This window comes from Ensifer sp. 38_S197, from assembly GCF_056924495.1.
This window is the reverse complement of record NZ_JBXOVZ010000001.1, coordinates 2,104,612-2,565,984: the sequence shown is the minus strand read 5'-3', so window position 1 is coordinate 2,565,984 and position 461,373 is coordinate 2,104,612. Positions and strand designations below refer to the sequence as shown.

The 461,373-nt window shown below is 61.5% G+C and carries 396 protein-coding genes and 6 pseudogenes (2 of these 402 cut by a window edge); 190 read left to right on the top strand and 212 right to left on the bottom strand.

The genetic code is table 11. The features are described from left to right. The 4 genes from AC1Z3V_RS11730 to AC1Z3V_RS11715 all read right to left on the bottom strand — a co-directional run. A protein-coding gene (locus tag AC1Z3V_RS11730) for a beta-N-acetylhexosaminidase (protein WP_483499049.1) crosses the window boundary here: on the bottom strand, positions 1-1,467 show its 5' portion. Its footprint begins 453 nt before the window's first position; 1,467 of the gene's 1,920 nt are visible here — the first part of the coding sequence; the start codon lies at positions 1,465-1,467; its stop codon lies beyond the left edge, outside the window. 22 nt (positions 1,468-1,489) lie between these two features. After that, positions 1,490-2,266, bottom strand: coding sequence for an SDR family oxidoreductase (locus AC1Z3V_RS11725; RefSeq protein ID WP_483499047.1), 777 nt, complete (start codon positions 2,264-2,266; stop codon positions 1,490-1,492). A gap of 21 nt (positions 2,267-2,287) precedes the next feature. Continuing rightward, entirely contained in the window at positions 2,288-3,151 is an 864-nt protein-coding gene (locus AC1Z3V_RS11720; protein WP_057249162.1) for a MurR/RpiR family transcriptional regulator, read from the bottom strand. 87 nt (positions 3,152-3,238) lie between these two features. Next, positions 3,239-3,628, bottom strand: coding sequence for a RidA family protein (locus tag AC1Z3V_RS11715; RefSeq protein WP_104665256.1), 390 nt, complete (start codon positions 3,626-3,628; stop codon positions 3,239-3,241). A gap of 114 nt (positions 3,629-3,742) precedes the next feature. On the opposite strand from AC1Z3V_RS11715, the gene AC1Z3V_RS11710 reads away from it, so the two are divergent. Next, positions 3,743-4,234, top strand: coding sequence for a hypothetical protein (locus tag AC1Z3V_RS11710; protein ID WP_483499646.1), 492 nt, complete (start codon positions 3,743-3,745; stop codon positions 4,232-4,234). 29 nt (positions 4,235-4,263) lie between these two features. Next, positions 4,264-5,739 (top strand): M81 family metallopeptidase, encoded by a 1,476-nt coding sequence (locus tag AC1Z3V_RS11705; RefSeq protein WP_483499044.1) that lies wholly within the window; start codon positions 4,264-4,266, stop codon positions 5,737-5,739. A 123-nt stretch (positions 5,740-5,862) separates the two neighbouring features. On the opposite strand, the gene AC1Z3V_RS11700 is transcribed toward AC1Z3V_RS11705, so the two are convergent. The 9 genes from AC1Z3V_RS11700 to osmF form a co-directional block, all read right to left on the bottom strand. After that, positions 5,863-6,996: an ABC transporter ATP-binding protein gene (locus AC1Z3V_RS11700; RefSeq protein WP_483499042.1), complete on the bottom strand. Its 1,134-nt coding sequence runs from the start codon at positions 6,994-6,996 to the stop codon at positions 5,863-5,865. A 102-nt stretch (positions 6,997-7,098) separates the two neighbouring features. Further along, positions 7,099-8,322, bottom strand: a complete 1,224-nt coding sequence (locus AC1Z3V_RS11695; protein ID WP_483499645.1) for an ABC transporter substrate-binding protein — start codon at positions 8,320-8,322, stop codon at positions 7,099-7,101. Positions 8,323-8,365: 43 nt separating this feature from the next. Further along, a complete protein-coding gene (locus AC1Z3V_RS11690) occupies positions 8,366-9,223 on the bottom strand; it encodes a carbohydrate ABC transporter permease (protein WP_429811425.1) in 858 nt (285 codons plus the stop codon). Next, a complete protein-coding gene (locus AC1Z3V_RS11685; RefSeq protein ID WP_334198151.1) occupies positions 9,220-10,104 on the bottom strand; it encodes a carbohydrate ABC transporter permease in 885 nt (294 codons plus the stop codon). The genes AC1Z3V_RS11690 and AC1Z3V_RS11685 overlap by 4 nt, the downstream gene beginning before the upstream one ends. Before the next feature lie 13 nt (positions 10,105-10,117). After that, positions 10,118-11,275: a Gfo/Idh/MocA family protein gene (locus AC1Z3V_RS11680; protein WP_334198150.1), complete on the bottom strand. Its 1,158-nt coding sequence runs from the start codon at positions 11,273-11,275 to the stop codon at positions 10,118-10,120. A gap of 296 nt (positions 11,276-11,571) precedes the next feature. After that, positions 11,572-12,309: an ABC transporter permease gene (locus tag AC1Z3V_RS11675; protein ID WP_483499040.1), complete on the bottom strand. Its 738-nt coding sequence runs from the start codon at positions 12,307-12,309 to the stop codon at positions 11,572-11,574. Next, entirely contained in the window at positions 12,309-13,247 is a 939-nt protein-coding gene (locus tag AC1Z3V_RS11670; RefSeq protein ID WP_483499038.1) for an ABC transporter ATP-binding protein, read from the bottom strand. The genes AC1Z3V_RS11675 and AC1Z3V_RS11670 overlap by 1 nt, the downstream gene beginning before the upstream one ends. Then, complete coding sequence (locus AC1Z3V_RS11665) at positions 13,244-14,413, bottom strand: ABC transporter permease (protein WP_483499037.1); 1,170 nt, start codon at positions 14,411-14,413, stop codon at positions 13,244-13,246. Before AC1Z3V_RS11665 ends, AC1Z3V_RS11670 begins: the two co-directional genes overlap by 4 nt. A gap of 97 nt (positions 14,414-14,510) precedes the next feature. Further along, on the bottom strand, positions 14,511-15,422 hold the full coding sequence (gene osmF, locus AC1Z3V_RS11660) for a glycine betaine ABC transporter substrate-binding protein OsmF (RefSeq protein ID WP_173518625.1): 912 nt from the start codon (positions 15,420-15,422) through the stop codon (positions 14,511-14,513). A gap of 329 nt (positions 15,423-15,751) precedes the next feature. Here osmF and AC1Z3V_RS11655 point away from each other — a divergent pair, with 329 nt between their 5' ends. Next, a complete protein-coding gene (locus AC1Z3V_RS11655) occupies positions 15,752-16,219 on the top strand; it encodes a DUF4126 domain-containing protein (protein WP_483499035.1) in 468 nt (155 codons plus the stop codon). Further along, positions 16,216-17,592: an FAD-containing oxidoreductase gene (locus AC1Z3V_RS11650; RefSeq protein WP_483499034.1), complete on the top strand. Its 1,377-nt coding sequence runs from the start codon at positions 16,216-16,218 to the stop codon at positions 17,590-17,592. The genes AC1Z3V_RS11655 and AC1Z3V_RS11650 overlap by 4 nt, the downstream gene beginning before the upstream one ends. A 20-nt stretch (positions 17,593-17,612) precedes the next feature. Here the strand turns inward: AC1Z3V_RS11650 and AC1Z3V_RS11645 are convergent, their stop codons facing one another. From AC1Z3V_RS11645 to AC1Z3V_RS11610, 8 genes are all read right to left on the bottom strand, one after another. Then, positions 17,613-18,764: a M20 aminoacylase family protein gene (locus AC1Z3V_RS11645; protein WP_483499032.1), complete on the bottom strand. Its 1,152-nt coding sequence runs from the start codon at positions 18,762-18,764 to the stop codon at positions 17,613-17,615. Between the two features lie 10 nt (positions 18,765-18,774). Further along, the gene (locus AC1Z3V_RS11640; RefSeq protein ID WP_429811408.1) at positions 18,775-19,539 is read right to left on the bottom strand and encodes an ABC transporter ATP-binding protein; all 765 of its coding nucleotides are present in this window, start codon (positions 19,537-19,539) and stop codon (positions 18,775-18,777) included. 36 nt (positions 19,540-19,575) lie between these two features. Beyond that, a complete protein-coding gene (locus AC1Z3V_RS11635; RefSeq protein ID WP_483499030.1) occupies positions 19,576-20,277 on the bottom strand; it encodes an ABC transporter permease in 702 nt (233 codons plus the stop codon). Continuing rightward, a complete protein-coding gene (locus tag AC1Z3V_RS11630) occupies positions 20,277-20,990 on the bottom strand; it encodes an ABC transporter permease (protein WP_483499028.1) in 714 nt (237 codons plus the stop codon). Before AC1Z3V_RS11630 ends, AC1Z3V_RS11635 begins: the two co-directional genes overlap by 1 nt. 274 nt (positions 20,991-21,264) lie before the next feature. Continuing rightward, positions 21,265-22,065: a transporter substrate-binding domain-containing protein gene (locus AC1Z3V_RS11625; RefSeq protein ID WP_483499026.1), complete on the bottom strand. Its 801-nt coding sequence runs from the start codon at positions 22,063-22,065 to the stop codon at positions 21,265-21,267. Between the two features lie 28 nt (positions 22,066-22,093). Then, complete coding sequence (locus AC1Z3V_RS11620) at positions 22,094-22,897, bottom strand: dimethylarginine dimethylaminohydrolase family protein (RefSeq protein WP_483499024.1); 804 nt, start codon at positions 22,895-22,897, stop codon at positions 22,094-22,096. A gap of 31 nt (positions 22,898-22,928) precedes the next feature. Then, entirely contained in the window at positions 22,929-23,900 is a 972-nt protein-coding gene (gene ctlX / locus AC1Z3V_RS11615) for a citrulline utilization hydrolase CtlX (RefSeq protein ID WP_429811400.1), read from the bottom strand. Position 23,901: 1 nt separating this feature from the next. Next, positions 23,902-24,975, bottom strand: a complete 1,074-nt coding sequence (locus AC1Z3V_RS11610; protein WP_483499644.1) for an ornithine cyclodeaminase — start codon at positions 24,973-24,975, stop codon at positions 23,902-23,904. 100 nt (positions 24,976-25,075) lie between these two features. On the opposite strand from AC1Z3V_RS11610, the gene AC1Z3V_RS11605 reads away from it, so the two are divergent. The 4 genes from AC1Z3V_RS11605 to AC1Z3V_RS11590 all read left to right on the top strand — a co-directional run bounded on the left by AC1Z3V_RS11605 (position 25,076) and on the right by AC1Z3V_RS11590 (position 28,103). After that, the gene (locus tag AC1Z3V_RS11605; RefSeq protein ID WP_429811398.1) at positions 25,076-25,501 is read left to right on the top strand and encodes an Lrp/AsnC family transcriptional regulator; all 426 of its coding nucleotides are present in this window, start codon (positions 25,076-25,078) and stop codon (positions 25,499-25,501) included. A 54-nt stretch (positions 25,502-25,555) separates the two neighbouring features. Then, positions 25,556-26,077: a carboxymuconolactone decarboxylase family protein gene (locus tag AC1Z3V_RS11600; RefSeq protein WP_483499022.1), complete on the top strand. Its 522-nt coding sequence runs from the start codon at positions 25,556-25,558 to the stop codon at positions 26,075-26,077. A 111-nt stretch (positions 26,078-26,188) separates the two neighbouring features. Continuing rightward, a complete protein-coding gene (locus AC1Z3V_RS11595) occupies positions 26,189-26,584 on the top strand; it encodes a MarR family winged helix-turn-helix transcriptional regulator (RefSeq protein ID WP_483499020.1) in 396 nt (131 codons plus the stop codon). A 223-nt stretch (positions 26,585-26,807) separates the two neighbouring features. Then, the gene (locus AC1Z3V_RS11590) at positions 26,808-28,103 is read left to right on the top strand and encodes an MFS transporter (RefSeq protein ID WP_483499018.1); all 1,296 of its coding nucleotides are present in this window, start codon (positions 26,808-26,810) and stop codon (positions 28,101-28,103) included. Between the two features lie 69 nt (positions 28,104-28,172). On the opposite strand, the gene AC1Z3V_RS11585 is transcribed toward AC1Z3V_RS11590, so the two are convergent. The 3 genes from AC1Z3V_RS11585 to AC1Z3V_RS11575 all read right to left on the bottom strand — a co-directional run bounded on the left by AC1Z3V_RS11585 (position 28,173) and on the right by AC1Z3V_RS11575 (position 31,015). Continuing rightward, positions 28,173-28,601, bottom strand: a complete 429-nt coding sequence (locus AC1Z3V_RS11585; protein ID WP_483499016.1) for an OsmC family protein — start codon at positions 28,599-28,601, stop codon at positions 28,173-28,175. A gap of 133 nt (positions 28,602-28,734) precedes the next feature. Next, on the bottom strand, positions 28,735-30,324 hold the full coding sequence (locus AC1Z3V_RS11580; protein ID WP_483499014.1) for an ABC transporter substrate-binding protein: 1,590 nt from the start codon (positions 30,322-30,324) through the stop codon (positions 28,735-28,737). 10 nt (positions 30,325-30,334) lie between these two features. Next, positions 30,335-31,015: a helix-turn-helix domain-containing protein gene (locus AC1Z3V_RS11575; RefSeq protein WP_429811386.1), complete on the bottom strand. Its 681-nt coding sequence runs from the start codon at positions 31,013-31,015 to the stop codon at positions 30,335-30,337. Positions 31,016-31,319: 304 nt separating this feature from the next. Here AC1Z3V_RS11575 and AC1Z3V_RS11570 point away from each other — a divergent pair, with 304 nt between their 5' ends. The 5 genes from AC1Z3V_RS11570 to AC1Z3V_RS11550 all read left to right on the top strand — a co-directional run bounded on the left by AC1Z3V_RS11570 (position 31,320) and on the right by AC1Z3V_RS11550 (position 35,380). Beyond that, positions 31,320-32,309, top strand: coding sequence for an ABC transporter permease (locus AC1Z3V_RS11570; RefSeq protein ID WP_429812018.1), 990 nt, complete (start codon positions 31,320-31,322; stop codon positions 32,307-32,309). Between the two features lie 12 nt (positions 32,310-32,321). After that, positions 32,322-33,227, top strand: coding sequence for an ABC transporter permease (locus tag AC1Z3V_RS11565; protein WP_334198132.1), 906 nt, complete (start codon positions 32,322-32,324; stop codon positions 33,225-33,227). Continuing rightward, positions 33,227-34,060: an ABC transporter ATP-binding protein gene (locus AC1Z3V_RS11560; protein WP_483499012.1), complete on the top strand. Its 834-nt coding sequence runs from the start codon at positions 33,227-33,229 to the stop codon at positions 34,058-34,060. The genes AC1Z3V_RS11565 and AC1Z3V_RS11560 overlap by 1 nt, the downstream gene beginning before the upstream one ends. Beyond that, the gene (locus tag AC1Z3V_RS11555; protein ID WP_483499010.1) at positions 34,057-34,797 is read left to right on the top strand and encodes an ABC transporter ATP-binding protein; all 741 of its coding nucleotides are present in this window, start codon (positions 34,057-34,059) and stop codon (positions 34,795-34,797) included. The genes AC1Z3V_RS11560 and AC1Z3V_RS11555 overlap by 4 nt, the downstream gene beginning before the upstream one ends. A 76-nt stretch (positions 34,798-34,873) precedes the next feature. Further along, positions 34,874-35,380 (top strand): GAF domain-containing protein, encoded by a 507-nt coding sequence (locus AC1Z3V_RS11550; protein ID WP_483499008.1) that lies wholly within the window; start codon positions 34,874-34,876, stop codon positions 35,378-35,380. A 44-nt stretch (positions 35,381-35,424) separates the two neighbouring features. Here the strand turns inward: AC1Z3V_RS11550 and AC1Z3V_RS11545 are convergent, their stop codons facing one another. The 15 genes from AC1Z3V_RS11545 to AC1Z3V_RS11475 all read right to left on the bottom strand — a co-directional run bounded on the left by AC1Z3V_RS11545 (position 35,425) and on the right by AC1Z3V_RS11475 (position 53,458). Continuing rightward, positions 35,425-36,516 carry an ABC transporter ATP-binding protein gene (locus AC1Z3V_RS11545; protein ID WP_483499007.1) on the bottom strand — a complete coding sequence of 364 codons (1,092 nt, stop codon included), beginning with the start codon at positions 36,514-36,516 and terminating at the stop codon, positions 35,425-35,427. Positions 36,517-36,603: 87 nt separating this feature from the next. Continuing rightward, positions 36,604-38,058, bottom strand: a complete 1,455-nt coding sequence (locus AC1Z3V_RS11540; RefSeq protein ID WP_483499006.1) for an ABC transporter substrate-binding protein — start codon at positions 38,056-38,058, stop codon at positions 36,604-36,606. Positions 38,059-38,097: 39 nt separating this feature from the next. Next, on the bottom strand, positions 38,098-39,126 hold the full coding sequence (locus tag AC1Z3V_RS11535; RefSeq protein WP_483499005.1) for a carbohydrate ABC transporter permease: 1,029 nt from the start codon (positions 39,124-39,126) through the stop codon (positions 38,098-38,100). Beyond that, entirely contained in the window at positions 39,123-39,998 is an 876-nt protein-coding gene (locus tag AC1Z3V_RS11530; protein ID WP_483499003.1) for a carbohydrate ABC transporter permease, read from the bottom strand. The genes AC1Z3V_RS11535 and AC1Z3V_RS11530 overlap by 4 nt, the downstream gene beginning before the upstream one ends. Further along, the gene (rbsK, locus tag AC1Z3V_RS11525; protein ID WP_483499001.1) at positions 39,995-40,927 is read right to left on the bottom strand and encodes a ribokinase; all 933 of its coding nucleotides are present in this window, start codon (positions 40,925-40,927) and stop codon (positions 39,995-39,997) included. The genes AC1Z3V_RS11530 and rbsK overlap by 4 nt, the downstream gene beginning before the upstream one ends. A gap of 106 nt (positions 40,928-41,033) precedes the next feature. Beyond that, entirely contained in the window at positions 41,034-41,489 is a 456-nt protein-coding gene (locus AC1Z3V_RS11520; RefSeq protein WP_483498999.1) for an RbsD/FucU family protein, read from the bottom strand. Positions 41,490-41,623: 134 nt separating this feature from the next. Next, positions 41,624-44,008 carry an aldehyde dehydrogenase family protein gene (locus tag AC1Z3V_RS11515; protein WP_483498997.1) on the bottom strand — a complete coding sequence of 795 codons (2,385 nt, stop codon included), beginning with the start codon at positions 44,006-44,008 and terminating at the stop codon, positions 41,624-41,626. 5 nt (positions 44,009-44,013) lie between these two features. Continuing rightward, complete coding sequence (deoC, locus tag AC1Z3V_RS11510) at positions 44,014-45,027, bottom strand: deoxyribose-phosphate aldolase (protein WP_483498996.1); 1,014 nt, start codon at positions 45,025-45,027, stop codon at positions 44,014-44,016. 170 nt (positions 45,028-45,197) lie between these two features. Beyond that, positions 45,198-45,929, bottom strand: a complete 732-nt coding sequence (locus tag AC1Z3V_RS11505; RefSeq protein WP_483499643.1) for a DeoR family transcriptional regulator — start codon at positions 45,927-45,929, stop codon at positions 45,198-45,200. Between the two features lie 230 nt (positions 45,930-46,159). Continuing rightward, complete coding sequence (locus tag AC1Z3V_RS11500) at positions 46,160-47,962, bottom strand: aminopeptidase P family protein (protein ID WP_483498995.1); 1,803 nt, start codon at positions 47,960-47,962, stop codon at positions 46,160-46,162. Positions 47,963-47,986: 24 nt separating this feature from the next. After that, positions 47,987-49,000, bottom strand: a complete 1,014-nt coding sequence (locus AC1Z3V_RS11495) for an ABC transporter ATP-binding protein (protein ID WP_483498993.1) — start codon at positions 48,998-49,000, stop codon at positions 47,987-47,989. Further along, positions 48,997-50,010: an ABC transporter ATP-binding protein gene (locus tag AC1Z3V_RS11490; RefSeq protein WP_483498991.1), complete on the bottom strand. Its 1,014-nt coding sequence runs from the start codon at positions 50,008-50,010 to the stop codon at positions 48,997-48,999. Before AC1Z3V_RS11490 ends, AC1Z3V_RS11495 begins: the two co-directional genes overlap by 4 nt. Position 50,011: 1 nt before the next feature. Continuing rightward, entirely contained in the window at positions 50,012-50,881 is an 870-nt protein-coding gene (locus AC1Z3V_RS11485) for an ABC transporter permease (protein ID WP_483498989.1), read from the bottom strand. Continuing rightward, a complete protein-coding gene (locus tag AC1Z3V_RS11480) occupies positions 50,878-51,819 on the bottom strand; it encodes an ABC transporter permease (RefSeq protein ID WP_483498987.1) in 942 nt (313 codons plus the stop codon). Before AC1Z3V_RS11480 ends, AC1Z3V_RS11485 begins: the two co-directional genes overlap by 4 nt. A gap of 61 nt (positions 51,820-51,880) precedes the next feature. Next, on the bottom strand, positions 51,881-53,458 hold the full coding sequence (locus AC1Z3V_RS11475) for an ABC transporter substrate-binding protein (RefSeq protein ID WP_483498985.1): 1,578 nt from the start codon (positions 53,456-53,458) through the stop codon (positions 51,881-51,883). A gap of 228 nt (positions 53,459-53,686) precedes the next feature. Here AC1Z3V_RS11475 and AC1Z3V_RS11470 point away from each other — a divergent pair, with 228 nt between their 5' ends. After that, on the top strand, positions 53,687-54,307 hold the full coding sequence (locus AC1Z3V_RS11470) for a helix-turn-helix domain-containing protein (RefSeq protein ID WP_483498983.1): 621 nt from the start codon (positions 53,687-53,689) through the stop codon (positions 54,305-54,307). A gap of 70 nt (positions 54,308-54,377) precedes the next feature. Here AC1Z3V_RS11470 and AC1Z3V_RS11465 read toward each other — a convergent pair whose 3' ends face one another. After that, positions 54,378-55,409 (bottom strand): trans-3-hydroxy-L-proline dehydratase, encoded by a 1,032-nt coding sequence (locus AC1Z3V_RS11465; RefSeq protein ID WP_483498981.1) that lies wholly within the window; start codon positions 55,407-55,409, stop codon positions 54,378-54,380. A 297-nt stretch (positions 55,410-55,706) separates the two neighbouring features. Between AC1Z3V_RS11465 and AC1Z3V_RS11460 the strand changes: the two genes are divergently transcribed. From AC1Z3V_RS11460 to pbpC, 3 genes are all read left to right on the top strand, one after another. Then, on the top strand, positions 55,707-56,372 hold the full coding sequence (locus tag AC1Z3V_RS11460; protein ID WP_429811344.1) for a GntR family transcriptional regulator: 666 nt from the start codon (positions 55,707-55,709) through the stop codon (positions 56,370-56,372). Positions 56,373-56,574: 202 nt separating this feature from the next. After that, positions 56,575-62,031, top strand: a complete 5,457-nt coding sequence (locus AC1Z3V_RS11455; RefSeq protein ID WP_483498979.1) for an alpha-2-macroglobulin family protein — start codon at positions 56,575-56,577, stop codon at positions 62,029-62,031. Between the two features lie 8 nt (positions 62,032-62,039). Further along, complete coding sequence (gene pbpC, locus AC1Z3V_RS11450) at positions 62,040-64,121, top strand: penicillin-binding protein 1C (protein ID WP_483498978.1); 2,082 nt, start codon at positions 62,040-62,042, stop codon at positions 64,119-64,121. A gap of 525 nt (positions 64,122-64,646) precedes the next feature. On the opposite strand, the gene AC1Z3V_RS11445 is transcribed toward pbpC, so the two are convergent. Beyond that, positions 64,647-69,614, bottom strand: a complete 4,968-nt coding sequence (locus tag AC1Z3V_RS11445) for a putative Ig domain-containing protein (protein WP_483498976.1) — start codon at positions 69,612-69,614, stop codon at positions 64,647-64,649. 272 nt (positions 69,615-69,886) lie between these two features. Between AC1Z3V_RS11445 and AC1Z3V_RS11440 the strand changes: the two genes are divergently transcribed. Genes AC1Z3V_RS11440 through AC1Z3V_RS11425 form a run of 4 tightly spaced genes read left to right on the top strand, consistent with a single transcriptional unit; the run spans position 69,887 to position 72,079 of the window. Next, complete coding sequence (locus AC1Z3V_RS11440; RefSeq protein ID WP_483498974.1) at positions 69,887-70,417, top strand: phage tail protein; 531 nt, start codon at positions 69,887-69,889, stop codon at positions 70,415-70,417. Between the two features lie 17 nt (positions 70,418-70,434). Next, positions 70,435-70,965, top strand: a complete 531-nt coding sequence (locus AC1Z3V_RS11435; protein ID WP_483498973.1) for a phage tail protein — start codon at positions 70,435-70,437, stop codon at positions 70,963-70,965. Between the two features lie 45 nt (positions 70,966-71,010). Beyond that, on the top strand, positions 71,011-71,541 hold the full coding sequence (locus AC1Z3V_RS11430; protein ID WP_483498971.1) for a phage tail protein: 531 nt from the start codon (positions 71,011-71,013) through the stop codon (positions 71,539-71,541). Continuing rightward, the gene (locus AC1Z3V_RS11425; protein WP_483498970.1) at positions 71,534-72,079 is read left to right on the top strand and encodes a GNAT family N-acetyltransferase; all 546 of its coding nucleotides are present in this window, start codon (positions 71,534-71,536) and stop codon (positions 72,077-72,079) included. The genes AC1Z3V_RS11430 and AC1Z3V_RS11425 overlap by 8 nt, the downstream gene beginning before the upstream one ends. Positions 72,080-72,085: 6 nt before the next feature. Here the strand turns inward: AC1Z3V_RS11425 and AC1Z3V_RS11420 are convergent, their stop codons facing one another. Further along, positions 72,086-72,379 carry a DUF6916 family protein gene (locus AC1Z3V_RS11420; protein ID WP_483498968.1) on the bottom strand — a complete coding sequence of 98 codons (294 nt, stop codon included), beginning with the start codon at positions 72,377-72,379 and terminating at the stop codon, positions 72,086-72,088. A 346-nt stretch (positions 72,380-72,725) separates the two neighbouring features. Here AC1Z3V_RS11420 and hpaH point away from each other — a divergent pair, with 346 nt between their 5' ends. Continuing rightward, positions 72,726-73,529 carry a 2-oxo-hept-4-ene-1,7-dioate hydratase gene (gene hpaH, locus AC1Z3V_RS11415; protein ID WP_483498967.1) on the top strand — a complete coding sequence of 268 codons (804 nt, stop codon included), beginning with the start codon at positions 72,726-72,728 and terminating at the stop codon, positions 73,527-73,529. Positions 73,530-73,570: 41 nt separating this feature from the next. On the opposite strand, the gene AC1Z3V_RS11410 is transcribed toward hpaH, so the two are convergent. The 4 genes from AC1Z3V_RS11410 to gcl all read right to left on the bottom strand — a co-directional run bounded on the left by AC1Z3V_RS11410 (position 73,571) and on the right by gcl (position 78,598). Next, complete coding sequence (locus AC1Z3V_RS11410) at positions 73,571-74,839, bottom strand: glycerate kinase type-2 family protein (protein WP_483498966.1); 1,269 nt, start codon at positions 74,837-74,839, stop codon at positions 73,571-73,573. A gap of 204 nt (positions 74,840-75,043) precedes the next feature. Beyond that, on the bottom strand, positions 75,044-75,928 hold the full coding sequence (locus tag AC1Z3V_RS11405) for a 2-hydroxy-3-oxopropionate reductase (protein WP_173518670.1): 885 nt from the start codon (positions 75,926-75,928) through the stop codon (positions 75,044-75,046). Positions 75,929-75,933: 5 nt separating this feature from the next. Further along, positions 75,934-76,749, bottom strand: coding sequence for a hydroxypyruvate isomerase (hyi, locus tag AC1Z3V_RS11400; protein WP_483498964.1), 816 nt, complete (start codon positions 76,747-76,749; stop codon positions 75,934-75,936). A gap of 64 nt (positions 76,750-76,813) precedes the next feature. Further along, positions 76,814-78,598 (bottom strand): glyoxylate carboligase, encoded by a 1,785-nt coding sequence (gene gcl, locus AC1Z3V_RS11395; RefSeq protein ID WP_483498963.1) that lies wholly within the window; start codon positions 78,596-78,598, stop codon positions 76,814-76,816. A 171-nt stretch (positions 78,599-78,769) separates the two neighbouring features. Between gcl and AC1Z3V_RS11390 the strand changes: the two genes are divergently transcribed. Continuing rightward, positions 78,770-79,591, top strand: a complete 822-nt coding sequence (locus AC1Z3V_RS11390) for an IclR family transcriptional regulator (RefSeq protein ID WP_483498961.1) — start codon at positions 78,770-78,772, stop codon at positions 79,589-79,591. Positions 79,592-79,662: 71 nt separating this feature from the next. Here the strand turns inward: AC1Z3V_RS11390 and guaD are convergent, their stop codons facing one another. Both guaD and AC1Z3V_RS11380 read right to left on the bottom strand, forming a co-directional pair. Beyond that, on the bottom strand, positions 79,663-81,015 hold the full coding sequence (gene guaD / locus AC1Z3V_RS11385) for a guanine deaminase (RefSeq protein ID WP_483498960.1): 1,353 nt from the start codon (positions 81,013-81,015) through the stop codon (positions 79,663-79,665). After that, positions 81,012-82,250: a urate hydroxylase PuuD gene (locus tag AC1Z3V_RS11380; protein WP_483498959.1), complete on the bottom strand. Its 1,239-nt coding sequence runs from the start codon at positions 82,248-82,250 to the stop codon at positions 81,012-81,014. Before AC1Z3V_RS11380 ends, guaD begins: the two co-directional genes overlap by 4 nt. A 147-nt stretch (positions 82,251-82,397) precedes the next feature. On the opposite strand from AC1Z3V_RS11380, the gene AC1Z3V_RS11375 reads away from it, so the two are divergent. Next, complete coding sequence (locus tag AC1Z3V_RS11375) at positions 82,398-83,312, top strand: LysR family transcriptional regulator (protein ID WP_483498958.1); 915 nt, start codon at positions 82,398-82,400, stop codon at positions 83,310-83,312. A gap of 18 nt (positions 83,313-83,330) precedes the next feature. Here the strand turns inward: AC1Z3V_RS11375 and AC1Z3V_RS11370 are convergent, their stop codons facing one another. Further along, on the bottom strand, positions 83,331-84,257 hold the full coding sequence (locus tag AC1Z3V_RS11370; protein WP_483498956.1) for a LysR family transcriptional regulator: 927 nt from the start codon (positions 84,255-84,257) through the stop codon (positions 83,331-83,333). 1,533 nt (positions 84,258-85,790) lie between these two features. Between AC1Z3V_RS11370 and AC1Z3V_RS11365 the strand changes: the two genes are divergently transcribed. The 3 genes from AC1Z3V_RS11365 to tnpC (AC1Z3V_RS11355) all read left to right on the top strand — a co-directional run bounded on the left by AC1Z3V_RS11365 (position 85,791) and on the right by tnpC (AC1Z3V_RS11355) (position 88,213). After that, positions 85,791-86,177 (top strand): transposase, encoded by a 387-nt coding sequence (locus tag AC1Z3V_RS11365; protein ID WP_483496668.1) that lies wholly within the window; start codon positions 85,791-85,793, stop codon positions 86,175-86,177. Further along, positions 86,174-86,518, top strand: a complete 345-nt coding sequence (gene tnpB, locus AC1Z3V_RS11360) for an IS66 family insertion sequence element accessory protein TnpB (protein ID WP_483496667.1) — start codon at positions 86,174-86,176, stop codon at positions 86,516-86,518. The genes AC1Z3V_RS11365 and tnpB (AC1Z3V_RS11360) overlap by 4 nt, the downstream gene beginning before the upstream one ends. A gap of 75 nt (positions 86,519-86,593) precedes the next feature. Then, the gene (tnpC, locus tag AC1Z3V_RS11355) at positions 86,594-88,213 is read left to right on the top strand and encodes an IS66 family transposase (protein ID WP_483499495.1); all 1,620 of its coding nucleotides are present in this window, start codon (positions 86,594-86,596) and stop codon (positions 88,211-88,213) included. An 87-nt stretch (positions 88,214-88,300) separates the two neighbouring features. On the opposite strand, the pseudogene AC1Z3V_RS11350 reads toward tnpC (AC1Z3V_RS11355), so the two are convergent. Beyond that, a pseudogene (locus AC1Z3V_RS11350) lies at positions 88,301-88,591 on the bottom strand (PIN domain-containing protein); the annotation flags it as partial. A gap of 115 nt (positions 88,592-88,706) precedes the next feature. Here AC1Z3V_RS11350 and AC1Z3V_RS11345 point away from each other — a divergent pair. Then, positions 88,707-88,913, top strand: coding sequence for a hypothetical protein (locus AC1Z3V_RS11345; RefSeq protein WP_483498954.1), 207 nt, complete (start codon positions 88,707-88,709; stop codon positions 88,911-88,913). Between the two features lie 272 nt (positions 88,914-89,185). Further along, positions 89,186-89,398: a hypothetical protein gene (locus tag AC1Z3V_RS11340; protein ID WP_483498952.1), complete on the top strand. Its 213-nt coding sequence runs from the start codon at positions 89,186-89,188 to the stop codon at positions 89,396-89,398. Between the two features lie 201 nt (positions 89,399-89,599). Here AC1Z3V_RS11340 and AC1Z3V_RS11335 read toward each other — a convergent pair whose 3' ends face one another. The 4 genes from AC1Z3V_RS11335 to AC1Z3V_RS11320 form a co-directional block, all read right to left on the bottom strand. Then, positions 89,600-90,058 carry an NUDIX hydrolase gene (locus tag AC1Z3V_RS11335; protein ID WP_483498950.1) on the bottom strand — a complete coding sequence of 153 codons (459 nt, stop codon included), beginning with the start codon at positions 90,056-90,058 and terminating at the stop codon, positions 89,600-89,602. Between the two features lie 225 nt (positions 90,059-90,283). Further along, a complete protein-coding gene (locus AC1Z3V_RS11330) occupies positions 90,284-91,309 on the bottom strand; it encodes an NAD-dependent epimerase/dehydratase family protein (RefSeq protein ID WP_483498949.1) in 1,026 nt (341 codons plus the stop codon). Positions 91,310-91,462: 153 nt separating this feature from the next. Continuing rightward, positions 91,463-91,741, bottom strand: coding sequence for a DUF1330 domain-containing protein (locus AC1Z3V_RS11325; protein ID WP_483498948.1), 279 nt, complete (start codon positions 91,739-91,741; stop codon positions 91,463-91,465). A 353-nt stretch (positions 91,742-92,094) separates the two neighbouring features. Continuing rightward, positions 92,095-93,018 carry a LysR family transcriptional regulator gene (locus AC1Z3V_RS11320; protein WP_483498946.1) on the bottom strand — a complete coding sequence of 308 codons (924 nt, stop codon included), beginning with the start codon at positions 93,016-93,018 and terminating at the stop codon, positions 92,095-92,097. A gap of 111 nt (positions 93,019-93,129) precedes the next feature. Between AC1Z3V_RS11320 and AC1Z3V_RS11315 the strand changes: the two genes are divergently transcribed. From AC1Z3V_RS11315 to AC1Z3V_RS11295, 5 genes and pseudogenes are all read left to right on the top strand, one after another. After that, a complete protein-coding gene (locus AC1Z3V_RS11315; RefSeq protein WP_483498945.1) occupies positions 93,130-94,092 on the top strand; it encodes an MBL fold metallo-hydrolase in 963 nt (320 codons plus the stop codon). Positions 94,093-94,587: 495 nt separating this feature from the next. After that, entirely contained in the window at positions 94,588-94,935 is a 348-nt protein-coding gene (gene tnpA / locus AC1Z3V_RS11310) for an IS66-like element accessory protein TnpA (protein WP_483496666.1), read from the top strand. Continuing rightward, on the top strand, positions 94,919-95,272 hold the full coding sequence (tnpB, locus tag AC1Z3V_RS11305) for an IS66 family insertion sequence element accessory protein TnpB (protein WP_483496665.1): 354 nt from the start codon (positions 94,919-94,921) through the stop codon (positions 95,270-95,272). Before tnpA (AC1Z3V_RS11310) ends, tnpB (AC1Z3V_RS11305) begins: the two co-directional genes overlap by 17 nt. A 44-nt stretch (positions 95,273-95,316) precedes the next feature. After that, a complete protein-coding gene (tnpC, locus tag AC1Z3V_RS11300) occupies positions 95,317-96,909 on the top strand; it encodes an IS66 family transposase (protein ID WP_483496664.1) in 1,593 nt (530 codons plus the stop codon). Positions 96,910-96,949: 40 nt separating this feature from the next. Next, positions 96,950-97,862 (top strand): annotated as a pseudogene (locus AC1Z3V_RS11295) (methyl-accepting chemotaxis protein); the annotation flags it as partial. Between the two features lie 160 nt (positions 97,863-98,022). On the opposite strand, the gene mazF reads toward AC1Z3V_RS11295, so the two are convergent. Further along, positions 98,023-98,382 (bottom strand): type II toxin-antitoxin system toxin MazF, encoded by a 360-nt coding sequence (gene mazF, locus AC1Z3V_RS11290; RefSeq protein WP_483498943.1) that lies wholly within the window; start codon positions 98,380-98,382, stop codon positions 98,023-98,025. Positions 98,383-98,723: 341 nt separating this feature from the next. Here mazF and AC1Z3V_RS11285 point away from each other — a divergent pair, with 341 nt between their 5' ends. Next, positions 98,724-98,921 (top strand): hypothetical protein, encoded by a 198-nt coding sequence (locus AC1Z3V_RS11285; RefSeq protein ID WP_483498941.1) that lies wholly within the window; start codon positions 98,724-98,726, stop codon positions 98,919-98,921. A gap of 94 nt (positions 98,922-99,015) precedes the next feature. Next, positions 99,016-99,147: a hypothetical protein gene (locus AC1Z3V_RS11280; protein WP_483498939.1), complete on the top strand. Its 132-nt coding sequence runs from the start codon at positions 99,016-99,018 to the stop codon at positions 99,145-99,147. Between the two features lie 70 nt (positions 99,148-99,217). Here the strand turns inward: AC1Z3V_RS11280 and AC1Z3V_RS11275 are convergent, their stop codons facing one another. The 11 genes from AC1Z3V_RS11275 to AC1Z3V_RS11225 all read right to left on the bottom strand — a co-directional run bounded on the left by AC1Z3V_RS11275 (position 99,218) and on the right by AC1Z3V_RS11225 (position 111,135). Beyond that, positions 99,218-99,397: a helix-turn-helix domain-containing protein gene (locus tag AC1Z3V_RS11275; protein WP_483498937.1), complete on the bottom strand. Its 180-nt coding sequence runs from the start codon at positions 99,395-99,397 to the stop codon at positions 99,218-99,220. 129 nt (positions 99,398-99,526) lie between these two features. Next, positions 99,527-100,369, bottom strand: coding sequence for an HTD2 family dehydratase (locus AC1Z3V_RS11270; RefSeq protein ID WP_483498935.1), 843 nt, complete (start codon positions 100,367-100,369; stop codon positions 99,527-99,529). 129 nt (positions 100,370-100,498) lie between these two features. Continuing rightward, positions 100,499-101,872, bottom strand: coding sequence for an MFS transporter (locus AC1Z3V_RS11265; protein WP_483498933.1), 1,374 nt, complete (start codon positions 101,870-101,872; stop codon positions 100,499-100,501). Positions 101,873-102,336: 464 nt separating this feature from the next. Continuing rightward, complete coding sequence (locus AC1Z3V_RS11260) at positions 102,337-102,870, bottom strand: NAD(P)H-dependent oxidoreductase (RefSeq protein WP_483498931.1); 534 nt, start codon at positions 102,868-102,870, stop codon at positions 102,337-102,339. A gap of 37 nt (positions 102,871-102,907) precedes the next feature. After that, positions 102,908-104,032 carry a flavin reductase gene (locus AC1Z3V_RS11255; protein WP_483498929.1) on the bottom strand — a complete coding sequence of 375 codons (1,125 nt, stop codon included), beginning with the start codon at positions 104,030-104,032 and terminating at the stop codon, positions 102,908-102,910. 79 nt (positions 104,033-104,111) lie between these two features. After that, complete coding sequence (locus tag AC1Z3V_RS11250) at positions 104,112-105,266, bottom strand: LLM class flavin-dependent oxidoreductase (RefSeq protein WP_483498927.1); 1,155 nt, start codon at positions 105,264-105,266, stop codon at positions 104,112-104,114. 83 nt (positions 105,267-105,349) lie between these two features. Continuing rightward, a complete protein-coding gene (locus tag AC1Z3V_RS11245) occupies positions 105,350-106,756 on the bottom strand; it encodes an aldehyde dehydrogenase family protein (protein WP_483498925.1) in 1,407 nt (468 codons plus the stop codon). Positions 106,757-106,854: 98 nt separating this feature from the next. Next, positions 106,855-107,460: a glutathione S-transferase family protein gene (locus AC1Z3V_RS11240; protein WP_483498923.1), complete on the bottom strand. Its 606-nt coding sequence runs from the start codon at positions 107,458-107,460 to the stop codon at positions 106,855-106,857. Between the two features lie 290 nt (positions 107,461-107,750). Beyond that, positions 107,751-108,737: a quinone oxidoreductase family protein gene (locus AC1Z3V_RS11235; protein WP_483498921.1), complete on the bottom strand. Its 987-nt coding sequence runs from the start codon at positions 108,735-108,737 to the stop codon at positions 107,751-107,753. A 397-nt stretch (positions 108,738-109,134) separates the two neighbouring features. Beyond that, positions 109,135-110,127 (bottom strand): zinc-dependent alcohol dehydrogenase family protein, encoded by a 993-nt coding sequence (locus AC1Z3V_RS11230; protein ID WP_483498919.1) that lies wholly within the window; start codon positions 110,125-110,127, stop codon positions 109,135-109,137. A 27-nt stretch (positions 110,128-110,154) separates the two neighbouring features. Continuing rightward, complete coding sequence (locus tag AC1Z3V_RS11225) at positions 110,155-111,135, bottom strand: LLM class oxidoreductase (RefSeq protein WP_483498917.1); 981 nt, start codon at positions 111,133-111,135, stop codon at positions 110,155-110,157. Positions 111,136-111,386: 251 nt separating this feature from the next. Between AC1Z3V_RS11225 and AC1Z3V_RS11220 the strand changes: the two genes are divergently transcribed. Further along, positions 111,387-112,298 carry a LysR family transcriptional regulator gene (locus AC1Z3V_RS11220; RefSeq protein ID WP_483498915.1) on the top strand — a complete coding sequence of 304 codons (912 nt, stop codon included), beginning with the start codon at positions 111,387-111,389 and terminating at the stop codon, positions 112,296-112,298. 331 nt (positions 112,299-112,629) lie between these two features. Continuing rightward, complete coding sequence (locus tag AC1Z3V_RS11215) at positions 112,630-113,844, top strand: adenylate/guanylate cyclase domain-containing protein (protein WP_483498913.1); 1,215 nt, start codon at positions 112,630-112,632, stop codon at positions 113,842-113,844. Positions 113,845-113,986: 142 nt separating this feature from the next. Here the strand turns inward: AC1Z3V_RS11215 and AC1Z3V_RS11210 are convergent, their stop codons facing one another. Then, the gene (locus tag AC1Z3V_RS11210; RefSeq protein ID WP_483498911.1) at positions 113,987-114,571 is read right to left on the bottom strand and encodes a TetR/AcrR family transcriptional regulator; all 585 of its coding nucleotides are present in this window, start codon (positions 114,569-114,571) and stop codon (positions 113,987-113,989) included. 194 nt (positions 114,572-114,765) lie between these two features. On the opposite strand from AC1Z3V_RS11210, the gene AC1Z3V_RS11205 reads away from it, so the two are divergent. Together AC1Z3V_RS11205 and AC1Z3V_RS11200 are read left to right on the top strand one after the other, a co-directional pair. Continuing rightward, positions 114,766-115,923 (top strand): NADH:flavin oxidoreductase/NADH oxidase, encoded by a 1,158-nt coding sequence (locus AC1Z3V_RS11205; protein ID WP_483498909.1) that lies wholly within the window; start codon positions 114,766-114,768, stop codon positions 115,921-115,923. 492 nt (positions 115,924-116,415) lie between these two features. Then, positions 116,416-117,399, top strand: a complete 984-nt coding sequence (locus tag AC1Z3V_RS11200) for an MBL fold metallo-hydrolase (RefSeq protein WP_483498907.1) — start codon at positions 116,416-116,418, stop codon at positions 117,397-117,399. 230 nt (positions 117,400-117,629) lie between these two features. Here the strand turns inward: AC1Z3V_RS11200 and AC1Z3V_RS11195 are convergent, their stop codons facing one another. From AC1Z3V_RS11195 to AC1Z3V_RS11185, 3 genes are all read right to left on the bottom strand, one after another. Beyond that, a complete protein-coding gene (locus tag AC1Z3V_RS11195) occupies positions 117,630-119,063 on the bottom strand; it encodes an NAD(P)(+) transhydrogenase (Re/Si-specific) subunit beta (RefSeq protein ID WP_483498905.1) in 1,434 nt (477 codons plus the stop codon). A 17-nt stretch (positions 119,064-119,080) separates the two neighbouring features. Further along, positions 119,081-120,691 carry a Re/Si-specific NAD(P)(+) transhydrogenase subunit alpha gene (locus tag AC1Z3V_RS11190; protein WP_483498903.1) on the bottom strand — a complete coding sequence of 537 codons (1,611 nt, stop codon included), beginning with the start codon at positions 120,689-120,691 and terminating at the stop codon, positions 119,081-119,083. Between the two features lie 64 nt (positions 120,692-120,755). Beyond that, the gene (locus AC1Z3V_RS11185; protein WP_483498901.1) at positions 120,756-121,523 is read right to left on the bottom strand and encodes an SDR family NAD(P)-dependent oxidoreductase; all 768 of its coding nucleotides are present in this window, start codon (positions 121,521-121,523) and stop codon (positions 120,756-120,758) included. A gap of 400 nt (positions 121,524-121,923) precedes the next feature. Between AC1Z3V_RS11185 and AC1Z3V_RS11180 the strand changes: the two genes are divergently transcribed. The 3 genes from AC1Z3V_RS11180 to AC1Z3V_RS11170 all read left to right on the top strand — a co-directional run bounded on the left by AC1Z3V_RS11180 (position 121,924) and on the right by AC1Z3V_RS11170 (position 126,454). Continuing rightward, a complete protein-coding gene (locus tag AC1Z3V_RS11180) occupies positions 121,924-123,177 on the top strand; it encodes a CaiB/BaiF CoA transferase family protein (RefSeq protein WP_483498899.1) in 1,254 nt (417 codons plus the stop codon). A gap of 113 nt (positions 123,178-123,290) precedes the next feature. Beyond that, on the top strand, positions 123,291-124,793 hold the full coding sequence (locus tag AC1Z3V_RS11175) for an aldehyde dehydrogenase (RefSeq protein ID WP_483498897.1): 1,503 nt from the start codon (positions 123,291-123,293) through the stop codon (positions 124,791-124,793). 14 nt (positions 124,794-124,807) lie between these two features. Further along, a complete protein-coding gene (locus tag AC1Z3V_RS11170) occupies positions 124,808-126,454 on the top strand; it encodes a GMC family oxidoreductase (RefSeq protein ID WP_483499641.1) in 1,647 nt (548 codons plus the stop codon). On the opposite strand, the gene AC1Z3V_RS11165 is transcribed toward AC1Z3V_RS11170, so the two are convergent. Then, positions 126,372-127,319 (bottom strand): LysR family transcriptional regulator, encoded by a 948-nt coding sequence (locus AC1Z3V_RS11165; protein ID WP_483498895.1) that lies wholly within the window; start codon positions 127,317-127,319, stop codon positions 126,372-126,374. The two genes, AC1Z3V_RS11170 and AC1Z3V_RS11165, sit on opposite strands and share 83 nt — an antisense overlap. 167 nt (positions 127,320-127,486) lie before the next feature. On the opposite strand from AC1Z3V_RS11165, the gene AC1Z3V_RS11160 reads away from it, so the two are divergent. Together AC1Z3V_RS11160 and AC1Z3V_RS11155 are read left to right on the top strand one after the other, a co-directional pair. Continuing rightward, positions 127,487-127,972, top strand: a complete 486-nt coding sequence (locus tag AC1Z3V_RS11160) for a MaoC family dehydratase (protein WP_483498893.1) — start codon at positions 127,487-127,489, stop codon at positions 127,970-127,972. A gap of 2 nt (positions 127,973-127,974) precedes the next feature. Further along, positions 127,975-129,210 carry a CoA transferase gene (locus AC1Z3V_RS11155; protein WP_483498891.1) on the top strand — a complete coding sequence of 412 codons (1,236 nt, stop codon included), beginning with the start codon at positions 127,975-127,977 and terminating at the stop codon, positions 129,208-129,210. Between the two features lie 376 nt (positions 129,211-129,586). Here AC1Z3V_RS11155 and AC1Z3V_RS11150 read toward each other — a convergent pair whose 3' ends face one another. Both AC1Z3V_RS11150 and AC1Z3V_RS11145 read right to left on the bottom strand, forming a co-directional pair. Next, positions 129,587-130,276, bottom strand: a complete 690-nt coding sequence (locus tag AC1Z3V_RS11150) for a helix-turn-helix transcriptional regulator (protein ID WP_483498889.1) — start codon at positions 130,274-130,276, stop codon at positions 129,587-129,589. A 13-nt stretch (positions 130,277-130,289) separates the two neighbouring features. Then, positions 130,290-130,796, bottom strand: coding sequence for an EVE domain-containing protein (locus AC1Z3V_RS11145; protein ID WP_483498887.1), 507 nt, complete (start codon positions 130,794-130,796; stop codon positions 130,290-130,292). Between the two features lie 33 nt (positions 130,797-130,829). On the opposite strand from AC1Z3V_RS11145, the gene AC1Z3V_RS11140 reads away from it, so the two are divergent. Then, positions 130,830-131,669, top strand: coding sequence for a nitroreductase family protein (locus tag AC1Z3V_RS11140; protein ID WP_483498885.1), 840 nt, complete (start codon positions 130,830-130,832; stop codon positions 131,667-131,669). A gap of 63 nt (positions 131,670-131,732) precedes the next feature. Here AC1Z3V_RS11140 and AC1Z3V_RS11135 read toward each other — a convergent pair. After that, positions 131,733-132,785 (bottom strand): annotated as a pseudogene (locus AC1Z3V_RS11135) (IS630 family transposase). 88 nt (positions 132,786-132,873) lie between these two features. Continuing rightward, positions 132,874-134,043 carry a sugar-binding transcriptional regulator gene (locus AC1Z3V_RS11130; protein ID WP_483498883.1) on the bottom strand — a complete coding sequence of 390 codons (1,170 nt, stop codon included), beginning with the start codon at positions 134,041-134,043 and terminating at the stop codon, positions 132,874-132,876. Between the two features lie 150 nt (positions 134,044-134,193). On the opposite strand from AC1Z3V_RS11130, the gene AC1Z3V_RS11125 reads away from it, so the two are divergent. The 7 genes from AC1Z3V_RS11125 to AC1Z3V_RS11095 all read left to right on the top strand — a co-directional run bounded on the left by AC1Z3V_RS11125 (position 134,194) and on the right by AC1Z3V_RS11095 (position 143,385). After that, positions 134,194-135,249, top strand: a complete 1,056-nt coding sequence (locus AC1Z3V_RS11125; protein ID WP_483498881.1) for a sugar ABC transporter substrate-binding protein — start codon at positions 134,194-134,196, stop codon at positions 135,247-135,249. Positions 135,250-135,419: 170 nt separating this feature from the next. After that, positions 135,420-136,973, top strand: a complete 1,554-nt coding sequence (locus AC1Z3V_RS11120) for a sugar ABC transporter ATP-binding protein (protein WP_483498879.1) — start codon at positions 135,420-135,422, stop codon at positions 136,971-136,973. Between the two features lie 95 nt (positions 136,974-137,068). Then, complete coding sequence (locus AC1Z3V_RS11115; protein ID WP_483498877.1) at positions 137,069-138,130, top strand: sugar ABC transporter permease; 1,062 nt, start codon at positions 137,069-137,071, stop codon at positions 138,128-138,130. A gap of 76 nt (positions 138,131-138,206) precedes the next feature. Then, positions 138,207-139,277 carry a substrate-binding domain-containing protein gene (locus AC1Z3V_RS11110; RefSeq protein WP_483498875.1) on the top strand — a complete coding sequence of 357 codons (1,071 nt, stop codon included), beginning with the start codon at positions 138,207-138,209 and terminating at the stop codon, positions 139,275-139,277. A 53-nt stretch (positions 139,278-139,330) separates the two neighbouring features. Then, positions 139,331-140,314 (top strand): carbohydrate kinase family protein, encoded by a 984-nt coding sequence (locus AC1Z3V_RS11105; protein ID WP_483498873.1) that lies wholly within the window; start codon positions 139,331-139,333, stop codon positions 140,312-140,314. Between the two features lie 41 nt (positions 140,315-140,355). Further along, positions 140,356-142,719, top strand: a complete 2,364-nt coding sequence (locus tag AC1Z3V_RS11100) for a glycoside hydrolase family 65 protein (RefSeq protein WP_483498871.1) — start codon at positions 140,356-140,358, stop codon at positions 142,717-142,719. Continuing rightward, positions 142,720-143,385 (top strand): HAD family hydrolase, encoded by a 666-nt coding sequence (locus tag AC1Z3V_RS11095; protein ID WP_483498869.1) that lies wholly within the window; start codon positions 142,720-142,722, stop codon positions 143,383-143,385. 351 nt (positions 143,386-143,736) lie between these two features. On the opposite strand, the gene AC1Z3V_RS11090 is transcribed toward AC1Z3V_RS11095, so the two are convergent. Then, positions 143,737-144,708: an adenosine deaminase gene (locus tag AC1Z3V_RS11090; protein ID WP_483498867.1), complete on the bottom strand. Its 972-nt coding sequence runs from the start codon at positions 144,706-144,708 to the stop codon at positions 143,737-143,739. A 371-nt stretch (positions 144,709-145,079) separates the two neighbouring features. Here AC1Z3V_RS11090 and AC1Z3V_RS11085 point away from each other — a divergent pair, with 371 nt between their 5' ends. From AC1Z3V_RS11085 to AC1Z3V_RS11035, 11 genes are all read left to right on the top strand, one after another. Beyond that, complete coding sequence (locus tag AC1Z3V_RS11085) at positions 145,080-145,394, top strand: EthD family reductase (RefSeq protein ID WP_483498866.1); 315 nt, start codon at positions 145,080-145,082, stop codon at positions 145,392-145,394. Between the two features lie 408 nt (positions 145,395-145,802). Then, positions 145,803-146,303 carry a hypothetical protein gene (locus tag AC1Z3V_RS11080; RefSeq protein ID WP_483498864.1) on the top strand — a complete coding sequence of 167 codons (501 nt, stop codon included), beginning with the start codon at positions 145,803-145,805 and terminating at the stop codon, positions 146,301-146,303. A gap of 18 nt (positions 146,304-146,321) precedes the next feature. After that, positions 146,322-147,206 (top strand): N-acyl homoserine lactonase family protein, encoded by an 885-nt coding sequence (locus tag AC1Z3V_RS11075; protein WP_483498862.1) that lies wholly within the window; start codon positions 146,322-146,324, stop codon positions 147,204-147,206. Between the two features lie 33 nt (positions 147,207-147,239). After that, positions 147,240-148,382: a sugar ABC transporter substrate-binding protein gene (locus AC1Z3V_RS11070; RefSeq protein WP_483498860.1), complete on the top strand. Its 1,143-nt coding sequence runs from the start codon at positions 147,240-147,242 to the stop codon at positions 148,380-148,382. 87 nt (positions 148,383-148,469) lie between these two features. Then, positions 148,470-150,029 (top strand): sugar ABC transporter ATP-binding protein, encoded by a 1,560-nt coding sequence (locus tag AC1Z3V_RS11065; protein ID WP_483498858.1) that lies wholly within the window; start codon positions 148,470-148,472, stop codon positions 150,027-150,029. Further along, positions 150,029-152,113 carry an ABC transporter permease gene (locus AC1Z3V_RS11060; protein ID WP_483499640.1) on the top strand — a complete coding sequence of 695 codons (2,085 nt, stop codon included), beginning with the start codon at positions 150,029-150,031 and terminating at the stop codon, positions 152,111-152,113. The genes AC1Z3V_RS11065 and AC1Z3V_RS11060 overlap by 1 nt, the downstream gene beginning before the upstream one ends. A gap of 44 nt (positions 152,114-152,157) precedes the next feature. Then, complete coding sequence (locus AC1Z3V_RS11055; RefSeq protein WP_483498856.1) at positions 152,158-152,904, top strand: SDR family NAD(P)-dependent oxidoreductase; 747 nt, start codon at positions 152,158-152,160, stop codon at positions 152,902-152,904. 191 nt (positions 152,905-153,095) lie between these two features. Further along, entirely contained in the window at positions 153,096-153,971 is an 876-nt protein-coding gene (locus tag AC1Z3V_RS11050; protein WP_483498854.1) for an MBL fold metallo-hydrolase, read from the top strand. Positions 153,972-154,364: 393 nt separating this feature from the next. After that, positions 154,365-154,676, top strand: a complete 312-nt coding sequence (locus AC1Z3V_RS11045; protein WP_483498852.1) for a sunset domain-containing protein — start codon at positions 154,365-154,367, stop codon at positions 154,674-154,676. A 241-nt stretch (positions 154,677-154,917) separates the two neighbouring features. After that, complete coding sequence (locus AC1Z3V_RS11040) at positions 154,918-155,301, top strand: hypothetical protein (RefSeq protein ID WP_483498850.1); 384 nt, start codon at positions 154,918-154,920, stop codon at positions 155,299-155,301. A gap of 50 nt (positions 155,302-155,351) precedes the next feature. Continuing rightward, a complete protein-coding gene (locus tag AC1Z3V_RS11035) occupies positions 155,352-155,744 on the top strand; it encodes a hypothetical protein (protein WP_483498848.1) in 393 nt (130 codons plus the stop codon). Positions 155,745-156,230: 486 nt separating this feature from the next. Here the strand turns inward: AC1Z3V_RS11035 and AC1Z3V_RS11030 are convergent, their stop codons facing one another. Continuing rightward, positions 156,231-157,103 (bottom strand): LysR family transcriptional regulator, encoded by an 873-nt coding sequence (locus tag AC1Z3V_RS11030; protein WP_483498846.1) that lies wholly within the window; start codon positions 157,101-157,103, stop codon positions 156,231-156,233. Positions 157,104-157,198: 95 nt separating this feature from the next. Here AC1Z3V_RS11030 and AC1Z3V_RS11025 point away from each other — a divergent pair, with 95 nt between their 5' ends. Beyond that, complete coding sequence (locus tag AC1Z3V_RS11025) at positions 157,199-158,476, top strand: MFS transporter (protein ID WP_483498844.1); 1,278 nt, start codon at positions 157,199-157,201, stop codon at positions 158,474-158,476. Positions 158,477-158,860: 384 nt separating this feature from the next. Here the strand turns inward: AC1Z3V_RS11025 and AC1Z3V_RS11020 are convergent, their stop codons facing one another. From AC1Z3V_RS11020 to AC1Z3V_RS10980, 9 genes are all read right to left on the bottom strand, one after another. Beyond that, entirely contained in the window at positions 158,861-160,132 is a 1,272-nt protein-coding gene (locus AC1Z3V_RS11020) for a phospholipase D-like domain-containing protein (RefSeq protein WP_483498842.1), read from the bottom strand. Positions 160,133-160,363: 231 nt separating this feature from the next. After that, positions 160,364-160,894, bottom strand: a complete 531-nt coding sequence (locus AC1Z3V_RS11015; protein ID WP_483498840.1) for a hypothetical protein — start codon at positions 160,892-160,894, stop codon at positions 160,364-160,366. Next, a complete protein-coding gene (locus AC1Z3V_RS11010; RefSeq protein ID WP_483498838.1) occupies positions 160,884-163,697 on the bottom strand; it encodes a TrlF family AAA-like ATPase in 2,814 nt (937 codons plus the stop codon). The genes AC1Z3V_RS11015 and AC1Z3V_RS11010 overlap by 11 nt, the downstream gene beginning before the upstream one ends. Before the next feature lie 278 nt (positions 163,698-163,975). Continuing rightward, entirely contained in the window at positions 163,976-164,929 is a 954-nt protein-coding gene (locus tag AC1Z3V_RS11005) for a hypothetical protein (protein ID WP_483498836.1), read from the bottom strand. Positions 164,930-165,484: 555 nt separating this feature from the next. Next, a complete protein-coding gene (locus AC1Z3V_RS11000) occupies positions 165,485-165,709 on the bottom strand; it encodes a helix-turn-helix domain-containing protein (RefSeq protein ID WP_483498834.1) in 225 nt (74 codons plus the stop codon). A 30-nt stretch (positions 165,710-165,739) separates the two neighbouring features. Continuing rightward, positions 165,740-169,195 (bottom strand): pyruvate carboxylase, encoded by a 3,456-nt coding sequence (gene pyc, locus AC1Z3V_RS10995; RefSeq protein ID WP_483498832.1) that lies wholly within the window; start codon positions 169,193-169,195, stop codon positions 165,740-165,742. Positions 169,196-169,204: 9 nt separating this feature from the next. Further along, positions 169,205-170,014, bottom strand: a complete 810-nt coding sequence (locus tag AC1Z3V_RS10990; protein ID WP_483498831.1) for an HpcH/HpaI aldolase/citrate lyase family protein — start codon at positions 170,012-170,014, stop codon at positions 169,205-169,207. 98 nt (positions 170,015-170,112) lie between these two features. Continuing rightward, positions 170,113-171,009 (bottom strand): amidohydrolase family protein, encoded by an 897-nt coding sequence (locus tag AC1Z3V_RS10985; protein ID WP_483498829.1) that lies wholly within the window; start codon positions 171,007-171,009, stop codon positions 170,113-170,115. A gap of 59 nt (positions 171,010-171,068) precedes the next feature. After that, a complete protein-coding gene (locus AC1Z3V_RS10980) occupies positions 171,069-171,830 on the bottom strand; it encodes an SDR family NAD(P)-dependent oxidoreductase (protein ID WP_483498827.1) in 762 nt (253 codons plus the stop codon). 331 nt (positions 171,831-172,161) lie between these two features. Here AC1Z3V_RS10980 and AC1Z3V_RS10975 point away from each other — a divergent pair, with 331 nt between their 5' ends. From AC1Z3V_RS10975 to AC1Z3V_RS10950, 6 genes are all read left to right on the top strand, one after another. After that, positions 172,162-173,148 (top strand): substrate-binding domain-containing protein, encoded by a 987-nt coding sequence (locus AC1Z3V_RS10975; protein ID WP_483498825.1) that lies wholly within the window; start codon positions 172,162-172,164, stop codon positions 173,146-173,148. 68 nt (positions 173,149-173,216) lie between these two features. Then, positions 173,217-174,737: a sugar ABC transporter ATP-binding protein gene (locus tag AC1Z3V_RS10970; RefSeq protein ID WP_483498823.1), complete on the top strand. Its 1,521-nt coding sequence runs from the start codon at positions 173,217-173,219 to the stop codon at positions 174,735-174,737. After that, positions 174,734-175,714, top strand: coding sequence for an ABC transporter permease (locus AC1Z3V_RS10965; protein WP_483498821.1), 981 nt, complete (start codon positions 174,734-174,736; stop codon positions 175,712-175,714). The genes AC1Z3V_RS10970 and AC1Z3V_RS10965 overlap by 4 nt, the downstream gene beginning before the upstream one ends. 182 nt (positions 175,715-175,896) lie before the next feature. Continuing rightward, complete coding sequence (locus AC1Z3V_RS10960; RefSeq protein ID WP_483498819.1) at positions 175,897-176,646, top strand: electron transfer flavoprotein subunit beta/FixA family protein; 750 nt, start codon at positions 175,897-175,899, stop codon at positions 176,644-176,646. Positions 176,647-176,670: 24 nt separating this feature from the next. Next, positions 176,671-177,600 (top strand): electron transfer flavoprotein subunit alpha/FixB family protein, encoded by a 930-nt coding sequence (locus tag AC1Z3V_RS10955; protein WP_483498817.1) that lies wholly within the window; start codon positions 176,671-176,673, stop codon positions 177,598-177,600. Between the two features lie 7 nt (positions 177,601-177,607). Continuing rightward, positions 177,608-179,272, top strand: a complete 1,665-nt coding sequence (locus tag AC1Z3V_RS10950) for an electron transfer flavoprotein-ubiquinone oxidoreductase (protein WP_483498815.1) — start codon at positions 177,608-177,610, stop codon at positions 179,270-179,272. 337 nt (positions 179,273-179,609) lie between these two features. Here AC1Z3V_RS10950 and AC1Z3V_RS10945 read toward each other — a convergent pair whose 3' ends face one another. Then, complete coding sequence (locus AC1Z3V_RS10945) at positions 179,610-180,602, bottom strand: DMT family transporter (protein ID WP_483498813.1); 993 nt, start codon at positions 180,600-180,602, stop codon at positions 179,610-179,612. Positions 180,603-180,689: 87 nt separating this feature from the next. On the opposite strand from AC1Z3V_RS10945, the gene AC1Z3V_RS10940 reads away from it, so the two are divergent. Beyond that, positions 180,690-181,169: an Lrp/AsnC family transcriptional regulator gene (locus AC1Z3V_RS10940; protein WP_483499639.1), complete on the top strand. Its 480-nt coding sequence runs from the start codon at positions 180,690-180,692 to the stop codon at positions 181,167-181,169. Here AC1Z3V_RS10940 and AC1Z3V_RS10935 read toward each other — a convergent pair. From AC1Z3V_RS10935 to AC1Z3V_RS10895, 9 genes are all read right to left on the bottom strand, one after another. After that, positions 181,144-181,362 (bottom strand): YunG family protein, encoded by a 219-nt coding sequence (locus AC1Z3V_RS10935; RefSeq protein ID WP_483498811.1) that lies wholly within the window; start codon positions 181,360-181,362, stop codon positions 181,144-181,146. The genes AC1Z3V_RS10940 and AC1Z3V_RS10935 overlap by 26 nt on opposite strands. A gap of 164 nt (positions 181,363-181,526) precedes the next feature. Continuing rightward, entirely contained in the window at positions 181,527-182,141 is a 615-nt protein-coding gene (locus AC1Z3V_RS10930; RefSeq protein ID WP_483498809.1) for a LysE family translocator, read from the bottom strand. A 468-nt stretch (positions 182,142-182,609) separates the two neighbouring features. After that, positions 182,610-183,023 (bottom strand): hypothetical protein, encoded by a 414-nt coding sequence (locus AC1Z3V_RS10925; protein ID WP_483498807.1) that lies wholly within the window; start codon positions 183,021-183,023, stop codon positions 182,610-182,612. A gap of 17 nt (positions 183,024-183,040) precedes the next feature. Next, positions 183,041-184,675, bottom strand: coding sequence for a GMC family oxidoreductase (locus AC1Z3V_RS10920; protein ID WP_483498805.1), 1,635 nt, complete (start codon positions 184,673-184,675; stop codon positions 183,041-183,043). A 1,271-nt stretch (positions 184,676-185,946) separates the two neighbouring features. Beyond that, positions 185,947-186,831, bottom strand: a complete 885-nt coding sequence (locus AC1Z3V_RS10915) for an NAD(P)-dependent oxidoreductase (protein WP_483498803.1) — start codon at positions 186,829-186,831, stop codon at positions 185,947-185,949. A 143-nt stretch (positions 186,832-186,974) separates the two neighbouring features. Continuing rightward, positions 186,975-188,015, bottom strand: coding sequence for a zinc-dependent alcohol dehydrogenase family protein (locus AC1Z3V_RS10910; RefSeq protein ID WP_483498801.1), 1,041 nt, complete (start codon positions 188,013-188,015; stop codon positions 186,975-186,977). A gap of 186 nt (positions 188,016-188,201) precedes the next feature. Further along, entirely contained in the window at positions 188,202-189,638 is a 1,437-nt protein-coding gene (locus AC1Z3V_RS10905) for an aldehyde dehydrogenase family protein (RefSeq protein ID WP_483498799.1), read from the bottom strand. Positions 189,639-189,733: 95 nt separating this feature from the next. Further along, entirely contained in the window at positions 189,734-190,705 is a 972-nt protein-coding gene (locus tag AC1Z3V_RS10900; RefSeq protein WP_483498797.1) for a LysR family transcriptional regulator, read from the bottom strand. Positions 190,706-190,789: 84 nt separating this feature from the next. Next, positions 190,790-191,137, bottom strand: coding sequence for an EthD family reductase (locus tag AC1Z3V_RS10895; RefSeq protein ID WP_483498795.1), 348 nt, complete (start codon positions 191,135-191,137; stop codon positions 190,790-190,792). 231 nt (positions 191,138-191,368) lie between these two features. On the opposite strand from AC1Z3V_RS10895, the gene AC1Z3V_RS10890 reads away from it, so the two are divergent. The 4 genes from AC1Z3V_RS10890 (at position 191,369) to AC1Z3V_RS10875 (ending at position 196,755) form a co-directional block, all read left to right on the top strand. Continuing rightward, positions 191,369-192,535, top strand: coding sequence for a CaiB/BaiF CoA transferase family protein (locus AC1Z3V_RS10890; RefSeq protein WP_483498793.1), 1,167 nt, complete (start codon positions 191,369-191,371; stop codon positions 192,533-192,535). Beyond that, on the top strand, positions 192,525-193,352 hold the full coding sequence (gene panB, locus AC1Z3V_RS10885; RefSeq protein ID WP_483499637.1) for a 3-methyl-2-oxobutanoate hydroxymethyltransferase: 828 nt from the start codon (positions 192,525-192,527) through the stop codon (positions 193,350-193,352). Before AC1Z3V_RS10890 ends, panB begins: the two co-directional genes overlap by 11 nt. A 39-nt stretch (positions 193,353-193,391) precedes the next feature. Next, positions 193,392-195,929 (top strand): methyl-accepting chemotaxis protein, encoded by a 2,538-nt coding sequence (locus tag AC1Z3V_RS10880; RefSeq protein ID WP_483498791.1) that lies wholly within the window; start codon positions 193,392-193,394, stop codon positions 195,927-195,929. A gap of 145 nt (positions 195,930-196,074) precedes the next feature. Further along, the gene (locus AC1Z3V_RS10875) at positions 196,075-196,755 is read left to right on the top strand and encodes a hypothetical protein (RefSeq protein ID WP_483498789.1); all 681 of its coding nucleotides are present in this window, start codon (positions 196,075-196,077) and stop codon (positions 196,753-196,755) included. 200 nt (positions 196,756-196,955) lie between these two features. Here the strand turns inward: AC1Z3V_RS10875 and AC1Z3V_RS10870 are convergent, their stop codons facing one another. Continuing rightward, positions 196,956-198,452: a fumarate hydratase gene (locus AC1Z3V_RS10870; protein WP_483498787.1), complete on the bottom strand. Its 1,497-nt coding sequence runs from the start codon at positions 198,450-198,452 to the stop codon at positions 196,956-196,958. 223 nt (positions 198,453-198,675) lie between these two features. Between AC1Z3V_RS10870 and AC1Z3V_RS10865 the strand changes: the two genes are divergently transcribed. Together AC1Z3V_RS10865 and AC1Z3V_RS10860 are read left to right on the top strand one after the other, a co-directional pair. Further along, entirely contained in the window at positions 198,676-200,208 is a 1,533-nt protein-coding gene (locus AC1Z3V_RS10865; protein ID WP_483498785.1) for a citrate lyase subunit alpha, read from the top strand. 239 nt (positions 200,209-200,447) lie between these two features. Next, positions 200,448-201,362 (top strand): S1 family peptidase, encoded by a 915-nt coding sequence (locus tag AC1Z3V_RS10860; protein WP_483498783.1) that lies wholly within the window; start codon positions 200,448-200,450, stop codon positions 201,360-201,362. 177 nt (positions 201,363-201,539) lie between these two features. Here the strand turns inward: AC1Z3V_RS10860 and AC1Z3V_RS10855 are convergent, their stop codons facing one another. The 7 genes from AC1Z3V_RS10855 to AC1Z3V_RS10825 form a co-directional block, all read right to left on the bottom strand. After that, on the bottom strand, positions 201,540-203,156 hold the full coding sequence (locus AC1Z3V_RS10855) for a hypothetical protein (RefSeq protein ID WP_483498781.1): 1,617 nt from the start codon (positions 203,154-203,156) through the stop codon (positions 201,540-201,542). A 75-nt stretch (positions 203,157-203,231) separates the two neighbouring features. Then, a complete protein-coding gene (locus AC1Z3V_RS10850) occupies positions 203,232-204,527 on the bottom strand; it encodes a carbon-nitrogen hydrolase family protein (protein WP_483498779.1) in 1,296 nt (431 codons plus the stop codon). A gap of 468 nt (positions 204,528-204,995) precedes the next feature. Beyond that, entirely contained in the window at positions 204,996-208,328 is a 3,333-nt protein-coding gene (locus AC1Z3V_RS10845; protein WP_483498777.1) for a UvrD-helicase domain-containing protein, read from the bottom strand. Further along, entirely contained in the window at positions 208,325-210,946 is a 2,622-nt protein-coding gene (locus AC1Z3V_RS10840) for a PD-(D/E)XK nuclease family protein (protein WP_483498775.1), read from the bottom strand. Before AC1Z3V_RS10840 ends, AC1Z3V_RS10845 begins: the two co-directional genes overlap by 4 nt. Positions 210,947-211,159: 213 nt before the next feature. After that, the gene (locus tag AC1Z3V_RS10835; RefSeq protein WP_483498773.1) at positions 211,160-211,477 is read right to left on the bottom strand and encodes a hypothetical protein; all 318 of its coding nucleotides are present in this window, start codon (positions 211,475-211,477) and stop codon (positions 211,160-211,162) included. Positions 211,478-211,479: 2 nt separating this feature from the next. Further along, complete coding sequence (locus AC1Z3V_RS10830; RefSeq protein WP_483498771.1) at positions 211,480-213,297, bottom strand: AAA family ATPase; 1,818 nt, start codon at positions 213,295-213,297, stop codon at positions 211,480-211,482. A gap of 80 nt (positions 213,298-213,377) precedes the next feature. Next, the gene (locus AC1Z3V_RS10825; protein ID WP_483498769.1) at positions 213,378-213,989 is read right to left on the bottom strand and encodes a hypothetical protein; all 612 of its coding nucleotides are present in this window, start codon (positions 213,987-213,989) and stop codon (positions 213,378-213,380) included. Between the two features lie 446 nt (positions 213,990-214,435). On the opposite strand from AC1Z3V_RS10825, the gene AC1Z3V_RS10820 reads away from it, so the two are divergent. After that, positions 214,436-215,320 carry a LysR family transcriptional regulator gene (locus tag AC1Z3V_RS10820; RefSeq protein ID WP_483498767.1) on the top strand — a complete coding sequence of 295 codons (885 nt, stop codon included), beginning with the start codon at positions 214,436-214,438 and terminating at the stop codon, positions 215,318-215,320. A 723-nt stretch (positions 215,321-216,043) separates the two neighbouring features. Here the strand turns inward: AC1Z3V_RS10820 and AC1Z3V_RS10815 are convergent. Together AC1Z3V_RS10815 and AC1Z3V_RS10810 are read right to left on the bottom strand one after the other, a co-directional pair. After that, complete coding sequence (locus tag AC1Z3V_RS10815; protein WP_483498765.1) at positions 216,044-216,574, bottom strand: gamma carbonic anhydrase family protein; 531 nt, start codon at positions 216,572-216,574, stop codon at positions 216,044-216,046. 684 nt (positions 216,575-217,258) lie between these two features. Continuing rightward, positions 217,259-217,912: an SDR family NAD(P)-dependent oxidoreductase gene (locus tag AC1Z3V_RS10810; protein WP_483498763.1), complete on the bottom strand. Its 654-nt coding sequence runs from the start codon at positions 217,910-217,912 to the stop codon at positions 217,259-217,261. A gap of 83 nt (positions 217,913-217,995) precedes the next feature. On the opposite strand from AC1Z3V_RS10810, the gene AC1Z3V_RS10805 reads away from it, so the two are divergent. The 5 genes from AC1Z3V_RS10805 (at position 217,996) to tnpC (AC1Z3V_RS10785) (ending at position 222,138) form a co-directional block, all read left to right on the top strand. Further along, a complete protein-coding gene (locus tag AC1Z3V_RS10805; protein WP_483498761.1) occupies positions 217,996-218,916 on the top strand; it encodes a LysR family transcriptional regulator in 921 nt (306 codons plus the stop codon). 333 nt (positions 218,917-219,249) lie between these two features. Next, positions 219,250-219,561: a hypothetical protein gene (locus AC1Z3V_RS10800; RefSeq protein ID WP_483498759.1), complete on the top strand. Its 312-nt coding sequence runs from the start codon at positions 219,250-219,252 to the stop codon at positions 219,559-219,561. Between the two features lie 57 nt (positions 219,562-219,618). Next, positions 219,619-220,074: an IS66-like element accessory protein TnpA gene (tnpA, locus tag AC1Z3V_RS10795; RefSeq protein ID WP_483497908.1), complete on the top strand. Its 456-nt coding sequence runs from the start codon at positions 219,619-219,621 to the stop codon at positions 220,072-220,074. Next, on the top strand, positions 220,071-220,424 hold the full coding sequence (tnpB, locus tag AC1Z3V_RS10790; protein ID WP_483497907.1) for an IS66 family insertion sequence element accessory protein TnpB: 354 nt from the start codon (positions 220,071-220,073) through the stop codon (positions 220,422-220,424). The genes tnpA (AC1Z3V_RS10795) and tnpB (AC1Z3V_RS10790) overlap by 4 nt, the downstream gene beginning before the upstream one ends. A gap of 64 nt (positions 220,425-220,488) precedes the next feature. Beyond that, on the top strand, positions 220,489-222,138 hold the full coding sequence (tnpC, locus tag AC1Z3V_RS10785) for an IS66 family transposase (RefSeq protein WP_483497905.1): 1,650 nt from the start codon (positions 220,489-220,491) through the stop codon (positions 222,136-222,138). Positions 222,139-222,451: 313 nt separating this feature from the next. Here the strand turns inward: tnpC (AC1Z3V_RS10785) and AC1Z3V_RS10780 are convergent, their stop codons facing one another. The 4 genes from AC1Z3V_RS10780 to AC1Z3V_RS10765 are packed head-to-tail and all read right to left on the bottom strand — an operon-like array spanning position 222,452 to position 227,666. Beyond that, complete coding sequence (locus tag AC1Z3V_RS10780) at positions 222,452-223,558, bottom strand: DNA cytosine methyltransferase (protein ID WP_483498757.1); 1,107 nt, start codon at positions 223,556-223,558, stop codon at positions 222,452-222,454. Beyond that, entirely contained in the window at positions 223,558-224,262 is a 705-nt protein-coding gene (locus AC1Z3V_RS10775) for a hypothetical protein (RefSeq protein ID WP_483498755.1), read from the bottom strand. The genes AC1Z3V_RS10780 and AC1Z3V_RS10775 overlap by 1 nt, the downstream gene beginning before the upstream one ends. Continuing rightward, positions 224,259-225,374 carry a hypothetical protein gene (locus AC1Z3V_RS10770; RefSeq protein ID WP_483498753.1) on the bottom strand — a complete coding sequence of 372 codons (1,116 nt, stop codon included), beginning with the start codon at positions 225,372-225,374 and terminating at the stop codon, positions 224,259-224,261. The genes AC1Z3V_RS10775 and AC1Z3V_RS10770 overlap by 4 nt, the downstream gene beginning before the upstream one ends. A gap of 6 nt (positions 225,375-225,380) precedes the next feature. Further along, positions 225,381-227,666, bottom strand: a complete 2,286-nt coding sequence (locus tag AC1Z3V_RS10765; RefSeq protein ID WP_483498751.1) for a sensor histidine kinase — start codon at positions 227,664-227,666, stop codon at positions 225,381-225,383. Positions 227,667-227,811: 145 nt separating this feature from the next. Here AC1Z3V_RS10765 and AC1Z3V_RS10760 point away from each other — a divergent pair, with 145 nt between their 5' ends. Together AC1Z3V_RS10760 and AC1Z3V_RS10755 are read left to right on the top strand one after the other, a co-directional pair. After that, complete coding sequence (locus AC1Z3V_RS10760) at positions 227,812-229,311, top strand: Eco57I restriction-modification methylase domain-containing protein (protein WP_483498749.1); 1,500 nt, start codon at positions 227,812-227,814, stop codon at positions 229,309-229,311. Then, positions 229,308-229,730, top strand: coding sequence for a very short patch repair endonuclease (locus tag AC1Z3V_RS10755; RefSeq protein WP_483498747.1), 423 nt, complete (start codon positions 229,308-229,310; stop codon positions 229,728-229,730). The genes AC1Z3V_RS10760 and AC1Z3V_RS10755 overlap by 4 nt, the downstream gene beginning before the upstream one ends. A 443-nt stretch (positions 229,731-230,173) precedes the next feature. Here the strand turns inward: AC1Z3V_RS10755 and AC1Z3V_RS10750 are convergent, their stop codons facing one another. The 4 genes from AC1Z3V_RS10750 to AC1Z3V_RS10735 all read right to left on the bottom strand — a co-directional run bounded on the left by AC1Z3V_RS10750 (position 230,174) and on the right by AC1Z3V_RS10735 (position 232,847). Then, positions 230,174-231,001, bottom strand: coding sequence for an aldo/keto reductase (locus AC1Z3V_RS10750; RefSeq protein WP_483498745.1), 828 nt, complete (start codon positions 230,999-231,001; stop codon positions 230,174-230,176). A gap of 162 nt (positions 231,002-231,163) precedes the next feature. Beyond that, positions 231,164-231,517, bottom strand: a complete 354-nt coding sequence (locus tag AC1Z3V_RS10745; protein ID WP_483498743.1) for a putative quinol monooxygenase — start codon at positions 231,515-231,517, stop codon at positions 231,164-231,166. A 64-nt stretch (positions 231,518-231,581) separates the two neighbouring features. Beyond that, positions 231,582-231,971, bottom strand: coding sequence for a putative quinol monooxygenase (locus tag AC1Z3V_RS10740; RefSeq protein ID WP_483498741.1), 390 nt, complete (start codon positions 231,969-231,971; stop codon positions 231,582-231,584). A 105-nt stretch (positions 231,972-232,076) separates the two neighbouring features. After that, complete coding sequence (locus AC1Z3V_RS10735) at positions 232,077-232,847, bottom strand: SDR family NAD(P)-dependent oxidoreductase (protein ID WP_483498739.1); 771 nt, start codon at positions 232,845-232,847, stop codon at positions 232,077-232,079. A 774-nt stretch (positions 232,848-233,621) separates the two neighbouring features. Between AC1Z3V_RS10735 and AC1Z3V_RS10730 the strand changes: the two genes are divergently transcribed. From AC1Z3V_RS10730 to AC1Z3V_RS10715, 4 genes are all read left to right on the top strand, one after another. Continuing rightward, positions 233,622-234,083, top strand: a complete 462-nt coding sequence (locus tag AC1Z3V_RS10730; RefSeq protein WP_483498737.1) for a putative quinol monooxygenase — start codon at positions 233,622-233,624, stop codon at positions 234,081-234,083. A 98-nt stretch (positions 234,084-234,181) separates the two neighbouring features. Further along, positions 234,182-235,150, top strand: coding sequence for an SMP-30/gluconolactonase/LRE family protein (locus tag AC1Z3V_RS10725; protein ID WP_483498735.1), 969 nt, complete (start codon positions 234,182-234,184; stop codon positions 235,148-235,150). 217 nt (positions 235,151-235,367) lie between these two features. Next, the gene (locus AC1Z3V_RS10720) at positions 235,368-236,951 is read left to right on the top strand and encodes a Na+/H+ antiporter (protein WP_483498733.1); all 1,584 of its coding nucleotides are present in this window, start codon (positions 235,368-235,370) and stop codon (positions 236,949-236,951) included. An 864-nt stretch (positions 236,952-237,815) separates the two neighbouring features. Further along, positions 237,816-238,316, top strand: coding sequence for a (2Fe-2S)-binding protein (locus tag AC1Z3V_RS10715; protein WP_483498731.1), 501 nt, complete (start codon positions 237,816-237,818; stop codon positions 238,314-238,316). A 46-nt stretch (positions 238,317-238,362) separates the two neighbouring features. Here the strand turns inward: AC1Z3V_RS10715 and istB are convergent, their stop codons facing one another. Continuing rightward, positions 238,363-239,139, bottom strand: coding sequence for an IS21-like element helper ATPase IstB (gene istB, locus AC1Z3V_RS10710; RefSeq protein WP_483497768.1), 777 nt, complete (start codon positions 239,137-239,139; stop codon positions 238,363-238,365). A 17-nt stretch (positions 239,140-239,156) separates the two neighbouring features. Further along, complete coding sequence (gene istA / locus AC1Z3V_RS10705) at positions 239,157-240,710, bottom strand: IS21 family transposase (RefSeq protein WP_483497769.1); 1,554 nt, start codon at positions 240,708-240,710, stop codon at positions 239,157-239,159. A gap of 221 nt (positions 240,711-240,931) precedes the next feature. Between istA and AC1Z3V_RS10700 the strand changes: the two genes are divergently transcribed. The 4 genes from AC1Z3V_RS10700 (at position 240,932) to AC1Z3V_RS10685 (ending at position 245,945) form a co-directional block, all read left to right on the top strand. Continuing rightward, entirely contained in the window at positions 240,932-243,226 is a 2,295-nt protein-coding gene (locus AC1Z3V_RS10700) for a xanthine dehydrogenase family protein molybdopterin-binding subunit (protein ID WP_483498729.1), read from the top strand. A 32-nt stretch (positions 243,227-243,258) separates the two neighbouring features. Continuing rightward, positions 243,259-243,636 (top strand): c-type cytochrome, encoded by a 378-nt coding sequence (locus AC1Z3V_RS10695; RefSeq protein ID WP_483498727.1) that lies wholly within the window; start codon positions 243,259-243,261, stop codon positions 243,634-243,636. Between the two features lie 456 nt (positions 243,637-244,092). After that, a complete protein-coding gene (locus AC1Z3V_RS10690) occupies positions 244,093-245,019 on the top strand; it encodes an XdhC family protein (protein WP_483498725.1) in 927 nt (308 codons plus the stop codon). Between the two features lie 185 nt (positions 245,020-245,204). Next, the gene (locus AC1Z3V_RS10685) at positions 245,205-245,945 is read left to right on the top strand and encodes an NAD(P)H-dependent oxidoreductase (RefSeq protein WP_483498723.1); all 741 of its coding nucleotides are present in this window, start codon (positions 245,205-245,207) and stop codon (positions 245,943-245,945) included. 186 nt (positions 245,946-246,131) lie between these two features. Here AC1Z3V_RS10685 and AC1Z3V_RS10680 read toward each other — a convergent pair. After that, positions 246,132-246,620, bottom strand: a pseudogene (locus AC1Z3V_RS10680) (MFS transporter); the annotation flags it as partial. 1,286 nt (positions 246,621-247,906) lie between these two features. Between AC1Z3V_RS10680 and AC1Z3V_RS10675 the strand changes: the two are divergent. Next, complete coding sequence (locus AC1Z3V_RS10675; protein WP_483498721.1) at positions 247,907-248,785, top strand: hypothetical protein; 879 nt, start codon at positions 247,907-247,909, stop codon at positions 248,783-248,785. A 93-nt stretch (positions 248,786-248,878) separates the two neighbouring features. Here the strand turns inward: AC1Z3V_RS10675 and AC1Z3V_RS10670 are convergent, their stop codons facing one another. The 9 genes and pseudogenes from AC1Z3V_RS10670 to AC1Z3V_RS10630 all read right to left on the bottom strand — a co-directional run bounded on the left by AC1Z3V_RS10670 (position 248,879) and on the right by AC1Z3V_RS10630 (position 258,269). Continuing rightward, on the bottom strand, positions 248,879-249,676 hold the full coding sequence (locus tag AC1Z3V_RS10670) for an NAD(P)H-dependent oxidoreductase (protein ID WP_483498719.1): 798 nt from the start codon (positions 249,674-249,676) through the stop codon (positions 248,879-248,881). Positions 249,677-250,062: 386 nt separating this feature from the next. Further along, a pseudogene (locus AC1Z3V_RS10665) lies at positions 250,063-250,406 on the bottom strand (IS5 family transposase); the annotation flags it as partial. A gap of 344 nt (positions 250,407-250,750) precedes the next feature. Then, on the bottom strand, positions 250,751-253,237 hold the full coding sequence (locus tag AC1Z3V_RS10660) for a hypothetical protein (protein ID WP_483498717.1): 2,487 nt from the start codon (positions 253,235-253,237) through the stop codon (positions 250,751-250,753). 206 nt (positions 253,238-253,443) lie between these two features. Continuing rightward, positions 253,444-254,013, bottom strand: a complete 570-nt coding sequence (locus AC1Z3V_RS10655; protein ID WP_483498715.1) for a hypothetical protein — start codon at positions 254,011-254,013, stop codon at positions 253,444-253,446. Positions 254,014-254,203: 190 nt separating this feature from the next. Then, positions 254,204-254,569, bottom strand: a complete 366-nt coding sequence (locus tag AC1Z3V_RS10650) for a protease inhibitor I42 family protein (protein ID WP_483499636.1) — start codon at positions 254,567-254,569, stop codon at positions 254,204-254,206. Between the two features lie 49 nt (positions 254,570-254,618). Then, positions 254,619-256,088 (bottom strand): C1 family peptidase, encoded by a 1,470-nt coding sequence (locus AC1Z3V_RS10645; protein ID WP_483498713.1) that lies wholly within the window; start codon positions 256,086-256,088, stop codon positions 254,619-254,621. An 8-nt stretch (positions 256,089-256,096) separates the two neighbouring features. Then, positions 256,097-256,408: a hypothetical protein gene (locus tag AC1Z3V_RS10640; RefSeq protein WP_483498711.1), complete on the bottom strand. Its 312-nt coding sequence runs from the start codon at positions 256,406-256,408 to the stop codon at positions 256,097-256,099. Between the two features lie 242 nt (positions 256,409-256,650). Further along, positions 256,651-257,622, bottom strand: a complete 972-nt coding sequence (locus tag AC1Z3V_RS10635) for a hypothetical protein (RefSeq protein ID WP_483498709.1) — start codon at positions 257,620-257,622, stop codon at positions 256,651-256,653. Positions 257,623-257,720: 98 nt separating this feature from the next. Next, complete coding sequence (locus AC1Z3V_RS10630; protein ID WP_483498707.1) at positions 257,721-258,269, bottom strand: N-acetylmuramoyl-L-alanine amidase CwlD; 549 nt, start codon at positions 258,267-258,269, stop codon at positions 257,721-257,723. A 332-nt stretch (positions 258,270-258,601) separates the two neighbouring features. On the opposite strand from AC1Z3V_RS10630, the gene AC1Z3V_RS10625 reads away from it, so the two are divergent. From AC1Z3V_RS10625 to AC1Z3V_RS10615, 3 genes are all read left to right on the top strand, one after another. Continuing rightward, positions 258,602-259,468 (top strand): PIN domain-containing protein, encoded by an 867-nt coding sequence (locus AC1Z3V_RS10625; RefSeq protein ID WP_483498705.1) that lies wholly within the window; start codon positions 258,602-258,604, stop codon positions 259,466-259,468. Positions 259,469-259,472: 4 nt separating this feature from the next. Continuing rightward, complete coding sequence (locus AC1Z3V_RS10620) at positions 259,473-259,976, top strand: hypothetical protein (RefSeq protein WP_483498703.1); 504 nt, start codon at positions 259,473-259,475, stop codon at positions 259,974-259,976. A 472-nt stretch (positions 259,977-260,448) separates the two neighbouring features. Next, positions 260,449-262,635, top strand: a complete 2,187-nt coding sequence (locus AC1Z3V_RS10615) for a DNA cytosine methyltransferase (protein WP_483498701.1) — start codon at positions 260,449-260,451, stop codon at positions 262,633-262,635. Between the two features lie 15 nt (positions 262,636-262,650). On the opposite strand, the gene AC1Z3V_RS10610 is transcribed toward AC1Z3V_RS10615, so the two are convergent. Beyond that, positions 262,651-263,322 carry a hypothetical protein gene (locus AC1Z3V_RS10610; protein WP_483498699.1) on the bottom strand — a complete coding sequence of 224 codons (672 nt, stop codon included), beginning with the start codon at positions 263,320-263,322 and terminating at the stop codon, positions 262,651-262,653. A gap of 554 nt (positions 263,323-263,876) precedes the next feature. Between AC1Z3V_RS10610 and AC1Z3V_RS10605 the strand changes: the two genes are divergently transcribed. The 4 genes from AC1Z3V_RS10605 to AC1Z3V_RS10590 all read left to right on the top strand — a co-directional run bounded on the left by AC1Z3V_RS10605 (position 263,877) and on the right by AC1Z3V_RS10590 (position 267,770). Beyond that, entirely contained in the window at positions 263,877-264,269 is a 393-nt protein-coding gene (locus AC1Z3V_RS10605) for a hypothetical protein (RefSeq protein ID WP_483498697.1), read from the top strand. A 187-nt stretch (positions 264,270-264,456) separates the two neighbouring features. Continuing rightward, complete coding sequence (locus AC1Z3V_RS10600; protein ID WP_483498696.1) at positions 264,457-264,663, top strand: hypothetical protein; 207 nt, start codon at positions 264,457-264,459, stop codon at positions 264,661-264,663. A gap of 235 nt (positions 264,664-264,898) precedes the next feature. Then, entirely contained in the window at positions 264,899-266,425 is a 1,527-nt protein-coding gene (locus tag AC1Z3V_RS10595; RefSeq protein WP_483498694.1) for a TniQ family protein, read from the top strand. A 544-nt stretch (positions 266,426-266,969) separates the two neighbouring features. Next, a complete protein-coding gene (locus AC1Z3V_RS10590) occupies positions 266,970-267,770 on the top strand; it encodes an NAD(P)H-dependent oxidoreductase (RefSeq protein ID WP_483499635.1) in 801 nt (266 codons plus the stop codon). A 387-nt stretch (positions 267,771-268,157) separates the two neighbouring features. Here AC1Z3V_RS10590 and AC1Z3V_RS10585 read toward each other — a convergent pair whose 3' ends face one another. The 5 genes from AC1Z3V_RS10585 to uraH all read right to left on the bottom strand — a co-directional run bounded on the left by AC1Z3V_RS10585 (position 268,158) and on the right by uraH (position 274,503). After that, a complete protein-coding gene (locus AC1Z3V_RS10585) occupies positions 268,158-269,273 on the bottom strand; it encodes an IS110 family RNA-guided transposase (protein WP_483498692.1) in 1,116 nt (371 codons plus the stop codon). A 138-nt stretch (positions 269,274-269,411) separates the two neighbouring features. Next, entirely contained in the window at positions 269,412-270,281 is an 870-nt protein-coding gene (xdhC, locus tag AC1Z3V_RS10580) for a xanthine dehydrogenase accessory protein XdhC (RefSeq protein ID WP_483498690.1), read from the bottom strand. Positions 270,282-270,298: 17 nt separating this feature from the next. Next, on the bottom strand, positions 270,299-272,638 hold the full coding sequence (gene xdhB, locus AC1Z3V_RS10575) for a xanthine dehydrogenase molybdopterin binding subunit (RefSeq protein WP_483498688.1): 2,340 nt from the start codon (positions 272,636-272,638) through the stop codon (positions 270,299-270,301). A gap of 11 nt (positions 272,639-272,649) precedes the next feature. Then, entirely contained in the window at positions 272,650-274,128 is a 1,479-nt protein-coding gene (xdhA, locus tag AC1Z3V_RS10570; protein ID WP_483498687.1) for a xanthine dehydrogenase small subunit, read from the bottom strand. Positions 274,129-274,131: 3 nt separating this feature from the next. Continuing rightward, positions 274,132-274,503, bottom strand: coding sequence for a hydroxyisourate hydrolase (gene uraH / locus AC1Z3V_RS10565; protein ID WP_173518682.1), 372 nt, complete (start codon positions 274,501-274,503; stop codon positions 274,132-274,134). Between the two features lie 173 nt (positions 274,504-274,676). Here uraH and puuE point away from each other — a divergent pair, with 173 nt between their 5' ends. From puuE to AC1Z3V_RS10550, 3 genes are all read left to right on the top strand, one after another. Then, positions 274,677-276,092, top strand: a complete 1,416-nt coding sequence (puuE, locus tag AC1Z3V_RS10560) for an allantoinase PuuE (protein ID WP_483498686.1) — start codon at positions 274,677-274,679, stop codon at positions 276,090-276,092. A gap of 10 nt (positions 276,093-276,102) precedes the next feature. Beyond that, on the top strand, positions 276,103-277,125 hold the full coding sequence (alc, locus tag AC1Z3V_RS10555) for an allantoicase (RefSeq protein ID WP_483498684.1): 1,023 nt from the start codon (positions 276,103-276,105) through the stop codon (positions 277,123-277,125). Positions 277,126-277,233: 108 nt separating this feature from the next. Further along, entirely contained in the window at positions 277,234-277,719 is a 486-nt protein-coding gene (locus tag AC1Z3V_RS10550) for an ureidoglycolate lyase (RefSeq protein WP_429811268.1), read from the top strand. An 87-nt stretch (positions 277,720-277,806) separates the two neighbouring features. On the opposite strand, the gene AC1Z3V_RS10545 is transcribed toward AC1Z3V_RS10550, so the two are convergent. Then, positions 277,807-278,655: a helix-turn-helix transcriptional regulator gene (locus AC1Z3V_RS10545; RefSeq protein ID WP_483498683.1), complete on the bottom strand. Its 849-nt coding sequence runs from the start codon at positions 278,653-278,655 to the stop codon at positions 277,807-277,809. Positions 278,656-278,767: 112 nt separating this feature from the next. Between AC1Z3V_RS10545 and AC1Z3V_RS10540 the strand changes: the two genes are divergently transcribed. After that, on the top strand, positions 278,768-280,021 hold the full coding sequence (locus tag AC1Z3V_RS10540; protein WP_483498681.1) for a cytochrome P450: 1,254 nt from the start codon (positions 278,768-278,770) through the stop codon (positions 280,019-280,021). 41 nt (positions 280,022-280,062) lie between these two features. Continuing rightward, positions 280,063-280,383 (top strand): 2Fe-2S iron-sulfur cluster-binding protein, encoded by a 321-nt coding sequence (locus AC1Z3V_RS10535; RefSeq protein WP_483498680.1) that lies wholly within the window; start codon positions 280,063-280,065, stop codon positions 280,381-280,383. A gap of 156 nt (positions 280,384-280,539) precedes the next feature. On the opposite strand, the gene AC1Z3V_RS10530 is transcribed toward AC1Z3V_RS10535, so the two are convergent. Continuing rightward, a complete protein-coding gene (locus tag AC1Z3V_RS10530; RefSeq protein ID WP_483498679.1) occupies positions 280,540-281,832 on the bottom strand; it encodes an NCS2 family permease in 1,293 nt (430 codons plus the stop codon). A gap of 428 nt (positions 281,833-282,260) precedes the next feature. On the opposite strand from AC1Z3V_RS10530, the gene AC1Z3V_RS10525 reads away from it, so the two are divergent. The 15 genes from AC1Z3V_RS10525 (at position 282,261) to AC1Z3V_RS10455 (ending at position 295,113) form a co-directional block, all read left to right on the top strand. Then, positions 282,261-282,458, top strand: coding sequence for a heavy-metal-associated domain-containing protein (locus tag AC1Z3V_RS10525; protein ID WP_429811260.1), 198 nt, complete (start codon positions 282,261-282,263; stop codon positions 282,456-282,458). 293 nt (positions 282,459-282,751) lie between these two features. Continuing rightward, positions 282,752-285,265 carry a heavy metal translocating P-type ATPase gene (locus AC1Z3V_RS10520; protein ID WP_483498677.1) on the top strand — a complete coding sequence of 838 codons (2,514 nt, stop codon included), beginning with the start codon at positions 282,752-282,754 and terminating at the stop codon, positions 285,263-285,265. A 99-nt stretch (positions 285,266-285,364) separates the two neighbouring features. Beyond that, positions 285,365-285,835 (top strand): Cu(I)-responsive transcriptional regulator, encoded by a 471-nt coding sequence (gene cueR, locus AC1Z3V_RS10515; RefSeq protein ID WP_483498676.1) that lies wholly within the window; start codon positions 285,365-285,367, stop codon positions 285,833-285,835. Positions 285,836-285,927: 92 nt separating this feature from the next. Beyond that, a complete protein-coding gene (locus AC1Z3V_RS10510) occupies positions 285,928-286,317 on the top strand; it encodes a hypothetical protein (protein ID WP_483498675.1) in 390 nt (129 codons plus the stop codon). Between the two features lie 202 nt (positions 286,318-286,519). Beyond that, positions 286,520-286,750 carry a hypothetical protein gene (locus AC1Z3V_RS10505; RefSeq protein ID WP_173518693.1) on the top strand — a complete coding sequence of 77 codons (231 nt, stop codon included), beginning with the start codon at positions 286,520-286,522 and terminating at the stop codon, positions 286,748-286,750. After that, positions 286,747-288,210 (top strand): TolC family protein, encoded by a 1,464-nt coding sequence (locus AC1Z3V_RS10500; RefSeq protein ID WP_483498673.1) that lies wholly within the window; start codon positions 286,747-286,749, stop codon positions 288,208-288,210. The genes AC1Z3V_RS10505 and AC1Z3V_RS10500 overlap by 4 nt, the downstream gene beginning before the upstream one ends. Before the next feature lie 13 nt (positions 288,211-288,223). After that, on the top strand, positions 288,224-289,561 hold the full coding sequence (locus AC1Z3V_RS10495; RefSeq protein ID WP_483498672.1) for a multicopper oxidase family protein: 1,338 nt from the start codon (positions 288,224-288,226) through the stop codon (positions 289,559-289,561). A gap of 50 nt (positions 289,562-289,611) precedes the next feature. Next, positions 289,612-290,097: a cupredoxin domain-containing protein gene (locus AC1Z3V_RS10490; RefSeq protein WP_483498670.1), complete on the top strand. Its 486-nt coding sequence runs from the start codon at positions 289,612-289,614 to the stop codon at positions 290,095-290,097. A 27-nt stretch (positions 290,098-290,124) separates the two neighbouring features. Further along, positions 290,125-290,415 carry a copper-binding protein gene (locus AC1Z3V_RS10485; RefSeq protein WP_483498669.1) on the top strand — a complete coding sequence of 97 codons (291 nt, stop codon included), beginning with the start codon at positions 290,125-290,127 and terminating at the stop codon, positions 290,413-290,415. Positions 290,416-290,498: 83 nt separating this feature from the next. Further along, positions 290,499-290,963, top strand: coding sequence for a DUF411 domain-containing protein (locus AC1Z3V_RS10480; RefSeq protein ID WP_483498667.1), 465 nt, complete (start codon positions 290,499-290,501; stop codon positions 290,961-290,963). A gap of 543 nt (positions 290,964-291,506) precedes the next feature. Then, a complete protein-coding gene (locus tag AC1Z3V_RS10475; RefSeq protein ID WP_429811240.1) occupies positions 291,507-291,761 on the top strand; it encodes a type II toxin-antitoxin system VapB family antitoxin in 255 nt (84 codons plus the stop codon). After that, the gene (locus tag AC1Z3V_RS10470; RefSeq protein ID WP_483498666.1) at positions 291,761-292,147 is read left to right on the top strand and encodes a type II toxin-antitoxin system VapC family toxin; all 387 of its coding nucleotides are present in this window, start codon (positions 291,761-291,763) and stop codon (positions 292,145-292,147) included. Before AC1Z3V_RS10475 ends, AC1Z3V_RS10470 begins: the two co-directional genes overlap by 1 nt. 352 nt (positions 292,148-292,499) lie before the next feature. Next, positions 292,500-293,033, top strand: a complete 534-nt coding sequence (locus tag AC1Z3V_RS10465) for a Spy/CpxP family protein refolding chaperone (protein ID WP_483498665.1) — start codon at positions 292,500-292,502, stop codon at positions 293,031-293,033. Positions 293,034-293,166: 133 nt separating this feature from the next. Next, positions 293,167-293,865 carry a response regulator gene (locus tag AC1Z3V_RS10460; RefSeq protein WP_483498663.1) on the top strand — a complete coding sequence of 233 codons (699 nt, stop codon included), beginning with the start codon at positions 293,167-293,169 and terminating at the stop codon, positions 293,863-293,865. A 3-nt stretch (positions 293,866-293,868) separates the two neighbouring features. Next, positions 293,869-295,113, top strand: a complete 1,245-nt coding sequence (locus AC1Z3V_RS10455; RefSeq protein ID WP_483498661.1) for a sensor histidine kinase — start codon at positions 293,869-293,871, stop codon at positions 295,111-295,113. 1 nt (position 295,114) lies between these two features. On the opposite strand, the gene AC1Z3V_RS10450 is transcribed toward AC1Z3V_RS10455, so the two are convergent. Continuing rightward, positions 295,115-295,816 carry a phosphoribosyltransferase gene (locus AC1Z3V_RS10450; protein ID WP_483498659.1) on the bottom strand — a complete coding sequence of 234 codons (702 nt, stop codon included), beginning with the start codon at positions 295,814-295,816 and terminating at the stop codon, positions 295,115-295,117. A gap of 171 nt (positions 295,817-295,987) precedes the next feature. Between AC1Z3V_RS10450 and AC1Z3V_RS10445 the strand changes: the two genes are divergently transcribed. Further along, complete coding sequence (locus tag AC1Z3V_RS10445; protein ID WP_483498657.1) at positions 295,988-297,163, top strand: M20 aminoacylase family protein; 1,176 nt, start codon at positions 295,988-295,990, stop codon at positions 297,161-297,163. A gap of 144 nt (positions 297,164-297,307) precedes the next feature. Here AC1Z3V_RS10445 and AC1Z3V_RS10440 read toward each other — a convergent pair whose 3' ends face one another. From AC1Z3V_RS10440 to AC1Z3V_RS10410, 7 genes are all read right to left on the bottom strand, one after another. Further along, positions 297,308-299,095 carry an adenine deaminase gene (locus AC1Z3V_RS10440; protein WP_483498655.1) on the bottom strand — a complete coding sequence of 596 codons (1,788 nt, stop codon included), beginning with the start codon at positions 299,093-299,095 and terminating at the stop codon, positions 297,308-297,310. Beyond that, on the bottom strand, positions 299,092-300,012 hold the full coding sequence (locus tag AC1Z3V_RS10435) for a nucleoside hydrolase (RefSeq protein ID WP_483498653.1): 921 nt from the start codon (positions 300,010-300,012) through the stop codon (positions 299,092-299,094). Before AC1Z3V_RS10435 ends, AC1Z3V_RS10440 begins: the two co-directional genes overlap by 4 nt. Before the next feature lie 5 nt (positions 300,013-300,017). Next, entirely contained in the window at positions 300,018-301,046 is a 1,029-nt protein-coding gene (locus tag AC1Z3V_RS10430; protein ID WP_483498651.1) for an ABC transporter ATP-binding protein, read from the bottom strand. Next, the gene (locus tag AC1Z3V_RS10425) at positions 301,039-301,818 is read right to left on the bottom strand and encodes an ABC transporter permease (protein WP_483498649.1); all 780 of its coding nucleotides are present in this window, start codon (positions 301,816-301,818) and stop codon (positions 301,039-301,041) included. The genes AC1Z3V_RS10430 and AC1Z3V_RS10425 overlap by 8 nt, the downstream gene beginning before the upstream one ends. Next, on the bottom strand, positions 301,815-302,642 hold the full coding sequence (locus tag AC1Z3V_RS10420) for an ABC transporter permease (RefSeq protein ID WP_173518711.1): 828 nt from the start codon (positions 302,640-302,642) through the stop codon (positions 301,815-301,817). The genes AC1Z3V_RS10425 and AC1Z3V_RS10420 overlap by 4 nt, the downstream gene beginning before the upstream one ends. A 104-nt stretch (positions 302,643-302,746) precedes the next feature. Continuing rightward, the gene (locus AC1Z3V_RS10415; protein WP_247959553.1) at positions 302,747-303,769 is read right to left on the bottom strand and encodes an ABC transporter substrate-binding protein; all 1,023 of its coding nucleotides are present in this window, start codon (positions 303,767-303,769) and stop codon (positions 302,747-302,749) included. Continuing rightward, positions 303,766-304,839, bottom strand: coding sequence for a LacI family DNA-binding transcriptional regulator (locus tag AC1Z3V_RS10410; protein WP_483498646.1), 1,074 nt, complete (start codon positions 304,837-304,839; stop codon positions 303,766-303,768). The genes AC1Z3V_RS10415 and AC1Z3V_RS10410 overlap by 4 nt, the downstream gene beginning before the upstream one ends. 468 nt (positions 304,840-305,307) lie before the next feature. Between AC1Z3V_RS10410 and AC1Z3V_RS10405 the strand changes: the two genes are divergently transcribed. From AC1Z3V_RS10405 to AC1Z3V_RS10380, 6 genes are all read left to right on the top strand, one after another. Beyond that, positions 305,308-306,852: an ABC transporter substrate-binding protein gene (locus AC1Z3V_RS10405; protein WP_483498645.1), complete on the top strand. Its 1,545-nt coding sequence runs from the start codon at positions 305,308-305,310 to the stop codon at positions 306,850-306,852. 217 nt (positions 306,853-307,069) lie between these two features. Further along, positions 307,070-308,035 carry an ABC transporter permease gene (locus AC1Z3V_RS10400; RefSeq protein ID WP_483499634.1) on the top strand — a complete coding sequence of 322 codons (966 nt, stop codon included), beginning with the start codon at positions 307,070-307,072 and terminating at the stop codon, positions 308,033-308,035. Then, positions 308,032-308,883: an ABC transporter permease gene (locus tag AC1Z3V_RS10395; protein WP_483498643.1), complete on the top strand. Its 852-nt coding sequence runs from the start codon at positions 308,032-308,034 to the stop codon at positions 308,881-308,883. Before AC1Z3V_RS10400 ends, AC1Z3V_RS10395 begins: the two co-directional genes overlap by 4 nt. Continuing rightward, positions 308,880-309,692 carry an ATP-binding cassette domain-containing protein gene (locus AC1Z3V_RS10390; RefSeq protein WP_483498641.1) on the top strand — a complete coding sequence of 271 codons (813 nt, stop codon included), beginning with the start codon at positions 308,880-308,882 and terminating at the stop codon, positions 309,690-309,692. Before AC1Z3V_RS10395 ends, AC1Z3V_RS10390 begins: the two co-directional genes overlap by 4 nt. Further along, positions 309,686-310,432, top strand: a complete 747-nt coding sequence (locus AC1Z3V_RS10385; protein WP_483499632.1) for an ABC transporter ATP-binding protein — start codon at positions 309,686-309,688, stop codon at positions 310,430-310,432. Before AC1Z3V_RS10390 ends, AC1Z3V_RS10385 begins: the two co-directional genes overlap by 7 nt. A 192-nt stretch (positions 310,433-310,624) precedes the next feature. Beyond that, positions 310,625-311,332 (top strand): OmpW/AlkL family protein, encoded by a 708-nt coding sequence (locus AC1Z3V_RS10380; RefSeq protein ID WP_483498639.1) that lies wholly within the window; start codon positions 310,625-310,627, stop codon positions 311,330-311,332. Positions 311,333-311,402: 70 nt separating this feature from the next. Here the strand turns inward: AC1Z3V_RS10380 and AC1Z3V_RS10375 are convergent, their stop codons facing one another. The 11 genes from AC1Z3V_RS10375 to AC1Z3V_RS10325 all read right to left on the bottom strand — a co-directional run bounded on the left by AC1Z3V_RS10375 (position 311,403) and on the right by AC1Z3V_RS10325 (position 324,632). Then, positions 311,403-311,822 (bottom strand): CBS domain-containing protein, encoded by a 420-nt coding sequence (locus AC1Z3V_RS10375; protein WP_483498637.1) that lies wholly within the window; start codon positions 311,820-311,822, stop codon positions 311,403-311,405. Between the two features lie 79 nt (positions 311,823-311,901). After that, complete coding sequence (locus tag AC1Z3V_RS10370) at positions 311,902-314,037, bottom strand: glycoside hydrolase (protein ID WP_483499631.1); 2,136 nt, start codon at positions 314,035-314,037, stop codon at positions 311,902-311,904. A 29-nt stretch (positions 314,038-314,066) separates the two neighbouring features. After that, positions 314,067-315,065 carry a glycosyltransferase family 2 protein gene (locus AC1Z3V_RS10365; RefSeq protein WP_483498635.1) on the bottom strand — a complete coding sequence of 333 codons (999 nt, stop codon included), beginning with the start codon at positions 315,063-315,065 and terminating at the stop codon, positions 314,067-314,069. Between the two features lie 54 nt (positions 315,066-315,119). After that, complete coding sequence (locus AC1Z3V_RS10360) at positions 315,120-315,509, bottom strand: VanZ family protein (protein WP_483498633.1); 390 nt, start codon at positions 315,507-315,509, stop codon at positions 315,120-315,122. Between the two features lie 136 nt (positions 315,510-315,645). Next, positions 315,646-316,806 (bottom strand): glycosyltransferase family 4 protein, encoded by a 1,161-nt coding sequence (locus tag AC1Z3V_RS10355; RefSeq protein ID WP_483499630.1) that lies wholly within the window; start codon positions 316,804-316,806, stop codon positions 315,646-315,648. 262 nt (positions 316,807-317,068) lie between these two features. Further along, on the bottom strand, positions 317,069-318,328 hold the full coding sequence (locus AC1Z3V_RS10350) for a glycosyltransferase family 4 protein (protein ID WP_483498631.1): 1,260 nt from the start codon (positions 318,326-318,328) through the stop codon (positions 317,069-317,071). 9 nt (positions 318,329-318,337) lie between these two features. After that, positions 318,338-319,099 (bottom strand): polysaccharide deacetylase family protein, encoded by a 762-nt coding sequence (locus tag AC1Z3V_RS10345; protein WP_483498629.1) that lies wholly within the window; start codon positions 319,097-319,099, stop codon positions 318,338-318,340. Beyond that, entirely contained in the window at positions 319,092-320,420 is a 1,329-nt protein-coding gene (locus AC1Z3V_RS10340) for an O-antigen ligase family protein (protein WP_483498627.1), read from the bottom strand. The genes AC1Z3V_RS10345 and AC1Z3V_RS10340 overlap by 8 nt, the downstream gene beginning before the upstream one ends. Positions 320,421-320,433: 13 nt before the next feature. Continuing rightward, positions 320,434-322,047: a GumC family protein gene (locus AC1Z3V_RS10335; RefSeq protein WP_483498625.1), complete on the bottom strand. Its 1,614-nt coding sequence runs from the start codon at positions 322,045-322,047 to the stop codon at positions 320,434-320,436. A 127-nt stretch (positions 322,048-322,174) separates the two neighbouring features. Next, a complete protein-coding gene (locus AC1Z3V_RS10330) occupies positions 322,175-323,323 on the bottom strand; it encodes a GNAT family N-acetyltransferase (protein WP_483498623.1) in 1,149 nt (382 codons plus the stop codon). After that, the gene (locus AC1Z3V_RS10325; RefSeq protein ID WP_483498621.1) at positions 323,313-324,632 is read right to left on the bottom strand and encodes a lipopolysaccharide biosynthesis protein; all 1,320 of its coding nucleotides are present in this window, start codon (positions 324,630-324,632) and stop codon (positions 323,313-323,315) included. Before AC1Z3V_RS10325 ends, AC1Z3V_RS10330 begins: the two co-directional genes overlap by 11 nt. A 269-nt stretch (positions 324,633-324,901) precedes the next feature. Between AC1Z3V_RS10325 and AC1Z3V_RS10320 the strand changes: the two genes are divergently transcribed. Both AC1Z3V_RS10320 and AC1Z3V_RS10315 read left to right on the top strand, forming a co-directional pair. After that, complete coding sequence (locus AC1Z3V_RS10320; protein WP_483499628.1) at positions 324,902-325,555, top strand: N5-glutamine methyltransferase family protein; 654 nt, start codon at positions 324,902-324,904, stop codon at positions 325,553-325,555. Further along, on the top strand, positions 325,552-326,667 hold the full coding sequence (locus tag AC1Z3V_RS10315) for a hypothetical protein (RefSeq protein WP_483498619.1): 1,116 nt from the start codon (positions 325,552-325,554) through the stop codon (positions 326,665-326,667). The genes AC1Z3V_RS10320 and AC1Z3V_RS10315 overlap by 4 nt, the downstream gene beginning before the upstream one ends. 169 nt (positions 326,668-326,836) lie before the next feature. Here the strand turns inward: AC1Z3V_RS10315 and nadE are convergent, their stop codons facing one another. The 8 genes from nadE to AC1Z3V_RS10275 all read right to left on the bottom strand — a co-directional run bounded on the left by nadE (position 326,837) and on the right by AC1Z3V_RS10275 (position 336,483). Continuing rightward, entirely contained in the window at positions 326,837-327,844 is a 1,008-nt protein-coding gene (nadE, locus tag AC1Z3V_RS10310) for an NAD(+) synthase (RefSeq protein WP_483498617.1), read from the bottom strand. Continuing rightward, positions 327,841-329,388: a class I adenylate-forming enzyme family protein gene (locus tag AC1Z3V_RS10305; protein ID WP_483498615.1), complete on the bottom strand. Its 1,548-nt coding sequence runs from the start codon at positions 329,386-329,388 to the stop codon at positions 327,841-327,843. The genes nadE and AC1Z3V_RS10305 overlap by 4 nt, the downstream gene beginning before the upstream one ends. Positions 329,389-329,409: 21 nt before the next feature. Further along, positions 329,410-329,676 (bottom strand): acyl carrier protein, encoded by a 267-nt coding sequence (locus AC1Z3V_RS10300; RefSeq protein WP_429811178.1) that lies wholly within the window; start codon positions 329,674-329,676, stop codon positions 329,410-329,412. Between the two features lie 22 nt (positions 329,677-329,698). After that, positions 329,699-331,636, bottom strand: a complete 1,938-nt coding sequence (gene asnB, locus AC1Z3V_RS10295; protein WP_483498613.1) for an asparagine synthase (glutamine-hydrolyzing) — start codon at positions 331,634-331,636, stop codon at positions 329,699-329,701. Positions 331,637-331,784: 148 nt separating this feature from the next. Next, positions 331,785-331,988 carry a hypothetical protein gene (locus AC1Z3V_RS10290; protein WP_429820076.1) on the bottom strand — a complete coding sequence of 68 codons (204 nt, stop codon included), beginning with the start codon at positions 331,986-331,988 and terminating at the stop codon, positions 331,785-331,787. 366 nt (positions 331,989-332,354) lie between these two features. Beyond that, positions 332,355-333,116, bottom strand: a complete 762-nt coding sequence (locus AC1Z3V_RS10285) for an FkbM family methyltransferase (RefSeq protein WP_483498611.1) — start codon at positions 333,114-333,116, stop codon at positions 332,355-332,357. A gap of 108 nt (positions 333,117-333,224) precedes the next feature. Further along, on the bottom strand, positions 333,225-333,689 hold the full coding sequence (locus tag AC1Z3V_RS10280) for a cyclic nucleotide-binding domain-containing protein (RefSeq protein ID WP_334198743.1): 465 nt from the start codon (positions 333,687-333,689) through the stop codon (positions 333,225-333,227). Between the two features lie 91 nt (positions 333,690-333,780). Further along, a complete protein-coding gene (locus AC1Z3V_RS10275) occupies positions 333,781-336,483 on the bottom strand; it encodes an ABC transporter transmembrane domain-containing protein (RefSeq protein WP_483498609.1) in 2,703 nt (900 codons plus the stop codon). A gap of 305 nt (positions 336,484-336,788) precedes the next feature. On the opposite strand from AC1Z3V_RS10275, the gene AC1Z3V_RS10270 reads away from it, so the two are divergent. Beyond that, a complete protein-coding gene (locus AC1Z3V_RS10270; protein WP_483499626.1) occupies positions 336,789-337,463 on the top strand; it encodes a class I SAM-dependent methyltransferase in 675 nt (224 codons plus the stop codon). 102 nt (positions 337,464-337,565) lie between these two features. On the opposite strand, the gene AC1Z3V_RS10265 is transcribed toward AC1Z3V_RS10270, so the two are convergent. The 9 genes from AC1Z3V_RS10265 to AC1Z3V_RS10225 all read right to left on the bottom strand — a co-directional run bounded on the left by AC1Z3V_RS10265 (position 337,566) and on the right by AC1Z3V_RS10225 (position 349,630). After that, the gene (locus tag AC1Z3V_RS10265; protein ID WP_483498608.1) at positions 337,566-338,702 is read right to left on the bottom strand and encodes a glycosyltransferase family protein; all 1,137 of its coding nucleotides are present in this window, start codon (positions 338,700-338,702) and stop codon (positions 337,566-337,568) included. Further along, entirely contained in the window at positions 338,702-339,946 is a 1,245-nt protein-coding gene (locus AC1Z3V_RS10260; RefSeq protein ID WP_483498606.1) for a glycosyltransferase family 4 protein, read from the bottom strand. Before AC1Z3V_RS10260 ends, AC1Z3V_RS10265 begins: the two co-directional genes overlap by 1 nt. Before the next feature lie 4 nt (positions 339,947-339,950). After that, positions 339,951-341,168: a glycosyltransferase family protein gene (locus AC1Z3V_RS10255; protein WP_483498605.1), complete on the bottom strand. Its 1,218-nt coding sequence runs from the start codon at positions 341,166-341,168 to the stop codon at positions 339,951-339,953. Positions 341,169-341,237: 69 nt separating this feature from the next. Next, the gene (locus AC1Z3V_RS10250) at positions 341,238-342,413 is read right to left on the bottom strand and encodes an ABC transporter permease (protein WP_429820088.1); all 1,176 of its coding nucleotides are present in this window, start codon (positions 342,411-342,413) and stop codon (positions 341,238-341,240) included. Then, complete coding sequence (locus AC1Z3V_RS10245; RefSeq protein WP_483498603.1) at positions 342,410-343,408, bottom strand: ABC transporter permease; 999 nt, start codon at positions 343,406-343,408, stop codon at positions 342,410-342,412. The genes AC1Z3V_RS10250 and AC1Z3V_RS10245 overlap by 4 nt, the downstream gene beginning before the upstream one ends. A 1-nt stretch (position 343,409) precedes the next feature. Next, positions 343,410-345,311 (bottom strand): ABC transporter substrate-binding protein, encoded by a 1,902-nt coding sequence (locus AC1Z3V_RS10240; protein WP_429820092.1) that lies wholly within the window; start codon positions 345,309-345,311, stop codon positions 343,410-343,412. Further along, positions 345,308-347,200: an ABC transporter ATP-binding protein gene (locus AC1Z3V_RS10235; protein WP_483498601.1), complete on the bottom strand. Its 1,893-nt coding sequence runs from the start codon at positions 347,198-347,200 to the stop codon at positions 345,308-345,310. Before AC1Z3V_RS10235 ends, AC1Z3V_RS10240 begins: the two co-directional genes overlap by 4 nt. Before the next feature lie 120 nt (positions 347,201-347,320). Beyond that, positions 347,321-348,271, bottom strand: a complete 951-nt coding sequence (locus AC1Z3V_RS10230) for a polysaccharide lyase family 20 protein (protein WP_483498599.1) — start codon at positions 348,269-348,271, stop codon at positions 347,321-347,323. Positions 348,272-348,280: 9 nt separating this feature from the next. Beyond that, a complete protein-coding gene (locus AC1Z3V_RS10225) occupies positions 348,281-349,630 on the bottom strand; it encodes an adenylate/guanylate cyclase domain-containing protein (protein WP_334198038.1) in 1,350 nt (449 codons plus the stop codon). Positions 349,631-350,005: 375 nt separating this feature from the next. Between AC1Z3V_RS10225 and AC1Z3V_RS10220 the strand changes: the two genes are divergently transcribed. Then, complete coding sequence (locus AC1Z3V_RS10220) at positions 350,006-351,343, top strand: nucleotide sugar dehydrogenase (RefSeq protein ID WP_483498598.1); 1,338 nt, start codon at positions 350,006-350,008, stop codon at positions 351,341-351,343. A gap of 39 nt (positions 351,344-351,382) precedes the next feature. On the opposite strand, the gene AC1Z3V_RS10215 is transcribed toward AC1Z3V_RS10220, so the two are convergent. Then, positions 351,383-352,552 (bottom strand): DUF3095 domain-containing protein, encoded by a 1,170-nt coding sequence (locus tag AC1Z3V_RS10215; RefSeq protein WP_483498597.1) that lies wholly within the window; start codon positions 352,550-352,552, stop codon positions 351,383-351,385. 278 nt (positions 352,553-352,830) lie between these two features. Between AC1Z3V_RS10215 and AC1Z3V_RS10210 the strand changes: the two genes are divergently transcribed. Next, on the top strand, positions 352,831-353,661 hold the full coding sequence (locus AC1Z3V_RS10210) for an MBL fold metallo-hydrolase (protein WP_429820106.1): 831 nt from the start codon (positions 352,831-352,833) through the stop codon (positions 353,659-353,661). Here the strand turns inward: AC1Z3V_RS10210 and AC1Z3V_RS10205 are convergent. From AC1Z3V_RS10205 to AC1Z3V_RS10180, 6 genes are all read right to left on the bottom strand, one after another. Further along, positions 353,648-354,418 carry a polysaccharide deacetylase family protein gene (locus AC1Z3V_RS10205; RefSeq protein ID WP_483498596.1) on the bottom strand — a complete coding sequence of 257 codons (771 nt, stop codon included), beginning with the start codon at positions 354,416-354,418 and terminating at the stop codon, positions 353,648-353,650. The two genes, AC1Z3V_RS10210 and AC1Z3V_RS10205, sit on opposite strands and share 14 nt — an antisense overlap. After that, positions 354,415-355,512: a glycosyltransferase family 4 protein gene (locus AC1Z3V_RS10200; RefSeq protein WP_483498595.1), complete on the bottom strand. Its 1,098-nt coding sequence runs from the start codon at positions 355,510-355,512 to the stop codon at positions 354,415-354,417. The genes AC1Z3V_RS10205 and AC1Z3V_RS10200 overlap by 4 nt, the downstream gene beginning before the upstream one ends. A gap of 69 nt (positions 355,513-355,581) precedes the next feature. Further along, positions 355,582-355,839, bottom strand: a complete 258-nt coding sequence (locus tag AC1Z3V_RS10195; RefSeq protein WP_483499624.1) for a hypothetical protein — start codon at positions 355,837-355,839, stop codon at positions 355,582-355,584. A gap of 65 nt (positions 355,840-355,904) precedes the next feature. Next, a complete protein-coding gene (locus tag AC1Z3V_RS10190; RefSeq protein WP_483498594.1) occupies positions 355,905-357,359 on the bottom strand; it encodes an MltF family protein in 1,455 nt (484 codons plus the stop codon). A 40-nt stretch (positions 357,360-357,399) separates the two neighbouring features. After that, positions 357,400-359,520: a mechanosensitive ion channel family protein gene (locus AC1Z3V_RS10185; RefSeq protein ID WP_483498593.1), complete on the bottom strand. Its 2,121-nt coding sequence runs from the start codon at positions 359,518-359,520 to the stop codon at positions 357,400-357,402. A 108-nt stretch (positions 359,521-359,628) separates the two neighbouring features. Next, positions 359,629-362,187, bottom strand: a complete 2,559-nt coding sequence (locus AC1Z3V_RS10180; RefSeq protein WP_483498592.1) for an SH3 domain-containing protein — start codon at positions 362,185-362,187, stop codon at positions 359,629-359,631. A 453-nt stretch (positions 362,188-362,640) separates the two neighbouring features. Here AC1Z3V_RS10180 and AC1Z3V_RS10175 point away from each other — a divergent pair, with 453 nt between their 5' ends. The 9 genes from AC1Z3V_RS10175 (at position 362,641) to AC1Z3V_RS10135 (ending at position 371,882) form a co-directional block, all read left to right on the top strand. Then, a complete protein-coding gene (locus tag AC1Z3V_RS10175) occupies positions 362,641-363,093 on the top strand; it encodes a helix-turn-helix domain-containing protein (protein WP_483498591.1) in 453 nt (150 codons plus the stop codon). A gap of 27 nt (positions 363,094-363,120) precedes the next feature. Continuing rightward, positions 363,121-364,992, top strand: a complete 1,872-nt coding sequence (locus tag AC1Z3V_RS10170) for an AfsR/SARP family transcriptional regulator (protein ID WP_483498590.1) — start codon at positions 363,121-363,123, stop codon at positions 364,990-364,992. Between the two features lie 32 nt (positions 364,993-365,024). Then, a complete protein-coding gene (locus AC1Z3V_RS10165; protein WP_483498589.1) occupies positions 365,025-365,246 on the top strand; it encodes a hypothetical protein in 222 nt (73 codons plus the stop codon). Between the two features lie 72 nt (positions 365,247-365,318). Beyond that, the gene (locus AC1Z3V_RS10160) at positions 365,319-366,506 is read left to right on the top strand and encodes a YcaO-like family protein (RefSeq protein WP_483498588.1); all 1,188 of its coding nucleotides are present in this window, start codon (positions 365,319-365,321) and stop codon (positions 366,504-366,506) included. Continuing rightward, positions 366,503-367,228: a TfuA-like protein gene (locus AC1Z3V_RS10155; protein WP_483498587.1), complete on the top strand. Its 726-nt coding sequence runs from the start codon at positions 366,503-366,505 to the stop codon at positions 367,226-367,228. The genes AC1Z3V_RS10160 and AC1Z3V_RS10155 overlap by 4 nt, the downstream gene beginning before the upstream one ends. Positions 367,229-367,344: 116 nt before the next feature. After that, positions 367,345-367,584, top strand: a complete 240-nt coding sequence (locus AC1Z3V_RS10150) for a hypothetical protein (protein WP_483498586.1) — start codon at positions 367,345-367,347, stop codon at positions 367,582-367,584. A gap of 598 nt (positions 367,585-368,182) precedes the next feature. Beyond that, positions 368,183-369,229 (top strand): isopenicillin N synthase family dioxygenase, encoded by a 1,047-nt coding sequence (locus AC1Z3V_RS10145; protein ID WP_483498585.1) that lies wholly within the window; start codon positions 368,183-368,185, stop codon positions 369,227-369,229. Between the two features lie 27 nt (positions 369,230-369,256). After that, positions 369,257-370,618, top strand: coding sequence for an O-acetylhomoserine aminocarboxypropyltransferase/cysteine synthase family protein (locus AC1Z3V_RS10140; protein ID WP_483498584.1), 1,362 nt, complete (start codon positions 369,257-369,259; stop codon positions 370,616-370,618). Positions 370,619-370,856: 238 nt separating this feature from the next. Next, the gene (locus AC1Z3V_RS10135) at positions 370,857-371,882 is read left to right on the top strand and encodes an NADP-dependent oxidoreductase (protein WP_483498583.1); all 1,026 of its coding nucleotides are present in this window, start codon (positions 370,857-370,859) and stop codon (positions 371,880-371,882) included. A 21-nt stretch (positions 371,883-371,903) separates the two neighbouring features. On the opposite strand, the gene AC1Z3V_RS10130 is transcribed toward AC1Z3V_RS10135, so the two are convergent. From AC1Z3V_RS10130 to AC1Z3V_RS10115, 4 genes are all read right to left on the bottom strand, one after another. Further along, positions 371,904-373,673, bottom strand: a complete 1,770-nt coding sequence (locus tag AC1Z3V_RS10130; protein ID WP_483498582.1) for a tetratricopeptide repeat protein — start codon at positions 373,671-373,673, stop codon at positions 371,904-371,906. A gap of 219 nt (positions 373,674-373,892) precedes the next feature. Then, on the bottom strand, positions 373,893-374,168 hold the full coding sequence (locus AC1Z3V_RS10125; protein WP_334198018.1) for a hypothetical protein: 276 nt from the start codon (positions 374,166-374,168) through the stop codon (positions 373,893-373,895). Positions 374,169-374,617: 449 nt separating this feature from the next. Next, on the bottom strand, positions 374,618-375,649 hold the full coding sequence (locus AC1Z3V_RS10120; RefSeq protein ID WP_483499622.1) for an HAD family hydrolase: 1,032 nt from the start codon (positions 375,647-375,649) through the stop codon (positions 374,618-374,620). Between the two features lie 58 nt (positions 375,650-375,707). Next, positions 375,708-376,673, bottom strand: coding sequence for a formylglycine-generating enzyme family protein (locus AC1Z3V_RS10115; protein WP_483498581.1), 966 nt, complete (start codon positions 376,671-376,673; stop codon positions 375,708-375,710). 264 nt (positions 376,674-376,937) lie between these two features. Here AC1Z3V_RS10115 and AC1Z3V_RS10110 point away from each other — a divergent pair, with 264 nt between their 5' ends. The 10 genes from AC1Z3V_RS10110 to AC1Z3V_RS10065 all read left to right on the top strand — a co-directional run bounded on the left by AC1Z3V_RS10110 (position 376,938) and on the right by AC1Z3V_RS10065 (position 389,760). Then, a complete protein-coding gene (locus AC1Z3V_RS10110) occupies positions 376,938-377,909 on the top strand; it encodes an AAA family ATPase (protein WP_483498580.1) in 972 nt (323 codons plus the stop codon). A 16-nt stretch (positions 377,910-377,925) separates the two neighbouring features. Next, positions 377,926-378,921 (top strand): DUF58 domain-containing protein, encoded by a 996-nt coding sequence (locus tag AC1Z3V_RS10105; protein ID WP_483498579.1) that lies wholly within the window; start codon positions 377,926-377,928, stop codon positions 378,919-378,921. Positions 378,922-378,923: 2 nt separating this feature from the next. Beyond that, positions 378,924-379,451 (top strand): DUF4381 domain-containing protein, encoded by a 528-nt coding sequence (locus AC1Z3V_RS10100; RefSeq protein WP_483498578.1) that lies wholly within the window; start codon positions 378,924-378,926, stop codon positions 379,449-379,451. After that, entirely contained in the window at positions 379,438-380,442 is a 1,005-nt protein-coding gene (locus AC1Z3V_RS10095) for a vWA domain-containing protein (protein ID WP_483498577.1), read from the top strand. The genes AC1Z3V_RS10100 and AC1Z3V_RS10095 overlap by 14 nt, the downstream gene beginning before the upstream one ends. Continuing rightward, positions 380,439-382,010: a vWA domain-containing protein gene (locus AC1Z3V_RS10090; RefSeq protein WP_483498576.1), complete on the top strand. Its 1,572-nt coding sequence runs from the start codon at positions 380,439-380,441 to the stop codon at positions 382,008-382,010. Before AC1Z3V_RS10095 ends, AC1Z3V_RS10090 begins: the two co-directional genes overlap by 4 nt. Next, positions 382,007-383,377 carry a BatD family protein gene (locus tag AC1Z3V_RS10085; protein WP_483498575.1) on the top strand — a complete coding sequence of 457 codons (1,371 nt, stop codon included), beginning with the start codon at positions 382,007-382,009 and terminating at the stop codon, positions 383,375-383,377. The genes AC1Z3V_RS10090 and AC1Z3V_RS10085 overlap by 4 nt, the downstream gene beginning before the upstream one ends. Positions 383,378-383,531: 154 nt before the next feature. Continuing rightward, complete coding sequence (locus tag AC1Z3V_RS10080) at positions 383,532-385,175, top strand: arylsulfatase (RefSeq protein ID WP_483498574.1); 1,644 nt, start codon at positions 383,532-383,534, stop codon at positions 385,173-385,175. A gap of 69 nt (positions 385,176-385,244) precedes the next feature. Further along, positions 385,245-387,794 carry a fused MFS/spermidine synthase gene (locus AC1Z3V_RS10075; RefSeq protein WP_483498573.1) on the top strand — a complete coding sequence of 850 codons (2,550 nt, stop codon included), beginning with the start codon at positions 385,245-385,247 and terminating at the stop codon, positions 387,792-387,794. A gap of 179 nt (positions 387,795-387,973) precedes the next feature. Then, a complete protein-coding gene (locus AC1Z3V_RS10070; RefSeq protein WP_429820163.1) occupies positions 387,974-388,510 on the top strand; it encodes an L-2-amino-thiazoline-4-carboxylic acid hydrolase in 537 nt (178 codons plus the stop codon). Beyond that, positions 388,507-389,760 (top strand): allantoate amidohydrolase, encoded by a 1,254-nt coding sequence (locus tag AC1Z3V_RS10065; RefSeq protein ID WP_483498572.1) that lies wholly within the window; start codon positions 388,507-388,509, stop codon positions 389,758-389,760. Before AC1Z3V_RS10070 ends, AC1Z3V_RS10065 begins: the two co-directional genes overlap by 4 nt. A 74-nt stretch (positions 389,761-389,834) precedes the next feature. Here the strand turns inward: AC1Z3V_RS10065 and AC1Z3V_RS10060 are convergent, their stop codons facing one another. Together AC1Z3V_RS10060 and AC1Z3V_RS10055 are read right to left on the bottom strand one after the other, a co-directional pair. After that, positions 389,835-390,512 carry an isochorismatase family protein gene (locus AC1Z3V_RS10060; RefSeq protein WP_483498571.1) on the bottom strand — a complete coding sequence of 226 codons (678 nt, stop codon included), beginning with the start codon at positions 390,510-390,512 and terminating at the stop codon, positions 389,835-389,837. Between the two features lie 151 nt (positions 390,513-390,663). After that, positions 390,664-391,533 carry a pirin family protein gene (locus tag AC1Z3V_RS10055; protein WP_483498570.1) on the bottom strand — a complete coding sequence of 290 codons (870 nt, stop codon included), beginning with the start codon at positions 391,531-391,533 and terminating at the stop codon, positions 390,664-390,666. 120 nt (positions 391,534-391,653) lie between these two features. Between AC1Z3V_RS10055 and AC1Z3V_RS10050 the strand changes: the two genes are divergently transcribed. Beyond that, the gene (locus AC1Z3V_RS10050) at positions 391,654-392,574 is read left to right on the top strand and encodes a LysR substrate-binding domain-containing protein (protein ID WP_483498569.1); all 921 of its coding nucleotides are present in this window, start codon (positions 391,654-391,656) and stop codon (positions 392,572-392,574) included. 17 nt (positions 392,575-392,591) lie between these two features. On the opposite strand, the gene AC1Z3V_RS10045 is transcribed toward AC1Z3V_RS10050, so the two are convergent. Further along, complete coding sequence (locus AC1Z3V_RS10045) at positions 392,592-393,821, bottom strand: ROK family protein (protein ID WP_483498568.1); 1,230 nt, start codon at positions 393,819-393,821, stop codon at positions 392,592-392,594. A gap of 232 nt (positions 393,822-394,053) precedes the next feature. Between AC1Z3V_RS10045 and AC1Z3V_RS10040 the strand changes: the two genes are divergently transcribed. From AC1Z3V_RS10040 to AC1Z3V_RS09985, 12 genes are all read left to right on the top strand, one after another. Further along, complete coding sequence (locus AC1Z3V_RS10040; protein WP_483498567.1) at positions 394,054-395,292, top strand: extracellular solute-binding protein; 1,239 nt, start codon at positions 394,054-394,056, stop codon at positions 395,290-395,292. 188 nt (positions 395,293-395,480) lie between these two features. Further along, complete coding sequence (locus AC1Z3V_RS10035; RefSeq protein ID WP_334198001.1) at positions 395,481-396,362, top strand: carbohydrate ABC transporter permease; 882 nt, start codon at positions 395,481-395,483, stop codon at positions 396,360-396,362. Continuing rightward, a complete protein-coding gene (locus AC1Z3V_RS10030; protein WP_429820181.1) occupies positions 396,362-397,207 on the top strand; it encodes a carbohydrate ABC transporter permease in 846 nt (281 codons plus the stop codon). Before AC1Z3V_RS10035 ends, AC1Z3V_RS10030 begins: the two co-directional genes overlap by 1 nt. Then, a complete protein-coding gene (locus AC1Z3V_RS10025) occupies positions 397,204-398,229 on the top strand; it encodes an SIS domain-containing protein (protein WP_483498566.1) in 1,026 nt (341 codons plus the stop codon). The genes AC1Z3V_RS10030 and AC1Z3V_RS10025 overlap by 4 nt, the downstream gene beginning before the upstream one ends. A gap of 3 nt (positions 398,230-398,232) precedes the next feature. After that, on the top strand, positions 398,233-399,168 hold the full coding sequence (locus AC1Z3V_RS10020; RefSeq protein ID WP_483498565.1) for a PfkB family carbohydrate kinase: 936 nt from the start codon (positions 398,233-398,235) through the stop codon (positions 399,166-399,168). After that, a complete protein-coding gene (locus AC1Z3V_RS10015; RefSeq protein WP_483498564.1) occupies positions 399,165-400,250 on the top strand; it encodes an ABC transporter ATP-binding protein in 1,086 nt (361 codons plus the stop codon). The genes AC1Z3V_RS10020 and AC1Z3V_RS10015 overlap by 4 nt, the downstream gene beginning before the upstream one ends. Before the next feature lie 103 nt (positions 400,251-400,353). Beyond that, positions 400,354-401,412 (top strand): D-TA family PLP-dependent enzyme, encoded by a 1,059-nt coding sequence (locus AC1Z3V_RS10010; RefSeq protein ID WP_483498563.1) that lies wholly within the window; start codon positions 400,354-400,356, stop codon positions 401,410-401,412. A gap of 277 nt (positions 401,413-401,689) precedes the next feature. Continuing rightward, a complete protein-coding gene (locus tag AC1Z3V_RS10005; protein ID WP_429820191.1) occupies positions 401,690-402,727 on the top strand; it encodes a sulfate ABC transporter substrate-binding protein in 1,038 nt (345 codons plus the stop codon). 117 nt (positions 402,728-402,844) lie between these two features. Beyond that, positions 402,845-403,705: a sulfate ABC transporter permease subunit CysT gene (gene cysT / locus AC1Z3V_RS10000; protein WP_483498562.1), complete on the top strand. Its 861-nt coding sequence runs from the start codon at positions 402,845-402,847 to the stop codon at positions 403,703-403,705. After that, the gene (gene cysW / locus AC1Z3V_RS09995) at positions 403,695-404,609 is read left to right on the top strand and encodes a sulfate ABC transporter permease subunit CysW (protein WP_483498561.1); all 915 of its coding nucleotides are present in this window, start codon (positions 403,695-403,697) and stop codon (positions 404,607-404,609) included. Before cysT ends, cysW begins: the two co-directional genes overlap by 11 nt. Before the next feature lie 31 nt (positions 404,610-404,640). Further along, positions 404,641-405,774 (top strand): sulfate/molybdate ABC transporter ATP-binding protein, encoded by a 1,134-nt coding sequence (locus AC1Z3V_RS09990; RefSeq protein ID WP_483498560.1) that lies wholly within the window; start codon positions 404,641-404,643, stop codon positions 405,772-405,774. A gap of 123 nt (positions 405,775-405,897) precedes the next feature. Beyond that, positions 405,898-407,262 (top strand): FAD-binding oxidoreductase, encoded by a 1,365-nt coding sequence (locus AC1Z3V_RS09985; RefSeq protein WP_483498559.1) that lies wholly within the window; start codon positions 405,898-405,900, stop codon positions 407,260-407,262. A gap of 46 nt (positions 407,263-407,308) precedes the next feature. Here AC1Z3V_RS09985 and AC1Z3V_RS09980 read toward each other — a convergent pair whose 3' ends face one another. The 16 genes from AC1Z3V_RS09980 to AC1Z3V_RS09905 all read right to left on the bottom strand — a co-directional run bounded on the left by AC1Z3V_RS09980 (position 407,309) and on the right by AC1Z3V_RS09905 (position 423,852). Further along, positions 407,309-407,818, bottom strand: coding sequence for an RES family NAD+ phosphorylase (locus AC1Z3V_RS09980; protein ID WP_483498558.1), 510 nt, complete (start codon positions 407,816-407,818; stop codon positions 407,309-407,311). Further along, positions 407,818-408,189 carry an antitoxin Xre/MbcA/ParS toxin-binding domain-containing protein gene (locus AC1Z3V_RS09975; RefSeq protein ID WP_483498557.1) on the bottom strand — a complete coding sequence of 124 codons (372 nt, stop codon included), beginning with the start codon at positions 408,187-408,189 and terminating at the stop codon, positions 407,818-407,820. Before AC1Z3V_RS09975 ends, AC1Z3V_RS09980 begins: the two co-directional genes overlap by 1 nt. Positions 408,190-408,261: 72 nt before the next feature. Next, on the bottom strand, positions 408,262-409,047 hold the full coding sequence (locus AC1Z3V_RS09970; protein ID WP_483498556.1) for a crotonase/enoyl-CoA hydratase family protein: 786 nt from the start codon (positions 409,045-409,047) through the stop codon (positions 408,262-408,264). Then, positions 409,044-409,913 (bottom strand): hydroxymethylglutaryl-CoA lyase, encoded by an 870-nt coding sequence (locus AC1Z3V_RS09965; protein ID WP_483498555.1) that lies wholly within the window; start codon positions 409,911-409,913, stop codon positions 409,044-409,046. Before AC1Z3V_RS09965 ends, AC1Z3V_RS09970 begins: the two co-directional genes overlap by 4 nt. Beyond that, complete coding sequence (locus AC1Z3V_RS09960; protein WP_483498554.1) at positions 409,910-411,898, bottom strand: acetyl/propionyl/methylcrotonyl-CoA carboxylase subunit alpha; 1,989 nt, start codon at positions 411,896-411,898, stop codon at positions 409,910-409,912. Before AC1Z3V_RS09960 ends, AC1Z3V_RS09965 begins: the two co-directional genes overlap by 4 nt. A 15-nt stretch (positions 411,899-411,913) precedes the next feature. After that, on the bottom strand, positions 411,914-412,297 hold the full coding sequence (locus AC1Z3V_RS09955) for a RidA family protein (protein ID WP_483498553.1): 384 nt from the start codon (positions 412,295-412,297) through the stop codon (positions 411,914-411,916). 10 nt (positions 412,298-412,307) lie between these two features. Then, on the bottom strand, positions 412,308-413,915 hold the full coding sequence (locus AC1Z3V_RS09950) for a carboxyl transferase domain-containing protein (protein ID WP_483498552.1): 1,608 nt from the start codon (positions 413,913-413,915) through the stop codon (positions 412,308-412,310). A 46-nt stretch (positions 413,916-413,961) separates the two neighbouring features. Beyond that, complete coding sequence (locus tag AC1Z3V_RS09945) at positions 413,962-415,125, bottom strand: isovaleryl-CoA dehydrogenase (RefSeq protein ID WP_483498551.1); 1,164 nt, start codon at positions 415,123-415,125, stop codon at positions 413,962-413,964. A gap of 321 nt (positions 415,126-415,446) precedes the next feature. Further along, positions 415,447-416,004 (bottom strand): gluconokinase, encoded by a 558-nt coding sequence (locus AC1Z3V_RS09940; RefSeq protein WP_483498550.1) that lies wholly within the window; start codon positions 416,002-416,004, stop codon positions 415,447-415,449. Positions 416,005-416,103: 99 nt separating this feature from the next. Continuing rightward, positions 416,104-416,799: a class II aldolase/adducin family protein gene (locus AC1Z3V_RS09935; protein WP_483498549.1), complete on the bottom strand. Its 696-nt coding sequence runs from the start codon at positions 416,797-416,799 to the stop codon at positions 416,104-416,106. Next, a complete protein-coding gene (locus AC1Z3V_RS09930; protein ID WP_483498548.1) occupies positions 416,796-418,265 on the bottom strand; it encodes an FGGY-family carbohydrate kinase in 1,470 nt (489 codons plus the stop codon). Before AC1Z3V_RS09930 ends, AC1Z3V_RS09935 begins: the two co-directional genes overlap by 4 nt. A 91-nt stretch (positions 418,266-418,356) precedes the next feature. Then, entirely contained in the window at positions 418,357-419,205 is an 849-nt protein-coding gene (locus AC1Z3V_RS09925; RefSeq protein WP_483498547.1) for a sugar phosphate isomerase/epimerase family protein, read from the bottom strand. A 2-nt stretch (positions 419,206-419,207) separates the two neighbouring features. Then, a complete protein-coding gene (locus AC1Z3V_RS09920) occupies positions 419,208-420,206 on the bottom strand; it encodes an ABC transporter permease (RefSeq protein WP_483498546.1) in 999 nt (332 codons plus the stop codon). After that, on the bottom strand, positions 420,203-421,204 hold the full coding sequence (locus tag AC1Z3V_RS09915; protein WP_483498545.1) for an ABC transporter permease: 1,002 nt from the start codon (positions 421,202-421,204) through the stop codon (positions 420,203-420,205). The genes AC1Z3V_RS09920 and AC1Z3V_RS09915 overlap by 4 nt, the downstream gene beginning before the upstream one ends. Further along, positions 421,197-422,711 (bottom strand): sugar ABC transporter ATP-binding protein, encoded by a 1,515-nt coding sequence (locus tag AC1Z3V_RS09910; protein WP_483498544.1) that lies wholly within the window; start codon positions 422,709-422,711, stop codon positions 421,197-421,199. Before AC1Z3V_RS09910 ends, AC1Z3V_RS09915 begins: the two co-directional genes overlap by 8 nt. Positions 422,712-422,859: 148 nt before the next feature. Next, positions 422,860-423,852 carry a substrate-binding domain-containing protein gene (locus tag AC1Z3V_RS09905; RefSeq protein WP_483498543.1) on the bottom strand — a complete coding sequence of 331 codons (993 nt, stop codon included), beginning with the start codon at positions 423,850-423,852 and terminating at the stop codon, positions 422,860-422,862. Positions 423,853-424,096: 244 nt separating this feature from the next. Between AC1Z3V_RS09905 and AC1Z3V_RS09900 the strand changes: the two genes are divergently transcribed. The 3 genes from AC1Z3V_RS09900 (at position 424,097) to AC1Z3V_RS09890 (ending at position 426,416) form a co-directional block, all read left to right on the top strand. Beyond that, positions 424,097-425,155 carry a LacI family DNA-binding transcriptional regulator gene (locus AC1Z3V_RS09900; RefSeq protein ID WP_483498542.1) on the top strand — a complete coding sequence of 353 codons (1,059 nt, stop codon included), beginning with the start codon at positions 424,097-424,099 and terminating at the stop codon, positions 425,153-425,155. An 88-nt stretch (positions 425,156-425,243) separates the two neighbouring features. Then, complete coding sequence (locus AC1Z3V_RS09895) at positions 425,244-425,696, top strand: Lrp/AsnC family transcriptional regulator (protein ID WP_483498541.1); 453 nt, start codon at positions 425,244-425,246, stop codon at positions 425,694-425,696. Between the two features lie 96 nt (positions 425,697-425,792). After that, positions 425,793-426,416, top strand: a complete 624-nt coding sequence (locus tag AC1Z3V_RS09890) for a LysE family translocator (protein ID WP_483498540.1) — start codon at positions 425,793-425,795, stop codon at positions 426,414-426,416. A gap of 37 nt (positions 426,417-426,453) precedes the next feature. On the opposite strand, the gene AC1Z3V_RS09885 is transcribed toward AC1Z3V_RS09890, so the two are convergent. From AC1Z3V_RS09885 to AC1Z3V_RS09865, 5 genes are all read right to left on the bottom strand, one after another. Beyond that, positions 426,454-427,452 (bottom strand): DUF535 family protein, encoded by a 999-nt coding sequence (locus AC1Z3V_RS09885; protein WP_483498539.1) that lies wholly within the window; start codon positions 427,450-427,452, stop codon positions 426,454-426,456. A 633-nt stretch (positions 427,453-428,085) separates the two neighbouring features. Further along, the gene (locus AC1Z3V_RS09880) at positions 428,086-428,367 is read right to left on the bottom strand and encodes a helix-turn-helix transcriptional regulator (RefSeq protein WP_429818309.1); all 282 of its coding nucleotides are present in this window, start codon (positions 428,365-428,367) and stop codon (positions 428,086-428,088) included. Between the two features lie 20 nt (positions 428,368-428,387). Continuing rightward, entirely contained in the window at positions 428,388-428,705 is a 318-nt protein-coding gene (locus tag AC1Z3V_RS09875; RefSeq protein ID WP_483498538.1) for a hypothetical protein, read from the bottom strand. Positions 428,706-428,996: 291 nt separating this feature from the next. After that, complete coding sequence (locus tag AC1Z3V_RS09870) at positions 428,997-430,163, bottom strand: ATP-binding protein (RefSeq protein WP_483498537.1); 1,167 nt, start codon at positions 430,161-430,163, stop codon at positions 428,997-428,999. Continuing rightward, positions 430,160-430,855 carry a response regulator gene (locus tag AC1Z3V_RS09865; protein ID WP_173518803.1) on the bottom strand — a complete coding sequence of 232 codons (696 nt, stop codon included), beginning with the start codon at positions 430,853-430,855 and terminating at the stop codon, positions 430,160-430,162. Before AC1Z3V_RS09865 ends, AC1Z3V_RS09870 begins: the two co-directional genes overlap by 4 nt. 412 nt (positions 430,856-431,267) lie before the next feature. Here AC1Z3V_RS09865 and AC1Z3V_RS09860 point away from each other — a divergent pair, with 412 nt between their 5' ends. Continuing rightward, a complete protein-coding gene (locus AC1Z3V_RS09860) occupies positions 431,268-431,969 on the top strand; it encodes a phosphatase PAP2 family protein (protein WP_483498536.1) in 702 nt (233 codons plus the stop codon). Positions 431,970-431,984: 15 nt separating this feature from the next. Here the strand turns inward: AC1Z3V_RS09860 and AC1Z3V_RS09855 are convergent, their stop codons facing one another. After that, positions 431,985-434,078: a two-component system sensor histidine kinase NtrB gene (locus tag AC1Z3V_RS09855; RefSeq protein WP_483498535.1), complete on the bottom strand. Its 2,094-nt coding sequence runs from the start codon at positions 434,076-434,078 to the stop codon at positions 431,985-431,987. Continuing rightward, the gene (locus AC1Z3V_RS09850) at positions 434,075-434,815 is read right to left on the bottom strand and encodes a response regulator transcription factor (protein WP_483498534.1); all 741 of its coding nucleotides are present in this window, start codon (positions 434,813-434,815) and stop codon (positions 434,075-434,077) included. Before AC1Z3V_RS09850 ends, AC1Z3V_RS09855 begins: the two co-directional genes overlap by 4 nt. 216 nt (positions 434,816-435,031) lie before the next feature. Here AC1Z3V_RS09850 and AC1Z3V_RS09845 point away from each other — a divergent pair, with 216 nt between their 5' ends. The 5 genes from AC1Z3V_RS09845 to AC1Z3V_RS09825 all read left to right on the top strand — a co-directional run bounded on the left by AC1Z3V_RS09845 (position 435,032) and on the right by AC1Z3V_RS09825 (position 441,467). After that, the gene (locus tag AC1Z3V_RS09845) at positions 435,032-436,054 is read left to right on the top strand and encodes an ABC transporter substrate-binding protein (protein WP_483498533.1); all 1,023 of its coding nucleotides are present in this window, start codon (positions 435,032-435,034) and stop codon (positions 436,052-436,054) included. Positions 436,055-436,170: 116 nt separating this feature from the next. After that, a complete protein-coding gene (locus tag AC1Z3V_RS09840) occupies positions 436,171-437,196 on the top strand; it encodes an ABC transporter substrate-binding protein (protein ID WP_483498532.1) in 1,026 nt (341 codons plus the stop codon). Between the two features lie 118 nt (positions 437,197-437,314). Then, a complete protein-coding gene (locus AC1Z3V_RS09835; protein WP_483498531.1) occupies positions 437,315-439,552 on the top strand; it encodes an ABC transporter permease in 2,238 nt (745 codons plus the stop codon). Between the two features lie 8 nt (positions 439,553-439,560). Beyond that, complete coding sequence (locus AC1Z3V_RS09830; RefSeq protein WP_483499620.1) at positions 439,561-440,622, top strand: ABC transporter ATP-binding protein; 1,062 nt, start codon at positions 439,561-439,563, stop codon at positions 440,620-440,622. Between the two features lie 32 nt (positions 440,623-440,654). Next, positions 440,655-441,467, top strand: a complete 813-nt coding sequence (locus AC1Z3V_RS09825; RefSeq protein ID WP_483498530.1) for an inositol monophosphatase family protein — start codon at positions 440,655-440,657, stop codon at positions 441,465-441,467. A 12-nt stretch (positions 441,468-441,479) separates the two neighbouring features. Here the strand turns inward: AC1Z3V_RS09825 and AC1Z3V_RS09820 are convergent, their stop codons facing one another. Next, positions 441,480-442,259 (bottom strand): slipin family protein, encoded by a 780-nt coding sequence (locus tag AC1Z3V_RS09820; RefSeq protein ID WP_483498529.1) that lies wholly within the window; start codon positions 442,257-442,259, stop codon positions 441,480-441,482. 50 nt (positions 442,260-442,309) lie between these two features. Continuing rightward, positions 442,310-443,662, bottom strand: coding sequence for an NfeD family protein (locus AC1Z3V_RS09815; protein WP_483498528.1), 1,353 nt, complete (start codon positions 443,660-443,662; stop codon positions 442,310-442,312). Positions 443,663-443,928: 266 nt separating this feature from the next. On the opposite strand from AC1Z3V_RS09815, the gene AC1Z3V_RS09810 reads away from it, so the two are divergent. The 9 genes from AC1Z3V_RS09810 to AC1Z3V_RS09770 all read left to right on the top strand — a co-directional run bounded on the left by AC1Z3V_RS09810 (position 443,929) and on the right by AC1Z3V_RS09770 (position 452,392). Beyond that, the gene (locus AC1Z3V_RS09810) at positions 443,929-444,618 is read left to right on the top strand and encodes a DUF2161 domain-containing phosphodiesterase (RefSeq protein WP_483498527.1); all 690 of its coding nucleotides are present in this window, start codon (positions 443,929-443,931) and stop codon (positions 444,616-444,618) included. Between the two features lie 19 nt (positions 444,619-444,637). Further along, the gene (locus tag AC1Z3V_RS09805; RefSeq protein ID WP_483498526.1) at positions 444,638-445,006 is read left to right on the top strand and encodes a YbaN family protein; all 369 of its coding nucleotides are present in this window, start codon (positions 444,638-444,640) and stop codon (positions 445,004-445,006) included. 433 nt (positions 445,007-445,439) lie between these two features. Continuing rightward, positions 445,440-445,919, top strand: coding sequence for a GNAT family N-acetyltransferase (locus AC1Z3V_RS09800; protein ID WP_483498525.1), 480 nt, complete (start codon positions 445,440-445,442; stop codon positions 445,917-445,919). 21 nt (positions 445,920-445,940) lie between these two features. Further along, on the top strand, positions 445,941-446,963 hold the full coding sequence (locus tag AC1Z3V_RS09795; protein ID WP_429818278.1) for a glycoside hydrolase family 3 N-terminal domain-containing protein: 1,023 nt from the start codon (positions 445,941-445,943) through the stop codon (positions 446,961-446,963). A 35-nt stretch (positions 446,964-446,998) separates the two neighbouring features. Continuing rightward, positions 446,999-448,648 (top strand): ABC transporter substrate-binding protein, encoded by a 1,650-nt coding sequence (locus AC1Z3V_RS09790; RefSeq protein ID WP_483498524.1) that lies wholly within the window; start codon positions 446,999-447,001, stop codon positions 448,646-448,648. Positions 448,649-448,817: 169 nt separating this feature from the next. Beyond that, the gene (locus AC1Z3V_RS09785; RefSeq protein ID WP_483498523.1) at positions 448,818-449,795 is read left to right on the top strand and encodes an ABC transporter permease; all 978 of its coding nucleotides are present in this window, start codon (positions 448,818-448,820) and stop codon (positions 449,793-449,795) included. 1 nt (position 449,796) lies between these two features. Continuing rightward, positions 449,797-450,687 (top strand): ABC transporter permease, encoded by an 891-nt coding sequence (locus tag AC1Z3V_RS09780; protein WP_483498522.1) that lies wholly within the window; start codon positions 449,797-449,799, stop codon positions 450,685-450,687. Next, positions 450,684-451,487: an ABC transporter ATP-binding protein gene (locus AC1Z3V_RS09775; protein WP_483498521.1), complete on the top strand. Its 804-nt coding sequence runs from the start codon at positions 450,684-450,686 to the stop codon at positions 451,485-451,487. The genes AC1Z3V_RS09780 and AC1Z3V_RS09775 overlap by 4 nt, the downstream gene beginning before the upstream one ends. Further along, positions 451,484-452,392, top strand: a complete 909-nt coding sequence (locus AC1Z3V_RS09770) for an ABC transporter ATP-binding protein (RefSeq protein WP_483498520.1) — start codon at positions 451,484-451,486, stop codon at positions 452,390-452,392. The genes AC1Z3V_RS09775 and AC1Z3V_RS09770 overlap by 4 nt, the downstream gene beginning before the upstream one ends. Before the next feature lie 128 nt (positions 452,393-452,520). On the opposite strand, the gene AC1Z3V_RS09765 is transcribed toward AC1Z3V_RS09770, so the two are convergent. The 3 genes from AC1Z3V_RS09765 to AC1Z3V_RS09755 all read right to left on the bottom strand — a co-directional run bounded on the left by AC1Z3V_RS09765 (position 452,521) and on the right by AC1Z3V_RS09755 (position 455,340). After that, entirely contained in the window at positions 452,521-453,561 is a 1,041-nt protein-coding gene (locus AC1Z3V_RS09765) for a glutamine synthetase beta-grasp domain-containing protein (RefSeq protein ID WP_429818266.1), read from the bottom strand. A gap of 9 nt (positions 453,562-453,570) precedes the next feature. Next, a complete protein-coding gene (locus AC1Z3V_RS09760) occupies positions 453,571-453,828 on the bottom strand; it encodes a hypothetical protein (protein ID WP_483498519.1) in 258 nt (85 codons plus the stop codon). 69 nt (positions 453,829-453,897) lie between these two features. Next, complete coding sequence (locus AC1Z3V_RS09755) at positions 453,898-455,340, bottom strand: aminotransferase-like domain-containing protein (RefSeq protein WP_483498518.1); 1,443 nt, start codon at positions 455,338-455,340, stop codon at positions 453,898-453,900. A gap of 80 nt (positions 455,341-455,420) precedes the next feature. Between AC1Z3V_RS09755 and AC1Z3V_RS09750 the strand changes: the two genes are divergently transcribed. From AC1Z3V_RS09750 to AC1Z3V_RS09725, 6 genes and pseudogenes are all read left to right on the top strand, one after another. Then, on the top strand, positions 455,421-456,284 hold the full coding sequence (locus AC1Z3V_RS09750; protein WP_483498517.1) for a DMT family transporter: 864 nt from the start codon (positions 455,421-455,423) through the stop codon (positions 456,282-456,284). 361 nt (positions 456,285-456,645) lie between these two features. Further along, a complete protein-coding gene (locus AC1Z3V_RS09745) occupies positions 456,646-457,341 on the top strand; it encodes a helix-turn-helix domain-containing protein (protein WP_483498516.1) in 696 nt (231 codons plus the stop codon). A gap of 170 nt (positions 457,342-457,511) precedes the next feature. Next, a complete protein-coding gene (locus tag AC1Z3V_RS09740; RefSeq protein ID WP_483498515.1) occupies positions 457,512-458,258 on the top strand; it encodes a GntR family transcriptional regulator in 747 nt (248 codons plus the stop codon). 139 nt (positions 458,259-458,397) lie between these two features. Continuing rightward, a pseudogene (locus AC1Z3V_RS09735) lies at positions 458,398-459,887 on the top strand (putative N-acetylmannosamine-6-phosphate 2-epimerase). Continuing rightward, positions 459,884-461,218, top strand: coding sequence for an extracellular solute-binding protein (locus AC1Z3V_RS09730; RefSeq protein WP_483498514.1), 1,335 nt, complete (start codon positions 459,884-459,886; stop codon positions 461,216-461,218). The pseudogene AC1Z3V_RS09735 and the gene AC1Z3V_RS09730 overlap by 4 nt, the downstream one beginning before the upstream one ends. Before the next feature lie 153 nt (positions 461,219-461,371). Then, positions 461,372-461,373, top strand: partial view of a carbohydrate ABC transporter permease gene (locus AC1Z3V_RS09725; protein WP_483498513.1) — a 2-nt sliver only. The gene runs 886 nt beyond the window's last position; just 2 of its 888 coding nucleotides fall inside the window; its start codon straddles the right edge of the window (only 2 of its three bases are visible, at positions 461,372-461,373); its stop codon lies off the right edge, out of view.

Genomic DNA, 461,373 nt, shown 5'->3' with positions numbered 1-461,373 from the left:
CGTCAGCATCTGTTTCACCCGATTCAGGAAATAGGACTGCAGCGCGAAGGTACCGGAAATGCCCTCCTGCTCCATCAACTTCTTGGCAAGGGGCGAAGCAAGCCACGAGCCGTTCGCCACTTCGTCGCCGCCGATATGGATATACGCGCTCGGGAAGAGCTCGACCATTTCGTCGAAGACCTTCTCGAGGAAATCGTAGGTGAAGGTGACGGCCGGATTGAGCGCATTGTTCGGGTAGCCCTGGACAGAGTGGTAACTCTCCGGCGCCTCCTGGCCATCGGTCAGATCCGGCAGCGCAACGAGCGTCGCCGTGCTGTGTCCGGGAATATCGATCTCCGGGATGACATCGATGTGAAGCGACGTTGCCTGTGCGACGATCGCCTTGACGTCCGCCTGGCTGTAGAAGCCGCCCACGGGCTCTGCACCATTGCCGAGCTGCGGCAAGAGCGGTTCATCGGGACCACGCAGAACGCCGAGCGTCGTCAGCTCCGGAAACGCCTTGATCTCCAGGCGCCAAGCCTCGTCATCCGTCAGATGCCAGTGGAAGATGTTGAGCTTGAACCAGGCGAGGATATCGATCAGCCGCGCCACGTCCGCAGTCGGGTAGAATTGTCGAGAGACATCGAGATGACAGCCGCGCCAGCCGTAGCGCGGTGCATCCGAGATCGTGCCGCTCGCCGGGAAGCAGAACTTGCCGGGATGATTGCGCGCGCCGTGCAGGAGCTGGGCAAGGCTCGTCAGGCCGTATTGGCGGCCGGCGCTGCCGCCGTAGCTCAGGCGAATGTCGGTTTCGGAGAAATCAAGGCGATAGGCCTCTGCCGCCAAACCGGCATCCGCGATGAAGACGATCGCCCGCCCATGCCGCGATGCAGCAAGGCTGAAGGGTGCATGGGCCTCGGGAAACAGCCGGTGGAAAAGCGACAGGACGGTATCGAGCGCTGCAATGTCATCTTGCCCGGCCCCAGCGGCCGGATAGAGAACGACCGGGAAACCTGTTCCGGCACGAAGCTCGAGCATCGCCGGCCAGGGCTGAAGCGCATAGGGTTGGTCGAGTTTGCCTTCCGGCAGCCGAACCGGCGGTGGCTCACTGACGGCGTTTTCAAGAAGCAAATCCGATACCGCGACCGGGACATGTCGGCCGTCGGCAAGCGTCAGGTAGGCGGACTTGGCGCCATCGGTGCAATGGCGCGCATTGCGATGCAGGCCGCTGACGGTGAAGGTCCAGCTTTCGCCGTCGTCGATCGTCAGCCCCTCAGGCGGCGCAAACTCATGAAAATTGGCATTGCGGCGCAGGAAGACGGCATTGTCGCAGGCCTCGGGATCGATGATGCGCGTCAGCGACGTATAGACGATCCTGAAGCCGGAAAGTGGCCCACCGGAGACATTGAACAGCCTGAAGGTGAACCGGCCGAACGGCCCGCCATCCGGCTGCCAGGACGCCTCGAGACGATAGGAAACCGGGTGCATCTTCTTCCTCCCAAATGCAATGTCAGTAATGGCTTGATTGCGAAAACGTGCGCGCCAGCTCCGCCTGACCGGCGGTAAGACCGCAATCCACAGGCAGGCAGACGCCTGTAATGGCTGCGGCGAGTGGTCCTGCCAGGAAATGAACGGCGTTGGCGACATCGTCGGGGTTGACGATGCGCTGCAGCGGATACCAGCGACGTGCCTCCTCGAAGACATCGGGGTTTGCCGCCGCCCTCGCCTCCCAGGCTTGGGTACGCACCGTGCCGGGGGCAACAGCGTTCGAGCGGATGCCAAACTTGCCGTATTCCACCGCGATCAGCCTCGTCAGATGCAGCAGGCCGGCTTTTGCGGCGCTGTAGGCCGGGTGACCGAAGACGTTCATGCCGTTGACCGAAGCGATGTTGACCACCGATCCGCCGGTCTCTTTCAACATGTCCTCGACGGCACGAAAGCACAGGAACGCGGCTTCGAGGTTCAGCGCGTTGTCCATGCGCCAGATCTCCGGCGTCGTATCATGCAGGCTGACGGCGCGGGCAGCACCCGCATTGTTGACGAGCGTGCGAACGGCTCCCCTCTCCGCTGCCGTCGCCGCCATCGCCGCAACGCTCGTCGTGTCGGTCACGTCGCAAGCCGCCGCCACGAAGCGTTTGTCATCGCCGAGCGCACGTGCAGCCCGTTCGGCAGCGCCTGCATCGATATCGACGAGCAGGATCACGTCGTGATCATAGGAAAGCTTGCGTGCGATAGCGCGGCCGATATCGCCGGCTGCGCCGGTTACGATCGCGAGGGACTGTGTCATGCGCTGACCTTTCGCGGCACGTCAGTCTCCGAGAAGCTGGCGATCGTCACCGTCGCGGTGCGTCACGAGCTGCTGCTTGATGCGCCGAAGTGTGGTCGTCGCCTGGGGCTGAACCCGATAGGCAACGAGGCTGGAGAGGATATCGAGCAGCGCCAGGTAGGCGATGCGGGTGGAGGTGGGACGGTAGATGTTGTTGCCCTCCGGCAGATCGACCGGAACGGTGATGCTGGCGGCGGCCGCGACCGGGCTGCCGCTCTGTGTCAGCGCGATGGTCGGCACTTTCAGCTCGCGTGCGAGCGTGAAGGCGCGCACGAGCTCGGCGTTGCGACCCGAGAAGGACGAACCGATGAGCACGTCGGTCGGCCGGGCGGCCGCCGTCATCATCAGTTGCATGCTGTGGTCTGAACTCGACGTGATGCGCAGGCCGTAGCGAAACAGCCTGTTTTGCAGCTCGCCGGCAATCATCGAGGAATTGCCGCCGGAACCAAAGGCGTAGATCATTTCCGCCGCGGCGATCCGCTCGACCGCCTGCTCGATCGCCGCAAGATCTAGCGAGCGATGCAGCAAAAACAGCGCGTTCTGCGACTTGGTGATGATGTCCTGGGCGACATCGCCAGTCTCGCGGCTCTTCGGCTCGGGCTTCAGGTAGCGCATGCCGATATAGGCTGTGCGGGCGAGCTGGACCTTGAAGTCTGAAAAGCTGTCGCAGCCGAGCCGGCGACAAAAGCGGGTAACGGTCGGCGGAGAGACGTCCGCCTTGCTCGCCAATTCGATGATGGAGGCGTTCACCGCGAACTCGAAGTCATTCAGGAGAATGTCCGCAATGCGGTTTTCCGATTGGGAGAGCCGCCCTTTTTCTTCCTGCAGTGTCGCGAAGATGTCCATCGCCCGCTTATGCCTTGCTTCGGATCACGAATGGGAGCGGGATGCGAGCGGAAAACCGCATGCACTTTTCCTCATCCCGCTCCAAGATCAGCCTTCTTTCGGCTTGTAGGCGACGCAGTCGATCTCGACCTTGCAATCGACCATCATCGACGACTGGACGCAGGCCCGTGCCGGCGGATGAGCACCGAAATACTCCTGGTAGATCTTGTTGAAAGTCCAGAAATCACGCGGGTCGTCGAGCCAGACGCCGCAACGAACCACATGTTCCGGACCGTAGCCGGCTTCGGTCAGGATGGCCAGCACGTTGGCGATCGTCTTGTGGGTTTGCGGGATAATCCCGCCCTCGATGATCTCGCCGTTTTCCATCGCAACCTGGCCGGATACATAAAGCCAGCCGTCCGCCTCCACCGCGCGTGCGAAGGGCAAGGGTTTACCGCCAGCGCCGACCTGTTCCGCACCATAGCGCTTGATCGTCATCATGAGCCTTCTTGCAAATTATTTTCTTTGATCGTTGACAAGTGACCATAGAAAGCTGAATTTGGCTAGTGAAAAACACCATTCATGAAAAGAATTTCAATCCAGGGCGCGAATATGCGGGATCCTTTCCTCAATCCATTCCCCTCCTCCGACACTGCACGCCATTCGATCTGGGAGATGCTCGTCTCTCGCGATATCGACGCCTTTCTCGCGGCCGACTGGGCGATGGTCGCGGACGACTTCGTCGAGGAAAGCTTCATCGGCATCGACGGCCGCCGGGAGACCAATCCCGACAATTGGCGGCTGACCTTCCCCTCGCTCGCCGCCTATCGCGATGAGTGGCTGCGCCAGGCGGAAGACTTCGCCGGCCAGAGCTTTGCCGAGGATCCGCGCACCGCCATTTTCACCACGACAACGCTCGAAGACATCGAGATCAACGGCGACCAGGCGCTGGCACGCAAGAAGTTCGACGGCCGCCTCACGAAGACCGACGGCAGCGTCGACATCCTGAAATGGCAGACGGTCTACTACTGCCGCCTGCATCAGGGACGCTGGAAGATCGCCGGTTTCACCGGCTACCTGCCGAACCCGATGGGTTCGGCCTAAACAGCGACGCGACAGAAAAGGCAAAGGCATTGCGGATCTTCACAGCGGCGCTTGCGACCGAGACCAACACCTTCTCCCCGATCTGCATCGACCGCCGGGCCTTCGAAGCCTCGCTCTATGCACCACCGGGTGAGCACCCGGAGACCCCAACGCTTTGCACCGCGCCGATCACGGTTGGCCGTCGCGTCGCCGCGGAAAAGGGCTGGGAACTGATCGAAGGCACCGCTACCTGGGCGGATCCGGCAGGCCTCGTCAACCGCGAAACCTATGAGGGCCTGCGCGACGAGATCCTCGGTCAACTGCGCGCGGCCATGCCGGTCGACGCCGTTGTACTCGGCCTGCACGGCGCGATGGTCGCTGCCGGATACGAGGACACCGAGGGCGACCTGCTGGCGCGTGTCCGCGCGATCGTCGGGCCCGACATTCTCGTTTGCGCCGAGCTTGATCCCCACAGCCACCTGACGGCCAAGCGCGCCGCAGCTTCGAACTTCTTCGTGTTCTTCAAGGAGTTTCCGCACACCGACTTCGTCGACCGCGCCGAGGACCTTTGGCGCATCGTGGTCGATACGCTCGAAGGCCGCGTCACGCCTGTCATGTCGGTGTTCGACTGCCGGATGATCGACGTCTACCCGACGTCGCGCGAGCCGATGCGGTCCTTCGTCGACAAGCTGATGCGGATCGAAAGAGAAGACGCGGATGTGCTCTCGCTCTCGGTCGTCCATGGCTTCATGGCGGGCGACGTTCCGGAGATGGGCACCAAGCTGATCGCCGTCACCAACGGCAAGGCGGAAAAGGGCGCAAGCATCGCGCGGGAGCTGGGGCTCGAGCTCTTCTCGAAGCGCGGCACCTTTATCATGCCGCAGATCGACGAGAAGCAGGCCGTCAGCCAGGCGCTTGCCGCGGCCGCGGGGCCAGTGGTGATCGCGGATGTCTGGGACAATCCGGGCGGCGGTACGGCTGGTGACGCGACGGTGTTGCTCGAAGAACTGCTGAGGCATGACGCAACCAACGTTGCGGTCGGAACGATCTGGGATCCGATGGCCGTACAGATCTGCATGGCGGCCGGCGAAGGCGCCGAGATCCCGTTGCGCTTTGGCGCCAAGTCAGCCCCCGGAACCGGCAATCCGGTCGACGGCACGGTCAAAGTGGTCAAACTGGTGCGGGACGCCGAGATGCGCTTCGGCGAGAGTTTCGCGCCGTTCGGCGACGCCGCTCATATCCTCTTCAACGGCATCGACATCATCCTCAACTCGACCCGAGCACAGAGTTTCGATCCAAGCCTCTTTTCGGTGATGGGCATCGATCCGACCACGAAGAAGATCCTGGTCATCAAGTCGACCAACCACTTCTACGCCTCGTTCTCGAAGATCGCCTCCGAGATCCTTTATTGTTCGGCCGGCACTCCCTATCCGAACAACCCGGCGCGCACCGACTACAAGCGCGCCCGCAAGGACATCTGGCCGAAGGTCGACAATCCGCACGCTGCGCAAAAGGGTGCAGCCTGAACCGCTCGACACGCGCCGCAGTCTCACCCGCACCGGCACTTTTCGGACGCGTTCAGCACATGGAAAAAGGGACCGCCGGCTTGCGAAAGCTGGCGGTCCCTTTCTTTGTTCCGAACATTGCGATCAAGCGGCCGCAGGATCGAGCACGCCCATGTCGATGTCGGTCAACTCGACGCGGCGTTCGAGTGCGATGCCCGCTTCATCGAAGAGATGGCAATCGGCAACCTGGATTCCGGTCTGGATCGTCTCCTCCGGCCGGATAGCCGCCGTGCCCGGCAACATGGCGCAGAAGTTTTCGCCTTCGCCACCAATCGCCGCATAGGCGACCGTATGGGCGCCGAGACGCTCGATTACCGTCGGCGTAACCTTGAGGGTCAGATCTCCAGACCCGAGCGTGATGTGTTCGGGGCGAACCCCGAGCGTCAGCGTTCGGCCGACGAGGCCGCCTTGCGGGGCGACGGGAATGACCACCGTCTGCCCCTTGTAGTCGACCTCGACGCCGGCATCGCTGACGCCTTTGCAGCTAACGGGAAGGAAGTTCATCTTCGGATTGCCGATGAAGCCGGCAACGAAGGTATTGGCAGGCTTGTGATAAAGCTCGAGCGGTGCGCCCGTCTGGGCGATCTGCCCGGCATTGAGAACGACGATCCGGTCCGCCATCGTCATCGCCTCGACCTGGTCGTGCGTGACGTAGATCATCGTTGCCTGCAACTGCCGGTGCAGTTTCGCCAGTTCGATGCGCATGTCCGCCCTAAGGGCTGCGTCGAGGTTCGACAACGGCTCGTCGAAGAGGAAGATCTTCGGCTCGCGCACGATCGCCCGTCCGATCGCGACACGCTGGCGCTGGCCGCCGGACAACATACCGGGCTTCTGTTGCAGTCGCTGGTCGAGGTGCAGGATGCGCGCGGCATGCTCCACCTTCGCCTTCAACTTCTCTTCGGCCATTTTTTCCACGCGAAGCGGAAAGGCGATGTTCTCGAAGACGGTCATATGCGGATAGAGCGCATAGGACTGGAAGACCATGGCGATTCCGCGCTTGACCGGCGGCAGGTCGTTGACGCGCTTGCCCTCGATCAGGATGTCCCCTGAGCTGGTCTCGTCGAGACCGGCTATCATCCTGAGCAAGGTCGACTTGCCGCAACCGGAAGGTCCGACGAAAACGACGAACTCACCGTTCTTGACTTCGAGATCGATGCCTTTCAGCACCTCGAAAGTCCCGTAGAATTTCTGAACCCGATTGAGATTGAGCTGTCCCAAGAAACTGTCTCCGGCCACCGGCGAGAAGCGGCTCATTTATAGCAGAAGGAAGTAAGGGCCGCGAACCCTGCAACAAGTAGCAGAGCCCGCGGCCCAATGGCCTTACTTGAACTCTTCGAGGTCGCCGGCCGCTTTCTTGAGCGCGTCGGCCGGTTCGGCCTTGCCGGTCACGACCGACTGGACCATCTCGATGATGACGTTCTGGAAGCCCTTGTAGTCGGTGAAGAGCGGCTCGGGTCCACCGTAGGTGATGCCGTCGATGAACGGCTTCCAATAAGGATCCTTCTTCACGAATTCATCGACCATCGGCGACGGACGCAGCGGCGTCAGGCCGGCGCCGCCCTGCAACTCATACTCACCCTGCGGACCGGGTGAGGTGATGAACTTGGCGAACTCGATCGCCTTTTCTTCGACGCCCGAACCCTTGAAGATCGCCAGGCTGTCGGTGATCAGCAGCGTGCCCTCGCCCTTGGCAGAAGGGCCGAGTGGCAGCGGTGCGACACCCCAGTTGACCTTGGTTTCCTTCAGGCGCGTCGCAGCACCCGAACCCGCCTGGATCATGCCGACCTTGCCGTCGAGGAAGATCGCGCGGATTTCGTTCTGTTCATAGGCGGTCGCGCCTTCGACAGAATAGGGCGTGATGTCCTTGTAGGCCTGGAGCGCTGCGAGCACTTCCGGGCTGTCGACGACGATCTTGTCGCCGTCGATCACCTTGCCGTTGTTGGTATACACCCAGTGCATGAACTGGTGCATGGTGTTGTCGAAGGTCTTGGCCGGAAGGCCATAGCCGGCGATGCCCGTCTTTTCCTTGATAGCCTTGGCGTATTCGATTTCTTCAGCCCAGGTTTTCGGCGGCTTTTCCGGATCGAGGCCGGCCTGCTTGAACAGGTCCTTGTTCCAATAGAGCGCCTTGGTCGAAAACGCGATCGGAACGCCCCACTGGTTGTTGTCGAAGGTGACGGTATCGACGATGTTCGGGTAGTAGGTCTTCTTCTCTTCGTCCGTCATCGGAACGGGAACGATGAGATCGTTCTGGGCGAATTCCTTCAGCGTGCGCGAGCCGACATAGGCCATGGCAACCGGCGTGCCGGCGGCAGCAAGCGTCGTGGCCTTGTCCTGGCACTGGGCCCAGCCGACGACTTCCGGCGTGACCTTCCAGCCCGGATTTTTCTCTTCCCACTGCTTAATGTATTTCTCGTGGACCTTATCCATGGTGTCGCCGCAGTAGATCCAGCTGATCTCCTGGTCGGCAGCCTTGGCGGTAACGGCGCCGAGCGCGGTCGAACCGAGCAGCGCCAGGGCGAGTACCCCTGTCTTGAATTGCATAGACACGTTTTATGCTCCCGTTCTCTGGTGGTTGACTTAAGTCTTATTGTTTCACCGCGCCCGCGGTCAGGCCGCTGACGAGATACCGTTGTAGGAGGAAGATCACGACCACCGCCGGCGCGATGCCGACGAAGCTCGCAGCCATGAGCTCGTTCCAGACCACCTCCTGACGACCGAAATAGGCGAAGAGCCCGACGGGCAGCGGCATGTATTCGGACTTGGAGTTGAAGGTCAGCGCATAGATGAATTGCTGGGCATAGGCTCCGATGAAGGTGGTGATCGCCACGACGGTGATGCCCGGCATCGCAATCGGCAGGATCACCCGCCGCAGCGTGTAGAAGTGGCTGGCGCCATCGACGAAGGCTGCTTCGTCCAGTTCGCGCGGGATGCGCATCATATAGGTGCGCAGGAGCCAGATCGCCGACGGGATCAGGAAGGCGACGCCCGGCACGATCATCGCCAGATAGGTATTGAGCACGCCGAAGGTGCGCATCAGCCGGAACAGCGGAATGAGCAGCACGGCGCCGGAAAACATGTTGACCGCGAGGAACGCACCCAGCAGCAGCCCGCTGCCGCGGAAATTGAAGCGGGCGAAGGCATAGGCCGCCGGGATCACCAGTACCAGCACGATCGCCGTCACGATGGTGGAGATGAAGAAGGAATTGAAGATGTAGCGGGCGAAGCCCGGCACGCTCTCCCACATGGTGACGTAGGCGGCAAACGAGCCATTTTCCGGCCAGAAGCGATAGGGCGACGAGAACAGCAGCCCAAGCGGCTTCAGCGATACCAAAAACCCTTCGAAGAACGGCGCCAGGATAAAGCACAGGAAGACGAAGATGCCGACATAGATGCCAACGAGCTCGTACCAGCGATAGCGGTTGATCATGGCAGGCTGGCTCATTTCTGTTCCCCCGCGGCAAGACGGCTGGTGACCCGGAAATAGGCGAAGCAGAAGATCGACAGGAAGATGCAGATCAGCACCGCGCGCGCCGCCCCTTCCCCGTATTTCTTCGATCCGATGGCGGTGCGGTAGGTATCGATGATCATCGTCGTCGTTTCACCGTTGGGGCCGCCCTGGGTGAGGATCCAGATGATGTCGAAGGAGTTGAAGGTCGCGATCAGCGACAGCATCGACATGGTGATGAGCGAGGGGACGAGTAGCGGCAGGGTGATGCGGCGGAAGCGGTAGAAGCGCCCCGCCCCGTCGGTCCATGCAGCCTCATAGAGGTCCTGCGGGATCGCCTGCATCGCCGCCAGCATGTAGAGCGTCACCAGCGGCACGCCGATCCATACGTCGGTTATGATCGTCGCCCAGAAGGCGGTCGACCCGTGTGCGAGGAAGGCAATCGGCCCGTTGCTCAAGCCCCAGTTCTGCAGGACACCGGAGATCATGCCGAACTGGCCGTTGTACATCCAGCCCCACATGAAGATGCCGATGGCCATCGGCACGATCCATGGCGGCATGGTGAGCAGGCGGAAGAGCGCACGTCCCGGCACGGCCGCGTTCAACATCGTCGCACCGAAGACGCCGATGATCATCTTGATCGAGACCGAGAAGAAGGTCCAGACGAAGGTGCGGAAGATGACCTCGGCAAAGGTCTCGTTGAAGATCTTGTCGTAGTTGGTCCAGCCGACCCAGTTCGTCGTCTTCTTCAGCGACGCGTCCGTGAACGACAGGATGAAGGTATCGACCAACGGATAGGCGACGATCACCGTGACGTAGAGAACAGCGGGAAGAAGCAGGATCCAGGCGAAGATGACCGTGCTGCGTTGAACACTCATCCCTCGCCTCCCCTTATGCCGCGCGGGAATGCAGGGCTTCGTCGAAACGGTCCCATATGGGCCGGAGGTCGATGACGCTCTTCTTGCGCCGCGCCTCGTCCATCGAAAGGGCCAGGATGCCGGCTTCAAGTGCATCGAGCGTCGAAACCGGCAGCGGTCGGCCGTCCCGGACGTGGCCGATGATATCGGTCGCCATTTGCTCGTCGGCACCGTAGTGCTGCGACAGTTCCGTGGCGGCGTATTTGTTCTCGATGACCTTCTTGCCGGTCAGCATCTCGTGGACGTCGAAATAGCCGCGGATGAAATCGCCCTCGGCCATGCCGCGCGATCCCATGATGCAGAACCGGCGGAACTGATCCGGAACGTTGAGATTGGTGTGGAAGTTCATGCCGACGCCATTGGCATATTCGACGATCGCCACCTGATAGTCGATGATGTCGCCGTCGCTGTCGAAGACCTTGTCGGAGCCCATCCAGCCGCTCGGTTTGCGATGGAAGAGTTCGAGATCGTTGATACCTTCGCGCGCCGGATCGTTGGCAGGAATGAAGCTCTTGCGGCCGCCGAAGCTCGCCACCCGCTCCGGCCGCGCGCCGACCACACCGTTGTAAAGATCAAGGTCGTGGCAGCATTTTTCCAGCATGAAGCTGCCGGAGTAGCGCTCGTAGCGGCGCCAGTCGCGCATGAAGAAGGCGCCGTGATAGGGCTCGATATGTTCGGCCGCCTCAATCGAAACGACCTGGCCGAGCTTGCCTTCGGCAAGCGCCGCCCGCAGGTCGCGATACATCGGCGCGTAGCGCAGAACGAGACCAACCATCAATCGCTCATGACCGAATTTCGCCATCAGCGCGGCAAGTTCCAGGCTCTCCTGGATCGTCGTCACGATCGGTTTTTCGCTGAAAACCTTGAGACCCGCTTCAAGCCCAATCCGGATATGGTCGAGATGCATGTGGTTGGGCGAACCGATCATCAACAGATCGAGTTTCTCATTGGCGATCAGCTCTTCAGGCGTCGCATAGGCCTTGCCGGCCGAGATGCCTTTTTCGGTGAGTGTGGACAAACCAGCCGGGTTCGGATCGACGTAGCCGGCGATCTCGAAGTTCTCGTCCATGGCCTTGAAGACATAGCCGAGATAACCCAAACGGAATCCGAGTCCGATGATGCCGACTTTCATACTCGTCCTGTTCCCCTGCCCTTTTGGCGTAATTTATTTTCGCAGACTGAGACAGTTTTTTCAGGGCGTCAACCCAAATCCGTATTTTTTGTAAAATTGTGAAATTCATTTTCATATTAGGGGCACATGCCGAGAAAGCAGGCATTTCACGGACAACCAAAAAGGGTGCGCAATCCGCAACTCTACGGCAGGACGAAAGCGGTCCAGACCACTGCACGTTGCGTGGTCGTCATGAGGGGCTTCGATTTTGATCGAGGCGGTCGCCGAGTACCTTGGCGACGGACAGGAGGGTGCCTTTAGCGGCCCATTCTAGCGGCGAGTTTTCTTTCGGCCGCCTGCAATCCGTCGTGCAACAAGACCGCAAGCGTCGCGACGATCAGGCCGCCCTGGACGACGAAAGCGAGATTGTTCGATTGCAGACCGGCAATGATCACTTCGCCGAGGGTTTTCGCCGCGACCGTCGAGCCGATCGTGGCCGTTGCCAGGCTGATGACCACCGAAAGCCGGATGCCGGCAAGGATCACGGGCATCGCCAGCGGCAGCTCGACTTTCATCAGCCGCTGGCCGCCTGTCATGCCGGCACCGCGCGCGGCCTCCATGACGGAGGGCGGCAGGGTCGTCAGCCCCGTCAGCGCGTTCTCGAAGATCGGCAGCAGGCCGTAGAGAAAGAGCGCGATGAACGTCGGCTTCTCACCGAAACCGAAGATGGGAACGGCGAGCGCCAGAACGGCCACCGGCGGAAAGGTCTGGCCGATATTCACCAGGCTGCGAGATAGCGGCAGGAACTCGGACCCGGATTCGCGCGTCACCAGTATTGCCAGGGCAAGCGCAATCACTGCCGCAGCGGCCACCGCGATGGCGACGGTGCGCAGATGCAGCAGCGTCAGTTGCAGCAGGCTGCCCTGATTGTAGATCACCGGCGCATTCTCCTGAACCAGCGGCCGCAGCAAGGGTTCGAACCATTGCGGTTGCAGCAGGAAGGCGACCAGCACCAGGAACGCCGACGCGCGAAAAAGCGTGGATAGGTTCAGCATCAGGCAGGCCCAGCTGCTCGTTTAACCAGCCCTTCGAGACTGACCTTGCCGATGATTGCACCCGCGGGATCAGCCACCGGCAGCGCGCTCCGTCCGGACCAGAGGAGTTCGGCAAGTGCCTCCCTTTGCGTGAGCGCACTCGATATGGCAGCGCCATCTGCCGAACCTGGTTCGACGGCGCTTGAGACCTGTTCGATCGCGAGCAACCGATAGGGCCGCTCGCTGACCCCGATCAGGCTTTCGACAAACGGGGTCGCGGGCGTGATCAGCATTTCGGCGGGCGTCGCATATTGAACCACCTTGCCTTTGTCCATGACGGCAATGCGGTCGGCAAGCTGGAAGGCCTCCTCCATGTCATGGGTTACGAGAATGACCGTCGTCTCGAAGTGCTTCTGAATGGCGAGCAGATCATCCTGCGCCTTGGCGCGAATGATCGGGTCGAGTGCGCCGAAGGGCTCGTCCATCAGCAGGACTTTCGGTTCGGCAGCCAACGCCCGCGCGACGCCGACACGCTGTTGCTGACCGCCGGAAAGCTCGTGCGGAAAGCGTGGACCAAAGGCGGCCGGATCGAGTTGGAACAGTTGGAGAAGCTCGTCCACCTTGGCATCGATGCGCGAGCGTTCCCAGCCGAGCAGGGTCGGCACGGTGGCAATGTTCTGCGCGACGGTTCGATGCGGGAACAGGCCGTGCCCCTGGATCGCGTAACCGATGCGCCGGCGCAGCTCATAACCTGGCAGCGAACGGTTGTCCTCACCATCGAGGCGGATCGTCCCCGCCGTCGGCTCCACCAGCCGGTTGATCATGCGCAGAAGCGTCGTCTTGCCGGAACCGGAGGTGCCGACCACCACGGTGACCGTGCGTGGCGCGATCGTAAGGCTGACGTCGTCGACGACGGCGGTCTCGCCATAGCGCTTGGTGATGTTCTCGATCTCGATCATGCGGCCTCTGCCTGTCTGTTGTTTGGTGTGGCCATCTCGATCATCGCGTCGAGGACGATCGCCGCGGCAAACGCCATCACGACGGTCGGAACGGCCCCGAGCAGCACGAGATCCATCGCTGTCTGCCCGACACCCTGGAAGACGAAGACACCGAAGCCGCCGCCGCCGATCAGCGCCGCAATGGTTGCCAGGCCGATATTCTGCACGAGCACGATGCGGATGCCGGTGAGGATCACCGGAAAGGCCAGCGGAAATTCGATGCCGACAAGCCGCTGCCAATCGGTCATGCCGATGCCGCGGGCGGCGTCATTCGCGTCCCTCGGAACACCAGCCAGCCCAACGACGGTGTTGGCGACGACCGGCAAGAGCGAATAGAGAAACAGTGCGACGAAGGCCGGCGCGACGCCGATACCGCGAATGCCGAACGTGGCGGCGCCCGGCACGTTGGCGGCGATCCAGCCAAGCGGCGCAATGAGAATGCCGAAAAGTGCGATCGACGGGATCGTCTGGATCGCGTTCAGAATTCCGAGCAAGCCGTCGCGCAGCCGCGTGACGCGATGGCAGAGGATGCCGAGTGGAATGCCGGCGATGGTTGCGGCCGCAAGCGAGCCGAGCGCCAAGGTCACATGCTTGCGGGCTTCCGCCCAGAAAGTATCGACCCGGCTTGAATATTCCTTGAGGATCGAGAGACCGTCCCAAGCACCGGAAAACAACAGCATCCCGATGAAGGCAAGCACGGCGACAAGCACGATAATGCGCACGAAAGGCGCCGGGCGCAATCGCGTCAGGGCATCGGCGGCCAGCAGCCCGAAGGCGAAGAGCATGACCCAGAAGCCGGAGGCAGGCGAAACGCGGGCATAGCTATTGCCTTCCGGCGCCAGGTGGCTGGCGGCGACACCTATGCCGAGCGCCAGCACGCCCAGCGCTGCGAAAGCTGCGACGAGGCGCAGAATGGCGGGCGAGCGCATGGCCGCCGCAAGCGCGCCCGCAAGGATCACCAAAAGCACTGCCACGCTCCAGGGCTGCGGCAGGGACTCGACGATCGTCTTCGCCTCACCAGCGACGATACGATTGGCGCGAAACGTTGCGAAGGGCGCGATCAAGGCGCCACCAAGCGCCAAAGTCGCGATGATCGCTCCGAGCTTGTCAAAGCGGAGTTCTCTCAAGCCACATCCCTCCCCGCCTGTGCCGGCGCGACTTCGGCACCTGCAGGCACGCCCCGGAACGCCGGCCATCGGACCAGCGCCCCGGTTATCGGTCAACTTATTTCAGAAAGCCGTTCTTCTTCAGGAAGTCTTCGGCGACGGTCTTGGCCGGCTCGCCGCCAACCTGCACGCGGCCGTTCAGGTCCTGAAGCGTCTGGAGATCGAGCTTCTCGAACACCGGCTTCAGCAGTTCCTCGATCTGCGGATTTTCCTTGAGCACCGCTTCGCGGATGATCGGCGTCGGCTGATAGACGGGCTGCACCGCCTTGTCGTCTTCGAGGACGACGAGGCCGGAAGGCGCGATGCCACCGTCGGTTCCGTAGACCATGGCCGCATTGGCGCCATTCGTCTGGTTCGCTGCAGCCGCAATCGTTGCCGCGGTATCACCGCCCGAGAGGGTGATGAGCTGGTCCTGCTTCAGGGTGAAGCCATAGGTCGTCTGGAAAGCCGGAAGGGCAGCGGCCGAATTCACGAACTCGGACGATGCGGCGAGCACGACCTTGCCGCCGCCCGAAACATATTTGCCGAAATCGCTCAGCGTCTTCAGCTTGTTCTCATCCGCCACTTCCTTGCGAAGACCGATCGCCCAGGTGTTGTTGGCCGGAGACGGTGTCAGCCAGACGATCTTGTTCGCGTCGTAATCGAGCTTCTTGGCGGTCTCGTAACCCTTGGCCGCGTCCTTCCACACCGGATCGTCAGCCTTTTCGAAGAAGAAGGCGGCGTTGCCGGTGTATTCCGGGTAGATGTCGATCTCGCCCGCGGTGATCGCCTTGCGCACGACCGGCGTCGCACCGAGCTGGACGCGGTCTACCGTCTTGATGTTGTTGGCGTTGAGCACGGCAAGGATGATGTTGCCGAGCACACCGCCCTCCGTGTCGATCTTCGAGGAAACGACCACGTCGGCGCTGGCCGCGGCTGCGGTCAACGTGAAGGCAAAGGCAGTTCCGATAAGCAGTCTGGTCAGGCGCATGGGATTCTCCTCGGATTTCGATCCCCAAGTTTGATCACGGAAAGTCCGCTGCGTCGGGGCAAGCCATTCCATATATGTCAGCCCCCGGCAAAAAATAGGGTTGCACGCTGAGACTGTGGCGGACGAAAAATTTCTTCCTCTACTAACACGATCGAAAGTCTGGATTATCGCATTCGGCGCGACCGAATAGTCGTTGCAATCGACGGCATTGTCGGCCACCTTGATCAAGGCCCGCCAGAACATCTGCGTTCACTCTTGGTTGCGATGCCGCTCGACCCAACCGCTCGGGGGCTGACGGAGGGTTCGCCCGGCGAAAGTTCGGGGATTTCATGTCGATCCATCTTCTCGCGCTGCTTATCGGCGTGGTTGCCGGCCTGCGAACCATGACTGCACCGGCGGCCGTCAGCATTGGCGCTGCGGCCGGTTGGTTACCACTTGACGGCACCTGGGCCGCCTTCATGGGCTTTCGGTTCACGCCCTACATCTTCGGCCTGCTGGCCCTCGTGGAATTCGTGGGCGATCAATTGCCGAGCACGCCGAGCCGAAAGGTTCCGCAGCAGTTCGGCGCCCGCATCGTCAGCGGTGGCTTCTGTGGTGCCGTGCTTGGGACCGCCGGAGGTGCTATGTTGGTCGGTCTGGTCGCCGGCGTCATCGGTGCAGTCATCGGAACGCTCGGCGGCTACGAAGCTCGCAAGCGCCTCGTTGCGGCCATCGGCGGCAAGGATCTGCCGATCGCCGTTGTCGAGGATGCTATCGCCGTTCTCCTCGCACTCTGGGTGGTGTCCTTAGTCTCATGACAAAACACTTCGACGCAATCATCATCGGCGCCGGCCAGGCCGGCCCTTCGCTCGCTGGCCGTCTGACAGCCGCGGGAAAGACCGTCGCCATCATCGAGCGCAAGTTCTTCGGCGGCACCTGCGTCAATACCGGCTGCATGCCGACCAAGGCGATGGTTGCAAGCGCCTATGCGGCCCATCTGGCACGGCGAGGTGCGGATTATGGGGTCAGCACAGGCCCCATCTCCATCGATTTCGCTCGTGTCATGGCACGCAAGGACACGGTGCGGTTCACCTCGCGCAAGAACGTTGAAAGCTGGCTGAAGGGCATGAAGAACTGCTCTGTCTTCGAGGGCCATGCCCGCTTCGAAGGCCCGCAGGAGGTCCGCCTGGGCGAAGACCTGCTTTCAGCCGATCAGATCTTCCTGAATGTCGGTGGGCGCGCCGCAACGCCGGATTTTCCTGGCGTCGAGGAGGTGCCCTATCTCAACAACGTCTCGATCATGGATATCGACACCCTGCCACGTCACTTGATTGTCGTCGGCGGCAGCTATATCGGGCTCGAATTCGCGCAGATGTTCCGCCGCTTCGGCTCGGAGGTGACCGTCATCGAGAAGGGGCCGCGGCTGATCAGCCGCGAGGACGCGGATGTTTCCGATGCCATTCTCGCGATCCTGGAAAAAGAAGGTATCGCGTTCCGGCTGAATGCCGAGTGCATCCGCTTCGCCAAACGGGGCGACGAGGTTGTCGCCGGAGTCGATTGCACGGCAGGCGCGCCTGAGATCGCGGGCTCCCATCTCTTGCTGGCGGCCGGACGTCGGCCGAACACCGACGATCTCGACCTGGATCGCGCCGGCGTCAAGACCGACACCCGCGGTTACATCGAAGTCGACGAGCGCCTCAGGACCAACGTGCCGCATATCTTCGCCATGGGCGACTGCAACGGCCGCGGCGCCTTCACCCACACCGCCTACAACGACTTCGAAATCGTCGCAGCAAACCTGCTCGATGGCGAGGCGCGAAAGGTCAGCGACCGGATCTCGACCTATGCTCTCTTCATCGATCCGCCGCTCGGCCGCGCCGGCATGACGGAAACCGAGGCGCGCAAGTCGGGGCGGAAATTGCTTATCGGCACCAGACCGATGAGCCGCGTCGGCCGCGCCGTCGAGAAGGGCGAAACCGAGGGTTTCATGAAGGTGATCGTCGATGCCGACACCAAGGAAATCCTCGGCGCCTCGATCCTCGGCACCGGTGGCGACGAGGCGGTGCAGAGCATTCTCGACGTGATGTACGCCGCCAAGCCCTACACGACGATCACCCACGCGGTGCATATCCATCCGACCGTCGCGGAACTGATCCCGACCGTCTTCGGCGACTTGCACTCAAACGCCTGAACGGTCGGCGCCGCCGCGTTTCAGACGAGCGCTGCGCGGGCGAGATGGTAGAAATACATCGCCCCGCGCTCGAGGATTTCGTCGTTGAAATCGTAGCGTGTGGTGTGCAGACCACTGCTTTGACCGTTGCCGATCAACACATAGGCGCCCGGGACCTTTTCCAGCAGGAAGGAAAAGTCCTCGCTGCCCATCAGCGGCTCGGGGAGGTCGACATAGGCGTCGGCGCCGAAGGTCTCGGCGATTACGGCGCGTGCGTCTTCGACCGCCTCCGCATCGTTGATCGTCGCGGGATAGCCGACCTGCCAATCGAAGGTCGCTTCGGCATTGTAGCTCTGCGCCTGGAAGCGGGCGATCTGCTCCACACGCTCCTGCAACTGCTTGCGCACGGCAGGATCGGTCGAGCGCATGCTGATCTCCAGCACCGCCGTATCGGGAATGATGTTCGAAGCGGAGCCCGACTGGAACGAACCGACCGTTACCACGGACGGCTGATGCGGCGAGACATTGCGCGAGACCAGCGTCTGCAGCGCCATCACCACGCTTGAGCCGACGACGACGGGATCAACCGTCAGTTCCGGCTGGGCGCCGTGGCCGCCCTTGCCCCGGATCGTCAGCGTCAGCACGTCGATCGACGCCGCCATCGCACCTGGGCGGCTTGAGAACTGGCCGACCGGCAGGCCCGGCCAGTTGTGCAGCGCATAGACCCGCTCGCAGGGGAAGCGCTCGAACAGGCCGTCCTCGATCATCAGCTTACCGCCGCCAAAGTTTTCCTCGGCCGGCTGGAAGATCAGGTGGACCGTGCCGTTGAAACTCTCGTCCCTCGACAGAGCCCAGGCGGCACCGAGCAACATGCTCGTGTGGCCGTCATGGCCGCAGGCATGCATCACGCCCGGGTGCTTGCTCTGATAGGCAAGGCCGGTTTCTTCCTGCATCGGCAGCGCATCCATGTCGGCCCGAAAGCCGATGGCGCGGTTGCTGTTGCCACGCTTCAACGTGGCGACGATGCCTGTCGTCGCCAGGCCGCGCGTCACCTCGAAGCTCCAGGATTGCAGCAATCCTGCGACAAACTCGGAGGTCTTCACCTCGGAAAGTCCGATCTCGGGCATCTCATGCAGCTTATGACGGATCTCGACAAGCTCGGGCAGGAACTCGGAAAAAGTGGCGTCGCGCATTTCGGCCTCCTCAAGCCATCTGCAGGAACTGGCGCAGCCGCGCCGATTGCGGATCGCGCATCACCTTTGATGGCGCGCCGCGTTCTTCCACCAGTCCCTTGTGCAGGAAGATCACCTCGCTGGAGATATCGCGGGCAAGTGACATCTCGTGCGTAACCATCACCATGGTGCGCCCCTCTTCGGCGAGCTTTTTGATCACCAGCAACACCTCGTTGACGAGTTCCGGGTCCAGCGCAGAGGTCGGCTCGTCGAAGAGCATAACCTCCGGCTTCATCGCCAATGCCCGGGCGATTGCCGCGCGCTGCTGCTGGCCGCCTGAGAGCTGGTTCGGGTAATGATCGCGCTTCGGGGTGATGCCGACCTTTTCCATCAGCAATTCGGCCTCGCCGATCGCATCCTTGCGCGCCATGCCGAGCACATGGATCGGCCCTTCGATGATGTTTTCGAGGATGGTCTTGTGGGACCAGAGATTGAAGCTCTGGAACACCATGCCAAGGCGGGTGCGGATATGTTCGAGCTGCCGCTTGTCGGCGGCGTGGAACTTGCCGTCCTTGCCCTTGACGGTGCGGATCACCTCGCCAGACACCGAAATCTCGCCCTCGTCCGGCGTCTCCAGATAGTTGATGCAGCGTAGCAACGTGCTCTTGCCCGAGCCGCTGCTGCCGATCAGCGAAATGACGTCGCCGGACTTTGCCTCGAAGGAGACGCCCTTGAGCACCTCGACGGACCCGAAGCTCTTGTGAATGTTCTTCACCGAAAGCGCTGTTGCGACCATGTGCGTTCCTCTTGCGCGCCGCGGCGCGCCTCCTCGTTATGCCTTCGCCGTGCGGTAGCGGGTGAGCCGCTTCTCGACGACGCCCATGACGCGCGTCAGGATGAAGACGACGGTGAAATAGATGATGCCGGCGGCGATCAGCGGTTCGAAGATCAACAGCGACTGGCGCTGCAGCATGCGGGCTGTGCCCATCACCTCGAGGATCGTGATCGTCGAGGCGAGTGACGTCGTCTTCAACAGGATGATCAGATCGCCCGTCAGCACCGGCAGGCAGGAGCGGAAGGCCTGCGGCAGGGTGATGCGGGTCAGGATCATCGACGAGCGCATGCCGATCGATTTTGCCGCTTCGATCTGTCCGCGCGAGACCGCCTTGATCGCGCCGCGGATGACCTCGGCATTGTAGGAAGCCTGGTTGAGGCTGAGCGCGAATATCGCGTACCACAGGCCATCACGCAGATAGGGCCAGAGGAAGCTGTGGCGCACCCAGGTGCCGGGCAGTACCTGCCCCAGGCCATAATAGATCAGATAGATCTGCACCAGGAGCGGCGTGCCGCGGAAGGCGAAGGTGAAAACATAGGCGGGAACCGAAAGCACGCGACGACCGGAAAGCCGGGCGAGCGCCACGAGCGTACCGATGACCAGTCCGAAGACGCCGGCGACCGCAGTCAAAAGCAGCGTCAGCGGGGTTGCCTTGATCAGCGCCGGCAGGAAACCGACGACGTTTGAGATCGTTTCCATCAGCGGTGCCCCCGGTTGAGGCGGCGCTCGATCTCGGCGATCGCCAGGACGGAAGCGAGCGTGATCGCAAGAAACAGGATGGCTGTCAGCCCATAGAAGAAGATGTACTGCTTGGTGCCGGCCGCCGCCCGGTACCCGGTGTAGAGCAACTCGCTGAAGGAGCCGAGCACGCTGATGATGGCGCTTTCCTTGGTGATCGACAGCCAGAGATTGCCCATGCCGGGCACGGCGTAGCGCATCATTTGCGGAAAGATGACGCGGGTGAAAACCTTGCGTCTCGGCATGCCGATCGAGACCGCTGCCTCGATCTGGCCAGGCGGCACGGAAAGAACGGCGGAGCGCAGCACCTCGGTCATGAAGGCGCCGGAAACGAAGGCAAGTGCGATGATAGCCGCCCAGAAGGAACTGAACTGGAAGGTCTCGGCCACGAGACCGAAGTGTTTCAACAGCCGCTCCGCGCCGCTGGCGACCGAGAAATAGAGAAGCAGGATGACCAGCAGTTCGGGAAGAGAGCGGACGACAGTCGTGTAGATCTCGGCAAGAACGCGCGGGACGCGGTGCTTCGACAATTTGCCGGCAGCCCCCAGGAAGCCGAAGAGAACCGCAACCGCATAGGCGACCACGGAAACCTGCAACGTCATTAGCAGGCCCCAGGCGAAATCGTCGCCCCAGCCCTCGCCGCCCCAGGCAAGCAATTGCCAGTAATAGTCCATCCGTCGTTACCTGTTCCCGATTTTCGTCAGCCCTACTGCATGTCTCCTTAAATCGACCTCGATTTAAGGACAAAGACATGCAGCAAATCAAAGTGCTACAGCGACCTTTGCGCGTCTCATAAGACGCGCGGCGCTGTAGAACGCCGCCCGTCCGGTCACGGCGGGCAAAGGTCGTCGTCACGGTGGCTGCAAGGATGCCCCGGCGCTGCGGCCGGTTTGGCGAGTAAGGGCGGCAACGGGCCGAAGCCGGGGCGCCGCCCTCAAGAACGTGCGCTTACTTCTTGCCGAAGATCCACTTGTCCACGAGCTTCTGCGTCGTGCCGTCCTTTTCGAGAACAGCAAGGGCGGCATTGACCTTGTCGAGGGTCGCAGCGTCACCCTTGCGCACGGCATAGGCGACGCCTTCGCCGAGCGTGACGTTCTTCGGCACCTCGACCTTGACCTCGTAGTCGGCGCCTTCCGGCGTCTTCAGGAAGGTCTGGATGTAGAGGTCAGGGATCAGCACGTAGTCGACGCGGCCGGCGATGAGGTCGGCAACCGAGTTGTCTGCCGTGTCGTAGCTCTTGGCTTCGGCACCGGTCAGGTACTTGGAGACATAGGCCGACTGCACGCTTGAGGTCTGCACGCCGATGATCTTGCCCTCGACACTCGCCGGATCGATGATCTTGCCGGAACCGTCTGCTGCGTCGACCGTCTTGATCTCGCTCGTGTCAGCCTTGGCGCCGACGAAGGACGTGCCTTCGGTGTAATAGGGCGCCGAGAAGTCGACGACCTGACGACGCTCGTCGGTGATCGAGAAGGCGCCGATGATGAAGTCGACCTTGTTTTCCTTCAGCGACGGGATCAGTCCGTCCCAGGCCATCTGGTTGATGTCGCACTTCACCGCCATCTTCTCGCACAGCGCACGGGAAAGGTCTGCTTCCAGGCCCTCCCATTCGCCGCCGGCATTGACCTGGGTGAAGGGCATGTAGGGCTCCGGCGTCATGCCGAGCCGCAGCGTGTCCTCGGCAAATGCGCCGCCGGCAGCCATGGAAAGGGCGATCCCTGCGAACAGGGCGGTCTTCAACGTCTTCATAATGTTCCTCCTCGGGGATTGTGTCGGATCAGAGCGTGTTGCTGAACCAGCGCAGCGACATGCAGGAGAGACCTGCATCGATCTTGCCGATCTCCGTCGTCTTCATGGGCACGACCTTATAGCCGAGCTTGTCGAGCATCTCGATCGTGCGCGGGAAATCGGAACCGACCATGACGACGTCGTTGACGCGCAGCGCGTTGGCAGCAGGCTCTTCGCCTTCCGGAATGATCACCTGCTTGAAGCGCTCGAAGACGCCGGACTTGGCGAGACGCCCGGTCGAAAGCACGGTCTCGTCGTCGAGCAGCGAGCAATCGGTCTTGAAGTGCAGCACCCCTTCCGGCGTCGCGACGATCTCGCTCTTGCGGCCGAGCTTTGCAAGGCAAGCCTGGAGAACCTCGGCGCCAACCTTGTTGGTGCGGGCGGAAAGGCCGATCATCACGCTTTCGCGGGTCGTCAGCACGTCGCCGCCATCAGCAAAGCCGTCACCCGGCAGGTCGAGCACCGTTTCGAACATTGCACGCAGCGTCGGTTCGATCTCCGGCGTCTCCTTGATGCGCGTTACGGCACCCGGGCGCAGGAGGATTGCGCCTTCGGTGAAGACCAGCGCCGGATCTTCGACGAAGATCGAATCCGGGAAGGCCTCGAGCGCCGGCAGAACCGTCACCTTCACGCCCGCGTCCTTCATCGCCGCGATATAGGCATCGTGCTCAGCCTTCACACCTTCGAAGGTGGGGTTGCCGCGATCATCGGCGCGCAGGCCGTTGACGACCGACTTCGACGGTGTGCGGACGATGATATTGTTAAACTGGTAGACGGGGCGGGATTGCGACATTTCTAGTACCTTTGGCTTGGATGAGGTGCTTCTATCGATCGGACATAGCTGCGTAAAGCGGTTGCTTGTTCACGTTTTCCCGACGGGACAAGTGAACCCCTGCAAGCATGCAGCGGACGGATCCGCCTGCAAGCTCGATGGTCGGCACGTCGAAGGCGAGAACACGAGCGGACGCTTCGAGCGCCTTGATCTGATCGGAGCGGAGAGAGGCGAGCGCGCGCGCCGACATGACGACGACGCGGCCGTCCGCGCCGTCGAGCTCGATGGCATTGCCGGCGAAATTCTCGATCTGGTCGATCGTGAGATCGATCACCTGACGCCCGGTTTCCTCGAGACGGGCACAGATTTCCTGGCGGCGGGCGACATCGGGGATCATCCCCGTGCCGATCAGTGCAAACTCCGTCCCGATGCACATCAAAACGTTGGTGTGGTAGATCGAATTACCGTGGCGATCGACCGCACCGAAGATCATCGGCTCGAAATTGAAGTGGGTGCAGAAGCGTTCCAGCGCCACTTCATTTGTGCGGTTGGAGCGGGCGGCGTAGGCAACGCGACCGATATGGTCGAGCACCATGGCGCCGGTGCCTTCGAGATAGACGCCGTCCTTTTCGAGACCGGAGTAGTCGATCACGTCCTGAACGCGGTACTCGTTCTTCAGCATCTCGATGATGTCGGAGCGGCGTTCGCTCTGACGGCTTTCCGAATACATCGGATAGATCGCGACGTGCCCGCCGGAATGGGTCGAGAACCAGTTGTTCGGAAAGACGGAGTCGGGCCGCGTCGTCGTCTCATCCTCGAAGAGGTGGACTGCAACGCCGGCACCGGCGAGCCCATCAGCCATGCGGCTGACTTCGTCGTAAGCTGCCTTGGCGATCGCCGAGGCCTGGCGCGCGGTGTCGGTCGCCTGAAAGGCGTTATCCTCTGCCGTCATCGGGTTCGGGCCGAAATGATGCGGACGGATCATCACGACGCCCTTCGGCGCCTGTACGGACGGTCTCTTCATTTCAGGCAACGCTCCGCTCGGCAAAAGCGGCCGGCTGCTGCTTGAACAGGCCGTAGAGATCACGCGGATGCTCCGGCTGCGTCGTCAGGTCAAGCTCAGTGTAGAAAGCGGTGCCCTGGATCTTGTCGCGCAGGAAGCGCAGTGCCGAAAAGTCTTCCGTCGCGAAACCGACGGAATCGAAGATGGTGATCTGGCCGTTGCTGCGCCGGCCTTCGGCCTCGCCGGCGATGACCTGCCAGAGTTCGGTGACCGGGAAATCCGGCGCCATCTGTTGAATCTCGCCCTCGATGCGGGTCTGCTCCGGATACTCGACGAAGACATCGGCACGGCGCAGGATGTCGCCCTGCAGTTCCGTCTTGCCGGGGCAATCGCCGCCAACGGCGTTGATATGCACGCCGGCGCCGACCATGTTGTCGGAAAGGATCGTGGCGTTGCGCTTGTCGGCCGTCACCGTCGTGATGATGTCGGCGCCGGCAACCGCCTCCTCCGCCGTCGACGCGACAACAATTTCGAAATCCATATCGGCGAGGTTGCTGCAGAACTTGTCAGCGGCTTCGGCATCGATGTCGAAGACCTGCAGGCGCTTTATGCCAAGCAAGGCGCGGAAGGCCAACGCCTGGAACTCGGATTGGGCGCCGAGGCCGATGATCGCCATCGAGCGGGCGTCCGGACGAGCGAGATACTTTGCGGCAAGCGCAGAGGTCGCGGCGGTCCTCAGGCCCGTCATGATCGTCATCTCGGAGACGAGGCAGGGATAACCAGTGCTGACGTCGGAAAGGACGCCGAAGGCGGTGACCGTCTGCAGGCCGACATTCGGGTTCTTCGGGTGACCGTTGACGTATTTGAAGCCGTAGTGCTCGCCATCCGAGGTCGGCATCAATTCGATGACGCCGGTCTTGGAATGGCTTGCGAGCCGCGGGGTTTTCTCGAATGCGTTCCATCGGCGGAAATCATCTTCGATATATTCCGCAAGACCCAAAAGGAACGTCTCGATGCCGATCGATTTGACCAGCTCGATTACGTTGCCGACACCGACATACTGAACCACGTTACCACTCCATCGGAGAAATTCGATGAAGTCAGCCTAGGCAGGCAAGAAGTGAGTTGAAATTTTAAACTTGCCCAAAATTGAGGAGCATATTGAGCAATTTGCACAATCGTAATATGCAATATTTATGCATATCTTCGACGACCTTGATCATCAGCTCATCTCGCTCTTGCGAGAAGATGGCCGTGCGCCTTACTCCAAGATCGCGGCGGTACTCGGCATCTCCAGGGCGACGGTGCAGACGCGGATCGACCGTCTGCTCGAAAGCGGTGCCGTGCTCGGCTTCACGCTGCGCGTGCGGCAGGATTACGACGATCGCGCCATCCGTGCGATCATGATGATCGAAGTTAGCGGCCGCAACACCACCAAGGTTATCAGGTACCTGCGCGGCCTGCCCGAGCTTTACGCACTCCATACGACCAATGGCGGCTGGGATCTGGTCGCCGAAATCCGCGCCAACAGCCTTAGCGATTTCGACCGTATCCTGCGCGAAGTGCGCGACGTCGACGGCGTGTCGAACAGCGAAACGAGCATTCTGCTCAGCACCGTCTGATCCCCCATCATCACAAGCGCACCAAGAATGCGCCCTTCAAAGACAGGCAAGCCCGTGAGCCATATCCCCCAGATCGACTACGAAACCGCCTCCGACGAGATCCGCGCCGCCCATGACGAAGAAATACGCGTGCGTGGACGCATGACCAACATGAAGCGCACGCTGCTGCACTCGCCGGTTGCGCACCGGATCTATGCGGAATGGTTCACTTTGCGCGAGGAGCTGCGCGCAGCGCTTGACGATCGGGCGATCTGGTTTCTTTCGCACGCGATTTCCGAGGCCATGCGCTCGCCGATCGCCATGGGCTTCTTCCGCCGCGCCTTCGCCAATGCCGGCATCGACTTCCACACCGTTATCCCCACGGAAGACGAACAGCGGTTGATCGCCTTCGGACGCGCGATCGTTGCCGATTCGAATACCGTCCCGGAGGAGATCTGGGCCGGGCTCAAGGCGCGCTACGATGCCAAGGCGCTCGTCGATCTCGTCGCCTTTTCAGGCATCATGGTGGCAACCGCGCTCTTCAACAATGTCGTCGACGTGGAGTTCGACAAGGAGCTCGAACCCTTCGTCGATTGAGCGACGCGGCCTGAACGAGCTCTGGGATCCCTTCATTGTCTGCCGCGCAATCGCGGCCCCCCTCGCCTCCACGCGCTTGACTCCATCACGTTGCGTGTATATACACACATTATGTCTCGTTGCTACTGTGCCCTCTTACGCAAAGCCACTCGGAGAGTGACATCGCTCTATGACGATGCACTCCAGCCGATCGGCATCAACGTCGCCCAGTTCAGTTTGCTTCGGCACATAGAGCGCGATGAACCGATCTCGATGACCGAACTTGGCCGCAAGATCGAACTCGAGCGCTCGACGATCAGCCGCAACGTCAAGGTGCTGGAGGGAATGGGGCTGGTCGAAACTGGGAGCGGAAAGGATCAGAGGGAGGCCGTGGTCGAACTCACCGAAAACGGCCGACGGATCCTCGAAGACGGTGCGCCGCTTTGGCAGGGCGCACAGGACCGGATCGAGGCGCAACTGGGGGCGGGCGCCGCCGCTCAACTGAAAGAACTGCTGCAAACGCTTTAAGCGACGCCACCCGTCAGGCGACAGCGGCAGACGGAGACCAGAGCATCCCGCTCTTTAGATTGGATCACTTGGAGCGGAAAGATGCTTTCGAATCAAAAAGCTAGAGCATCCTTTGTGCGTTCACCTGAACGCGCGGCGCTCTAATCCCAAAATGCGAGACGCGCTCTGTAAGCCCGCGCGCCGCTTTCGCAACCCGGAAAAAACGGACGAAAGGAAATCGACGATGCTCGGTCCGGCGCTCGCGCGTTACCTAGCCAAACGCAACATCCACTACGGCTGGGCGATGGCCGCCGTCACCTTCCTCGTCATGTTGTCGACCGCCGGCGCCATGGGCTCGGCGGGCGTGCTGATCAAACCGCTTGAGACCGAATTCGGCTGGTCCAATGCTGAGATTTCGATGGCGCTGGCGATCCGCCTCTGCCTCTTCGGCCTGCTTGGCCCCTTCGCCGCCTCGTTCATGAATCACTTCGGCGTCCGCCAGGTCGTCTCCGCGGCACTGGTCCTGATCCTCTCGGGCATCGCCGCCTCCTTCTACATGAGCGAACTCTGGCATCTCGTCGCGCTCTGGGGCGTGGTTCTGGGCATTGGCACCGGCATGACGGCGCTGGTTCTCGGCGCAACGGTCGCGACACGCTGGTTCGACAAGCGACGCGGCCTCGTCGTCGGGCTGATGACCGCGAGCAATGCCACTGGCCAGTTGGTGTTCCTGCCCCTGCTCGCATCGCTGACCGAAACGATCGGCTGGCGGTCAGCCTTGACGCTCGTCATCATCGTTCTCGCCGGCGCCTTCACCCTGGTGCTTTTGTTCATGCAGGACCGGCCAAGCGATCTTGGTCTCGCACCCTTCGGCGCCAAGCAGGTCGTCCCGGCCCCGCCCAAGGCAAAAAGCTTCGGTGCCCTGCTGATGGCGCCGATCAGGGCGCTCGCCGACGCCGCGAAGACCAACACCTTCTGGGTGCTGTTCGCGACCTTCTTCGTCTGTGGTTTCAGCACCAACGGCCTGATCCAGACCCATTGGGTTTCAATCTGCGGCGACGTCGGCATTGCCGCCGTGGGCGCTGCCGGCTTCCTGGCGCTGATTGGCGTATTCGATCTCATCGGCACTGTCGGTTCCGGCTGGCTTTCCGACCGCTACGACAATCGATGGCTGCTGTTCTGGTTCTACGGCCTGCGCGGCCTGTCGCTGATGTTCCTGCCGTTCAGCGGCTTCAACATCTACACGTTGTCGATCTTCGCGATTTTCTACGGCCTGGACTGGGTCGCCACGGTGCCACCGACCGTGAAACTCGCGGCTGAGCGCTTCGGCCCGGAACGGGCGGCACTGGTCTTCGGCTGGATCTTCGCCGGCCACCAGCTTGGTGCCGCAAGTGCCGCCTTCCTCGCCGGGGCAAGCCGGACGTCGCTCGAAACCTACACGCCGGCCTTGCTTGCCGCCGGGATGCTCTGCGCCGCCGCCGCCCTGCTGGTGCTGACCATCGGTCGGCGCCAGACGGAAGCACTGGCGCCGCAGCCTGCTTAGGCCGCACTTAAACCACTAATCTGTGGCCGGCTTTCGATGGCAGCCGGCCAGAGGCCCGAATAGCTCGCCTCAAGAACTGAAGCGCGTCACGAATTCCAGATTGCCGCGGATCGTGTTGCTGACGGTGCAGATCTCATTTTCGGCCGCCTCCGCGATCGCATGGCGGACCGCATCGTCGAAATCGCCCTTGATATCGAAGACGATGTTGAATGTTGCGACACGCGAAGGCTCGTCATGCGCCTTTTCGCCGGTCACTTTGGCGCTCACTTCCGTCAACCGGTCGAGTACGCCGTAGCGGCTGGCGGCGATGCGGGCGCTGAGCACCAGACAGCTCGCAAGCGACGCGTAGAGCAGATCGAGCGGGCCGTAGCCGGGCTGCGATGGGCCGGTAACGATATCGAGCTCACCCCCTGTCACCGAGGTCACGTGCGGAAAGCCTATCCTGCCGACGACAGCCGTTGCACCGGTTTCACGCGTTCTCACCTTCACATCCGCCATCGCTACTGACCTTCCCTTTGCTTCCTATTCGACCGGCGCTTACCGGTGCCGAAAAACATGTCGCCCCGGGCCGCTTCCGGTCCAGGGCGTTGATATGTGCGCCTTTGAAGATCGGCGCAAGAGCGGCGTCGGCTCAGTTCTTCTTCACCAGGCGGTAGAAGACGAAGTCCGAAGTGGCGCCGTTGACGTAGCCTTCGACCTTGTCCTTCATCGCGACCTGGGTCGCGGCCTGGAACATGATCACGATCGGCGACTTTTCCTGCACCTTATGCTGCAGGTCGACATAAAGCGCATCACGCTTGGCCGGATCGGCTTCCTTGAGCGCTGCCTTGGTCGCTTCGTTCAGCTCGGCCGGCACGGCCCAACCGTTGCGCCAGGTGGTCGTCGACTGATACTTATCGTCTGCGTTGTCCTCGTTATAGGCAAAGGCCTTGGCGTTCGAATGCGGGTCCATGAAGTCCGGGCCCCAGTAAAGCAGCATGGCTTCGTGGGTGCGCGCACGGTACTTGGTGATGACCTGGCTGCCGGTGCCCGGGATGATTTCGAAGTTGATGCCGGCTTCGGCGAAGGACGCCTGCAGCGACTGCGCCATGTCGGTGAACGGCGTCGAGTTGATGACGTCGAGCGTCACCTTGATCGGCGTCTTGATGCCGGCATCGGCGAGGATCTTCTTCGCCTTTTCAACGTCGTAGCTGTAGGGCGTCTCATCGAGCGAGCCGGGGAAGCCCTTTGGCCAGAAGGCCTGGTGAACTTCCATCTGGCCCTTGAGGAAGCTGTCAGTCATGCCCTTGTAATCGACGAGGTAGCGCGCGGCTTCCCAGACGGCTTCCGGCTGCAGCGCCGTGTTCTTCTGGTTGAACGACAGGAAGTGAACGGCCGCCTGCGGATAGGATTCGACCTTCATGCCGCCCTTGCCCTGAAGGCCCGACACCTGGTCGGGCGTCAGGTTCTTCGCCATGTCGACGTCGCCGGTCTCAAGCAGAAGCTGCTGGGTGGCGGCTTCGGCCACGTGGCGGATGATGACGCCCTTGATGGCCGGAGCGCCGCCGAAATAGCTCGGGTTGGCCTGGAGGTTCAGGAGTTCGCCGGCGCGGAACGCCTTCAGCACGAACGGACCGGTACCGGCCGAATTGGCCTTCAGCCAGGCATTGCCGAAGTCGCCGTTGGCTTCGTTGGCCTTGACGGTTTCCGCGTCGACGACCGAGGCCGGGCGGGCGGCGAGCACGTTGAGAACGAAGGCCGAGGAGAAGTCACCCTCGTACTTGATCGTGACCTTGTTGCCGTCGGCGGTCACCATCTTGTCGATATTGTCAGGCGTCCAGCCGAGCTGCGTCAGGATGAAGGCCGGGGCCTTGTTGAGAACGACGACGCGCTTGAAGGAATAGACGACGTCTTCGCCGCGCAACGGATTGCCGGAGGAGAAGGTAACGCCATCGCGCAGCGTGAAGGTGATCGTCTTGGCGGCATCGTCGGCGGTCCATTCCGATGCAAGGCCCGGCGCCAGCTTCTTCACGTCGGGCGCATCATATTGCACCAGGCGGTCATAGGTCTGCGTCACGTATTCGCCGGAGGAAAACTCATAGGCCTCGGCCGGGTCGATGCTGACGATGTCGTCGATATTCTGGGCAACGACCAGCACTTCCGCCGGCGTTTCGGCGAGCGCAGCCGGGGCCACGCTCAGCATCAGGGACGCCGCGAAGACCGCGGCCTTGAACATTCTCATCATCATTCTCCTATTTTCGATGAGGCTTGGTTTTTGTCATTGCCGGCTTCAGCGCCGATTTCGGCGCGCCGGTCTCGTTGGATTGGGATGCGCGCAAGCGGAATAGCGGCAAGGTGCCGGTCCAGATCAGCCGCACGGGCGTGTCGGTCCTGTTCCACCAGTAGTGAGGCTGGATGCCACGGAAATGCAGGCCGTCGCCGACGGACAGCGTCGTCTCGTCGCCATCGAGCCCGAACAGGATTTCCCCTTCGAGGATGTAGACGAGCTCCTCGCCCTCATGGCTGAAGACCTCGGAGCGGTGCCCGGGCGGTATCGTGATAACGAAGCTCGAAAGCTGATTGCCGGCGAAGTCCGCGCCAATGCGCTCGTAGGAAACCGGCGAACCGCCGACGGAAAACACCATGCGCCCTTCGGCGCGCGAAAGGCCGGTGTCAATGGCCGGCGCCAGGATGAAGTGGTTGAGCTCGGCGCCGAGCCCTTGCGCGATCTGAGCGAGCGTGCCGAGCGAGGGCATGGCGAGATCGCGTTCGATCTGGCTGAGATAGCCGACGGAAACGCCCGCCGCATCGCTCAGTTCCTGCAGCGTCATATGCATCTGTCGCCGACGCGCGCGCACCAGCGCGCCGATCTTCGGTTGTCCTGCCCCGGCACTTTTCCCGGACGTGGCTTCGTCATCCGACGGACCGCTCACGCTTCCCTCCCTGTTGCGATGACTGGGCCGGATCGACCCAGTCATAAACGCGCTCGCCTCTTATGCGCTGGAGCGACACGCGGGCGGAAAACCGCACACTCTTTCCTCATGTCGCTCCAGTAAAATTTTTTTGATTTAAGCAAACTTATTTATATACTCCAAGCGATTTTTTGCGCTATCGACAAGACAGACCGCAAGCGAAGAGGGATGGAATCGCCACGTGGCAAACGACAGCACGACACCAGCAGCGCCTGTACGCCGCGCCGCCCGGCCAGGCCGAGCACGGCAGCGCCTATTCTCGTTGATGGGCTTCCTGATCACGCTCGCGATAACCTTTCTCGGCCTGCTCGCGATCACCTTCTTCATCGGCCGGATCGTGCCGATCGACCCGGTTCTCGCCGTCGTTGGCGACCGCGCGCCGGTCGCCGTCTATGAACGTGTCCGCCAGGAAATGGGGCTCGATCAGCCGTTGACCGTCCAGTTCGTCAGCTATGTCGGCGACGTCCTGTCAGGCAATTTCGGCACCTCGGTTTCGACCGGCAAGCTGGTCATCGAGGATCTCGCCCGCGTCTTCCCGGCGACGCTCGAAATGGCGACGCTCGGCATCATTCTCGGCGTTCTGATCGGCGTGCCGCTCGGGGTTTTTGCCGCCGCCCGCCGCGGCTCGTGGCTCGACCAGGGCATTCGCGTCGTCGGCCTGCTCGGCTACTCCGTGCCCGCCTTCTGGCTCGGCCTTGTCGGCCTTGCCGTGTTCTATGCACGGCTGAAATGGGTCGGTGGTCCGGGCCGTGTCGATATCTTCTATGACGGCATGGTCACGCCGGTGACCGGCCTGATCCTCGTCGACAGCATCATCGCCGGGGAATGGGAGATCTTCCGCAATGCCGTCTGGCACCTGATCCTTCCGGCGTCCTGCCTTGGCTTCTTCTCGCTCGCCTATATCGCCCGCATGACGCGCTCCTTCATGCTCGACCAGTTGAGCCAGGAATATGTCACCACCGCGCGGGTCAAGGGCGTGCCGGAGCGCCTCGTCATCTGGCGTCATGCCTTCCGGCCGATCCGCGTGCCGCTGATCACCGTCATCGGCCTGTCCTATGCCGGCTTGCTCGAAGGCTCGGTCATGATCGAGACCATCTTCTCCTGGCCCGGCATCGGCAACTACCTGACCGTCGCTCTGCTCAACGCCGATATGTCGGCCGTGCTCGGCTCGACCCTGGTCATCGGCGCGGTCTTCATCGGCATCAACAAGATTTCGGACGTGCTCTACCGCGTGCTCGATCCGCGTGCACGCTAAGAGGAGGCGGACATGACCACACTTCGCGACTGGCTGATCGACGACAGCCCCGCCTCGCCGATGCAGGCGCGCCTCGGCCGTTTCTACCGCATCTTCGGCGCGCTGATGCGCAATCCGCTGGCCGTTGTCGGCGCAATCATCATCGCAGCACTGGTGCTGACGGCGCTCTTTGCCCCCTGGCTGGCGACGCATGATCCGCTGCGCCAGTCGCTCGGCGAACGCCTGCTGCCGCCGAGCGCTGCCCACTGGATGGGAACCGACGAACTCGGCCGCGACATCTGGTCCCGCGTCGTCTACGGCGCGCGCATCACGCTCGCCATCGTTACGCTGGTTGCCGTGCTCGCAGCACCCGCCGGTCTCGTGATCGGCGTTGCCGCCGGTTACTTCGGCGGCTGGGTCGATCGTATTCTGATGGGCATTACCGATATTTTCCTGTCGCTGCCGAAGCTCATCCTGGCGCTCGCCTTCGTCGCCGCATTGGGTCCGGGGATCGAAAACGCGATCATCGCCATCGCGATCACCTCCTGGCCGGGCTATGCCCGCGTCGCCCGCGCCGAAACGCTCACCTTCAAGAACTCCGAGTTCATCTCGGCGGTCCGCCTGCTCGGCGCGTCAAGCCTGCGTGTCAATCTCGGCCACGTACTGCCGCTCTGCACTTCGTCGATGATCATCCGCGTCACGCTCGACATGGCCGGCATCATCCTGACGGCCGCCGGCCTCGGCTTCATCGGCCTCGGCGCCCAGCCGCCGCTGCCCGAATGGGGCGCGATGATCTCGCGTGGCCGCTCCTTCATTCTCGACCAGTGGTGGGTTGCGACCATGCCCGGTTTTGCCATCATTCTCGTCAGCCTCGGCTTCTGCTTCCTCGGCGACGGCCTGCGCGACGTGCTCGATCCGAAGAGCGGGGAGCAGCGCTGATGACGAAACTTCTCGAAGTCGAAAACCTGCGCGTTACCTTCCCGACGCCCCGCGGCGACCTCGAGGTGGTGCGCGGCATCTCCTTCACGCTTGGCCGCGAGCGCCTCGGCATCGTCGGCGAGAGCGGTTCCGGCAAGTCGATGACAGGACGGTCGATCCTGCAGCTCATCCGGGCTCCCGGCCGGGTCACCGCAGACAAGCTCACTTTCGACGGCATCGACCTGCTGAAGCAGTCCGAGCGGCAGATGCGCGCCATCCGCGGCGCGCGCATTTCCATGGTGATGCAGGACCCGAAGTTCTCGCTGAACCCGGTCATGACCATCGGCGAGCAGATCGCCGAGGCGCTGCTGACGCACCAGAAGCTGCCGCGCCGCGAGGTCAACAGCCGCATGCTCGCCATGCTGGAATCGGTGCGTATCGCCGATCCGGAGCGTGTTGCCCGCCTCTACCCGCACGAAGTCTCCGGCGGCATGGGCCAGCGCGTGATGATCGCGATGATGCTGATCCCCGAGCCGGATCTTTTGATCGCCGACGAGCCCACCTCGGCGCTCGACGTCTCCGTCCAGGCCCAGGTGCTCGACATCATCGACGAACTGGTGAAGCGCAAGGGCATGGGGCTGATCTTCATCAGTCACGATCTGAACCTCGTCTCCAGCTATTGCGACCGCATCCTCGTCATGAACACCGGTGAGGTGGTCGAGGAATGCAAGGCCGGCGAGCTGATGGCGGCAAAACATCCCTATACGCGCGGGCTGATCGCCTCGATCCCGCGCCTCGATGAAACACGGGACGAGCTGCCGGTGCTCGACCGCAGCGCATGGGCTAAGGCATGACCGCGCTCTCTCTCAAAAACCTCGACATCTCCTATGGCGACGTGCAGATCACCCACGACGTCAATCTCGACATCGCCGACGGCGAGAGCTTTGCGCTCGTCGGCGAAAGCGGCTCGGGCAAGTCAACGGTGCTGAAGGCGATTGCCGGTCTCGCGCCGGAATGGACGGGCGCGATCACGGTGCTCGGTTCCCCCCGCGGTCACGGCATCGACCGCGCCTTCTCCCGCCAGTGCCAGATGGTGTTCCAGGATCCCTACGGCTCACTGCATCCGCGCAAGACGGTAGACGCGACACTCGGCGAAGCGCTGACGATCCATGGCATCGGCGACCGCAGCGCGCGGATCGAGGAAGTCATGACTTCGGTCGGTCTCGATCGCAAGTTCCGTTTCCGCTTTCCGCACCAGCTTTCGGGCGGCCAGCGCCAGCGCGTGGCGATCGCCCGCGCGCTGATGCTCAAACCGAAGGTGCTGTTGCTCGACGAGCCGACCTCGGCGCTCGACGTTTCGGTCCAGGCGGAAATCCTCAACCTGCTGAAGCGGCTCAGGCGCGAGCAGAACCTCACCTTCCTGATGGTCACCCACAACCTGGCCGTCGTCTCGTTCCTCTGCGATCGCCTCGCCGTCATGCGCCAGGGCCGCATCGTCGAAGTGGCCGACGTCGCCGATCTCAAGCGCGGCGACCTCAAGGATCCGTATTCGCGTGAGCTGATGCAGATCAGCGCCGCGCATGCCAACTAGGGCGGGGCAAGGGAAACGCGTGCGGTTCTCCGCCCGCGTCCCGCTCTACAACATCGAGTAACTCCAAGGACATAGCATGAACAGTGAACAGATCGCTGCCGCGCTGGCGGAATTCGACGCGGCCATCGCCAAGACCACCGATGCCGATGCGGTATGGACCGCATTGCAGACGCTTTGCCGCCAGGTGATCGGCGCCAAGCTCTTCACCATCATGACGGTCGACATGGTCAATGAAGTCGCCCGCCGCGCCTACACCTCGCACCCGCAAGAGTACCCGACCTCCGGCACCAAGCCGATCCGCTATGACAGCTGGTTCGACATCGTGCACAAGGCGCACCAGACCTTTGTCGCCAACACCATCGTCGACATTTCCAAGGTCTTCGGCGACCACGAAACCATCTGGTCGCTCGGCTGCGGTTCGGTCGCCAACATCCCGGTCGTGGTCGGCGGCGAGCTGCTCGGCACGGTCAATTGTCTCGACGTCGAGCACCACTATACGCCAGAGCGCGTGGCGCTCTCCAAGCATCTGGAAATGCCGGCGAAGCTCGCCTTCCTCGCCGCTGCGCGCGCCGAAACGAAGTAAGACGGCGGGCCGCAGGCGTCATCGCCTTTGGCCCCGACCGCCGGTCAGCGGCCGATAGCCACGCCGGTTTCCTTCAGGAAAAAGTGCATCTTCTCAGACTCAATCGGCACCTCGATCTCGTCATCCGGGCCGATGCGTGAGGCGGCATGAACCTGGGCGGTGAAAGCCGCCGGCCCTATTCTGCCGAGCGCGAGCGTATGGGGGCCGAGCGGTTCGATATCACGTACCGTCAATCTGACCGTCGGCGCACCTGCATCCGCCGCCATTGTATGTTCAGGCCGAATACCGAGCACGACGGTTTGACCGACAAAGGCGCCAAGCTTCTCGGCGCGGCTTTCCGGAATTTTGATCGCCACCCCGCCATCGGCCCTGAACTGCAGCCCACCGTCACCACGCTCGAGTTCCCCCTCGACGAAGTTCATGCTGGGCGCGCCGATGAAGGCGGCCACGAAGAGGTTGGCCGGCGCTTCGTAGAGCGTGATCGGATCGGCGGCCTGCTCGATGCGCCCCTGATTCATGACGACGACGCGATCGGCCATGGTCATCGCCTCCACCTGGTCGTGGGTGACGTAGACGGCAGTCGTCTGAAGGCGGCGATGCAAGAGCTTGATTTCCGTACGCATTTCGATGCGAAGCTTCGCGTCAAGGTTTGACAGCGGTTCATCAAAGAGAAACACGTCCGGCTGGCGCACGATCGCCCGGCCGATCGCAACGCGCTGGCGCTGGCCGCCGGAAAGCGCGCTCGGTTTGCGGGCAAGGTAGGCGCCGAGGTTGAGAATGCGCGCCGCATCCGCGACCGCCTTGTCGATCTCCGCCTTCGGCGTGCCGCGCACCTTCATGCCGTAACCGATGTTTTCGGCGACAGTCATATGCGGATAGAGCGCATAGTTCTGAAACACCATCGAGCAATTGCGCAGGCCCGGGCGCAGTTCGGTCACATCTCGAGCACCGATCCGGATCGACCCCGATGACGCTGTTTCGAGGCCGGCGATCATCCGCAATGTCGTCGTCTTGCCGCAGCCGGACGGCCCGACGAGCACGACGAACTCGCGATCCTCGATATGGAGATCGAGCGGCGGAATGACGGTAACGTTCCCGAAGGATTTGGTGATCTGCTCCAATCGGACCTGTGACATGCTGTAGCCTTTGCTGCTGTCGATGCCCGGACTGGCCGGGACGTTGGGACCCGCCCCGATCGCTTCGGGGCGGGCTCGTGCTTGTCGTTACTCCTGCGGCAAGCCCATCGATGCGCGATAGGCGGCAAGCTGCTTGTCGCGGCCGAATTCGTCGGTCAGCTTGTTCCACTGCTCGGCGACGCTATCGAGCGCCTGCTGTGGCGTCACCTCGCCGGCGAGCGCCTTGGAGAGCTCGATCTCCAGGACTTCCGTATAGGAGAAGTAGCCCGGCAGGCGCATGTCGAGCGCGATGTTCTTGGCGGTGACCGCCTCCTTCTGGGCGCCGAGATATTCCTTTGCCTCCCGCTCGGAGAAGATCTTCGACCAGAGATCGAGATTGGTCGTGTGCGAGATACGATAGGGGTTGACCCCGGTGCCACCGGTGATCGCCGCCTGGCCCGAGACGGCCGGGCTCGTCAGGTACTGGATATAGTTCCAGGCTGCTTCCTGCTTCGTCGAGGTAGCCGGGACCGCCGCCTGCCAGCCGCCGAAGGCCATGAAGGAGGTCTGGACGATGTGGTCGAACTTGTCCCACTTCTTGGTCTTATAGTTCCAGATCTCGTCCGATCCCGGCAATGGCGCCGAGCCGACATTGCCGGCGACCTTCGACTGCTTTGGATCGGCGCCGATGACGCCGGTATCGCCCCAGCCGATCGATTCCGCCACCTGGCCGCCAGCAAAGGCAGCGTTGACTTCGCCGAAGGAGAAGTTCAGCGCGTTTGGCGGCGCGAGCTTGGACGCGCGGATATATTCCTCAAGGCCACGAACCCAGCCAGGATTGTTGACCTGTGCGTCCATCGTCTCGGGGTTGAAGAACATGGCGCCGGGATTGTCCGGATGGCTGGTGTAGCCAGCGACATGGCTGAACAGGAACCAGAACTGCTGGCCGCCGCGACGGAAGGCTTCCGCCGTGCCCCAGAGGTTGTTGGCCGGCTGGTTAAAGTATTCGGCGATGTCGAGGTACTGCTTCCAGGTCTTCGGCGGAGCCAGATCGTAGCCGTACTTCGCCTTGAAAGCCTTCTGGTTGTCGGCGTTTTCGAAGAGATCGATGCGGTAGCTGTAGGTGTGGGCGTCACCATCCATCGTCTGCGACAGGACCTTGCCGTTCCAGACCATAAGCTGTTCGCGGTAGACAGGCGCGATATCTTCCCAATCGGCGCCCTTCTGCATTTCGGCCGGCATTTCCGACAGGAAGTCGGTGAAGTCGGGCGCCCAGGCCGGGGCGAAGGCGATGACATCGAAAGCGTCTTCGCCCGAGGTCAGCGACGTCACGATCTTCGGATAAAGTTCAGACCACGGAAACTCGACGACCTTGACCTTGCCGCAGGTCTTCTCTTCCCAGCCCTTGGCCGCAAGCTGCAGCGCCGAGGCGATGTAGGGACCGGTCTGTGTCGTCGCCGTCAATTCGACGCCGGTGTAATCCGGATCGCAGGCAAGCGCCGTTCCCGCGCTCCCCATCGCGAGAGCTGCGAGAGATCCGGATGCCAGTAGCAATTTCCTCATTCTATCCTCCTATGAATGAATGCATGCCAAAACGGGTGGTTACTTGATCGCTCCGAGAAGAAGGCCAGAGCGCATCAGCCGGCTTAAAAGCCCGGCCATGACCATCATCGGGATGATGGCAACGAGAGCGGCAGCCGAGATCGCCCACCATTCGTCGCCGCGCTGGCTGTTCTGGCCGGCAACGAGGATCGGCAGCGTCTGCCACTTGGAATTGGTCAGGAAGAGCGCGAACAGAAACTCGTTCCAGACGAAGGCGAGCGTGATCATGAAGGTGGCGATCAGTCCCGGCTTCGACATGGGCAGCACGATGCCGAAGAAGATCCGCCAGGACGGCACGTTGTCGACCATCGCCGCCTCCTCCACTTCGACCGGCAACGCCTCGAAGAAGTCACGCATCAGCCAGATGACGATCGGCAGCGAGAAGGCGATATAGGCGAAGGTGAGGCCAATGTAGCTGTCGACCAGCTTGAAGCCGAGTTTGCCCATCTCCGTGTACATCAGGTAGAGCGCGAAGGCGGCAACGATCGGCGGAAACATGCGCTGGCTGACGAACCAGAAAACGATGTCGTTGTTGCCGAGTTCCGGTCCGGGCAGACGGAAACGACTGGAAATGACAGCCAGGGCAAGCGCTGCGACAAAGGCATAGACCAGCGAGATGCCCTGGCCGTAGCCGAGCACGTGGCGCCCGACAATAAAGCCGCCGAAGGCGATCGCCACGAAGATCAACGCCGACAGAAGGCGGAAGCGGAAGGTAAAACGCACGAGCGCATAGGCAGCCATGGCGCCGATGCCGGTGGCCGCAACCGCTGCCGACAACCCGATGATCGTCGAGGCAAGGAACGTATTGAAGAACTCGCCGCGCTGGCCCGACAAGAGCTCGCTCCAGGCCGTCAGGCTTGGCTCGAAGTCGACGAAGGGCAGATAGGTTGGACCGCCGACGACGGCGATCGGCGTCTTGAACGAAGTGATCAGCACCCAGTAGAGCGGGAAGAAGGTAATGGCGAGCCAGACGAGGCAGCCGCCGAGCGCCAGCCAGCGCCGTTTCCCCTTGAGATTACGCACGCTCATTTGTGCTTCTCCAGATAGGGCTTGAGAACCGCGAGATAGACGAGGCCGATTACGGTGATGACGATCAGGAACAGGAAAGAAAGCGCCGAGGTGTAACCGAGGTTGAACTTCTTGAAGCCCTCCTGATAGGCAAAGAGGGTCAGCGTCTCGGTCGAGACCCCGGGCCCGCCGCCAGTCATGACGAAGACGGTATCGATGATCTTGTAGCTTTCGATCAGGCGGATGAAGACCACAGCGACCGAGATCGGCAGGAGCATCGGAAAGGTGATGTCCCGGAACTGCTGCCAGGGCGTGGCATTTTCGAGGGCCGCCGCCTCATAGACATCGTCCGGCAGGGTCTGAAGGCCGGCAAGCAGCATGAGGATGACGAAGGGCGTCCATTGCCAGACCTCGACGGCGATGATCGAGCCGAGCGCCCAGCGCGTCTGGGTGAGGAAAGGCAGATTGGCAAAGCCGAGCGCCGTCATCAGTTCGTTGAGCGGCCCCATTGTCGGGTTGAGCACCTGGCGGGCGATCAGTGCGACCGCGACCGGCGCGACCAGCATCGGCAGTAGGAAGCTGACACGAAAGATGCCTTCACCCGGTACCCGCGAGTTCAGCGCCAACGCCACCGAGAGACCGATCACATATTGCAGCCCGACGGAGATGAAGGCGATCAGCGTCGTCGTGCCCGCCACGTGCCAGAAGCGTGGGTTCTGCAAGAGATCGAGATAATTGCCGAAGCCGACGAAGCGCGCCGGTGTCGGCGGTACGAGCCGCATGCTCATGAAACTCGTCGTCAGCGAATAGACGAGCGGAAAGATCGAAATAAGCAGAACGATGATGAGGGCGGGCCAAATGAAGAAGTGCTTGATCGGGTCATTGCGCGTCATGCGGACACCCCTCGTGCCAGCAGCGCCTCGATCTCGGCGAGCGTCGGCATGGCGGGTGCGGTGCCGCGGCGGGTAACGGCGATGCCAGCGGTCGCGCAGCCGAAACGGACCGCATCGACCGGTGCCAGCCCGCGTGCCAGCGCTGCGGAAAAGCCGCCGACAAAGGCATCCCCTGCCCCGGTCGTGTCGATCACCGGTCCGTCGGCAATTGCGGGCACCAGCACCGATTGCTCGTGGTTGTGGTAGAGCACGCCGCGTTCCCCGAGCGTGATAAGCGCAGTCTTCGCGCCCTTCTTCAGGATCGCGTCGCCGGCGCAGCGGATGTCATCCTGCGAAGAAAGTGCGAAACCGACGATGGCTGCGGCCTCCGTCTCGTTCGGCACGAGGTAGTCGCAGAGCGGATAGATCGCATCCGGGAAGGCTTCAGCGGGCGCTGGATTGAAAACCGTAGTGACGCCCGCCGCATGGGCGATCTCGAGCGCGCGCCGTGCGGCCGCGACCGGCTGCTCCAGTTGGGTCACGAAGATGCGTGAACTTTCAATCGTCTCACGCGCTGCTTCGACGTCGTCGACGCCGATCGAGCCCGCCGCCCCGGGATAGACGATGATCGCATTCTCACCGTTCTGGTCGTTGACGTAGATAAAGGCCGCGCCCGTCGGCAGGTCGTCCATCTGGACGATCTTCGATGTCACGCCCGCTTCCGCATAGGTGCGTAATGCCATCTCCCCGAAGGTATCGCGACCAAGCTTGGAGATGAAGGAGACCGGACTGCCGGCACGTGCCGCGGCAACCGCCTGATTGGACCCCTTGCCGCCGGGACCGACCGAGAAGCCGCTGCCGGTAATCGTTTCACCGACGACCGGCATGCGCGGCGCCAGATAGGCCGTGTCGGCCACGAAGATACCAAGGATCGAAACACCAACCTTCATTCAAGCCTCCCCCCCGCGACCGCACCGCAGCAAACGGTGTGCCCAGGCAATCTCTCGCGATTTCATCTGTAGTCAGGCGCTGCGCGGCGACCGCGCAGGCAGTCAATCAGGCGGTCTTGGGCGGAATGACGCCCTTGGTGAACAGGAAGCAGCCGTAGAAGCGGGTCTCGCCGGTGGTGATGACGCAGTAGGCTTTTTTGGCTTCCTCGTAGAAAGCGAAGCGCTCGATGCCGTACATCGGCGCCGATTTGCCCTCGGCACGGTCGATCACAGCCTGCACTTCCTGCTGCACCGGCAGAATTTCATCGGGCGCGCCCATGACCTCCATGCGGCCGGCGGAAGGCTGCAGCGGCGTGTCGAGCGGTAGCACCGAAAGAACCGCCTCGACCGCGCGCGCGGCTGATACGTTGTCGATGCGCAGCAGCGTGCCGAGCGTGGTCTTTCGCGCAATGGCATCGGACGGAAAGTTGGTGTCGGAAATGACCAGCGTGTCGCCGTGTCCCATGGACCGCAGCGCGTGCAGCACGTCAGCGTTCAGCGCCGGATCGATATTCTTCAGCATTACAGTCCTCCTCCTGCGCGCGACGAGTGCCATCACGCTCCATGCGCTGCCCTTCGCGGGCGAACGCGTCTCCCTAACTGTTCATTTCCTCCATCGCGCTGACCGGCTCCCCCCGCCCGCGCAATAGCTGCCCCCTACTCGCCGTAGGGGATCCAGATGTTTTTCACGTCGGTGGCGCGGCGCAGATAGGCCGGCCCCTCCGCCGCGTCGCGATCCAGCCAGTTCGTCGCCTTGCCGTAGTCGACGAAGGTGCGCTTCAGGTTGCCGACCGAGAGCTTCTCGACCAGCGTCGAGAGCTCGGGCGAACCAAAGGCCCAGAGCGCATCCACATCGTTGTGGCTTGCAAGAGTCTTTGCCAGCTCGATCACCGAACCGGTAACGATGTTGACGACGCCGGCCGGAACGTCGGACGTTTCCAGCACCGTGTAGAAGTCGGTCGCTGCCAACGGATGCGGCTCGCTCGGCACCACGACGACGCGGTTGCCAGTGGCAATCAGCGGCGCGACGAGGCTAATCATGCCAAGAAGCGGCGCTTCTGGCGGGCAGACCACGCCGACGACGCCCATCGCCTCGGGCATGGCGAGCGCGACACCGCGCAGCGGCGGCTGGTGAATGGCACCCTCATACTTGTCCGCCCAGGCGCCGTAGGTGAAGAGACGCGCGATCGAGGCCTCGACCTCGACCTTGGCATTGGCGGTCGACGCGCCGGTCATGGCCGCGATGCGATCGGCGAACTCATCGGCGCGACCGCTCAGGTTTTCAGCGATGTAATAGAGGATCTGCGCGCGGTTATGCGTGGTTGCCGAAGACCAGGCGGAGGCGGCTTGCGCCGCGACGACGGCATTGCGGATATCCTTGCGGTTGCCTTCGCCGACTTCGCCGAGCACCTTGCCCTTGGGCGAAAGTACGTTGCGGTTATAATTTCCATCCGGCCGCGCCTGCTTGCCGCCGATGAAGAGCTTGGCGGTGCGATCGACCGTCGGCATGGCGAAATCGCCAACGACGGGTTTCAGCGCCGGTTCGGCGACGGCCGCCCTGAGCTTGCGGCCAAGCCAGGCCTTCGGCTTCAGATATTCGTAACAGCCTTCGCGACCACCTTCCCGGCCGAATCCGGACTCGCGCTTGCCACCGAAACCGGCGGAGGCATCGAAGAGATTGGTGGCATTGACCCAGACGACGCCGGCGGCGAGCTTGGCGGCAACATGAAGTGCGAGGCCGATGGTCTCGCTCCAGACGCTGGCAGCAAGGCCGTAGCGCGTGTGGTTGGCAAGCTGGATCGCCTCTTCCGGGGTGCGGAAGGTCATGGAGACGGCGACAGGGCCGAAGATCTCCTCCGTCGCGACGATCGAAGTCGGCTGCACACCGGTTAGCAGCGTCGGCGGATAGAAGCTGCCGCCCTTCGGCAGTTCGATCGATGGCTGATGCAAAGCAGCGCCTTCGGCAACGCCCTTGGCGACCAGGCTTTCGATCCGCTGCAACTGCACGGGAGCAACGATTGCCGCCATGTCGATCGCCTTGTCGAGCGGATGGCCGACGCGCAGCGTCTGCATGCGGCGCTTCAATCGCTCGTAGAAGAGCGGTGCCACGCCTTCCTGCACGAGAATACGCGAGCCAGCGCAGCAGACCTGGCCCTGGTTGAACCAGATGGCATCCACCACGCCTTCGACGGCGCCGTCGATGTCGGCATCGTCGAAGACGATAAAGGGCGATTTGCCGCCGAGTTCGAGCGTCAGAGACTTGCCGGTGCCGGCCGTGCGTTCGCGGATGAGGCGACCGACCTCTGTCGAACCCGTGAAAGCGATCTTGTCGATATCCGCATGCTCGACGATCAGCGCGCCGGTTTCGCCTTCGCCGGTGACAACGTTGAGCACACCGGCCGGCAGGCCGGCGGCGGAAGCGAGTTCTGCGAAGAGCAGCGCCGTCAGCGGTGTGAATTCCGCGGGCTTGAGGATGACGGTGTTGCCGAGTGCCAGCGCCGGCGCAACCTTCCAGGCGAGCATCAGGAACGGAAAGTTCCAGGGAATGACCTGGCCGACGACACCGACCGGCACCTGATCGGCAAACTCGGTTTCCTGAAGCTGCGCCCAGCCGGCATGGTGATAGAAGTGGCGGGCGGCGAGCGGAACGTCGATGTCGCGGGTTTCGCGGATCGGCTTGCCGTTGTCGATCGCCTCGACCACGGCGATCAGGCGCGCATGGCGCTGGATCATGCGGGCGAGCGCATAGAGATGGCGCGCGCGGGCATGGCCCGGCAGCTTCGCCCAGGCGCCTTGCGCCTTGCGGGCAGCAGCGACCGCGTCGTCCACGTCCTTGGCACCGCCAAGCGCGATCTTTGCAAGCAGCTTGCCGGTTGCCGGCTCGTTGGTCTCGAAGGTCTTGCCAGAAGCAGACGGGACGAAAGCGCCGTTGATGAAGTGGCCGAATTCGCCCTTGTGGCGCGCCAGCCACTGGCGGGCTTCCGTGTCGGCTTCCGGTGCTGGACCATAGGACATTTCGTCAAAATACCTTGCGACAGTCATCGGGATCATCCAATCGGGTGACGGTTGAGGGCCGAGTAGGCGCCGGTAACGTGGTGTTCGAGCTGGCGCTCGATATCAGCGAGCAGGCTCGATGCGCCGATGCGGAAGAGATCCGGCTCGAGCCATTCACGCCCGAGTTCATCCTTCATCAGGAACTGGTAGTTCAGGATGTCCTTGGCAGCCGAAATGCCGCCGGCCGGCTTGTATCCGACCTTGAGGCCGGTTTGCTCCTGGTAGGCGCGGATCATGCGCAGCATGATGAGCGTTACCAGAAGTGTGGCATTGACGCCTTCCTTGCCGGTCGAGGTCTTGATGAAATCGGCACCCGCCATCATGCAGACGAGTGAAGCGCGCGCGACGTTGCGCAGCGTCTTCAGATCGCCGGTGGCCAGGATTGCCTTCACATGGGCGTCACCGCAGGCGGCGCGGAAGTCGCGCATCTCGTCATAGAGCGCCTGCCAGTTGCCGGTCAGCACGTGCTCGCGGGTGATGACGATGTCGATTTCCTTGGCGCCATCGGCAACAGACGCCTCGATCTCCCGAAGTTTCACGTCATGGGGGATGAGGCCGGCCGGGAAGCCGGTGGAGACGGCAGCAACCGGGATGCCGGATCCGTCCAGCGCCTCGACGGCCGTCGAGACGAAGCGATGATAGACGCAGACCGCACCGGTGGTGATGCCACGGCCGCCCATGCCAAGCGCGTCGAGCAGATCCTGGCGCACCGGCTGGCGCGCCTTGGCGCAGAGGCGCTTGACGCGTTCCGTCGTATCATCGCCGTTAAGCGTGGTGAGATCGATGCAGGTAACGGCTTTCAGCAACCAGGCAGCCTGCGCATCCTTCTTGACGGTGCGGCGGCTAGGCAGCGTTGCGACGCGGCGTTCGGCGGCCGACAGGTTGACGCGCTGGTCCAGCACCCAGCCGAGGTCGAGATCGATGCCGTTGTTGCGCGGCCAGTTATGGCCTGCCGCCGGCGAATGCGCGACTTTCGACGCGCCGGTTTTCACAGCTAGGTCTTCCAAGCGATGGCTCCTTGAACTCCCCGTCACAGCCGGTCGCACGCAGGGCACGGCCGCCGAGATCTCGATTTTGTTATTTTTCTATCGAATTTTTGTGACTATTCCATCACAAACTGAGAGTGTCAAGCGGACCTCTCATGTTTTGACGATTTTGTAATATTTTTGCGCTGCCGCTAAAGGCCCGACAGTTGCGTCTCGCCCTCTTCCGTAATGATAGAGCGAAAAACGCGGATTGACGCGAAAAAAGCCGGCTTCAGCTTGCCGACCTTGCTGAGATCGACAACCAGATGGCTCTCGCGCGCCAGCGAGATGACCTTTTGCTTCACCGAGACTTCGTGAAAATGCACGCAGGTAGCGCCCCGGCCCGGATCAACACCAGCTGCCGACAGAAACGCAACGTTGATGCCGAGTGAATCGAGCGTCTCGAGCCCGGAATTGCCGGAAAAAGATGCCGAGGACGGATGATAGACACCGCCCAGCATGACAATCCGCACATTTGGCTTGTGTGTCAGCTTTTCAGCTACGTTCAGCGAATAACATACTGCCGTTATTGAATAGTTTTCCGGAATGAGATCAACCAGATATTCGAGCGTGGTGCCGCAATCGATGAAGATCGTCTCATCCGGACGAATGTGGCGGGCCGCGTGGACGCAGGCCTCGCGCTTGGCGGCCGCATGGCTGTCGGCTTCGCGCGCGAGCTCATAGGGCGGGTCGGGTTCGATCTCGCCCGCCGGCACGATATGCCCTCCGAGAAAGGCAAACTGGCCCGGATTGTCGGCGACATCGCGGCGGACTGTCATTTCCGAAACGCCGAGCAGGGCCGCAGCGTCGCGCAGATGCAGAACCCTGCGTCCGGACAACGCGTCGGTAAGTTGAATGATGCGGGCTGTTTTGCGACTAACCATGTGTTTTCGTGTGTTCGCAGCGTTCGGGACCAACGCAAGGCCCGAACAATATTTGTGAAAATTATCACAAACAGTCCCTGATAGGCAAGGGCGAGTCACATGATAATGAAAAGCGCGACACAATTACTGCGCGAAATTCCCCCATGAAATGCAAGACGGCGGCCCTGCCGGACCACCGTCTTGCCACCATCCTGGTTTGCTCGCGTCTTGACGAAGGCTGGTGTGCCAATTCAACCTGCGATCGGCGCAGTTCGTTCCGCAAGCCAGCGCCATGTCTCGGCATCGAGCAGGCCATCCATCTCGCGTGCAACGCGGTTGTGGTAGGCGTCGATCCATCGCCGTTCCGCTTGCGTCAGCAGACCGATGTCGGCCAGCCGCAAATCGATGGGTACGAGGGTCAGGCTGCGGAAGCTCCGGAAGCCATCGCCGTCATCCACCACCTCCACCTGGTTCTCGATGCGGATGCCATAGGCTCCGGCCTTGTAATAGCCAGGCTCGATGGTCGTCACCATGCCGGGCTTCAGCTCGATCTCATTGACGCGACGATCGAAGCGCTGCGGCTGCTCGTGAACCGAAAGAAAATGCCCGACGCCGTGGCCGGTGCCGTGATCATAATCGAGCCCCAGATCCCATAGCGGACGCCGGGCAAAGGCGTCGAGCTGGTGCCCGTAGGTTCCCTTCGGAAACTTCAGCGACACCATCGAAATCAGCCCTTTGAGGACGGCGGTATAGGCGCGCCGGATCTCCTCGTCAACCGCACCGATCGCCGTCGTCCGCGTGGCATCGGTGGTGCCCGTCAGATACTGTCCACCGGAATCGAGCAGGTAGACGCCGCCCTTGCGGATCAAGCCGTTGCTCTTCTCGGTGGCCGCATAGTGGCACATCGCGGCGTGGCCGCCGGCCGCCGAGATCGAGCGGAAACTCGGCTCGACGAAGCTCTCGGCCATCGAGCGATAGGCGAGGATCTGTTCTTCCGCCTCGAGTTCGGTGACTGGCTTACCGCTCGCATCTCGTTCGGCGGCGTAGCGGTCGAGCCAGGCGAAGAAGCGTATCCATGCGGCACCGTCGAGACGGTGACAGTCACGAAAGCCAGCAAGCTCGGTGACGTTCTTATGCATCTTGGCAAGCGTGATCGGGCTTTTTGCAAGCTTTACGGTTCCACCAGCTGCGCGCGTGGCATGGGCGGCCGCCGACGGGGCGAATCCCGGATCGATCAGCGCCGTTCGCCCGGCCGTCATTGTCCGAACACGCTCAAGCAATTGTGCCGGCTCGGCAAGCGCGACTCCGTCGAGTTCGAAATCGGAAAGATCGTTCGGGAGCTTGCGATGATCGACCAGCCATTCGGTCTGGCCGGCGCGGTCGAAGATCAGGAAAGATTGCGGCATCGGGTTGAAGGCGACGTCGCGTCCACGAACGTTCAGGAACCAGGCGATATTGTCTGGCTGCGCCTCGATCAGAAGGTCTGCCCCCCGCTCCGCCAGCATTTGGGCGATGTGGCGCTTTTTCTCGGCAACGCTTTCGCCGGAATAGGCAACGGGATGAGCCATGATCTTGCCGAGCGGCTTTTCCGGCTGATCGGTCCAGATCGCGTCAACAAGGTCTTCATCGATAGGCGTCCACAGACCACCCGCCTCTTCCACAGAACCGCCGCAATCGGCGTCCCAGGTCGAGGGCAGCAGCATGGCGTTGAAGCCTACGCGCTCGCCCTTGCGGAGATTGTTCTTCAGCCAGTCCTTCAACGGCGCATCGTAGAAGTGCTCGATCGCGAAAGTGCCGAGATCCACTTCGTCGCGCACCTGCACCTGGTAGCGACCATCGACGAAGATCGCGGCGCGGTCGCGCATGATAATCGCCACCCCGGCTGAGCCGGTGAAACCGGTGACGAATGCCAGGCGGGTGTCATGCGGCGCACAGTATTCGCCCTGATGTTCGTCGAAGCGCGGCACGACGTAGCCGTCGAGCCCGGTTTCGGCAAGCTTGCGCCGCAGGGCGCCGATCCGGCCGGAAAAATCCGGCCTCGCTCTCGTATCCATGATGTCTTCCTATCGAGTGGAGTTTCAGACCTCGCCGATCGTCTCGGCGAAATGGCAGGCGGTCATGCCGACACCGACTGGACGCAACGCCGGCTTTTCGCGGCGGCAGCGTTCGCTCGCGTGCGGGCAGCGTACGTGGAAGGGGCAGCCGGGCGGAATGGCGAGCGGGCTTGGCAACTCGCCGACGAGTGCCGGCGCGCGCCGTCTGGCGCTGGGATCGAGCGACGGTGCTGCGGCAAGCAGTCCCTTGGAATAGGGATGCATCGGCTTCGAAAACAGCGCTTCGGACGGTCCGATCTCGACGATCGCGCCGAGATAGATGACGGCGACGCGGTGCGAAACGTGACGTACGAGCCTAAGGTCATGCGCCACGAACAGCACCGTCAGGCCCAGCTCGTCCTGAAGCTCGATCAAGAGATTGACGACCTGCGCCTGGACCGAGACGTCGAGCGCCGAGACCAGCTCATCGGCGACAAGACACGTCGGCTCCAGCGAGAGCGCACGTGCAATGCCGATGCGCTGGCGCTGCCCGCCCGAGAATTCGTGGGGATACTTGTCGGCGGCCCCTTCCGGCAACCGGACAAGGTCCAGCAATTCGTCGACCCGCCGGTCTATCGCAGCGCCTTCGCGCATGCGATGCACGGTGATCGCCTCCCGCAGCGTATCGCGCACGGTCATGCGCGGATTGAGCGAGGTATAGGGGTCCTGGAACATCATCTGGACCTGCCTGTTATAGGCGCGTCGCCGTGCCCCCTTGAGACCGACGACACTTTTCCCCTCGAACAGGATGTCACCGGCGGTCGGCCGGTGGAGCCCAGCAATCAGGCGCGCCAGCGTGGACTTGCCGCAGCCGGATTCGCCGACGATCCCGAGCGTCTCGCCGGGCATCACGTCGAGGTCGACGTCATTGACCGCCGAAACGACCTGTTGCGGGCGCCGGGCCAGCGTATCGGAGAGCGAACGTCGTTTCTCGAAGCACATTGAAAGCGCGCGTAGCGACAGCAACGGGGTCGGGCTTGCTTGCATGGGCATGGTCATTGCGCCGCCTCCCGCGGACCGAAATGCGCAAGCGCATCCTGAAGATGATGACAGGCAACCTGCCTGAGCGTGCCGGCGCTCTGGAGCCGTGGCCGAACATCGGCACATTCACCACCGGCAACGGGACACCGCGCGCTGAAGGCACAGCCGAGCGGAAGCGCGTTCAGCGCCGGCGGTGCACCAGGGATGGAGTAAAGCGGCGTCCGCGGCGCGACATCGCGCGGGATCGAGCGCAGCAGCCCCAGCGAATAGGGATGACGCGCATCGGCGATCACCTCCGCCGTCGTCCCGATCTCGCAGAGCCTGCCGCCATACATGACCGCAACGCGGTCGCAGGTTTCGGCAACGACGCCCATGTCGTGGGTGACGAGGATCACCGCCATGCCGAGATCGCGGCTCAGCGACTGGATCAGTCGTAAGATCTGGTCCTGAATCGTCACGTCGAGCGCGGTGGTCGGCTCATCCGCGAGCAGCAGCTTCGGGTTGGAGGCAAGCGCGATCGCGATCATCACCCGCTGCCGCATTCCGCCGGAGAACTCGTGTGGGAAATCGTCGAGGCGATTGCGTGCAGCAGGAATGCCGACGAGATCGAGCAGTTCGATCGCGCGCGCCTTCCTCGCCTTGGCGTCAAGATCCGTGTGAGCGACGAGGTTCTCTGAGATCTGCAGGCCGACTGTCAGCAGCGGATTGAGCGACGACATCGGCTCCTGGAAGATCATCGCGATCTCACGACCGCGGATGCGTCGGAGGCGCACCTCATCGAGCGGAACAAGGTCCTGTCCGTTCCAGAGGATTTCGCCGGCGACACGGCCGCGCGGCCGGATGATGCCGAGGATCGAGCGCAGCGTGATGCTCTTGCCCGAGCCGGACTCGCCGACGAGCCCAAGGATCTCGCCCTGCCCCACCTGGAACGAAACGTCGTCGACAGCGACCAGTGGCCGTTCATACGTACCGAACTCGGTGCGAAGGTGCCTGACGTCGAGCACGACCGCTTTCTCTTTGGTTCTCATCTCAACGCCCCTTCGGTCGAAGCAGGTCGGCGAGCGCGTCGCCGACGAGGCTGAAGCCGAGGCCGGTCAGAACGATGGCGATGCCTGGCATCAGGCTCATCCACCAGGCCGTCAGCAGGAAGTTGCGGCCCTCGGCGATCAATACGCCCCATTCCGCCGCCGGCGGCTGGGCGCCGAGGCCGAGATAGCCGAGAGACGAGCCGAGCAGGATCGCGAGCGCCATGTCGGTCATCCAGTAGACGAGGATGGGCGAAATCGCATTCGGCAAGAGATGGCGGAAAATGATGCGGCGATCGGAATAGCCGAGTACGCGGCCGGCAGCGCCATAGTCGTTGGCCTTTTGCGCCATGATTTCGGCGCGGGTCAGCCGAGCGTAATAGACCCAGTTCACCGCGGTGATCGCCACATACATGTTGACGAGGCCGGGGCCGAGGACAGCAACGATGGCGATCACCAGCACCAGGAACGGAAAGGTGATGATCGCATCGACGCAACGGCCGAAGATCACGTCGGCGATACCGCCGTAATAGCCGACGAAGGCGCCGACGGTGAGGCCGATCAGCAGCGCAAAGATCGTCGCGAAGAAGGCCATCTGCATATCGACCCGATAGGCCCAGATGACGCGCGAGAGCACGTCGCGGCCGAAATTGTCGGTGCCGAAGGGGTGCGCAAGGCTCGGCCCCTGCTGGATCGCCTGGAGATCGAAGGCCAGCGGATCGTACGGCGCAAAAGCTTGCGGAAACAGCGCAAGCGCAAGCGACAGGCCGAGGATGGCGATGCCGACGACGAATGACGGGCGGGTAAAGGCGCGCGCGAGAAAGGCCCGAAGGCGCCCCGGCCGCCGAGAGTGCATGTGCGTCAAAACGGTCATGATTGGCGAAGCCTTGGATCGAGCCAGGATTGCACGACGTCCGTCAGCAGGAAAACGACGGAGACGAGCACGGCGAAGGTGAGCGTCAGCCCCTGGATCAGCGGATAGTCGCGGGCGAAGATCGCCTCCAGCATCAGCCGGCCGACGCCGGGAATAGCAAAGACCGTCTCGGTCACCAGCGTGCCGCTCATCAGGTTGCCGATCGACAGGCCGAGCAGCGTTACGGTGGAGACGAGCGCATTGCGCAGCACATGCCGGGTCATGATGATGCGCGGCGAAAGCCCCTTGGCGCGGGCGAACTGCACATAGTCGGCATCGAGCACCTCGATCAGCGAGGCCCGGAGATTGCGCAGGATGATCGCGGAGGTATAGAGCGCGACGCTCAAGGCCGGCAGGATGAGATGATAGAGGTTTGCGAGAAAGGTCTTGCCGTAGCCGCCAACCGGAAACCAGCGCAGTTGCGCCGCCAGTACGGTCAGCAACAGGAGCCCGATATAGAAGACGGGCATGGAAAGGCCGACCTGAAAGACCCCGCGGATCGCGACGTCGACCGAACTGTTGACACGCGATGCGGCCAGAAACGCGAGCGGCCCGGCGAGGAAGACGGCGAGCACGACCGAATAGAGCGCCAGGAAGATCGTCGTCGGCAGTCGATCGAGAATGATCTCCGTCACCGGCGCTTTCAGCATGATCGAGCGACCGAGATCGCCAGTCAGCGTGTTTTTGACGAAGACGAGGAACTGAACCGGCAGGGGCTGGTCGAGACCGAGATTGTGCCGGATCTGTTCGAGTTGGGCATCGGTCGCTTTGGCCTCTGCCATGGCGATCGCCGGATCGCCCGGCAAGAGGCGCACGAGCAGGAAAATGAAGATCATCACCAACAGGAAGGTGGGGATGATCTGCAGCAGCCGCGCCAAAAGATAGGAAAGTGAGGGCATGGTTCCACCTTCAACGGAGAGCCGGGCAAACATCGCCCGGTTCTCGCGGTTCGCTCCGTTATCAGTCGGCCCGCCAGGCTTCCGAGAAGTCGTTGGCGCCGAGCGGTGTCTGCACGTAGCCTTCGATCGACTTGGAGACCGCGACCGCAAACGGCGTCTCGAACAGGAAGAGCAACGGCGCTTCCGCCGCGTAAATCTCCTGCATGCGCTTGTATTCGTCCTCGCGCTTGGCCGGGTCGGTCTCGACGTTGGAGGCCTCGAACAGCGCATTGAATTCCTGGTTGTTCCAGCCGGTGCCGACAGCCTGGCGCTGCTTGTAGTAACCGAGCCATCCGGTCACCTGCGCCGGGTCGTTGACGTCGTTCGCCCAGCCATAGGTGTGGATGTCGAAATCACCGGAGCGGTTCTTCTCGCCGCGGGTCGGATTGTCGACCTGCTCGACCTTGAGGTTGACGCCAAGCGGCGCCCACATCTGCTGAAGGGCTGTAAACAGCGTTGCATCGTCGGCGCTGCCGGCAAGCGTCGTGAACTTCACGTCGAAGCCGCCGCTGAGGCCGGCTTCGGATAGCAGTTGCTTGGCCTTTTCCGGATCGTAGGGATAGAGCGGCGCGGGGCCATAGTGAAGCTGCGTCGCCGCCGACATCAGCGAGGTCATCGGCTTGCCGGTGTCGAAGGTAACGAGCTTGATCAGCACGTTCTTGTCGGTCGCGTAGTTCAGCGCCTGACGCACCTTGATATCGGCAAGCGGGTTCTTCGAGCCGTCTTTCTTCGTTTCGCGCGTATTGATCGGCGCGTAGACGATGCGGGTCGAGGGAAAGAGCTCCATCTTCAGGTTCGGATCGACGCTGAGCTCGCCGACGCGAGCGAAGGGAATGAACTCGGCAGCGTCGACTTCGCCGGCCTGGAGCTTGAGGATGCGGGTGGCGTCGTCGGGAATGACGACGAATTCCACCTGGTCGAGGTAGGGCAGCGGTTTGCCGTCTTCTCCCTGACGCCAGTAGTTCGGGTTGCGGACGAAGGTCATGCTCGTGCCCTGCACGTGGCTCTTCATGACGAAGGGGCCGGACGTTACCGGGCCGGCAGCAAAGAAGGCGCGCGCCTTCTCCTGATCCGTTGCGCCGGCTGCTTTTTCGAAGGCTGACTTCGGCACGATGCCGGTGTTGAAGGTTGCAAGGATCGAAATGATCGTCGGGTCGGGGTTCTTGAGCGACACGGTGATCTTGTTGCCATCTGCGGTGACCTTGTCGACAGCGCCGAGCAGTCCTGCCCAGGGACCAAGATCCGGGTTGCGCGCACGCTCGAGCGAGAAGACGACGTCGGCGCCGGTCAGTTCCGAGCCGTCGGAAAATTTGAGACCGCTTCTCAGCGTCAACGTGACGGTCTTGCCGTCAGCAGAAACCTCATATGCCTCGGCAAGCCCCGGCACGATCGAGCCGTCAGGACCGTTGCGCAGCAGCGTTTCATAGAGGCCGTTCACCATCCATAGGTCCGGATTGCGATCCGCATAAACAGGGTCGATGACGGTCGAGTCGTCGTAGCGCGCGAAGGTCATCGCACCGCCGCGTTCGATCGCAAATGCCGAAGTGGCTGCAAGCAGCCCGAGCGTCGCACCGAGCAGGATAGGCAATATACGTTTCATCTCACTCTCCTTTTTTGATCGCAGACAGCATCGATCACGCGCCGAACACGTTAATTGGATATTGGATCCAATTTTTCTTAGTGTTTTTCGTCGCCGTCGGATTGCCGCGAAGACGTTCTTGTAGTTCCCCTTTTCAAGAAGGCCGGCATCCGATCTGATCGGCTTGCCGAACCAACTTTAGTTGGACTAAAGTACATAGATAGACGTGAGTCAAGCGGAAAGAAAATCATGCCCCTGAAGATCGACGAGGCGCCCGAAGCTGCCGAAAGCGCCTCCCTCCCGGAAACTGCGACGCCCGCCTCGCTCGGGCAAATGCTCAGGGCGCGCCGCAAGGAAATCGGCAAGACCATGAAGGACGTGGCGCGCGAAGCCGGCCTGACGGAGGGCTTCATCAGCCAGATCGAGCGCGGCATTTCGACCCCGTCGCTGATCTCGCTTTACAACGTCGCCAACGCACTTGGCACCAGCGTCGACACCTTCCTGTCGCAGCCGCCGCAGCATTCGCATTCGATGGTCTCGCACGCCGGCGAACGCCCCGGCTACAATGTCGAAACCAAGGAGCGCGTCTACGAACTGATCGAGCGCGGCTTTCCGGGCGCAGCGCTCAACGGCTGCATCACCCATATGCCCAAGGGTTATGCGTCGGAACTCACCAGCCACGAGGGCGAGGATTTCCTCTATCTGATCGAGGGCGAGATGCTCTACGAGATCGACGGCAAGGAATATCTGCTGAAGGCCGGCGACACGCTGCACTTCCCCGCCTCGCTGCCGCATCGCGCCCGCAATGTCGGCGCGGGGCCGGCCCGCGAACTCTGGGTCGGCACCACCCGGATCATCAAGGAAGACTGAACCGGCGGAACTATCCAAAGGACTGGGCCGAAAGGTACGGGCCGCACAAGGCGGCCCGCAAGGTCAGGCTTTACTGCTTGCGCGCCCAGGTATCAGCCAGACGGTAGCCGGCCGGCCACGGATCTGCCGGGTCGAGCATCACCTGGTGCGTGCCGGTAATCCAAGCACGGCCGGAAATCTCAGGAACGATTGCCGGGCGGCCGCCGACCGTCGTTTCACCGACGATACGGCAATTGAACGTCGAATCGATGATGGAATGGCCGCTGAAGTGCTGACCGACCTTCATCACGCCGCGCGCATGCAGCACCGCCATGCGCGCCGAGCAACCGGTCCCAGTCGGAGAACGATCGAGCTTGGCCGGCTGGATGACGACCGTGTTGCGGCCGTGCAGCACGCCGTCCTTCTCCTCGACCGGCAGCGTGAGCTGGCAGAAGGAGATATGGTCCCATTCCGGGTTTTCCGGGTGGGAGAAGCCGAGCTGTTCGTTGGCCGCGCGAGTGATTTTGATGCCGGTTTCAGCCAGTTCCCGCGCCTCGTCCGGCGTTACCGAGAAACCGAGCGCACGTGCGTCGGTGATGACGAAGCTGTCGCCGCCATAGGCGGTATCGACCGTCAGCGTGCCCAGGCCCTCGACCTCGAGCTTGGCATCGAGCTTGTCGGCAAAGGACGGCACGTTGGTGACGGTGATGCGCTCGGCCTTGCCGTTGCGGCACTCCGCAACGACGTTCACCAGGCCGCCGGGCGCCTCAAGCACCATGCGGGTCTCCGGCTCCTGCATCGGCACAATGCCGCTGTCGAGAAGCACGGTGGAAACGCAGATCGAGTTGGAGCCGGACATCGGCGGCGTATCCTCGGGCTCCATGATGATGAAGCCCATTGTCGCGCGCGGATCCTTCGGCGGCACAAGCAGATTGATGTGGCGGAAAACGCCACCGCGCGGCTCGTTGAGCACGAAATTGCGCAGTGTCTTATCTTCCGCAATGAAACGGCGCTGCTCCCAAAGGGTATTGCCAGGCGGCGGTTGAACGCCGCCGACGATGACGTCGCCGACCTCTCCTTCCGCGTGGCAGGAAACGATGTGGACGACCTTGTTGCTACGCATGCCCTTTCTCCTTCCGTGCTGGTGGACGGGCGCCACCTGTGCGCGCCGATGCCCTGCGCATCAGCCGCGCTCCCCGTGCTTCGCCGGATGATAGCGCGACCGCGCTCGCCACCGGCGAAAAGACTCATAGAAACATTGGATCCAATATACAATCTGGAATATTCGAAATCGTTCCAAGAACCAAAAGCATCTGTTGCCCGGCTCCTGAATTGGACCTATGACCATGGACCAACAGCAGGAAAACGCTTCCGAATTTGCCGAGCCCCACGGTTCGGCCACCTGGATGGTTTGAACACGATGAAACTCGATGCCGTCGATGTCAGGCAAGCGGCCTCAGCCGCCGATATCGTCTATGAAGCCTTGCGCAAGGCGATCATCGAAGGCGACCTCGCCGAGGGCGAGAACCTGCGCCAGGACCACATCGCCCAGATGTTCAACACGAGCCGCATTCCGGTGCGCGAGGCGCTTTCGCGGCTTGAGCAGCATGGGCTGATCACCACGGAGCGCTACAAGGGCGCGGTCGTCGCCGGGCTTTCGATCGAGGAAATCGAGGAAATTTTCGAGTTCCGCGCACTGATCGAGGCCGAGGTTATTCGCCTCGCCGTGCCCAATCTCGACCGCCGCACGCTCGAACTTGCACGCCAGCATTGCGAGGAGTTCGAGCGCGAGGAAAATTCCGACCGGTGGGGCGAGATCAACCGCAACTTCCACTACAGCCTCTATGAGGCAGCGCGCCGCCCCTATTACCTGCAGATCGTGCGCGCCTCGCTCGATCGCATCGATCGCTACCTTCGTGCGCAGCTGACGCTGACCTCAGGCGTTGCCCGGGCGCGTCGCGAGCACAAGGCGATCCTGGACGCCTGTATCGCGCGCGACGCCGAGCGCGCCTGCGAGCTCACGCGCGACCATATCCTCGACGCCGGTCGCTCGTTGACGATCTTCCTCAGGGAACAAAGGGGTTAGCCTCGACGCTTCGTCGTTCGATGTCATAATAGTTTGATTTACATATCGTTTTATCCTGTTTCATTCCGGATCGACATTTGACCCTTCACACCAGGATACCCGTGGAAATTGCGCTGAGCCTTGACCTCTCCTCAGTTGACAAGCGGCCAGGAAGCCTGAAAAGTGAAGCCTCTATCGAGACCGGCAGCGTTGGGAGGACTTGATGTCTGTGCGCGCGTTTTTCGGCCTTTCTACCCTTTTCCTGTCCATTCTGAGCACCGGCGTCCCCGCTTTCTCCGCGGAGACCGGCCGCCAGGTCGAGATAACGCAGGACGGCGATTATTTCGGTTTCGACCTCAGGACCGAGCAGAACGTCTCGCTCGACGAGTGCCAGCAGACCTGCATCGCGGACCAGTCCTGCCGCGCCTTCACCTACAATCCCAAGGTGAAATGGTGCTTTCTCAAGTCCGACTACAACCAGCTGAATTCTTTCCCGGGCGCGATCGCCGGCAAGATCGTGCAGCCGCAGGCCGCCGAAGCGGATATTGGCGCACCGCCGCGCCTCAAATTCCTGTCGGACCAGATCCTGCAGGACGCCCGTAATACCAAGGCCAATCTCGCGCTGGCCGACGACCAGCAAGGCTTGGGCGTCAATACGCTCATCGACATGGCCCGTGGCCAGGCCGGCATGGGCAATATCGAAAATGCACTGAAGGCCTTCCAGGGCGCCCTGGCGATCACACCCGACGACGCCGAGCTTTGGCTGGAAGCGGCGCGCACCGCAAACCGCATTACCAACAATTCGGCCGTATCGATGCAGGCGGCGATCGCGGCGATCAACGGTTATGAGCTGACCCGTACCACCGAGAGCCGCGCCCATGCGCTCGCCGTCATGGCGAAATCGCTCGAGGGCGCTGAAAATTACCGCGCCGCATTGGACGCCTACAAGGCGAGCCTGGAACTGGTGAAGGCGAAATCGGTCGAGGCCGCCTATCTCGATCTCAAGCAGCGTAAAGGCTTCCGCGTCGTCGAGCATACGATTGATTCCGACGCGGCCACGCCGCGTGCCTGCGTGCAGTTCTCAGAGCAGCTTTTGAAGAGCGGCGCAGACTACGCCTCCTTCGTGACCGTCAATGGTGCTGCACCCAAGGCGCTCGAAGCCAAGGGTGACCAGATCTGCATCGAAGGCCTTTCGCATGGCGAACGTTACAAGCTGACGCTCCGCACCGGCCTGCCCTCCACCGTCGACGAGGTGCTCGAGGCGCCCGTTACCCTCGACATCTATGTCGCCGACCGTGCCCAGATGGTCCGCTTCACCGGCGACGGTTTCGTGCTGCCGTCGACCGCGCGCCGCGGCATCCCGATCGTCTCCGTCAACACCGACAGCGCCAAGCTGAAACTCTACCGCGTTGGCGACCGCAGCATCGCCCAGGTGCTGCAAAACTCGCAGTTCCTGACCCAGCTCGACGGCTACAGTGCCCAGCGCATCGAAGATGAAAGCGGCGAACTCGTCTGGCAGGGCACAATCGACATCGAGCGCAACGTCAACAAGGAAGTCGTCACCAGCTTCCCGGTCGATGAGGCGCTGCCCGAGCGCAAGCCCGGCGTCTATGTCCTGACCGCAGCCCCGACCACCGGCGTCAGCCAGGAGTGGGACGCACGCGCGACGCAATGGTTTGTCGTTTCCGATATCGGCATTTCCACCTATGCAGGCACCGACGGTTTGAACGTCTTCGTGCGCTCGCTTGCCACTGCCGAGCCGATTGAAGGCGTCGAACTGCAGCTCGTAGCCAAGAACAACGAGATCCTCGGCACCGCGGTGAGCGATGGCGACGGCCGCGTCACCTTCACGGCGGGCCTGATCCGTGGCACCGCCGGACTGACGCCGGCGGTCATCACCGCGAAGAAGGGTGAGGACGACTACGTCTTCCTCGACATGAGCCGCGCCGGCTTCGACCTCTCCGATCGTGGCGTCACCGGCCGCGCAGCCCCCGGCGCCATCGATATTCTCGCCTGGACCGAGCGTGGCATCTACCGCGCCGGCGAGACGGTACATGCCGCAGCCCTTGCCCGCGACGTCGACGGCATGGCGATCGAAAACCTGCCGCTGACCTTCGTCTTCCTCCGGCCGGATGGCGTCGAATATCGGCGCATGACCAGCGCCGGCGGCAAGCTCGGCGGCCATACGCTCGACCTCGACGTTCAGGCAAACGCCATGCGCGGCACCTGGACAATGCAGATCTTCACCGACCCGAAGTCGCCTGCGATCGGCGAGAAGCAGTTTCTGGTCGATGACTTCGTGCCGGATCGCACCGAATTCGACCTGACCAGCGACGCCAAGGAAATCGCCGTCGGCGAAACGGCAAGTGTGGCGGTCGACGGGCGCTATCTCTACGGCGCGCCGGCTGCCGGTCTCGAGCTCGAAGGCGAAGTGACGATCAGGCCGACGCGCGAAAGCGCTGCCTTCAAAGGCTACTCCTTCGGTCTCGCCGATGAAGAGGCGAGCGAAGATACGCGCCTGCCGCTTGAGGAACTCTCGCCGCTCGACGAGGAAGGCAAATCCACCTTTGACGTCCTGCTCGATGAAGTGCCCTCAACCACGCAGTTGCTCGACGCCACCGTCACCGTCCGCATGCGCGAAGCCGGGGGCCGCGCCGTTGAGCGCTCGTTGAAGCTGCCGGTGCGCGCCGAAGGCCCAATGCTCGGCATCAAACCGGAATTCGAAGGCGAACTCGCCGAGAATTCCGTCGGCAAGTTCCGCGTGATTGCCGTCGATCCCTCGGGCGCCAAGGTCGCGATGCCCGGGCTCCTGTGGAAGCTGATCAGCGTCGAACGGGACTATCACTGGTACCGCGACGGCAGCGCCTGGAAATACGAACCGGTCGTCACCACCAAGCAGGTGGCTAACGGCAGTGTCGACCTGACGGAAGACGGCGGTGAAATCGCCGTTCCTGTTGGTTGGGGACGCTATCGCCTGGAAGTCGAGACCGCCTCGATCGACGGTCCGACCTCGAGCGTCGAATTTGACGCCGGCTGGTATGTCGCGGCCACCTCGACCGAAACGCCCGACGGCCTGGAAATCGCGCTCGACAAGGAGAAATATGCGGTCGGCGACACGGCCAAGCTCAAGGTCTCGCCGCGCTTTGCCGGCGAATTGCTGGTGACCGTCGGCACCGAGAACCTGATCACGACGCAGACCGCCTCGATCGCCGCGGAAGGCGGCGAGGTCGAGCTGCCGGTCACCGATGCCTGGGGCGCCGGCGCCTATGTCACGGCCACGCTCTACCGGCCGGGCGATGCCCAGGAGAGTCGCATGCCGATGCGTGCGATCGGCATCAAATGGCTGTCGGTCGATCCGGCCGAGCGCAAACTCGCCGTCACCCTCGCTGCGCCAGAAAAGATGGAGCCCCGCAAACCGCTCGACATCAGCCTGAAGGTCGCCGGTGCCGGTGCCGACGAGGAAGCCTATGTGACGGTCGCCGCCGTCGACGTCGGCATTCTCAACCTCACCCGCTACGAGGCACCCGATCCGGAAGCCTGGTACTTCGGCCAGAGGCAGCTCGGTCTCGAAATCCGCGACCTCTACGGCCGCCTGATCGACGGCTCGCTTGGCGCCACTGGAAAACTGCGCACCGGCGGCGACGGCGGCCAGGTCGCTCTTCAGGGCAGCCCGCCCACGGAAAAGCTGGTCGCCTTCTTCGAAGGTCCGCTGCAGCTCGATGGCGACGGCAAGGCGACCGTCAGCTTCGATATCCCCCAGTTCAACGGCACGGCACGGCTGATGGCCGTCGCCTGGACAAAATCCGGTGTCGGCCACGCCACCCGCGACGTGGTGATCCGCGATCCGGTTGTCGTCACCGCCAGCCTGCCGAAGTTTCTGGCGCCCGGAGACCGGTCGGAGCTGAGGCTCGACATCGCCAATACCGACGCGCCGGCCGGCGAATACCAGATCCAGGTAACGACCAGCGGCCCGGCGACCGTCGAACAACCGGGCACAGGCAGCACGGTAACCCTGGAACAGGGCGGCCGCTCGGCGGTAACCTTGCCAGTGGTGGGACAATATCCCGGCAATGGCATCGTCACCGTGACGCTCACCGGCTCCAACGGCCTTTCCCTCGAACAGTCGCTCGATCTGCTCGTGCGTCCGGCGACCTTGCCGGTTACCCAGCGGCAGGTGGTCGCGATCGCGCCCGGAAGCAGCCTGACGGTCGACGGGCAGTTGCTCGCCGACAGCATCCTGCAGGGTGCCTCGGTCAACCTCAGCGTCACCCGCTCCGCCGCCTTCGACATGCCGGCGCTGCTGATGACGCTCGATCGCTACCCCTATGGCTGCGCCGAGCAGACGACGAGCCGCGCACTGCCGCTGCTCTATCTCAGCGAACTCGCGAAACAGTCCGGCCTCGCCGATGACGAAGGCGTGACGAAACGGGTGCAGGAGGCCATCTATCGCGTTCTCTCCTACCAGTCCTCGTCGGGCAGCTTCGGTCTGTGGGGTCCGGGCTACGGCGACCTCTGGCTCGATGCCTATGTCACCGACTTCCTGACCCGCGCCCGCGAGCAGAAATACGACGTGCCTGAGGCCGCTATGGTCCAGGCGCTCGAAAACCTGCAGAACGGCGTCAGCTACGACACCAATGCCAAGGATCGCGGCAACGAGATCGCCTATGCGCTCTACGTGCTCGCCCGCAATCGCAAGGCGGCGATCAACGATCTGCGTTATTACGCCAACACGCTGATCGACGACTTCCCGACGCCGCTTGCGAAGGCGCATATCGCCGCAGCGCTGGCGCTATATGGCGACGCTCAAGGGTCGCAGGACACCTTTGCCAAGGCGGCGAACATGTCGACGGGCCTCGTCAATGTCAGCCTCTCGCGCTCCGACTACGGCTCGTCGCTGCGTGACAACGCGGCCGTGCTGGCGCTCGCGGCTGAAAGCCGCCCGGTCCCGCCGATCGTTCCTGAGCTGTCGAAGATCGTCGCACGCGAATGGGAGCAGAAGACCTATACCAGCACCCAGGAACAGGCCTGGATGCTGCTTGCCGCCCGCGCCATCCAGAACGGCGATGAGGACATGGCGCTTGACGTCAACGGCGCATCGAAGACCGGCAGCTATGCCGCCCAGATGACCGGAGATGCCCTGACGACCCATCCGGTCGTGATCCGCAACCAGGGCGCCGATCCGGTGTCGGCCGTGGTCACCACGGTCGCCGCACCCGCCCAACCGCTCTCGGCCGGCGGCGACGGTTTCACCATCGAGCGCACCTACTACACGCTCGACGGAGCCGAGGCCAACATCATGGAAGCGCGACAGAACGAACGCTACGTCGTGGTGCTCAAGATGACGGAGACTAACGACTGGCCGTCGCGGGTGCTCCTCACCGACCTGTTGCCGGCCGGCTTCCAGATCGACAATCCGAGCCTCGTCGACAGCGCCCAGCTCAGCAACTTCGAATGGCTCGGCGAAATTACCGCGACCCACACGGAGTTCCGCAACGACCGCTTCGTCGCGGCGATCGACCGGAGCACCGGATCCGCGCGTGATGTCACGCTCGCCTATGTGGTGCGCGCCGTGACCCCAGGTGTCTACGACCATCCGGCGGCCACCGTCGAGGATATGTACCGGCCGCAACTCTCCGCCCGCACCGCGACGGGGCGCATGGAGGTGCTGGCGGCGCAATAGGCCAGATCATGTCGAGTGGGCGCAAACTGCTGATCGCCTTGCCCGTCTGCCTGCTGCTGACGGGGCTGACGCGCTTTGCGATCGAGAAGGCCGACCAGGCCTTCCCGCCACCGCTCGACGAGGCCGATGTCGTCTCGCGCGAGGTGGACGATGCCAATGGGCAACTGCTGCGCGCCTTCGCAACGCCGCAGGGTCTCTGGCGGCTGACGACGACGGTCGACGATGTCGATCCTCAGTTCCTGAAGATGCTGATCGCCTACGAAGACCAGCGCTTCCGGGAGCATTCGGGCGTCGACCTGCTGGCACTCGGCCGCGCCGCGCTTCAGTTCGTCAGCAATGGCCGGATCGTCTCGGGCGCCTCGACGCTGTCGATGCAGGTCGCACGGCTGATCGAGCCGCGGCAGCAGCGTTCCATCGCGGCAAAGCTCTTGCAGATCGCCCGCGCCATCCAGATCGAAAGGCGCCTCTCGAAGGACCAGATCCTCAACCTTTACCTGACCCACGCCCCCTATGGCGGCAACATCGAGGGCGTGCGCGCTGCAAGCCTCGCCTGGCTCGGCAAGGAGCCGAAGCGGCTGACGGCCGGCGAAGCGGCCCTGCTCGTCGCCTTGCCGCAATTGCCGGAAAAGCGTCGGCCGGACCGCAACCACGCCGCGGCCGTCGCTGCCCGCGAACGAGTGCTGACGCGTCTCGCCGTCGCTGACGTCATTGGAGACGGCGAGGCCGAACGCGCAATCGCGACATCTGTCCCCTCGCGCCGGCTGCAGCTTCCGTCCTATGCCGCCCATCTCGCCGAGCGGGCGTTGCGCAAGGACCCGCAGACGGTCCGGCACCAGACGACCTTGCGCCTTGCCGTGCAACGCAACCTTGAGGCCGTTGCAAAGGATGGCGCCGCCAAGCTCGGACCGAAGGTTTCGGTTGCCATGGTGATGGCCGACGCGAAGACCGGCGAGATTGTCGCTTCGGTCGGATCGGCCGACTATTTCGATGCGAGTCGTTCCGGCTGGATCGACATGACCCGCATCACGCGCTCGCCCGGTTCCACCCTCAAGCCCTTTATTTACGGACTCGCCTTCGAAGAAGGACTGGTCAGCCAGGAGACGATCATCGAGGACCGTCCTGCGGATTTCTTCGGCTATCGCCCCCGCAACTTCGACATGAGCTATCAGGGCGATGTCAGCGTGCGCGAGGCGCTGCAATTGTCTTTGAACGTTCCGGCGATCCGGCTTCTCGACGCGGTCGGCCCGGCGGAACTGATGATGCGCTTTCGCCGCGGCGAGGTGAAGCCGGCGCTACCGGCCGGCGAAGCGCCGGGGCTTGCCATCGGCCTTGGCGGCGTCGGGCTTACGCTGCGCGATCTCGTGCAGCTCTATGCCGCACTTGCCAATCGCGGCTTCCCTCTGCGGCTCGGCGACGGCGTCGATGGCAAGGCCGGCCTGATCGAAGCGGAGCCGCTGCTTTCTTCTGTTGCCGTCTGGAACGTCTCCGATGCGCTTTCCGGTGTATTGCCGCCGACGGGCAGCCATCAGCGCGGTATCGCCTACAAGACCGGCACCAGCTACGGCTACCGCGATGCCTGGTCGGTGGGCTACGATGGGCGCCATGTGCTCGGCGTCTGGGTTGGCCGTGCGGACAATGGTGCCGTGCCGGGCCTCACCGGCTATGGCAGCGCCGCCCCGATTCTCTTCGAAGGCTTCGCCAAGTCCGGCTTCGGCATCGCGCCGCTACCGGAAGCGCCGGCGGGCGCGATCCGCATTTCGCAGGCTGAACTGCCGATCAGCCAACGCCGCTTCTCGCTGACCGCAAGCGGCCTCGTCAACGCTTCGGCACGCGAGCCAGCACCGCAGATCGTCTTTCCGCCGGAGGGTGCGCGTGTCGAGCTCGGGATGGATCACCAGGCGATTTCGCCGCTGACGCTCAAGCTGCAAGGCGGCCGAGCGCCATTTCGCTGGCTCGCCAACGGCCGGCCGCTGCCGGAGCTGACACGCCGGCGGATTACCCAATGGCAGCCGGACGGGGTCGGCTATTCGACGCTGACCGTCATCGACGCGGTTGGCCGCGCCGCCAGCGTCCGCGTCTTCATCGAATAGCGGCCCCGATCGGCGCCGCTTGCCTCCGCTTAAACGCCGCGACCGGCCGAAAACCGGCAGCTGTGGTTCCACGGACCGCAAGGGCGGATCTCTTCGAGCGAAAGTAGGCCTTTGAGCTTAGCTTCGACAACGACTGCAGACGCTGGATCGCGCCGCCACCTCCGGCCCCTCTCGCGATCGCTGCGTCTTGACCGCGTGGAGTCAGCGGTGAAATGATCAGCGAATTCCGGTTAGGAGTGTGACATGGCTGGGTTCGTGGCAACAAGCCCCCGAAGGCTATGAGGCGTATGTTGGGCGGGCAGTCAGCATCTCGCACCTACCTTCGTGGACTTCGCCGACGTTGCAGCCAACAGCGCGTTCTAGAAGTCGGCTGTGGCACCGGGCATTTGACGTGCGCGACACGGTTCGGTGATTGATGTCGGGCTCGCCTGGCGCAGAGGCACCGAGTTCACCCAGACAAGGTCCCCGGGCAGCAGGGCCTCGTGATAGTTCCACGCGACGACCGTCAGTTCTGATGAGCGGCAATCAAAATTGCTTTCCGACGTTGAGCAGCACGCCGTGATCCGTGTCGCCTTCACTGCCCAACATGCCTCGATACTCGACCCGCACAGCGAAATCCTGTGTCGTCTCGATATTGGCGCCGACACCGACGATGAAGCGGTCGCGGTCGAGCCCATCAAGGAAAGTGCGATAGGTCGGCCCACTGAAGACGTCGGCGTAGTTCATCGTAATCGCGCTGTCGCCGGCGAAATCGTGTTGATATTCGAGGCGAAGCTCCGGTGAGACGACACCAAAACTCGTTGGCTGGTCATAGCGCAGTGTAACGCCAACACTGCCGGTCGTCGTGTGGACATCTTCTTCGCCGTAGTGAAGCGTGGTCGACGGGGCTCCGTCCTCGGTGAACGCGTCCAGTTGGGCGCGCGCTATATCGAGCCGAGCGTAAGGTGACAACCGAAATCCATCGACATCGAAGAGACCGCCTGCCGAGATCGACGCGAACCACTGCTGGCCATCGCGCTCACCTGATGCGAACGTGCCATCCGACGTCACATATCGCTTGGAATCAAAAGACAGCCACTGGTACCCGACCAGGCCATCGATGAAGAGGTTTCCATCTGGCTGGTAACTGCCGTAGAACGCGGCCGTGTAGCTGTCACCCGTGCTGCGGCTGCCATTGCTGCCGACGTCGCTGTCGTCGTGGCCGTAACCGATACCGAAGCCCAGCACCAAGTCCCGGTTGACCCTGTAATCCACGCCGCCACTCACACCGGTGGTTTCGAACTCGAAACCGTCGGCACCGTCGCGTTCACCCACATTGATCGAACCACCCGTCCAGATCGTCACCTTGTTGGGCTTGCTGCCCGCCGGACCGATGCCGCTATCGGCAAGCGCCGCATCGAAAGGCATCTGCAACGAATTCGGCTGACCGCTACGGCATTCGCCAGGGCGGCGATTGGACGGCCCCCTGCCCCGGCAGTCGTCGGCGAACGACAACACAATCCCCTGGGCAAACCCGACACCGTCGGCTGGCTCCTCGCGAATAGGTGCGCGGAGCGCCTCCAGGCGCTGATGGAAATTCATAATCTGCGTCGTTGCAAACCGCCGTGTGGCCGCCGTCTGCGCATTCAAAATCCCCAAAACCTCCGCATCAAGCGTCGGGTCAGGCCGCTCGGCCACGTCAAACTGAATTGTTGCCGGTTCGGAGGTGGCGTAGGCATTCCGAAGCGTGAACGTCGCGGTCGCAGCGCCAGTGAACGTGGGGTCCGCATTAAATGTCAGTACTTCACCGAAAAGCGTCGCCGTGCCTGATCCGGGCGGAGACAAGGATACCAAAGTCGCACCGGTAAAAGGCCCGCCGCTGGCGCCAACCGTCAGGTCGACGCTCGCCGCCTTGCCATTCATCATCGCAACACGCTGCGCAGCAGCGATCGGGCGCGGATTGACGTTGATCGTGACAACCGCCGCTGGGGATGTCCCACCAGGGCCAAGGACCCGGTAGGTAAACGTGTCGGTGCCGCTGAAAGCTGTTTCGGCTGTATAGTCGATCGCGTTGCCCGAGACTGTGGCTGTACCATGACCCGGCGTCCGAACGATTTCTACCGAAGAGATCACGCCAATATCGTTGCCCGTTACCGCTATCGCGACCGAGTGCCCGCCGAGCGTCGTGGCAACGTCGTCGACCGCCTGGGGTGCATCGAGGCCAACCGCGACGTTGAAGGTCGCCGTTCCGCTGAAGCCAAGCCCATCGGTGGCAGTCACCGTGAAGGTGAACGCGCCTTCGGACGTCGGACTACCGGACAGTTGCCCGCCGGCCGTCAGCGACAGGCCGGGCGGAAGTGCCCCGCTCGCCAGACCAAAGGTATACGGCGCCGTGCCGCCGGATGCAGTCAAGGCCTGGCCGTATGCATGGCCGATGACACCGGCAGGCAGGCTTGCAGGTCCCACGGCAATCGTCGGCGCCGCCACCACAAGGCTGTAGGATGCCGAACCGGTCGATGGGATGCCGCCGGTCGAATCAGTGGCGGTGACGTCGAAGCTGAACGTGCCAGTGGCGCTTGGAACCCCTGAGAGCTGGCCCGCAGCGGTGAGACTCATGCCCGACGGCAGCGCGCCCGCGCTGACTGCGAAGGTGTAGGGAGCAATCCCACCAGCCGCCACGAACGTCTGGCTATAGGCGCTGCCGCCGACTACGGGGGGAAGAGCTGAAGGCGAAAGGCTCAGCGTGGCATTGCCGACAGTGAAACTATAGGCTCTCGCCCCGGAATGGCCGTTCGCGTCGGTCGCCGATATCGTCACGCCGAACGTGCCGGACTGGCTCGGCATGCCGGAGAGTTCGCCAGTCGGGGACAAGGACAAGCCAGGCGGCAAGGCCCCTGCTGTCAACACGAAACTATAGGGCCCGACGCCTCCGGAGGCTGTAAGCGTCGCATCGTAGGAGGAGCCGGCGGTCGCGTTCGGCAGGGCGGTTGGCGTGAGCGCTATGGTCGGGCTGCCGACCTGAAGAACATAGTTGTTTGTTGCACTGAACGGCGCACCCGTGCCGGTCGAGCTGTCTTGTGCGGTCACCGTGATCGGGAAAGTGCCGGGCTGCGTGGGCGTGCCGCTCAAGGTTCCGGCAGAAAAGGACAGCCCCGCCGGCAGCGCGCCGGTGACCGAGTAGTTATAAGGCGCCGTACCGCCACTAGAAGAAAACGACTGGCTGAACGCGGCGGCATAGGCAAGGTTCAGTGTCGATGATGGCGGACTGATCGACACTGTCGGTGCAGCGATGACCAGAGTGAAGGATTGCGACGTGGAAAATGGACCCGTCCCCGAACTGCTGTCGGTTGCTGAAACCGCGAGGCTGAAACTTCCCGCCTCCGATGGCGTGCCCGATATGGTGAGCGTCTCCGCCGTCGTGCCGGACAAGGCAAGTCCGGCAGGAAGGCCGGTGAGGGAAAGGGCATAAGGGGAGGCGCCGCCGGAAACACTGAACGTCTGGCTATAGGGCTGCCCGACGCTCCCAGTCAGCGCTCCGCCTGCGGAAAGCAACAGCGTCGGGCTGGAAACGGTCACGCTGACCAGCGCCGGCGCCGATGTGCCTGTTGCGTTGCTGGCCGTGTAGCTAAAGGTATCGGCCCCGGCAAATCCGGGCTCAGGCTGGTAGGTAAGCGACGTACCCGACGCCACCACCGTACCATGCTGTGGCGAGGTGCCGGCGGCAACCGACGTCGGGGCTCCTCCCGTAACGGCAAGCGTAACCAGATTGGCGCCACTGCCGTAGGCCACTGTCACCGATACAGGGTGTGCAACGGGCACCGGTTCCACCACATCGAGCGTGAAGGAGCGCTGGATGCTGTAGGGTCCGGTACCCGCGCTGTCGTCGGTTGCCGTCACAGTAAATGAGAAGCTGCCTGATGCGGTGGGCGTGCCAGCCAGACTCCCGTCCGTCCCAAGTGTCAGGCCAGCGGGCAGGGAACCGCCGGTGACTGCGTAATTGTAGGGGGCTGTACCGCCCGTCGCCGGATTGAGCGATGCCGAATAACTTGTTCCGCGCGTCGCATTGGCAAAGACGGTGGCGGGCAGATCCAAGGTTGGGGCATTCACCGTAAGCGTGTAGGCGCGCGAGCCCGTGAATGCGAGCGCATCCGTCGCAGTCACGGTGAAGTTGAAAGCGCCGCCTGCCGTCGGCGTCCCCGAAAGCACGCCGCCTGCGGACAAAGTCACGCCAGCCGGCAGCGTCCCTGCCGAGACATGATAGCTATAGGAAGGCGTTCCGCCCGACACGGAAAGCATCTGGCTGAATGCGGTCCCGACGGAGGTCGATGGAAGCGTCGCGGGTGTGACTATGATTGTCGGAGCGGCAACCGAGAGCGAATAGGCCTGTGAGCCGGTAAACCCATCCGTATCGGTCGCGGTCACGGTGAAGTTGAAGTTTCCGGCGGATGTCGGAGTACCGGAGAGCACGCCCCCCCCGGAAAGAGAAAGACCCGCCGGGAGCGCGCCCGACGTCACAGCAAACGCATAGGGTGACGTTCCACCGGCCGCCGAAATCGTCTGACTGTAAGCTGCCCCCGCGGTCGCGTCGGGGAGCGCCGCGGGCGAGAGGGTAATGGTCGGTGCCGCTGCCACGTTCACGGTGACGGGAAACACGTCGAACCAGGTTCCGGGGCCTGTGCTGCTGTCGGTCACACGAACGTTGAATGCAGTACTTCCAGTCGCCGTCGGCGTGCCACTGAGCGTCCCTCCACTGAAGGTCAATCCCGCCGGCAGCGTCCCGGATTCGTATTGCAGCGTGTAGGGTGCCACGCCGCCACCTCCCGTGAATGTCACACTGGTTGGCTGGCCGACGACCGCGTTGATCGGCCCCGCCGGCGTCAAGGTCAATAGCGGATTTGCGACCGTCGTCGTATAGGATTGAGTGGCGGTCACGCCGAGATTGTCGGTCACCCGGATGGTAAACGTGTGGGCACCCCGAGCCGTTGGCGTTCCGGAGAGCACGCCGTTCGCGAAGGATACGCCGGGCGGCAAGGTGCCGCTATCGTGTGCCCAGGCATAGGGCGCCGTGCCACCCGTTGCCGTCAGTGTCTGGCTGAAGCTTTGGCCCGCGCGCATCGATAAGGATGACGGACCGATCGTGATCGACGGCGGAGCGCCAATGGTGACGTTGACCTGAACATCATTTCCCAGACCATCGTCAAAGACAAAGCTGTCGCTGGTTGCCGTATTGCCGCCGCCGGCATGCACATAGGTTACCGTCTGGCCAAGCGGGTCAGTGGCCGCAGTCCCATTGACCGGATGAATCTTTATGCCGCCAATGCCGAAGTTTGCCGGGCCGTCGCAAGCGCTCGCGTCGATGACGATCATCCCGCCATGGGTGACATTGACGTTGAACGGTCCGCAATTTGGCGACGGTGCCGCCTTGACGGCCTCACTCAACAGACTGAACGTCAGCGCCAAGAATGGCAAAAAGACCCAACGAAGGATCGATCGAACCAGGTCTGCGTTCGCCATCGTCGCTAAGCGACGCGCACAGAAAGGCATCCTTATCCCCCGAAGATTGTCTGCCCGGCCATATCCCGCGATTCACACCACATCGAATGCAACCTATAGTGACGTGCATTGCATAATGCAACAACACTTAAGGACGAATCCATATTTGAAACAGGCGTTATTTCTTTGTTCGCCACGTCCGTGCAAAGGGGCCGCACCCCATTGAAACCAACACAGCCATCGGCTGAGTATGGCGAAACAGACAACTTAACGAAGCAGGCCAGGGGCAGAGCATGGCGGACGTTTTCCTCGGTCAAATCATGATGACGGGTTTCGGTTTCGCGCCGCGCGGCTTCGCGCTTGCGAGCGGGCAACTGCTGCCGATCGCGCAGAACAGCGCCTTGTTTTCACTGTTGGGGACCAGCTACGGCGGCAATGGAACGACCAATTTCGCTCTGCCGAACATGCAGGGACGGACCCCGGTTGGCTCCGGTTCGTCCTATGACTCATCCTGGACCCCGCCCCCGATGCCGATCGGCGAGTTTTCGGGGAGTGAGACGGTGACGCTGACCAACCCGCAATTGCCCCAGCATATCCATCAAGCGCTAGGCACTTCCTCCACGGGTGCTTCCCGCAATCCCGATGGCAATCTCGTTGGGACCACCTCCACCGCGATCTACGGGACGGCAACCGGGCCGCAGATCGTGCTCGCCAACGATGCTGTCGCCCCAACTGGTGGCGGACAACCACACGACAACATGCAACCCTTCTGCGTTATCAACTTCTGCGTTGCTCTTGCCGGCATCTATCCCTCACGAAACTGAGCTTCTGGAGACATCACATGAGTACGCCCTATGTCGGTGAGATCCGCATGTTCGGTTTCTCGCGGGTACCGGATGGCTGGTTTGCTTGCGACGGATCCCTCCACGCAATTTCGCAATACGACGAGCTCTTCACGCTGATCGGCACGACCTATGGCGGCGATGGGCAACTGACGTTTGCCGTACCAAACCTCAGCGGCCGCCTACCGCTTCACAACGGAAAAGGTTCGGGCCTGACGGCGAGGATCATCGGTCAGCTGGGAGGTAGCGAAAACGTCACGCTGCTGGTTGGCCAGATCCCATCCCATTCCCATTCGATGAACGCGACTTCGGCTGCCGCAGAAGGTACGGCGATAGCCCCGACTGTCGAGTTCGGGTCGGTTTCCGGCGACACACTCTATGTCACGGATACCAGCGGCTCTATGCGCTTCGCGACGTCGAGCGCTTCGACGGACTCACGTGGCAGCACCCAGCCGCACGACAACACCATGCCCACGCTCACAGCGCAGTTTTGCATCGCATGGGCGGGTGTTTTTCCATCTCAAGGTTGAACCGTCGGCGGCGCTGGCAGAAACCGTAAGGACGAGGACAAAGCAATGACGACACCTTTCATCGGCGAGATCCAGCTATTCGGCTTCAATTTTGCGCCATACCAGTGGGCGTTTTGCAATGGAACGCTAATCCCTATTCAGCAGAACACCGCTCTTTTCTCCCTTCTTGGCGCAAGTTTCGGGGGAAATGGGCAAACCAGTTTCCGGCTCCCGAATTTTGCCGGGCGCGGAGCATGTAACCAGGGCGCCGGAGGGGGCCTCAGCCCCCGAGAGATTGGTGACAGCTTCGGCCAAAGCAGCGTCACGCTGACCCAAGCCCAAATGCCGGCGCACAGTCACGGCTTTTCAGTTTTCAACCAAAACGATCCGACAAAACGTTCCGGTACGCCGGCGCTCAGTGCCGAACTCGCCTCTCCAACCACTGCGGCTTTTGTGCCAAACGCCTCTCCGAATGCCCAATTCGCGCCAAATATGATCAATCCGGCCGGTGGAGGCGAGCCTCATGAAAACAGTCAGCCCTATATCGCCGTCAATTTCAGCATCTCGCTTGCCGGAGAGTATCCGTCCTTTGGCTGAGCATGAGCGGTTTGCCTTCGGCGAGCCCCCGCACATTGCCAGCACTGCCTTTGCTCTCAGAGCGGCTGGAAGTGACGACATGCCCTTTCTTAAGGAACTTTACCGCGCGATCCGCCTTGATGAACTGCTCATGTTGCCTTGGAGACTTGCAGACAAGCGGGCCCTCCTTGATCAGCAGTTCGACCTACAACATCGCTCCTATCGGTTGACATACCCGGACGCAGAGTTTTTCGTCATCGAGAGCAAAGCGTCTCCGGTCGGACGCCTATACATCGACCGCAGTAACGATGCCTGGCACATCCTCGACATCAGCATTTTGCCCTCCCACCAGAGCCAAGGCATCGCGACCGCCCTGCTTACAGACATGCAACATCAACTGACCTCAAAACGCGCTGTCAAACTTGTGCTGCATGTCGCTCAAAACAACCTCGCGGCGATGCGGCTCTATCAACGTCTCGGCTTCACCCGAGGCGGCGATACGCCAACCCATTCCCGAATGGAATGGGTTGCCGGTGGTGGTGGAGTGGTCAACGCCTGACGGACATCAATTGTAGACGGCCTGATAAATGATACCAGCCCGTTCTCGCGCGACAGGCACAAGGAACACATCCAGAGCACCGAGAGATGCATTCCTAAGGCGATAGGTTTGTTGCGGCAAGACGACGGCGGAGGCGCTGCGAAACATCAGCGAGAAGGGCACACGCCGCGCCATGCCGGGCGCGGCGTGTGCCAATGGTTCGGCCTGCGCGAGGGTCAGCGGCACAGAGGCGTTACCAAGGTCGATATCGAACCCCTGCCCCACGCAGCCGGCGAAATGCTCCAATCCCACGATGTTCATAGCAGTTCCTAATGGGTGTCGCGTTGAAATCAAATCATCTCATTTCATCAAGACACCCGTGTAAAGTGTATTTTCTGTCAAAACATACCCTTGGTTAAGTGCGCATTAATCCTGTGCTCGACACGTTATTCGCCGCACGCCCAGCTATTCCCAGTCTCCAGGATCACGGCAACATACTTCCTATTGCTGCGGTGGTGCGGGGGGCATGGTTTGTGCGCCTGCAGGTCGATCCTCATCGGGCCCGGCCTGAGACTGGCTAGTCAGCCGATCTGATGCGAAAGACGGCCCGTGCCGGTCCGACGACCTTGGTGTATCGTTAGACACGCTGGAGTGGAGGGGCCGGACCATGCTCAATGCAACAGAAATTGCCAAAGCCGCCGAAAGCCTACATGAGGCAGAGCGCGACCGAAAACAAATCGGGCTACTGTCGCACAAGCATCCTGAGATGACCGTCGACGACGCCTATGCGATCCAGGCCGCCTGGGTCAGGCGCAAGCGCGACGACGGCCATCGCATCATCGGCTGGAAGATCGGCCTGACCTCCAATGCCATGCAGCAGGCGCTTGGCATCGACACACCGGATTCCGGTGTGCTGTTCGACAATATGCTGTTCGATGACGGTGCAAACATTCCTGCCGATCGTTTCATCCAGCCGCGGGTCGAAGCGGAGATCGCCTTTGTCATGAAGGCCGGACTGAAGGGCCCGCGCGTCAACATCGTTCAGGTGCTGAACGCCACCGATTACGTAATGCCGGCACTGGAAATCCTCGACAGCCGCATCGTTCGGACGGATCCGAAAACCAGGAAGGCGCGCACCCTCGTCGATGCGATTTCCGACAATGCCGCCAATGGCGGCCTCATCCTTGGTGGACGCGCCGTGCGTCCCGATACCGCCGACATGCGCTGGATGGGCGCGATCGTTTCGCGCAATGCGGTGATCGAGGAGACGGGACTTGCCGCAGGCGTGCTCAATCATCCGGCCCGCGGCATTGCCTGGCTTGCCAACCGGCTTGCGCAATGCGGCGACGCGATCGAGCCGGGCCAGATCGTTCTCTCGGGCTCCTTCATCCGAACGCTCGAGGCCAAGAGCGGCGACACGATCGTCGCGGATTTCGGCGCCTACGGTTCGGTGAGCTGCCACTTCGCGTGAGGCCGAAGGTGACGGGCGAGCTCTCGCCCACCGCACCGGTTTCACTGCACCAGAATGGCGCGGAAATCATTCACATTGGTGCCGGTCGGACCCGGTTTGAAGAGATCGCCGAGCGCGTCAAACGCCGACCAGCTATCGTTCTTCTGCAGCAAAGCTGCGGCGTCGAGGCGTTGTGCAACGAGCCTTGCTATCGTCGTGTCATCGGCAAAGGCGCCGGCATTGTCCTCGGAGCCGTCGATGCCGTCGGTGTCGGCGGCAAGCGCCGAGACGCCCTTGGCGCCGTCGATGCCGAGCGCCAGCGCCAGCAGGAATTCGCTGTTGCGGCCGCCCTTGCCCTTGCCGCGAATGGTCACCGTCGTCTCTCCGCCCGAGAGAACGACAACCGGCTTGCGGAACGGCCTGCCGCGGCCGGCGATTTCACGGGCGATCGCCGCGTGCACGCCACCGACGTCGCGCGCCTCGCCCTCGATCGCATCGGAAAGAATGACGGCCTCGATGCCGGCGGCGCGCGCCTCGGCAGCCGCAGCCTCGAGCGAAACGGACGCGGACGCGATGAGCCGGACTTCGTTTCGGGCAAAGCGCGGATCGCTTGGCGAAGGGGCAGCACTTTCAGGATTCTTGAGCCAGTCCATGACTTTGGCAGGGAGCTGAAGGCCATAACGCTCGACAAGCGTCAGGGCATCTTCGCGATTGCTGGCGTCCGGCAGCGTCGGGCCAGAGGCGACCAGTGCCGGGTCATCGCCTGGAATATCGGAGACGATCAGCGAGACGACCTTCGCCGGATAGGCGGCGGCGGCCAGCCTTCCGCCCTTGATCAGCGAGACGTGCTTGCGCACGGCATTCATGACGCTGATCGGCGCGCCGGAGGCAAGCAGCGCCCGGTTGACTGCAATCTCGTCTTCGAGCGTCAGGCCGGGCGGCGGCGCGGGCAGCAGCGCCGAGCCGCCACCGCAGACGAGCGCCACGACCAGATCGTTCTCCGTCAGGCCGCTGACTTCCGCAAGCAGCCGCTTCGAGGCTTGCATGCCGTTTTCGTCCGGAAGCGGATGCGACGCTTCCAGCACCTCGATGTTCTTGCACGGGGCCGCGTAGCCATAGCGGGTGACAACCACACCGGAGAGCGGACCATCCCAATGGCGCTCGAAGGCTGCCGCCATCTGTGCTGCGCCCTTGCCCGCGCCGACCACCACCGTGCGCCCCTTTGGTCGCTCCGGCAGATTGGCCGCAATCACCTTTTCCGGATCGGCCGCGGCAACCGCGGAGGTGAAGAGTGCTTCCAGGAAGCTGCGTGGGTCGGTGATGGCTGGCATTGGTCTCCCCCTAGAGCATATTGCATCGCTGCTATGCTCCATCCATATGTGCAATTCCACACCCAAAAGTCTCTAGACTCTTTTGCTGGACTTGCTTTCAGAACCGTCTCGGGCGGCGGTTCCTCCAACCGCCGCCCGGACACATGACCGGCCCGGCACAATGAAACGCCGAACGGATCATGCGCATTTTTGCGTTATCTGCTATCAGGCGACCTGGTGGTTCGCCATGCGCTCCAGCGCCCGGACGAGGCCGGAGTGGTCGAGACCACTGTCGCCGTTGGCGGCGCAGTTGTTGAAGAGCTCCTGCGTTGCGGCCGTGTTCGGCAGTGAGATGCCGAGCGACTTCGCACCCTGGAGGGCCAGGTTGAGGTCCTTCTGGTGCAGCGAGATGCGGAAGCCCGGATCGAAGGTGCGCTTGATCATGCGCTCGCCGTGAACCTCGAGGATCCGCGAGGAAGCAAAGCCGCCCATCAGCGCTTCGCGCACGCGCGCCGGGTCGGCACCAGCCTTGGACGCAAAGACGAGGGCTTCCGAAACCGCCTCGATCGTCAGCGCGACGATGATCTGGTTGGCAACCTTGGTGACCTGGCCGTCGCCGCAGTCGCCGACGAGCGTGATGTTCTTGCCCATCAGCTTCAAGAGCGGCAGGGCGCGGTCGAAGCTTTCCTGGGAGCCGCCGGCCATGATCGAGAGCGACGCGTTCTTGGCGCCGACTTCGCCGCCGGAGACCGGAGCATCGATGTATTCGGCGCCGGTTTCGCGGACCTTCTTTGCGAATTCCTTTGTCTCGATCGGCGAGATCGAGCTCATGTCGATGACGAGCTTGCCCTTGGAAAGGCCGTAGGCGACACCGTTCTCGCCGAAGAGAACGTCCTTGACCTCAGGCGTATCCGGCAGCATCAGGATGATCGTGTCGACGGTCTCGGCCAGCGCCTTCGGCGTGTCGACGAACTTGAGGCCGTTGTCGAGCAGTTCCTGGCGCGGCGGGATGACGAACTTCGAGGTGATGACGGTGTGGCCGGCATCCTGCAGGTGGCGCGCCATCGGCGTGCCCATGATGCCCAGTCCAATGAAACCGATTGTTGCCATGGTGCTTAGCTCCTGATCTTGATGATATCTGCGGATTGGGTGCGCTGGCGCTCGGTGCCGAGCCAGCCAAGGCCATCGGCCGTCGTGGTGCGCGGCTTGTATTCGCAGCCGATCCAGCCGTCGTAGCCCGCCTCTTCCAGTGCGTCGAAAACGAACGGATAGTTGATCTCGCCGGTGCCCGGCTCATTACGACCCGGATTGTCGGCAAGCTGGACGTGGGCGATACGATTGGCATGGCGCTTGTAGGTGCCGACCAGTTCACCTTCGGTGCGTTGCTGATGGTAGAGATCGTACTGGATGAAGAGATTATCGCTGCCGACTTCCTCGATGATCGAGGCAGCCTGACCCACGGTGTTCAGATAGAAGCCCGGAATGTCGAAGCGGTTGATCGGCTCGATCAGCAGGCGGATGCCGTGCTTGTCAAGTTCGCCTGCTGCGAGCTTCAGGTTGGCGACCAGCGTCTTGCGCAGGATGCTGTCGGAAACGCCGTCCGGCGCGATGCCGACCAGGCAGTTGACCTGCTTGCAATCGAGCGCCGTCGCATAGTCGATCGCGCTCGCCACACCCTTGCGGAATTCGTCGACCCGATCGGGCAGGATGGCGACGCCGCGCTCACCGCGTCCCCAGTCGCCGGCCGGCAGGTTGTGCAGGACCTGGGTCAGGCCGTGGCGCTGAAGTTCAGCGCGCAGGCTCACCTTCTCGAATTCATAGGGAAATAGATATTCCACCCCTTCGAAGCCGGCCTTGGCAGCCAGGGCGAAACGATCGAGGAAAGGCACCTCGTTGAACAGCATTGTCAGGTTCGCAGCGAACTTCGCCATGCGATGCTTCCTCCTTCATGTTTGTCTTTGGAGCGGGATGTGGGCGGAGAACCGCCCACTTTCCTCAGTCGAGCAGAGCCGTGATCGCCGTCGGTACGTCTTCACCGCGGATCGCCAGTTCCTCGAACTCGACGACGGCGTTGATGTCCGCGCCCATCGAAATGTTGGTGACGCGCTCCAGGATGAACTCGATGACGACGGGAACCTGATGTTCGTCCATCAGCGAACGAGCCCGGTCGAAGGCCTCCTGGAACTCGTTCGGGCTGCGCACCCGGATCGCCTTGCAGCCGAGGCCCTCGGCAACCGCGACGTGGTCGACGCCGTAACCCTTCTCCGCATCGCCTGAGGCATTGATGTTGTCGAAGGCGAGGCTGACCTCGAAGTCCATGTTGAAGCCGCGCTGTGCCTGGCGGATGAGGCCGAGGTAGGAATTGTTCACGACGACATGCAGGTACGGCAGCTTGTGCTGGGCGCCGACGGCGAGCTCCTCGATCAGGAACTGGAAATCGTAGTCGCCGGAGAGAGCGACGATCGGCCGGTCCGGATCCGCGGCGCGAACACCGAGAGCGGCAGGCAGCGTCCAGCCGAGCGGGCCGGCCTGGCCGCAGTTGATCCAGTTGCGCGGCTTGTAGACGTGCAGGAACTGGGCGCCGGCGATCTGGCTGAGACCGATGGTCGAGACGTAGCAGGTGTCGCGACCGAAGGCCTTGTTCATCTCTTCATAGACGCGCTGGGGCTTCAGCGGCGTCTGGTCGAAGTGCGTCTTGCGCAGCATGGTGCGCTTGCGCTCGCGGCACTCTTCCGCCCAGGCGGACCAGTCTCTAAGCTTGCCGGCCGTCTTCCACTCGGTTGCGACATCGAGGAAGAGCTTCAGGGCAGCGCCGGCATCCGAGACGATACCGAAATCAGGCGCAAAGACGCGGCCGATCTGGGTCGGCTCGATGTCGACGTGAACGAACTTGCGGCCTTCCGTATAGGTCGGAACGTTGCCGGTGTGGCGGTTCGCCCAGCGGTTGCCGACGCCGAGAACGAAGTCGGAGGCCAGCATGCTGGCGTTGCCGTAACGGTGCGAGGTCTGCAGGCCGCACATGCCGGCCATCAGCGGATGGTCGTCCGGGATCGTGCCCCAGCCCATCAGCGTCGGGATAACAGGGATGCCGGTGATTTCGGCAAATTCCGTGAGCAAGTCGGAGGCATCGGCATTGATGATGCCGCCGCCGGCAACGATCAGCGGACGCTCCGCCTCGTTCAGCATCGCCAGCGCCTTTTCGGCCTGGGCACGCGTTGCCTTCGGCTTGTAGGGTTCGAGCGGCTGATAGGTGTCCGGATCGAACTCGATTTCGGCGAGCTGGACGTCGACCGGCAGGTCGATCAGCACCGGGCCCGGACGGCCGGAGCGCATGACGTGGAAAGCCTTCTGGAAGACGAAGGGAACGAGTGCCGGTTCCATGACCGTGACCGCCCATTTGGTGACGGGCGCGGCGATCTTGGCGATATCGACCGCCTGGAAGTCTTCCTTGTCGAGGCGCGCGCGCGGCGCCTGGCCGGTGATGCAGAGGATCGGGATCGAATCCGCCGAGGCCGAATAGAGGCCGGTGATCATGTCGGTACCGGCCGGGCCGGATGTGCCGATGCAGACGCCGATATTGCCGTGCTTGGCGCGGGTGTAGCCCTCGGCCATATGCGAGGCGCCCTCAACGTGGCGAGCCAGGATGTGGCGGACCGAACCGCGCGCCTTCAGCGCGGAGTAAAACGGGTTGATGGCAGCGCCGGGCACGCCGAAAGCGCAGTCGATGCCTTCTTTCTCCAGAACATAAACAGCCGCGTCGACGGCACGCATCTTAGCCATGAGATTTCCTCCTATTTCCTGGAACCATAATCCATTAATTTCAAACATCAACACATAAATGGAAATCATTTCCATCATATGGAAATAAAGATTTTCAACAAATCGGAGAAAATCCCTCAGGGTCCTGATAGAGGATGATGGGCGAAAGACGTGATTTGCAGAGAGGCTTCGATGGACGGCAACGGCAGAGGAAAACGCGGACGCAAGGCGGGTGAGAATGCGGCGCCGTCATCCGTACAGGTGCTCGATCGCAGCCTTGCTCTTCTGACGGTCGTCGCCCAGGAGGACGGCTCGACCTTGACCCGGCTTGCCGACGAGACCGGCATGGCGCCGTCCACGGTCCACCGCTTGCTGACGACGCTGGCCGGCCACGGCATGGTAATGAACGACCCCGACACCGGGGCCTGGACCGTCGGCCTCAAGGCTTTCGAGATCGGCAATGCCTATCTGCGCTTCCGCAAGCTCGGCACCATCAGCCGCCCCTTTCTCAAGGGGCTCATGGAAGAAAGCGGCGAGACGGCCAATATCGGCATCGAGGAAGGCGGCGACGTCGTCTTCATCTCGCAGGTCGAAAGCCACGCGCCGATGCGCGCCTTCTTCCGTCCCGGGCGCCGCGGTCCGGTTCATGCCTCCGGCATCGGCAAGGCGATCCTTTCGACCTGGTCGGACAAGGAGATCGCCCAGCTTCTCGGCGGCCGCGAGCTCGCGCATTTCACCGACAAGACCCGCGACACGCTCCCGGCCCTGCTCAAGGATATCCAGGAGATCCGCCACCGCGGCTGGTCCGTCGACGACGAGGAGCATACGCTCGGCATGCGCTGCGTCGCTGCCCCCATCTTCAACGAGTACGGCGAAACGATCGCCGGTATCTCGATCTCCGGCCCATCGGTTCGCGTCAATGACGAGAAACTGTCAACCCTCGGCCCCATCGTGCGCGAGCGCGCCGATGCGCTCACCAAGGCGATGGGCGGCAAGCGGCCGGAAGAACTGTAACACCAAAAAGAAGACGCCGCGCATCGATCAGACGCGCGGCGCTCCACATTTGAGAGAAAACGTCGTTTCGCTCAGGCCGTTTCAAGGCTTCGGGCAGTTGCTGCCATCGTGTCCTTCGCAGCAATCGCAGGATGTTTCATCGGCTTGCCGGCGACGTAGGCCTCGGCCACGCAGCGGTCATCGCCCATCGTCTGCAGGATGAAGAGTTCCTCCGCCAGCGAACCGGCGACCCGCATGCGAAGTTCCATCGAAGACTTGGCGCGGCTGTCGAGCACGACGATATCGGCGTCGGCGCCGACATGCAGCGAGCCGATACGGTCGTCGAGGTCGAGAGCGCGGGCGTTGCCGAGCGTCATGCGATAGAAGGAATTGAACGGCGTCAGCCGCTGGCCCTGCAGGTGAAGCACCTTATAGGCTTCATCCATCGTCTCCAGCATAGAGAAGCTGGTGCCGGCGCCGACGTCGGTCGCGACCGACCAGCGAGCACCGAGTTTGTCGAAGCGATCCCGATCAAAGAGACCGGAGCCGAGGAACAGGTTCGAGGTCGGGCAGAACGTGCCGACGGCGCCGGTCTCGGCAAGAACCGAAATCTCGCGATCGCTCAGATAAATGCAGTGACCGAGCAAGGTCCTCCGCGTCAGAAGATCGTAACGCGCATAGATGTCGGTATAGTCCTTGGCCTCCGGGTAGAGCGAGGTCGCAAAGGCGATCTCGTCCCTGTTCTCGGAGAGATGCGTCTGCACGTAACATTCCGGATGCTCGGCGACGAGCACGCGGCTCGCCTCCATCTGTTCCGGCGTCGACGTGATGGCGAAGCGCGGGCTGATGGCGTAATGCGCACGGCCGCGGCCATGCCACTTGGCAATCAGTGCCTTCGTCTCGTCATAGCCCTGCTGCGGTGTGTCGCGAAGCACGTCCGGCGCATTGCGGTCCATCATCACCTTGCCGCCGATCATCAGCATGCCGCGCGCTTCCGCAGCGCTGAAATAGGCGTCGACGCTCTCCGGATGCACCGAGCAATAGGCGACCGCCGTCGTCGTGCCGTTCGACAGGAGCTCGTCCATGAAGCGGCCGGCGATGAAGTCGGCATGTTCCGGCTTCCGGAACTTCTGCTCCTCGACGAAGATGTAGGTGTTCAGCCATTCGAGAAGCTGGGCGCCATAAGAGGCGATCGCCTGCGTCTGCGGAAAATGCAGGTGCGTGTCAATCAGGCCGGGTAGCACCAGATTGGGACGATGATCCGCGACCTTGATGCTCGCCCCGGCGCGGCGGGCAACATCGGGATGCTCGCCGATATCGGCAACCTTGCCGCCTCGCACCAGTACGGCGCCGTCCTCGAAGTAGCGATAGGCGGCAGTATCGTCGATGCCCTTTGGTTCATCGACAAAGGTCAGCACGCGGCCGCGGATCAGCAGTTCGGTCATTGGGTCTTTCCTCCATTCACGACGGACTCGTACCAGGCGACGAGCAACTGCCGCTCTTCGTCCGATACCCCGGTGACATTGGCGGGCGGCATCGCGTGGCTGCGGCCGGCCTGCAGATAGATTTCACGCGCGTGGTTGGCGATCTCGGTGTCGGTTTCGAGCGTCACGCCCTTCGGCGGCACGATCAGACCTTCCCAGCCCGGCTCCTTGGCGTGGCACATGGAACAGCGGCCAAGCACCGTGTCGCGCACTTTCGGAAAGGCTTCCGCGGTCACGAAGGGCTGCTGTGCGGCGGAGATCTTCTCCTCCCCGCCGCCGGCGAGCACCTTCGGCACGGTCGAGAGCCACATGATCGCAACGAAGAGCAGCGCGGTGACGAGCCAGGTCCAGGTCGGGTTACCCTTGTCCGCATGGCGGGTGTTGAAATAGTGGCGGATGGTGACGCCCATCAGGAAGACCAGCGAGGCGATGATCCAGTTGTACTGGGTACCGAAGGCCAGCGGGTAGTGGTTCGACAGCATCAGGAACAGAACCGGCAGCGTCAGGTAGTTGTTATGGGTCGAACGCTGCTTGGCGATCACGCCGTATTTCGCGTCCGGCGTGCGGCCGGCAATGAGATCGGCGACGACGATCTTCTGGTTGGGAATGATGATGAAGAAGACGTTCGCCGACATGATCGTGGCGGTGAAGGCGCCGAGATGCAGGAAGGCGGCGCGGCCGGTGAAGAGCTGCGTGTAGCCCCAGGCCATGCCGACCAGGATGAAGTACAGAAGCACCATCAGCTTGGTGTTGTCGCGGCCGAAGGGTGACTTGCAGATCGTGTCATAGGCAAGCCAGCCGAAGCCGATCGAGCCGAGCGATATGGCGATTGCTACCGGCTTCGAGACGTCGAGAACGTTCGGATCGATCAGAAAGAGATCGGCACCGGCGTAGTAGACCAGGCATAGCATGCCGAAACCGGAAAGCCAGGTGACGTAGGATTCCCATTTGAACCAGATCAGGTGATCCGGCATGTTGGACGGTGCGACCAGATACTTCTGGATGTGATAAAAGCCGCCGCCGTGCACCTGCCATTCTTCGCCATAGGCGCCAACAGGCAGATCCGGTCTTTTCTTCAGACCGAGGTCGAGTGCGACGAAATAAAACGACGAACCGATCCAGGCGATGGCGGTGATCACGTGCAGCCATCGCACGGCAAAGGTCAGCCAATCCCAGGCTATGGCATACTCGTACATGCAATTCTCCCATTTCTCCTCGGCGCATTATGTGTCATTGCTGGAGGTCGCGGGAACGTCGCTGCTTCACCAACACTTTCAAAAAAATCTATAAAATGGCGACGGAATGGATAGGCTAGAGAGAGGCCGGAGGAGTGGGACGGAGGCATGTCATATCTGGACAATGTGCGCGTCTTCGTGCGCGTCGTAGAGCTTGGAACCCTGTCGGCAGCCGGTCGCGACCAGCGCGTGACGCCGGCAGTTGCAAGCAATAGAATCAAAGAGTTGGAACGCCATATGGGCGTTCGCCTGTTCAATCGGACGACGCGCAAGCTGACCCCGACGGAGCACGGCCGCGTCTTTTACGACGGCGCGGTGAAGATCCTCGAAGCGGTCAACGAAGCGGAAAACGCGATCGCCGATCTCTCGCGCAATCCGAAGGGCGCGCTGAAGATTACCGCTCCATTGGGGATAGGTCGGCGGCTGATTGCGTCGGGTATTCCGGAGTTTCATGACAAATATCCCGACATCGAAGTGCGGCTTCGCCTGTCGGACCACAATGTCGACATCCTCTCCGAAGGCGTCGACGTCGCCTTCAAGCTCGGCATCCTCGAAGATTCAAATCTGCGCATGCGCGGCATCATGAATTGCGAACGCGTGGTCTGCGGGGCGCCCGCCTACTTCGAAAAACGTGGCATACCGCAAACGCCCGAAGCGCTGATCGCCGACAAGCACGACTGTCTGCTGCTGCGCTATCCCGGTTCGAAGGAGTACTTCTGGACGCTGCAGACCATGGAGGGCGTGCGCAAGCTCGAGGTGACCGGACCTTACGATTCGGACGACGGTGACGTGCTCACCCAATGGGCGCTCGACGGCCGCGGCATCATCAACAAGCCGCTCTTCGAGGTGAAAAGCCACATCAATTCCGGCGCGCTGGTGCCGATCCTCGCCGACACGCCACCACTCAGCGTGCAACTTGCGGCGATCTATCCGCACAAGCGCTTCCAGGACCCGAAGGTTCGACTGATGATCGACTACATGGCCGAGCGCTGTCAGCGGTTGATCGGCAAGGCGCTGGAATAGACTGACTGATCGCAGATCCTACGGCTTGGCCTTTTCGATCCCGGGAATACCGCGGATTTGCTCGACGAGAAAGTCGACCAGCAACCGAACACGGGCGATGCCCGCACGCTCAGGCACGATCAGCATGCTAAGCGGTACCGGCGGCAGCGCGTAATCGGGAAGGAGCGGTACGAGCCGGCCGCTCGCCAGCAGATCATCGACCAGCCATCGATGGGTGGGGGCGATCCCACGCCCGGCAATGAGTGCCTCTCGGGCGGCAAGCCCATGATCGACGCGAAAACGCCCGGCAAAGGGTACCGAATGGCCGCGGCCGTCCGGTCCCTCCAAAGTGAGCATGTCGCTGCCCGCCACGTTCGACATGCGGATCCCCTCATGACCGGAGAGGTTCCGCGCCGAGGTGGGAGTGCCATGCGCTGCCAGATAGGCGGGCGAAGCCACCAGCAGACGCCGGCTTTCGCCCAACGGCCGTAGCTTCATCGAACTGTCGGTAAGCGGCCCGAGACGCAGTGCGATATCGACGCCTTCGCGCACCAGATCGATACGCTCGTCGGTCAGGCTGAGGTCGACCGCGATCTCTGGATATTTATCCTGAAAGGCGAAGATCAGCCGGCTGACGTGCAAGACCCCGAAGGCCGCCGTGCAGGATATACGGATCGTGCCGGCAGCAGCACCCCGCGTGCCGCGAGCCTCGTCGCCGGCCTGCTCCACAAGGCGCAGGATCTGGACGCTGTCGGCATAATAGCGGCTGCCTTCGTCGGTCAGGGTGACGCGTCGGGTGGTGCGGCTGAGCAGCGGCACGCCGACCGCCTCCTCGAGCTCCCGCAATTGCCGTGTGACCGTGGACTGGCCAACGCCGAGCTCACGGGCAACCGCCGACAAGTTGCCGCGCTCGGCGACGCGCACGAAGGTGCGCATCCGCTCCAACGTGACCTCCGATTTATCCATTTACCGGCACAATCCTATGCATTCCAGATATCTACCGCATAGCATCGCCGCGGTCTACCTAGGTTCTCAGTTGATGACACCAGGGAACACCGATCATGAAAGTTGTTCAAAGCAACGAGGTTTGGCCCGCGGTAATGAATTTGGCCGCTAAACGTAGTCAAAAATGGCCCGGATCTTGTTGCTCCAAGAAAATCGGTGCCAATCACAGGTCGAAAAAGTCCTGCCAATTGTGATCTCTGCCCATCCGACCAGAAATCATGCCCGCTCGTCAGGGCAATAAATATCGAAAATATCCTATGTCACGCTCACAGATCAGGTGGATTAGGAGTTTCACGTCGCACTCGCAGGCACGAGTGGTCAAGGGATCGCTCAGGCGGCAGCGGCTACCGCACAGATCATCAGTAAATGTCCGTATCTCGAAAAGGTCATCCTAATCGGCATAACGGCGGGACAGCCTAACCTTCAAGACAAAGAAAAGGACGTCAGGCTTGGAGACGTGGTCGTCGCGATAAGCTGATCCAGTATGATCATGTGAAGAGGACGGACGGCACGGTCGAAATCAGGGAGACAATATTCCCGCGGCGATCGGGAATTGCTGACCACGATCGATGTCCTACCATCATTGCAGGAACACAAAGGGTCCGAACTCTCAGAAAAACCCTGGGATGATTACATCACTACTGGCACGTTCGAAACGCAGCCCGCCCCTCTCCCGACAAAGACCCCATTCCGCCGTTCGAGATTATAAGAAAGGCCTCGTCTACGAACGGCCGGACAGCCGACCCTTCGTGCATGTAGGAACCATAGGTTCGGCCAACATGTTGCTGAAAGACGGAAAATACCGTGACTCGCTGAACAAAAAGCACGGCATGATGGCATACGAAATGGAAGCGCGGGGGTTGCCATCGCAGCAGCAGCAGCCGGAATCGGCTATCTAAACGTCCGTGGTATCTGCGATTATGCCGACGACAATAAAAACGACGATTGGCAGACATACGCGAGCGTGTGCGCCGCCGCGGTTGCCAGAGCGATCCTGGAGCGCCTATGAATCTCCAGGTTGACGAGTTCGATGCCATGGCATTTGCCGCGGCAGCCAGGGCAGCAGCAGCGCTACTACCGCAGGGAAAGCACGTGAAGCAGCTTCCTGCGAGCAAGCTCCCTTTGCTGTGGCTCGTACAGCAGCGAACTGATCCGGCGTTTCGTCCGCTTCGGCCTTCTTATTAGCGGAAGTCGCGTTGCCGCTACCTCGTCGTAACGCTCACTGCTCTCCGTTCCCTCGGTCCTGTTGGCGCACAGGGGGAGTACCGTCTCCGCTGTTGGAGGAACGAACCAGGCATCCTGCACCGGATCATAACACCCCGGCAGAGGGAAATGGCCGTTGATGAGCAGGAAGTCTCTCCTGTTCAGGGTCACGATCGGAGTCTTGTGCACGATCGCCGCTGCGGCCACTAATAGGGTAAGCGGGTAGGTCACCCCACGTATCTTTAAGGCCGCTGAGCGCGCATTCTCTGCATGAGTCATGCGGAGAAATCTATGAGCGACAGTGTGAATCATCATCGAACATTCGAGGTCCTGACGGCCGAGCCGGTGCGGTCTCGACGCAAGCCGCGTCATTGGTCGGACGAAGAGAAGGCACAGCTTGTCGCCGAGGCGCTCACGCCGGGGGCCAACGTGTCGGCGATTGCGCGGTCTCAGGGATTGGACCCGTCGCAGCTCTATGCCTGGCGTCGTAAGGCGCTCTCGTCGGGAATGGTCGCGCCATTAACGGAGGGAGCGCACGCACCAGTCAAGTTCACGCGCTTTGAGGCGGTGGCCGGTTCCATGGTGGAGATCGTCGTGGGCGATGTTGTGGTGCGCGTCGGCGGCGATGTCGATGCCGATCACCTGACCAAGATACTCCGGGTGGTCCGCACGGCATGATCGCTTCCGGTGTGGTGGTTTACGTGTCGTGCCAGCCGGTCGACTTCCGCAAGGGGGCCGCGTCTTTGATGGCGCTGGTCCGAGACGGCGGTCTCGACCCATTCAATGGCTCGCTTTACGTGTTCCGGTCGAAGCGGTCGGACCGTGTTCGCATTGTCTGGTGGGACGGCTCAGGCGTCTGCCTCTATTCGAAAACCCTGGAGGAGCAAGGCTTTTGCTGGCCGGGTATCTCGGCGGCGCGGATGCGTCTCGACCATTCGCAACTGATGGCGCTTCTGGCGGGGCTCGATTGGAAAAAGATCCGGCCGGCCAAGATCAGGCGGCCGTTGTCGACGGGCTGAAACCGGCCTGCGGCAAGATGAATCATGTGGCTGTAATGATTGGGAAAGCGGCTGTTCTTGTGCTCTATTGCCTCCATGGATTTGCCCGTTTCCGATCTGCCAGACGACGTCGATGCGCTGAAAGCGATGATCCTTGCGATGGCGCGCGAGCAGGCTGCGAACGAGACCCGGCTTGCGGCCGCGGCGGCAGAGGTCAAGCGGCTGAAGGCCGTCGAAGTGAGCGCCAACGAGCGGATCGCCAACCTCACGGCGATCCTGAAAGTTTTGCAGCGCACGCAACATGGCAAGCGATCCGAGCGGCTGCGCCTGGCCGTCAATGACGAACAGGTTTCCTTTGCGTTCGAGGAGGTCGAGACCGGCCTTGCAGCAATCCAGAGCGAACTCGACCGCGCGGCCGGGGACAAGCCGAAGCGTGCGCCGCGTCCGCGCAAGGGCTTTGCCGCTCATCTCGAACGCATCGAGGAGGTTATCGAGCCGGAAATCCCGGCCGACTGCGCGGGGCTGGAAAAGGTTCTGATCGGCGAGGATCGCTCCGAGCGGCTGGACGTCGTGCCGCCGAAGTTCCGGGTGATCGTGACGCGCCGCCCCAAATACGCTTTCCGGGGCCGCGATGGTGTGGCCCAGGCCCTGGCACCGGCACATCTTATCGAAAGCGGCCTGCCGACGGAGCGGCTGCTCGCCTATATCGCCGTGTCGAAATACGCCGATGGCCTTCCGCTTTACCGGCAGGAGGCGATCTATCTGCGCGATGGCGTCGAGGTCAGCCGGTCGTTGATGGCGCAGTGGATGGGGCATCTGGGCTTCGAATTGCAGATGGTCGCCGATTATATCCTCGAGCGGGTCAAGGAGGGCGAAAGGGTCTTCGCCGACGAGACGACCTTGCCCACGCTTGCCCCCGGTTCCGGGAAAACCACCAAGGCCTGGCTGTGGGCCTACGCACGCGATGATCGACCCTACGGCGGAACCAGCCCGCCGATGGTTGCCTATCGCTTTGAGGACAGCCGGGGCGGCGATTGCGTGGCGCGTCATCTCGCCGGATTCAGCGGCATCCTGCAGGTTGACGGCTACTCGGCCTACACCAGCCTGGCCAAGACGCGGGCCAAAACCGGCAGCAATGAACCCATCCAGCTCGCAGGGTGCTGGGCACATCTGCGGCGCAAGTTTTACGATCTGCACATCAGCGGGGTCTCTCAGGCCGCAACGGAATCGATCGTCGCCATGACCGAGTTGTGGAAGCTCGAGGACAAAGTCCGCGGCCAGAATACCGAGAGCCGCGCGGCGCGACGCCAAGAAGAATCCGCGACCATCGTCGCCAGCCTCTTCGAGCTTTGGGAAAAGGAGCTTGGCAAGGTCTCGGGAAAATCCAAAACCGCCGAGGCGATCCGCTATGCGTTCACCCGGCGAGAGGCACTGGAATGCTTTCTCACGGACGGTCGCATCGAGATCGACTCCAACATCGTCGAACGGGCGATCAGACCCCAAACGATTACGAGAAAGAACAGTCTATTCGCCGGCAGCGAGGGCGGTGGACGAACCTGGGCGACGGTGGCCACCTTATTGCAAACGGCCAAAATGAACAGCGTCGATCCGCTCGACTGGCTCTCGCAGACCTTGACCCGCATTGCTCAAGGCTGGCCAGCATCCGAAATCGAAGCGCTCATGCCCTGGAACTTCAAGCCCGACGTTATCGGCTGACCGCTTACCTAATAGGTCATGCCCAAGGCGTCGACGTTTGGAAGCTGGGTCCGGTCGCATAAGATGAAAGAGTTCAGCACGCGCTGTCATTGCCCCGTAGATCAGAGCGACTTCTACGTTCATGTCCAGGAATCGGTATGATGACCGAAGGATCGAATCCAACCAGGCGCTGAGTTCTGCTGCACGCGAGGGTTTGCTCGGGGCTACCAGATGGATTCCCCGGCTAATCTCCACGATCACCGCAAAAGGAATCGCAAAGTTGGCCTCACCCTGAGTGGCGATCCAATCCTTGATCGCTCGAACTTTCGGGTCGTTGCCATCCCGTCTTTGAGTCTCGCACAGAACATTCGTGTCCAGCAGCAGCGGCACTGAATTCATCGATTAATCTTTCGTAAAGATTCGATGCGCCGACTCACGAGTCTTATTCATATTGACTGATGAAACGTTAACGTCTGAAATCAGCAGGAGAATTCCGGCCGAGGGAATCAGGTAGATGGCTGTCACCAACCAATGGACAAGGCGGGAAGCAGAAGCGCGGATCGCGGAGGTTCTCGAGGCCGCCAAGACTGGCGGACCGCAGCACATCTCGGAGGTCAGCGGCAGCTTCGAACTAACGTTCATTCCGGCGGGCAAGCGGAAGCTCGGCGAACTGCTGCGGGAACAAGGTCCGCTCGACGACGGTGAGTTGGACGAAAGGTGACCCGACTCACATGACTCATGCACCGAGCTAAACTCGCGTCCGGACTAACGGACTCCCATTCCGTGGCGGCGTCAAAGTCAGTCTTGAAGGCTTTCATCTCCCAAACCAGTCCGAGCACGGCGCATCGACCTGCTAGTTGGCAGCCGCTGCCAGGACTATTCGAAGGACGCAAGGAAACGAGCCTCTTCCATTCGATCTACACGCACGCCATCGCGTGGGCATCTGAGCGGCTCGACACGGAACTCTTTCGCGGAAGGGAACAGGAATCGCCCATGGACCTCTCGAATCCAATCTTTGCACGCCGGAACACAGCTTGTGTGATGTACCCCGTCTACGACTTCCATTCTCTTCCCCTCAGGCCTAACGACCTTGCGCTGCTGCAAGGCATCTTCGACGACGAGATCGAAGCCAGACACATCACCATCGACAGCGATCAAGCCGATACCATTGCCGAACACTCATCGAGCTGTTCCAGTCGGGAGTGAGAGCGGGAGATGCCCTTCGGTATGTGATCAGGTCCAAATGAACGCTAGATCGATACAGAAAGAGCCCCAGCCGAGGGGACCATTTAAGCCGGGCTCTAGTTTGAGGCCATATGTTCTTGGCTAAACCGATCGCGACAGAATGGCTAACGTTGTCCAGTAAGTCCTTCGCGTAGCCAATCGGCACTGGTAGCCATCCGGATTTCAATCTTGGGAAGCAGGCTGTTCGAAATTCCTGATCAGAGAGGCGAGATCCGGTTCATCGACGAGGAGCGCTGCATCCTCGGTGGACAACCAGGCCATTTTTCGCTCGCCCTTTTCGGGCCAGCTTGCCCGATGCTTTTTCACCTCGAGCGGATAGACAAGCACCTGAAGCCGCTCGAAAACGCCGTCACCGCGCTTCCAATGGGCGTAGCTGCCAGCCGGATTGCGGGCCACCTTGCCGACGACGCCGGCCTCCTCGTAGGCTTCCATTGTAGCAGCGTCGGTTGGCTTCTGGCCCTTCTTTTGCCAACCCTTCGGAATGATGAACCGACCGGTATCGCGTGAGGTAATCAGGAGGATTTGAACGGATTTGGATTCTGAGAATCGAAACGGCAGGGCCGCCACCTGTTGTCGCAGTGTGGATTCGTCTGTCGAGTGCTTCTTTTGTTTCTTTGTCATCGCGCGAGAGAGAGTAGAGCTCCCGAGGCAGAACTCCAGGATATGGCTCGGAGATGGCAGTTCAGGTCACCTGCCCGGAAGTCCGCAACCGCCTGAAGGTTTTCATCCTCAAAGAGAAGCGTGTCGACATGGGTGACGGACTTGTGGGCAGAAACAGGCTGTACGGCAGACGGCGACGACGAGAACACCTGCGAGCGATCCGAAGCTGCTCTCGCGCCGTATAGGTTATTTTTCCGACGCGAGCATGTGAAGCAGCAGTGCGGCATCCCACTCGACATGCTCGAGCATTTCTTGACTGCCACCGTTCTTGGGCACCCAATCGAGCCTCTCTGCGTTCGTGCACTTCACCCGGACGTTGCTTCCCCAGAACCAGCCACTCGGCAAGCCGGACGTCGCAGCCGGACTAGGGACAAGCCCTCTTGCGTGAAGCACCTTTCCTATCTGATGAGCCACGGTCGACCAGACGAAATGCTCGCTGGCTGGGTAGTACAGCCCTCCTGTTCCTTCCACGGCTGCGTCCCTCAATGCGGCGTCGAGGATCAGAAGGTACAGCTCGGCGAGGTCTGCGACATGGACGTTAGGCCACAGGTTCTCGCCTTTTCCGACGTACATGGCCCGGCGGTGAAAAAGTGACTGGTAAATGAGCCGAGGGATCTGAATGGACATGCGCTGCGCCGCAAACGGCCCCAGGCCACGTCCGAAGACAGTGGGCGGTACGACAAGATACGTCTTGATGAGCCCCGATTGGGACGCTGCGAAAACCTCGAGGTCGACAAGACGATGAGGCGCATGCGGCGGGATCGCTGCATGCGCTGCGGCATCGGCTTCGTCCCAGAGCGTCGCTGCGGGATCTTCTTCCAGTGGGAGGCCCGCCCCGTTGGAATTCGTGGACAGGACACCGGCTCCGGACGTGTGTATGAGTATCGGACGGACACCAGCTTGTTTGGAGCGCTCAGAGAGCCCGCGCACGATTGATCTGACGCTCTCCTCATGATCGCAGTTCGCTGTATTCAGGACGATGCTCGCGCGCGCGGCCTCCCTAGTCAGCACTTCATCGTCGTCCAGCGTTCCAAAGACCGGCGCCACGCCCAGTTGGCGCATCCTTTCCGCATCCTCTGGTCGTCGCACCAGCGCCGAAATAGCGAAATCGCGTAAGTAGTTACGCTCGAGCATGAGGTGAAGAAAGGAGCCGCCGATAAGTCCGGTGCCGCCCGTGATGAAGATTACGGGTTTGTTCGATGCGTTGTTCATGAGATTCCAATTGAGTCGACTAGGCCGTCGAGGCACGGCATTTGTAAAGCGCCCAAGAGGCTCGCAGGGCGACGTTGCTGCACGGCGGCTTTGAGGACCGCCTCGTCGGTCGGCTTTGGTGATTGGCTCGCGCGGCGCAGGCCGTGGCCGTCTTTATCCGATCAGTTGAAATCGGCATGCCATGCCGGCATCTCGGTCTTCGGTCAAAGCCTGATAGGCAGGAGAATTGAACCACGCCAGGGCAGTTTCGCGGTTCTCGAATCGAATGATGCCGCCGTGTTTCAGGCCGGCATCGCCTACCAGCGGCGTCCAAGCTCCGCCTGCAACAAATTCGCCTCCGAACTGCTTGATCGTCGGACCTGCGGCCTTCGAGTACCGATCCTTAGCTTCCGCGTCCTTCACTTCCATTTCGACGACCACGAACGCACTCATCTTGGCTTCCTTTCATGAGACAATCGACACCACCCCTGGCGCTATCGCTCGTCATACGGCGAAATGAGAAGCACCCCGAGCTGGGCCACAGTCACCAACCAGCCAGTGAAATGACTGTGGCGACCAACCGATGATGTTGGCTGAGACCAGCTAACACATCACCGAATTCGATCACACAGCAGCAGATTGATAAGAAATATCGCTCGGACTTATAAATCTTCTCGTGCCTGTCAACGTGGCGAAAGATGCACAGATCGACCGCGACGGCGGCTTCGAATCTCTTCGCTTCGCCCGGGAACGTGCTTCCAGCATAATCGTCGTGGCTCCAGTCAGGTCATGCATCAGCTCTCTATTTACTGCTCTCGTAGCCCGGCGTCGACGAGTGCTCTGCGCTCGCGCAGGTAAGCAGCGAAACCGTCGACAAACCCCCTGACCCTTCGCGGCACATACCTGTTCGACGGATAGACGGCATGCACCGATTGTGGCTCGTACCGCCAGTTCGGCAACACTCGTTCGAGCGCACCGCTTGCCACCATCGGCGCTAGCAGCACATCATGGATAACTCCCACGCCGACCCCCGCCGCGATCGCCTCGCAGATGAGATGGGAGTTGTCGGAGCGAAGTGCAGGATTGATGCTGACTTCTTCGCTACGCCCGTCTGGACTTGTGAGAGCGAAGCGCTCGCCCGCACGCATGTACGAGTGCACCACGTAGTCCAGGACTTCCAAGTCTTTGGGCGTTTCCGGCCTACCGACGCGGTCGAGGTATGCGGGGGTTGCAGCGAGACACCGCTCTACTGTTCCTATCTTCCTGACGATAAGGTTGGGCTCTGTGATCGCTCCCATTCGGATCGCCACATCAAAACCTTCGGCTACGAGATCTACGAATCGGTCTGACAGAGAAACATCCAGCTGAACGCCAGGATTGGCCTGGCGGAACTCAAAAAGAAACGCGCCTAGGACGTTGGTGCCGAAGTTCACGGGTCCACTTATGGCAAGTCGGCCGGACATTGAATTGCCCAATTCAGCAACCGACGCATCCGCCTCGGCCAGCATCTGAAGGATGAGTCTGGCATTATCAAGATAGCGCGCTCCCGCTTCTGTCAGCGAAACGCGTCTGGTCGTCCGCTCCACGAGCCGCGCATTCAGCCGCGCCTCAAGAGTGCGGATCTGCTGACTAATTGCCGATTGGCTCCTGCCCAAGTCCCGAGCAGCTATCGAGAAGCTGCCACTTTCGGCCACTCGGACGAAGCACGAAAGGAGTGTTAGCTGGTCCATGGAGGCCTCATTAATAAGTCTGGTCGATATATATTATAAGATTTCCACCAATTAAGGCGAGAGGTTGATATGTTACAGGGCACTGATCCACATTGAAAACGAGGATCTGCTGTGAACTTCTCACGAAGAAATCTTTTTGCGGTCGCCGCTGGGGCGAGTGCCGCCCTTGCCGCCGCATCTCTTCCCCGCCAAGCCAAGGCCAAAGCCCCGGCCGCAGCCGCACAGGTTCCGGGCGTGATACGTCGGCGCATCGGGAGTCTTGAAGTCACTGCACTTCTCGATGGCTATATGGAGATGCCCGCCGAGCTGTTTAATGCTCCAAAAGCAGATGCAGCTAGATTGGCTGCGGCCCAGTTCCAGCCAACGAGCGTCAGCCCTATCAACGCATTCGTCGTGAACACGGGCGACCGTCTGATCCTTATCGACACAGGTGCGGCAAACTCGCTCGGGCCAACCCTCGGAAAACTTCCAGCTGCGCTCGGCGCAAGCGGGATCAAACCGGATCAGATCGATGCGGTCCTCCTCACGCATATGCATCCTGACCACATTGCTGGATCGATTGATGCAAATGGCGAGGCCCTCTTCCCGAATGCGGAAATGATCGTGTCGGAGGATGAATACGGCTACTGGCATGACGACGCCAACATGCGGGCGGCTCCCGAGGCGTTCAAACCTTTCTTTACCGGCGCCCGGGCAGCTGCAAAGGCATACCAAAAACGCCTAACGAAATTCTCTGGCAAGGCAGAGCTGCTCAGTGCGTTTACCGCAGTCCCATTGCCAGGTCATACGCCAGGTCACACCGGCTACATGCTGAATTCCGACGGTGAATCTTTGTTTGTATGGGCGGATACCATCCACCATGCAACGTTTCAGCTTGTCCACCCCGAATGGGGCCCGGTTTTTGACGTGGATCCACAGCTTGCCGCCAAGTCCCGGAAACGGGCGCTAGAAATGGCCGCCTCCGACGAATTGATGATTGCAGGTATGCACATGCCCTTTCCCGCAACAGGGCATCTTTCGAAAGAAAAGAAAGGGTATCGGTTTGTCCCTGCCGAATGGCCCTATGCGCTATAGGGGCATGTAGATCTCTGAAGAGTCAGCTCGGCCGTTGCGGCTGAGCTGACGGCGCAAACCCACACCTTGTGCGTGTCCCGAAACGGTGCCGTCGCAATACAAGGTCGATCTCGCTTCCGCTCCTTAACACCTATCGAAGTGGAGCGCGGTATCCGCTCGACGGTACTGTTTGCCGAGGAGGGCCGGGCTCGCACAGCGAGAATGGAACAGGCCACACACGACCTCGCTGCCGGTCTGAGAGCGCTGTCCTCCGGCGATCTGACATGTGGGCTTCACCAGCCATTCGCACCAGAATTCGAAGGCGTCCGAAACGACTTCAACGTAAGCGCGGAATTCGCCGCACCTGTTCATAGACGTGGCAGTGAGGGATTCTGTGTCCACAACGGAGACTATGGACACATGACATTGGATGGCGCGGGAAGATCAGGGCCGCTTCGAGTGGTTCGGGTTCTTGGCAACGGTAAGCGACGATTTGATCCGGTTGAGAAGGAGCGCTTGGTCGATGCGGCCCTTGAGCCGGGAGTATCGATTGCAGGGCTTGCGCTTTCGCACGGGGTCAACGCCAATCAGTTGCGCAATTGGGTGGCGCTACGGCGACGCCGGCAAGCGAGCGAGAAGGAATTGACGGTTCTGCCGAACAGCGCGCCGCCGGCCTTCGTTCCGGTGGTTGCGGCCGCGCCGATTGCGCGACCGCCGGCTCCGTCGGCTCGGCCGACATCGCCACGGCTGCGGTTGAGGGCGTCACTACCGAACGGTGTGCGGCTTGAGCTTGAAGATGCGGATGCTGAGGCTCTGTCGGCGATGATCGAAGCACTGGGGCGTTGCGATGTTCCGGCTGGCTGATGATCTGCGCGTCTATCTTCACCGGGAGCCGATCGACTTCCGTGCGGGAATCAACAGCCTTGCGATCCTGGTGGAGCAGTCTATGGGCCTCAACCCGTTCGAGCGCGCGGTGTTCGCCTTCTGCAATCGTCGCAGAACCCGGATGAAATTGCTGTTCTTCGATCGGTCTGGCTTTGTGCTCGTGTTGAAGGCGCTGTCGGAAGACAAGTTCCGCTGGCCGCGGCGGCAGGAGGCGGTGGTGGCGCTTGACGCTGAACAACTGCACTGGTTGCTCGACGGCATTGATCTCGACGCGATGGTGCGCCATCCGGTGCGGCAATATGAATTTGTCGGCTGAACTTTGCCGTTGACGTAAGGGAACGGCTCAGATTCAAGACTATGATGACTCGAGCCGACACCCCTGATGTTGCGGAATTGATGGCGCTTTTGGCGGCGAATGCTGCAGAAATCGCCGCGCTGAAGGCCGAGAAGGATATCCTCGCGCAGCGCGTCTTCAAGCTTGAGGAAGAACTGGCGCTGGCGCAGTTGCATCGTTTTGCTCCTCGCAGCGAAAAGCACATGGATCGCATCTTCAACGAAGCCGAGCAGGCTGCCCTTGAGGGGGACGAGGACAGCGAAGACGCCGATGATGCCGTCGCTCTACCGGACACGGGATTGCCGGAGATCGAAAAGCCGGAGGGCAGGAAACCCGGCCGCAGGCCATTGCCGGCGAACCTGCCGCGCCAGCGCGTCGAATATGACCTTGCCGACGACCAGAAGGTCTGTCCGTGCTGCAGCCACCCGATGCATCGCATGGGCGAGCTCGTTACCGAGCAGCTTCACATCGAGGTGAAGGCCACGGTTCTGCAGAATGCGCGAGCCAAATATGCGTGCCGTAACTGTGACCGCACCGGGATCAGCACGCCTGTTATCATCGCGCCGATGCCGAAGCAGCCGCTTCCGGGTAGCATCGCCACGGCCTCAACGCTGGCCTTCGCGCTCGTTCATAAATATGTCGACGGCACGCCGCTCTATCGTTTGGCGCAGGCCTTCGAGCGCGCTGGGGTTCCTGTCAGCCGCGGCGCTTTGGGCCACTGGGTGATCGGTTCGAGCGAAAAGCACCTGTCTCGTATCTATGACAGGCTGAGGCTGCGGCTTCGATCGCAGACCGTCATTCATGGTGACGAGACCACAGTCCAGGTGCTGAAGGAAGCGGGCAAGGAAGCGACCAGCACGTCGTATATGTGGGCCTTTCGCAGCGGCGAGGACAGCAAACAGCCGATCGTGCTGTTCGATTATCAGCCCGGCCGCGGGCAGGAGCATCCGCAGGCCTTCCTTGGCGACTACTGCGGCATCCTGATGAGTGACGGTTATCAGGCCTGGCGCACGTTGAAAGGCGCCACGCATGTCGGCTGCATGGCCCATGCCAGGCGGAAGTTTGTCGATGCTCTCAAGGCGCGCAAGAAACCCGGCGGGCCGCCGGCACAAGCCATCAAGTTCTTCGACCAGCTCTACCGAATTGAAAGGCAGGTGCGGGACGAGAGGCCGGATGACGGTGAAACGCCAGATCACTATATGCGGCGCTTTCGCCAGAAACACAGCGTCCCAGTCCTGAACGCCCTCAAGGCGTGGCTCGACGCGATCGCTCCAAAGGTCGTGCCCGACACCAAGCTTGGCGACGCCGTCTCCTATACGCGCAATCAATGGGAATATCTGACCCGCTATACCGACGACGGTAGGATGCCGATTGATAACAATTTACTCGAGCGCGACATTAGAATTTTTGCCACTGGGCGAAAATCGTGGTTGTTCAGCGACACCGTCGATGGAGCCAAGGCCAGCGCCGTCATCTATAGCCTGATGTTGACCTGTCGCGCCTGTGGCGTCGAACCATTCGCGTGGTTGCGCCACGTCCTAACCGAACTGCCGCAGCGTCCCGACAACGCCGACATCGATGACCTGCTACCATTCAACTTCAAAAGGCAGCCTGCCTGACCGCCGGCTCAAGCCCACTTATAACGCGCAGCGAAATGCGCGCTTACACTTCAACAATACGGTCGCTCGAGTGAGAGACACGGTGAAGGCAGTCGCCGAAAGCTTCATTGACGGAGGGGCACAGGAACTCAATGACGGTGCCAACGATCTATCCCGTCGTACCGAACAGGCTGCTTCGCTGAAGCAGACCGCCGCAGTGCTGGATCAGATCGTTGCCAATATGACCTCGTCGACTAAGCTGACGGAAGAAGCGCGCGCTGTAGCGAGCCAGGCCAATCAAAACGCCGCCAGTTCCACCGAAGTGGTTGCCCGCGCTGAGGAGGCGATGCGGCGCATCGAGAACAGCTCGCAGCAGATATCTGGCAACATCGGCGTTATTGCTGAGATTGCCTTCTTAACGAATCTGCTGGCGCTTAATGCTGGCGTTGAAGCAGCGCGGGCCGGCGAAGCGGGCAACTGTTTTGCCGTCGTCGCTCAGGAAGCCAGAGAGCTTGCTCAACGCTCGGCGCAGGCAGCCAAGGAGATCAAGGCGCTCATCCAGAATTCTACCCTTGAGGTGGAAAGCGGCGTCAAACTCGTGCGAGACGCCGACGATGCCCTCAATACCGTCGGTGGGTACATCGGCCAGATCAACGGCCATGTGAGCGCGATCGCAGGCTCGGCGAAGGAACAGACGATCGGACTGACTGAGATCAATGCAGCTGTGAACGCGATGGATCAGGGCATTCAGCAGAACGCCGCGATGGCTGAAGAATCCACGGCGGCGGCGTCGAGCTTGGCCAACGAGGCGGCCAAGCTTCGCGAACTTGTGGCTCGCTTCAAGCGGTCACGCGGAGAGCAAGAACACAAGGCCGGTGGCTTCGCCTGCGCGTATGCTCGGCACGAAGGTTGTGAACGCCTTCGCGCGCTCGCCCGCGACCGCTGCGGCTGCGAACGATTGGGAGGAGTTTTGATAGAAATGACGGCGGTAACGTCGAGCAAACCTAACTATCGTTCGCCACGCTTTCTGCGGCATTATGGAGCAGTTGCCACAAACCTTATCGACGGTTCGTAGCACCTAGGGCTTCGAAGAAGCGATCATGTGATGAGCGGTTTTCCAGCGATGATGGCCGATTAAGCAGGATCGATCATGCTGACCACTCTGGCGACTATCTCGTCAGTGGTGGAGGCATCCAGCGTGTCGACATGTCTGGCCGTCTTTTGTTTCACCCGCTCCATGATGTCGAGCGCTCTCACCTGATTGCATAGAGCCACCCCGGTCGTTTTATGACCTGAGATATTGACGGCAAGCCCGGCTTTGCGGGTAAACGCACCGCCGGTGATAATAGGGACCGTGAGGCACATTCCCACGAGATTGATTTCGCGAGGGGTGATCACAACACAGCAACGATCATCCCTCATTTCGTTTCCTACGACTGGATTGAGGTCGACGAGAAAGACGTCGCCATGCTTCGGAACGTTGCTCCGGACCATCAGAGCACTTCGTTACCGACAGGCGGGCTAACATTCCAGGAGGCTGCTTGCTTGTTGAGCGCGGCCATTTCATCTGCTCCTTCGAGCAACTCGGCTATGGTGCTCTCGCAAGGTCAATGAGATTCTATCTCCGGGCTTTTGCCAGACCGTCGCGCTTTAGCGCAATTCGGATCGACTCCGGGGCATATCCCCGGTAATCGCCCTCCCATGTTCAGACCGATACGAATAGAGCGCTGACCTTCATGCGTCCTTGCGACGGAGTCGTCCGCCTATGTCCTGCGTATCGACTGGAAATCTGAACATGCCACAGAAGCCCACTCCCATTCTGAGGCCGAATTCCTATGACCCCTTCTCTGCAGGAGATCGGAGGTTCGAAATACGAGCGTTGCGCCTGGCCTGACCCGAGGGATGGCTTCGGGCAGCATCCGCTCCTGCGCCCGGATGGCCGCGACCGCGATCCCGAGAAGGTCTGGTCTCTCTCCGAGGACGACGCCTACGGCCTATTCGTCGACTTCCGCTGGGCTGACAACGGCGGGTGAACCGTACTGCCCCCGCTGCGGCTGCCTGGAACCTTACCGCGTTCGGCGACGCCGTTTTAGATGTTCGGAGCCCGAATGCCGCGCCGAATTCTCGGTGACGTCCGGGACGGTGTTCGCCAACCGGAAGCTCTCCTTCAAAAAGATCATCATGGCGATCTGGGAGGAAATTACGGCCGCCAAAGGCATGGCGGCACTTCACCTGAGCCGCAAGCTCAACGTCCAGTAAAAGGCCGCCTACGTCCTGCTGTAGAAGCTCCGCGAGGCCGTCGGCCTTCGCGCCGACACCGGGCGGACCGTTAGCCAACGGCTCTGACTCGCATGATGGTTTGACGGCTGGTCGCGAACTTTCTCGCAACAGCCGACACGCTCATCCCTTGCGCGAGATCTTCCAATACGCACTCCTTTTGTTTCTCGCTCAGGCTCGGGGGGCGACCAAGGGCCTTGCCTTCGCGCCTGAGGCCATATTGTGTCCGCATAGCCTGTCCGAAATTATAGCGTCACGTGGGCGGGGCGCATCGCGTCTGCACGAACCGACCGTGTGCAGACGCCATCGGGTACCAACGCAAGGAATATCTAAACGCTTCCGGTATCTCGATACGTGGAAGCTATTTGCTCGCTGTCGCAGTCATCGTCGTCAGCCCTTCAGCATTCGCAGTCCAAAGCTGTTTTTCATCGCCCGAATTTCTCGCGTTTACGGTGAACGCCGCTCCATCGAAGAGGGGGTTCAGTCCGCGATAAGAGAAGTGCGAAGGAAACCGGCCGTCGTTTACTTTGCGCGCGAGCTTGAGGAGATATGTGGCCTGCAATGGCCCATGTACGACAAGGCCCGTATAATTCTCCTCATTCATACAATATTCCCGATCGTAGTGGATTCGGTGTCCGTTGAGCGTGGCCGCGGAATAGCGCATCAACAAGACGGGCGTCGCCGCAACAGAAAAGCTGTGCTCGGGCGGGACCTGTGCGGTCGGCGCAACCGATCCGCTACTGGCAGGGACCAGTTCCCGGTAAACAATGTCGTGGCGCTCGCTGAGTGCCAGCCCACGAAGCGTGTGGTACTCGTGATTGACAGCGACAAAGACAAGCGCGCCGCTACGCCCCTCCTTTAACGAAACGTCCGCTATCCGCGACTTTCGCGTCACTCGGTCTCCGACGCGCAGATCCCCCGTGAAGGCGAGCGTCCCGCCGGCCCACATTCGGCGGGGAAAGGGAACCGGCGGCAGGAAGCCGCCGCGTGTCGGATGTCCGTCCGGCCCTAGTCCGGACATCGGCACAATGTCTGGTGACAGGCACCATTGGATGCCTGTCGGCGCATCATCGCCAACTGCAAGGTCCGTGTCCTCGTCTAGCACAGCCGCGAGGCTGGAAGCCAGACGCGGCGAGATCTCGTCGGCGCTCTCGCTCGTCTTTCCGATCCAGCTCTTGAGATGATCTATATCGACCTTGCTCACACCCATCTCCTGTCTATCAGTCAATGCACGTCCAAAACCGCTACTTGTCCGGTGCCTAGCTCGCTTCATGCGGATGACTTCCGGTATGCCGCCGGCGGCTACTTTTGCCGCCGGCGTGTCTCCATCTTGTCAGGAGGCGACCGATGCAACGCGGTCATGCCGGCCGATCGGCCTCGACATCTCGATTGCGTCGCGGAAGGTTTCCCGAGCGGAGAACACCGCGATCAGGGAGATGATTGCGGCGCCTAAGATGTAGACGGACAGCGGCCAGGATCCGCCTCCCCACAAGACCAGCCCGGTTGCGACGAAGGGGACCGGGCCGCTCGAGATGAGGCCGCCGATCTGAATACCCATGGCCGATCCACTATAGCGCAGTTTCGTAGGAAATTGCTCCGAGGCAAAGCCTGCGAGAGGCCCGAAGCACGTCGCGTGCGCGAGCGAGATCGAGAGTATCAGCGCCAGAAAGATCATTCCGGACTGCGCTGTATCGATCAGCCAAAGGAAGGGGAACGCCCCTAAAGCCAGCATCAAGTTGCCAGCAATGAGCACCGGCTTGCGTCCAAGATGGTCTGCCAGGAGAGACGCGGCCGGGATGGTAAAAATCTGCAGGAAGGATCCGGCGCAGATGGCCGCCAGTATGGTACCCCGTGGCAGGCCCAGGTTGTCGACGCCATATTTGATGGAGAAGACGTTGACTATGTAGTACAGGACATTCGCGCCGGAGATGGCGAAGATCGTGCGCAGGAGGGGCCCCCAGCTCGTGCGGATCACCTCGCGCGCCGGAAAGCGCTCCTCGGCACCAGCGGCCTTGATTGCGGCGAAAGCAGGGGTCTCGGTGATCTTGAGGCGAATCCACAGGCCAACCACCACTAGTAAGGCGCTGGCGATGAAGGGAATGCGCCACCCCCAGGACATCATCTGTTCCTCCGGCAATTGCTGAACGCACCAGAAGGATGCAGTGGCGAGGACCAGCCCAGTGGGGGCGCCGGACTGGGTCCAGCTGGAATAGAATGCGCGCCGATGCGGCGGAGCATGTTCGGCCGCCATCAGAACCGCGCCACTCCATTCGCCGCCGACCGCAAGACCTTGCAAAAAGCGGGCGGCGACCAGCAGCATCGGCGCGAGAATACCGATCTGTTCGTAGGTTGGCAGCAGTCCAATGAACACGGTCGAGCCGCCCATGATCAGCAGACTGGCCACGAGCATCCGCTTGCGGCCGATGCGGTCCCCGAAGTGCCCGAAAACGATGCCGCCCAACGGTCGGCCGATGAAGGCCGTCCCGAATGTGGCAAACGACGCGAGAGTGGCCGTCAACGGGTCCAGGGTGGGAAAGTATATCTTGGTGAAGATGAACGCCGCAGCTGTGCCGAAAAGGAAGAAATCGAAGTATTCGATTGCGGTACCTATGAAGCTCGCGCAGGCGACCTTCGCAATCGGAATTTTTTGTACGTGCGCAGACGGGCCTGCGTTCGGCCCTGATTGGGCCGGTGACGATGTGTACATTTTCTCTCTCCCATGTGTTGGTCGCCACCCGACCCGGCCCGGCGATTAAGATCGGCCCGTGCCGCAATCCCCTTGGCGATGCGCTCCTACCAGCGCTCGACCACCCTTCATCTCGTGTGCGAAGCGCACCCTGGCCGGCCGATAGCGACACACTAGGATGCGGCCTCTAAACAGACAAACGCAATTATTCGACATATTGATCAATCTGGCAGAACAATTACACACGTGCTCGTTGAAAGCCGGTGCCGAGCCGCGACAAGTCTCAGACATACGCTGGCGAGCAGCACACGCGTTCCTTGTGCCCTTATGTAATGCGCCTATTTGTCAGGAGACGCGAGGCTGAACCCGTCTTGCGGAGGCGCCCTGCCCCGCCAGTCTCTGCAAAACAGGAAGGACTTTCACACGCGACACGGCCCCTTCATCTGTGACGAACTAGGCTGATGGCTTCATGAACCAAGCCATTCTCATGATGTCATGGAGGCGGCAGCGAGTTGATTGACCAATTTGCAGATGTCAGTGGCAGTGGCCTCCAGCACCGCACCCTCCGCGGTGAATGCCGCGTCGGTTGCGAAGATTGACCCAGGAAGCACATGGGCGCCGAAGAAGCCGAATAGCGGTTTGAACTGATGCTCTATCATTAAGTAGTGCTGTGGCGCTTTCGCCGTGGCGACAACCGCCACTGGCCGATCTTTCAGCGCATGCATATCCATCAGGTCGAACAGATGCTTAAGCAGACCGCTGTACGACGCCTTGTAGACGGGCGACCCGACCACAAGGGCGTCGCAGTCGCTAATGGCTTTCCATATCTGCGCGAGTTGGGGGTCGTCGCTCGTCGATGACGTGGCCGTCGCCAGCCCTGGCATGGCGTCGACCAGATCGTAGACTTGGCCGTCCCAACCGCCTCTGCGAACGGCTTCGTCGACAACTGCTTCGACCAATGTTCGTGTCCGGGACGGGCGGGTGAAATTGCCGCTGATGCCGACAATGCGCTTTGCCATTTCGGTCTTCCTTCGATTGCGGTCACGCCGTCCACAGTTAAGGCGCCACGCGTTTCAGATGATCGACCAGCCTCTTGCCGGCGGCCTGCAGGCTCTCGTAGGAGCGAATGACGATGGCGTGGCGGCGATGCGTCCAGTCCTCGTCGATCCCGACGATCTTGATCCCAAGGGCCCTGGAGAAGACCTCTGCCATGTTGAGTGGAAGCAATCCGACGCCCAAGCCGGCTTGCACCATCGCAGCGAGGGCATCGTAGGTGTGAACCTGCATGCGGCACCGCCAGGGCTTGTCAAGTTCAGCGGCAATCTTCTGGATCTGCAGATTGATCTGGCTCCCAGTATGCAGGCCGACATAGTTGTAATCCAACGTTTCCTCGAACTTGACCAACGACCTTTCCGCCAGCGGATGATTGGCCGGAACCGCGAGCACCAATCTGTCTTCCCGGTACGGGATGACCTCCAGCGACCCGGTCTTCGGGCCTTCGACGATGAAGCCGATGTCGAAGGCGTTCTCTGCGACGGCCGTGACCACGTCTGTGCTGACACGCTCTTCCACGTGCATGTCGATCAACGGATACTTTGTCAGAAACGCTTCCAGATCCATGGGTAGGAACTGGGTCAAGGTCGACAGGTTGGAAACGACACGTACGTGCCCCGTCAGGGACTGGGTTGTGCCCAGCCTTCCATCGGCAAAGATCAGCGGGCGAATATCCTCTTCGACCCGCACCGCGACAACCCTTCCGATGACGATCGAATGCGATCCGAATGGAATCTCGCTGTCTATGTCGCAGAAGAGATTACATTGGGCTCCGTCCAGATATGGCATGCCGCTCGATTCCGAGCGCCACTCGCCGATCTGGAACCGGGCGTCGCCCATCAGCTTGCCGCTAAAGGCCCCGACAAGATCTTCGTGTTCGGTTGTCAGGACGTTCACACAGAAACGCCCTCGCCCGATCAGAGGCGCATGGATGCTCGCATTATGATTGACGCAAATGAGCAACGAGGGTGGATCCATCGACAGGGAGGTCACGGCCGTTGCCGTCATCCCATAGCGGTTGCCATTGACATCGGCCGTGCTGATGATGGTCACCGTCGAAGCCAGTCGACGCATCGCCTTTTTAAAGTCCGACGTAACCTGCGCAATGTCTGCCGACTGGGTATTCATGGCGAACTCCTCTCATTTGAATGCGGGCGCGATGCTCGTCTCCGAGCCCGGCGAGAAATGCCGCCGGGCTCGCCCGGCGTCAGTTTGCCAGGCGCATCTGCACCGGTGTCGTCGACTCGCGCAGGCCCGCCTTTTCGAGCAGGGGCATGACCTCGGCGTTCCACTGTTTGATCCCATTGTTGTAGTCGAGCCAGCTCAGGCACACCCCGTCCATTCCGGCCTCCGCCAGCATTCCGAGGTGGTCGACCATCATCTCGGGCGTGCCAACGAGGGGGAACCCGGCCCAGCCCGCTTTGAAATGATAGCGGAACTGCTCCGCCTGTTCGGGCGTGAAGATGCCTGTCTGGATGCCCAGTTCCTTGACGATGTTATTGCAGGCTTCGTCGTCGCCGTATTCGATCACGTAGCGATCGACATACTTCTTCGCCTTTTCGAGAGTCTCGGCGACCGAGACGTAGGAGTAGCACCACACCTTGAGATCACGGCCAAACTCGTTCTTTGCCAGATCCTTGTAGGCGCGCACCTGCTTGCGGACGCCCTCAAGGTCGTGCGAACCGAGAATTATGAACGCCGCATCACAGTGCTGCGCACAATAGCGCATGCCGCGCGGCGAACCGCCGGCGTTGATCAGGAATGGGCGGTTGAGAGGCTTCGGCTCGGAGAATGCCTGAACGAGGTTGAAGTAGCCGCTCTTGTGATCGAAGTAACCTTCATTGGTCCAGGCCTTCTGCGCGACGGCAAGCCAGTCGTCGGCGAATGCATAGCGTTCGTCATGCTCCATCATCGAGCCGCCGAACATACGCATTTCCGGGCCAAACCAGCCACAGATGATGTTCAGCCCGAAGCGACCACCGCTGACGTGATCGATCGTCGCGGCTTGCTTGGCCGCGAAGAGTGGATGCACCGTCGGGACGTGCGATGTGGTGATCGTGGCGATCTGCTTGGTCGAGGCCGCGATAGCGGCCGCCCAAGTGTAGGTCTCGAGGCTCGTGCCGCCGAAGTTACTCTCGCCGCCGAACCCGCGCCAGCGCCCGATCGGAATCGCTGCCTCGAAGCCGGCTTCGTCGGCAATCTGTACCGTTTCGAGGTTGGTACGCCAGTTCTCGGCGCGATGAACTTCGGGAGCCGTCGTAATAGCACATCCGCCATGTGCGTTGATCGCAAAGACGCCGAGCTTTATCTTGTTCGGCGAACTCGCCATCGGGTTGGAAAGCACATTCGAGAAAGAGGTCATCTCAAGTATCCTGTTAGAGAGGTGGAAGGCTTCTCGTCGTGAACAGCGAAGACCAAGCCCGGATGCCTTCGGCTGCAGTGCAGTCAGGCTTGGTTGAGCGCGTCCGAGCGCCAGACCATCATCTTTTCGGTCTGCATCTCATGCATGGTGTAGGGCATGCCGCCGACGCCATGTCCCGACTGCCGTGCGCCGGCGAACGGCATCCAGTCGACGCGGAACAGCGTATTCTCGTTCACCATGACCGCCGTGCCGTCGAGATGGCGGTAGCAGTGCATCGCGGTATCGATGTTGCGGGTGAACACAGCGGCCTGGAACGAGTAAGGCAGGTCGTTCGATGCCGCGATCGCTGCGTCGACGTCGTCATACGCATAGACGCAGACCACCGGGCCGAACACTTCCTTGCGCGTCACGTCGGCGTCCGCAGGCGGATCTAGCAGTACGGTGTTCGAGTAGCAGCTTGGGGAAAGTTTCTTTCCGCCGCAGACCAGTCGTGCGCCGCCGGCGACCGCCTCGTCCACCCAGCGTCCGATCCGCTCGACCTCCTTGTGGGCGATGAGAGGTCCGACATCCGTGGTCATCAGCAGCGGATCTCCGATCACCATCCTATCGCCCAGGGTCGCCAATCCGTCCGCTACGTCGGCGGCAATGCTTCGATGGCAGAACACCCGCTGCACGCCGACACAGGCCTGGCCGGCGTGCCAGAAGGCGCCGCGGGCAATGCGCGGCATGGCCATTTCGAGGTCGGCGTCGTGCGAAACGATCACCGGGGCGACACCACCATGCTCGAGCGCGCAGCGCGCACCGGGAGCAAGCCTCGATCGCAGCATCCAGCCGACGGCGGCCGACCCGATGAAGGAGAGGAAGCCAACGCGAGCGTCCGTGACCAGGCGCGTAGACAGCTCGGAATTCTCCGGAACCACCATCTGTGCCCAGCTTGGCGGAAGCCCCGCCTCATGAAAGATGTCGACAAGCGACTTGCACGACAGCGGTGTGCTCGTAGCAGGTTTGAGGATCACCGGCGCGCCGACGGCGACGGCGGGGGCCAACTGGTGCACCACGAGATTGAACGGGTGATTGAAGGCGCTGACGCCGACCACGACGCCGATGGGCTCGTGCTGCGTAAAGGCAACCCTGCCCGCGGAGGTCGCATTGAGGTCCATCGGGACCACCTGGCCCGCCTTGGTCCTGAGTTCCTCGATGCAGGTGTGGATGCCGTCGATGCCGCGATCGACCTCGATCAGCGAATCCTTGAGAGGCTTGCCGCCCTCATGGGCGGCTTGGCGGGCAAGCTTTTCGCGACGCGCTCCGATAATTTCGGCGGACCGCTTCAGGATTGCGACGCGCTGCTGCTTGGACAGCCATTGCCGGCGATCACGATAGAGGGCGTAGGCGGTGGAAAGGGCATGTTCGATATCCTCTGCCGTAGCGGCGGGCACCTGTCCGACGGGCGCGCCGTCGAACGGCGAGAGAACTTCGATAATCCTGGCCATATAGATACTCCTGGTTCTTTCAGACACGTGTTTCCCCACCCCGCCAGCGACGCTGGACGGCAAGGAGCAGGGCAATGGAATGTCGATAGCCGTCGCGGCTACGCCGCTGGCATGTCGCGCGGTTGCGTTTGTTCGAAGGACGGACGCGATCGGAGCCGTCCGGACAATACGTCCAGGCGGGGAAGTTGCGGCAGCCACGTCACCGTCGGAAAGCGGAAGCGCATGTAGTCGACCAGCACCACGGTTGAGATTGCGGCGATGTTCGGCACGCCATGATCGACCGTTGGCGGATCGGCCTCCAGACGGCGCAGGGACTCGACCACCGACCGGCGGCGGCGCAACCCGACCGGCGATTCGTCGAACGATCCATCCGTCATCCTGCGGCCGATAATGATGGCCGCCGCGGCGTCGATGCCGCCCATCGCTATCCCCGCCTTTGATAGAACGCTGGTTGGATCGTTGCCGAGCAGCGAGTTGCTCGGATACTCGCCTTCGAGCCACATCAGGATGAGCAGGCTCTCGGTCAATGCCCGGCCGTCGTCGAGCACGAGCGTCGGCACACGGGCACTTGCATTGGCCGCAAGGAGCGCAGAAGCATCTTTCCAGGGGTCGGTCAACTGCCCCTCGAAGGATACGCTCTTCTCAGCGAGCGCAACGCGCACCAGGCGCGCGTACGGAGATGTGGTGCTGTAGAATAATTTCATGATCCCCTCCCCAAGCCGGACCTCCCCGGTCGCGACCCCTCGGTCGAGCGTGAAGCCGACCTTTCAGCGTGACCTGCCCGTGGCCGATCCAGCCCAAATCAAGCATGTCCGCGCATTTCGACGACCTGGAGCCGGCGGATGCTTCAGGCGCTTTCGGCGGCCTTGCAGATCGCCCGCTCGTATGCTCGGGCTTTGCTCGACGAGCCGGTCGGCCCGGCGGTTTTGCAAACATCCCCGCTCATGGATCCTCCACCCATGAGCTCTCGGCGATGAGAACACTCGCGATCTCGTTACGAGACGATGAGCACCACCGAACCCGTGGTTTTGCGGCTTACGAGATCGGAATGCGCCTGCGCTACCTGAGACAAGGGATAGGCGTTGCCGACGTTGATTTTCAAAACGCCTGAAGAGATCAGCCCGAAGACTGCTTCGGCGCCTGCTCGAAAATCATCGGCCTCGGCAGTGTATTGGCTAACGGTCGGCCGCGTAACGAATAGCGAGCCCTTGTTTCGCAATTCCGGCAGGGAAACTCCGTCCACGTCTCCCGATACCCATCCGTAAGACACCACGAGCCCGAACCTCGCGGCGCTGTCGAGCGATCCTGCGAAAGTAGACTTGCCGACAGAATCGTAGACCACCGCACATTTTTTCCCGCCAGTGATCTCGGCAACCTTGGTTGCAAAGTCGTCTGACTGAAGTATCGGGTAGTCGACGCCGAGCTCGTTGGCCACAGACAGCTTGTCCTCTGAACCGGCGGTGCCGATCACGATGGCACCGAGATGCTTGAGCCACTGCACAAGAATCTGTCCGACACCCCCGGCGACGGCGTGCACGAGCACGAAGTCGCCTTTCTTGATTTCACGAAGGCGGGTTGCGAGGTACCACGCCGTCAGCCCCCGGAACAGCGCTCCGGCCGCCGTTGCCGCTGGCATCGCCTGATCTGGCAATCGGTAGGCCCTCTCGGCGGGCACGTTGCGCATTTCAGCATACGCGCCCGCGACAGGCCATGAGTATGCGACACGGTCGCCCACCTTCAAGGACGTGACCGCGGACCCGATTTCAATCACAGTCCCGACCGCGCTAAAGCCGAGCCCAGTAGGCATTTCCGCTGGCATTTGCCCGGAGCGAAGCTGCGTATCGATGAACTCGACCCCCATAGCTTCCTGCTTGATCGAGATCTCGTTCTCGCGCGGCGCGAGCAAAACAAGCTCCTCCCAATCCAACTCCTCGGGTCCGCCCGGCTTGCGAACAACAATTCGGCGGTAGACGTTTAACATTAGTCGAGCTCCTTTGCGGAAGGGCAGCTATTCGCGAAGGTCGGCAAACGGATCGCAAGCGGGCGAATGCGCCAGCCCTTGGTGCAACGGGCGATGAACGTGTCGGCTTCGAATGTCCGAGTAGTGGCAACCGTCCGTCGCCGCAACACTATCCTCGGCCTGCCATCGGGACAATTCGATTAATATTCTCGATTGTTCAGATATCCCAAATAATCGATGCTAGCGGTAAACCTGCGCACCGACAGACCGTATTACGCTTATGAAGCCGGTGGCCGTTGCATCGCGCCCCGGTCTCGGAGCGATACCTGTCATTGCGATCGTCACCACCCGAGAAGGCTGGTGCTGATTTCCCGTCGTGTCCGCGGCGCCCTCAGGCGCCGCGGAGGCAAGGATTGGGTCAAACGACGTTGACCACGACCTTCCCGACCTGTTCATTGGACTCCAGAAAGCGGGTCGCGTCTTGGATATCGTCGAAGGGGTACACGCGAGCGATGACCGGATCCAACTTTCCCGAAGCCAAGCCATCGTTGACGAACGCCTTGGCCAGGGCGAGCGCTTCGTCGTCCTCGACGATCTCATTGTAGAGGTAGCCTTTAAGCGTCAGGTTCATTCCCAGTACGGTAAACTGAGGGAATGGCGTTGGTTCCGTGCTCAGCGCGCCATATTCGACGAGAATGCCGCCGCGGGACATGCTCTTGGTAAGCGCTTCGAACATCGGTCCGCCGATGGGATCGAATACGACGCGCGCACCCTTTCCGGTGGTGATTTCCTGAACCTTCGAAACCAGATCCTCCTCATCTGTGGCGACGACGTAGTGAGCGCCCGCGTCAAGCAGAGCCTGGCGTTTTGCGCTGGTCCTCGTCGTGGCGATGATCGTCGCCCCCACCATCCGCGCCACCTGGAATGCGGCGAGGCCAACACTGCTCGAGGCGGCTGTCACGATGACAAAATCGCCGGCAGTCAGCTTCGCCTGATGAATGAGGGCGCCCCATGCGGTGACATATTGCATCCAGGCGGCCGCGGCCTTCTCGAAGGACACGCTTTCCGGATGCTTTACAGCAAGCTTTGCTGGAACATTGACGAGCTCGCCATATGTGCCCCACCGTGTCATGTCCAAGGAGGGCACGACGCTGACGACATCGCCCTTCTTGATGTCGGATACCGATGCTCCGACCGCCTCGACGACGCCAGCGGCTTCGTATCCGAGCCTGCTCGGAAAAGCCGCATCGATGACGTAGGCATTGCGCCGAAACATGCTTTCAGCCCGGTTGAGGCCGATACTGCGGACAGCGATCTGGACTTCGTCGTGTTCCGGCGGCGGAACATCAAGATCCTCGATCCTGAGCACGCTCGGATCTCCATACTCGTGAATGCGCACGGTGCGGGCCATGTTATTTCCTTTCGTTGCGTCGGCTGACTATTCGGCGGTGAAATGGGGCAGAACGTGCTCGGCCAACTCGGCCAGCACCTCGACGGCGGGTCGACGGGACATCTTGAGGTTCAGAGCGACATGCGCGACGCCCTCGTCCCGCTGCCGTTTCCAAAGCTCGACAAGTGCCTTGCGTCCCGCTGTCAGCCCGTCGCCGGTGCGGACGGGCGCGCCCGGATCTCTATCAAGATTGAAGAAGGTCCCGTATCCGTAAGGCTTGAAGCCGCCCCCTGGCACCGCTGCCCGCCACCCGGCGACAATCGCACCCAGATTGTTCAAATTGCCCTGGTGCCATATCCATCCGTCCATGTGCTCTGCCAGCCACTCGACGGTCTGTCCGGCGCGGCCGATCGCCAAGGTCGGAATGCTACGCTGAATGGGTTTCGGCAATAGATCGAGGCCGCCATTCAGTTCGCCGTAGAATTCACTGCGGTGGCGTGGGAAACCCCGTTCAGTAGCCACTCGGATCAAAGCGCGTGCGTCTCGATACCGTTCCGCTCGATTGCCGAATTCGACGCCGAAGGCGGGGTATTCAACGGGGCGATCTCCGGTCGACAAGCCGAGCAGGAATTTGTTGTTCGAGAGATGGTCCAGACTGGCTGCCTGCTTCGCGATCGTGATCGGGTCACGGAGGGGCAGCACGATGCCGGCGGTTCCGATCGCTATCTGCGTTGTCGCCGCGGCAAGCCACCCCGCATAGACCATTGGATCGAAGACCTGGCCGAGGTCACCAAAGGAGGGGTCGTAGAACGGCACGTCACGGAGCCAGATTGCCGAGAACTCCGCCTGGTCGGCCATCCTGGCCATTGCGACATGCTCTTGCATTGTGGGCGCCGGCACATCCGGGTATGCCTCGAGCGGGGCGATGAAGCCAAATGTCAGACGTCCCTCCCTGAATACGCGCGAGAATCCGCGATGAACGCTGGGATGCGGATTGGTGTCTGACACAGCGTTGGTAGCGGTGCTCATTTACGAGGTCTCTTGATGTGGCCGCGCTGTCGTTGAGATCTGGAACAAACCCTGCTCGACAATTCTGCGCGCTATCCTGATTTCGATCCCGACGGAGCCTATGCCTTTGCGTTGTTGCCGACTATCGCAATAATGGAAACTTCACTATTCTCAGAATAGCGAACAATTAGGCTTGCGATCGGATCAGGCGATCCCTGTGCGCCTCAGGCTGCGCAGGTTGGCTATATACGAAGGGCAAGGGGGCAAAGGTCATGGATTTCGTGCAGCAACTGAGGATTTTCGTATCCGTTGCCGAGAACGGGAGCTTCGCGCGGGCTGCCGAGGCCCTTCGGATGGGTCGTCCGGGCGTTACGACTGCGGTAAGCAGCCTCGAAGATACCGTCGGGGCACGTCTCCTTCATCGCACGACGCGTCGGACAAGCCTCACCAGCCAGGGAGAAGTCTTCTACAGGCGGGCGGTGCAGCTCATTGCTGATGTCGCGGAGACGCAGAACCTCTTTGGCGGGCCCGGCGAGATGCCGAAGGGCCGACTGAGGGTCGACATCCCGGTCGCCCTCGCAAAACCGGTGATCATCCCCAATCTGCCGGCTTTCGCTGCGACATATCCACAGATCGAACTCACCCTCGGGGTCAGCGATCAACCGGTCGACCTCCTTGCAGACGGTATCGATTGCGTCTTGCGCATCGGGGAGCTTCCGGTCGGCAGCATGATCAGTCGGCTGGTCGCCAATATAACCATGGTGACATGCGCCTCACCAGCCTACCTTTCGGAATACGGCATGCCGGAGGCCGTGGAGGATCTCGCTGTCCACCGCGCCGCCACCTACTTCTCCGGTCGCGGAAGACGCACGATCGACCTGCAATTAAGTCACGCCGACGACGCAGTAAAAATGCGTCCGGCAATTCTCGTAAATGATACGGAGGCTCTTATTGCCTGCGGCTTGGCGGGACTCGGGCTGATCCAGGTTTCCGGAACCATGGTTGACGGGTATCTTGCTGCGGGAGAACTTGTAGAAGTCCTGCCGCAGAACAGGGCTGCGAAGAAACCACTGTCCATCATGTATCCGAACCGCCAACATCTTTCGCCCCAGGTTCAGGCATTCATCGGCTGGACCGTCGAGTTGTTCAGGAAATTGGATAATCGCTGGATCGAAAAGCCATAGTATCCCCTCTCGGTAAATGCGGGCTCGGCTCTTGCACCGAGGCGCGGCCCCGATGCCCGCCGATGACCGGATCCCCATGACGACATAAATGGCCGGCCCGCTAGGCGGGACCAGCCTCGCATCACGGATTGTTACGCAACCGACAAACAATGAATTCCCAACGCCGATGCTTCTGAACGAGAAGAGCGCAGCCTAGACTGCCGCGCCGCACTGCAAAACGGCAGTCTCAGTGAAGCCTTGCCCGAAAAAAGGTGGCGTTGCTCTCACCCCCTGAGCTGCCGGAGACGATCATGCTGCGGGGTGATCTCGGCTTAACTAAGAGAACGATTAGATGGCAGCGAATACGAACCTCGACGACGGCGGGAAAGGGGACTGGCCTACACGGCGCCACAGCGTGCTTGACTGGCTGATGTGCGGGACGCAGGAAGAACGCTTTATCGACAACATCCTGATCGAGCTTTGCGAAAGGCTCCGTGCCGAAGGAATTCCAGTGGCCCGCGCGACTTTGCATTTCCGGACGCACCATCCGCAATGGCTTGGTGCCAGGATTTTGTGGCGAGCCGGCGTCAAGGACGCCAAGATTACGACGTTCGATTACGGTGTCGAAGAGACTCCGCAGTTTTTGAGAAGTCCAGCCTACGAAATTTACGATGGCGTGCCGATGGTAAGGAAGCTCCTCGAAGGAGACCGCGAAACGATATCTGAGTACCCGCTATACACAGAGTTAAGCCAGGAGGGCCTCACCGACTACGTCGCGTGGCCGCTCAATCATACGCTTGGCAAACGCCATGTTTTGACCTTCGCTTCCGACCGTAAGGGCGGTTTCTCGGACGAACACATAGAATGCCTCCGCAACCTGTTGCCGGCTATAACTCTGGTCAGCGAAATCAGACTAAAGAACATTCTTGCTCGGACATTTCTCGAGACGTATGTCGGTCCGCATGCCAGCGAAGAGATCCTCGCCGGCGCGACAAGGCGCGGTACCGGCAAGACCGTCAGCGCCGCGGTGATGATCTGTGATCTGCGCGATTTCACGGAGTTTGCCGGACATTGGCCCCGCGACGACGTCATCAAACGGCTGAACCAGTATTTTGACGCCATTTCAGATCCTATCGAGAAATATGGAGGCGAAATCCTCAAGTTTGTGGGAGACGGCCTTCTCGCGATCTTTCCGCTTTCCGATCCCCAAGCATCGAACAATCTTCTCACCGCTGTTCGAGAGGGCCATGCGGCGATAGCAGCCCTTAACCGTGCCAATGCTGGCAGTTGCCTGCCTGCGCATCGGTACGGAGTCGGAGTCCATGTCGGCGAAGTGGCCTATGGCAACATCGGCTCAAAGAAGCGGCTGGACTTCACTGTGATTGGGCCCGCAGTGAATATCGCCTCGCGCCTGGAGGGAATGACGAAGCAATTGAACAGGCCAATCCTGCTATCTCGACAGTTTGCGGAAATGGCCACCTGCGAGGGCGACCTAATCCGTGTCGGCTCGTTCAATGTGCGTGGTGTGAGCGCCCCTCTCGAGGTCTTCGAGATGCCGCTGTCTTAAGCCTCCCTAGCGCGAGCATTCCTAAGCAAGATCCAATTCAGCAATCGCAAATAAAGCAGGTGCAAGAGCGTCCCGATTGGGTGCCCTCGCCGCCCGCGGTCAGGCGCCAATATGCCGAAAAGGGAGTGAACGCATTCGCGAGCTATGCATTGCTGCTCGATCCGCTCTTGCTGGATGGGCCCAGAATTGCGGCGGCCACTATTCCGATTTGTTCAAGGTCCTCTTGTGTTGCACCATCCCGCGCCTGGAGAGACATTCCCTGCAGGAGCGCATTGAGGGTTAGCGCAAGGCCCTTCACGTCGGAATCGGTCGACAACTGCCCCTCGTCTACCGCGCGACGCAGGCGCTGCAAGAACCTGTCCATGCTCTCCTGCCGCAATTCCCTCAGGGCGTCATTCACCGCCTGGGATTCAGGCGCAACATTCGTCGCCGCGAGCACAACAAGGCAACCGCACGGCGCGTCCGTAGAAGTCAGCACCTTCGCGGCCTCCCGAAAGAAGCCGACGAGAGACTCGCGCAAATCTTCGCGTGCCGCCATGCGGTTCCATATGTCGTCCCAATAGACGCGCTCGTAGTAATCGACTGCCTCCATGAACAACTGCGCCTTGTTGCCGAATGCCGCGTAGAGGCTCGGCGGACTGGTTCCGATCGCACTGCAAAGATCGCTGACGGATGCCGGCTCAAATCCATGCCGCCAGAAAACCTTCAGGGCGCTCTCGAGAGCCACCGCACGATCGAATGTCCTAGGGCGTCCCTTACTCTTATGGAGCGGGATCGTGGAATGCGAACTCACTCTGCTCCTCCTTTGTCGCCTAAAAGGGGTTGACACTCTGTATCGATCATTACAGATAATGCATCTGTAATGATCGATACAGACAATTCTCGCAAATCGTGCCCTGAACGTAATCTTGGAAAACCTCGATGACAAAGCTATTCGAACCGTTGAAATTGCGCGGCGTAACCCTGCGCAACCGTTTGGCGCTTTCACCCATGTGCCAATACGAAGCCAAGGATGGCTTCACCAACGACTACCATCTGATCCATTATGGAAAATTCGGCCTCGGCGGTTTTGGGCTCGTCATGGTTGAAGCGACGGCGGTTTCGCCTGAAGGGCGTATCACTCACGGCGACGTCGGCATCTGGGACGATGCGCATGTGGAAGGACTGGGGCGGATCGCAAGCTTCTTGAAGGCCAACGGAGCGAGTCCCGGCATTCAAATCGCGCATGCAGGCCCGAAAGCCTCAATGCAGCGCCCTTACTACGGCGACGGCCCCCTGACCCCTGAGGATCATGCGCGTGGCGATTTTCCATGGGAGGTGGTATCGGCAAGCTCCCTCCCAGTGGACGACGGCTGGCCGACTCCTGCGGAGCTCGACGAGGTTGGGCTTGCGAAGATTCGTTCGAACTTCGCGGATGCGGCACGACGCGCTCTGCGGGCTGGCTTTGAAGTCGTCGAGTTGCATTGCGCGCACGGCTACCTGCTCAACTCGTTTCTATCTCCGCTAACAAACTTGCGCGGGGACCAATATGGCGGCAGCCGGGAGAACCGCATGCGGTTGGTCCTTGAGATCGCTCGGGAAATACGCGCAATCTGGCCGCAGGACAAGCCGATGTTCGTCAGGATATCCGCGGTTGATGGCAGTGTCTCAGGTGTCACGATCGATGACAGCATCGCACTTGTAAAGGAACTCGCCGCCATCGGCGTCGATGTCGTCGACTGCTCATCAGGCGGCATCGGTAGGTCATATGATCATCCCAGTGGATACGGGCACCAGGTCCCATACGCGGAGCGCATCGCGCGCGAAACCAGTGTGAAGACGATGGCGGTCGGTTTGGTCATCGATCCACGCCAGGCGAACGCGATCGTGATGTCGGGTCAAGCCGACCTCGTGGCAATCGGCCGAGAAGCTTTGCGCAATCCGAACTTTGCCTTCCATGCAGAGCACGCTCTCGGTGCAATCGATCCGAACAACCCGTTCGGCAACTGGCCGCAGCAGATCGGGTGGTGGCTGAACGGGAGACAACGCAAGATCGACCGGCTGGGAGCCTGGGCTCCTGAGACTGACGCCGCCGCCTAATAATCGGCACCTTGTTCTCCCGGCGCCTCCTGCGCCGGGAGTTGCAAAGACGCGGACCGGACCAAAGGCCTAGAGTCTCATCGTTTAGCTGCGATGAGCGGACACCAATACCTGTTCCAAAACTCGGTTCTCCTGCCTGGTGCCGCCCATGGGCCGAAAGTCACTCTCTAAGAACATCGATCGAGCAGCCTGCCTGCTCGCCACGCGTGAGGCGTTCCTGTCTGCGATGACATGCTCTTCCAGGGGGCGGCCACTGCGACGGCTACCCGACTGTTACGCACCTGACAAACAATGAATTCCCGACGCAATTGCTTCTGAGCGAATGGCTGGCAGCCTAGACTGCCACGTGCCGCTCTGCACGAAGACGACAGCTTCGCCATGAACCGTTGTCCCACCATGGAACGAGCGAAACCGGCGCCTCGTCATCTCACGTGGTGTCCGTCGCCGTTGCCGTGCAGGCTGTACGGATAAGCAGCAATGGAGAAAACCTGAATGACCAATACGAACTTGCTATTGAAACGGCGTCACCTCATGCTCGGCGCCGCGCTTTCGATGGGCGGGCTCACTCTGACGCCGCGAGCGACGTTGGCGAAAGCGCCGATGATCGGGACACCCGCGCCCTATTTCTACCGGTTCAAGTTCGGTGATGCGGAAGCGACCATCGTTTCGGACGGCACCTTGGCCGTCGGCGATCCCCACCATGCATTCCTCGGCATCGACGCGGCGGAGATCGACCGCCAGCTCAACGAGAACTTCCTCTCGACAACGAACGCGGTGCTGGAGCAAAACGTCCTAATCCTCAACACCGGCAGCAAACTGGTGCTGTTCGACACCGGCATGGGCTCGCTGGAGATGTTCGGGCCGACCACCGGCAAACTGCTTGCAAGCATAAAGCAGGCCGGCATCGATCCGAAAGACATTGACGCAGTCGTGATGAGCCATGCGCATGTCGATCACTGCGGCGGCATCATGGCCGACAATGGCCAACGGCACTTTCCCAATGCGCAGTACTATATCAGCCAAGCCGACTACGACTATTGGACCGACGAAAAGACGGTGCCTGCCGACCTGAAAGTGTTCCTGGAGACCGCACGCAAGAACCTCGTACCGAACCGGGACCGCATCGTGTTCTTCAAGGACGGCGAGGAATTCCTGCCCGGCATCCAAGCCATTGCTGCGCCGGGGCACACGGTGGGGCATACTATCTTCATGATCAGTTCAGGTGGCAAGCAGCTCTGCTACACCGCCGATCTGGCACACCACCCGGTCCTTCTCCTAGAGAAACCACTGACAGAGTACGCCTACGATACCGATCCTAAGCAGTCGGCTAAATCGCGTGTGAAGATGCTCTCGATGCTTGCAGCGAACCGCATTCCGATCTTGGCATACCACTTCGCATGGCCGGGTCTCGGCCACGTCGCTAAGCACGGCGAGGGTTTTAGATATTATCCGTCCTCGATGGTGATGGAGATGTGAGAAAAACGGGGCGGCCGCATCGGTGACCGCTCCGTTTGATTCTGGCCATCAGGGCAGCGTCCCGAGGGTCGGGAGCAAACGCGGAGTGAATCCGGCGCCTGTCGCGAGGCGGTTTGCTACGCCTCTCCGGCGTTCCCGCCGCTGTCCACAGCAAGCTCCGACACCGACGGCGATCCACGCCTACGCCGAACATCGGCAGGGCAGACGAGCACGTTCGCTTGCATCCACCATTAAGCGATCATCGGGAGAAGTTCGTTGAGCGACTTCTTTGCATCACCGTAGAACATGCGCGTGTTGTCCTTGAAGAACAGGGGGTTCTCGATTCCCGAGTAGCCGGTACCCTGCCCTCGCTTCGAGACGAAGACCTGCTTCGCCTTCCACACCTCAAGAACCGGCATGCCGGCAATCGGGGAACTCGGATCTTCCTGGGCGGCCGGATTTACGATGTCGTTCGATCCGATGACGATGACCACATCGGTGTTCGAGAAATCTTCGTTGATCTCGTCCATCTCAAGCACGATGTCGTATGGAACCTTGGCTTCGGCGAGGAGCACGTTCATGTGCCCCGGCAAGCGCCCCGCGACTGGGTGAATGGCAAAGCGCACTTCCTTGCCTGCCGCACGCAGCTTGCGCGTAAGCTCCGACACAGCCTGTTGCGCCTGGGCAACCGCCATCCCGTAGCCGGGCACGATGATGACACTGTCGGCGTCGTTTAGAGCTGTCGCAACCCCGTCCGCATCGATCGCGATCTGCTCGCCCGCGATCTCAACAATGGACAAGTTCGTCGCTCCAAAGCCGCCGAGGATCACCGAGATGAACGAGCGGTTCATGGCCCTGCACATGATGTAGGACAGGATCGCACCCGACGAGCCGACGAGAGCGCCGGTGACGATCAGCAGATCGTTGCCAAGCGTGAATCCGATTGCAGCCGCTGCCCAGCCTGAATAGCTGTTCAACATCGAGACGACGACCGGCATGTCTGCGCCGCCAATTCCCATTATCAGATGATAGCCGACAAAAAGGGCGAGAGCTGTCATCGCGATCAACGCCCAGGCACCCGCGCCGTTTGCGTAGTCCACCAGCAGAAAGAACGAAAGAAGCGCTGCTGCCGCGTTGAGATAATGTCCGCCGGGCAGCTTCTTTGCCTTACCGCCAACTTTGCCAGCGAGCTTCCCAAACGCGACGACCGAACCAGTGAAGGTGACCGCCCCGATAAAGACGCCGAGGAAGACCTCGACCCTCATAATGGATAGCTCCACTGCGCTCTTGTGCGCGAGGACGCCCGCGAACCCGGTGAGCATCTCGCGCGCCGGCTCGTCCATGGCCATGACACGGACAAGTTCCACATGCGCGTTGAATCCGATGAAGACGGCGGCCAAGCCAACGAAGCTGTGCAGCGCTGCAACGAGCTGAGGCATTTCGGTCATCTGCACACGGCTCGCGACATATTGGCCGATAACAGTGCCGGCGGCGATCATCAGAAGGATGAGCAACCAGTTGCCGACGCCGGGACCGAACACGGTTGCGACCACTGCCAGCACCATCCCAGCCATGCCGTACCATACCGCGCGTTTGGCGCTTTCCTGACCGGAGAGACCACCGAGCGCCAGGATGAACAGGACAGCGGCAGCGATATAGGCGGCCGAAACGATTCCCATCGTCATGATAATCCCCTCCCCGATCAGGACTTCTGGAACATGGCGAGCATTCGCCGGGTGACGAGGAAACCGCCGACGATGTTGATCGTCGCGATCAGCACCGAGAGTGCCGCGAGAGTCACGACCAACCAGTTGCCGGAGCCGATCTGTAGCAGAGCACCCAGGATGACGATGCCCGAGATTGCGTTCGTCACCGCCATCAGCGGGGTATGCAGCGAATGGGCGACATTCCAGATCACTTGGAAGCCGACGAAGCAGGCAAGCATGAACACAACGAAATGGTTCATGAAGCTCGTCGGCGCATAGGCTCCGAGCACGAGGGTGAAAACGGTGCCGATGGCAAGGAGGCCGATTTGGCTTGCCGTCTGCGACTTGAACGCCGCGAGTTCTCGCGCGCGCTTTTCCTCCGGAGAGAGCTCCTTTGGTTTTTCCTTCGGCCTCTGGACGGCGATCGCCTGTATCTTCGGAGGTGGCGGCGGGAAGGTGATCTCGCCATCGAAGACAACGGTCGCTCCGCGAATGACGTCGTCTTCCATATTGTGGACGATCTCGCCGTCCTTCCGCGGCGTCAAATCGCTCACCATGTGGCGGATGTTCGTCGAATAGAGCGTAGACGCCTGGGTGGCCATGCGGCTTGGAAAGTCCGTGTACCCGACAACGATGACGCCGTTGTCTGACCTGGTGCGCTGGTCCGGAACGGTCAGGTCGCAGTTTCCGCCGCGCTCGGCGGCAAGATCGACAATTACGGAGCCTGGCTTCATTGCCGCGACCATGTCGGCCAGCCACAGCTTCGGCGCGTCACGGCCGGGGATCAGCGCAGTCGTGACGACTATGTCGATGTCCGGCGCAAGCTCACGGAACTTCGCGAGTTGCTTCTCCCGGAACTCCGGCGACGAAGGAGCAGCATAACCGCCTGTCGCAGCACCATCTTGCTCCGCCTCCGCGAACTCGAGGAAAACGAACTGGGCCCCCATGGATTCGATCTGCTCGGCCACCTCCGGGCGCACGTCGAAGGCATAGGTGACTGCGCCGAGGCTGACGCTCGTTCCGATGGCGGCCAGCCCCGCAACGCCCGCGCCGATGACCAGCACCTTAGCCGGCGGAATTTTGCCTGCCGCCGTGACCTGGCCGGTGAAGAACCGACCGAAATTGTTCCCGGCTTCGATTACCGCCCGATAACCGGCGATATTCGCCATCGAGGAGAGAGCATCCATTTTCTGGGCACGTGAGATGCGCGGCACCATGTCCATGGCGATCACGTTCGCGCCACTGTTCCTGCAATGATGCAGGAGTTCCTTGTTCTGGGACGGGTAGAAGAAGGAAATCAACGTGTGCTTCGGCGTGAGGGACAAAGCTTCTTCGGGTGTCGGCGGCCGGACCTTGATCAGCAAATCGCAGGTGTCATAGAGCTCTTTCCGCGACGTCAGAACAGTCACGCCGGCATTCTCATAGGCCGCGTCCGAAAATCCGGATAAATCGCCAGCGCCGGATTGGATGTAGCACCGATGCCCTATCTTCCGAAGTTGCGCGGCGCTATCCGGCGTCAGCGCAACCCTCGCTTCCCCCGCGGTCGTTTCCGCGATCGCTCCGATGTTCAAGGCAAACTTCTCCCCACTTTTCAAAAAGGCGGCCATCGGCCGCGCCCACCATGGCCTGAGCCAAGGCGTTGACACGTCGCCGATGCCGCAAACGCATGTCTTATTGGGCTGTCCACCCGCCGTCGACTTTCAGGCTGGTTCCCGTGATCATCGCGGCAGCGGGCGACGCTAGGAACAAGGTCGCTGCAGCGATGTCGTCGACGGTTGCCAAGTGACCCAGCGGGATCTTTGAGAACAGGAATTCCCTCTTTTCCGGCGTATCGACAATGCGTCGGACCAAGGGCGTGTCAACAAACGTCGGCGCCACGCTATTCACCCGTATGCCCTGAGGGGCCAGCTCGATCGCCATGGCCTTCGACAATCCCTCGAGAGCATGCTTGGTCATGCAATAAGCCGTCCTGTTCGGCGATCCAACATGGCCCATCTGGGATGTTATGAAAATCACGCTTCCGCCCCGGGCTCGGGCCGGCTCCTGCAGCATCTTGGTGACGACAGCCTGGCTCAGCAGAAAGCTTGCCCGGATATTCAGGTTGCACATTGCATCCAGATCTTCTTCAGAGACTTCGGTAAACGGCCCCGGCACATTGGTGCCGGCGTTGTTGACCAGTATGTCCACGCGGTCCAGCGCCGCGACTTTCCTCCGCGCTTCGACGAGGTCGGTGACGTCGCAATGCCAGATCTCGGGCTTCGGGCAGCCCATCCCGACAATCTGCGCAGACACCGCCTCCAAGGAAGACAGGGTGCGGCCCATGAGAATGACCGATGCACCCGCCCGAGCAAACGACAGGGCGATCGCCTCGCCGATCCCACCGCCTGCGCCAGTAATCAACGCCACCTTTCCGTCCAGCTTGCAGTTGATAGCGTCCACAGTGAAGTCCCCCAATCACGTTCTCTCATTCGCAATACAAACTCGACGGAAAAGCCCTGCGCGACTTGATGGACGAGAGCGTAGACAGATCGCACTCATTCGACAATTCAATTTATCTTTCGGTTTATTCATTATATCCGCTTAATAGTGCGCTGGACGGGAGCGCCGCGCGTCCGGCTAATCCGGTGCTTGCAGAATTCGCCTGGACATTTTTGAACCTGCCGCGCCCGAGTTCAGGTTTTGCACGGCATGGGTAAGACTCGGTTTATATTGGCAAAACCTACGAGTAGGCCGGAATTGTTCGATAAAATGAATGAAATACTTAATTATTTGAATTTGAACAAATAATACCACTCGTCTAGCCCTCTTCCGGTCATGTCGACCAAACGGGAGGTGGGAAATGGATGCCCTGACTGACACTGAACGCGAAAATTCGCCTTCTCCTGCCCGCCGTCGCTCCAAAGGCCCCCTCGGCGATCTCAGGGTGCTCGATATAGCGACCTTTGTCGCCGCTCCCTTCTGCGGGACGATCCTCGCGGACTTCGGGGCCGAGGTGATCAAGATCGAACAGCCCGACGGCGGCGATGCGTTGAGGAAGTTCGGAACCAGGACCGAATGCGGGGACAGTCTCGTCTGGCTAAGTGAAGCACGCAACAAAAAGACCGCCACTCTGGATCTCCGAACACCGCGAGGCGCGGAGTTGTTTCGATCGCTGGTCCAGACCTCGGACATCGTGCTTGAAAATTTCCGGCCCGGAACACTGGAGAAGTGGGGCCTGGGCTATGAGGATCTCAAGAAGATCAACCCCAAGCTCATCATGCTGCGCGTCAGCGCTTATGGGCAAACAGGCCCGAAGAGGCATGAACCCGGCTTTGCAAGGATCGCCCACGCCTTCGGCGGCCTGTCCTTTCTTGCCGGCATGCCTGACGGGCCTCCTGTCGTTCCGGGCTCGACATCGCTTGCCGACTACATTTCCGGCATGTGGGGGGCGATAGGCGTATTGATCGCCCTGCGCGCACGCGAGGAGCAAGGCATCGGCCAGTACATAGACATCGGGCTTTACGAATTGGTCTTTCGCCTGCTCGACGAGATCGCTCCTGCCTACGCGCGAAACGGCTTCGTCAGAACGCGGCTGGGACCGGACACCGTCAATGTGACGCCGCACAGCCATTACAGGACGAAGTCGGGCGACTGGATCGCGGTCGCCTGCACAAGCGACAAGATGTTCGAACGCCTGGCCTCCATGGTCGGCATGCCCGAGCTCGCGTCGGACCCAGACTTCAAGACGTCCGAGGCGCGATATCGCCGGCTGGCGGCCGTCAACAAGATCGTGAGCGACTGGGCGGCGGATCACGATCTCGAAAGCGCTCTTCGCATTTGTGGCGAGTTCGGAGTGCCCTGCGGCAAGATCTATTCCATCGAGGACATCTTCAACGACCCCCAGTACAGCGCCCGAGGCAATCTGATGACCATAGTGGACGAGCGTGTCGGCGAACTCGTCTTGCCGTCCGCGATGCCGATCCTTTCGGAGACGCCAGCCGTTTTCAGGAACGCCGGACGGGCGCTGGGTGCCGACAATGCAGAGATATTCGGAGACATCCTCGGTCTGGATGGCGAGGAGATCCGGGAACTCGAAAGTGCACGCGTAATTTGAGAGATTCGCGCGGTCAGGTGCAATGAGGAGCGCCGACGTGTCTGCGCTTGAGCATCGGAAAATCACCGCCCCAATGCGGTGCGCGCCGTCAATATCATGGGAGGTTCCGAGTCATGGATCCGCGAGAAGCCGCAGATGTCGTCCATTACGACATGTATATCGATGGTGCATGGGTCAAGGGTAGCAGCGGCGAACGCTTCGAATCTCAAAACCCGTTCACCAGGAGGACATGGGCGACATTTCCCCGCGGAAACGCGGAAGATGCGAACCGCGCCGTTGAGGCTGCCAGGCGTGCGTTCGAAAAGGGCGAGTGGGCCCGCATCAGTCCCACGAAACGTGGACATCTGCTTCGACGCTTTGCCGATCTCATCGGCGCAAACGCAGAACGCCTGGCACGCATAGAGACCGTAGACAACGGCAAGTTGATCAACGAGATGGTCACCCAGGTCAAATACGTGCCCGAGTGGTTCTATTATTATGCGGGCCTCGCCGACAAGCTGGAAGGCAAGGTCATCCCGATCGACAAGGCCGAGACCTTCAACTTCACGCGACGTGAGCCGCTAGGGGTCTGCGTCGCCATCACGGCTTGGAATTCACCGCTGCTGCTGGCTGCCTACAAGCTGGGCCCGGGCCTGGCAGCAGGCAACACGTTTGTGCTGAAGCCGTCTGAATACACCTCCGCTTCTGCAGTCGAACTCGCAAAGCTTGCGGACGAGGCGGGCCTGCCGCCGGGCGTCCTCAATGTCGTCACCGGATTCGGAGCTGAGATCGGCCAGCCCCTCGTCGATCACCCCCATGTCGCAAAGGTAGCCTTCACCGGCAGCGAATTCGGCGGCCAGAAGGTCTACGAGTCGGCAGCCAGGGGCCTGAAGCGCGTCACTCTGGAACTGGGCGGAAAATCGCCGAATATCGTCTTCGACGACGCCAACCTCGAAAACGCCGTCAAGGGCGCGATATCGGGGATATTCGCGGCCTCCGGCCAGACCGGCGTCGCGGGCTCGAGGCTGCTCGTGCAACGTTCGATCTACGACGATTTCGTCACGAGGGTGGTGAAGTTCGCGGAAACCGCCCGGATGGGAGATCCACTCGACACGCGTACGCAGGTGGGGCCCGTAACAACGGATCCGCAATACAGAAAAATCCTCGACTACATCGCGATTGCAAAGGCGGAAGGCGCTTCGACGTTGCTGGGTGGCGCCCCTGCGACCCGGCCGGAATGTGGCCAGGGCCAGTTCGTGGAACCTACCATCTTCGGCGACGTCAACAACAATATGCGGATTGCCCGGGAAGAGGTCTTCGGCCCCGTCCTCTCGTGCATTCCGTTTGACGACGAGGAAGAGGCGATTGCCATCGCCAACGACAGCCCCTACGCCTTGGCGTCCGGCGTTTGGACCAACAATCTCCGCCGGGCGCTGATAATGTCGGAGAAGCTCGAAGCGGGTACGGTTTGGGTGAACATGTACCGCGCCGTGAGCTACATGTCGCCATTTGGTGGGCACAAAAGATCGGGCGTCGGGCACGAGAACGGTCTCGATGCCATCTACGACTACACGAAGACCAAGAGCGTTTGGATGAGCACATCGCTCGAAACTCCGGACCCGTTCGTGATACGGTAGAGGATGGCTCCGCCATGCATGATGTTATCGTCATAGGCGCCGGATCGGCCGGCTGCGTTCTCGCCAATCGGCTGACTGCAAATGGGCGAACGAACGTTTTGTTGTTGGAAGCAGGCCCGCCTGATTCGGGAGTTTGGCTGAAGGTTCCCGCGGGCACTCCCCGCCTTTACGGCGATAGTCGCGTCAACTGGCGCTTCAGCACTGTACCGGAGCCGGGTCTCAATGATCGGCGCATCTATTGCCCGCGCGGCAAGACGCTCGGAGGCAGCAGTTCCATCAACGGCCTCGTCTACATGCGAGGCGTGCCAAGCGACTATGATAACTGGCGACAGATGGGGAATGCTGGATGGGGCTGGACCGACGTGCTTCCGTCTTTCATCCGCACCGAACGATGCGCAGCCGACGCCTCGCCCCTGCGGGGCCGGTCCGGAGAACTGGGTGTTTCCCCGCTTCATCAGCCGCATACGGCCTCACGGTACTTCGTGGAGGCAGCGGTTGCTGCCGGCCTTCCCTTCAATCCCGATTTCAACGGGGAGCGCCAGGAGGGCGCTGGCTATCTCCAGTATACGACTCTCAACGGTGTCCGCTCTTCGGCGGCCTCCGCGTTCCTCGATCCGATCAGAAATCGGAAGAACCTTCGTGTCGAGACGAATGTTCGGGTTGAACGGCTTATCTTGGACGGAAAGCGCGTCGTCGGGGTCCGGTGCATGACGCGGCAAGGCGCGGTCGAATATCGCGCGAAGGAGGTCATCCTGAGCGCGGGAGCGATCGGCTCGCCTCATCTCCTGCTGTTGTCCGGCATAGGCCCCGGCGGGAGCCTGGCACATATGGGAATAGACGTTCTCCATGACCTACGCGGCGTTGGCTCCAATCTACAGGACCATATCTACGTCCACATCCTGTCGCGAGTGCTCGCGGCCTATTCGATCAACTCCTACATCCGAAAGTCGACGTCGATCTTCAAGAGCTGGCAGCTCCTTCCCCATGTCATCGAGTACATGATGTCCGGAACCGGGCTTCTGGCGTCGGCGGCCGCTCAGGCGGCCGCATTCATCCGATCCAACGACGATGCCGTTTCACCGGACATCCAGGTGCAGTTTCGACCGTTCAGCATGTTCATCACGCCCGACGGAGCGTTCGGCTCGGAGGCGGACCCTACCGTGACAGCGTCCTGTACCGTCCTTCGGCCGCTCTCGCGCGGGAGCGTCACGTTGGCGTCCCGCGATCCGTCGACGCCTCCCAACATCCTCTTCAACTATCTGCAGGAAGAGGCCGATCTGCGGGTCCTTGTGGAAGGGGTGAAGTGGATAAGACGAATATTCGCGGCGGAACCCTTCTCCAAAATGGTCCGGCAGGAGGGGCTCCCCGGCGACGCCGTCAGGACGGACGACGATCTTGCCGGCTACATCCGCGCGAACGCCCAGGCGATGTACCATCCCGTCGGCAGCTGCAAGATGGGTTCCGACCAGAGGTCCGTCGTCGACGAACGGCTCAGAGTTCATGGCATCGAAGGCCTGCGCGTGGTAGACGCCTCCGTGATGCCCCAGATAGTCTCCGGAAACACCAACGCTCCGACGATCATGATCGCCGACCGCGCGTCCCAACTGATCGAAGAGGACTGGAAGGCCGGCTCGCCTGCAATTCTGGTTGGTCAGCGATAAGCTCGCGCACGAGTTGGGCCAAACGTGCTGCCGCGGGAGGGAATGCTCGCCCCTTCAGCTTTATCAAAGCGACCTGACGCGCAAGTGTCGGGTCGACAATCTTCTTTATTGAGTACGACGCCGACCTCAGATTGGTCAGCGAGATGTGGGTCAGCACGGCAACACCCAGGCCGGCCTCCGCCATCGAGATCAGTGTCTGCGCTTGCGAGAACTGGTGCTTGGTCTGAAACGGCAGGCCTCGATCCTTCATCGCGGCGTCGAGCAGGGCGCGCAGCGCGCTGGCCGTGTTGAGAACCAGAAGCGGCTTTGATGCGAGCTCTTCGAGGCTGATTTCGTCCGCCCTGAGGCCGGACGTGAAGGCAGGAGGGACGAGCGCGTAGAGTTCGTCGTCGAACAGCCTCTCGAAATCGAACTCGGGGTCCGCAACCACCGGGCCGATAGCAAAGTCGACCTCTTCGTTTCTGACACAGGCGAGGAGCTCATTCGGATTCAGCTCCTGCACTACGATCTCGATCGTTGGATAATCCTTTTCGAACACCGCCAGGATGCGTCCCAACCGCGTCGCGGCAATCGTGGGTGAACAGGCGAGAGCGATCCGACCTTTGCGAACGTCGGCCGTCTCGTGAATCGTGCGCAGGCACGCCTGCACGCCGAGCATTGCCTGCTTGGCGCTGACGAGAAGCAGTTCGCCTTCCTTCGTCAATTTCACCTGCCGGGTCGTGCGATGGAAGAGTGGCACGCCGAGCTGGTCTTCCAATTGCTTGATCTGCGTGCTCACCGCGGACTGAGAACGAAGCGTCTCCTCCGCTGCGAAACGGAAACTGCGGTGCTCCGCCACCAGGATGAAGGTGTGCAGCAGCTTCAAATTAACGTTCCCGAACAAAGACTTAATTGAAGTCATAGCAATCCCCGAATTTCGCTGGCCGGCATTATATACTAAACCGAATGAATGGTTCGAATAAATTAATTTGATGGAATGATGAGCTTGCTCTACCCCTTCCCGCATCGGCAACAACAAACTTGGCGACAGCTATGAAAGCGCGAGACTTCGGCAACTTCCTCGAAGATTTTGTTCCTGGAAAACGCTTCGAGCATTGGCCCGGACGGACGATCACCGAAGCTGACAATATTCAGTTCAGCCTGATGACGATGAACCGCCATCCGCTTCATTGCGACGCGAACTTTGCCAGCCGCTCCGAATTCGGCCGCCCGCTTGTGAACAGCGGTCTGACGCTGGCAATCGTACTCGGGATGACGGTCGATGACATAAGCTTCAACGCTATCGCCAACCTTGGCTGGCAGGACATATCGCTCGTCGCGCCAGTGCACCCGGGAGACACGATCTATGCCAGATCCGAGGTCATCGAGGTACGGGAAACGAAGTCCAGGCCCGGCCAGGGCGTCGTCACGACGCACACCGAGGCATTCAACCAGGATGGCGTCGTCTTCATGCGGTTTACCCGGCTGTGTCTCGTTCCCACGAGGGCCAACGCCGGCGTAGCTAAAGCGGGGGCCTGATCATGAGCACCCAAGTCCTATCCGGCGTCCGTGTCGTCGAGAGTTCGGCCTTTATTGCGGCCCCGCTGTGCGGACTGCTGCTCTCGCACTACGGCGCAGATGTCATCAGGATCGACAATATCGGCGGCGGCATCGACTACAAGCGTTTGCCACGATCCAATGGTGGGCGCAGCTTCTATTGGACCAGCCTCAACAAGAACAAGCGCTCCGTCGCGGTAAATCTTCGGGAGCCTGAAGGCAGGGAGCTGGTTCGGCGATTGGTGTCCGCTCCCGGACCCGACGGCGGGATACTTTTGACGAACGTTGCCGCGCCTTGGCTGACCCACAAGCAGTTGCAGGACGATCGCAGCGACGTGATCTCCTGTACGGTCGAGGGCAACTTCGACGGCACGACTGCGGTGGATTACACCGTGCATTGCGCGACCGGGTATCCCCACATGACGGGGGAACCGGGCTCGGGGCCCATCAACAATCCCCTTCCCGCCTGGGACGTCATCTGCGCGCATCAGGCTTCTTCCGCCTTGCTTGCGAGCATCATGCGCCGTCGCATCTCGGGAGAAGGCAGCGAAATCCGCATTGCGCTCTCGGACATCGCGTTTTCCACCTTGTCGCACCTTGGGCTGATTTCGGAGGCGCAGCTGGCGGTGGAGGAACGTGGCTCCATCGGGAACTACATCTTCGGCGCATTTGGTCGTGACTTCGTAACCGCCGATGGCCGAAGGGTCATGCTGGCGGCGATCTCGGCAAGGCAGTGGTCGAGCCTGGTCGCAGCCTGCGAGCTCGCCCCCACGTTGGCAGCGCATGAGGCCCGGCTCTCGGCCGACTTCAGCCGGGAGGAAGACCGGTACGAGCACCGCGAGCTCATCGCCGCCTTGATCGACGAGTGGTGCCATGCGCGGACGTTTGATGACGTATCCGCTGTCTTCGACCGGAACGGCGTCTGCTGGGGCGTGTATCAGACCGTTAAAGAAATGGTCGAACGCGATCCTCGCGTATCGCTTGCCAACCCGCTCTTCCGAACGCTCGAAACGGCGGGGATCGGCGAACACCTGTCCGCGGGTCCTGCTTTTCGGATTGCCCATGAACCTAGGCAGGAAACTACGTCCGCAAGGTATCTTGGTGCGGATACCGAACAGGTGCTGGGAGAAGTCCTCGGCATCGGGAGAGCGCAGCTCGGCGACCTTGTCGCAAGGCAGATCGTAGCGGGGCCGGAGAAGGACCCCTACTACGGCCGATAACTTCGAGTTCCTCGCACTGCACTTCGTTCCGGCCAGCCGTCCTGATCGGTTCGGCAAGGCGGCTAGCGGCGCGGATGTCGAGGCGTCGCTTTCGCGGGAGCCACGAGAGCCATGACTTTGAACATCGCAGGGGAGGTTTGCGGCTCGAGCAGCCCGCGGCTCGTTTGAACCGTCTATCACGGATCGGCCGCCGTTGAACGTTCGATTCGGCATAGAGGAGCTTCGTGCCATGAGCCTCTGTGTCAGCCAACGCAGCGTCCCCTGCTCTACTCCGAAGCCAAGCCTAGGCGCACGGCGACCCTCCTAGTTCGTTATGCCGAGGACCCTAGCTGTCGATATCCAACCGGCCGGCGCTCCGGCAGCGCTGAACGATTGGCTACAATGGGATGTTATGTTTTCTCCGCCACTCATTCACCAGTGTCTTGCGACGGCGCGGATATCGTTCGGCATTGGCCCAAACGGCAATGATCCTATCAACGCGGAAGTGTCGGAAGTCATTGCGCAGCTCACACCAGGCGGCGAGCACTTGGGCCTCCTGGAAGAAGCCCAGAGCAAACGGCCAGACGATGCGCTCGGAGGAACGATCGCTACCGTCTCGATAGGTGATCGTCATCTTGCGTCCCGCACGAATGGCCTCGCGAATCAAAGCCAGGTGCTTCCGCTTGTCTGCCATGTCGCCGGCGGTGGGGACCACAAGCAGACCGACGTCTTCAAGGCGTTCTCTAAGGTCAGGCGGCAAGACGGCGGCGATCTTGGCCAAGGCGCGCTGGGTCGCCAAAGCGAGCTTGTCGTCAGCTTTGTCCATTGCCCAGCGGGCGCCGAAGACGACGGCTTCGATCTCTTCCTCTGAAAGCATCAGCGGTGGAAGCAGGAATCCGGGTCTCAGGACATAGCCGACCCCTGGCTCTCCGTCGATGGATGCGCCGAGCACGCGTAGCGCCGCTATGTCACGATACAGCGTGCGCCCCGATACATTCAGGTCAATGGCAAGCTGCGCCGCACACACCGGCTCCCGGTGTTGGCGCAGGAGTTGCATTAACTCCAGAAGTCTTTCCGCCCGTGACAAGCTTGAGTCCCGTTCAGTGGCCCGCTGCTGTCGATAGGAACAGCTTTCCCACGTCCGCTTCCATCGCATCTGCAATCACGTGGAAATCATGTTCGTTGATGGAGAAAAGGCCAAAGCGCAGCTGGTACCCCCAGTTCGTTCGACCGGCGGTGAACTCAAGACGCTCCAGTAGCGGCCGGATCGGTGTCGGCACGCTGATCGCCCAGTCCACGTCACGACGATGAGGCACGAAGCCGCCGCCCATGTCGAAGAGATAAGGATCGCCATTACGGACGGAGCCGATGGCGGTGAAATGTTGATGGCGTTCTTTGCCTTTGAAGGTCTGATTGGGCGAGTAATAGATGAAACCGTCACCGGGCCTGATGCGCTTTAGAGCGCTGAGTTTGCCATTACAGACCTGCACATAGTCCCCTTCCAGCGCGCATTTGGCATGTACCGCCGAGGCGATACCGATCCAGTAACTGCGAGCAGCAGCCTGCCTTCCGACATCCGTGGCAGAAGCTGGGCTAGAAATCATCATGGCACCTCCCCAATGAAACTTTGTGGAGCCTACATGGACGCGCTGACAGTTTTTGTCAGTATCGAAAGGGATGCCAACTCGAGAAGGATCCAGCGAACTCGCGCCGCGATGTACCCACCGGTACCCCCAACAGCAGGCCCGAAGATGATCGATAAACCTATCTTTACAGCTGCCTCTTCGCAGGACTTGGAAAGATTCCCGATATCTGAAGCGTTACTGACAAAAACTGGCAATGACGTTTGTTATGTCGGGGGTGCGAGCCCATCTGAATATGAAAGCAGCATCATGAAGAAGAATAATCGGTCGTCCCAACACAATATCCTCCCTCTGATCCTCGACCGCTGGTCACCTCGGAGCTTTACCGGAGAGCACATCCCCGACGACGTGTTGTTCAGTCTGGTCGAGGCCGCGCGCTGGGCCCCATCGGCTTATAACTCGCAGCCTTGGCGCTTCATCTGGGCGCGCAAAGACACTCCAGAATGGCAGCCAATCTTCTCCACTCTTTTGGAATTCAATCAGGAATGGGGAAAGGCCGCCTCGGCTATTATAGTCGTCGCTTCTAAGACGACGTTCCGGCGCATACCGGAAGAGCAGGAACAGCCGACTTCGTGGCATCAATTCGACGCGGGTGCTGCATGGGGATTCCTCGCGCTGCAGGCAGAGGCGCTCGGTTGGACGGCGCATGCATGCGGTGGGTTCAACGGTGAAGCGCTCAGGACGAACCTCGCGCTTCCCGCCGACATCGTCCCGCATGCCATAGCTCTGGTGGGCAAGCAGGGCGACCCGGAGTCGCTGCCTGAGCATCTGCGACAGCTGGAATTCGCGCGTGACCGCGTGCCGCTCAGCGACATCGTCGCTCACGGCAAGTTATAGTCCTGGAACGGTCTGGCGCGACCGAGCCTCGATAACGTGGCGAACGCTATAATATCAACGGCATTAAAGTTTGACCTTCGCCCATTTTCGCAACGTGATTGAGGCGACCGCGCTCTTGTCGTCTGCGAAGAAGTTCCAGGCCTGACAGCATTTGTCGATGATGTCGTCGTAGCCGTCGAAGACGGTGACGGCGAGCCTGTTCTTGCGGAGATACTCCCAGATGTTCTCGACCGGATTGAGCTTGGGCGCGTAGGGCGGCAGGTGCAGAAGCGAGAGGTTGTCGGGGACGACGAGGTGCTCTGCCATGTGCCAGCCCGCCCCGTCGAGCACGCGCGCCGGCTGCGTCCTGGCGGCTGATCTCGGCCAGATGCAGGGACAGGGCGCCGGCATTGGCCTTCGGCAGGACGAGGGCGGCGGTTGCGACGCGTGCCGGGCAAACGGCGCCGAAGATGTAGGCCCATTTGTAGCGCCGGTCGCGCGGACCGCGCGGCCGGGTTCCGCGTCGGGCCCAGACCCGTGTCAGCGTCCCCTGCTGGCCGACGCGGGCCTCGTCCTGGAACCAGATCTCGACCGGCTTGCCGCGGGCGTGCTCGGGCAGAACCGCCGCTACCTTGCCGGAGAAGTTTTTTTGAACGCCTCCTGGGCCGCTTCGTCGGCCTTCGGGTGACGGGGACGCGGCGTCAGCCGCACGAAGCCGAGTTCGGCCAGTTGCGCGCCGACCGTGCGCTCCTGCATGACAACCCCGAACATCGCCTCGATCCGGCGCTTCAGGTCTTTGCGCCGCCAGCGCACCACGCCGTCGCGCTCGAGATCGGGACCTCGTTCCACCAGCGCCGCCAACTCGGCCTTCTGCGCATGCGTCAGCCACGGCTGGCGCCCAGGGGACTTGCGGTTGACAAGGCCGCTTAGCCCTTCCGCATTGTAACGATGCACCCAGTCGCGCAACGTCTGGCGGTCCATGCCACAGGTCTCGGCCGCCGTCTTGCGGTCCACCCCCTCCAGAACCAAGGCAATCGCCAGCATGTGCCGCGCCGCCCGAGCATCCCGCGCTTTCGCCGCCGCAGCCCGCACCTGCGCTGCCGTCAGCTCCATCCATGTAATTGCGATCCCTGCCATCCAAGCCTCCTTCAACTCGCCAAAGCAGTGAGTCAGACTCGTCGCTTTTGGAACCCCCTCCGAGTCAATCGCATACGCCGTTGGTATATTAGATGATCTTCTCCAATGCGTTGGCGAGATCCCAGTCGACGATCAGTTCATTGACCATTTCGAGACGGATCATTTCACCGATGATCGCAGCTCTCTCCCGCCCGATTGCAGCGACGATGACGCCCGCACCACCTATAGCGGCCGATCGGATCGCGATCCGCGACAGTTGTTCTTTGGTGATGCCCGTCCACATCGCATTCAGTTCATCGACCAGGCGAACTGCGTCGGCGGGCAGTTCCGGCTTGGGAATGAGCACGCCGCCGACATCGCCGGCAATCAAGGCTTTCAGTTCGGCCGCCGTGATATCCGCGGCCGACAACACCTCTTCCATGGCGCCGCCGAGGGGCCTGTCTGCCGAGCCGACACTGGTGATGACCGTGTCCAGCCGATTGATGAGCGGGTTGTCTCCGGCGAAAATACGGCGGTAGGACGCGGCATCGAGCAGATATTCGCGTATCGCCCGCGCCTTGGCTTCCTCGTAGCGGCGCGGAATGTAGGCTGGCACTCCACCGAGCCGAAGCTTTTCGCCTTCGCCATCGTTGAAGAGATTGTTGAGGCGCCCGGCAAGCAGCGAGGATGAATAGTCGGGCGTAGCCAACGTAATCAGTTCCGCCGATACCGGTGCAAAAATGATCTTCCTGTCGCTATGATAGTTGCGGTTCGCACCGGCCAATCCGTCGATCAGGGACGAAACGGTTCGACCCCACGTCACGCCGACCGCACCGCTTACTCTTAACAACTCGCCCAGCCGTCCCGCCGCCGAACGACCAAACCGCCGGGTTCTAATCTCAAATGCGCCAGCGGTCGGCGATTCTGAACCGCTGTCGAAGACGCGCACGTTCGGCGTCATACGGCCTGTCCGTTCACGGATTTCATCGAAGCGTGAAACAAGGCGCCGGGGCTCCAGCAGATGTTGTATTTCTCGTATCGCCTCGGCCGATAGGCTGATTTCATTGAAACGCAGCTCAGTTACGAGCCAGCCCATATCGGTGGCGTGCGCGAGCAGCCGCGAGACATGCGACTGCGAAACGCCTCCAAGGAGTTTACCTATCTCCTCCTGCGACAGGTTGTGCCGCGCGCGCAAGTAGGCCGCCTGCTGCGCTCGTCGGTCGCGCTCACTGTCGGCATCTTCACCTTCGCGCATGAGGCTCAATCCCTGCATGTTCATTTCAGAATGTCTATGCGAACATAGTTATGCTAGATAGTTATTTCTATGGCAAGCGAAATCCAACGGGACTAATACTTGATGGGAACTGAAGGGATGACCGTCCGGGGAGGAGCGGCTTTCCTGAATTGAGTCAAAAGGGAGGAACCATCGATGCAATTCAACAGGCGTAATCTCATCAAGACCGCGACCGGTGCCTTGATGGCGGCAAGTTTTCTCATGCCCGCCGCGGTGAAGGCGGCCGATATCAAGATCGGCTTCCTGCTCAAGACCATGCAGGAAGAGCGTTACAAGCTCGACAAGGCCGCCTTCATCAAGAAGGCAGAAGCGCTGGGCGCCGAAGTCTTGTTCGATTCCGGCGACAACGACGAGCAGACCCAGCTTTCCAAGTTTGAGAACATGCTCGCACAGGGCGCCCAAGTGATCGTCATGCAGCCGGTCAACTCCGGCACCGCTGGCTCAATGGTGCAGATGGCCAATGCCGACGGCGTCAAGGTGGTCGGCTACGACTCCATGCTGGTCAACGGCCCGCTCGACGCCATGGTGATGCAGGACTCCTGGGCGGTCGGCAAGCTGCAAGGCGAAGCCATGGTAGAGTGGCTGAAGGCACACAAGGGCGGCGAGGTGAAGGGCAAGGTCGCGCTGATCATGGGCCATCCCGGCGATTCCAATGCCATCGCCATGTCCTCCGGTGCGCTCGAGATCATCAAGGCGAATCCGGGGCTTGAACTCGTCGCTGAACAGTCGCATGAACTGTGGGCGACGGAAAAGGCGATGGCGACCGCCGAGAATGTCCTGACCAAGTACGGCAATGCGGTCGACGCCTTCATCTGCAATAATTCCGGCATGGCACGCGGCGTCGTCGCCGCGCTCGATGCGCAGAAGCTCGCCAGCTCCGACAAGGTATTCGTCGCCGGGTCCGACGCCGACCTGGTCAATATCCAGTATGTCGCGCAAGGCAAACAGACAGTGGAAATCTGGAAGAAGATCAATCCGCTGGCGGAAACCGCCGCACAGGTCGCCTTCAATCTTGCCAGCAATCCCGACAAGCCGGTGACCGAAGTGGTTAAGGCAGACCGCATGATTAACAACGGCGCGGTCGACGTGCCGACCATTGTCACGCCGATTGTGTTGATCAACAAGGACAACGTCGATTCGACTGTGGTCGAGGGCGGCGTCTACACGAAGGAACAGGTGCACGGCGGCTGACCACCTGCCGGTGCGGGACCACCTGCTGGGACCTGCGAAAGACGCCGGACCGCGCGCCGCGTATCGCTGCGGGCGCGCGACGACAGCCTAGCAACCAACATGCAAAGCGAAAGCGGACCGGTGACGGCAGTCGCGGGTGAGGCTTTTGACGGCCGGGAGGAATGGGAACGATGGCGAACGATGTCGTTCTGAAGATGGTTGACATTTGCAAAGAGTTCCCTGGCGTCAAGGCGCTCAGCCACGTGAACTTCGAGGCGCGCGCCGGCGAATTGTTGGCGCTCATGGGCGAAAACGGCGCCGGCAAGTCAACCCTGATGAAGGTTCTGTCGGGCGTGTGGCCCTACCCGACCTACGCGGGTGACATCTTCGTCAACGGGGAGAAGAAGCAATTCGCCAATACCAGAGAGGCGGAGGAAGCAGGCATCGCCATCATCTACCAGGAGCTGAACCTGATCCCGGAGATGACGGTGGCCGAGAACATCTTCCTTGACCGCCAGCACACCGACGGTCTGGGCCGCATCGATTGGGTTAAACTCAACGATGAGACCCGGAAGCTACTCGACGAGCTTGGCATCCGCGACTTCGCGCCGACGGACAAGGTGTCGTCCATTACCGTCGGCAAGCAGCAGATGGTCGAGATCGCCAAGGCGCTTTCGAAGAAGGCGCGCATCCTGGTGCTCGATGAGCCTACCTCCGCATTGACCGACAAGGAGGTGGCGGACCTGTTCCGCATCATCCGCAAGCTCAAGGAAGACGGGGTGTGCATGTGCTACATCTCGCATAAGATGGAGGAGATCCGTCAGGTCGCCGACCGCATCGTGGTCCTGCGCGACGGTCAAACGATCGGGGACGTCACCCCCATCGCCGAAATCACACTCGACCAGATCATCGCGCGGATGGTCGGCCGCGAACTGAAGGACATGTTCCCCAGGCGCGAGGCCAGGCGCGGCAAGAAGATCCTCGAGGTCAGAGACGCCGAGGTCGATCATCCGACGTTGCCCGGCGAGAAGCGGGTCAAGAAGTCGTCCTTCGAGGCCTACGAGGGCGAAATCCTCGGTATCTCCGGTCTGATGGGCGCCGGCCGCACGGAACTGGTCGGCGCTATCTTCGGCGCCTATCCCGGCCAGGCGCGCGCCGAAGTGACACTCGACGGCAAGAAGCTCAACATCAAGTCGCCGCGCGACGCCATCGACGCTGGCATCGCACTGCTCACCGAGGACCGCAAGGCGCTTGGCCTGTTCCTGACCGAGCCGATCACCTTCAACACCACGATCAGTTCGCTTCAGACGATCGCTTCCAAGGTGCTCGGTATTATAAATCATGCCAAGGAACGCGAGCTTGTCGCCGATTATGTCAAGCGGCTCAACGTCAAGACGCCGACCATCGGCACCGTCATCGGCACGTTGTCGGGCGGCAACCAGCAGAAGGTCATCCTTGGTAAGTGGCTCAACGCCAATCCGCGGGTCTTCATCCTCGATGAGCCGACCCGCGGCATCGACATCGGCGCCAAGGTCGAAATCTACAAGTTGTTGAACAGCCTCGTGGAGCGCGGTGTTGCCGTCATTGTTATCTCGTCGGAGCTGCCCGAAGTGTTGGGCCTGAGCGACCGTATCCTCGTGATGTCGGAGGGGCGCATTGTCTCGGAGTTCGCCCGCGAGAACGCCACGAAGGAAAAAATCATGGAATACGCCACTGGAAGCGCAAAAGGGGGGCAAGGATCATGAACACAAGGGCCATGAGCAAGGAGAACGCAACTGTCATCAATAGAGACGCCGTTCTCAATTTCATCAAGAACAACGCGACTCTGATCGCGCTGCTCGTGCTCGTCGTCGGCATGAGCCTTGCCGACGACTCGTTTTTCACCGCCCGCAACCTCTCCAACCTCGCGCGCCAGGTCACCATAATCGGCATCATTGCCGTCGGGATGACCATGGTCATCCTGATCTCAGGCATCGACCTGTCGGTCGGCTCGGTGGCGGGCCTCTCCGCGATCGTCGTGACGACGTTGATGCAGAACGACATCAATGTCTGGGTATCGATCGTTATCACGCTCGTTCTTGTCGGTGGCCTGATCGGTGCCTGGAACGGCTTCTGGATTGCGCACTTCAAGATACCCCCCTTCATAATAACCTTGGGTATGCTCACCATCGCGCGCGGCTTGGCGCTGACCATCTCCGACGGTTCTTCGGTGCCGGTGACCGACGCAACGTTCCCGCAGATCGGTGGTGCCTACATCCCGCCGATGATCTCGACTGTCATCATCGTCGCGGTCTTCGCACTGATGCTCTACACCACTTTTCGCTCAGCCACCCGCGCCCGCAAAGTCGGGGCGCCGGTCGACCGCGTGCAGATCATTGCCAGTCTGATCATGGCGGGTGCGGGTCTTGCGTTCTCGCTCTACGTATTCGGCAGCTATCAAGGCATTCCGGTTCCCGTTGCCGTCTTCGCGGTCATCTCGGGTGCCGGTATCTTTATCCTCGGACAGAGCCGTTTCGGGCGCCGCCTTTACGCGCTGGGCGGGAATGAGGACGCGGCCAGGCTGTCCGGTATCGATATCTACAAGACCAAGCTGATCGTCTACGTCACCGTGTCGATTTTGTCGGCGCTGGCTGGCATCCTGCTCGCCTCCCGCCTCAACGGTGCATCGCCGAACCTCGGCACGATGTTCGAGCTCGACGCCATCGCCTCGGTTGTCATCGGGGGCACGAGCCTGGCGGGAGGCTCCGGGACGATTGGTGGCACGATCATCGGCGCGTTAATCATCGGCGTGCTGAACAACGGCATGAGCCTGCTCGGCGTGTCCGCCTTCTACCAACTTATCATCAAGGGCTTCATCATCACCCTGGCCGTTTGGTTCGATGTCCTGCAGAAGCGCAAGTAGGAGCGAGCCATACCCGCCGCGGGTGCCTCCCGCCCGTGGCGGGCCCCTCGACAAGAAACGATCCGGAGGAAACGTCATGGCAACTCGATCGCAATCCCCAGCAGTTTCGACTGCATGGCGTATCACCGCCATCATGCTCCTCATTGCGGTGACCTTCGGAACTGCTTTCGCTCAGGGAGCTAAGCCGCGGATCGCCTTTCTGCTCAAGACCATGCAGGAGGCTCGCTATGAGACCGACCGCGCGCTGTTCACGAAAGCCGCGATTGAGCTCGGCGCAGACGTCATCTTCGAAAGCGCGAACAACGACGAGGAACTGCAGCTTTCGCAGGTCGAGGCGATCCTCGACGACGGTATCGACGTGATCGTGCTGCAGCCGGTCAACACCGGCACGGCCGGCGCACTGGTCGCAAAGGCCAACCAAAAAGGCGTGCGCGTTGTCGGCTACGATTCCATGCTGACCAACGGACCGCTCGATGCGATGGTAATGCAGGACTCTTGGGAAGTCGGCCGACTGCAGGGCGAGGCGATGCTGGCCGCGTTGACGGCGAAGAATGGTGGTCCGACGGGCGCTGTCGCCCTTATCATGGGCCAGCCCGGGGATTCCAACGCGCAGGCACTGTCGAGCGGCGTGCTCGACGTGATCGCCAGAAACCCCGGCCTGACGCTAGTCGCCCAGCGCTCGCACGAAGCCTGGTCGCCGGACTTGGCGCGGGAGACCGCCGAGGCGTTGCTGGTCAGACATGAAAACAAGATCGATGCCTTCATCTGCAACAATTCCGGTCTGGCCTTCGGCGTGATCGGCGCGCTGGCGGATGAAGAGCTCGATGACGCTGCAAAAGTGTTCGTCGCGGGCGCAGACGCCGATCTGAGGAACATTCGACTGGTGGCGGCCGGAAAGCAGAGTATGGATGTGTGGAAGAAGATCGAGCCGCTGGCGACAAAGGCTGCCGAGGTTGCGGTGGCGCTTGCCATGAACAAGGGCAAGCCGGTTGCCGAGGTCATCAGCGGCTTCAAGCTGCGCAACAATGGCGCGGTCGACGTGCCGACCTTTGTCACACCGGTCGTCGCCATCACCAAGGAGACCATCGAGGCGACGCTGATAGCCGAGGGTGTTTATACCAGGCAGCAGATCTACGCGGCGGAGTAGACCGGATCCGGACACGGCGAGCCTGAATTTATAGGTGGGGGCAAAGTTAAGACATGACGCACAGTTTCAAGGTGGCCGTGCTAGGGCCGATTCCGCGTGACCGCATTACGACCTATCAGGGCGAGAAGCTGGAAAAGTACGGCTGTGTGCTCTACACGGCAGCCGCGTTGTCCACGCTGCTCGGCGCTTACGGCACGGTTCATCCCATTTGCCACGTCCGCCAGCGCGACAAGGCACCGATCGAGGAGATCCTCTCCCAGTTCGCCAATGTCGATACCTCCGGCATCACCTCGAAGCTCGATCAGGGCGACGTCGTTCAGCTCGACTATGTCGACCAGAACAAGCGCATGGAGCGCCAAACCGGCTTCATGGATCCAATCCTGCCGGAAGACGTGGAAGCGTTCCTTGATGCTGACGCCTTTGTCTGCGTGCCGATCACGGATTATGAGGTTAGTCGCGCGACGTTGAAATACATCAAAGAGAACAGCAAAGGCGTGGTCCTGCTGGACGCGCATGGCCCCACCAATACGCTGGCGCGAACCGGCGAGCGGTTTCATCGCTTCTGGGTAGAAAGGGACTCCTGGCTGCCCTACGTCGACATCCTCAAGATGAACCTTGAGGAGGCGGGTTGTTCCTGGTTCGCGTCCGAATACGATGCGGCCGAACTGGGTACCGTCGGCCAGCTCGCCATGGACGAACTGCCGAAATTCGCACAGCATTGCCTAGAACGCGGCGTCAAGTCGGTTTGCGTGACGCTCGACCAGCATGGCTGTGTCGTCTATTTCCACGACGAGACCGGCAAGCTGCGCGAGCATGTGGTGAAGCGGGTGCCGGTCGATCGTGTGGTCGATACCACGGGCTGCGGCGACTCCTTCGCCGCCGGCATGGCATTCGGCTATCTCAGGCACAGAGACTACGTAAAGGCCTGCCAGTACGGCAATGCCATGGGCGCGCAGCGCTGCGTCGGCTCACAATTGGCTATCTACAAATCCCTCGACGAGACCGACCGGCAGATTGCCGACGCCTACGGCGTCTGAGCCGCTGGCAACGCTACCCCTATTTGCACTGGAGAACGATGATGCGCGTCCAGTTAAGCACAGACGAATGGCTGATCAGAGAGAGCGGCTTCGACATCGCCAAAGCCAATGTGTTCGAAACGCTGTTCACGGTTGGCAACGGTTATCTTGGCACGCGCGGCACTCTGGAAGAGGGGTTCAAGGGCGAGTGCTCTGGGACCTATCTCAATGGCGTGTTCGATGCGCATGACTCCCCAGTCATCGATCTGGTCAACGCGCCCGACTGGCTTGCGTTAGCCGTCCGTGTCGACGGCACGAGGCTCGACGTGCAGTCCTGCAAGATCGTCGCACACGACCGCGCGCTCGACATCCGCCAGGGCGCGCTATGGCGCGGTTCGACGTTCGAGGACGAGCAGGGCCGACGCACCCGCATCGAGACGTTGCGATTCGCATCGTTCCACGACCAGCATCTGTGTGCCTTGAGGGTCGAGATCACGCCAGAGAACCACGACGCGCAAATCACGGTGGAGAGTGCGCTAGACGGCCGTCGCTTCAATCTTGAACGGCTGCCTGCCTACCCGGAAAACCCGGTGTTCCATCCGGAGGTGAGATGGGAAAAATGGGCCAAATCGAAACATTTGGATGAGCGCGCCAAGGAGGCCAGTTCCGATGCGATCTACCTTGAGATGAGGACGATCGATACCGGCATCGGCCTCGGTTGCGCCGCAACGACCATCCCCTCCGTCGCGCCTTTGTGCCGTACCGTCGAGCAGGACTATGAGCGTATCGCCGAGCGATTGGAATTCAAGCCGTTGGTCGGACAGACGATCGGGCTCGACAAGCTGGTGAGAATATGCACGTCACGCGATACGACCGCCAGCGGCGACGTCCGCACCCGTTGCCTTGGAGGGTTGACAGCACAACGGATGAGCGGCTTCCATTCGGCCTTTGATGCTAGCCGTTTGGTTTGGGCGAGCAAGTGGGCCGACTGCGACTGCAACATCATCGGCGATGACGAGGCGACCAAGGCCGTCCGCTTCAACATCTATCACCTGTTGATTACAGCGAACGCGAACGACCCTACTGTCAATATCGGCGCCAAGTCGCTGTCGGGCGAGGGTTACCGGGGCCATGTCTTCTGGGACACGGAGATATTCATGCTGCCCTTTTACATCTACACCCAGCCAGCGACCGCGCGCGCACTAATGCTCTATCGCTACAACACACTTTCGGGCGCTCGGGAGAACGCTCGACAAAATGGCTTTCATGGTGCGCAGTACCCATGGGAGTTTGCCGACACCGGGCTAGAGACGACCCCAAAATGGACTCCCGACGGCATGCACCGCATTTGGACGGGGGAAGAAGAAATTCATGTCTCCGCCGACGTTGCCTATGGGGTGCTAACCTATGTCCAGGCGACCGGCGACATCGAATTCATGCTGGATTTCGGCGCCGAAATCCTGTTCGAGACCGGACGCTTCTGGGTCGACCGCTTGGAATACGAGGCCGCGCATGATCATTACGTGCTTACGCGCGTCATCGGCCCGGACGAGTTCCACGAGCATGTCGACAACAATGCCTTCACCAACCGCATGGCGCAGTGGCATCTCGTTCAGGCGGTGCGGGTTCACGCGGAACTCGCCAAGCATCACCCCGCGGCATTGGCAAGGGTCGCCGGGAAGATCGGCCTGCATCCGGATGAGGTCGACCGCTGGCAGGTGATCGCCGAAAAAATCCTGATCCCGTTTGACGAGAGCCGCGGTCTGATCGAACAGTTCGAAGGCTACTTCGCACTGAAGGAAGTACCGGTTACCGAATGGGACCAGAATCACATGCCTTGCTATCCGACGGGTTACAACCATTTCAATGCCGGGGAGACGACGCTGCTTAAGCAGCCCGACGTCATCATGCTGAACTACATACTGCCTGATGAGTTTTCCGATACGGTGAAGAAGGCCAACTATGACTTTTACGAGCAGCGCACACTGCACAAATCCTCGCTCAGCCCGGCAATCCACTCGATCATGGGCATCGAAGTCGGCGATCCCGGCCGCGCATTGCAGTATTTCCGCCGCTCCGCATTCGTGGATCTCGCCAACAATCAGGGAAATACACAGGATGGCATGCATGCAGCTTCCGCCGGCGGCACCTGGCAGTCGCTGGTTTGCGGCTTTGGTGGCTTTCGCGTGATGCATGGCAGGCTGACGTTCAAGCCGTGGCTGCCGCAGGAATGGTCCGAATTGCGTTTCCGGCTGAAGTGGCACGGCAATACGCTGGCTGTCACTGTTCGGCACGGTGAGACTGCCTTCCTGCTCCACGCACCGGAGGGTGTCGAGGAAACGGCAGACGTTTTCGGCGAAACGGTACGATTGCTAGCTGGCACGAACGTGGTCGTCGCCCATCGCTCGGTCGAAGCGGTGATCTGAATGGCTTTGCAGGGTATTATCTTTGACCTCGACGGAGTGCTGGTCGATACTGTGCCGGCGCATTTCGCTGCGTGGCAACGGTTGTTCGACGAGGAGGGCTATCCCTTCAACGAGCAGATCTACCACGACAAGGTCGACGGCAGGCGGCGGCAGGACGGCGTTTCCGCGGTGATGACGGGGGCGAGTCCCAGCCAAATCCACGCGGCGGCGGAGCGAAAGGACGGCTACTTTCGCGACCTCATCGAACAGGGGAATTTCAAGGTATTCGAAGGCTCCCTCTCGTTCCTTGCCGCGTGCAGGGAGGCGGGCTACCAACTGGCCACCGCATCGTCGAGCCGTAATGTCCGATACATACTGGAGAAAGCGGGCATCGCCGACAATTTCTCCGCAGTGGTCGGCGGCGATGACGTGGCGCACGGCAAACCGAATCCGAGTATATTTCTGACCGCGGCAGAGCGTATCGGTCTCGATCCTTCCTGGTGCGTCATCGTCGAGGATGCCATCTCCGGCGTGCAGGCTGCCAAGGCGGGAGGCTTCTTCTGCCTCGGCATCGACCGGACGAACAATCCCCTACGGCTGGCGGGAGCTGACCTGATCGTAAGGGACCTCGGCTGCATCACGCCGACGACATTGGCGGATGCCTTTTCCAAAGCCCCCAAGCGGTAACCTGCCGCCTTCCTCCATATGGAGTTGGAGCCCGGCCTAGATGATGATACTCATTGGGGGCATTACCGAGCCTCCACAGCCGTTAACCAGAGCTGACACTCGCACGCCATGGTCGTCCGGGTGTCAGCCGTCGAGGAGCACGGCCGCTGACCGCGATACCGCGCACCTGGGCTTCGGCTCACGGAGCACCTTCCTAGTCGCTTTTGTGAGAACCGCCATGGGAGGTCGGCATCAATCATGTCGCCTTCAGCCCAAGAATGCATGCTGCCGACGCATGCGGTTGTCCAACAGCTGGGGTACCGCCGCCTTGCGCTTCCCGCCCAATCGGAGCCTTTGGTGACCTGAAGTGGACTATGCGATGACTGAGAGAAGCTTTCTCCGCGTCACGTCGTCGACGAATGCTGCTTCGATGGCGGTGCGCGTTAGCTCATTGATCTCAGCGTCACTGAATCCGAAGAATTCCGAGGCCCACCTATACTCTTGGTCGAGCGAGGTCTGGAAGAATGGTGGATCATCGGAATTGATGGTCACACGCACACCTGACTCCCTCAGGTTACGGAGCGGATGGGAGGCGAGATCGGGAAACACTTTCAGCGCGATGTTAGATCCCGGGCAGACCTCCAGAACCGTGCCCTGATCCACAAGCCGACGAATAACGTTCGGATCCTCGATTGCGCGCACACCATGGCCAATACGGGACGGTTGAACATGGTCGAGCGCATCCGCGACACTCGCAGCGCCACAGACTTCTCCGGCGTGGATCGTGAGCCCAAGGCCGGCTTCTCGAGCTATGTCGAACGCCCGTGCGTAGTCCTTCACATGTCCCATCCTTTCATCTCCGGCGAGATTGAAACCGGTAATGAGGGGATTGCCAGCCTTTGCGGCATATTCCGCAGCCTTGACAACACTTTCAGGTCCAAAATGACGTTCCCCGGTAACGATCAGACGTGCCTCGATTCCCGTGGCCAGTTTGGCTTCGCGGATTCCTTCGCAAACGCCATTGATGTAAGCATCTGCCCCGAGGCCGATGCGGTCTCCGTGGTCGGGCGAAACGATAATTTCGCTGTAGATCGTTCCAACATCCGCGAGATGTCTCAGATACGTCGCCGTCAGGAGCTGATAATCTTCCTCGGACCTATAAACATTGGAAACCTTGTCAAAGGCTTCGATGAAGCTGCTGAAATCCGTCCAGAGATAGTGCCCGTTCTGAACATACGGCCTGATGTCCATGCCATACTTCTGCGCCTGCCGGAGAGTGAGTTCTACGGGAGCAGCACCCTCAAGATGGCAGTGGAGCTCTACTTTTTTGAATCGGCTCGTCACGGTTACACGCTCCATCCTTCAAACAGTTCGCGGCGTCGTCAGATAATCCCAGATGAGTTTCCCGCCTCTATTTGAAGCGACTCTCTATTGCAAGGGCGTGCACAGAGAGGGGCAACGCCTCTGCCACGACTTGCGCCTGACAATCATGCGGCCGGCGCCTGCGAAGTTGGCGGTGCGCGCCCCGCGGACTTGTCCCGAAAACAAGGCTGGAGCGAACTTTGGAGCAGCGAGGCGGGCTACCCGAGCTTGGCTCCCAAAGCCTCCATGTGAATTCCTGATAACACATATCACCCGCCCTTATTTGTAGCTCGGCTCACCGACAGCTAGTCCGATTTGGACACCGCACCGGGTTTGCATTGAAGGAGACCGACATGATCAAGACTTCGCTAATGTATCCGTATGAAGAGAATGCGCGGTTCGATTTCGGCTACTATCTCGAACGGCATCTGCCGCTCGTGAAGGCGCGGCTCGGAACTGCGCTGAAACGGATCGCGATCGACGGGGGTCTCGTCGGCGGCGCGCCCGGGACGCCTCCGCCGTATATCGTGAGCGCCCATATGTACTTCGACTCGCTTGAGTCGTTCGAGGAAGCATTCAATCCCCATGCAAACGAGATTTTCGGCGACCTTCCGAACTTCACCGACCTGCAGCCGCTGGCGATGATCAGCAAAGTTATTAGCGAATGATACAGCGGCGGAAACGCTATTTTCCGCCAAATCTAGATGTCGACCGAACTAACAGCCGACCAGAAAATCCCCCGCAAAGAGGTGATGTTCGGCGAAAGCGTCGTACCGAGATCAGTCGCTGCTGTATCTGCCGCAGGCACATTGGTTGAATAAGTCCGACGGCAGCGTTCGGCCTTGGAGATCCACGGCCGGACAGCTCGGCGAGAAGATGTCGCCATGAGCGGTATCGACGAGAGCTTCGCCACTTAGTGCTCCGATACAAGGGCCGCCCGCGGCTTCATGGCGCATCGTGCCCGACGCGTTGCTGGCGCACAGGGATTGTTCCGAAAATCAGAATGATTGAAGCTATTAATGAAATTGTCTGGACTGTCGATAGCCGCTAGCTTTTGGCCGTCTCTGGGGGGAGCCATGCGGAAGCATCGAAGTCTATCTTATAGCCAGACGCCGGGAGGCGAGTATCAATGCGAGGTCTTGCCTGGCCGCCTGCAGCTGTCGGAAGACTACCATCATCTCCGGCGAATCCTGGCCCAGCTCGGCGGCATGCTTCTCCTCTATCGGAGTGCCACGGCCAACACCTCCATTGGGATAGAGGTGACAACTCGTGAGTTCATTGAAACCCTCGACGAGGTAGCCGAGCACATGATCTCGGCGATCCTGCCGGACCAGCTTTCACCTGTCAGGGCCAACTGCCTGCAGGCGGCCGGGCTCCTCAAGCGTGCATGCGACTGGATTTGCAACGGCCTCGCGGCACGGGGTCGTGCACAGGAAACGGCGTTCGACGCGCTTGCGCTGCTCCAGCGCGCCCACAGGCTTCTTGCCGCGGCCGCCGATGATCAAGCGGGCATGCCGATGGTCTCTTACTGCACGTGCTGCGCCGGCGTGGGACTACACGCCCGACCGAGTTTTTGAAAGACCCCAGGGGGAGAGATGAGCGATTATTCGATTTGGGTTCTGGAATATGGCCAGACAAGAGAGGCGCCCAAGAGCGCGATCGTCTATGGCGCGCACAATCAAGGCTCAATCAGATTGCCCTACTGCTATGTCGTGATCAAGGGCCACGGCCACGTGGCCATGATCGATGTCGGCTACAACTACTATGAGCATTCGCGAGCCTTTGTCGACCGGTTCGGTCCAACCGACTGGCACACTCCACGCGAGGTCCTGGGCCTGATCGGACTTACCCCGGAAGATGTCGACACCGTCTTTCTGACACACGCCCATTTCGACCACATGGGCAACCTTGAAGACTTTCCGAACGCACATCTGTACGTCCAGGAGGAAGAGATTGCAAAGCAGGTATGGGCTATGTCGCTGCCACCGCGCTTGCAGTTTCCATCGACCGGGACCGACCCCGCGGACATCCTGAGGTGCGTCGATCTGGCTCGTCGCGGCAAGATCACCATGCTGACAGGCGACTACGAGGATGTGTTTCCAGGAATCGACCTAAGACTGACAGCGGACACGCACTCCCCAGGTCACATGTACGTCGTCGTACGTAACGACGGCGCTCGGGAGTCCGAGGATTGCTGGGTGTTCGCGGGCGATCTCGCCTACAGCAAGTTCAATCTGCGCGGACCGGGAGCGCTCGTGGGAACCGAGTGGATGTACACGCCGGTCGGTCTTGCAACCGGCAGCAACACCAAATGCGTACTCGCGATCGAAGAGATGATGAAGCGCGTGGACTACGACGCCAAGCGGGTCATCGCCGTTCACGAGGCTGAGCTGGCGCAGGAGTTTCCATCAAGGATCGTCGGCGAAGGGCTCAGGGTGATCGAGATCTGCCTGCAGGACGGAGACAAATCTCGGGTGTGAATCTGTTGCTTCCAGAAAAGGGGGAGGAGAAGCATGAAGAAATGGCTTGGAATGACGGCAGCACTGCTGTGTGCGTCTGTGGCCTTACCGTATCAAGCGTCTGCAAAGACGCCTGATGGCAAATGGAAGATCTATCTCAGCATGAGCTATGTCGGGAACGACTGGCAGACGGAATCCGGAAACATCGTTCAGGCTCTGGCGAAGAGCAAGGACTACAAGGACAAGGTGAGCTTCGAAGTTCAGGTTGCAGGAACCGACGCCCAGAAACAGATCCAGCAGATCAATGCAATGGTCCAGTCCGGCGCCGATGCGATCGTCATGTTCCCCATCTCGCCGACTGCGTTGAACGAAACGATCAAGAACGCCTGCGAGAAGGGGGTGAAGGTCTTCACCTACATCGGCGAGGTGACGGAACCCTGCGCATACAATCTCGTCATCAATGAAAATGACGCGGGCGCCGTTCCGGCCGAATGGGTGGCGAAGCAGATCAACTACAAGGGCAACGTCGTCATGGTGACCGGCGTACCCGGTACCTCGGTCGACAGCAAACGCAACGAGGGTGCGGAGAAGGTCTTCGCCAAATATCCCGACATAAAGGTAATCGCGAAGGTCGTGGGCATGTGGAGCCAGGCGACGGCCCGATCCGAGCTCTCGAAGCTGACCGCCACCGTCCCGTGGGAGGAGATCAACGCGCTTTGGATGCAAACCGGCTGTTACGCCGCTGGATCGCTGCAAGACGAGGCGGGTATCGAGGACGAGGCCAAGATCCCGTGCGCCGGCGAAGCTTCGAACGGCGACCGCATCCAGATGTTGAAGTCCGATGATGAGGTTACCGGAGCGACGGACACGTATCGGCCCATGGGGTACCCCGGGTTCACCTATGCCGCGCCGTTGTTCTACGGAGCGCTGCAGTTGAAACGTGCCGTCGAATTCCTCGAGGGCGGAGCGGAGCCGCCTCACATGGACGTGCAGCCGCTGCCGTACTTCATGAGCGACGCCGACCATGACCAGATCAAGCTCTGCAAAGAGGGATCGTGGAAGGAAATGTCGGAAACCGGCTGCAACGTGTTTCAGCCGTCGTTGATCGACAATCCCGCGTGGTTTTCTGCGCTCTTTTCTCCCGAGCTGCCGCAGATCGGCGTCAACGCGGCGCTGAACGCCACGCCTGAGTACTGAACAGTTTTCCTCCCCAGGGAGCCGGGCACGGGTTCACGCCCGTGTTCGGCAGCTGGGCCGGGGTAGAACCCCGTGCATGAGATTGCAATGATGCTTGCCAACCATGACATCGCCCTCAAAGTAGAGGGGCTCCAGAAGAGATACGGCGCCACAGTGGCGTTGGACTCTGTCTCATTCGAGGTGGCCAAGGGCAGGGTCCACGCCCTCCTTGGCGAAAACGGGGCTGGGAAGTCGACTCTTGTCAAGCTGCTCAGCGGTCTGGTCCAGCCGAACAACGGGACCATCACCGTATTCGGCAACACGATCGCTCTCAAAGCGCCAAAGATGGCGCATCTCAATGGAATCCGCACCGCGTTTCAGGAACTGACGCTTTGCCCGGACCTTACGGTTGTTCAGAATTTTCTTCTGCCTGACCAGCCGCGTTACTCATGGGGAACGTTAAGGGCGCGCAGCAACGAAGAATCTGTTCGAAAGGGTCTGGCCGATCTCGGGATCGCCAATGTCGACCCACTCGCCACGGTCGGCTCTCTCGATCTCGCCACGCGACAGAAGATCGAAATTGCGCGAGCAGCGTACCGCAAGCCCAGCATTCTTTTATTGGACGAGCCGACCGCGAGCCTCTCCGGCCCCGACATCGACTGGCTTTACGAAGTCGTCATGAAACTGAAGGCCGAGGGCACCACGACTCTGTTCATTTCGCACCGCCTGGCGGAGGTCCGCCGGTTCTGCGACACGATGACGGTGCTGAGGAACGGCAAGGCTGTGCTCGGCGGCAACGTTGGGGATGCGACCGACAAGACGATTATTGAATCGATAATCGGAAGGTCGTTTGCGCAGGCATTCCCGGTGAGAGTTCCTCGCAAGCGGGGCGATGCAGACGGGATCCCCGCACTGGAAGCCCGTCATTTATCTACGGCAGGCGGCGTCGCCGAAGTGTCCTTCAAGCTTCTGAAGGGCGAAATCGTCGGTATCGCCGCACTCCAGGGGATGGGGCAGCAGGAGCTCCTCGAAGGGCTTTTCGGCGCCTCTCGTATCACATCGGGGACACTTCTGGCCCACGGGCGGCAACTTAGATTGTTTTCGCCGAGAGACGCGTTGGCGGCACATGCCGGGATCAGCCTCGTCCCGGAAGAGCGCAAGACTGACGGCCTCTTCCTCCAGATGGACGGCAGGACCAACACCACGCTTCCCGTGCTGTCGCGGTTTTCAAGACTGGGCGTGATCGACCGTCAGGGAGAGCTTCAGGCAGTAAGGAAGCTTTTCAAACGTGTTCAGGTGACCGACCGCGCGATCCATTCGCCGATGGCCGCGTTCAGCGGCGGAAACCAGCAGAAGGTCGCCATTGCAAAATGGCTCGTCACGGAGAACCCGATCCTCCTGATGCTGGATCCGACGAGAGGTGTGGACGTCGGGACCAAGCACGAGATCTACATGCTGATGCAGGAATATGCGACTGCTGGAGGAGCGATCCTCTTCTATTCGACCGAGATCGAAGAGTTAGTGCACCTCTCCCATAGAGTACTTGTCATGTACAAAGGCAGAATTGCCGCTGAACTCGACGGCGATCGCGGCGACATTACCGAAGAAGCAATTATGGAAATCGCGCTGGGGGGTGCCTCCGCCCCGTTACCGGCGAGGGCACATTGATGACTGTTCACTCTCATTCTGAATTGGCGCGGCAGCCAGCTGGTTCATCTGACTTTCGCAAAGACAAGTCACGACGCCTGCGGCTGCCCGTCAGATCCGAGGTCGCAGCCCCTGTCATACTGCTGGTGGCGCTCCTGGGATTGCAGATCATCTTCAGTCCCACCGGATTCAGCTACTTCGATCTAAACTACATTTCTGCGGGCGGGTGCGCCCTCGCGCTCGCAGCCATGGGGCTGGCGATTATCGTGATCGGTGGCGGGCTCGACCTCAGTGTCGGAGCGACGATATCGCTGGTGAACATTGTGCTGGCGACGCAAATGCAGGACACGTTTTCATCACAAGTAGGCATCGGTTTGCTGGGACTCGTCCTGGGAGCTGCCGTCGGCGCCTTCAACGGTCTTTTCGTCGCATTCTTCCGCATTCCGTCGATCATAGTCACCTTGTCCTCGATGTTCATCGTCCAAGGCGTGACGCTGCTCGTCTCCGAAATACCCGCCGGCAGCGTGCCTGACGGGTTCAAGCAGGCATTGGCCGGCAGCGCTATCCCCGGCATTCTTCCCATGCCCATTGTGGTCATGACCGTTGCGGTTGCTGTGTGGCTATACCTGAAGCACACGAGGTGGGGTACCGCGCTCTATGCGATTGGCAGCGACGAAGAAGGAGCGCGATACTCCGGCGTAGCAGTGGAGTGGACACGCTTCTTCGCCTTCGTCGTCGGCGGAACCTTCTATGGCGCCGCAGGTGCGTTCATCACCGCTCAGACCGGGTCTGGCGACCCGCTCGTCGGGAATCCCATGTTGCTGACAGTGTTTGCTGCAGTGCTCGTGGGCGGTACGTCTCTCTCTGGTGGACGAGGCGACGGCATCGGTGCCCTGGCGGGCGCCTACGTGCTCCGTATCGTTGCCAACCTGCTGCTGGTGATGGGCGTGTCTTCCTACTACGGCACCCTCGTTGAGTCTCTGGTTCTGCTCCTTGCGGCATTCACCCAGCTTCGTGGGATGCACGGGCTGTCGGACAGCATGCGCGCTCTCTCCGGCGCAATAGACCGACTTGCCAAGGGTCGGAGCGAGTCGGCCGCGCGCAAAGTCGTGCTCGCACGTAGCGGCGAGACTGCGGACGACAGCCAGGTGGATCAGGGCTTCTTCCGGAGGCACGCCGGCTTTTTCCGGATGTCGATGCCGGCTCTTGTCGGTCTGGCGATCGTGTTCATCGTGACCCTGGCCTATTTCGGTCCAAGCAGAGTGGGCACGCACTACCTTCTCTCGGTTCTCGTGCTCTCGAGCTTTCTGGTGGTGCTCGCATTCGGACAGGGCGTGGTCATCATCTCCGGCGGCCTCGATCTTTCCATGCCATGGGCGATCACATTCTGCGCCATCGTGCTGACTTCGGTTACCGCCGGCAGCAATGCCGTTGCCGTGGCGGCGATTCCACTCGTACTGCTCATGGGCCTCACGATAGGCGCCTTTAACGGCTTCTTGATCGCGCTGTTCGGTCTCCCGGCGATAGTGGTTACTTTGTGCATGAACGGCATTCTGCAGACGGCCGCTCTCGTCTATTCCAACGGCACGCCTTCGGGATTTGCCCCACCGATCGTCCGTTGGTTTATGAGCAAGAACTTGCTTGGCGTAAAGCCAGTGGTCTGGTTCCTCGCGCTGTTTGTGCTCGTGGCCGTCTTTGTCCTGACGCGCACCACATTCGGCCGCAGGCTTTTCGCAGTCGGAAGCAACCGTCGCGCCGCCTACCTTTCCGGCATTAATGTCGATGCCACCCTGGTCGCTGCCTACATGATCAGCGGGTTCTGTTCGGCGCTCTGCGGCATCTTCCTGGCTGGTTTCGACGGTCAGGCTACGCTCGGAATGGGTGACGGTTATCTGCTTCCGTCGATCGCAGCGGTCGTGGTCGGAGGGGCGGCAGTCACCGGCGGACGTGGGCATTTCCTCAGCATAGTGCTCAGCGTGCTGTTCCTGATTTCACTGCAAATCCTGCTGGCGGGCTCGAACCTGCCCAACGCAACCAGAAGCATTGCATTCGGAACTGTGATCATCGCTGCGGTCTTGGCCCTGAGGGGCCGCCGATCAGCGTGAATTCGGTGTTTCCATTTTCGCACCATCAGCTTTGGGAGGTTACCATGCTTGCTGATAAAACAATCGTCATCACGGGCGCGGCGTCGCCAAGAGGTATCGGTCGAGCAACGGCAAAGATGCTGGCCTCGCTCGGCGCGACCATCGCCATTATCGACCTCGACGAAGAGCGATCGTCGGCCGCGGCGCTAGAACTGGGCGATCGCCATCGGGGTTACGGTTGCAACGTCACCGATCCTGAAGCATGTGCGGCGACGATGAAACGGATCGACGCGGATCTCGGGGCACCGTACGGCCTCCTCACCTTCGCGGGAATCAGTCGATCCACGCGCTTTCTGGACGTCAGTTCGGACGAATACGACCAGGTCATGGCCTGCAATGTCAAAGGCACGATGAATGTCTGCCAGGCAGCCGTTCCGTTGATGATCTCCCGTGGTGAAGGCGCCATCGTTCTCGTCGGGTCGATCGCCGCCCAAAGAGGAGGCGGTATTTTCGGCGGCACCCACTACAGCGCCTCGAAGGGCGCCGTGCAGGCCCTGGCCAAGGCTATGGCGCGCGAACTTGGACCGAAGAACATTCGGGTGAATGCCATCGCGCCAGGCCTGATCGAGACGGACATATTCGAGGGCAAGCTTACGGACGACAGGAAGTCGGAGATTGCCGCAACGATCCCGCTGCTGCGGGTGGGGCAGCCGGTCGACGTCGCCGGCGTTTGTGCCTTCCTTGTCTCCGACTGGGGAAGTTACGTGACCGGCGTGACCCTGGATGTCAACGGCGGACTGCATATCCACTAACGCGTCGTCGGGGACCGACGAGACGCCGTGGGGGCGATGACTGCACTTCTGCCACTCACCGGGCTCTGGGAGAGCGCGTCTCGTTCGGTACCCGCACTTCCAGAACATTCTGCCGCAATTCTTGAAGAATTCATCCAGCCGCCGTCAGACGTCGCGGCTGATAAAACCAAGCGATAAAAGAGGATAGAGACATGGCTCAAAGACCGCGCCAGCAGGCGCCGGGTGTCAATCGAAGGAAGATTGGAGACCTCGTCGTCACCGCGCTTTCGGACGGCTATCTTGATCTGTCGTTCGATCTGCTTTCAAACGTCAGTGCAACCGAGATAGAGACGCTGATGACTTCCGCAGGCCGGCCGGTTACCCCGCGCATGGATGACATCGCCTACCTCGTCCAGTCCGCCGAACAGACCATTCTCATCGACGGCGGCGCTGGCGGGATCGCCGGGTGGGGCGGCCAGCTGCAGCAGGCGCTTGCCGCTGTCGGCGTCGAACCTGCCGACGTTGATCTGATCCTGTTGACGCACGCGCACCCCGATCACATCGGGGGACTGGCACGAGGACCTGGCGTGCCGGTGTTTTCCAATGCAGAACTTGCGTTGAACGAAGCCGAATTCTCCTTCTGGAATGATGATTCGATCATGGCCTCGGTACCGGATTACGTCCAAACGTTCTTCCGCGCTGCGCGAAATGTGTTTGAAGCATACAAGGGCAAGACCCGCCTCTTCCGGAGGGGCACTGTCGCGGCCGGGATTCAAGCAATCGATCTGCAAGGCCATACACCCGGGCACACCGGCTACTTGATCGAGTCCGGCGCCGATCGCATGCTGGTTTGGGGCGACATCGTTCATTATCCTGGTATTCAGGTCGCGAAACCGGAAGTAACGATTGCTTTCGATGTTGATCCCCAGGCGGCGAGTGCAACGCGCGTGAAGACCTTGCAAATGGTCGCATCCGAATCGTTGCTCGTCGGCGGCATGCATCTGAACTTCCCGGGCTTTGCCCGGGTCGAAGCAACCAGCCAGGGTTTCCGGCTCGTTCCGGAACCTTGGTCGCCAGCCCTTATCTAGCACGTAACGCGATGGAGTGGGCCTCCGTCGCAATCGCATCTGGAATCTGGAAATCTCGAGGATCTTTGGCGAGAACGTCTCTGAGCCGCGGGAAGCCTGCAAGGCACGCATGCGCCGGCCGTCCCGTTGTGGACGGCCGAGCCGTTCAGCAGGCGAGGCAAGCGGCGGCGCGGTTCGGAAAGTGACCGCCGTCTTCGGACGCGTTCTGGCGGTCGTTGTTCGTCGGGCAAGTTAGCGACGAGGATGCCGAAAAGGGGAGCCGGAGTAAGACAATTTTTTGGACTCCGGTGCTCCGGATGACACCCTTTATAGGTTACTGCCCTAGCCTAATAGCGCAACTTCCGCTCCTCCTGACTCCCCACTACAATCATCGGGGAGATCGCTGGAGGGGATATGCGTTATCGCAACGACCGTTATGTACGGCAGAAGCGTTCCATTTTATCTTTTCCAGGGTTGTTGATCGGAGCGGTTGCCGTTGGCGCTGCTGGCGGCTTGACGACAAGCGACTTCGTAGGGTCTTTCACCGGTGCTTCGTTAACCTGCGATATCAAAGGGAACATTAGCATCGACACCGGTGAGCGGATCTTTCACGTTCCTGGGCAAAAGTATTATTCGCAGACCCGTATTCGTCCGGAGCATGGGGAGCGGTGGTTTTGCTCGGAATTCGAGGCATGGGCTGCAGGCTGGCGGAAATCTAAGGTGTAAGAATATGGACTTGGGCTGGAGCAACGGCATGCAGCATGTTGTTTTCCATCGCATGGTTTTTGCGGCGACGGACGGGGCGCACTGCCCTTCCCGTGTCTAAGTCGTCGGCCCCCAAAGCTTGAAGTATTGATCGGTACTTCCATGGACGTGAATCACACCCCGCCAATTCGTCGTCATTGGCTCGCCGCTTGCGGCCGGCTGAAGTATCGCTCTACCTCGTATGCGACCGATGGTGGAGGCGATGGCACGATTTAAAGATTTGTTTTCGGAGAACGCGAAGTGTCTGGGAGACATCACACACGAATGGCTGGATCGCCAGGCCTCCGTTCGACCTCTATCCACCGACTTCGAAGGCATTCGTTCGCTGACCCGCCACTTACAGCGTGTGCTCGACGTCGATCCCTTCGACGAGCAAACGGTTCTCTCATTCTCGGACGAGGACTGCAGGAAGCAAATCCTTCAATATCTCGTACAAGCAAGCCTGGGTCTTCAGGAGCTCCAAATTCGTCGCATCCTGAGCCACCCTCCCGGCTATGCCTCTGAAGAACTAACCGACGGCAAGCTGCTTTCCGAACAGATCCGGCGGCTCGGCTCCTTGGCGGAACGTTTCTCTGGCAGATCCTAACGATTTCTCAAGCGTTCTGATGCGATCCAGCTCTCGACTGGGGGCCGGCAATGGTTTTTGAGCAGCTTCGGGACTGGGTCAGGAATTACGACGGAGCGCGCGATCGGCGGGCCGTAGACTTATACGTTGTCTTATGGGATTCCCGTTTCAAACTTCGCGACGCCAATCGGGAAGCCGTTTCCGTTTGCGCGGATCGGATGTGGCTCGCCGCATGCATAGCTTTCAAATGGTCGCTGAAGCAGCGGGGTGCTATTGTCGACGGCGCGTTGGAGGTTGGTCCGGATCGCGTCGAGTACGTCAACACGCCATTTGGCAACACAAGAAATCGTGCTATCGAGCTCGAGGACATGGATCGGGAGGTCCACGCATACCTGCGCCATGAATTTCCCGACCTGGTCGCCGAGTGGGACGAGTTGCTCGAGTTTATGGAATCCAATCCGTGACCCTTTGAAGCTCCATTGCTTGAAGCATCAGACGTCCGAACACTGCCAGGAACCGCGAGTTCGCACTCGCCCAGGCCGTGCTGCCTCTTCGCGATGTCGACCACCCGATAACGAGGTCACGGAAAAACAGCTGGCCGTCATCTATGGATCCGGCACCCGAACCGGCTGGCGCGGTCTCATCCGGGCGCAGGGAACAGTCAATCGGCGCAGTCTAGCATGTGGCCGACGCCTCCGGTCATGGGAAGTTCAAAGGCCCGCGGGGACGAAGCCGGCGGCGGCGGTACACGCTGTGTTCCAACTGACACGGCATCCGTGACACGGGTTACCCTGCACGAGTCAGACCTTTGGCAACGGAGCGCCTGCTCGGTAGGAACCATCCAACGGAAGCAAAGCGTGGCAACAAGCGACGTCGAGGAGAGTCGCGATCTGCTCGCATCCACCCCGTCACCGCTCGACTTGGAAATTTATGAGGTAGATCGGACGAGTTCAGATTAGGCTCATGAGGTTGGCGGCAACGCGTGATCGCTGTGCTTTGAGCATGGCGAGTCCCAGCCGCGCGACTAGCGGCGCTCCCTCGATCGGCCGATAGGCGACGCCGTCCAGCGCGAGATGTGCGATCGAAGCAGGCACGATCGACACACCGAGATCGGCAGCGACCAGATTAATGACCGATGGAATTTGCGGCGCCTCCTGCATCACGACAAGCTCGAAGCCGGCGTCCCTGCAGCCCCGCACGATGTCGTCATAGAGGCTGAGGCCCACCGTGCGCGGAAAAAGGATGAAAGGCTCCCCGGCGAGTGCAGAGAGCGGTACCTTGGTGTGCTTGGCAAGCGGGTGGTGCGCCGGGAGTGCGATTACCATAGGTTCGTCCGCCAAGCGCTTCAGCCGGACCTCCTTGGGATCTTCCACGCCTGGACGGATGAAGGCGACGTCGATCTCTTCGCGGACTAGCTTTTCCAACAGCCAGTTGCTGTTCATTTCTGTGAGCGACAGACGGACCTCGGGCCACTGGCCACGAAAGCGACGGATTGTGCCGCTCACCACGGTATTGAACGCAGAGGAAGCGGTGAAGCCGAGTGCTAGTCGTCCGGTTTCACCACGGGTTGCACGCTGCGCCGCAAGCTTCGCTTTTTCCGCCGAAGCCAACGCAGCGCGGGCTTCGGGCAGGAACGCAGCGCCTGCCTCCGACAACTCGGCACCGTGCGGCACGCGGTGAAAAAGCATCGCTCCGATCTCTTGTTCAAGGTCACGGATCTGCTGGCTGAGCGGCGGCTGTCCGATGCCCAGCTTTGCCGCTGCGCGCGTGAAGTTTTCCTCCTCCGCCACGGCGAGGAAATAGCGAATGTGCCGAAGTTCCATGTGACATCTCCAAAACATATCAAGAACGCCAACGCCATATATTGGACAAATGAAGGAGGCTTGGCTAGATCAGAGGGCGTGAAAGGTTGGTACCCATGTCACGCCTCGCGAAAAAGCAGTCGGACGTTTCGGAAATCCGCTCCCCTGTCCGTCTTCAAAACCTTTGCACAGCGACCGAGCTCCCGGAGAAGCAGTTCCTGGTGCGCGGTACCGCGCCCTACAGGCGTGCCAGCCTTGCGCTGTTCCTGTCTGGTTTCGCGAGTTTCTCGCTGCTCTACTGCGTGCAGCCGCTAATGCCAGTCTTCACCGAGGAGTTTGGGGTCAGCGCCGCGGCCAGCTCGCTGTCGCTGTCGCTATCGACCGGCTTCCTGGCGCTTTCGATCTTCTGTGCTGCAGCCGTCTCAGAGAGCTTCGGACGCCGGGAGTTAATGTTCGCCTCGCTGGTGGGTGCGGCGATCTGCACGATCGCCTGTGCGCTGGTTCCCGACTGGGACGCGCTGCTCGTTATCCGCGCGCTCGCGGGCCTGCTTCTAGGTGGCGTGCCCGCAGTTGGTATGGCCTACCTGTCAGAAGAGATTGAACCGCGTGGTGTCGGCGTCTCCATGGGCCTCTATATCGCCGGCAACGCCTTTGGCGGCATGGCCGGGCGTGTTGTCACCGGCACGCTTGCCGAGTTTTTCTCCTGGCGGCCGGCACTCGCTTCGATAGGGCTTTTGGGCCTCGCTGCCGCCATCGGCTTTTTCCTCCTGCTGCCCCCATCGCGCTACTTCGTGCCGCGCAGGGGCGATGCCCGCTTCCATCTGAAGGCTTGGGGTGTGCACATCAGCAATCCCACCTTGATGCTGCTTTATGCAACAGGCTTTCTGGTCATGGGCAGTTTTGTCACCGTCTACAACTACATCGGCTTTCGCCTCGTTCTGGCGCCCTATAGTCTCAATCAGACTGAGCTTGGCCTGATCTTCACAGTCTATCTCTTCGGTGTCGCCGCTTCCTGGATCGCCGGCGTTCTAGGAGATCGGGTCGGGCACTTCGTTGTTCTTCCGGCCGGCATCGCAGTTGCGGCGACCGGTGCGGCAATGACTGTGTCCGCCTCGCTTCCACTGATCGTCCTCGGCATCGTGCTTTTGACAACGGGGTTCTTCATTGCGCACTCCGTCGCAAGCGCACTGGTCGGTCGCCTCGCGAGCGGCAACAAGGCCCATGCCTCGTCGCTTTATCTCCTCGCCTACTACATCGGCTCCAGCGTGGTCGGGTCGGCAGGCGGTTATTTTTGGGGAGCGGATGGCTGGAATGCCGTAGTTCTCTTTATCCTGATGGCGCTGGGCCTGGGCATGCTCGCAGCGCTCGTCGCCGCACGGCGGGCAACACGGTAAGGGTGGGTAATGATCCGCACCTTAAAATGCCAAGAGAGCGTCCGTGGACCTGTATCGTCATGGCTTGCAGATTGGCGGATCAGGCATGCTTCGGGGAATATTTTCGCCTCTCAACCGGAGCTTCGTATGGGGGTTGCCTGGTAAGAAGAATGCGCTGCGGGGACTGGATAAATGCCTTTCGGGAATATCTACCGCGGACAATCTTCACGAGCGACAGGAGGAGGAGATCTGGATCCAGGCTGCTTCACGTCGTGGAGACATGTGTTCCCGCCCTCGCAGGCTCCCAGATTTCCGGACCGCGGCAACGCCTCGACCAAGCTGACATCGTCAAATTCCCTTATTGCTATCTTGCCGATCGCTCCGATCTCATGAAGAATCGATGTACTACATCGATGCCGATGTGGGATTGAGGAAGGTAGCCTTCAATAGCTTCATCGGGCGCTCCCTTCCTGGACGCGCTTTCTGCCAATAGACAAAGTTGAAGACGGCATCCAGCTCGCTGAGATTGGCAAGGCCCATATCATCCCGCACCTCGTTGGCATCATCGCAGAAGCGCGCATAAAGCTCTCCATCGACGTCCGTGCGCAGCGGATTCTTCGGATAGCCGTCGTAGCCGCAAAGCGTAATGCCTGACACCGAGTTCTGGTTCATGACCGCGTACCTTCGGTTGTCAAGCAGGTGCAGCATCTCGGAAATCACGTTGATGCCAGTCCCGTGCACGTGCTCGAGTTCTGCACAGAACTCATCGAACATATCCCTAGTGCTACCGGTCCGATTGAGTAGCGAGCGGGCCGCGAGCTGAAACTCCGTATGGGCGTTGGCGATGCGGGACTTGTAGCGGGGAAGCCCCCCCGAGTGCATTGTCTTGATCAAGCGACCGTACAAGGATTCGAACTCGCTTCGGCTCGCTCCCTCGGCAGCGGCGAGGATTTTCAGAAGATTGAGCCCCTTTGTCCGGTCGCTCAGCCGCTTCGCCACAAGAGCATCGAATCCTGCGGGGCCAGAATCGGCCCGGAGATCGACCAGGGCGTTGCGCAGAGTCCATATGCCGCCCTTCGGACTTTCGATCGCCTTCCTCGTCTTCTCGCGAGCAAGGCGCATCTGAACCTTGTTGATGTCGAATGCTCTCCGATATCGATCGACGAGCGCCTTGGTCGCAAGGACGACCTCCCCTCGATCGAGGATCAGCTCGATCCAGTCGCGTACTTCATTGGCAAGGTCTGCGTGCTCGCCCGAAAGACGCACGGAGAGTTCATAGTTGTCCGCAAGACCTCCTCCCGTTAGGTTCGCGGAACCGACGATCAGGCTCGTGCGTCGTCCGCTAGCGAACAGATAGAGTTTGGGGTGGAAAGTCGACAGGCCAGAGTTCTCGAAATCTCCCATATAGACCTTTACGTTCTCGCGGGGGCGCAGCGCCATCAGCTCGTCGAGAAGCTCCGGATCAGACTGATAGAAGTGGGTACCGATTATAAAGGTGGCTTTCATTCCCTTCGACAGACGCGCCTTCAGAGCGCTTTTGAGGTGTCCAATGCCAGAGCTTTTCGCGAAAGCCACCACGCAGATGAATTCGCGGGCGCTTTTCAGATCATCGACGATCGTCTTCGCATGATAGTGGTCCTCTTCGTTCCAGAGGAGATGTGGTGTCTTGATCGCCATGCCAAGAGTTTCCTAACCGGAGCCAGATTTTAGATATGATCCGAGTCGGGCTGCCGTATGCAACTGAAAGTTGCTCTACTTTTCCTCGGATCGTCGCGTGAGTGCGATCAGCGCCACGTGTTCCCAGGCGCATGCGGGATGTGATGCTTGTCTGAGCCAAAACAGATCAATGCGTACGACGTTTCCTTGCCGACGGGCGAAGATCGCAAACCAACGCCGATCGGGTAAAGACTACTGAAATCCAACATCGGCGTAAGCCCAAGCGACGCGGACCCTCCGCGCTTCCTCGGTCTTGTCCAATGCGTTTAACAGGTGGCGCAATACCCGTATTCCCGCCAGGACAAGATGTCTGTCTCGGTCTCTGAAGTAGACCTTCGAGCCGTGGAAAAGATTGTTACGTATCGTCCTCACCTGAAGAAGGACCTCGACGGGTCCGCCGGGAATCTTGCCGTCCACGAACACGCATTCCCCGACCGCGGTTATGACCAATGTCCGGGCCGGCTCATGGAAAAGAATGGCCACCCCCTTATCGGCGCTCACGTCTGCGAAAAAGGACTTGTGGAGGTCGCTCGCAAAACGATCCCACGCGACCCAGGCGTTTTTGCCGACGTCGCCTCCGGAGTAGCCAGACATCAGAAGCGCGAACTCGAGGCGCGAAAATAGCGCGAAGAACTCCATCACGATGTATGGGACCGGCCCGACGCCTTCAACGCCGATATCCGGTCCGTACGGTCGTTCGCCCTCTCCGTCTTCAGAACGCATATTTGCGCCCTCTCAGTTCGAAAGCGTCGCGACCGCCCTCCATCGTATCGGTGATGGTCGTCCTGACGCTCGGGGTTTCAATCGCTCCGTCGGCTTCGATCTCGATCCTTGCCGCCTGGGAATCCATCGGACTATCTGGCTCAACACTCGGAGTCAGCGCGATCACCTTGTCAGCGTCTCCATTGACCACGAAGTTCGGGTTGTGTGTAGCGAAGATTAGCTGCCTTTTCCGCTTGGTAGTCTGCAGAAGCCTCGCTATCTTCATGATGATCTTGTTGTCGAGATCGTCCTCGGGCTGGTCGATGATCAGTGTTCCGGCCTCCTGTTCGAGAAGAAGCGCGAGAAGAGCGGATGCCTGCTGGCCGGGCGAGGCTCTTTCGAACGGCATGTAGCTGCCCCGATCCTTGTACTCGAACCTGACGAACGGGGACGACCATGCGGAGAGCAGTTCCCCCATCCGGGCATCGTCAAGCCTTCCGAGAACAGCCGTTGCTTGCTTGTCTGTCGTGTCCCATCCCAGAGCGAGACGCATCTTGCCGATCAGGTCGGGATCGATTTCAGATCCATCGCCAGCCTGAACCAAGCTGTGTCGAATTTCCAGAAGGGTTTGGAGCAACAGCTCCCAGCCGTTGCCACCGCCTGCACTCGCCTCCGAGACCCGGGTCGCGCACCGCTGTTCGAGCTCTCTGAACGAGCACTTCTCGCAGAGTTCCATCAACGCGGAAAGGCGGCGACGGGGAACGTTCTCCTCCTCCACCCGTGCCCTTAAGGTGCCGTTCGACATCCTCTCCACCTGCTCGGATGAGAGATTCAGTATCCGCCGGAGGTTGGTGACGTCGTCGGAGAGTTCCTTTCTCCGTCTCTTCAACGTTTGCTCTGCCTCTCCCACCTTTCCGCTCTCGGCTTCACGTGCCCGTGCCGCCGCTTCCGCCTTCTCCATTTCTCCAGAAAGGCGGCGGTGATCGGCCAGGATCGAAGACAGATGCTGCTGGGCTGCATTCGCCTCTTCATACCTAGCCGCGAATTCAATATGAGCTTCGGCGAAGGCTACTCGATGCCGCTCCATGTCCTCGTAGATGGCGGTGAGTTCGAGCTTTAGCGCATCCACAAGGCTCTGAACCCTCCCGCGGGCTTCCACCAGTGCCGACCTGGCCGCCCTCACCGGAGGAATATCGATCGTCTGATCCCAGTGAACCAGATCCAGCGGCTGGAAACGGTCGAGGGCCGACTGACGGCCTCCGATGGCATCAAGAGTGCTTGAGAAGAGACTTTCGGTTCTGGAATATACCTGGTGTCGGTCAAGTATGGCGCGCTGTTCCTCGCTCAACCCGCCTGCTTCCAGCCGCGTTCGCGTAGCTTCGAGTCGGCTGCGGAGATCGGCGACCCGTGCAAGGTCCCGATCATGGGCGGCCTGGGAGGCCCACGCCTGAACAAGGCTCTGGAATGCAAGGCGGACCTCGCGCTCCCCCTCTTCGATCCGTTGCTCCGTTTCTCGCCGTTGATCGACTGCTTCTGCCGCGGCGATACCTGTGATCTGTTCGTCGGCGGTCTCCGCCTTACGAACGAGCGTCGAAAGCTGCTGCTGCGAGAAGGCCCGCGCACGGAAGCGTTCCTGAGCGACGGCGATGGGGAGATCAGTCTCCTCGCCAGTCTCGGTCCGGATGGAAATTACGGACATGCGATCGAGAGTGCGACGCCAGGTCTCCCGGACCCCGTCACGCTCAAGATCGACCTCTACGTGTCCGCCGACAAGCGTCGACCGGACAAGATTGCGCTCGCGCTCCGAACTGTCCCCGTCGTCTGTTTCGAGCGTACTCCGCCCGAGACCGAACCGGAGGTACTCAAGCAGCGCGGATTTGCCCGAACCGCGACCTCCGATGAATGCATTAAACCCGTCGTTGAATGTCACCTCCATGCGAGAGCCGGTCAACGTAGAACACACGCGAAGTTCGAGGACCCGTTGGCTTGGGATGGTGGGGAGATCATAGGTTATACGCGCTTGGTCTGCTAGGACGGCCTGCCTGATTGACTCGGCGGTGGGTTCGCCGAGACGGACCCAGCAAGGATTCGATCCCAGTGCCTCATACGAGGCAGAACGATTGTCGCCAGTCGTCAGGATACCACGGCGGCGGTCGCCCCAGTCGGGCGTCTCGCCGTAAATCTTGCCGAGCGTGCCTTTATCCAGTGCCGAGTAGTGCTGCTCGTTGTAGACGCCGTCCACTTCCAGTTCCGCGAAACGGGGATGGAATCCTTTCTTAAGGATGTTCTTGTGTCCACCTTTGCTCGCGTGCGGCAGGATGAGGCTCCTGCCCTTGAATGCGATGTCGTCCATCGCGGAGCCGATAAAGTCGGCGATATCCTTCCCGCACACATCCGCTTGCGGCGCACGGCCCAGATTGTGATCTGGCGCAGCGACCTTGGGCATCAGGCCGAAGATGCGCATCGTTACATCATGACCTGTGCCTTCGTCGAAAAGGATCAGGCATTGGACTGCGTCCTGGCATGTTACCTCCACGCCTGGAAACAGCCAAAGCTTGCCTTTAGCTGCGACTGACCGCTCGATCGCGCGCGCAACGTAAGGATAGAGCGCGATGTCATGATGGTCTGTGACCGCAATCGCCTCGATGCCCTTCTGAAGGCACTGATCGACGAATCCGTCCGCCCATAGGTCACGAGCAGCCTCGAAATCGTCTGCACCTCCTGGGAGGGGACCCGACCCCTGCCAGTTGAAGTCACGAGGTGTGTGGATCTGGAAATCGGTCTTCTTCCAAACAGCTCCCGGATGCCTGCCCTTAATATGCAATAGTGTGTCTCCCAACAAACCGCTATTGCAATCTATAGAATAGCAATGAGTCGCGACACTACCGAGATTGCGTCTCCCGACAATTCACCTCCGGGGAAACCTAGGCGGCGCGCTTCGAAGAGCGGAATTCTATGATTCGGTAGAAACTTCCACGAACGTATCTGGCTCTTGGATAATGGCCGCGCATGCGTGACGGGCCCTCATGCTGATGTTCTCTACGACCACGACAGCCTAGAGATGCTGGTGATGCCCGTCGTGCGGCAGAGCCGACCTGCGGATCATTTGAAGTCGTTCCCGTTCTGGGTATTGCTGAAGCCTAGGTTTCGGGCGTCGAGAAACGCTTGCTTATCTTCGGCATCCTCTAGATCGTCCGCGAACCCCTCGATCTCCTCCGGCGAAGCCTCTTCGATGTATCTCAGAAGCGCTGGCTCTAGGGTCAGTTCATTCCGCCTGATAAACTTCTTGATACGTTCAACGAGAAAGACGGGATAGGCGGCGTCCATTCCCTGCTCGAATACTTGCCTGAGTAATCTGTTTCTCGAAACGTCGATTTCGATCATTTTCGAAATCTCCTCTTGGATTTCAGCATCTACGTCACGGAGGATGGAGGCAATTAGAAGAATTGTTCGGAACTCTCCTGTCGCCGGATCCAGCACATCGAGTTCGGAACTCATCCTACGAGCTACCTCCAACCAATCGCAATCATTGTTCGGCACGTCGCCCGCAACCAACAAGCTGAGCACCCAGTCTTCAGGAAAGCGACTGATAGCCAGTGAGCTCCGCTCTTCATTGAATTCGCGAATATCGTTGAGCTTAAAGGCAAAAAGCACTTGGCCTTCTCGCACAAGTTCGCGTGCCATTGCCATCCTCGGCTGCCCGACATAGAGGACCTGTTGGTCGAGGTGGAGTGGCGCCTGTTCTCTCAACGACTTGATGTCTGGCCGATCAAGAATCTTGGTCCGGTACTGAAACATCCGGTAGAGCATTTCCGGGTGGTTCTTGGCTTGGAATTCCAAGTGATGAAGCTGTCCCCCGTCAAGGGTCAGTGTATCAATCCTAAGGCCGTCAAGATCGGGAAACTCTTCTGACAGAGCGAGTCCCTTGGGGATCGACAGCATTGTCCTCAATGAGGATCCTTCGAGGGTGAATACCATCTTGAACATGACGTCGTATTTGGGAGCCCGAGTTTCTCGAAGCTCCTTGAGCGACATCTTCGTATAGTGGACGGACATTCGGATGCAACCTTGCCGGGGAGTGCCTCACGCCGCCGGCGCTCCTGCGGTTCATTCGGCTTCCTATTGTCCGAGTCCATCTATGAGGCGGACCTTTCTGCACAGTTAAGCGGGCCACGATTGGTCCAGCGCTTTTTTTGCCACCCGCGCCAGGGACGCCTGCGCCCTTTCCTCGTCCGCCGCCTCAATCCGTTCGGCTTCTCTAGGCCAAGCAGGAGTTGGGTCTTCTGGGGCAAGGTCTAGGCCCTGCGGAGGCCAGTGGAACGCGCAATTGTCGCCTGGACAGTAACCATACGGCCAAGGCCGCGGCAGCTATGATTTCGGCGATGCGTGAACCTCAGCCCTGCGCTCGAAGCATGTCACGGTCTGAGCAACCTCAACCCCCATAGCCGCGGCCTCAAGTCATTCCGAGCTAGCGCGTTCAAATGAAAGAGCTGCAACGTCCTCGATACATATCGTAACGTCACCGCCGATCCAAATCTCATCATCGACTTGCTCCACATGAACACGTCCTTCCCTTCCAAGGACGGTGTGGGGTGATCTCTTTGATGAGGCTTATCGCAATATTTCAAGGACGCGCTTGAGGCGCTCCAAAGTCGACGAGTTCACATCAGTTCCGCTTTCGGCATCGCCAATTTCCGCCGCAGTCAGTCCGGTGATAACCGCCACGTCTTCTATGCTGTAGCCGACGGAGACGCGCCTACGCCTGAACAAATCACCAAAGCCAGGACTCGATGCCTCTCGTACAGTGTTGTTGGATTCTACGTATGCTTCAGACATCATGCGCCTCCGTGGCAAGTTAGCTCATCTTCAGCCAAACACGATCAGCAGATCCTTGGCATCGATCTGGTCGCCGGCGCGAACCAGCACCTCGGCAACAACCCCGTCCTTCTCGGCGTGCAGCGCCGTCTCCATCTTCATCGCCTCGATCGAGAGCAGCACGTCGCCGGCCTTGACTGCCTGGCCGGCGTGGACGGCGACCGTCGAGATGACGCCCGGCATCGGCGCGCCGAGCTGGGCGGCGTTGCCGGCCTCGGCCTTGCGGCGGATCGCGGCGGAGGCGCCGCGGTTGCGGTCCGGCACCTTGATCGGACGCGGCTGGCCGTTCAGTTCGAAGAACACCTTGACCATGCCCTTCTCGTCGATCTCGCCCTGCGTCTGGTTGAGGATGACGAGCGTCTTGCCCTTCTCGATGTCGGCGAACAGCTCTTCGCCCGGCGCCATGCCGTAGAAATAGGCGGGCGTCGGCAAGACGCTCACCGGACCATAGGTCTCGGCAGCGAGCGCATAGTCGGTGAACACCTTCGGATACATCAGGTACGAGGCGAACTCGAAGTCGTCGACCTTGCGGCCGAGCTTCTCCTCGATCACCTTCCGCTCCTGATCGAGATCGGCGGGCGGCAGCAGCGAGCCCGGCACGGCGGTATAGGCGGCTTCGCCCTTCAGCGCCTTCTTCTGCAGCGCCTGCGGCCAGCCGCCCGGGGGCTGGCCGAGGTCGCCCTTGAGCATCTGCACCACCGAGTCCGGGAAGGCGATGTCCTTCGCCGGGTTCTCGACGTCGGCAACGGTGAGGTCCTGGGAAACCATCATCAGCGCCATGTCGCCGACCACCTTCGACGACGGCGTCACCTTGACGATGTCGCCGAACATCTGGTTGGCGTCGGCATAGGCCTGCGCCACCTCGTGCCAGCGGGTCTCGAGCCCGAGCGAGCGCGCCTGTTCCTTCAAGTTGGTGAACTGGCCGCCCGGCATTTCGTGCAGGTAGACTTCCGAGGCCGGCCCCTTGAGGTCGCTTTCGAAGGCCGCATATTGATGGCGCACCGCCTCCCAGTAGAAGGAGATGCGGCGGATCCATTCCGGGTTGAGGCCGGGATCGCGATCCGAGCCGCGCAGCGCCTCGACGATCGAGCCGAGGCAGGGCTGCGAGGTGTTGCCGGAGAGCGAGTCCATCGCCGCGTCGACGATATCGGCGCCGGATTCGACCGCGGCCAGCACCGTCGCGGCGGCAATGCCGGACGTGTCGTGCGTGTGGAAATGGATCGGCAGGTCGGTCGCGTCCTTCAGTGCCTTGAACAGCACCCGCGCCGCGGCCGGCTTCAGGAGCCCGGCCATGTCCTTGACGGCGATGATGTGGGCGCCGGCCTTCTCCAGCTCGCCGGCGAGCGCGGTGTAGTACTTGAGGTCGTATTTCGGCCGGGCGGCATTCAGGATGTCGCCGGTATAGCAGATCGCCGCCTCGCAGATCCGGTTCTCCTCGGCGACCGCGTCCATCGACACCCGCATGTTGTCGACCCAGTTCAGGCAGTCGAAGACGCGGAAGACGTCGATGCCGCCCTTGGCCGCCTGGCGGACGAAATATTTGACGACATTGTCGGGATAGTTCTTGTAGCCGACGCCGTTGGCGCCACGCAGCAGCATCTGCAACAAGAGGTTCGGCGCGCCCTCGCGCACCATCGCCAGCCGCTCCCACGGATCTTCGGTCAGGAAACGCATCGACACGTCGAAGGTCGCGCCGCCCCAGCATTCGAGCGAAAACAGATTCGGCAGCGCCCGGGCGTAGGTGCCGGCGACGCGGGCGATGTCGTAGGTGCGCATGCGCGTCGCCAAGAGCGACTGGTGGCCGTCGCGCATCGTCGTATCGGTCAGCAGCACCTGCGGCTGCGCCTTGACCCATTCGGCGAATTTCCTCGGGCCGAGCTCATCGAGCTTCTGCTTGGTGCCGGGCTTGGCCTCGCCATTGATGAACGGCACCACCGGCGCGGTAATATCGTCGCTCGGCTTCGGCCGGCCCTTGGCCTCCGGATGGCCGTTGACGGTGACGTCGGCGAGATAGGTCAGGAGCTTGGTGGCGCGGTCCTGGCGCTTGACCTGCTGGAACAGCTCCGGCGTCGTGTCGATGAAGCGGGTCGTGTAGCTGTTGTCCTTGAACTTAGCGTGGCCGATGATCGCCTCGAGGAAGGTCAGGTTGGTGGCGACGCCGCGAATGCGGAATTCCCGGAGCGCCCGGTTCATCCGCCGGATCGCCTCGTCCGGCTGCGGTGCCCAGGCGGTGACCTTTTCCAGCAGCGGATCGTAGTAGCGGGTGATCACCGCGCCGGAATAGGCGGTGCCGCCATCGAGCCGGATGCCGAAGCCGGTGGCGCCGCGATAGGCGGTGATGCGGCCATAGTCGGGAATGAAGTTCTGCTCCGGGTCTTCCGTGGTGATGCGGCACTGCAGCGCATGGCCGTTGAGGCGGATGTCCGCCTGCTTCGGCACGCCCGATTCCGGCGTGCCGATGGCAAAGCCGTCGAGGATGTGGATCTGCGCCTTGACGATGTCGATGCCGGTGACCACCTCGGTCACCGTGTGCTCGACCTGGATGCGCGGATTGACCTCGATGAAATAGAATTTGCCGCTGTCGGCATCCATCAGATACTCGACGGTGCCGGCGCCGATATAGTTGGTCGCCGCGGCGATCTTCAGCGAATAGGCGGCAAGCTCCTGGCGCTGCGCCTCGCTGAGGTAGGGCGCCGGCGCGCGCTCGACGACCTTCTGGTTGCGCCGCTGGATCGAGCAGTCGCGCTCGAACAGGTGCACGACATTGCCGTGGGTGTCGCCGAGGATCTGGCTCTCGACGTGGCGGGCCCGCTCGACGAGCTTTTCCAGATAGACCTCGTCCTTGCCGAAGGCGGCCTTCGCCTCGCGCTTCGCCTCGGTCACCTCGCGGATCAGGTCCTTCGGGTCGCGGATGGCGCGCATGCCGCGTCCGCCGCCGCCCCAGGAGGCCTTGAGCATCACCGGATAGCCGATCGCGTCGGCGAGCCGATGGATCTCGGCCTCGTCGTCCGGCAGCGGCTCGGTGGCCGGCACGACCGGCACGCCGACGGAAATGGCGAGATTGCGCGCCGCGACCTTGTTGCCGAGCTGGCGCATCGTCTGCGGACGCGGGCCGATGAAGGTGATGCCGGCGGCATCGCATGCATCGACGAATTCCGGGCTTTCCGACAGCAGCCCGTAGCCCGGATGGATGGCGTCGGCCCCCGACAGCTTGGCGACGCGGATCACCTCGTCGATCGCAAGATAGCTTTCGATCGGCCCGAGGTCACGCGACAAATGCGGGCCGCGGCCGATCTGATAGCTCTCGTCGGCCTTGAAGCGATGCAGCGAGAGCTTGTCCTCCTCAGCCCATATCGCGACCGTTTTAAGCCCCAGCTCATTGCACGCGCGGAAGACGCGGATGGCGATTTCGGAACGGTTGGCACACAGAATCTTGGAGATGGGCAAGAGCAGTCCTCACGACAAATCGGCGCCGGCCCAAGAAAGGATCCGTTCGGCGCGGACAATAACGGGGCGGTCGACCATCTGTCCGTCCACGCTTATGGCGCCGTCTCCAGTATTCGCCACCGAGGCGACGATCTTACGTGCCCACGCGATGTCCGCTTCCGAAGGAAGGAAGGCTTTGTGAACGGTTTCGACCTGCTTTGGATGAATGACGAGCTTCCCACCAAATCCGAAGCGACGCGCACGGTTGGCCTCGGCGCGGAGCTGGTCAGAATCGTCGATCACGGGCGTTACGCCATCGATCGGCGGCGATTTCCCGGCCAGCCGGGACCGGAAGACCAGTTCGTGTCGCGCAAACGCCAGCGCCTCTACAGTATGCTCGCACCCAAGGTCGAGGGCGTAATCAAGGCTTCCGAAAGCCACGAAGGGCACCATTTCGAGAGCGAGCAGGTCCTGTAGCTGGTGGATGCCGAGAGCGGTCTCGATCAGCGGCACAACGACGGCCTCCGGGCCTATGGCGTCATGCACCGAGAGAATGTCGGATACCCGTTCGGCTTTTGGCACTACTACCCGCCTTAGCCTTGAACGTGCGACAGCTGTCAAATCGGCCCGCCAATCCTTCGAGCTCGGGGAGTTGACCCGCACAAACGTTCTGGAAGGCTCCAGGCTGCATTCGACGATGTTGGCGCGTGCGGCCGATTTTCTGTCTAGTGCTACCGCGTCTTCTAGATCGAGGATCACCGCCGCCGCCCCGGCGCGCGCTGCCTTCTCAAACCGGTCCGGTCGGTCAGCCGGCACGAAGAGCATGGTGGTCGGGCTCATAAAAACACTCCAGATGGTTAGATGGTCGCCGCCGAACCCAGAAGCAGCAACCCGGAGCGACAGACAGTCGCTCCGGGTTGCTTGATCTGCCTGGCATTTCAGAGGCGGTAAACGCGTTGCGCGTTGTCGTGGAACAGCTTTTGCTGATCCATTTTCGAGAAGCCGGAGACGATCTCGAAAAACCCCTCGTAGATGCGGTCGAAGCTCGCGTAGATCTTGTCGACCGGGAAATTGCTGGCAAACATGCAACGGTCGACGCCGAAGATGTCGATCGTTTCGAGAACGAATGGGCGGATGCTTGCAACTGTCCAGTATGGATCCACCATGCCCAGACCAGAGATTTTCGCATGCATGTTGGGCGACCGCGCCAAAGCGCGCATACCTTCGCGCCACAATGCAATGCCGTTCTCGTCTCTCTCGAGAGGCATGCCAGTGTGGTTGAGAATGACCGTCGTCTCTGGATTATCGGCCACAACTCTTGCAGCGTCCTGCATTTGATGGGGATAGAGCTGCAGGTCGAATGAGAAGTCGTATTTCTTCAGCAGCTTGAACCCGCGCAGCCACTGCGGGTCCGTCAGTAGATCTGAGCGCTGGACAAACGAATATTTCGGATCCGGATGCCAGTTCAGGATCTGTCGGATGCCCCTGGTGTCCTTGCATTCGGCGTGTGCGCCCAGGACTCGATTGAGATCGAGGCTTTCGAGGTCCGCATGGGCTACAATCCCGTTTGGCTTGCCCGTCTTGTTTCGAAGATCCTGCAGCCAGCGCGTCTCCGCGACGACGTCGGCGGACAGCGCGTCGAGATGAACGTCCTTCACGACATTCCACCTTTTCGAATCCGCCATGTAGTCTTCGAGAAGATAGGTCTTCATGATCGGCCGGAGGCTTCCTGCGATCGGCGCGACCGGCTCTCCGACTTGGCATAGCCATGGATAGGAATAATTTTCGAGATCCCACAAGTGATGGTGGGGATCGATAATCGCCTTTACAGGCATGACTTCCTCCCTTGAAAGATCGGGACGAAAGCAGTCGCCCGCTTTCGTCCATAACCAATTCAGCCTGCTACGTACCCGCCATCGACCATCAAGATGTGGCCGGTAACGAATGCCGCCTCGTCGCTTGCCAGGAAGACGAGTGCGTCGGCGACCTCGTCAGGCTCCGCCCAACGTTTCATGGGGTGTGCCGCCTTGACCGCCGCGGCTCCGGCTTCGGGATCCGGCAAGCCGTTGAGATATCGCGTCAGGAATGGCGTGTTGATCGCACCGGGCCCGACGGCATTCACTCGCACGCCCTGAGCCGCGTATTCGACGGCGAGCTGGCGCACCAGCTGGAGTACGGCGCCCTTGCTCGCGCAATAGGCGGCCTGCGAGGGAAGACCTACCACGCTGGAAATAGAACCAGTGGCCGTAATGGATCCCTTGCCCGCTTTGAGCATGTTTGGAAGTGCGCGCTTCGCGGTAAGGAAGAACGACTTCGCATTCCCCGCGATGACGGCATCCCATTCTTCTTCGGACGTTTCATGAAGTGCCTTGCCGATCATGTATCCGGCATTGCTGATGAGCGCCTGTATCGGACCGAAGGCAGCTTCGCCCTTGTCGAAGATCCTGTCGACGTCGGCTGACTTCGAGACATCTCCCGCCACCGTCACTATCTCGGCGCCGCGGAATTCCGCCTCAAGTTCCTTCACGTTGTCTGCGATATCCGTGGCAATGATCTTCGCGCCCTGGGCGGCAAGCTTCTTGACGACTTCACGCCCTACGCCTCCAGCAGCACCAGTGACCAGTACGGTCTTACCTTTCAATGATTTGTCGGCCAACTTATCCTCCCTTGTTTGGAAAAGCAGCCAAAGCTTGGCACATCGAAAAGCGGTGCCGCCATTGCGTCTTCCTTCTAGGCGCCATTGGATTGGCTCATAGCAACGCACCGGCGGATATAGCGATCTGCAATGGCTGTTAGCCAGTTAGCGTAATTGCCGTTCCAGCAACTCAAGCTCTTTTATTAGCGAGTTAGCGAAAACGCTCACGCCGCCTGAGGAGGGCTACCGTGAAGGCGCATGCCCGACGCGCCTAGCACCGGCCGGGGGCTCAATCTCTCGATCGGGAAATGAGGACGCTCGGCCCATCCGAGCTTACGTGGAGGAGAACAAGATGAACATGAAAAGACGTCAATTTCTGGCCGTGTCCGGAGCTGCGGGGGCGGCGCTCGTCCTTTCAACCCTCGGGACTCCGGCGGCAGCGCAAGAAAAGACCTTTCGTCTGGGATATTCCCAGTTCTGGGGGACGAACACGTTCCTGAGGACACAGATCGCCGGCGCTCGCAAGGCGATGAAGGAATGGGAAGCCAAGGGCGTGAAGGTGGATCTCATCGTCACGAACGGCGGCGACACGGACACCACGAAACAAGTCGCGGATGTCGAAGACCTCTACACGCAGGGTGTCGACGGGCTCCTGATCTTCCCGGGCGATAGCGTCGTTCTCGCAGATCCGGTCAAGAACATCTTCAACGCCAACAATATTCCGGTGGTTGTCACGGATATCGGTCTCGGATCCGGGGAATGGGTCACGTATGTGGTGACTGCAAACGAACTTGGCGGCCGGATGGCTGCGGACTACATGGCCAAAAATGTAGCGCCCGGCGCCAAGGTAATCGTCTTCGATCATGGCCCGGCCGTCCAATGCATCATCGATCGCAACCGCGGCTTCGAGGAGCGGGCGAAGGAGCTGGGCCTGAACGTCCTTCCCCGGAAGGTCATGAAGCTGTCGCTGGAAGATGGTCGGCGGACGATGGAAGACACGTTGACTGAGATTCCGGATATCGCCGGCGTCTTCTTCCAGAACCATGCTCCCACGATCGGCGCTGAAGCGACGCTCGAAGCCGCGAACCGGCTGGATGTGAAGCTGGTCAACTTCGATACGGACCCCACGGCCTACCGCCTCGTGAAGGAAGGCAAGGTTCTCGGCACGATCGTCCAAAACCCGTTCGAGATGGGCTACGTCGGCATGAACTCGATGCTGACGGTTCTCACCGGCGGCAAGCCGGACAAGCTTGTCGAGCTGCCGCCGAAGCTCATGACCAAGGACAACGCCGCGGAGTTCGCTACCGAACCGCAGGTGCTCGACGCCAAAGAGGGGTGATCTGCAAGGGAAACAGGGCATCGGCGGCTTGCCCGCTGGTGCCCGTCCAAGGGAGGAGGACAATCACCATGACTGACGAACCACTGCTGAGATGTTCCAACGTTCGGAAGACCTTTGGCGCTCTGCAGGCCCTGAAAGGCGTTAATTTCGAACTGAGAAAGGGCGAGGTTCACGGCCTCGTCGGCGAGAACGGTGCGGGCAAGAGTACGCTACTTCGCATCCTTGCAGGTGTGCACCAGCCGGACGACGGGACTGGCATCATCTACGACGGGGACAACTACGCCCCCCATAATGCGATCGATGCCCTGAGAAGCGGAATCGTGACGATCCACCAGGACATCAACCTAATCGGCACGATGACGGTGGCGGAAAACGTTCTGCTCAATAACGAGCCTACGACCGGGTACGGGCTGTTGAGCAGCAAGACCATGAACGCCATGGCGACTGAAATGCTGCGCAAGTACGGGTTGGAGATCGACCCTCGAGCGCGCGTCAGCGAACTGCCGAACGACCTCAAGAAGATGCTTCAGATCGTCAAGGCGATGACCTGGAATCCGAAGGTGCTGCTGATGGACGAGCCGACATCGTCGCTGACGAATGTCGAAGTTGAGGTGGTCCTGAAGCTCATCCGCGATCTTGCGGGCCGCGGCGTCTCCGTGGTCTTCGTGTCGCACTACCTCTCCGAGGTCTTCGCTGTTTGCGACAAGATAACCGTGATGCGGGACGGCCGCACCACCGGAACGTTTGCAACCGCCAAGACCACCATTCCGGAGATCGTGCGCAACATGCTGGGCCGCGAATTGGTCGAAGAAGCGGCCCGCAGCCAACGCCCCTCGGTAAAGAAGGACGTGCTGTTGTCGGTACGGAATCTTACTGTTCCCGGAGCGGTTCACGATATCTCCTTCGACCTGCACAAAGGCGAGATTCTCGGCTTTACCGGTTTGACGGGATCCGGACTGAGCGAACTTGCCAAGGCGATCTATGGCGTGAGCGGCCTTCGGCGGCAGAGCGGCTATTTCGGTATCGAAGGGAGGCAGACCAGCCTGTCCAACCCCTCTCAGTCCCTGAAGGAAGGACTCGCTCTGCTGACGAACGACCGCTTCCGGGAGGGCATCCTCCCGGATTTCTCCATCACCGACAACGTTTGCCTGCCCATCATCGATCGATTCCGACAGCGCAGCGGACTACTGGACCGCGGTGCACTCGACGAGGTCGGAAGGAAGGCGATTTCTCGTCTGCGCGTGCGCGCGACCGGTCCGGACGCGCCGATCAAGTCATTGAGTGGCGGGAACCAGCAAAAGGTCTTGATAGCCAAATGGCTGGAGACGAACCCGAGAATCTTCCTGCTGGACGATCCGACGATCGGGATCGATATCGGATCCAAGGACGAGATACGCAAGATCATCGAGCAGATTGCTGCTGAAGGCGTGGGGATCATTATCTTCACCACCGAGATCCCGGACATCGAGAAGCTTTGCGATCGGGCATTCGTCATGTTCCGGGGCTCAATAGTTGGCGAGTTCGAGGGCAGCCAGCTTGAAAAAAACAAGATCCTTGAAACTTCAGTCAGTGGGAGGATGGCAGCATGAGCATGCCAATCGTTGAACACAGCAGCTCGAACTGGAAGAATTCCATACGGCGATCGTACGGTCTGATACAGTCGATCGCGGTACTTCTCATTCTGGTCGTGATCATGTCCTTGATTTCACCCCGCTTCATGTCGGTGGTGAACATCCAGAATCTCATGGCTCAAATGTCTCCAGCGCTCATTGTCGCCGCCGGCATGACGATCGTGATGATCAACGGGGAGTTCGACATCTCGGTTGGCGCCGTCCTTGCTCTCACGGCGTCGGTCTCGGCGACGTTGATGGCGCAGATTGGAATGGTGCCCGCAGTGGCCGTTTCCCTGGTCATCGGGCCTTTCTTCGGACTTGTTGCGGGCATCATCGTCACTCAAGGCGGCATTCCATCGTTCATAACTACGCTGGGGACGATGATGATCGCTCGCAGTTTTGCTTTCGTTGTCACCGGCGGACAGGTCGTCTCGGATCTGCCGGAAGCATTCCGGGTCATCGGCTTGGCGCGCCCGCTTGGCATCCCGCTGCCTTTCATCATCGCAATCGTGACGATCATGGCGGGATGGGTCATCCTTACTCAGTCGGCTTTCGGCAAGAAGGTCTACGCCATCGGTGCAAACCGCGCGGTCGCCGCCTTGTCCGGCATTAGCGTCAACCGGACAAAAATCCTCTGCCTGATGATCTGCGGTTTCACTGCATCGTTCGCCGGGAACATCCTGCTCGCCCGTATCGGGGCGATTCAAGCAGACACCGCCCGCGGGCTTGAGTTCGAAGTCATCGCAGCCGTGGTGATCGGCGGCGTAAGTCTTGGAGGCGGTCAGGGAAACATCCTGCGGGTGATCATCGGCGTCGTGGTCATCGCCCTCATTCGCAACTTCATGAATCTGGCGCGCATCGATATCTTCTGGCAGGACTTTGCAACAGGCTCAATCATCATCGCAGCCGTGTTGCTGGACGCGCTCCAAAAGCGCATCGGCAGGACCGCTTAAACTCGATCAGTCGCGGCTGCATCGCCTGGGTGCCGCCGCGACTGAATAGAAGCGGTAAAGGAGCCGCCCTGTACCCCCCTACCCCGAGCATCGCATCGCTCACATAGTCCATCGGCCTCTGTACCTCGGATGGCGATGCCGGGTGTCGCCGTTACGCGCAATCGATAACAGGTAATACCCTCATGCGAATTCTAGTTACTGTCAAAAGCGTCGTCGACTTCAACGTCAAGATCCGGGTAAAGGCGGACGGTTCGGGCGTCGAGCTTGCCAATGTGAAGATGTCGATGAACCCGTTCGACGAAATCTCGGTCGAGGAGGCGCTCAGGCTGAAGGAAGCCGGCAAGGCCTCGGAAATCGTGGTCGTGTCGATCGGCCCGGCCAAGGCGGAAGAGACGCTGCGGACCGCGCTCGCCATGGGTGCCGACCGGGCGATCCTGGTCGAGACCGACGACCCGGTCGAGCCGCTGGCGGTCGCCAAGATCGTCAGGCAAGTGGCCGAAGCCGAACAGCCGGGGCTGATCATCGTCGGCAAGCAGGCGATCGACGACGATTCCAACCAGACCGGCCAGATGCTGTCGGCGCTGCTCGGCTGGGCCCAGGGCACCTTCGCCTCGAAGGTCGAGATCGGCGATGGCAAAGCGACCGTCACCCGCGAGGTGGACGGCGGCCTGCAGACCATCGACATCAAGCTGCCGGCGGTGGTGACCACCGACCTGCGCTTGAACGAGCCGCGCTATGCGTCGCTGCCGAATATCATGAAGGCGAAGAAGAAGCCGCTCGACAAGAAGACGCCTGGCGACTTCGGCGTCGACACCAGCCCGCGGCTGAAGGTCTTGAAGACCGAGGAGCCGTCCGGCCGCAAGGCCGGCGTCAAGGTCAAGTCGGTCGCCGAGCTGGTCGACAAGCTCAAGTCCGAAGCCGGCGTGCTTTAAGTTCAGGAAAGGGAGATTACTATCATGGCCATTCTGCTTCTGGCTGACCACGACACCACCCACCTTTCCGACCAGACGGCCAAGGCGCTGACCGCCGCCTCCAGGATCGGCACCGACGTGCATGTGCTGGTCGCCGGCTCCGGCGCCAAGGGCGTTGCCGAACAGGCGGCCAGGCTCGCCGGCGTCACCAAGGTGCTGGTAGCCGACGACGCAAGCCTCGCCAACAACCTGGCCGAACCGCTGGCCGCGCTGATCGTCTCGCTGGCCGGCAGCTACGACACGATCATTGCCGCCGCCACCTCGGTCGGCAAGAACGTCATGCCGCGGGTTGCGGCGCTGCTTGACGTCGCGCAGGTCTCGGAGATCATCGAAGTCGTCTCGGCCGATACCTTCAAGCGGCCGATCTATGCCGGCAACGCCATCCAGACGGTGCGGTCCACAGACCCGAAGAAAGTCGTCACCGTCAGAACCGCATCCTTTCTCCCTGCCTCCCAGGGCAACTCGGCTGCCGTCGAACAGGTCCCGGCGGCAGCCATTTTTTCTTTGTCAAAGTTCGTGAAGGACGAGCTGTCCGCCTCCGAGCGACCAGAACTGACGTCGGCGAAGATCATCATCTCCGGCGGCCGCGCGCTCGGCTCCTCGGAGAAGTTCAAGGAGGTCATCCTGCCGGTTGCCGACAAGCTCGGTGCCGCTGTCGGCGCATCCCGTGCCGCCGTCGATGCCGGCTATGCCCCGAACGACTGGCAGGTCGGCCAGACCGGCAAGGTGGTCGCCCCCGACCTCTACATCGCCTGCGGCATCTCCGGCGCCATCCAGCACCTCGCCGGCATGAAGGAATCCAAGGTGATCGTCGCCATCAACAAGGACGAGGAGGCGCCGATCTTCCAGGTCGCCGACTACGGCCTCGTCGCCGACCTCTTCGACGTCCTGCCGGAACTCGAAAAGGCTCTCTGAGACCATCATGACCGAGCGACAGGAACTTCCCGAGCGCGAGAGCATGGAATTCGACGTGGTGATCGTCGGCGCCGGTCCGGCCGGTCTTGCGGCTGCGATCCGCTTGAAACAGGTCAATCCGGAGCTTTCGGTGGTCGTGCTGGAGAAGGGCGCCGAAGTCGGGGCGCATATCCTCTCTGGCGCCGTCGTCGATCCGATCGGCATCGACCGGCTGCTGCCCGGCTGGCGCGACGAGCCGGATCACCCGTTCAAGACCGAGGTCACCGACGACCATTTCCTGTTCTTGGGGCCGGCCGGCTCGATCCGGCTGCCGAATTTCCTGATGCCGCCGCTGATGAACAATCACGGCAACTACGTCGTCTCGCTCGGCAACGTCTGTCGCTGGCTGGCGACGCATGCCGAGGCGCTCGGCGTCGAGATCTATCCAGGCTTTGCCGCGACCGAAGTGCTCTACAACGATGAGGGCGCGGTGATCGGCGTCGCCACCGGCGACATGGGCATCGAGCGCTCCGGCGAGCCGGGACCGAACTTCGCCCGCGGCATGGCGCTGCTGGGCAAGTACACGCTGATCGGCGAGGGCGTGCGCGGCTCGCTGGCCAAGCAGCTGATCGCCAAGTACCAGCTCGACGAGGGCCGCGACGTGCCGAAGTTCGGCATCGGCCTGAAAGAGCTCTGGGAGGTCAAGCCGGAGAACCATAAGCCGGGTCTCGTCCAGCATTCCTTCGGCTGGCCGCTCGACATGAAGACCGGCGGCGGCTCGTTCCTCTATCACCTCGAGGACAATCTCGTCGCCGTCGGCTTCGTCGTGCATCTCAACTACAAGAACCCCTATCTCTATCCGTTCGAGGAGTTCCAGCGCTTCAAGACGCACCCGGCGATCCGCGGCACCTTCGAGGGCGGAAAACGCCTCTCCTACGGCGCCCGCGCGATCACCGAGGGCGGTTTTCAGTCGGTGCCGAAACTCTCCTTCCCCGGCGGCGCGCTGATCGGCTGCTCGGCCGGCTTCGTCAACGTGCCGCGCATCAAGGGCAGCCACAATGCGGTGCTGTCGGGCATCCTCGCCGCCGAGAAGTTGGCGGATGCGATCGCCGACGGCCGCGCCAATGACGAGCCGATCGAGATCGAGCGCGGCTGGCGTGACAGCGCCATCGGCCAGGACCTGAAGAAAGTGAGGAACGTCAAGCCGCTGTGGTCGAAGTTCGGCACGGCGATCGGCGTGGCGCTCGGCGGCCTCGACATGTGGACCAACACGCTGTTCGGCTTCTCCTTCTTCGGCACACTGAAGCACGGCAAGACGGACGCGCAGAGCCTCGAGCCGGCGGCACAACACCAGAAGATCGACTATCCGAAGCCGGACGGCGTCCTGACCTTCGACCGGCTCTCCTCGGTATTCCTGTCGAACACCAACCACGAGGAAGACCAGCCGATCCACCTGCAGGTGAAGGACCCGGAGCTGCAGAAGCGCTCCGAGCACGACGTCTTTGCCGGCCCGTCGACGCGCTACTGTCCGGCGGGTGTCTACGAGTGGGTGGAGAAGGACGGAAAACCGACCTTCGTCATCAACGCCCAGAACTGCGTCCACTGCAAGACCTGCGACATCAAGGATCCGAACCAGAACATCAACTGGGTGCCGCCGCAAGGGGGCGAAGGCCCCGTCTATCCCAATATGTGAGCAAGCCCATGCCATCGCCAGCTTGGTGCCGGACGGCTCTTCAGAGACGAGCCTGCACCGAGCTCGGTAATTGCTGCAAATCAAGCGACCCCTCGACGAAGTTCAGCCGCGGAAGCTGGCAGCCATATCGGCTTCGTGCGGAGCGGAGCCGGACTAATCGCTTGGGCTGGCGAAAGAGCTTCGAGAGGAGACGCGTCGTGCCCTTGTGGTCGATCATCTGTGCATTCACTAGCAGCTAAATGCGCCGGAGAGTCACGTCGCGCGCACATGGGTTCTCGAATGGTGAGTTCGGCCGACGCGGGCGCGGGTCATTATGTTCCCGATTCCAAAACGCCCCTCAAAAATCAACCGAATTTCTGTTGCAACAACTCCGACGCAGAACCCAAATTTTGGCGACCGAGTTTTGCGACAAATCGGACCGGGTGCGCGGCTTGATGAACGCCGCGACCGCAGCACAGACGCCGGCGAGCTGCAATGCTGCGCCGGTCGCTTCCGCAGGGGACGGCAACCGCCCCTCGAACATGAATCCGTAGGCGAGGCCGAACACCGTTTCCGCAACAATGAGCTGGGCGGAGAGAGCCAGCGGTAGCCGGCGTGACGCTACCACCCAGCACCAGGTCGCAAACCACGAACCGGCCAAGCCCATCACCAGCGCCCACCTGAGGAAACGCGAAACCTCGGAGATAGACGCCGTGCCCACCAGCTCAAAAGAAGCCAGCGGCAGCAGGAGCAGGCTACCCATCGCCGCGCCAATGCCTTGCAATCCTGTCCATTGTAATCCGTCCGGCGCGTCGGCCGACCGCATCACGGCCGCATTCGCCAGTCCGTAGACAATCCAGATCGCCAGCGCCGCCGTGCTGGTGAGAATGCCGAGCATGATCGACGCGGCATCGGAAACATTCGCCGCGCGGATCGTCGCGACATTGACGCTCGCCACCCCGACTGCGATCAGCATCAACGGCAAGGCGAGAACCTGCCACGGTGCGGAGCGGTGACGGATATTGGCGATAATCGCCAGAAAGACGGGCATGGTGCCGATGATGACCGGTGGAATAGCAGCCCCCGCGAGCTGCACGGCAAAGGCCGCGCTGACGAAATATCCCACATATCCAGCGCCACCGAGAAGCAAGCCGATCACCAACCGGGACGGCGCCATTCCAGCAGGCCGGAACCGTCGATCGATCATCAGCAGGAGGCAGGCCAAGCCAAAAATGCCATAGCGAGCAATGGTCAAATCCCATGCCGTGAACGGTGCGACGACGCGCGGGGCAACGAACGTCAGCCCCCATAAAGCGCAAGTGGTAAGGCCGGCGATGATCCCAAGCAGCATGACTTTCTCCTTATGGTGAAGATCATGCGGTGTGACCCGACGGTTTTATATGGAAAAGCAAAGGTACAGCGAGCTAACTTCCTCGTCATGTCAAAGGCAAAAGCACCTCAAGACCTTCAATCCGGAAAATCGACGTTGGACGAGACGGACGCGCGCCTTCTGGCCGCGCTCGATTCGGATGCCCGTTTGTCGATGAGCGAGCTTGCCCGCCTCGTCGGAATGTCGGCGCCGAGCGTGTCGGAGCGCGTTCGCAAGCTGGAGGCGACCGGCGTCATCCGAGGTTTCACCGTTGATGTGGATACGCGTGCGATCGGCTACCAGATACGGGCGATGGTGAGGATCAGGCCTCTACCCGGCAAGCTGCATCTTGTCGAAAGACTCATTCAGCAGCGGCCGGAGTTTGTCGAGTGCGACAAGATCACCGGCGACGACCCGTTCGTTGCGCGCCTGGTCGTCCATTCAATCGAGCAAATGGACGATGTTCTTGAAGCCCTCTCCGAACATGCCGTCACCAGCACGGCTGTCATCAAGGGCACCTCTGTCAGACGTCGCCTGCCGCCCCTGTAGCCAGGGCCGACTTCATGTCCAAATCTACATTTCGCAGGCGTCGCTTCCGCAAAATCTGATACTGCTTTTGGGAGGTATGGGAAAAAACCTCATCGCTATTGGAAGGAAGATCGGCGTAGGGAACCGGTTGCGATAATTGGCTTTCCGTGAAATCCAGGCGCTCACCAGGTGTACAAGATTGCAAAAGTGCCACGCTCCACCAACACCGGTTTTGACGATGTCACCCCCGAGAATGTGTGAACCACCAGAGCCGTCATGCTACGCTGGCCCCGCGCGAGGTTATCGGCAGCCATTTGCTCGATGTTTCGATGGACCAGGCGCGCTCCAAGGCTGACTGAAAGGCGACAACTCCATACATCAGCGTGCCGCCGCGACAGCAACGCCAGCACCAATCATGACGCCGCCGGCCGTTCGATTCACACGACGAACGACTGTCGGCGTCCGGAGCAGCTTGCGAGCGCGACCGGCAAGGATCACATGCACGCCGATCACGACCACCTCAACAGCGAGGATGACGGCCGCCAGCACGGCTATATGGCCGGGTGCGAGCGACGCTCCAACCACATTCGGCAAGAGTGCCACGTAGAACAGCGGCATTTTCGGATTGCCAAGGTTGAGGGCAACGCCGGTGGCGAAAACAGCTAGCAGGCCGCGCCGCTCGGAAACAGGTTGCAGCTCCGGCACCACAGGTTCGACCGTCCAGAGCTTCACACCCATCCAGACCAGGTAGGCAGCACCCGCATAGCGCAGGATTGTCATCACGACGCCCATCTCGGCCGCGATGATCGAAAGGCCGAAAGCGGCCAACGTCAAGAAAATCAGGATGCCGACGACCGTTCCCGCCCCGTAGGCAATCCCCGAGGCCGCACCATGCGAGATCGTGCGCGCGACGATCGTCATGTTGTCCGGGCCGGGACTGGCCGCGAACACGAAGAAAGCCGCTGCGAAGGCGAGTAAGGTCGAAAAATCCATGGAATCCCCGAATGTTATGATTGCTCTCGGGGCTTCAGAATACGCAAGTTCTTCCATTGGGAAAGGGCCTCCTGCAAAAATCGGGAGTTTTGCAGGAGCCTGAAATCCATACGAAATATGCGACCCCTCCTACCCAGTCGTCAGAATCCGAGACAGCGTTCTAGCTGATGCCAAGAACGCGAACGATCCACCGATAGCTACACCCTTCGGCAATCATACAGCGATCCGGGAGCCTACAGTTACGAGGAGAGTTACCGCCGACACGTCCTCACCAATCTCGAGCGAGGGGCAAAGTCACTCGGGTATCTCCTACTGACGCGTCAGCGCCCGGCTGAGCGTTTCTTAGGAATGCCTTTATTGGAGAGCGCGGCATTCGGCCATCCGGGGGCCGAAACGGAAATGCGGCGCGCAGCCTTCCGAGATAGATGCACCTCGGCCAAGATGCGCGCCGCCAAGTTCGATGGCCGTTTAGACCTCTACGTAGCAGGGCCCCCTCTCGATGATCGGCTCGACAGTCGCCATGATCTCGTCGTAGTCGGGATCCATTGGAAGAGCCTCGAACCCGGGAAACCGCAGCCCCTTGGCTACCTCTTCGGCTGAAAAGTACGCTCCCGCGACGAAACGGCCTATCACGTCGAGGTCATCGATAGGGATCGCGTTAACGGCTGCGAGCGGATCCTTGGGAGGTTCAGCCGGCAGCTTCGAAACCAGCTCGAGAAAACGCGGCGCAAGGTCAAACCGCGCCTTCAGTGCCCTCGGCAACAACGTTTCCCGAACGCCCGCGGCACTCGCCGAAGGCATGCCGAGTTCTGCATCTCCAGGAATCATGGCATCGCACAACCACGCCAGCTGCGGGCGGATATCGTCGTATGTCACGGACATGATTTGTACTCCTTATCTCAAGCAACCTGCGCGGAAACAGGCTGCTCGCGACGGTTATTCACGATCGCTTCCGCATTCCGCAGTGCTAGCGCTGCGACAGTTCCGGTTGGGTTCACCGGCCCGGAGGTCGGCATCACGCTACCGTCGATGACAAAAAGATTGGGGACGTCGTGCGCCCTGCCGAAGCCGTCCACGACCGACGTCTCGGGGTTGTTGCCCATGCGAGCGGCCCCGAGAATGTGCCAGCCTGTCTCCCTTGAGTCTGGCGCGATGACTGTTTCGTAGGCGCCTGCCTCGCGAAATGAGATCGCCGCATGCTCCTCGTGCCATTTCACCAGCTTGCGAGAGTTTTCATCGCATCGGTAGACGACCTTGGGCGCAGGAATGCCGTCCGCGTCCTTTAGATCCGGATCGATCAGAACCCGGTTTTCGGGGTTCGGAAGATCTTCGCCGATAATCGACCACATCCCGGAATGTCCGAAACGCTTGTAGACGGTCTTGTGGAATTCGGCGCCCCAACCCGCACGTTTTCCCCAGGGCCAGACGCCGATCGTCCCCAGAGGGCCGCCAGTCCCCATAAGCTGCCATTTGGCCCCGCGCACGAAGCCGACGCCGGGCTGCGTCTCGGTGAATTGCTGAGAATAGGCACGTTGCCCGGTCGGGCCCTGCCAGCTATCGAAGAAGTCGTCGAACAATCCCATGACCATGCCATGAGGATGCATCATGAGATTGCGTCCGACCATGTCGGAGCTGTTAGCCAGCCCCGTCGGGAACTTCGAGCTATGCGAGTTGAGCAGGATCCGCGGAGAGCCGATTCCGTTGGCACTGAGAATGACAATCCGTGCGCCCTGAAAATGGGTCTTTCCCGTCTCTCGATCGACATAAGTCACGCCAGTCGCGAGACCGGCCGAATCCGTTTCGACGCGTGCCACGCGGGCGCGCTGCACAAGCTTGACTCCGAGTTTAATGTTACCCGGCCAATGCGTGCGATCGACGGATCCCTTGGCTCCGTCGAAGCAGGCCGGCGCCATGCACGCGCCGCGGCGTACGCACGGGTTCATGCCATTGTGCTTGACGGTCGCAATTGCGTTGGTGCCAGGCCAGATATGCCACCCCAGGCGCTTGTGAGCGGCGAACATTTTCTTGTCCAGTTCGCCCATCGGCATCGGGGGGAGCGGCGGATCGAAGTGTGGGTAGGACGGATCGCCGCCTACGCCTGAAACCGACATCTGGATCTCCGCTCGCGCATAGTAGGGCGCGAGGTCCTCATAGGTAAGAGGCCAATCCTCGCCGACGCCATCCAGGGTCTTCACCCGGAAATTGCTCGGCTGGAAGCGGTGCCACGCAGCGGCGTAGATGACAGAGCTGCCGCCCACACCATTCCACATGAATGGCGTCACATCGGACTCTTTATCATTGATAGGGTAGTCCGCGCTGTTCATGCGCTTGTTCGGGGCCCAGCTGAACACCTGGTCCCTTGTCAGTTCGAAGGTCGGCTCCTCAAACTTTATTGATGTGTAGTTCGGGTATTCGCCCTGCTCGAGACAGACGACTGACATTCCCGCCTCTGCAAGGCGCCGCGCTGCTATCGCCCCACTCGGGCCAGAGCCTACAATTACAACGTCACATACTTCCTGCGATCCGGTATTCACGGCGCCTCCTCCTCTAGATTGGCGCGAACTTCTGCAAAGTTCATGCTCCGGCGACACCTCCGCGCGCACGCTGCACTCGGAATGCGTCGCTCCCGATGGCTATCTCGAACCGCAAAAGTCACGCCCCGCGGCTCGCCAAGGAAATCCATCAAGAACGTGCGATTGGTCGGCTCCCGTGCGCAGCTGCGACCACCGGAAAACTTAATCAATTGCACTACTTAGAAATGGTTCCTCCATTATCAGTAGACACAATGGGAGCCCCGAGGGGCAACATCGTTTGCGTAATGGCTGTCATTGTCGCGCCATATGGCTGGAGCACTCTTCGGTGGAGCGACGGCGAATATGCCGTCGGCATCTATGCCGTCGAGTTCCGGTCTGAAGTAACTGGTGGCCTCCTGTCTTGAGGCTTTCCAGGGCGAAAGGCGACATTCGTCAAAAGCTCAACGTGAGTTCCGGACGAGATGTAGAGAGTTCTCCAGGCCGGAGGATCAGACGAAACAGGATGGATCGCGTGCAGTTCCCGGAATGATAAGGGAAATCCGAGAACTGAGCTTCGGCGGCGGGAGAACGACGATACTGGTGCGTTCGCCTGTGCGGCCGGAGTGGCGATCCGAGATGCGGTCTCGTTTGGCCGTTTGGCTGCGGACGCGACTGGTTTCGGCACCACCTAAAGGTTGTTCAAGCGAGGGCTCTGATCGATTGGGAAGTCGTTCTTACCGTCGCGAGAACGGCTGGTATAGCGGATAGAACGAGAGTTTGAAGAGTTGTCGACACCCCGAGGGGCCTACCGAAAGGTGGCGCTCTTAATGCCTTTTGATCGGACCTTACCTCAGCTCTTGAAATTGTTCTTCCGTCTCAACGGAATAATCCAAAAAATGGACTGATCGAACCAGATATCGGATCGAGATGCGTTGGTGGCCGAATTCCGCAGTGATCCCCGCAGGCAGGCGGCAAAAGCACAACGCTGCCTACGGTGGTGCCCCGGTGCCTTGGCGTTGACTGCCAGCGGAATCGGGGATGCACCTCCGCCACATTAGGCATAAAAGCCTTTCCGGGCGAGGCGGAGCTCGCTGAAGCCCTGCGCATAGCTTGGCGCTGCAGATAGTGCAAATCCCCCTCGCCGGTACCAAGGAGGCCTGCTCCGTCTGCAAGCGGACGAGTCGCTCCTCACGTGGCGTTGGTTTCAGTGAAAAGCTCCGGCCTGGTGCAGGCCGAAGCACGCAACGATTCCATGGGGACCAGCGCGGTCTCTTCAACCACGCTGGCAATCGTCAAATCGTGTTCCCATAGCGCTCCAACAGTGGAATCTGCTCGGGGACGAAGGACATGCCATCCCCCCGTTGCACGAGCCCACGTAGCGTTTGCAGAATGGACTCGGCGACCAGATGGGCGGCGCCGAAACCTTCCGCCATAAGGTTGTAATAGTCGATATCCTTACAGGCATTGGCAATGCTAAACCGCAGTTGCTCGGTCTCGCCCAGGTTGATGAAAGGCAGCAGCCGATCGAGCGCGACGCCATCCCCTCCACCCTTTTTGAGGCAGTCCGTCAGGGCGTCCATCGCAATCCCCCCTCGTGACGCGCATGCTACCGCTTCGGTGATTAGCGTCACGGTGCCAAGGGACACGAAGTTGTGGAGAAGTTTCAACTTGTGGCCAGCACTTACGCCGCCGGCGTAAAACACATTCTCGGAAAAGCTCGACAGAAGAGGACGTAACCGCTCCACGACTGCCGGGTCTCCTCCGACGAGCAAATTTAGGCGGCCCTCTTCGGCCTCTTTCGGCGTCCTCGTCATTGGCGAGTCGACAAATCTCGCGCCTGTTGCCTCAACCTTTTCGGCCAGAGCAACCGTCGAGCTTGGTATGGCTGTCGAACAGTCAACAATGACATGCCCCGGCCCTATTGCCTCCAGAAGGCCGCCGGAGCCCATGAGAACATCCTCGACCTGCGGAGAGCCGGTGACGCAAAGGATGATCACATCACATGCTCCGGCCATCTCCCGAAGGCTGGACCACCCGACCGCTCCCGACGAGTCGATGTCATCGGTCGGCTGGTTCCCAGAGTGCCTTAGATAGTTGAGAGCCCAGCCCTTCTTGACGAGATTTTTTGCAATGCCATGCCCCATAAGCCCGACACCGACCAGCCCTATCCGTTCCATCGCCTCCACCTTTCATCTTCTTTTGGAAATGGCCATGCTTGCTCTCCTGGAAGTCTCTTTTCCAGACAACCGTGGACAATGCATGTTCCGCGCGAGCGGATCGCGGCGCCGACACCACCGTCAGCAGCGGCGACATATCGGGGTCAGAGCGTGACCGCGATCTTGCCGAAATGCGACCCCTTCTTCATGTACTTGAAGGCATTTGCAGCGTCCTTGAGGGGATACACGGAATCAATCACCGGTTTGATGCCGCCAGTCTCGATTGCGCGATTCATGTCCTCGAACCCGCGCCGCGATCCGACTGCGATCCCCTGGATGCGGACCATCGGTCCGATCAGCTGCCGCACATTCAGGGTCGTCTCGTAACCAGCAACAAAGCCCACGACAGCAATCGTGCCACCGAACGCGACACTCGAGAGCGACATCGGAAGGGTCGTGCCAATAGTTTCGACTATAAGATCCGCGCCCCGGCCATCGGTCGCATCCTTTACTGCACCCGCCCATTCAGGCGTCGTCTTGTAGTTGATCCCGACATCCGCTCCGAGGGCCTTGGCGCGCTGCAACTTTTCGTCGGAGGAGGAAAGAATGATCACCTTCGCACCCGACATCTTGGCGAACTGCAGTGCGAAAAGCGAAACGCCGCCGGTGCCCTGCAACAGGACGGTGTCGCCGGCCTTGACGGGGCCCGCACTCAAAGCCGACCACGCAGTCAGTCCGGCGATCGGAAGACACGCCGCTTCCGCATCCGACAGGTTTTCCGGCGCGCGAACGGCATCTTCCGCCGGCACCACGATGAACTCCTGCAGTACCCCACCGAGCGGAGCGCCCAGCGTTCGTTTGGCGCGTTGCTCGGGTGTGGGTCGGCCGTCGTGCCAACCCTGTGTGTAAATTGGCGTCACGCGGTCGCCGACAGCAAATCGAGTGACGTTGTCCCCGAGGGCGACGATCTCGCCGCACGCATCCGACGCTGGAACGAAGGGCAAGGGCAGACCGGGAATATATGTACCGGTGAGGACCGCCAGGTCGCGATAGTTTAGAGTCGCGGCTTTAAGATGTATCAGGATTTCCCCTGGCCCCGGGGTCGGGACATCTTCTTGAACAACTCTTATCTCGTCGAGAGAAAAGCCGAAGGCCTTCGCTGCTCTCATCTTCGAACGACCCAACTCAGTTTTCGACATTGCCATCTCATCTCCAATTAGCTGTGCGACCCGACGGCCCGCAGATGCGTCCGTCGCGCCGTGGTCTGACAGTCGCTCCAGCCGGGGCACCTTGGCCTTCGGGCGGAGCCGACAGCTGCTGCGCCTGTCCCGAAAGGCGGCTCAAGACAGCCGCTTTATTGGCATCAGGATCAGCAGAAACCTACTCCTCCGTCAGGCGTGCTGAATCACGACTGTCTTGATGTTGGAATAATCGTCCAAGGCGACGAGCCCCTTCTCGCGGCCGTGACCGCTTTTCCCGGTTCCACCGAAAGGCAGCTCGATGCCGGCGCCGGCACCATAGCAATTTATGAAGACCTGGCCGGCACGAAGTCGTTTCGACATCCGCATCTGCCGTCCGCCGTCATTGGTCCATGCGGCCGCCACGAGACCAAAATCCGTCCCATTTGCGATACGGACCGCGTCATCTTCATCCTCGAACGGCAGAGCGGCCAGGACAGGCCCGAACACTTCCTCTTGTGCAAGGGTATTCGAATGCGGAACGGGGCCGAACAAGGAGGGGCGGACGAAGAAGCCGTACGGATCGACGCCATCGGCGATCGTACCCTGGGCGAGCAGCGGGATGCCATCGGCCTTCGCCTGCTCGATAAAGCGCTCCACAGTGGCTTTCTGCTTTGCGGTGATGATCGGGCCGCAATCCAGATCCATCTCGGGCGAACCCACTCGCACTTTGCCGAAGGCCTCGGCTAGCCTGCCCATGAAATCTTCGTAGATGTTGCGCTGGACGAGCACGCGGCTGCCGGCGGAGCACGTTTGGCCGCTATTTTGAATGATCGCTCGGCAAATCGTCGGAATGGCAAGGTCGAAATCAGCGTCGCTGAAAACGACCTGCGGCGACTTCCCGCCGAGCTCGAGCGTGCAGTTGATGTAGTTGTCTGCTGCCGTCTTCTGAATGATCTGCCCGACTTCGGGCGAACCGGTGAATGAGATGAAATCCACCCCGGGATGACCGGCCAGCGCGGTTCCGATCTTGCCGCCGGAACCCGTCACGACGTTGATTGCGCCGTCCGGCAAGCCCGCCTCCGTCCCCAGTTCCGCCAGACGCAGGATCGATGCCGAGGCGGCCTCTGCCGGTTTCAAGACGGTCGCATTTCCGGCCGCGAGCGAGGGGGCGAGAGTGCGGCCGAACATTTGCATTGGATAGTTCCAGGGCAGGATGTGCCCGGTGACGCCCTTTGCTTCCCGAACGACTGCGACAAAGTGATTGTTCAGATACGGTATGGTATCGCCGTAGACTTTGTCGGCGGCGCCGCCGTAGTATTCGAAATATCGGGCGGCCGCGTCCACATCGTTGCGGGCTACCGTCATTGGTTTTCCGGTATCGCGCGCCTCTATGAGCGCAAGCTCCTCCTTATGCTCCTCAATTAGCGCCGCTAGTTTCAGCAGCAGCCGGCCGCGATCGGCAGCGGTCAACCGCCCCCATTGGCCATTGTCAAAAGCGCTCCGTGCCGCGAGAACCGCAGTATCGATGTCTTCGACTGTCCCGAGTGCGATGCGGCCGTATTCCTTGCCAGTGCTGGGGTCAATCGCGGCGGTGGTCTGCCCCGAGGTGCTCGCTGCCCATTTTCCGTTGATGAAGTGCTTTTCCACTGTCGGACCCCCTGAATTGAGACTGTTCGTTCAATTAGAGGGCGCTCCCCCTCGACTAGCAATTTGAGTTCGGCTCTCACTGCCATTGAGATCAGTTATGGGACGCCACCGAGTAAGTTGCTGTTCGACACGCGTGTAGCGAGCCACTCGCCTTCTTTAATCATCTCTGACATCAGGGAGGTCAGCAGATCGGTCACACGGACGGAAGCGCGCGTAACGATCTGCGCCGGATTTCGGACCACATAGATGCCGCGTCGGAAAACCGGTTTTATTATGCGCGCCGCAGACAGCTTCTGCTCCTGCAACTCATCCAATATCGCCGCGTGGGCGAGCAGGGAGTATCCCTCTCCCTGCGCGACCAAAGTTTTGATGTGCATTAGAGAATCCAGCTCAAATGCCACGTTCAGTGCAACCGCATTGTGACGTGTCTTTTCATCCACGAAGCGTCGGAGGCCGTGCTGCTGTGTGGGCAAGATAAGCGGGAACTGGTCCGGATTTGCGAGGCTGACGGGCTCAATTGCTATCCCGTACTGGTCCGCCGCTCCAAACGCCCGAGGCGGCCCAACGAGAAAGAGTTCCTCCACCGCAATCTGCGTCGCACTCAGAGCGCGCATATCCTGGACATTATACAGAACACCGATGTCGAGACTGCCCTCTTCAAGCCATCTCCGAATGTGACCCGACATGGCCTCCGATACATTGATCGAAATCCCAGGGAGCCGCTTCTTTGCCGCGACAACAAGGCGAGCACCGATCAGGGTGCTCACCGAGCTTGGCAGTCCTATCGAGACCGTCTCCTGAACGAAGACATCGTCGCTACGGATTTCCTCACGCGCCCGGGCTATCTCACGCAAGATTGTGTTTGCGTGTTCTCGGAAGATCCTGCCCGGTTCTGTTAACAGCACGCCACGCGACGTTCGCTCGAACAGCTTTATGCCAAGCTCGTCCTCCAATCGCAGAAGCATCTGACTAAGCGACGGTTGGGCGATGTCGAGCCGATCTGCAGCTCGTGTCACCGAGCCGAGTTCGGCGATCGCCAGAAAGCATCTAAGTTGTCGTTCCTCCATGGCTCCTCCCTCCAGGTGCAAACCTGTAATTGAGCCGACGAAGTCCCTAACCTCGCGTCAGCACAATATCTCGAGGCGGCGGCCTCAATTTCGCAGCCCGTCATCCTTCGGCCAGATAAAGCGCTCTTCGCTGACGATAACGCCGTTCAACTCCGACACGAAATTCGGGATATCGGCCAGCAGTTCAACGCCCTGAGGACTGGCGAAAGCTGCGTCGTGCGCCTCCCGGCTCTCAAACCACAGTTCCGAAAAACCGTCGTAAGGAATACTAGGATTTTCCGCCCGATTGATAAAGTTAATGGCGTAGCGCCTGAGACCTGGAATCCGCTGGCACAACTGAGCATGAGTGTTTCTCCAATGAGCTAGAAACTGCTCATCGCTCAAATCCTGCCGCTTCTTCAAGAAGCCAATGCGTTTCGCGTATTTAGCCATTTGATTCCCTCCAGAAAGGACCGTCCGTCCTGTTGTCAGGTACTTGATCGACGTTATCCGCGCACAGAACTCAGAAGGGCACAAGACGCTTATTTCGTCTCTCAGCCATAGCTTTTTTCAATAGCCTCCGCGTCATCGATTTGTTCAATCGGTGCAAGAGCGATCGGCGAATGGCGGACAAAAACCGGTTCTGTGAGTATCGCCGGAGAAGGTCGAATCTGGGATGGATACATGCGTCAGGATCTTGAAGGGATCACCGTTGTTGCGCTCGAGCAGGCAGTTGCCGCACCCTACGCCAGTTCGCGCCTTGCCGACGCGGGCGCCCGTGTCATAAAGCTGGAGCGGAAGGAAGGAGACTTCGCACGCAATTACGACACCCTCGTAAAAGGGCTCAGTGCATACTTCGTTTGGCTCAATCGCGGTAAGGAATCGATCCTGTTCGACCTCAAGGACGAGGCGGACAGAAATTTGCTCCATTCCATGCTGGCCAAAGCCGACGTCTTTATCCAAAACCTCGCTCCGGGCGCGACCGAACGAGCTGGTATCGGAAGTGCGGAACTCCGCAAGCGGTACCCGCGGCTGATCACCGTCGATATTACGGGCTACGGGTCGTCGGGCGACTACCGTTCGATGAGAGCTTACGACCTCCTGGTGCAAGCGGAAAGCGGCCTCGCCCTTCTCACCGGGAATGAGGCGGGGCCGGCGCGGGTCGGTGTCTCAGTCTGTGACATCGCCTGCGGCATGTACGCGCATCAGGCCATTCTGCAGGCTCTGTACGCGCGCGGGGAGACCGGCCAGGGACGCGGCATTGAAGTCTCCTTGTTCCACAGCTTGGCCGATTGGATGAATGTACCGCACCTGCAGTTCCAATACGGCGGACATCATCCTTCGAGAAATGGCCTGGAACACCCGACCATTGCCCCTTACGGCGTTTTCGAGTGCGGCGGCGGCGAGAAGCTTCTCTTGTCGATCCAGAACGAGCGCGAATGGGAAAGGCTTTGCGTGCGCGTTCTGGAAAGACCGGATCTGCTTACTCAAGAGCGGTTCGCGAGCAACAATGCCCGCGTCAAGCATCGCCGGGAATTGGAGGCCGTTATAAACTCCATCTTCCGCGAACTTGCCCGTGACGCAGTGGCCGAGCGGTTGCTGAACGCCGAAATCGCATTTGGACGGCTTTCCTCGCTCGATGACCTCGGACGCCATCCTCAGCTTCGCACGATTGCTGTCGATACGCCGGCGGGTCAAGTGGACCTGATCGCGCCACCTGTCCTCCCGTTGGCTGGACAAACGCATTTCGGAGCAGTCCCATCGCTCGGCGAACACGATGACGCCGTCCGCCAGGAATTTGCGTGCGGCGAACGGAAAGACAGACCGCAAGTGGCAGCCAATGCCGGCTGATGGGGACAAGGCTCGCGCAGCCGTTCGTGCGACCAAGGTTTCGGACATCAGGAAGCGCAAGGCAGGTCCAAAACTCGTCTGCCTGACGGCATACAGCACCCCAATCGCGCGGTTGGTTGACGATCACTGCGACATTGTTCTCGTCGGCGACAGTCTTGGAATGGTGGTGCATGGGCTTCCGGACACCACTGGGGTCACCCTCGATATGATGGCGCTTCACGGCAAAGCCGTCCGGCGTGGTCTTAGGAGGGCGCTGATGGTCGTCGACCTGCCTTTTGGCTCCTACGAGTCCACAAGACATCAAGCGTTCGAATCTGCTGTCCGGCTCATGCGGGAGACCGGGTGTAACGCCGTCAAGCTCGAGGGCGGGGCGGAAATGGCAGCCACAGTCGCCTTCCTCGTGGAGCGTGGCATCCCCGTGATCGCTCATATCGGTCTAACTCCACAGAGCATAAACGCCCTCGGCGGGTACAAGGTGCAGGGACGAGGCGACGGCGGGCAAAAGCTTATCAGCGATGGTCAAAGGTTGGCTGACGCCGGCGCCTTTGCGATCGTCATCGAAAAGGTCGCCGAGCCAATCGCAAGGCGCATAACCGAAATGGTCGACGTCCCGACGATCGGCATCGGCGCTTCGCCGGCTTGTGACGGCCAGATCCTGGTCACCGACGACATCCTGGGGCTCTTTCAAGATTTCAGGCCCAAGTTCGCCAAGCGGTACCGAGAGACGGCGTCGGACATGGCAGATGCGGTTGCGGAATTTGCACGCGAAGTGCGAAGCGGGATTTTCCCGACAGAGGAGCACTGCTTCGGGGAATAGGCCTATTTTCATTTCACGCTTTTGGGGAGGGGCGTAGATATGGGCATTGAGGAGCTTTGTGGTCGTTTCAAACTCGGCGCCAAAATCGGATTCATCGGCGTCGCCTTTATTGTGACCATAGCCGCGGTCGCAAGCCTGAATTATTTCGCAACGGGAGTCCTTCAGAAACGTCTGGACTCATCGGGCGATGTCGTGAACGCTCTGACCGGCTTTAAGGACGTTTACGCAAGCATGACGCATTTTCTTCGGGACGCGTCGGAAGAAAGCCGTCGCGAACTGTCCGCGAGGCTGGGCAGCCAGAAGGAAATACTCTTTGCGGCAGAGAACCGTTTGAGCTCCATGGACGGAAGGCAAGTCATCACCCTTGCCGCATCAGAAACCGCAAACATAGAGCGCACGGTCGCCGGCCTTTGGAAACTCCATCAAAGCGAGACGTCGATACGCCAACGTCTTGAGACGGACTTGTCCGAAATCCGAGTGCTGCAGCAGAAGATTGCCGCCGAACAGCAGAGTTTGGGCGAGAATATCCAGCAGAGCGAGGAGGCCGCCAAGCGGATGCTGCAGAACGCCGAGTATCTGGACGGCACAAGCAGATTCTTCGCGAAGCTCTCTGCAGATCTGCGGACGGCCGCGCCCGAGCGCATCCAGGGTATCGCGAAGGCTCGCGTGCGCTTTGTTCATAAACAGTTAGAAGCGCCTGCCGGAGAGATGCCGCGAGAGTCGGCCGACGGAATGCGAAAATTGTCGGAGGCGTTAAGCAATCTTGCCGCCTCCCAGGATGCAACCGGCCAACCGACGGTGCTGGCTGTGGCTTCCCGCAGCGACCAGCTTGATGCCGTCATGAAATCCGAAGCGATCGAGAACATGAGAAGGGCAAGCCGAATCTTCGGGGACTTGAATCAGCGGTCGGCCTTCGCAGTGGCGGTTCTCGGCCACTGCCGGCAACTGTCCTATAACTTGGCGGTCCTGCAAAGCATGGCTGCACGCCATCTCGGAGAGCCCACACCCGAACATGAGGAGGCGCTCTCATCAGCCGTCGCTGTGGTCGAAGTCGATCTGAAGAACTTCGCCGGCGCAGCAAGCGGTCTGACGTTCTTCGACGGCCTGCCGGCGACCCTTGCGCCGACGATCAAAAGCGTGGGTTCAGGCTCGATGCAGTTGCGACAGGTGTCGACCGACCGCGGTGCATCGTTCAACGAGGCTGCGGCTACTATAGAAAAGGTTTGGAGCTCGCTTAGCGAGCTCGTCTCGGACCAGAAGGCTGTTGCCGATCAGGAGAGACGCCGAGCAAACGCCGTCTCCATCGCTGCGGTCGTGACCGGCGTTGCGATAGCTGCATTCGCCGCCTCGCTCCTGATCGTCACCCTCAAGACGCCGATTCAGCGGATCACCGGGGTCATGTTGCGACTGGCCGAAGGGAGGGACTCGGAAATCGGCAAGGATATCAACCGAGGCGACGAGATAGGTGACATGGCACGGGCCCTCGCCGTGTTCCGCGACAACGCCCAGGCCAAATTGAGAATCGAGGCTGAAAGCGAAATGCATCGGCTCGAGGCCGAGGAGGAACGGGCTCGCAACGAGGCGGAAAAGCAAGCTTCCAACCTCGAAATCGAAGCAGCCGTCGGCCATCTCGGCGCTGGTCTCGAGCGCTTGGCCAAGGGAGACCTCTCAGCACAGATCGAGACGCGGTTCACAGGGCCGCTTGAAAAATTGCGTCACGATTTCAACGGCTCGCTGGCGCGCCTGCACGACACGCTGCTCGAAATTCGCAGTGAGGCAGTGAAGCTCCAAGACAGCGGCATTCAGCTCGGCGGCTCCGCGCACGAACTATCGCGCCGGTCGGAGGCACAGGCGGCGTCTCTGGAACAGACGGCTGCGACAATGGAGCAGATCGCCACCGTTGTTCGCTCGACTGCCGAGCAGGCCGAGAATGTGAACCGAGCCGTCGGCGGCACCAAGAACGCGGCCGACGATTCTGCAAAGGTTGCTGCCAATGCCCTGCAGGCGATGGTGCGGATAGAGGCGGCGTCGCAGCAAATCGAACGGATCATCGGGGTTATCGACGAAATCTCGTTTCAAACCAACCTTCTTGCGTTAAACGCGGGCGTGGAGGCCGCCCGCGCCGGTGAATCAGGCAAGGGATTCGCCGTGGTCGCGCAGGAGGTCCGGGAACTTGCACAGCGATCGGGTTCGGCAGCCGAGGAGGTGAAGTCGCTGATTGAGCGGTCCGCGCTCGAAGTTCAGACAGGTTCCCGCATGGTGCGGGAAATGAACGACGTTCTGAACAAGATCGGGTCGCAAATCGTCTCGGTCAGCAACGAAATCGAGGCTATCGCTTCCGCAAGCCGGGCCCAGGCTGCTTCGGTCGCAGAAGTGAACTCCGCCATTAGCCACATGGGCCAGATCACCCAACAGAATGCAGCCATGGTCGGACAAACGACCGAGCTCGGACAATCGGTATCAGATCTGGCCCTGTCCTTGCGCACGCTCGTCGACGGCTTCACGCTGAACGCGACAGCTGCGGCTAATCACACGGCGGAAGTCGTCAATCTCAAGAAGAGACCGCACTCGTTCTGAGAAGGAGCGGAATTAGGCGATGGCCGACTTCGCCCCTAGGCCGACCCCGGTGCAATCCCCGTAAATCTTATGGACACCCACGGAAATACATCTACACAATCTTGAAGTTTATTTGCGTGGGCGGTTTGTCTGGAAGGGGGATCGGATGGATCCAGCAACAGGGGTCGGTACTGCACAGAAGGCGCTCGAAACCATAAGATCACTGCCGGTTTGGGTTATGTTGGCGATTGGCGTCTTTCTGGCAGTGGCCTGGCTGTCGCCCGACCTCCATTCCTTAGTGCCGGAAGGCTGGAGATGGATGCTGCCGCTGGCTTTGGTTTTGGTGGTGAGCCTCGCGACTTTCAAAGTAGCCGATCTAGGGGTGAGAAAACGCGCTGATCGCGGACGCACGGAGCGCAAAAGGCTCCATGATCGCTTGCAGCATGTTTATAGGCCCTTGTATTTCCTCTTCCTCACCCGTCATCTTGAGGTCAGCATCGGCAAGGCAGCCCCCCGCCTGCGTCATCGCCTTGCAAACGCGCGCATGGAACTAACAGCCTACAAGAGCCGCTTAGCAGGGATTCGAAGGGCATTCCGCGCCTTCTTCGACAAGCAGGAAAGTTCCTCTGCAGCAATCGAGTTCGGAGGCGATTTTCCGATGTCCCAGATTATCAAGATCATCCAGGCCCATCCCGAGCATGTCGACGATAAATTGTCGGAGCTCGTGCGCTGGGCTGACAGGTCCCGCTACGATGAGCCAGACCTCATGCTGCTGACCGACGCTGAATTTAACCTTTGGAAGCATATTCATACCGTACATTCGCGGCTCGCCAGACGCGCCAGCTAGTAGCTCGTGCGCCAACCCATTCCGAAAGATGGGCTTCTTCCAAAAACAACGATTGCCGCAAATGGGCACATGTATCAATCAAGAGTGCTTTCGTTGGTAGTCGCAGTGTTCACGTGCGCAACCGTCATTCGTCTCAATTCCTCGTCAGGCTCTTAAAACCGCCTGCCGCGGATGCGATTTTCGGTCCAGAATATGTCGCGCTACGCCTGCTTCCTCCACCGCGCCGGTCCTATGAGGTGTATCGACTTTCCCCGGCAGTCGACGGCCACTGTCACGGGCATCTCCTCCACCTCGAGCTCGTAGATCGCTTCCATGCCAAGATCTTCGTAAGCGACGCGCTTTGCGCTCTTGACCGCTTTCGAGACGAGATACGCGGCGCCGCCGACTGCGATGAGATAAGCTGCCTTGTAGCGGGCGATCGCCTCGATGGCGTCCTTGCCGCGCTCCGCTTTTCCGATCATCACCCGCAGACCAGTGCCGGCGAGCGCTTCCTCGGTGAAGCGATCCATCCGAGTGGCGGTCGTCGGTCCGGCGGGGCCGATGACCTCGTCACCCACCGCGTCGACAGGACCTACATAGTAGATCGCTTTCCCCTTCAAATCGACCGGGATTGGTTTTCCGGCACGGAGCGACTCCACCATACGCCTGTGAGCCGCGTCACGCCCTGTGTAAAGCCTGCCGCTGAGCAGCAAGGTCTCTCCGCATTGCCAAGACTCGATTTCTTCATCCGACAGCTTGTCGAGATCAACATGGCGATACTGGCCGGCCGTGCGATCGAGGATCAATTCCGGCCAATCTGCAATATTGGGGGGCGTAAAGACTGCCGGGCCGCTTCCGTCGAGTTCGAAATGTATGTGACGTGTCGCGGCGCAGTTGGGGATGACGGCTACGGGAAGAGATGCTGCGTGCGTGGGAAATGCCTTAATCCTGACGTCCAATAGCGTAGTCTTCCCCCCAAGGCCTTGCGCGCCAATGCCGAGGTCGTTGACCCGGTTGAAAATCTCCAGGCGTAGCTCCTCGAGGCGGTTGCTTGGTCCCCTGCGGACTAGTTCAAGCATATCCATTTCCTCATTCATGGCCTGTTTCGCCATGAGCATCGCCTTGTCGGCGCTGCCGCCGACGCCGATGCCGAGGATACCTGGAGGGCACCAGCCGGCTCCGAGCCCCTCCACTGTCCTCACAACCCAGTCGCTGACCGAATCCGAAGGCTCCAACACCGCAAAACGCGCCTTGTTCTCAGAACCGCCCCCCTTCGCCGAGACCGTGATCGACATCCGATCGCCTGGTACGAGTTCCACCTGGAGCATCCCCGGCGTGTTGTCACCGCTGTTTTTCCGCGACGACAAGGGGTCGAGGACGATAGAGGCACGCAACGGGTTGTCGTCCGCGAGGTAGGCCCTCCGTATCGCCTCGTCCACAATGTCCTGGAGCGCGCGATCCGACTGGATGCTCGCCCTTATACCGAGCTTGACAGAGACGTTGACGGTTCCCGTGTCCTGGCATATCGGCCGCTTGCCGATTGCCGCCATGCGGGAATTGACGAGTATCTGCGTGATTGCGTCCCTTGCCGAAGGGCTTTCCTCCCGTTCCAGCGCCGACACCATGTGCCTGATGAAGTCGGGTGGATGGTAGTAGGATATGAACTGCAGCGCTTCAGCGATGCTGTCGACGATGTCGGATTCTTGGATGATCGTCATGCCTTGTTCGCGCCTCAGGAAGGTCGGTCCCGAAGCATGGACGGACCGACGGTCAAGCACCAGCTGAAATGACTATTGGCAGAAAGAAGGAACAGCAATGGCTCGGCACTCGGGAGCCCGCCATTGGTTTCAACTATAGCTCGAAGATGGAGCCTTGGGTTGCTCTGCATAGCCGATCTTTCCATTCTGCATCAGGCGATGTGAGAGGCAAGGAGCACACCAAATGACATCTCCCGCGGATTGGCAGCGCGACGAAGTTGGCCAGCTTTTGCCGCAGGTATCCGAGAAAAAGGCCGACAGAGCATCGGCGTCGAGCGTGACCATGCAGCCCGCGCGCACGGCACGGGGGTCGCCGGACCGGCTCGAAAATATCGAAGCTGCCCTAGCAGCTTGTAGCCTCGCCGATGGCGCGACCTTGTCTTTTCATCACCATTTACGGGATGGGGATGCAGTTCTGAACCAGGTGCTCGCTGCCGCGGCGAAATCAGGGATCCGGAACCTGACGATAGCCGCCAGTTCTATTTTCCCCGTGCATGCGCCGCTGGTCGAGCACATTGCGAACGGCGTAGTCAGCGGCATCATCTGCGACTATGTCAAAGGTCGCGTGGCCGACGCGATCATGGCAGGTCTACTTCCCAATCCGGCGGTCCTGCAAACCCATGGAGGGCGCGCGCGCGCCGTATCCAGCGGACAATTGAAGATCGACGCAGCGTTCATCGCCGCGCCGGTGGTGGATCGCTCCGGCGCTGCGAGCGGAGCAGGCGGACGCGCATCGTGCGGCCCCCTAGGCTACGCGATGGTCGATGCGGACTATGCCAGGCACGTCGTACTGCTTAGCGAGGAGGTTATTGGCGATCAGCTCAGACAGTACGAGATCGCACCCGGCAAGAGCGACTTCGTTGTGACAGTTCCCACCATTGGCGATAACAGGAGGATCCTGTCCGGAGCAACCACCGTCGCAACCGACCCAACCAGTCGGTCTATTGTCAACCTGACCATCGACGTGATCCGGTCGAGTGGACTGCTTCGCGACGGCTTCTCCTTTCAGACCGGCGCCGGAGGAGTTTCTCTCGGTGTGGCGAGCGAGATCGGCCACCTGCTCGCCGAGAAGGGCGTGAAGGGCGGCTTCATTTCTGGCGGGATCGCCGGAGGGCACGTCGCCCTGCTCGAGGCCGGCCTGTTCGAACGGATCTACGATGTGCAGTGCTTCGATCTCGAGGCGGTCCGGTCATACGGGAGAAATCCAGGACACGCGGCGATGTCCGCGTCGCGGTATGCTTCCCCGATCGATCCGGATCCTGTGGTTGCGCATCTTGACGTAGTCGTTCTGGGAGCAGCGGAAGTAGACAAGGCGTTCAATGTCAATGTCGCGACCGGTGGCGACGGGACGATCATCGGCGGGCCTGGTGGACACCCGGATACCGCTGCCGGCGCAAAGCTTACGATCGTGACCACACGACTTACGGCCGGCGGGTATCCCAAGATCGTCGACAGCGTTCTCTGCCGTGTCACGCCTGGGCGAGATGTCGATGTCGTCGTCACAGAACTGGGGGTCGCTGTTAACCCACGGCGAGAGGACTTGTTCGACCGGTTCTACCGCGACGGAATTCCCGTGCGAACCATCGAAGGCCTGGCCGCGCTCGCCAAGGCTGAAAGCAGGTCAATATTACTGAGTAGGACAGATGAGGTCATCGCTACAGTCGAGTATAGAGATGGTAGTATCATTGATGCCATTACGAAATACCAGACGCGATGAAGCTGAACTTTAGGAGGCGAAAATAAATAATAGACTGTAAAACTTACTGCGCAGGACGCATTTTCGCTCGGCAGAAAGCGGCATTGGATGCAGATGATCTCCCATATCCAAAAATTGCCAATCTTATCCCGAAATTCCCCTTATAAGATAGATAGCATTAAATATAGATAATATGAATACCAGTTATTCATCTCTTATGTGCGAACGAGCGTGTAAGCGCATTATTTTGAGAGAACATCATGAAAGTAGATCCCAGAGTGCAATATGTGGAAGATGAGGTTCAAGAGGACTCCGTCTCCTTGCTTTCCAACTTAAAAGTGGGCGTGAGAACATTTCCGCCTCTGATGGACAAGGTTTATGGACATCTGGTCCCTTGGGACTATTTTGGACAGACTCTTTTGCTAATCGGTTTTGTCCGCGACGGCCGATACAGTGTAATAGGTTCCGGAGTTCTAATAGGCCCGGGAATAGCACTAAGCGCCTACCATACATTCGACAGCTATTTGCGAGACCTCGCCGAAGGCACCATTAGCGTGTTCGCGCATTCGATAACGCCCAACGGACTTGTCCATTGGCGGGTGGCGCATCTTTCCTCGGCGGCGAACGATCTGGTTGTCCTGTCCTTGCACCGAGCCTCCGCGATCGCCGACGGCGACACTCTAGAGCAGTGCTTTCTCTCAAGCCGGACACCGACTGTAGGCGAAGTCGTTATGATCGCAGGGTTCCGATCCGCACAAACGGACGTCGCCATCAGCGAGTACATGAAACTCGGCGGCACGGTGCGCATCGGCGTGGGTAAGGTTACCGATGTTTGGGTCGAAGGGCGCGACAGCGTGATGATGCCACATCCGTGCTTCGCCATCCAATGTTCTTCAACAGGCGGAATGAGCGGCGGGCCTGTATTCGACGCCTACGGGCGTGTCATTGGTGTCCTATCGAGCTCGATAGAGCATGAAGACGGACCGTCAACAGCGTCCTGTGCGTGGGCTGCGTTTCAAGCGGATGTGGCAGAACCTTGGCTGAAGGGGATGTTTGAGTTGCCGACCAGTGTACATCGTCTGGCCGGCGCTGGAATCATTGCCTGCGACCGTCTCGATGTCTTTGACGTCGAGAACGGAGATCCCGTGCGCTACAATCCATGGAATGAGGATTGACCCATGCACGCAGCACGTGCCGCTTTTCCAGCAGCGGCCCGGTGCTTGAACACATTCGACCCAGTTCGTGTCCTCCCCAGGACACCGATCTGATCCTGACGGACCAGTGGCCGCAGGGTCGATGTGCAAGTGCACGCTGGCGAAGCTCAACGGCCTGCCGCAACCCCCATCTCTGGATCAGCCATGCGTCCGAACGGGCAGATATGCACGAACGCGTGCCTCCCGATCATCTTCCATGTCGATGGAAAGGTCTCCTCCCAGATCGGTGAAAACAGACTTCGCATATCCGAGCGCCCACCCGGTTATGCTTGTCGGATCGGCGACATGTACAGGTCCCGTTCCTGCTTGAATGTTGTCGGCGACCCGACCTTTGCAGATGATGACTAGGTTCGAACCGTCGATCTTGCCCATCACATTGCGCTCGCTGGCTTTGTCAAAATGCTTTAGCGAAAGCGCGGTCATCTGGAACAGGGACTGCTCGATCTTTTCTTTCGAGCCTTCGATGAAAACGTTATTCCAGCGAAGATCAACCGACACTTGGTCGTCAACGAGCTTTCTTACTCCGTCGACCACATCTTCTACCAGTTTTCTGGAATCAAGATGCTGCTGCGGGGACTCGGTAAAGTCCTGGATGATGTTTCCCCCGCCGTAAAACCGCGGCAACGCCGCAGGAACACGCTCGGCCGCCAGTCGCTGCAGCAGTCTCTGGCGTGCGCTCGCTCCCTTCGTCTTCCTAATCTTAGACAACGCCACCTCCCGCCACCGGTCGGCCAAGGTCTCCTGTACTGCCCTCGAAGCGGCGTTGTACTCGATAAGGCGATGCCGAAGGCGATGAAGTTCAGCCGATAGCTCAGCCTCCTTCGCAGATAGCTCCTGGACCCTGGCCGACAGGGCCTCGCTTCGCTGCAGGTAAGTTGTGACGTCGAAGGCGACGGCGGCCTTGCTACCCTCGGCGAGATCCAGTACTACGAAACTGTGGGCCCCATCGGGAGACAGGATTTCGTAGCTCTCGACCGTCCCCAAGCTTGGTTCGGAGATGTCACGCATGGTGTAAGACCATGCTCGATAGCTACGCGCTTCAGAAAGTTCGCAGCCCGCTCCCTGCATGATCGATCCAAAGGCCGGATTGTGTCCCACCATCGCACCACTCGAATCCCAGACCGCTGAGGGTAGTGGAAGCTGCGTCCACAAACCCGGTGTCCTGTCTCGCGTAGCCGATACGGGCTGCCCAGTTTTGGTGTTCCGGGTAAGCGCCGCGCGGCCCGAATGAGACAGCTCAAAGAAAGCCTCCCTCCCTCGGGAGTGGCGGATCACAAGGCCACTCGACGTAAGAATAAGCAAAACACGCGAGAGATTTGCCTCCCCGATGGAGAGGCTTGAAGCCAGTTCAGCCCTGCTGACTACAGCGTCGGCGCCACCAAGAATCTCAAGAATTTGACGGACATGCCTGCGGCCAAGCACTTCGTCGAGAGGCTGCATTTCCGCAAACCGGTGCGAGCGTCCGACCAAATCTGACAATGCCCGAACGCGCGCCGCTACCTCCTGATTGCCCCGGTTCCTTAACACAGCGGCAGCATATTTCTGCGCGTTGAACCAAGTAATAAGCTCGTCGTCGAAGGCGCGCGCGGAGAGAAGCCGCCAAGTAGCATCGCTAAGCGCTGAATAGATGTGCTCTGCAAGATCGGCCGAATGGTTGAGCGCGAGCTCGAGCACGCCTTGCACCTCTTCCGCGACGACGTCGCCGCGTCCCAGGAGTTCGAGCTTTTTTGTGAGTGTCCGCGTGTCAGTTTCCATAGGTGGCACGGTCCTATATTTTACATTAATTTACATTGTGCCGATTGTTTCAGCTGTCAAGCCGGCGGTATGAAATTAAGTAAACTTTCGGATCCATGTCGCGCCGACTTTGGTTTCCTCGAAGCTGGGGTGTTGTCCTGCCGTTGCAAGGAGAACGTAGCCGTTAAAGCCATCCCTCTCCGGGAATGCCTGTTGCACTACGAAAGTGGCCGTTGAGAATCGGATCGTAGCGCGATCAGCATTTCGCAAATGTCCCTCCATCGTCTTGTCGTCGCCGCAGGACGGGACGAGGATGAAATCAACATCAAGTTTGTTGTAAACATTGTCGAACTGACTGTCGCAAAAGTCGAGGCAGATCGCGAATGCGACAAGGCCTTCCGGTGTGACAAGGACTGGGAACGTAGTGCCTGGTTCTATTCGTTCTCTGGCGCGCCGCCCCCCTCCGTATGACATCCGCTTGTTATACACTGCGACTTCTTCGCCGAAGCCGTCGAACACGCGAGATGTATTTCGAAATGCCTCGCCAGACGCCTCGTGCCAGCTTCCCGCAACCACGAGCGTCGGTGGCGTAACTTGGCGTCCCATCAGGAAAGGCTTCAGCGCAAGTTGGGCTTTGATTTCCGCGAGCGACTGGGAGTCGATAACCAGCTCCGGGAAGACTGTGGCGAAGCAGTCTTCGAAATGAGAGTTCTCGATCGCCTTCCTCACGGTTGCCACCCTTTGCTCCGGATCGACGGCCGTAACAACGAACGTGGCGCCTTCGCCCGCGTCGTCCTGGAAGGCGACCTTTGAAAAGAGAGCGGCACCAAATCCCAGCGAAGCGCTTGGACGCCGGATAGCATCCACACGCCGCAACTCCACTTTGGCACCATCAGCCTCGACGGGCAAAATACGATGCGCGAATAGAGCGCGCTTTGCAAATCCGCGCCGATCGGCGGCCGGCTCCGCGGGCGTCCAGCGGCGGCGCGGAATCGGAACAAGGAAGACATCGTCGTCCGACGGACATCGCACCCGCCATTGCTCATTGATGTCCACCGGGACAAGCCCGGTGTCTGCCCTCGTTAACTCAAGTTCCAACGCTCGGAGGAGCACAACAAGCCTCCGGAGATTCTCAACGTCTCCGGCTTTGAGATCGGGGGCGTATCCGAACCCTCCCTGAACGACGGTGTCGGACAGCTTTGCCGCCTCTGAAATGAGATACTGCTCGTCCCAATCGATGAAGTGCGTGAGGATGGGGCCTCCGGCCATAGCCGCTGTCCGATAAACTGCGACAACGGCACGGCGGAAATCGTCAGGATCTTCTGCATGCAAAGCAGCGAGTTCGTCGGCAAGAGCGAGAAGATGTTGGCTCCATTTTTTCTTTTTCGGCATCGACTTAGTTCCTGGATTTAGAACTTGCTTTCGCAACCTTAACTTGAATTGTCAATGTCATAGCGGACGATCACCCGTGCCCGCTCCGGCAAAATAGATGGCTTCCGGAGGCAAATTTGGGTGAATCATCGTTATAATCGATGCGACTTGCGGGTCGGTTCGTTCGCTTAGGACGCTCGAGCCGCTGTTGTCCTCGCCACAGTCCGCAGCAATGTCGCAGCCTCCGCGACATTTCAACTGACTGTATGGATGCGCGTGAATGCATTGGAATGCTGGTGCGATGCCTTCTTGCACCCATGACCGAACCGGTACGGAAATCTGATTGCGAGAGCTCGCAGGTTAAGCGTGTCGAAACGCCTATCAGTTCTCGGGCGCGGCGTACCTCACCGCAGCCATTTACCAGCCCCCTCCAGAACAGGCTCCCGCGAGACAAGTTCGAATGGTCGGCGTTCGCCAGGAAGCAAACGCCTAGTGTGGGCCGTCCGATGTCGGTTCATGCGCCGAGATCCACCTGATCGTACCTGACGTCATGTAGACCAACGCGCCACGCCGAACTCCCGTGGCGCCGAGATAGTCACTGAGCTGACGCGTGTGGTCGCGCAAATCCTTCTGCGTCGGCGCAACGTCGCTCTTCCAGTCGAGCAGGACCGAAGGGATCCCGTCTTCGAGAGCAATCGCGTCAATCCGTCCGGCCAGCGCGGCCGGACCAGGTTGGTCCGCAAGCATCCGGTAGATCGGCCACTCGGGCACGAGGTTCGGCCTGAGCACGACGATGTCCGGAAGCTGCAGCGTTCGCGATGCCGTCTGAGCCATCTCTTCGGCATCGGGAAAAGCAGTACCGTCCTCGATGTCGACCACGAGTTCCCGCAGCAATGTGCGCGCTCGCAATGCGAGAGTCGACACGTCCTCTAGGATCTCGCCGCTCAACACCTCCTCCATCAGTTTGTGCAACACCACGCCGCGTACGCGCCCCGCCCCCACCGGAGCATCGGCAATCGGCGGTTCGTCGGGTTCGAGAGCAATGACTTCGCTCGTCGGTTTGCGATCTGAGTCTTTCTCGCTCGGCCGCAGCCATTGTAGGGGCGCTGAGACCGCGCTGATGGCGTCTTGCTCTTTCGCGAAGGTCGCCTCGGTCTGCAGGTTTGGCAGATCGGACTCCGGGTTGCGTTGGAACGGCGCCATTTGCGACAAGTTGAGCTCTGGGAGGTCCCGATGTGCAAGGTCGACGATACGCGACCATGATCGTTGCTCCGCCTGTGGCAGTTCGAGGATGATCAAGAGTTCCCGGGCGCGTGTGCAGGCGACATACCAGAGGCGCTCGCGCTCGCGCGTCTCGCTCGCTTCCTCGGGTTCAAGTGCCAGAAGCAGGTCGGGAGGTACGACATCGCCGATCACCCAATGCAATGTATCGTCGGATACCCGGTAGACGAAGGGATCGCGCGAACGGAGCAAGGTGCCAGTGTTGATCGGTATCACCACCGGCCATTCGAGTCCTTTGGCGCTATGGATAGTGATGATCTCAATGGCGTCGCCCTCGGAATCGATCCGCCCTTCATTGTGGGGCTTGCCCTCACGCCATTCCCGCGCGAGGTCTTGGACGAACTTCTTCAGCCCCCTCACCCCGTATGGCCGGGCGCGTTCGAGGACCGCTTCCACGTTGGCTGCAGCCCGTGCACCTCGGTCGCTCTCCCGGCCGGCAAGGATCGGACGAACCGCGAGGCGCTCGACGGCTTCTGCCAGGAGGAGCGCGGGCGTGGTCGTCCGCGCCCGCCGCCTGAGGTCCTGGAGGATGGACAGAGTGCGATAAGCCAGGGGATGGGCGACATGCTCGCGACCCGTCATCAGCGAAAAGCGAGGATTCGAATCCGTAAGATCGGGATCAGCAGGAAGCGCTGCGGTGATGTCGAGCAGCTCCTCTTCGGTCAGGCCCACCAGCGGACCGCGCATGAGTGCACCGAACGCGAGAGTGTCCTTCGGATTGGCGAGCACACGCGCGAGCGCCAGAAGATCCTGTACCTCCTGCCGCCGGAAGAGACTTTTGCCGGCCTGCGAGGCGATCGGCAGGCCGCGCTGCTCGAGCGCGCGTTCGTAACGCCAGAGCTCTGCGCCCGTAGGCGCAAGCAGAGCGATGCCTCCAGGGGCAAGCGGCACTGCGATCCCGTCCTCTCCGCTGACCAGCAGGTTTCCGATGAGCCGCAGGCAGAGGTCTGCAACCACGTCTGCCTCGGCATCGCGGATCTCGTCCGACCGCGGGTCCGGCGGAAGATCGACGGTCCGACGCGCCACACAAGGCAGATCATGGACCGGCTCGCCCATCGTCTCGGTAAGGGCGACATAGCCGGGCTGACCATCGCCGCAAAGCGGTCCCGCAAAACAGCGATTCACGTGGTTTATGATGTCGGGGCGCGAGCGGAAGTTGGCGGTGACCTGGACGATGTTCTCGGGCCATTTCCGCTCGATGGCCATACGAGCCTGCGTGTAAGTGCCGATGTCGGCGCCGCGGAACCGGTAGATCGCCTGCTTCGGGTCGCCGACCATGAAAAGCGAGGCGGGACGCAGCGAGCCGTCCTGCCAGCGCTCGGAGCGGTCGTGAGCCGCGATCCGGAACAATATCTCCGACTGGACAGGGTCGGTGTCCTGGAATTCGTCGACAAAGATGTGACGATAGCGGCGTCCGAGCTCACGCCGCACATCGTCATGCTCGCGCACCAACTGGCGCGCTCTTTCCAGCAGGTCGTCGAAATCGAGAACCGCAGCATCGCGCTTGAAGGCGGCGTAGTCGTCGAGCACTTCGTCGAGCTCGGACGACAGCTGGGAGACGAGCGCAGTCGCGATCCGCCCCAGCAGGACGCGATAGCAGCCGTCGACATGCTCGAAACAAGCATTCGCCTCGTCGTTGCAACGCCCACCATTCTCCTTGCCGACGACCCGCTCCCAGGCGGATTTCAACCTTGGCCTCAGAAGATCGAAGCTGCGCCGACGCATGCAACCGAGCCGGGGCGGATGAGCCAGCACCCAGAGCCGTCCGAAATCCGGCCGCGGATCGAAGCTGCCAGCGTAGAAACCTGCAAGCGTCTCGAGCTCGCCGACCAGTTCCAGCGTTCTTGGCTCGGGCGGCTGCGACGAAATCCAACGGCGGAAGTCCTGGACCGCGTCGACCAGATCGATGTCGGGTCTGCCCTCCAGATTGACCGGAGGCGTCTGTGCGCCGCGATATCTCAGTCGAAAACGCGCCAGTTCCCGCAAGGTGTCGACAACGTGGCGAGGATCGTCGCGTGAGAGAGCTGCGATCGGATCTCCGTGCCGCTCCGGGGCGTTCAAGCGGCGCTTCAGCCACTTTTCAAAAACCGATTCGAACGCGGCGGCCGCCTGGACGGCATCTAGAACACGCACCCCCGGATCGATGCTGGCCTCCACGGCGTAGCTGGAAATAATCGTCTGGCAGAATGCGTGGATGGTGGCCGTGGTGAGTTCGTCGAGCTTCGCAGCTGCTGCTAAGAGCGCGCGACGCTGGTCGGCTTCGAGTCCGTTGGGCAATGCTGGCCGCAAGGGTGCCGGCACATGGCCGGCCAGCAGGTTGCCAACATAGCGATGCACCCGTGCAGCAAGTTCGCTGGCGGCGAGTTCGGTGAATGTGATAGCAGCGATCGCGCCTGGCTCCATGCCCCGCGCGAGCAGCATGGTCACCCTTCCTGCCATGAGCGCCGTCTTGCCGGTGCCGGCCGCAGCCTCGACCAGCAGCGTGGCGTCGAGGTCCGTAAGGATGCGCCGCCTCTCGTTGATGTCGGCGAGCTCAGTCATCGGCGGCTCCAAACGCGCGTGAAGTCGCCGAACGCGCTGTTGATGGCGGCATTTTTTATCCGGAAATACGTGACAGGCGATGCCGGCATGGCGAGACGGAAATCGTCGCGCTCTTCCTGCGCGTCCGGGCCCGGCAGCACGACGCCGCTTCGCAGGAGCTCCATCGCCGCGGTGACATGCATCGAGAGCTCGGCGACTGCCTGATCGACGTCCGGTAACCGGTAGGGCCTCGGGTGCAGATCACCTAAGAAGACAAGCCTCGCCACGACTCGCGGATTGTCGGGTAGCAGATTTTGCGCCGCGAGTGCATAGATCACCCTCTGGAGCTCGCCGCCGCCACCGAGCGAGATCTCACTCGCCTGCCGCGGCTCTCGTCCAGTCTTGTAGTCGGTTACGCGAACCGCGCGTCCGTCGCCTCTGAGATCGAGACGGTCGATGTTCCCCCGGACACGAATGTTCGTGCCGGGGATAATGACCTCGGCATCGGGTTGCCAAGGCAATCCGCTGCCCTCTCCAGTACTTTCGGCGCGGCCGAAGGCGACCTCGGTCCAGCTCCGAGTGTCGGCCTCTTCGAAGGTCTCGAGAGTGAGCGCCCTGAGGGCAAGACGGCTAGCTTCGTCCAGCGTGTGTTGCCACAGCAGTGCGGGTGGCACCGAACGCTCGATCGGCCACCGCGCGGCCACGGATGCCACCGACGATGCCAGCGCAGCCTCGATCTCCCGACGCGTAGCGCGCGCGTAGCCCGGATTCGGCTCGAGTGCATCGACGGCGTGTTTCAGCAGATCATGAACGAGCTCGCCATAGGCGCGGGCGTCGAGCGCAAGCGGCTGGTCGTCGTCCGGAACCCCGCGCCAGCCAAGCGCATAGCGCCAGACATAGGCAAGGGGATTGCGGAGCAACAGCTTCAGCGAGGTGGCCGACTGAATCTCAGCGACCGCACGAGCGATGACGGGATGGTCAGCCCTCGAAATTCCATCGTGGGCTGTTACCCGGGGCGAGCGCCAGTCGCGCCAGCAATGGTTGGCGGCGGCGAGCGCCGGCGAGGCCCCCGCTTCGTCAAGCCGGGCGAGGAGGCGATCCGCCTCGTTGAATGCGTGTGGCGGAATACGCGCGCGCCTCAGAACCTGTGCCTGAAGGTCTGAAGCAATCAACGGGCTGGGGGAAAGGAGGCCGCCTTGGGCGTTCCGCAGGCTCCGTGACAGAACACAGCCACCTGCGGCATGGCTTGTGATCAGATGGAAAGCGCGGCGGTCACGCTCGGTGATCGGATCGGGGTCAAGCCTACGCCGCGAAAGGATGTGTCCAGGGACTATTGGATCTTCGACGGACCGCCTAGGCCAGGATCTGGACGTCATGCCAAGAAGACGCACCCAACGACGCGGCGCCGCCACGAGATGGCCCGCCGGGCACCAGACGACGGACGCGCCCGGATCATGCCGATCCGGCAGGCGCAGTTCCTGGAGCGAGAATTCGAGAGCCTTGGCCGGCGCACGCCGCAGGGCCTCCGTCCACATGAGGCGGGCCCCTGGACCTAACAGCATCGCTCCCGCCTCCTCGGCTGCGCCGCTTCCGCGCGCCAACAGCTGCAGAACGGGAAGCACGATCGGGCGCGGGTCCAATCCATCGGACCGGGGCTCTGCCGCACTGTCGAGGGCGTGCCCCCACTGATCGAGTTCGAACAGCGCGGCGCCCTGCTGGAGCCCCGCCGACCAGCTCGTCGGCAGGTCGCCAAGGCTTCGGCTGACGCCGGCGGAATGCGCTAACAGTCGCCGCACCCGATCCTGGCTGAGGCCGTTCAGCAGGACATCCGCCAAGGCGGCGCACGCCTGTCCGTCGGACGATGCGAGCGCCGGCAAGCCATGCGTGAAATGCAGTGGCAGGCCGGCGTCTGAAGCGAGCACGAGAAAGTGCTCGTCCCACTGCTCCGTGCCGGTGGCGCAAACAGCGATCTCTTCGGGTCTCGCCTTACCCGAGGCGATAAGCTCGCGGATCCAGCGTAGCGCCTCTACGACCTCGGCACGTGGGTTGGCGCACGAAACGACCGATTTTTCAGCGGCTTGCTCGTCGCGCTCGACAATGACTTGCCCTGGGAACCAGCTGGTGTCCGCCGCGCCGGATTTCACCCATGAGAGTGGCACCAGCTCATGCAGCGATGCCAACAGCGGGCGCCACACTGGAGCGACATCGAACACCCGATCGAGTTCGACCGGCCCTAGAACGGCTGGCCCATGGGCGACGCGTCGGAGTGCCAAGGCGCGTAATTCGCGGGGCGCGAACACACCGGGAGGCAGGTTGACCAGAACGTGATGTTCGATTTTGGCGAGATCTGCAAGGCGCTGGTTGCTGCCGGCCACATCCGCTAGGTCGAGATCGTTCTGCCATACCTTCGCGAGCGTCCGGGCGACCGCGCGCGTCGTCCCGGGTAGATGGCGGACGGCTTCGAGGTCGGCAAAGCTTCCATCCTCTAGTGCCGCTCGGATTGCGAGATCGAGTTCCTGGGACCGCGCCGGACGGATGAAGCCGCCCGCGAGGCGCGCGGCGAGCAACGGCAGGGTCAGCATCTGGACGCCCGCTTCTCCACGCCTCGCGGCTTCGAGGCGACGCATATGGAATGCCAAGGGTCCTTCGACTATGACGGTCCGACGCTTCAGCGTGCCCTCCCCAGAACAGACGCCTTGGCTTCAGCTTGAAGCTGGGCCCGCTGGCTTCTGCCGCGGAATTCAACCGTCAGATGATTTGCCCCCTTCGTCAACATTTTCTCGTGTTCGTCACCGGGGATGAGGCTTACCACCTGTCGCGAACCAGAAGCAGCAAGCAGACGCTCCAAGACGCTAAGATCGCCGGTGCGACGATCCGCCGGCGTTGTGGGCGTCATCCATCACCTCCCCCAACGTCGGCGGCGGCCCGGCCAGAATGTCAACGAGATCTGAAAAGGAGACGAGGCACACGAGAGCATCATCCTCCACGGTGATCAGGCTTGGACTCCCCTTGATAGCCGCCACGGCAAGCAGGAACAGCCGCCTTCGCGCCACCCGCACAGGCATTGGCGCACCAGCAGCCTCCCGAAGGGCTTCCGTGATCGACTTCTCCCGATCAGGAGCCAGCACGCCTTTGAGACCTTTGACCACCATTTTCCAAGACGCGTCCATCTTTACGTCCTCCGCCTTCCTGGGCTTGTGCCGGATACAAGCATGCGGTCCACATCGGCGCCCTCGACAAAGCCCTTTTCATCGAGTGCTCTCGCGATGGCCTCGACCGCAGCCAGATGGTTGGCAACGATCTCCTTGGCGCGCGCCAGCTCACGGAGGAGGACCTTCTCGACCCTCCGGGCGACGACCGGCGATTCCCTGCGGAGCCGGTCGAGTTCGTCGGATGTTCGGGCGCGCAGATAGTTGAGCCCTTCGCCCATGCCCAGCTGCACCTCCATCATAGTGGCGAGATCCGCCGCCTGGTGGATGTCGGAGCCGTCCGCGCCTCCCGCGCCTTCGAGCGTCGTGTCCAGAACGACCGCCTCTGCAGCCAGACCGCCCATCAGCATGGCGATCTGATCGAGATAGGACTGCCTGTCTCGCAACCAGATTTCGTCGAGCTGGAAATAGGCGCCGCCGCTCTGCTGCGTTCCGGATCCGCGCAGCTCGTTCGAGACGGCGACGCCGTGGAGGATACCGATGCTCAAATGCAATCCGACGACCGCATGGCCGGCTTCATGCACTGCGATATTCCATCGCAATCGCCCTTTGATCGGCATCGATGCGGGCAGTTTCGAAAGGACCAGCTCGGCAGTCGCGCCGTCTGCCGCCTGTCGAACGTCTCTGCGCACCTCGCGGGACAGCTTCTCGAAATCGGCTCCTGTGAACCCGCCCGTCGCCAAGGCGATCGCCTTGAGGTCCTCCTCCGACAACGAAGACCCGAAGTACATACGGGCCAACTGCTTGCGGGTCCCCACATCAGGTAGAGGAATGCGGATGTGGCGGTCGAGACGGCCCGACCTCAAAAGGGCCGGATCGATCTTTTCCGGATGGTTTGTGGCGCCCAGAATGACGATCCCTTCCCGTCGATCATGTCCGTCGACCAGTTCGAGCACCCCGTTCACCACCTGGGTGCAGTAGTTCGCATTGTGCCCCCTGAACGAGGTTCGGTCTCCGATGCTGTCCAGTTCGTCGAGAAACAAGATGCACGGCTTGTTGGCTGCAGCCTCCTGGAAACTTCCGCGCATCGCGCCGAGCATGTCTCCCAGGTGGCCCATCGACTGCCATTGGCTGACGGAGGTGGCTACCAGGTGGGTTCCGCAGGATCGGGCCAGCGCGCCGGCAAACATGGTCTTTCCCGTGCCGGGTGGGCCGCTAAGCAGAAGACCGCTGTCGAGGTCGGCCCACGCGAGCCGACCACTCCTCCAAAGCGGGAGGTCTGCCGAAAGGGCGAGGCCCCAGTCCCTCGCCTCGCCGTAGCCGCTCAAATCCTCAAGCCGGGGAGCGGTCACCTGCGGCGCAGGCCCCGCGGGCTGAGGGATCTCCGCCAGTCGCTCGATGGCGACAGAGCATGGCCTGCCTGGCCGGAACGCTGCGAAGAGCGTCGTGGCCGGATACTTGAGAAGGCGCGCAGCCGCATCGGTTCCCAAGACTTCGCCCTGGACGCGCTTGATCGCAGCCACAAGATGAGCGGGCCGAAGCGCCTCGACCTCGACCACTCGATCTGCAAGCAGTGTCACGGCCTCGGGCATCTGGAGGTGAAATGGCCAGAGCACAAGGAGCGACCCTGCTCTTTCAAACTCGTTCAAGATTCCGTCCACGTCGGCTTCGCCTCGGCTGGTCTTTGGTTTCACGACGGTGAACGGCATCTTCGCCGCGGCGTCTCTGAGGACCAGCAGCGTGGCGATCTCGTACTCCGACAGGTTTGCTTCCTTGGGCAGCTGGAGGACGAGCACGATCCGTCTGGGACGCTTCACGACAAAGGCGCCGCCGAGGCGCATCGCCTTCCTGACGGCAAATCCATATGCGACCCGCTCGACCGTGGCCGGCGGAAGTTTGGGGAGTTTACGCATGTCAGACCTCAACGCTGGAAGCGACGGATGATGGTCTCGGGGCCGAGCATGGCCTGGTCGAGATCGGCCTGGATGAATCGGTGCAGGATCATCCAGGAGATTCCGGCCAACGGCTGGACCTCCCGGAACAGATTCAAGATATCGGCGATAATCAGAGACCCTGCTTCATCCAGGGCGGCCAGGAGGCGGATCCGGTCGTTCAGCGATGTGCGGCAATGGGCGTAGCGAAGCAGGTCCTTCGCGTTCTTTAGGCGGAAGCCGCTCTCGATTTCCGACCTGGAAATGAAGCGCTGCCGCATGCCAACCGAGGATGCCGCCTCGGCGACCTCTGGGTGTCCATCCGCCTCAATCGCCTCCACGAGGAGCCGGCCGCCGTCGTGGTACTCGACCATGAAATCGGCGAACTGAGTCCGATCATTCACCTCCGAGCGATGCGCGAGGCAGGACCAGGAGACAACCTCGTCGTCGACATCAAGAAGGCATCCCAGATCTCGGGCCAGCTGGCTACGGAAGCCAGGCTTTCCCGAACATCGGACGGTGGCACGGGGAGAAAAGAACTTGATGGACGCTTCGCGATAGGCGTCAGGAACGGAACAGCCAGCGGCAAGCTTGTCAAACATCCTACGAACCCAAGAAACGAGTGGCCCCTGCCGCTATGGCGGCGTTGACGGTCAGCGTGTCTTGGATATTCGCAGAGAACGTTCCATGTCGAACAAATAGAGAACATTTCAGAGAAAGTCAACACCCAGCGGCGGCGGATGCCGGCTGTGGTGATGGAACGGGTTATATCGCACGAGGTTAACGGCCGCCGCTGCAGGCACCGGCACTCGTTGGGGTGAGATGCTGCGGCTGAGCTTCCTGGAACCGCAAAGAGCTTCAACATAGCGTGTAGAAACGCAGATTCCCCCCGCGCCATTGGATGCGCCGTCCTCGCCGAGGAGAACTGTTCTTCCGGCACTCTCCAATGAGCCGCCGCGCCTCTTTATCTAAGGATTGGCAATCGATATGCTCATGCGATGAATTCTGACAATAATAGTGAATCAAAAATACCAATTTGGAGTACGCGATGCACGGAGCGGAACTGGCTGAACTGTCGACCTTCCTTGGAGTGGCGCGCCACCGCAGCTTCAAAAAGGCTGCGGTGGAACGGGGTGTGGCGGCGTCGGCCGTTAGCCACTCCATCCGAAGCCTGGAAGAGCGCGTCGGTGTCCGCTTGTTTAATCGCACGACGCGCAACGTTTCGTTGACCGAGGCGGGGGCGCGGTTCCTGTCAGAACTCCAGCCGGCCTTTGGCCAAATCGAGCAAGCATTGGACAGTCTCAATTCATACCGAGGGACGCCGTTTGGCACGGTTAGAATCAACGTCCCGAACTCGATCGCCCCGTTTGTCCTTCACGATGTGATGGGCCCGCTAACAAAGCGGAATCCCGGACTGCACCTCGATATCACCGCAACGGACAGGTTGATTGACATTGTCGAAGAGGGATACGACTGCGGCATCCGCTTCGGCGAACGACTAATGCAGGACATGATCGCGGTCCACATCAAACCGACGCTGCGTTTCTCGGTTGTCGGTTCCCCGGAATACTTTGAAGGGCGCACTCCGCCGCTCGAACCCGCGGATCTGCGCCACCACTCCTGCATCCGCTACCGTTTTCCAAGCGGAGCGATTTACAATTGGCAGTTCGAGAAGAACGGCGAGGCAATCGATGTCGAGGTCGACGGCCCTGTCACGATCGACGACCAGGCCCTCATGGTCGAAGCGGCGCTACAGGGATGCGGCCTTGCCTATGTGTGGGACAATCGCGTCATGCAACACCTCGAGAGCGGCGCCCTGGTCCGCTGTCTGGACGATTGGTGCGCCCCGGACAATGGACTATTCCTCTATTATCCAAGCCGCCGCCATCTTTCTGCCGGCCTGCGGGCACTGATCGACATGCTGAAAGCATAGCCGTCCCGCTCGGCGGAGCACCGTGCCTGGGCGTGCCGGGGCGTCCATTCCAGTCGATGCTCGGCGCAGAACCAGTTGGGTGCGTATTCCGATCGCATAGCCGAAGCTGCCCCATTTCTTGCACTCCGGGTGCTCGCAGTAATGGACGTGCAGATCCGCATCCTTCCGCGGCGTCGCGCCCTTCTCGTCGCTCATGGGGCGGTCCTTGCCATCTCCCGCTCCGCAACGGGCCTCGAGCCCCGAGTGTAGCCCAAGCTCATCGATATCTCGGCAAGCGCAAGCTACGTTGTTGCGACGGCCGTATCAAATGGAACGCGTTGAACCCTCGAGGATGCCACTCGCTGCGCCGCCCCTAAGTCCGGCCATCGTGAATGGCGTGGATCCAAGCGCCACAAGCTCTGTCGTGAATGTGGTGGCCGCGATATGCCCTTAGTTTAGATAAGAAACAAACGCCTGGGCTTTCTTGAGATCGTCAGCGGCCGTTTCCAATCTTGCACAAGATGCCGATGTTGTCATGCCAGAAGTCCGAGGGCTGTTAACCCCAATGCGAGAACACCTGCTCGACCGATTCAATCTAGTAAAATTCTCCCCCGAGGGACAAAGCCTTAGCCGCGCTGGCCAGGCTCGAACCCGGAAGGATCAAGTTGTCGCAGTGGGCGATTATTCCACTGTCGGGTCCCGACCGGCTGGCCGCCGGCATCTTTGACGTCCCATGGTATTCCACTAATCGATCTGCTTCAGGTCGCGCACAAAACGCTGCCAGTTCGCAACATATCGCTCCGCCGAATGCCTTAGCCTCGCAATCGCATTTTCGTGCAGAATACGGATGGCCCGTGCCGGAGACCCGACGATCAACGACCCGTCAGGAAATTCCTTGCCCTCCGTCACCAGCGCGTTGGCCCCGACAAGGCAATTGTCGCCGATTTTCGCTCCATTCAAAACTGTGGCGCCCATACCGACAAGCGAATTGCTCCCGATCGTGCAGCCATGGACAATGGCACGGTGACCGATCGTGCAGCCTTCTCCGATCGTTACTGGAAAGCCAGGATCCGTGTGAAGAGTAGCTGACTCTTGGACATTTGTGCTGTTCCCAACCGTGATGGCATCGTTGTCGCCACGCAGAACGGCACCGAACCAGATGCTTACCGCTTCGCCCAGTTGGACATTTCCAATTACATGTGCGTCCGGTGCGATCCAGTAGCGACCGGCGATTGGCAGTCTAGGTACAAGTCCTCCAAGCGAATAGACCGGCATTGCGGCCTCCTCAGGCGAACTGAACCGACTGGGGCGCGAGACCGTCGGCGGCAATTTTAGAGGGACGTGGAACGTTCTTCACAGTCTGGCGGAAGTTGGCGAGGCTGATGCCGCAGAACGGGGCCGCAACCAAAACCGACGAACCGTTGAGTGCGGACTGCCTGCTCCCGAGAGCTGAATTCCCAAAAGCAAGTCTCGCCCGATTGTCCATTGCATCCATAACTCTACCCACTGCATCTTGCACTTGAGTAGCGGAAAGGATTGGTTATTCAAATTCAAATAAATTACCAATTCTTTCGAAAACTGGGATAATCCCGACGACAGGAACACGTGTTTCCGACGTTCATAGAGAGGCCGAACGGGCGGATGTGCATCATTGCGCTCCGATCGGTCCGAAGGCGTCGGAGAGCGGGGACCTCACAAATCACCGGCAGAGGCCGAGCGCCCTATACCGGCTGGGTTGCCCGAACCGCTGAACTCGTTTTGATACCGCACCGCAGGCCACTGCCGGCGGCGAAGAAAGCACGGGTGCTACCTGAAATTCTCTCCAGCGACTACGAGGCGATCTGAGGGCCCATATCATATCTGACGGCGAAGAACCTTACTCGCTGCTGCCGAATGATATAAAGGCCGAGGCGGATGAACCGCCCCGGCCCTCCTACTGGCGCTTCTTCGCGGCTGCGATCACGCCTTATACTGCTCCTCTGCGCTCCAGGCTTCCTTGGGTTGGCTATGGAGCTGCCAGAACTGTTCTCCGACGGCTTCTGCTTCCTTGGACCCGGCCGATACGAGGGTGGCAACCGTCACCGTAGCCACATGGATGCCCTTCTCCTTGAAGCTCTCGAACAGCCCTTGCGCTAGAGCGCGTATACCGGCCTTGCCAATGCTGAGCGAGAGATAGTCGGGATGAGGCGAGAGCGCAAAGCCACCCCCAGTCAGAAGAATGGTGCCGGCGCCGCGGCGCGACATGGGCTCAGCGACCGCCTGCGCTGCGGCGAGCGCTCCTCCGACATTGACGGCGAGGTCGCTGTTGAACGTCGAGCGCGGCTGGTCGGATAGGGAGGCCTGGCGCATGGAAGCGGCGTTGTAGTGCAGCACGTCGATGGGGCCGTACTGGTCTTCAACTTCAGCAACGAGGGCGGCGATCGCGTCCGGGTCGCCAGCATCCAACGTCTTCACGTCGACGTTGTGGCCTTTGTCCCGGAGTTGCTGTGCCAGCGCTTGCGACCTGTCGGCGTTCCGGGCGCTCAGGACGATCCGAAATCCCTCACGCGCGAAGCGTTCGGCGGTGGCGAGACCCATACCCGGCCCGGAGCCGATGCTGAGAAAAATGCTCATTATTCAGTACCTCTACCTGTTGCGGAGGCCGAGAGATAATGCATGATGAAAGCCGAATAATCTGGGCACTCTGAATTTCACTCATGCAAAATTTGCAAGAATTTACTGGCGGCCTCGACGAACTGGTCGCTTTCCTCGCGGTGGGGCAATCAGGGAGCTTTACAGCGGCGGCCAATCTGCTCGGACGCGATGCGTCGGTCCTGTCCCGCCGTGTCAGCCAGTTGGAAGAACGCCTAGGGGTCCGCCTTCTTTCGCGCACGACGCGCCGCGTTGCGCTGACGGAGATCGGAATCGGCTACCAGCGTCGCGTACAGTCGCTGCTGGAGCAGCTGGAGGAGGCCAATCGAGAGGCGAGCGACTTTGGCGCGAGCCCTCGCGGGCTGCTCAGGATCTCGCTGCCCCTAACCTTCGGACGCCTGTGGATCGCGCCTCTCCTCCCGGGATTTCTCGCGCGCAATTCCCAGATTCGCGTCGATGCGCGGTTGACCGACCGGTATGTCGACTTGGTCGCGGAAGGCTTCGACGTCGCGATCCGGGTCGGTGTCCTTAAGGACAGTGCGCTAACCGCTCGCAAGATCGCCTCTTACAGGAATGTCCTCGTGGCCTCTCCTGGCTATCTGACCAGGCATGGTGAACCGGGAAGTCCGGCTGAATTGGCGAACCATGCCTGTCTCGGTTTCACGAGCTACTTTTCCTGGCCAGACTGGCCCCTGAAAAAGGATGGCTTGCGTCAAACCGTGCGGCCAACCGGTCCGCTTATCGCGGATAACTCCGAGGTGCTGCTGCTGGCAGCGATCGAAGGCGCCGGGGTTCTCCGCACGGCAGACTGGCTGGCCGGTCCAGCCATGCGCGACGGCAGGCTCGTAGAGGTACTACCTGGCTGGGCCGGCAAAGCCGAGGGAGGCGTCTACGCAGTTATGCCACCCGGCCGGCTCGTGCCAAGCAAGACGCGCATTTTTGTCGACGACATCGCGCAGTCGATCAAGGAGGGGTGGAGCCCTTAAGGGCCCGCCAAAATGGCCGAGCACCTGAAAGTTTTTTTGCCTTTTTGGTCGCTGTGTTTCCCTGAGAACAGGGAAATCGAACCCGTGGAGGTCGCTCGTGGATACGGACTGGAATTTCCGGTGTCGGCCGAAGCGGACATCGAAGGTCGCATCTTCGAACGGCGGCTTTGCCCCTCATTTCGGTCGTTACGCGGGTCTCGACCAGATCCGTAAGGGGACGTAACGAAAATGCATCTTTGACCTTGCTGCTTCCCGAGGATCGGTGAAAAGCTGCATTTTTTGGTAGTGAATACCATCACCTTAGATGCAGCGCGTCCTCAAAGAAACTGTCGCATGGCCAACTACACGCTCGCGGACTTAGAAACGGCGAAAGCCGAACTCGCTGTCTGGAACAAGCGCTTTGACGACTACACCGGCAACAATCCCGACAAATATCAGGCTGATATAAAGTCCGCGCGAGCGAGAATTCGCGAGATCGAATTCGCGCTCAAGGCGGACGGCGCTATTCCGACAAGTGAGCACGAGCAGATTGAAAGCGCGCTTGACCGGATGTTCCCAAACGCACGCAGTAAGGAGATTGTGGAGTATGAGGGCCAGAAGTATCGTATGCGCCGCCTCCACCCCATTGATTTTGCGTGTTTGTGACCATTGAGGTTTCTGCCTTTCTGCCAGAATGTTTTCGGCAAGAGCTGGAGATTTGGCATGGCGGATGGTGAAGGATTTGTCGGACGATGCGAAGTGGTGGAGCCTCGTCGGGGAAACCGACGCTGGCCCAATGCTGTGAAAGCGCGGATTGTTGCGGAGAGCCTTCAGCCTGGAACCCGGGTCGCTGACGTAGCGCGTCGTTATGATCTCGTTGCACATCAGCTTTCGAGCTGGCGACGACAGGCGCGTCAGGGTCTTCTGGCGCTGCCTGCTGAGCTGCTGCCGGTCATGCCGGCCTTTGCGGACGGATCTATCGAACCTGCCTTCGTGCCACTGGCGATTACGACGGAGCCGAACATGACTTGTGATGCTTTGCCGACCCCGGAGCCGGTCGCGGCCGCTTCGCAGATCGTGACGGTAGAAATAGGGGCAGACCTCGTGATGCGGGTTCCCGGCGATGTACCGGTTGATCGGGTGGCGGCCTTGGTGCGTGCGATGCGAGCGCCGGCATGATCGTCGCGGGCCAACGCTTGCCGATCCTGATCGCGACGCGGCCGGTGGACTTCCGCTGTGGCCATCAGGCGTTGGCCTTGATGGTGCAGACCGAGTTAAAGCTTGATCCGCATTCCGGGGTGACGGTGATCTTCCGGTCGAAGCGCGGGGATCGTCTGAAAATCCTGGTATGGGATGGCACCGGAATGGTGCTGACCTACAAAGTCTTGGAACAGGGCAGCTTCGCCTGGCCCAAGGTGCAGGATGGAACGATGCGGCTGTCGCGGGGACAGTTTGAAGCCTTGTTCGAAGGGCTTGACTGGCGACGCGTGATGGCGCGGCGAGTGGTGCCCCCGGCTGCGGCAGGATGACTCACCAGCTTAATTTTGGCATTGTTTTATTGGGCTTTTCTGCTTCGCTTTGCTATGAAGACACATGTCGAAGCCGATCGATCTCAGCCAGTTCCCGGACCTCCCTCCCGAGGTATTGAATGCCTTTGCGGCAGTGCAGTTCGAGCTTTCGGTCGAGCGTGCGGCACGCCAGCATGAGCAGGCGGTGGTGGCCGAAAAGGACGCCTTCATCAGCGAGCTGAAGCAGCTGATCGAGAGGTTGGAGAGCCAGGTTCAGGACTATCGGCGCACGAAGTTCGGGCCGAAATCGGAAAAGCTTGATCCGACGCAGATGGAACTGGCGCTGGAGGACCTGGAGACGGCGATTGCCGAAACGCAGGCCCAGATCGCCTTCGTCGAGGAAAAGATCGCGGCCAGCGCCGTTGATCCCGCAAAGGCTGTTCCTCGCAAGGAGCGGAGGCCACGCGCACTGCCCCAGAGCCTGCCGCGGGTCGAGCGGGTGATCGAGCCCGACAGCATTGTCTGTCCCTGTGGTTGCGGCAACATGGTTCGGATCGGCGAAGATCGGACGGAACGGCTCGATCAAATTCCGGCACGCTATCAGGTGATTGTCACGGTCCGCCCGAAATACGCTTGCCCCAAGGGGCGCACGGGCGTCGTTCAGGCCAGAGCGCCGGCGCATTTGCTGGAGGGCAGCTGGCCGACCGAGGCCCTGTTGGCGCAGATCGCCGTGTCCAAGCATTCCGAACATATGCCGCTGAACCGGCAGGCCGCGGTCATGGCCCGACACGGAGTGCCGATCGACCGCACGGTCCTGGCAGATTGGATGGGTCGGACAGGTGCTGCGGTCGCGCCGGTGGTCGACCACATGGCCAAACGGCTGATGTCGGAAAGCGCGCGGCTCTATGTCGACGAGACCACGGCTCCGGTGCTGGATCCCGGGCGAGGCAAGACGAAGACCGGTTATCTCTGGGCCGTGCTGCGCGACGACCGCGGCTGGAACGGATCTGCGCCACCGGGCGTAGTGTTCCATTATCGACCGGGGCGTAAAGGCGAATATGCAGCAGAAATCCTCGACGGCTTCAACGGCACGATCCAAGTCGATGCCTACGGTGGCTACTCGCACCTGGCTACGCCAGACCGCACGGGCGGGGACCCGTTGAAGCTGGCCTTCTGCTGGGCGCATGGTCGCAGAAAGCTGATTAAGGCCAAACCCAAGAAGGGGTCGCCCATCGTCGACGAGGCGCTGTTGGGCATCGCCGCCCTCTACAAGATCGAGGATAGCATCCGCGGTTGCGATCCCGATCATCGCCGGGCTGTCCGCCAGAACCTGTCCCGTCCGCTGGTGGACGAGTTCTTCACCTGGTTGGCAGCTCAGGCCAAACGCGTCTCGCGCAAGTCCGACCTCGGCGAAGCCATGGCCTATATGCTGAGACGTCAAGACGGCTTCCGACTGTTCCTGGACGACGGCTGCGTCGACATCGACTCCAACCTCGTCGAAAACGCGATCAGAAGCCCCGCCATGAACCGCCGCAATGCGCTATTTGCCGGGCACGATGAAGGCGGCCGTAATTGGGCCCGTTTCGCCAGCCTGATCGGCACATGCAAGATGATTGGTGTCGAGCCCTATGCCTATTTGCGCGATCTCTTCATCAGCCTCGCCAACGGCCACCTCGCCAAAGACATCGAGGCCCTCATGCCCTGGGCCTATGCGCAACGCAGCGCCTCACAATGAGCTCGTCCGGGACTCCCCGATGAGCTCACAGGACCTTCCGCAAGCGATCGACATCGCCGTTGCAACCGCAAAATCAATGGGGCGGAGACGCCGCATACGAAGTATCAGCGTCGCTTCGCACCGCTTGAGCGATCTCGCTCAAGGAAGTCAGTGACCGTTTGGGACAAGTCGTGGGTGAGATTGCAAGATTGAACCTCGGTAGGCTGGGTTTCCTTAACCGCGGACCGTGGGCTCGTGCAGTCGGACCGAAAGGCGCCCTCTTTTCAGCCAACCAAGATTTGTTGATCAATCTCGGAAAGCACCCGTCAGGCAACTACCGTAGTCTCGCTTCAAGGCGCTCCAAGAAACCTTCAGGATAGCGCAATCGGCTTTCGCGGGCCCTATTCACAAAGCCCGAAAGGGCGCGATCTGACAAATCGGTCCACGAGTAATTGCCATGGGATATTCGCCCCAGTTCGAGAGAGCTGGGCGCTTCTTGGACGTTGACGGCAAGACGTAGGCCCCGCCCATCTCCCCAAGCTGCCAACGGCCACATCGCCCGGTCCGGCATGGGCGAAGAAAGCTTGCGGTCCCAAGCTGCGGGAGAATTCATCCGATCAGAAATCCATCGGACGACCGGGACACTCACCGCGTTGCCTACCAGTCCCCACCGAAGGCGCGGCGGTGCAGCTTCCGTCCAGCCCTCTGGAAACCCCTGAAATCTTTCAGCCGTCTCGATTGTCGGAACTTTTACGCCCCCATCTGGAAACAAGACGGCGGGCGGCGACGGTATCCCGATTGACGAGCCGGTCTTCAACGGCGGTATCGCGTCGGCGGTCAAACCGTGGCCGCTTCTGCCTTCCGTCCAATAGAAGCCAACCGGCAACGATTGGTCTAGCGAGTTCGCAGGCAGAGGGATGCCGGCATCCGAAAGGAGCGCTTCGCCCGGATCAGAATCCCGTGATGCAATGAAGTAAAAGCGTCGACGTCGCTGAGGTAGCCCGAAGGCTCTGCTGTCCAACGTGCGATATGCCCAAGAGTAGCCGAGTTGTTCCGCAGCGTGCATGAGGTACAGAAGAACTCGTCCGCCGTGAACGAAGCGGATCGACTGTACATTCTCCAAAATTATATGCGACGGACGTGTGGCAGCCGCAAGACGGAAGACATGTTCGACCAAAGCGGACCGCGTACCCGCCAAGCCACGTTGCCCGCCGACGATGGAGACGTCTTGGCATGGGAAACCCGCGACGATCACGTCGGCAGCATCGACTACGTCTGCGTGGATGCTTCGGACGTCTTCTATCAGCGCAACTTCTGGAAAGCGATGGCGCAAAACATCGCGCGCATTTGATGCGATATCGTTCAGGACTATAGTGTTGTGGGATCGAGCGAAACCCAGTTCGAAACCGCCCGCTCCACTAAAGAGACTAGCGATGCGCATCAGGCTATCTGCAAATCGGGCATGTGGTAGTCTTGGGTCGCGGAAACCGGAGTTTGCCTCGATGGCTTATCCCAAAGTCTGGCGACTGCTTCGGCCATCTCTCTTAACCTGTCACGTTGAGCACGCTGCAACGTCGCCAAACCTTGGGCGTCTGACTGAGACCTCGGCCATTCGATCGGAAAAAATTCGGACAGAACGAAGTCGAGACAATCTGTTGGCAAGATTGTTGCAAAGGGAAATCGAGGTACTGCTATCTGCAGGCCCACTCTCTTTTCCATGTAGTCTTCGGAGAGCTGTAGGTGGACATGGGGACCAAGTTGCTCCGAGTTCTTCATGTCGACGTGGAAATGCAAGAGGACTTCATTGTTCGCGGCGTCATACACTCGAATATGCGTGACCATCTTACCTACGGTCCATATAAACTTTTTCCGTGAGTGCTCACCTCGCTCGAATACAGATTCGAACTGCCAGCCGACTCGAACCTCATGGGCGTTGTTATTTCGTCTATCGTAAGAGTTCGCGATTTTTGTGATAATTGGATATTTGAGGCTCCAGTCGAACTTCTCACGGAGGTTATCACGGCCGTCTTCCAGCACCAATTTTAGCCGAGATAGCGCCGGTTGTGATGCGGGCTCGACGAACGGTTCGAACGCGCGTAGCCAATGAGCAAGCTCCGTGCCGTAATTTCGCAAATTTATCTTCATTCGCCGAAACTCAACACATCTCGATCTTCATAGATTACCTTTGCCATTAGCTGGCGATCTTCTCGAGCGGAACTTATGAGTATCCACGCCGCGTCGACGTTCGCAGGAAAGTCTTCGTCGGTCACGCGGACGCAGTCTTGCGCCTCGGCTATTTCATCCGTTTCCACCAAGTACGAGTTGGAAATGAGGACTGGCTCGGAATGCTCAAGCCAGTCGATGGATGTCTTGGTAGCAAGCTTGCCTAGCGCTGCGTGATAGCCATCAGGGTCTTGAGATAGATGCCAGGCAAGATCGTCGATCGCGGCTCGCCACCATCGCCGGCCGAGGAAATCCTTTAGCGGTCCCAAGTATCTGCAAGTCTCAATTGTCCCACGCTGAGCTGCACCAGCTTCCTTGCCTTCGTATTCCGCCACGATCGAGCGAAAAGTCGCTGGCTGTATTTTTAGCCGGAGCGCCGCTTGCGCATCAGTCAACAGAAATGAAGGATAGGGAAGCACGTGTGCGAGAAGCCACCCGATGATTGAGTGAGCGGTAGCGGGGCCGGAGGAGGTCGATACCTCTCTCGGTGGACGGGCGCGGTCGATCTGCCTCATGGCGCTATTCGCCCAGTCGGCGTCTTTGGGTACGCCGAGAACCTTGAGGCACAACTGCTCGGAATCGTAAGTTCCGAGTGGCCGACCTTCGATGGGCTTGAGGTCTAGGTTCCTCGCGATGAAGTCAGCCGCATTTGACAGCTCTATCACCCGATTCAGCGTATTCTTCGTTTTGTCGCCGATCCATTCGACACCATGCTTTTGCGCAATGACGTGATGGCGTTCTATCGGTCCGAGAGGCTCTCCGACCGCTTTTTCGACGTCGCTACTTACCACCACGGTCGTTGGACGGCCGCCGATCGTGGCCCTCCACTTCTGAAAGAGGCTAAGGCCGTTCTCGTCGTGCGGATCGGCCACCAAAAAGAAGTCGAAGAGCCACACATTCGCGGTACGGGCAGCGGTGAAGGCCTCTTCGTTCGAATCGTTATCTTGGAAAGTGAATGACGTTATCGCGGCTGCGTCGCCATCAGCCTGCGACATGAAGTCCGAAGGTGAATCGTCGATATACACAATGGTCATGCAATATTACCTCATCGGAATTCTAAAGCGTATCGCGGTTGCAAAACCGCTTGGCGGCGCGATGAAATCAATTTCGCCACCGTACTCCTGAACGAAAGCGCGGGTGATCGTCAGCCCCATGCCCATACCTTGACCCAAGATGGCGTCAGGTCGCTCGGTGGTCGACTGAAACGCATCGAAGAGACGCCGTGCTCGGGATAGATCGACGGCTGCGCCTGTGTTGGAAACCTGAACCTCGCAGAAACCGCCGTGCTCACGTGCCGAGACTTCGATACGTCCGCCGACATCGCTGAACTTGACCGCATTCGACAGCAGGTTGGTAAATATTCCGGACAGCTCGGATGGGAACATCGGCGGAGTTCGAATATCGGTCGGAATGTTATCGACGAGCGTGATGTTCTTTTGTTCAATCCTGGACTCGAAGAACAGTCTAACGGTTTCGAACCTGTCGCGCAGTGATAGCCGCGCGCGCCGACGGCGTCCCTCGAAGCTCGTCGCATCGACAAGATAGGTGGCATTGCGCCGAATCCGATCGGCGAGGTCCAAAGCTCTTTGTCTGGCCTTGCGGATCGCCGTTCGGGTGCGCGCAAGATCGTCGATCGTTAGGGCATCCTCAAGCTCGCGAGCCAATGCAGATATCTGAAGGCCAACAGCATTGATCTCGTGAACAAAAGCAGCGAGCTCCGCGCCCAATGACGCCAGCACGCGCCACTGTACGGCCTCGCTACCGAACTGATCGGCCATCTCGCGAATCTCGGAAAGATTCGGCTGTAGCTCTTTGGCCTCACGCGTCGCCGTCACAAAATCGTTGCGTTCGACAGCCTTCTGAATATTGGCAAAACTCCGCTCGACTTGCAGCGCGTTTTCTCGGACTCGCAGCGCCGTCGGCGTTTCATTGACATCCGAGCGGATGCCGGCGTTGCGCTGAACCGCGCGTTGCTCATTTCGGATCTCCTTCACCTCTCTGCGGGAGACGGACCTTAACCGGACAATTAGATCGGTCGTCACGCGAGTCCATTCGGTGATAAAGTCGAACGCTTCACCCGGCAGGAAGCCTTCGCGGCTGACAACCATCTCAAGACCTGGGCTGGTCGACCTGTGGAGGAAAATGCCGCCCATGTAGGCATTGTTGCCTTGGATCACGAGTTCTTCGTTCTCTAGGCCTGGAGGGATTTGATCTGCACTTAAGGCTGCCAGACTTGTCAACTGACGTTTCGCTCGAGAAAGATAGTTGCGTTCTAGGCCCAGCCAGTCGTCGCGAAGATCGCCGTAGGGCGATACGCGAAAGCCCTCCATAAATACGCGAATGCCTTGAACCTCAGCTTCCCAAGATGCGCCAGAACGTTGCAGTATTCTTCCAGTGAAAGATGGACCCGACTTTGGAGCAAATTTCTTCTTCAGCCGAAATCCCTCTGCGCCGGGGTATTTGCGACGCTCTGCTTCCGTCGGTGCTAACGCGATTTGGAGTATTCCTGTTTCTCGATCGAAAGACAGTTCAGCGATCCAACTCGCTGCCGCAGCTACATCTGGCAGGAGGCTATCGCCAAGGCTTAGATCTCCTCCGAAGACGACTTCAAAACCGGGATCGCCTGTCTGTTGATCTCGGATCGGCAGAGTCTCGAACAGTAACCGCTCGCCCATGACGTCATCAGGGAGCTTCTTCCAAGTGGCTGCCAAGGGTGCGAGCGTAGCGGCCTCGCGCAGGAAGTTTGAGCGTATACGATTGGACCATGCCGTTCGCAGCGGTGCGATTGTCAATGTCGTACCGCTACCCGGCTTAGATGGTTTCGCGCGTTCATCGACGTGAACCGCGCCGGTCCCGTCGATCTGATCCAGTGTCTCCAACGCCTCGATCGCACCCCAGTTTATACGAGCGACCACCTCCGATATCGCCGGCGGGAGAGCGATCGCGCCTCTGGGTGCCGGCCCGGCTTTGCGCGATTGAACCTCTACGACTGTCCCAAGTTTGTGAGAGGCGAGACGTCCCACCCCCTTTTCGCCGGTGTAGCGACGACCAAACACCGGAGACCGCCGGTCGCCAGAATTCTTGGTGCGGCCCGCGATGGTGAGAAAGCCGCGCCGGAATTCGCCGCTGTCCATTCCTACTCCGTCGTCGGATACGACAATGCTGCCGCTGGCCGTATCTGCAAGATTGACCCCCGTCACCGTCACCAACGTTGCATCGGCGTCATAGGCATTCTTGATCAACTCGATGAGAGCTGTGCTCTCTTTGGCGACTAACAATTCGCCGAGCTCTTGGAAGAGCTTGGTATCGACGCTGAAACCTGTCATTTGGAGAGAATGTGCCGAGGCAAAAGGCGTGGCCGTTTGACGCTCATCATTTGTTCAAGCCTCGACTATATCAGTGGTTTTCTAACTGCCTTCTGTGAGCGGTATTGTTATAAGCACTCAACGGAAATTGCCAGAGGACGAATGAATGGAACTGCACGCAGCGATAGAGCAATTGCACGATCGTTGCGCGATATACACGTCGAGCCCGACCGCGGCACGCTTGCTCGACTTGATCGGCTGGACTGCGCACGCGGATCTTTCGCAAGCGGTTCTCCTTGAGCCATGTGCCGGGGAAGGCTCTATCCTCTTGGAAGGGGTTCGCCGCCTTCTCCATTCGTTCCGCTCTCACGGTCGAACGCCTTCCTTGGTCGATCTCGAACCGCGCGTCAGGAGTTTCGAACTCCATCCGGGAGCCGCGGCGACCGTACGACGGCTACTTCGGATATTGCTGATCGAGGAAAGCATTTCTCCGCAGCTCGCCGATCAACTGGTCTTAGAGTGGGTGGGCGAACGAGATTTTCTGTTGGAGAAACCTGGGCGCGCTACGCACGTTGCGGCAAATCCGCCTTACGTTCGCTGGAAGAACCTTCCTGCAATCCTAGCAGGTCTCTATCGCGAAACCCTGCCGACCGCGAGCACGCGCGGTGATCTGTCGGTGGCATTCCTGAATAGAATGCAAGAATGGGCGAGCGATGGCGGTTCCATCGCGGCGTTGACCAGCGATAGATGGATGTTTGCGCAGTACGGAGATTCCTTTCTTCAAGACACAAAATCGCGAGGCTGGACCATCACGGTGGCCGACGAGCGCCCATCCGATCCATTCGTGAAAACGGTGGGCGCTTACAGCGCGATCGTCTTGCTGACGCCAGGCGGCAGACCAGTTCATCACCTGTCGTTAAACAAGAGAGAAAAAGCCCAGGCAATGCAGCGTGAGCTCCTCGCGCGGCATGGAAGCCTCCATGAGGCCGGCTGCACTGTTCGTGTTGGTCCAGCGCTCGGTGCTGGGCGGACATTCATACTTGATCCCGATGACATCGCCGAAGTGGAGGATGAACTTGTTCGCCCCTTCCTCGAGCGAAAGGACCTGGTCGGTTCAACTGTCGATACCGCCCGGTTACGGGTAGTCGTGCCTTATGATCGTCGGGGCGTTCTGATTGATCCCGCAGAGTGGCCCCGCTTCATGGCCTGGGTCAACAGGCGACGGGAAGCGCTCAGTAAAAGAAGTCAGTTTAGAGAGAAAGACCAATATTGGCGGACGATCGATGCGGTTCCCACTTTGTGGTCAACCGGTCCGAAGCTTCTGATGCCGGAACTATGCAATAAGCCTTTCGTCACGATAGATCGAACGCAGGCAATCCCGGCGCATTCCCTTTACGCAATCTGGCCAGGGGAGTGGCCCGTAGACGTTCTCCAACGTGTCCTGAATGGTGGTCTCCTCGAAATAACTGCGAAAGCTGAAGCTCCGGCTCTCAAGCACGGCTGGATGCGTTTCTACAAGCGGTTTCTGCTGAGAACGCCTCTGCCGCAATGGAGCCAACTATCCCACGATGATCGTGAAGGTCTAAGTAGTGACGCCCTCGAAGAGTTCGAAGATACTTTCGAAGGTCTGTTCGGATTTGCACCAGGCACTACATCCCTTGTATGAAGACACGCGAATTGTTTGCGGATGTACCTGACCAACGCCGTCGCCTGATGGCCAAGGTTAAGGCGACTGATAGCAAGCCAGAGATGCTTGTGCGGCGTGCGACCCACAAGTTGGGGTTCAGATATAGGCTCCACGTCCGAGCGTTGCCCGGTACTCCTGATCTTGTCTTTCCTCAACTCAGAAAAGTCATTTTCGTGCATGGATGCTTTTGGCATCGGCATCCGGGATGCGTGCGAACAACCACACCCAAGGCTCACGCCGAGTATTGGCAGAAAAAGTTCGATGACAATGTCCAGCGAGACGAGGCCAGCCAAGCGGCGCTGGGAGCACTTGGCTGGCTGAATCTTGTGATCTGGGAGTGCGAGACTAATGACCTAGGTTGCCTATCGGAGCGGTTGGATAACTTCCTGTCCGGGTAAGATCGGACACGCATTTCAGTTCAGCGACAGAAACTATCTCTGCCTTCACCCTCATGGCTTCACAATAGTCACCTAAACCAATGCTCTCGCGGAAACCGAACAGGCGGGATACGGCCCCAATTTGCTCGTTCAGATGAGGAGGAATTCGGCGCTCGTAGCGCGTTGAACGTTCACGCCTGCCGTCCACCATCTCGGCGTCGAGGCGTTCCTCGAGCGCCGGAATGCGCCGACCAACTGGATTCCGGTACCGCAAGTAGCGACGCGGCCCGTCCGAATCTGCCTTGCCAAGCAGCTAAGGGCAGCCTAGTGCGCGTAGCGCCGATGAACGACACGAGCCGCCATGCTCGCCTCGTGCCATCGGCCTCTTATGCAGGAGCGCTGTCCCACGCGAGCGAGTCGCGGGCCACAATGAATGTATCGAACGGCAGCCGCCGCGCCGCGCTTTAGAAACTCGCGGTTAGCGGGTTCGGGCCGATGCGCCCGTCGATGGAATTGAGTTTGCCGATCGCCGTAAAGTCGGCTTCGTCAAGGCCGAAGCTGAAAACGTCGACGTTCTCAACAATGCGGGCCGGGCTCACTGATTTCGGAATGACGATCAGCCCGTTGTCGATATGCCAGCGGATGATGATCTGAGCTGGCGTTCTACCGTGCTTCGCCGCAATCGAGGTGATCGTCGCATCAGCGAGCAGGGTACCCCGGCCAAGCGGGCTCCAGGACTGCGTCGCAATGCCGAGCTTCGCGTGAACCTCCCGCAGCTTCCGTTGCTGGAACCGCGGATGCAGCTCGATCTGGTTGAGCGCCGGGGTGACGCCCGTCTCGTTGATGATCTTGTTAAGGTGCTCCAGCTCGAAGTTCGCAACCCCGATCGATCGTACGAGCCTCTGTTCCTTCAGTCGGATAAAGGCCTTCCAGGTGTCGACATATCGGCCGCGCTGGGGAGACGGCCAATGGATGAGGTAGAGATCGACATAGTCGAGGCCGAGGCGCTTCAGGCTTTCGTCGAAAGCGCGCAAGGTCGAATCGTAGCCCTGTTCTTCGTTCCACAGCTTTGTCGTGACGAAGATATCCTCACGCGGGATACCTGCGTCGCGGATGCCTTCGCCCACGCCGGCTTCATTCCCGTAGCTCGCTGCGGTGTCGATGTGGCGGTAGCCGGCCCGGAGCGCCGCTTCGACCGCTGGGCCGGCGACATCTGACGGTGTTTGCCAAACACCCAGGCCGATCTGCGGAATGAAATTCCTGTCGTTCAAGAACACTCGTGGCTGTGACATGATAGGCTCCTCAGGTTTCGATTGGACAAGCGTCGCCGCCGGGCGCCCCAGCCGGATGTCCGGATCGACAAGCACGACCCCACGCGTCTTCGCAGAGCTCCACGGCGTCCTTCAACGAGCGAGGGAGGCCGCGCCGGGCGCTGGACCGCGACGCGGCGTTGGTTAGGCCTTCGTGGCTACGGTCGTCACCATTGCGCAGCGACGCAGGTCCATGTCGCCCTCCAGCACCTCGGGCAACACCGCGAGGAACTCCTTCATGTACGGAAACTCGAAGTGTGCGGTCAGGTCGGAGGCGTCCTTCCAGTTCTCGTAGAGCACCCAGACGTCAGGATCCTCGTTCGAGCGGTGCAGATCGTAGTTGATGTTACCGGGCTCGGCACGGGCCGGTTCGACCAATGTCCCGAGGCGGCGGCCGAGTTCGTCGCCCATGCCCTTCTTGGCACGAATAAAGGCGATCAGGGTGAGTTGCGTGCCGTAGGACGGCGTCGGTATGGTAGAAGCGGGTTGTGCGGTCATATGTAATCTCCGGTTACGTTAGTTTGCGAGTTGCGCGTCGCCGACAGCGGCGCCGACGTCTTGGTCAGCGGCACTCGGCGCACGAGGCCGGATCGGTGGTGGCCGGCGCTGTGCGCGGCTGCGGGTCGAGGTCCTGGACGAAGTTCAGGCCGCCCTCGGAGAGAGGCTTCTCCAGGTTGCGTTCGAACATCGAGAACAGCGCGACCGTGTAGGGGCGCGCAAAGTGGCTCTTCACCGCTTCCTCGTCGCGCCAGACTTCATAGAGAACGTAGCTGCGCTCCGTGCCGATGATCTTGTGGACGTTGAAGGTGATATTGCCGGGCTCGAGACGCGAGCAGGTCACCGAGCGGCGGAAAACCTCCTCGAACTCGGCTTCGGCGCCTGGTTTTACTTCGAAGTTGACGACAAGCGCGATCTCGCCATTCGGGCTCGGCTGCAAAGTGATTTCGGACATTCTGCTTTCCAAAAATAAGATGTGGTTGACCTTGTGTGGCGCTGCCCATCCGCAGCCTCTGCGCTGTGGCAGAGAACCGGTTCGACTGGGCAGCGCCCCGGAGGATCAGGCGATCGAATAGCCGCCGTCGATCAGGAGGCCGTGGCCGGAGATGAACGCAGCGTCGTCCGAAGCCAGGAAGGCAACGACCGTGGCCATCTCCTCCGGCGTGCCGGCGCGACCGGGCACAGTGCTGGCGGCGAAGGCATACTTTGCTTCCGCGGTCGGCCAGACCCGGTCCTGGAAGGGCGTATCGATGATGCCCGGATTGATTGCGTTGACGCGAACGCCCTGCTTGAACAGTTCGATTGCAGCAGTCTTGGTCAGGCCGAGCACGGCATGCTTGCTGGCGATATACAGGCCAGCATTGGCGAAGCCGATAACCCCGCCCATCGAGGCGTTGTTGATGATCGTGCCGCCGCCCTGCGCCAGCATCGCCTTGGCTTCATGCTTCATCGACCAGAACACGCCTCGCACATTTGCGTTGAAGATCGTGTCGTAGGTTTCGTTGGTCTGCTCGACGAAGGGCGAGAAGGCGCCCTCCGTACCGGCATTGTTGAAGGCGATATCGATGCGGCCATAGGTCGAGATCGTCTTCGCGACGAGGTCGATCACGCTCTGCTCGACGTTCACGTCGGCCACCACTGCGGTGGCTTCGAAGCCCTCGTTCTTTATCTCGGCCGCAAGGGCTTCGATCTCCGCGCCGCGGCGGGCGCTTGCGATGACCTTTGCGCCGCGGCGGGCGAGCTCGATCGCAGTGGCGCGGCCTATCCCCGAGCTTGCCCCAGTAACGAGGGCGACCTTACCTTCGAGGGTCTTGAGCGGTCTGTTGCTCATTTCTATCTCCATCGGTTGAAAACTTGCCCGGTGCGGGCGCCAGCTGAGGAGCCTGTATGCCGGTGCCCTTGTTTTACAGCTCCAGCACAGATATAATTAGACGATGAATTTTGATTAGAGTGGTGAATATACGATATCAATCGTCTGACGCGATGTCTGGATGACCGCGTCATCCGGCACTTGGCGGCTGATGCCGCTGCTACCCTCGAAAACGGATTCCGGGTTCATGTTCAAATGAGAGGGTCCCTCTCATAGCTTTGTGACGGAGATCGCGTTTTGTCCGGGGCCTGTTATCTCTCACTCCGAAGCAAGCTCATGGCCGGTCCTCGCGCCAAGCAGTCACACGGTGAGTTGCAGGCGCGCCTCCAGGACGAGTCTCGGAGTCCGACGCGCCTATCTGCCAGCTACGTAACTGGCATGAACGCGGTCCGTGTCCCTCACGACCGCTCGAGCGCGTGTTCGATGGAATTTTGGTGGCCTTCGACGCAAGCTTGAGGTTCGCGCCTCGACATACCTCGCAATCCATTTCGACAAAATTTGCGGCAACGCAGGTTGCAACTGCCAACGCCCACACCCGGCGATCGCCCCTCCCGACAGAGTCAGAGATTGATATTTGCCATTCACTACTCTGATCAGAATTAATCGTCTAATCGCATCTGTCCGGGCGGGGTAAATAGTTGCCGCGCCCGCTGATAATTGAGGAGCCAAACCAGCGCGCTTCAAGTTGGCGGACGAACGACCGCATGTTCATCTTTCCCGATTAGAGAGAAAACCATGAATATCCTCAAGAAGATCGCGCTCAGTGCCGTTGTCGCAACAGGCGCATTCCTGTCCTCGCAGAGCGCCAACGCCCAAGTCGCCCTGCAGCCCAGCCCCAACGGCGAGGTCACCCTCGTCGTCAACTTCGAGGTCAAGTCCGGCGCCGAAGCCGAATTCGAGAAGGTGTTCCGCCGCTCGGTGACCTGCTCGCGCCTTGAGCCCGGCAACGTGACCTTCAACGTCCACAAGATCTTGGGCACGGAGCGCAGCTACGTCCTCTACGAGATCTGGCGCGACGAGGCTGCAGTGAAGAGCCACTTCGCACGCCCCTACACGGTCGCGCTGTTCTCGATGTTCGAACGCAACCTGGAGAAGCCTCTCTCCGAGGGCGGCCTGAAGTTCGTCCAGGACCTCGACCCGCAATCGCGCACTGCGCCGGCCGACACCGATCCGAACTCGCTCGCCGAGTGCCGCTGATTCGGCCGTGACGCCCCACTAGCGATCGGCGCGCTCCCGCAACGGAGCGCGTCAACCGCCAATCCCTGTAATGCATCAATCCCATTCGAGGAATCGAGATGACACGAAGACTTACGGCGGTCCTCGCCGCCGCGCTCACTGTCGCGCTGAGCGCTAGCGCCCTAGCACAGACGCCGCCGACTCCCGGCTCAACCTTGGAACTTCCCGACCGCTTCCATCCCGGCAGCGCGGTCGCCGCACCCGATGGGCGCATCTTCGTATCGAGCATGACGACAGGCCAGATCATGGTCTTCACGCCCGGCGAAGCGACCCCGCGCAACTTCATCGACCCCGCTGCGACTGCGACGGATTCGACGATGGGCATCAAGATCGACGCAACACGGGATCGCCTATGGGCATGCACCGCCAACCTCGGGGTCGATAAGACGCCGGGCGATCATCCGACCGCGCTTCTCGCTTTCAACCTCCAGTCCGGCGCGCTCGAGCAGACGCTTCCGCTTCCAGATGGGGGGCTGTGCAACGATCTAGTCATCACGCGCGCCGGCGCGCTGATCGTCACCGACAGCTTTACGCCGCGGCTGCTGGTCTTGCGGTCGGACGCAAAAGCGCTTGAAGAGCTGATCCGGGACCCGGCGCTCGCACCGCCAAAGGGCGGCTTCGGCGTGGACGGCGTCATCGAACTCGATGACGGATCACTTCTGATTTCCAAGAACAGCGCCGGCGAGCTCGTGCGGGTCAACGATCCGCTTGGTTCGGCGCCAACGATCACCCCGCTCAAGACGTCCCGCGCCTTGTCCAATGCCGATGGGCTCGTGCGTGGTCCCGATGGACGCATCTACTTGGCCGAACCGGACTTCGGCGGCGGCAATGGTCGGATCGACACGATCACTCTGACGGGATCGGAGGCGTCCATAGAAACGGTGGTCGAACGTCTCGCGACTCCGCTCGGTGTCCTGCCCACTCCGACCGGCTTCTGGACCGTCGAAGGGCGCATGGGGCCGGTCCTCATCCCCGAGCGTAAGAACGAAGACCCCGGCCGGATGAGCCTCGTCTTCCACGCCAACTAAGAAGATCTCCATGACCCGACTAAGGGACGTCGGGTCATGACCACCTGCCGCTGGTTTGTGCTTCACTATACCGATAACGTTCGAAAGTCCCGTCGATGCATGTAGCGATCCCCGCCAGGATCAGTACGACCGCGGCGCAGCATCGCTTTAGAAAATATTCTCAAGACCAGTTAAACGGCCGTTGAAAGGTCTGTATTCGAGGGGGCAGATACCACGGATGAACGGCACGCACCTTTTTGAACTTGTGATCGCGATGTTCCTCGCAATCATTGCGCTCCATTATTTGGCAGACCGGCTCGGCCTACCGCCTTCGGTGGCGTTGCTTGCGGGCGGCGTCATGCTGGCGTTTGCTCCAGGTCTTCCAGCCATCACAGTGGACCCAGAGCTTGTGCTAGTAATCTTCCTGCCACCGCTTCTGCTGGACGGAGCCTGGTTCATCGCGGTTGGCCGCCTGAAACGCCATGTTTTCGGCATCGCGTCTCTTGCTATCGGCGCGGTTTTCTTCACATGCGCGATCGTCACCGTCGTCACTCATATGCTCTTTCCGTCTTTGCCATGGGCGGCCTGCGCCGCACTTGGTGCTATTGTCTCTCCGCCGGACGCCGTGGCGTCGCGCGCCATTCTCGAGCGGGTGAAACTGCCTCGACGGCTGCAGATCCTGCTGGAAGGAGAAAGCCTTCTGAACGACGCCAGCGGCCTTGTGCTGTTCCGATTTGCGGTCGCCGCCGTGGCAACAGGTACGTTCAACGCATCGGCGGCGGTCGGCAGCTTCCTTGTTCTCGCAATCGGCGGCACGGCGATTGGCGCTATCGTAGGGTATGCCTGGGTGAAGTTCATCTGCAGGCTCGGCGACGAGTATCTTATCATCGCAACGACGGCATTGCTCGCCTGGGTTTCCTATTTCCTCGGTGAAATGCTGCATGTGTCAGGAGTTATCGCCACGGTAACAACAGGATTGATTGCCACCTGGCACCAGCACACCGTCTTTTCTGCCGCAACCCGCTTGCGAGGGAGGTCATTCTGGAAGGTGCTCGTGTTCCTTATGGAGGCGGCGGTATTCATTCTGATCGGCCTCTCGCTGCGAGGAGTCGTCGAGCATGGCGGAGGCCTCGGGACCGTGATCTCGACGATGGGATTGCCTGCAGTCATGATACTCGTCACTCTCGTTGTAGCACGGTTTGCCTGGGTCCTCGGTTCGGAGGGCGCGATCAAACTATTCAACTCTGTCGGCCTTGCTTCCACGCGGCCGCTTGGCATCGGTGGATCGACAGTTCTCGGCTGGGCAGGGATACGCGGGGTCGTCACGCTCGCCCTCGCCCTTAGCTTGCCGGAGGATTTTCCTGGACGTGACTTCATCCTGGTGACGTCATTCGCGGTGATCCTGGGAACTGTCCTTTTGCAGGGGACCACACTGGGACGCGTGATCGTGTGGGCGAGGCTCACCGAATCTGAATCCGAGAAGGCACCCCTGACCATGAGCCAAGCGGAGGCAGCGATGGCGCAGGCGCAGTTCGCGACGGTCCAGGAGCTTGCCTACGACGCTGAAGGAACACTGATACATCCGCAGCTTCTGGACAGATATCAGCGCCGCGCGAATGACATGGTCGATTACGCAGCGCGCACCGAAGAATACATCCCCGCCCTACATGCCCACTTCGACGTCGTTCTCGCAGCTGTCGCGGCGGGCCGTCAGGAGCTCATTCGACTTCATCGGTTTGGAAAGATCGACGACGAGACATTGCAGGAGCTCGAACGCGACCTCGATCTAGAGGAGTTGAGCGCGATTTCCGCGAAGGCATGAACTTCCCTACCTCTCGACGTGGATGGGCACCTCCCATTCGTAGCGATCACGTCGGTCGCTGCACCACCTCTCACGCAAAGCCAGCCGCCAAGTATATATCCCCCGTCGAGACATCGAAGGGGCGTGCAAACACCGAACGGCCTCGCCCCGGCGCAACGGCGTCCGACCGATGTTCGAGCGCGATCGGAACGCGAGAAGGCTACAAGCGTTGATCGAAAGGACAAACACAGAAAAATGATCAATTTGGTCGACAAAATATGATTTCTGGCAATTCAGAAGGTGATGCCGATTGCCACGCTATATTGCCTTTTTGGCCACTACATTACCTTTAGGGCAGCGTTGTTGACCGTCTCCTCCAACAAAATTAATTCATCTCCTCAAAACATCCGCCACCTGAGATACGCCCAATAGAAACTCGTCTGGACTGCGGCATAGATTGCTGATCGGTCGCGCTCGGGAATGTGCGTCGACGCTAGGATCCAGTGATAACCGAAAGCCGCGATCGACGCTCATAGCTCCGATGCCGCCCCGTACTTCGCCATGCTCATCCGTTAGAAGCAGCGACAAAGGAACACGCGGCCAATCCCCTGCTTTCGCAACCAAATCTGCCAGCTGACCCTCTGCCACCCTGTCAACGCCGGGCGCTTGACACATCCTTCAGTCGCCGATTGCTGCATATCATTCACCACTGTCTTCAGAATTACGCACCTAATCGTAAGAGTAGTTTTGAGTCATTCTCTCCAACGCTCATCCGAACTACAGCGCCAGGGATGTTCCGGCGCGAACAGCAGTTTTCACGAAACAAGCCGCGGGGCCCCCCGGAAGGCAGGGCTCAGCTTTGGCTCGACGAACCGGAGCGCATGCATGACCAATTTCAAAGTTAATGGTCGAGACCACACGTTCGATGGTGATCCCGACACTCCTTTACTCTGGTATCTCCGAGACGACTTGGGACTGACTGGCACCAAGTTCGGTTGTGGCCAGGCACTGTGCGGAGCCTGCACCATTCATGTTGACGGTGCGGCGGTCCGCGCCTGTCAAACCCCTATCTCGGCCGCTGAGGGCAGCACAATCACGACGATCGAGGGCCTGTCGCCTGATGGATCGCACCCCGTCCAGGTGGCATGGCGCGACCTGAATGTGATGCAATGCGGCTACTGTCAGAGCGGACAGATCATGCAGGCGGCTGCTCTTTTGCAGGAAATTCCCGAGCCGACCGACGACGATATCGACGCCCAGATGAGCGGGAATATCTGTCGATGCGGGACGTACCCGCGCATTCGAGCGGCGATCAAACAGGCAGCGTGCGGATTTCGGATTAACGGGACACCGATTCCGGTAAATCGCGGACAGTCGTTTCATTAATTCCCGGACAGTTTCACGGGATCGACTTTCGTCCGCCTGGTTGATGTCAGCGGCTATTGATTTCGTCGTTTTGCGTTGTGGTCAAGAGCAGCCGTGATTTTGGTTTTCGCATGCTGTCGCCTTCGAGGGCAATTCGATGGGCGTTGTGAACGATACGATCGAGAATAGCGTCGGCGATCGTCGGCTCGCCGATCATCTCATGCCATTGGGCGACCGGCAGTTGCGCGGTGATGAGGGTCGATTTCCTGCGATAGCGCTCTTCGAAGATTTCCAGGAGATCGCGCCTCTGCTGATCGGTGAGGGCATGCGTGCCCCAATCGTCGAGGATCAGCAGTTGGACGCGGGCGAGCTTGTCGACCAGTCGTGGGAAGCGGCCGTCGAGACGGGCGAGCGCCAGATCTTCGAAGAGCCTGGGCATGCGGACATAGAGAACGGAATAGTCGAGCCGCGCGGCCTGTCGTCCGATGGCGCAGGCGAGCCAGGTTTTGCCTGTTCCCGTTTGTCCGGTGAGGATCAGATGTTCATGGGCTTTGAGCCAGGCTCCTTGCGCGAGCGAGAGGATTTGCCGACGGTCGAGCCCCCGTGTTGCGGCGAAGTCGATGTTCTCGATACAGGCGTCGGGGAAGCGCAGTTTGGCGGTTACCAGCCGATTGGTCAGGCGCTTGTCGGCACGAACGGCGATCTCCCGGTCGAGCATCAGGCCGAGCCATTCATCGCGGCTGAGATCGTTGCCCTGCGGCTGGTCGCTCAGTTCGCGATAAGCTGTCGCCATGCCGGACAGGCCGAGCGCGATCATCTGGTCGAGGGTTGGATGAGTGAGCATTGAGAGGCTTCCTTTCTTCACTGGTAATAGGAGCTGCCGCGGATGTTGTTGTGTGGAGGAGCGGGCTTAACCGGCTCGGCGGCGGGCGGAGCCTGATCGAGACCGGATTTGAGGATGGTGCTGACGGACGAATAGCTGAGCGCATTGATCGTCAGCGCCCGTTCGCATGCCGCCTCGAGACGCTCGGGGCCGTAGCGACGCGAGAGTGACAGAACGCCCTGCGCGGCGCGGTATCCCTGCTGCGGATGCGGCCTGTCGCGCATCAGCCGCTCGACCAGAATCGCCGTATTGCCGCCGACCTTCGCGGCCTGCTTGATCAGGCTCGCCGGCGTGGTGTTGGCGTAGTGCTGATGCGTCTTCGGCATGTGCTCGCTGACGGTGACGTGCCCGGCGCGCTGCGAGGTGCGGCGGTGGCTGGCGACACGCTTGTGATCGTGGAAGACTTCGACGATCCGGGAGGTCAAGCGAACCTCGACCTGCCGGCCGATCAGGCGATGCGGCACAGAGTAGAAGGCCTTATCGACCTCGACATGGTAGTCGGGATGGACCTTCGCCGATTTCCATTCGGCATATTCGAAGGCGGTTGCCGGAAGCGGCGCAAGTGCCGCGCGTTCGATCTCCTCGAAGAGCCGACGCCGGGACTTGCCGATGCGGCGCATCGGCCGATTGTTGAGATCGTCGAGAAGCTGGCTGATCCGGATGTTGAGGTCGGCAAGGCTGAAGAAGTGCTCGTTGCGCAGCCGCGCCAGGATCCAGCGCTCGACGATGAGGACGCTGCCTTCCACCTTCGCCTTGTCCTTTGGCCGTTTTGGACGAGCAGGCAGGACCGTCGTGTCGTAATGCTCGGCGAAGGCCGCAAACGTCGCGTTGATCGTCGGCTCGAACCACAAGGGCTTGGCAACGCCCGCCTTCAGATTGTCGCAGACGATGGCTTTCGGCACGCCGCCGAAGAAGCTCAGCGCCCGTTGCTGGCCCTCGATCCAGTCCGGCAGCCTCTGGCTGAAGCTCGCATAGGCAAAGGTCAAGAGCGACGCCGGCAGCACCGCGACGAAGATCTGCGCCGGCCGGATCTCGCCGCTTAGAGGATCGATGATGGCCACGGTCTGTCCGGCATAATCCGTCTGTATCGCCGCGCCGGCGGTGTGGCGATTGCGGAAAGTCGCATTGGCTCGCTGTTCGAAAGCGGCAAACCGCTCGCAGAACCATGTGTATCCATAGCCATTCGGGTGCCGCTCGCGATATTCCTGCCATAGCAGTGTCAGCGTCACCCCTTTGCGCTTCAGCTCGCTGGCGATGTTCGCCCAACTGGGCTCGTCCAGATCCTGCGGCGGCCGCCCGCGGCGGTGGAACAGGCGACGCTGCAAAACGGCGTCGTCATCAAGGCCGGGCGGCAGGGGCCAGCATGACAGACCCTCTTCCCGAGCCCGCAGAAGGTAGGTCGACACGGTCGTTTTGCTGATCTTCAGCCGTTCCGATATCGCCCGAACAGAAAGCCCTTGTTCGTGCGCCAGTCTCAAAATCGATCGAATGTCCTTCACACTCGTAAGTCTCGCCTGCTTCCGTCTCGCCATTCACCCCACCTCGCTCAAATCGAGGTGCAGAATGACAAAGACGGCGCGGGCGAAAGTCGATCTTTTGTCGCCGAGAAAACTGTCCGGGATTTACCGAAATCGCTGTCCGGGAATTAGCGAAATCCCTGTCCCGGATTTAGCGAAAACGCTGTCCGCGATTTAATGGAATCGCTGTCCGCGAATTACCGAAACCCGCAGGCAGCGCAGAACGGGGTGACGCCATGACCGATACTCGCACTCCTATCAACGCAATCGCCAACGTCAGCCGCCGCACCTTTCTTGCGGGCGTCGGAGCAGGCAGTCTGGTTCTCGCAATGGGCTTGCCCGCCGCGCAGGCGCAAGAGACGAAGTACGCTGGCGAGGGCATGCCGCATGGGCTTCGTGACGACCCACGGATCTTCGTCGCGATCGGCCAGGACGGGACCGTGACCATTATCTGCCATCGCTCGGAGATGGGCCAAGGCATTCGCACCAGCCTTACGATGGTCATCGCCGACGAACTCGACGCCGACTGGGCGCGGGTCCGCGTCCAGCAAGCCCACGGCGACGAGGCGCATTTCGGCAACCAGGACACCGACGGCTCGCGAAGCATGCGCCACCATTTTGCGGCATTCCGCAGATGCGGAGCTGCTGCGCGCGCCATGCTCGAGGAGGCCGCCGCCGCCCAATGGAACGTCCCGGTATCCACCGTCAAAGCCATTAACCATGAAGTTGTGCATCACGCCTCCGGAAGGCGGCTGGGCTATGGCGCGCTCGCTCAGGCGGCGGCGGCTCTCCCGGTGCCATCGGCCGACCGCTTGCGCCTGAAGCAACCATCGGAATTCCGCTACATCGGCCGTGGCGAAATCGGTGTGATCGACCGGTATGACATGACAACCGGCCAGGCTCAGTACGGGATCGACACTCGCCTCGACGGCATGCTGTACGCGGTCATCGCCCGGCCGCCCGTTTATGGCGGCTCCGTCACCAGCTATGACGATACTGAAGCTCTGAAGGTGCCGGGCGTCGTCAAGGTCGTGAAGATCGACACCGTGCCGATCCCAACGGAATATCAGCCCCTCGGCGGCATCGCCGTCGTGGCAAGAAGCACATGGGCCGCGATCAAGGGGCGCGAGGCGCTCAAGATCACCTGGAACGACGGGCCGAATGCGACCTATTCCTCCGACACCTACAAGGCACTTCTGGAGGAACGCGTCCGCCAGCCGGCACTGGTCGTCCGCAACGACGGGGACTTTGAAGCGGGGATGAGCCGGGCCGCCCGCCGCGTCGAGGCCGAGTATTACATTCCGCACCTCGCACAGGCCCCGATGGAGCCGCCGGCAGCGACCGCGCGGATCGCGAATGGCAAGGTGGAGATTTGGGCCTGCGCTCAGTCTCCCGAAGCAGTGCGCGACAGGGTGTCAAAACGACTGGGGCTGAAGTTGGACGACGTCACCGCAAATGTGACGCTGCTTGGTGGCGGCTTCGGACGCAAATCCAAGGTAGACTTCGCGGTCGAGGCCGCTCTTCTCTCCCAGGCCATGGAGGGCGCGCCCGTCAAGGTGACCTGGACTCGCGAGGATGATCTCCAAAACGGCTTCGTTGGAACGGTCTCGGTCGAGCGGCTCGAAGCCGGACTAGACGCCGCGGGCAAGCCGATCGCCTGGCTGCACCGCAGCGCGGCCCCCTCGCTCCTGGCAATCTTCGCGCCCGATCCGAGGCACGAGTTTGCCATCGAGCTCGGCCTTGGCCTCGTGAACACACCCTTCGCCATACCCAATTTGCGCATCGAGAATCCCGAGGCCGAAGCGCACACACGCGTAGGCTGGTTCCGGTCGGTCTCGAACATCCCCCATGCTTTCGCAATCCAGTCGTTCGTGGCCGAGCTCGCGGCGGCGGCCGGTCGTGACCAAAAGGATTACTTGCTGGAGCTCATCGGCCCGCCGCGGCGCATCGATCCGCGATCAGTTTCGGACAAGTGGAACCACGGCGAAGATCCCGCGGTCTACCAGGTCGACACGGGTCGCCTGAGACGGGTCGTCGAGACGGCGGCGGAACAGATCGGATGGGGTCGCCAGCTGTCTGAGGGGCGCGGCCTTGGAATCGCCGGTCACTACAGCTTCGTGAGCTATACTGCCGCGGCAGTTGAAGTCGCCGTCGACGCGAATGGAACCCTAACAATCCCTCGCGTGGATATCGCAATCGATTGTGGCCCGCAGATCAATCCGGAACGGATTCGATCCCAACTCGAGGGCGCAGTTGTGCAAGGCGTAAGCCTCGCGACCACCGGGGAGATCAGCTTCAAAGACGGCCGCGTCGAGCAATCGAACTTCGACACCTATGAGGTGACGCGGATCGACGGTGCCCCGCGCGAGATCCACGTTCACCTTCTCCCGACTCCGGACTACTCGGCCCCACTCGGTGGCGTGGGAGAACCGGGCGTCCCCCCGATTGCTCCGGCGCTCCTCAACGCTGTGTTCATGGCAACTAAGAAACGAATTCGACGGCTGCCGATCCGCGATCAACTCGCTAGCTGAGCATCAATCTTTTGACACGGAAAGGCATTGCCATGCGCTTACTTGGAACATCATTGCTCGCGGCCGTCGCCATAATGGGGGCCGCGACGTCGAGAGCTTCAGCCCAGGATCTCCCAGCCGACGGGCAACGCCAATTCCGCGCGCGATGCGCCGGATGCCACGCCGTCGAAGCCGGCAAGACAGGGATAGGCCCCAACCTAGCAGGAGTCGTCGGCAGGCGCGCCGGCTCGGCGAGCGGAGCGCGATATTCGAAAGCGCTCACAAACGCCACCATTACCTGGGATGCCGCGACACTCGAGGAGTTTCTCGCCAATCCCAAGGCGCTCGTCCCGGGCACGACGATGTCCATCAGTGTCAAGGACGCGCACACGCGCGCCGCCCTCGTTGCCTATTTGGGAACCGTTCATTGACTGATTGACGCGGCGTCGTAGAGCGGATCACCGACGCCGGCCCGGCCCGAGCACAGCAGCCGCCGCCGCGATATGGCGGGTGCGCCTTTTTGAGAGCCTGGCTCCTGCACGGCAGGAAGCCGCGTGATGAGTTACCAGAGTGGGGAAGCCGTTGATATTGGCCGTATCCGATGGATCTGGTGCTCGCGGAAGATCACCCCTGGCAGGGTGTTCGACTTCGAGGTGCCTTTGGCTGACGTAGCCGAAGGCTACCGGCGATGGACGAGCGGCATGCTTGCAAAACACTTATACCGGTTTGACAGGGTCGCGGGCTGGGATGGCTGCAACTGGTGTCGCTGCACCCAGCTCCGCTTGGAATAGCGCCTGTGGCTTTGGCGGTCAGCTATGATCTCGATGAACTCGGGGGAAGGTCGCAGCGGTGTTGGCACAATTGGCGGCGCAGATCAGGGAATGTGTATGAACGAACTGGTTGAGCTTGTTATTCCGACACCTGTTCGGGCTCTTGACACCGACACCCCTAACGAAATCCTCGGGTTCGCAGCAGAAGCGCTTGCTGTGGGCAAGGTTGCGCTAGCGACGCTGGTCGAAATCCGGGGAGGCGCAGCGCGCGCGCTCGGCGCCCATATAGCAGTGTCGGAAGACGGGCGCTTCTGTGGATATCTTTCGGGCGGTTGCGTGGAGGCGGCAGTAGCGACGGAGGCTCTTCTGGCCATGGCCCAAGACCGTGACCGAATGGTCCAGTTTGGTGATGGATCGCCATTCTTCGATGTTGTGTTGCCCTGCGGCGGAGGGATCAGCGTGGCGATCCATTTGCTGCGCAATGCCATGGCATTGGAGCACGTGACCGAGCGCCTCTGCGTCAGAAGGTCCGCCGGGCTCGCCTATTCCCCTTCGCATCAGACGCTCTCCGTGATCGAGGCACCCGAACGTGCGACTTGGACCGCCGGATCGTTTATCCGCGCCTATCATCCTCGAACGCGCGTTGTCATATCGGGTCGGACAATCGAGGCCCGGTTCGTCTTGCGCCTGGCTGAAGCTTCAAGCTTCGATGCCATAGCGATCGGTACAGGGCGTGACGGCGTTGATGTCGCACGGCTCATAGATCCGTTCACAGCTGTCGTGCTGCTACATCGTGATATTGATGCCGAGATTCCGCTCCTGCGCACGGCTCTGGATTCCGAGGCGTTCTATATCGGGGCACTAGGAAGTTCCCGAACTCATCGCAGACGTATGGATCAGCTCATGCAACTTGGAATCAGTCAGGCTGATATCGACCGGATAAAGGCTCCAATCGGACTGTTCGGACCGGCAAAGGATGCTTCAACGCTAGCGCTGTCGGTTCTCGCCGATATAGCCTCTGTCCGGCTTTCCGCCCTTGGTTAGCTCTCTTCAGGGGGCACGATGATTGTATCATCGATCGGGACCTCACAAAGCCGGCCGTTGGACGTCATATGGGCGTCACCGGCGGCTGATGTCGCCCTATCGCGTTCTTGGTGCCGTAAGGCTGGAAACTATTTGGCCAAGTCCCGCCCAACGCTCCACCTTCCACACAGCAACAAGGAATCATCATGAGCCAGGGCATCGAGAACAGGAAATTAGACATCTCGGACAACGCTTCGAGCCGACCTATGCACGCCTTGATTGTCTTCGTTCATCCTGAACCACGCAGCTTCAACGGCGCCCTGAAAGATGTCGCCCTAAAAACTCTGACCAGCTGGGGATGGACCACTGAAATCAGCGACCTCTACGCAGAGGGCTTTAACCCGGCAGCCGGTCCGGGTGACGTCCGCGCGGCGCAATCCACCGACCGAGCCTTTTCGTTGATGCGAGCGCAACGCTTGGCCGCTTCAACCGGAGGCTACACCGAGCAGATCGAGCGTGAACAGCAACGCCTGGCGCGCGCTGATCTGGTAATTTTTCAGTACCCGGTCTGGTGGTACTCCGTACCTGCAATGCTCAAGGGCTGGTTTGATCGCGTGCTGACTAACGGCTTCGCCTATGACGACGAGAACCTGTTTGACGATGGCTTTTTGCGCGGGAAACGCGCGCTGATTTCGTTGACCACCGGTGGTAATGCCGATGAACTGGCTGCGGACTCCGACCGCACCGGAACGCCGCAAGACTGGCTGCGTGCAGTACAGGGCGGCACTCTAGGCTTCGTGGGTATGCAAGTGCTGCCGCCCTTTATTGCTTTCGCTCCGAAGTCCTTAGACGAGGTTTCTCGGCGCGCGGAACTGGAGCGCTGGCGGGATCATTTAACCAAGGTGATTGCTGCTAGTAGCCTGGAGCGTGCCGCTGTCGACGATTGAAGTGGGCCGATCCTCTGACGAAGAGAATTTCGATCAGCCGACCTAACCCCACGACCACTCGCCAACGTATCTGCGCCGAATTCTCGCACGTCGGCACATCGTAACGTGCAAAACCATCCGATAAAATAGGACCCGGCGGTTTCCCGCCGGGTCGCAAATGCGACTTCGACTGGCGGTCGTCGCTGATTACGGAGACAGTTCCTTGAGAACACGCCCCTTGGTCTCGACCGCGAATACGGTGGTTATCAGCGCACCGACAAGAAGGATGGCTATAGCGCGGCGATCAGGATGAGACGTCTCACCTTGTTTGTCGCCGCGCAGATGGCTGCAAACGCAGCGAAGACGTATTGAATGCCTATCGAAGACATCACCCATCCGACGACGATCGGTCGCGGAGGAACCGAGCCGCAGCCATGCGCTTCCAGTGCCGGTGCCCATGGCGCGAAGGCGCGTCGGATAGATCTCGGCCGAATAGAGGTAGGGCGAGAAGGTGACCGTCTGCTCGATCGCATAGGCAAATCCGGCGAGGATGAGCACCTGGGTCGCCGAGGTCGCGCCGCGCCATGCCAGCAGGAGCAGAGGTAGCGGAGCGATCAGCAGCGCGCCGGTGTACCACCGCTTGCGGCCGAACTTGTCGATGAGCAGCGCGCAGATCACGGCCGCGATGACGCCGCCGGCAATGAGTTCACTTCCATGGCAGGCTCGACGGAGAGATGGCTTGCCCGGAGTTGCTGATCGAGGAGCTGGCGAATTCCGAAGGTGTTCGTCGGAACGATGAGCGACAGTCGGGGTTAGTCGCTCGAGGTCCACCTCCCCGGTGGCAAGGTCATCTGGACGACCAGATTGATCGTCTGGAGTTAGAGGCCCTGCTGTGGAGCAGTGAGGTATCTAGATGATCCGTCCTCGGTGCTGTCCGTGGATTTATAAAACAGATCCCGTCAACAGCCGCGATGCGGATGTTTGAAAGGCCGACAACGCTTCCATGGCAATCGCTTTCAACTTTTCGTATTCGGCCGGAGAGCATTCGTGGCAAGAGCTGCCGAGCTGCCGAGCTGCCGAGCTGCCGAGCTGCCGAGCTGCCGAGCTGCCGAAACCTAGCGCTTGCCACGCGAAAATGAAGCACTTGTTCGGCTATGCTTATCTCCGCTGGAGTGATGCCGTGATCGGCAAACTGTGCGAGCCAAATCAGCGACCAAGGCTTACCCCTCCAAGGAAGGCGCTCACGCTTCGGATCATCTCCGGCCATTCTGGCGTTATACTGGCTTATCCTTGCTTTCGCGCTGTTGCCTTGCCGGTAAGATTGCTTGTCAGGGTCGTATTCTCGGTTCACGCCGATTGCACCCGGGCGGATGATAACCCTGTCGCTCGACGCGATGATGTGCAAACCCGATAGAACCGGCGCGATTTTTTGGCAGCCGTTGCTTTGCCGTATGCAACGCGTCAATTTCGGCCTGGCTCCACACGTCGTATGTCCAGCAGCATGGATCGGGACGATTTGGCATGAACAAATCTCACGTCTAGAGACCGCATCTCTAATCCGAACGCCCCGGCGCTTCGGCAAGGTCGCGGTCATGCGATTTCCCCGCAGACCGGGGGCACCTTTAATGAAGGCCACGCTCACCGATAGCTATTAAAATTCACTATCGATCAGCGTCGCGTGCACGGGCTTGGCAACGTGAATTTGGCCGGGAGGAGGCCAACGAACCGGTTCCTCCGTCAACTGCTTCAGGAAACACGAGAGCATCGGGCCATCGTCTTGGCCTGCTCGGATGCCTCATCAGATGAGTTCAGAGATGAAGGGTATAGCGGAGACCATGCCACTCCGCAGTTGACGACTCCGGGAGCCTCATGTTTGCAAAACCCGAACGATTTTGGCCGGCCAAGATGCTATGTTTTTGGCGGTAGTGCTGCGCTTGACCACCCGCCCCGCTCGCATGCTGGATGAAGAGGAGACAAACAGAATGAGCCTGATCACCGGCCTGGGTGACCGATACTCATATCTCGGATTCGACGGCCTTGATTTGGCGGTCGAGTGCGAAGATGGCTGGCTGGGCATCCTGCACACATTCTTCACTGATGCAGACAAAGCCATGGCTGCTGGAGGCACGTTCAAGCTCCTACATTTGCGCGAGAAGATGGGTGGTCTAAGCATTCACTATGACACAATAGCGGTCGCGCCCGAGGCTCGTCGTGGGATAGATGATGCCTGCCGACTGGCTTCGCTGCGATCCTTCCACATCTGCGAAATCTGCGGACGTCGTGGATGGCTGAACAACTTCGGCGGCCTGTGGAAAGTCGTCTGCTCGGAACATGCCGACGGCGAATTCGGCGCGGGCGTTCCATACGAGAGTCCCCTCAATCCTGACGATCCCTATTCCCCTGCGACGGATCCGTTCGTAGCATTTCGGCCGACCGTCGAGGAGTTCGACGCCGCTCCGATCATTGAAGGATGGCTGATCGAGGACCAGAGCGAGAATGGCGTCCGCCCGTGGCTTTACGGCTGGTTCTTCGGCCAACCTGATATCACCGACGGCGAACACGGGCATACGTCTCCTATCGTGCAGTTGGACGATATGATTCCCCGGCGTTGGGTTCGGACAGACAGTAGGCTTTATCGCCTCGGCATCTCTTATCCTCCGGCAGAACGCGAGATCCGCTACTGGGCGCAGAAGCAGGCCCGACGTCGTGTGATCTGTGGCGAGCCTCCCGGCGGCAACGACCACATCGAGGGTATGCTGGACTATCTCCGCTCCACCGGGCGTCTCAGATCGACAAAGATCGACCGGATGGAGCGGGCCTACCGCGCAGAGCGGGAGTTCAACAAACTAAGCCGCGGCTGACCAGCTCAAGAGCTGGTGAAATCCGCCCCATCACAGCGGCGCGCCCGCTTGCCTCGCTGCGAGACGTTCCGGTTCTTCTCCCTGAGGATGGCCCTACGCTGCGTTTCGTGGACCGCGCAAATGCAATGCGAAGCCAGCGACGCCCGGCTCCCCAAGTTCTGGGCGGAGTTGAAGGCTAGGAATGTGATAGTCCCCACCGTTCTGACGTCGATAGGGGATCGGCGCGGTCGACCCCAATGTCCTCATCCGATCACCCAAGCCCGCGCTTATGACGTCAAAACCTTGCCTATCCAGCCGATCCACCCGATAGGCGACAAAGGGCGGCAGCACCTCGAAGCCGGGATAGTACAGGATCCCATGGTTGATCGGAAACAGAAGGTCGTCGATCGGACCGTTGATTCCCCGGGCTGAATAGTGTTCTTCCCAGCCTCCCGCGGTAACGATGAGCATCGCGCGCTTGCCGACAAACTTCCCCTCCCCAAATCGGTCGCCCCAGTGATGATTGCTGTGTTCGCCCACGCCGTACGCAAAGCCGAAGGCGTAGACGCGGTCGATCCAACCCTTGAGAATAGCCGGCATCGAATACCACCAGAGAGGAAACTGCAGGATCAGCGTGTCGGCCCATAGGAGCTTTTCCTGTTCAATTTTCACATCCTCGGTTAGCTTGTGGGCAGCGAAGGCTTGGCCGGAGGCCGAAGCCACCTTCAGCCGAGCATCCGGAGCGAGTGACGGGAAATCCGAGTGATCGACCATGGACTTCCATCGCATGGCATAAAGGTCGGAAACTCGCACCTGATGCCCCTCAGCTTCGAGTTCGCGGATCGCGATGTCCCGCAGCGATGCGGCGAGCGATTGGGGTTCGGGGTGGGCAAAAACGAGAAGAACTTTCATCGGGAGCTTTCGGTTGGACTGGCTTCAACCGCAAGATAGCTCCGCCTGGACTATTCCGGTATGCGTCACGGATGGATAGGATCTTGCCGAAAAATGGATAGATTAGGCTTTCAAAGAAGACTAATCGGAACCGCCGGAGACCGGCGGTTCGGGCAAAGGAGCCGGCCTCTCTTCCCTCGAAGTTTTCCAACTGCTCGTGCCCCGGCCAGTTGAGGCATAGACACTTCCACCACTGACGAGATTGTCGCCAGAGTGGTCAGCATGATCGATCCTGCTTAATCGGCCATCGTCGCTGGAAAACCGCTCGTCACATGGTCGCTTCTTCGAAGCTCTAGGTGCTACGAACCGCCGATAAGGTTTGTGGCAACGCTCCATAATGCCGCCCCCCCTTTTGCGCCGCCGGCCGAGCGGTGGGCCTTGATGTGGGTGGCGTCGATGGCGACCGTACCCCACACGCCGCTGTGACCGGTGAGCGCCTCGAATATGCCAAGCCAGATGCCCTGTCGGCTCCAGCGGTTGAACCGATTGTAGATCGTCGTGTATGGCCCGTAATCGGGTGGGCAGTCACGCCATCGCGCTCGCTCTTGAGCATATGGATGATGCCCGAGATCACTCGGCGGTCATCGACACGATGCGCACCCTTGCGCCCGCGTGGCAACAAAGGTTGGATCCGCCTCCACTCTGCATCGCTCAGCCAGGTCAGGTTCCGCTTCAGGGCCTCCACATCAATGGAAACCTTGAATCAGCTCCTCGCCAAGCGCGCAAGCCAATTGGGTACAGACCCTAGACTAGCAGCCGCTGTCCGGCACAGTCTGCGGATGGCCTGTTTAGCGTTGAACATATCGAAATCTGGATCGAGCGAAATCAGATCCGGTCGCCGCAGGAGGTTGTTCCAATCGAGATGAATGAGGAATGAGGTTGGCGGGCGCAAGCGGGTGCTTTCCACGGAGCATATGAAGGATTCGTTCTACTCAAGGGACGGTGCTCAATCTCCTTTGACCATCATCACCGCACAGAAGCCGGTTGCGCCTGCGCCCCGAGCAAGCTGTGGGAAGGTGACCACGAGCGCTCACGTTAAGCGACAGCTGCGGGCAAGTTTCGAAGAATTTCGAGGGAAACTAGAAGCGCCCGCCGTGTCGCCTCGGCCTGCAGCGCACTCTTCAACGCCTTCGAATTAGTCGGATCTGGATCCGACAGGTGATCTCGGATCGAAGAAAATCTCGCAAGCTCGGCCATCTCCGCTGCATCCGGCTTTTCGCCTGCGTAGTCAGCGACCCCCTTCACCATGAGATGCGCCATTGTCTGGATTCCGAAATGCCTCGTCTGAGCACCAGTCAAAGCGGCCGCCTCCATTTCAAGGCCGACGACATTCTCGCGATCCACGCTTAGCATCGCATCCACCAGGTCGTGAGCAGAGTCATCTATCTTCGCGGAAACTGCGATCATGTTCTTATGGCTTATTACGCGCACTCGCGGGCGGGCAAGCGCCCTCATATCCAGGAAGGCAGCAATGTTGCAAAGCTGAGCATCCATCGTGCCAGCCTCGGGCTCGACGATCAACTTCCCGCCCTTCGTCCCCACCGGACTTACATCGTAGATCGTTCGCGGGACTAAGACATCGAGAAGCCTGGTCTTGCCCTTAAATCCTGCCGCCATACCCACCATGATGACATTGCGGACATGCCGTTGATTTTTCAAAGCCTGAAGCACTTCGGCTGTTCCTGCCTTCCCCTTGCTCAAGGCCAGCATGACGCCCACGGCCACTTCTCCCCTGTGCTTGGTATCAAGGCCGAACACTTCGATTGGTCGATTTTCCAGGAAGCTCAATTCGATCTCAAATTTCGATTTCAGGTACTTTCGAACGGCATCAAGTTCCTGGCCTGCTGCGACGACGATGCAATCCTGTATCTCGTTTGCCAATTTCCTTGCTCCGCGTTTCCCTTTCGACGCAGTCCCTGAATTTCGCCGCTGCGAGGTCAGAACACCACTGACGACGTCATTGACCTGTTGCAGTACCTGCTCCAGGCCGGCAGCAGTTTCGCTGCTCGCATCTCGTAGGCACCGCTTGATCTTAAAGCGTATGTCGTGGTCTTCGATCTCCTTCGACGCGCCCCTCAGGAATGAACGGAACGACTCGTGCTCTGCGCGCCCGAGAAAGCTCAACGCCAGGCCCGCGGCCAGTACGATCGACTTGTTCGCGGGAGACGATCGCTCCCACTTCTTCGAAAGAGCCTTCCGCAAGGCCTCCCTGACGGCGGGCGGCTCGGCCGATGCCACTTCTTCGAACCGAAGAGTGATGTCCTCCAGAGCGGCTACGTCAGCGTGATCGGGGCCATGCCAGATTTCGCGGATGGCGCGCCCTGCATCTTCGGCAATGCAATTGAGAAGCCGCGCGGCCCGGCGGAGAGCCAATGTCTCCTCGAGGACCGCCTGCCCCTCCTCTGCGCGTTGGCTGACAAGCCATTGCGCTCGCACATCATCCGTATTGAGTTGAACAGTTTTCAGCAGCCCTGCCCGGCAAAGAATTTGCGCAAGGGCGTCGGGTTCGGGTCCGACCTTTTTGATACCCGTATCCTGGGGGGCAAAAGTCAATTTCGCTTCGTAGAGAATATTTGCCCGAGCTGCCACGATGACGTTTCGGCCTGAATGTATCAAGGCTCGGCCTATCGCGCGGCCCTCAGACGGAGGCAGCCTCACTTCGGCCAGATGCGATCCGTTCGCCCCCCAGACATGAACATGATCGCTGTCGAAAGTTGCGAACCTTTGTCCCTCGCTAGCTACCGTGATGCCCGAGACGAAGTTTTCGTGCTTTTCAAGCAGGAACTTGGTTTTGAGCTGAGACCCGCCCGCATCCCAGACCGAAGGACGATTTTCATCCCAGGAATATATCCGCACGTTGCCATCACCGAAGGCGACCACGAGCTCGTCGTCGGATACCCAGGCCACGGCGTTAGCCCATCTGCCGACCCACCATCGCCTTTCTAGAACGCGGCCCCGATAGCTCGACACGAAGCGTAATTCGTTGTCGGAAAGCATTGCAAGCAACCCGCCACCGGGATTCCACGCGAAGTCTGCATTCGACCGACGCCCGGACTCCGGGATGACGCATTCGGCCAGTGGAGAGGGACCACCATCAATCCGCCTTACTGTGACTCTGGATTCGTAGCTCCGTTTTTCATCAAGCCAGTGCAGTTCAGTAAGCGAGACCAACTGACCGTCGCGCTGACACCGCAGCCCGACCACTCTGACGGTTTCAAATCCAGCCATTGAATGGCGCACAAGCTCTGCGTCGTATGCTTCGAGGCGTCCGCCTCTGCACACTACCAGCGAGGAAAGCGTCGGCGACCAGTCGATGCCGGAGATGAAGTCGTCTTCACCGGCCTTGATATCAACCGACTTTTCGAGGGCAAAGCGACCATCTTCCTGGAAACACCACTTTTTTAGAACACCGTCCAAGGAAGCGGAGTATAGATTTCTCTCGTCGCCTGACCATGTCAAACCGGTGATCAGGCCTTGGTGGGCGCCGAGTTCCGTCCAACCGCGTCCCCCTGTCCCGTCCATAGATTCAAAACCTTGTTGAAGATGAGCGCGCCCTAGCTTTCAACCAACAACGAAATGCTTGTTTCAATGTATCCGAGCCGACGAGCGGCTGCCGAATTCCGTGCGTGCGCGTCAAAGGTCCGCTTTTGAGCAAAGCTGACCTGATTGATTCGGCTTGCCGGACCTGCAGTCCATGGTAAACGAACCCTTGCCAGGCAAGGTCAGCTTTAGCCTATTCGTCTCCCAATCCTTACCCAGGAACCGCGCGGCAAGTCTGCTTCGAACCGCACGACGAAATGACCAACATCTGACGCAACGTATTGAGGGCCCAGATCTTTCGCGGCGGCAAGCAGTTCAGAGAAGCGCTGCCGCGCCTCCGCTTCCGTCCAACTCTTTTCACTCGCCTTCACGTCCAGACGCTCCGACACTACAGTCCCGAATCCATTATAGCTTTCTTTATCCACATGTCGAAATCTTCCAGGCCGGAGTTTGGTGAACGTTGCGGTGTCGGAAGTCTCCTCCACGGCGTCAATGAAGACGTGGGAACCATCCTGGAATTCAACGAAGAAGTCTGTCACATGGATGCGCCGTTCCGTTGGGATGCCGGATGCTAGGCACGCCCAACCTACGACGCCTTCATCGACATCAAGAAGGCAGCCCAAGTCTCGAACGAGTTGGCTTCGAAAAACTGCCGCGCCTCTGCACAGGACGGCGGCCCGAGGAAAGAAAACATTGTCCGACGCTTCGCGAAACGCGGCGTCGAGAGCGGAGCGGTCGACTGGGAGATTGTCCAGCATCGCACGAAATTCCATGACACGAGTGGCTCTACCGCCGCGGCGGCATAAAAGGTCAACGTGCCAAGGATATTGGAAGATTTGCTTTCATATTGGAACATATAGAGAACAAACAGCCAAAGGTCAATAGACCCGTTGGCCTTGAAAAACCGCCGGGCTCGCGGTGCCAGGCGCGCTCGACCGAAGGGTCGTACTACTTGATTTCGATCGCTATGGAGACAATACGAACTGCCTTGTACGCATTCGGCGAGCCCGCCGGACCGAACAACCCGAACTCCACGTTCGCATTTCCGCTTTTTTCGGCCCGGAACGAAAACTGATCCTCTCGGCGGCTTCCGAGGCGGCCGCTCTCTGATTTTCCTCGTTGCATTTCTCCAACGGAGACGGAAGGATCAGATTGAGTCACTCTCCAGCTGAACCCTGTTCCGGAACTTAAAGGCAGTCGTATGACAAACGACTCTCTCGAGCGGACCGCTAGGCGGTACGAGTTCCTCGACTTTTCGACAAGTATCTCGAGTTCGTCAGCATACGCAAGCGTTGAACATATCGCAGCCTGCATGAACACGATCAAGGCGAATGTTCCTGCGGCTCTGGTCATGTTCGTAGCTTTACGGAAACCAAACTTCTATCGGATACGAATTTGCTCTGCGCAGTTTGTATTCTCTTATCTCGGGTGTTCCTGCCACTTCCTCGACGAGCGTCGCGAGGCTCAAGGCAACCTGCTTGTCCTCCGGTTGGAAGAACCGGATTTCGACCGTTCTTGGTTTGTCGCTCTCCTTGATCTTGGTCGAGACATCCTCGATCTTCGGACTGAAGTATCCGGGAATTTTCTTCCCGATGTTAATGCGATCGCGAAGACGAGCGGCTACCGGATTATTCGATGCCGAGTAGTATTGGATATAGATCGGCAGGAAATCCTCGACATCCGTGGCTGGTGGGGTGCTCGGTGGCTCGACACTTCCCGCTTCCTTGGGATCGAGACTTTCGAACTGTGCGGTTTGCGGCGCCGTTGCGAGCGTGAGGGTTGCATCGAGAGCCGTACCGAGAGCAGGGGCACGACTGCTGGGGGCATCCACCCATGCTGCGACGGAACCGATACCGTTAACGCCGTACCTGATCCAAAAGAAACCTTTTTCGCCCCAACCGTCCGACCAAGAGTTTTTAACGAGCCAAGCGCCCTTGCGATCGTCCCAGCCCACGATCGTCACCGCATGGTTGAGAGTGTCGCCCTCGTTATGATTGTAAACTCCGCGTGTGTAGTATTCGAGTGTACGCGTGGCATTCATCGCTGAAGCAACCGCGCCGTGAGCACAGATTGCATCTTTGATGTCGCGCGTAAGCGCCTTCTTGCGAGCGCTCACGCTCACATATCCCCACGACGACGCCCGGTAGAGCCCGTTGATGGCCGGTGTGCACGCTCCCGCGACCGCTTCGTAACGCAGCGCGCTTTCCTCGGCGACGGGATTGTTGAGCATCCATCCGAAAGCCTTGTGGTAGAAACCCCCATTTTCACAACTGCCGGCCTTCGAACAGTTCAGGACGTGCTGCTCCGACATATCGATCATCTGGTTGTTTTTGATCGCATGCGAAATCTCATATGCGGCAGTCGCCGTGAAGTCCCAGCAGCTTCCGCATGCGCCTTGGTACTTCGCGGGGGTGACTTTCTTCTGCGATCGCCAATCGAAAGCCCTAGCCTTCGGGTTGCACGCCCCAAGGTATTTTTTGGGCATTATTCCCGCTAGAGCCAGTTGTTCTGCCTGCAAGGCATCAGTTCGCTTCGCAAGCTCGATTTGCGATTGAGCCAGTTCCTCGATGTTTTCGGGTATGATTGTAGACGCGAGAGTTTCCAGCGGACGAGAGTCAAGCACGGGCCTGGTCGCGCCCACCTCGAACGTCCAACCCTGTTCTTGCCCTTGTTCTCTCAGCGTGGCGAGATCAGCCTGAACGTCCGGCGGCGCCCCCTCCTCCGCGGCGGCGTAGAGGGCCGCCTGATCGGCCCCATCGCTGTCCTGAGGGTACGCTGGAGCGCAAGCCAATACGGACGCTCCGGCAAGCAGAATGAGTTTACCCCCTCTCATCGACGCACCTACTCGAAGCTTCCGTAGATATCCACTTTCTTGATTTTGCCGTAGGACTCTCCTGGCGGCAGAGCTTTGAGAGCTTTGCCGTCCGGCGCGACCACGGCGCAAATCTTTTTCGCGATTTCTTCGACCGGAGCCAGATTCGGCCCGCCAAACTGACGAACAAGTTCAAAGATCGTGGCGAAGGTGGGTACAAACCGGCACCCCTGCTTGGTGAGATCGGAAATCCTTGAGATCGGATTATCAGTCGTCGTGCAAGACGACGCCCCCAACGAAAGGGCAATTATTGTAGCAACAGCTAGACTAACTTTCTTCATTGCCCTCTCCCGTATCCTTGATTGCATTCGACGTTACACAATATTTGCAAATTGTAAATTACAATTTTAGATTACTCTAACAGCCGCCACACCCAGCGATAATAAGGTCGCCCGCCCCGCGGCGAAACAGACGATTCGGTTGTGCGCGAGATCGCGCCAAGTGGGCCAACGACCTGTTGGTCGGCAGATGGACGGGAGGTCATTGCGAGCGGATCCCATTCTTCCGCCTCGTGACGCAATTTTCACGAGCGGAGATCAAGGGTGAAATCAAACGATCTAGCATCCATTGGACGGCCGCGATGCCTTGGCACTTCGGTTGCATCGGACAAGGAGGAGCGATTCAGTGGCCCCCAGCTATCTTCATAGTATGCCGCCCAAATAGACTTCATCCGCCCGCGAAGCTTACCTTTTCTCATCGCGTAATATTGCCAGGCAACGACCGCACGCCAATCCTCAAGGAGTTCTTCTTTCGAAAGGCCTGCGTCTGAGAAAGGCCGAGCTGCGTTCGGAACTTCTACCAGAGACCAGCGGCGGGTTAGCCCCCCATGCGTCGCACGCGCCTCAACGCTTCCAGCGCTAAACATAGTTGCGGCAATCCCGCTGCTCCGAGCGGATATGATGGAAGCCATACCACCCCGCGTATGAATGTCTCTCGCGGTGGCGTCATTCACACCCTGGACTAAGACACTTTCTGTCCAGTACGACAATTGGACCATCGCCACCGGCCTGAGCCTGCTGACACGTTTCCAGCCGCTCGTGAACCAATGGGTCTCGCTGTTGAAACTCTCTCCGACTTTGGACGCCCAAGGCTCCAGTTGACCCTTCACTTGCTTGGACCCCGGATTTGCTGCGCAAACGACACGCTCAAGACCCGCTGCGAGACCCGCCCCCCCACGCTCATCGATTCCCGTCTCTTCGCGGAACTGAACCCACTGTTCTCTCGTCAGCTGCGCCGCCCATGTGGCCGTGACTTCCTGCCAGAGCTTGTTGTCCGCCCTCAGTCGGCTAAATAGGCGCGCGATGTTGTCGAGGATCCAATGCCCCATTCCAAGCGTCAGATCGGGATCCTCCGGCCGGTGGAAATGTACCTCCGAGAACACCCGGCGCGAAGAACCGGACGCATTGAACATCTTCTGCATGGAATAGAGGTCGGAACCGCGATCAAGAAGCAACAACGGATCGTCTTCGACCAATTGAGGCTCGTTCGCTACCATAGCTACCTCCTTGAGCAACAAGGTTGAGAGTCGGAGCGACAGGTCACGTTGCGCCGGTGACCGAAGCGCCCAAAATGCGTCGAAGCGCGGTGTGGGTATCAACTAATTTTGTCGGGCTTTGGTATGTTGCCTTTACCGAGTCTCTGCGAGACGAAATGCGCGATGAGCTCGCCGAGCATCTCGAGTCTCGGCTTTAGCCAAGCCTCCTGCTTCGGGCAGGAAATTTCGCCGAGCTCCACGACCATTTCGCCATCAGTCGTATCGACGAGTCGATAACCGAAATAGCCGCTTAGGTTTTCTGTAAAGTTGTCCTCCATCCATTCGAAGGGCCAGTATTCCTTGTAGAGCCGTTTCCAAGCTGTCGCCAAAGGCTGGTCGGACGGACCTTTGTAGCCAACAGACGCGCCGGACGAACACGGCTCCTCTGATCCGTCGAAATGTATGAATATTGCTATGGTCGCCCGCCGCCCCGCGGGAAAGTCGGCGGGCTGCCTCTCAACCTCGACGCCAGCGGCGCGTAGAACCTCGGTAGCGCGATCAGCGACAATGGGGGTCCAACGGATCTGCGAATTCCGTCCGGTCCCGCTCGCCCCTGTATTTCCGGAAGTCCTGCCTTCATGCCCTGCAGATATGAGCACATCAACCATGTTGCCCTCCCAAGCTGAAGTTTCAAAATGACTATCATGCAACGCTAATATGCGCAAGTTGTACGTGCGTATTAGCCATCACTCGACTTTAAATAAGCCGATTGGGTCATTGGCTCGCGTCTCGGACACGGCCAGGCCGAGGCACGATCGACGCCACGCCGGGATAAGGTATCTGCGGACACTGGAGACCGATGGCGGTACGGCCTTGGCTGCCTGAGATCGAAGACTCTGAATTGTTGTTGATTTCGCGAACTGCACGACACCTGGTGATTGTCGGCAACATAGAAAGCGCTTTCAATGTTTCCAGGTAAATGAGAAGCGATGGTAGCACGATGAACAACAAGGCCGACGTCAATGCGGGCGCAAACAAGGGTGGCCCCAGCAAAGATGCTGCCTCGGCCGATCAGCCGGTGTTTTTGCTGGAAGATCTGTACCCAGACGCATCGACCTTGTTTTCGGCATCTCATGTCGGGTCAGCCGACACTGCAGAGACGCTTGTCGTATTCGACACGAACGCTCTTCTCTTGCCTTACCAGATCGGCAGCCAGGACTTGACGGAACTTGCAAAGGTGCTGCGCGGGCTTGCCGCCGCAAGGCGACTTTTCCTGCCTGGGCGTGTGGCTCGTGAGTTCATTAAGAACCGAGACCGCAAGCTTGCGGACATGCTCAAAGCATTGAAAGACAAGACCTCGCGCGTACAGCTTCCGGATCAAAAGCTGTCGCCTTTGCTCGATGGAGTGGAGGTATACGAGGATGTCACCGCGGCCGCGGAAACTCTCGCCGCAGCATGGGCAGACTACAAGAACGCCCAATCCAAGATTTTGTCACGTATGCGAGAATGGAGAGGCAACGATCCGGTTTCGCAAGTCTATGACGAAGTCTTCCGCGACGGTCGAGTCGTCGAAATCGATGATGAGAGAGACGCGCTCCTTAAGGAATGGGATACGCGCAGGTCCAACAAGACGCCCCCCGGTTACAAAGACTCCAATAAGGAAGACACCGGCATAGGGGACTTCATCATTTGGAAGACGCTCTTAAAGCTTGCTGGCGCGCACAAGAAGGACCTCATCTTCGTAACAGGTGAGGAGAAAGCCGACTGGTTCGTCCGCACTGACAATGAACGCGTTTATCCGCGACCCGAGTTGATCGACGAGTATCGCCACGGGCGGGAGGAACATCCGCCTCTCGGCACTCGGTGACTTGTTGGAGGAGATGAAAGCCCCTCCGGAGGTCGTCACAGAAGTGAAGACCCTGGAACGACAGGCCAACAACGCGATAAAGGTGGCCACTAGTGTTCCGATCTTCACGCGTACCACCCGGCCTCGTTTGCGATTGCAGAGAGCAAGGTTCGACTACTCGACGTTCGACGGACGATTCAGTGCGAACTATGGCGCCCTCTCGGTCACTCTTGCTTTCAGCAAGGCGAGCAAAGAACACATCCATCTTTATCGAGACGGATCGACAAAACGTATAGCAAGAGTGAAGGATGCGGAGCGGGGACGGGCGCTCAGCATCGACGATTTCGACAGTTCGTCCCGTTCCTATACAATCGGCGTCGGCGAAGTATTCATGGCCGAGAACGATCAAGGCGAGATTTTAGTCGGTCGGATCACGAACATTATGGACGACAGTCGCGGAGACGATCACGACGAAGTCGATTTCATCTATTGCATCTTTCGACAGGATGAGACCGCAGTCGCTCCCTAGTTGGCGCCTGCGGCCAAGAAGAGCGCCTCAGTAGGAGTGTCACCCTCTTACCGTCGGCTTTTTATTTGACGAAGAGCGTTGCCGGGGCCCGTCGATTGGCTCCCGCGAGAACGTCCAGGATTGGAAGCGGCGGCGCGCCGGATCGATGACTTCCCGCTGGGTGTCGTAGAATTATACCCAGCTTAAAATTTACTTGGGCGAATCGTCCTCCCGCACATCGGGCTGCTGAGCGACGAGCAGATGCCGGCGTTCCTTAGATGATGCAGGACGGCGACGGCGTCTATTTAGCGGCCAAGCGGCACTGGGTTCCCGTTCTATCTTGAGATGGTCTTACACTGGGCGAGACCATGGAGGGCACTCAGCTGAAGGATTCGACTTTTATCGAATCCTTTATCAGGGCCGCAACCTCACATTGCTATTAGGGGCCTGACCAAGTCCGAAGCGATCGCTTTGAAGCGCGTGGAGAGAGATGATGACCCAAGGTCAGTCCGAACAGACCCAGCCCGGCAATGAAACGTTCTCGTCAGAAGCATTCACTCTGGGAAATAGGAGGCTTCTGTCTCTTCGCCGTAAAATGTCCGCGCATATTGTCGAGATGGCCGCCGAGGTGAAATCCTTGAGGGCCGCTCATCCAGGCACACCGGAGGGCGAGCTTCTGGAGTGGCTCCGCTCCGAGGTCGGCTTCTCCTACGAGGAGGCGAAGATCCAAGTCTGCGCTCACTCAAGGCTCCTCGAACACGCGGAAGCCATCTCGGGCTTGATGCTGTCCCCGGAAGTCCTGCGAATCCTTGCAAACAGTGACGAAGACAGCTGGGCCGAATGCATCGCAAGGCTGCAAAGGGGAGAGAAGCTCAACGGTGAGATGATCCGGGCCACACTTGCGCGAAAGGTGGGGGCGGCCGAGTTGTGGGAAGCAGCCAATCTAACGGCGCGACAGGGCCTCGTTGCAGACCATAGATGGCCGACGCGCTCGCTCGTGGCCAAGGCGCGCGAACTCCTCGCGCTCATGGATCATCTGACCGAGGATTTCCTTCTTCTACACGAATTGTTCGAATTCGGCGACGAAGGCTGGTGCGAGGAAGACTATGACCGTGAGAATAAAGACTACGTCGCCACGGAACTGTCGATCTCAAGGAAGGCGACTGAAATCCGCACATTGCTTGAGATGTTTTTTGGAACCGCGCATGTCGAGCGGGCGGACGTCATGGATCTCTCTGTAACCAACAGCCTTGGGGCTTCTATTGCGTTCAGCTGGCACGCTCTGAGGGATCTGGAGGCCAGAAAGTTCGTTGCTTTCGACCTAAAGCCGGGCAGCATAGACGCGAGAGCCTTGTACAAATGCGTCCAATTCCTCGCGGGACAGAAGAGCCGTGTCTGGCCGCCGCGCGCCGAACGCAGCAAGGCGACGCTCGATACAATCCCGACTCAACAGTTCAGCATGGTCGACATCGCCGCTGGGCTGGGTGGGGCTTCGCTAGGTCTGGAGACAGCTGGCTTTAAACCTCTCGCCCTTTACGAATACTGGCCTTCCGCGCAACGCCTATTAATGAGGAACCGGCAACGCTGGCAGGTGCACACCTCGCCTGTTTCTTTCAAACGCAAAGCGTCGTTCGTTGACGGAGTCGAGCAGGAGATCACGCTGTTGACGGGCGGCACCACGCTGCGCCCCTTCTCTCCGCAAAATCGAAATGGCGGGAAAAGTTACAACTACGAGGACTTTGGCTACGCCCTCGAGGCCGTCGAGGCGTTGAAACCAACTGCATTCTTCTTCTGCTTGGATCCGCGCGTGCTCGAAAAGAGGAAGGAGCACTTCAGGAAGGAATTCGAACTGAGTGTTCGCGCAATGGGCTACGAAGTGCAATGGCATAAGGTTGACGTGTCGATCATCGGAGTTCCGCAAGACAGCCCGGTCGGGGTGTTGGTCGGAATGCGCGACGGACACATTGCCAAGTTTCACATGCCGGTCATCACCAGTCCTCTCCGCACCACCCTGACGGATGCGATAGGCGGCTTGATCGGATCGCGTAAATGGGATGGAAAAGAGAAGCGGCACGATCGTCGTCGGTACAAACAGTGGAGCGCGGCCTGGACGGACCGGTGCTCCCATGAACTGGCGCCGCCGGTATTGACCTGGGACAACGGTCGCGTGGTGGAGCGCTGGGCGAAACTCGGAATCGATATCACCGGTTACACGACCTCGCCTCTGTCGCCCTCAGACACTCGCAAACCTGGGTTCAAAATCCGACTCACCCCGGAAATGTTGAAGCGGTTGCAGGGTTTCCCAGCCGATTGGCACGTAGCCGACGAGATATGGTGGAGCGGGCGTTTACTTGAGACTGCGGTGCCACCCGCCTTGGCGAAATACGTTGGCTTGGCGATATATTCGGCGCTCACCGGGGAGGCAATCGATGTCAGGACAGCGCTGACCGAGCCGTTCACGGCGACCGGGCGTCATCCGGTGGAACCGTCGTACAGGACGATTGAAATCGTTCAAAGGTTTTCCGGCATACGCCGCACCTTGAGGGTTCCGAAGGACTGGGCGCCGACCCAGCATTTGAGGGGCCGGATGTACTTGTCGCCAATGGCGCGTGAGGAAAGGGAAATGAGAATGTGGCGAGAATCCTGGGATGCTACCTTGGATGATTCGCTCCACCCCTGAAATGTCCTCGGGATGTCAGTAGCGCAATTGAGCGTCAACTAGCTGGCGGATCATCATTCTAATGACAACCGGCCCTAAACTGTCGCATCGCGCCCGCTCCTCGCCATCAACGAGTAACACCGCTTCGGCACCACGAGCCAGCCACACGAGTTCAAACTGGCTGTCGAGATACTCGAAGGAGACGATGTCGCTACCGGCCTCGTTTCGGGAGAGTGCGAACTCGGACTCACGGAGGTCGAATTCCTTTCCCAGTTCTTCGACGAACTCGCCCCATATGTACGAGAGCTCACCATTGTTTGGCACATTCGGAATATTCCTGCCGGTGGGATAGAGCGCTTCCTTGCCGAGCATCTCCGATACGAGATCGAACGCGTATTGTGCCGAATCCGCGTTCCAGTGCTCCCGCCCCACGGTTTCGTAATATACCCAGCCGTTCGATCCCATCGGCTCGGCGGCGACCGCGTTGCGGACTACGTCAGCCTCCTCCCACGAAGCCTCGCTGTACTGAGAATTGAGTTCCTCGATAAACCAGATCTCGATAGGAGAGCGCCATTTCTGTTCTCCGGGCCGTTCGAACATGACTCGGAGAAAATGACCGTCTTGCTTCACCTCACAGGTCAGCCCCAAGGTCTCCAGACGTGGGCCCAGAGCTTCCCTAATTTCCAGCATACGGTTCTTCATGAACATGCGGCACCCTCGGCTTTCGTTTCGTCGAGGTGATCGTCATGCGAGGACATGCAAGGAACAACAACGGCCAACGGCCCCGCACTACTGCCCCAGGTACGCGCCAAAAGTCGGAAGGATTCGGCAGGTTCCTGATGATCGCTTGACCGCCATCGTCATGTACGGACTGCCGAAACGCAGAATTAGCCGTGTTAACGATAATCAGATTTTTTTCAGACTCGATTTGACGCCCGCCCAAAACGGCGTCGAAATAGGTGCGAAAGATCGCCACTGGAGTCCATCTATGCGAACGACCCGAATACAAGGCCCGCCCCGGGTGATGGACGTCTAGGTCATAGGATGCCGCTAAGCAGGCGCCTGTTGACCACCCGATCGCATTCCTCATGAGGAACGAAACAGGTACGTTTTCAGCGATGTGAAATTCGCCCTGGCCGTGTAGCATTCAGAACACTCACGGTTGCACCCAATCGCGCACCCCTCGAAATCCGAGTGACAAGCGTCAGATCGTTGGCCTACAGTTTTGGCGTCAACGGGCAGACGCCCTGCATGGAGTAGACATGACAGTTCCCATCGCAGACCTTGAATTCCACCCCTCACTGACCGCGTGGATGGAGAGCCGTTTCGGAACCAGCTGCAGCAACATGATCGCTCTTATGATGATTACAGTCGTCGGCTGCGCAGACAAGCTCGATCCGGACGTTGAAGCGCATCATATCGCGCTCGTCCGGAAAATCGTTGGGATCGCCAAAGCTTCCCGGCGCCCTCAGCGCATCCCCACTTTCGATGAATTTGCAGTCTTGCTGGATCATTACAAAGGTGAGTTGTTGATCCGGGAAGTCCAGTGGACCGGCGGTACGCTCGTTCCGGCGCAAGCCGAGAAGAAAATCATCGAGACGATGACGTCTCACGACCAGGCGGCGGCAGTCGCCTGCATAGGCAGCGCCGCCTAAGCGCCGCTCGCCGCACCCGAGCACCTCAACAACATCTGATGGATCACGAGGCTGCCATTTCGCAGAACGAGAACCCGTGCGCGCTTTTCTGGTCACTCCTTCTCTGGAGCCAGCTTCAACGCCCACCGGTCTCGCCGGATCTCGGCTGCCCCGTGAACCTGAGATCAATCGACGCAAGGAATCCTCTATGCACGACCCAATCAACAGCCTCTTTCGAAACTACGGCATGTCGGAACTCGACGAAGACCTGGGTCTGTGCGACCCCGACGACCTGATCCACATCGAGTTTCCCGAACCACGCTCGGTCAGGCGCCGCAAGAAATCCCCGGCAGCGCAGTCCATTCACGTGAACAGTGCCTCCTCCGCCGCTGGCCGCCCTCGCAGCCACCACTAGGAAGCACCCGCACCAAGCGCCCGGGCAGTGATCGCTCCCGCCCGTTCATTGCGACCGCTCTCTTCGTCAGGAAGGACAAGGCATGCCGTTCATTTTTCTCCGGCCCACCGCCCGCCGCATCCCGCGAAATCGGGCGCCCATAATATGCCGGACGCTCAAAGACCCGGTCGTCTAGGGGCCGGCCAGCCTCGCACGGAACACTCAAAATTTTGGTTCAATTGGAAAGGGTCACAAGATGACTTCCTGCAACGCTACCCCTCGTCTGCTCAACATGTCCGACCTCACCTCGGTCTACGCGTCGCTGGACCGACGCGGACTGGACGAAGACTCCTTCGTCACTGCATTTCACTTCGCGCTCGAGATGGCGGAAAGCGACCGCCGGGGGATCGATCAGGCTTACCTGGACTACTTTGAGCACGTCGACTTCGAGGAAAGCGTGCATCTCTATTCGCGCCGCCCTCAGCGCGAGCTTTGCTGCGTCGACACGTTCATGGTCGCCGACGGCACACGACTTTGGATCGGTGACGAATGCGTGCCGCGAACGCAGCTTCAAAGGCAGCGCCTTCGCTTCTGCCCTCATTGTGTTGCCGAAGACGAAACAACTGGCATCGGCCGTCGCGGCGAGCGGCCATATGCCCGGATCAACTGGTCAGTCTCTGCCATTCGCACATGCCTGGTCCACCGAACGAAGCTCGTCACCTCGGAAAAGACCTCTCGCAGCGCGGTCTATGATTTTGCGGTTCGTTTGAACTGGGAACGCCCGGCGATGCGAGCGCATCTTGAGCGCGCCCAGGCTCAGGAGCCCTCCAGGCTGGAACACTACGTAGCCGGCCGGCTCGCTGGCCGCGGCTCGGCCGGCGCACTTCTCGACAAAATGCCGCTCTATGCTGCCATCAAAACGACCGAGTGGGTGGGTGTTGCTGCGCTCCTCGGTACGAAGATCAGCCTCGAGGACGTCTCCGATGCACAATGGCACCAGGCGGGAAAGGCGGGATTTGAAATTATGTGCGGGGGCGAGAGCGGCTTTCGAAACTTCATCGGGTCTCTATGCTCACAGTACTTCGCAAGCAGGATTTCCGTGCATCCGGCAGCCGTATTCGGGAAACTCTATCGGGTCCTGAAGTCGCGTGAACGCGATCCAGGCTTCGAGAGCATCCGCGACATCTTCCGTGACGAGGCGAACAGCCGTCTCCCCTGTGGTCCAGGCGACGAGGTGTTCGGGCCTGTTTCCGAACGCAAGTGGCACAGCGTCAGCACTGCAGCAAAGACGCACGGGCTGAAAGTGACAGAAGTGCGCACGCTGCTTCGCGCCGGCGGGCTTCTTCCTATGAAACCTGGAAACGATCAGAAGCGCCCGCTCGTCGATGCATCCTCCGCTGACGCACTGCTTGAGAACGTTAAGTCCGCACTTTCATTTGGGCAGGCAAGGGATTGCCTTCACATGAATATCGAGCATCTCCGGGCCGTCATCGATTTGGGCTGGCTCAAGCCGCTGCTCAGTCTTCGTGACGGCGGTCACGTGATCCCGTATTTCACGAGGATCGAGCTAGAACGCTTCCAAACAGAGCTGAGAGATCGCGTTACGGTGGATCTCGTCTCGCCCCGGATGACGAGTATCGGCGATGCTGCCAAGAGAGCGGGCTGTACGGTCAAAGACGTCATCAAGCTCCTGTTTGAGAGCAAACTCGCGACAGTCGGCTGGAGATGTGAAGCGCTTCTTGTCGACCCCGCCGAGGTGGGCGAAAAAATAGCTGCTAAGTAGCAGCAACCACCAATCCTCAATCGTTCTCTAAACGGTTTGCACCTTCGGAATGAGCAGGACGATCACAACGGATGGGATGTCGCACCCAACATCAAATTCGGAGATCGCAGCGCGCCTTCAGCCTGCGTCTACGACACGGGCGGCGGAAGTGATCGATCCCTCGGTTGTTTCATTGTACTGCACCAAAAAATGGTTCGATTGCACCAGATTTTGGTGCAGGAAGACATGGTGACAGTTTTTACCAGATAGCGACAAAAGCGAGAGTCGCAGCTCAGCGTGGGCTGAACGCCCCGGCTTGTCGCGCGGAACTCGAGCCTCGCCTCCCGCACGATGGCGATGACCAGTGAGACCGGGCCAACGCCCGTTTAGATTCCATAGTGAACCAAATATCGACCGGGCGCAGCCCGGTTTTTTTGTGCCTTTAGGTCAACGAGCCGCTCTACCCGGGCCATTATTGAGCTCACCTTGGGACAAACCACATTGCCGAAGCTCACAAATTTATCAATATAATCAATGCACTACAAACGCGCCAGGCCAAACTACGCTGCTTTTTACAAAAGTTCTGCTCGTCTATGCCCACCCCGAACCCCGCTCGCTCAACGGCGCACTGCGCGATGTTGCCGTCGAGGCGCTTGAGGTCGAGGGCCACGAGGTTCGTGTAACTGACCTCTATGCCGAAGGCTGGAAGTCCGAAATCGACCGCGCCGACTTTCCGGCCCTTGCCGCGAACACGCGTTTCAAACCGAGCCGCGCATCGAAGGAGGCCTTCGCCACCGATACGCTGACCCCTGACGTCAAGACCGAACAGGAAAAGCTGCTATGGGCCGATGCCTTGATCCTGCAGTTTCCGCTGTGGTGGTATTCGATGCCGGCGATCCTCAAGGGCTGGGTCGATCGCGTCTATGCCTATGGTTTTGCCTATGGCGTCGGCGAGCACAGCGACAGATACTGGGGCAAGCGGTTTGGTGAGGGCACGCTTGCCGGAAAACGCGCCATGCTGGTGGTGACGACAGGCGGCTGGCAGGAGCATTATTCGCCGCGCGGGGTCAACGGGCCGATCGACGACCTGCTGTTCCCGATCAACCACGGCATCCTCTTTTATCCCGGCTACGACGTGCTGCCGCCCTTCGTCGCCTATCGGGTCGACAGCCTCGACGCCGCCGGTTTTGAAGCGACAGCCGAGTGTCTGCGGCAGAGGATGCGCACACTGGCGACGACTGCGCCCATTCCCTATCGCCGGCAGAATGGTGGGGATTATGTGATCCCGACGCTGGAGCTTCGCCCAGAGGTCGCGGCCCCGGATGCACGCAGTTTTGCGCTTCACCTGAACGGCGCGACAGAATAGCGCCGACTCTCTTATGATCGTGGTCAAGGGTGATCCGCGGATTTACTGGCCCCATGTCCTTGCCACAGGTCTTGTTACCGTTGATGGGGCAGCACGGGGACGGGATGGGCCTTGAGACGACGGTTGATCCAGCTCTTATCCGCGGGTTGGTTACCGCACTTCCGTAATTCGTCTTGGGCCATCCCTGTCTAGAAGTCGGGCATTGGATTCTGATGTCCAGCCACATAGGGTCGGCGGGAATTCCCCACCGCAGCCCATCCCGTCTCCGTGTTGCCCCTGATGTCCGCCGAGGCTCCGGCGCGGGCAAAGCCCCTCAATGAGGCGGCGCCCGCGCTGGGGGGCAGCTGGTTGCAACTTGGACCTTTAAGGTAGCAGCGCACCGCATCGTCAGCGCACCGGTTCGACCTGGTGGCCGATGGCCCACAGGAACGCTGCCATCTCGCGCGCGATCGCCGCAACGACGATGGGGTTCTTCTTGCCCGCAGCCGTCAGGCGCCGGTAGCGGCCGCACAGCCGCGTCTGCGCTTTCCAGGCGATCTCCCGCACCGCCTTCGGCAGACCCTCAAGTCGGACGCGAATGGTTTCCGTCACCCTGGCGGGATGGCGATAGCTCCAGGCGCCCTCGACCAGGGCGCGGCGCGCGCGGCGGTTTCCGGCCAGCGTCAGGCCGCCGCGTTTGACCGTCTCGCCGGTCGACCGTTCCGAGGGTACGAGGCCCAGGAAAGCCATCAACTGCCGCGGGTTGTCGAAGCGGCGTACATCGCCGACTTCGCTGACGAAGGTGACGGCAACAAGGAAGGAGACGCCGCGAAGCGGCTGATAGGCCGCGACCACCGGTGCCATCGACCAACTGGGCACCAGCTCGGCCAGCTGAGCATCCAGCCGCTCCAGTCGGTTCTGCGCCTCGGTGATCACGTCGATCTGGTCCTGGAAGACGATTTGCTGGGCCGGGTGGTCGAACTTCTGCGATGCCAGCCAGCGGACATGCGCACGGCTCCAATTCTTGTGGCCAGTAAACACGCGACCATGGCGCAGCAGGAACGAGAGCAGTTGCTGGCGTTTCTTGCGCAGATCTTCGCTCGCTGCGGCCCGCACCCGCACCAGATCGCGCACCGCTTCATGCACCGTGTCGGGAACCCATATTCCCTTCAACTCACCGGCCCGCAAAAGCCGCGCCAGGCTGACCGCATCGCGCCGGTTCGTCTTGACCCGTTCGCCCGCCCGCTTCGGGATCAGCGAGGGCGCTACGACATCACAGCGGTGGCCGAGTTCAACGAGTTGGCGATAAAGCCCATAACCGGTCGGACCCTCCTCATATAAGCAGAAGTGCAGGTGTCGAGACTTGCTCTCCATCTTGCGCACGAACCGTTCCACGGCCGCCGGCGTCGCCTCGATCTCGCCGAAATACCGAACTTCTCCATTGCGTCCGCCCTCGGCAATTGCGATCGCGTGCTTGGCTTTCGAGACATCGACACCGACGTAAAAAACGTTATCCTCTGTCACGGCCCGTCCTTTCCTTGCTTGGGGATAGGCTCGGCGCTCCCGAGCAACCCCCGTTTGCTTTACAGCCGCAAAGACTAAGGGCGGGCCGCCGATCAGACCACGGTCATAACGTCTAGGGCCGCTTGTCGGGCGGCGGCGTCAGCGAACAATTTTGGCCGCAGCCGACCGACGCGAGGCATCGGCTTGCACCGGTTGGCGGAAATTGAGCGCCGCCGCCATGACCTCCGCGGCGGCGAGCGCAGCGATGACCGCCGGCCGTTTATCCTTCACCGTCGTGCCGCCGATCGGGCAGACGAGCCGGTCGAAAAGCTCCGGCCTGCCGATTTCACGCGACAGCCAGTTCTTGAAGGTGGAGCGCTTCGTCTTCGAGCCTATCATCCCGACATAGGATGCGTCGTCGCGGCGAAGCGCTTCCGCAGCAATCAGGAAGTCGAGCGCATGGTCGTGGGTGAGGATGACGAAGGCGCTGCCGGGCGGAGCATCACGCACCACGGCTTCCGGCATCGCCGTCAGGCAGGTTTCGATGCCGGGAATATCGGCGACGGCCGAAAGCTCGTTCTCGCGGGTGTCGACGAGAACGGTGCGCACCGGCACCAAAGAGAGCGCCATGGCCAGCGCATCGCCGACATGGCCGGCGCCGAAGACATAGACATGCGGCCGGCCGGCGATCTCCAGGTCGCTGCGTTCAATCAGCATGGCTGCTTTCTCCCGATCGATGCGTGTGAAGGCGAGCGCCACGCGCCCGCCGCAACACTGGCCGATCTCCGGGCCGAGCGGAATGGTCAGCGTATCGGGCGCATCACCACGCTTCAGCGCCCGCCGGCCATGATCGATCGCCATGTACTCGAGCTGACCGCCGCCGATCGTGCCGAAGAGGCTTTCGGCGGCGACGAGCATCCAGGCATCGGTGTCGCGCGGCGTCGAACCCGCAGCACCCGTCACTTCCACGAGCACGCAATCCGGCTCGCGTCTGAGAAAGTCCCTGATATCCTCGCGGCTCGCTACCATGACCGATAAGCCCTTCTTCACCCTTTCTGCCGTGCGGCCACCCGAAGCCGCTCGATCGCCATCAGCACCCGTTCCGGCGTTGCCGGCGCATCGAGGCGCGGAGCTATACGATACTCCGCAACGCTGGCCGCCGCCATCGAAAGGGCTTCGAGGACCGAAATGCCGAGCATGAACGGTGGCTCCCCCACCGCCTTCGAACGGCGGATCGTCTCCTCGCGGTTGACCGACCATTCGGCAAGGCGGGTGTTGAAGACGCGCGGGCGATCGGAGGCAAGCGGGATCTTGTAGGTCGACGGCGCATGCGTGCGCAGCCGGCCCTTGGCGTCCCACCAGAGCTCTTCCGTCGTCAGCCAGCCCATGCCCTGAACGAAGGCGCCTTCCACCTGACCGAGATCGAGCGCCGGGTTCAGCGACCGGCCGACATCGTGCAGGATATCGGTGCGGTCGACCTGGTATTCCCCGGTCAGCGTATCGACACTGACCTCGGAGCACGACGCACCGTAAGCGTAGTAGAAGAACGGCCGTCCACGACCTTCCGCGCGGTTCCAGTGGATCTTCGGTGTCTTGTAGAAACCGGCAGCCGAAAGCTGGATGCGGGCGCCATAGGCGATCTTGATGAACTCGTTGAAGCTGAGGCGCTCCGCGCCGATCCGCACCGTGTTCGGCTCGAAGGCGACATCCGTCTCGCTGACGTTCCAGCGCTCGGCAGCAAACTTGACCAGCCTTGCCTTGATCTGCTGGGCGGCGTTGGCTGCGGCCATGCCGTTGAGATCGGAGCCGGAGGAGGCCGCCGTCGCCGAGGTGTTCGGCACCTTGCCCGTCGTCGTCGCCGTCACCTTGATCCGGTCGAGATTGACCTGGAACTCGTCGGCCACCACCTGAGCGACCTTGGTGTAGAGCCCCTGCCCCATCTCGGTGCCGCCATGGTTCAGATGGATCGAACCATCCGTATAGACGTGCACGAGAGCGCCGGCCTGGTTGTACTCCGTCTTGGTGAAGGAGATGCCGAACTTCACCGGTGTCAACGCGATGCCGCGCTTGACCACGTTGTTCTCACGGTTGAAAGCGATCACCGCCTCGCGGCGCTTGGCGTAATCGGCCGAGATTTCCAGCTCCTCGATGATCCGGCCGATGATGTTGTCTTCCACGGTCTGATGGTAGGGCGTCAGGTTCCGCCCCTCGCCGCCGTAGAAATTCAGCTTGCGGACTTCGAGCGGATCCTTGCCGACCGCATAGGCGATCTCCTCGATCATCCGCTCGCCGCCGACCATACCCTGCGGACCGCCGAAACCGCGGAACGCGGTGTTGGAGACCGTATTGGTCTTCAACGGACGCGAGCGCAGGCGCACGTTCGGATAGAAATAGCAATTGTCGGCGTGGAACAGCGCGCGGTCGGTGACCGGTCCGGAAAGATCGGCGGAATAGCCGCAGCGCGCCGAAAAGACGGCATCAACTGCTTCGATACGCCCCTCGTCGTCAAAGCCGAGCTTGTAGTCCACGTGGAAATCGTGGCGCTTGCCGGTCGCACTCATATCGTCATCGCGGTCGGGCCGGACCTTGACCGGGCAGCGGTACTTCTTCGCGGCAACGGCCGCAACGGCCGCGAAGATGTTGGCCTGGGTTTCCTTGCCGCCAAAGCCGCCGCCCATGCGGCGCACGTTGACGGTGACCGCATTCGACGGCACGCCGAGCACGGTCGCGACCATGTGCTGCGTCTCGCTCGGATGCTGGGTCGAGGAATAGACGAGGACCTCGTCGTCCTCGCCGGGAATGGCGAAGGAGATCTGCCCTTCCAGATAGAAGTGGTCCTGGCCGCCGATCCGCATCTCGCCTTCAAGGATGTTCTTCGCCTTGGCGAAGCCGGCCTCGATGTCGCCGCGCTCGAGCTTCAGCGGATCGATCACCAATGGATAGTTCGCCGCTGCCGCTTCCAGCACGTCGGTCACATGTGGCAGATCGCGGTATTCGATCTTGACCTTGGCAGCAGCACGGCGGGCGGCCTCACGCGAGGTTGCAACGACCGCGAAGATCGGCTGGCCGTGGAACTCCACCTTGTCGGTGACGAAGATCGGCTCGTCGTGCTTGTGCGCCGAGCTGATGTCATTCTCGCCGGGGATGTCGGCCGCCGTCAGGACGCCGATCACACCTTCGCTGCTCGACACCGCCTCGAAGTCGATCGACAGGATCTCCGCATGCGCCCGCTGCGACAGACCGAGATAGCCGTGCAACGTGCCCTGGGGTTCCGGAATGTCGTCGATATACTCGGCCGTTCCCGACACATGCTTGTGGCCGGACTCGTGCCGTTCCTTTTCGTGTACGCCGCCGCGGATGCGGTCGATGGGCTGCATCACGTTCATGGCTTCCTCCCTTAAACCGCGACAGCAATGGCACGATCGAGGCGGATCTGGCCGCTCGACTGCGTTTCGAGATAGAAGCGGCGAAGCAGGTTCTTCGCCACCAGTTGGCGGTACTCCGCCGAGGCGCGCCAGTCGCTAAGCGGCGTGAAATCCTGGTCAAAGGCCGCAACAGCGCGCTCGATCGTCTCCTCGGTCCACTCCGCACCCTTGAGGGCAGCCTCCACATTCGCGGCGCGCTTCGGCGTAGCGGCCATGCCGCCGAAGGCGATGACCGCGCCAGTCACCCGGCCGGCATCGAAGGCGATACGGAAGGCGCCACAAACGGCGGTGATATCCTCGTCCAGGCGCTTCGTCACCTTGTAGACGGCCACGCGGGCGTTGTCGGAAACGAACGGGATGCGCACGGATTCCACGAACTCGCCGGGCTCGCGGTCCTGCTTGCCGTAGGCGATGAAAAAGTCTTCAAGCACGACCGTGCGGCGGCGAGCGCCCTTGCGCAGCGTGATCGATGCACCAAGCGCGATCAGCGCCGGCGGCGTGTCGCCGATCGGTGAGCCGTTGGCGATGTTGCCACCGACGGTGCCCATGTTGCGCACCTGCTGGCCGCCGATGCGATCCCAAAGCTCCGTCAGTTCCGGGAAGTGCTCGACGATGACCGGATAGGCCTCGGCATAGCTGACGCCGGCGCCTAGCGTCACGCCTTCGGTGTCAACCGTGATCCGGCGCAGTTCCTCGAGATGGGTCAGGTGGATGACCGGAGAGATGTCGCGCATGAACTTCGTCACCCAGAGACCGACATCGGTCGAGCCAGCAACGATCGTTGCCTTCGGGTTGGATTCGAGCACGGCGGCGAAATCGTCGACCGAGCCTGGAAGGATGAAGCGTTCCGTCTCCGAGCCGATTTCCACCCGGCGACCATCCTGAAGGGCGGCCAGTTCCCCGGCGATCCGATCACGTTCGACCACCAGCGGATCCTTGCCGACATCGCCGATCGTCGAGATCGCTTCTGCCGCGCGGATGATCGCGGCGTAGCCGGTGCAGCGGCAGAGATTGCCTTGCAGCGCCTTTTCGATCTCGGGGATGGACGGCTTCGGATTTTCCATCCAGAGGCCATAGAGCGACATCACGAAGCCCGGCGTACAGAAACCGCACTGCGAGGCGTGAGTATCGACCATCGCCTGCTGCGCCGGATGCAAGGGTCCCGCCGGCTGCGCCAGCGAATCCACCGTCACGATATGACAGCCGTCGAGCGAACCGACGAAGCGGATGCAGGCATTGACGGATTCATATTTGAGCTTGCCGTCGAGCAGACGGCCGACGAGCACCGTGCAGGCGCCGCAGTCGCCCTCGGCGCAGCCTTCCTTGGTGCCCTTCAGGTTGCGGTCGATGCGCAGGAAATCGAGCAGGGTCTGAACTGGCGAGACATCGGCAAGCTCGACCAGGCGATGGTTCAGCAGGAAGCGAATGGTGTTGCGGATCTGGATGGTCATGTCTCAGCTCCCGCGGTAGGTGGAGTAGCCATAGGGCGAGAGAAGCAGCGGCACATGGTAATGCGCGCCCTGGTTCTCGATGCCGAAGCGGATCGGGATCACGTCGAGGAACGGATTCTCGCCGCGCTGGCTCGCACCGCCGAGATAATCGCCGGCATGGAAATGCAGCTCGTAGGTGCCGGTCTGCATCCGCTCGCCGCTCAAGAGCGGCTCGTCGCAGCGACCGTCATCATTGGTCTTGACCGATTTGATGTGTGTCTGGCGCTCGCCATCGACCCGGTAGAGCTCGATGCGCAGCCCCTCGGCTGGCTTGCCGCTTGCCGTATCCAGCACATGCGTCGTCAGGCGACCGGCGTTTCCACCATGAGATTGCATTCTGTTCGCTCCTCCCGAAGTCAGCTTTCCACCTCGCAGTATTCCGGCATTCCGGTCCGTTTGGTAGCGAGCGGATCATTCGAGACTTTCAAATTTTTTGGGGGGAATGGGTCAGGGGAAATGCCGTTAGAAATCTTAGCGCAGAGACGAAAATGTCTGGAGGAACTGCTTTGATGAGATACCCCCGCGATCTTCACGGCCACGGCCCGAACTTCAAGATCACATGGCCCGACGGCGCGCGGATCGCCGTGCAATTCGTCATCAACTACGAGGAAGGCGGCGAGAACTGCGTGCTGCATGGCGACGCGGCATCCGAAGCATTCCTGTCGGAAATCGTCGGTGCGCAACCCTGGCAGGGTCAGCGCCACTGGAACATGGAATCGATCTACGAATATGGCGCCCGAGCCGGCTTCTGGCGACTGCATCGCATGTTCACGGAGCGCGGCGTGCCGGCAACCGTCTACGGTGTCGCCACCGCGCTGAAGCGTTCGCCGGAACAGGTCGCGGCCATGCAGGATGCCGGCTGGGAAATCGCCTCGCACGGCCTCAAGTGGATCGAGCACAAGGACTTCTCAGCCGAGCGCGAGCGCCAGGAGATCACTGAAGCGATCCGTCTGCACACCATCGTCACCGGCGAGCGTCCGCGCGGCTGGTACACGGGGCGTTGTTCCGACAACACGCTCGACCTCGTCACCGAGGCCGGCGGATTCGACTATGTTTCCGACGCCTATGCCGACGACCTGCCCTATTGGCATGAACACGCCGGGCGTCACCAATTGGTCATCCCCTATACGCTCGACAGCAACGACATGCGCTTTGCGACGCCGCAGGGCTTCAACAGCGGCGACCAGTTCTTCAGCTATCTCAAAGACAGCTTCGACGTGCTCTATGCCGAAGGGGCCGCCGGCGCGCCGAAGATGCTGAGCATCGGGCTGCACTGCCGCCTCGTCGGCCGGCCCGGCCGCGCCGCAGCGCTTGCCCGTTTCCTCGATTACGTGCAGAGCCATGAAAAGGTCTGGCTCGCCAAGCGTGTCGACATTGCCCGCTACTGGACCGAGAACTACCCGTACAAGGCCTGGGACGATCGTCCGTCGCGGCTTGGCGAAGAGGCGTTCGTTGCCAAATTCGGCGGCGTCTTTGAACATTCGAAGTGGATAGCCAAGCGCGCCTTCCAGGGCGAGCTTTCGCCCGCCAACGATACCGCAATCGGCCTTGCCGCGGCGCTTTCTGCCGTCTTCCGCGAAGCCTCGGCCGAGGAGCGGCTTGCCGTTCTGATCGCCCACCCGGATCTCGCCGGCAAGCTGGCGCAGGCGAAACGGCTCACCGAAAGCTCGACCAATGAGCAGGCCTCCGCCGGGCTCGATGCGCTGACTGATGCCGAACGCGAGCGCTTCACCACGCTCAACGCTGCCTATGTCGAGAAGTTCAAGTTCCCGTTCATCATGGCGGTCAAGGGACGCACCAAGGGTGAAATCCTTGCGGCCTTCGAGAGCCGGATCAACAACGACCGCGAGACGGAGTTCGAGACGGCGTGCCGGCAGGTGGAACGGATCGCCTATCTGCGCCTCAAGGACATGCTGCCGAGCTGAGGATCCCGCGATGACGACCGACGGCGTGCGCCCGCCCGAATTCGCGCTGAACGCGATCAACCTCGCCTCCGCCGGTCTCGGCGCGCGGCCGGTCTTCGCAAGCGACGAATTCTTCGCGCCGCTCGAGCGCATGCTCCAGGACGCACCGCCTGTCTATCACCCCGGCGTCTACGATGAGAACGGCAAGTGGATGGACGGCTGGGAGACGCGGCGCCGCCGCGGCCCCGGCAACGATCACGCGATCATCGCGCTGGCCGCGAATGGCCGTATCCACGGCTTCGAAGTCGACACGGCGCATTTCACCGGCAACTATCCGAGCGCCTGTGCCATCGACGCCTGCCTGGTACCGGGAGAGCCTAACGAGGAGACGGTCTGGACGGAACTGGTGTGCCCACGGCCGCTCGGCCCGAGCGCGCTGCATCACTTCGAGGCGAAGTCGGATGCAGTCTGGAGCCATGTCCGCCTGCGCATCTATCCGGACGGAGGCATTGCCCGTCTGAAGGCCTACGGCACGCCGGCCCTCGACCGGGCGGCGATCGGCGATACGGTGGTCGACCTCGCTTCGTCGCTGCTCGGTGGGCGCATCATTGCCTATTCGAACGGGCACTACGGCCACCAGCGCCTGCTTGCGCCCGGACGCGGCATCAACATGGGCGACGGCTGGGAAACCCGCCGGCGGCGCGAGCCCGGAAACGACTGGATCGTCGTGAAACTTGCCGCACGCGGCGAAGTCGAGCGCATCGTGGTCGATACCGCCCATTTCAAGGGCAATTATCCCGACGCCTGCTCGCTGCAGGCGGTCGACCTCGGAGCAGCCGCCTGCGACGTGGCCGCGTCCGTCACGGCATCGTCGATGTTCTGGCGTGAGGTCCTGCCGCCGCGCAAACTCGCGGCCGACAGCATCCACAGCTATGAAGCCCACGAAATCGCCGCCTCTGGTCCGGTGACCCATGTGCGTTTCAACATCTTCCCCGACGGCGGCGTCAGCCGGCTGCGTGTCTTCGGGCGTATTGCGAAGGCCGGCACACCTTAGATCGTTTCGCCGAGGAAACGAAATGATCGGACTTGAACCGCAATTCCCTGGGAAATGGCTTTCCACGGAATTGCTGCCATCGATCAACATTGGACGGAGGAGCGTCGCATGAAGGAGATCGTCATACAGCCACTGACCCGGGAGGCCTTTGCGCCCTTCGGCGACGTGATCGAAACGGAGAATGCCCACAACTTCCCCATCAACGGCGGCAAATGCACCCGCTTTCACGACCTCGCCAAGATCGAGACCACGGGCGAGAAGGCCCGACCGATGATCAGCCTGGTGCGTGGCGAGCCCTATCCGCTCCCGCTGAAACTCACCATGGTCGAGCGTCATCCGCTCGGCAGCCAGGCCTTCATCCCCTTGAGCGACAATCCGTTTCTCGTTGTCGTATCCCGGGAAACCGACGAAGGCCCGGGTGAACCGATCGCCTTCAAGACCACGCCGGGCCAGGGCGTCAACATCGCCCGCAATGTCTGGCACGGCATCCTGACGCCGCTTGACGACGTCTCGGATTTCGCGGTGGTCGACCGCGGCGGCGAAGGCGTGAACCTGGAGGAACATTTCTTCAAGGAGCCGTTCCTGATCGTGTGAATGAACGCATGACCCGGTCGTCCGGTCGGGTTCATCGGTGCGCCAGGGCCTCGCTGGCCGCCGAAATCGAATGATACGACTGCGGCATCAATAGCCGCCATCGCGCCTGAACTTCGTCGGCGTGTATCCCGTCAACCGCCGGAAATCGCGCGAGAAATGATAGGGATCTGGATAGCCGCAGACGGCCGCTACCGCCGACACCTTGGCGTCGGGGCCGACCAGCAGACGTTTTGCCTGATTGATGCGCTCGTGGCGCAACCAATCCATCGGTGTGGTGCCCACCATGTCGCGAAAGCGGCGAAAGAGCTGCGACTGGCTGAGCCGCGCTAGGGTCGCGAGATCATCGATGGTCCAGGCTCGGGCGAGATCCTCACGCATCGCTGAAAGAACAGCCAGCAAACGGTCCTCGTCCGGCGCATCCTCGGCCGGCTCACGACCGGTCAGACGCGGCCCGATCATGTCCGCAATCAGCCCGGAGATGGCCGCACTCGCCAAGGCATCGGTCGCCGGCGAGCGTTGCGCAAGATATCCGCTCACGGCCTCGAAGGCAGCGCGTGGCGTCGGTGGATCCCTGGGCACGAACAGCGGCGACTGCTGCACGCCGAGGAATTGATAGAGCGCATCAAGCCCGTGTCCCTCGATTCCCATCCAGAGATAAGACCAGTTTTCATTGTCGGGCGCGCAGCTATGCGCGTAGGCCTGGGCGGTATCGAGCCAGGCGACGCTGCCCGTTTCGGCGAGGAAGCGTTGTCCACGCACCTCGATCAGCCCACAGCCGCCTGTCGTGTAGACGAAGACATGCTGGTGGAACCGCTTGCGGATCGGCGCCTCCTCCGGACGGGCCGTTCGGCTTCCGGCAACGAGCGCCAGATAAGGGAACGCATCGGCAAATCTCGCCGGCGTATGGAAGTGGATCTTTTCGTTTTCAGAAAGCATCTGCGCTTTCTGTCAGGCGATGCGAGTTTTGTCCATCATCTTGCGACAGCCCACCATTCCCAGCTAGACGATGTTGACGCTATCATGCAGCTTTATGCACGGAGTGTTGCCCATGACCGAAGCCGCGTCGAACAGCGAAATAGCGGATTTGATCTTCGCGCCGCTGTCCCCGGATTTTGCCCGCGATCCCTATCCGACCTACCGCGCTTTGCGCGAGAAGGAGGGGCTGCATTATTTCCCGGACTTCGACATTTGGCTGGCTTCGCGCTTCGAGGACGTTTCGGCAATCGTCATGGACAAGCGCATGGTGCGCTCGCTGGAGGACATCGCGACGGCGGAGGAGTTGGCGGAACTGCAGCGCGCCGGCAATTGGCATGACATGCCGCACCACGAGCGCTTCGTGCAGTTCAGCTTGCTCGATAGCGACGGCGCGGTGCACGACCGGCTGCGCAAGCAGGTGTTCAAGCTGTTCACGCCGGCCATGATCGCCAAGCTTCGCGACCAGATCCAGGCCTATGTCGACCGCCTGATCGACAGCCTTGCCGATCGCGGCGAGATCGATTTCGTCGACGACCTGGCCGCCCACGTTCCCGGCCATATCATCGGCCGCCTACTCGGCGTTCCGGACGAAGACTGTCCCCAGCTTCGCATCTGGTCGGAGAACATCGTGCAATTCTTCGACGTCGACCGCTCCGACGCCCGCAAGAAGATCGCCGAGGACAACACGACCGAATTCTACGAATATCTGACGGCGCTGAAGGCCGAGCGCGAGCGGGCGCCGAAGGATGACCTAATTTCGGTGCTGATCGAAGCGGAACGCTCCGGCGCAATGAACTTCGACGAGTTCATCTCGACCTGCATGCTGATCCTGATGGCTGGCCACGGCTCGACGATCGACGTACTCGGCAGCGGCATGCATGCGCTCCTGCGTTTCCCCGAACAGATGGCGCGGTTGCGCAACGATCCCGGCCTGATCCAGACCGGCGTGCAGGAGATGTTCCGCTACGAGTTGCCGCTTCCGTTTTTCCATCGCCATTGCGTCGAGGATGTCGAAATCTGCGGCCGGCGCTTCGAACGGGGCACCAAGTTCGGCCTGCTCTACGGTGCTGCCAACCGCGATCCGAAGCAGTTCGAGAATGCCGATGCCTTCGACATCGGCCGCACGCCCAACCGGCACCTCGCCTTCGGTGGCGGCGTGCATTTCTGCCTCGGCAACCATCTCGCACGTCTCGACATGGATATCATCTTCAGCACGCTGCTTCGCCGCTGCCCCATCATCGAACTCGTCGACCGGGAACCGGAATACAAGCGCGGGCTCTCGGTCCGCGGCCCCAAGCGGCTGAAAATCGCCATCCGCCCGGCCTGACCCGAACCGACACCAACATTTTCAAGAACCGGAGAATACCCATGCCCAAGATCGTCTTCATCGGCGCGGACGGCACGACGAAGGAAGTGCAGGCGGAGGTCGGTCAATCGCTGATGTCCGCCGCCGTGCAGAACGGCATCGACGCCATCGCCGCCGAGTGCGGCGGCTCCTGCGCCTGCGGCACTTGTCATTGTTACATCGACGGAGAATGGACCGAGCGATTGCCGGTGCCCGAATTCCAGGAGCAGGACATGATCGAGTGCGTCGTCAACCCGAACGAGAGAAGTCGCCTGAGCTGTCAGATCATGGTCACGGCGGAGCTCGATGGCCTGGTGGTGCACCTGCCGGCGGGGCAATACTGAGCAGATCCAGGAAAAGTTTGAAGCGGTTATCCGTCCGGATTTGCGTATTTTAAAACCAAATCGACACAAAAGGGCCGGAGCGACATTTCGTTGCTCCGGCTAGCACTTACGGGGAAGTTCTGATTGGTCGAGGCGGCATGCCTTGGCCAATTTTCGTCATCCTGCAAAGAACGCGAAGCGGACGATGAAGAGCGCCGCAACGATCTGGGTTGCCGGGTGGATGACGCTCCATTTGCCGGTGCAGACCTTCAAGACGACGTAGCTGACGAAACCGAACGCAAGACCATTGGCGATCGAGTAGGTGAAGGGCATGGCGAGCGCGGTGAGCGCAGCCGGTGCCGCTTCCGTCAGGTCGTCCCAGTCGACTTCGGTCAGCTCGCGCATCATCAGGCCGGCGACGTAGAGCAGAGCCGGAGCCGTTGCATAGGACGGAACGGCGGCCGCCAGCGGCGAGAAGAACAGCGCTGCCAGGAAAAGCACGCAGACGGTGAGCGCAGTCAGCCCGGTACGGCCGCCGGCCTGAACGCCCGAAGCGCTTTCGACATAGGCGGTGGTGCTGCTGGTTCCGATCAGCGAGCCGGCGACGATCGCCGTGCTGTCGGCGAGAAGCGCGCGACCGAGACGGCTCGGCTTGCCCTCTTCGACCAGCTTGGCGCGCTTGGCGACACCGATCAGCGTGCCGGTGGCGTCAAAGACTTCGACGAGAACGAAGACGAGGATGACATGCAGCAGGCCGCCATGCAGGGCGCCCATGATGTCCAACTGCAGGAAGGTTGGCGCAATGCTTGGCGGTACCGAGACGACCCCCTTGAACTCGCTGACGCCGAGGATCATCGACAGAACCGTGACGACCAGGATGCCGATCAGGATTGAGCCGCGAACCTTCAGTGCGTCGAGCACGGCGATGACGAAGAAGCCGAGGATGGCAAGCAACGGTCCAGTCTGTTTGAGATCGCCGAGGCCGACGAGCGTTGCCTGATTGTCGACGACGATGCCGGCGTTCTTCAAGGCGATGATGCCGAGGAAGAGGCCGATACCGGTGGCGATCGCACTTCTGAGCGAATGCGGAATCCCGGCGATCAGCCAGCTTCTGACACCGGTGACGGTCAGGATCAGGAAGATCACGCCCGAGATGAAGACCGCGCCCAGCGCCTGCTGCCAGGTGAAGCCGAGGGCGGCGACCACGGTGAAGGCGAAAAAGGCGTTGAGGCCCATGCCGGGCGCCATGCCGATCGGCCAGTTGGCGACAAGCGCCATGACGGCAGAACCGAGGGCCGCAGCGATACAGGTTGCGACGAAGACGGCATCCCTATCCATGCCCGTGCTCGACAGGATGTCGGGGTTGACGAAGATGATGTAGGACATCGTCAGGAATGTCGTAATACCGGCGATCACCTCGGTGCGCGCCGTCGTCTGATGCTCTTTCAGCTTGAATAGTCGTTCAAACATCTTTCCTCCCTTGGCGGCGTCACCACGACGCAGCCGAACGACAGAGATCGGGAAACCGTCTCCTCCAGTTCCCGCTCAGTGCATTTCGAAACGCCCGGGGTTTCCGGGTCGATCGCTTCACGAACCGCTCTCGGTTCGTGCCGGCTGGCGATCGTCCGCCCTCTTTCAGACGACGCGAATGCCTTTTGCACAGCCTTTGGATTGTGCGTCTTCCGGAGCCGGACCGCTAGCCGTCCATTCCCGGGATCGATTATGAAAGACTTTCAAATTTTTCGGAGCATTAGTCGGCGCCCAAACGGCGTCTTTCGCGTGTCCGCTACCACCTGAATGGGCCAATAAACCCTTGAAAAATATGTTGGGAGGCCCTCTTGACCTTCCAAGGGTGGGAACCGCCATGTTTCTCTCACAACGAAACGAAGGAGACAAGCATGCAGACCTACAAGATCGACAACATGACCTGCGGCCACTGCGCCGGTGCCGTCCAGAAGGCGATCCTGAGCGTCGACCCGCAGGCGACGATCAAGGTCGATCTCGGCAACAGGGAGGTCAGCGTCGAGACCGCTGCCGGCCCCGATGCAATCGGCGACGCCCTGAAGGCTTCCGGCTACGAGAGCCACGCGCTCTGACGATGCTCCGTGCGGATAACTTCCGACCAAACGTCCCGGCCATGTCGGGGCGTTTTTCTTTGGTTCGTAGTTCGCCGAAAGCGCTCTCCGTCCAGCGGAAGAAATTTATAAGCCCTGCCCTTGACCTTCCAACGGTGGGAACCCCTACCTTCCCGTCATAGGAAGCTTTGAGACCTACCAAACGCACTGAAGTTCATCTCTCATTTCGTCGCACGGAAGTTCGGCGGCACCCTCGACCTTCCCATCGCTGGAAGGCCCAGATTGCGATAAAAGACTGTGAAAGGAGCACGATCATGGGATCGGTGACCCCCATTAGAAATAACGACGTCGAAGCGATTTCCGCCGCTTTCAGCGCCAGCATTCCCGTCGAGGGCATGACCTGCGCCTCCTGCGTTGCACGCGTCGAAAAGGCGATTCGCGCCGTCCCGGGCGTGACTGCGGCCTCGGTCAACCTTGCGACCGAGCGCGCCGACGTTCGCTTCGATGCCGGCACCAAATCGGCCGATATCGTCAAGGCCATCGAAAATGCCGGTTACGGCGCGGCCGAAGACACGATCGAGTTCACCATCGAAGGCATGACCTGCGCCTCCTGTGTCGCCCGCATCGAAAAGGCACTGAAGACGGTGCCGGGTGTCACCGAAGCCAACGTCAATCTGGCGACCGAGCGCGCTTCGGTCCGCGTGACGAAGGGGATCGCAACGGCCGCGGCGCTCGAAGAGGCGGTTCGTGTTGCCGGCTACTCGGCCAAGCGCATCACCGGCGACGACAGCGTCGATCGTGAAGGCGAAAAGCGCGAACAGGAGACCCGAAAGCTCGCCCGCTCGCTGTTGCTGGCAGGTGTGCTGACGCTGCCGATCTTCGTGCTCGAAATGGGCTCGCACTTCGTCCCGGCAGTGCATGATTTCGTCATGACCAATATCGGCATGCAGGAAAGCTGGTACCTGCAGTTCGTGCTGACGACGCTGGTGCTCTTCGGCCCGGGCCTGCGCTTCTATCAGAAGGGCGTGCCTGCCCTCTTCCGCCTGGCTCCGGACATGAACTCGCTGGTCGCGATCGGTACCTCCGCCGCCTGGATCTATTCGGTCGTCGCAACCTTTGCGCCGGACCTCCTGCCTGACGGTACCGCCAACGTCTATTACGAGGCCGCGGCCGTCATCGTCACGCTGATATTGCTCGGCCGTTTCCTCGAAGCGCGCGCCAAGGGTCGGACCTCCGAGGCGATCAAGCATCTGATGGGCCTGCAGGCCAAGACTGCCCGCGTCGTTCGCGACGGCGAAACGATCGAGGTCCCGCTCTCCGATGTCCACACCGGCGACACCGTACTCGTGCGCCCCGGCGACCGGGTGCCGGTGGATGGCAGCGTCATCGACGGCAACTCCTATGTCGACGAATTGATGATTACGGGCGAACCGGTTCCGGTCGAAAAGATCGCGGGCAGTGAAGTCGTCGGCGGCACCATCAACAAGACAGGCTCCTTCACCTTCCGTGCGACCAAGGTTGGCGCCGACACGGTGCTGGCGCAGATCATCAAGATGGTCGAACAGGCTCAGGGCGCCAAGCTACCGATCCAGTCGCTGGTCGACCGCGTCACCGCCTGGTTCGTGCCCGCGGTCATCACCGTTGCTCTCGTCACCTTCGGCATCTGGCTGGTCTTCGGCCCCGATCCGGCCCTGACCTTCGCGCTGGTCAACGGCGTTGCGGTGCTGATCATCGCCTGCCCCTGCGCCATGGGCCTTGCCACTCCGACGTCGATCATGGTCGGCACCGGCCGCGCCGCCGAAATGGGCGTTCTCTTCCGCAAGGGCGAGGCGCTGCAGACGCTGCGCAATGCCACCGTCATCGCCGTCGACAAGACCGGCACCTTGACCAAGGGCCGGCCGGAACTCACCGACCTCGAAACTGCCGAGGGCTTTGAACGTGACGCCGTGCTGGCATTGGTCGCCGCCGTCGAGACCCGCTCCGAGCACCCGATTGCCGAGGCGATCGTCGAGGCGGCCAAGGCAAAAGGTCTGGCAATCGCTGAGCCCGCGAGGTTCGAAGCCATTCCCGGCTTCGGTGCCAGCGCTGAGGTCACGGGCCGCACCATCCATGTCGGCGCAGACCGGCTGATGGCGCAGCTGAAGCTCGATGTCTCCGCCTTTGCCGAGCAGGCGGCCCGTCTTGGCTCGGAAGGCAAGAGCCCGCTCTATACGGCGATCGACGGCAAGCTCGCGGCAATCATCGCCGTTGCCGACCCAATCAAGGAAACAACGCCGCAGGCGATCCGCATACTGCACGATCTCGGCCTCAAGGTCGCGATGATTACCGGCGACAACCGTCGCACCGCGGAAGCCATTGCCGCCAAGCTCGGCATCGACGAGGTCATTGCCGAAGTCCTGCCGGACGGCAAGGTTGCTGCTCTGAAGAAGCTGAAGGAAGGCGGACGCGCGGTTGCCTTCGTCGGCGATGGCATCAACGATGCACCGGCGCTGGCCGAAGCCGATGTCGGGCTTGCGATCGGCACCGGCACGGATGTCGCCATCGAAAGTGCCGATGTCGTGCTGATGTCCGGTGATCTCCTGGGTGTTCCAAATGCCATCGCACTGTCCAAGGCAACGATCCGCAACATCAAGGAGAATCTCTTCTGGGCCTTCGCCTACAATGCGGTGCTGATCCCGGTTGCCGCCGGAGCGCTCTATCCGCCCTACGAGCTCCTGCTGTCGCCGATCTTCGCAGCCGGCGCCATGGCGCTCTCCAGCGTCTTCGTGCTCGGCAATGCCTTGCGCCTCAGGGCGTTTCGCCCGGTGGCCGCAGCACGCACGGCATAACTGGCATTCTCCCCGGTCTCCTGCCGTCGCGTGGCGGCAGCCGGGGAGAGCCCCTATATTCGAAGGGAATGGCCGCAAGGCGGTAGCAAGGATGAAATCATGAATATCGGTGAAGCCTCACGCGCCTCTGGCGTTTCGACGAAAATGATCCGCTATTACGAGACGATCGGTCTCATTCCACCGGCCGATCGCAGCGAGGCCGGCTACCGCAACTATGGCGAAAACGACATCCACACACTGCGCTTCATCCGCCGTTCGCGGGATCTCGGCTTCACCGTCGAGCAAATGGCGGATCTTCTGGCGCTTTGGCGCGACCGGTCACGCGCCAGCGGTGAGGTCAAGAAGATTGCGCTCGAACATGTGGATATCCTGGAGCGCAAGGCCGAGGAACTGAAGGCGATGAGCCGGACGCTCAAATATCTCGCCGCCCATTGCAACGGCGACGGACGCCCGGAATGTCCCATTCTCGATGACCTCGCCGACGCCGGAAATACGCCGGGCAAGGCGACGGAGCCCGCCCGCTTCGGCACGGCCGGCATCGATCCGGTTCGTAACCGGCGGCACGGATGACACCGGTGCGCCTGGCCCGGTCTCACGCGTTTGTGACGCGGCTGAGCGCCAGCCGCATTGACAGGAATCAACTGCGTTTCTACGGATCGATCATGGAAAAGGTGCGAATCATATATCTGCGTTTGCGGATTGCGCTGAAGCTGGCGATCGCTTTGTCGCTGGCCCTGCTGCCCTTTTCCACCGCCTCCGGCATGATGCATGCGGCCGCGCATGGCTCGATGCAGATCGAGGCGTCCGCCAATCCGACGCAAGTTGCGACCGAGCACTGCCCGAGCCTCGACAAGGGCAAGGTGGAGCCGAGCCAGGAAAACGGCAAGAGCGACAAGAAGGATTGCTGCAAGACCTTCTGCGCCGCCGTGGCAGTGCTTGGCGATGCCGACGGGAGCCATCCTGCTTTCCCACGCTCGGTCCGCAATTTTGGACCACACCCGCAGCTCACTCCGGGTGAGCTCGACGGACTTCATCGTCCCCCAAGAGCCTGACTTCGCGAATCCGTGACCGCGAATGCATGTTTCCCTTGATCCTAGCCGATTTGAGGGGCTGAACCTGCAGTAATTCAAAGTGTTACAGCAAGCTTTGCGCGTCCAGTGAGGCGCACGGCGCTGTAGCGCGGTCCGCGACGAGGCCCGCCCGGTCTGTTTCCTGTCGTCGCCGATCTCTGCCCTTCACATTTCAGGTTTGACCATGAAACGATTGTTTTCCATGGCGCTCCTGCCCATCATCCTGGGCGGATGCGCTGCCACTTTGCCTGCCGAGGTTTCAAGCCTTGGCGATCCCGCTGACAGCTCCAGCGGCATTCGAAGCACGCAGTACCGTAGCCCCATTTCGGGCTACACCCATCGCGAACCGACCGGCCCCAAGGCCTGGGGTCCGCTCAACGACGCGCAGTCAACCGCCAAGGGAGACGCGTCATGAGGCTCGGTCGTTTCAATCTCGTGGCAGCGATCGGACTGCCGCTCGTGCTTGCTGGCTGCGCCACCAATGCCGAATATTCGGCGAAGGATGCCGGCTTTGCGACCGTGGATGCCAAGATCTCCACGGCGGCGACCAAGAAAAGCGTCTGGATCCAGAATCGCGAACAGGCCGACAAGGTCAATGCCGAGGTCAAAGCGCTGCTGAAGCGCAAAACGGTCGACGCCGACACCGCCGTTCAGATCGCCCTTCTCAACAACAAGGGGCTGCAGGCGGCCTATGCCGATCTGGGCGATGCATCAGCGGATGCCTGGCAGGCGACGCTGTTCCTCAACCCCACCGTCTCGATCGGCACGACCGGCATCGGCACACCGGAGTTGCAAGCGTACAAAGCTATCGAGGGTCTCGTCACCACCAACATCCTGGCACTCCTGACCCGCGACAAGAATATCGCCGTCGCCGATGCGCGCTTCCGCCAGGCACAGCTCGACGCGGCACTCAGCACCTTGCAGCTTGCCGCCGAAACGCGCCGCGCCTGGATCGAAGTAGTCGCTGCATGGGAAACCGTCGGGCAGCTCAGCCAAGCACAGGCTGCGGCGGACGCCTCTTCCGAACTGGCGGCGAAACTCGGCGAGACCGGTGCCATGGGCAAGGGCAATCAGGCGCGTGAGCACGTCTTCAACGCGGAACTCGCCGGCCAGGCGGCCGAAGCCCGGCTTGCGGCGCGTCTTGCCAAGGAAAACCTCACACGGCTGATGGGCCTCTGGGGCGCCGACGTTGACTACCAGGTCCCGAACCGCCTGCCGAACCTGCCGAAGACGCTCGCCCGCAAAGACAGCATCGAGGCGGAAGCTTTGAAGCGCCGCGTCGACCTCCAGATCGCGCGGCTCGATCTCGAAGCCGTGGCGAAGTCCTACCAACTGACCGAAGCGACCCGCTACGTGACCGATCTTGAATTGGTCGCCGGCGCCGAAACCGAGCGGGAGCGCGAGGATCACGACACCGAGGTCGAGACAACAGGGCAATTCGAGCTCGAATTCGTCATCCCGATTTTCGATAACGGAAGTGCGCGCATGCGCAAGGCCGAACTCGCCCATATGCGGGCGGCGAACCTGCTTGCGGAAAAGGCGGTCAACATCCGCTCGGAAGCACGCTCGGCCTATGAGGCCTATCGCTCGCGCTACGAGATTGCTCGGCACTACCGCAACAATGTCGTGCCGCTGCGAACGAAGATCGAGGAGGAAGCGACGCTCAGCTACAACGGCATGATCACCAGCACCTTCGAACTGCTTGCCGACGTCAGGGCCAAGGTGAACTCGACGGTGCTTGCCGTTAACGCGAAGCGCGATTTCTGGCTGGCCGATGCCGATCTGATGACAGCCATCCATGGGGGCGGATCAGGCGGATCGGCTGGAGCAGCAGCGGCACCGGCAGCGGCCGAAGCCGGCGGCGCAGGACATTAAGAAGGATCACGTCATGTTCAACAGAAGGCACTTCCTCGGCGCCGGCGCAGCTCTCGTTTCGACCGCCGCCTGGGCCCAGACCTCCAACACCGGCCTGCCCGAAGCGGCAAGCATGGACAACGCCACCACGCAGAAGCCTCTCGTTCCGACGAGCGGACCCGACTACAATCCCGTCGTCACCCTCAACGGCTGGACGCTGCCCCACCGCATGAACAACGGCGTCAAGGAGTTCCACCTGGTTGCCGAGCCGGTCGAACGGGAAATGGCGGATGGCATGACCGCCTATCTGTGGGGCTATAACGGCCAGTCACCGGGTCCGACGATCGAGGCGGTCGAAGGCGACCGCGTCAGGATCTTCGTCACCAATAAGCTGCCGGAGCACACCACCATCCATTGGCACGGCATGATCCTGCCGTCGGGCATGGATGGCGTCGGCGGCCTGTCGCAGCCGCATATTCCAGCCGGCAAGACCTATGTCTACGAGTTCGACCTCGTGAAGTCCGGCACCTTCATGTACCACCCGCATGCCGACGAGATGGTGCAGATGGCGATGGGCATGATGGGCTTCTTCGTGGTGCACCCGAAGGATCCGAACTTCATGCGCGTCGACCGCGACTTCGTGTTCCTGCTCAACGCCTATGACATCGATCCCGGCACCTATGTCCCGCGCATCATGGAAATGACCGACTTCAACATGTGGTGCTGGAACAGCCGCATCTTCCCGGACATCGATTCGCTGGTTGTTTCCAAGAACGACCGGGTGCGCGTGCGGGTCGGAAACCTCACCATGACCAACCATCCGATCCACATGCACGGCTACGATTTCGAGGTGACCTGCACCGATGGCGGCTGGGTGCGCCCCGAGGCGCGCTGGCCGGAAGTGTCGATCGACATTCCTGTAGGCGCCATGCGCGCCTACGAATTCGACGCCAAGTACGAGGGCGACTGGGCGATCCACTGCCACAAGTCGCACCACACGATGAATGCGATGGGACACGACATCCCGACCTTCATCGGCGCCGACAAGAAATCGGTCGCGGCGAAGATCCGCAAGGTCAAGCCCGACTACATGCCCATGGGTACGGCCGGCATGGCCGATATGGGCGAAATGGAAATGCCGCTCCCCGACAACACGATCCCGATGATGACCGGCTGGGGTCCGCACGGCGCGCTGGAGATGGGCGGCATGTTCTCGGTGGTGAAGGTGCGCGAGGGCATCTCTGCCGGCGATTACAACGACCCCGGCTGGTACGAAAACCCGCCGGGAACGCAAGCCTGGGAGTGGACCGGCGAACTGCCGGAAGCAACTCGGGCCAAGGATGCCAAGACCGTGATCACGCCGAAACCATGACGGAACGGCAGATCGCAATGAACTCTCTCAAATCCACCAGGAAACATACGATGAAGAAGACAGCTTTCGCTCTGGCACTCATTGCCGCCTCCGCCCTTTCCTCCCAGGCACTTGCCAGCGGCAGCCATGCCGGTGGCCACGGCAAGGTGTCCATTGGCGAAGCCGGCGACAAGAAAAAGGCGACCCAGACGATCCGCATCACCATGAAGGAAACCGACGACGGCAAGATGATCTTCGCCCCGGCGACCATCAAGGTCCGACAGGGTCAGACGGTCCACTTCGCGATCAAGAACGCAGGCGAACTCGCTCACGAATTCGTCCTCGACGACAAGGCGACGATCCAGGAACACAAGGCCACCATGGAGAAGTTTCCCGACATGGAGCACGACGACCCGAACGCCATTCGCCTCGAGCCCGGCAAGTCCGGCGACATCTACTGGACCTTCACCAATGACGGCACCTTCGAGTTCGCTTGCCTGGTGCCCGGCCACTACGACGCCGGCATGCACGGTCCGCTCGACGTCGTGAAGAAGTAACCAAGAGCAAAAGGAAAGGATGAAACCATGAAGACAGTACGTGCCCTCTTCGCGGCGCTCGCGCTCGCTGTCACCGCAACGTTTGCCCTCCCCGTCCAGGCGGCGGAGTTCACCAAGGGCGTCGTCAAGAAGATCGACACCAAGGCCAAGAAGGTGACGATCGACCACGAGGACCTGAAGAACCTCGACATGCCGGCCATGACCATGGTGTTCCGCGTCGGCGACGACGCTCTGCTGGCCAAGCTCAAGGAAGGTGCCGCGATCGAATTCGTCGCCGACCGGGTCAACGGCAAACTGACCGTGACCGAAATCAAGTAACTGCGACAATGAGCCCGGGTCGACTTCGCGCGGCCCGGGCGCCACAATCCTCTCATCAAGCAGAAACGGGAAAGGAGCGTCCGATGGACGTGTTACGCAGGCATTTCGTTGCAGGCGCGATTGCGGGCATCACCCTCTTTGCGACAGGCGCTGCGGCGGCAACGGGCACCATGGCCATCTACAAGGATCCGCAATGCGGCTGTTGCGAGCAATGGGCCGAAGCGATGGAGGCAGCCGGCTACAAGGTCGACATCCACGACGAAGCCGATATGTCGGTCATCAAGACGCGCTTCGCAGTGCCGGCCGACATTGAAGGCTGCCACACCGCCGTCATCGACGGCTATGTCATCGAGGGCCACGTGCCGCTGGAAGCAGTCCGCAAGCTTCTGTCTGAGCGGCCCGATATCGCCGGCCTCGCCGTCCCCGGCATGCCCTCAGGCTCGCTCGGCATGGGCGACGATCCGCAGGCCTCCTATGACGTCTATACGATTGCCAAGGCGACCGGCGCGCAGTCGACGGTCTACTATCAGGTAAGACCGACGAAATAGGGTGTTGCCGCAGCGCGGCTGGCCCAATACTCCGAGGCGCTTGCGCGATGGTGGAGGCGCCTTGGACTTCAATGAGGTCCGGCTCAGGCCGTTGGTCAGTAGAGCCGAAATTCATTGCACTCTCCGCTTGGCCTCTTCATGGGATGTTGAGCAATGGCTTTTGACGTTTCCAGAGCCAGTTGCGACGGCCGTAGACAAAGGCTTTCGGTGCTCTCGTTGCTCATGACAACGGCGTGCTCTCGCCGACGACCGCTTCGCTCAAGCCCCCATGGTCGATCCCATGTATCCTCGGTACCCTCTCCGTTCCCCGATGGTCGCTCGAATTTTCGCGGGCGCAATTACCCGCCAACCGCAAACCACAAAAACCACCGATTTCGAGCAAATCGCCTAACTCCACCCCGGATCGATTTGGAACCAACGTGGCAGACTGGTATACGCTTGCGCTCAAGTTTCTGGAAGGTTTCGACCAGATACGACGTCCAGGCGCTTGCGCCTCGGCCGAGGCAAGGTAGAATATAGACGATTAGGAACCAAGGCACCAGAATGGCTCTCAGCATTAAGGATCTAGAGACGGAACGTCTCGCAAAGGCACTGGCCGAGAAAACCGGCGAGACCATTACCATGGCGACCCGCCGGGCACTGGAGGAACGGCTGCGACGCCTCGCAAACGTGGGAAATCGCGATGTCCTTCTCGAAGAGCTCGCTTCCAGCCGCAAACGTTGGGCCAAGCTTCCGGTTCTCGACAACCGCTCTGCCGACGAGATTCTAGGGTATGACGAAAACGGACTTCCGAGCTGATGGTAATCGACACGTCCGCCATCGTCGCGATCGCATTTAATGAGCCGGAAGCAGAAACCTACGAACAAAAAGTCGTTGACGCTCCACGGCGCTTCATTTCCGCCGCGACAGTCCTGGAACTCGCCATCGTCATTGAAGCGCGCCTCGGCGAGGCAGGTGCCGCAGAGCTTGATCTGTGGCTTTACAAGGCGAGTGTCGAAATCGTCGCCGTCGACGCAGAGCAGATCGCGGTGGCAAGGCGAGCCTGGCGCAGTTATGGCAAGGGCCGACATCCCGCCGGTCTGAACTATGGGGATTGCTTTTCGTATGCGCTGGCCAAGACACGCAGCGAACCGTTGCTCTATAAAGGCGATGATTTCTCGCGCACGGACATCGAGGCTGCATGATCCGGCGCGAGCTCGGTGATGAGCCGAGACTTCAGTCGGCACCATGCTTGTCCATTAGAAGCTCGGCATTGAGATGATCAAGGCCTCCATTGCACCCCTCTCCACCGCCACGAGGTTCTCGTCTCGTAGGGCCGGCAGCAGGCTTGCGCCGGCGAATGCTTGGTCAATCTGTGTGATCCGGCCCTACTCTTGACGCCTTTGCTTCCGGCGCCGCCGCGTCCAAGCCAACGCGGCGGAAGGTCGGCATGCGGCTGGCTTTACATTTCTTTACATTTGCGCGGAACGCTCGAAACGTTGGCCCGCTAGATTTTCTTCACCGCAGCAACTGCTGCGGACTGAAAGGAGACTGGCAATGGAAAACGAGGACAAGACGCTGGCGAGCCCGGCCGCGGGTGGACCCGCCCCGAAGCGATGGGGCCGACGCCTCCTGATCGGCGGCCTCGCAGCCGCCACGGTTATCGGCGGGATCGGTTTTGCAGCCGCACGCAGCGATTTCGGCTTCGGAATGGGCGGCCACATGATGCACGCATACATGGGAGGTGGCGGCTTTATGGAACACCGGATCGGTTCCATGCTCGATGAACTGGATGCGACGTCCGAGCAGGAAGACAAGCTTTGGGACATCATCGACACGGCGCGCGCTGAGATCAGGCCCACTTTCCGGGACTTCCGCGAGACGCGTGACCAGGTTATCGAACTTCTCGGCTCGCCGACGATCGACCGCGCCGCGGCTGAAAAACTGCGCAGTGAGCGCATCGCAGCCATCGACGCGGCCTCGCGCAAGATGACGACCGCGCTCATCGACGCCGCCGAGGTGCTGACACCAGAACAGCGCGCCAAGCTCGCCGAGCATTTGAAGGAGCGCGGAGGCCACGGTCGGTGGTAAGACTGGCTCAGCTGCTGCATCTTTCCTTGGAGCCGATTTAAGAACAAGAGCATGCAGCGATTTGACGTGCTACGGCGTCTGCGCGCTTCTCATGAGGCGCGCGCCTGAAGGCTACAAAACGGAGCGAGAAGCGATGGTGGAACGGGTCCTGATCGTTGACGACGACACGCGCCTTTCCGCCATGCTCGCCGACTATCTTTCAGGAAACGGTTACACCGTAAACACGGTGGCGACGGCCATGGCGGGCCTTACCGACCTCGGCCGCCGTGCGCCGGACGTTGTCATTCTCGATATCATGCTGCCGGATCTTGACGGCTTCGAAGCCTGTCGGCGTATGCGTTCGGTCTCTGACGTGCCTATCCTGATGCTCACCGCCAAAGGTGAAGAGACAGACCGTATCGTTGGGCTGGAGCTCGGCGCCGACGATTATCTGCCCAAGCCCTTCAACCCGCGCGAATTGCTGGCGCGGTTGAAGGCGATCCTGCGTCGCCGGCACGGGCGTGCGGCCACTTCACGGGCCTTTCGCTTCGGACGGCTGGAGATCGATCCTGGCTCCCGCTCGGTCAGGGTCGACGGCCATGAATGTGCGTTGACCAGCTACCAGTTCGACTTGCTCGTGGCGCTTGCCGAGAATGCCGGCCGCATTCTGTCGCGGGAGCAATTGATGGACATGGTCAAAGGCGAGGAGCTGGATGCATTCGATCGCTCCATCGACGTCCACGTGTCGCGCATCAGGGCGGCCATCGAGACCGATCCCAAGCATCCAAGGCGCATCATCACGGTGCGCGGCGCCGGTTATGTTTTCGCCCGCTTTCAGGACGATGAGAGATAGGCGATGCGCAGCCGGCTGTTCCTGAAGATCTACTTGACACTGCTGGCGAGCCTTGCGGCGGTCGCCATCGCCAGTGCCGCGTTCGTGTGGCTGGGGCAGGACGAGGATGACTCCAGTTGGCAGAGCCAGCGCGCCCGGTTCGTCGCGACGCTTATCCCGCCCGACATGGACCAGCGGTCGATCGAGGAGACGCTGCAGCGTTTTTCAAAGGGCTTAGGCGCCGACATCGCCGTCTACGATCCGCAAGGCAAGCTGATCGCCAATGCCGGTCGGCCGCTACCACCTGACGCGGTAGACGGATCGTGGCCTCATGGCAGAGGCCGGTTCCATACCATGGTGACCGCGTTGCCCGACGGACGCACGGTCGCCGTGCGGATGGCGCCGCCTTTCCGTCCGTCCGGCCGCAATCCGCTCGCCTATCTGGCCTTGATTGCCGGCGTCATCGGGCTTGCAGCCTATCCGGTTGTGCGCCACTTGACCCGTCGGCTGGAACGGCTGCGCGCAGGCGTGGATGCCTGGGGCGCCGGCGATTTCGTGGCGCGTGTGCCCTACGATGGCAGCGATGAGGTTGCGGCGGTGGCGAAGAGCTTCAACAAGGCGGCCGATCATGTCGAGCGGCTGATCAAATCGCATCGCGCACTTCTCGCCAATGCCAGCCACGAACTGCGCTCACCGCTCGCGCGCCTGCGGATGGCGATCGACCTCTATGAACAGGCCCCGGACGACAACCGCAAGGAGGAGATCGTCCGCAACCTCGCAGAGCTCGACACCCTGGTCGAGGAGATCCTGCTGGCAAGCCGGCTCGACCATATCGAGAGGCTCGATGCGCTCGAGCCCATCGATCTTCTGGCATTGGTCTCGGAAGAAGGCGTGCGCAACGGTATCGACGTCACCGGCGTCGCCGCGATTGTCAGAGGCGATGTGCGCTTACTCGGCAGGCTCGTGCGCAACCTCATGCAGAACGCGCGACGCCACGGTCGTCCTCCTGTCACGGCCACCGTTTCGCGAGCAGGCAGCACGGTTGAACTCAGGGTTCGCGATCACGGCCCGGGCATACCGGAGAACGAGAGCACTCGCGTTTTCGAGCCCTTCTACCGCCCTTCGGGACGCGGCGAGGCCTCAGGCGGCTGGGGATTGGGGCTGGCCTTGGTGCGCCAGATCGCTGAGCGCCACGGCGGCGCGGTCCGCTATCAGGCTCCGTCGGACGGGGGCGCCTGCTTCGTCGTATCGCTTCCGGCGCATCAATAACCTAAACGGCACGCCAGATGTCATTCTCGTCGCGCTGAAGCATCGGCGTTTGGAACACCCCGACGACACGCTCAGGCCAATGGGGTGCAAGCTCGGCAAGCGGTTGGCGCCAGCGCTCGGTCTGCAGCATGGCAGCGCCGATCGCGACTGGCGCGATGCCACAGGCCTCCATCAGCGTGAGTCCTGCAACGATCGACGTGCCGCTGGAGATCACATCGTCGATCAGCGCCACGCGTTTCCCCTCAAGCAGCGGCAGCATGCGCGGATCAACATAGAGCCGCTTCTTCTGGTCGGGCGTGGTGATCGAGGAAAGTGGCACCGACAGGTCATCCACGTACCAGAACTTCCGGGACGTCCCGAGCGGCACGTAGCGGCTGTGGCCGAGCTTGCGCGCAACGGCGGAGGCAAGCGTCAGACCGAGCGTCGGCAGGCCTGCGACGACATCCGGTTCGAAGGACGCGAGCTTTGCTGCAAGTTCGGTTGCCAGTCCGTCCTCGACGGCAAAGCTGGCTTGATTGACGATCAAGGAAGCGAGCGCGTGCTTGCCGTCGCCGAGCGGCCGGATCGGCAACAGGATCTGACTGTTATCACCGAGTGTCGCTGGGAAGAAATCCCGATAACCCGCCTGAATGTCGAAGCTTTTCGGTGGATAGATATCCTGCCAGAAGTCATGGGGCTGCATCGGTTTCGTCCTCGTCTGCATGCTTTCGCCTGGAATGATAGGCGATCAAAAAGGCCGCTGGCTGTTCTGGTCCCGGCGGTTTTCGTCTATACCGTTTGCGACTTCGATCAAACCGAAAGGGCACCGCGGGCCGAGCAAAGTGCGCGGAATTCACAAGCCCTTTCACCGGATGAAACATGGGAATGCTTGCCGATGCGCCTGCCAGACGGAATAGCCGACGACCTCACCTTCCTCACCGACTTCCGTCGCGATCTACATGCCCATCCGGAATTGGGTTTCGAGGAGGTGCGCACCAGCGAGCTCGTTGCCAAATGGCTTGAAGAGGCGGGCTTAAAGGTTCACCGTGGCTTGGGAAAAACCGGCGTCATCGGCACGCTGCAGGTGGGCAATGGCACACGCACCATCGGCCTTCGTGCCGACATGGACGCGCTGGCCATGCCGGAAGTCGCCGATCGCCCCTACAAATCCCGGGAGCCCGGCAAGATGCATGCCTGCGGCCATGACGGCCACACCGCGATGCTGCTTGGTGCCGCTCGCCATCTGGCGAAGACGCGCAATTTCTCCGGCACCGTGCACTTCATCTTCCAGCCGGCCGAAGAGGGGCGAGGCGGCGCGAAGCGCATGGTCGAGGATGGGCTCTTCGAGCTCTTCCCCTGCGATGCCGTTTACGGCCTGCACAATATGCCCGGCCTCGATGCGGACGAAATGGCCGTCGTCGCAGGCCCCCAGCTTGCCTCATCGGATAGCTGGCGGCTCACCTTCCGCGGCGTCGGCACCCATGGCGCCAAGCCGCATCTCGGTCGCGATCCGGTGACGGCTGCCGGCACGTTCCTCGCGTCGCTGCAATCGATCGTCGGCCGTGTCGTCGATCCGCTGCAGCCGGCCGTCGTCAGCGCCTGTTCCGTGCGCGCCGGCGACCCGAAGGCGCTGAACGTCATCCCCGATGTGGTGGAGATCGGCGGTACCGCCCGAGCCTATACGCCCGAAGTCCGCGACCAGCTCGAAAGGGAGATCGGCCGGCTCGCACGCGGCACGGCCGAAATGTACGGGATTTCCGTCGATTATGAATTCGAGCGCCGCATTCCGCCTGTCGTCAACGACACCGATGCCAGTGCGCGGGCGTTGAAGGCGGCCCAGACGATCTTCGGTGCAAAGACCCGCACGGCGTTCCCGCCCTCGACGGCAGGCGACGACTTCGCCTTCTTCGGGCTTGAAGCGCCCGGCTGCTACGTCTGGCTCGGCAACGGGCCCGCCGTCGATGGCGCGCTCCACCACAACACTGCCTATGATTTCAACGATGCGGCGATCGGGCCGGGCGTTGCCTTCTGGTCGACGCTGGTCGAGCAGGAACTCGCACGCGCCGCATAGCGCGTACCAGGCGCAGAGACGGAAGGCCGTCCAAAAGCGCCAGATTCCAGACGTTTAGATCGTTTTCCTGAAGCGTGAGGCGAGCTGCTGCTACGGCTTTGCCCCCCGCTTTCATGAGCCCCCCTGGTGGGCAGCTCATGCCGCTCACGCTTCAAGCACTTCCAGAACAGGGCTTTCCATCAGCTTGCCGGTGACGACATCGGCGATGCCGCGGTCGGTCTGGTGCGGTCCTGCATTGCAAGCGAGCGTCGCACCGAAGCAGGCCTTGAAGACCAGATATGGCGGTTGCCAGTCGACGATGCGGCCGACGGCCTCCCGGAGTTCGGCAAAGCTTGCGGCGACCTCTTCCAGTGGATCCTCCGAGACCAGTCCGGCGAGCGGCAACGGCAGGAGCGCGTCGACCTTGCCGCCGGACGCCGCGGCCATACCGCCGCCGGCAGCAATCACTGCGTTGGCGGCAACCGCCATATCGGCCGCATTGCCGCCGAAGACGGTGAGGTTATGGCTGTCATGCGAGACCGTGGTCGCAAAGGCGCCGCGCCAGTGGCCCCAGCCTGACAGGAGACCGACGCGCGGCAGGCTGTCGGCGCGCCCGTGGCGATGCGCCACCGCAATCATCGTCGTACCTTCGGGCGGAACAATGAAACCGTCCTCGACTTCGGCAATGGCTTCGGCCCACTGGGTAAAGCGCGGGCGATCGATGGTCGCGACGCGCACTTTCACGCCATCCGCGCCAATGCGGAAATCGTTCTCCGAAAGCGGGGCGATCTTCATCGTGCCGTGCAGCCTATCCGCAGCGAGACCGGTCAACGGCTCGATCATCCGGCCGGCACTGGCAATCGTCTTGCCGCTTGCGACGACCGTGCGTGCGCGAAATTCGACGAGATCATCGAAGAGCACGATATCCGCCCGACGCCCCGGCGCGATCACACCGAGATCTTGCCGGCCCAGCCGAACTGCCCCATTCAGCGTCGCCGCCCGAAGCGCCCATTCAGCAGGCAAACCATAGCGGACCAACCGGCGAACGACGTCATCAAGACCCCCGGCCTGGGCGAGGTCGTCGGGGAAAACGTCGTCGGTGCAGAGCGTCACCGTCTGTGGAAGATGGCCCAAGCTATTGAGCATCTTGACGAATTCCGGCAGCAAGTGATCGTGCGAGCCGCGTAATTCGATCGACAGACCTGCCCTGAGCTTTTCCATCAGATCATCGCCCGAGACGAGCTCATGGTCAGAGCTGACGCCGGCAGCGACGAAAGCCTGCAAATCTGCGCCCTTAAGGCCGCGCGCATGACCGTTGACCGGCTTGCCGGCTGCGAGCCCCGCCTGGACGATCGCACTGATCCGCGCCTCGCCGTCGATGACGCCGCGCATGTTCATCATCTCGGCGATGCCGCCGATTTCCGGCCAGCTCAGGATGTCGGCGATCACGCCGGCATCGAAATCGGCGCCGGCCCGTTCCAGCCCGGGTGCAGACGGCACGCTGGAAGGCGCCAGCAAGACCGTGCGCAGTGGCAGCCCGGCAATGGCATCCACCGCCCAGCGCACGCCGGCGACGCCGTTGACATTGCCGAACTCGTGCGGATCCCAGACGACCGTCGTGACGCCACGCGGCAGCACTGCATTGGCGTAATTCGCCGGCGTAACCATCGAGCTTTCGACATGCATATGCGTGTCGATCAGGCCCGGAGAAACGAAGGTGCCGCTCGCATCGATGACGGTTGCCGCATCGCGGCGCGCGGCGGGCTCATGGACGCTCGCAATCAACGCTCCGACGATACCGATATCGGCCGGGCGAAGCTCGCCCGTCACCACGTCCACCAGCGTTCCGCCCTGTATCAGAACCTCAAACGGTTCGTCGCCGCGCGCTGCTGCCACGGCTCGAGTGCGGAGCGCCGCATCGATCAGGTCTTGAGGCTGCCGTACGGCACTCATTGCTGCGCCTCCTTCATCAGGGCGCCGAGGATCTGTGCTCGAGTCGTTTCCACATGAGCGTCGACTGCGTATTCAGCATTGAAGGTCGCATGGCTTTCGCGCGTTTCGACGACGGTGCGCCCGCGCGTGAGCGAACCGCCGAGCTCGACATCGATACGCGCACTTCGGAAGGACACGGCTCCCGGATTGACGAAGGCGACGGCGGCGCAAGGATCATAGATCGCCATGCCCGGCCGTCCACGGCGGGTTCCGATCGAGATGTATCCGGCAAGCAGATCGGCGATCAGCACCGCATTGGCGCCGCCGGCCGAACGGATCGGTGCCACGTCGGCCGGGTAGGCGAAGACCTTGCGGCAAAGATCGAGATCGACCATGCGCAGCGGCAAGCCGTGCGCAAGCACGATGGCCAGTGCCTCTGGATCGGCGAAGGCGTTGAATTCGGCGGAAGCCGTATGGTTGCCGCCGGTGACCCCGCCGCCCATCCAGGTGAGATCGGTGATGCGCGCGGCCAGATCGGGGCGGGCAAGGCAAAGTGCGGCGAGATTGGTGAGCGGCCCGAGCGCAAGCACCCGCCTCGGCCCTTCTTGTTCCAGCCAAACGCAAAGCGCAGCGAAGGCATCGCTCGATGGCAACGCATCGGCTTGCGGCAGCGTCAGCCCGGCGGTCGGCATACCGGCTTCGCCGAGGATGCGCTCGGCGGTTTCGAGCTTACCGAGCACCGGCAGGGCGCGGCCTTCATGGATGGGAAAGGCCCAGCCGAAAGCGCGTGCGGCGCCGGCGGCGTTGCGCTTCACCTGATCAAGCGGCGTATTGCCGAAGACAAGGGAGACGCCATCGATGTCTTCGCCGGCATGGAGGACGACAAGCACTGCGGCGATGTCGTCGAAGCCCATGTCCGTATCGATCCAGACACCCATTGACGTCAACCGAACTTCTTGAGGCGCGCGGCCTTCTCGACCGGCAGGTCGAAGGCGATGGCAGTGCCGGTTTCACGCGCTGCGAGCGCGGCATCCTCTTCCGCCTTGATGGCGCCGAGCGGCGTATCGAGCAGATATTCTCGCGTGCTGCCGGAGAAAGAGGCTCCGCACACGGTGCCCTGGAAAGGACCTGAGCCCAGGGACACCATGCGCGGACGCCACGCAAGCCCTGCCGTGTCAGGCGGCAGGGATCCGGAGAGTTCGATCGGGCCGTTGCCGGCCTTGAGCTTGCCGCCCTCGACGGCAAAGATGTTCTCGAAACCGACGAAATCGGCGACGAAACGCGAGACGGGGCGGTTGTAGATGTCCTCGGGCGTACCGATCTGCTCGATCGCGCCGTTCAGCATGACGACGATGCGATCCGCCAGCGACAGGGCCTCGCCCTGGTCATGGGTGACGAAAATCATCGTCACGCCGGTTTCCTTCTGCACACGCTGCAATTCCGTACGCATTTCGAGGCGAAGGCGCGCATCGAGGTTCGACAGCGGCTCGTCGAGCAAGAGCACCTTCGGCTCCATCACCATCGAGCGCGCCAGCGCAACGCGCTGCTGCTGGCCGCCGGAAAGCTCGCCCGGTTTGCGGGCGGAGAATTTCGAAAGGCCGACCGATTTCAGCCCGGCCGTCACCTTGCTCTCGATCTCAGCGGCGGGCAACTTCTTCAGTCGCAGGCCGAAGGCGACGTTCTCGAACACGGTCAGGTGCGGGAACAGCGCATAGGATTGGAAGACGAGGCCCACCGAGCGCTTGTTCGCGGAAACGCGGGTAATATCGGCGCCGTCGAGCTTGATCGCGCCGGAGGCCGGCGAGAGAAGGCCCGCGATCGAACGCATCGTCGTGGTCTTGCCGCAGCCCGAGGGGCCCAGGAACGCCACGAGCTCGCCCTTGCGGATCGAAAGGTCGAGATCCTTCACCGCAACGGTGTCGCCGTAGGCGAGCGTCAGTTTTTCAAGGCTGAGGAAGGCGGCATCAGACATAGCGAGAGAACCCCAGGAAGCGTTCGGCAAGGAAGACGATGCCGATGGACATGAAGGCGAGCAGTGCAGAGAGGGCTGCGACCGACGGATCGTAGGTGATCTCCATATAGGAGAGCATGTCGATCGGCAGCGTGCGTACACCCGGGCCGGAGAGGAAGAGCGACACCGGCACCTGATTGAAGCTCGTGACGAAACCGAGGATGAAGGCAGCGAGAATGCCGCTGCGGATATTCGGCATTACCACCCGGAAAAAGGCGCCGGCGCGAGAAGAACCGAGCAGCACTGCCGCCTCCTCGATATCGGAGCGCAGGTTGTTGAGGCTCGCGGAGACGACGCGCACCGCATAGGGTAGAACCAGCGCCGTGTGCGCCAGGAACAGCACCAGCGTGATGTTGAAGCCGAATGGCACGACGATATAGCGCAAGAGCGCCAGGCCGACGATGATGCCGGGCACGATGATCGGCAGCGATACGATGGTTCTGACCGTTTCGCCAAAGGGCAGCTTGTAGCGCGAAAGCGCGTAGGATGCGGGCACCCCGAGGACGAGCGCCGCGGCGGTACCGCCGATCGCCAAAAGCATCGAGATCGCGAAGCTCTCGCGGAAGCTCTCGACCGTGAAAACCTTGGCGACCCATTGCAGCGAGAAGCCCTGCGGCGGGAAAGCGAGTGTCTCGCCGCCGGAAAGCGAGGCGGCAACGATGATAAAGAACGGCCCGATCAGGAAGCCGATCACCAGGAAGAGAACGAGAGGCGTAAAGACGCGCGGTGTCATCGCTTGTTCCTCGCGGTGGCAAGCCGTTTCAGGAGAAGATTGGCGGCAAAGCTCATGACGATCAGGATGAAGGCGATGACGCTTGCCGAGACGAAGTCGTTAGCGACGGTCACGCGCTGGTAGAGCAGCGTTTCGAGCATCAGCACCTTGGATCCGCCGAGGATCGCCGGCGTGATGTAGGCGGTAAGCGAACCGGTGAAGACGAGCGTGCCACCGATCACGAGGCCTTCCTTGGTCAGCGGCAGGATCACCTTGAAGAACACCTGAAACCAGTTGGCGCCGAGAACACGGGCAGCCGGGATTGCATCCTTCGGCATGTTTTCGAGCGCGCTGATCAGCGACAGGATCATCAGCGGCAGGAAGAGCTGCAAGAGGCCGATGAACACGGCCGTCTCTGTAAAGAGGAAACGGATCGGCTCGTCCGAAAGACCGACGAGCTGGAGCGCCTGATTGACGATGCCGGTGCGGCCGAGAATGACGATCCAGGCGTAGGTCCTGGCAACCGACGAGATCATCAGCGGCAGCACGACGAGGCCGATCATCTGTCCCTTGCTGCGCGGCGTCAGATTGACGATCGCAAAGGCCGCAGCATAACCGATGACGGCCGAAACGGCGGTGACCACCAGGCCGAGCCGGAAGGTGCGCAGGAAGACGGTACGGTTCAGCGGATCGGAAAAGAAGTTCGTATAGGCGACAAGCGACCAGCTATCGGCATTGCGAAACCCTTCCGCCAGCAGGATCACCACCGGTGCGAGAAAGACGATCGCCGCAAAGACCGCCGCCGGCAGAGCGAGCGCCAGGGCTTCGGCGCGGTTCTGGAACATCCTTCTTCCTTTCAAGGCATTCCTGGGCGTGTGTCCTTGCGCCCGTCGCATGAGGTCTCCACCGGCGATCAGTGCCCACCGGTGGAGGTATCAATTGCTCAGGCTTACTGGCCGACCTGTGCGTTCCATTCCGAGAGCCACGCCTCGCGATTGTCGAGGGCGACGGCGGACGGGATGAGCTTCAGGTTCTTCACGGTCTCTTCGCCGTAAGTGAGGTTTTCCGCGATCTCGGGCGAAACCTTCACGTCCTTGTTGGCCGGGCTGTCGACCAGCTTTTCGGCAAGCGCGGTCTGGATTTCGGTCGAAAGCCAGAAGTCCATGAACTGCAGCGCGAGCTCCTGGTTCTTGCCGCCCTTGGTCAGCACCATCACGTTCATGCCGCCGGTCTGTCCTTCCTTCGGCGTCGCCCACTTGATCGGCAAATCGAGCTTGGTGAAGCCTTCCCAGGAGAAGCGGCCGATCGGTGCCGCCCAGATCTCCTCCTGCTGCATAAGCTGCACGAGCTGCGAGGACTTGACGTAGAACGTGACGATTTCGTCCTTCTTGGCGCCGACGGCAGCGATCGCGTCCTTGAGATCAGGCGTGTTCTTGCCGAGCGCTTCGCCGACCATGTAGAGCGCCGGCGGGCCCTGGTTGGTGGTGACGTTCGGGAAGGCAACGTGGCTGGCATTCTTCTCGTCGAGAAGATCGGCCCAGGAGTTCACCTCCATCTTGTCCGAGCGATAGACGATCGAGGTCGCATAGAAGGTGTAGCCGACGCTCATGCCGTCGCCGTTCGGGTCCTTGGCAAGGTCATAGAGCTTGTTGAAGTTCTGGAGCTTCGAGGTGTCGATCTTTTCGATCAGGCCGGCGCGGGAAGCCGAAAGCGCATCCGCCATCGAGACCACTGCCATGTCGACGACCGGGCTTGCCTTGTTGGCTTCCATCTTCGCTAGGCGCTCGACGCTGTTGCCGGTCTCGACGACGAGCTTGCAGCCGCATTTCTGTTCGAACGGCGTATAGACCAGTTCCTTGAAGGCATCCTGGGCAAAGCCATAGACGGAAATGGTCAGCGTCTTTTCCTGAGCAGACGCGGCTGGGGCGGCGACGAGCAAGAGCGCGCTCGAGGCAAGCAGAAACTTTTTCATGGCTGGTGTCCTCCTTCGGTGACGGATGTGGCTGTGGTGGCAGTGGCTTGGATCGGTTGAGGTGGTGCGGCAGCCGATTGCCGGACGACCAGGTGCATCGGCACCTTGGCCTTTTCGGCAGTGACCGGTGCGCCGATTTCAGGATCGGACGGGTCGCGCTCGCGGATCGCCTTGACCAGCGCTGCGACGGCGATGGCCGCGATCTCGGTCATGTCCATGCGCGCGGTCGTCAGCGCCGGCGTGATGACCGGCGACCAGATGAGGTCGTCGAAGCCGGTAACGCTCGCCTTCTCCGGCACGTTGATGCCGGCACGCTGCAGTTCGGTCAGCGCCCGAAGCGCATGGAGATCGGAAATGCAGGCAAAGGCGGTGTAGCCTTCCGCCACCTTTTTGGCGAGCCCGAGCGGACAGCCCTTGCCAGCCACTTTCTCCAGCGGCTCGATCCAGAGCGTGTCGGTGTGGAACCCCTCGCCGAAGACCGATCGAATGCCGCCGGCGCGGTCGTTCTGCACGTTCGAGGCGGGATTGTTGCCGATGATCAGTACGCGGCGGTGCCCGAGCGCCTTCAGGTGCTCGGCAATCTGCTGGCCGCCGCCCCAATGGTCGGCGGCAACCGTGTTGCCCGGTGTTGACGGCGTATCGATGACGGCAACCGGACAACCGACATCGGCGATGCGGGTGCCCCGCCTAGGCACGATGACCAGGCCATCAACGTCGCGATCGATCAATCGCTCGATCGCCTTGGTCTGGGTCGAGACGTCACCGCGCGAGTCCGCGATCAGCACGCCGTAGCCGGAGGAGGAAGCGGCGAGTTCGATCGCCTGGGCAATCTGCGGGAAGAGCGGATTGGCGATATCGGGGAGTACGAGGCCGATGACGGCGGTGCGGCCGGTGCGCAGCGCCCTGCCCGCCTGGCTCGGCACGTAACCGAGCTCGGCAGCCGTGGCGCGGATCTTTTCCACCATTTCGGCGGAAACGCGTCCCTTGCCCGAGAGCGCGTTCGAAACCGTGGCCGCGGACACGCCGAGCGTTCTGGCAATCCTCGTCAGTTTTGGTCCGGAACGCGCCAAGTCAGTGGTTTCCGCTATCGCGTGATTAAACGATTAATCACGCGATATATCAGAATCCCGGGACCGTCGAATCCTTTTGTCGACTCGTTGCATTTTACAATTTTCGAGTGAATCTCATTGTGGACGGCAATCAACCGGTCATCTAGTCGGCTGACCGCGTTTGCGGACAGCGACCTTTCACGGCGACAGACGAACAGAAGGCGACGATTTGGGCGCTAACCCGTTAAAATTCAAAGAGGCTTATCATCGCATACTGATATATCTGGCAAGCGTCGCTGATAACCTCCATCGGAAAGGCCTTCGCCACGAGGGCAAGGCAGCGGGTACAATTTTCAACTTCGGCAAATAAATGGAACCAATTTACCCACTAAATTACTAGGGAATAAGTATGATGCATCGCAATCGTCCGATGCGTACAATCGGTAGCGACGCGAAACACGCGACAGGCATAATGCAGGAGTTTGGGACATGACTGGCAATATCATCGGCTTTGGCAAGACCAAGGGACACAGCCTCCGGGCACCGGGCTCAACGCTCGCCGCCGCCACGCTGGCGCTCGCTCTCTCGTCGAGCACAGCCGTCTTCGCCGAGGACGCGAAGTTCGACCCGAACGCCTCGATCACGATCGGCTCGCTCTATGAGCCGCAGAACCTCGACAATACTGCCGGCGCCGGACAGGGCATCAACGAGGCCTTCAACGGCAACGTCTATGAAGCGTTGTTCACGCTGACGGATGCCGGCGAAGTCCAGCCTGGCCTCGTTGCCGAGCAAAACGTCAGCGATGACGGCCTCACCTATACCTTCAAGCTTCGCCCCGGCGTCACCTTCCACTCCGGCGATCCGCTGACGGCTACAGACGTCAAATACAGCATCGAACGCGTGACGGCCGAGCAATCGAAGAGCTCGCGCAAGAAGAGCCTCGCGACGATCAGCGCGATCGAAACACCGGACGACCAGACGGTCGTCGTCAAGCTCTCGGAGCGCTCGATCTCGCTGCCCTACAATCTGAGCTACGTCTGGATCGTCAACGATTCGGCGAAGGATCTGAACGCGAGCGAAGACGGCACCGGCCCCTATCGCCTCGAGGAATGGCGCCGCGGCTCGTCGCTGGCCTTGACCCGCAACGACAAATATTGGGGCACGGCGCCCACCAACGGCGAAGTCGTCTTCCAGTATTTCACTGACGCAACCGCGCTCAACAATGCGCTCCTGACCGGCGCAGTCGACATCATCACCAGCGTCCAGAGCCCGGACTCGATCGCCCAGTTCAAGGACAATCCCGACTTCACCGTCACCGCCGGCCAGTCGACCACCAAGGAACTGCTAGCCTTCAACGATCGCGTCGCCCCCTTTGACAACGTCAAGGTCAGGAAGGCGATTGCGCGCGCCATCGACGACAAGAAACTGCTGACGTCGATCTGGGGTGAATACGGCACGCTGATCGGCTCCTTCGTTCCGCCGACCGATCCCTGGTACGTGGATCTGACCGCCGTCGACGCCTATGACGTCGAAAGCGCCAAGGCGCTCTTAAAGGAAGCGGGTTTCGCCGACGGCTTTACCTTCAAGCTCGACACGCCGAACTACGATCCGCATCCGATCGTCGCGCAATTCATTCAGAGCGAGCTCGCCAAGGTCAATATCAAGGTCGAGATCAACGTGATCACCGCCAACGAGTGGTACACCAAGGTCTACAAGGCGCATGATTTCCAAGCGACGCTGCAGGAACACGTCAACCACCGCGACATCGTCTTCTACGGCAATCCGGACTTCTACTGGGGTTACAACAACCCCAAGGTCGTCGACCTGATCAAGGCCTCGGAAGCAGCCGCCACCACCGACGAGCAGACCGCCAAGCTTCGGGAAGCCAACACGATCATCGCCGAGGATGCCGCCAGCGATTGGCTCTACCTCTACCCGCAGATCGTCGTTTCGAGCTCGGCTGTGTCGGGTTATCCGGTGAACGGGCTGAACTCGCAATTCTTCGCCTACGGCATCAAAAAGAGCGAACAATAAGCCGCCGATCTCCGCTTTTCACGGCGACAAGGGCCCCTGGATCGGATCTAGGGGCTTCTGCGTTCCGCGAGCATGGCTTGGCTTCATCCGAGACGTTTCAGCCCGCCACACACAGGCTCGGCTAAAGTGAGGCCCTTGCTCTAGCCTCTCTCGCCGTTTTGATGCAAAAGCCAACATCTCTGATCACGGTCCCCCGTGAGAAGAAAGGAATGCAGCCATTCTCACCTATCTCGTCCGTCGCTTTGCCATTCTGCTCCTGTCGCTGCTGATCGCGGCGGCGGTGCTGTTTGTGTTGTTGCGTCTGCTGCCCGGCGATCCCGCCAATGCGCTTCTTTCCGTTGGCGCCGATGCCGCGCAGATCGAGAAGGCCCGCGAACAGGTCGGTTCGAACCTGCCGCTCTGGCAGCAGTTCCTGCGCTTTGCCGGCAGCCTCGCCCGTTTCGATCTCGGCACGTCCTTCGTCAGCGGCAAGCCCGTGACCGAGGAGATCGCCGCGCGGCTGACCGTCACCGTGCCGCTGGCGTTGATGGGCTTCTTTCTTGCCATTCTGATCGCCGTGCCACTCGGCATCCTCTCGGCAGTCAAGGCCAACCGCTGGTATGGCGGGCTGATTTCGACCGTGTCGCAGCTCGGCATCGCCATTCCCGTTTTCTGGGTCGGCATCCTGCTCGTCACCGTCTTTGCGGTCACCTTCCGTTTGTTCCCGTCGGGCGGTTTTCCCCGGCGCGGCTGGCAGAACGAGGGGCAGGTGCTCTATGCACTCACGCTGCCGGTCATGACGATCGGACTCGTCATGGGCGCGTCATTGCTGCGCTACGTGCGCTCGGCAACCCAGGACGTTCTCGGCAGCGACTATCTGCGCACCGCGCGCGCCCTTGGCGCCAGCTTCCCGGAAGCCCTGATCCGCCACGGCATCCGCAACGGCGCGGTGCCGATCGTCTCCATTCTCGGCATCGAACTCGCGACGACACTGCTCGGAGCCGTCGTCGTCGAGCGCGTCTTCGCGCTGCCGGGCTTGGGCTCGATGCTGCTGCTCGCAATCGAACAGCGTGACTATCCCAACGTTCAGGGCGTGCTGTTCATCTCCACCCTGCTTGTGCTTCTGATCGGTTTCGCCGCCGATCTTACCCAGCGCCTGATCGATCCGCGCCTGCGCGAACGCGCCGTCGGAGGCCGCGCATGAGCCCGGCCGAGACATCCGTTTCCACGCGACAGCGCCGGCATTCGCTGGCACTCACCATCGGGCTCGTGCTCGTCGGCATCAATCTCGCCGTGGCGATGCTGACGCTGTTCTGGACGCCTTATGATCCGTTGAACGCCTCGGGCGGCCGGCTGGAGGCGCCGTCGCTCCTGCATTGGCTCGGAACCGACCGGCTGGGACGCGACCTGCTCACACAGTTGATGATCGGCGCGCGCACCGCACTCCTTGTCGGCACCGGCGCTGTGGCGATCGGCGCCATGATCGGCGTCAGTCTCGGCGTGCTCGCCGCCTTCGCCACGCGCCTTGCCGACGACGTGATGGCCGCAACGCTCGACATTCTGATCGCCTTCCCGACCCTGCTTTTGGCAATGCTGGTGGTGGCGGCAAGCGACAGCGCCAGCCTCTGGACTGCGATCCTGGCCCTTGGCCTTGCCATCTCTGCCATCGTCGCGCGGCTGACCCGCATCCTCGCCAAGCGGGTGCTCCGGCAGGACTACATCATCGCCTCGCGCACGTCGGGGACATCCTGGGTGGGCGTGGTTTTCCGCCATGTGCTTCCGAACATCTGGCCGACGCTCTCGGTCAACTTTGCCCTGCAGTTTGGTCTCGCCGTTATCGCCGAGGCATCGCTTTCCTATCTCGGCCTCGGCGCGCCGCCACCGAACGCCTCCTGGGGGCGGCTGCTGCAGGAAGCCCAGGGCACGGTCTACACGGCGCCGATCGGCGCGATCGCTCCCGGTATCGCTCTGGTCGCGCTCGTCATCGGCATGAACCTTCTTGCCGATGGCCTGCGCGATGTCGCCGATCCGACACGCGGGAGATCGCGATGACAGCGCTTCTCGATATCCGGGGGCTCACGATCCGCGCCAACGACAAGCCGCTGGTGTCCGATCTCTCCTTCACGATCCGCCCCGGCGAGCGCATCGGACTGATCGGGGAGTCCGGTTCCGGCAAGTCGATGACCGCCATGGCTGCGACCGGTCTGCTGCCGCCCTCGATTAGCGTAACCGGTTCGATCGAACTCGACGGGCAACAGGTCGTCGGCGCCACAGACAGGGTCATGAACCGCTTGCGCGGTGTTGCCGCTGCTGTCGTGTTTCAGGAGCCGCTGACGGCTCTGGACCCTCTGATGAAAATCGGCCGGCAGATCGCCGAGCCGGTTCGTCGGCGCCTGGAGCGCGAGGGCGGCAAGGTAACGACGGAAGTCATAAACCGCGAAGTCCGCGACCTCATCGACAAGGTGGCATTGCCGCAACCCGAACGCATCGCGAATTCCTATCCGCATGAAGTGTCCGGCGGTCAGCGTCAGCGGGTCGCCATTGCCATGGCGCTCGCCTGCCGCCCAAAGCTGCTGATCGCCGACGAACCGACGACGGCGCTCGATGTCACCACGCAAGCAGAAATCCTCGCACTTCTCGACCGCCTGGTTCGCGAAACGGGCATGGCACTGCTGTTCATCAGCCATGACCTGCCCGTCGTTGCCCAGGTCGTGGAGCGTGTCATCGTGCTGCGCAATGGTCTCGCAGTCGAGGAAGGCGCGGTCGGCACGGTCTTCGGCAAGCCTCGGCACGATTATACCAAGACCCTGGTCGAAGCCGCCCGCCTGTTCGACGAAGCGCTGGGGACAACCGGATCATGATGCTCGATCTTCAAAACGTCAGCTTCGGCTACTCGCGCCAGCAGGCCACGCTCAACGACGTTTCGCTCTCGGTCCGTCCCGGCGTGAGCGTCGGTCTCGTCGGCGAGTCCGGATCCGGCAAGACGACGCTTCTACGCCTCATGCTCGGGCTCGTTCGGCCGACGAGCGGCACCATCCATTTCGGCGACGCACGGCTCGACCCCGGCGACGGCGCCTTCATGCGCCGCTATCGCCGCGCCGTGCAGCCGGTGTTCCAGGACCCCTATTCGTCGCTCGATCCACGCCAACGTGTCGTCGACATCATCGCCGAACCCCTGCGCTCGCTGCGTATTCCGGGAGATCGGACAAAAGCGGTCGCCGAAGCGCTTGAAGCGGTCGGCCTGCCACTCGACGCCATGCAGCGCTATCCGCACGAATTCTCCGGCGGACAGCGCCAACGCATCGCCATTGCCCGCGCGGTTGTCGCCGGTCCGCAGATCGTGCTGGCGGACGAGGCGGTCAGCGCGCTGGACCTTTCCACCCGCATCCGCATCGTCGAGTTGTTCAAGACGCTTGCGGAACGAGTGACGCTGGTGTTCGTCTCCCACGATCTCGGTGTCGTCGCCGCGCTTTGCGAGGAGATGGTCATTCTAGAGCGCGGCAAGGTGGTTGAAAGCGGCAGGACCCGCGACATTCTGACCGCACCTAAGCACCCCTATACGCAGCGGCTGCTTGCCAGCATTCCGCGCATGCCGGCCTGACAAGGGCTTGGGATAATCATCTTGCGTCAAGGCGAATCCCCTTTCTCCCCAAGGACTTGGTTATTCGCGACTGCATTGATCCAGGACAACCCCTGAGACACCCGTCTTGAGCATAGTGCCGCCGGCCGCAGGAGTGCTGCGGTCGAACGCCCTGACCGGCGATGTTCAACTTCTTCTGGGGGTCCGGAAATCATGCCTACTCGCGCCATCTTGCCATCTGTCGTCTTCTTCGCCACGCTTGCGGCGCCGCTCGCAATCGCGACGGCGGCGGATCTCGCCGAGCCGAGTGTGGTCGCGGCGCCGGAACTGCCTCTCGCCAGCGAACCGGGCCCATGGATGATCCGCGCCCGCGCGCTGGCCGTCCTGCCCGACGACAAGGCTTCGCTCGATCTGAACGGCATGGCACTTAACCGCGAAAAGGTCGGGGTCAGCAATTCCGTGGTGCCCGAGCTCGACATCACCTATTTCTTCACCGACAACATCGCGGCCGAACTGATCCTCGGCACGACGCCGCACACGGCACGCGGCAGTGGCTCGATCGCAGGTCTCGGCGAAATCGGCAAGGCGTGGCTGCTGCCGCCGACCCTGACGCTGCAATACCATTTCAACGCGACGGAAACGATCAAGCCCTACATCGGCGCCGGCGTGAACTACACGATGTTCTACAACGAAAAGCCCCGCGGCGACTTCTCGAGCTTCAACATGAAGAACACCTTCGGCGTGGCGCTCCAGGCCGGCGTCGACATCAAGCTCGACGAACATTGGGGGCTGAACTTCGACGTCAAGAAACTGTTCCTGGAACCCGAAGTCAACGCAACACTACCCGGCGCAGGCGCGGTGAGCGGCAAGGTCAAGCTCGACCCCTGGCTGATCGGTACGGGCATCAGTTACCGCTTCTGATCCTCTCCGGACCGATCCAACAAAATCGTCTGCGGCGCCGACGACGGCGCCGCGGTCGTTATGTCGGATCTCAGAGGTGATGGGCAGAAACTGCCCGGGCGAGTTCGCCCGACAGTCGCCTGCTGCTCGCATGCGATATGTCGCCGAGCGACAGCATGCCGACCATGCGCTTGTCCTGGTCGATCACGGGAAGGCGCCGGACCTGTTTCGCCTCCATCAGATGGACGGCGTGCTCGATCGTTTCGCTCGTACGACAATAGACGATATCCCTGGTCATAACGTCGCGCGCCGTCATCGAAGCAGGATCGCGCCCATTGGCGAAGGCACGCAAGGCGATATCGCGGTCCGTGACCATGCCGATCAGGCGGTCGTTTTCGCCGACGGGCAAGGCGCCGATATCCTCATCCCGCATGATGCGCGCGATCGTCTTGAGATCGGTGTCGGGAGAGATCCAGCGAGCCCCGGGATGCATGGCTTCCGATATTCTCATTGTAACCTCCATTGCATGAAAGCGGCGGAGCGTAGGCCGACATCGTGGCCATTCATTGATCCGGGGCGACGGTAGATCTCTATCGCAGCTCGAGAAGGAAATAGGTCGTCGGGCCGGAGGGAACATCGTTTGAGAGACGGAAGGTGACGGCGCCCTTCCCGTTCACGACCGGCGGATGCACGGTGCCATCGAGGCCGATCGGCGAAACGCTCCAGCTCTCGGCACTTCGCGCGAGCGAAAGGTCGGCATAGCCTGCGCGGATCCGGACCGGCAATCGTCCGAAGTCCTCGATCACCTTCTCCTCCGCGTCGCGAAACGTCATATCGGTGTTCTGCGCATCGGTCGCCAGGATCACGAGGAAACGACGGCCCGTCGCCAGCGACGCGTCCGCGCCGAGCGCCGAAAGCGCGACGAGCCCGTTGCCATCGGCCCTTTCGATGCGCAGCACGCCGAGATCGATCGGCTCCCGCAGTGACGAATAGGCTGCGGCTTCGGTTGCCGCCGTTGCCACCCGCAATTGTCCGGCAAAACGGTTCAAGAAGATCTCGCCGGTGCTACTCTGGTAGAGGCCGGCATCGATGTTCGTGCCATTGTCGCTCGCGAGCGCGCCGCTTTGGCGCAACGTGTCGAGAACCCCTTCGCTGCTTTGCTGGCGTGGTTGCAGCACGGCCGGCACTTCGCCGAGGCGCTTCAGGTCTTCCAGACCGATCCGACCGATCAGCGCGAGGTCCGTCAGATGCTCCGGTTCGCGCGCCTGCATATCGTCGGAAAGATCCTCTTCGCCACGTATGGCAAACGGGACAGTCAGGTCCGATGTTGCAACATCGCCACGGCGGTAAAGCAGCGCCGCCAGCGTCTCGCCGGCGCGAGCGACCGGATCGAGCGCGATGGCGTAGGGAAGCATCGCCTTCTTATGGGCGTAAGGTTCGCCATAGGAGAGAACGATCGGGCCGTGACCATGACGGCAGAGCGCGTCCCAGCCTTGCAGCGCCGCGTAGGCCGGCATCGCCAGCCCCGCCTCAAAGCGGTAGCGGTTCCAGAAGAGGTGATCATACTCGCTGATCACGAAGGGTCTGCCGAGCCAGCGCGCCGCCGCGATCATCCGGATATAGTTCACCCCGTCGGCAATGGAGCTTACCTGCGTGATTTTGCTTCCCGGCGCGTAGCCGCTCACCCAGTCGTGATAGGTGTTCATGGTCACGGCTTCGAGGCCGCGCCGGCTGAGCGACGCCTGGATCGTCGGCCAATTGTTGTAATTGCTGATCAGACCGCGGTAGCCAAGCCCGCGCAAGACCTCGCTCATGCGCGCGGTCGCCGCCCGTTCCGTCTCGACGAAGAAGGCCTGCAGATCGCGCAGCCGTGGGCTGTGGACATAGCGATCGGCCGGGAGCTCGACCGATCTCGCCTCGATCGTCTCGTCGGAGCGAAGGTCGGGCCACGCCTTGGCCAAAGCGTCGGTGGCGCCATAGCGTTTGGCCAGCCAGCTATTGAACGGCTTTGCGAGCAGCGGATCGTAAGGCGCTCGTCGGGGCCGATCGTGAACGACGGCGTCGAACTCCATCCCGTTCTCGTTGGCGAGGACGACGACCGCCAGGGCATCGTCGCGGATGGGCGCGACACCCGTATAGGGGTTCACGCGCCCAAGGATCGTCTCCTGCATGCGCTTCCAGTGATCGAACGCCCGGTCATCGACAAACAGCTCGAGCTTGAGGTTTCCTCCATCGTCCCAACGATCGTCAAAGCCGCCATAGGCGCCGCGCAGCGACGAGAGGCCATCGATCATCCAGTAGATGCCGTTCCTCTTCAGCGCCGCCAGTAGATAGTGGATGCGGTCGAGCGTCTCGGGGTCGTAGTCGAAATCCTTGTCGCGGCCGAACATCAGGCTGGCATCGACGAAATGCAGGCGGGCAAGATTGTAACCGTGCATCGCCAGTTGCCGGGCGTAGCGGTCGGCGGTGTCGTGATCGGGAAATCCGCCGGAGGCCGGGCTCCAGGCGAGCGAAGCGCAAAGCATTCTTTCGGGTTTTTCCGGCGAACGCGCGAATGCGAGCCGGCCATTGGCGCCGGCGACGAGACGATGATCGGCGTCGATCAAGGCATTCGGCAGGAAAGAGGAGAAATCGAGCGGGCTGTCTTTCCGAAGCTCGAGCGAAACTTCACGTACCGGCAGCCACTGATCGGATGCGTGTACGCACGGGCCGAATGCCAGAAGCATCGCTGCCGTGGCGAACAGGGCTCGCGTGCTCACGCCAGGGCTCCGAGCAACTTGCTCTCGATCGGCGCATCGGGCTTGCGGCGCGCCCTGAAGAAGCCGACGGGCAGCGCCGCCGCATGGAAGAACCAGGCGACGACCGTATAAAGTCCCATGCTAAGCCCCCCCTTGCGCAAGCTCATGAGCCCGATGACGCCGGCAAGGATTGCGAGGACTGCGGCGAGAGCGAGGGTCTTGCTGGGCATGAACAAAAGCAGACCAAGCGATGCTGCCCACCAGAGATAGACCAGCGCCCAGAGCTTGAGTTCCGGCAATTCCCTGATGAGCTGGAAGAAATAAGGCTGGCCGATCGAAGCACGCAGCAACTCGCCGATGCCGAACAGATACTTGCTTTTCCAACGCCGAACGAGAAGCCGGTAGGAATTCTCCGTATGGCCGAAATGCCGAACGAAGCGCCGGTCGAGGCGATGCAGCTTCCAGCCGGCACTGCGCAACCGGATGCCGAGGTCGAACTCTTCATAGCCATGGAGATTGCGGTCGGAGAGATAACCGACGGCCTCGATCGCCGCGCGCCGATAGAGGCCGCCGCCATTCATGCGGTCGATCGCCCCGATGCGGTTCTCCGGCGCATTGCGCGTGACCCGCCGGGCAAATTCGAGGTTGGACGTCAGCATCTCCTGCACGTGACCGGTGACGCCTGCGACCTCGGGGTCATCGGCCAGGAATGCCTCCGCTACCTCGAGAAAGTCGTCGTCCAGCAGCATGTCGCCATCGAGCAGGCAGATGTGCTCGTGGCGGGAATACTGGAAGCCGAGTTGGGGACCGATGCCGCAGCTTGGTCGCGCCGGCGGACTGATCTGGGCGATCACCACCGGGTAGCGCGAGGCGATCTCGATGGTCCGGTCCGAGGAGCCGCTATCGGCGACGATGACCTCGCCGCCGACAGTTTCGAGCGCCTTGAGCGCGCTCTCGATGGTGGCAGCGATGCGCTTTTCTTCGTTCAGCGTCTTGATGATGACGGATACTGCCAATTGATCCCCCAATATCAGCAGTGCGTTCGCAACGCGTTCAGGTTGTCGTTGATACTAGCTGCGATATTTTGCGTTTTGGTTTATCCGCCCCAGCAAAGCGAGCAGTTGCGGCCGATAGCGGACGACGAGCCACCCGGACAAGACGCCGCAGGCACCGCCGAGAAGCTTGACGGCAACATCCGTCACGCGCGCATGGCGATCCGCGGAAATCATCTGCAGGAGTTCGAAGCCGATCGCGGTGGCGAGCACGAGAACCAGCACGCGCCCGATCTGTCTCGGATAGGCGATCGCGAACAACAGTCCCAGCAGGCCGAAAGCGCCAAACCGCTCGAGATGCACGAGATGTCCGATGCGCGGCCGCAACTCGAGGGGCGATATCGTCGAATAGGCGATTACGGCAAATAGGATCCATGCGAAAAGGCCGGCAGCGCGTTTGAGGTTCATTGTCAGCTTGTCTTCCAGGCGGCGTGCAAAGCACGGCAATCGTCGAACGGTCCACGACCGCGCCCACCTGCTCGTTCGAAAGGCCGGGCGCCGTCGCACTTAGATTGGCAGGGATCCGGCGAACGTGAAGGTCGGCCTACTTTGCCAGCAATGCGCTATACACTGCCGCGGTCTTTTGCGCCACGTTTGTCCAACTGTAGGTAGCTTCCGCATGAGCCGCCCGCTCGCGCACGTCGTCGTCGCTGAGCGGTGCGGCAAGCTTTGCGGCGATGCCGGCTGCAAGTGCATCGATGTCGCCAAGCGGAAAATACTCGTCGGGCGCAAGATCCAGTTCCCGGTTGGGAACGATATCGCTTGCCAGCAGGGGAAGGCCGTAGGCCATTGCCTCCAGCAGGGCGATCGGCATGCCCTCATGGCTTGAAGGCAGCACGAACAGGGCGGCATTGGCGAAGAGCTCCGCCAGCCGGTCGCCGGACTGGAACCCCGTAAGCACCACCCCCGGCACCTCGCCGGCGAGGGTCCTCATCTCCCGGACATAGGGTGTCTCAAACTCCGCGCCGCCGGCGATAACGAGCCGGACATCCGTCAAGCCACATTTCGCGAAAGCTCTGATGAGATCGAGCTGCCGCTTCTCCGGGACCAATCGTGCGGCAAGCAGGATGTAGCGCCGCGGCGCCAGGCCAAATTCGTGGAGGATGCCGGCATTGCCGGACGGCGGCGTAATCGCGACCCCATTCGGCACCAGCGCCATCGACACACGATGACGCGCACGCATCGTCTGAACGATATCCTGCGATATCGCCACGCGCCCATTCGAGAACCGCATGCCGAGGAACTCGCCAAGCTTCAGCGTCCGTCTGGCGAAGGCGCCCCATTTCTGCCGGTCATAGTCGTAGCCATGATGGGTGACGACAACCTTCAGTCCGAAAATGCGCGCAAGCGGCGTCATCAAAGCCGGGCCGATGGCGTGGATATGCAATACGTCCGGCCGCCGCCAGGCGGCAAGACATACACCGAGAAACGTGTGAACGAGCGCCTCCAGAGCCATCCGGCGTGGCGACCAAAGAGGGATGACCTCCACCCCGTTCCAGGCGTAGCAGTCGCCGTCCTGAAGATAGCGCCGACGCCCGACGACTTCGACATCCCAACCGTGGCCCAGAAGGTTGTCGGCGAGCATTTCGACGTGCTTTTCGACACCGCCCTGCACGTTCGGAATACCGCGCAATCCCAACATCATCACGCGCTTGCGCTCGCCTCTGGCTGCAACGGCTCCACTCTGGGCCGGGCCCCGACGCATTCCAGACAGAGCCGCGCCGCGCCGCGGCATCTGTCCGCGTGCCTCGGACAACCCGGATTGTGCGATCTCCTGTGCAATCACCGGCTGCTGGTGGTGACATCGCGAGACATCAGAGTTACTGCTCATGCGCCGCCTCGAAGGTTGTCCGTAACCGATTTCACGGCGAAATACTTATCAACCAAGTAAATATTTCATTCACCACTCATATAACTGACCAAAAACCATACGGCGAGCCCGCATTACTACAAATTGCGCGCGACGGTTAACGGCGCCGGGCCTCCCCCGCCCCGAGCGATGCATAGAGGTCAAGGGTTCTGTCGCGATAGGCGGCGGCCGAGAATTCACTGGCAATCCAACGTCGACCCGCGGCCCCCATGGCCGTACGATCGGAAACCGTGAGCGCGGCCATCCGCGTCAGTACCTGCGCGAGATCGTCAGCGTCACCGGCTCGGGCCGTCATCCCGGTCTCTCCTTCGCAGATCATTTCGGGGATGCCGCCGATCGACGCGCCGATGACGGGCCGTCCCAACGCATAGGCTTCAAGCACGCTGATCGGCGCGTTCTCGTACCATTCGGACGGCAGAACCAGGGCTCGCGATTCCCCAATCAGACGATGCAGGGCGTGGCCGGAGAGATAGCCGGCAAAGGTGACATTGGCTCCGGTCTGTTCGACGAGCCGCCGAAGCATCGCTTCATCAGGGCCGGTTCCGGCGATCACCACCCGCTGGCGCGACGATGCAGCAGCTCTTATCAATGTCGCCAACCCCTTCTCCGGTGCCAGACGTCCGGCGAAGACGAAGTAGTCGCCCTCAGCCCATTGGTCGGAGTAGTCGTCGACATCGACGAAGTTTGGAATGTGGACCATGCGCTCGCGCGGCCATCCCCACTCGACCAACTTCTCGACGTAGAACTTGCTTGGTACGACGATGCGATCCACCTGGTTGCGGTAGAGGCCGAGCGCGCGGTGGACCAGCGTTTCCGCGAGTACCACGGCACTCAGCGTCAACTCGCCCTTGATGCAGCGGTGGCGCAAGACGTTGTAGACGTGTCCGCCGCGACAGTCCTCGCAAACGGTGCTGTCGCGCAGCATCTTGTAGGAGGGGCAAGCAAGTTTCAGGTCGTGCGCCGTCATGACGACGGGAATGCCGGCCTGCTTCAGCGTCGAGAAGATCGCCGGCGACAGATGATGGTAGACGTTATGGGCATGGGCGATCGAGGGCCGGACATTCCGGATGAGCCGGTCAATGTTGCGCTGGGCCTCGCGCGAGTAGATGACGCTTGCCGCCTGCACGACCTTGCGTAACAGATTGGTGCGCCGGCCGTATTCGATCTCGGAGACGAAGTGGTCGGACCAAGGCGAAGGCTCGTTATCCTCATGCTGCATGGCGAAGGGCACCACGTCCCAGCCAATTTCGCCAAACATCTTCATATGGTCGAAAAACACCGCTTCGGCACCGCCGCGGCGATAGAAGTAGTTATTGATTGCGAGCAGCCTGCCGTTGCCGTTCCGCTGGCCAGACATGGCGCTCTCCTACCAGCCGAGCCTGTCGAGCGCCTGCTCGACCGGCAGGACCACGCATCCCTTGGAGATCGCGTGCTGAACGAGGTGCTCGAAGGTCTCCGGCGTGCAACCATAAGGCGTCGGACGGGCGGCGATGTCGTGGGTAAAGAACACGAGCCAGCCCGGCCGAGCGGCCACATCGTCGATCCATCCGGTGAGCGCCCGTGCATCCGCCTCCGGCTGGCGGATCTCCACGGCCTTGAGCATCAGCGGGTCGACGGCCGTGCGATTGACGCTCTCGCCGGCCGCGCGGCAGGTGCGGTAGCGCCGCCCCAGTTCACGACGCGCCATCGGCCAGGCGGCATTGTAGGGAAACGCGAAGTTCGTCGCAGTCGCGTTGACGCCGCTGCGCTTCAGATAATCAGCGTTACGGTCGAGGTCGCGGGCAAGGCCGCCACCGCGCAAGCGCCTGATCTTGGTGTGGGAATAGGTATGGCAGCCGACTTCGTGGCCTCGATCGGCGAGATCGGCGCATCCCTTCGACGAGATCAACGTGCGTTCAACTTCGACACGCCCCGCCAGTCCGCCAGCAATGTAGAACGTGCCTCGCAGGCCGTACCGTTCAAGGATCGTCGCCCCGTTATGAAGCGCACTGTCCGGCACGTCATCGAAGGTGAAGGAAACGAGCGGCACATCGGTCACGACGTCGCGCGGCTTGGCCGCGAAGCGCCAGATCAACCGGTTCGCGACGCGATCGACAAGGCCGTCGACGGTTTGAAGGAGATCAGACATAAACGGCTCCGGATTTTACCTGCTGCGGGGCCACCGAAAGGACCGCGCGCGACTGTAGGTGCAGGCCGTAGAGGGAAAAGAGGAAAGTGAACCACAGGAGGTTGCCGCCCTCGAAGAACAGGCTCTCGAGGCCGGCGTTGAAGATCGTGTAGAGCCAGACGCGGATATAGAGCCGGGTAAGATGGGAATGCTCCTGGGCCGGTGCCAGACGCGCGATGTTGCGCAGAGGCAGGACCAGGAGCCAGAGCACCGTCAGCAACAATCCGGGAAAACCCGTCGTCAGAGCGATGTCGAGATAGGAGTTGTGGCCATTTGCGGCCGCCACCGCCCAGGTTTCGATCGAGCCACCGCTATTGACGAGTTCCGACGTCTGCCAGAAGGCCTTGAAACCGTAGCCGGTGATCGGTTGTTCGGCGAGTGCCGTGAAGGCGAACCGCCAGATATCGGCACGATTGGTGAAGGTTGCATCGATGCCAAGCTCGGTGACGAAATCGCTGAGTGGCTTGAACACCGCGGAGCCGACGGCGAAGAGATTGAACAGACCGACCCCCCCGATAACGATCGGGATGCGCAGGAAGCGGAATCGCTCGAAAATCCAGCCAAGCAGCACGATCGCCGGCAGCATGGCGGTCGAGGTCTTGCCGCCCGTATGGAGCAGGAAGTTGAACGACAGGGCAACGATGGCCAGGCCAGCCATTCGCGACCAGACGTTCATGACGAAGAGGCCGAAGAAAGCCGCAATCACCATGGCTGCTGCGGCACTGTTCTTGTGGGGGAAATGGCCGCGCCAAAGGCCGGCGTTCATTGGTTCGCGGAGTTCGGAGGCTTGATGGATCGCAAGCGTCGGCTTGAAGAGAATGCCGTAATAGGCGACCGCCAGCATGAACAGGGTGCCGATGCCGAGCATCTTGGCGAAATGCCGCTCTGAAGCTGGCAGCAGCAGATAGACGCTGGCGTTGATCGTCACCATCACCGCGAGGACGGTTCCCTTAATTCCGAACATCGGATAGGCCGAAATCGCGGAGACGAACAGGAACCAGATGTAGAGCACGGCCAGCAACAGCCGCGGCTGCAGAATGATACCGCGCAGCGGGTGCGCGAGCCCATAGGCGAACATACCCGCAAAGAGTGCAAGCGATACGATCTGGTTCAAGCGATTGGAATTGCCAGCAGAAGGATCCAGCACCGCCGCCCCGGTCAGGTCGATGAAGGGCGTGGTCGTTATCCAGAAAAAAAGGAACGTCGCCATGAAGAGCGCGGTCCCTATGCGGGCGCGGAGCAGGTCCGCCGGGCTCTCGTCGCGATAGACGGCGCTCGTCATGCCGTCCCCTCTCTCAGGCCGCTACGGGCCGGCGTCCGCGCAGGAAGCGCCACAGCCCCAGCGTCAGGGCCAGGCCGATGCCAAGTGCGAGGCCGAAGATCACGCCCCCCGCGAGCAGGATCAACGTACGCGGCGGCCAGCTACGCGCGTTCGGCGGCAAGGCGCGCGAGATCACGCGGACATTGGTCGTGTCGATCTGCTGGCGCTCGGTAATCTGCTGAGCGCGCGCCAGATGGGTCTCGTAGATCGCAGCCTTGGCCCGAGCATCTCTCTCGAGATCCCGAAGCTGCACCTGGGCCTCGTTGTCGGAGAAAACGTTCGATTTCTCGTCGCTTGCCTTGGCACGCAAGGCGGAAAAAGCCTGCTGCTCGCGATCCATGTCCGCCTTGGCGCGATCGAGAATGCGACGCGCCTCGTCGGCCATGGCCCCTTCCAGGGTCGTGCGCTCGGAGCGGGCATTGACGAGACGCGGGTGCCGCTCGCCATAGGTGCGCTGCATCGAGGCGATCTGCTGCTGCAGCACGTTATATTGCTCGCGCAGGTTCGTCATGTTGACGGATTCGAACTCCGAAGCGCTCGCGGTGCGACCCTGCGCAATCGCATCGTTCATCTGCCGATAGCGCGTCTCCGCCTGGATGAAGCGCTGTTGAGCGTCGAGAACCTGCGTGTTCAGTTCGTTCGAAAGTTGATTGCTGACAAGCTGGCCATCGTTGGTGGACTGGAGGCCATTCTTGCGGCGGAAATCCTCTACGGCCCTCTCGGCCTCGGTCACGTTGTGGCGCAATTCATCGAGGCGCGCATTGAGGTTCTGAGCAACGCGACCGGCGCTTTCGGCGGCAGACTGAAACAGCTCCCGCTCAAAGGCCGCGACGATCGCATTGGACAGCGTCACCGCCTTCGCCGCCTCTTCGCTCCAGACCTTCATCACCACGACGAAGGACCGCTCTTCACGCCGTGCTTCGACCCGCTCCGATAGCGCCCGCATCGCGGCAAGCTCATTGCCTGCCTGCTGTTCCGCCTTCGTCGAAAAGAGGCTCTTCAGCGAAGCGAAGACCGAGGGTTTCACGAACTCCGGATCCTCGGAGAGGCGCAGTTGGTCGATCACGCGCGACAGCACGTTGCGCGATGTCAGAATGCGAAGCTTGCTTTCCACCTCCAGCAACTGCGCGTCGCGCTGCGGGTTGGAGGTGAAAACGTCGTCGCTGACGACATTCAGATTGGAGGGATCGACAACGATGTCGGTATAGACGCTGTAGCGCGGCGTCGCCGTCATCGCATAGGCGAGCGCGGCTGCCACACAGAGCATCACGGCGACCACGATCCAGAGGAGCCCTTCTCGCAGCCAGCCGATGATATCGTCGACGCCGATGTTGCCGAGTTCGTTCAATCCGGGGAAATAATTGTCGCGGCGCTGTGGCGTTGGCACAAGGGCACTGACCTGGTGCCGCGATGCTTCCGAAGGGCCGCCGGCTTGCGGTCGGGCGACTGCGGGCTCGGCGCCCCCCTGCTCCGCGCCCGGCAAGTCAGGTGACAACAGATCGAGCAACGAGCCTCTCGCGACCGGCACACCCTGATCGTGCACCGGACGGCTGGGCCTCCGTTTTTCGGCCTCGTCCGGCCTATACATAAGCATCCCTCACGCACGCCCATCAAGACGCGAAGATCGTGACCCCGCGAGCCGCCTTCCATCGCAGAATTAGAGTTGTAGGGTGAATATTCCGTTAAACGACGGGATCGCCGCTTAACGCCGGGGATCAGAAGTCGGTCAGCAACCGGCTCCAGCTTTCCGACGCCAGTCCGCCGACATAGATATCGTTCCGCTGGACGGCATCCTTGAGATCCGCGTGCCGCGTCACCATGCAGAAGTATCCGCGATGATGGAAGGAGAGCCATCTCTGGCGCGAAATCGCATTCATCAGGAATGGTTGCGCACTGCCGACGGCAAGAGCGTAGCCCTCCGTATCAAGCGAATGGAACATTTGTGCGGTGACGTCGAACTCACGGCCCGCCTCGCAGACAATGTTGAGCACCGTCGCCGTTCCTCCGGCCCTGCCGAAATAGAGATAGGCGCCGATCACGTGCCCGCTCTCGTTCAGGATCTCCCGGCAGAGGAGTTCGCCCAAGTTACTGTTCAAACCGGCGACCGCCATCAGCCAGTTGAATTCACTCCTCGACCAGACGGGTCTGACGGCAAAGCGCCGGAGCATCGGCTCGGCGCACTCGGCAAAAGCCGCGGGATCGATGGCGCGCGTTGCGCAACCGGCAGCGGCATCCGGCTTCGTCCTGGGGCGGCGGCGGCGCAGAATTCGATCGGCAGCCGCGAGCGGACCCAATACGACCCTCGATCGGAGAAGCGGTACCTGTCGGCCGACCGTCAGAGCCCAGGCTTTGAGTGGCCGGAAGGAGCGACGCCAATTGAGGCTCTGTATCGGCAGTACGACACCGCCGCCGGCCACCCAGTGATCCGCGCTGACCGGCGACGAATTGTCCGAAAAGCACATATCCTGTTTGGCGGCGCGCATGGTACGGGCAAGGCAGGCCGCGCCGACTGCGCCGGCCTTGCCTTCGGACATGAAGGCGCACAACAGCTTCGCTACTGTCCGGCGACCGTTGACCGTGAACTCCATGGGAAGCGCCAGGATGGCGCTGCCGATACCGCCGGTCCCATCGTCATAGACGATGCTGCCGTTTTCCGGGGTATAGAGCGGGCTGCCGAAGAAGATGATCTCGATATACTGCCGAAGCTCTTCGCTTGCTGCTCCTTCGCGCTTGCGAAAGATCCGGGTGAACATGCTGCTAACGATGGGGATATCCCGGGGCTCCATCGCCCGTACGTTGCCCAGGCGGACCATTTCCCGTGTGAGCGGCCTCGCGGCCTGGATGTTCCCGGCCTCAAGCTTCATGGGCCATCCTTGCCGCCAAGGGCGCGCCGCCGGCCTGTTCCCTATCGCGCCGTACGAAGCGCAGGAAAACGACCCAGGAAACGATGACCATCGCGATTTCGATGACGTAGAAGGAGATGAACGTTCCGGCCGGCGGCGCGTACCAGGTAGCCCAGGCTGTGAGCGCCGCGCCGAATACACTGCCGAGCCCCATGACCGAGGCGCGCGCAGGATGGTGGCCAGACGCCCCGAGCGCCTCCATCGCCACCGACCACATGGCAAGCGGCACCACGACCCAGCAGAGGATGCGGACGAAGGAAACGAGAGAGACGTAATCCTTACCGAAGAGATAGGGCAGAACGGGCGCGAGCACGAAGACCGCGATGGCGGCGGCTACACTGATCGAGGTGGCGGCAAGAAGCACCTTGCGGACACGCTCGAACGCGTGACGCAGCCCGGCTGCAGTCGCCTTCGCGGAACCGGGATAGATCAACCGGTTCAGTGCCTCGACCGAAAGATAGCTGCTCTCCAGCATCCGTCGCGCGACGCTGTAGCTCGACATCACCTCGGCGCTCGCCACGAGGCTCAGCACCAGAAGGTCGGCATTCTGCCTGACGGCGCGCAGGATGAACGGGATGCTGAAATAGAGCCCAAGCGGCAGTTCTTCGCGCACGATGCCATAGGTCGGACGCCCCAGCCCCTTGACGGCGCGCCAGCATCCGACAGCCACGAGCACATGACAGATGAACTGCCACACCGCCCAGGCGGCGACCGTGGCCACCCCGAAGGCGACACAGGCGAGCGCCGCTGCAATGGTGCGCGCCACGGCAAAGCCGACGACGACCTTGTTTGCCGAGGCAAAATTGGAATGGGCGAGGAAGATCTGTTCCGCCAGCACGATGATGCGGACGAAGACAATGTTGGTGATGAGCATCAGCGTGATCACCGCGACGTTGGTCGCCGGATCCGCTGACAAGGTGAAGAAGAATGGCAGCACGGCCGCGCCAAGCAGAACCAGGATCACGCCACTCACGGTTGTCAGCAGAATGTTGTGCCCGAGCATGCGCGAATACATGCTGCGATCGCGCGCCACGCGGCGCACCAGGCACTCCATCGCGCCAAGACCGCACAGATGTACCGCAATGTTGGCGACAGCGGTAATTGCGACGAAAACGCTGAATTCATGTACGCCGAGCCAGCGCGCCAGAATTGCAAACGTCAAAAGCTGGGCGGCGGATCCGATGACGAGACTGCCGCCGGATGCAGCATAGGACATGATCATCGAGAGGAACGGTCTGTGCGCGCGTTCCTTCACACCTTCCGAAGCCATTCCGATCTGCCTTTGACACAAACCCGCCGTCCGTTGCGCAAAGCGCACTCAATGACAACGAGCATCCCCTTTTGATCGCTGCGCAAAGTAGCAGGCAGAGGTGATTGCGCGGTTAACGCACGCGCCGTAATTGCATTTGAGCTTCGTTTACCCGATTACAATAGGCTCCAGCGCTGCGCGTCCATAGATTTATCCAGGAACAATTCGACTGAGGACGCGAGGGGGTGGCCGTGCCGCACAACGACAATCATATCCGTCTGCATCGCTTCATGGGCGTGGACCTCGAACTCGCACCCGACGTTCTCGTTCCACGCGAGGAAACGGAACTCCTCGGGCGAAAAGCTGTGTCGATTCTTGCCGATGGCCCGACGGCACCGACCGTAATCGACATGTGCTGCGGCTCCGGTAATCTCGCCCTTGGCATCGCCAGCGACATCCCCTCTGCCCGTATCTGGGGCGCTGACCTCACGGACAGCACCGTCGCGCTGGCGCGCCGCAACGTCGACCGGCTCGCGACAGGCACACGCGTCTCCATCCGGCAGGGCGATCTCTTCGCCGCCTTCGAGGGCGATAATCTCGAAGGCACGGTCGATATGATCGTCTGCAATCCGCCCTACATCTCGACCGGACGCCTTGAGGGAGACCGGGCGCACCTCCTCGAAAACGAGCCGCGCGAGGCCTTTGACGGCGGCCCCTACGGCATATCCATTCACCAGCGGCTGGTCCGTGACGCCGTGGCCTTTCTGAAGCCCGGCGGCTGGCTGCTGTTTGAGTTTGGCGAGGGCCAGGATCGTCAGGCGGCGGCCCTTCTGTCGCGCATCAAGACCTACGAACCGGTGACATTTGCGACCGATCGCGACGGCAAGCCGCGCGTCGCCATCGTCAGGAAAATCGACGACCAGACGGGAAGCTTACCCAAATGAGCGAAATCCGTTCGCTCGAACGCGCGGACATCCCAGCGATTGCGGGCATGTTCCAGCGGGTGTTCCGCAACGACCAGAGCACACCGCCGCCAGCGCTTGCCGATTACATGCAGCAGCTCTACCTCGATGCGCCCGGCTGCGATCCGGAGATACGCCCGCTCGTCCACGTGAACGACAAGGGCGTCATTTCCGGATTTGTCGGCGTCAACGTCCTGCCAATGGCGCTGAATGGCCGCCGGCTGCGTGCGGCAATCTGCGGTTCGCTGATGGTCGAGGATCGCGAGAACGATCCCCTCGCCGGCGCGCGCATTCTCAAGGCCTTTCTGGCCGGCTCGCAGGATCTCTCTTTCAGCGAGACCGCAAGCGACGTCTCGACACAGATGTGGACACGCCTGCGTGGCGTCGTCCTACCGCAGTACAGTCTCGATTGGGTGCGCGTCATCCAACCCGCTTCTTTCAGCCTGAGTGTCGCGTCGAACCGCATCAAGCCGGCGCGGCTTGCGGCACCCATCGCGCGGGCGGTTGACAGCGCCTATCGCAAGCGGATGGCGCCCGGCGAGCAACGCTGGTCCGCCGTGTCTGCCGCTGGCACCAGCCAGGGCGGCTTCACGACCAAGGAAACCGATCGCAACGGCTTTGCCGCCGTGGTCGATCGCTTCATCGCCCAGTTTCCGCTTCGCCCCGAATGGGCTGAAGGGCAGCTCGACCATATTCTCGGTGATGCGGAACAAAAGCCCGAACAGGGCGAGCTCGTCTATGCGCTGGTCGCCGCGCGCACCGGCACGCTCGTTGGCGCCTTCGCCTATTACGCCAGGGCGGGCGAAATTGGGCGGGTACTACAGGTGCTGGCGCTGCCGGGCCAGGCCGGTCCGGTTATCGACTGTCTCGTCGACCACGCCTCCAAACGCGGTCTTCCGGGCCTCAGGGGACGGACGCAGCCGGCGCTCATGGAAGCGATGCTCGGACGTCGGATTGCCTTCGTCCACGTCGCCTCGACGGTGCTTCATTCCCGTGACCCGGCGATCGTCCAGGCCTGCCGGGATGGGCAAGGCTTCTTCAACGGCATTGCCGGAGAACACTGGTGCCGGCTGATCGCGGGTCAGTTCGACTGATGACTGCATGTCTCGTTAAATCGACCTGGTTTTAAGGAGACAGGCAGAAAATCAAAGTTCTACAGCGACCTTTGCGCGTCTGATATGACACGCGGCGCTGTAGGCCTTCGGTTATTGCGATCTTCCTTGAAGCCATCGCAATAACCCGCCCGCGCAATGAGACTTTCGGTCAGCCTTTGATCTCCTCCACCGGCTGCACCAGCTGTGGCCCCAGATGCAGGTAGCGCGTCGCCTTGCGCTTTGCGGCGATGTCCGCCCAGACCCGCTCCACCTGCGTGGCCGTCAGGCCAGCCGCCTTGGCCACCGCGGCGATCTCGATGCCGTTGTTGAGCCCGTAGAGGCAGAGGTCCATGCGGTCGTATGGCAGCGAGAAATAGAATTCCTCCTGCGTCTGCTCCAGCGAGTAGGTATCCGTCGTCGGCGGCCTGCGTCGGATCTCCTCGGGAATGCCGAGATAGGCCGCAAGCGCGTAGACCTGCGACTTGTAGAGATGGGCGATCGGCTTGACGTCGGCCGCCCCGTCACCGTTCTTGACGAAGAATCCCTGGTCGTATTCCAGTCGGTTCGGCGTGCCGAGCACGGCGAAATTCAGCCGGTCGGCGTGATAATACTCCACCTGCTTGCGCGTACGCTGCTTCATGTTGGTGGCGGCGACGATGCCGAGATAGACCGACGGCGGCATGCGGTGCTTCGAGCGCGTGCCGTCGGGGCTTTGCACGACGAGGGAGGAGATGTTGTAGCCTTCGCCTTCGAGCGCATTGGCGATGACGATCTTCGACGCCCATCCGTCGCCATAGTCCGGGACCAGTTCGCGAATAAAGGCATCGCGACGCTCGTAGCAACCCATCGCCTTCAGGGTCGGACCGATATCCTCGATGATTGCTTCGACACCGAAGGTCTCGGCCACCAGGCGACCAAAGCGCAGGCTATCGGGGTCGGAATCGTTTTCCGGCATGAACAGACAGAAGACATTCTTGGCACCGACGGCACGCACGGCGAGCGCCACCGAAACGCTCGAGTCGATGCCACCGGAGAGCCCGAGCACCAGACCGCGCTTCTTCATCGCCCGCAACTGCTCGCGCAGCCCGGCGACGATCCGGTCGGTTTCGGCCGCATGGTCGATCGTCAGCGTCTCCGCCGAAAACGGGCGCGCGCCCTCAGTCATCAGAATGTTCATTGGGCGGGCTCCATCGTCTCTGCCGCAAGGCGGCGGCTGACCTTACCAGTATCCGTCTTCGGAAGTTCGGTGCGGAATTCGACTATCTTCGGCACCATGAAGTCTTCGAGGTGACGGGCGCAGTGGCGAATAATGTCCTTGTCCGTCAGGCCGGGATCGGAGAGCACCACCAGCGCCGCGATCGCGTGACCGAGCACCGGGTCGGCGACACCGACCACCACGGCTTCGGCAATACCCGGATGCGCATGCAGTACGGTCTCGACTTCCTTGGGCGCGACCTTCTCGCCGCGCGTCTTGATGATGTCGTCCTTGCGGCCGACGAAATAGAGGAAGCCCTCCTCGTCGGTCTGGAAGAGGTCACCGGTGTAGAGCACCTTTTCCCACGGGTTTGGCCCCGGACGCAGCATGCGCTCCGTCGCCGCATCGTTGCGCCAGTAGCCCTGCATGACGTGGGGACCGCGAATGACGAGTTCACCGGGAACACCCGGCGGAACGCGCTTGCCCTCATCATCGACCACGAAGGCTTCGGTATTCGGTATCGCGATGCCGACCGAGCCCGGCCGTCGATCGAGTTCCTCCGGCGGCAGGTAGGTGCAACGCTTACACTCTGTCAGCCCGTACATCGAATAGAGCCGGGCGCTCGGGAAGAGTTCGCGCAGCCGTGCGATATGCGGCGGCGGCAAGGCGGCGGCGGTGTTGGAGAGATAGCGCAGGCTTGGCAGGAAGCCTGGTTCCAGATCGCGCATCTGCAGGATCATCGCCGCCATCGTCGGAACCAGCGGGAAGCCGGTAACGCCCTCCGCGCGGATCCGCTCGAAGATCGCGTGCGGGAACGCGAAGGACTTTTCGAGCACCAGTGTCGCACCGATGCGGATCGCCATCAGCAACTGGTAGAGGCCATAGTCGAAGGCAAGCGGCAATACGTTGAGGATGATATCGTCGGGCTCGTTGCGCAGGTAGGTGGTGATTGATTGAGATGCCGCATCGATGTTGCGATGGGTCATCATCACGCCCTTCGGACGGCCGGTCGAGCCCGAGGTGTAGATCAACATCGCGAGGTCCACATCGATACCGCGATGCGGGACAGCGGTTGGTGCTTCCGCAAGGCAGCTTTCGAAGGAGACCGCGTCAAGCGGCGTCTGGCCGTTGGCCGCAGCCGTCGAAGCAACGAAGATATCTGATTTGCCGCTCAGCGCTTGCGCTTCCGCGACGATCGGCATCAGCTTCGCCTGCGTCAGGATCGCGGCCGCTTCACAGTCGGTGATGATATAGGCGAGTTTGTCCGCCTTGGTCGAGGCGTTGATCGGGCTGAAGGTCGCGCCAGCCTTCAGGATCGCGAAGATCGAGACAGCCGCTTCCCAGCAATTGTCCATGAAGACGAGCACGCGATCGTTGCGTTTGACGCCGGCCCGCGCGAGCGCGGCAGCCAGCCTGCCCGATAGATCGTCGAATTCGCCGTAGTTGAGGCGACGACGTTCCGTGACCAGCGCCGTTTTCGCCGCGTGCCTGGCGGCGTTGCCTGTAAGGAATTGCTCGAACCGCATGGACGCCCCCTCGCGCCTTGATTATGCCGTGGCCGGCGCCGCGACCCGGGCCTCGACGAAGGCCGAAATGCGCGCAAGAGAATCGAGGTTCGCGGGCACGATATCGGCATCGCCCATGGCAATGCCGAACTGGTCCTCGATAAAGGCTACGAGTTCGAGAACGCCGGTTGAATCGATGATGTCATTCTCGATGAGCGACGCTGTATCGGCGAGATCGTAGGATGTATCGCCGAACAGGAAGTTTTCGATGACGAAGGCTTTAACCTTGTCCTTGATCGTTTCCGTCATGTGGTTTCCTTTCCTAAATATTTCAGGCTGCTTCCGCCGCGCGGACGCTGGTGCCGGTGAAGGTTTGCAGCCAGAGCTGTGTCGAAAGGACTCCGACGAAGGCCGCATTGTCGCGGAAGCCGGACACCGGCTGCGACTGGCATTTTTCGTAGAGCTTCGTCACGGCTTTGGCATTGAAAAGCCCGCTGTCGCTGATGCGCGCCTCGCTCATGGCGTCGCGAACGTAGTCGAGCTCGCCCGCCCCGGTGAAGGAATGGCTGTCGGGCGCGCGATAGGGCTGTTTGGTCCGCTGGCCGATGGAGGGCGGCAGCAGATCCTTCGTCGCTTCGCGCAGGATATGCTTCTCCACCAGTCCCTTCAGCTTCATCCCGGGCGGCAGGCGGGTCGCGAATTCGACGAGGCGATGGTCGAGGAACGGGAAGCGCCCCTCGATCCCATGGGCCATGGCCATGCGATCGCCCTGGCTGGAGAGAATATAGCCGGGCAACAGGAAACGGCTTTCGAGATACTGCGCCTGGTGTAAGGGATGCCAGCGTCCGAAGGCGGTCGGAAGCCGGCTCGCCAAGTCCTCCGCCGCATCGTAGTTGCTCAGCCGCGTCCGCAGGTCGCCCGAGAAAAAGATCTTGGTTGCCGCCGTACTTTTGAAGCGTGGCCGGTGCGAGAAGAGCGGATCGTCGAGCGCCACGTCACCGGCACCGAAGAACGCCGCGAGATATTCAGCCGATTGCTGCTGCAGTCCTGGAATATAGGGATAGAGCTTGCGGAACAGGTGCGGGCGTATGCGCGATCCAGGCTGGCGGCCACAGAACCGACGGACCCGTGCCTCCTTGAAGATGTCGTAGCCGGCAAAGACCTCGTCGGCCCCTTCGCCGGTCAGAACGACCTTCAGCCCCTCGTCGCGGACGAGGCGCGAGAGCTGGTAGAGAGGCGCCGGCGCCGTTCGGATGATCGGCCGCTCCGCAAAGCGGACGACTTCCGGAAAGGACCTCGCAATGTCACCCGCCCGGCAGGCAACGGCGCTGTGATGCGTGCCGAGCGCCGTCGCCATTTCCATCTGGAAGGCGCTCTCGTCGTGTTCCACGCTGTCGAAAGTGACGGAGAAGGTCCTGAGCCCTTGCGGCGCCATGCCGCTGGCCATCGCCGCGACGATGGAGGAGTCCAGCCCACCTGAAAGGTAGGAGCCGACAGGAACATCGGCGCGCATCCGGATCCGGGTAGCATCCGTGAGCAGCGCACGCAGTTCTTCGGCGGCAGCGCGCTCGTCCGTCAACAGCGGCGATGCCTCGCGTTCCGGATAGTCCAGTTGCCAATAGGGGCGGATCGCGACCCTGCCCCTTTCTGCAATCATGAGATGTGCTGGCTCAAGCTCATGGATGTCGCGAAATCCGGTGCGTGGCGCGATCGGCGCCCAGAGCGTGAAGATCTGGTCGAGCGCGATCGGATCGAGTTCGGCAGAGACTCCCGGCACCTGCAGCAAGGCCTTGATCTCGGAAGCGAAGTAAAGCGTGCCTCCATGGGTCATGTAGAACAACGGGCGGACACCCATCCGATCGCGCGCCAACATCATCCGCTGGCGGCGGCGATCCCAGATGGCGAAGGAAAAGTCGCCATTAAGACGGGACAGACACGCCTCCCCCATGACATCGTAAAGATGCAGGATCACTTCGGTGTCGCTCGAGGTCCGGAAGCGCCGGCCCTTTGCGCGCAGTTCCTCGCGCAATTCGACATAATTGAAGATCTCGCCGTTGAAGGCGATCGTCAGTTCACCGGTTTCGTCGGACATCGGCTGCTGTCCGTCGCCAAGACCGACGATCGACAGGCGTGCATGAGCAAGACCGGCCCCTTCGTCGACGAAAACGCCGTTCTCGTCAGGGCCGCGATGCGCAATCGCGGCAACCATTCTATCGAGGAGGATCTTTGCGTCTGGAAGTGCGCCGAAATAGCCACCAAAACCGCACATGTTCAAATACTTTCACACCGGTCGATCACCGCCGAAGCATAGTTCGCGTGAGAGACTCATGGGTTAAATCTCCGGCATTTTCTGGTTGTATGGTAAATGCCATGGTTAAGGCGTCAAAACCTGACATTGGGGCAGGAAAATTCTAACCTTAGCGCTGCGAAATTCTTGTTTTCGATATCATTTTAAACATCAGATAGAGAAACAGGACCGGCCAAAGAATGCAGACCAGCAGCCCCGCAAGACGATACATGTTCCAAGGCGCACGCGCCTGCAAACCTTCAAGATAAGTCATCGCCACGAGGAACAAGGCGGTCAGACAATAGGCGGCAATCGCAAAATACATCAATGACATGCGGTCGCCCTCACGACACAATATCAAGCCCAAGGCATGTCGCGCGAAAGTGCGCGGCGGTTACGACAACGACAAGCGAAATATCAAAAAGTCAAAGCGCAATGAGCGAACCTGAAAGATCGCGAGGCGCTTTGGACAAAACGGCCGAGAAATTCATAACATCGAAAGGCACGTGTTTAAACGAAGATTTAATATTGTTTAAAGAGTGGTTAATGACGGCGGCTTCCCGCGGACGGGTGTCTGCCTCGTCCGATGATCAGGCACGACGGCGCTTATACGCCCTGTCAGGCACCGCGTCTGCGGCGCAATGGAACCACTATTTGTATCACCGGAAACGGAGAATACTCTTGGCGTCTGAGGGAGGGCTTAGCGATCGCTCTGCCTGGGAACGAACAAGAGGTCGAAGCCTCGAAACTCTCGGCGCGCGATCGATTTGCGCAGCGCCGCCCAGATCGCCTGGGGGTTGTCGAGACGAAAGCCACTCAGGCTGCGGACCAGGCGGATCGTGGCTGCGATGGTGCGAATGGCGCGCAGTAGCGAGGGTCCGGTCAGAGAGGCAAAGAGGATTTGCGGGTGCACGGCAAGCAGGACGCCGGCGGTTCGCTGCGGATCGATAGCCCGGAATTGGTCCATGGCACGATACTCGTATCCCTCGATGTCGATCTTGAAACAGAGCCGTTCCGTCCGGGCCATCGTCTGAAGCGCGCCGATCGTAACCGTCTGCGCGCGGATCGCCTCGCCATTATCGTCGGCAATCAGTGCGGACGTTTCTGAACTGCCGAAGCCGCCGCCGACGGAGTGCAGCACCAGCACCTCGTCCTCGGAGAGTGCCGCGTTGATCACACGCACCTCACCGCTGTTTTCCGGCTGCATCTCCTTGAGGATGCCGAAGCAGACGGGGTCAGGCTCGACGGTGATGACGTTGTCGGCGATCTGCGCCGCCCAATAGGGCGTCACTCCGATCCATCCGCCGATGTCTATGAACGTCGTCTTGCGATCGACGAGGCGCTCGATGTTCTGGAACGTACAAGGCTCCCAGTCACCATTCTGCAACCGTGCGAAGAAACGCTTCTTCTCCGGTTTGTCGGGAAACTGGACGGTTTTGCGGAAATAGGTAATCGAACGCATGTCGCCTGTCTAGCCGATATCCCCGCAAAGCGGAATCACTTTTGCGAAAGGCTCACATGCCCGAAGGGAATGTCTCCACATGAAACAGTTCGAGCCGTGCGTTAGGCGTCAGGCCTCCACCCGCTCGATCTGGCTACGGGCTTCGCTAAGCTCAGCCGTGGTCTGGGTCAGGCGGTCGGCCAACACACGCATGATCTCCACCGCCATCTCCGGAAAGTCGGCCAGCAGCTTGAGGAAATCGTCCTTGCGAATGCGCAAGGCTTCGAGCGGCGTGGTGGTCCGCACGGTCGCCGTGCGTGGGGTATTACAGAGGATGGCGATTTCGCCGACGATCGAGTTTTGCTCGAACTCGGCAATTTTGAAGGGCCCGCCGGCGGTATTGATGAGAACCTCTGCCTTACCGGAGAGGATGACATAGGCCGCATCGCCGATGTCGCCCTGATAGAACAGCGCCTCGCCGGCACCGTACATGACCCTGTCGGACGTGAAGGCAAGAAGCTTCAACTTCGCCGGCGGCAGCCCCGAAAACAGGGTAATCCGGCGCAGCATTTCAACTTCATCCTTGAGCAACATCACAATCCGTGTCTCCGATTTCCCGTCGGGAGCAGTCTGCCTCCCGCATCGCGGCGGGACCATAGGCTCGTGCCCTGACATTAATATTACATCAAGATGCCATTTCCTTGTAGTCGCGTCCGTCATCCACCGCTGCGTCGACACCGGTGTCATGAATCAGGCGCCCGTTCTCGAACTGAGCGACGCGGTCGAAGAGGTCCAGCAACGAGGGATTGGCAAGGACCCAGACGATCGCCGGATCACGCCCTGCGCGGTCAAGCAGCGAGAAGACATTGCGCACGACCTGCTCCTGGACGCGTTGATCGAGCGCAAGCAGCGGCTGATTGAAGATATAAAAATCGCAGGCACGAATAAGCGCGCGCGCAAGGTCGAGTTTCTGTCGCTGCGCCGCCGTCAGACGCTTGCCGCCGGCGCCGACATTATAGTCGAAGCCGAAGGCCAGCACTTCGTTATAGAGGCCGCCGGCCTCGAAGAGATCGCGAACGATCGCCCGGATTTTTTCCGACCCGTCGGCATGCTTGTGCCCAATGCGGCCGAAGAGCACGTTGTCGATGATGCTGCCCGAGGCGATGTAGCGGTTCGGACGATAGTGCTCGATCATCCCGGCGAGGTCGGCCGGCAGGCCCTCATCGAATTCACGGCGCGCGGCAACGACCTTCGCCATGACCTCGTCCGTCAACAAACCGAAGCGGTGCCGCGGCTCGATGTAATCGAAGCACAGCCGGATGATCTTGATCTGATCGTCTTCCGAAACCTCGCCCTTACCGCGGCTGCGCACCTTCTGCAGGATGGCCTCGTAGACAGGTATTTCCTCGGCGGTCATGAAGGTCAGTTGCTGGAAGAACGGATGGTCCGGCGGCAAGTCGCGGAACAGTTCGACCACGTTCTCGGCAATCTCGATGCCCATCTCGTAGAAAGTGTCGCGCAAACCGACGCGCTGCAGGATCGTCTTGAAGAACGGATGGTTCTCAAGCGCATTCGCCCACATCACCTGATCGGTGATGGTTCCGAACAGCATGTTTTCACCGATAGTGGCCTCGACATTGTAGGTCCCCGGTTCGAAGAAGACGACGAGATCGCTGAGCTTTTCCTTTTCAAGACGCTGCCTTAGAGCACTGCGCATTTCGACGATGCCGGACGCAAAGGCCGCGTGGCGGTTCGGGTCGATCGTCGAGCGCACGGCAAGCGCCATCACGTCATTGGTCAACAGCACGGCATCGAGAACCGGTCGGATCTGCACGAGCAGATCATCCGGACCGCTGGCTCCGGCCGAGCCGTAGTCGATCCAATCGCTGTTGATATCAAGGTGTGGATTGCCGGCCAGGCGCGCCTCGGTCACTTCCCACTTCCGGTGCGAGGCCCCCTCTCCCTCATAAGTTACGTCCGTCAGCGGGGCGTGCTTCAACCCGTAGAGGATATTGTCGCCGAGGCTGCCCTGGAACACGTAGACGTCGGACGACGCATAAGCGATGCGACGCCCGGTAACCGATTCCGGTATCTCCAGAATATCCTGTCCACCGATGACCACCTTGCCGCTCGCCGGCCAGACCAACCGGCCGAAGGCCTCGGCCAGCACCTCGCCGCCTCCGGTCAGGGCGACCTTCTCGCCCTGCTGCACCTGAAGCGACACGTGCTCGAGCACGGTGGAACCGCCGTCGTCGATCACCGTCAGGTTCACCGCCGCCAGAGGACCGCTCAACGACTCGGTAGCCCCTGCCGCAACGGCCTGAACCTTCGGATCGAGCAACGGCTCGACGCTGAATTGCTCGACGACCTGCGCGTACTTGACCTGAACGTCCTGGCGGGCCTGGTCCCAGTCGATGAGCTCTTTCAGCGGACCTGGCAGGTCCTTATAGGCGCCGATGACCGCGACGAGCTGACCGATATCGAGGCGACCCTGCAGGGCGAAGTAGCCGCCGATCGCGTAGAACAGGAAAGGTGTGACCTGCGCCAGGAAGTTGTTGATGAACTTGACGAGGAATTTCCACTGGTAAAGGTCGTAGCGGATCTTGAAGATCCTGCCGAGACGTGACGCGATGTCGGCGCGCTCGTAGTTGGAGGTATCGTGGCCGCGGATGGCTCCGATACCGTCGACGATCTCACTGACGCGGCCGGAGAGTTCTCGCGCCGTCAGCTGCCGTTCACGCCCGAGCACCAGAAGCCTCTTGCGCATGCGCGGGATGATGACCGCCTGAACCGCCACGATCAGCGTCGCGACCAGACCGAGCCAGAAGCTCTGTAACAGGATGAACACCAGTGCCGTCAGCGCCTGGCCACCGAGCAGCGCCGGCGAGACGAAGGCGTCACCGGTAAACCCGCCGAGCGGCTCGACTTCATCCTTGATCATAGTCGCGATTTCGGCCGGCTTTACCCTCTTGAAGTGGCTGGGCGGGAACCGGAGAACGCGGTCGACGAGTTCGAAGCGAATGCGCCGCAGGAGGCGCTCGCCGAGCCGGCCCTTGAAGGTGTTGATGTAGAACTTGAAGAGGCCGTTGATCACCACCAGCAGCAGGAACACCAGGCTGAGCGCGAGCAGCATGCCTTCGCGACCAAGTTGGAAGCCGTCAAAGACATTGATTGTGCCGAGATATGGCAAGTCGAACGAAATCGGCAGGAAGGCCTGCGTCGCCTCCGGACTATCGAATCCGTCACCCTGGATGGGTCCATTGACAATCTGCTTCGGCAGGTCGAAGGACAGGAAATAGGGGACCATCGACAGCGCGACGACCACCAGAATCCAAAGCTGATCCTTGCGCGTGTGGGTCCAGATGTAGCGGGAAAGGCGTGGTTCCATGTGTCTGGCAATAGGACCTTATTGAACACGATAGCTGCTGGCGTGGCGGGCTGCCGATCGCCCCACCCCGCATCATTCCTCGGCGGAGCCTCCGGATGGGTGCCTATCGGCGCTCGATCGCGAAGTAGATGCCCTGCATATTCCGCCCGGCGCCGAATCCGGTTCCACCGATTATGCAGGTGCGGGGGAAATCTGCAATGGACGCGGGTTCGTCTCCACTGCCGCGAAGGCAACCACAGAGACTGTCACTCTCCGAAGCACACGCCGTTATTGCGCTCGCCCGACACCCAGCTTACAACGAGCACATGAAACACACCAGCCACCCGCCCTCCCAAACCAGCGATTGGTATGAGCATGCCTTTGATTTGGCACGCGGTATCGCCGCCTATACGCAGAGCCCCCTCATCGAAGGCGTCGCGAAGGTAATCGCCAAACACCCCGAAGCCCACATCGCCAACGCCTTCAATCACAAGCAGGTTGCCTGCAAGATCTGGGCGCGCGATACGCTCCTCAACGTGGCTGGTTCTTCCTACGCCAGGATTGCGATTCTTGGCGGGTGGTACGGCATCCTGGGCGCGATGCTGCTGGAGGACGCGCGCTTCAACGTGGCCGCGGTCGACAGCTTCGACATCGATCCGGACGTAGAAGCGGTTGCGCGAACGCTGAATGCCGCCTTCCCGGAAAAATTCCGCGCCGTGACGGCCGACATGTATGCGATCGATTACGTGACGCTACGGGCTGACCTCATCATCAACACGAGTTGCGAACATATCGCGGACCTGAAATCGTGGCTCGACCGCATTCCCCCCGGTACGCGCGTTCTGCTGCAATCCAATGACTATTTTAGCGAGCCGACCCACATCAACTGCGTCGCTTCCGTCGAGGAATTCGTCAAGCAGGCGGCGCTGACGACGGTGGAGTTTGCGGGCGCCCTGCCGACAAAAAAATACACCCGCTTCATGCTGATCGGAACGGTCTGAGCGCTGCGGCTGCTGCTCCACGACGCTTCGGGCCTGCAGCCGCCGCTCGTTTCACAGTCAGCCTCGCCGGGCACCCACGCCAACAAGACGCGCCGGGGCCGATCAAAGGGCGATGCGTCGCTCCAGGATTTCGGCGGTCTTCATCGCGCCGCCAAGGTCCAGCGGCGGGATGTTCGGCTTCGGTCTCGCCAGCATCACTTCGACATCGCGCGCCAACCTTACGGGCGTCACCTCGGCCTCCGGCAGCACGCCGGCAAGGCCGAGCTTTTCGAGCCGTTCCGCTCGGGTCGACTGTTCGGTTTCGCCGCCGGCGACGAAGGGGATCAGCAAGGACCCGCAACCGGCACGGATGATGTCGCAGACCGTGTTATAGCCGGCCTGAGAAACCGAAAGCCGTGTGCCCGAAAGCAGGCTGGCGAAATCCTTGCGGAAGCGGAAGAGCCGTACGTTGCCAGGCGCGGCGGCGGCGAAGGCGTCGTAGTCCTGCTGCGGCAGGTTCGGCCCCGTGACCAGACACCATTGCAGCGCCCGCGGCAGCAAGCTCGCCGCCTGCAGAGCCGCACCGATCAGTTCCTTGCCGACCGCACCGCCACCGGCCGAAACGAGTACGTCGAACGTTTCCGACGGAGCTTCGGGTGCCGGCCCAGCCACGAGGCCGGTATAGGCGATCTTGTCGGCGATCTCAGCCGCGTAAGGGTAGGTCTCTTCGAGGCGCGCGAAGGCAGGATCGCCATGCACGAGAACGAGATCGAAATGTGCCATGACGACGTCGAGGGTCTCCTCGGCACGCCCTGGCTTCGTCCGCTCCTGCAGGATATCCCGAAGCGAAGCCGCAACCAGGGGCCGGGGGTTCTGTCTTTCGATGACTTCGAGCAAGGGCATCAGCTCGAAACGCATCTGGCGGCGGCCGAAGGGGAAGGCTTCGAAGATGACGATATCGGGATCGCAGGCAAGGTACGCCTCGATCAGCAGGTCCCGGCGCCTGTCCTTGAACGCGTCGCTGACCGGATTTCCCTCGCCGTCGGCCAGGCCGGAAAATCCCTTGTCGCCGGCGAGCACCGGCGGAAGGGCCACGTGCTTTACATCATTTCCCGGGAAGCCCGGCACCGGACTGCCGCCGGTCACGACGGTCACCTCGAAACCTCTGGCGGCAAGAGCACTCGCGATCCGGCTTGCCCGCGCCAAATGGCCGATGCCGAGCAGATGCTGCACGTAGAAAAAGACACGGCGCGCACGCATCACGCGGCTCTCCATTCGCTGGCAAACAGCCCGGCAAGCTGATCGATACTCGTATGGTGGTCGAATTGCGCGCGGACTTTCCGTTCCGCCGCATCGCCCAGCCTGTGACGAAGCGCTGGATCGCGGATGAGTGCTTCGAGGGCCGCAGCAAGCGCCTGTGGGTTTTCCGACGGGACGACCCGGCCATTCTCGCCGTCGACGAGAAGTTCCGGTACACCGGAAATCGCCGTCGAGACGCAGGCGAGCCGTTGGCTCGAGGCTTCGACGAGCACATTCGGCAATCCGTCGCGATCGCCGTCGGCCGTGATCCGGCAGGCAAGCGCGAAGATATCGCTCGTCCGGTAATGCGCAAGCACGTCCGTCTGGTCGAGCGCGCCCTTCCAGGCGATCCGGTCGGAAACGCCAAGCTCGGCGGCCAGTGTCTTGAGCGTGGCGGTCAGCTCACCGGCGCCGATGTGCTCGAACCGCCAATGGAGATCCGTCGGCAGCAGCGAGAGTGCCTTCAGCAGCACGTCGTAGCCTTTCTTGCCGACAGCGCGGCCAACGCTGACGATGCGGACGGAATCCGAAGGGTCGGAACCATTGCGGCCAGAATGCGCCCCCTCGAAATGAGGGAATCGATCAAGATCAAGGCCATGGTAACTCAGATGCACCTTGGCCTTTTCGGTCGTCAGGCTCTTCAGATGTTCATAGCCCATGCGCGTGCAGGTGACCGTCCAGCGCGCCCGGCCAAGCTTTTCGGAAAGCTCCCAGTCCGGCGATGTCCAGATGTCCTTGGCATGCGCCGAGCAGGACCAGGGCGTGCCGGCGATCACACTGGCATAGGCCGTCACCGACGCCGGTGTATGGATGAAATGCGCGTGCAGCCAGCGCGGATTGCCCGGCCATTCCGAAGCAAGCACCAGCGCCTGCCCGAACCGACGAAAGCGATTGCGGCTGAAATCGCGGCGCAGGTCTTTCAGAAAGAGCCCGAATGCCGGCCAGAAACCCGGCTTCGGCAAGCAACGTACGAGACCGCGGAGCACCCGCAGCGGCTCCTCATGCAGATATTCGGGCAGATAGTGGACATCGGCACGAATTTCATCGTGAACCGGATGACGCTTGCCATCGGTCGGACGGCGAAGCGCGATCAGCACGAGGTCTAGTCCGGTCCGCTCGAGGCCAAGTAGTTCCTGCGCGATGAAAGTTTCCGAAAGACGCGGATAGCCCTTCAGAACGACTGCAATCTTGCGATTTGTCGGCAATGCTTCAGCTCGATTTCTTCACGATACTCAGGTGGTCGCTCGAAGGCCGTTCAAGCCACCCGCCGACGATTTCGGAGATATGCGCGAGTCCTTCCAACCGCAAGCCGTTGGCCGTGCTCTTCGACGGCGGCGCCCGGAACGGTAGCGCCTTCAGCGCCGCCGCCAACCGCAGCGGATCTTCGGCTTCGTCCGGCAGCAGCATTTCGACGAGCCCAAGCTCGGCGGCGCGCCGGGCACGGATCAACTGCTCTTCGCGTGGCTGGATGCGCGGCACGATCAGTGCCGGCTTGTCGAACGAGAGGATTTCGCAATAGGTGTTGTATCCGCCCATGGCGACGACGCCTTTTGCCCCGGCGATGAGCTCTTCCATGCGGTTGTCGAACTCGATGATCTTGATGTAGGGGATCTTGCTGCCCTTGCGGATCAATTTTTCCCGCTTCTTGACCGGCATATAGGGCCCGAGCACGATCAACGCATTGTACGTGAGTTCCGGGTCCTGCTGATAGGCGTGGATCACATCGTGGATCAGGTCGGCACCGTCGCCGCCGCCACCCGTCGTCACCAGGATGTAGTCGCCTTGCGGCTTGTGTCCGGGCAGTTCCTCGCGCGGAACGCTGCGCTGCAGGAAGCCGACGAAGTTCATCCGGTCGCGCACGGCCGGCGGCACTTCGAGCTCGGTCAGCGGATCGTAGAAATCCGGCGGGCCATAGACCCATATCGTATCGTAATACTGCTCGATCTTTCGCATCGTGTCGCGCCGCTTCCACTCCGCTTCCAAGAGGTGCGGCGCATCCATGACCTCGCGCAAACCCAGGACCAGCGTCGTGCCGTGCGCTTTCAGATAGGTGAGAGTCTCCTCGACCTCCCCGCGCAGGCCCATCGGCTCCTTGTCGACGATGAAGATGTCGGGCTTGAAGGTCTCGGCGGTGTGGCGAATGATCGCCTGGCGCATCTTCAGCGTCTCGTCGAGCTCGATGTGGCGGTCGAGCGACGTGTAGTCACCATTGTGCAGCTTGATGACACTCGGGATCTTCACGAAATCGACGCGCGCACGGTAGTCGAAAGCGCCGGCGATCGTCGCGCCGGAGATGATCAGAATGTTCAAACCGCGGTAGTCTTCCACCAGCGAATGCGCAATCGTGCGGCACCGCCGAAGGTGCCCGAGCCCGAACGTATCATGGCTGTACATGAGGATCCGGGCATCTTCAAAGCGCCGCATCATGCAAGGAACCTTTCGCTCAGGAACAATGAACCGTTTCACGCCGTTCGGTTGCCGGCATCAAATCGGGCCTCATTTGTAGGGATCGGCCGCGTCACGCAACCCATCTCCCAGGAAGTTGAATGCCAAAATCACAAAAATGACTGGAATTGTGGGAAATAGGAGCCAGGGATAGAAGGCGATGACACTGACGCTTTTTGCCTCTGTCAGGAGAATGCCCCAGCTGGTGATCGGGGGTCTGAGGCCGAGACCGAGGAAGCTCAGGGCCGTCTCGCCGAGGATCATGCCGGGGATCGAGATCGTCGCGGTGGCGATCAGATGCGACATGAAGCCGGGCACGAGATGTCGGCCGATGATGCGGCTGCTCTTCGCCCCCATCAACTGAGCCGCCAGGACGTAATCTTCCTCGCGAAGCGCCAGCAGTTTCGAGCGCACCGCGCGCGCAAGCCCCGTCCAGTCCAGCAGTCCGAGGATGATCGTGATCGCCAGGTAGATCAGGATCGGGCTCCAGGTCGCCGGCATGATCGCCGCCAGCGACAGCCAGAGCGGGATGCTCGGGATGGACTGCAGGACTTCGATGACGCGCTGGACGATGAGATCGAAGACACCGCCGTGATAACCGGCAAGGCCGCCGATGACGATGCCGAGCACGAAGCTGACGGTGATGCCGAGAAGACCGATCGTGAGCGAAATTCGAGCGCCGTAGATGATGCGCGACAGCACGTCACGGCCGAGACGGTCCGTTCCCAGGAAGAAGGCCTGGCCACCCTCGGCCGGGCAAACCAGATGCACGTTGCTGTCGAACAGGCCCCAGAAACGATAGCTGTCGCCGCGGCAGAAGAAGCGGAGTCGCTGCACGTCCTTGGTATCGTCGGCGTAGTTGCGCTTCAGCGTGTCCATGTCGAGAGTCATGGTCCGTCCATAGACGAAGGGACCGACGAACTTGCCCTCATGGAATAGGTGCACCGCCTGCGGCGGCGCATAGATGAAATCCATGTTGCGGGTGTGCAGGTTATAGGGCGCCAGGAACTCGGAGACGAGGATCGACAGATAGAGCACCGCGAGGAAAATGCCGGAGACGAGCGCGAGCCTGTGGCGGCGGAATTTCCACCACATCAGGCGAAGCTGCGAAGCCTGGTTGACACGCACCTGCTCGTCGGTCATCGCCTCGACGGAATAGGGATCGAAGGGAGCCGTCGATACGTAATGCGGCAAGGGCTCGCCGGGCGCCGGGAGAAATGACGTCACTTAGTGCTCCTGCCTTGCAGCCGAATTCGAGGATCGAGGATGGCGAGCGCGATGTCGGAAATAAGCACGCCGATCACCGTCAGGAAGGCGAGGAACATCAGGAACGAACCGGCGAGATACATGTCCTGGCTTTGCAGAGCCTTGATCAACATCGGCCCGGTGGTTTCCAGCGACAACACGATCGCGGTGATTTCGGCGCCGGAAATGATCGCCGGCAGGATCGAACCGATATCCGATATGAAGAAGTTCAAGGCCATGCGCAGGGGGTATTTGACCAGCGTGCGCATCGGCGAAAGGCCCTTGGCCCGGGCCGTCACGACATACTGCTTCTGCAACTCGTCGAGCAGATTGGCGCGCAGGCGCCGGATCATGCCGGCCGTGCCCGCCGCACCGACGATGATGACGGGAATCCAGATGTGTTCGAGGATCGACTTCGCCTTGGCCCAACTCATCGGCTCGGCCAGATACTTCTGGTCCATCAGGTGACCGATCGAAATCCCGAACCAGATATTGGCGAAATACATCAGGATCAGTGCGAGCATGAAGTTCGGAATCGCGATTCCGATCAAGCCCATGAGCGACAGGCCGTAGTCGCCCCAGCTGTACTGATGCGTCGCGGAGTAGATGCCGATCGGAAAGGCGATCAGCCAAGTGAAGATGATGGTGACGAAGGAAACGAGGATCGTCAGCCACAGACGGTCGCCAACCACGGCGCTGACCGGCAGCTCGTATTCAAAGGAATAGCCGAAATCGCCCGTTAGCATGCCACCGAGCCAATAGACGTAGCGCAGGGCGGCCGGCTGGTCGAAGCCGTACTCCTTCCTCAGCGCCTCGATCTGTTCCATGTCGACGCCTTCGCCCTGCGCCTTGAGCTCGGAGACATAGCTCTCGAAGTAGTCGCCGGGCGGCAATTCGATAATGGTGAACACGAGAGCGGAGATGATGAGGAGGGTTGGAACCATCGCCGCGATACGCCAGAGAATATATCGCAGCATGTCAGGCTTCCTGCTCGATCCAGAAGGTATCGGTCTTGTAAACACCAAAATAGCAGGTGGGATCGAAGCCGTAGAGCGCCGTTTCCGGCACATTCCGAAGCTTATTCGCCACGAGGATCGGTTGTAGCGAGGCATTTACGATACCGATCGAGAAGACCTGGTCTGTGTAAATCGACAGCATGCGGGTCCAAATCTCCGTACGCTCGGCATCTTCAGCCGAATGCCGCCAGCGCTGCAACAACTCCGTCAGTTCGACTGCGGCCGGAAGATCCGGCGGCTGGCCCATTTCGCCATGGGACAGGTAGTTGAGCCCCCAGACCGGCCACTGCAGCTGGTCGTCGGCGGTCGGCGCCAATTGCCCCGGGTTCATGCCCGGCGTGGGGACACCGTTGTCGAGCCCGAACCACATCGACATGATGATCTCGCCGCCGACGGCCCGGCTGCGGAACGTGTCGCGCTGCGAGGTGCGGATGAAAAGGGATATCCCGATCTTTTGCCAGTAGTCGGTGATGAGCTGCAGCACGTCCGTTTCGAGCGTGCTTTCACCCGCGGTTTCCACGACGATTTGCGCGGCCCGGCCGTCCGGCAGGATGCGAATGCCGTCACTGCCGCGTTGGGTAAGCCCCACCTCGTCCAGCAGCGCATTGGCCTGGGCCGGATCGTGGGCGATCCAGGCGCTGGCGAATTCCGGACGGAAGAGCGGGCTATCCTGCAGGACGGTGTCGGCGCTCTCCTTGGTCAGGCCGTAGAAGACTGCCTTGTTGATCTCGGTGCGGTCGATCGCAAGCGAGAGCGCGCGGCGAACGCGCACGTCCTGCAGAAGCGAGCGCCAGACCGTGTCGGAGCAGTTGAGATTCGGCAAGAGCGCCAGACGCGAGCCTTGCGTCTTCTTCCACAGCAGCACCTTCACCGGATACCGCTTCTCGGAATCCTTGAGGAAGGTGTAGTCGACGAAATCGATACCCGTCGCCTGCAAATCGCTTTCGCCCGTTCCGGTCTTCGCCGGAATGAGCGCCGGCGAGCTGACGTTGAGTACGAACTTGTCGATATAGGGAAGCTGTAATCCGTTCTCGTCGACGCGGTGGAAATAGGGGTTGCGCTCAAAGACGAACTGTTCTGCCGGAAGCGGCGTGGTGTTGCGCCATGGATCGAGCGTCGGAAGGTCGGGGTTTTCAGGGCGATAGGAGCGAGCCATGCGCATATGGAGCTGGCTCCATTTCTTGACGCGCTGCTCCTTCATCAAAGCCTTGAGCTTGTCTTCTTCCTGATATTTCTCATGGAACTGCTTGAGATAGGCGGACGGCATCGCCACCACCAGCGGCTGCGGTGCCGCGAGCTTCTGCAGGAAGTCCGGGTTCGGCGTCGACCAGGTATAGCGAACGGTTCGCTCGTCGATGACTTCGAACTTTCCTGCTTCGCCGTCCATGACGAGCGCAGTCGGCAATCCGGCGGGACTCAGCTTCTCGTTATTGAGGACATCGTCCCAGCAATAGCGGAAGTCTTCGGCCGTCAGCGGTGTTCCGTCGGACCACTTGTGCCCTTCCCTCAAATGGAAGGTGAAGATGCGGTCCTCGACCGTCTCGTAGCTTTCGAGCACGTCCGCTTCGAGCTTCAGCGTTTCGTCATAGCCGACCAGTCGGGCATAGCCGTAGACGGTCATCAGCCGGATGTCCTTGGCGCTGCCGATGATCATCGTCACGACGCCACCATGCTTGCCGGGTTTGCGCCCCAACGCCGCGACGTTGATGACGCGCGGTATCTTAGGCAAGCGCTCGCTAAGCGGCGGGAGCTTGCCTTCGGCAATCAGCTTTTCCAGAAAGGCCGGCTCACCGGCGGCAGCCAAGAGCCGCATGGGAAACGCCACGGTTGCAAGCAATGCCAGTACAGTTCGGCGGGTGATCATGGCCGTAACTCCCTTGCATCCACCGACCGGCGCGCCAGTACGAAGTGGTCGCCACCGAGATCTGCGGGGGTGAGCGTGTCGCCGCCGTCGTCGTCACGGAACTGCGGTCCCCAGCGCCGCATATCCGATCCTTCACTGTCCTTCAGCCTGTCGAAATCGAGCTGCCGGTCGAGATCCGGATAGGGAACGGCCGCCAACAGCGACTTGGTATAGGGATGCACCGGTTTGCGCATCAGCACCTCGCGCGGAGCGAGCTCGACGATGCGACCGGCACACATGACCGCGATGCGATCCGCCATATAGTCCACGACTGCGAGGTTGTGCGAAATGAACAGGCAGGTCAGCCCCAATTCCTTTTGCAGATCCTTGAGAAGGTTGAGAATTTGCGCCTGGACCGAAACGTCGAGCGCCGAAACCGGTTCGTCACAGATCAACAGTTCTGGTACCAGTGCGAGAGCCCGGGCAATGCCGATACGCTGACGCTGACCGCCGGAGAAGCTGTGCGGGTAACGGTTTATGAAACGCTGGTCCAGACCCACCGCCTGCAACAGCGAACGCACCGTCTCGACACGCGATTTCGCCGTCCCGCGCCCGTGAATCTCCAGCGGTTCGCTGAGGATGTTCTTGACCGTCATGCGCGGGGAAAGCGACGAAACCGGATCCTGGAAGACCATCTGGATTTTCGAGCGCAATGCCTGGAGATCGTCGCCCTGCGCCTTCAAGACATCGACGGGACCTTCGCCGTTGTCGAAGATCACCGATCCGGCATCGGGCGTCACCGCCCGCATGAGGATCTTGCTGACGGTCGTCTTGCCGCAGCCGCTCTCGCCGACGAGACCAAGACATTCGCCACGGCGAATGTCGAAGCTGACGTCGTCGACGGCGCGATGCAGCGTGCGCTCCCCGCCGCCGAACCACGAAGACTTTCGCGTTCCGTAGGTCTTCGAAACATTGCGAACGGACAAGAGCACGTCCGGGCCGGCCCGTCGGTCGGCAGCCGAGCTCCCAAGCAGCGTGCCCGCCTTGACCGGCACTTCGCGCAGCGCCTTCAACCGCTCGCCGGGCTTCATGTCGAAATGGGGAACGGCCGCCATCAGCCCCTTGAGATAGGGGTGCTGCGGATTGCGGAAGATCGCCTCGACGGGACCTGCCTCGACGATCTGCCCGTGATAGATCACCACAACCTCGTCCGCCATGTTGGCGACAACACCGAGGTCGTGGGTAATCAGCAGCATCGCCATATTGAGCTTCACCTGAAGCTCGCGCAGAAGTTTCAGGATCTGTGCCTGTACCGTGACGTCAAGCGCGGTCGTCGGCTCGTCGGCGATCAACAGGGCAGGCCGACAGATCAGTGCCATGGCGATCATCGCGCGCTGGCGCATCCCGCCGGAAAGCTCGAACGGATACATGTCGTAGGCGCGCTTCGGATTGGCGAAGCCGACATAGCCGAGCAGTTCCTCGGTCCGCGCACGGCGCTCGGCTTTTTCCGCATCCGTGTGGATTTTCAGCACTTCGGAAATCTGGTTTCCGATCGTATGGAGCGGCGACAGCGACGTCATCGGCTCCTGAAAGATCTTGCTGATGCGCGTCCCGCGTAGTGCGCGTATTTCCTCACCTTCCCGCTCCAGCGAGAGCAGGTCGATCGGCTTTGCCGCCGTGGCGGGGTCATTGAACAAAATTTTGCCGCCAACCCTCGCGACGTTGGGCAAAATGCCCATTACCGCTTGGCTGATGGCCGACTTTCCCGATCCCGACTCGCCGACGAGAGCCGTAACCTTCCCGGGCAAAATCCTGAAATTCGCGTTATTGACGGCTTGAACTTCGCCGCCGAGCACCGAGAATGTGATCCGCAGACCTTCAACTCGAAGCAGGTCCGCCCCAGATGTCATCGCAGCACGCTTCCCTCATCGCTTTTTATCCGCCGCCTCTAAAAAAAGACTAGCGCAGCTTCAGAGGGCTGTCCAGCAGGGCCGACTGCAACCACAGCATTGCCCCGTGCATTCAGTTGGTTAGAGCGCAGGGCACGCCCCGCCCTTCAACACGTCGGAGCAATTCGGCGAGCGACGGAAGTCATCATAAAACAGCGTCCAATCCGTCCTGTCGGCCGCACGGTAGGGGCCGAACTTGAAGTATTGGTTCTTGCCGAGCCCCTTGTCGTCGTGGCCGACATGCCCCGTTACCGTGATGATCGGCTTGTCATTGGCGAACAGTTCGATGCGTCCGGTTCCATTGGCGCCCGGCAGCGTGTAGACCGCGAAGTCGATCCAGCCGGATTTCGGGTCGGGCAGCGGGTTGCCGTGGCTCGTCACCTTGATGGCATCCGTGCAGGCATTGAACAGACTGCCGTCCTCCAGTTTCCAGTTGCTGTCGGCAGCAACCAGCATGCGCATCTGGTTGACGCCCGGTCGCCCCCACACAGGGATCTCGCCCGGCTTGCAGTTCGCAGGCGTGCCTTCCGGTCCGGATGAGAGCGGGGCGATGTAATTCGTCTCCACTGTGACGAAGAGCTTGCCCGCCTCGAGGCGCAAGGCAAGGAACGGGCTGAAGTCGCCTTCGGCGCCGGGATCGATTTCACGCTTCCATTGGGCGATCAGATAGCGATGATCTTCGCTGGGGATCGGATCGGCGAATTTGACCGCGAATCCATACCAGACGCCCTGGTCATAGGGCACGCGAAGCGCCGTCTTCTCCCAGATCTCGGCTCGCTCACTGCAACCGTCAAGCGAGTCGGGACAGGTCGGAGCGACACTCAGTTTGAGCGCGCCCTTTCCGGTATGCGTGACGTGGTTTTGAAATTCGACCGTGCCGGCGCTCTGCTCGAAATTCTCGCGATAGTAGAGCCCACCTTCGGGCGCGAAATTCTGTCCCTCGAAGCCGTCTGACAGTTTGGCTTCCCATGGTTGCGCCATCGCGGCCCCGGCCATTGCGATGCTGGCGGCGACAAACACGACTCGGAACATTCTTCCCCCTTATTGAAGCATCTTGTCGATAAGGCCGCGCGGCGGCTGTAGCGGACGAGTATTGCGATGAAGCAACATGACATGCTCCGCCTCGGAAAGTCCATCCTGCAACACATCGTCAAAGCGCTCGTCTGCCCTGGCAAGCAACGCCGCATCGTTGGGGTAGAGAATCGTGAATTTTTGCCGGACTCCACGCAGTTTTTCCTGGCCGAGAGCCGTCCAATCACCGCCGCAGTAGTTTACGAAGGCCTCGCTGGCAACAACGCTATGCGCATATTTCTTGGTGAGGTTCTGCAACCGCTGCACTTCATTGACGGCCGAGCCGAAAGCGGAGAAGGTCAACCGGTCGCGCAAGCCGACATTGCCGAACATCACGTTGCCGACATGCAGCCCGATGCCGTAGCCAATCGGATCGCGCGCTTGCTTGCGCCTTTCGCCGTTCAACATCTCCATGCGCGCCGTTGCTGCACGCACGGCGGAAAAAGCCTCGCGGGCAGCAAATTCGGAGGGCTCCTTGTGACGGCCGCACGGATAGACGGCAATGAACCCATCGCCGACGAAGCTTAAGATATGGCCGCCATTGCGGTTGAAGGGCGCGGCAATGGCATCGAAATAGGTGTTCAGCGTCTCGATATAGGACTGTCGACCTTCCTTTTCCGCCAGCATCGTCGAACGGCGCATGTCGGCCATGACCAGGATCGCGCGCACCGTTTCGCCGTCGCCACGGCGGACCTGACCGCTCATCACGCGCCGACCGGCACTGGAGCCAAGATAGGTGGTCAGCATGTTGTCGGCGAGTTTTCCGAGCACCGCCATTTTGGCAGCGACCGCGAGATGATGCTGCAGCTTCAGCAAGGCCCCGATCACATCGTCGGTGAAACCGCCATGACGATCCGTCGTCCAGGAACCGACCATGCCGTGGCCAGAATCGGCGCCGAGCGACTGCATGAAGGCCAGATAGTCCGTGGCCCCCATCTCCTTGAGATCGTCGAAGATCGGGAACTCGGACGGGGTATCCTGATAGATGCGCCGCCGGACATGCTCGAGATTGTTGTTGAGCAGATAATAATAGGGGCTCTGGAGGAACCGCTCCGGATTGAGCGCCAGCTCTTCGTGCCGAAGGCCGCTGACCTCGACGCCCTTGCCACGGATCCAGGTAAAACCAAGCGCATCATAGAGCGGATGCAACATCGAAAAGGACAGATGAACGCGCATCAGCGGCAGGCCGGCGGCGGCGAGCCGCTCGCAGAAGCCTTTGACGATCGTCTCCAGTGGAGCGTCGCTCAGCGATGTCCGCATCAGCCAGTCGGCAACCTTGTCGATGAGGATTTCGGATACGTTGTCGTTCGTCGGGGCCATTTCGCGTCCTCACCATGACAGACCGTCCCGCGTCAGCATCCGGAGACGACGAACTCTCCGGCAAAGTGCCGGTCCATGTTCGCGGGGGGATGATGATGAGCCGTGCCCGTTAAGAAAATGCTCCAGCCGATTCCGGCGTCGATGACGTGCAGGCACCCGGAATGCGGCACTTATATCTTGCAGATATTGATCCCACCCGCCGATTTCCAGAGGCGCGACAAAGTTTTTCTCGCACGAAGAATTGATAGCCGGCTCAAGGGCCTGAACACAGGCGTGACGCAGTGCCTCGCTTGACTTGCCGCTTGTTTCTCTCCAACAAACCACGACATGTTCGCGCGGGCGCCACCGCCTGCCCACGAGATCCGGAAAACAAACTTGACCTCACCTCATTACGAAAGCCTGCTCTCGTCCATCTCCGCCTTGAGCGCCAGGGTTGGCGTCATCGGTCTCGGCTATGTCGGCCTGCCGCTCGCCATCGCCGCTGCTCGCGCGGGCTTCGTCGTCACCGGCTTCGACATCGATCCGACCAAGATCGTCGCGCTCGACGCGGGCAATTCCTACATCGCCGCCGTATCGGACGCAGCGCTTGCGAAGGAGAGCGATGCCGGCCGCTTCGGCTCGACCACGGACTTTCAAAAGCTGACGGACTGCGACGTCATCATCATCTGCGTGCCGACGCCCCTCACCAAACACCGCGACCCGGATCTTTCCTTCGTCGAGAAGACGTCACGGGCGATCGCTGCGACCCTTAGACCCGCGCAACTGGTCGTCTTGGAATCGACCACCTATCCCGGAACGACCGACGGCGTCGTGCGCACGATCCTCGAAGAGACCGGCCTCAAATCGGGCAGCGATTTCTTCGTCGGCTTTTCGCCGGAGCGTGAAGATCCCGGCAACCCGACCTACGAAACCGTCAGCATCCCGAAGGTGGTCGCCGGCGACGGACCGCAGGCTTCGGCGTTGATGGAGCGGTTCTACGCAGCCGTGGTGAAGACTGTGGTGCCAGTCTCCTCCAACGCCACGGCGGAGGCGGTGAAACTGACCGAGAACATTTTCCGCTCGGTGAACATTGCCCTCGTCAACGAATTGAAGATCGTCTACGAAGCGATGGGCATCGACGTCTGGGAAGTAATCGAGGCGGCGAAGACCAAGCCGTTCGGCTACATGCCCTTCTACCCCGGCCCGGGGCTCGGCGGTCACTGCATACCGATCGATCCCTTCTATCTCACCTGGAAGTCGCGGGAGTACGAACTGCCGACGCGCTTCATCGAACTTGCCGGCGAGATCAACTCGGCCATGCCCCGTCATGTGGTCAGCCGCCTTGCCGAGGCGCTCGACCGCAAGGCCGGCAAGGCGCTCAGCCGTTCCAACGTCCTCGTCGTCGGCCTCGCCTATAAGAAGAACGTTCCGGATATTCGCGAAAGCCCGTCTCTGCGCCTGATCGAATTGATCGAGGAGCGCGGGTGCCGCACTGCCTATCATGACCCCTACGTCGCCGAGATCCCGCCGACACGCGAACATGGTGCCCTGAAGGGCCGGCGTTCGGTCCCGCTCGACGCGCAAACGGTCGCGGCGTTCGACGCGGTGCTGATTGCCACCGACCACGACCGGGTGGACTACGCCGCCCTTGCCGGTTCCGCGTCGCTCATCGTCGATACGCGCAACGTCTTTTACCGCAACGGCTTGACCGGCGACCACATCGTCAAGGCCTAGCGCGCCCTCGGCCCAGCAAAGGCTGCAAATCGGGCGTTGCTAGGCATTGTCCGCGCGCGCCAGCGCGGCCTTGAGCTTGCTTGCCGCCACCGCATAGCCGCCCGACGCGCCGTCGACGAAATGCATGTGATCCCGTGTCATCGGCGTCGGCACGATGCAGGTCATCAGTGCCGAGTCCTGTTGATGCAGGCCATAGTGCCCGACACCCGCTGCCTCGGCCTGCCTTAGCCGTGTCTCGATCCGTCCGAGCCGTTCGGCACTGATGTCGATCGTCATTTTCAGCCCATCATCGAATTTACGGAAATCCGTGTTGTCGGCGAGATCCCGGCGGTAGCGGCCCGTGTCGAATGACCCAAGATTCCAGCCCATCCTGAGGCAGACGAACAACACCAGCGTCTGCACGGTGATGAAGCAACGGGCGAAGAAGCGTCGTCCTTTCGGTGCCACCGCCCGCGTCTCGGCATCGATACCCCTAAAGGAGAACCGCGGCTTCGGCCCGAGTTCAGGAACCGGATGGCCGTTGCGCTCCTCCTCGTCGGCCAAAGCGACAATATCGGCGATCAGCGACTGGAACTCTGCTCCATTGCCCTTCGGTCCGGGCACGGCGATGATCGACGCAATGGTGCCATGGCGGGACTCGATCGGGTTCCAGCGACAGGAAAGCCCCGTCAGATCAGGCCGGCTGCCAGGCGCCGCGGCACCGACGGAATAGCGTCCCGCCTTCATCGCCGCATCGGCCCAACTGGCGCCGCCGCCCGCAAACATCGCATAGGAAACCTCTTCGCTCGCCTTGAAGCGGGCGACACGCATGTCGAGGCCGTTTGCGCGGATGTCGCTGACCGGCACCAGGGCGGCGCGCAAGTCGAGCCCGAGTTCCTCCGCCACCCAGGTCTTCACGGCGGCAAGCGCGTCACGGGCGCGGTCCTGCAATGGTGCCGGCAGCGCGGCGAGTGCGCCGTCCCCCCCGAAAACAAAGGGCATCGACTTTTCTTCGAGCGCGTTCATCAACGCCGAAATGACACTGGCGCCTGCCATGTTCACAGTTTTGTAGCGGCCTTCGGCGATCGCGCCGGTGGAGTTGACGATGTCGGCAACGGCAAGAATCCAGCTGTCCGGCAGCGGGCGATAATTCGCCTCGTCCGCGACCCCTTCGAACGCATCGAAAAGGGGTACGCTGTCGTAGAACCGCCCGTCTGCTGTCTCAACCATGCGTGACCTGTTCCCTACGTTACTGCGTTCGATAGACAATCCACGTAAGAGCGCAACAAAAAGTTTCATAGGCAATAGCCAAGGCCGCGCAATCTGTCCGGCGAACCCCGCTGCAAGGCGGTTCCGTCGGGCGATTTCCAATCGGGCGCTCTTGGCGACGCCAAGGTTACTTTCCAAATAATAACCCATGGCATTGCAGGGGTATGGCCATCTGTGCTTGTTTAACAGTCACACAAGGATCAAAATGACCCGAGCGTGCGTAGTGAAGCCGAAACTGAATGCGTGACGACAACTTTCGAGTGCGGTTCTGGGGCGTAAGAGGAAGTTTGCCGGTATCCGGCCAACAATACGTCGCCTATGGGGGAAATACATCCTGCATCGAGATTCGATGCGGCAAGGATGTTTTGCTCTTCGATGCGGGGTCTGGGCTGCGCGAAGCGGGTTACTCGCTGATCGCCGAGGGCGTCGACCGGTTCGATCTTTTCTTCACCCACAGCCACTATGACCACATCATCGGCCTTCCCTATTTCAAGCCGATCTACAAGTGTCAGAACTCGGTACGCTTCTGGTCCGGCCACCTGCACGGCAGCATGACCACGAAGGAAATGATCCGCGACTTCATGCGCCCGCCGTGGTTCCCGGTGGATCCGGATATCTGTCAGGCAAGCCTCGACGGCATGGATTTCAAGCCCGGTGACGTGCTGACGCCGCGCGAAGGAATCACGATCCGCACAACAAGTCTCAATCATCCGGGCGGCTGCGTCGGCTACCGCGTCGAATGGAACGGCCGCGCCGTCGCTCTCGTCTACGACACCGAGCACGAGCCCGGCATTCTCGATCCTGGTGTTCTCGAACTGATCGCCGGCTGTGATCTGATGGTCTACGACTGCACCTATCTCGAGAGCGAGATGGATCATTTTCAGGGCTATGGACACTCGACCGGCATGCATGGCGCCCGGCTGGCGATGGCCGCCGGGGTCAAGCAGCTCGCCATGTTCCATCATGATCCGTCCCGCACCGACGAGGCGCTTGCCGCAATGGAGCGTGACGTTCGGGCCACCTTCGCCGGCGCCTTTGCCGCCCGCGACGGACAGATCATCGACCTGTAACGTCGGCGCCAGCAAGCCAGCGACAGGCAGGATGTCTGCCGGTCGCAGCGAAGAGCTTTTCGAGGAACGCCCATACTCCCTCGTCATGAACCAAGTGATGCGTCAGCACGCCGATCGTGCGGCCCTTCTGGTCTGCTCGCTCCTCGACATCGCCCGACACTTGCCGAAGCCTCGCGAGGATGTCGGCAACGATCAGGCCATGGTCGCGGCAGCCGCGTGTCCCGCGCCAGTCCATCACGTCGACATGCGTGTTGACGAGCCTGAACGGTGACGGCTTTTCCGGCCCGAAGATCGAGAGCGCCTTGAAACCGATATCGGGCAAGCCGTCGAGAAGGGCCGGATCGATCCGGTTCCACGGCGGGACGAGCATCGGCACGAAGCTGCCAGGGAAAAGCGTCTGCAGGCGGCTATGGCCGCGCTCGAGTTCGTGGAGCACCGTGGCGCGCGGCCGGTGTGCGCCGAGCTCCTGCTTCTTTTCCTCGGGCGGCGCGTGATTGCGGTGCGCCCAACCGTGCACCGCAATGCTGACACCTTTGAGCCCGTCGAGACGGCGCGCGAGCGCATCGCCAGCCTGGGCCGGCGGAACAGCCAGCACCACCGGAAGCGCATGTCGGTCGACCAGCGACAGCAGATGATCGAGCGCCGATGTCGGCTCGGCTGCGTCGTCGTCACGCAGCCAGAAGTCCATTTTCCGCCCCGACGCCGCAACGCGATCGAGTTCCGCAGCAAGGCGCCGCCAATGGATTCCTTCGCTCATACAGGCCTCTCCAGGAATTTATCGAAAATCGAGCGAAGCCGTCGAGCGGCTGCCGGAAACGAGCGCTCCTTATGAACGAACCGCCGGGCGGCTGCGCCCAATCGCCGTCGGCGCGCCGGGCTCTCGATCAGATCGCGCATCGCAGCCGCATAGGCATCGATATCCCCGTCAGGCGTCAGCAACCCGGTCTCACCGTGCCTCACGACCTCGGGCACGCCGGCCGTTCGCTGGGCAACGACCGGCAGGCCGGCCGCCTGCGCTTCGAGATAGGCAAGCCCGTAGGCCTCGCCGCAACCGGGCCATAGGTAGAGATCACTGCCTGCAAGAATTTGTGGAAGCTCGGCTGCATCCTTTTCGCCAAGCCACACCAATCGGTCCGGAGGTAAGGCCGCGAAGGCTTCTCTGACCGCCTCCCGGCAGGGGCCGTCGCCGACGATCGTCAAGGTCCACGTGGCGGCAGCAACGCGCATCAGCGCCTGCGCCAGCATGCGGTAGCTGTCCATCTTGTCGCCGCTGCGCATCATCGCGACCACGACCATCCGGCAGCCGGCATCGGCCCGTGGCTTGCTTTCAATAAACGGTGCCGCGTCGATGAACGGTGCGAGCATCGCGTTGCGGCACGAAGGCGCGGCTTCAAGAAGGCCGTCGCGGTCGCGGTGTGTCAGGCAGATATTGACGGCCGCCTGCGAGATGGCCGCAAGAACATGGCGCTGGGCAATGGCCCGGATACCCTCATTCCGCCGCATCGAATAGGACGCTTCCGCCGTCACATAGGGAATGGAAAATTCGTCCGCGAGCCCTGGCCCGAGAAGGTCCGGCGCCTTGTAATAGGGGTGGTAGCAGAACCAGAGATCGGGCGCGCCCTCGCTCCGCCAGAGTGCCCGAAGGCGCGCGGCCTCCGCGTCCGCCGAGAGCTCCAGTTCGCGAAAATCCTGAACTGATGGCGTCGCCATGAAGCTGCGCAAGTCCGATGCAATCGCAACCTCGTGCCCACCGATCCGAAGGGCCGCGATCAGCATGCGCGCCATCAGCCGGTCGCCTGACGGCACCGGATGATCGGGGGATTTCAGCGGTGCATAAAAGGCGATCTTCATCGGCAGCGAGCTATCGTGCCTCCATGCGAGACTGTCAACCAACCGAGCCCGGCACGCACCTTAGGTTCATCAATCAATCGGCAAATCATAGTAGTCGCGCCGGATAAGTTTCAGCGTGCGATCCGGCTGAATGACATAGGTCTCCTGAACGAAACTGTTGCCGCTCATGAAGCGGTGCGGGACGATGCTGCCCACGGGTGCCTTCGTCAGCTTCGTCCGCGGCTGGCCACCATAGGTGATGCTGCCCGGGATCGGCTCTATGTCTGGCGTCGTACAGCCGGCGAGCGTCAGAACGAAAAGGCAAAGAAGGGCTGCCGATCGTCTCATAGGCGTATTGATTTTCACCGCGACCATTTCGAAATCTCCACTTCCGGCGAACGCGTGCGCCACACCTATGGCGCGGTGGCCGCCGCCTTGTTTTCGACTTTCACCGTGGCCGCGTCAGCGTCATGGGCCTCGAGCAGGCTGTAGGCGACAAAGTATTTGTAGATGTTGCTGACATATTGAACCGTCTCGCGCCCAACGATCGCAGCGGCGGCATTTTCGACATTGCCGAACCACAGGTTCGGATCGAGCCCCATATCCTTGGCCTTTGACCGGAACTTGCGAAGGTTTCCAGGCCCGGCATTGTAGGCTGCGAAGGCAAACAGCAACTGGTCTCGCGGGGTCACGGCTGGGTCGTTGATATAGGTATCGACAAGGAAGCGCAGATACTTCGATCCGGCTTCGACATTCAGGTTCGCGTCCTTGTCGATGCCGTGAATGTTGACCGCCTTGTCCGCTGCGGTCGACGGCAAGAGCTGCATGATGCCGACCGCACCGCGATGGCTGCGGCGCGACTGATCGAGTTGCGATTCCTGGTAGCCTTGCGCCATCAGCATCAGGTGGTCGAACGAATAGGTGCTGCCGTGCTTGTGGAATATCTCGACGAGCTGCTTGAAACGTTCGACGTCGTCAGGCGCATAGGCGCGCTTCAGCATCTTGTCGCCCTTGTAGTAGGTGCTTTTCAGGATATTGCCAAACGTCGTTCCGACCCGATGCGTCTTGACGAAATTGTTAAGCACGGTCTTGAGCTTCGGGCTGTCCTTGCGGATCGCCCAGGCGATTTCGCCATGATTGGACACAACGATGTCCTCCCGCACCTTGAGCTCGGTGAAGACCGTCGACCAGATGTTCGCCTTGTACATGTCGACGACCGTCCACGGCAGCAGGCCGGCATTGATCATCTCCAGGACGTCCTCGTCCTCCAGGTTCTCGTCCATGTCCTTCAAGGCGATTGGCGCACGGCCGGACTTTTCGAAACCTGCACTAAGCGCCGCCAGGTGTTCGTAATAGCTGCTCGAGCGGCGCACGTGGATTTCCCGTCCACTCAGGTCATCAAGGCTCGCAACTGCCGGCGCGGACGGGCCGGAGACGAGAACCTCCTTTGCTTCCTCATAGAGCGGCGCCGTGAAATCGACCTTGGCAAGCCGTGTTTCGGTGATCGTCAGGTTCGCCATGACGATATCGCCGAGCCCGTCTTCCAGCGCGGATAGAAGCTTCGCCCGCGGCATCGGTATGAAACCGACGCGGATCTTGTCGATCTGCTTCTTACGGCCTTTGTTGAGTTCATTTTCGAGCGCCGTCCCGAATTCAACAGCCGTGCCCAATTGCTGGCCGCGGTCAATGAAGTAGATCGTCTTGCTGAACGGCACGATGATGCGGATTATCCGCCTCTTTTCCATCCCGTCGAAATCGTCCTTGTGCGGAACGAACATCGAGCGGACGAATTGCTCGCTCGATTGCGCCAAGGCGCTGCCGCCCGCGAAGATCACGAACAGCAATACCCCCAATAGAACGCGTTTCATGGGAGGCCTCCCCTGCCCCTGGAAACCTGTCGGCGAAACCCTATTCCTCCGGCGGGCCACCCTCCCCGAGGGCTGCAGCGGCATTCTTCTTGGCGATAGCGTCGCGGGTAGCGGCAGCGGCCGCAGCAGACTGCTGCTGCTCGTCGCCGGCCACCTGTACCGTCGGCGAGGCGAAGTTGATGCCGTTTTCCTTGAAGGCTTCCTTGATCATGACCTGCGCCCGGCGTCTGACCTGGGTCTGGTTGCCCGGCTTCGTCTTCATGGCGAAGCTCAAGGTCATCCCATAGTCGCCAAAATTCTCGACACCCTTCATCTTGACCGTTTCCAGGATCAGCGGCCCGATATCCGGATCTTCGAGCAACTTGGCGCCGATGCCCTTCACCAGTTTCTTCACCTTGGCAACGTCGGCATCGAACGAAACATTGATCAGGAACTTGTCGATCACCCAATCACGGCTCATGTTCTGCACGGCGCCGAGCGAGCCGAAAGGCACGGTAAAGACCGGGCCGCGGTGATGGCGGAGCTTGACGGAGCGAATGCTGAAGGATTCGACCGTGCCCTTGTAGCTGCCGCTCTGGATGTATTCGCCAATGCGGAAAGCGTCGTCCATCATGTAGAAGATGCCGCTGATGACGTCCTTGACGAGCGTTTGCGAGCCGAAGCCGATGGCCACGCCGAAGACACCGGCACCGGCAATGAGCGGGCCGATTTCCACGCCGAGGCCGGAGAGCACCATCAGCACCGCCACGATAGCGATGAAGGCCGCGAGAAAATTGCGCAGGATCGGTAGCAATGTCATCAGGCGGGTATTGCGGGCGCGCTCGGCCGGGTCCTCGGTGGCGTGATTGGCCTGCTTGACGCGCAGATTGATGAAGCCCTTCACGAGTTGCCAGATGAGGTCTGCCGCTAGCAGAATGACGATACCAGCGAGCGCCCCGCGGACCACCCGGTTGAAGGCGTCGTCATGCATCATCGCCGTGGCACTGACTTTGAAGACCAGCGCCAGCCAGCCGGCCGCCAGAGCGATGACGAGCAGCCTCGCGCCGCGCTCGATGAAGATATTGCGCATCACACGCGTGTCGTCTTCGGCAGACGAATCCAGCATCGTCTTGGTGAAGGCGCTGGTGAAGCGCAGCAACGGCGGTATGCCGATCACGTAGAGGCCGATCCAGAACAGCACGTCCATCCCTGCGACCCACAGCATCCATAGCACGACGAGAAAGGCCACCAGCAGGATATTTCCGACGATGCGGCGCGAGCCGACGACGTTACCGGTGGGCCGGCGCACTACCGTCAAGATCCCGAGCGCCAGGACCACCAGGCCAAGAGCGGCGGCAATGAGATCGTGCACGTCAGCGGGAATGGAAAGAGCCAGCATCGCATCGCCGACGCCCCAGACCAGCGCAGCAGCGCCGATCAGCCACACGCTGTGCCGGTGCCAGAAGCGGGCATCGTCCGCCGTCAACGACATGTAGCCGACCCGTCCATCTGCACTCTCCTCGCTTGCCGGCCCGCCAGTCAGCACAGCCGAGGCGATGATCATCAGCAGGCGCGCGCCGATCCAGGCGCCAAGCAATGGCGCGATCGTCGTCTCCAGCCGCGGCGGCCAATCGGCGATCGCAAGTACTGACATGCTGGCGGCCGCGAAAACGATGAGCGGCAGGACCCGTGTCAGTATCGTTCGGGCCGGCCCGGTCAGGACCGCACCCTGAAGGCTGCGCTTTAGCACCCAACGCAGCAGATACTCGGCGCCGTAGCCGATCAGCAGAATGAAGAAGAAGCCTTTGAGGATCGGAGCGGCGCCGTGGTTTTCCATGTCGCCGGCCAGGCGATCCCGTGCGGCTTGCATTTCCGGGAGAACGCGCGGCACCGCATTGGTGATGCCTGTCAGGTGGCGCCTGATTTCAGCCGTCCACCGGGCAACGATCCCCGTCGCAGGCGCCTCGGTCGCCGTCGCGGCAGGCGCCTGTTTCGTCGAAAGCCACTGCTTCACTTCGGGGTCGTCGAGAAGCTGGATCAATTGCTGGACCTTGGCGGGCGGCGCTGCGGGCGCCGCTTCCTGCGCAAACCCCTTGGAAACGGGACCGAAGACAATCGAAAGGAACACAAGAAGCCCGATGACCGGCCCCAGAAAACGATGCGACGACCCGATACAGCCCATTCTTACCACCCCCACTGATCGTGCCGGTCCCCCGACCGGCACGATTCTCAACTTTTTCAAATGCTAACATACCTATAGGCGGTTCTGCCAACGCCCTTTCGCCGCAGTTCAACGACGGCGGAAGCCGCCGCCATGGAAGCCCCCGCCCCCGTGGAAACCGCCGCCTCCCTGAAAGCCGCCACCGCCGTGGAATCCGCCTCCCTCGAAACCACCACCACCGAAGCCACCCGGGCGGTCAAAGCCACCGCCTCCGCTGCTCGGGAAATTCAGGGGCCGCTGATCGAAGGACTGACGCTCGAAGGAACGCTGGTTGCCAAGCTGTCGCCCGATATTGTCGATGGCCAGATGATCGGGCGCGCGGTCCAGGGTTCGCGCGCCAGCTCGCTGGCCGAAGTCGATCTGCTGGTTCAGGTTTTGGGCCGCATCCGGGTGCCTGGCGACAAACTGTTCGCCCGCCTTGGCCCTGTCCTGGATGGAAGGCTTGTCGACCGGCTGCCAGCCGTCCGGCGTGTGCTTCTGCCATTGCCCATCATCGCGGCGATAGACGCTTCCATCGCGCCCGGCATAGACGTCGCCGCCCTTGCCGCCGGCGACAAAGCCATGGTTGCCGTCCGACGTGCGCCAATGCATACCGGCGCCGCCCGCGGTCGACCCGCCGGAAATGCGCGCATAGTCCGAACCATGCTTGACGGCCGCCGTGCCCCAGCTCCCATAGACATTGTGGCCGCCGCGGGCGATCGCAGCGTTGCCGGTGCGCGGGTTGTAGGCCGCGACGAAGCCGCGGTCGCCGTTAGGCCCGTAGCCGACAGCACCGCGCATATAGGTCCCGGTGCGCGGATTGTAGGCCGCACCGGCGGCGATGCCGCGATAGGGACCGTATGCATAGCCATAGCGGCCGAAGGTCCCGACGGCCGGGTTGTAGAACGCACCGATGCCATAGGTCACGGGACGGGGATAATAGGGCCAATAGCCGCCGCCTGCCCAGCCATAGTCCCAATAGTCGTCATAGTACCAGCCGGTACCGTAGACGAAAGTATCCCAGGCGAGATAGGCACCGAGATAGCCCATCGTGTAGCCGAACCAGACCGCGTCCGGTTCCGTTTCATAGATCCGCACATAGGTGGCGTTGTAGACTGGCGAGGACGGCGGGATCTTGTAGATCTCGTCGGGCACCGCCTTGGCGACGCTAAACGGTCCGGTCGGCGTATCGCCGGCGAACCAGATACCGTCCTTCACCACGAAGTACTGGTCACCGACCTTGATGACGGTCTCGTTCGTGTTTACTGCGTAGGTGAGCGAGGTGCCGTCGATCTTCTCGAATTTCGGATGGCCACTATAGGTGACGTCCACCTTGACCGACCCGTCGAGCGCCACACGCGCCTTTTCGGGGATGCTTGCCTTCAGCCGCGCCTCGGCATTCTCGGACGTACCGGGAACGGACGAACGCACCGTGTAATAGGCGGCGTCCTGCGGGATGTTCTGGAAATCTTCGGGAAGCTTAGGCGTGGCAAAAGTCCACGGGCCATCGAGGGAGGAACTCGCAAACCAGCGACCGGACACGAGGATGTACCAGCTGGAATCCGCGTCGCGGTAGAAGACGTCGCTCTCGCTGTTGGTCGCAACCTTGAGGCCGGTGCCCGGTACCTGCTCGAGCTTCGGCTCACCATCGAAGACGAGCAGTTCCGACGGCTTGTCCGAATAGATGACCTTCGCTGCGGCAACCGTTTGGGCCTGCGGCGGGATTGCCGCCTTGGCATCCTTCCAGTTGTCATCGTCCGGCAGCTTGCCGAGCATGTCCGGAAGCGACGATGCAGGCTGCCACCCCGAGGCCAGATCCTTCGATTGCAGCCACGCCTTGTCGTTGCGCAGGTAATAGCTACCGTCCGCATCGACCTTGAACAGGTCCCAATTGGTATTGACCGCGAAGGACAGGCCTTCGACGCCCTTGACCGGCGCGAATACCGCCTTGCCGTCGGTCTGCACCAGCACAGCCGGCTCCTTGCTGACGAAGATCGGCGGTGGGTCGGCCTTCAGCCCCTCGACATTGCCGAGACGCTCGTAGTCGGCGAGGCTCGCCGTCAATTTGTCCTCGGAAACCGTGATCGTTCCGACCGGCATCAGCTTGCCGACCTCGAGGGCGAGATCCGCCAGTTCCTTCCGATCGAGGACGGAGAAATTGATCTCCGTCACCTTGATATCCGAAACGATGACCTGGCCGGATGCGCTGTCGGCATCGGTCTTGCCGGTCACCCCGATGACACCGTAAATCGGCTTGGCGTCGTTGGACTGCTTGTATTCGGCCGCGATCAGCGCATCGAGGACTGTGAAGTCCTTCCACGCGTTGATCTGCGGCTGGTAGAGAGTGATGGTCGCGCCGCTGTCGGTCGTGAAGGCGCGCGGCCAACCGAGCCCCTTGGGATCGGCATCGTTCAGATACTTGCCGCTGACGAAGCCGTTCTGGCCATCGAAGCTTACCGCGCACCACGCGCCGCCATCGTCGCATTCCTTGATGTCGACTTGCGCGCCTTCCGCAATCGTGCCGAGGCTGTCGAAGCCGGTGCCCGGCCCTTCCCGGAAATTGACGGACGCGCTTGTCGTTGCGGGACCGGCCTCGGCCGGAACGGAAGCAATCGCGAACAGGGTCAAGGCCAAGGTCAATCTGCGCATTTCGTTCTCCGGCGTCTGGCAGCAATCCGAGCCGGCACCGCGCTGTCGCCCCTCGTGCAGATGGCGGGGGAGGAGCGGACATGGGACCGGTAACATCGCAGCATCCTCCGGCGCGGGAGCAACACAAGTACGTAACGGTAACGGCGGCTGTAACGGGCCGCTGAAAGGGACGGTAAGCCTCGGCCATGGCCCCGTGGGGCGGCCGCGCGATACGAGATCGATTCGCGCGCAGGCCTCGCATTTCGGCGCAATCAGGGCAATTTGCCGCATATGGAGCATCACAATTCGCGCGCTTGCGCGCCGATCACGGCAGCATCGGCCGGCTCATCCCCTTGAAAACCGGGACGGCGCCGCAAATCTCAGCGTTTTAGCCCGTAGTGATTGCATCAGGAGATTTATTCAAGCAAACTCATATGTATGAATTGACCATTCCTACGTCCGGAGGAAATGCAAGTGAACACAAAAGCCCCCAGCCAGATTGATGTCTTTGTCGGTTCCCGCGTCAGGATGCGTCGGTTGATGGCCGGGTTGAGCCAGGAAAAGCTGGCCGACGGCCTCGGGATCACATTCCAGCAGGTTCAGAAGTACGAAAAAGGCACCAACCGCATCGGCGCCAGCCGTCTTCAGGCGATCGCCGATATCCTCGGCGTGCATCCGAGCTTCTTCTTCCAGGAAGGCGACGACGCCTCTGCTCGCGCCGGCGCCGGCGACACGACCCGCGAACCGAGCGAGATCTCCTCTTTCGTTTCGTCGAAGGAAGGCATCGCCCTCAACCGCGCTTTCCTGAAGATCACCGATCCGGTGCTGCGCAAGAAGATCATCTCGCTCGTCGCCGCCGTGGCCCAGACGCCCGAGACGGAAAGCGGCCGCGCAGGAACGAGCCACGCTCAGGATCTGCACGGATAAGCGTTTGCGCCCGACGGGAATGACCGGATGACATTCAGACTGCAGACCCTCGGGCGCTTGCGTCTCGTCGACAAGAACGGGCGCGAAGTGGCCTTTCCGGAGAAGGGTCTGCTCATCCTTTGCCATCTGATCGTCGGCGGATATCGCGAACAGTCGAGAAACGATATCGCCAAGCTGCTATGGGACGAAGTCGTCCCCAGCCAGGCCTTCGTCAATCTGCGCAAGACGATCTCCCGGATCAGCGCACGCCAGGACGAACTCGACTGCCACTTCCTGAGTTTCTCCCAATCGTCGGTCGCGCTCGACGTCGATCGGCTGCGGAGCGACCTGGACGAAATCAATCGAGACCCGGGCGATGCGCTCACCCGCTTTGAACGCGCGGCAACGACATTCCAGGAGGACTTCCTCAAGGACCTGAAATCGCAGGGGCAAGCGCTGCACGGCTGGATCGAACGGCAGCGCGGCGAACACATGACGCTCCTGCGCGAAAGCCTGATCGCAGCCGCGCCAGAAGCGACGAAAACCCATCGCAAGCTGGTCAAGGCTGCCGCAGCGCGGCTTCTCGAACGCAATCCGCTCGACGAGGATGTGCGCAAGATCCTGACCCAGGTGTTTCAGCTCGAAGGCAATCCCCTCGAAGCGAGGGCAATCGCACACAGCAATGCGCCGGCCACACCGGCTGTCGCGGAATGGCGGCCCGCTTCGTCGATCGTCACCCCGGTCTCCGAGGCGGCCGCGGACCTGCGTCCGCCACGCGTCGTGCTGCTGCCGCCGAGCAACGGAGCGATCGACAGTCCCGGCACGCTGTTTGCGAGCGCCTTGATCGAGGACGTCACCATCGGCCTTTGCGGCCTTCGTTCGGTCTCGATCATCGCCCCCTATACGGCGGCGCAGATCAGCCTCCAGGCCGACAAGGCAAATACCTACCAGAAACATGCCATCAGCTACATCCTCGACACCCGCCTGACGGACGAAGGCAGCCGGCTCACTCTGTTCACGCAGCTGATCTTCTTTGCCAATGACGAAGTGATCTGGGCCGACCGTTTCAATCTCGACGACGACGGGCTGATGACCACGCGGCGGGAGATTGCCCGGCAGATCGCCTATGCCATCGCCAGCCAGGTGGAGCGCAACGAGGCGCACCGGAAGACCTACGAGACCAATGTCGGCTCCTATCGCAGTTTCCTGCTGGGGCAGCGCTACCTCAAGCAGCTCAACCTTCCGGAGCTGCGGCGCGCACGCAAGAGCTTCCGTGAATCGCTGTACGAGAATTCCGACTTTGCGCCAGCGATGAGCGGGCTGGCGCGCAGCTACTTCTTCGAATGGCTGTTGACGGCGCGCGGCGACCGCGAATTGCTGGCGCTTGCGGAACAGCACGCACGCGAAGCAGTGGTGGCCGATGACACGCTGGCAACGGGCTACCGCGAGCTCGGCGTCGTCAAGCTCTATCTGAGACAGTTCGATGAGAGCATGGAATACCATGACAAGGCGGAGGCGCTGAGCCCGCAGCATGCCAACGTCATCGCGAGCTACGCCGACACGCTGGTGCAGGCGTCGCGGCCAGAGGGCGGCCTTCGCAAGATCCAAGCCGCGCTCGACCTTAACCCGATCGCGCCGGATGAGTATTTCTGGACCGCCGCCGGCGCCAGCTACTCGCTTGGCCAATACGAACAGGCCATCGCCTACATCGAGCGCATGCGCGATCCGACGCCCGCCGACCGGCTGTCGGCGGCAAGTTGGGGCATGCTCGGCAACAAGAAGAAGGCGCGCCAATTCGTCCGCAAGACATTCGACGTGCACCCGGATTTTAATCTCGACAAATGGATGGCCATCGTTCCCTTCAGGGAAGAGTGGCAACGAGTCCACTATTGCTCAGGCCTGCGCAAGGCAGGCTTCTGAGATCTTCGTTCAGCGAAAGCCAGGAGGGGCAAATGGCGAAAGTGGTGGTAATTGGCGTGGCGGGCGACGATCGGCTCTGGATGGCCGATCTGGATGCGGGAACGGTGACACAAATTCCGACGCCGACACAGGGGCCTCTGACAGCGGCCAACGACCTGCGCGTCAATGGTGGCGCAACAGTGCACAAGGGTGTCAACCTCGCCGTCCTGGCGGCCTCGTCCGGCTCGGTATCCGGCGGGTTCATGGACGGCTGACGCCGACAGGTGGCACAAGTCAGCGGAATTGACCGGGCGTCGGACGATTGTTTCAGCCGTTCGACGCCCAGCGTGTTCTCATACAGCGATCGCGCCTGTCCGCCGGAAGAGACCCTTCGGCGCATCGAACCGTTGTTGCCGAGATTCGGTGTCAGCAGGCTTGCGCGCCTGACCGGGCTCGACAAGGTCGGAATTCCCGTCTGGAGCGCCATTTCCCCGAACGCGCGGTCGATCGTCATCAATCAAGGCAAGGGCGTCACCGACGATGACGCCAAGGTTTCGGCCGCCATGGAGGCGATCGAACGTGCCGTCGCCTGCGCTCCACCGGTGCCAGCCAGAATGGCGACACGACGGGCATTGTGTGAAAGCGGCGATCGGGCGCTGACACTTCCGGGATTGATCGCCACCGGCCAGCCGGATCTCGGCGACGACGAGACGATCGCATGGCTTCGCGGCTTCGATCTCTCCGACGGAGCCACCTCCTGGGTGCCGCTTCAGGCGACGACCCTCGACCGGACCATCGAAGGCTGTCGATACTGGCAATCCTCGGATGGCCTTGCCTCTGGCAACACCCGGATGGAAGCCATCCTGCACGGACTGCTCGAGCGGATCGAACGCGACGCTGAAACGCTCTGGCGCCTGTTACCGCTGGGCGGCAAGCTCGGAAGTTGCATCGATCCCGCCTCGTTCGAGGATCCGATCCTCGACGCGATGGTGCGTCAAATCGAGGCCTGCGGCCTGCAATTGCGCCTCTTCGACATGACCAGCGATGTCGCTATCCCCTGTTACACTGCAATCCTTGCAGATGTCGGCATCTTGAGTGCACGGCAACCCCGGTACCACGACGTGACGATCGGACACGGAGCGCACCCGGTGGCGCGCAGAGCCGCCATCCGCGCCGTGACCGAGGCCGCCCAGTCACGCCTCACCTATATCAGCGGTGCCCGCGACGACGTTTTTCCCGACACCTTTACTCGCCCCCTCTCGCGCGAGACGCAGCGTCTGTTCGAGGCGGCCCCGCAAGAGAAAGCCCCGACGCCTACAAACGCCGCAGATGGGCCGCAGGGACTGCTGCGCTTCGCAATGCAACGGCTCGAGGAAGCGGCTATCCGCGCGGTTGTGGTCGTACCGCTCGTCGACGAAGGAGACATGCCGTTCTCTGTCGTCAAGGTTCTCGTTCCGGACCTCGAGAACCCCGACGGGTTGCGCAAGCGCCGTTTCGGCGAGCGAGCGCTGGCACGCGCGCTGGAGGTCGGATGAAGATCGCCTTTGTCGGGCCGACCCTGCCGGATGCGCACCGCCTTGCAGCCGCCGCCATCACCGTCCTGCCGCCCGCCGTCCAGGGCGACATTCTCCGCGCGACCGAGCGTGGCGCGACGGCCATCGGCCTGATCGATGGCAATTTCGAACACGTCGCCCCGGTCTGGCACAAGGAGATCCTGTATGCGCTGGCGCAAGGTGTTCAAGTATTCGGCGCGGCCAGCATGGGCGCGCTTCGCGCTGCCGAATGCGCCCCCTTCGGCATGATGGGCATCGGTGAGATCTGCCGAGAGTATGTAGAAGGCGAGCGTGTGGACGATGCCGATGTCGCCCTGATTCATGGCCCGGCCGAACTCGGATACCTGCCGCTGACCTTGCCGCTCGTCAACGTGGACATGACCCTCAGACGCCTGCGGGAGCGCCAGTTGCTTCCGGCGGATGAGGTGGCGGCGATCGCTGCTGCGGCAGCCGCCGTCTTCTACAAGGAGCGCACCTGGACGACGATCGTCGAGCGCGCGGCACTTCCTTCCAGTACCAACCACACGCACCTCGCAGACCTGCTTGCCGCAGAATTCATCGACCAGAAACGCATCGATGCACTGCATTTACTCGACGCTCTGCACAACGCGCCCGACCAACGGACAGTTGTGGCGCGGGATTGGGAATTCAATTCTACCAGCATGTGGAAGAGGTTGGTCGGTCAACCTGACGCTTCATCTTAAGCGCGCGGTTTTCCCATACAACGTGTGTCACGCTCATGTCACGCGCGCCGCGGCGCAGTCACGCTATGATTGACCACGCTGAACTGGATCTATCGATCCAAAGGGAGCTGGGGAAAATGATGCTATCTTCATTTGCTGTAGCGGTGGAACCGGAAGACAAGGAAAAGGAGCTGCTGGCATTGGCTCGCCTTGTCACCTATGCGCGAGACTCCGCCAAGACCCTCAATGTCGAAGGTGTGCAATACTGCCTCGAGCTGGCGCTCGCATCGCTGCTCAAGGAGGCTGAGGAATACGGTGACAAGAGGGCACATCTCACCAACGAGCTGATGACGCGACCAAGCCTCGGCCGCTGCTGAGGCGACAAGTTCCGGGCGTTCAGCGTCCAGAATTGCGGCGTCGTGAAGGATCATCCCCGTTGCCGGGGACGATGGAATGATCTGAACAACCAAATCGCTAAAAAGCCCTGTCTGCAAACGTGCAAGACAGGGCTTTTCATTTGCCGCCTGCAAGCGATTTCATCTCCAACGATCGTGTCGTCGTGCGCGGCCTGCAGGGCACAGCAGTTGCGTCTTCCGTCGATCTGTCGCCGGTATCCGACATTTGACGTTCGACGCAAGAGCGCGCTCGCCAGCGCCAAAAGCAGGGCTGGACGGAATTTCCCCGGAACGCCGCCCCGCCCGAACGTTTGCTTCGCCCACCGCAGACAATTTAGTCCATAATTTCCATAGATATTATTGAATAAATGCCGCCACCGCGTAAGCTTGGACCCCTCGACGCAAGCGGGGATGCCATGCGCCAACGCCATTCCACGACCGGTGACTTGTCGCAGCGCACTCTCTTGCGGCCAACCCGGCGCCTGCCGCACCCCCTTCGCACCTGAACCCCTCGGTGCGCTCGCCGCTCGCTCCGCCCAAAGCGCGGGTTTCGCCAACCAGCGGCGCGCACCAGGAAACAATGGAGACCATCTTGAGCCAGACCAACCCAACCCTGCCTGTCCTCGACCTTTCGCGCTTTGCGGCGGGCCACCCCGAGCGGGCAACGGCGCTCGCCGAATTGCGCAGCGTTGCCCGCTCGGTGGGCTTCTTCTACCTCGAAGGACACGGCATTCCGCAGGAAGAGATCGACGGCATCCTCTCGCTTTCGCGGCGCTTCTTCGCACTGCCTGAGGATGACAAGCTGGCGATCGAGATGCGCAAGTCGCCGCATTTCCGCGGCTATAACCGCGCCGGCCTCGAATATACCCGCGGCGCTCAGGACTGGCGCGAGCAGGTCGATTTCGGCCCCGAACGCCAAAGCCTCGACATCGCCTCCGGCGACGCCCCGTGGAAGCGGCTGGTCGGCCCCAATCAGTTCCCCGATGCATTGCCCGAGTTGAAGCCGGCGATCCTCGGCTATATCGAAGCCGTCACCGGGCTCGGCATTCGCCTGATCGAGATCTTCTCCGAGGCGCTCGGCCAGAAACCCGATGTCTTCGGGCCGATCTATCGCGATGGTCCCAACCAGCTTCTGAAGATCATCCGCTACCCCGGCCGCGACAAGACCGAGAGCGACCAGGGGGTGGGCGCCCACAAGGACGGCGGCTTCGTCACCATCCTGCTGCAGGACGTGGTCGGCGGCCTGCAGGTCGATGACGGCAAGGGCGGCTGGATCGACGCGCCGCCGAAGCGCGGCACCTTCGTCATCAATGTCGGAGAACTGCTCGAACTGGCGTCGAACGGCTACCTGCTCGCCAATATCCACCGGGTGGTCACGCCGCCGGCGGGCGGCGACCGGCTTTCCGTCGCCTTTTTCCTCGGCGCCAACCTCGCCTCCACCATTCCGGTGCTCGATCTGCCGCCGGAGCTGGCGGCGCAAGTCCGCGGCGTGACCCAGGATCCGCAGAACCCCCTCTTCCACGAGGTGGGACGCAACGTGCTGAAATCCCGGCTGCGCTCGCATCCGGATGTCGCGGCCGCGCACCACGCCGACCTCCTGGAGCAGAATGCCGCCGTACCCGCCTGATCAACCTGAGAACCGAGGAGAAATGGCATGACGATCCATCAAAAGCCGGAAGAACCCGCAATCGAGATCAAGGCACCGACCGGGCTGCGGGAGACCGGCGGGCGGCTGCATCCGGAAACCCTGGCGCTCCACGGAGGCAGCTACCGTTTTGACCCGGTAAGCGGCGCTGTCGCCGTACCGATCTACCAGACGACCTCCTATCAGTTGCCCGGCACGGATGGTGCCGACAAGCTCTTTGCGCTCGAGGCCCCGGGGCATCTCTACACCCGTGTCTCGAACCCGACCCAGGACGCCTTCGAGCAACGGCTGGCGGAAATCGAAGGCGGCGCCGCGGCACTGGCGCTCGGCTCCGGCCAGGCGGCGTCGGCTTTCGCACTGCTGAACCTTGCACGCGCCGGCGACAATATCGTCAGCGCCGCCGGTCTCTATGGCGGCACCTGGGCGCTCTTTGCCGCAACGCTGAAGAGCTTCGGCATAGAAGTGCGCTTCGTCGATGCCGCCGATCCCGAGGCCTTTGCCCGGGCAACGGACGACAGGACGCGCGCCTACTACGCCGAGTCCCTGCCAAACCCGAAGCTCGAAGTCTTCCCGATCGGCGAAGTGGCCGAAGTCGGCAAACGCTTCGGCATCCCGCTGATCGTCGACAACACCGCGGCGCCGCTGACCATCCGCCCGTTCGACCACGGCGCCGCCGTCGTCGTGTATTCGACGACCAAATATATCGGCGGTCACGGCACCTCGATCGGCGGCGCGATCATCGATAGCGGCCGCTTCCCCTGGCAAGAGCATGAGGCGCGGCATCCGAACCTGCACGAGCCGGACCCGAGCTATCAGGGCAAGACCTGGCTCGAAAAGGCCGCCGCGATCGCCTTCCATCCCTATATCCTGCGCGCCCGCGCGGTACTGCTGCGCGACCTCGGCGCCGCCATCAGTCCGTTGAACGCCTTCCAGTTCATCCAGGGGCTGGAGACGCTGCCGCTCAGAATCCGCCAGCACAACGAGAATGCGATCAAGGTCGCCGAGTTCCTCCACACCCACCCGAAGGTAGGGCGCGTGATCTTCCCGAAATTCCAGGAAGGCGAGGTGAAGGCCCGCGCCGAGAAATATCTCCAAAACGGGCACTATGGGGCGCTGGTCGGCTTCGAGCTGAAGGGCGGACGCGAAGCCGGACGCCGCTTCATCGACGGGCTGAAACTGCTCTACCATGTCGCCAATATCGGCGACGCGCGTTCACTTGCCATCCATCCGGCAACGACGACGCACTCGCAACTTTCGGAGGAGGACCAGCTGAAGACCGGCGTAACGCCGGGTTACGTCCGGCTCTCGATCGGCATCGAACATGCCGACGACATCATCGCCGATATTCGTCAGGCGATCGACGCTGCCTGACGGCGCGATTCCGTGCCAGCCTCCGCAGCCCCGGCCTTTGCGGCCGGGCTGCGGAGTTTTCTTTTGGCGGGCGAGAAATGGCCGATCGGCCGACGATCGGTTTCGTGCCACAAATGCTCGCCCGTCGCGGCGTCCGTGAAATGCTACGCAAAGGCCGCTGAAGAACTTTGATTTTCTGCATGTCTTCGTTCTTAAATCGAGGTCGATTTTAGAACGAAGACATGCAGTAGGAGAGATCATGAGCACGAACACACAGATCCTGCTTGCCGCCCGGCCATCAGGTCGACCGACGCCGAGCGATTTCCGCATCGTCGAAGCGGCAATCCCCGAGCCGGCCGAAGGCGAGGTCCTGCTGAAGATCCTCTACCTCTCGCTCGACCCCTATATGCGTGGCCGCATGAACGCCGGCAAATCCTACGCCAAACCCGTGGAGATCGGCGCGGTCATGGAAGGCGGCACGGTCGCCCGCGTCGTGCGCTCACGTCACCCGGACTTCAGCGAGGGCGACTTCGTGCTCTCTCACTCCGGCTGGCAGAGCTATGCGCTCTCGCGCGGTGCGGATCTGCGCAAGCTCGATCCGTCCGCGGCGCCTCTGTCGACAGCGCTTGGCATTCTCGGCATGCCCGGCTTCACCGCCTATGCGGGACTGCTGACGATCGGCCAGCCGAAGCCGGGCGAGACGGTCGTCGTGGCAGCGGCAAGTGGCGCTGTCGGCTCGGCGGTCGGTCAGATCGCCCGCATCAAGGGAGCGCGCGCAGTCGGTATCGCAGGCGGAGCGGACAAGTGCGCTTTCGTTCGCGACACGCTCGGCTTCGATGCAGCGATCGATCACCGCGCTCCGGATTTCGCCGAGCAGCTTGCCACGGCGTGCCCCAACGGCATTGACATCTATTTCGAGAATGTCGGCGGCCATGTCTGGGACGCGGTCTTTCCACTGCTGAACGACTTTGCCCGGGTGCCCGTCTGCGGCTTGATCGCGCACTACAACCAGGCCGGCGGTCCGCGAGCTGGCGGCGACAGGCTGCCGGGCGTCATGCGTGAAGTGCTGAGCAGGAGCCTGCTGATCAGGGGCTTCATCCAGCGTGAATTCGCCGATCAGCGCCCAGCCTTCTATCAGGAGATGGCAGACTGGATTGCGCGCGGCGAGGTTCGCTACAAGGAGGACATCGTCGATGGCATCGAGAACGCTCCCAATGCCTTCATCGGGCTGCTCGAAGGCCGCAACTTCGGCAAGCTGATTGTGCGCGTGGCCGCCGAGAACTGAAAAGCCACGCCTCGCAAACGATCAGTACAGGCCGGCGAGACGGACGCCGGCCTTGCCAAGACCGTCATCGAGAAGCGCAATCAGTTCGGGCGCATAACCGCGCGCGGCGAGTTCGCTTTCTATCGACCGCGTCGCGCCAATCTTGTTCCAGTGTAAACCGGCAAGGGCGCTGGTGGCCTCTCTCGTCAGACCGAGTTGACCTGCCGCCGCTATCCGCAGGAGGTTGACGGCGGTGTCGGCCGGATTGGCGAGTTGGCGCGCACGTTTCAGCGCTTCGCGGTATTTGCCGTTCCGATAGTCTTCAAGCGCCAGCGTGAGCGCCGCGTCGCGGTGCAGATACTCGCAGCCAACTTCCGCCACCCGCGCGAGGCTCACACCCTCCGAATATTGCCCACTGACGAAAAGCAGCAGACCGAGCCGAGCGGGAATGGCGTCATCGAGCGGATTGAGCGCAGCGGCACGGCGACCGGACAAGAACGCAGCCTCCGTGTCGCCGGTGACGAAGCGCGCCTGCATCTGCGCGATGTAGCTCTGGCTCGATTGCGGTGCGAGAGCCACGGCCTTGTCGGCCAGCTTCACCGCCCGCGCCGCTACCGTCGGCGAGGCGCTCGCCTCGCCGGTCGCCACCAGCACCATGGCGAGGCTCGCAAGCACATCGGGATCCGCCGCCTGATAGGTCACCGATTGCTCCAGGCAGGCATGGGCCGAAGCCAATCCTTCCGGGTCGATCCGTGACACCGCGACATCGGCAAGCAGCACGCAACCGTAGCCGATCGCCGGCGTCACGAGCTGCCGCGCCGCCTCCAGACTGACGATGACGCCTTCCTCGCCGGCGAGCGAGCGGGCGAGCCGAGCCAGCAGTTTTTCCTGAACTGCTTGGGCATCACCGTTGTCTATATCGGCTTTCACGGTACCCGCTCTCAGCGCCTCATTGCTTTGCGCATCGACAACCTGCCACGAGACCTGATGCTCCTTGACGTCGGCACTGTACGCAACCGAGAGCCGGTACTCCTTGCTTCCCTGCAGCTTCACCTGCGGTGCTGACGCGACCCAGCCGGTAACCGATGCGATATCGACGCCCGGCGCCGGGGCCTGCGCCAAAGTGCGGACGGCGGAAAATTGTGACAACGCGTGGATCAGGTAGTCGCCAGCCTTCCTCTGCTCTTCGCCACCGGCTCCGCTGCCCGCTGGAACGTCGATGACGATCGTCGGCTTGGCGGAAAGCGCCGGTTGCCATGGAAGGCGTTCAACGACGGAGAGATAGAAGGCTCCAGCCATGGCAGCGAGCCCTGCGGCAGCGGCCGCAATCACGCCGAGCGGACGACGCGACCGTCGAACAGGGGCCGAAGCGACGTCGGTCGGTTCTTCCTGTCCGCTCGCCGTTTCAGTGGGATCCGCTGCGATTTCCGAAGGGCTTCGTGCCAAACCGCTTGTCGCGAAGTGCGGAACGTAGTTTCCCTTTGGAAGCTCAATACGAAGCCTCTCCTTCTCACCAACGGTCTCATAATATTGTGTCAGCGCCGCGCGCAACCGCGAGGCTTCGACACGCACGATCGGATCGGTTGCCGGATCGAAAGAGGCCGGCCGGCCGAAAACGTCGATCGCGATCGTGTAGGCCTTGACCTGCCCCGAGCGGCCGGCGAAGAACTCGTCGACCAGGTAGCGCAGGAGCTTCCGGTGGCGTTCCGTCGCGTGAAACTGGCTATCGGCAAGAACATGGTCAAGTGCGGCGCGTGCATCACATTCAGCAACGCCACACTGAGCCGCTAGACCCGCATTTCTGGCTTCCATGACGCGCTCCCAACTACCCACAACCCCAAAGAGAGTGCAAACGCGAGACGAACTCTAAACGAGAGCTGCAGTGACGAAAAGCAAAATATCGCGCCGTCACAAAACATTTTTGCAAAGGAAACGAGCCATTTCAGAGCGGGGCAAGAACTGCCAGGAAATCCCACAAAGTTTTTACAGGATTTACATGAAATGTATGAATCCAAGAAGGCTACTTGTTAATCACAACGGGCTAGGTTCGCGGCCTGAATCGATGATACAGATAGAAATTACCTCTTCTTCGATCTCGCGACAGATCAATTCATACTCCGAGATCATCGAATGATCCAGAGGATCAAGCCTACGTTGCCGGTCGAGCATCGAGCTCGCCTCTTCGTAGGCCTCGCAGAGGCTGGAAAGAGAAAGGTTCTTGGCGCCCAGGAGTTGCAATTGACCGCGCAGCGCCGGGAGCTTCAGCATAAGCTTCAAAAGTCCGCGCTGGATGGCCGCGTTGGGCATTGTTTGCTACCCGCCTGATCGACAATCGATGACCTTACCGCTAACCCGACAGGTCGGCGCCATTTCTCAAGGACATTTTCCCGGGATCGTGACGACACATCGGTCTGCTGACGCGCTCAACCAAAGCTGGCGGCGGGAGCAGACCTCTCCCTCGAAGGTTAGGGTGACGATAGCCGCTTCGTTTCGGAAGTACGTAACAGTAACTTTGCCCCGATAGTCTTGACGCCAACGAGGTGAACGTCCGAATTCGCCCCTCGATACGGCGAGTTCCATACGCCAGCAGGGCCCCGGCATTGCCAAAGCTATCCCTGTCGACGACAGATCGGTTCGGACGCTTTGTCGAACCATAGGTCATCGTTACCGGAGCGCGGCCGAGAGGGCTGACACCCGCCGACTTTCGCAGGCGGGTCGATCGACATCGGACGCTACCCACAAGGGCTGACCACCCCCTACTTCTCGAAGGCATAAATCTTGCGCCAGTCCTCTTTCATGTCGACCAGCAGCCAGTTTCTCTGTTCGGCTTCCGTCAGCGCCTTGTCCAGCTTGCCGATGGGCGATTGCCGGTCATAGGCCCATTCGCGCTCCTCATCCGTATGGTGCACGATCAGGCCGAAGCGAGGGCCTGAGCCCGCCGTCACCCAGCGCAGCATTTCGTAGTCGCCGTCGGAATTGCCGGCAGCAAAGATCGGCCGTCGGCCGATGAACGTGTTGATGCCGACGGGCTTGCCCGGGCCATCGTCGATGAAGTCGATCTTGGGTTCGCGCGTTAGCACCGGCGTATCGCCGTCGAGTTTATACTTCGTGGTGATGCTGCTGCCAACGACCTGTTCGGGCGGGATGCCATACATCTGTTCGGTCATTGGCCGCATGAACTCGATGCCGCCGCCGGAGACGACATAGGTCTTGAAGCCATTGGCCCTGAGATAATCGAGCAACTCGCGCATCGGCAGATAGGTGATCTCGTTATAGGGACGGTTGAAACGCGGGTGTCTGGCCGTCGCGAACCAATCCTTGACCGTCTTGGTAAACGCATCCGTCGTCATGCCGGCATGGGTCGCCATCACGAGTTCGACGAGGCCTTTCTCGCCGGCGGCGGCGACGCCCGCCATGTCGCCCTTCAACAGCGATGCGAACGGCTCCTTGTCCTTCCATTCCGGATGCTCCGGCGCCATGGCCTTGACGCGGTCTGCGGCGAACAGGCCCTGGAAGTAGGTCGGCTGCTCGGTCCACAGCGTGCCGTCATTATCGAAGACGGCGATGCGCTCCTCCGGCGCCACGAAGTCCTCGCCGTTCTCGCTGGTCACCCGCGTGACGAAATCGACGATGGCCGTCTTCGCCTCACCATCGTTCCAGGACGGAAGATTGTCGGCGGGCGCATCGGCCGCGACGGCGGCAGCCGGCGCCGCCAACGCGGTCGAAAGCAGGAACAGGAGACCGGCGAACCGTGATCGGCGCCGGCTTGGCGTGGCATTGGATCGCATCGCAATTGCCGTCATCACGCATCCTCCTTGCGGGAACGATTTGGATCCTCTGAAAGGATTAGGGCCGCCGAATGCAGCGAAAACCGATATGGGTGGTCGCCGCGTTTTCCTCATGCGCATGGCGCGCCGCCGGCCGGTAGCGGCGGCAATAATTGGGTGCGCAGAGATGCGAGCCGCCCTTCACCACCCGGCGGGCGATGCGGATCGTCGGCTGTCTCGGATCGAAACTCGCCTCCCTGTCGCCGCCGCGTGGATTGGAAGGGATACAGCAGCTCTTTTGCGCCGGCGCCGGGTGATGGGTCGACCAGAAGTCGCTCGTCCATTCCCAGACATTGCCGATCATGTCGTAGAGGCCGTAGCCGTTCGGCGGGAAGCTTGCGACCGGCGAGGTCCGTTCGAAGCCATCGGGCCTGAGATTTTCCGTCGGGAACATGCCGTGCCAGGTGTTCGCCATGAAGCGGCCTTCGGGCACCAGTTCGTCGCCCCAGGCAAATTCCGCGCCCTCGAGCCCGCCCTTTGCCGCGAACTCCCATTCCGCCTCCGTCGGCAAGTCCTTGCCCGCCCATTCCGCATAGGCCTTGGCATCGAGATAGGAGACCTGGACGACCGGATGATCGAGCTTGCCGCGGATGTTGCTCTGCCGCCCATAGGGTCGCCGCCAATCGGCGCCGAACTTGAAGTTCCACCATTGCGACGGACTGCCGCCGGAAATCCTCTTCGGCGGATCGAAGATCACCGACCCGGCGCGTATCATCTCCGGCAGTGCGCCCGGATAATCCTTGGGATCAGGCGTCTTCTCCGCCTCGGTGACATAGCCCGTCGCCTCGACAAAAGCGGCAAACTGCCGGTTGGTCACCGGCGCCACGTCGATCCAGAATCCGCCCACCGTAACCGGATGCGCCGGAGCCTCCTCCGGATAGTGCTTGTCCGAACCCATGACGAAAGTGCCGCCTTCGATCCAGATCGGCTCACGCGCGCTGATCGCCGCCGGCGTTTCGTTGAGAAGCGGTATCTTCTGCGACATGGGCATGCGGCTTCCATCTCCCCGAAGCTTGCGGATTCCACCATCAAGTCGCTTCAAGCTAACGCCATTTCCCTTCGACCCAAAGTACGTAACCGTTACGACGACAAGCAAAACTCGCGGGTCATGGTCGAAATCGGGCAAATGCGCTTCCTGCCTGATCTTTGTTACTGTTACGTCCTTTCCAATTGGCCTGATTTAACAATAAGCTCTGCCGAAATTTCATGATGACTGATGCTGCCCGAAAGGCAGAGGGAGCAGGAATTCATGGGTGCACGCGACAACATCGAGCAACTCGGCAAGCGCATCGGCGAAGCGATCGTCGGCCAGGAAGGCATGATAGAGCGGCTGCTGCTGGGCTTGCTTAGCAACGGCCACTTGCTCGTCGAGGGCTTGCCGGGGCTCGCCAAGACCCGTGCCATCAAGAGCATGGCGAAGAACCTCGACGCGGAGCTTTCGCGCATTCAGTTCACGCCCGACCTTCTGCCTGCCGACATCACCGGCTCCGAGATCTATTTTTCCGATGGCACCAAAGGCGAGTTTCGCTTTCAGGAAGGCCCCATCTTCGCCAATCTCATCCTGGCGGACGAGGTGAACCGTGCGCCGGCGAAGGTGCAATCCGCCCTGCTCGAAGCGATGGAGGAACGCCAGGTCACCATCGGTGGCAAGCGTCACACCCTGCCAGACCTGTTCCTGGTGATGGCGACCCAGAACCCGATCGAGCAGGAAGGCACCTACCCGCTGCCCGAAGCACAGCTCGACCGCTTCCTCATGCATATCCAAGTGGATTACCCCGACGCTGCATCGGAAGCCGACATCATGCGGCTCGTGCGGTCCGAGGAAATCCACGCGAAATCCAACAATCACGCAACGGAAAAACTCGCCCAGGATTCAGTGTTTACCGCGCGCCAGGAGATATCGGCGATCACCGTTTCCGAAGCGATCGAGAACTACATCGTCGCGCTCGTCATGGCGACCCGCTATCCCGACAAGGTCGACAAGGACCTCGCCAAATGGCTCCAGGTCGGCGTCAGCCCGCGCGGCGTCATTGGCCTCGACAAGGTCTCGCGGGCGCACGCTTGGCTGAACGGGCGTGATTTCGTGACCCCAGACGACGTGCAGGCCACCGTGCATGACGTCTTTCGCCACCGGCTGGTGCTCTCCTACGAAGCGCATGCGGGCGGCACCACCGCCAACCAGGTGATCGACCGCATCGTCGAACTCGTCGCGGTTGCCTGAGGATGGAGGTCTGCCGATGGCCATATCCCTGCCGGCTCTCGCCCGTACCCGCGGCATCGTAAAGCCCCGCCAGGTCGATGCGACCGGCGTCTATACGTCGGTCGACACGCTCGTCAGCCTTGAAGCCATGGCCCGCGACCTGACCTTCCTGCGCAAAGCACCGGTGCGGCGACTGCTTGCCGGACGTCATGAATCGCGCATGCGCGGCCGTGGGCTCTCATTCGAAGAACTGCGCAACTATCTCCCCGGCGACGACATCCGTACCATCGACTGGCGGGTGACGGCGCGCACCGGCAAGCCGGTTGTCCGTGTCTATGACGAAGAGAAGGACCGGCCAGCGCTGATCCTCGTCGACCAGCGCATCAACATGTTCTTCGGCAGCCGCCGCGCGATGAAGTCGGTCGCGGCTGCGGAAGTCGCCGCGCTCTCGGCCTGGCGGGTACTGGCGCTCGGCGATCGCGTCGGCGGCTTCGTCTTCGGCGGCGAAGAGGTGACCGAGGTGCGCCCCTATCGCAGCCGGGAAGCGGTGATCCGCCTGGCCGACAGCATCGTTCGCCATAACACGGCACTGCAGGCCGGTTCGCACGCGCCGCATGGCGGGGAACAGCTCGACGTCGTTCTCTCCACCGTCGCCAACATTGCGCGGCACGATCACCTGATTATCGTCATCAGTGATTTCGACGGCTACAGCCTCGAAACCCGCGACATGCTCCTGAAGCTCTCGGCCCACAATGATGTGATCTCCGTTCTCATCTACGATCCGTTCCTGCTCGAACTGCCCCGCAAGGGCGACATCGTCTTCAGCGGCGGGCTGCTTCAGGCCGAAGTCCAATTCGGCCACGGCAATGTTCGCGAGGCCATCGATAGCTTCGCCAGAAAGCGCGGGCGGGCGCTGCGCGCCTGGCAGGAGGAGCTCGGCCTGCCGATGTTGCCGATTTCGGCAGCCGAGGAAGTCGCGCCGCAACTACGCACCATGCTCGGCCAGCTCGCCAGCCGGCAGCGGAGGCGATAGCGATGGCGACGGCAGCCCCAGCGAAAGATCCGTTGCTCGAGGCAACCCTTCGAGAGCTTGCGGATATCGCCATGCCCAAGCCTGTCTCGATGATGCCGCAGACCGTGGCATGGGCGGTTCTCGGCTGCGTCATACTCCTGCTGATCGCCTTCGCCTGCTGGCACTGGTACCGGCGCTGGGAGACCAATCGGTACCGTCGCGAAGCGCTCGCCGACCTCAAGGAAATCGAACGACGGCTGACCACCCCCGCCACCCGCGGCGAAGCGCTCGTCGCCCTGCCCGTCCTCCTGAAGCGCACCGCCTTGGTGCTCTGGCCGCGCGAAACAATAGCCGGGCTCCACGGCACGGGCTGGACGGCTTTCCTCGATATCCATTCCGGCGGCCCCGTGTTTCCGATCGCCTCGGCGCGCTTCTTCGAGGAGGCCGAATATCGCGGCAGCGCAGCGCTTTGCGCGGTTCCGGAGCCGGAAGCGCGGGCCTATGTTGCCGCGGCACGTCACTGGATCGAGGCACACCATGTACGTGCTTGATCATGCCTGGGTGCTGATCCTCCTGCCGCTGCCCTTCCTCGTCTGGTGGCTGCTTCCGCCCTACCGCGAGCAATCGGCCGCCGTCAGAATACCTTTCTTCAAGGATATTGCCGCCGCCGCAAATCTCGGTCCGACCGAAGGCTCGGTCGTTCCGAGAACCAATCTCGGCCAGAAGGTGATTGCGCCGATCTGCTGGACTTTGATCGTGCTGGCGCTGGCGCGCCCGCAATATGTCGAGCCCCCGATCGAGAAGAGCGAGCCGCAGCGCGACCTGATGCTGGCGATCGATCTCTCGCAGTCAATGGATACGCGGGACTTTCGCGCTCCCTCCGGCGAACTGCAGACCCGGGCGGAGGCGGTTCACAAGGTGGTCGCCGATTTCATCGACCGGCGGCCGAATGATCGGCTCGGCCTGATCGCCTTCGGCGACGCACCTTATCCGCTGGTGCCGTTCACGCTCGACCACGAGACCGTCAAGCTGATGCTGGCCGACAGCCTGCCCGGCATGGCCGGTCCGCGCACCGCGGTCGGCGACGCGATCGGCCTCGCGATCAAGATGTTCGACGCCAGCACCGCGCCGGACAAGGTGATGATCCTCCTGACCGACGGCAACGACACCGCCAGCAAGATGCCGCCCGACAAGGCCGCCGGCATCGCCGCCGACAGACAGGTGGTGATCCACACCGTCGGCATCGGCGACCCCAATGCAGAAGGCGAGCAGAAGCTCGACACGGCAACCCTCCAGGGCATCGCCGAGACGACGAAGGGCCGCTATTTTTTCGGCCAAGACCAGGCGAGCCTGCAGAACATCTACGAACTGCTCGACCAGCTGACACCTGCCAATCAGAAGACGCTGTCCTGGCGACCGCGCATCGAACTGTTCCACTACCCACTTGGCGCAGCACTGCTGATCGTCCTCGCCTATCACGCCATCATGTGGCTTCTCTCTTCGCTTGCCGAGCGTCGCCGGCGGCAGGAGGCAGCGCCATGATCTCGGACTTCCACTTCCTGAGACCGCTCTGGCTGCTGGCACTGGTCGCCGCCCCTCTGCTCATCTACCTCGTCAGCCGGCGGGGAGATGTCCGCTCGCAATGGCAGGGCATGATCGCGCCGCATCTGCTCGAGCACCTGCTGGTCGAAAAGGGCGGCAAGCGGCGCCTCCAACCCGTCCACATCACGGCGGCGCTGATCGCCGTTGCGGCCATCGCCGCCGGCGGTCCGACCTGGCAGCGCGAGCGCCCGCCCTTCGTCGAGGACACCGCGCCGCTGGCAATCGCCATCGACCTCAATCCGACCATGAATGCGACGGACATCTCGCCGACGCGGCTCGAACGGGCCAAGCTCAAGGTCCAGGATATCCTCAGCCTCAGAAAGGGCTCGCGCACCGCGCTTTTCGCCTATGCCGGCTCCGCCCATATGGTGCTGCCGCTCAGCGACGATGCAGCGCTGGTCAAGACCTATCTCGCCGCCCTTTCGCCTCAGATCATGCCGGTCGACGGCAAGGATACGGCAAAGGCCCTGCAGGAAGTCGAGAAGGCTCTGGCCAATGAAACCGTTCCCGGAACGATCCTGTTCATGACCGACGGGGTCGAGCGCGCCGCCTTTCAGGCGTTCAGCCGATACAAGGGCCGCAACGCCCTGATGGTGCTCGGTATCGGCACGGCCGAAGGCGGGCCGGTGAAAACCGCCGACGGCGGGTTCCTGACCGACCCGACGGGCGCTCATGTTCGCTCCAAGCTCGATGTCGACGGCCTCAAGGCGTTGCAGTCCTCGTCCAAGGCCGAGGTCGCGACCGTCACGGCTGACGATGCCGACGTGCGCTGGATTGTCAGGCGTATCCAGACCAACTTTGCCGCAAAGATCGCCGAGGGGCTGACCCGCTGGCACGATGCCGGCTGGTGGCTGACGATCCCGATCGCCGTCTTCGGCCTGTTCTGGTTCCGGCGCGGCTGGACCGTGCGCTGGGCAGTCTATCTCATCGCCGTCGCCCTGCTTACGGGCAATGAACGGGCGCAGGCCGCCGATGACCGCTTCCTCGATCTCTGGCTGACGCCGGACCAGCAGGGCCGTCGCGCCTTCGAGCAAGGCGACTTCTCGGGCGCGGCTGAAAAGTTCGCCGATCCCAACTGGCGCGGGGCAGCACTCTATCGTGCCGGTCGTTTCCAGGACGCTATCGACGCCTTCGCTGAAACCGATACGGCCGAAAGCTACTACAACCAGGGCAACGCCCTCATGCACCTTGGCAAGGCGGAAGAGGCGATCGCTGCCTATAGGCAGGCATTGAAACGCCGCCCCGACTGGCCCGACGCGAAAGGGAACCTGGCGGCTGCCGAAAAGTTCAAGGCCGACAAGGACAAGCAGGAACAGGACGAACAACAGGAACAGGCGGGTATCGACCCCGATCAGGTACAGTTCGACGACCAAGGGAAGAAGGGCACGGACGCGACGATCCAGGGTGGACCGCAGACGGCGGACATGTGGATGCGCAACATCCAGGTCTCGCCCGCCAAGCTGCTCGCACGCAAATTTGCGATCGAGGCGAAGGAGGCGACACCGTGAGCGCCTCGTCCAATTTGCCTCGGCTGCTCGCCTGGCTCGTCGGCCTGTCGCTCTGGTTCGCCGGCAACGCGCTCGCCGCGAACCCCTTCGCGCGCGCCACGCTCGCAACCGAGGGGACGATTTATGCCGGGCAGCAGGTAGAGATCGACATCGACGTCTTCGTGCCGAACTATTTCCTGGCGCCGCCGCAATTTCCTTTGTTCGATCTCCCGGGTGCGGTGGTCACCATGCCCGACGACCGTGGCATGAACCTCAATGAGACTGTTGATGGCGAGGCCTTTTCCGGCATCCGCAAGACCTATGTGATCACGCCACAGGCAGCGGGTCACTATGCCCTGCCGACGATCGTGATCCCCTTCGGCTATGCCGCCGTGCCCGGCCAGACGACACAAGGCAAGGTGGCGGTACCACGGCTCAAATTTACCGTTGCTGCGGTTCCCGGAGGCGCCGCCGGTGCGCCCGGTGTCACCGCCGGGGAAATAACGATCACGCAGACATTCGACCGGGACGCGGCCGGCCTGCATGCGGGTGATGCGCTCGTGCGCACGGTCACCACCCGCGCGACCGGCCTGGCTCCGATGATGATCCCCGAACCGACCTTCGAAGCGCCCGAGGGCGTCAAGATTTATCGGCACGATCCGGTGCTCTCGGAGGAGCGCACGCCACGCGGCGATATTGCCGCGGGACTGCGCAAGGACACCGTAACCTATGTCTTTGCCGCGCCGGGAACCTTCTCGCTGGCGGCGATTACACTGGAATGGTTCAACCTCGCGACCGGAAAAACCGAAACGGCCGAAGCCGACGGAGCGAAGGTAGTGGTCGGCGCGGCACCGGCAACGGAAGTTGCCCTTGCGCCGCCCCCGCCGCCGCGCGCCGAGGAACCAATCGATTGGCTGTGGTGGGCGTCTGCCCTGGCCGCCGTCCTCGCATTTGCCTTATTGGTCCAGCTTGCCGCCAATCTGGCTGGCCGGCTGGAAAGCTGGATCGGTGCGGCGCTCTTGCGCAAAGCGCAATCAGAGGAGACGGCCTTCCGACACGTTCTCGATGCCTGCCGCGACCACGACAGGACACGGCTGGAATCGGCGCTCGATAAATGGTCGCGCAAGACCGGCAACGTGCCGCTTGCGAAATGGCTGGATCGGTTTGCCGATCCGGAGACGCGAAGCGCCTTTGCTCGCCATCGGCAGAGCCGCTACGGCACTGCGCAATTAAAACACGAGCGCTCCGATTTCGCCCGTCTGCGAAGTGGGTTGAAGTCGGCCCGGCGACATTGGCTGGACGAGTTCTCCAACGACGGCGGAGAAGCGGCCGATGAATTGCCCGAACTCAACCCGGTGTTCGACAGTACGTTGCGGAAGAGCCGCTGAAGCCCCACGCGCCGCCTCCGTCATATGCGTGCGTGCGCCTTCGTAACCGTTACGTACTTACCCGCGGGCGCGTTCGCGCGGAGATTACGTCGGTAAATTCGAACCTTGTCTGCATTCCGAGAGCGATTTGTTTGCGGCCTCAGGGAGATTTGAAATGAGTATCGATTTGAAGAACAGGCTTGGGCGGTTCGCGGCATGTGCCGTCGAGCGGTCCATGAAACCGAAAGCGCTGGCGCTCGCCGGCACCGTGCTGATGTCGACGATTTCCGCCTCGGCGCTCCCTGCTTTTGCGCAGGATGCCGCCAAGCCGAACATTCTCGTGATCTTCGGCGACGACATCGGCCAGACCAACATCAGCGCCTATTCCTTCGGCGTCGTCGGCTACAAGACGCCGAACATCGACCGGATTGCCAAGGACGGTATGATATTCACGGATTATTACGCCGAGAACAGCTGCACCGCCGGCCGCTCCACCTTCATAACCGGCCAGACGGTGCTGCGAACCGGCATGTCCAAGGTTGGCGTTCCCGGCGCTCCGGTCGGCCTCCAGGACCGTGACGTGACGATCGCCCAGGCGCTGAAGGCGCATGGTTATGCCACCGGTCAGTTCGGCAAGAACCACCTCGGGGACCAGGATCGTTTCCTGCCGACCGCACACGGTTTCGACGAATTCTTCGGCAATCTCTACCATTTGAATGCAGAGGAAGAGCCGGAGCGGCCCTATTGGCCGAAAGACGATCCAGCCTTCCTCAAATCCTACGCGCCGCGCGGCGTGCTGCACTCCTTCGCCGACGGCAAGGTAGAAGATACCGGGGCGCTCAACACCAAGCGCATGGAAACCATCGACGACGAGACGACCGCGGCGGCGATGGAGTTCATCAAGAAGCAGACGGAAGCCAAGAAGCCGTTCTTCACCTGGATGAATACGACGCGCATGCATCTCTTCACCCATGTGCGCGATCAATACAAAGGCCAGAGCGGCATGCCGGGCAATGACTATGCCGACGGCATGATCGAGCATGATGGTGACGTCGGCAAGCTGCTCGACCTGCTCGACGAGCTGAAGATCGCCGACAACACCATCGTCGTCTACACCACAGACAACGGCCCCAACCAGTTCTCCTGGCCGGACGCGGCAACCACGCCGTTCCGCAGCGAAAAGGACTCCAACTGGGAAGGTGCCTTCCGCGTACCGGCCATGATCCGCTGGCCCGGCAAGATCAAGGCGGGTGTTTCCAACGAGATGTTCTCCGGTCTCGACTGGTTCCCGACGCTTTTGGCGGCAGCCGGCGACAAGGACATCAAGGAGCGTCTGCTCAAGGGCACCGATCTTGACGGCAAGACCTTCAAGGTGCATCTCGACGGCTACAACCAATTGCCCTACCTCACCGGTGAGCAACCGAAGAGCGCGCGCAACGAATTCTACTATTTCAACGACGACGCCAAGCTCGTCGGCATGCGCTTCGACAACTGGAAACTCGCCTTCTGCGAAATGCGCAAGCCCGGCGGCTTCGATGTCTGGCAGGATCCGTTCACCTGCCTGCGCGTCCCGAAGATCTTCAATCTGCGCATGGACCCCTATGAGCGCGCGGACATCGTTTCCGACCAGTACAACGACTGGGTCACCAAGAACGCCTATCTAACCGCTCAGGGCGTCATCAAGGCTGCCGCCTTCCTCGAGACCTTCATCGAGTATCCGCCGAGCCAGAAGCCGGCGAGCTTCTCGGTCGACCAGATCGAAGAAGGCGTGCATGCCAAGATCAACGAGATCCTGGCCAAGACGCAACCGGCTCAATGACAATATCGAAGGCGGCGCACCGTACGCGCCGCCTTCTCTTTCTTGCGTTTGCTCAGATGGCGTATCGTGATGACGAAGAACATTCCGCCCACTCGAACGGTCGCCTTCGGGGTGTCGAATGAACACGCCTTGGCGGCAAGGCGGACACGCTTCGGTCCGGCCATCGCCGCATTCATGCTCTTTCTCTCCGGCACCGCCGCGCTCATCTTCCAGGTTCTCTGGATCAAGCAACTCTCGCTTGTTACCGGCATTGACGTTTACGCGGTCAGCACCGGTATCAGCGCCTTCTTCCTGGGCCTTGCGCTCGGCAGCTTCGCCCTCGGCCGCATCGGCGACCGTTCCGAACGGCCGCTCCGCCTCTATGCCCTGCTCGAAGCCGGCGTTGCCGTGCTTGGCACCGGCGTCACCGTCGTCCTTTCCCATATCGCCCCGCTCTTCGTCGCGATCGAGGGCATCAGCGCCTTCGCCGCCTGGGCCTTGCTGGTCTTGATCGTCGCGACACCTGCCTTCCTGATGGGCGGCACCCTCCCCGTGCTGCTGCGTTCGCTCGAAGGGGCGCCGGGTGGGGTCGGAGCGAAGGGCGGTCGCCTTTACGCCGCCAACACGCTCGGCGCGATCGTCGGCTGTCTGGCGGTCTCCTTCGTGATCGTTCCGGCGCTCGGCGTGCAGGCGACCGGTTTTGCCGCTGGCGCCTTTGGCGCTGCCGCCGCGACCATCGCCCTCTCACTGACGGCAAGGATGCGCAAAACGCCGCAAACCGAGCAGCCGGCCGAAACGCAAGCTGCCGGTTCGCGTCTCGCGCTGATCCTCTATGCGATCGCGGGCGGCGTCGCGCTTGGCTACGAGGTCGCCTGGTCGCAGGCGATCGTCCAGTTCATCTCCACCCGCTCGTTTGCTTTTTCCGTGGTGCTGGCGACCTATCTCGCTGGCCTGGCGCTCGGCGCCGCACTCTTTGCCCGCCGGACCGATAGACTGTCGGATCCCTGGGGTGCCTTCGGCCTGCTCATCACTCTGGCGGGCCTCGTGGCGCTCGCGGAACTCGCCTTGCTCGGCCCCTGGCTGACGGTGTTGCAGACCAGCGCCGAAGCGGCCGTGGCCGGCATCACCGGCAGCATCTTTGCCGGAATGTGCGCACGGTTCCTTGCCGCGGGGCTCACCATCGTCTTCATCCCGACGCTGATCCTCGGCGCCGCCTTCCCGGTCGCGCTGCGGCTCGCCGTCGACCCCGAAAATGTCGGGCGCGACACCGGGCGGGTTCTCGCCTTGAACACGCTCGGCGGCATCGCTGGCACGCTGCTGACCGGCTTCGTGCTGATCCCGTCCTTCGGCATCATCAGAAGCTTCGCCATTCTCGCCCTAGCCGCAGCCATCATAGGCCTCATTGCGCTCAGTCGCGGAAAGAAAGGTTGGAAGGGCTGGCGCGTGGCGACGCCGGCGCTCGCCATCGTCACGGTGCTGATCGCCGTCACCGTGCCGTCGGACCGCCTGGCAAACCTGCTGAACATCTCGCGCGGCAACGGTGCGATCATCTCTTACGAAGAAAGCCGGGGCGCCACTGTCGCCGTCATCGAACAGGGCCAGCCGGACCGGCGTTTCCGCCGCCTCTACATCCAGGGCGTTTCCAATACCGGCGATGCCATGCCGTCGCTGCGCTACATGCGGCTGCAGGCGCTCCTGCCCCTCCTCATCCACAAGGGGGAACCGAAATCGGCACTGGTGATCGGACTCGGCACCGGGATTACCGCGGGCTCGCTGCTTGCCTATCCCGGGCTCGACCGGCGCGTTGCCGCCGAGTTGCTGCCGTCCGTCGCCCGTGCCTCAGCATTCTTTACCGGCAATTTCAATGCGGCAAAGGATAGCCGCCTCGAAGTGCGTGTTGCCGACGGTCGTCGAGAACTGATGCGAAGCGCGGAGCGCTACGATCTCATCACGCTGGAACCGCCGCCGCCATCGGCCGCCGGCGTCGTCAACCTCTATTCGTCCGACTTCTATCAACTGGCACGCGAACGTCTGGCGCCGAACGGTCTCGTTGCGCAATGGCTACCGATCGCCACCCAGAACGACGAGGATACGCGCGCGCTCGTGCGCAGCTTCCTCGACAGTTTCCCGCACGCCTCGCTCTGGTCGACCGAGCTGCATGAGATGCTCCTGGTCGGCTCCGTCGAACCGCAGGAACTCGACGTCGGTCTCATTGCTTCGCGGATGGCCGACCCGGCCCTCGTCTCTGCGCTTGGCGAGGTCGGCATCGGCAGCGCCACGGATTTGCTGGCAACCTGGATGACCGATCGCGACGGGCTCAGGCGCTATGCCGGTGAAATCCTGCCGGTGACCGACGACCAGCCGCGGATCGAGTATGCGAGCTGGGTTCGGCCCGACGAGTTGCAGCGGACCCTGCCGAACCTCGTCGCCCTGCGCAGCAAGGCACCGCTTGTCGGTGCGGACGCGGCGCTCGAGAAATCCGTGGCGGATGCCCACAACCGGCTGATGCTGTTCTACCAGGCATCGCTCAACGCCTATGCCGGTTATCGCGACGAATGGGCGCGCGACATGGAACTGCTGATGCGTGTCGAACCGAACAATCCCTATTATCGCTGGTTCGTTTCAAGCAGCGAGCGTTGATGCGTAAACCACCGCGTCGGCGCCAGCGACGGCGAGATTGATTCCGGCACAGACTCAAGTCTGCGCAAAATATTTGCACGGCACCGGATCCTTCCGGCACAGATTTGCAACACAAAGGCATCACTGCCGTAGTATCCTCCCCCTGTCGTTCTGCCCTGTGGCAGACAGGGAGGCATTCCATGGAAAAGACGGACAAAGAAAATACCGAAACCACGTCGCGGGCGGCGATGGACGGCGAAATCGGCATTCTCGCGCGCCGCCGCATCGAGGCCGGCATCATCGCGCCGATCTACGAGGCGATGCGCGAGGAAATCGGCGAGGAGCGCGCCCAGGCAATCCTCGACAAGGCGATCACAAAGGCCGCGATCGAAGCCGGCCGGACGTTTGCGGCAAAGACGCCCGGCGGCACCAATCTACGCACGTTCCAGGAGTTGCAGGATCTCTGGACCCAGGACGATGCGCTGACGATCGAAGTCACGAAAGCGACGGACGAAGAGTTCCACTATAATGTAAAGCGCTGTCGCTACGCCGAGACCTATCGCGAGATGGGGCTCGGCCATATCGGGCACCTGCTTTCCTGCAACCGCGACGGCGTCTTCTGCACCGGTTACGATCCGCGTATCACGCTGGAACGCACCCAGACCGTGATGCAAGGCGCCACCCATTGCGACTTCCGCTATCGGTTCAACAAGGATGCCCCGGAGCAGCCGAAATGAGTGTCGAAGCCTTGCGCATTGGGCCCAAGCGTATCAACACACCGGCGACAAACGGCGATCGGTTGTGGAACGACATCGTCACGACCGCCCGGTTCGGCGGGACCGACAAGGGCGGGGTCACCCGCTTGACGCTGACCGAGGAGGATCGCCAGGTCCGCGACTGGTTCGTCGGCGAGTGCCGGGCGCTCGGCTGCTCGGTCGAAGTCGACGGCATCGGCAACATCTTCGCGACCTATCCGGGCGAGGACATGGCGCTGCCGGCGATCGCCGTCGGCAGCCATCTCGATACCCAGCCGCAAGGCGGCCGGTTCGACGGCATCCTTGGCGTGCTGGCCGGGGTCGAGATCCTGCGTACCCTCAAGGAAACCTCCACGCGGCTCCGCCATCCGCTGACGGTCGTCAACTGGACGAACGAGGAAGGCTCGCGCTTCTCGCCGGCGATGCTGGGGTCCGGCGTCTTTGCCGGCGCGCTTTCGCTTGATGCAGCCCATGCCCTTAGCGACCGCGAAGGCGTCACGGTGGGCGCGGCCCTCGATGCGATCGGCTATCGCGGAAGAGGAACGCTCGAACCGACGGCCTTCGCCGCCTATGTCGAGCTCCATATCGAACAGGGACCACTGCTCGAAGCGTCCGCAACCGAGATCGGCGTCGTCACTGGCATCCAGGGCCTGCGCTGGTTCGATGTCGTCATCACCGGCACCGAGGCGCATGCGGGCAGCACGCCGATGGCGCAGCGCGACGACGCGCTCGTTGCCGCCGCCGAAATCGTGCTTGCCGTGCGCGACATCGCCCGGGAGAATCCCCCCGGTGTCGGAACCGTCGGCTTCGTCGAGGTCGGCCCCAATTCGCGCAACGTCGTGCCGGGTTCCGTCCGGCTCCAGATCGATATGCGCCATCCCTCCGAGGCTGGCCTCGACCGGATGGAAACCGCTTTGCAGGATGCCGTTCGCAAGGCCGGCGCTAACGCCGAACTGAAGCGCATCTGGTCGAAGGCGCCGGTCACCTTCGACCCGTCAATCGTGGGTGCCGTACGCGACAGCGCAGAAGCACTCGGCTATTCGGCCACGGACGTCGTATCCGGCGCCGGACACGATGCGGCGCATATCGTGACGATTACGCCGACCGCAATGATCTTCGTGCCCTCCAAGGACGGTCTTTCGCACAACGAGGCGGAATATACCTCGCCCGAAGAGTGCGCCCGCGGCGCGGAGGTTCTGTTCCAGACCATCCTGGAACTCGACCGGCGCTGATCGATAAGCAAAGCACCCACGGCTGACATCAGCCGTGGGTGCCTGCAGTCGGTTTTCGCGACGTCTCAGCGTTCTCAGCCGCGCTGCGAGTCGAGCTGCTCGTGGTCCTTCTCGACCTGCTGCGCCTTGAGATAGCTTTCAATCAGCAACTGATATTCCGGGAAGATCTTGGTGTAGATCTCGGCCCACTGCTGGGCGTCGTCGCGGTGCCAGGTGCGCTGCAGTTCGGAGGCGACCGCCGCCGTATCCATCGGCACCACGCCGGCCTGGACGACACGGGCAAGAGTGATCTCCTCGGCCATCTTCGAGTACGTGCCCGAAGCGTCGACGACGACGAAGACCTTGTAGCCGTCATGGACGGCGCTGATCGCCGGAAAGGCCATGCAGACGCTGGTGATCGTGCCGGCAATGATCAAGGTCTTGCGGCCGGTTTCCTTCACCGCGGCGACGAAATCCGGATTGTCCCAGGCGTTGATCTCGCCGCGACGGGCGACGTACTTGGCATGCGGCGCGTTCGCATGGATTTCCGGGATCAGCGGACCGTTCGGGCCCTGTGGCACGGAAGCGGTGGTGATGACCGGCATCTTGGTCAGCGTCGCCATGCTGGCAAGCGCCGCGGCATGGGCGCGCAGTTTCGGCATCGGCATGTCGTTGACAGTCTGGAACAGGCCGCTCTGGTGGTCGATCAGAAGCATAACGGCGTCGTCGGGATCGATGACCGGGCGCTGTCCGTTGAAATTTGCAGGTGTCATGGTCTTGCTCCTTGTTGATGGGCTTCTGTTTGAGTTGAGACAACGGCCCGGTTGATTGCAGCCGTTGCTCCTTGTCAGGCTCGTTATCTGTGGCGAAGCGTATCCGCCCTTAGGCCGTCCGAGCTTCGGCCCGGCGCGCGACCAGCCGGTGCTAGGCGCTCGCGATCTTGCCAAAGCGGCCGGACTGAAAGTCCGTCATCGCCTGTCTGATTTCCTGTTCGGTGTTCATGACGAAGGGGCCGTACATGGCGACCGGTTCGTTGATCGGTTCGCCGCTCAAGACGAGCGCCGTCACATCCGAGCTGGCATCCAGTGTCACGCCGCCTCCGTCGCGTCCGAAGAGAACGAACTGGGCCTCTCCGACGAGGTCGCTACCGTTGACGAGGACATTGCCGCGCAGGACCGCCAGCCCAACCGAATGGCCCTCCGGCAGATCGAGACCGAGCGAACCTTGCTGTTTCAGGCGTAGGTCCCAGAGATTGACGGGCGTGAAGGTGCGGGCGGGTCCTTGCGCTCCGGCATAACTCCCGGCGATCACCCGCAACGCTCCGGCGCCGTCCGGCAGGCTCACCGTCGGAATGTCCCGATCGAGCAAGGTCTGGTAGCCGGGTTCGACACTCTTGTTGGCTGCCGGCAGGTTGACCCAGAGCTGGACCATTTCGAGAGTACCGCCCTCTTTGGTGAAGCGCTTCGAATGGAACTCCTCATGCAGGATGCCGCCGGCGGCCGTCATCCATTGCACGTCGCCCGGGCCGATATGGCCGCCATTGCCGGCGGAGTCGCGATGGTCGACCTCGCCCTGGTAGACGATCGTTACCGTCTCGAAGCCGCGGTGCGGATGGACGCCGACGCCGCGCGGCGTCACGCCCGGCGCAAAGTTCATCGGCCCTGCGTAGTCGAGCAGCAGGAACGGGCTGGCATGGTCGCCGACACGGTCGCGCGCCAGCAGCGAGCGAACCGGGAAGCCATCGCCAACCCAATGCGGATGCGCGTTCCCGAAGATGCCGAGTATCTTTCTCATGGCTGTTTCTCCTTGGCCTCGCCATTTCAGCGAGAGCGTTGGAGGGAAGATATGATTGCACCAAATCTAGCAGTAGACAGGTATTTCGGACTATAGTGTCGCAAAAATAGGACAATACCCATGCAGGATTTGAACGATCTCAGGCTCTTCGTCGACGTGGTCGAGCAGAATGGCTTCGCGGCCGCCGCCCGCAAGCTCGACATGCCGCGCTCACGCTTGAGCCGTCGCATCGGCCTTCTGGAAGAGCGACTGGGTGTGCGGCTCGTGCAGCGCTCGACCCGTCATTTCGTCATCACGGAGATCGGCCGGGAATATTATCGCCATTGTGTCGCCATGCTGGTGGAGGCCGAAGCGGCGCAGGAGATGATCGACCGCACGCGTTCCGAACCGCAGGGTGTGGTCCATGTCAGTTGCCCGTCCTCGGTCGTCTACTTCCAGGTCGGCGAAATGATCGCCCGGTTCATGGCCGAATGTCCGAAGGTGGAGGTGGTGCTCGAAAGCACCAATCGCCGCGTCGACGTCTTGCGCGAGGGCATCGATGTCGCGATCCGCGTCCGCTTTCCGCCGCTTGAAGAAAGCGATCTCGTGGTCAAACGCTTTGCCGAGAGCAAGCAACGGCTGGTCGCCAGTCCCAGGCTGCTTGCCGACATGACCGCGGCGCCCGCACCGGCCGATCTCGGCGCGCTCCCGAGCCTTGCCTGGAACCCCGATCGCCAAAGTCACGACTGGCGGCTGGACGGTCCCGGCGGCGCAACCGCAATCGTCAGGCACCGGCCGAGGCTCGTGACCGAGGACATGGTGGCCCTGCGGCTGGCGGCACTCAATGGCGTCGGCATCTGCCAACTGCCGACGATGGTGGTGCGGCAAGACCTGAAGGACGGCACGTTGGTCGATGTGTTGCCGGACTGGGCGCCAAAGGCTGGCATCATCCACGCGGCGTTCCCGTCGCGCCGGGGCCTATTGCCCTCCGTTCGCGCCCTGCTCGACTTTCTCGCCGCCGAATTTGCAGAACTGGCGCGTCTGGACGAGCCACGAACCTGACCGCCGAAAGTCCGTGATCATAGGGCGGCGCTGACCCGGGTCTTGAGGATTGCTGAGAAGCGCGGATCGAAAGTGCGGCTGATCGGCTCTGCCGCAGCACCGATCGCCACCGCCCAGGGATCGGTGAAACCGATCTGCAATCGCGGAAGGCTGCGGTCGCGCCGGTCGGCGATCGAAGGAAGCAACGGCATCATCGCCTCGACGAGCAGACGCGCGAGTCCCGGCGGAAGCCCACCGCACAGGATTACCGTCTGCGGATCGAAGATCGTTTCGAGCGCCTGCACAGCGGCGCGCAGTTCGAAGACGGCCGCGTCGAGCCAGCGCCGCACCCGCTCGTCCGGGCCGGCGGCAACCGCATCGATATGGGCGTATAGCTCGGGATCGGCGGGGTCGAGGTCGAGAAGCCTGCAGAGCGAAGCGATCGAGGCGCGGTGTTCGAGCGGGGTGCGGTCGTCCAGCGATGCGCCTCGCGGCTGGCTGAGGATCATGCCGATTTCGCCAGCGTTGCCATTGGCGCCGCGGTAGAGCTCGCCGTTGAGGATCAGCCCGGCGCCAAGGCCGTAGCCGAGATAGATGCAGATGGCATGGTCCACACCGTGCGCAGCTCCAACCATGCGTTCGGCAGTCGCAGCTGCAGCGGCATCGTTCTGCAAGCCGACATCGAGCCCCGTGCCGGTCGCAAGCGTTTCGAGCAACGGGAAATTCTGCCACGCCGCCATCATCCAGGTGTCGTCGTCATCGGCTTCGATACCGAAGGGACCGGGCATTGCCGCCCCGAGGCCAACGAGCCGGTCTTCCGATTGCGGGGCGATCGCCGTGAGATCGCGGCGGGTCTTCTCGATCAGTTCCAGGATCGTCCGGACGCCGGTCGCCGGTCCGCCGGCGGGCAGGTTGGCCTCGCCGCGGGCAAGCACCCGACCGACCAGATCGACCGCGATGGTCCGCGTCACGTGCCGGTCGATCTGCAGTCCGATCGCAAAGGCTCCCTCCGGCACCAGGCGATAGGGTGTGGAGGGTTGCCCACGGCCGTTGCGCACCGCCTCAAGCGATTCGACGAGCCCGTCACGCTCCAGGTCCTCGATGATGTTGGAGACCGTCTGCTTCGTGAGCGCCGTCGCGCGGGCAAGCTCGGCCCGGGACAATTGACCGTTCAAGCGCAGGGCGTCGATCATCACACGCCGGTTGTGTGCGCTCGCTCCCTCCTGATTGGTGCCGCTCTTCGCCCGGATCAGGCGCATATCGTTCATCCAAAAAGCCCTCTTGACACTGTTAGAATATTGAACAAAAAATAAGTCAAGACAATTGACTTAATAGGAGCCAAAATGAGCTCCGGGGGAACGAGAGCGACGGCGGAGTCCGTCGCGAGCGCTCCGAATGCATATGTCGACGGCCGCTCGGAAACGGACGGACTTCTCGCATACGGCGCACCCAAGAGACGCGTCGAAGGAAGCTGAAACGCTCAAGTTACTGGAGGCAATCATGTTGAAATCGATAAGAACCGCGCTGCTTTGCGCGACCCTTGCCGGCGTCTCCTTCGCCGGTCACGCGCATGCCGAAACGACGCTCAACGCCCTCTTCATGGCCCAGGCGGCCTATAGCGAGGCGGATGTGCGCGCGATGACCGAGGCCTTCACCAAGGCCAACCCGGACGTGAAGGTGAACCTCGAATTCGTGCCCTATGAGGGGCTGCACGACAAGACCGTGCTGGCGCAGGGGTCCGGCGGCGGCTACGACGTCGTGCTCTTCGATGTGATCTGGCCGGCCGAATACGCCACCAACAAAGTGCTCGTCGACGTCACCGACCGCATCACCGACGAGATGAAATCCGGTGTGCTGCCCGGTGCCTGGACGACTGTCGAATATGACGGCAAGCGCTACGGCATGCCGTGGATCCTCGACACCAAATACCTGTTCTACAACAAGGAAATCCTGGAGAAGGCCGGCATCAAGGCGCCGCCGAAGACCTGGGACGAGCTTGCCGAACAGGCGAAGGTGATTAAGGACAAGGGCCTGCTCGCAACCCCGATCGCCTGGAGCTGGTCGCAGGCCGAAGCCGCGATCTGCGACTACACCACCCTCGTCAGCGCCTATGGCGGCAAGTTCATCGAGGGCGGCAAGCCGGCCTTTACTTCGGGCGGCGGCCTCGACGCGCTCAACTACATGGTGGCGAGCTATTCTTCTGGCCTCACCAATCCGAACTCCAAGGAATTCCTGGAGGAGGACGTACGCAAGGTGTTCCAGAACGGCGAAGCCGCTTTCGCGCTGAACTGGACCTACATGTACAACCTTGCCAACGATCCGAAGGAAAGCAAGGTTGCCGGCAAGGTCGGCGTCGTGCCGGCGCCGGGCGTCGCGGGCAAGAGCGAGGTTTCGGCCGTCAACGGCTCGATGGGTCTTGGCATCACCTCGACCAGCAAGCATCCGGACGAGGCCTGGAAGTATATCGTCTACATGACCTCGCAGCAGACGCAGAACGCCTATGCCAAGCTCAGCCTGCCGATCTGGGCCTCGTCCTACGAGGATGCGAGCGTCACCAAAGGCCAGGAAGAGCTGATCGGCGCCGCCAAGCGTGGCCTGGCGGCCATGTATCCGCGCCCGACGACACCGAAGTACCAGGAACTTTCGACTGCCCTTCAGCAGGCGATCCAGGAAGCGCTGCTTGGCCAGGCTTCACCTGAGGACGCCTTGAAGACGGCGGCCGAAAACAGCGGCCTTTGAGCCGTCCTCCCAAGCCCCGGGCGGGCAACCGCCCGGGGACCGCGGGAAACGACGCTTAGCAGTTGAACGCTTGCGTCCAAGGACTTTAACACGTTGATTTGGCGCATCATTCGCTTGGGTCGGTTACGATCCGAGGCAATGTGCGATAGCATGACGGGGCTTCCTAGGCCCGAGAAGGTTTCCACCCCATGTCCGGCACCTGGATAACGACGCGCGCATGGTTGCTCATGCTGCCATTGCTGGTGGTCATGATTGCGGTCATCGGCTGGCCGTTGGTCGATACGGTCAGGCTGTCCTTCACCGACGCCAAACTCGTCGGCACCGAAGGCGCGTTCGTCGGCTTCGACAACTATGCCAAGATGCTCGGCGGCTCGAACTTCCTGCGCGCCTTCATGACGACGACCTGGTTCGCCGTCGTCTCGGTCACCGCCGAGATGGTGCTCGGCGTGCTGGCAGCCCTTCTGCTCAATCAACAGTTCCGTGGTCGCACCGCACTGCGGGCGCTGATGATCCTGCCCTGGGCGCTGCCGACGGTGGTCAACGCCACGCTCTGGCGGCTGATCTATAATCCCGAATATGGCGCGCTCAACGCCGCCTTGACGCAGATCGGCCTGATCGACAGCTACCGTTCGTGGCTCGGCGAGCCCGGCTCCGCGCTGACGGCGCTGATCATCGCCGACTGTTGGAAGAATTTTCCACTGGTGGCCCTGATCGCGCTCGCGGCCCTCCAGGCCGTACCGCGCGATATCACCGCGGCCTCGCTCGTCGATGGCGCCGGCCCCTTCAATCGCTTCCGCTACGTCATCCTGCCGTATCTGGCGGGGCCTCTGCTCGTCGCCCTCGTGCTGCGCACGATCGAGGCCTTCAAAGTGTTCGACATCATCTGGGTGATGACGCGCGGCGGCCCCGCCAACAGCACGCGCACGCTGTCGATCCTCGTCTATCAGGAGGCCTTCTCCTTCCAGCGCGCCGGATCGGGCGCCTCGCTGGCGCTGATCGTCACGCTGCTCGTGACCGTGCTGGCCGTCGCCTATGCGGCACTGGTGCGCAAGGCCGCAGGAGCATCATAATGGAACGCCAGAGCACCCTGTTCACCGCCTTCGTCTACGCTTCGGCGCTCTTGCTGGCAGCGGTCATCCTCGCCCCCATTCTCTGGCTCTTCGTCATGAGCATCTCGTCGGCCGCCGACCTCTCGGCAAAGCCGCTCAACTGGTGGCCGGATACAATCGACCTGTCGCGCTACCGCCTGCTGTTGTCGACGCTGGAGAACAGCGCCGGCGCCGCCTTTACCGCTTCGCTGTTCAACAGCATCAAGGTCGCCGGCATGGCGACGCTGGCGGCGATCGCTGTCGCCATTCCGTCCGCCTGGGCGGTGTCCCGCACGCCCGGCGTTTCCTGGTCGCTCTATGGCGTGATCGCCACCTACATGCTGCCGCCGGTGGCGCTGGCAGTGCCGCTCTACATGGGGCTAGCCTATCTCGGTCTTTTGAACTCCGTGTTCGGCCTGGCGCTTGTCTACCTCACCATTCTGGCCCCCTTTACCACCTGGCTCTTGAAATCCGGCTTCGATTCTATTCCGAGAGAGATCGAGAGCGCGGCGATGATCGATGGCGCACGTCTCGACCAGATCCTGCGGCTCATCACGCTACCCCTCGCGGCACCGGTCATGGCAACTTCGGCGCTCTTCGCCTTTCTGCTCGCCTGGGACGAATTCTTCTATGCGCTGCTCTTCACCTCCGATCTGCGCGCCAAGACGCTCACGGTTGCCATCGCCGATCTCGCTGGCGGCCGTGTCTCCGACTACGGACTGATCGCAACCGCCGGGGTGCTCGCCGCCCTGCCCCCGGTGCTGATCGGCCTCCTCATGCAGCGAGCCCTGATTTCCGGGCTGACCAGCGGCGGTGTCAAAGGATGACGGCTATGACCACCACGCAACGCCCGGCCGGGCTCGTCGCAATCGATCGTGAAATGGCGCGGCAGGCTTCGGATGCGATTGCCTCCTTCCACCAGGCAAGCACCCTTGCAACACGGATTGCCGCCTCGCTGAAGGCGACGGGCAAGCTGCTGCTGCTCGGCATGGGCGGTTCGCATGCCGTTGGCCGCGCCGTCGAGCCGCTCTACCGCGCCCATGGCATCGACGCCATTGCCCTGCCGCTCTCGGAACAGCTCGGCCAGCCGCTTCCAATCGCGAACAAGACAATCCTCGTGACCTCGCAGTCGGGCGAAAGCGCCGAAGTCCTGCGCTGGTTTGGCGAAACCAATGGCGCAACGCCACACACCTTCGGCCTCACCTTGGAAGGCGGCTCCTTTCTCGCGCAGAATGCGCCATCGCTCATCGGCGTTGGAGGCACGGAAAAAGCCTTTGCCGCCACCCGCAGCCTGACGATCAGCTTCGCCCTGCATCTTGCCGTTCTCGCTGCCCTCGGCGACGACCCGGCCGCAGCACTTCAGGCACTGGAACATCCGCAATCGCCCGATGTGGCGACAGCGCTTGCTGCGTTGAGCTCCGTCCGGTCCGTCGTAACGTCGGGCCGCCGGCTTCAGGGACTGGCGGAAGCGATCGGCCTCGGCCTGACCGAGCTTTCGCGCCTGCCCTGCTTCTCGCTTGAAGGCGGCCAGCTTCGCCACGGACCCATGGAAATGCTCGGTCCGTCGGTTGGCGTCGTGCTCTTTCGGGCGAACGATCCGACCGCCAGTCTCGTCGAAGCCATGGCTATTTCCGCCGCCGGGGCCGGCTCGCCGGTCATCGCCTTCGACACCTCCGGTCAAGCGCCGATCGAAGGCGTCACCACCATTTCCTTTGCACCGGCCGCCGGCATGGCGGCAATTTTCGCGATGCTGCCGGTCGCTCAGTCCTTCATGATCGCCTTTGCGGCGGCCCGCGTCGAGAATGCCGGCACTCCCGTGCGCTCGACCAAGATCACCCGGAGCGAATAACCGATGCGTCCTCTTGCCGTGGTCGGCAACGCCAATGTCGATCTCATCCTCGGGCCGGCGGCCCCCTGGCCGAAGGCCGGCACCGAAATCATCGTTGATCACGATGAACTGCGCGTCGGCGGCTGCGCCGGCAACAGTGCGCTCGCCTGGGACTCGCTCGGCGTCGACTATGCGATCGCCGCCAATGTCGGCAACGACCAGTTCGGAACCTGGCTGAAGGAGGCTTTTCCCGAGCGATCCCGGTCCTGGCCAGTCGAAAATGTCGGGACCACGCTCTCCGTCGGCATCACCCATCCCGATGGCGAACGCACGTTCTTTACAACGCGCGGACATCTCCCGCTTTTGAGTTTCGAGGAGGTTCGAGCGATGCTTGACGGCGAGAAGCTGCGCGGCGGCTACGCGCTGCTTTCGGGTGCCTTCCTGACCGATGCTCTAACCGCGGACTATGACCGCTTCTTCGACTGGACCGACGCGCACGACATTGCCGTTGCCCTTGACACGGGCTGGCCGCTCGACGGCTGGACGCAGACAAACTGCACGGCGACCGTCGGCTGGCTGAAGCGTTGCCGACTGGCGCTTTTCAACGAGGTCGAGACGACGACGCTGACGGGCGTTGCCGACCCCACCGCGGCCGCACACGAACTCCGGAAACACATGCCCGAGGGCGCGATCGTCGTCGTCAAGCGGGGGCCCCATGGCGCGATCGCCATCGATGCGGAAGGCCGTCTTTCGTCGGCCGCCGCACCCGCGGTTTCCGTGGTCGATACGATCGGCGCCGGCGACGTCTTCAATGCCGGGTTCCTGGCGGCACTTGCCGCCGAGATGCCTTTGGAAGCCTGTCTTCGCACCGGCGTCGCCATCGCCTCCGAAGCGATTTCCACCCTGCCGCGCAGCTACGGCAAACCGCTTTCGTTCTACCTTCAGGAGACCGGCGCATGAGCGCTCTCGCCATTCAGAACATTCACAAGCGCTATGGCGAGATCGAGACGCTGAAAGGCATCGACATCGACCTGGAGAGCGGCGAGTTCCTGGTCCTGCTCGGTTCGTCCGGCTGCGGCAAGTCGACCTTGCTCAACATCATCGCCGGACTTGCGGAACCAAGCGGCGGCGACATCCGGATCGGCGATCGCTCCATTCTCGGAGCCCACCCCAAGGACCGCGACATCGCCATGGTGTTCCAGTCCTATGCGCTCTACCCGAACATGAGCGTCGCGCGGAATATCGGCTTCGGGCTGGAGATGCGCAAGGTTCCGGCCGCCGAGCGTGAGAAGGCGGTAACGGAAGCGGCGAAGCTCCTGCAGATCGAGAACCTGCTCGACCGCAAGCCGAGCCAGCTTTCCGGCGGTCAGCGCCAGCGCGTCGCCATCGGCCGCGCGCTAGTCCGCAATCCGCAGGTCTTCCTCTTCGACGAACCGCTCTCCAACCTCGACGCAAAGCTGCGCATGGAGATGCGCACCGAGCTCAAGCGCCTGCACCAGATGCTGAAGACCACCGTCGTCTACGTCACCCACGACCAGATCGAGGCGATGACGCTCGCGACCCGCATAGCGGTGATGCGCGACGGCCGGATCGAGCAGCTCGGGACGCCGCAAGAGATCTACGACCGGCCGGCGACGCTCTATGTCGCCGGCTTCGTCGGCTCGCCGCCGATGAACATCCTTGATGCGACCGTTGCGCAGGGTCAGTTGCAGATCGCCGGCGACGGGCAGGCAATCACCCTGCCGGCCCGCTTCCGGGGCGTTGTCTCGGATCGCCAGCGCGTCAAGGCTGGCATTCGGCCGGAAGCGCTGCGACTTGCCGCCGGTGACGAACCCGCGCTGCAGGTCAAGGCCCGTGTCGAGGTGGTCGAACTCACCGGCCCCGAGCTCGTGACGACGGCGCGGATCGGCGAGCAGCGCATCACCGCCTGCCTGCCGCCGCGCAGTACGGTTCTTTCGGGCGAAGAGCGCGCCTTCACCATCGAGGCGGACGTCCTCCATCTCTTCGATCCCGACAGCGGCCGGTCGCTGGCGAGGGGCTGAGGTTGCCTGCGGGTGATGCCGGGATTGCCTTGGCAACGCCTTTTCCTTCGTGTGAGAATCGTTCATCACAGGTTGTCCCGCGCGAGAAGAGGAAGTGACCGCCATGCCCTTGCCGATCGAAACGCCGGCCGTTCTCGTCGATCTCGAGGTTGCCAAGCACAATATCGAGCGCTTCCAGGCCTATGCCGACGAGCATGGCATTCGCGTGCGTCCGCACATCAAGACGCACAAGCTGCCGCAGATGGCCGAGCTGCAGCTCGAGGCCGGCGCAGTCGGCATCACCTGCCAGAAGGTCACAGAGGCGGAAGCGATGGTCGAGGGCAGCGACCGGATCAAGGACGTGCTGATCACCTACAACATTCTCGGCGAGGCCAAGATGGCACGGCTGGAACGGCTGAATTGCCGCGTCGCGCTTGCCGTCGTCGCCGACAATGAGACCGTCATCGACGGGCTTGCGGGCTTTTTCGCGGACAAGGACAGACCGCTTCGCGTGCTCGTCGAATGCAACACCGGCGCCGATCGCTGTGGCGTTGGCAAGCCGGCAGAAGCCGCGAGGCTGGCCCGCCGGATCGCGGATGCGTCGGGGCTGGTCTTCGGCGGCCTGATGACCTATCCGCCGGTCGACGGCGAGGCGAAGGTCCAGGCCTTCATGAGTGAAGCGAAGCGATTGATCGAAGCCGACGGCATCGCCGTGCCCGCCATCACCTCGGGCGGCACCCCGAGCATGATGCACGCCGCCGGCGCCCCTATTGCCAGTGAGTATCGGCCGGGCACCTACATCTACAATGATCGCTCGCTGGTTTCGCGTGGCGTTGCCGGTTGGGACGATTGCGCCCTGACGGTGCTGGCAACCGTCGTCTCGGTGCCCTCCGAAAGCCGGGCGATCATTGATGCCGGCAGCAAGGTGCTGACCTCGGACCTGCTGGGGCTGACCGGCTACGGTCACGTGCTCGGCCGTGATGACATCCGCATCGACCAGCTTTCAGAGGAACATGGCCGCCTCGTCGCCGATGGGCCGATCAACCTTAAGGTCGGCGACCAGCTCCGCATCGTGCCCAACCACGCCTGCGTCGTGACCAACATGGTCGACGCAGTCCATATCGTCGAGGGCGGCACGCTGAAGGACACCTGGCCGATCGTCGCCCGCGGCCACGTACTCTAGCCTCGCAGCCCCCCGCATTTGTCGTGAATGCGGGATTGAAGGCATGGACCGTTTCGCCAAACGGCAGCAGGGAGAATCGACGCGCGCTCACTGGACACGGGCACCACGCGCTCCATGTAACTGTCGTGGCGGGCCGGCGCGGCCCAATGCGACGGTTGCAGGCAAACCGTTCCTGAAAAAGCCGCGAGAACGATAGGACATTTCCCGATAGCCGCCTCCAGCATCATCGGTTTGCGTTGTAGCAGTCGATTAAATTGATAGTTTTATCTGGTAACCAATGGAGGTCGAGATGGTCTTTGGACGAATTACCGGAATAGTGGGACTGGCAATTGTGCTCGGAGGCCTGCAGCTGGGAGCTGCAAGTGTTGCGTTTGCCGACACGACGATCCTGAACGTGTCGTATGACCCGACACGTGAACTCTATAAGGACTTCAACGCTGCCTTTGCCGAGAAGTGGAAGGCCGATACCGGCGAAACCGTGACGATCCAGACGTCGCACGGAGGGTCGGGCAAGCAGGCGCGCGCGGTCATCGACGGTCTGCAGGCCGATGTGGTGACGCTGGCGCTCGAAGCCGATATCGACGCGATCGCCAAGCAAACCGGCAAGATCCCGGCGGACTGGAAGAAGAGGTTTGAAAACAACAGTGCACCCTACACGTCGACGATCGTCTTCCTGGTGCGCAAGGGCAATCCCAAGGGCATCAAGGACTGGGCCGATCTGGTGAAGCCGGACATCCAGGTGATCACGCCGAACCCGAAGACTTCGGGCGGCGCACGCTGGAACTTTCTGGCCGCCTGGGCCTATGGCCGCGCCGCCAATGGCGGTGATGACGCCAAGGCGCAGGAATATGTGACAGAACTCTTCAAGCATGTTCCGGTGCTCGATACCGGTGCGCGCGGAGCGACGACGACCTTCGTGCAACGTGGTCTCGGCGACGTGTTGCTCGCCTGGGAAAACGAAGCATATCTGTCGCTCGAGGAGCTCGGGCCCGACAAGTTCGAGATCGTCACGCCGTCGATCTCGATCAAGGCGGAACCGCCAGTGGCGCTCGTCGACGGCAATGTCGACGCCAAGGGCACGCGCAAGGTGGCGGAAGCCTATCTCGGTTACCTCTACAGCGATGCTGGCCAGAAGATCGCCGCCAAGCACTACTACCGGCCGTTCAAGCCGGCAGCGGCCGACCCGGCCGACATCGCCCGCTTCGGCGAGTTGAAGCTCGTAACCATTGAAGACTTCGGCGGCTGGAAGGAAGCCCAGCCGAAATTCTTCGGTGACGGTGGTATCTTCGACAAGCTCTACAAGCCGGGCCAATAAGAACGACATCGACGCGCAGCCGGTCAAACTGGCTGCGCGTCTTGCTTCGCGCCGCGCCGGGCCATTGGCAGGAAATGCGGTTCATTACGTCTCGTGAGCTTTGCAAAGGTAGTGCCATTGACGGATACGACGAAGACTGCGCCCTGGCGGTTTCGCCAGCCGAGTGTCTTGCCCGGGTTTGGGCTGTCGCTCGGGATCACGCTGAGCTGGCTGGTGCTGATCGTGTTGATCCCGCTGTCGGGGCTGGTGGTGCGGGCAAGCGGGCTCGGCTGGTCCGAGTTCGTGGCGCTGACGCTCGATCCGCGCACGCTCAATGCCTTGAAGATCTCTTTCGGCACGGCGTTTCTCGCCGCGGTGATCAACCTCGTCTTCGGCGTCATCCTCGCCTGGGTGCTGGTGCGCTATCGTTTTCCCGGCAAGCGGGTGATCGACGCCATGGTCGACCTGCCGTTCGCGCTGCCGACCGCGGTCGCCGGCATTGCCCTGACGGCGCTCTATGCGCCCAATGGCTGGATCGGCCAGTTCCTCGAGCCGCTCGGCCTCAAGGTCGCCTTCACCCCCGCCGGCATCGTCGTCGCCCTGATCTTCGTCGGCCTGCCCTTTGTTGTCCGCACCGTGCAGCCGATCATGGAGGAGATCGACAAGGAGGTCGAGGAGGCCGCCGCCACCCTGGGCGCCAGCCGCTTCCAGACGATCAGCCGGGTGCTGCTGCCGGGGCTGATGCCGGCCGGCCTCACCGGCTTTGCGCTTGCCTTTGCCCGCGGTGTCGGCGAATACGGCTCGGTGATCTTCATCGCCGGCAACCTGCCCTATGTCTCCGAGATCGCACCGCTGCTGATCGTCATCCGGCTCGAGGAGTTCAACTACGCCGCCGCCACCGCGATCGCCGCGGTGATGCTGGCGATCTCGTTTGCGATGCTGCTCTTCATCAACTCGATCCAGGCCTGGAGCCGGCGGAGATATGTCTATGTCGCATGATCTGACCGCCAGCGCCGCTCCCAGTCCCCTGCCCGCTTCCGGCCCGAAGCCGGCCTTGCCCAAGCTTGCCGCCGCCACCTCGGAAAGCCGCTTTGCCCGGCTGACGCTGACGATCACCGCCCTTGCCTTCGTCGCGCTGTTCCTCTTGCTGCCGCTTGCCGCCGTCTTCACCGAGGCGCTGCGCAAGGGGCCGGCCGAGTTCGTCGCCGCGCTCGGCGACACCGAGACGTTCTCGGCGATCCGCCTGACGCTGACCGTCGCCGCCATCGCCGTGCCGCTCAACCTCGTCTTCGGCGTCGCCGCCGCCTGGGCGATCGCCAAGTTCGAGTTCAAGGGCAAGGCCTTCCTGACGACGCTGATCGACCTGCCGTTCTCGGTCTCGCCGGTGATCTCCGGCCTCGTCTTCGTGCTGTTGTTCGGCTCGCACAGCCTGATCGGCCCGTGGCTGCAGAGCCACGGCATCCAGATCCTCTTTGCCGTGCCCGGCCTGGTGCTCGCCACCGTCTTCGTCACCTTCCCCTTCGTCGCCCGCGAGCTGATCCCGTTGATGCAGGAACAGGGCAGCAGCGACGAGGAGGCGGCCCTGTCTCTCGGCGCCTCCGGCTGGCAGACCTTCTGGCACGTGACGCTGCCGAACATCAAATGGGGGCTGCTCTACGGCGTGCTCTTATGCAACGCCCGCGCCATGGGCGAGTTCGGCGCCGTCTCGGTCGTCTCCGGCCACATCCGCGGCGAGACCAACACCATGCCGTTGCAGGTGGAAATCCTCTATAATGAATATAACTTCGTCGCCGCCTTCGCGGTGGCGGCGTTGCTGGCGCTGCTGGCGCTGATCACCCTGATTTTGAAGACGGCGCTGGAGATCCGCTACAGCGCCGAGATCGCCGCCAGCCGCAGGCACTGACCGGGAAAGCCCGCATTCGAAAGGTATCGCCATGGACGTGCGCGTTCACAACATCCGCAAGGAATTCGGCCGCTTCCCGGCGCTCGACGACGTCTCGCTCGACATCCGCTCCGGCGAGCTGATCGCGCTCTTAGGTCCCTCCGGCTCCGGCAAGACGACGCTGTTGCGCCTCGTCGCCGGGCTCGAAAGCCCGACCGGCGGCACGGTCTTCTTCGGCGACGAGGATGCCTCGCAAAAGACGGTGCAGGAGCGCAACATCGGCTTCGTCTTCCAGCACTATGCCCTGTTCCGCCACATGACGGTGCTCGACAACGTCGCCTTCGGCCTCAAGGTGCGGCCCGCCAACCGCCGGCCGCCGGCGGCCGAGATCCGCCAGCGGGCGCTCGATCTCCTCGACCTGGTGCAGCTTTCCGGCCTCGACAAGCGCTATCCGGCGCAGCTCTCCGGCGGCCAGCGCCAGCGTGTGGCCCTCGCCCGCGCCATGGCGGTCGAACCGAACGTGCTGCTGCTCGACGAGCCCTTCGGCGCGCTCGACGCGCAGGTCCGGAAGGAACTGCGCAAGTGGCTCAGGGAGATCCACGACCGCACCGGCCACACGACGATCTTCGTCACCCACGACCAGGAGGAGGCGCTGGAGCTGGCCGACCGCGTCGTCGTCATGAGCAAGGGCGCGATCGAGCAGGTCGGCACCCCGGACGAGATCTACGACCATCCGGTCTCGCCCTTCGTCTATGGCTTCATCGGCCAGTCGAACTGCCTCGCGGTGACGCTCGCCAACGGCGAGATCTGGTTTGAGGACCGGCCGATCGGCCTTAGGGCTCCGGCCGAGCCGGACGGGCCGGCCAATCTCTTCTTCCGCCCGCACGACATCGAGCTGATCGACGGCTGCGGCGGCTGTCTTGCCGGCCTCGTCACCGCCAGCCGCCGGGTCGCCGGCACCCGCCACCTCGAACTCGACCTCGGCCGCAACCACCCGCCTGTCGAAATCGAACTCTCCCCCGAACGCGCCGCCGCCGGCGACCACAGCCGCGTCGCCTTCCGCCCGACAAAGTGGAAACTCTTCAGGGATGGAAAGCAGGAGACGGAAGAGGCAACGACGGAACAGCAGGATGTAGAGGAATCCGGAGAGAGGGAAGCCTTCGAATTCGCCCGCACGGGCACCTGATTTCATCGCCCCGTCACGGCTGGCGAAGAACGTTTGAGCGTCGCCGGCCGATTTCGGTTTGCTTCGATATGCGCTAAGAGGGGCACCCTCTGCCGACAATGGCCGTGGAAACCGGAGCAGCCCATGACGATCGTCGACGACCTGAAACAAGCCCTCGGCGACATCGTCCTGACGGGAACCGAGATCGGCGAACGCCATCGCAGTGACGCCAGCCTGACCGGCCGCGAACTGCCGAAGGCCGTTATCAGGCCAACGCGCAGCGAGGAAATTGCGGAAGCCCTCCGTCTCTGCAACGAGCGCGGCCAGACGGTCGTGGTCCAGGGTGGCCTCACCGGACTTGCCGGTGGAGCGAATGCCGGCAGCGATGCCGTGGTGATTTCGCTCGAACGTTTTACCGGCATCGAGGAAATCGACCCGCAGGCGGGGACCATGACGGTGCGGGCCGGCACGCCGCTCGAGCTTGCGCAGCGCGCCGCCGAAGACGCAGGCCTCCTGCTGCCGATCGATCTGGGTGCGCGCGGCTCTTGCCAGATCGGCGGCAATCTTGCCACCAATGCCGGCGGCATCCGGGTGCTTCGCTATGGCGTGACGCGCGACAACGTGCTCGGCCTCGAGGTCGTGCTCGCCGACGGCACGATCGTCTCGTCGCTCAACAAGATGATCAAGAACAACACCGGCTACGACCTGCGCCAGTATTTCATCGGCTCCGAGGGAACGCTCGGCGTCATCACCCGCGCCGTCCTCCGGCTGCGGCCGCTGCCGACGGGCCGACTGACGGCGCTTTGTGCCCTCGACAGCTACGATGCTGTCGTTGCCTTTCTTACGCGCTGCCAGCACCATCTGTCCGGACTCTCGGCCTTCGAGGCGATGTGGCAGAGCTACTTCCGCTTCAATGCCGAAGCCGAAAAGCAAAAGCTGTTCGCGGAAGTTCCGCCCTTCGCCGTCATCGTCGAGCAGGATCTGCTTAGTGACGACACCGAGCGCGATGTATTTGAGGCCTTTCTCGGCGAGGCGCTCGAAGCCGGCATCATCAGCGACGCGCTGATTGCCCAATCGGAGAAGGAGAGCCGCTCCTTCTGGAGCATTCGTGAGGGCCACGCGATGGACCAGCTCCTGCCCGCGCTGATCAACCTCGACGTCAGCCTGCCGATCGGCGATATCGGTCGCTTCGCCGCGGAATGCGGCCAGGCCCTGTCTGCGCGTTTCCCCGCCGCCCACGTCTCCTTCTTCGGCCACGTGGCCGACAGCAACCTGCACATCGCCTTCTCGGAACCGGACAGCGACACCGAGACGCCACATGTCGTCGACGGCATCGTCTACGAAATCGTGCGGCGCTATCGCGGCTCGATCTCGGCTGAACACGGTATCGGCGCTCTGAAGCGGGATTTCCTCGACTATTCGCGCAGCCCTGCCGAACTCGATCTGATGCGGCGGATCAAGCAGGCGCTCGATCCGAAGGGAATCCTCAATCCGGGCAAAGTGCTCTAACGCGGCCCGGTTTTCCGTCCAGAGCCCGCGCTTCGGGGCATGGGCTTCAGAGCCAGGAAGCCGGCGTTTTCGGCAGGCGCCCATCGGGATCGATGACCTGCAACTCAGCCCCCTCCCCTTTGTTCCAGCGCCAGAGCGCAACGCAGGTGCCGCCAGGCGACATGAAGGACGGATAGATCAGGCCGTCGAAGCCTCGGGCGCTGAGGTCCGCCTGCAAGCGATGCGTCTCCGGCACGAGACCGCGGTCGAGCGCATCGCGCCATTCGCAGCGGTGGATCTCGTCGGTGAGACCGAACATGGCCAGCCCATCCGCCGTCGTCAGGTCGGCGAGCATCGCGTCGCGTAATTCAAGCTGGGCGATCAGTGCCGGGTGCTGGACGAAACCCTGATTATATTCGGCCCAGGCGGTCGAGAGTTCGCGCGCGGCATAGATCGTCTGCATTCCAATCGGGTTCCAGCGTCCGCCGAAGCGTGCCGAGCCTTCGCCGGAGAGTGGCGCATGCGCCCAGCGCGGCACATAGGCGCGCCAGAGATGCACCGGCTCGCTTTCCGCCATCAGGCGTAGACACCGGAACGTACGGCTTCGAGATAGGCGAGCACCTTGTCGGCCTTGCCCTCGCCGACGAGGTCATAGGCAGTCTTACCGGCCCAGCCGGGGATCGGCTGGTGCTTGAACCAGATGACGGCGCGACTGTCGTCACCCGCCATCTCGCCGGCCATGGCAAGGATGCGCACGACGTTGCTCAATGCCGCATCAACCTTGCGGGCGCTGGATTTCGCCGTCAGCGTGTTGCGCGCGACGCCGATCAGCTTCGCGAGCTCGGCAAGCGTCACGCCGAGACGATCAGCGACCAACCGGGCAGAGAGGAAGGACGAGTGGCTCTCGCCGTAGCGGGCGGCGGAGACATTGAAACCAATAGTAGTCATGGCACGATCCGCGCTTGTTTTGATCACCATGCAATCAAAATAAGCTCAAAAAGCGTCCGTTTCAAGGAAGGCCTACTGTCGCCAGGAGGGCTCACGCTTGTCAAAAAAGGCGCCGACACCTTCGCGCGCCTCGTCGGACTCCCAGCAATCGGCGAGCTGCTCGATCGTCGCGGCAATGGTCTGCTCGGTGATCGGAGACCCGAGCGAACGCGCCAGCCGCTTGGCCCGACCGGTGGCTTCAGGGGCCGTTACCAGGTAGGGCCCGATCTCCGCTTCGACCGTCGCGTCCAGTGCGTCGGTCGCGGCAACGGCCGTGACCAGTCCCAAAGCGCGCGCCTCCTGCGCATCGAACAGACGGGCGGACATGAACAGCGGTCGCGCCTTGCCCTCACCGATCCGGGCGACGACATAGGGGCTGATGGTGGCTGGGATCAGGCCAAGGCGGGTCTCGGTCAATCCAAATTTGGCGTCGGCTGCGGCAACGGCGGCATCGCAGATACTCATGAGGCCGACACCGCCGCCGAAGGCATTGCCGTGAAGACGACCGATTACCGGCTTGGCGATCTCATTCAGCGCCTTGAACATCATCGCAAGCCGCGTCGCTTCAGTGATGCGGGTCGCCCGATCCGCATCGAACTGCTCACGCATCCAACCGAGATCGCCGCCGGCGCAGAAGCTACGGCCTTCCGCTTCCAGTATGACGACCCGAACCGAGCCGTCGTCCGAAAGCGCGTGGGCGGCATCGGTCAGTTCACCGATCATCCTCGCCGACAGCGCGTTGTGCTTTTGCGGTTGCGCCAGCGTCAGCCGGGCGACCCCGCGCCTGTCGGTCGCGATCCGGATTGTTTCAAAAGTCATGATCTTGTCCTCAGGGTCCGCGCGAAAGCCGCCGCCTGCCCAAGCTTCGCCGGGTCGAGACCGGTCGAGAACCCCTTGCCGGTGACGAAGGCGTTGACGGCGAGCGTATCGACATTGCCGGCCGCTCCCGGCGCATAGGGACAGCCGCCGAGCCCTCCAGCCGAGGCATCGAAAACCCGCAGGCCGCGGTCGAGCGCCACGGCGATATTGTCCAGTGCGCGGCCGGACGTATCATGGAAGTGGCCGGCAAGCCTCTCGGACGGAATGCGCTCCAGCACTTTGGCCAGCATCGCATCCACAGCCTCCGGTGTGCCGCGGCCGATCGTGTCGCCGAGACTGATCTCATAGCAGCCGAGATCGTCGAGCAGACCGGCGACGTAAGCGCTACTACCCGGCGCAATCGCGCCCTCATAGGGGCACTCGACGACGCAACTGACGTAGCCGCGCAGCAGAAGTCCGCGCTCACGGCAGGTCTCGGCAATCGGGCGAAACCGCTCGATGCTCTCGGCGATCGAGCAATTGATGTTCTTCTGCGAGAAGGTTTCGGAAGCGGAGGCGAAAATCGCCACCTCGTCGGCGCCGGCCTCGAGTGCCGCTTCGAGCCCGCGCATGTTGGGCGTCAGTACGGCGTAGCGCGTACCGGGTCGCCGGCGAATGCCGTCCATGACTTCGGCGGCGTCCGCCATCTGCGGCACCCATTTCGGGCTGACGAAGCTCGTTACCTCGATCCGCCCATAGCCGCAGTCAGAGAGCATGTCGACGAGGCGAATTTTGTCAGCCGTATCGACAAGGCGGCTTTCATTCTGCAGCCCGTCGCGCGGCGCCATCTCGACGATCGTCACATGCCGCGACGCCGATCCACTCATACCGCGATCTCCTGCTGGAGCATGACCAACACGGCGCCGGCGCTCACCTGCTCGCCTTCGCCGACCAGAACGCTCTCGACCACGCCGGCGCGCGAGGCGGACAGCGTGAGTTCCATCTTCATTGCCTCCATGACGGCGAGCGCCTGTCCCTTTTCGACCGCATCACCCGGACGGACCCGGATGAGCTTGACGATGCCAGGCATCGGCGCCGAGACCTCGTCATCGGCCACCTCGCTGGAATGGCCGGCGCCAAGGGCATCGGGCAGGCGCAGCACATAGGTTTCACCGTTGAGAAACAGGGTGATCTGCTCGCCTTCGCGCAGGAAGCGAAACTCATGCTGCGCGCCGGAGATTTCGGCGCGGGCGCCATCGGCGAAGCGGTCGAGGATCACCACGGGCAGAGCCGTCGTTCCGGTGTGGACCGCAAACTGGTCGCGGCCGCGCGCGGCGAGCGTCACAATCGCCCGTCCGCTGCTGTGCTCGATCGTGACGTTCCTGCTGGCGTCGCCCCAGATCTGCCAATGGCCGAGCGAAGACCAGGGATCGGCGGATCCATGCGGCAGCAGGGCTCCGGTCGAGATGATCGCCGCCAGCGCCAGCGCCGCATCGCTCGGTGCCATCGTTGCCGTGAGTTGTCCGATCGAACGGTCGATAAGGCCGGTATCGGGATGCCCGGAGCGAAAATCCGGCTCCGCAGCAAGGCGCGCCAGAAAATCGAGATTGGTAACCGTGCCGCCGATCCGGCAAGCCCTCAGCGCGTTTTCAAGCTTTGAAAGCGCGGCCGAGCGGTTCGGACCATGGACGATCAGTTTGGCGATCAGCGGGTCGTAGAACGGTGTGATCCGGTCGCCTTGGCGAACACCGGCATCGATCCGCACGCCATCCTCCGGAAAGCTCAGCGTCGTCAGCCGCCCGGTCGCCGGCAGGAACCCGTGGGACGGGTCTTCCGCGTAGATGCGGGCTTCAAACGCCCAACCGTCGATGCCGATCTCACTCTGCCGCTTCGGCAACGCTTCGCCGGCGGCGGCGCGCAATTGCCACTCGACGAGATCGATGCCGGTGATCGCTTCGGTGACCGGATGCTCGACTTGCAGCCGGGTGTTCATTTCCATGAAGTAAAACTGGTCCGGCCACAGCCCATCCGTCACATCAGCGATGAATTCGACGGTGCCCGCGCCGACATAGCCGATGGCCTGGGCTGCCCGAACTGCGGCATCGCCCATGGCGCGCCGTACCTCCGCGGTCATGCCGGGGGCCGGCGCCTCCTCGATTACCTTCTGGTGGCGGCGCTGCAGTGAGCAATCACGCTCGAAGAGATGCAGAATATTGCCGTGCCGGTCGCCGAAGACCTGCACTTCGATATGCCGGGGCTTCGTCAGGTATTTCTCGATCAGCACCGAACCATCGCCGAAAGCGGCTTCCGCCTCGCGCCGCGCCGCCTCGAGTGCGGCCGGAAACTCGGTGGCGCTGTCAACGCGACGCATGCCTTTGCCGCCGCCGCCGGCGCGCGCCTTGATCAACACCGGATAACCGACATTCGCCGCTTCCTGCGCGAGGAAGTCGGCATCCTGCCGCTCGCCGTGGTAACCGGGAACAACCGGCACGCCGGACTGCTCCATCAGCGCCTTGGCTGCATCCTTCAGACCCATCGCACGGATCGCCCGGGCCGATGGGCCGACGAAGGTGATGCCGGCCGCCTCGACGGCATCGGCGAAATCGGCATTTTCCGAGAGAAAGCCGTAACCCGGGTGGATTGCGTCCGCACCGACCGCACGCGCGGCGGCGATGATGCGCTCGGTCGAGAGATAGCTTTCGAGCGCCGCCGGCGGGCCGATGCGGATCGCTTCGTCGGCAAGTGCCACGTGCAGCGCTCCGACATCGGCATCGGAATAGACGGCGACCGTGCGAATACCGAGATGCTTGGCGGTGCGCATCACCCGGCAGGCAATCTCGCCGCGATTGGCAATCAGGAGTTTGGAAAACATCGGCATCCCCAGCCCCTACCGCGCCGCGATTACATCGATTTCGAGCAGCCAGCCGGAATCGAAAAGACCAGCGATCGCCACCGTCATGGCCGGCGCAAGCGCGCCCAGATATTCCTGCCGAGCCGCGCGGTTTGCCATCGTGTACTGGCGGTCGGCGAGATAGACTGTCGCCTTGATGATATCCCCCTTGCTCATGCCTGCCGCCCGCAACTGTGCATCGATGTTCAGCCAGACCTGGCGCGCCTGCGCCTCGAACCCCTCCGGCAACACGTCGTCGGCGCTCAAGGGCACCTGGCCGCTGACGAACAGCAGGTGCTGGAAATTCTCGAGGCGAACGGCCTGCGAATAGCCTCCGCGCGGTAGCGGCGCGTCGCTGGCATTGATGTCTTCGCGTTTCATCCGCATCTCCCTACATCCTGAAGAGGCCGAAGCGCGTGTCTTCGATCGGCGCGTTGAGCGCTGCCGAAAGCGACAGGCCGAGCACGTCGCGCGTCTTGCGCGGATCGACGACACCGTCGTCCCAAAGTCTTGCCGAGGCATAGAGCGGATGGCTCTGGCGCTCGAAGAGATCGAGGATCGGCTGGCGGAAGCGCGCCTCCTCCTCTTCGCTCCAGGGCGTGCCAGCCCTTTTCAGCGCTTCGCTGCGCACGGTCGTCAACACACCGGCCGCCTGCTCGCCGCCCATAACCGAGATGCGACTGTTCGGCCAGGTCCAGAGGAAGCGTGGAGAGAAGGCGCGGCCGCACATGCCGTAATTACCCGCGCCGAAGGAGCCGCCGACGAGCATGGTCACTTTCGGCACCCGCGCCGTCGCGACAGCCGTCACCAGCTTGGCACCATGCTTGGCGATACCTTCGGTTTCGTATTTCCGCCCGACCATGAAGCCGGTGATGTTCTGCAGGAACACGAGCGGGATCTTGCGCTGGGCGCAGAGTTCGACGAAATGCGCCCCCTTCAGCGCCGATTCCGAGAACAGCACGCCGTTGTTCGCGATGATGCCGACCGGGATGCCATGCACATGGGCGAAGCCGCAGACGAGCGTGGTGCCGTAGCGCGCCTTGAATTCGTCGAAACGGGAACCGTCGACGACACGGGCGATGATCTCGCGGATGTCGTAGGGCGTGCGCAGGTCGGAAGGCACGATGCCGACGATCTCCTGCGGGTCATAGAGCGGCGGCTCGGGCATCGCGAATTCAACCGACAGCGGCTTGTAGCGGTTGAGCGCGGCGACGGCCCGACGCGCCAGCGCCAGCGCGTGGGCGTCGTCGCGCGCGAGATGATCGGCCACGCCGGAAAGGCGCGTATGCACGTCGGCGCCGCCGAGATCCTCCGCGGAGACGACCTCGCCGGTCGCCGCCCTGACGAGTGGCGGACCCGCGAGAAAGATCGTCCCCTGGCCCTCGACAATGATCGTCTCGTCGGACATCGCCGGGACGTAGGCGCCGCCGGCGGTGCACGATCCCATCACGACGGCGATCTGCGGAATGCCGGCAGCCGACATGTTCGCCTGATTGTAGAAGATCCGGCCGAAGTGATCCCTGTCCGGAAAGACCTCGTCCTGGTTCGGCAGGTTGGCACCGCCGGAATCGACGAGATAGATGCAAGGCAGACGGTTTTCCGCGGCGATCTCCTGCGCCCGCAAGTGCTTCTTTACCGTCATCGGATAGTAGGTACCGCCTTTGACCGTCGGGTCGTTGCAGACGATCATGCATTCGCGGCCCGACACCCGCCCGATGCCCGTGATCAGTCCGGCCGCTGGCGCATCGCCATTGTACATGCCATGCGCCGCCGTCATTCCGACTTCAAGGAAAGGCGTCGCCGGATCGATGAGGTGGGCCACCCGGTCGCGCGGCAGAAGCTTGCCGCGGCTGACATGGCGCTCGCGCGCGGCATCACCGCCGCCGGCGGCCGCGAGTTTCACGGCCTCCTCGACCGTCGCGATCGCTTCGGCCATCGCCGCCTGATTGGCCTTGAACGTTTCGGAGGACGGCGAGATGTGAGATTTCAGAACGGTCATGAGGTCCTCATTGGATCGGGTTCGGCCGCTTTCGTCTCATCCCGCTCTAGCTCGTCTCGGTGAACAGTTCCCGGCCGATCAGCATGCGACGGATTTCGCTGGTGCCGGCACCGATCTCGTAGAGCTTGGCGTCGCGCAGCAGACGACCCGCCGGGTAGTCGTTGGTATAGCCGTTGCCGCCGAGCGCCTGGATCGCCTCGAGTGCGAGCGCCGTCGCCTTCTCGGCCGCATAGAGAATGCAGCCGGCCGCATCCTTGCGCGTCGTCTCGCCGCGATCGCAAGCTGCCGCCACCGCATAGACATAGGCACGTGCCGCATTCGCCGTCACGTACATGTCCGCGAGCTTGCCCTGCATCAACTGGAATTCGCCGATCGGCTGACCGAACTGCTTGCGCTCATGCAGATAGGGGACAACGACATCAAGGCAAGCGGCCATGATGCCGAGGGGGCCCGCCGAAAGCACCACCCGCTCGTAGTCGAGCCCGGACATCAGCACGCGGACGCCGCCGCCGACGGTGCCAAGCACGTTTTCTGCCGGCACTTCGCAGTCCTTAAAGATCAGTTCGCAGGTGTTGGAGCCGCGCATGCCGAGCTTGTCGAGCTTCTGGCCGGTCGAAAACCCGGCATAGCCCTTCTCCACCAAGAAAGCGGTGATGCCGCGTGGACCGGCCGTCGGATCGGTCTTGGCGTAGACGACAAGCACGTCGGCGTCCGGGCCATTGGTGATCCACATCTTGTTGCCATTGAGCATATAGCGGTCGCCACGCTTGTCGGCCTTCAGTGTCATCGAGACGACGTCCGACCCGGCGCCGGGCTCCGACATCGCCAATGCGCCGACATGCTCGCCGGAGATCAGCTTCGGCAGATAGCGCGCCTTCTGGTCGTCATTGCCGTTGCGGTTGATCTGGTTGACGCAGAGATTGGAGTGGGCGCCGTAGCTGAGGCCGATCGAGGCTGATGCGCGGCTAATCTCCTCCATCGCCACGCAATGGGCGAGATAGCCCATGCCGGCGCCACCGTATTCCTCGCCAGCGGTGATGCCGAGCAGGCCGAGTTCGCCCATCTCGCGCCAGAGCTGCATAGGAAATGCATTATTGCGATCGGTCTCATCCGCCAATGGCGCGATCCGGTCCGTCGCGAAGCGCCGCACGCTCTCGCGCAGTGCGTCGATGTCCTCGCCTAGCGCGAAGCTCAAGCCGCCCTCAAACATGTCTATCCTCCCACCGTGCCGGGCCGCGCGGTCTCCTCCCACAGCGGCCGGACGATAACGCTCCATCCTCTACGCGGATCGCGGCGAAAGCAATGATATCAACGCCGCGACATGGTCGGACGATAGCACCGCGTTCCGCTAATTTCCTTCCAAAGAGCAGCGAAGCCAAGCACGATATGAAAATGCGAAGGCACCCGATGATTGCATCCTGTGCGCGAAGCAGTCACCGGAGGGGCAATGACGCGAGGAACCTGCAGCTTGCGGCGTCACCGCCCCGCCGAGCCGTTCGTTTTCGGAAAACCGAGCACGTTCCTTCGAAGTCTAGCGGCCGGCGGCAACCCCCAGCCCCACAAGCTGCGCGAGCACCTCGTGGATCACGGCCTGCGGCGACGGAGCGATGTCCACGGTGACGGTCAAAGGCTCGCCGGCAGGGTCTTCCAGCGTCGCGAACTGCGTGTCGAGCAAGGAGGCAGGCATGAAATGTCCCGTCCGGCGCTGCATTCGCCCGGTAAGAACGTCGCGATCGCCGTGGAGATAGACAAAGGCAATGGGCCTGCCGGCGCTCTCACGCAACAGATCGCGATAGCTGCGCTTCAGCGCCGAGCAGGAGACGACGAGCGGAGCATCACCCGATGCGAGCTGTCGGCCGATCTCCTTCAGCCACGGCCAGCGGTCCGCATCGGTGAGCGGGATGCCCGCCGACATCTTGCGGATGTTCTCCTCAGGGTGAAGTGCATCACCCTCGACAAAGCGGTAACCGCAGGCGGCGGCGATGGCTTCGCCGACCGAGGTCTTGCCGGTACCCGACACGCCCATCACCACGATGGAGCCGGGAAATGTCAGGTGAACACCAATCTCGGACGCGTGATCGCTCGACATGCCCGCGCTTCTCCTTGCATCTGCCGCACTGATCCTTCCTGATACCTTTGCGACAACGGACGAACAAGGCGGCCGGGAGCACTTGCGCGCCTGGCACCCCTAAATCGCAGCGCGGGGGCGGGCGACGTCGTTGACGCCCTCCCCATCAGGTGCCTGGCCGTAGCTCATGCGACGCATCTGGGCGATGACCCGTTCCATCTCGTCGTCGGGAAGCACCGGCGGTTCGCCGAGCGTCAGCGCCTGGACATACATGCGCGACAGGGTTTCGATCTCGATCGCCAGCCAGAGCGCGGACTCGAGCGTCTTGCCGAGCGAGATCTGGCCGTGCTGGCCGAGCAGGCAGGCCGTCCGGTCCTTGAGCGCCACCAGCGCATTGTCCGAGAGCGCCTGAGTGCCGAAGGTCGCATATTCAGCGCAGCGGATCGTCGTGCCGCCAGCGATGCCGGTCATGTAGTGGAAGCTCGGAATGGTCTTGTGATGGCAGGCAAGCGTCGTCGCATAGACGGAATGGCAATGCAGCACGACGTTGACATCGGTGCGCTCCCTCAGGATATCGCGGTGGAAGCGCCATTCGGACGACGGACGAAGACCGACATAGGTGCCGTCGAAATCCATCTCGACCAGATCGTCGGGCTGCATCGTCTCGTAGGGCAGCGACGACGGCGTGATCAGAAAGCCCTCGTCGGTGCGCACCGAAAGATTGCCGGCGGTGCCCTGGTTGATGCCGCTCGAGTTCATCCGGCGGCAGATGTCCACCATCTCGCGGCGGAGCGAGAGTATGTCGGTCTTGGTCATCGATATGTCCTTTCGAAGTCGCGACTGAAACCATTGTTGTGCCCGACGCGCGCTCGGGCACGCCATTGCGACGCATAGACCGCGACCGCAGGCGAAAGATGCGAAATGTCGCCCGGATCGGCGAGCGACAGCGGCGCGGGACCTTGGCGTTGGCCCTGACTTGCCAGCAGCGCAGCACCGGAGGCCACGCCGTTAGCATCCAGATTGAAGCGGACCCGCCGGTTCGGCATGAGCGCCGCGACGAGGCGGGCATAGAGGGGATCGCGCAGAAAGCTTCCATCGAGCACGACCAGCGGCCCCGGCCCAAGCGCCGCGATGCATTCCGCCGTCAGCAGGGCACAGTAGACGAGAGCCAACCCCTTACGCTCGATCGGGGTCTCCGGTGGCGGCCCGCTGATGCGACCGCGTCCGGCGCTTCCCGGAAAGAGGCCATCGTCGTCGCCGAAGGAGGGCAGCGCCGTGGTGCGTTTGGCGATCAGGCCCAGCACGACATCGTCCGGGACCTGGGCTGCCGGCGGTGCGGTGCCCGCCACATGCGAAAACTCGCGCCCGCCCATGGTGAGCACACCCCCGAGAGGATTGCCGAAGACGTCGCTGTTCAGCGTCATGCCGCGACGCTCGTCGAGCCGGCCGAGCGGCGTGCGGCCAGAAAAGCCAACAATCCAGGTTCCCGTGGAGACGACGATGAAGTCGCCGAGGCCGGCGGCATGGTAACGATAGTGGTTGAGGCTGCTGTCGTGACCACCGGTCAGCACGCGCAGCCCCTTCGGCAGGCCATAACGGCGGGCAAGCTCCGGACGTACCGGGCCGAGGACCTGCCAGGCTTCGGCGAAATCCGGCATCAGCCGTTGCCAGCCGCGCGCAGCGACAATGGGCGCGAACCGGCGTTCGGCAACGTTCCAGAGGTGCGATTGTGCGCCGAGGAAGCTCGCTTCCGATGCCGCAACGCCCGACAGCCGCCACGCCCAGTATTGTGGCAGGCCGAGATACCAGCGAGCATCGGCGACCGCATCCGGTGCATGTTCCTGCATCCAATAGAGCTGGCGGGCCTGATGAGTGGCGCTGTGCATCATCGCGCTGCCGCGATCGAAGAAGGAACCGGCGAGCGGCGCGTAGCCTTGCCGGATCTCCTCCGGCAAAGGCTGCTCGTAGTCGATCATCGGCAGGGCGACACCGGCCGCCGCGTCGGGATCATCGCCGACAAGGACGCCACCGGATCCATGACCAGCGGCGACGAAGGTTTGCAGCGGATGACGATTGCCGAGCGCTGCGAGGTTGGAGAGGACCCACTCGCCGAGGCTTGCAAGGTCGTGATGCCGCCAGGGCGGCCCCGGCAGCACCGAATTGGCGACGCTCAGCGTTTCCAGAACGACACCGTTTGCCGAGACCGCATTCAGCTTCACATTGGTCTTGCCGACATCGAGTACGGCCACCGTACCGGCCTTGTCGTCCGCTGCGACTGACATCTCTCGCAACCTCCCGTCCTGATCCAACGAGTGCAGAAGCGTTCTCGAGCGGCTTCAGCGAAAGCCGCTGCGCGCTATTGCTGGAAATGCCTTAGATCAACCCGTATTGCTTCGCCTTGTTTCGCAGGAACGGCAGGCCGTTGCCCATGACCTCCTCTTCGTCCTTGGCGACGGGTCGCCAGACGGCGAGGCCATAGGCGACTTCCGGCGGCATGTTGATGAAGCTCTCCATCGCAAGGCCACCCTTGAAGCCGATCGCCGCCAGCGTCGCGAAGATCTCGTCCCAGGCGCAATTGCCGTAGCCGGGCGTGCCGCGATCGCTCTCGGACAGGTGGATGTATTTGATGAAATCGCGCGCATCGAGAATGCCGGTGCCGATGCCCTTCTCCTCGATGTTCATATGGTAGGTGTCGAGGTGGACGAAGACATTGTCGGCACCGACGCGCTTGATCATGTCGACCGCCTGCCAACCGGTGTTGATCAGGTGGTTTTCGTAGCGGTTGACCGCCTCGACACCAAGCTCGATGCCACGCGTCTTGGCGTGCTTGGCCGCCGCCTGCAGCACGCGCGCGATGTTGTCGTATTCGGCCTCGGTCGGCGGCACGCCGGTGCGCTCGCCGATGCCGCCGTAGATGACGCCGGAGAGCGCCTCGCCGCCGAGATCGGCCGTCTTGTCGATCGCCACCTTCAGGTGCTCGATCGCGGCATCGGGACGGACGGATGCCCAGGCGTGCTCGGGCAGGCCGAGCGAGCAGACGGCACGCAGCTTGTGCTTCTCGAGCAGCGTCTTGGTATGGGCAGTGTCGACCGCCGGAGGGTTGAGCATGGGGATCTCGATGAAATCCACCCCGTACTTCACCGCCGCGGCGACCGCGCGCTCAGCGCCGGGACGATCCCAATTCATGGTCCACATGCTCGTATGGACGCCAAAACCCTGCATGGTCACGTTTCCTTTCTGACAAATGAAATCTTGAACTTGGTCGCCACGAAGCGCAGCACCATGACGCCGGCCAGCAGCAGCCCCCACACCGCCGTTGCCAAATGCTGGTTGGCGCCGACGAGGTTGAGACCGGAGGAGAGAAGCTGCAGCACCACCAGCGCGACGAAGACGGGAATGACCCGGCCGAAGCCGCCGAACGGATTGACGCCGCCGAGGAAGCAGGCGAGCACCGTGATCAATAGGTAGCTTTCGCCGTGGCCGATGCGCACGGAGTTGAAGCGCGCCAGCATGATGATGCCGGCGATCGCGCACATGACGCCCGAAAGCGCATAGACGAGCACGATCACCTTGCGCGTGTTGATGCCGGAATAGCGCGTCGCCTCGAGGTTGGAGCCGATCATGTAGGTGTTGAAGCCGAGCTTGGTGCGGGTGAGCAGCACGTGCCAGGCCAGCACACAGACGACGAAGACGATGAGCGGAACCGGCACCCCAAGGAGCGATCCGTGGCCAAGCGGGCCGATGAAGGCCGGGAAACCCGAGACATCGCCGCCGCGGGTCAGAAACTCGCCGAGACCGCGCAGGAAGATCATCATCGATAGCGAGACGAGAATCGGATGGGCGCGGGTAAAGGCGATCACCAGTCCCATGATCACGCCGCTTGCTGCACCGACGAGGATCGCCAGCACCGAGCCGAGCACGAATGCGACAGGTCCGGCATCGACGCCGCCATTTGCCTGCAGCACCCAGGCGAGCGTCAGGCCGGCGATGTTGGCGGTAAAGGTGATCGCGAGGTTGAGGCCACCGGTCAGGATCGGCAGCAACATGGCGAGCGTCAGCAGGCCGAGCTCCGGAAGCTGGAAGGCGACCGAGCCGAAGGTGGCCGCGCTCAGGAATTGCGGCGAGGCGATGCCGAAGACCAGCACCACGGCGAGGAAGGCGAGGCCCGGTCCAGCCATTTCCGGTCCGAGCAAGGTCTTCACGCGTTCGACAATCACGTTCATCGTCCGGCCCCTTTCTGACTGACGAAGGGCAAGAGCCTTTCGATGCGGGTATTGGAGAGCGTGATCGCCATGAGGATGATGGCGCCGATGATCATCTTGAAGGCGAAGGGCGACACACCCATCAGGTTGAGGCCATTCTGGGTGATCGAGATCAGGAGCACGCCGAGCACGCAGCCGAGCACCGAGCCCTTGCCGCCGCCAAGCCGCGCGCCGCCGAGGACGACCGCCGCCAGCACGTCAAGCTCGCGGCCATAGAGAGCGTTCGGCACCACTTCCTGCGCATAATGCGCCTGGATGAGCCCGCCGATCCCCGCCATTAGTCCGAGCCAGCCGAAGGCGATGAACTGCATGGCACCGATGTTGATGCCGAAGCGGCGGGCGCCTTCCGGATTGTCGCCGAAAGCATAGAGCTGGCGACCGGTGGTCGTGCGGGTGATCAGCACCCAGGTGGCGACGACACAGAGCACCATCACCAAGACCGGCAGCGTGATCTCGATCCAGGTTCCGTCGGCCATCTCGTGTTCGAACAGGACGACGCGGTCCGTCAGCCAGTCCGGCAGGTCGTAGATCGACACGCCCTTGGTAAAGAACATCAAGAGGCCGAAATAGATGTTGAAGGTCGAGATCGTCGCGACGATCGATATGACGCGGAAACGGTGGATGAGGAAGGCGTTGATCGCACCGAGCAGGATGCCGAGCGAACCGGCGATCAGCAGTCCCGAGACCCAGCCTCCGCCACCGATCCAGCCGAGTGCGATCGCCGTGCCGTATTGGACGACCGACGCAGCAACCGCGAAGGAAATGTCGATGCCGCCGGCAATCAAAACCACCAGCAGGCCGACGGCGAAAATGATGCTGACCGAACTGATATTGAGCAGGTCGAAGGCATTGCCGAGCGAGAAGAAGTTGGCGGTCGAGACCGACAGAACGGCACTGATCGCGACGATGACGGCGAGCAGCGACACTTCCGTCGCGTGGGTACGGACGAAGCTACGCATAGACAGCTCCTTCGATATCGGCGAGCGAGGAAGTGCGCGGATCATAGCTGCCGACAATGCGGCCCTGCGCCATGTGCAGCACGCGATCGGCGTTGAAATAGACTTCCGGCACCTCGTCGGAAATCAGGATGATCGCCAGCCCGCTTTCGGCGAGCCGCGCGACGATGTCGAAGATGCCGGCGCGCGCGCCGACATCGACTCCGACGGTCGGGGCATCGAGAATGAGAAGCTTCGGATCGGTCGCGAGCCACTTGGCGATCGCCACACGCTGCTGGTTGCCGCCCGAAAGCGTCGAGATCGCATCCTGCTGCAGGCCGATCTTGACGCCGAGATCGCCGATCCAGCGTGAGACCAGGCCGCGCTTGCGCTCTTCCGAGAGCAGACCGCCGGAGAGGACCTTGTCGAGCGAGCTGATGACGAGATTGTCGGCGATCGATTGGGGCTGGATGAGGCCGAGCGAAAGCCGGTCTTCCGAAAGATAGGCGACGCCTGCCTCGATCGCGTCGCGGTTGGAGGAGAAATGGACAGGTTTGCCCTCCAGCGAGATCGTACCGGATGCGGGCTTCAGCATACCGAAGAGTGTCAGTGCCAGTTCCGTACGCCCTGCGCCGAGCAGACCGGTGATCCCGAGCGTTTCGCCACGGCGCACCGTCAAGGAAACATCTTCAAACTGGCCTGGGCGCGACAGTCCCTTCACATCAAGGACGACCGGCTGCCCATCACGCGACTTCGCACGCACGTGTTGATCGAAGGTCTTGCCGGTCATCAGTTCGGTGATGCGCGATTGCGTCATGCCGGCGGCGGGGTACACCCCCACCAGCGCACCATCGCGCAACACGGTGATGCGGCTCGAGATCTCCAGCACCTCGGCAAGCCGATGGCTGACGAAGACGACGGCGACACCGGAGGCTGAAAGCCCGCGGACGATATCGAGCAGGTGATCGGTTTCCGATTGGGTCAGCGATGCGGTCGGCTCGTCCATGAAGACGAGCTTCGCTTCGCCGACGAGCGCCCGGGCGATCGCGACGATCTGGCGCTGGGCGATGGCGTATTCCTTCAGCGGCAGGTCGACGTCGAGCGTCACGCCGAGGCGAGCGAGCGCATCCTTGGCGATCTGGCGCATGCGGCTGTAGTCGACGAGCTTCGGCCAGCGGCCGAGCACGGTCTGGAAGGCGATGTTCTCGGCGACGCTCATCTCGGGGAAAAGCGCCAGGTCCTGCCAGATCACCTGGATGCCGCGATCCTGCGCGGTCACCGGAGACATGTGGGAATAGCTCTCGCCGTCATATTCGATCGAGGCGCCGTCGGCGGGACGATAGACGCCGGTGATGATCTTGATCAGCGTACTCTTGCCGCAGCCATTCTCACCGGCAAGGCAATGGACCTCCCCCGGGCGCACGTCGAAGTTCACATTCTTGAGCGCTCGGACGCCGCCGAAAGTCATGTTGATGTTGCGCAGGGCCAGAAGCGGCTTCTCGCCTCCTCCCGCGGTCGCAAGCTGGTGCATGTGTCTGTGCCCGTAAATCTCGTTAGATTAGAGCGGGATGCGGGCGGAAAGCAGAAAACGCCTTTCCTCATCCCGCTCCAGTACCGTTCAGGGGACTTGCCAGGCCGGCCGGAGCCGGCCCAGCAGCCGGGAGAACCCTTGAGGTCTATCAGAGGCCCATGGCCGCGAGATCGGCGACCGTGTCCTTGTTGATCGGCACGAGCTGGTCGACGATGATGTTGCGGTTCTTGAAGTCGGGCTTGACCTTGCCGAGACCTTCGATCTCGTCGCCGTCCTTGACCTCTTCGCCCTTCATCAGCTTGTCGGCAAGGGTGACGAAGACTTCGCCAGCCTGTTTCGGATTCCACATGAAGCCACCGGAAATCGCGTCGGATTTCACCAGCTTCTGGCCCTGACCGGGGGAGAAGGGACCAAGCACGAAGATCTGGCCGACCTTGCGGCGTTCTTCGACGGCGCGGCCGGCGCCAATCGGACCCTGGCTGCCAAAGGCGAGGAAACCCTTCAGGTTCGGATGGGCGGAGATCAGGTCGAGTGCGGTCGACCGGCTCTTGTCGACGTCTTCAGCGACGCCATAGCGATCGCCGACCAGCGTCATGTCCGGGTAGTTCTTCTTGATGTAGGCGATCGCCGCATCGGCCCAGGCATTGTGCAGCGGCACGGTCAGGGAACCGACGAAGACGGCGTATTCGCCCTTGCCGCCCATCTTCTCGGCGAGCAGCTTGCCGTGCGCCTCACCGAAACCGGTCGACGACGCGAGCTCGAAATCCCAGTCGGCGCCCTTCTGGCTCGGCGATTCATGGGTGATGACGATGATGCCCTTTTCCTTGGCCTTGGTCAGAACCGGCTCGAGCACCTTGGCGTCGTTCGGGACCACGCCAATGACCTTGACCCCTTGGGCGATGAGATCTTCGATGGCGCGCACCTGGAGCGCCGGGTCGGCGCTGGTCGGGCCGACCATGAAGGCGTCGACGCCGAGCTTCTGTCCGCGCTCCTTGATCCCGGCTTCCATGGCGTTGAACCACGGAATACCGCCGATCTTGACGACGACACCGACCTTGCCGGCATCCTGAGCGAAGGCGGCTGCAGAGCTGGCAAGCGCCAGCGATGTCGCCAGGACGGCGACGAGAATTTTCCTGATCATGTCTCTCCTCCACTCGTTCCCGAAGAGGGAACGCGTCCGGTCGCCATTCAAGCGCCGGCCTCCAGTTTCAAACCACCACTGGCGAAGCTTTCCTCGCCTCCCGATTGCCGCCTCCTCAGACGGCACCACCAAAATTGCACAATCGATATTTCTTGTTTGCACAATCGATGGTGCAAGAACTATTGTGCAGACTTAATCTTTCGTCAAGGGGAAATCGGCACTAAAACGATCGAGGGAGAAAGCGATGGCCAACAGCAGCAAGAAAAAAGCGACGATCTACGACCTGTCGGTGTTGTCGGGCAGCTCGCCCTCAACCGTAAGTGCTGTCTTGAACGGCACCTGGCAGAAACGCCGGATCAAGGAAAGCACGGCCGAATTCATCCGGAGCCTCGCTGAAACGCACCAATATACGGCCAACCGCCAGGCGCGCGGCTTGCGCAGTTCGCGTTCCGGCCTGATCGGCCTGCTGCTGCCGATCCATGACAACCGCTATTTCTCGTCGATGGCGCAGACTTTCGAGGCGCATGTACGAAGCAAGGGGCAATGCCCGATCGTCGTCAGCGCCAGCCGCGATCCGAAAGAGGAGCGCAAGACGGCGGAGACGCTGATCTCCTACTCGATCGACGAGCTCTTCATCTGCGGCGCCACCGATCCCGACGGCGTGCATGAGGTTTGCGAGGCGGCTGGTCTCAAGCACATCAACATCGACCTGCCCGGCACCAAGGTGCCCTCGGTCATCAGCGACAACTACGAGGGCGGGCGGATGCTGACGGAGGCGATCATCCGCCACTTCCAGGCAACGGGCCCCCTGGAACCGCATGAACTCTACCTCTTCGGCGGCCGCAACGACCATGCCAGCCGCGAACGTATCCGCGGGTTCCGCGCCGTCAAAAACGAACTACTCGGCGCCGATCCGGACGAATGCATTCAGCCGACGGGTTATGCGCCGAACAATGCGAGGCTGGCCTTCGAGGCCTTCTACGAGAAACACGGCAAGCTGCCGCGTGGCCTCTTCGTCAACTCCTCGATCAACTTCGAGGGCCTGTTGCGCTTCATGGCCGGACATCCGCACGAGAACTTCGCCGATCTCGTCGTCGGCTGCTACGACTACGATCCCTTCGCATCCTTCCTGCCCTTCCCGGTCATCATGATCCGGCAGGATGTCGAGGGCATGATCACCAAGGCCTTCGACGTCATCGAGGAGGCCCGCCCTCAGCCGCGCATCCACCTCATCCAGCCCGAACTGGTGCAGCCACGAACGGCACTGACCGGCCCGCTCGACGCATTAAAGGACATCGAGTAAGCCACCCGACCAACGTTTCCTTGGTCAGACCCATCTATTAACAAAAAATCTTCTGTACAATTCGTAACTTTCCGCGTATTCATTGGCCATGGATGCGGTAGACAGAAAAATCATCGAAATTCTCGCTGAAGACGCGAGGCGGTCGCTGACTGACATCGGCGTCGCGGTGGAGCTTTCCCCCTCCGCCGTCAACGAACGCATCCGTCGGCTCGTCGCCACCGGCGTGATCCGAAACTTTACGCTTGAGGTCGATCATCGCGCGCTTGGCCTCGACGTGCTTGCCTTCGTCTGGGTCGGCCTGGCGCCGGATGCGGATGAGGCGGCTTTCCGTAGCTTCATGGCCGACCATCCGGCCGTGGCCGAGTGCCACCATGTCACCGGTGCCTGGTCCTATTGCGTGAAGGTCCGGATGCCATCACTTGGCGACCTTGAACCGTTCCTTGCCGAATTGAAGCAACGACGGTTCCTGGCGCGAAGCGAAACGGTGATCGCGCTGTCGACCGTCCGGGAAAGCCTGACGACGACCGCACCGCGCGCCTGACCGGACGCGCAAAGACTGCTGCGACATTTTTTTGAATTGCTGCGCATGGCCATCCATCGGGGGTGTCGAGCCATGCCGCGGCCGGAGACCTACGTCATGTCAACGTTGTTGTTTGGTAAAAGCCTCTTGCTCGGTCTCGCGATCGCAGCCCCGCTCGGCCCGATGGGGGCGCTCTGCATCAACCGCACGCTGGAACGCGGCTTCTGGGCCGGCGTCGCCGGTGGACTGGGAACGGCCGCTGCCGATGCCACTTACGCAGCCCTTGCGGCGCTCGGTTTTGCCGCTTTCGCAGCCGTGCTCTCGATCGTGGCCATGCCGCTTGGCCTGGCCGGCGGGCTGTTCATGATCTGGCTCGGCTGGAGCGGGTTGCGGCCGAAACCGGTGACAGCCGCAGCCGATGTCGGCGGACACGATCTCATCCGCACGACGGCTTCAACGTTTCTCCTGACGATGACCAGCCCGGCGACCATCCTCTCCTTTGCTGCGATCTTCGCCGGCCTGGGCCTCGCCGAAGCGGGCGATGCGCTCAGCGCAGCGATCGTCGTCGTGGGCGTCTTCCTGGGCTCGCTCGGCTGGTGGTTTTTCCTGAGCGGCGGTGTGGCAATCGCCCGAACGCGGCTTCCGGACAGCTTCGTCATCTGGGTATCGCGCTTCTCGGGCCTCGTCCTGATCGCCTTCGGCATCATCGCCATCGGCGCAGCCGCCAAGGGACTGTTTTAGAAAAGCAGAGGGGAGGAAGCGAGATGATACGCCCGGTTCAGTAGAACCAGGCGCCGATGTCGCGGAATGCCCGCTTGCTTTGCTCGCGCCGATTGCCCTCGGGAGCAGCCTTGGCGTCCACAACGGGAAGGCGGAAACCGAAGGGCTCAGCCGCTGCCCCGCCGCGATCGCACCAATAGGCGTCGAGATCCGCCATCATCATCTTCCGCCGCTTGAGGCGACGGCGGTTGATCACGTGTCTTTCGTTCGAAACCGCATGGATGCAGGCCGCATGGCCTTCCGCCACCAGCCCCTGGAGGACGAGCAATGCCGCATCCTTGGGCCGCAAACCGCCGAGATCTCGTGTTGCGGTGATCAGGGCCCGCTTCGCATCTTCGCCCTTCGGCCCCTGCATGCCGCCGATCGCAAGGCTGTAGGTGTCGTCGCCACAGCGTACGAAAACGAAGCCGACCGTACACAGCGTGTATTCGTCACTCTGACGGCGAAGCCTGATTGCGAAGGCACCCTCGTGACGGGCACCGCAATGGTCGGCCAATTGTAGCTGAATGCGATAGTTCTCAGCGCGACCGGAGACCGTTCCCATCTCCAGAGCGTCTCCCCGCCAGAGCGCCATCAGCGAGCGGCGTGACAAGACCTCGCTCGCGACGTCGAAATGATTGAGCAGCAAGTCGAGCCGTCCGGATGACGACGCACCGTGCAGGAAGAACGTCGGGATCGATTTGCGCACGAGATCGTCGTGCGGCAGCCCCAGACGATAGCGTTCGCCGTACTCGCCAAGAAAGGTGATCCAGCGCGCGGTGAGGAAGGGATGGCGCACAAACCGCATCGAAAAGACGACGGCGCGTTTCAGGCTGACCCTAAGGCCGAGCTTCAGCACGTGGCCCAGGATCGATGCTTCCGCTCGCGACCGCTCCTTGACTATCGGCCCGGCGACCGAGCGTCCTGAAGACGATAACGGCGCGCCGCCATGCGTCGTGGTGTCTTGAGCGGGCAACCGCAGATCCGCGCTGTATTCCTGCCTGATTTCCACGGACATGATGCAATCCTTGAGAGCAAACGCTGCTGGCCTGGTCATTTGGCCACCCTGGGCTTGCCTTCGGACTGTCAAGGAACTGCGGAGAAGCGGTCGGCAAATGGGCGCAGTCGGCAGACCTGTGCGGCCCGATCACCGTCCTCGACATAAAAGGCGCAAAGCTCGCCGAAATGGCGACATCCTTGATTACCGGTGTGATCGACGTCGTGATAAAGCGGCGCCCGCCGCCGCGGCCTTCCTTGCAGCCGGCGAGAACGGGCGCGGCGCAATCAAGAAGGGTTTGATTGGGCGCGCACGTTTCTCGGCACGTTCACATGCTCGCTCAAACCGCTATTCGGCACCGAGCTGTTCGTGATCGCCCTTATCGACCAAGTGTATGCCCAGACCGTCTTTCCTCGGCTATTGGCGAACATCACACCTGGCATGGTCGTAGGCCTCGAAGGTGCCAGGGGCCAAAAACGTGCTTCTGGTGCTGGATGCGTTTGTTCGCTGGGTTGCACCGAAAAGCTGATCAGCATCGCCAACGTCGCCGCCAGTTGTGGCATCGCGGCGCTGTTCGTCACCCAGGATAGGGCCAGATCTAAAAGCGTCTATGGCAAGGGCGACACAACCAGCATTCTCACTTCCTGCGTCGCGCTAGCGAGGTGTCCTCGGGACAAAGCCAACCCCGAAACCGAATAGCCGCCCGATTTTATCCAACGTCTCAAGTGTCGGATTAGCAGTGCCGGCTTCGATTTCGGCGATCTGACGTCGCGTCAGCGCAAGCGTTTTAGCGAATTCCTCTTGTGTCATGCCGAAACCTTTGCGGATTTGTGCCACCGCGCCAGGTAATTGCAAATCCCCCTCCCGCGCACGCTCCGCCAAAGTTCGCCGGTTCTCCAGAATCTGCTCCTTCGTGGGCTTCTTCCAGCGGGCCACGTGTCACCTCCCATCCCGCATCACGAGCACGCCGCCAAAAGGCTGTCCGTTATCTCTATGGAGCGCCCCATCGCACGTTCCAGAATTTCCGGAGAGGCACCCATATCTCTCCCCATGTCCGGCGCCTTCTGCAAGCGTTCTGGATAACGGACGGACAAAGCGCGATAGTCGCGGACGGTCTTCCCCGCCGCAAATTCCGCCGACACCTCTGTCACGAAGTAGTCGAGATCATAATCGACTATGGATGCGCCTTGATAGCCGGTTGCATCATCCTGGACTTCCAGCGTAGCAGCGTAATGCCACTCGCTTTCAAAATGAGTTTCGAGCGTTAGTCGCATTAATCGACCCATAAAAATGGGATAATTAACTCAAACTATCGAAATATTCAACCCACTAAAGTGGGTTAAATAGTCTTCCCGCCTGACTGCAACCTTAACCTGTCAAGGAAGCTTCTAATTCGTCGGAACGTCTTTCGGCCCGCTGAAGCTATTGGGCCCTCAACAAATGTCCCACTTTCATCGAACCAGAGTTCCAGTGAGACAAATCGCGGATCGTCCGAAAAATGGTAGGCTTGGAGGAGCTTGTGCCCTTGCACGCCGTGCCAGGCGCTCCGCGCATCATCTCTTAAGCTAGGTTGGCGACGGCAGGACCATCGTGATCACGGCGCCGCCGCCGGCACGGGACGCGAATTCCAGCCGCCCGCCATGCGCCTTGGCGATCGCCTGCACGACGGAAAGACCGAGGCCGGTGCCTCCTGTTGCCCGCGACCGTGAGGCATCACCGCGCCAGAAAAGATCGATCGAATGCGTCGAGACGTCGTCCGGTAGTCCGGGGCCGCGATCCAACAACCGGATGAACGCCTCATCAGCCCCGCGTCGGCCCGTCTCGCACCGCAGTACCCCGCCACTGGCTGCGTAACGGGTGGCATTCTCGATCAGCGCCAAAAGCGCCTGGCGCAGACGTTGCGAATCTCCGGAGACCCTGACTGGTTCCAGCGCCGTCTCGACCGACATGCCGGCCGCGCCAAGCAAGGTGCAGGACGCGCCGAGAACCTGGGTTGCCTCGGCCGCGAGATCGACCGGTTGACGCTGTGTGACCAGTTTCTGTCCGGCGGCGAGCGAGAGCGTCCGCAAGTCTTCGACCAGGGCGGAAAGCCCCTCCACCTGGAGCAACAGCTGCTGGACCCTTTCCTGTTCGAGCGGGAACACGCCATCGGCCATGCCCTGGAGATTGCCTTGAAGGATCGTCAGCGGCGTGCGCAGTTCGTGGGCCACCGCCATCGTGTTGAAACGAAGCCGGTTCTCCATGTTTTCGAGCTCGGCCGCCAGTTCGTCGAAGGTCTTCACGAGCGTTGCCACCTCCTTGGCACCCTTGCGGATCGATCCGACGCGCACAGCGAAATCACCCGCCCTGAGGTTTTGCGTTGCCTGGGCGAGCACCTCGAGCGGCCTGCTGATTTTTCGCGCCAGCCAGTAGCCGACGAGACCGCAGAAGGTTACGGCGGTGACCCCGAAGCCGAGGATGATCTTGTCCACCTCCCAGTTCGCCCAGTCCTCGAGTTCCGGCATGGTCGAAAGCAGTTTCTGCAGCAATTCCTGCCTCGGCAGCTTGCCGGAATTGAAATCGGTATAGGCCTCGGCTGCCTCCGGCGGCATCCGCTCAAGCATCTTCGCTTCCAGCCGCGGCTCCATGTAGTCGACGCCGGCATAGATGATGAACACGCTGATGATCAGCAGAACGATCGTCACCAGGGCCGTGAGAATGCCGAGCGGCAGGCGCGAGAAGCTGATCTTCATCTCGGCTCCACGAAGCGATAACCGACGCCCCGAACGGCACTGAAAAAACCACAGGCGCCGAGATCGTCCAGCTTGCGCCTGAGATTGGCGATATGGGTATCGACCGTGCGGGCCAGCGCATCGCTGTCCGGCAGGCAGGCATCGAGGATGTCGGCGCGGTCGAAGGCATGCGTCGGGCGTCGGATCATGTGGGCGAGGATGCGGAATTCGCTGAGTGTCAGCGGCACCGAGTGACGGCGGCCGCTCTTCTCAACGAAAGCGACGTGGGCATCGAGATCGACTTCCACATTCTCGAAGCGAAGCACCGTCGCACCCGCGCCGTTTCGCGTGCGCCGCAGCACCGCGTTGACGCGCGCCACCACCTCCTGCGGATTGAACGGCTTGACCACATAATCGTCGGCCCCGAGCCTCAGACCAGTCAACCGATCGAGATCCTCCGCCAGGGCCGTGACCATGATGACGGGCGTGTTGCCCTCGCGTCGCAGACGAGCGAGGACTTCAAAGCCATCGAGCTTCGGCATGCGGACGTCAAGCAGAACCAAATCGGGCGACAAAACCGCATGATGCGTCAGCGCCGTTTCGCCATCGGCGGCCCGCACCGTCCTGAAGCCATCGCGCACCAGATAGGCGTCGAGTATCTGCGCGATCTCTGGCTCGTCCTCCGCCAAAAGGATGAGACCCTTGTCGACCATAAACCAACTCCTGGTCCGATGTTGCGATCAGCAGCTTATGGGACGAATGGATTCGACTTGCAATTCGTCCGGGCAGCACGACCACCCCTTCGCTGGCTTTCCGGATGGAGCGCCGGACAAATCTCCGCCGTTTCTTGACAATCGGCACCGAGGCGCCAGGGATATTGATAAATGGCGGCGCCCAGCACCAACCAAAAGATGTAGCCAACAATCGCGCTACTCTACGCGTCAAGCACACCTTGATCCTCCACCTAGCCTTGACAGAGCGAAGTAAATGTCCTGCCCGCACCACACCGACAATCTGCGAGCGACCGGCATGTCCAGCCTTTTTCCATCCACGGCAGCATCTTCAGACGGCATCCGATGGTTGCGCGCCAGCCCGCGTCTATGGGCCAGGCAGGCCCGCGCCCGCATGGAAGATCAACCAATCGCCGTTACCGGCGCGCTGACGATCTGTACGGCTTTCGTCTTCATGGCCTTTCCCGGCATCGATCTCGTCGTTTCGCGTTGGGCCGCATCGGCGACAGGTGACTTTCCGCTTTCGCGGGAGCCCGTGCTCAGGGCACTTCGCGACTTCAATCGCGTCCTGCCGGTCTTCATTCTGCCGTGCGTCCTGGCGCTGTTGATCATGCAGACGATCGTGCCGCACCCACGGATATTGCGTCCTCACAAGGCATTGTTCTTTCTCACATTTTACGCCCTTGGCCCCGGGCTCCTCGTCCAGGCGCTGAAGCTGATGATCGGCCGCGCCCGCCCCTACGACATCACGGATTTCGGCGGCAGCCTGCCGTTCACGCCCGCCTGGCAGGTCTCCAACGCCTGTTCGCGCAGTTGCTCCTTCGCGTCCGGCGAATCCGCAACGGCGATTGCTCTCGTTGCACTGGCGCTGCTTCTGCCCGGTCGGTGGCAACGCATGGCGATCGTCGCGCTCATCCCGCCGGTCCTCGCCTTCTCGCTCAACCGCATCGTGTTTGGCGCACACTTCCTCTCCGATGTCGTGCTCGCCTGGCTTCTGATGCTGTGGCTGATGACGTGGCTCTGGTCGGCCTTCCGCGACAACGGCGAACGCATCGATGCCGCCGTCCAGGGGCTCGGGCGGCAGCGAAATCTGTAGACCGCCACCGACGATTCAACTCGGAAAGACCAGCTCGACGGTCGTTCCCCTTCCCGGCTGCGAGAGGATGCGGGCATCGCCACCGCTTTGCCGGACGAAGCCGTAGACAACGGCGAGACCGAGACCGGCGCCGCCCTCCTCGTCGCGGGTGGTGAAATAGGGCTCGAATGCCTTGTCCGCGGCTTCCGGCGACATGCCGATTCCCTCGTCGGTGACGGAAACGACGACGTCGCCCTCCACCCGAGCGGCCCGGATCAGGATCGTCCCGCCCTGAGGCATTGCGGCAGCGGCGTTGAGGCAGAGATTGAGGATCGCCTGCTCGAAGAGAGCGGCATCGAGCTGCACATTGGGCAGGTCGCCAGCGATCTCGAAGGCAAGATGGCATTTTTCGCCGACGGCGATTTCCAGCACGTCGGCCATGCCGCGCAACACCGCGCCGATCTCCAGCGCGCCGGGCTGGATCGGGTGTTGGCTGCCGACGGACAACATGCTCGAGGCAAGCGAACGGCCCCGATCGGCCGCCTTGCGGATTCGGGCGATGTGACGCTTCTGCCGATCGTTGAAGCCGGTCTCCCGCTCCAGAAGGCCCAGGCTGCCGGTGATGATGCCGATCATGTTGCCGACCTCGTGGCTCACCTGATGCGTCATGCGCATGATGCCGTCGAGGCGCTGGGCCTTTGCCGCTTCGGCCTCCTGCCGGTCCATGTCCGTCACGTCACGGGCGAGCAGCACGATGCCGCGATCCGGCTGCCGTGACAACGAAACCTCGATCACGCGGCCGGCCTCGGACCGATGCCGCAGGACAAGTCGGTCGCCGAGCGTGCCGGCGTCGCTATCAGCGGGCAGCAGAGCCGGGTCGATCTCGGGCATCGGGCTCACGAAACTGCGCAGCGGCAGCTTCCTTGCCGAACCCGGCCACCCGACGAGTTCCATGACGCGACGGTTCATCGTGATCGGCTTGCCGCTGGGATCGAAGAGCGCGATGCCTTCGTTCATGTTGCGAAAGGTTGAACGGATGGTGCGCGCTGCGGCCTCGGCCGTCCGTCGGAGCCGCGAGACGCGCTCGACGCTTTCTCGAAATGCGCGGAATGCCTCCAACAGCCTGACGAGCTCCGTTTCCGTCCCCTTGTAGGTCGGCGCGGCGACATCGCGGCGCCCCTCCGCAAGCGCGTTCATCCCGTTGGACAGCGACACGATCCCCCGCGACACGCGCATGACGGAGCGGATGGAGAAAATGGCCATGACCAGCACGAGGAGCGCGGCGACGGCGACGATGACAAGCAGGCGGCTCAGCGCATCGGAGGTCGAAACGAGATCGTCGTTGAGGCCGCGGGCGACGGCCTCGCTCTGTGTTTCCGTCGCATGCGAGAGGTCGCGCGACACCGTGTGCAATCGCGCCACGGCCGCGCGAATGGCGAACATCTCCAAGAGATATTGCGTCTGCGCTTCAAAAACCCGTTCGTAAGGCGCGAGTTCGGTCGCCGAAACCCGGATATCTGGCGCCGCATGCTCGAGACGCGGCACCGTTTCGGCGATGTAGCGGCGGCGCAATTCACCGAGCTGGAACAGGCTGTCCGAGTTGGATGCCGATTGTACGATCCCATTGAGGCGACGGCGGAAGTCGGCGTCCGCCATGCCGCTGCCGATCGCGATCTCGCCGAGCGCGGCGGCCGCTTCCGCCTTGTGCTGCTGGGCCGATTCGGCGTCGCCGGCAAGCGTCATCGTCTGCGTGCGGATGGTCTCCAGGAGCTCGAGGATATGAGCACTGGCAAAGCCCTCGGCGGCCGCATCGCCATCGTGCGGCACCATGGCGCGCAAGAGCGCGTCGACCTGCGTCACGACCGATCGGCTTTCGCTCGACACGCGATAGGGAGAGGTCGCGTTCATCAGGAACGGTGCGCTCGATACAAGATCGGAAACCTGGCGGGAAACCAGGGAAGCCCTTGCAAGGCTGGAGAAGGCCTGCAGCCCGTAGGCCGCCATCTCGTCGCGCGCCCGTTGCAGGCCGAAGACCGCAACCGTCGCAAGGCCGAAGACAAGGACGCAGATGAAGACAATCGCGAAGGGCAGCCGGAAGGCGATCGACGAAAGAAAAGGGCGAACGATCACGACTTCGGCTCGCCGTCGTCGATATCGAGCACGTAGCCTTTGCCGCGTTTCGTCTTGATGTGGCGCGGCAGATCTGGATTGCGCTCGATCTTGCGGCGGAGCCTGAGCACGAGCACATCGACGTTGCGGTCGATGTAGCGATCGCTCTCGGCACCGAGGCGGTCGAGGATCTGCGCCCTGCCAACCGGCGTGTTCGGCGTTTCTGCAAGGATTTCCAGAAGAGCGAACTCGGCGCTCGTCAGCGATCTCGAGGGATCCGTCAGGCAAATCGCCCGGCGGCTCCTGAGGTCGATCGACCAGTCGCCGAGCTTCATCGCTGCAGGTTCGGGCTCGCGCTCGCTTTCCCGCTCCGGCTTGAGCGAAGGATACGTGCGGCGCAGGACGGCCTTGATGCGCGCCGTCAGCTCGATCGGCTCGAACGGCTTGACGACGTAATCGTCCGCCGCCGTCTCCAGGCCCAGCACCCGATCGGCAGCGCTGCCAGCCGCCGTCACCATGACGATGCCGATATTGGTGCGCGCCCGCAGCCTCTGTGCGAAAGTGCGGCCCGAAGTACCCGGCAAATTATGGTCGACAAGCACGAGATTCACCGCCTCGCGCGCCAGCACATTGGCCGCCGCCTCCGCGGACGGCGCGGTGAGCGGTTGCCAGCCCTCCGCTTCCACCAGATCGGAAATAAGTTCCGCCATATCCGGATCGTCCTCGACGATCAGAATCCGTATCCTCTCATTCAGCATGCACGTCCTCCCGCACCCATCATAGGCGGGGCCGTCTCAATGTTCAAAGCAGCTCGCATTATCTGATTTGTCATATTTGTAATCTTTGTAATTCTGAAACGGCGGAGAGCGCCCGAAGCTGTAAGAACGGTAACCATTCTCCGATTGCGGCAGGAGGGGAATATCGACATCCTGACTGCGGAGATCGGGACGGTAGCGTTCCAATGGGAGGACATCGTGAGAGGCATCACCGCTATCGGCGCGGGCGTGGCGCTGTGGCTAGGCGCCGCCACAACAGGCATGACGGCGCCGGCGCTCACCGTGCTGTGTGGTGTCGACGAGGCGTGGTGCGCCACGATGAAGACGGCCTTCGAGGCGAAATCCGGCCTCGAAATCTCGATGACGCGCAGAAGCACCGGCGACATCCTCAACCAGCTCCGCGCCGAAAAAGACGCCCCGACCGTCGACGTCTGGTGGGGCGGCACGGGCGACACCCATCTACAGGCAGGGTCCGAAAACCTGCTCGAACGGTATAAACCGGCGCATGAACGCGACATGCTGCCCTGGGCGCAGAATTTCTTCGCCATCTCCGGCGGCCGATCGGCCGGCATCTACGCCGGGGCCCTCGGCTTTGCCTACAATGCCGATCTTCTGCGTGCGCTGAAGCTACCTGCACCGACCTGCTGGAAGGACCTCGCAGACAGCGCTTATCGCGGTCGCATCCGCAGCGGCAACCCGAATTCCTCCGGCACCGCCTTCACCACGCTTGCGACGCTGGTCCAGCTTTTCGGTGAAGAGGAAGCCTTCCGCTTCCTGTCGGCGCTCAACCGCAACATCGACCAGTACACGACCGCTGGCTCCGCCCCGGTGAAAGCGGCCGCACGCGGAGAAACACTGATCGGCATTTCCTTCATGCATGACGCCGTCACGCAGAAACAGGCGGGCTCACCCCTCGTCATCGTCGCACCCTGCGAGGGGACCGGTTACGAGATCGGTGCGGTCAGCATCGTCAAGGGCGCCCGTCACCTGGAGGCGGCGAAGACCTTCGTCGACTTCGCGCTGAGCCCGGAAGGCCAGGGCACCGGAGCGGACGCCGGTCAGAACCAGGTGCCGTCCAATGCGCGCTCGGACCTGCCGCTTGCCGCGCCCGACATCTCGATGATCAAAATGGTGGACTACGACTTCGCGACCTTCGGTTCACCGGAAGAACGAAGTCGCTTGCTCGAAAGGTTCGAAGCGGAGATCGCCGCGACGAACTGACCGGCCCCCTAGCCAACTCGCACAACCCGAAATCGTGAACGTGCTGCCCGCCGGGCAGGCCGATGGCCGCCCTGTGTTCGCGTCAAGTTTCAAACAGGCAACAGGAGGATGCCCCAATGAAAACGATGACCCTTTCCCTCATGCTTTTTGCCGGAACGGCGCTCACCGCGCTGCCGGCCCAGGCTGCCGGCAGCCTTAACCTCATCTGCTCGGCGGACGTGGTGATCTGCGAGCAGATGACCGGCGATTTCCAGAAGGAGACCGGAATCAAGGTCAACATGGTTCGCCTGTCGTCCGGCGAGACCTATGCCAAGATTCGCGCCGAGGCGCGCAATCCGAAGACCGATATCTGGTGGGCCGGCACCGGCGACCCGCATCTGCAGGCAGCATCCGACGGCCTGACGCTCGAATACAAGTCGCCGATGCTGGATCAGCTTCAGGATTGGGCAAAGAAGCAGGCCGAAGGCTCCGGTTACCGCACGGTCGGCGTCTATGCCGGTGCGCTCGGCTGGGGCTACAACACCGAGATCTTCTCGAAGAAGGGCCTGAAGGAGCCGAAGTGCTGGGCGGACCTGCTCGACGCCTCGTTGAAGGGTGAGATCCAGATGGCGAACCCGAACTCGTCCGGCACCGCCTACACGGCGCTTGCCTCGCTGGTGCAGATCATGGGCGAAGACCAGGCCTTCGACTATCTGAAGAAGCTCAACGGCAACATCGCGCAATACACCAAGTCGGGCTCGGCACCGGTGAAGGCGGCCGCACGCGGCGAAGCCGGCCTCGGCATCGTCTTCATGCATGACGCGGTGGCGCAGACCGCCGAAGGCTTCCCGATCAAGGCGATCGCGCCCTGCGAAGGCACGGGCTACGAGATCGGCTCGATGTCGATCATCCGCGGCGCCAAGAACCTGGACAATGCCAAGGCCTGGTACGACTGGGCGCTGAAGCCCGAGGTCCAGTCGCGGATGAAGGACGCCAAGTCGTTCCAGCTACCGTCCAACAAGTCGGCCGAAGTGCCGAAGGAAGCCCCGAAGTTCGAAGACATCAAGCTGATCGACTACGACTTTGCCACCTTCGGCGACGCCGAGAAGCGCAAGGCGCTGCTTGAGCGCTGGGATCGCGAGATCGGCGCCACCGCCAACTGATCCTCCGGACAGGCTCGGCCGGATGATCGATCCGGCCGAGCGGTCCAGCGCTCGTCCGTCGCCTTTTGGGGCGACGCCACGTCGCATCATTCTCATTTCAATTCACGCGAGGACCGTCATGGAACATCGCATTCGCAGGCTTGACCTCGCGCTCGGGCTTGGACTGGCCGCATTCTTGGCTGTCCCCTGGTATCGCATCGAAGGTGGCTTCTTCGGGCTCGGCTGGCTCGCCGATTTCCCTGGGGATGCGGCCGTTGCCCCCGGCCTTATGCAGATCTTTGCGCACGGCCGGCCGTGGCTGGTCGTGGCACTGCTGCTGCTTGGCATCTGCGCGGCAGCGCGCTTCGTCCGAGATCCCGCGCGTCGCGGGCTTCTACTTGCTATCGCGGGCGCAACGGGCGTCCTCTATCTCGCCCTTCAGGGACTTGCGCTCGGCTTCACCGGCTGGACCTGGACAGTCAGTGAGGCCCTGTTCGGGCCGATTTCGGACGGGCAGCCGTCGATGGGCGCCGGCGCCGTATTCCTGGCCCTTGCCTTCATTCTGATGTTCGCCTTCGGGCTTGCCGAGCGTGGCGTGCTCAAGGGCGATGCCTTCATCGTCGCGGCGATCTCGCTGCTCGTTTCTCTGGTCGTCGTCTTCGTCTTCTATCCGGTCGGCAGCATGTTCGCGGCTTCCGTCCAGGATTTCGACGGCTCGTTCAAGCCGGATGGTTTCATCCGCAACATCCAGGATGCTTCGATCTGGAGCTTGAGTTGCGTCATCGGCGAGGGCCGGTGCGGCGTCGCCTGGCGAACCCTGTGGCTGGCGCTGATGACGGCCTCCGGCTCGACGCTTCTAGGCCTCGCCTTCGCGTTGGTCGCCACCCGCACGCGCTTTCCCTTCAAGAAGGGCATGCGGCTCTTGACTGTGCTGCCGATCATCACGCCGCCCTTCGTCATCGGCCTGGCGCTGACCCTGCTTTTCGGCCGCGCCGGCGTCGTCACCGAATTCCTCTCGGATGCCTTGGGCATCGAACCCGGCCGCTGGCTCTACGGACTTACGGGCATCTGGATCGCCCAGGTTCTCTCCTTCACGCCGATCTCCTTCCTTGTGCTGATCGGCGTCGTCGAAGGTGTCAGCCCGTCGATGGAAGAGGCGTCGCAGACGCTGCGCGCCGATCGCTGGCGCACCTTCTGGAACGTCTCGCTGCCGCTGATGAAACCCGGCCTCGCCAACGCCTTCCTCATCGGCTTCATCGAAAGCATGGCCGATTTCGGCAATCCGCTGGTGCTCGGCGGCAGCCACGGCGTGCTCTCGACCGAGATCTTCTTTGCCGTCGTCGGCGCGCAGAACGACCCCTCCCGTGCCGCGGTTCTCGCGATCATCCTGCTCTGCTTCACGCTCTCGGCCTTTTTAGCGCAGCGCTACTGGCTCGCCGGCAAGAACTATTCCACCGTCACCGGCAAGGGCGACTCCGGCGCCCACAGCGCGCTGCCGCGCTCGCTGTCGATTGCGGTTCACGCCATCGTCATCCCCTGGATGATCTTTACCGTCGTCGTCTACGGCATGATCCTCTTCGGCGGCTTCGTGAAGACCTGGGGCCTCGACAATTCGCTGACACTCGACCACTACGCCAAGGCCTTCTCGGTCTCCGTCGTGGACGGCGCGATCGCCTGGACGGGTGTTGCCTGGAATTCCTTCTGGACGACCATGGAGATCTCGCTGATCGCAGCACCCCTGACGGCGTTGGTGGGGCTGCTCACTGCCTATCTCATCGTGCGCCAGCGCTTTGCCGGCCGCGACGTCTTCGAGTTCGCGCTGATGCTGAGCTTTGCCATTCCCGGCACCGTCATCGGCATCAGCTACATCATCGCCTTCAACCTGCCGCCACTCGAAATGACCGGCACGGCGTTGATCCTCGTCGCCTGCTTCGTCTTCCGCAACATGCCGGTCGGCGTGCGCGGCGGCATTGCCGCGATGAGCCAACTCGACAAGAGCCTCGACGAGGCGTCACTGACGCTTCGGGCAACGAGCTTCCGCACGCTGCGCAAGGTCATCCTGCCGCTGCTCCGGCCCGCCATCGTCGCCGCCCTCGTCTACTCTTTCGTCCGTGCAATCACCTCGATCAGCGCCGTCGTCTTCCTCGTCAGCGCCGAATACAACATGGCGACCGCCTATATCGTCGGCCTCGTCGAAAACGGCGAGTTTGGTGTTGCGATTGCCTATTCCTCCGCCCTCATCCTGGTGATGATCACCGTCATCACCGGCCTGCAACTCCTCGTCGGCGAACGCAGGCTGAGGCGCGAGAACCGCGTCTTCGGCGCCGCCCCGGCCCGTTCGTCCACCACCACCCTCTCCCAGGAGAAAACCGCATGAGCACTCAGATGAGCACCCCGCGCACCGGCTCGGTCGTCTTTAAAAACGTGCGCAAGCAGTTCGGCGCCTTCACCGCCATCCACGACCTTTCGCTCACCATCGAACCCGGTACACTCGTGACCTTGCTTGGGCCCTCCGGCTGCGGCAAGACGACGACGCTGCGCATGCTTGCTGGGCTCGAACATCCCTCCGCCGGCAAGATCCTGATCGGCGGCAAGGACGTGACCATGCTGCCGGCCAACGAGCGCGACGTGTCGATGGTCTTCCAGTCCTACGCGCTCTTCCCGCACATGTCGGCACTCGACAATGTCGCCTATGGGCTGGAATCCTCCGGCATCAGGAAGAAGGAGGCGCGCGAGCGTGCCGAAGAAGGTCTGCAGCTCGTCGGCCTTGGCGGTCTCGGCCAGAGGCTCCCGGCCGAGCTTTCCGGCGGACAGCAGCAGCGTGTGGCCGTTGCCCGCGCCCTCGTGCTCGAGCCGCAGGTGCTCCTGCTCGACGAGCCGCTTTCCAACCTCGACGCGCGCCTGCGCCGCAAGGTGCGCACCGAGATCCGCGAGTTGCAGCAGCGGCTTGGCTTCACCGCCGTCTACGTTACCCACGACCAAGACGAGGCACTGGCCGTTTCCGACCGCATTATCGTCATGAAGGATGGCGCAATCGCCCAAGAGGGCGCGCCGCGCGATCTCTACGAGGCGCCCGCCTCCACCTTCATCGCCGACTTCATGGGCGAGGCCAATGTGTTGCCCTGCGAGGTCACCGCGACTGACGGCGGCCAGGCGACGATCCGTGTCGGCGGCCTCGAGCATCGCCTGTTGTCGAAAAGTGCTCGGCCCGGCCCGTCGAAACTCGCCGTCCGCCCGAATGCGGTGACGCTGACGCCGGCCAAGGGTGCGGCCCTTGCCGGCACGATCAGCAGCGCCGCCTATCTCGGCGGTCACGTTGAATACGAGGTCGAAACGCCGGCGGGCCTCTTGTTCGTTGTCGATCAGGCGGTCGAGGACATGCTATCTCCAGCGACGGAGGTCGCCATCGGTTTCCGCAACCGCGGCCTGGCTTTGATTGACGCCTGAATTTTCAAACTGGATACGAGAAGGACACTTGCATGACTTCTGAAATTGCCGGCCTCGACGCCCGCTTCGCGCTTGCCAGTTCCATGGCCGAAGAAGCCGGTCGGGTCGCCTATGATTATTTCCTCAAGCGGGAAACGCTTGTCATCGAAACGAAGCGCGACGCGCACGACGTCGTCTCGATCGCCGACCGCAACGTCGAGACCTTGATCCGCAACAAGATCGCCGCGGCATTTCCGGACGATGGCGTGCTCGGCGAGGAACACGGGCTTCTCAACGGCACGTCCGGCTTTACCTGGGTGCTCGACCCGATCGACGGCACCACCCCCTTCGTCAACGGCATGCCGAACTGGTGCGTGTCGATTGCCGTGGTGTACGAGGAAAAGCCGGTCATCGGCGTCATTCACGCGCCCTGCCATCAGGAAATCTATGCCGCGGCAACGGGCCGCGGCGCCACTCTGAACGGCAAGCCGCTTCGTCTCGACGGCACACGCACGATCCGCAACGCCGTCACCGGGCTCGGCGCCAACGATCAGGTGAAACCCGCCGAGATGGGCGCCATCGTCGAACGCCTGCTTTCGAACGGCGGCAACTTCATGCGCAACGGCTCCGGCGCGCTGATGATCGCCTATGTCGCCGCCGGCAGGCTCGTCGGTTACTACGAACCCTATATGCACGCCTGGGATTGCCTCGGTGGCTACTGCCTGGTGAACGAAGCCGGTGGCTGGACATTGCCCTTCCCGACGCGCGGCGAGGCTTTGACCCATTGGGCGCCGGTCCTGGCGGCGGCGCCCGGCGCAGTCGACGATCTGCTGGAAGTCGCCAATCTTGAAAGGACGGCAGCCTGAGCCTTGGCGCACTCATGATTGACCGGTGGGCTTGTCGGCCTTCAGCCCGAAGAGGCCGCCGATCTCCATCGGGAAGGGAAAGACGATTGTCGAGTTCTTCTCGCCCGCAATCACGTTGAGCGTGCTCAGATAGCGCAATTGCATCGCCTGAGGCTGCTGGGACAGGATCTCGGCAGCCTCGAGCAGCTTGGCCGCCGCCTGCTGCTCGCCCTCGGCATTGATTACCTTGGCGCGCCGTTCGCGTTCGGCTTCGGCCTGGCGGGCGATCGCGCGGATCATGCTCTCGTTGATGTCGACATGTTTGATCTCGACCGTCGCCACCTTGATGCCCCACGCATCCGTCTGGCTGTCGAGGATCTTCTGGATGTCCTCGTTCAGCCGGTCGCGCTCGGCCAGCATCTCGTCGAGGTCGTGTTTGCCGAGCACCGAACGCAGGGTCGTTTGCGCCAGCTGGCTGGTCGCCATCATGAAATCCTCGACCTGGATCGTCGATTTCTCCGCATCGATGACGCGGAAGTAGATCACGGCGCTGACGCGGACCGAAACGTTGTCATGCGAGATGACGTCCTGGCTCGGCACGTCCAGCACCCGGGTTCGAAGGTCGACCCGCACCATCTGCTGCACATAGGGTACAAGCAGGATCAAGCCTGGCCCCTTGACGCCGGTGAACCGCCCGAGCGTGAAGACCACCCCGCGTTCGTATTCGCGCAGGATCCGAATCGCATAGGCGATGACGAGAATGATGAGCACCAGCAACGCGGCAAAAGGAGCAAGGCTCCCGAGCATGTCCATGACCATTCCTCCATTCCGGCTTTGCCTGCGCCCACAGGACCCGCGGCGCGCTATGCTTTTTGACCGTCGCGCACCACTTCGAGCGTCAGTCCATTCCGCCCGACAACCTTCACAGCTTCGCCTCTCGACAGTGTCTGCGTGCTCACCGCCTGCCAGCGCTCACCATGGGCAATGACGTAGCCGGCCGCGCCAGTCCAACTATCGACCTTACCGGCAATGCCGATCATCTGTTCGCCGCCGGTTGCCACCGCGTGGCGGTGTGAGCTGAAGGCCAGCCGGGCGACCAGAAGGCTGAAGCCGAAGCTTGCGACGGCAAGCGCCGCCAGTACGGACCAGGAGACCTGCAGCCCCGGCGTATCCGTGTCGAAGAGAATTGCCGCGCCCAGGATCAGTGAAGCGCTGCCGCCGGCGCCGAGCACGCCGAAAGACGGCGAATGCGCCTCGGCAACCATCAAGCCGATCCCGAGCAGGATCAGCCCGATGCCGGCGTAGCTGACCGGTAGTACAGAAAGCGCATAGAGCCCGAGCAGCAGACTGATGCCGCCGATGGTGCCAGGCGCCACCGATCCCGGCGAGAGGAACTCGAAGATCAAACCGTAGATGCCGATCATCATCAGGATGACCGCAATATTGGGATCGGTGACGACCGAAAGCAGTCGGGTGCGCCAATCCGGCACGAAGTCCTCGGCGCCAAGCCCTGACGTATCGAGCAGGATCTCCTGTTGCCCGACGCGTACGGTCCGCCCGTTTGCCTGCTTCAACAGATCAGCGATGCTGGTGGCGGTGAAATCCACGACCTTCTCCCTGACGGCCGCCTCGGCCGAAAGGCTTGCGGCCTCGCGCACCGCTTTTTCGGCCCAGTCGGTATTGCGCCCGCGCAACTCGGACAGTCCGCGGATATAGGCCACTGCATCATTGACGAGCTTCGCCTCGGCGGTGTTCGGCGCCGCGGGCTGTTTGCCGTCGTCCTTGCCGGTGTCGGCATCCTTGCCCTGGCCGAACATGTCGCCGCCGATCGCAATCGGGGTCGCCGCACCGAGATTCGTTCCCGGCGCCATCGCAGCGATGTGGCTGGCATAGAGAATGTAGGTGCCGGCGCTCGCTGCGCGCGCACCGCTCGGCGCGACGTAACTCGCAACAGGCACGGGGGAAGCGAGGATCGCGCGGATGATCTCGCGCATCGACGTGTCGAGACCGCCGGGCGTATCCATCTGCAAGACGACCAGCGGAAGGCGACGTTCCTCCGCTTTTGTCAGGCCGCGCCTGACATATTCGGCCGTGGCCGGGCCGATGGCACCGTTGACATGCAACACCAAGGCGACCCGATCGTTTTCGGCTCGCAACGAAGCTGGAAACGCGAATGATGAGACTAAAACGAGCAACAACGTGAGGATTCGCAACATCCGTCGTCAAAACCTCGCATGCGCAACGCCCCCGAAGAGGCGTCCATTCAAGAATGATAGCACAACACAAGGTTAGGGCGAAGCCAGCTTGCTACTGGTTGACCGGCTGCTGCGAACAACGAGGCCAGCCTTCGTGCTGCGGCGTGATGACAAGTCCGGCGATCGAGGTTATCTGCTAGTCTCCTTCCGCGAAGATGCGCCGCGGCCGGTGCGAGGCAATTGCCACGGCGGCCTCCCCGATAGTGACCAGAACAGGATTCCCGGGTTTGGAGACGACCCTCTATCAGCCGATCAAGACCTTTCTCGAGGCCCGTGGCTACAGCGTCAAGGGCGAGATCGGCGGCTGCGATATCGTGGCGCTCAGCGATGACGAGCCGCCGCTGGTCGTCATCTGCGAGCTCAAGCTGAGCTTCAATCTCGAATTGATCCTGCAGGCCGTCGACCGCGCCACCGCCGGCGACGAGGTGTGGATCGCCGCGCGTGTCTCGGCGAAGGGCAAGGGACGGGAGAGCGATCGCCGGTTCCGCGATCTCTGCCGCAGGCTCGGTTTCGGCATGCTGGCGGTTGCCGACAATGGTATGGTCGACGTCATTCTCGCAGCCTCCGCGGTGATGCCCCGCAAGAACAACAGGAAGCGGTCGCGACTGATCAGCGAGCATCGCCGCCGCAAGGGCGATCCGACCGCCGGTGGCGCCACGCGCTCGCCGATCATGACCGCCTATCGGCAGCAGGCGCTTGCCTGTGCCGCCGCCCTGCAGAACGGTCAGCTGCGCCCGCGCGACCTTCGCGCAGTCGCACCGGATGCGGCCAAGATCTTGCTCAGCAACGTCTATGGCTGGTTCGAACGGATCGACCGTGGCATCTATGCCCTGACGGAACTGGGGGCCGAGGCGCTTCGCCGCTGGCCACCGAGCGACGCGGCCACGACGCCAATCGCCGAGACATCCGAAGCATGACGTCGCCTGGAGCCATCACGTGAACCCGGCGCTTCGCATCCTCTGTCTCTGCCTGGCATGGCTGATGGTCGGGCTGGGCGTCATAGGCGCCTTCCTTCCCATGCTGCCAACGACCCCATTCCTGCTTTTGGCTGCGGGGCTTTTCGCGCGCGCTTCCCCGCAACTGGAGCAATGGCTGCTAAACCATCGCATCTTCGGGGCATCGCTGCGGCTATGGCGTGAAAAAGGTGCCATCTCCAGGCGCGCCAAAACCGGCGCGGTGAGCCTGATGGCCGCAAGCTTCGGGCTCTTCTTTTTCTTCACTCATCCGAGCCTGGCGCTGACAGCAATCGTCGCAGCGGCAATGGCGCTTCCGGCGCTGTTCATCCTGACGCGTCCGGCGGAATAGCCATTCGGAGAAATACCTGCGCCGCCCTGCAGGAAAACGATACTTCTCCTCTCACGAAATACTTGGGCGCACCCGAAAAGGTCGAATTATTCTTAAGATTGCACTTTATGAGCGCACGCATATCGATACTTAGTGTTTTTGTAAATCAAGATATATTTCGAACAACTCGAGAACAAAGTTGTACAAACGTGCAATTTGTGAAGCGGCGCGCTTAGGTCGCACGTCCCGCCTGCCCTTTTCCCCAATCGTCATCGCAGCCACGCACCCGAGACAGATCGGGAACCGCACGCTTTATCGATCGATGTCCGGTCCCGCGAAAAGAGGATAGCGCGCCAAATCTGACGATTGGTGATTGACAAGCCGCTCAGCTTGGCTCCATCTATTGCATTACAAAGGCATCACTTCCTTAATAAAGGAACACGTGGAGGAGCACATGCCTGACATGCTGGTGAGCTTGTATTCGCCGATCCTCGTCGAACTCAAGCGAAGAACCGAATCCGGCAAGGTGACTATTCGGCCCGCCTTGCCGCCGGAGATGCGCCTGGTCATCGATTGGGTGCGGGAGAACTTCAGCGAGAACTGGGCAAGCGAAGTGGCTGTCGCCTTCTCGCGCCGGCCGGTCGCCTGTCTCGTCGCCGTCGACGCTGGCAAGCTGGTCGGCTTTGCCTGCTACGACACGACGGCGCCGGGCTTCTTCGGACCGACGGGCGTCGACGCAGGAAGCCGCGGCAAGGGCATCGGCTTGGGCCTGCTTTCCAGTTGCCTCGACACGATGAAGACTCTCGGCCACGCCTATGCCTTCATCGGCGATGCCGGCCCGGTCGATTTCTATGCCAAGACCGTCGGCGCCGTGCCGATCCCCGCCCCCGACAAGGGGATCTACCAGGGCATGCTGCACCGCCCTTCCAAGTAATTCCCACGATCGGAGCCTCCAATGTCCTCGACCCCGCTTGCCCTCTTCGTCGGCATCCCCAATCCCACGCTCTCGGATGACGAGTTTGCGCTCTTCCGCGAAACCAACCCGCTCGGCCTGTTCGTCGGCCGCCGCAACCTGCGCGAACCCAATCAGGCAAAAGCCCTGATCGAGCGCTTCCGCGAAGCCGTCGGCCGCGACGACGCACCCGTCTTCACCGATCAGGAAGGCGGCCGCGTCCAGCATCTCGATGCCGGCCCGTGGCCGCTGTTTCGCTCCTTCGGCGAATTCGCCGAGCTCGCCCGCCGCGACTTTGCGCTCGGCAAGAAGGCGCTCCGCCTTTCGAGCCAGGCTATGGGCACGATGATGAGCGACCTCGGTCTGACGAGCGGCTGCTCGCCGGTGCTCGACCTCGTCTTCGCGACGACGAGCTCCGTCATCGGCGCCCGCTCCTTCGGTTCCGACCCGGACTTCATCGCGGCGCTCGGCCGCGAAGTGGTCGACGGCCTGCTCGAGACCGGCAACATGCCGGTCATGAAGCACATTCCCGGCCACGGCCGGGCAACGCTCGACTCGCACAAGGAGCGCCCGATCGTCGACGCCTCGCGCGAGACGCTAACCGCCACCGACTTCAAGCCCTTCGTCGCTTTGCGCGACACCCCCTGGGCCATGGTCGCTCACGTCGTCTATTCCGCTTTTGACCAGGAATTGCCTGCGTCTATCTCGCCCACCATGCACGACGTCATCCGCAACAACATGGGCTATGACGGCGTGCTCGTCTCCGACTGCATATTCATGGAATCGCTGCGCGGCACGTTGCCGGAGCGCGTCCGGCAGGTGCTCGATGCCGGCTTCGACATCGCGCTCCACAGCCATGGCACGCTCGCCGAGAGTGAAGCTGCAGCCAAGGCCGCAAGCCCGCTCACCGCCGCCGCCCAGAAACGCATCGACGCCGGCAAGGCCCGCCTCGGCACGCTGAAGGTCGACGTGCGCGCGGCCCATGCGGAAGTCGAGGACATGTTCAAAAGCGTGCTCGTCGCCTGACGAGAAGAAATCTCGGAAACAACAGGGGAACTACCGTGAAAAAATCGCTTCTCGGCGCGGCAACCGCGCTCGCCCTCATCGCCGGCCCGGCAACAGCACAGACCGTGCTGACGGCCAATATCGAACCGGCGACGACCTGGGTTCGCAACTTCAACCCGTTCAACCAGACGTCGGCGCGCCAGAGCACGCTCGATTTCATCTATGAGCCGCTCGTCGTCTTCAACCGCTTCGACGGCAACAAGCCGGTCTTTCGCCTTGCCGAAAGCTTCAAGCTCGCCGACGACCTGAAGTCGATCGAGTTCAAGCTCCGGCCGAACCTGAAGTGGTCGGATGGCAAGCCGCTGACGGCGACCGACGTCAAGTTCACCTACGACTATCTGAAGAAGTACCCGGCGCTCGATTTCGTCAGCATCTGGAGCTTTATCACCGGCGTCGAGGCGGTCGATGGGGAGACCGTGCGCTTCACGCTCGCCAATCCGAGCTCCCTTGCCGCCGAACAACTGGCGCAGCTGCCGATCGTTCCCGAGCATGTCTGGAAGGATATCGCCGAGCCGGTGACCTTCGCCAACGAAACGCCTGTAGGCAGCGGCCCGCTGACGGAAATTCCGCGCTTCACCGGCCAGACCTACGACCAGTGCCGCAACCCGCATTACTGGGATGCGGCGACGCTGAAAATCGACTGCGTGCGCTTCCCGCAGCTCGCCGACAACAACCAGATCCTGACGGCGACCGCATCGGGCACGCTCGACTGGGGTGTCTCCTTCATCCCGGATATTGAAAACGTCTATGTCGCCAAGGATCCGGAACACTATCACTTCTGGTATTCGCCGAGCAGCATGGTTGCCTTCCTCTTCAACCAGGAAACGGCGAACGAGAACAACCGCAAGGCCTTCAACGACGTGAAGTTCCGCCGTGCCGCCTCGATGGCACTCGACCGCGGCACGATGGTCGATGTCGCCGGTTACGGCTATCCGACGCTCAATGAAGACCCGGCCGGCATGGGCGAGCTCTACAAGAGCTGGGCGGATCCGTCGGTAGCCACCGACTTCGGCAAGTACGGCAGATACGACGCCGATGCGGCCAAGGCGCTGCTTGACGAGGCCGGCTATGTCGACAAGGACGGTGACGGCTTCCGTGAAAATCCGGATGGTACCAAGATCGCCTTTTCGATCATCGTGCCGAGCGCCTGGACCGACTGGATCGACACGGTGACAATCGCCGTCGAGGGTCTGCAGGCCGTCGGCCTCGACGCCAAGATCGAGACGCCGGAGGAGGCCGTCTGGACTGGCAACCTCATCAACGGCACCTTCGACATGGCGATCAACAGCCTGCCGGCGTCTGCCTCGCCCTACTATCCCTACAAGCGCGCCTTCAGTGAGAGCGACAAGGGCAAGACGCGCTTCACCGCACAGCGCTGGTTCAACCCGGAAGTCGACGCACTGCTGACCGAGTTCACCCACACGGCCGACCCTGCCAAGCAGAAGGAAGCGATGAACAAGGCACAGCGCATCGTTGCCGAGAACCTGCCGGTCATGCCGGTGTTCAACAACCCGAACTGGTACCAATACAACACCAAGCGCTTCAAAGGCTGGGCGAACGCGGAAAACCCGTTCGTCAACCCATCGATCAGCCGCACCAACCCGGCGCGTCTCCTGCATCTGCTGGCGCTTGAACCGGTGAAGTAACCCGATCGCAGCGCGGCATCCTCGCGGAGACGATCCGAGAGGACGCCGCATCCGGCATCCCTGGCGGGCAACCGTAGCCCGCCTCGCGCTTGCCTGTCTCCGGCAGGACAAGAAGACAGCCCTGCCGCCTGGCGCCCGCACGCGGCAGCCGCAGTCGATGGAGTTCCCGATGGCCTTTCTGCTTCGCCGCCTCTGTTTCTACCTGGCCGCCTTCGTCGCGGCGGCGACGATCAACTTCTTTTTGCCGCGGCTGATGCCCGGCGATCCAGTGCAGATCATGTTTTCGAGCGCCGGCGCCGAACTGCCGCCCGAAAGCCTGCGGGCCCTGAAACTCACCTTCGGCTTCGTCGACGGCCCGCTGTGGCAGCAATATCTCACCTATCTCGGCAGCATTTTCAGCGGCGATCTCGGCCGCTCGATCAAATATTTCCCGCTGCCGGTGACATCCGTTCTCGGCAATGCGCTGGTGTGGACCGTGGGTCTGATGGGCACGGCCACGCTTGTGAGCTTCGCGCTTGGCACTTTCCTCGGCATCCTCGCCGCCTGGCGGCGCGGCAGCCTGTTCGACGTCATCGTTTCTGTCGGCGCGATCTTCGCCACTTCGGTGCCGGCGGTGGTAACCTCGCTGATCGTCGTCTTCACCTTCGGCTTCACGCTTGGCTGGTTCCCGACCGGCTATGCCGTCGACCCGGCGCTCGACCCGTCCATCTCGATCGAATATCTCGGCAGCGTCCTTTATCACGGCATCCTGCCGATGCTAACGCTCTGCGCCGTTCTGACTGGCGGCTTCGCCGTGACCATGCGCAACAACATGATCAATCTGCTCGGCGAAGACTATATCGTCATGGCCCGCGCCAAGGGGCTTTCCGACACCCGCGTCATGCTCTGGTATGCCGCGCGCAACGCGCTGCTGCCGACCGTCTCCAGCCTCGCAATCGCCATCGGCACGGTGCTTGGCGGCTCACTGGTGACCGAAGTGGTGTTCAACTACCCCGGCCTCGGCAACATCCTCTATCAGGCGATCCTCGCCCGCGATTACCCCGTCATCCAGGGGCAGCTGCTGATCATGACCGCCACCATGCTCGTCGCCAACTTCGTCGTCGATGTCAGCTACGTGCTGCTCGACCCGCGTCTGAAGAGGGCTTGAGATGAAGATTTCCTCCTTCCCGCTCGTTCACAACCGCAAGGCCATGGTCGGCGCGCTGATCGTCGCCTTCATCCTGCTGGTCGCGATCGCTGCGCCGCTGCTGACCTCCTATGATCCGGGCGCCCGCGTCGGCCGGCCGCACCAGGCGCCATCGCTCGACCACTGGCTCGGCACCACCCGCATCGGCCAGGACGTCTTTGCGCGCCTCGTCTATGGTGCGCGCACCTCGCTTGCCGTCGGTTTCGGCGCCGGGCTTCTGATCACCGCGGTCGGCACCGCGCTCGGTATCATCGCCGGCTATCGCGGCGGCAAAACCGATGAAATCATCAGCTTCTTCACCAACATGGTACTCGTCGTGCCGAACCTGCCGCTGCTTCTCGTGCTTGCCGCCTTCATCGGCCAGGCGAGCCCCTGGGTCATCGCGCTGATCCTAGGCGGCACCTCCTGGGCTTGGGGGGCACGCGTCACCCGTGCCGAGACACTGTCGGTCAAACAGAAGGACTATGTGAAATCCGCCGAGATGATGGGCGAGTCGCGCTGGCGGATCATGGCCTTCGAGATCTTCCCCAACCTCATCTCGATCGTCGGCATCAATTTCATCGGCAGCGTGATCTTCGCGATCATCACCCAGGCGACGCTCGAGTTCCTGGGCCTTGGCGATCCCAAGGTCGTTTCCTGGGGCACCATGCTCTATGCCGCGCAGAAAGTCTCGGCACTTTCCGTCGGCGCCTGGTGGGATATTCTGACACCCTGTTTCGCGCTCGCCTTTCTCGGCATCGGCCTGTCGTTGCTCAATTTCGCCGTGGACGAGATCGCCAATCCGCGGCTGCGCACCGGCAACCGGCTCGGCCGCTGGTCCGCGCTTATCCGTTCCGGGGAGGGTCGCCTGTGACAGCGCCTTTGCTTTCCGTCAAAAACCTGACCATCGACTATATCGGCGAGAACAGCGATTTCCGCGCGGTCGACGATGTCAGCTTCGACGTCGCTCCGGACGAAGTCTTCGGTCTTGCGGGTGAATCCGGCTGCGGCAAGAGCACGATCGCCTTTGCCATCAGCCGGCTGCACAAGCCGCCGGCGCTGATCCGCAAGGAAAGCGCTATCCTGCTCGACGGCCGCAGCGTGCTCGATCTCGACCAGAACGGCCTTGCCGACTTCCGCTGGCGCGAAGTGGCCATGGTGTTTCAGAGCGCGATGAACTCGCTGAACCCGGTCCTGTGCATCGAGCAGCAGTTCTACGACGTATTGAAGACGCATAAGCGCATAAGCCGGGCGGCCGCGCGCGACCGCACGGCCGAGATGCTCAGGCTCGTCGACATCGCGCCGGAGCGCATGCGTGACTATCCGCATCAGTTTTCCGGCGGCATGCGCCAGCGTATTGTCATTGCCATCTGCCTGGCGCTGGATCCGCGGCTGATCGTCATGGATGAGCCGACGACGGCACTCGACGTGGTGGTGCAGCGCGAAATCCTCCAGCGGATCAACGAACTCCGGCGCAAACTCGGCTTTGCCGTTCTCTTCATCACCCACGATCTCGGGCTGATGGTGCAGTTCTGCGACCGCATCGGCATCATGCTCGCCGGCAAGCTTGTCGAGCAAGGTACGGCCGACGCCATCTACCGGACTCCGGGGCACGACTATACCAAGAAGCTCTGGGCCTCCTTCCCCTCGCTGCATGGAGGCGTTCTCAGATGACCGGCCTATCCGCACCCATTCTGACCCTGGACAAAGTCAGCAAGACCTTCGGCAACGGGCCGAGCGCCGTTCGCGCTGCGCGCTCCATATCCTTTTCGCTCCATGCCGGTCGCGCGCTCGCCGTCGTCGGCGAATCCGGCAGCGGCAAGACCACCTGCGCCCGTATCGCCATGCGCGAATACGAGCCGAGTGAGGGCTGTCTGCTGTTCAAGGGCAAGCCTGTCGACGTGGCTGAAGCCAAGGAGATCGCCGACTACCGCCGCTCGGTGCAGATGATCTTCCAGGATCCCTTCGCCTCCCTGAACCCGGCCCATACGATCGCCTATCATCTGAAGCGGCCGCTGATGCTGCATCGCCCGGAGATCAAGGGTGCGGCAATCGCCGAGACGGTCAAGGCGCTGCTCCGACAGGTGAAACTCGACCCCGACATCGTCGCGCCGAAGTACCCGCACGAACTCTCAGGCGGCCAGCGGCAGCGCGTGAACATCGCCCGCGCACTGGCGGCAAAGCCCGAGGTGATCGTCGCCGACGAGCCGACCTCCATGCTCGACGTTTCCGTGCGCCTCGGCGTCCTCAATCTGTTGAGCGAAATGAAGCGGGAGATGAACCTCGGCCTGCTCTACATCACCCACGATATCGCGACCGCGCGCTACGTCGCCGAGGACATTGCGGTAATGTATGCCGGACAGATCGTCGAATGGGGCAATACCGGCAAAGTCATCGACAACCCGGCACACCCGTACACCAAGCTGTTGCTTTCGGCAGTACCGGATCCAGCTATCCGCTTCGACGACCCGAACGCCCAGGTAAGTTCCGCCGAGGCGGACGAAACCCGCCGCCGCTCGGCCGCGACCCAGGAGACGATCCGCGAGGTTGGGCCCGATCATTTCGTGCGCGCCGCCTGAGCCAATAGCCAATAGGACCAACAAAAAACGCCCCGCAACTTGAACTGCGGAGCGTTTTTTGTCGGTTGCGAAAAGCGCAACCCCGCCTGATTTTGGCCCGGCGTCCTCGTGTGCGCCGGGCCCGAGAATCAGGCGGCTTCGCGATTTTCGACGCCGGTCGGAACGGTTGCGATTGTCTTCAGGATCTGCGATGCGATCTGGTAGGGGTCGCCCTTGGAGTTCGGGCGGCGGTCTTCCAGATAGCCCTTGTAGTCGTTGTTGACGAAGCTGTGCGGAACGCGGATCGAAGCGCCGCGGTCAGCCACGCCGTAGCTGAACTGGTGGATCGAGGCGGTTTCGTGCTTGCCGGTGAGGCGCATATGGTTGTCCGGGCCGTAAACCGCGATATGGTCGGCGCGGGCTTCGGCGAAGGCGGCCATCAGGTTTTCGAAGTAATCCTTGCCGCCGACTTCGCGCATGTAGGCGGTCGAGAAGTTGGCGTGCATGCCCGAGCCGTTCCAGTCGGTGTCGCCGAGCGGCTTGCAGTGGTATTCGACGTCGATGCCGTACTTCTCGGTCAGGCGCTGTAGCAGGTAGCGGGCGAGCCAGATTTCGTCGGCGGCCTTGCGCGAGCCCTTGCCGAACACCTGGAATTCCCACTGGCCCTTGGCGACTTCCGCATTGATGCCTTCATGGTTGATGCCGGCAGCCAGGCAAATGTCGAGGTGCTCTTCGACGATCTTGCGGGCGACATCGCCGACATTGCTGAAGCCGACGCCGCAGTAATAGGGGCCCTGAGGCGCGGGGAAGCCAGCTTCCGGGAAACCGAGCGGGCGGCCGTTCTGATAGAAGAAATACTCCTGCTCGAAACCGAACCATGCGCCTTCGTCGTCGAGGATCGACGCGCGGGTGTTGGACGGATGCGGTGTCTTGCCATCGGGCATCATGACTTCGCAGAGAACGAGCACGCCGTTCTTGCGCTCCGGGTCCGGATGGACGGCAACCGGCTTCAGCACGCAGTCAGAGCTGCTGCCTTCGGCCTGCATCGTGGACGAGCCGTCGAAGCCCCAGAAGGGAAGCTGTTCAAGCGTCGGGAAAGCGTCGAATTCCTTGATAAGGGTCTTGCCGCGCAGGTTCGGGGTAGGCTTGTAACCGTCGAGCCAGATGTATTCGAGCTTAAACTTTGTCATTTCGTTCTCTCACTTGACGCCAGGAATGGCTGGGTTCCGAAGCGGCTGGGCAATCCAGAACGGCTTGCCCGACGACCGATGCCTGTTAAGAAGCATTAATCGTGCCAACTCGGACTCAACGCCGAGAATCCAGGGGAAATCGCCATTATCGGCACGGGCCAACGCCAGCGAGCCGATGTAATAGCGCAAGGAAGAAGCGGAATGCACAAAAAATAGGCGAAAGCTGCTCGACTCCGCAGCAAAGCAAATCGGCAAGGCTGAGAACAACCACCCTTCCCCGCGGATCGCTGGCGATTGCCTTTAAAAAGTGCAATTACCGTTAGCAGGCCGACCCGCTCAGCCCACTCGCGCACCTCTGCATTGGAACATGATCGAAGGCAGTACCTTGAAAAGCCGCTCGTCATCGCATTGAGAGACATTAAAGCGCAGGAAGCCGTTGGCCGTGCCGGCATGGCTGAAAACATTGCCGGGCGCGAGCACAATCTCCTCAAGCAACGCCTTTTGCGCCACCTCGGCCGCATCGATACCCTCCGGCAAGCGGCACCAGAGAAACATGCCGGCCTGCGGCTCGATCCATGGCGTGATGCCGATATCACCGAGCCGTGCCGCCGTCTCACTCATCGCCCGCGCTAAGCGCTGGCGCAGCGCCTCCATATGCTTGCGATAGCTGCCGTCCTTGAGCACCGAAAAAACGAGTTCCGCCGCAAGGCTCGGCCCGCCAAAGGTCGTGGCGATCTTCAGGTCGGTGAGCCCTTCGATCCAGTCTCGCGGCGCGGCGATGAAACCGCAGCGCATCGAGGCAGAGAGGGTCTTGGAAAAGCTGCCGATCTGCACCACGCGATCAAGCCCGTCGAAGGCGGCGAGCCGCGGGGCCGGCACATGTTCGAAGTCGGCAAAGATATCATCCTCGACGATCGTCAGCCCCGCCTGCTCGGCAAGCTTGAGCAGGCGATGCGCGGCAACGGGCGAGAGCGTTGCGCTGGTTGGGTTATGAAGTGCAGAATTGGTGATGTAGAGCCGCGGCCGATGCGCCGCCAGCACTTCGGCAAATCGTTCGAGGTCGGGGCCCGTGGGCGTATAGGGAACGCTGACCACCTCTGCCCGATGAGCGCGCAGCAAGGCATGAAAATTGAAATAGCAGGGGTCGTCGACCACGACCGTATCGCCCGGCTCGAGCAGGAAGCGGCAGAGAAGGTCGATCGCCTGCGTCCCCGATTCCGTCAGGATGATCTGATCGGGTGACGCCTCGACGCCATGCTCACCGAGACGCCGCACCAGAAGCTGGCGCAGCGGCCGATGGCCAAGCGGCGTTCCATAGTCGGTCAAACCGCTCGCCTCCAGCCGGGCCGCGGACTTGAGCGCGCGGCGTAGGGCCGCCTCCGGCATCCAGCTCGGCGGCAACCAGCCGCAGCCCGGCTTCAGCACGGTGTCGCCGGTTTCCAGCGCCTGGCGGGATACCCAGAGCGGATCGACGGCGCGGTCGAGCCGCGGGCCGATCTCCGCCAAAGACAGCGGCGCCAGGGGCGCCGAGACAAAGAAGCCGGCGCCGGGCTTCGAGCGAATGATCCCTTCGGCCACAAGCCGCTCATAGGCTTCAACGACGGTGGACTTGGAAACGCGCATGGTCTTGGCGAAGGCGCGGATCGACGGTATCTTCGCCCCCGGCGTCAGAACGCGCGCCGAGATCCGCTGCCGGATCGTCGCCATCACGCCTTCGAGCAAAGTCTCGCTGCCGAGACCGAGTTCTTGCACCGTCATCCGTACTGCCTGAGCGTCCATTACAGTTTGGAAAAACTGTACCGTATTGTCTCTGGCGAGACCAGCCCGCCCGACCGATACAGGCGAAAAAGGAGCCTATTATGGACAAGACGGCAGACGGTTGGGTGAGCGGTTTTCTCGGGGTATTAATCTTCAGCGGATCTCTTCCGGCGACACGCGTCGCAGTGATGGATTTCGATCCGGTGTTTCTGACGGTGGCGCGCGCGGCGATCGCCGGCCTGCTCGGACTTGCGCTGCTTGTCGTCTTCCGCCAGTCGCGCCCGGCGCGGGCCGATCTCGTTTCGCTCGCAATCGTCGCCTTCGGCGTCGTTCTCGGCTTCCCGCTGTTGACCGCCCTGGCGCTGCAGCATGTCACCTCGGCGCATCTGATCGTCTTCGTCGGACTGCTGCCGCTGGCAACCGCCATCTTCGGCGTGCTGCGCGCCGGCGAGCGGCCGCGCCCGGCCTTCTGGCTGTTTTCTTCCCTCGGAAGTGCGGCAGTCGTCGGCTTTGCGCTGATGCAGGGCTTCGCCGCATCTCCCGTCGGTGACCTCTTGATGCTCGGCGCCATCATCGTCTGCGGCCTCGGCTATGCCGAAGGTGCCAGCCTTTCGCGCAAGCTCGGCGGCTGGCAGGTGATCTGCTGGGCGCTGGTACTGTCGCTGCCCATCATGCTCGCGCTCACGTTTTTCACCATGCCGGCCTCCTTCTCGACAATTAATCACGCCGCCTGGACGGGGCTTGCCTATGTATCGGTCTTCAGCATGCTCGTCGGCTTCGTCTTCTGGTATCGCGGCCTCGCGCTTGGCGGCGTCGCCGGCGTCGGCCAGTTGCAATTGCTGCAGCCGTTCTTCGGCCTGGCGCTTGCGGCGACGCTCCTGGGTGAGGCCGTAAGTTGGGGCATGCTCGCGACCACGGGCGCGATCGTGTTCTGCGTCGCCGGCGCCAAAAAGTTCGCGAAGTAGACGCCTTCAGAGATCAAGGTCAGGCGGCGGGCGAAAAACGGGAGCGGGTTCGAAGTCTTCGAGCACGAGATCGACCTTGCCCGCGTCGATCAGGTGCTTGATCGGCCAGAGCGGCGAGGAGCCAAGACCGAGGCCTTAATCCACCGCCCGCGTAGATCGCGCGATCCGGCCTACGACCGGAAGAACCACGAGCAGACTTGGGAGGCCTCTGCTCTCACTCTCGGCAACCACCCGCCAGGAGCCTGCCCCTTTGCCGTTTCTGGCCTTCTGCCGCGGTCGAAGATTTTTAGGATATCTAAAATCGATTGACAGGAATTCGGGCTGCGCCCTAGCTTGAGGGGAGACGAGAAGGGGACAGACAGTGACGACGGACCATGCCAGCGGCGCACCTACCGGCGGGGCAGAGGCGCCGTCGCTCGGCGATCGCCTGCGCCAACGGCGCAAGGCGCTGAAGATGACGCTTCAGGAGGTCGCCGACGAGGCGGGATTTTCTGTCGGCTTCATCTCGCAGATCGAGCGCGGCATCACCGTTCCCTCCCTGACTTCGCTGATCGCCGTGTGCCGGACGCTGAAGGTCGAGGCCGGCAGCTTCCTCAACCCGCCGAAGGTCGCGACGCCCTTCACCCGTCGCGAACACCGACCGGTCTATGGTCTCGGCGGAGAAAGCGGCAAGGCCGTCTCCTATGAGCGGCTCTCCGCATCCTTCCCCGGCAATGTGCTCAGAAGCACCATCATTCACGAACCACCGGGACACCGCAGCGAACCGATGTCGCACGAGGGCGAAGAGATCTTCTTCATCCTCCAGGGCGCCTTGACGCTGGAGGTGGACGGCGAGCGCATGGTGTTGGAGGCCGGCGATTCCGCGCATTTTCCATCGGTCCGCACCCACACGATGTGGAACCACACCGGCGAGCCGACCACAATCCTGCACACGTGCACCATGGATGTCTTCGGCGACGGCGATCCGTCAGGCAACCCGACCGACAGCCTTGCGGTGACCCGCGCAGAAAACCGGTGGAATGCCTCTGGGAAGAGCGAGGGCAGCCAAGAAAACTGAGTGAGATCGAAGGCAGCTCTCCGCCGAAGACGCGACTGCGCCGCAGTGCTCGCCGTTCAATCCGGCGCACAGACAACGGATTGGGGCGCCCGGATGACGTCCGATGATAATACCAGTTTAAAACCGAAGAAAAATTTTGCATAAGGACTCATCTCGAAAAGGTGATCCTCATGAGCGATCAGGCAACCCTGGACTTTCTTGCACGCGCGATGTCCGGCGACAGCGGCGAGCCTCTCTACCGTCGCCTGGAAGAGGCGATCAAGCAGGCGATCAATGCCTCCACGCTTCGGCGTGGCGCGGTCATTCCCAGCGAACGGGACTTGAGCGAGGGGCTGTCGATCTCGCGCGTGACAGTGCGCAAGGCGATCGAGGGCCTCGTCGCCGATGGCCTGCTCGACCGTCGGCAGGGAGCCAAAACGGTGGTTTCCTCTCGTGTCGAGAAGTCGCTCGCGACAATGACGAGTTTCTCCGAAGACATGCGCTCCCGCGGCCTGGAACCCGGCTGCATCTGGATTTCGCGCGAAATCAGCCGGCCATCGCCCGCCGAAATGATGGCGCTCGGCATTCCAGCCGGAGAGAAGATTGTTCGGCTCCGGCGTCTCAGAACCGCCAACGACACCCCGATCGCGATCGAGACGGCGTCGCTTCCGGCCCGCTTCGTGCCGGACCCCGACGCGATCGGCGCTTCCCTCTACGAATATCTCGCCGCCCATAGCGCCCTGCCCGTCCGGGCGCTTCAGCGCATGCAGGCGAAACCCGCAAGCGATGAGGAACGGCGGCTGCTCGCGACGCCCGAGGGCACGAGCCTGCTCGTCATGGAGCGACGCTGCTTCCTGGCCGACGGTCAGATCGTCGAATTCACTCAAACCAAATATCGGGGTGACGTCTACGATTTCGTCATCGAGCTGATGCGATAATACCAGTATAATTCCTGTTGCAATCTGGTCTTACACTGCTACCGTGAGGCCTCCATTGGGGAGAGCCTGCGTGACCTTCGACATTCATAGCCTCAAGCACGGTTTGATCGTTTCCTGCCAACCGGTGAAGGGCGGCGTCATGGACAATGCAGCCATGGTCGTCGGCTTCGCCCTGGCGGCGCTCGACGGCGGCGCGCTCGGTCTCCGCATCGAATCCGCCGACTATGTCCGCGCCGTGCGCCAAGCGACCAATCGCCCGATCATCGGCCTCGTCAAGCGCGACCTGGAAACCTCGCCCGTACGCATCACACCGCTCTTGGAGGACGTGGATGCTCTAGCCGCCGCTGGCGCCGATATCATCGCCTATGACGCGACCGCGCGTGAGCGACCGGTTGCGACCAAGGCATTGGTCGAGCGCATCCACGCCGCCGGCAAGATCGCCATGGCCGATTGCTCTGTCATTGCCGACGCCGAGCGCGCCTTGGCCGAAGGCGCCGACATCGTCGGCTCGACCCTTGCCGGTTATACGGGTCCGGTCGAGCCTACCGAACCGGACTTGCCGCTCATCGCCGCCATGCGCAAGCTGACCCCGCACGTGGTCGCCGAAGGATGCGTGCGTACGCCCGAACAGGCGGCCCAGGCGCTTCAAGCCGGCGCCTTCACCGTCGTTGTCGGCTCCGCCATCACGCGGCCCGAACACGTGACGTCGTGGTTCAGGCAGGCGCTCGATCAAACGCTTGCCGGAAGCGAGGCCTGAAAATGGCAAGCGCCCAAACCGTCCTTGCGATCGACCTTGGCGGCACGAAGATGCTGGCAGCCCTCGTTCGGGGAACAGAGATCGTCGATACACGACGGATGCCGACCCCACGCGAAGGCGATCCGGCGCAATGGCTCGCCGCACTTTTTGGCGCGATCGCCTCTTGGCGCGGTACCTACGGCCATGTCGGCGCCGCGGTCTCAGGCATTGTCGATGACGGTCACTGGTCGGCGCTCAATCGTAAGACGCTCGACATACCCGATCGCTTTCCACTGACGAAGACGATCGAGCAGCTTGCTGGCGTGCCCGTGCTCGCCGCAAACGACGCCCAGGCGGCGGCCTGGGGTGAATACGCCTTTGGCGCGGGAAACCGGGAAGACATGGTATTCCTGACGATCTCCACAGGTATCGGTGGTGGCATCGTGCTGAACGGCCGCCTGCTCAAGGGGCTTGCCGGGCATTTCGGACAATCGCGCAGCGCCGAATGGCCTGATGAGACCCTCGAAGATCGCGTCTCCGGCCACTGGATCGCCAAGGAGGCAGCCCCCCACCAATCTGGTGCCACGGCGCGGGATGTCTTTGCCGCCCGCGATCAACACGCCTGGGCACAGCGCATCATCGAGACATCGGCAGAGCGCACGGCTCTGCTTTGCCGCAACATCCAGCTCGCACTGGACCCGAGGCGCATCGTGATCGGCGGCAGCATCGGCTTGGCCGAGGGCTATCTCGCCGCCGTGGAGCGCGCGCTGGAACCAGTGCCGCCCCGACTTCGACCATCGCTACATGCCGCCGCCCTTGGGGAGAATGCAGGGGTGATCGGCATTGCTGATCTTGCAGAGCATCAACAAAACTTGAGGGAGAACCAAAGATGACATTTGCGACGATGAGGAAAAAGGCGCTGTTGACGGCAGCGTGCATTGCGGGCCTGCTGGCGACCAACCCAGCCCTTGCCGAAGTGACGGTCCTCGGCTGGCCGGGCGGCCCGGAGGAAGTGGCGCTGCGCGCCGCCGCCGACGCCTATAATGCCAAGTCCGACGTTGCCGAGGGCGACAAGGTCGAACTTCTGTTCTTCAACCGCGACGGTTTCTGGGACAAGCTGCAGGCCGATCTCGCGGCCGGCTCGAAGGCCTTCGATCTCAACCTGCTCGCCACCTATTCGATCGGTCGCTACGCGCCGTTCATGGAGCCGGTGGAACTCTCGAGCGAAGCCAAGGCGGTCTATGGCGGCTCCGTGCTGTCGACCATGCAGTATCAGGGCAAGCAATATGGCGTTCCGACCGATCTCTCGCTGCACTTCATGTATTTCCGCAAGGATCTGATCGATGCCCTGCTGAAAGACGACGCCGCCAAGGCGAAATATGCCGAGATCTCGGAGAAATATCTCGGCAAGAAGCTCGAGCCGAAGACGCCTGATGAATGGACATGGGACGACTACGCCGCCACCGCGCTCTATTTCTCGCAAGCGATCAATCCGGACAGCCCGACTCGCTACGGCACGGTGCTGCAGCTCAAGAACCTGCTGTTCAACATCATGGTCTGGCAGTCGATACCGCGTGCCTATGGCGCGAACTGGCTGGACGACAGCGGCAAGGTAACCGTCAACTCCGACGCCTACCGCAAGGGCCTCGAAATCTACAAGCTCCTCTATGACAATGGCGCAACGCCGAAGGACTCGCTGTCCTACGAGTTTGCCGAAGCCAACGCCGCCTTCGCATCCGGCCAGGTGGCGGCCATGTTGCAATGGAACGCGGCGGCCGGCGATCTGACGAGCAAGGAGAAATCTCCTGCTGTTGCCGACGTCACCGATACGGTGGCGCCGCCCGCCGGACCCGAGGGTCGCTTCACCCATATCCACGGCCTCGGCTTCGGTCTCAACAAGAATGCCGAAAACAAGGAGGGCGCCGCGAAGTTCCTGAAGTGGCTGTCCTCGAAGGAAGCCGCGCTGATCTACGCCAAGAACAATGGCGCACCGGCACTCACTCCGGAAGTGGTGGCCGAGGTCGCAGACACCAGGCCGGATCTGGTCAAGCTCGGCGAATTCGCCGGCAAGTACGGCTACGTCATGAACGGTGGCACCTCGGCCAAGGCACTGTCAGTCTACGAACTGCAGGCCAAGGAGTTCACCGGCTACTGGTCCGGCCAGCAATCGCTCGACGATGCGCTCGCCAATGCCGAGAAGGGCATGGCGGAACTGCTGAAGTAAACCGGGCCGGTTGTGGCATCGCTTCGGGTGCCACAACCGGAAACCGGCGACGTCGCGGTGGTCCGGTTCGGGCCGTATCGCATGGTTGCCACCGATGAGGGCGCGCGCCGTCCGCCCTCATCCACGCCCCGACAACAGACACAGATCAGCGTGAT

Bases quoted from the DNA above. Each gene is read 5' to 3' on its own strand.
- AC1Z3V_RS10130 (WP_483498582.1), bottom strand. From the start codon at position 373,673: ATGGAAGCCAGAAATGCGGGTCTAGCGGCTCAGTGTGGCGTTGCTGAA.
- AC1Z3V_RS11250 (WP_483498927.1), bottom strand. From the start codon at position 105,266: ATGACCTCTTTCTCGAATGTGCTTTCCAACCCGATGGCGAGTTCGCCG.
- AC1Z3V_RS11170 (WP_483499641.1), top strand. From the start codon at position 124,808: ATGCATGATGTTATCGTCATAGGCGCCGGATCGGCCGGCTGCGTTCTC.
- AC1Z3V_RS09780 (WP_483498522.1), top strand. From the start codon at position 449,797: ATGAAGATTTCCTCCTTCCCGCTCGTTCACAACCGCAAGGCCATGGTC.
- AC1Z3V_RS10550 (WP_429811268.1), top strand. From the start codon at position 277,234: ATGAAGGAGATCGTCATACAGCCACTGACCCGGGAGGCCTTTGCGCCC.
- AC1Z3V_RS11420 (WP_483498968.1), bottom strand. From the start codon at position 72,379: ATGAACATCGTGGGATTGGAGCATTTCGCCGGCTGCGTGGGGCAGGGG.
- AC1Z3V_RS11340 (WP_483498952.1), top strand. From the start codon at position 89,186: ATGGACCTCTCGAATCCAATCTTTGCACGCCGGAACACAGCTTGTGTG.
- AC1Z3V_RS10115 (WP_483498581.1), bottom strand. From the start codon at position 376,673: ATGTCGCAGAAGATACCGCTTCTCAACGAAACGCCGGCGGCGATCAGC.
- AC1Z3V_RS10505 (WP_173518693.1), top strand. From the start codon at position 286,520: ATGAAACGATTGTTTTCCATGGCGCTCCTGCCCATCATCCTGGGCGGA.
- AC1Z3V_RS11460 (WP_429811344.1), top strand. From the start codon at position 55,707: ATGAAACTCGATGCCGTCGATGTCAGGCAAGCGGCCTCAGCCGCCGAT.
- AC1Z3V_RS10640 (WP_483498711.1), bottom strand. From the start codon at position 256,408: ATGAAGAAAGTTAGTCTAGCTGTTGCTACAATAATTGCCCTTTCGTTG.
- AC1Z3V_RS10420 (WP_173518711.1), bottom strand. From the start codon at position 302,642: ATGTTCCAGAACCGCGCCGAAGCCCTGGCGCTCGCTCTGCCGGCGGCG.
- AC1Z3V_RS10830 (WP_483498771.1), bottom strand. From the start codon at position 213,297: ATGCGCCTCGGCGGCGCCTTTGTCGTGAAGCGTCCCAGACGGATCGTG.
- AC1Z3V_RS10670 (WP_483498719.1), bottom strand. From the start codon at position 249,676: ATGAAAGTTCTTCTCGTTTTTGCCCACCCCGAACCCCAATCGCTCGCC.
- AC1Z3V_RS10600 (WP_483498696.1), top strand. From the start codon at position 264,457: ATGCACGACCCAATCAACAGCCTCTTTCGAAACTACGGCATGTCGGAA.
- AC1Z3V_RS10355 (WP_483499630.1), bottom strand. From the start codon at position 316,806: ATGCGTCGGGGCCCGGCCCAGAGTGGAGCCGTTGCAGCCAGAGGCGAG.
- AC1Z3V_RS10770 (WP_483498753.1), bottom strand. From the start codon at position 225,374: ATGACCATTGTGTATATCGACGATTCACCTTCGGACTTCATGTCGCAG.
- AC1Z3V_RS09750 (WP_483498517.1), top strand. From the start codon at position 455,421: ATGGACAAGACGGCAGACGGTTGGGTGAGCGGTTTTCTCGGGGTATTA.
- AC1Z3V_RS11370 (WP_483498956.1), bottom strand. From the start codon at position 84,257: ATGGATAAATCGGAGGTCACGTTGGAGCGGATGCGCACCTTCGTGCGC.
- AC1Z3V_RS09900 (WP_483498542.1), top strand. From the start codon at position 424,097: ATGGCCAACAGCAGCAAGAAAAAAGCGACGATCTACGACCTGTCGGTG.
- AC1Z3V_RS11245 (WP_483498925.1), bottom strand. From the start codon at position 106,756: ATGGCCAGGATTATCGAAGTTCTCTCGCCGTTCGACGGCGCGCCCGTC.
- AC1Z3V_RS11500 (WP_483498995.1), bottom strand. From the start codon at position 47,962: ATGGATACGAGAGCGAGGCCGGATTTTTCCGGCCGGATCGGCGCCCTG.
- AC1Z3V_RS10030 (WP_429820181.1), top strand. From the start codon at position 396,362: ATGGAACGCCAGAGCACCCTGTTCACCGCCTTCGTCTACGCTTCGGCG.
- AC1Z3V_RS10530 (WP_483498679.1), bottom strand. From the start codon at position 281,832: ATGTTTGAACGACTATTCAAGCTGAAAGAGCATCAGACGACGGCGCGC.
- xdhC (WP_483498690.1), bottom strand. From the start codon at position 270,281: ATGGTAGCGAGCCGCGAGGATATCAGGGACTTTCTCAGACGCGAGCCG.
- AC1Z3V_RS10540 (WP_483498681.1), top strand. From the start codon at position 278,768: ATGACCGAAGCCGCGTCGAACAGCGAAATAGCGGATTTGATCTTCGCG.
- AC1Z3V_RS10190 (WP_483498594.1), bottom strand. From the start codon at position 357,359: ATGAAACGCGTTCTATTGGGGGTATTGCTGTTCGTGATCTTCGCGGGC.
- AC1Z3V_RS10525 (WP_429811260.1), top strand. From the start codon at position 282,261: ATGCAGACCTACAAGATCGACAACATGACCTGCGGCCACTGCGCCGGT.
- AC1Z3V_RS10240 (WP_429820092.1), bottom strand. From the start codon at position 345,311: ATGATCACCCGCCGAACTGTACTGGCATTGCTTGCAACCGTGGCGTTT.
- AC1Z3V_RS11235 (WP_483498921.1), bottom strand. From the start codon at position 108,737: ATGTTAAACGTCTACCGCCGAATTGTTGTTCGCAAGCCGGGCGGACCC.
- AC1Z3V_RS10140 (WP_483498584.1), top strand. From the start codon at position 369,257: ATGACGATCCATCAAAAGCCGGAAGAACCCGCAATCGAGATCAAGGCA.
- AC1Z3V_RS09755 (WP_483498518.1), bottom strand. From the start codon at position 455,340: ATGGACGCTCAGGCAGTACGGATGACGGTGCAAGAACTCGGTCTCGGC.
- AC1Z3V_RS11265 (WP_483498933.1), bottom strand. From the start codon at position 101,872: ATGTACACATCGTCACCGGCCCAATCAGGGCCGAACGCAGGCCCGTCT.
- AC1Z3V_RS09910 (WP_483498544.1), bottom strand. From the start codon at position 422,711: ATGCACCAGCTTGCGACCGCGGGAGGAGGCGAGAAGCCGCTTCTGGCC.
- AC1Z3V_RS10455 (WP_483498661.1), top strand. From the start codon at position 293,869: ATGCGCAGCCGGCTGTTCCTGAAGATCTACTTGACACTGCTGGCGAGC.
- AC1Z3V_RS10855 (WP_483498781.1), bottom strand. From the start codon at position 203,156: ATGGAAACTGACACGCGGACACTCACAAAAAAGCTCGAACTCCTGGGA.
- AC1Z3V_RS10145 (WP_483498585.1), top strand. From the start codon at position 368,183: ATGGAGACCATCTTGAGCCAGACCAACCCAACCCTGCCTGTCCTCGAC.
- AC1Z3V_RS11200 (WP_483498907.1), top strand. From the start codon at position 116,416: ATGACCAATACGAACTTGCTATTGAAACGGCGTCACCTCATGCTCGGC.
- AC1Z3V_RS11725 (WP_483499047.1), bottom strand. From the start codon at position 2,266: ATGACACAGTCCCTCGCGATCGTAACCGGCGCAGCCGGCGATATCGGC.
- mazF (WP_483498943.1), bottom strand. From the start codon at position 98,382: ATGGTCCGGAGCAACGTTCCGAAGCATGGCGACGTCTTTCTCGTCGAC.
- AC1Z3V_RS10135 (WP_483498583.1), top strand. From the start codon at position 370,857: ATGAGCACGAACACACAGATCCTGCTTGCCGCCCGGCCATCAGGTCGA.
- AC1Z3V_RS11205 (WP_483498909.1), top strand. From the start codon at position 114,766: ATGACAAAGCTATTCGAACCGTTGAAATTGCGCGGCGTAACCCTGCGC.
- AC1Z3V_RS10180 (WP_483498592.1), bottom strand. From the start codon at position 362,187: ATGCGCAGATTGACCTTGGCCTTGACCCTGTTCGCGATTGCTTCCGTT.
- AC1Z3V_RS11505 (WP_483499643.1), bottom strand. From the start codon at position 45,929: ATGGTTAGTCGCAAAACAGCCCGCATCATTCAACTTACCGACGCGTTG.
- AC1Z3V_RS11640 (WP_429811408.1), bottom strand. From the start codon at position 19,539: ATGGTCGCAACAGCGCTTTCGGTGAAGAACATTCACAAGAGCTTCGGG.
- AC1Z3V_RS11345 (WP_483498954.1), top strand. From the start codon at position 88,707: ATGGCTGTCACCAACCAATGGACAAGGCGGGAAGCAGAAGCGCGGATC.
- AC1Z3V_RS10120 (WP_483499622.1), bottom strand. From the start codon at position 375,649: ATGCGATCCAATGCCACGCCAAGCCGGCGCCGATCACGGTTCGCCGGT.
- AC1Z3V_RS11025 (WP_483498844.1), top strand. From the start codon at position 157,199: ATGTCACGCCTCGCGAAAAAGCAGTCGGACGTTTCGGAAATCCGCTCC.
- AC1Z3V_RS10860 (WP_483498783.1), top strand. From the start codon at position 200,448: ATGAAAGTAGATCCCAGAGTGCAATATGTGGAAGATGAGGTTCAAGAG.
- AC1Z3V_RS10825 (WP_483498769.1), bottom strand. From the start codon at position 213,989: ATGTTTGACAAGCTTGCCGCTGGCTGTTCCGTTCCTGACGCCTATCGC.
- AC1Z3V_RS10960 (WP_483498819.1), top strand. From the start codon at position 175,897: ATGCGAATTCTAGTTACTGTCAAAAGCGTCGTCGACTTCAACGTCAAG.
- AC1Z3V_RS11680 (WP_334198150.1), bottom strand. From the start codon at position 11,275: ATGAAAGTCGGCATCATCGGACTCGGATTCCGTTTGGGTTATCTCGGC.
- AC1Z3V_RS09785 (WP_483498523.1), top strand. From the start codon at position 448,818: ATGGCCTTTCTGCTTCGCCGCCTCTGTTTCTACCTGGCCGCCTTCGTC.
- AC1Z3V_RS11690 (WP_429811425.1), bottom strand. From the start codon at position 9,223: ATGAGCCAGCCTGCCATGATCAACCGCTATCGCTGGTACGAGCTCGTT.
- AC1Z3V_RS11285 (WP_483498941.1), top strand. From the start codon at position 98,724: ATGACCCCTTCTCTGCAGGAGATCGGAGGTTCGAAATACGAGCGTTGC.
- AC1Z3V_RS10630 (WP_483498707.1), bottom strand. From the start codon at position 258,269: ATGGTTGATGTGCTCATATCTGCAGGGCATGAAGGCAGGACTTCCGGA.
- AC1Z3V_RS10975 (WP_483498825.1), top strand. From the start codon at position 172,162: ATGAACATGAAAAGACGTCAATTTCTGGCCGTGTCCGGAGCTGCGGGG.
- AC1Z3V_RS11540 (WP_483499006.1), bottom strand. From the start codon at position 38,058: ATGAGGAAATTGCTACTGGCATCCGGATCTCTCGCAGCTCTCGCGATG.
- AC1Z3V_RS11190 (WP_483498903.1), bottom strand. From the start codon at position 120,691: ATGGCCGCCTTTTTGAAAAGTGGGGAGAAGTTTGCCTTGAACATCGGA.
- xdhB (WP_483498688.1), bottom strand. From the start codon at position 272,638: ATGAACGTGATGCAGCCCATCGACCGCATCCGCGGCGGCGTACACGAA.
- AC1Z3V_RS11060 (WP_483499640.1), top strand. From the start codon at position 150,029: ATGACTGTTCACTCTCATTCTGAATTGGCGCGGCAGCCAGCTGGTTCA.
- AC1Z3V_RS10380 (WP_483498639.1), top strand. From the start codon at position 310,625: ATGCCTACTCGCGCCATCTTGCCATCTGTCGTCTTCTTCGCCACGCTT.
- AC1Z3V_RS09765 (WP_429818266.1), bottom strand. From the start codon at position 453,561: ATGACAAAGTTTAAGCTCGAATACATCTGGCTCGACGGTTACAAGCCT.
- AC1Z3V_RS10280 (WP_334198743.1), bottom strand. From the start codon at position 333,689: ATGTTGCTCAAGGATGAAGTTGAAATGCTGCGCCGGATTACCCTGTTT.
- AC1Z3V_RS10850 (WP_483498779.1), bottom strand. From the start codon at position 204,527: ATGCCGAAAAAGAAAAAATGGAGCCAACATCTTCTCGCTCTTGCCGAC.
- AC1Z3V_RS10950 (WP_483498815.1), top strand. From the start codon at position 177,608: ATGACCGAGCGACAGGAACTTCCCGAGCGCGAGAGCATGGAATTCGAC.
- AC1Z3V_RS10845 (WP_483498777.1), bottom strand. From the start codon at position 208,328: ATGACTGAGCTCGCCGACATCAACGAGAGGCGGCGCATCCTTACGGAC.
- ctlX (WP_429811400.1), bottom strand. From the start codon at position 23,900: ATGAAGAGACCGTCCGTACAGGCGCCGAAGGGCGTCGTGATGATCCGT.
- AC1Z3V_RS10285 (WP_483498611.1), bottom strand. From the start codon at position 333,116: ATGCGTTCGATTACCTATTTCCGCAAAACCGTCCAGTTTCCCGACAAA.
- nadE (WP_483498617.1), bottom strand. From the start codon at position 327,844: ATGAACATTCTGATGACTGAGGGCGCGCGCCCGTTTTCGGCGGAGACG.
- AC1Z3V_RS10370 (WP_483499631.1), bottom strand. From the start codon at position 314,037: ATGCTTCTGGCATTCGGCCCGTGCGTACACGCATCCGATCAGTGGCTG.
- AC1Z3V_RS10390 (WP_483498641.1), top strand. From the start codon at position 308,880: ATGACAGCGCTTCTCGATATCCGGGGGCTCACGATCCGCGCCAACGAC.
- AC1Z3V_RS10535 (WP_483498680.1), top strand. From the start codon at position 280,063: ATGCCCAAGATCGTCTTCATCGGCGCGGACGGCACGACGAAGGAAGTG.
- AC1Z3V_RS10095 (WP_483498577.1), top strand. From the start codon at position 379,438: ATGTACGTGCTTGATCATGCCTGGGTGCTGATCCTCCTGCCGCTGCCC.
- AC1Z3V_RS10070 (WP_429820163.1), top strand. From the start codon at position 387,974: ATGGAAAAGACGGACAAAGAAAATACCGAAACCACGTCGCGGGCGGCG.
- AC1Z3V_RS10930 (WP_483498809.1), bottom strand. From the start codon at position 182,141: ATGGATTTTTCGACCTTACTCGCCTTCGCAGCGGCTTTCTTCGTGTTC.
- AC1Z3V_RS10625 (WP_483498705.1), top strand. From the start codon at position 258,602: ATGAACAACAAGGCCGACGTCAATGCGGGCGCAAACAAGGGTGGCCCC.
- AC1Z3V_RS11080 (WP_483498864.1), top strand. From the start codon at position 145,803: ATGCGGAAGCATCGAAGTCTATCTTATAGCCAGACGCCGGGAGGCGAG.
- AC1Z3V_RS11255 (WP_483498929.1), bottom strand. From the start codon at position 104,032: ATGAATACCCAGTCGGCAGACATTGCGCAGGTTACGTCGGACTTTAAA.
- AC1Z3V_RS10595 (WP_483498694.1), top strand. From the start codon at position 264,899: ATGACTTCCTGCAACGCTACCCCTCGTCTGCTCAACATGTCCGACCTC.
- AC1Z3V_RS10910 (WP_483498801.1), bottom strand. From the start codon at position 188,015: ATGGCAATGTCGAAAACTGAGTTGGGTCGTTCGAAGATGAGAGCAGCG.
- tnpA (WP_483497908.1), top strand. From the start codon at position 219,619: ATGGCGGATGGTGAAGGATTTGTCGGACGATGCGAAGTGGTGGAGCCT.
- AC1Z3V_RS10210 (WP_429820106.1), top strand. From the start codon at position 352,831: ATGCGTGACGACAACTTTCGAGTGCGGTTCTGGGGCGTAAGAGGAAGT.
- AC1Z3V_RS11260 (WP_483498931.1), bottom strand. From the start codon at position 102,870: ATGGCAAAGCGCATTGTCGGCATCAGCGGCAATTTCACCCGCCCGTCC.
- guaD (WP_483498960.1), bottom strand. From the start codon at position 81,015: ATGACCGAACTGCTGATCCGCGGCCGCGTGCTGACCTTTGTCGATGAA.
- AC1Z3V_RS11410 (WP_483498966.1), bottom strand. From the start codon at position 74,839: ATGCCAGCCATCACCGACCCACGCAGCTTCCTGGAAGCACTCTTCACC.
- AC1Z3V_RS10430 (WP_483498651.1), bottom strand. From the start codon at position 301,046: ATGTCTGATGCCGCCTTCCTCAGCCTTGAAAAACTGACGCTCGCCTAC.
- AC1Z3V_RS10485 (WP_483498669.1), top strand. From the start codon at position 290,125: ATGAAGACAGTACGTGCCCTCTTCGCGGCGCTCGCGCTCGCTGTCACC.
- AC1Z3V_RS09830 (WP_483499620.1), top strand. From the start codon at position 439,561: ATGAGCACCCCGCGCACCGGCTCGGTCGTCTTTAAAAACGTGCGCAAG.
- AC1Z3V_RS10685 (WP_483498723.1), top strand. From the start codon at position 245,205: ATGAGCCAGGGCATCGAGAACAGGAAATTAGACATCTCGGACAACGCT.
- AC1Z3V_RS10255 (WP_483498605.1), bottom strand. From the start codon at position 341,168: ATGATGCGGCGCTTTGAAGATGCCCGGATCCTCATGTACAGCCATGAT.
- AC1Z3V_RS10500 (WP_483498673.1), top strand. From the start codon at position 286,747: ATGAGGCTCGGTCGTTTCAATCTCGTGGCAGCGATCGGACTGCCGCTC.
- AC1Z3V_RS11390 (WP_483498961.1), top strand. From the start codon at position 78,770: ATGGACGGCAACGGCAGAGGAAAACGCGGACGCAAGGCGGGTGAGAAT.
- AC1Z3V_RS11145 (WP_483498887.1), bottom strand. From the start codon at position 130,796: ATGATGATTTCTAGCCCAGCTTCTGCCACGGATGTCGGAAGGCAGGCT.
- AC1Z3V_RS10080 (WP_483498574.1), top strand. From the start codon at position 383,532: ATGAGTATCGATTTGAAGAACAGGCTTGGGCGGTTCGCGGCATGTGCC.
- uraH (WP_173518682.1), bottom strand. From the start codon at position 274,503: ATGCAATCTCATGGTGGAAACGCCGGTCGCCTGACGACGCATGTGCTG.
- AC1Z3V_RS11240 (WP_483498923.1), bottom strand. From the start codon at position 107,460: ATGAAATTATTCTACAGCACCACATCTCCGTACGCGCGCCTGGTGCGC.
- AC1Z3V_RS10655 (WP_483498715.1), bottom strand. From the start codon at position 254,013: ATGCTGGACAATCTCCCAGTCGACCGCTCCGCTCTCGACGCCGCGTTT.
- hpaH (WP_483498967.1), top strand. From the start codon at position 72,726: ATGCTCAATGCAACAGAAATTGCCAAAGCCGCCGAAAGCCTACATGAG.
- AC1Z3V_RS11580 (WP_483499014.1), bottom strand. From the start codon at position 30,324: ATGAGAATGTTCAAGGCCGCGGTCTTCGCGGCGTCCCTGATGCTGAGC.
- AC1Z3V_RS10870 (WP_483498787.1), bottom strand. From the start codon at position 198,452: ATGACGATCATCCAAGAATCCGACATCGTCGACAGCATCGCTGAAGCG.
- AC1Z3V_RS10090 (WP_483498576.1), top strand. From the start codon at position 380,439: ATGATCTCGGACTTCCACTTCCTGAGACCGCTCTGGCTGCTGGCACTG.
- AC1Z3V_RS10110 (WP_483498580.1), top strand. From the start codon at position 376,938: ATGGGTGCACGCGACAACATCGAGCAACTCGGCAAGCGCATCGGCGAA.
- AC1Z3V_RS11035 (WP_483498848.1), top strand. From the start codon at position 155,352: ATGGTTTTTGAGCAGCTTCGGGACTGGGTCAGGAATTACGACGGAGCG.
- AC1Z3V_RS11595 (WP_483499020.1), top strand. From the start codon at position 26,189: ATGTCTCGTTGCTACTGTGCCCTCTTACGCAAAGCCACTCGGAGAGTG.
- AC1Z3V_RS10005 (WP_429820191.1), top strand. From the start codon at position 401,690: ATGGAGGTCGAGATGGTCTTTGGACGAATTACCGGAATAGTGGGACTG.
- AC1Z3V_RS10750 (WP_483498745.1), bottom strand. From the start codon at position 231,001: ATGTCACAGCCACGAGTGTTCTTGAACGACAGGAATTTCATTCCGCAG.
- AC1Z3V_RS11195 (WP_483498905.1), bottom strand. From the start codon at position 119,063: ATGACGATGGGAATCGTTTCGGCCGCCTATATCGCTGCCGCTGTCCTG.
- AC1Z3V_RS10490 (WP_483498670.1), top strand. From the start codon at position 289,612: ATGAAGAAGACAGCTTTCGCTCTGGCACTCATTGCCGCCTCCGCCCTT.
- AC1Z3V_RS10895 (WP_483498795.1), bottom strand. From the start codon at position 191,137: ATGGCTAAATACGCGAAACGCATTGGCTTCTTGAAGAAGCGGCAGGAT.
- AC1Z3V_RS10970 (WP_483498823.1), top strand. From the start codon at position 173,217: ATGACTGACGAACCACTGCTGAGATGTTCCAACGTTCGGAAGACCTTT.
- AC1Z3V_RS11535 (WP_483499005.1), bottom strand. From the start codon at position 39,126: ATGAGCGTGCGTAATCTCAAGGGGAAACGGCGCTGGCTGGCGCTCGGC.
- AC1Z3V_RS10940 (WP_483499639.1), top strand. From the start codon at position 180,690: ATGTCAAAGGCAAAAGCACCTCAAGACCTTCAATCCGGAAAATCGACG.
- AC1Z3V_RS10460 (WP_483498663.1), top strand. From the start codon at position 293,167: ATGGTGGAACGGGTCCTGATCGTTGACGACGACACGCGCCTTTCCGCC.
- AC1Z3V_RS09870 (WP_483498537.1), bottom strand. From the start codon at position 430,163: ATGAAGATCAGCTTCTCGCGCCTGCCGCTCGGCATTCTCACGGCCCTG.
- AC1Z3V_RS10150 (WP_483498586.1), top strand. From the start codon at position 367,345: ATGATGCTATCTTCATTTGCTGTAGCGGTGGAACCGGAAGACAAGGAA.
- tnpC (WP_483496664.1), top strand. From the start codon at position 95,317: ATGACTCGAGCCGACACCCCTGATGTTGCGGAATTGATGGCGCTTTTG.
- AC1Z3V_RS11120 (WP_483498879.1), top strand. From the start codon at position 135,420: ATGGCGAACGATGTCGTTCTGAAGATGGTTGACATTTGCAAAGAGTTC.
- AC1Z3V_RS09980 (WP_483498558.1), bottom strand. From the start codon at position 407,818: ATGGCGGAAAGCGAGCCGGTGCATCTCTGGCGCGCCTATGTGCCGCGC.
- AC1Z3V_RS11485 (WP_483498989.1), bottom strand. From the start codon at position 50,881: ATGACCGTTTTGACGCACATGCACTCTCGGCGGCCGGGGCGCCTTCGG.
- AC1Z3V_RS11075 (WP_483498862.1), top strand. From the start codon at position 146,322: ATGAGCGATTATTCGATTTGGGTTCTGGAATATGGCCAGACAAGAGAG.
- AC1Z3V_RS10880 (WP_483498791.1), top strand. From the start codon at position 193,392: ATGGGCATTGAGGAGCTTTGTGGTCGTTTCAAACTCGGCGCCAAAATC.
- AC1Z3V_RS09895 (WP_483498541.1), top strand. From the start codon at position 425,244: ATGGATGCGGTAGACAGAAAAATCATCGAAATTCTCGCTGAAGACGCG.
- AC1Z3V_RS11560 (WP_483499012.1), top strand. From the start codon at position 33,227: ATGACGAAACTTCTCGAAGTCGAAAACCTGCGCGTTACCTTCCCGACG.
- AC1Z3V_RS10335 (WP_483498625.1), bottom strand. From the start codon at position 322,047: ATGTATAGGCCGGACGAGGCCGAAAAACGGAGGCCCAGCCGTCCGGTG.
- AC1Z3V_RS10325 (WP_483498621.1), bottom strand. From the start codon at position 324,632: ATGGCTTCGGAAGGTGTGAAGGAACGCGCGCACAGACCGTTCCTCTCG.
- AC1Z3V_RS09950 (WP_483498552.1), bottom strand. From the start codon at position 413,915: ATGACCGTTCTGAAATCTCACATCTCGCCGTCCTCCGAAACGTTCAAG.
- AC1Z3V_RS10745 (WP_483498743.1), bottom strand. From the start codon at position 231,517: ATGACCGCACAACCCGCTTCTACCATACCGACGCCGTCCTACGGCACG.
- AC1Z3V_RS10345 (WP_483498629.1), bottom strand. From the start codon at position 319,099: ATGTCTGATCTCCTTCAAACCGTCGACGGCCTTGTCGATCGCGTCGCG.
- AC1Z3V_RS10315 (WP_483498619.1), top strand. From the start codon at position 325,552: ATGAGCGAAATCCGTTCGCTCGAACGCGCGGACATCCCAGCGATTGCG.
- AC1Z3V_RS10945 (WP_483498813.1), bottom strand. From the start codon at position 180,602: ATGCTGCTTGGGATCATCGCCGGCCTTACCACTTGCGCTTTATGGGGG.
- AC1Z3V_RS10425 (WP_483498649.1), bottom strand. From the start codon at position 301,818: ATGACACCGCGCGTCTTTACGCCTCTCGTTCTCTTCCTGGTGATCGGC.
- AC1Z3V_RS10305 (WP_483498615.1), bottom strand. From the start codon at position 329,388: ATGCGGTTCGAGCAATTCCTTACAGGCAACGCCGCCAGGCACGCGGCG.
- AC1Z3V_RS10690 (WP_483498725.1), top strand. From the start codon at position 244,093: ATGAACGAACTGGTTGAGCTTGTTATTCCGACACCTGTTCGGGCTCTT.
- AC1Z3V_RS10835 (WP_483498773.1), bottom strand. From the start codon at position 211,477: ATGGACGCGTCTTGGAAAATGGTGGTCAAAGGTCTCAAAGGCGTGCTG.
- cueR (WP_483498676.1), top strand. From the start codon at position 285,365: ATGAATATCGGTGAAGCCTCACGCGCCTCTGGCGTTTCGACGAAAATG.
- AC1Z3V_RS10480 (WP_483498667.1), top strand. From the start codon at position 290,499: ATGGACGTGTTACGCAGGCATTTCGTTGCAGGCGCGATTGCGGGCATC.
- AC1Z3V_RS09800 (WP_483498525.1), top strand. From the start codon at position 445,440: ATGCCTGACATGCTGGTGAGCTTGTATTCGCCGATCCTCGTCGAACTC.
- AC1Z3V_RS11100 (WP_483498871.1), top strand. From the start codon at position 140,356: ATGCGCGTCCAGTTAAGCACAGACGAATGGCTGATCAGAGAGAGCGGC.
- AC1Z3V_RS11105 (WP_483498873.1), top strand. From the start codon at position 139,331: ATGACGCACAGTTTCAAGGTGGCCGTGCTAGGGCCGATTCCGCGTGAC.
- AC1Z3V_RS10055 (WP_483498570.1), bottom strand. From the start codon at position 391,533: ATGAGAAAGATACTCGGCATCTTCGGGAACGCGCATCCGCATTGGGTT.
- AC1Z3V_RS09885 (WP_483498539.1), bottom strand. From the start codon at position 427,452: ATGTCCGTGGAAATCAGGCAGGAATACAGCGCGGATCTGCGGTTGCCC.
- tnpC (WP_483497905.1), top strand. From the start codon at position 220,489: ATGTCGAAGCCGATCGATCTCAGCCAGTTCCCGGACCTCCCTCCCGAG.
- istB (WP_483497768.1), bottom strand. From the start codon at position 239,139: ATGCTCACTCATCCAACCCTCGACCAGATGATCGCGCTCGGCCTGTCC.
- AC1Z3V_RS10495 (WP_483498672.1), top strand. From the start codon at position 288,224: ATGTTCAACAGAAGGCACTTCCTCGGCGCCGGCGCAGCTCTCGTTTCG.
- AC1Z3V_RS09835 (WP_483498531.1), top strand. From the start codon at position 437,315: ATGGAACATCGCATTCGCAGGCTTGACCTCGCGCTCGGGCTTGGACTG.
- AC1Z3V_RS11435 (WP_483498973.1), top strand. From the start codon at position 70,435: ATGAGTACGCCCTATGTCGGTGAGATCCGCATGTTCGGTTTCTCGCGG.
- AC1Z3V_RS09935 (WP_483498549.1), bottom strand. From the start codon at position 416,799: ATGACCAAGACCGACATACTCTCGCTCCGCCGCGAGATGGTGGACATC.
- AC1Z3V_RS11565 (WP_334198132.1), top strand. From the start codon at position 32,322: ATGACCACACTTCGCGACTGGCTGATCGACGACAGCCCCGCCTCGCCG.
- AC1Z3V_RS11550 (WP_483499008.1), top strand. From the start codon at position 34,874: ATGAACAGTGAACAGATCGCTGCCGCGCTGGCGGAATTCGACGCGGCC.
- AC1Z3V_RS10635 (WP_483498709.1), bottom strand. From the start codon at position 257,622: ATGGTAGCGAACGAGCCTCAATTGGTCGAAGACGATCCGTTGTTGCTT.
- AC1Z3V_RS11065 (WP_483498858.1), top strand. From the start codon at position 148,470: ATGATGCTTGCCAACCATGACATCGCCCTCAAAGTAGAGGGGCTCCAG.
- AC1Z3V_RS10900 (WP_483498797.1), bottom strand. From the start codon at position 190,705: ATGGAGGAACGACAACTTAGATGCTTTCTGGCGATCGCCGAACTCGGC.
- AC1Z3V_RS09930 (WP_483498548.1), bottom strand. From the start codon at position 418,265: ATGTCAGTCGCAGCGGACGACAAGGCCGGTACGGTGGCCGTACTCGAT.
- AC1Z3V_RS09875 (WP_483498538.1), bottom strand. From the start codon at position 428,705: ATGCGACTAACGCTCGAAACTCATTTTGAAAGCGAGTGGCATTACGCT.
- AC1Z3V_RS10435 (WP_483498653.1), bottom strand. From the start codon at position 300,012: ATGGGTGTCTGGATCGATACGGACATGGGCTTCGACGACATCGCCGCA.
- AC1Z3V_RS11110 (WP_483498875.1), top strand. From the start codon at position 138,207: ATGGCAACTCGATCGCAATCCCCAGCAGTTTCGACTGCATGGCGTATC.
- AC1Z3V_RS09965 (WP_483498555.1), bottom strand. From the start codon at position 409,913: ATGAGTGGATCGGCGTCGCGGCATGTGACGATCGTCGAGATGGCGCCG.
- AC1Z3V_RS10350 (WP_483498631.1), bottom strand. From the start codon at position 318,328: ATGTCTGGCCAGCGGAACGGCAACGGCAGGCTGCTCGCAATCAATAAC.
- AC1Z3V_RS10765 (WP_483498751.1), bottom strand. From the start codon at position 227,666: ATGACAGGTTTCAGCGTCGATACCAAGCTCTTCCAAGAGCTCGGCGAA.
- AC1Z3V_RS11685 (WP_334198151.1), bottom strand. From the start codon at position 10,104: ATGAGTGTTCAACGCAGCACGGTCATCTTCGCCTGGATCCTGCTTCTT.
- AC1Z3V_RS09915 (WP_483498545.1), bottom strand. From the start codon at position 421,204: ATGCGTAGCTTCGTCCGTACCCACGCGACGGAAGTGTCGCTGCTCGCC.
- AC1Z3V_RS11585 (WP_483499016.1), bottom strand. From the start codon at position 28,601: ATGGCGGATGTGAAGGTGAGAACGCGTGAAACCGGTGCAACGGCTGTC.
- AC1Z3V_RS11375 (WP_483498958.1), top strand. From the start codon at position 82,398: ATGTCATATCTGGACAATGTGCGCGTCTTCGTGCGCGTCGTAGAGCTT.
- AC1Z3V_RS11055 (WP_483498856.1), top strand. From the start codon at position 152,158: ATGCTTGCTGATAAAACAATCGTCATCACGGGCGCGGCGTCGCCAAGA.
- AC1Z3V_RS09985 (WP_483498559.1), top strand. From the start codon at position 405,898: ATGACGATCGTCGACGACCTGAAACAAGCCCTCGGCGACATCGTCCTG.
- AC1Z3V_RS09815 (WP_483498528.1), bottom strand. From the start codon at position 443,662: ATGTTGCGAATCCTCACGTTGTTGCTCGTTTTAGTCTCATCATTCGCG.
- AC1Z3V_RS09925 (WP_483498547.1), bottom strand. From the start codon at position 419,205: ATGCAGGGTTTTGGCGTCCATACGAGCATGTGGACCATGAATTGGGAT.
- AC1Z3V_RS11275 (WP_483498937.1), bottom strand. From the start codon at position 99,397: ATGCGGACACAATATGGCCTCAGGCGCGAAGGCAAGGCCCTTGGTCGC.
- rbsK (WP_483499001.1), bottom strand. From the start codon at position 40,927: ATGAAGGTTGGTGTTTCGATCCTTGGTATCTTCGTGGCCGACACGGCC.
- AC1Z3V_RS10010 (WP_483498563.1), top strand. From the start codon at position 400,354: ATGCCCTTGCCGATCGAAACGCCGGCCGTTCTCGTCGATCTCGAGGTT.
- AC1Z3V_RS10200 (WP_483498595.1), bottom strand. From the start codon at position 355,512: ATGAAGATCGCCTTTTATGCACCGCTGAAATCCCCCGATCATCCGGTG.
- AC1Z3V_RS11130 (WP_483498883.1), bottom strand. From the start codon at position 134,043: ATGAACATGCAGGGATTGAGCCTCATGCGCGAAGGTGAAGATGCCGAC.
- AC1Z3V_RS11470 (WP_483498983.1), top strand. From the start codon at position 53,687: ATGCCCCTGAAGATCGACGAGGCGCCCGAAGCTGCCGAAAGCGCCTCC.
- AC1Z3V_RS10060 (WP_483498571.1), bottom strand. From the start codon at position 390,512: ATGACACCTGCAAATTTCAACGGACAGCGCCCGGTCATCGATCCCGAC.
- AC1Z3V_RS10805 (WP_483498761.1), top strand. From the start codon at position 217,996: ATGCAAAATTTGCAAGAATTTACTGGCGGCCTCGACGAACTGGTCGCT.
- AC1Z3V_RS10470 (WP_483498666.1), top strand. From the start codon at position 291,761: ATGGTAATCGACACGTCCGCCATCGTCGCGATCGCATTTAATGAGCCG.
- AC1Z3V_RS09975 (WP_483498557.1), bottom strand. From the start codon at position 408,189: ATGACTACTATTGGTTTCAATGTCTCCGCCGCCCGCTACGGCGAGAGC.
- AC1Z3V_RS11490 (WP_483498991.1), bottom strand. From the start codon at position 50,010: ATGAGAACCAAAGAGAAAGCGGTCGTGCTCGACGTCAGGCACCTTCGC.
- AC1Z3V_RS10235 (WP_483498601.1), bottom strand. From the start codon at position 347,200: ATGACATCTGGGGCGGACCTGCTTCGAGTTGAAGGTCTGCGGATCACA.
- AC1Z3V_RS11430 (WP_483498971.1), top strand. From the start codon at position 71,011: ATGACGACACCTTTCATCGGCGAGATCCAGCTATTCGGCTTCAATTTT.
- AC1Z3V_RS10735 (WP_483498739.1), bottom strand. From the start codon at position 232,847: ATGAGCAACAGACCGCTCAAGACCCTCGAAGGTAAGGTCGCCCTCGTT.
- AC1Z3V_RS09960 (WP_483498554.1), bottom strand. From the start codon at position 411,898: ATGTTTTCCAAACTCCTGATTGCCAATCGCGGCGAGATTGCCTGCCGG.
- AC1Z3V_RS09970 (WP_483498556.1), bottom strand. From the start codon at position 409,047: ATGACTTTTGAAACAATCCGGATCGCGACCGACAGGCGCGGGGTCGCC.
- AC1Z3V_RS11645 (WP_483499032.1), bottom strand. From the start codon at position 18,764: ATGCGCGACGCCACTTTTTCCGAGTTCCTGCCCGAGCTTGTCGAGATC.
- AC1Z3V_RS10215 (WP_483498597.1), bottom strand. From the start codon at position 352,552: ATGGTTGAGACAGCAGACGGGCGGTTCTACGACAGCGTACCCCTTTTC.
- AC1Z3V_RS11555 (WP_483499010.1), top strand. From the start codon at position 34,057: ATGACCGCGCTCTCTCTCAAAAACCTCGACATCTCCTATGGCGACGTG.
- AC1Z3V_RS10440 (WP_483498655.1), bottom strand. From the start codon at position 299,095: ATGAGTGCCGTACGGCAGCCTCAAGACCTGATCGATGCGGCGCTCCGC.
- cysW (WP_483498561.1), top strand. From the start codon at position 403,695: ATGTCGCATGATCTGACCGCCAGCGCCGCTCCCAGTCCCCTGCCCGCT.
- AC1Z3V_RS11445 (WP_483498976.1), bottom strand. From the start codon at position 69,614: ATGGCGAACGCAGACCTGGTTCGATCGATCCTTCGTTGGGTCTTTTTG.
- AC1Z3V_RS11320 (WP_483498946.1), bottom strand. From the start codon at position 93,018: ATGGACCAGCTAACACTCCTTTCGTGCTTCGTCCGAGTGGCCGAAAGT.
- AC1Z3V_RS10340 (WP_483498627.1), bottom strand. From the start codon at position 320,420: ATGACGAGCGCCGTCTATCGCGACGAGAGCCCGGCGGACCTGCTCCGC.
- AC1Z3V_RS11325 (WP_483498948.1), bottom strand. From the start codon at position 91,741: ATGAGTGCGTTCGTGGTCGTCGAAATGGAAGTGAAGGACGCGGAAGCT.
- AC1Z3V_RS10035 (WP_334198001.1), top strand. From the start codon at position 395,481: ATGTCCGGCACCTGGATAACGACGCGCGCATGGTTGCTCATGCTGCCA.
- AC1Z3V_RS10405 (WP_483498645.1), top strand. From the start codon at position 305,308: ATGACTGGCAATATCATCGGCTTTGGCAAGACCAAGGGACACAGCCTC.
- AC1Z3V_RS10270 (WP_483499626.1), top strand. From the start codon at position 336,789: ATGAAACACACCAGCCACCCGCCCTCCCAAACCAGCGATTGGTATGAG.
- AC1Z3V_RS11045 (WP_483498852.1), top strand. From the start codon at position 154,365: ATGCGTTATCGCAACGACCGTTATGTACGGCAGAAGCGTTCCATTTTA.
- AC1Z3V_RS10865 (WP_483498785.1), top strand. From the start codon at position 198,676: ATGACATCTCCCGCGGATTGGCAGCGCGACGAAGTTGGCCAGCTTTTG.
- AC1Z3V_RS11650 (WP_483499034.1), top strand. From the start codon at position 16,216: ATGACAAAACACTTCGACGCAATCATCATCGGCGCCGGCCAGGCCGGC.
- tnpC (WP_483499495.1), top strand. From the start codon at position 86,594: ATGGATTTGCCCGTTTCCGATCTGCCAGACGACGTCGATGCGCTGAAA.
- AC1Z3V_RS10290 (WP_429820076.1), bottom strand. From the start codon at position 331,988: ATGTCATTGATGTATTTTGCGATTGCCGCCTATTGTCTGACCGCCTTG.
- AC1Z3V_RS11405 (WP_173518670.1), bottom strand. From the start codon at position 75,928: ATGGCAACAATCGGTTTCATTGGACTGGGCATCATGGGCACGCCGATG.
- AC1Z3V_RS10520 (WP_483498677.1), top strand. From the start codon at position 282,752: ATGGGATCGGTGACCCCCATTAGAAATAACGACGTCGAAGCGATTTCC.
- AC1Z3V_RS09905 (WP_483498543.1), bottom strand. From the start codon at position 423,852: ATGATCAGGAAAATTCTCGTCGCCGTCCTGGCGACATCGCTGGCGCTT.
- AC1Z3V_RS09890 (WP_483498540.1), top strand. From the start codon at position 425,793: ATGTCAACGTTGTTGTTTGGTAAAAGCCTCTTGCTCGGTCTCGCGATC.
- AC1Z3V_RS11670 (WP_483499038.1), bottom strand. From the start codon at position 13,247: ATGATCGAGATCGAGAACATCACCAAGCGCTATGGCGAGACCGCCGTC.
- AC1Z3V_RS10475 (WP_429811240.1), top strand. From the start codon at position 291,507: ATGGCTCTCAGCATTAAGGATCTAGAGACGGAACGTCTCGCAAAGGCA.
- osmF (WP_173518625.1), bottom strand. From the start codon at position 15,422: ATGCGCCTGACCAGACTGCTTATCGGAACTGCCTTTGCCTTCACGTTG.
- AC1Z3V_RS10875 (WP_483498789.1), top strand. From the start codon at position 196,075: ATGGATCCAGCAACAGGGGTCGGTACTGCACAGAAGGCGCTCGAAACC.
- AC1Z3V_RS10165 (WP_483498589.1), top strand. From the start codon at position 365,025: ATGGCGAAAGTGGTGGTAATTGGCGTGGCGGGCGACGATCGGCTCTGG.
- AC1Z3V_RS10275 (WP_483498609.1), bottom strand. From the start codon at position 336,483: ATGGAACCACGCCTTTCCCGCTACATCTGGACCCACACGCGCAAGGAT.
- AC1Z3V_RS11625 (WP_483499026.1), bottom strand. From the start codon at position 22,065: ATGAAGACGTTGAAGACCGCCCTGTTCGCAGGGATCGCCCTTTCCATG.
- AC1Z3V_RS10155 (WP_483498587.1), top strand. From the start codon at position 366,503: ATGAAGATCGCCTTTGTCGGGCCGACCCTGCCGGATGCGCACCGCCTT.
- AC1Z3V_RS11095 (WP_483498869.1), top strand. From the start codon at position 142,720: ATGGCTTTGCAGGGTATTATCTTTGACCTCGACGGAGTGCTGGTCGAT.
- AC1Z3V_RS10965 (WP_483498821.1), top strand. From the start codon at position 174,734: ATGAGCATGCCAATCGTTGAACACAGCAGCTCGAACTGGAAGAATTCC.
- AC1Z3V_RS11140 (WP_483498885.1), top strand. From the start codon at position 130,830: ATGGACGCGCTGACAGTTTTTGTCAGTATCGAAAGGGATGCCAACTCG.
- AC1Z3V_RS11480 (WP_483498987.1), bottom strand. From the start codon at position 51,819: ATGCCCTCACTTTCCTATCTTTTGGCGCGGCTGCTGCAGATCATCCCC.
- AC1Z3V_RS10415 (WP_247959553.1), bottom strand. From the start codon at position 303,769: ATGAAAAAGTTTCTGCTTGCCTCGAGCGCGCTCTTGCTCGTCGCCGCC.
- AC1Z3V_RS10395 (WP_483498643.1), top strand. From the start codon at position 308,032: ATGAGCCCGGCCGAGACATCCGTTTCCACGCGACAGCGCCGGCATTCG.
- AC1Z3V_RS10955 (WP_483498817.1), top strand. From the start codon at position 176,671: ATGGCCATTCTGCTTCTGGCTGACCACGACACCACCCACCTTTCCGAC.
- AC1Z3V_RS09860 (WP_483498536.1), top strand. From the start codon at position 431,268: ATGGAAGATCAACCAATCGCCGTTACCGGCGCGCTGACGATCTGTACG.
- tnpB (WP_483496665.1), top strand. From the start codon at position 94,919: ATGTTCCGGCTGGCTGATGATCTGCGCGTCTATCTTCACCGGGAGCCG.
- AC1Z3V_RS11230 (WP_483498919.1), bottom strand. From the start codon at position 110,127: ATGGCCCGCACCGTGCGCATTCACGAGTATGGAGATCCGAGCGTGCTC.
- AC1Z3V_RS10760 (WP_483498749.1), top strand. From the start codon at position 227,812: ATGGAACTGCACGCAGCGATAGAGCAATTGCACGATCGTTGCGCGATA.
- AC1Z3V_RS10105 (WP_483498579.1), top strand. From the start codon at position 377,926: ATGGCCATATCCCTGCCGGCTCTCGCCCGTACCCGCGGCATCGTAAAG.
- AC1Z3V_RS10045 (WP_483498568.1), bottom strand. From the start codon at position 393,821: ATGAACGATATGCGCCTGATCCGGGCGAAGAGCGGCACCAATCAGGAG.
- AC1Z3V_RS10025 (WP_483498566.1), top strand. From the start codon at position 397,204: ATGACGGCTATGACCACCACGCAACGCCCGGCCGGGCTCGTCGCAATC.
- AC1Z3V_RS10330 (WP_483498623.1), bottom strand. From the start codon at position 323,323: ATGAAGCTTGAGGCCGGGAACATCCAGGCCGCGAGGCCGCTCACACGG.
- AC1Z3V_RS10645 (WP_483498713.1), bottom strand. From the start codon at position 256,088: ATGAGAGGGGGTAAACTCATTCTGCTTGCCGGAGCGTCCGTATTGGCT.
- AC1Z3V_RS09945 (WP_483498551.1), bottom strand. From the start codon at position 415,125: ATGTTTGAGGGCGGCTTGAGCTTCGCGCTAGGCGAGGACATCGACGCA.
- AC1Z3V_RS09940 (WP_483498550.1), bottom strand. From the start codon at position 416,004: ATGTCGAGCGATCACGCGTCCGAGATTGGTGTTCACCTGACATTTCCC.
- AC1Z3V_RS11655 (WP_483499035.1), top strand. From the start codon at position 15,752: ATGTCGATCCATCTTCTCGCGCTGCTTATCGGCGTGGTTGCCGGCCTG.
- AC1Z3V_RS10775 (WP_483498755.1), bottom strand. From the start codon at position 224,262: ATGAAGATAAATTTGCGAAATTACGGCACGGAGCTTGCTCATTGGCTA.
- AC1Z3V_RS10725 (WP_483498735.1), top strand. From the start codon at position 234,182: ATGACACGAAGACTTACGGCGGTCCTCGCCGCCGCGCTCACTGTCGCG.
- AC1Z3V_RS10820 (WP_483498767.1), top strand. From the start codon at position 214,436: ATGCACGGAGCGGAACTGGCTGAACTGTCGACCTTCCTTGGAGTGGCG.
- AC1Z3V_RS11465 (WP_483498981.1), bottom strand. From the start codon at position 55,409: ATGCGTAGCAACAAGGTCGTCCACATCGTTTCCTGCCACGCGGAAGGA.
- AC1Z3V_RS11015 (WP_483498840.1), bottom strand. From the start codon at position 160,894: ATGCGTTCTGAAGACGGAGAGGGCGAACGACCGTACGGACCGGATATC.
- AC1Z3V_RS09820 (WP_483498529.1), bottom strand. From the start codon at position 442,259: ATGGACATGCTCGGGAGCCTTGCTCCTTTTGCCGCGTTGCTGGTGCTC.
- AC1Z3V_RS11495 (WP_483498993.1), bottom strand. From the start codon at position 49,000: ATGACCATGCCCATGCAAGCAAGCCCGACCCCGTTGCTGTCGCTACGC.
- AC1Z3V_RS09730 (WP_483498514.1), top strand. From the start codon at position 459,884: ATGACATTTGCGACGATGAGGAAAAAGGCGCTGTTGACGGCAGCGTGC.
- AC1Z3V_RS11020 (WP_483498842.1), bottom strand. From the start codon at position 160,132: ATGGCGATCAAGACACCACATCTCCTCTGGAACGAAGAGGACCACTAT.
- AC1Z3V_RS10465 (WP_483498665.1), top strand. From the start codon at position 292,500: ATGGAAAACGAGGACAAGACGCTGGCGAGCCCGGCCGCGGGTGGACCC.
- AC1Z3V_RS10075 (WP_483498573.1), top strand. From the start codon at position 385,245: ATGACGAAGAACATTCCGCCCACTCGAACGGTCGCCTTCGGGGTGTCG.
- AC1Z3V_RS11085 (WP_483498866.1), top strand. From the start codon at position 145,080: ATGATCAAGACTTCGCTAATGTATCCGTATGAAGAGAATGCGCGGTTC.
- AC1Z3V_RS11695 (WP_483499645.1), bottom strand. From the start codon at position 8,322: ATGCAATTCAAGACAGGGGTACTCGCCCTGGCGCTGCTCGGTTCGACC.
- AC1Z3V_RS10320 (WP_483499628.1), top strand. From the start codon at position 324,902: ATGGGCGTGGACCTCGAACTCGCACCCGACGTTCTCGTTCCACGCGAG.
- alc (WP_483498684.1), top strand. From the start codon at position 276,103: ATGACGACCGACGGCGTGCGCCCGCCCGAATTCGCGCTGAACGCGATC.
- AC1Z3V_RS10245 (WP_483498603.1), bottom strand. From the start codon at position 343,408: ATGCTGCGATATATTCTCTGGCGTATCGCGGCGATGGTTCCAACCCTC.
- AC1Z3V_RS10100 (WP_483498578.1), top strand. From the start codon at position 378,924: ATGGCGACGGCAGCCCCAGCGAAAGATCCGTTGCTCGAGGCAACCCTT.
- AC1Z3V_RS11050 (WP_483498854.1), top strand. From the start codon at position 153,096: ATGGCTCAAAGACCGCGCCAGCAGGCGCCGGGTGTCAATCGAAGGAAG.
- AC1Z3V_RS10990 (WP_483498831.1), bottom strand. From the start codon at position 170,014: ATGAGCCCGACCACCATGCTCTTCGTGCCGGCTGACCGACCGGACCGG.
- AC1Z3V_RS11715 (WP_104665256.1), bottom strand. From the start codon at position 3,628: ATGACGATCAAGCGCTATGGTGCGGAACAGGTCGGCGCTGGCGGTAAA.
- AC1Z3V_RS11180 (WP_483498899.1), top strand. From the start codon at position 121,924: ATGGATGCCCTGACTGACACTGAACGCGAAAATTCGCCTTCTCCTGCC.
- AC1Z3V_RS09990 (WP_483498560.1), top strand. From the start codon at position 404,641: ATGGACGTGCGCGTTCACAACATCCGCAAGGAATTCGGCCGCTTCCCG.
- AC1Z3V_RS11330 (WP_483498949.1), bottom strand. From the start codon at position 91,309: ATGAACAACGCATCGAACAAACCCGTAATCTTCATCACGGGCGGCACC.
- AC1Z3V_RS10445 (WP_483498657.1), top strand. From the start codon at position 295,988: ATGCGCCTGCCAGACGGAATAGCCGACGACCTCACCTTCCTCACCGAC.
- tnpB (WP_483497907.1), top strand. From the start codon at position 220,071: ATGATCGTCGCGGGCCAACGCTTGCCGATCCTGATCGCGACGCGGCCG.
- AC1Z3V_RS10800 (WP_483498759.1), top strand. From the start codon at position 219,250: ATGGCCAACTACACGCTCGCGGACTTAGAAACGGCGAAAGCCGAACTC.
- hyi (WP_483498964.1), bottom strand. From the start codon at position 76,749: ATGGCGAAGTTCGCTGCGAACCTGACAATGCTGTTCAACGAGGTGCCT.
- AC1Z3V_RS10125 (WP_334198018.1), bottom strand. From the start codon at position 374,168: ATGCCCAACGCGGCCATCCAGCGCGGACTTTTGAAGCTTATGCTGAAG.
- AC1Z3V_RS10065 (WP_483498572.1), top strand. From the start codon at position 388,507: ATGAGTGTCGAAGCCTTGCGCATTGGGCCCAAGCGTATCAACACACCG.
- AC1Z3V_RS11620 (WP_483499024.1), bottom strand. From the start codon at position 22,897: ATGTCGCAATCCCGCCCCGTCTACCAGTTTAACAATATCATCGTCCGC.
- AC1Z3V_RS10740 (WP_483498741.1), bottom strand. From the start codon at position 231,971: ATGTCCGAAATCACTTTGCAGCCGAGCCCGAATGGCGAGATCGCGCTT.
- AC1Z3V_RS11175 (WP_483498897.1), top strand. From the start codon at position 123,291: ATGGATCCGCGAGAAGCCGCAGATGTCGTCCATTACGACATGTATATC.
- AC1Z3V_RS11605 (WP_429811398.1), top strand. From the start codon at position 25,076: ATGCATATCTTCGACGACCTTGATCATCAGCTCATCTCGCTCTTGCGA.
- AC1Z3V_RS10020 (WP_483498565.1), top strand. From the start codon at position 398,233: ATGCGTCCTCTTGCCGTGGTCGGCAACGCCAATGTCGATCTCATCCTC.
- AC1Z3V_RS10170 (WP_483498590.1), top strand. From the start codon at position 363,121: ATGACATTCAGACTGCAGACCCTCGGGCGCTTGCGTCTCGTCGACAAG.
- AC1Z3V_RS11000 (WP_483498834.1), bottom strand. From the start codon at position 165,709: ATGTCTGAAGCATACGTAGAATCCAACAACACTGTACGAGAGGCATCG.
- AC1Z3V_RS10815 (WP_483498765.1), bottom strand. From the start codon at position 216,574: ATGCCGGTCTATTCGCTTGGAGGACTTGTACCTAGACTGCCAATCGCC.
- gcl (WP_483498963.1), bottom strand. From the start codon at position 78,598: ATGGCTAAGATGCGTGCCGTCGACGCGGCTGTTTATGTTCTGGAGAAA.
- AC1Z3V_RS10375 (WP_483498637.1), bottom strand. From the start codon at position 311,822: ATGAGAATATCGGAAGCCATGCATCCCGGGGCTCGCTGGATCTCTCCC.
- AC1Z3V_RS11215 (WP_483498913.1), top strand. From the start codon at position 112,630: ATGGCAGCGAATACGAACCTCGACGACGGCGGGAAAGGGGACTGGCCT.
- AC1Z3V_RS10205 (WP_483498596.1), bottom strand. From the start codon at position 354,418: ATGAGCGAAGGAATCCATTGGCGGCGCCTTGCTGCGGAACTCGATCGC.
- AC1Z3V_RS11030 (WP_483498846.1), bottom strand. From the start codon at position 157,103: ATGGAACTTCGGCACATTCGCTATTTCCTCGCCGTGGCGGAGGAGGAA.
- AC1Z3V_RS10730 (WP_483498737.1), top strand. From the start codon at position 233,622: ATGAATATCCTCAAGAAGATCGCGCTCAGTGCCGTTGTCGCAACAGGC.
- AC1Z3V_RS10755 (WP_483498747.1), top strand. From the start codon at position 229,308: ATGAAGACACGCGAATTGTTTGCGGATGTACCTGACCAACGCCGTCGC.
- AC1Z3V_RS10890 (WP_483498793.1), top strand. From the start codon at position 191,369: ATGCGTCAGGATCTTGAAGGGATCACCGTTGTTGCGCTCGAGCAGGCA.
- AC1Z3V_RS09770 (WP_483498520.1), top strand. From the start codon at position 451,484: ATGACCGGCCTATCCGCACCCATTCTGACCCTGGACAAAGTCAGCAAG.
- AC1Z3V_RS11635 (WP_483499030.1), bottom strand. From the start codon at position 20,277: ATGGAAACGATCTCAAACGTCGTCGGTTTCCTGCCGGCGCTGATCAAG.
- AC1Z3V_RS11335 (WP_483498950.1), bottom strand. From the start codon at position 90,058: ATGACAAAGAAACAAAAGAAGCACTCGACAGACGAATCCACACTGCGA.
- AC1Z3V_RS10040 (WP_483498567.1), top strand. From the start codon at position 394,054: ATGTTGAAATCGATAAGAACCGCGCTGCTTTGCGCGACCCTTGCCGGC.
- AC1Z3V_RS10050 (WP_483498569.1), top strand. From the start codon at position 391,654: ATGCAGGATTTGAACGATCTCAGGCTCTTCGTCGACGTGGTCGAGCAG.
- AC1Z3V_RS09850 (WP_483498534.1), bottom strand. From the start codon at position 434,815: ATGCTGAATGAGAGGATACGGATTCTGATCGTCGAGGACGATCCGGAT.
- AC1Z3V_RS10265 (WP_483498608.1), bottom strand. From the start codon at position 338,702: ATGCGTGCGCGCCGTGTCTTTTTCTACGTGCAGCATCTGCTCGGCATC.
- AC1Z3V_RS11710 (WP_483499646.1), top strand. From the start codon at position 3,743: ATGCGGGATCCTTTCCTCAATCCATTCCCCTCCTCCGACACTGCACGC.
- xdhA (WP_483498687.1), bottom strand. From the start codon at position 274,128: ATGACCATCCAGATCCGCAACACCATTCGCTTCCTGCTGAACCATCGC.
- AC1Z3V_RS10360 (WP_483498633.1), bottom strand. From the start codon at position 315,509: ATGAACCTCAAACGCGCTGCCGGCCTTTTCGCATGGATCCTATTTGCC.
- AC1Z3V_RS10810 (WP_483498763.1), bottom strand. From the start codon at position 217,912: ATGAGCATTTTTCTCAGCATCGGCTCCGGGCCGGGTATGGGTCTCGCC.
- AC1Z3V_RS10195 (WP_483499624.1), bottom strand. From the start codon at position 355,839: ATGAGACGATCGGCAGCCCTTCTTTGCCTTTTCGTTCTGACGCTCGCC.
- AC1Z3V_RS11125 (WP_483498881.1), top strand. From the start codon at position 134,194: ATGCAATTCAACAGGCGTAATCTCATCAAGACCGCGACCGGTGCCTTG.
- AC1Z3V_RS10610 (WP_483498699.1), bottom strand. From the start codon at position 263,322: ATGTTCATGAAGAACCGTATGCTGGAAATTAGGGAAGCTCTGGGCCCA.
- AC1Z3V_RS11070 (WP_483498860.1), top strand. From the start codon at position 147,240: ATGAAGAAATGGCTTGGAATGACGGCAGCACTGCTGTGTGCGTCTGTG.
- AC1Z3V_RS10230 (WP_483498599.1), bottom strand. From the start codon at position 348,271: ATGTTCCGAGTCGTGTTTGTCGCCGCCAGCATCGCAATGGCCGGGGCC.
- AC1Z3V_RS11570 (WP_429812018.1), top strand. From the start codon at position 31,320: ATGGGCTTCCTGATCACGCTCGCGATAACCTTTCTCGGCCTGCTCGCG.
- puuE (WP_483498686.1), top strand. From the start codon at position 274,677: ATGAGATACCCCCGCGATCTTCACGGCCACGGCCCGAACTTCAAGATC.
- AC1Z3V_RS11365 (WP_483496668.1), top strand. From the start codon at position 85,791: ATGAGCGACAGTGTGAATCATCATCGAACATTCGAGGTCCTGACGGCC.
- AC1Z3V_RS10675 (WP_483498721.1), top strand. From the start codon at position 247,907: ATGAGCCTGATCACCGGCCTGGGTGACCGATACTCATATCTCGGATTC.
- AC1Z3V_RS11455 (WP_483498979.1), top strand. From the start codon at position 56,575: ATGTCTGTGCGCGCGTTTTTCGGCCTTTCTACCCTTTTCCTGTCCATT.
- AC1Z3V_RS11220 (WP_483498915.1), top strand. From the start codon at position 111,387: ATGGATTTCGTGCAGCAACTGAGGATTTTCGTATCCGTTGCCGAGAAC.
- istA (WP_483497769.1), bottom strand. From the start codon at position 240,710: ATGGCGAGACGGAAGCAGGCGAGACTTACGAGTGTGAAGGACATTCGA.
- AC1Z3V_RS11675 (WP_483499040.1), bottom strand. From the start codon at position 12,309: ATGCTGAACCTATCCACGCTTTTTCGCGCGTCGGCGTTCCTGGTGCTG.
- AC1Z3V_RS10715 (WP_483498731.1), top strand. From the start codon at position 237,816: ATGACCAATTTCAAAGTTAATGGTCGAGACCACACGTTCGATGGTGAT.
- AC1Z3V_RS11590 (WP_483499018.1), top strand. From the start codon at position 26,808: ATGCTCGGTCCGGCGCTCGCGCGTTACCTAGCCAAACGCAACATCCAC.
- AC1Z3V_RS10510 (WP_483498675.1), top strand. From the start codon at position 285,928: ATGGAAAAGGTGCGAATCATATATCTGCGTTTGCGGATTGCGCTGAAG.
- AC1Z3V_RS10015 (WP_483498564.1), top strand. From the start codon at position 399,165: ATGAGCGCTCTCGCCATTCAGAACATTCACAAGCGCTATGGCGAGATC.
- AC1Z3V_RS10925 (WP_483498807.1), bottom strand. From the start codon at position 183,023: ATGTCCGTGACATACGACGATATCCGCCCGCAGCTGGCGTGGTTGTGC.
- AC1Z3V_RS10545 (WP_483498683.1), bottom strand. From the start codon at position 278,655: ATGCTTTCTGAAAACGAAAAGATCCACTTCCATACGCCGGCGAGATTT.
- AC1Z3V_RS09795 (WP_429818278.1), top strand. From the start codon at position 445,941: ATGTCCTCGACCCCGCTTGCCCTCTTCGTCGGCATCCCCAATCCCACG.
- AC1Z3V_RS09740 (WP_483498515.1), top strand. From the start codon at position 457,512: ATGAGCGATCAGGCAACCCTGGACTTTCTTGCACGCGCGATGTCCGGC.
- AC1Z3V_RS11515 (WP_483498997.1), bottom strand. From the start codon at position 44,008: ATGACTGTCGCAAGGTATTTTGACGAAATGTCCTATGGTCCAGCACCG.
- AC1Z3V_RS10660 (WP_483498717.1), bottom strand. From the start codon at position 253,237: ATGGACGGGACAGGGGGACGCGGTTGGACGGAACTCGGCGCCCACCAA.
- AC1Z3V_RS09840 (WP_483498532.1), top strand. From the start codon at position 436,171: ATGAAAACGATGACCCTTTCCCTCATGCTTTTTGCCGGAACGGCGCTC.
- AC1Z3V_RS10650 (WP_483499636.1), bottom strand. From the start codon at position 254,569: ATGCAGGCTGCGATATGTTCAACGCTTGCGTATGCTGACGAACTCGAG.
- AC1Z3V_RS10605 (WP_483498697.1), top strand. From the start codon at position 263,877: ATGACAGTTCCCATCGCAGACCTTGAATTCCACCCCTCACTGACCGCG.
- AC1Z3V_RS11475 (WP_483498985.1), bottom strand. From the start codon at position 53,458: ATGAAACGTATATTGCCTATCCTGCTCGGTGCGACGCTCGGGCTGCTT.
- AC1Z3V_RS11005 (WP_483498836.1), bottom strand. From the start codon at position 164,929: ATGTCCGTCCACTATACGAAGATGTCGCTCAAGGAGCTTCGAGAAACT.
- AC1Z3V_RS10695 (WP_483498727.1), top strand. From the start codon at position 243,259: ATGCGCTTACTTGGAACATCATTGCTCGCGGCCGTCGCCATAATGGGG.
- AC1Z3V_RS10225 (WP_334198038.1), bottom strand. From the start codon at position 349,630: ATGGCCCCGACGAACGACAACGTATCCGAAATCCTCATCGACAAGGTT.
- AC1Z3V_RS10700 (WP_483498729.1), top strand. From the start codon at position 240,932: ATGACCGATACTCGCACTCCTATCAACGCAATCGCCAACGTCAGCCGC.
- AC1Z3V_RS10915 (WP_483498803.1), bottom strand. From the start codon at position 186,831: ATGGAACGGATAGGGCTGGTCGGTGTCGGGCTTATGGGGCATGGCATT.
- AC1Z3V_RS09955 (WP_483498553.1), bottom strand. From the start codon at position 412,297: ATGAAACGCGAAGACATCAATGCCAGCGACGCGCCGCTACCGCGCGGA.
- AC1Z3V_RS09920 (WP_483498546.1), bottom strand. From the start codon at position 420,206: ATGAACGTGATTGTCGAACGCGTGAAGACCTTGCTCGGACCGGAAATG.
- pbpC (WP_483498978.1), top strand. From the start codon at position 62,040: ATGTCGAGTGGGCGCAAACTGCTGATCGCCTTGCCCGTCTGCCTGCTG.
- AC1Z3V_RS11040 (WP_483498850.1), top strand. From the start codon at position 154,918: ATGGCACGATTTAAAGATTTGTTTTCGGAGAACGCGAAGTGTCTGGGA.
- AC1Z3V_RS11530 (WP_483499003.1), bottom strand. From the start codon at position 39,998: ATGACGCGCAATGACCCGATCAAGCACTTCTTCATTTGGCCCGCCCTC.
- AC1Z3V_RS11155 (WP_483498891.1), top strand. From the start codon at position 127,975: ATGAGCACCCAAGTCCTATCCGGCGTCCGTGTCGTCGAGAGTTCGGCC.
- AC1Z3V_RS11630 (WP_483499028.1), bottom strand. From the start codon at position 20,990: ATGGACTATTACTGGCAATTGCTTGCCTGGGGCGGCGAGGGCTGGGGC.
- asnB (WP_483498613.1), bottom strand. From the start codon at position 331,636: ATGTGCGGTTTTGGTGGCTATTTCGGCGCACTTCCAGACGCAAAGATC.
- AC1Z3V_RS11225 (WP_483498917.1), bottom strand. From the start codon at position 111,135: ATGAGCACCGCTACCAACGCTGTGTCAGACACCAATCCGCATCCCAGC.
- AC1Z3V_RS11520 (WP_483498999.1), bottom strand. From the start codon at position 41,489: ATGCTGAAGAATATCGATCCGGCGCTGAACGCTGACGTGCTGCACGCG.
- AC1Z3V_RS10185 (WP_483498593.1), bottom strand. From the start codon at position 359,520: ATGGGCTGTATCGGGTCGTCGCATCGTTTTCTGGGGCCGGTCATCGGG.
- AC1Z3V_RS10780 (WP_483498757.1), bottom strand. From the start codon at position 223,558: ATGCGCATCGCTAGTCTCTTTAGTGGAGCGGGCGGTTTCGAACTGGGT.
- panB (WP_483499637.1), top strand. From the start codon at position 192,525: ATGCCGGCTGATGGGGACAAGGCTCGCGCAGCCGTTCGTGCGACCAAG.
- AC1Z3V_RS11160 (WP_483498893.1), top strand. From the start codon at position 127,487: ATGAAAGCGCGAGACTTCGGCAACTTCCTCGAAGATTTTGTTCCTGGA.
- AC1Z3V_RS10615 (WP_483498701.1), top strand. From the start codon at position 260,449: ATGACCCAAGGTCAGTCCGAACAGACCCAGCCCGGCAATGAAACGTTC.
- AC1Z3V_RS09865 (WP_173518803.1), bottom strand. From the start codon at position 430,855: ATGGTCGACAAGGGTCTCATCCTTTTGGCGGAGGACGAGCCAGAGATC.
- AC1Z3V_RS10720 (WP_483498733.1), top strand. From the start codon at position 235,368: ATGAACGGCACGCACCTTTTTGAACTTGTGATCGCGATGTTCCTCGCA.
- AC1Z3V_RS11380 (WP_483498959.1), bottom strand. From the start codon at position 82,250: ATGTACGAGTATGCCATAGCCTGGGATTGGCTGACCTTTGCCGTGCGA.
- AC1Z3V_RS11545 (WP_483499007.1), bottom strand. From the start codon at position 36,516: ATGTCACAGGTCCGATTGGAGCAGATCACCAAATCCTTCGGGAACGTT.
- AC1Z3V_RS10300 (WP_429811178.1), bottom strand. From the start codon at position 329,676: ATGACGGAAACGATCAAGGACAAGGTTAAAGCCTTCGTCATCGAAAAC.
- AC1Z3V_RS11720 (WP_057249162.1), bottom strand. From the start codon at position 3,151: ATGGACATCTTCGCGACACTGCAGGAAGAAAAAGGGCGGCTCTCCCAA.
- AC1Z3V_RS10450 (WP_483498659.1), bottom strand. From the start codon at position 295,816: ATGCAGACGAGGACGAAACCGATGCAGCCCCATGACTTCTGGCAGGAT.
- AC1Z3V_RS11440 (WP_483498974.1), top strand. From the start codon at position 69,887: ATGGCGGACGTTTTCCTCGGTCAAATCATGATGACGGGTTTCGGTTTC.
- AC1Z3V_RS09825 (WP_483498530.1), top strand. From the start codon at position 440,655: ATGACTTCTGAAATTGCCGGCCTCGACGCCCGCTTCGCGCTTGCCAGT.
- AC1Z3V_RS10985 (WP_483498829.1), bottom strand. From the start codon at position 171,009: ATGCCTGTAAAGGCGATTATCGATCCCCACCATCACTTGTGGGATCTC.
- tnpB (WP_483496667.1), top strand. From the start codon at position 86,174: ATGATCGCTTCCGGTGTGGTGGTTTACGTGTCGTGCCAGCCGGTCGAC.